This is a genomic window from Candidatus Clostridium radicumherbarum (assembly GCF_045310525.1).
GTDB lineage: Bacteria > Bacillota > Clostridia > Clostridiales > Clostridiaceae > Clostridium_AT > Clostridium_AT radicumherbarum.
In genome coordinates this window covers 1-366473 of record NZ_JBJHZY010000004.1, presented here as the reverse complement: position 1 = coordinate 366473, position 366473 = coordinate 1, and the positions used below count along the sequence as shown (strand labels likewise).

Sequence of the window (366473 nt, the reverse complement as noted above, 5' to 3'; positions counted from 1 at the left end):
ACGATGGTTAAGCTTCTCAGCGCCGATGGTACTGCTTGGGCGACTAAGTGGCAGAGTAGGACGTTGCTAGGTTAAATGCCTAAATGGCATTTAAAAGGTATTCCGTGGTAGCTCAATGGCGGAGCATTCGGCTGTTAACCGAAGGGTTGGAGGTTCGAGTCCTCTCCACGGAGCCATTTTTATTTTTTGAAAAAATAAATAAAAGAACAAAATGAAAAACAATATGAAGTTCGCGTCCCTTACCAGGTCGCCATTTTTATTTTTTGAAAAAATACATAATTTGAAGAGAAAAGCAATTAAGGATTTGCCAAAAGCAAGTTCTTTTGTTTTTTAGTGACAAATTTCCTACATGACACGTTAGTTTTTAATTCTTCAAAATATAAAATTTTATTTGAATATACTGTATTTTCTTTGTCACTTGTGCAAAAATATGCTATTATTAATTTTAATGGAGCAAAATTTGTAATTTTTAACTATTCGTTTTTAACGTATTGGGGGAATAATAATGTTTTTTGCCAAAAAAGAAAATAAAATTGAGTTAAAAGAAAAAGAGATATCCATGGATCTAAGTACTGACAAACAGTTAAAAAATGTAAACAAACAGCTATATCAAGGATTAATAACAAAAAGGGTTTCAAATGAAGCAGAAGAAGCCCTAGATGTTACCGCCATGCTTCTTAAAGCGGTTGAAGATATAAATATGGAAATGGAAAAACACAGTGAGCATATTTTGAAAACTGTGGATGTGTCTTCAGAAGTTGGTGCGTTCTCTGAAGAAGTTAGTGCTGGCGTAGATGAAACTATGAAGGTTATCGAAGATACACTAAATAAAGCTAAAATCGGACAAGACTCAGTTAATGATGTAATAAATAGTATAGAGACAGTTCAAAGTACTGTAGAAAATATGAAAAGCACGATACTTGATCTAACAGAGAAATCTAATAAGATTAAAGGTATTTTGGATACTATTAAGGGAATTGCTAAAACAACACATCTGCTTTCTTTAAACGCTAATATTGAGGCAGCAAGGGCAGGAGACGCAGGTAGAGGATTTGCTGTAGTTGCCGGTGAGGTTAAAAAGTTAGCAGATAATAGTTCAAATTCGGCTGATGAAATTGATAGCATAATTACTGAAATATCAAAAGTAACTGAGCAGACCTTAAATATAATAGACAAGGGGACACAAAAAGTAATTGAGAGTACTTCTATTGCAGAAAATGCAGGACAATCAATAAACCACATGATGGAATCTGCTGAAAGGACGAAGGCCATTTCTGCACAAATTAGTGATGCTGTAAAACAACAGGTAGATAAAAATCAATATTTAATTTCTGTCATAGATGAGATGGTTCAAGTTTCAGAAAAGGTGAAAGCTTTTAATGAAAATATAGCTGTTGGAGCAGATAGACAAAAGGCATCACTGAGAAACCTAAAAGAGACAATTAATAACTTAGAAAGTTTATCAGATACAAAACAAAATGATGGAATACTAATTAAAACTAATTTTGTAATGAGTGCTGCAGCAGTAAAAACCTTCGACCCTGCAATGTGTACAGAAATAAATGATTCCAATATACTAACGCCAATAAACTTAGGATTAGTTCAATTTGGCCCTGGTACTGAAGTAATAAGTGCAATTGCGAAAAATTGGCATGTTGAAAGTGATAATGTAACATGGAATTTTAGTTTAAGAAAGAATATGAAATTTCATAATGGAAGAAATATTATAGCACAGGATGTTAAGAAAACTTTTGAAAGAATTTTAAGCAAGGAATTGAATTCACCTAATAGATGGTTTTTATCAATGATTAAAGGGGCAGATGATTTCTTTAAAGGAAGATCTAAAGAGGTAGTTGGAATAATTGTGACTTCAGATTACAGTATAAAAATAATTTTAGATTATCCTTATAGTTCATTTATTAATAATTTAGCACATTGCTCTTGTGTTATATTACCAAAGGAGGAATTTAGCAATTTATCTTCTAAGCCAACTGGAGCAGGACCTTATAAATTTATTAGTTATAATATTGGAAGTAAAGAAATTGTAATGGAGAAATTCAAGGATTATGCTTTAGGTGAGGCACTAATTGATAATATTAAAATTGTGTGTGACATTGAAGATAGCTTTGAAAAATTTGAGAATGGTGAACTCGATTATCTTGCTGTCAATGCTGCTAATGCTGAAAAAGTCAAGATGAAAAACTATAATATAGTAACTTCCCAATGTATTGGTGTAAGATTTTTAGCATTTAATTATAGAAGCAATAATCCTATTGTAAATAATAAACACAGTAGACAAGCTATTAGTTATTGTATAGACAAAGATAGAATCGCACTTGAAGCACAAAGTGGATTTGAAACAGTACTGCATGGAGCATTTCCAACCAGTGTTTTATCAAATCCAAAATTAGTTACATACACCAGAAATCTCAATAAGGCAAAGGAACTTATGAGAAAAGGTGGAATAAACTCTGGAAGTTTAACCCTCCAAATAGCAAACAGTGGAGGAAATGCAGGTTTTCATAAGAAATTAGCAAAGATTTTAAAAGAAAATTTAAAGGAAATTAATATAGAACTTAAAATTTTAGAAGTAAGTGGAGCTGATTACTATTCGGAAGAAACCTTTAGGAAAAGTGATATTTTCACCTATGGCTGGCTAGGTGATTCAGGAACAGCAGATAATTTCATTGAACCGTTAATTGATATAAATAATTCTTCTAATAGGAGTAAATATAATAATCCTGAATTAATGGAGCTTGTAGAAATGGCAAAGAAGACTAGAAATCCATATAAGTATAGGGAATTTTTATGTAGGGTGGATAATATTATTATTGAGGATGCAGCTTGGGTACCACTCTGCAATATATGTGTTTCATATACTTATGGAGAAAATATAAAAGGCCTAAAAGTACATCCGTTAAATTTGATAAATTTTTCTGATATTTGGAGAGAATAAAACAATAAAAATACACTCAAAAGCAATATTGAGTGTATTTTTATTGTTTTTTAATGGTATTTCCATCTGAAATGAGTATTACTGTACCAACAATATCTGTTCTATAAATAGTACTTCTCCTGTTTTTCAATTCTGAGATAGTTCCTTTATTAGGATGTCCAAATTGATTTCCTCTTCCGCAGCTTATTACAGCAATTTTTGGTTTTACTTTGTCTAAAAATTCTTTCGAGGAGGAGGTAGAGCTTCCGTGATGTCCAATCTTTATTACATCACTTGAAATATCAGCATTAGAATTGATTATTTCGTCTTCACTAAGCTTCTGGGCATCACCCATAAAAAGAAATTTATTATTTATGTAAGTTAATTTAATAACAGCTGAGTAGTTATTAATATCATCATATTCACTATTGTTAGGTGCAAGCATTTCGCAGATAGTATTTGCTCCTAAATTTATTTTCACTCCTGCTTTAGCTGTTTTAATTTTTGTATCTTTAAGTGCAGTAATCATATTCTCAAATACATTTGTATTTGAGAGTTTCTTGGGGGCAAAGAATTCTCCGATGGTAAATTTTTTAATTACTGTACTCATTCCGCCAATATGATCTTCATGTGGATGTGTGGCTATTACATAATCAAGCTTGTGAACACCTTGTTTCTTTAAATAAGAAACCAGCTTATCCTTTGAATCAATACTTCCGGCGTCTATAAGGAGATTTTTACCGTTTACCTGGACTAAAATACTATCAGCCTGACCTACATCTATATAATGGACTATTAGTTTATCCTTGTAAATAGGATTAACCTTAGACACAGCAGAGTATGAAATTAAATATATAGTAAGAGAAATAAATAGAAAAGGAATAAATACATAAATTATTATAGGCTTTAAAAATTTTTTCAAAAGACTCAACCTTTCAACATAGATGGAAAACACAACTATTATTTACATATAATACCTTATAAATAAAATTATACTATATAGTATCATATATATTATGCTATTGCAATGAAGGCTTGTACTAAGTATAATATCTATGGAATAACTTTATTTATTTATTAGAAAACTGAAACTTTTTAATTATGAGATAAATATTTGTTTTATTAAAATATATTATTATTGATTATAAATATAGGAGGAAGCCTTATGCCATACTTATGGATATTTTATGGTGTTTATTTTATTATAAAATTATTTATTAAAAGAGGAAAATTTGAGTTTTTAAAAAGAAAAATGACTCAGGAAGAAATAGATGATTATGCATATAGGGAAGTTAAGTCTCTTGCAAAAGAATTAGTTGATATAACTGGATCAAGTGTTAATGTTATTGGAGAAGAAAATATTCCTGAAGGAGCCTGTGTCTTCGTGGGAAACCATCAGGCAAATTATGATATTTTAGCTATGCTTGCCTATATAAATAAGCCTATAGGGTTTATTGCTAAGAAAGAGCTTGAAAAACTTATTGGGGTAAATTATTGGATGAAACAAATCCACTGTGTTTTTATGGATAGGGATGATCCAAGAGATTCTGTTAAGTCCATTTTAGATGGAGTTTCAAATTTAAAAAAAGGATATTCTATGGTTATATATCCAGAAGGAACTAGAAGTAAAGGTCCTACCATGCAGGAATTTAAAAAAGGCGCGATGAAGCTTGCTACAAAATCAGGATCACAAATTGTACCAGTTACAATTAATGGTACTTATGATATTTTTGAGGGACAAAAGGGCAAGAGGGTTAAAGCAAGTAATGTAAATATAATATTATCTGAACCTATTTATACAAAAGATATGACTAAGGAAGAACAAAATAATCTTTCTGAAACTATTAAAGTTATAATTGCTGTGAACTTAAAGAAAATAAATGCATAGGAAAAAGCTGTGAGAATTTATAGGTAAAATTTTTCACAGCTTTTTTAATCAGGTTTACTTTTCAGGTTTAAGAAATTTATCAATTATTTTTTCTGCCATTTTCTTTTGGGCATTAGCGGAGCTAATTAGCATTAAGATGGTTAGAATTACTTCAATAGTTTCTCCATTTTCAGATTCAATATTTGCTGCTTCTTCACTAACTAATTGAAGCTTATTCTTAAACCAAGAATTAAATTCTTCACGTTGAAGCTTGTTAATATGTAAAAACACATTATAGATTTCATCTAAAGAAACATTTTCTTTATCTAAAGATAGATTTTTTATTATTGGACTCAATATAAGATTTAAATCGTTTAATGATAATATTTGCTTTAAGCTATAAATTAAGGATAATAGCACCACTTGATCTTTTGAATACTTTTTTCCTTTAATAGGCAGTAATAATTTTGCTTTAGCATAATTATTAATCATTGTTTTTGTCAGAATCTTTTCATCAGCATCTCTTTTTAATGGACTTAGTTTATCGTCAAAGAAAGTAGTAACTTGATCCATGTATAAATCTACGCATGGAATATCTGATAGTTTTATATCTTCAAAATTAGAAATTTCATCAATAAGTTCTATAAGCTGTTCTTTTATTGGTTTCATAATAAACTACCTCAAATTTTTATTTTTATATATATTATAAATATTAATTTTTATAATAACAAGCATTACCTAGATAATGAATATGTTATATAAAACATACACAAAATAAGATATGAAAAATAAAATTTGCAATTTTTCTGTCAAGTATTGATTTTTTTCCGTTTTTGTGTTGAAATTAAAGAGATGAATAAAGGAAAGGATGGTAATTATGAATAGTAATGTTTTAAAAGATTTGAAACCCTTTGATGTATTTAAATATTTTGAGGAGATTACCCAAATTCCAAGAGGTTCTGGTAATGAAAAAGGCATTAGTGATTATTTAGTAGCTTTTGCAAAGGAAAATAATTTAGAGGTTATTCAGGATGAAGCTTTAAACGTTATCATAAAAAAACCTGGTACATTAGGATATGAAAATGCTCCTACTGTTATTTTACAAGGTCACATGGACATGGTAAATGAAAAAAATCAAGACACTGTCCATGATTTTGATAATGATCCTTTAAAATTAAGAATTGAAGGAGATATGGTTTATGCTACTGGAACTACACTTGGTGCAGATAATGGTGTTGCTGTAGCTTTTGCCATGGCTGTGCTTGCTTCAAAAGATATAGCTCATCCTCCTATAGAAGTACTAGTAACCACTGCAGAAGAAACTGGTATGGACGGTGCTGTAGCATTAAATCCTGATCATATTAAAGGAAGAACCTTAATTAATATTGATTCAGAAGAAGAAGGAAAACTTTTAGTTAGCTGTTCTGGAGGAGTAAGATCAACAACTACTCTTAAAGTAGATTGGGTTTCTATGGCTGCAGATTCTGTTACTTGTGCAGTAAGAGTTAGAGGCCTTAAGGGCGGACATTCAGGCATGGAGATACATAAGGGAAGAGGAAACTCAAACAAGATAATGGGTCGCTTCTTAAGTGATCTAAAATCAGTTGTTTGCTATGATATATGCGCCTTAAATGGTGGTTCAAAGAGCAATGCTATACCAAGAGAAGCTGATGTAACATTAGCTGTGAAGGAAAATGAAATTGAGAAAATCAAAGAAAAAGTTACTTCTTGGAATACAATTTTAAAGAATGAATTTAAAACTTCTGACCCTGGAGTTAATATTGAAGTGGAAGTTATTCCAAATAGATATGATAAAATGTTCTCTAAAGATACTTCAGAAAAAGCTGTTGAACTTTTAGTACTTATACCAAACGGTATTCAGACAATGAGCATGGATATAGCAGGATTGGTTCAAAGCTCATCAAATCTTGGCGTAGTTACTACAACAGCAAATGAAATTAACTATGATAGTGCAGTAAGAAGCTCAGTTAAGAGCTTAAAGGCTGATATTGTAAATCAATCTAGAATGGTATCAAATTTAATCGGTGCTGACTTTAATACACAAGCTGATTATCCTGATTGGGAATATGATCCAAACTCAAAAATAAGAAAAGTATTTGAAGATGTTTATAAGAAATTAAATGGTAAAGAACCAGAAATAGTTGCTATTCATGCTGGTGTTGAATGTGGATTATTTAAAGAAAAGTTTGGCGAAATAGATATGATATCCTTTGGCCCAGACCTTTTTGATGTTCATACACCAAATGAACATTTTAATATAGGTTCAATTGAAAGATCCTGGGACTACTTACTTGCAGTATTGAAAGAACTTAAGTAAATTTTAAAGCCTCGTGAATATTATTTTTCACGAGGCTTTTTTATAATGCTAAGTAACTTAGAATATTTACGCTACAAGAAGTCAGCAGGTTAATACTTGACTTTTAATGTTATAATAATATACAAGAAACTAACAAATGGAGAAAATTATGAAGGATAAATCAGGATTATTTAAATTTAAGAATTATTTTAATAATGAGCATAAACCACAGCTTACGGCATTAGATTTCATTAAATATATTGGACCAGGACTTATAGTTACTGTTGGTTTTATTGATCCAGGAAATTGGGCCTCCAATGTATCTGCAGGGTCTGATTATGGATACAGGCTTTTATGGATGGTTACTCTTTCTACAATAATGCTCATTTTACTACAGCATAATGCTGCTCATTTAGGTATAGCTACAGGGCTTTGTCTTTCAGAGGCTGCAACTATTTATTTAGACAAAAGAATATCAAAACCAGTATTAATTTCTGCAGTAATCGCATCAATTTCTACAGCTATGGCTGAAGTTTTAGGAGCTGCAATAGCACTTAATATGATTTTTAGAATTCCAATTAAAATAGGAGCAATTTTAAGTACAATTATTGTTATGTGGATGCTTTATGCAAATTCTTATAAGAAATTAGAAAAGTGGATTATTGGATTTGTATCCATTATAGGACTATCTTTTATTTTTGAGCTTACCTTGGTTCATATACCTTGGAAGGAAGCTTTGGTAGGATGGGTTACACCAAGCTTTCCCCAAAATTCACTTCCAATTATTATGAGCGTACTCGGTGCTGTTGTTATGCCTCATAACCTCTTTCTGCATTCAGAAATAATACAAAGCAGACAATGGAATTTAAAGGATGAGCAAATAATAAAAAGACAATTAAAATATGAATTTGCAGACACCCTTTTTTCAATGATAATAGGCTGGGCAATAAATAGTGCTATGATTATTGTGGCAGCAGCTACCTTCTTCTCTTATGGGATGCATGTCACAGCTTTAGACCAGGCACAAAATATGCTTAGGCCATTACTTGGAAGCACGGCTTCTATAATTTTTGCATTAGCACTCATGTTTGCAGGGCTTTCTTCAAGCGTAACTGCAGGTATGTCAGGAGGTTCAATATTTGCTGGTCTTTATGGTGAACCCTATGATATTAAGGATAATCATACAAAATTAGGTGTAGCAATAACTTTACTAGCAGCAGTTATTGTAATTTTCTTTGTAAAAGATCCATTTAATGGGCTTGTACTTTCACAGATGCTATTAAGTATTCAATTGCCATTTACAATATTTTTGCAGATATATTTAACCTCATCAAAAAAAGTAATGGGAAGATACGTAAACGGCAGATTAGACACAATAAGCTTATGGATAATAGGTGTAATTGTAACTTTATTAAATATTGCTCTACTTATAAGTTATTTATAATTAGTAAGCAAGTACAAAATTTGGTTATAATTAATATAGTTTTATGCTAAAATATATTATAAGAGAATGTATCATAATTATGAATATGCTTATTTTTTATTTTTATTAAATCTTAAGGGGGAATTTTTTTAATGGAATCGGACAGTATTTTGCTTCAATTGTTTCTAATATTTATCTTGGTGGTTATTAATGCATTTTTCTCAGCAACTGAGATGGCAGTGGTTTCCTTAAATAAAAACAAGATAAATTATATGGCAAGTGACGGAGACAAGAGAGCAAAGCTGCTAGTTAGACTTCTTAAAGAACCAAATAAGTTTTTGGCAACAATTCAAGTGGGTATTACCTTTGCTGGATTTCTAGCAAGTGCTTCAGCGGCAGTTAGTATTTCAAAAAATATATCTATTTTTATAAAGAGAATTAATATTGCTTTTATTTCTCATGCAAGTGATGAAATCTCATTGATAATAGTAACTCTTGTACTTTCCTTCATTACTCTTGTTTTAGGAGAACTATTGCCAAAACGCATAGCACTCCAAAATTCTGAAAAAATTGCGTTATTTGTAGCAAGACCTATTATAATTATTTCAAAACTTTTCATTCCATTTGTGAAGATTCTTACCCTATCTACTAACTTTTTCAGCAGGGTCTTAAATTTAGATAATGAATCAAATGAGGAAAAGGTAACTGAAGAAGAAATAAGAATGATGATAGATGTGGGAGAAGAAAACGGGGTTTTAAATGAAACTGAAAAAGAGATGATTGATGGTATTTTAGAATTTGACAATACTTTAGCTAAGGAGATAATGACTCCAAGAACTAACGTTTTTTCAATAAATATAAAGACTCCTATAACTGCACTTATGGATTCAATTTTAGAAGAACAGTATTCTAGAATACCGGTTTATGAGGATGAAACAGATAATATAATAGGTATTCTATTTATGAAGGATCTGTTCAGTGCAATGAATAAAAAAGAATTAGAGAAAATAGATATTAAGGAGATTCTAAGACCTGCATACTTTGTTCCAGAAACAAAAAATATTGATATATTGTTTAGAGAACTCCAAATGAGTAAGAACCATATAGCCATATTAATAGATGAATATGGAGGATTCTCAGGTATAGTTACTATAGAAGACTTAATTGAAGAAGTAATGGGGAATATATTTGATGAGTATGATGAGGATTATGAATCTAGTGAATATATTAAAAAAGTTGACAACTCAACCTACATGGTAAGTGGTTTAGTTGGCATTGATGAAATAAATGAAAGGCTAGAATTAAATCTGCCATCAGAACATTTTGATACAGTAGGAGGCTTTGTAATCGACCTTATTGGGAGCATACCAAAGGAAGATGAGGAACACATTGTAGAATATGAAAATTTAACCTTCAGAGTTGAAAAGATAGATGAAAAGAGAATTGAATTAATAAAACTTTGTATAGAGTAAAGGGAGCTTTTGGAAAGCTTCCTTTTTTTTTAGTATTGTCGACAACATATATTAATAATTTTTTGGAAAACTATTATCTATATAAAATTATTGAAAATAATTTGGCTTCTTAAAATAAGAGGAGTGATGCTGGTGGTATTAGGAAGAGTCAAAAAATTTATTTTAGTTATTGCTGTCTGTTTTATTTTTATTATATTAATTCAATTTATTAATAAATATAAAGCCTTAGCTGATGAAGGTTTTACAAAGGCGGATGCTTCTAAGGCAATAGAGCAAATATATGAGCATAGAAATAAGGCACTAATAAACGGAGATTTAGAATTCATTGAGTCAATATATGATAGAAATACCTTATATGGTACATGGGCTTATGAACATGAAATTAAAAAATCAAAATACATCACAAATTGGAGTGAAAAACAAGGAGTAAAATTTCTTGAAATAAATCCAAAAGTAATAATTAAAAAAATAACAGGAAAGGGATATAATTTTTCAGCTTATCTCCTTTGTTCAACTGAATACAAATATAGTTACGAAAATGAAAGTAATATTATTAATAGCTTTAAGATTGGAACATCTCATGTTATCAATTTAACAAATAAAAATAATAATTGGAAGATTTCAAAAGAATGGTATAAGGACCCTTTTGCTGATTCATTAAATATTAACAGCCTTAAAGCAGATGACATAAAACAATTTATTTTAAACAATGGTATTAGAGATTTTGGAGGCTTAAATAAAAGGAGAGTAGATGTTATAGATTATGCTGAAAAGTATTGCGGAGCAGCAAGCGAAGAAAGATATGGCTTTAAATATAATAATAAATATAGAGACTTTAATTCTTTAGGGGGAGATTGTGCTAATTTCGCATCTCAGATGTTATTTGAGGGTGGGAAATTCAAGAAAAATGGTGCTTGGAATTATGAAAGGGGCACAGGTTCAAGGGCCTGGCTTAATGCAGATGGCTTTAAAAGTTACATGCTTTACAGCGGAAGAGCCTCACTTATAGCTTATGGAAGTTATGAAAAGGTGGTTAAAGCATCCTATAAACTTCTGCCAGGGGATTTTATTGCTTATGAAAAAAAGGGCGATATTACACATATTTCAGTTGTAACAGGTGCTGATTCCAAAGGATATTCCTTAGTAAGCTGCCATAATACAGATAGAAACAAAGTGCCTTGGGACTTAGGTTGGAGCGATAAAAACATAAAATTTTGGCTGGTAAGAGTACATTATTAGGAGGATTTTCAAAATGATAAGCAGCATTAAAAAGAGCTTTAGCTTTTGTCTAATAATAATTTTGTTTTTGAATTTAAAGATTCCTATTAAAGCCTTAGGAGATAAAAATAATATTGTCATTAAGCAGGATCTATTATGTTTGACACTTGCCTACCCTGAGTACATTACTGGTTTTGAAGTAAAAGAAAATGGGATAATCTATATAAATATGAAATCAGGAAAAAAGATATTATATGATGATAAAAAAACAAAGTCAATTGAAGAAAAAATTAACAATGCTGATTTGCAAGATACTTTGGAACAACTCTATCCATTAGATTTTCCCACTGGGCTAATGGAAAAGAATTATGATCCTGGAAGGTTTAGAAATTATGAGCTTCTCAAAGAAGTTTATGGAAGTACAAAAAGCTCAGTTGAAGCTAATCTTAAAAAAGCCAATATTGGTTATGCTTTTCTACAATTTAATGGAAATAATAATGCAGCAAAGGAATTAAGTGCTGCTGTACGGGAAGCTCAGTCATTGGGAAAGGACAATATAAGAAGAGCACTATATCCAACATGCGGCACCTTTAATTATAGAAATATAGCTGGAACAAATAGGCTAAGTCCACATGCCTTTGGAATTGCAATAGACCTTGCCAGCAGCAAGTACGATTACTGGAAATGGGCATCTATCAAGGAGGGTGAAAAAAGACTTTTAACCTATCCAAAGGAATTAGTAAGTATTTTTGAAAATCATAATTTTATTTGGGGTGGTAAATGGAATCATTTCGATATTCTTCATTTTGAATATAGGCCCGAAGTTATTTTAAAGGCAAGATATTTCAGTAAGAATATTGGGGATAATGATGTTTGGTACAAGGGAATTCCTTTAGATAATTTACGGATTAAAGAAGTAATTGAAAATATAAATAAGGTACTATAACAAATAGATTGTTAATTTATTAATTAAATTGACACAATATTCCTAATAGTATATATTTAAATTATAAATATTAAAAATTTAATATTAATATATCAGATGATATTAGCGGGAGATATCTATCAGAGATAGCCGAAGAAGAAATAAACTAATTGCCGATTGGTTTAGAAGCTTTCAGGCAAAACAACCGTTAATGGATGGAACTCTGGAAAGTTCAGAAATGGCACCGAAGAAGAAAAATACTCTTAGGGTATTAAAACTTTCAGGTAAATATACAGAGAGATATGAAGGCTTGCAGCATTGCTTTGCCATCATATCTCTTTTTATTTTAATTAATAAAGCAAATAAATACATAATTGAAGGGAGAATGCGTTATGGAAAACCTTAAAAAAACAGCGCTGTATAATGCACATGAAAAGTATGGAGGAAAACTAATAGAGTTTGCCGGCTGGTGTCTTCCAGTTCAATATGAAGGGATTATTGAGGAACATGAAGCAGTAAGAAACAAAGCTGGTTTATTTGATGTATCTCATATGGGAGAGGTTGAAGTAAAAGGAAAAGAAGCCTTTGACTTTGTTCAAAATCTAGTAACTAATGATATAAGTGTTTTAAATGAAAATCAAGTTATTTACTCCTTTATGTGCTATGAGAATGGCGGTGTAGTTGATGACCTATTAGTTTACAAGTTTAACAATGAAAACTACCTACTAGTAGTAAATGCTAGTAACGTAGATAAAGATTATGAATGGATGCTTCAAAATAAAGGCAAGTTTCAGGTAGAAATTATAAATGTTTCAAATGAAGTTTCTGAAGTTGCGCTGCAGGGTCCTAAGGCTCAAGAAATACTTCAAAATTTAACAACTGAAAACTTAGATGATATAAAGTTTTTCTATTGTAAAAAAGATGTATCAATAGCAGGTATTAAATGCTTAGTTTCAAGAACAGGATATACTGGTGAGGATGGATTCGAAATATATACAGAGAATAAAAATATAGAAACTATTTGGGAAAGTCTTCTTGAGACTGGAAAGGTTTACGGGCTGGTACCAGCGGGGCTTGGCTGCAGAGACACCTTAAGATTCGAAGCAACACTGCCACTATATGGTAATGAAATTACAAAAGATATTACACCACTTGAAGCAGGCCTGGGCTTTTTTGTTAAGTTAAACAAAGAAAACTTCATAGGTAAAGAGGCTTTAGCTAAACAAAAGGAAGAAGGGCTTAAGAGAAAGCTGGTTGGGTTCGAAATGAAGGACAGAGGAATTCCAAGACATGGCTATGAAGTTTTTGCTGAAGGAAAAAATATTGGATTTGTGACTACTGGGTATTTTTCACCAACTTTGAAGAAAAATATTGGACTTGCGCTTATTGAATCAAATTACACAGAATTAGGAACTGAAATAAATGTACAAGTAAGAAATAAATCATTAAAGGCAGAAGTTATAAGCAAGAAGTTTTATACAAAAAATTACAAAAAATAAAGGCCGTTAAAGTCCTAGATGGACTACACCGTGCCGCATAAACTAGTAAGTATTAATAATGAGGAGGAAATTAAAATGAAAGTATTAAAAGAATTATTGTACACAAAGGAACATGAATGGGTAAGAGTTGAAGGAGAAAAGGCTTATATCGGAATTACAGATTTTGCTCAGCATGCATTAGGAAGCATCGTTTATGTGGAATTACCAGAAGTAGACAGTGAAATTAGTGAAGGTGACACCTTTGGAACAATTGAGTCAGTTAAAGCAGCTTCAGATGTATTTATGCCAATTGACGGGAAAATACTTGAAGTAAACGAAGCAATTGTAGACAATCCAGAATTAGTGAATGAAGATGCTTTTGAAAATTGGATGGTATGTGCTGAAATATTAAATAATAGTCAACTTCAAGGACTTATGAATGCTGATTCCTATGAAAAATTATGTAATGAGGAGGCTTAATAATGTTTCCATATATACCTAACAGTAGTTTAGATGAGGAAAAGATGCTTGACAGCTTAGGTATGAACTCATTAGAAGATCTTTTTAAGGATATTCCAGAAGATTTAAGATTAAAAAGAAAACTTAATCTAAATGAGCCCATGTCTGAGCTTGAGGTTAGTAAAAAAGTTAAGGCACTTGCAAGTAAAAATCTTGACAGTGAGGACTTAGTATGCTTTTTAGGTGCTGGTTCCTACGATCATTATATTCCATCAGTTGTTAAGCACATTACTTCAAGATCAGAGTTTTATACTGCATATACACCTTATCAGCCGGAGATAAGCCAGGGTACCCTTCAGGCTATTTTTGAATATCAGACTATGATTGCCGAATTAACTGGAATGGACGTAGCAAATGCATCTATGTATGATGGAGCAACTGCCTGCGCAGAAGCTGCAATGATGGCCTCAGAAAATACAAAACGTAAAACAGTATTAGTATCTAAAGCCGTACATCCTGAAATTAGAAAAGTATTAAAAACCTATATGAGATTTCATGGTGATGAGCTAGTAGAAATAGAAACAAAAGATGGGGAAACTGATATTGAAAGTCTTAAAGCTAATTTAAACAATAATTCTGCAGCTGTTATAGTCCAAAATCCTAATTTCTTTGGAGTAATAGAAGACTTAACAGAAGTGGAAAAAGTAACTCATGGAAATAAATCCTTACTAATAATGAATGTAGATCCAATTTCACTTTCAGTATTAAAGACTCCTGGAGAAATTGGTGCAGATATTGTTGTAGGAGATGGGCAAGCATTAGGAAATCCAATGAATTTTGGAGGACCATATCTAGGCTTTATGGCAACTACTACGAAACAAATGAGAAAAATGCCTGGTAGAATAGTTGGTGAAACAGAAGATATAGACGGTAAGAGAGCCTTTGTGCTTACACTGCAGGCAAGAGAACAGCATATAAGAAGAGAAAAAGCTACTTCAAATATCTGCTCTAATCAATCCTTAAATGCCTTAGCTGCAGCTGTTTATCTTTCAGTTATGGGAAAAGAGGGCTTAAGAGAAGTTGCAGAAACAAGCATGAAGAAAGCACACTATGCCTATAATGAATTAATTAAAACAGGTAGATATAAGAAAGCCTTTAATAAGCCATTTTTCAAGGAATTTGCTATAACAGGAACTGCAAATCCAGAGGTTCTAAATGATAAACTTCTAGGTGAGGGTATTCTTGGCGGATATTCACTTGATAAGGATTATGAGGAGTTAAAAAATTCTATTTTATTATGTGTAACTGAAAAGAGAACAAAAGAAGAAATAGATATGCTGGTTAATTTAATGGTAAATGTAGATGAAGATAAGGAGGGTAAGAGGTAAGCATGAAAGAGTATACTAAACTTATATTTGAAGTTTCAAAGAAAGGCAGAAAGGCCTATTCTCTTCCAAAATGCGATGTACCTGACTCTAATTTGGAAGAACTAGTTCCAAAGAATCTCCTTAGAGAAAAAGAATATATATTACCTGAGGTAAGTGAAGTAGATGTTATAAGGCATTATACCTTATTATCTAATAAAAATTATGGTGTGGATTCAGGTTTTTATCCACTTGGTTCCTGCACTATGAAGTATAATCCTAAAATAAATGAAGATATGGCTTCAAATCCTCACTTTACCGAGGTTCATCCTTATCAAGCTGAAAATACAGTGCAAGGTAATCTTGAACTTATGTATGATCTTAGTAAAATGCTAGGTGAAATTGTTGGTATGGATGGGTTCACTCTTCAGCCAGCAGCAGGTGCTCATGGAGAGCTAACGGGGCTTATGATAATTAAAGCTTATCATGAGGCTAGGGGAGACTATGCTAGGAAAAAGATAATAGTACCTGATTCAGCCCATGGAACTAATCCTGCCAGTGCTTCAGTAGCTAATTTTGAAGTAGTTGAAATAAAATCTGATGAAAAAGGAGCAGTGGATTTAGAAAACTTAAAAGCAGTTTTAGGAAACGATATAGCTGGTTTAATGCTTACAAATCCAAGCACATTAGGTCTATTTGAAGAAAATATAAGTGAAATAGCAAAACTTGTTCATGAAGCTGGCGGACTGCTATATTATGATGGAGCAAACACTAATGCTATTATGGGAATAACAAGACCTGGAGATATGGGCTTTGATGTAGTACATTTAAACCTTCATAAGACCTTTTCAACTCCCCATGGAGGCGGTGGTCCTGGAAGCGGTCCTGTAGGAGTAAAGAAAGAACTTATTCCTTTTCTTCCAACTCCTGTAATAGAAAAGCAGGATAATAAATTTGTTTTAAACTATGATAAGCCACTGTCTATAGGAAGAGTAAAGGGTTTTTATGGAAATTTTGGCATTTTAGTTAGAGCATATACCTATATATTAACTATGGGAAATGATGGCCTTAAAAAGGCAAGTGAAATGGCAGTTTTAAATGCAAATTATACCAAGGAAAAACTTAAGGACTATTATATGACTCTTGATAAAGTATGTAAGCATGAGTGTGTACTCGGAGGACTTAAGATACAAGAAAATGGTGTTACAACCTTAGATGTTGCAAAGAGGCTTATAGATTACGGTTATCATCCACCTACAATTTATTTCCCTCTAATAGTTGATAGCGCACTAATGATAGAACCAACTGAAACTGAAAGCCTTGAAACCTTAGACGGATTCGTGGATGCAATGATTGCTATAGCTAAGGAGGCTAAAGAAAAGCCAGAGCTTCTTAAAGAAGCTCCACACAACACTGTTGTAAGGAGATTAGATGAAGTAAAGGCCGCAAGAACTCCAATTTTAAGATGGAAGGTATAACTATGGAAAAAGATATTGTCGTAATAGGTGGAGGTCCTGGAGGATATGTAGCTGCCATTAGAGCAGCTCAGCTTGGTGCAAAGGTTTGTTTAATTGAGATGGATAAACTAGGTGGTACATGCCTCAATAGAGGCTGTATACCTACTAAAGCACTTTATAGAAATGCTGAGCTTTTAAATACTTTAAAGCACATAGATGAATTTGGCATTAATGTAGAAGCCTTAACTGTAGATGTTGCTAAAATACATCTTAGAAAACAAGGGGTAATTGATCAATTGGTTGGCGGAGTAGACCAGCTTTTAAAGGCGAATAATGTGTTAGTTTTAAATGGCAAGGCAGAGTTTAAACATAAAAATACTATTAAAGTTTACTTAAAAGATAAAAGCACCGAAGAAATAACTGCAAAAAATATAATAATTGCAACAGGTTCAGCACCTTCCATCCCTCCAATTGAAGGTGCTGATAGTGAAGGAATATATACAAGTGAAAATATTTTAAATTTTGAAAGCATACCTAAAACTCTAGCTATTATAGGCGGAGGAGTAATAGGTATGGAAATTGCTTGTATATTTAATTCCCTAGGTACCAAAGTTACAGTTCTTGAATTTTTGCCTAATATCATTGCCCAAGTTGATGGGGATATTACAAAACGACTTACCGTTTCATTAAAGAAAAAAGGAATAGAGATAAATACAGGAACTAAAGTAAATAAAATTGAAAGACAAGAAGATGGCTATGTGGTTTTTGGTGAAGGTAAAAAGGGAGAAATTAAAGTGGAAGCTGAAAAACTGCTTATTTCTGCTGGAAGATCACCAATGACTCAGGGCCTAAATTTAGAAGCAGTAGGAGTAGATTTTGATAGAAAAGGCATTAAAGTTGATTCTAATTATGAAACAAATGTGAAAGGAATATATGCCATTGGAGACGTAAATGGGAAAGTAATGCTTGCCCATGCAGCCTCACATCAAGGTATGTTTGCAGCAGAAAAGATCTTAGGCTTTTCTGAAGAAGTGCCAAGTGATATAATACCTAGCTGCATTTTCGTCTTTCCTGAAATAGCAACTGTAGGCATTACCGAGGAAGAAGCAAAGGCTAAGGGGCTTACATACAAAACAAGTAAATTTATGTTTGGAGCAAATGGAAAAGCTCTTGCTTTAGGTGAAGGTGAAGGTTTTGTTAAAGTCATAGCTAGTGAGGATAAAATCATTGGAGTTCATATAATGGGACCACATGCCTCTGATATTATTCATGAAGGTACCTTAGCAATTGCAAATAATATCAGTTTAAAGGAAATTAAAAGCACAGTGCATGCTCATCCAACTCTTTCAGAGGCGTTTTTAGAGGCTGCAATGGGGATAAATGGCGAAGCAATACATTTAATGCCAATGAAAAAGTAAGAATTAAATTTAATTTGTTATTTTTATAAAATTAAAGGAATAATAAGTGGTGAAAATTACGAATATTGTGGTAAAATAGCATTACGGGGGTGAAAGTAATGAATCTAGATAATGTTAAAAAAGTTGACCTAGAGATATTTAATGTAATTGAAAGTGAAATGGACAGACAGGAAAATAAGATAGAACTTATTGCATCTGAAAACTTTACCAGCAGTGCTGTAATGGAAGCTATGGGTTCACCGCTTACTAATAAGTATGCCGAAGGATATCCAGGAAAGAGATATTATGGCGGCTGTGAGTGTGTAGATGTAGCTGAAAATATAGCAAGAGATAGAATGTGCAAGCTTTTTGAAGCTGAACATGCCAACGTGCAGCCTCATTCTGGCTCACAGGCTAACATGGGAGTATATATGTCTGTACTTGAACCTGGTGATAAGGTGCTTGGAATGAACTTATCACATGGTGGACATTTAACCCATGGAAGTCCAGTTAATTTTTCAGGAAAGCTTTATAAATTTATTTCCTACGGAGTAAATGAGCAGGGTGTAATAGATTATGAAGAATTAAGAAGAATTGCACTTGAGGAAAAGCCTAAAATGATAGTTTCTGGTGCAAGTGCTTATGCAAGAATAATCGATTTTAAAACTATAAGAGAAATCTGTGATGAAATTGGTGCATACATGATGGTAGATATGTCACATATAGCAGGTCTTATAGCTGCTGGAGTACATCCAAGTCCAGTACCCTATGCTGATTTTGTAACAACTACAACTCACAAAACTTTAAGAGGACCAAGAGGTGGAGCAATACTATGCAAGGAAGAGTATGCAAAGGCAGTAGATAAAGCTATATTCCCTGGAATTCAAGGCGGACCTCTAATGCACGTTATTGCAGCAAAAGCAGTTTGTTTTAAAGAGGCTATGTCTGATGAGTTTAAAGCTTATCAAAAGAAAGTTGTAGAAAATGCACATACCTTAGCTGAAGCTTTAACTTCTAGAGGCTTTAAGCTGGTTTCTGGAGGAACAGATAACCATTTAATGCTTGTAGACCTTAGAAATAAAGGGGTAACTGGTAAAGAGGCAGAGCATCTATTAGATGAAGTAGGAATAACTGTAAATAAGAACACTGTACCTTTTGAAATACAAAGTCCATTTGTTACTAGTGGAATAAGAATTGGTACTCCTGCAACTACAACAAGGGGTTTTGGAAAAGAGGAAATGGTAGAAATCGCAGACATAATTTCTTGGAGTATAGATAACAAGGATGGGGATTTAACACCAGCTAAAAATAAAGTTAAAGCTTTATGTGAAAAGTTTCCATTATACTAATTTATAACTATTATTTATAAAAAAGCTACCATTTGTAAAATGATAGCTTTTTTATATACTATTGTTTGAATGTTGATCAATTTGAAGTAGGATAGTGATATGCTATAATAATATATCAGGAACATATGAAAACGAGGTATAAAACTTATGATAGACGAAAATAAAATAAAAGAAGCAGTTAAAATGATAATTGAAGCAATAGGAGAGGACTCAAAAAGGGAAGGGCTACTGGATACTCCAGATAGAATAGCAAGAATGTACTCAGAAATATTTTCGGGGCTTAATGAGAGTGCAGACACTCATTTATCAAAGACCTTTACTGTAGAACAAAATAATATAATAGTTGAGAAGGATATACCTTTTTATTCTATGTGTGAACATCACTTTCTACCCTTCTATGGTAAGGTGCATATAGCATATATACCAAATGGAAAGGTAGCTGGACTAAGTAAGCTTGCTAGAACTGTTGACGTATATGCTAAAAGACCTCAGCTTCAAGAGAAAATGACAGCTGAAATTGCCGATGCCTTATATGAACATTTAGATGCTTCAGGAGTACTTGTTATTATTGAAGCAGAGCATCTTTGTATGAATATGAGAGGTATTAAAAAGCCAGGAAGTAAAACAAAAACTCTCTCTATTAGGGGATGTTTTGAAAAAGATCAAAGCTTAAAGGAAGATGCTTTTGAACTACTTAGAAGTTAAGGAGGTTAAAGTCCTAAATGGACTTTAACGGGCAGTTTGCGAGTGGAACGAGCAATCTTAAACTGCCCAGTGTTTCCGACTAAAAGGAGGAAAAAAATATGAACAAAGATATGTATATTGGAAATAAACTTTTTAATCTAGGAAAACAAACCTATATAATGGGCATATTAAATGTCACTCCAGATTCTTTTTCTGATGGAGGTAAGTTTCTTAATTTTGAAAAAGCCATAAATCACGCTAAGGAAATGGTAAAAGAGGGAGCAGATATTATTGATATAGGTGGAGAGTCTACAAGGCCTAATCATGTACCTGTTGGGGAAGAAGAGGAAATAAAAAGAGTGATTCCTATAATTAAGGCTTTAAGTAAGGAAATAGACGTTCCTATATCTGTAGATACTTATAAGGCTAAGGTGGCAGAATGTTCTATATTAGAAGGAGCTGCGCTAATCAACGATGTATGGGGCTTCAAAAAGGATAAGGAAATGGCTAAAATTGCAGCGAAGTATAATGTTGCTTGCTGTTTAATGCATAATAGAGAAAATAATAATTATAATGATTTAATGTCGGATATGATAATGGATTTAAAGGAAAGCATAAATCTTGCCCTATCTAACGGGGTAAAAGAGGATAAAATCATTGTTGATCCAGGTATAGGTTTTGCAAAAAATTATGAGCAAAACCTTGAAGTCATGAATAAACTTGAAATGCTTAGTATTCTAGGTTATCCTGTACTTCTTGCTACTTCTAAAAAATCAATGATTGGAAATGCTCTTAATTTGCCTCCAGAAGAAAGAGGAGAAGGTACACTTGCCACAACAGTTATAGGAATAATGAAAAATTGTGATTTTGTTAGAGTTCATAATATAAAAGAAAATAAAAGGGTTTGCAGGATGACCGATGCAATTATTAGAAAATAGTAAAGTAAGCAGGTGAGTATATGGATAAGATACATATAAAGGATCTTGAGGTTTATGCCTTTCATGGTGTTAATAAAGAAGAAAAAAACATGGGACAAAGATTTTTAATTTCCCTTGAGCTTTCTCTTAATTTAAGAGAGGCTGGGTTAAGTGATGATTTAAATAAAACAGTAAATTATGCAGAACTCTGCGTTAACATAGAGAAAGAATTTACAAAAAAGAAATTTGATCTAATTGAAGCTGCTGCAGAGGCATTAGCTAATTATATTTTATTAAATTATACATCAGTAAATAGTGTTAAAATATTACTTAAAAAGCCTTGGGCTCCTATTGGAAAACCTATAGATTATGCTGCAGTAGAAATTGAAAGAGGCTGGCACAAGGTATATATTGCCTTAGGAACTAATATGGGAAATAAAGAGAAAAACATAAATGAAGCGCTTGAAAAATTAAACAGTAATAAATGTAAGGTTATAAAAATATCAAACATGTACACAACCAAGCCAGTAGGATATACTGAACAAGAGGATTTCTTAAATTGCTGTGCTGAATTAAAGACCTTGCTGACACCAAATGAACTTATTAATTTATTACTTGGCATAGAACAGGATTTAAAAAGAGTAAGAACAATAAAGTGGGGACCAAGAACAATTGATTTAGACGTTTTACTTTATGATAATATAATTACTTCTACTGAAGAAATAATTATACCACATCCTAGAATGCATGAAAGGCTTTTTGTTCTAAAACCTTTAAGCGACATAGCTCCTTATTTAATTCATCCAATTATAAATAAAAGAATAATAGACATTGAGATGGAAGTATCCCAAATTCAAAGTTTATAGGAAGTTTAAATTAGCTAAACATTATTGTAATAGAAGTAGTTAATATTTTACCTGAATTATACAAATAAGATTATTGGAGTTAACTCCTTATTCAGATTATTCTGAACAAGGAGTTTTATCATTATATGTAACAATATGTAAAATATTATGCTGGAAAAATAAAAAAATCACAATAGTTAGACAAAAATATATATAAAAATTATAAAATTTCCAAAATTCATGTATACTTTTTCATTTTTTATTGATATAATGGAATTGTTAATATTTCGAGTAATTAGTAGTTCATTGTTAGTTTGACTATTAACAATCAACACCACAATTTTGCTTAAATTAACAATTATTAGTGGACAAGCTAATAAGACAATTTAATTCTACGGAATATTGTTAACGTAAATAAGGAGGGGTCTTAATTGAACAAAAAGTTAAAATCAATTAGCTGTATATTAGCAGCAACCTGTACATTCCTTGTAGTAGAAAACACTATTAAAGTTGGGCCACTAGCTGTAGACGTAGTTTCAGCTGCTACTGGAGAAGCAACTACCACTACACCAACAACAACAACTTCTACAAGCAAAACAACTACAACTTCAGTTTCAACTTCCTCAGGTTACTTAACACGTTTACTTCTTGTAGGTTCAAGTGGAAGTGATGTTAAGAATCTTCAAACAGCTCTTAATAGTAATGGAGCTAAGCTTACAGTAGATGGTTTCTTTGGACCACTTACTAAAACAGCAGTAATGAACTATCAAAAAGCTCAAGGACTTGTAGTTGATGGAATAGTGGGACCAAAAACTATGGCAGTATTAGTTCCACGTTCTACAATACCAACATCTATAGTTAAGACAGGCTCATCAAGTGCTGATGTTAAGTATTTACAAACTAACCTTAATAAACTTGGGTACAAGCTATCTGTTGATGGAATCTTTGGAAAGCTTACTGCTGCTGCTGTTAAGGACTTCCAAAAGGCAAATGGCCTTGCTGTAGATGGAATAGCTGGTCCAAATACATTTGGAAAGTTATATGATAAAGTTAATGCTCCTGCAGTAACTACACCAACAACTCCAACAACTCCAACAACTCCAACAACACCAGTAGATACAGTAACATCTGCTTCACAAGTAAATGATGAAGCTACTTTTATAAAGAATGTTACTTCAACTACTAGCATGTATATGCAAATAGTTAATAAAGATTTGACTTTCACAAGTGATATTTTAGTTGTACCTGGAACTAAGGCAGCTACTGCTACTACAACACAATCTTATAGCCGTTCAATAGCACCAGCTGCAGAAGTGAAAGATAGTGCTGGGAATACTATTATAACAAAGAGATATATACTTACTGTACCAAACTTAGTTTTTGTTGGAGACAATCAAAAGATTGAGTATGGTATTGTTAAAGGCGATATTTATGTAAATGGTAATAAATTTACACTTAAAGATGCAAGAATTGACGGAAACGTTTATTTTGCAACTCAAGCACAAATGGATGCTTTTGTAAAAGATTCAGCGACTACAATAAATGGACAAGTTGCTGTAAAAGCATATGTACCAGGGGTAATACCAGTTTCACCAAAAGTTGATGCTGTTGCAAGTGCATCACAAGTAAGTGATGAAGCTACTTTTGTAAATAATATAACTAATCCAGCAACTAGCTATATGCAAATTGTAAATAAATCTTTAACTTTCACAAAGGATATTACAGTTGTAAGTGGAACAAAACCAGCTTCAACTAATTCTACTACAGGCGTTGTTACTCCAGCTGCACCTAACCGCTCAATAGCACCATGTGCAGAAGCAAAAGATAGCACTGGAAAAACTATAGTTACAAAGAAATTCATAATTACTGTTCCTAATTTAGTATTCAGCGGACAGAATGAAAAAATTGAGTATGGTATTGTAAAGGGTAATGTTTATGTTCAAAATACTGGATTTAAACTTACTGATACAGTCATCGATGGAAATCTATACTTTGCAACTCAAGCTTTAAAGGATGCTTACATAAGCTCAAAGGATGCTACAACTGTAGTAAATGGAGTAATTGAAGTTAAGGCATATTAATATATTGATGTATTAGAAAAATCCAAATAATTTACTTATAGATTATATTTATATTAAATAATCTACAAGATTTAATGAAAATAACCAATGTGTATATTGTATATATTACACATTGGTTATTTTTTTATTGCTTTAGAAAAATTTTATTAGATTTTAATATTTTCTAAGAATTAGTTTTGGGGTAATTTATGCACAATGTTAATAATAATGTAAAAATAATACAAATAATCGGTAAAATATTATAAATATTCTAAATTTACTGTGTACTTTTACTAGTTTTATTGATATAATCAAATTGTAAATATTTCGGTAAATTAACAATCTACTGTTAGTTTGACTATTAACAATCAATTGATAATATGTACAAGCTAATACAGATCTTAGTTCGCAGAAATATTATATATAATAATAAATTCAATATGGAGGGGATTATATTGAACAAAAGGCTAAAATCAATATGCTGTGCTCTAGCTGCAACTATGACCCTAGTAGTTCTTCAAAATACTGTAAGGCTTGGGTCATTCGGAGTAGATGTTGTTTCTGCAGCTACAGGAACAACAACTGGCTCAACAACAACATCATCTTCAACTTCAAGTGGTTCTACAACATACTACTCAAATGGGTATCGTATGCTTAAAATGGGATCATCAGGCAGCGACGTTAAGAATCTTCAAACAGTACTTAATAATAATGGTGCTAAACTTACTGTTGATGGTTTTTTTGGTAAACTGACCAAAGCAGCAGTTATGGACTATCAAAAGGCAAAGGGACTTGTAGTTGATGGTATTGTAGGCCCAAAAACTTATGCAGTATTAGTTCCTAGTTCAGCTGTACCTACCTCAATAGTAAAGAATGGTTCAGTTAACAATGATGTTAAGTATTTGCAGACAAATCTTAATAAACTAGGGTACAAGCTTTCTGTTGATGGTATCTTTGGAAAACTTACTTTAGCTGCTGTTAAGGACTTCCAAAAGGCAAATGGTCTTGTGGTTGATGGAATAGCTGGACCAAAGACATTCGCTAAATTATATGAAAAGACTGGAACATCAACAACTCCAACTACACCAACAACTCCAACTACACCAACACCTCCAACTGATACAGTAGCATCGGCTTCAGTAACAGATAATGCGGCTGTTTTCGAAAAATCAATAGGTACAGCTGGTAAATGGATTGTTTGTAGTACCAAGGATTTAACTTTTGACCATCCTATCGTAGTAGATGGAAACTTTACAAATGGAAAAGTAGGGACTAATGGCTTAAAAACAATTCAACGTAAGATAGGTCTTTATACTCAGAAACTGAATGCTGATGGATCAACTGCTAAGGATGAGAATGGTAAAAACATAACAGATAAGAGATTTACATTGACTGCACCAAAAATAACAATATTGAGTATGAATGCTAGCATTGAACAAGGAACCATTAAGGGTGATATCTATGTATCTGCTCAAAACTTCCAATTAAAAGGAGCTACGGTTCAAGGAAATGTATTCTTTACTAATAAAGGTGCACAAGCTACATTTAACAAGAATGATAGTACAATAACAGGTATGCAGTCGTTATTGCAGTTGCCAGAGACAGTGGATGCATACGCATCAGCTTCAAAGGTAATGGATAATAATGCTTTCGAAACCGCTATAAGCAGTTCTGGTAAATGGATAATAGCTACTCTTAATAACTTAAAGTTTGATCATGAGATTGTTTTAGACGGAGATTTAAAGAAAGCAGCTACTGATACTGCTCCACAACGTAAACTAGCAATTTACGCTCACGATTTAGCTGACTCTAAGAAAACTACTGGTAGATTTATTTTACAAGCACCAAAATTAACTATTAAGAGCGCTAATGCTAACATTACTAAGGGAATGTTCAAGGGCGATTTATATGTTACAGTTCCAAACTTCAAGTTAGTTGATGCAATAGTTGATGGTAATGTATACTTTACTACACAACAAGCTAAAGATACATTCCAGCCAGACGCTACAAGTATCATAACTGGAGTTCAAGAATTAAAGGCACCAGTTGACGCAGTTACAGGTGCTTCACAAGTTAACGACGAAGCTACTTTTGAAAAGGCTATAGGCGACTACAATAGCAGCTTTATGCTAATTGTAAATAAGGATCTTACATTTACAAAGGATCTGAGAGTTGTAAGTGGAACTAGTAAGGGTCTTCCAAACCGTTCAATTGCACCTTGTGTAGAAGGAGCAGATAATAAAGTTACTAAGCAATATACAATTACAGTTCCAAACTTAATACTAAGCGGCGCGAATGAAAAAGTCGAGTACGGTATTGTTAAGGGAAATGTATATGTACAAAATACTGGATTTACTCTACCAGGTGCAACAATCGACGGAAATCTTTATTTTGCAACTCAAGCATTATTGGATGAATACAATAAACTTGATGCTACTAACAAAGGTACAGTTACTGGAGGAGCACCTACTGTAAAGGCATATCAATAACGACTTAATGGAGTAACAAGTGCAAACTTAACAAGTAAAAATGGCTATCTTTCTTCAATTCTCGAAGCTGCAAAAGCTGCTTAATAGTAAGCAGAGTAAAGGAGAAACCTCAACATAAAAATGTTGATAAAGTCTAATATACCCTAACTTTAAGGGTTCTTAAAATTATAAAAACACCTTATATATTGTATTAATAATGCAATATATAAGGTGTTTTTTATTTAGTAATATTAAATTAGTAACTTCCTAATTATATAAAGATGTGAATAATTGATAAGCTTCATTAATATATTTGAAATGGAGGCAAAATCTTATATATTAATTAATGGAGATGGTAATTTGGCTTATTATAGCTATTATACAAAAGCCTACAAAGGTCATATAGCTTACACTCCAGAATTAGGGAAATATAGTATTCTAGAAAATGGGTATATAGTTGTAGAAGGGACTAAAGTAAAAGGAGTTTACAAGTCACTACCAAAGGAATATGAGTATATAGAAGTTGAAAACTACGGAAATAGACTGATTATACCAGGGTTTATTGACTTGCATCTGCATGGGTCACAGCTTGCCAATAGAGGCTTAGGCCTTGATTTAGAATTAATGAAATGGCTGAATGCTCATACCTTTAAAGAAGAGGCAAGGATAAAAGATTTGAGATATGCTGAAACAATATATAATGAAACGGCTAAATTATTATTAAAGAATGGAACTACAAGGGCAGTTATATATGGAACCCTGCATAGAGAATCCACAGAATTATTGATGAATATTGTTAATAAATATGGGCTTGGAGCCTATGTTGGGAAGGTAAGCCAGGATAAGAATTCTCCTGATTACTTAACTGAAAATGCAGTAGATGCAATAAAAGAAGAAGAAGTATTTTTAAGGGATACAATAAATAGATATAAATTAGTAAAACCAATCATTACACCTAGGTTTGTACCTGCTTGCTCTTTAGAGCTTTTGAAAGCTCTAGGTATAATGGCACAAAAGTATAAGGTGCCTGTCCAATCTCATTTAGATGAAGATTTATCTGAAATTGATTTTGTAAAGGAAGAATATCCTCAATTTAAAAACTATGCTTCAATTTATGATTATGATGGACTTCTAGGACAAAAGCCAACAATTATGGCTCATTGTGTCTATTTAAGTGATGATGAAATAAGGCTTTTAGCAAAAAATAAAGTTTATGTAGCACATTGCCCTACATCAAACTTTAATCTTTCAGGCAGCACTGCCCCAATTAAAAAATTAATAGGTAAAGGTATACCAGTAGGCCTTGGAACGGATATTGCAGCTGGGCATAATATTTCTATACTAAAGGTTATGCTGCAGGCAATTCAAGCTTCTAAGGTAGTTTATTCTCGGACACATGATGAAAAGGATAAGCTTACATCACCAGAAGCATTTTACTTAGCTACTAAAGGCGGTGGAAGCTTTTTTGGAAAGGTAGGAAGCTTTGAAGAAGGCTATGATTTTGATGCTCTTGTAATAGATGATAGTAATTTAGTATATGTAAAGCCCTTATCTATTGAAGAAAGAATTGACAGATTTATTTATATTGGAGATGATAGAAATATAATTAAAAGATTTGTGGCTGGAAGGGCGGTGTAATAATAAAGAGAAGTTTCTTTTAAAGAACTTCTCTTTACTTATAAAATAAATTTTTAAGCTAATATATTAGGAAACTCAATAGTAAAGGTTGTGCCTTCACTTAAAGTGCTCTCTACAAAGATTTTTCCATCATGAGCTTCTACAAAGGCTTTAGTTATTGAGAGACCTATGCCAGCACCTCCAGTATTTTTGTCCCTAGACAAATCCGTTCTATAAAAGCGTTCAAATATGAAAGGCAGATCCTTTTCAGGTATGCCAATACCGTTGTCAATAACTTTAATTATTATCTTTTGTTTTTCTTGTCTTAAGATTACTTTTGCTTCACCCTTTGGTTCTAAATACTTATAGGAATTTGAAAGCAAATTGTTCATTATTTGCTTAAATTTATCCTTGTCAATTAATACATTAATTTCAGGTTCTATTTTCCGTGATAAAACATAATTTTCTTTATCAAAAAGTGGTTTAAAGGTATCCAAAATCTTTTCTAGTTCAATAGAAAGATTAAGCTTACTTTTGTTTAAATTTAGATTTGTTTCATCAAGCTTTGCAAGATTCTTTAGATTATCTACCATTTTTGTAAGTCTATCAATTTCATCATAAAAAGTTTCTAATCTCTCGGTAGTAGGTTCCCAAACTCCATCAATAAAGGCTTCAACATGAGTTTTTAAAGTGGTCAAGGGAGTCCTTAATTCATGAGCCATATCTGAAGTTAGCCTTTTTCTAAGCATCTCCTGACTATTTAAGGTTTCTGCCAAAAAATTTATGGAATTTGAAAGTTCATCTATTTCTTTAGTATTTGAATTAATATCTGATCTAACCTGTAGATTACCATGTCTTATTTTGTTTGCAGCTTCTGTAATTTTAACAAGTGGCTTTGAAAGTTGACTTGAAATAATTATACTAATAATGAGACCAAAAATTAAGGCAGCAATTGCAGATACAAAAAAGGAATGATTTAAAGTGCTTAAAAATGTAACAGAACCTGAGGTTAAATATGAAGTGCCAAAATAGCCAATTATAATATTTCCTATGTTTTTGTTATTTGACACCAATGGATACTTATTTTCTGTATACTCACCTAGATTTGCCATAGGAAAGTTACTCATCATGGAACCCATCATATTGTTCATCATCTGATTTTGCCTTAAATAAGAATTACCTGAGGAATAAATGGTATTATTATTTGAATCTTTTACTTCTATATATAATTCCTGCAGTTCGGCATATCTTTGTATCTCATCAGTATTAACCTTAGAAAGATTAGCTTCACCTGTATATAATTCATCCACAATTTTTACAGCATTATTTACTTTAGCATTATGTTCATCTATTAGATAAGTTTGAAACTTCTTACCAACTGTATAATTGGATATAAGGCTTGCCAATATAATTGAGCCTAAAACGGCAATAAGAAAACCAAAGGAAATTTTTTTTCTTAAAGAAATCTTCATTTTTACCTCACAAATTTTTTTTGGGTTTGATAAAATTATTAATATTTTCTACTTAGAATTACAATTATTTAATTGTTATGACCAGAAGAGTTTAATGTGAATTTATAACCTGCTCCATAAACTGTTGTAATATATTTTGGCGCCTTTGGGTTATCTTCGATCTTTTGGCGTATATTCTTAATATATGTATCCACAGTTCTATCAAAACCTTCATAATCAGTTCCAAAAGCTTTTTCTACCAATTGTTCTCTAGAAAAAACTTGACCTGGATTTGTTAATAATATTTTTAATACCTTAAATTCATTTGCTGTTAAGCTAATAGCTTCGCCTTGTTTTTTAACAAGCATTTTTTTAATTTCAATTTCTAAATCTCCATCATTAAAGCTTAAAATATCAGCAAGTGGAGAAATATCTCTGTAGGATCTTCTAAGCAAGGCACGAACCCTTACTACAAGTTCACGAACACTAAAAGGCTTAGTTAAATAATCATCAGCACCAATAGAAATTCCTTCAATTTTATCATCCTCCTCAGCCTTTGCTGTCAGCATGATAATGGGAACGGTTGATATAGATCTTATAATACTGCATACCTTTTCGCCAGATATCTTTGGGAGCATCAAATCTAAAACTATAAGATGAACAGTTTCATTATTAAATATATGAAGAGCTGCTTCACCATCCATTGCCGATAAGACTTCAAAGCCTTCTTTTTCAAGATAGGCCTTAACTACATCCAAAATATTTTGTTCATCATCAACTACTAATATTTTAATGTTATTATTCATACTTCACCTCAAATAATATAAATAGTAGTAAATTTATTATAGTTTATAAATTTATAAAAAACTAGGGTACAATAACCCTAGTTTTTCTTTGATAATATGGTTTTCTTTTTTAAATACTCTTCTTCATTTATTTCGCCTTTAGCAAATTTCTCATCAAGAATTCTCATTGAGTTGTTATTAAAATTATGATGCCTTTTATATAGCTTTACTGCAAGGATTATTACTCCTATAAATATCAATAATCTAAAGCCCATATTTATAAGATACCATCCAATTCCAAGTGAGCCTGAAGCACCATATCCATAAGGACCGTAACCAGCAAAGCCGCCAAAACCTCTGCAAAACATAAAAATTACCTCCAAATAATAAATTTTGTTTTCTATATGATTAATTATATAAGTAAACTGTGGAGGAATTATGAAGAAATAATAGAAAATAAAAAGTTTAAATTAATCTTTAATTAGTTATACTTATCTGTAACAAAATTCTTAATGAGTTCATAAGATGTTAGGGAGCAAAATATTTCTTGAAATTATATTTCAAGGAAATATAACAATAGTTTGAGGGGTAAAAGTGGAAAATTTAATTAGTAATCCAGGAAACACAAATTTTTGGATTCAAAATGTTATCAGAGTGCAAGATGCCATTATTCAAAGAATTTTCGTAGATAACAGAGGAATAGGATATGTAACAATATCATTTAGGATTATGAATCAATTTAACATGGTTTCCACTAGTATTGTTACTTTGATAGTTGGTCCAACTACAATAATTCTAGATCAATATGATCAAGTCTTTCCATTTTGGAATTTGAAAGTAGGTATGATAGTAAATGCTGATTTTTCATCAAAAATGACAAGAAGTATACCACCACAGTCACAAGCATTTAGAATAATTGTTAGTCATAAAAATTGGCCTTATTATGTTAAGGTAGACAGGGTAATGGAGGTTGATGTTAAAAATAGATATCTTTATACAGGTAACAAAAATGATATATATAGCCAAACACGTTTTGTGGTAACTAAATCAGCAATTATTACGGATAGAAGGGGAAATAGAATAACCTTAGGTGATATAAGACCAGGTCAGACTGTGAGAATAGAACATGCAATCTTTCAGACGGACAGCATTCCACCACAAACTACAGCGTTTAGTGTTCATGTGTTATAAACTCAATAGATATACCGACTGAGGTTGAATTTTTACCTCAGTTGTTTTTTTTATTTTAAGATAGTCTCCTTATTTGTTACCAGCACACCATGGGGGTTGACTTTACAAAAAGCCTATGGTATTATAATGAAAATTTCTTTAAAACCAGCCCTGCGAGACTGGAAAGGATAGAAAATACTGGTATTTAACGTACTCCTATGCCTTCCTGATGTCAGGAAGGCATTATTTATTATCAGAATAAAATTACTTAAATAATTCATGATAATCATACCTTTAATGATAGGCCTGAGGGTCTAAAAGGAGGAATTTAAATGTTAATAGGAAATACATGATAAAAATAATATAAAATATGCAGAAATTGAAAAATGGACAAGGGTATTGGAGACTTGATATCAGAAGCAGCCTATGTAAACCAGAAGCAGGGCAATAAAAAAATGAAGCCAGATTACTTTAAGTTGGTCCTGTGAGACCAGAAAGGACAATTTATGAAAGCAAAACTTGTTTTAGAAAATGGAATTACATTTGAAGGAAATATGTTTGGATATATGGGAGAAAGTGTGGGAGAGGTCGTTTTCAATACAGGAATGACAGGGTACCAGGAAGTGCTGACTGACCCCTCTTATTATGGTCAGATAGTCACCATGACTTACCCTCTCATAGGAAACTATGGGATAAATCTTGACGACATGGAATCCAGGTTCACAAAAGTGAAGGGATTCATAGTGAGGGAGAACTGCTTAAGGTCCAGCAATTTTAGATCAGAACTGGAACTTGAAGACTATTTGAAGCAAAATAGGGTAACCGGTCTAGAAGGAATAGACACAAGGGCACTGACCAAGGTGTTAAGAAACAACGGTACCATGAAGGGAATAATCACAACCTTTGATATGCCCTCTGAGGAAATTAAATATAAGCTGGAGGCTTTTTCAAATAAGGATGCCATAGAAAATGTTACTGTTAAAGAAAAGTACTCTATAGGAAACGGGGAAAAACACATAGCCATCATTGATTTTGGGATAAAGCAAAACATTATAAACTCATTCCTGAATAGAAATTGTTCTGTCACAGTCTTTCCGGCAGATACTGGGTATGAAGACATTCTGATGGAAGACCCCGACATGATATTTTTGTCCAACGGGCCTGGAGACCCGGAGGATTTAACAACAGCAATAGAAAATATAAGAAAACTTATAGGGAAAAAGCCCATAGTAGGAATATGCCTGGGGCATCAACTGCTAGCCTTGGCACTAGGGGGGAAGACCGCTAAACTCAAGTTTGGACATAGGGGCTGTAACCATCCTGTCAAGGATATTGAGGAGAACAGAGTTCATATAACATCCCAAAACCATGGATATTATGTTAATGTACTGCCTAATGACATGAAAATAACCCATGTAAATGTAAATGACGGTACCATTGAGGGGATGAGGCATAAAAGCTTACCTATATTCTCAGTTCAGTTCCACCCTGAAGCATGTCCGGGTCCTAAGGACAGCGGCTATATATTTGATAGATTTTTAGAATATGCAGGAGGTACATCATATGGCGCTTAATAAAGATATAAAAAAAGTTCTGGTTATAGGTTCTGGCCCTATAATAATAGGACAAGCAGCGGAATTTGATTACTCCGGGACCCAGGCCTGCCAGGCACTGAGGGAAGAAGGCATAGAGGTTGTATTGGTAAACAGCAATCCTGCCACCATAATGACAGATAGTGAAGTTGCCAATAAGGTATATATGGAACCTTTGACTGTAGATTTTATTGAAAAGGTAATTATAAAAGAAAGGCCAGACAGCCTTCTTGCAGGCATGGGCGGCCAGACTGGGCTCAATATGGCGGTGGAGCTTTATGATAACGGCATACTCAAAAAATATGGTATAAAAGTGATAGGCACCCCTATTGAATCCATAAAAAAAGGCGAAGACAGGGAACTTTTCAGAGAGGAAATGAAGAAGATTGGTCAGCCCTGCATAGAAAGCGAAATAGTCACCAGTATTGAAGAGGGAAAGGCTTTTGCAGAAAAAATAGGCTACCCTGTCATAGTGAGGCCCGCATATACCCTGGGAGGGACCGGTGGCGGGATAGCCGGTAATGAGGATGAGCTCCAGGAGATTTTATCCTCAGGGTTGCAGCTAAGCTCCATTGCTCAAGCTCTGGTGGAAAAGAGTGTTAAGGGCTGGAAGGAAATAGAGTATGAGGTAATGAGGGACGCTTATAGCAGCTGTATCACAGTATGTAATATGGAAAACATCGACCCAGTAGGTATACACACCGGGGATAGCATAGTAGTGGCGCCCAGCCAAACTCTTTCGGACAAGGAATACCAGATGCTTAGGAGCGCATCCATAGACATCATAAATGCCATTGGAATAGAAGGCGGCTGTAATGTCCAGTTTGCTCTAAATCCATATTCATTTCAATATGCTGTCATAGAAATAAATCCCAGAGTCAGCCGTTCATCGGCACTGGCATCTAAGGCAACAGGTTACCCTATAGCCAAGGTGGCGGCCAAAATAGCGCTGGGATATGGGTTGGATGAAATAAAAAATACAGTTACACAAAAAACATATGCATGTTTTGAACCTTCACTGGACTATGTGGTGGTCAAAATACCCAAGTGGCCCTTTGATAAATTCCGTGATGGGGACAGGAAGCTGGGTACAAAGATGATGGCCACAGGGGAGGTAATGTCGATCGGCAGCAATTTTGAGGCTGCATTTTTAAAGGCAATACATTCCTTGGAGGTTAAAAGGAATTCCCTGGTGGATGAAAAGTTCAAACTATTAAGTATGGACGAGTTAAAGGTCAGGGTTATGACTCCCGATGATGAAAGGATTTATGCACTGGCTGAGATAATAAGAAGAGGATATAAGACGGAACGGGTAGCAGAAATCACCGGGGTGGACAGATTCTTTATAGAAAAGCTTAAGTGGATAGTCGATGAGGAGACAAAGCTGGGTAGCAGCAAGATAGGCGATATCAGCAAGGAGAAACTGCTCATGTTAAAAAGAAAAGGCTTTTCCGATAAGGGGATAGCAGACTTACTTGGTATCAGCCCAGATGATATATACAATCTTAGAAATATATGGGGGGTACAGCCTTCCTATAAAATGGTGGACACCTGTGGAGGGGAGTTTGAAGCATTTTCCCCATACTATTATTCCACATATGAAACTTATGATGAGGTTGAGGTTTCTGATAGAAAAAAGGTACTTGTAATAGGCTCGGGCCCCATAAGAATCGGACAAGGAATTGAGTTTGACTATGCATCCGTTCACTGTGTCAAGGCACTAAGAAGGCTGGATATAGAAACCATAATAGTCAACAATAATCCCGAAACAGTAAGCACCGATTTTGACATATCTGATAAACTGTATTTTGAACCCCTTACCGAAGAGAATGTGTTAAACGTTGTGGAAAAGGAGAAACCTAAGGGGGTTATCCTCCAGTTTGGTGGTCAGACAGCCATAAAGCTGGCAAATTTCCTGAAGTCAAAGAATATACCTACATTGGGTACAACCGCTGACCAGATAGATATGGCAGAAGACAGGGAAAAATTTGATGCCCTCCTGGAGAAACTCAATATTCCAAGGCCAAAAGGGAAAGCTATTTGGAATATTGAGGAAGGAATAACCGGGGCTTACGAACTTGGTTATCCTGTGCTTGTAAGACCGTCCTATGTACTCGGAGGACAGGGGATGGAGATAACATACGATGAAAGGGAGCTGAGGCATTATCTTGAGAATGCCTTTGAGAATGACAGCAAGAATCCGATACTAGTTGACAAATACCTGATGGGAAGGGAAATCGAAGTTGATGCTATTTCAGATGGGGGAAACGTGCTTATACCTGGAATTATGGAGCATCTTGACAGGGCAGGGATTCATTCAGGGGACAGCATAACCATGTACCCCAGTCAAAACATAAACCCTGAGATAAAATCAAAAATATTGAAGTATACCAAAGCCATTGCCCTGGATATTGGAATTAAGGGAATGATAAATATACAATTTGTTGAACATGATAACGAGCTGTATATAATAGAAGTAAATCCTAGGGCTTCCCGGACTGTGCCATATATAAGCAAAGTAAGCGGAGTGCCAATAGTTGAAATAGCAACAAGGGTTATGCTGGGCGAAAAACTGGTTAATATAGGCTATGGCATTGATATATATAAAGAACCTGAGCTAATCTCCATAAAGGTGCCGGTATTCTCAACTCAAAAACTTCCCAATGTGGAAGTATCCTTAGGGCCAGAGATGCGCTCCACAGGCGAGGTGCTGGGAGTCGGGAAAACCCTGGAGGAGTCGTTGTACAAGGGTTTTGCCGCAGCAGGCATGTGCATTGATAATAAGAAAGGGGTCATACTGGCAACCATAAATGACCATGATAAGGAAGAGTTTTTGCCAATTGCTAGGAAGATATATGATGCAGGATATAAATTTTTGGCAACAAAAAATACTTCAAGGTTTTTAAATGATAATGGCATAGAAGCTAATGAGGTAAGAAAGCTCAGAGAGGAGCATCCTAATATAATGGATGTAATAAAGAATAGGGAAGTTGATCTGGTAGTAAACACCCCCACGAAGGTAAATGACTCCACACGGGACGGCTTTCATATAAGAAGAGCAGCGGTAGAGAGAAATATTCAGGTAATCACATCTCTTGATACCTTTAAGGCGCTGGTAGATGTCAGGGTAGAAGGTATAGAGCTTGGGAAGATCAATGTATACAATCTGGTGATGTAATAAATAAAAGGCATTCAGCTCTAGTCGTGCATAAAAATCTTTAATAAAGCCTTTACTGAAAAGAAGCTGGGTTCAGACATGAACCCAGCTTCTAGTTTTAAAAAGGAAATTTAGTTAACCTCAGCACTATGCTGTTAATACTATGTATTATAGCAATTAAAAGGAGTAATGTATGGTTAATGGTATACCAATTTATGTAAATCAAGATTTGGTATTGGACTTGACAGCATTAATGTTTGGCGGATTTGAAGAAAGTAGAGATGTTAGGAATCGTGGCATGATAGAAGATATAGTTCTTAATACAAATTCTTCTAATATAGTATTAACTGTAGATTTAAATGATTTTTCAAATAAAAATGCTTACGTATATGATTTAGCACATTCAGAATTAAGGGTTCTGGGAAAGGTTTCAAGAATTGTAGATGAAAATAATTATTTTGATTTACTAAGAAAAACGGCTACAAGCGATTACTATAATAGATTCCTGGAATCTTTAGCCCCTTACTTAGAGGTACTGAATATTAATGGGATATTGGTGCCAGATGAATTTACTACGAAGGTAAATGGACCAGGGCTTATTGTTATACCTATTGCCATATATGTTTAGAATGACAAGCAAGCTGGTTCTTTTTGCTACATTACTTTTGTATTAAAGTTATTTTTTAATCACAAACTATAAGGAAATCTATTAAGAGGATGTGATAAGTTGGTAACTGAAAATAAACATAAAACAACAAATAAATTGATTAATGAGAAATCACCATACTTACTTCAACATGCCCATAACCCAGTAGATTGGTATCCATGGGGAGCAGAAGCGTTTTCTAGGGCGGTTTCAGAAGATAAACCAATATTTCTTTCCATAGGTTATTCTACTTGTCATTGGTGCCACGTAATGGAAAGGGAATCCTTTGAGGATGATGAAGTTGCAGAAGTTCTGAACAAATATTTTATTTCAATAAAAGTAGATAAGGAAGAAAGACCTGACATCGACAGTATATATATGTCAGTATGTCAGGCTTTAACTGGAAGCGGCGGCTGGCCTATGACAATTCTTATGACTTCAGATAAAAAACCTTTTTATGCTGGTACATACTTTCCTAAAATAAGTAAGTACGGACGCCCAGGACTTATGGATGTATTATATTCTGTAGAAGAGGCGTGGAGAACTAGAAAAGAGGATTTAATTAACTCCAGTAAAACTATAGTTGATGCTGTTTCTAAATCAGAATATATAAGTAATAAAGAAAAGCTTAGCGAAGATACCCTAAAGAAGGGCTATAAAGAGCAAAGAAATAATTTTGATCCTACATTTGGTGGTTTTGGAAATTCACCAAAGTTTCCGATTCCTCATAATCTTTTATTTTTACTTAGATACAACTACAGCTTTAGTGATAAAGAGTCACTAGAAATAGTTGAGAAAACCTTAGAAAGTATGTATAAGGGTGGCATATTTGACCATATTGGCTTTGGCTTTTCAAGATACTCAGTTGACAGAAAATGGCTAGTACCACATTTTGAAAAGATGCTTTATGATAATGCGCTTCTTGCTTTGGGTTATACAGAGGCTTTTCATGCTACAAAAAAGGAATTTTATAAAGAAGCAGCAGATAAAATATTTACCTATATATTAAGAGATATGACTTCACCTGAAGGTGGATTTTTTTCTGCAGAGGATGCAGATTCAGAGGGCATTGAAGGGAAGTTTTATCTGTGGGATTATAAAGAAGTAATTAATATTTTAGGGGACGAGGATGGAAGTCTTTTTTGCAAGTATTATGATATTACCTTAGATGGCAATTTTGAAAAGAAAAACATACCTAATTTGATTTCAATGGATTTACATGAAATTGAAGATGATAAAATATTAAAAAGTAAACTTGAAAATCTAAGAGCCAAATTGTTTGAAGAAAGAGAAAAGAGGATTCATCCCCATAAAGATGATAAAATTCTTACTTCCTGGAATGGACTAATGATTGCTGCACTTTCATATGGAGGCAGGGTTTTAAAAAATAATAACTATATTGATGCTGCCAGAAGTGCAGTTAAATTTATATTTAAAAATTTAGTAAGAGAAGATAGTCGGCTTCTGGCTAGATATAGAGATGGAGAGGCAGCACATCTAGGGTATTTAGAGGATTATGCATTTTTGATTTGGGGACTAATTGAGCTATATGAAAGTACATTTGAAACTGAATATTTAAGTAAGGCACTAGAGCTCAATAGTGAAATGTTAATACTATTTTCTGATGAGAAGGGTGGATTCTACTTATACGGAGCTGATTCAGAGGAATTAATTATAAGACCAAAGGAAATATATGATGGTGCACTACCATCTGGAAATTCTGCAGCAGCTTATAATCTTATAAGGCTAGCAAGAATTACTGGGGACAGCACATTAGAAGAAGAAGCACAAAAGGTATTTGACACTTTTGCAGGAACTATCTCGAATAATCCAAGCAACTATTCATTAGCTCTAATAGCTTGTATCTTTAACTTTAAAGATACAAAGGAAATTGTTATAGCTGGAGATAAAAAAGACCCTGATACGCAAAAGTATATGGAAATTATTAATGAAAAATATTTACCTTTATCTACATTAATATTAAATAATAAAAATGAAAACACATTAGAAAAATTTAAATCCTTAAATGATAAACAAATGCTTGGAAATAAATCAACAGTATATATCTGTCAGAATTTTACCTGCGGTATACCTATAAATGATGAGAATGGGCTTAGGGATGCGCTTAATGGAAGTACTTAATATTTTAAAGAGTGCGCATAAATAAACTTTTAAATGTTGGTTACGAATATTATAATATAAAGCAAATTTAAAACAAGTAAATAAGAGACTTTAAGTTTGGTTAAAGAACCTTACTTAAAAAGTCTCTTGTTCTTTCACTTTTAGGTGAATTAAATATTTCTATTGGTTTTCCTTCTTCTACTATATAACCGTCATCCATAAAAATTACCCTATCACTAACTTCTTTTGCAAAGCCAATTTCATGGGTAACAACAACCATAGTCATGCCTTCAGCAGCTAAATCCTTCATAACTTGCAGTACTTCACCAACCATCTCAGGGTCTAAAGCTGAGGTAGGTTCATCAAATAACATAATTTGGGGTTCCATTGCTAAAGCCCTAGCTATAGCTACCCTTTGCTTTTGCCCTCCTGATAATTTATTTGGGAATTCCTTAGCTTTATCCTTTAAACCTACTTTTTCTAATAGCTTAAGTGCCTTTTCTTCAGCGGTTTTTTTGTTGAATTTTCTTAAAGTAATAGGGGCAAGAGTAATATTTTCTAAAACGGTAAGATGGGGAAATAAATTAAAGGCTTGAAATACCATGCCTAATTTTTCTCTTAACTTATTTGCATTTAGCTTCTTATCATATAAATCCTGATTCTTAACTATAACATTTCCACCATCAAGTTCTTCCAATCTGTTTAAGCATCTAAGCATAGTGCTTTTTCCTGAACCAGATGGGCCTATTAAACATAGTACTTCGCTTTGTTCAACATGAAAATTAATACCTTTTAAAACTTCTACTCCAGCAAAATTTTTCTTTACATCTTTAACTTCAATAATACTCATATTCTAACCTTCCTTTCTATATATCTTGAAGTATAACTTATTATTGTAATAATAATGAGATAAAAGGCACCAACTATTGTCCAAATTTGAAAGGCCTTATAGGTAGAGGCAACTATAATTTCACCGCTTTGAGTTAGTTCTCTTATTCCAATTACAGTTAAAAGAGAGGTATCTTTTAAAGAGATTATAAATTGATTTATGATTGCTGGTATCATATTTCTTATAGCCTGTGGAAGAATAACCTTTTGCATAGCCTGCCTGTAGGATAAACCAAGGCTTCTGGAGGCTTCAAACTGACCTTTATCTACAGCTAATATTCCTCCTCTAAAAATTTCTGACATATATGCTCCTGCATTTGCTCCGATGGTAACAATTCCGGCAGTAATAGCAGACATTTTTAAGGCAAAGGCGCTTGGAAGGCCAAAATATATAAAGAAGGCTTGAACAATAAGGGGAGTACCCCTTATTATATCAATATAAATAGTTGCAATAAGTCTTAATATTTTAGAGGTACTAATTGACATAAGACCAAATAATAAACCTAATGTAGTTGCTAAACAAATTGATGTGGCAGTAATCTTTAATGTTACTGCTAAGCCTGAAAATAAACTGGGTAGACTATCTTTTAAAAGTAATATTAAATCCAAGTTGTATCAGCTCCTTAAAACCCATGAAATTATTTTTTAATATACTTAGCCACAATTTTATCGTATTCACCGCTTGCTTTAAGCTTTTTTAGACCATCATTAAACTTTGATAATAATTCTTTATTTTCACCTTTCTTTACTGCAAAGCCATAATCACTTTTTGTTACTTTCTCTAATAGAGCTAAACCTGAATTTGGATCAGAGGAAATCATATAAGCAACCACAGGGTAATCCTCAAAACATACATCTGCATTGCCATTTTTAACTTCTTGAAACATAGAAGGAGTATCATTAAAATATTTTATAACAGCACTAAACTTATTTGTATTATCTTCAGCATATTTTGCACCTGCGGTACCTTTTTTTACAGAGAAGGTTTTTCCTTTTAAATCCTCCAGGGTTTTTATTTGAGAATTTCCTGCTTTTATAACAGCCGATAATCCAGATTCAAAATATGCATCCGAAAAATCTAAAGCTTTTTTCCTTTCCTCAGTAATACTCATTCCTGCAATAGCCCCATCTATTTGATTTGCTTGAAGAGCGGGTATGATACCCTTAAAATCCATTGCAGATAATTCGTAATTAAAACCTTCTAATTTGGAAATAGCAGCCAACAAATCAATATCTATACCTGTGTATTTTCCATCTTTCTGAAATTCAAAGGGTGCATAAGTTGCATCGGTGGCGATAATATACTTTTTGGCAGTCTTTGTGGAATTACTATTTACAGTAGAGGTAGCCTGTCCACAACCACCTAGTAAGGATAGCGTAACTATTGATAAAATAACCATTGATAAGTTTTTTTTCATTTTAAACAGCCCCTTTCAAAATAAGGAATAGATTATCCATAGACTTTATACTATCAGAGAAAAATGCAAGTGTCAATATGAATAATTGCAAAAATCAATCAAATCAAAATTTTAAATGGAAAAGAATCGTTTCGGAAAATAATATCAATTAAAGGTTTTTTATAGGAGATTGAGAAATGTATATTGACAGCAATAAATTAAAATAGTATAATGTAGTGTAAATATTTATAATTAAATTCTATGATGAGAAAAGTACTTTTTTAGATTTCTTAAAGAGAGCAGGGCATTGGTGGAAGCTTTGCAGAATATGAAAAAGGAAGAGAGCCTCTAAGAAGCTGCCTGAAGTTTAATTTATGTGTAGGGCAAGCCGCTAATTGCGTTAAGATTTCGAGTGGATATAAGTTATTTATATCAACTAGAGTGGTACCACGGAAATGTCATACCCGTCTCTATATTTTTAGAGACGGGTTTTTTTACATACAAAAATAAGAATGGAGAGGATTTTATGGACTACAAAAAATTAGTAGCAGAGAAAATAAAAGAGCAGGTTGATTTAGACCTAAGTACAATAGAAAAATTAATAGAGCTTCCTCCAAGACCTGAAATGGGGGATTATGCTTTTCCATGTTTTCAGCTTTCAAAAACTATGAGAAAAGCTCCTCATATGATTGCAGAGGAACTTAAAAATAAGATAGACAAAGATGGTTTTGAAAAGATAGAGAGCCAGGGACCTTACTTAAATTTCTTTATGGATAAAGCTGCCTTTGTAAAGCAAACAATTGGAGAGGCGCTTAAAGAAAATGAAGATTACGGCTCTTCAAAAATTGGGGAAGGAAAAAATGTAATTGTTGAATATTCTTCTCCTAATATAGCAAAGAATTTTCATATAGGTCACCTTAGTACTACTGTTATAGGAAATTCCTTATATAGAATTCTGAATTTTGAAGGCTATAATTCCATTGGAATAAATCATCTAGGAGATTGGGGAACTCAATATGGAAGGCTAATAACAGCTTATCATAGATGGGTAGATGAAGAAGCACTTCATACTAATGCTATTCGTGAACTAGAAAGACTTTATGTTAAGTTCTATGAGGAAGCTGAAAAGGATCCTTCTCTAGAAGATGTAGCTAGAAAGCATTTTAAAAATCTTGAAGATGGCTGCGTAGAAGAAGTTACTTTATGGAATGAATTTAAAGAGCTTAGTTTAAAAGAATTTAATAGAGTATATGAAATGCTAAATGTTCATTTTGACTCCTATGCTGGTGAAAGCTTTTACAGTGACAAAATGGATGCTGTTGTAGATGAGTTGCAGGAAAAGGGCTTATTAGTAGAAAGCAATGGTGCCAAGGTAGTAATGCTGGATAAGTACAACATGCCGCCTTGTATTATTAAAAAATCTGATGGAGCTACTATATATGCTACTAGAGATTTAGCTGCAGCCATGTACAGGAAGAAAACCTATGACTTTTATAAAAATATCTATGTAGTAGGAAACTCACAGGCCCTGCATTTTAAGCAGGTGTTTACAACTATTAAGTTAATGGGACATGATTGGGCAGATGATTGTAAACATGTTGGCTTCGGACTTGTAAAGTTCTCAGAAGGTAAATTTTCTACTAGAAGCGGAAATGCAATATACTTAGAAGAATTACTTAATGAGTCAGTTGTAAAGGCCCTTGAGGTTATAAATGAGAAAAATCCAAATTTAGAAAACAAAGAAGAAGTTGCCAAGAAAATAGGTATAGGTTCTATCATATTTACCTATTTAAAGAACAACAAGGAGAAGGACATCATATTTGATTGGAAGGAAATGCTTAACTTCGAAGGTGAAACTGGTCCTTATGTACAATATACCTATGCTAGGGGCAGGAGTATTATGAGAAAAGCTGTAGATATTACTGCTGAGGCAGACTACAGTAAAATGACTTCTGCTGAAGAATTTGAATTAGCTAAGGAGATATCAAGATTCCAGGATGCTATTCTACTCGCAATTGATAAACTTGAGCCATCAATTATAACAAGACATGTTATTGAAATTGCAAAAGCCTTTAATAAATTTTATAATTCTCACAGCATTTTAAATGCAGAGGATGCCGGACTTAAGAAAGCAAGATTAAATTTAGTTGAAGCTACCTGCCAAGTAATTAAAAACGGTTTATGGTTAATCGGACTTGATGTAGTAGAAAAGATGTAATATAAGCTCCATAGAGTAAAACTAATAACTCTATGGAGTTTCCTATTTAAAAAAGTACTATTTTAGTATATAATCTTTTTGTAGCTTAAGAAAGTAATTGGAGGAAGTAATGTATATTAGAGAGTACACAGATAAAATAAAAATTGAAGCAGATATCATTGAAAAATATAATATGCATAATATTGCATATTTTGATATTGAAACAACAGGTTTTGAAAAGGATAAGGACTATATAATACTTATATCATTAGGATATTATAATGAAAAAGGTCAATTTAGTATTAAACAATATTTCGCTGAAGAACTTATTGATGAAGTAGAAATTTTATATGCCTTCGCTAAGGATATAGTTAAGTTTAATAGATGGTGTTCCTATAATGGGGTCGCTTTTGATGAGCCCTTCATAGCTAAGAGAATGGAAAAAAATAATATTCACTGCAGTCTTCCAATTGAACATATAGACTTATATAGAATAATTAGACCTTATTATAAACAATTAGGTATGGAAAGGTGCAACCTTAAAACGGTTGAAAAATATTTAGGGGTTAACAGGGAAGATCAAATAGATGGCGGAATGAGTGTTGAACTATATTATAAATATTTAGAAACTAAAGAAGACGAGTTAAAAGATATTATAATGCTGCACAATTATGAAGATGTATTAAATTTACCTTTAATCTTTAAAATTATTTATAAAGTTGAAAATAGCAGCTCTATAATTAGAGAAGACAGCATAACTGAGAAACAGCTAAAGTTTTTAAAAAGCTTGATTAAAAAGAATAATATTGAAGTATCTTTTGAAGTAGAAAGAGTGTCAAAAAAAGCAGCTTCTAAAATAATAGATGCCATTTTAAAAGGTAATATAAATAGCAGTGAAATAAGCAATATGGTAAGCAGCAGCTATTAAAAGAAAAAAAGTAGGGAATCCTACTTTTTTTCTTTATGCATCATATATTTTGGACAGCTCTTTGAACAGCTGCCGCAGTTACATTCTCCTGAGGTGCTCTTTTTTAAGTTTTTATAGAAAATGGAAACTGCAATAGCTATTATTAGTACTGTAAAAATTATTTCAACTGTCATAAGATCACACTCCCTTTATATTATTTCTTTAGCAATTTATATTTTTGCTTCTTACTCGAATTTATTAAATCAAATTATATTAATTTAACAATAATATTCCCGAGATTATAAACAAGAAAAGATACTATCCAAGCTAATACCAGCTGGTAAGTTACAGAAAATGCTGCCATTTTACCGCCGTATTCCTTTTTCATAGTTGCAATTAAAGATATACATGGTGTATAAAGTAAAACAAAAACTAAGAAGCTGTAAGCTGAAAGTGGTGTAAACACAGTTGGTAGAACTGAAGATAAGTTATTACCATATATTACACCCATGGTACCTACAACAACTTCTTTTGCCATAATACCTGCAATTAATGCCACGGAATTTTGCCATGAGGCAAAGCCTAAAGGTATAAATAGAGGACTTACGGCCTTACCTATATAAGATAAGAAGCTATTGTTGATATCTGTAAATCCATTAAAATTAAAATTGGACAAAAGCCATACAATAATAGATATGGAAAAAATAATTGTTCCGGCTTTCTTTAAGAAGCCTTTACCTTTTTCCCATGTATGCATTATTAAGCCTTTTGCTTCGGGAAGCTTGTATTCAGGAAGCTCTATAATAAATGGCTCATCATCTTTTTTGAAGATAGTATTTTTAAATAATATACCTATTATAAAGGCTATTATGACCCCTAGCGCATAAAGAGATGCAACCACCAGGGATTCACGACCTTTAAAGAAGGCTGCAGCAAAAACCAAGTAAACTGGCAATCTTGCGTTACAAGACATTAGCGGTACAAGTAGTGCTGCTAGCTTTCTATCTTTTTCGCTTTCAAGTGTTCTAGCAGACATAACTCCTGGCACGGAACAACCAAAGCCTATAATGAGAGGTATAAATGCCTTGCCTGAAAGCCCCATTTTTCTTATTATTCTATCCATAATAAAAGCTACTCTTGCCATGTAACCGCTGTCTTCTAAAAAGGAAATACAAAAGAATAGTATCATAATAACAGGCAGAAACACTATTACTGAACCTACACCGCCTATTATTCCATCAATAATTAATGATTTAAACCAGCCGCTGCTGCCCTTTAAGAGAGTTTCCACTGCTGGAACAAAATAGTTATTTAATAAGGTTTGCAAAAAATCAGCTAGAGGCTTTCCAGCCCAAGTAAATGTAACTTGAAATATAAAAAATAAAATAATTGCTAAAATAGGATAAGCTAAATATTTATTTATTAATACTTTATCGATTTTTTCAGTTGTAGTAAGCTCTCCACTTTTCCTATATCTAATACAGTCCCTTAATACATTTTCTATATAAGTATAGGTTTCTTTTTCGTTTTGAAATTGATAATTATTATCAATAGGAAGACTTAAAAAATCAGAACTTTTTAGAAGTTCCTTCAACTTATTTATGCCTTTTCCTTTAGAAGCTATAATTGGTATAATTGTAACACCGAGTCCTTTTGCAAGTTTATCAAAATCAATATCAATTCCTTTAGCTTCAGCAGCATCAAGCATATTTAATACTAAAACAATAGGTATGTTAAATTCTTTAAGCTGCATTGTAAGATATAAGTTTCTATTTAAACTAGAGGCATCAACTATGTTTATGATTAAATCTACATTTCCATTTTGCAAAAATTCCTTAGAAACCTTTTCTTCATTTGAGTAGGTGTCCATTGCGTATATTCCGGGTAAGTCTACAATCTTAATGTCCTTCTCTAAATAACCCTCTTTCTTTTCTACTGTAACACCAGCCCAATTTCCTACATGTTGATTTGAACCAGTTAGAAAATTAAATAGAGTGGTTTTACCTACATTTGGGTTTCCGAGTAATGCAGCAATTTTCATAGGTCAGCCTCCTTTATTTTATGCTAGTTATTACAATGTTTCTTGCATCCTTTTTTCTAATAGCTAAGTCAAACCCTCTGAAATTTATTAATATGGGATCCCCTAGAGGAGCTGCAGCCTTTACTAATACTTCAGTCCCTTCAATTGCTCCTAATGCAAGTAATCTTTTTGCTAGTTTCTCGTCACCAATAATATTGCTTACATAAGCTTTCTCGCCAGGTCTTAAATCGTAAATGCTCATTATTACCACCTCATACTGAAAATCATTCTCAAATAAATAATAACATGCTGTATTATTACTGTCAATAGTTTTGTTCGATTAGTCAATTAAAAAGTATTGTTTTGCAGAAGTTGGATTTTTAAAACTATAAATAATATTATAATTGTTTAAAAATTTACAAGATTTAAACTAAACTGTGAATTTAATTTAATTTGGTATGTCATAAATAAAATTAATAAGTAATTATTATCAATTAGCATAGAAAAACGAAGAGAATGATACAGAAAATTAAACTGTTATAGTTTAAATAGAAAAAATGGCTTAAAAACAGATAAATTTACTATTGATACAGATAGAAATATACTATATAATAGTGAATGTAAAAAGAGAAAGTAAGGAGTGAAGTTTATGTTTAAACAATGGGAAGGTTTTATTGAAGGAAATTGGATGAATGAAATAGATGTCAGAAATTTCATTCAACAAAATTATACAGTTTATGATGGTGATAAAAATTTCTTGGCTGGAATTACAGATAAAACAAAGAAGATTTGGGATGAATGCAGCAAACTTATATTAGAAGAAACAAAAAAAGGAATCCTAGATGTTGATACTGAAAATGTATCAGGTATAGATGCCTTTGCACCAGGATATATTGATAGAGAAAATGAAGTTATAGTTGGACTGCAAACAGATGCTCCTTTAAAGAGAATTACAAATCCATGGGGCGGAATTAGAATGGCAGAACAATCCCTTGAATCCTATGGATACAAGATTAGTAATGAAATGCACGAAATATTTACAAAATATAGAAAGACTCATAATCAAGGAGTATTTGATGCTTATACAGAAGAAATAAGAGCTGCCAGATCAGCTGCTGTTCTTACTGGTCTTCCAGATGCTTATGGTAGAGGAAGAATAATAGGCGACTATAGAAGAATAGCTCTATATGGTATGGATTTCTTAATTGAAGAAAAGAAAAAAGATCTAAAGAATCTTAAAGGCGATATGCTTGATGAATTAGTAAGATTAAGAGAAGAACTTAATGAGCAAATAAGAGCCTTAGGAAAAATAAAGAACATGGCAGCTTCTTATGGAGTTGATATATCACAGCCAGCTACTAATGCAAAGGAAGCAGTACAAGCAGTATACTTTGGATATCTTGCAGCAATAAAAGAAAATAACGGTGCTGCAATGTCACTTGGAAGAACAAGTACATTCTTAGATATATACATTGATAGAGATTTACAAGCAGGTTTAATAACTGAAGCAGAAGCACAAGAAATTATTGATCAATTTATAATCAAATTAAGACTTGCTAGACATTTAAGAACACCAGAATACAACGATCTATTTGCTGGAGATCCTACTTGGGTTACTGAATCAATCGGTGGTGTTGGTGAAGATGGAAGACCATTAGTAACTAAGAACTCATACAGATATTTACACACACTAATCAACCTAGGAACAGCTCCTGAACCAAACATGACAGTACTTTGGTCACAAAACTTACCAGAGAACTTTAAGAAATTCTGTGCTGATATGTCTATATTAACTGACTCAATTCAATATGAAAATGATGACGTTATGAGACCTATCTATGGAGATGACTATGCAATTGCTTGCTGTGTATCTGCAATGAAAGTTGGAAAGCAGATGCAATTCTTCGGAGCGAGATGCAACCTAGCTAAATCATTACTTCTAGCAATCAATGGTGGAGTAGATGAAAAGAAAGGTATTGTTGTTGTTCCAGGAATTGAACCAATAACAGATGAAGTATTAGATTATGATAAGGTATTAGCTAACTACTTCAAAGTATTAGAATATGTAAGCAAAGTTTACGTTGATGCAATGAATATAATTCACTTCATGCATGATAAATATGCTTATGAAGCATCACAAATGGCATTACATGATACAAAGGTTGGAAGACTAATGGCATTTGGTATAGCAGGATTCTCAGTTGCAGCAGATTCCTTAAGTGCTATAAAATACGCAAAAGTTAAGCCTATTAGAGAAAATGGAATAACTGTTGACTTTGAAGTTGAAGGAGAATTCCCTAAATACGGAAATGACGATGACAGAGTTGATAGTATTGCTGTAGCATTAGCTGAAAGATTCTCAAATGAACTTAAGAAACACCCGCTTTATAGAGATGCTCAGCATACATTATCAGTTTTAACTATAACTTCAAACGTTGTTTACGGTAAGAAGACAGGTTCCACACCTGATGGAAGAAAAGCCGGAGAAGCATTTGCACCAGGAGCTAACCCAATGCATGGCAGAGATTTAGAAGGAGCTCTTGCATCACTTAATTCAGTAGCTAAGGTTCCATATTCATGCTGCCAGGACGGGGTATCCAATACCTTCTCTATACTTCCAGACGCATTAGGAAAGGATTCAGAATCCAGAATCAATAACCTAGTAGCAGTTATGGACGGATACTTTGGACAAAATGCTCACCACTTAAACGTAAATGTATTAAATAGAGAAACATTAATGGATGCAATGGAACACCCAGAAAAGTATCCAACATTAACAATAAGAGTTTCTGGATACGCAGTTAACTTTAATAGATTAACAAAAGCTCAGCAAAAGGAAGTTATAAGCAGAACATTCCATGAAAAAATGTAAGTAAATTATACTTTGTAAAAATTTGAAGGAGGGGATTCCATGATTAAAGGTAGAGTACACTCAATAGAAAGTATGGGTTTGGTGGATGGTCCTGGAGTTAGAACTGTAGTTTTTCTACAAGGCTGTAAGCTTAGATGCGCTTATTGCCATAATCCTGACACATGGGCAAGAGATGGTGGAACTGAAATGACACCAGAAGAACTAATGAAAAAGATACTTCGCTATAAGCCTTACTTTGAAAGATCTGGTGGTGGAGTTACCTTTTCAGGAGGAGATCCTCTTCTTCAGCCTGAATTTTTACTAGAAATGCTAAAGCTCTGCAAGGAAAATAATATTCATACCACCTTAGATACAGCTGGTTATGGCTTTGGAGAATATGAAGAAATATTGAAATACACTGATTTAGTTTTACTTGATATAAAGCATGTAGATGATATAGGCTATAAAAATCTTACTGGAAGAAGTAAGCAAGGACTTAATCAATTTCTTGCAGCTTTAGAAAAGACTGATGTTAAGATATGGATTAGACATGTAGTTGTGCCAGGCATTACTGATTCTGAGGAACATATGAAAAAATTGCAGGAAATCATTAAAGAAATTAATAATGTAGAAAAAGTAGAATTGCTGCCGTACCATACACTAGGTGTAACGAAGTATGAAAAGTTAGGCATCTCTTATAGACTCTCCGGTGTAGAAGCTATGGATAAAGATGATACAAAGCAATTTGAGGCAAAAATTAATAGAAATATAAAAACTGCATAAATTATTTTTAAAAGTTGCAAATGGCTATTGACTTTCAATTTTAAAGGTACTATAATATAAACAATAAATGAATGATTTGACATTGTAAAATGTTAAATTGCTAAAGTGGAAAAACTTAATATGGACTTATCTAGAGAGGTGGAGGGACTGGCCCTATGAAGCCCGGCAACCGGTATTATTTATAATACAATGGTGCCAATTCCTGCAGTATTCTTTTGAATACTGATAGATGAGCGAAACAGACAGGTTTATTAAAACCCGAGGTTTCCTCGGGTTTTATTTTTTTATATCAGTTTAGAATAATAATCAATAACTACTGAGATTATTTATTAATTATAGGGATAGGAGAGTCGTATGATAGAGATAAGTGAAGTTTCAAAGAGCTTTTCAAAGGTTAAAGTTCTTAATAACATTAGTTTAAAAATTGAAGAAGGTGATATATTCGGTATAGTTGGCCACAGTGGTGCAGGTAAATCAACACTACTAAGATGTTTAAATGGTCTAGAAAAATATGATTCTGGCAGCATTAACATAATGGATAAAGAAGTAGGAAAATTATCTGTTAAAAAGCTTAGAATATTTAGAAAAGAATTAGGAATGATTTTTCAAAACTTTAATCTTTTAAATAGAAGAAATGTTTATGAAAACATAGCACTACCACTTCAAATGTGGGGATACAAAAAAGAGGATATAAAAAAAAGAGTAAATGAATTATTGAAAATGGTGGGTATAGAAGAAAAAGCATTTAGCTATCCAAAGGAATTAAGTGGAGGTCAAAAGCAAAGGGTTGCTATTGCCAGGGCATTAGCACTGCAGCCTAAAATACTTTTATGCGATGAAGCTACTTCAGCGCTAGATCCAAGGACAACAAAATCCATTCTTGAGCTTTTAAGAGATATAAATAAAAAGCTTAATATAACAATAGTTATAGTTACTCATCAAATGGAAGTAATTAAAGAGGTATGTGAAAAGGTTGCACTTATGGAAGGAGGTGAAATAAAGGGAATAGGCGGTGTGGAGGAATTATTTTTAAGGCCAACTAAGGAACTAAAGGATTTAATGGGAGAAGAAGAAATACTTCCAGCAGAAGGTGTTAATATAAAAATTTTCTTTCCTAAAGATTTGAGTCAGCAAAGTATTATAACTTCTATGGCAAGAGAGCTAGATATTGATTTTTCAATTGTTTGGGGCAAATTAGAAAAATTTAGAGAGAACGTGCTGGGAAGCCTAGTAGTTAATGTACATGAGCAAGACAAAGAGAAGATTTTAAAATTTCTAGAAAAGAAAGGAATAAGCTGGGAGGTTGTTTACAATGAACATTAGTGATTTATTTTTACAAATACTGCTGCCTGGGGTATGGGACACTTTATATATGGTTATTTTATCAACTGTTTTTGCTGTTATTATTGGCTTCTTTCCCGCCATAATTATTGTCATAACTGATGAAAAAGGCTTAAGGCCTAACACCATAATCAATAAGGTATTAGATTTTATAATCAATCTATTACGATCTTTTCCTTTTATAATACTTATGATAGCTATTTTTCCTTTTACTAAGTTTGTAGTTGGTACCACTATTGGTAAAAATGCAGCCATTGTACCGCTTACTGTTGGAGCCGCTCCATTTGCAGCTAGAGTTATAGAATCGGCATTTAAGGAAGTGGATTCTGGAATAATAGAAGCAGCAAAAGCTTTTGGAGCAAGTACTTCACAAATAATTTTTAAGGTGATGCTGAAGGAGGCTCTACCTTCAATTGTGCTAGGTATAACTCTTACGGTAATAAGTGTTATAGGCTATTCAGCAATGGCAGGAACCATTGGAGCTGGAGGTCTTGGAGATATTGCTGTAAGGTATGGATATCAAAGGTTTAAAACAGACATAATGATTTACACTGTTATAATACTGATGATAATAGTTCAGTTATTGCAGAGCTTAGGAAATTATGCCTATAAAAAATTAAGTCATTAAAATTATTCATTAATAAGGGGGTTTTATATATGAAAAAGACAATAAGTTTAATATTAAGTGCAGTTTTATTAGTTGGATTAGCAGGATGTAATGCAAAAAAAGATGCAGCTGCAACTGCTCCAAAGGATGATAAAAAAGTAATAACAGTAGGGGCAACTCCTGTACCTCATGAAGAAATTCTTCAAGTTATAAAACCAATATTAGAAAAAAAGGGTTATACCTTGAATATAAAAGAGTTTACAGATTATGTTGAACCAAATATAGCTCTTAATGATGGAGAAATAGATGCAAACTTCTTTCAACATATTCCTTATTTAACAAAGATGAATGAAGATAAGAAACTTAATCTTGACTATACTGTAAAGGTCCATATTGAGCCTATGGGAGTTTATTCAAGGAAGGTTAAAAGCATAAAGGACTTAAAGGCAGGTGCTACAATTGCTGTTCCTAACGATCCTACAAATGAGGCTAGAGCTTTAAGGGTGTTAGAAAGTGCAGGCCTTTTTAAATTAAAGAGCGGCGACCTAGTTACTGCAATAGATATTACAGAGAATCCTAATAAGTATAAAATTAAAGAACTTGAAGCTGCTCAGCTGCCAAGAACTTTAGATGATGTAGATGCTGCAGTTATTAATACAAATTATGCATTAGAAGCAAAGCTGAATCCAACTAAGGATGCTTTAGTATTAGAAGATAAAAGTTCACCTTATGCAAATGTTTTAGCAGTGAGAAAGCAAGACAAAGATAAACCATACATCAAAGCACTTTCTGAGGCTTTAAATTCTCCTGAAGTTAAAAAATTTATTGAAGATAAATATAAAGGCAGCATAATTCCAGCTTTCTAATATAAATAATAGAGCTTAGGCACCTAAAATAAGCCAGATGACACTTCTGATTTATTTTAAGTGTCTATTCTTTTTATAAAAATATAGCATTATAATTGTAAATGTAATATTATAATAATAAAGGTTTAGGTGGAGGAAGGTATGGATAAAAATGTTGGAGCATTTTTTGATATTGACGGCACACTTTATAGAGAAGGACTTATAGCAGAAATCTTTAAGAAATTAGTTAAGTATGAAATAATTGGCCCAGAAAGATGGGTAAATGAGGTTAGACCAGAATATCAAAGATGGGATAAGAGACAGGGAAACTATGATAATTACCTTCTTAAAATGGCTGATATTTATATAGAAGCAATTAAAGGACTTCATAAGTCTCAGGTGGAATTTATAGCTAAAAAAGTTGTAAGCCAAAAGGGAGATAGAGTATATACTTTTACTAGAGACAGAATTAAATGGCATAAGCAGCAGGGACATATTTTAATCACAATCTCAGGAAGCCCAATAGAACTAGTGAAAGAAATGGCACTAAAGCACGGCTTTGATGACTTTAAGGGTGCAGTATATGAAATGGATAGTGAAGATAAATATACTGGTAGTGTAATTCCAATGTGGGATAGTAAAAGTAAAAAAGAGTCCATTAATTACTTTACAGAGAAATACAATTTAGATTTAAGTCAAAGTTTTGCTTATGGGGATACCTCAGGTGATTTTTCCATGTTTGAAATGGTAGCTTATCCTGTTTGTGTTAATCCAACTAGAGAGCTAATAAAGAAGGTTCAGGATTCAGAAGAAATTAGTAAAAAGGCATTAATTGCAGTAGAAAGAAAAGATGTAGTATACAGATTAACATCAGATATGATTCACATTTGTTAAGAAAGAGTGATATTAGTGATAACTAGAAAAAAAGTAATTGAAGCTTCTAAATTCAGTGATGAATTTTCTTTAGCATATGAAAACAATAAAGATATTTATAAAGATGCGTTATTTTTTGACTTAGAACATTATGTTTATAAGAAACCAATTTGTATAGGTGTTTTTGGCTGTGCCTTTTATAATGAAGATGATAAAACTCTAATTGTAACTCAATATATGATTGAAAATAAAAAAGAAGCAAAGGAAATATTACTGCTGGCAGAAAAATATTTTAATGCTATGCAGGAAATTTACAACAAAAAATATTTAATTACTTTTTCAGGTAATAATGATTACACTATGATAAATTATCTGTTTAAACAAAATAAAATTAATATTGATTTACAGGAAAAATATATTGGAATAGATCTGCAAAAAGAATATGAAAAAATTAAAAAAAGTTCTATAGGTCTTAAGAATCTTGAAAAGGAATTTGGTATAAATAGAGATAGTGAGCTAATTAGCGGTTCTAATTTAGCAAAGACTATTTGCAAAATTATAAAAGATGATGATTATATGAATAGAATGCCAAAAGAAAAGAAAGAAAAAATACTATCCTATAATGAACAAGATGTTGTGAGTCTTTTTCATATGTGTATTAATTGGGATAATATTATTAAAATTGAAGAAGAAGAAATTGGTAAGGCTGTGGAATAATATTTTCCTAGCCTTATTTTTATAATGGTAATAAAAAATATTTGCTCAAGCATAAATTAAATAAGAAACTTTATATTAAGGATAATTATATGGCATAGTTAAAATATTATGATATAATAGAGAAAATATTTATAATAGGGGAAGTATACAATCTTATTTGGGGGGATAGAGTAATGCTTAATTTAAAAAATGATATTGCAATAGCTGCAGGTAATATGGCTGCGCCTTTAGTACTAAAAAATGTAAAAATAGTAAATGTGTTTAGCCAAACGATTGAAGAAAATGATATAGCAATTAATGGTGATAAAATAGTTGGTATTGGCAAATATAATGGAACTAATGAAATAGATTGCAGTGGACTTTATGCTGCACCAGGATTTATTGATGCTCATGTTCACATAGAATCTTCAATGGTAACACCTGAGGTATTTTCTCACCTTTTAATCAGGAAAGGAGTAACTACAGCAGTTGTAGACCCACATGAAATTGCAAACGCCTTAGGCAAAAAAGGCATAGATTTTATGCTGGAAAACAGTAAAAAAAGTGTTATGGATTTGTTTTTTATGCTTCCTTCCTGCGTACCTTGCACTAAATTTGAGGATTCTGGCGCAGTACTTTTAGCCGAGGATTTAAAAAGTTATATAAATGAGGAAAAAGTTCTGGGCCTTGGTGAGGTTATGGATTCTCCAGCAGTAATAAACGGTGATACTGAAATGCTAAAAAAGCTTGAGGCTTTTGAAAATAAGCTTATTGATGGTCACTGCCCAGGTATTAATGAGAAGTGGCTTAATGCCTATCTTTGCTCCCATATAAAAACAGATCATGAAAGTTCAACTTATGAAGAGGCATTAGTAAAGGTACAAAGAGGAATGTATGTTATGCTGAGGGAGGGTTCTGCTACAAGAAACCTTAAGGATCTTTTACCTGGTGTAAATAACAATAACTATAGCAGATTTTTATTCTGTACTGACGACAGGCATATTCATGATTTAATTGAAGAGGGTACCATAGATAATTCAATAAGGCTGGCTATTGAAGAAGGTTTAGATCCAATTAAGGCATATACCATTGCCTCCTATAATGCAGCACAGTGTTATGGCTTAAGAGATAGAGGAGCAATTGCACCAGGCTATAAAGCAGATTTAGTTATTTTTGAAGATTTAAATAAACTTAAAATTAAAAGTGTTTTAAAACAAGGGAAAATATATGATGAAGATATAACCTATTCTACCTATAATCTTGGCTCTTCTGTTAATCTTAATAGTGTAACTTCAGAAGATTTTAAAATAAAGTTAAGGGGAGAATATGTAAATACCATAAAGCTAGTTCCTCATTCTGTGGAAACTAGAATAGGTAAAAGAAAAGTAAGGGATGAAAATGGTATTGTAAAAGCAATAGAATGTGATGAATATTTAAAAATTGCAGTATTCGAGAGACATAAAAATACTGGGAAAAAAGCAGTTGGATTTATAGAAGGCTTTGGACTTAAAAATTGTACTATAGCTCAGAGCATTGCCCATGATTCACATAATATTATTGTAATAGGAGATAATGATGAAGATATGGCACTTGCAGTGAATACTATTATAAAGCTGCAGGGTGGAACCGTAATTGTGTCTAAGGGGGAAGTGCTTGGGGAATTAAGTCTTCCTATTGGAGGTCTTATAACTTCAGATGACCCTTATATTGTAGCAGGAAAAGTTAAGAGCATGTCTAAAATTGCAAGGGAGCATGGTGTAAAAGGAGATTTTGATCCTTTCCTTACTTTAGGCTTTATGTCACTTCCTGTTATTCCTGATATAAAAATTACTACAAGGGGTATTTTTAATTATGAAAAATTTGACTTTGTAGATATTTTTACTGAAGTATAATTTAAGGTGATTAAAAATGTTTATAAGAGGAATAATTCTTGGAGCAGGTAAAGCAAGCAGAATGGGCTATAATAAACTAGCTATTAAAATAGAAAACAGTACAATTGTGCAAAGGGTAATTGAGAATGCTAAGGCATCTAAACTAGATGAACTTGTGTTTATAACTGGTAAATATGATATTTTTACAGATATTATAAAGTTTCAAAATGAAGAATATGAAACAGGTATGAGCACTTCTATTATAAAGGGGCTTCAAGGCTTTAAGGGAGAGGCTGTTATGATACTTCTCGGGGATATGCCTTTTGTAAGCAGTGATATAATAAATATACTTTATGACGGTTTCATAAAGAGTAATAAAAACATAGTAGTGCCTGTAAATGAAAGTAAAAGAGGAAATCCAGTTATTATTGGCAAAAAATATTTTAAAGACCTATTAAATAACGAAGGAGACAAAGGAGCAAGAGATATAATAAAGAATAATCCTGAAGATGTTTTACAGATTGAAATTGAAGATAGAGGTATTTTTATAGACATTGATGATGAAAATGCTGTAGGAAAGTTTTTATAATATGAAAGTGCCATTATGCAAAATTAATTTTACATAAAGGCACATTTTTTTATTAATATGCTCTACCCCAGTAAACTAGCTTTTTAGCTGGTTTTCCGCAGCAAACACAAGTATCTGCTACACTTTCCTGCTCAAAAGGCATACATCTTGAAGTAGCTCCTGCTGCTTCTTTAATAGAATCTTCACAAGCTCTGTCACCGCACCACATAGCCTTAACAAAGCCAAGCTTACTGTCTAATATTTTATTAAACTCTTCCATATTAGCTGCGATGCTTGTTTTTGTGATTTGTGCAGTCCTTGCTTTTTCTAATAGGGATCTTTGAATATCCTCTAATATCTCTGGGACTTTAGATTCTAATTCCTCTAATGAAACTACTATTTTTTCACGATTATCTCTTCTAACTAAAACAGCTTGATTATTTTCAATATCCTTTGGACCAATTTCAAGACGCAGAGGAATTCCCTTCATTTCATATTCACTGAATTTCCAACCTGGCATTTTATCACTGTTATCCATTTTAACTCTTGCAACCTTTGATAATGTATCCTTAATTTCTGCAGCCTTTTCAAGCACTCCTGCTTTATGCTGTGCAATAGGGATAATCATTAATTGTGTTGGAGCAATTTTTGGTGGTAGTACAAGGCCGCTATCATCTCCATGAACCATTATTAGTGCACCAATTAGTCTAGTAGTCATACCCCAAGAGGTTTGATGTACATATTGAAGCTTACCATTCTTATCGGCATATTGAATATTAAAGGCCTTTGCAAAACCATCACCAAAGTTATGTGAAGTTCCACACTGAAGTGCTTTTCCATCATGCATTAAGCTTTCAATGGTATAAGTAGCCTCAGCACCTGCAAATTTTTCCTTGTCAGTTTTTCGACCTTTAACAACAGGTATAGCTAAATATTCTTCGCATAGTCTAGCATATACATTTAACATTTTTATAGTTTCTTCTTGAGCTTCCTCAGCTGTAGCATGAGCTGTATGACCTTCCTGCCATAGGAATTCAGTTGTACGAAGGAAAGGACGTGTGGTTTTTTCCCATCTGACAACTGAACACCATTGATTGTATAGCTTTGGTAAGTCTTTGTAAGATTGAATTATTTTAGAATAGTGGTCACAAAACAGTGTTTCAGAAGTTGGACGTACACATAATCTTTCTGTTAATTCCTGATTCCCTCCATGAGTTACCCAAGCTACTTCTGGAGCAAAGCCTTCAACATGGTCAGCTTCTTTTTGAAGAAGGGATTCTGGAATAAACATTGGCATATATACATTCTCGTGACCAGTTTCCTTAAACATAGCATCTAAATTTTTTTGTATGTTTTCCCATATTGCATAGCCATAAGGCCTTATAACCATACAGCCTCTTACGCTTGCATAGTCAACTAATTCAGCTTTTTTTACAACATCTGTATACCATTGAGCAAAATCTTCATCCATTGGAGTAATTGCTTCAACTAATTTTTTCTCTTTTTCTTTACTCATAATCTTCCTCCTGAATTTTTATATAATAAAAGCCTCCAATCCCTAAAAAGGGACCGAGGCTAATTTTCGGCGGTACCACCCTAATTGATGCATAAGCATCCTCTTAAGTCTATTTATCGGCAGAAAGCCGCTGCATTTTATTAAGTGCAGAACTCAAAGGCGGGTTCAAAATTTATCTTTAGAAACCTTCCACCTACGGCTTCCTCTCTGTAAAAGATATTATCTTTACTATTCCTTATCATAGTTTATTTATTAAATTATCCCTACATTAAAACAATAATAGTGCAAAAGTTTATTTGTGTCAACAATTTTTTAAAGTAAATAGTTATTAATGATTATTATTCTTCATCACATTCGCATTCACCTGTATATTCTAAGGCAACTCCCATATTGACTCCAATATATGGACCACAGTTATCCTCAGCTGGAGTTATACAATAATAGGCGTAACTCCAATCTACACATGATTCATTATTCGCGCAGGGTTTAGGACAGCAAGTATGAGATATAACCTTATTTATGGGAACTGTGCTTAAGCAGCAAATATGGGAATGTGTTGTAGAGCAAAAACCACTTATGGGACGAATAGGAAGACTTATAGAAAAATTGACCTCCCCAACTGCAATAATTTCATATCCTGCTACTATTTCACATTGCTTTGGATGCTCGCATTCACAAGCTGGTAGAGTTACTTTTTGTATAATGGGATTTTTGATGCAAGACAACCCTGCCAAATTAAAACACATTTCAGGTATACAATCAGTTAGTATAAATCCTCTTGGTGCTTGCATATGACAGCAAGTTGTAATTATCTTTTTACATTCAGAATCAGCCCTATGAACATCATCTTCATCCATTGGCAAACCTGATTTATCAAAATAATATGTCTTCCCGTATTGAAAGTTATTTTCATTAATGTTATCTTTATCATCAGATGCCTTAATATCTATCCAAGATTGAAAATTATTTTTATTAGTATTATCTTTATGATCATTAGTCGTAATATCTATCCAAGATTGAAAGTTATCTTCATTAGTGTTATCTTTATGATCATTAGTCGTAATATCTATCCATGATTGAAAGTTATTTTCATCAGTCTTATTTTTATCATCATTTATCGTAATATCTATCCAAGATTGAAAGTTGTTTTCATTAGTTTTATCTTTATCATCAATTCTTATAATCTCTATGCCTTCCTTATCTAATTTATTCTCTATACTAAAGCTTTGAGCATGTATATCATTAGAAGGAACCTCACATTCATCTATGGGCAAGCTTACTTTATCAAAATTAAATATATTTCCATACTGAATATTGTTTCCATCAGTATTATTTTTAGCAGCATTAGTCATAATCACTTTACCCTCCTTATCTAGTTTATTCTTTTTACGCAGCAAGTTTTGTTTATATATTTCATTATTCATGGCAATTGATAAGATATAATATAGTGCACTAGCAAATGGAACATTGCGCCTTTGAATAAGAAAATAATCTGCTACCAAACAGAGAATAAGGCTTTCAGTGTCCAGGCGGACTTTCTGCATATTATAAAAATTGTCTTTTTTAATATTTTTATTATCCATATGTTTCCTCTGAAACAAAACCTGCTAACTTTACAGCATATTCAATTGGGCGCTTATTACATCTAGCAATAATTTCACTGTTACCCAGGCGTTTTAAACTTACTTTTAAAGGCTTTCCATTTACTTCAATAAGCCAAATCTTTTTATTCATATCAACTGCCATATCCAAGCCTAATTCAATGCAATCTCCAAATTGATTCTCTAAGGATAAACATATTTCTCTTCCAAGATTAACTATATTCTGATACAAACCATTTGGTCTTGTAAGATTTTCATCAAACACTTCCTTTAATATAGTCTCAAAATCTTCAACTGCTCCTCCACTTCTAGGACTTGTGATTATGCTTCCTTTTTCTGCAATACGTCCTGCTGCACCACTTAATTGCCAAACACCCTGAAAATCCTTTTGAAATAACACTCGAAAATCAAAAGTATTCCCTCTGAAGATAGCCTTGTTAATCTCTTGTTGTATAATATAGCCATCTCCCTTTTCCCAGTATTGGCTTATTAAAATTTCTAAATTCCTAAGACTCTTTAAGCTTACTGTATGATTTGCTTCTGAAGTTCTGTAATCAATTTTATATTCTTGATTTTGAGTTTTACTAACCCTAAAAATTCCCTTTCCTTTACTTAGAGAATCTGGCTTCAAGTATAGACTTGGGTATAACTTGAGAAAACTTTCTAAATCATTATAATTCTTATATTTTATTGTTGTTGGAATAATAGAAAATAGTTTGGAATTTTTTTCAATAGCTTTTATAGTCTCCCATTTTGCAAGCTTAGCCATTGGATTTAGAATTTTACAAATACCTTCTAATCTTTTTCTGAGCTCAATGCTTTCAACGCGGCAGTTATTCTCTACATTGCGGTCATATATTATTAAAGGCAGTGGTAAGGTTTGAACAATCCATCTTGACTTCTCTCTTATTAATCCTTGAACAAGCTTTTTATTCCAATCAATATTCTCAAGAGAAAAAAAGCAGCTTAATCCATTTAAGCATTTACATGCCGCATTAATCTGTGTATATTCAGTTACACTTTTCCCGCTAGTCAAAAGTTTAATTTTCTCTTGATTAATAAAGATTCCAATGTATGGCCCAATTTGTAAGTGTTCATCATCTATCTTCTTTATTTGTAAAACAGTATCTTGCTTTAGATATAGTTGACTTTCTATGTCTTTAGATAAATATAATTTGTAAGAATTCATTTTATTGCTATCTACAATAACTTTTTTAAGATAAACACTAGCTGTGCCTAGTACAAAAATGATATATTCCGTAGAACCATTTAAGCCAAAGTAATCCAATTGCTCATTTGTCAGATAACAGGTTCCCTTATCCTCTAAATCTACATAATTTACGGTAACCTTGTCGGCCAAGCTGTTGTTCACCTCCAAAAAACCATTATTAATCAACTTATTTATGATAATTGCATTATAATTCAATATATGTAATTAATTTTAAAAGTGTTAATTTTATACACATAATTTATAAGCCTCAGAATAATATAAAATTCTGAGGCTTTGCTTTTAGGCTGTTATTTACTAATCATAAATATAATTTAAAGATTGTTCTATTAATTGACTTGTGCGACCGTATCAGCTGATTTAAAGCCGGTGAGGTAAATTGCATACTCAACAGGTCTGTTATAAGCCCGATTAATAATTTGAGGGTCATTCAACCACTTCAAACTTACTTTTAAAGGTTTTCCATTCACCTCAATAATCCAAATTTTAGAATCCATATCAATAGTCATATCTAATCCCAGCTCTACGCAATCTCCAAATTCCCGGTCTATGGTTTGTGCAACCTCTCTTCCTATTTTTATTACCCTTTCATACAGTCCGCCTTTTGTAGAGATATCCTCGTTAAAAACTTCTTTCAAAATTGTTGAAAATTGTTCAACGCTTCCGCCACTACGGGGGCTGGTGATAACACTTCCCTCTGCACCCATTCTTACAGATATTCCTGTAGGTTCCCAAGTTCCTTTCCAATTCTTTTGATATAGAAGCCTAAAGTCAAAGGGAACATTCTTATAAGCAGCCTTATGGATTTCTTTCTGAATAATATATCCTCCGCCTTTAATTGAATAATCCATGATTAGGTCCTTCAAATTATCAAGATTATCTAAACATTTGACAACATTAACATTGTTATCAGCATCTCTATACTCAACTATATAACTGCTGCCTTCACCAGGGCTTATGCGGAAAACACCCTTTCCCTTATATAGTAAATCTGGTTTAAAATAGACACTGTGAAATTTATTAAGCATTCTCTTTATATCATCATTCTGTTTGAACAATACTGTTTCAGGTATAGATTCAATTAATGCTGAATTTTTATTTAAGGCTGTTATAGTTTCCCACTTCCCAAGTTTAGGTATTCTGTTAATAATACTATATCCATTTCCTAATCTCTGCCTAAGCTCTGTGGAATGCTTGTGGGCATAGTCGCCAAAACACCGGTCATAGATTACTTTAGGTAGCGGTATAATGCAGCTTTTCCACTTCAAATCCTCAAATATCAAAGCTTTTATCTGTTTGCTGTTCCAATCAATATCTCCGATAGAGAAAAAGCAGCACATTCCATTCAAATTTTTACTTACAGAAAAGAGTTGTTCATAAACTGAGTCTGTACTTCCATTAATCAGGTTAGCAACTTTCTTTGTACTGATAAAGACTCCAATTAACGGTCCTATTTCTAAATGGTTTTTATCCAATTTTCTAAATTGTATTGATGTACCTTCTCGTATACCTATAATCCTTTTCAAGTCCTTTGAAAAACATAGCTTATTAGGATTGAAATTGTTATTGTCAGAGATAATCTTGTTTAACTTAAGCTTTGAAGAACCAATGGTTAGAAAAAGCGGAGAAGATAAGTCTTCCAATGTAAAGAATTTTAATTGTTCATTTGTTAAGAAACAAGAGTAATTATCTAAGGATTCCAAATAGGATATCTTAACATAGTTATCCACTATTATTTACACCTCCAAAAAGCCATATAATAACTAAGAAATCTTTTTATAAGGAAATGATATCTCCCCAACAGACGCTTTTGGGAAGATTTGAGTTAGAAAATTCAAACAATATTTAGATTTTCATTAACCAGTATATGCTGTTAAAACATAAAGTGACAACAATGTAGGCTAATAGTTTAAGCACCATAACATTTAATCGGAATATAATGTAATAGACTCTGAATGAAACTGTAAGATAATTTTAGTTTTGTGAGGTGACATTAATGGATATCCAAGTTAAGGAGATGGTACAGGTTGTTAATTATAATACTTGTATACTTCCAGTAGATATATTTAACGCATTTAACTTATCCCCAGAAATAATGTATAATGTTCATTTTGGACAACTCAATCAATATGCTTATATATTACCGGGCAAGACTGAAGAAAACTGTATGTTTTTTTCAAAGATTGTATTTAAAGATCTTACCTTGGTTGAAGATATAACATTAAATATCAAAAATATTGATAAAGATATTTATTTGGGACCTGTAGTTGGGATATTCGTGACACAGGTATTCTTTAATAAAATTTCAGAAGGGAATCGACATTTTTATTCCGAACAGCATATCCGCGGAGGATTTGCTGAGAATTGTTTTGTATATTATTTTTCTTTGGAAAATATCAATTGGGCACAGAAAAAAATTTATGGCTATACCATTCTACCATCAACAGGGAAGGGAAAAAAGTTATGGATGCCTATGCCGGATATTCTGTATGACAGGGCTGTAGGTCACAGTGCGGAGGAAAGGCCTAAGGCCAATCAAATTAGAAAGCAATTTAGAAATGGGTATCATATCCAGTGTATAAACAATAGAAATAGTCTTGGAAAGTGGCAGCTATATAAAGCTTTATCAAAGCATCCGCAAGTAAAAAAGTACATTCCGGAAACAAAACGTTACACAAGTTCTAAGGATGCTGTTCTCATGCTCAAGCAATATGGATTTATATTCTTAAAATCTTTTTATGGGTCTTGCGGTAAAGAAGTTCTATCAATAGAAAAAGAAGATAATGAATTTAAGCTGAATTTCTATGATAATGGGTTAAAGATTATGTTATTTGATGATATAGCTAAGGTTGAAGATTTTATTAACAATTTCATCCAGGGAAAAAGGTTTATTGTACAGCAGGGGGTAAGATTATTGGACTTTAAGGGAAGAAAATTTGATATACGGATGTTGCTGCAAAAGGATGAGAATGGATTTTGGAGATCCAATTTAAACGCCTGCAGGATAGCAAAGGAGAAACTGAATATAACAAATATATCTGCTGGTGGTGAACTTGCCACTTATGAAGAAATTTATCCAAGTCTTTCTGTTAATGAGGGAAAAGTGCCAAGTAGAGATGAACTGGTTGATGCTGCAGTAAGCCTGGCAATTTATATTGAAAAGGAATTTGGAACACACGGAGAAATAGGAATGGATATGGCCATAGATGTATATGGTAATATATGGTTTATCGAAGCCAATGCAAGGCCTGATAAATTCTTGAATCCAACCATCGTAGATGCTTTTGGAGGATCCTGGCTTAAATCGCTAAATAGTGGATATACAGATCCAGAAGTAATTTTCCCTCATGCTACATCGATTTTTAAGTATGCGAAATTCTTGTTTGAAAAGAGTTTATAATTGGATTTATGGTTGGATTGGAGGTGTATAAAATGATTCCAAATGGTTTCTCCTTTGAAGAGGTTTCGAAGGCTATTAGAGGCAAGATTGTAACTTGGAATAATGATAAAATTGTAAAAAACTTCGCAAATAGAATGAGTAGGGTTAGTGAAGGATCACTATATTTTATGTATGAAGACTGGGGAGATGAAGATGCTCTAATAAATGAATTGAATAACCTGAAAGCTATAGGAATTGTTGTGACCAGAAATCAAAACCTTGCTATTGAGAAGTGGTCACATGCGGGACTTGGAATAATTAGTGTGTTAGTACTGGATTCTGCATATTTCAATATGGCAAGGCTCTATAGAACACAAATTGATATTCCTATAATACAGGTTATAGGGAGCTCTGGTAAAACTACAACCAAGGACATGATAGGTGCTATTCTTCAGTATAGTATGCCTACGTTGGTTGGCTATGCCAATTTAAATTCCACCTCAGCCATAGTTGCACAGATTACAGGTATAAAAGATTTTCACGAAGCAGCTGTAGTTGAGGCCGCTATGAAAAGAAGGGGGGTTATGAGCAGATCTAGCAGTATTACAAGACCATATATTGGAGTTGTGACAGGCATCAATAGATCGCATTATGCAAGGATGGGGTCCATTGATGAAATTATTGAAGCAAAGGCTGAGATGCTGGAATATCTGTCAGAGGATGGTTACTTGATTATTAATGGCTCAGATGAAAATTGCAGTAGATTTCCTGTGGAAAGATTCAAGGGTAGGGTATTAACCTTTGGCTTTTCAGAAGAATGTGATATATGGGCTTCAGATATAAATTCAAAAAATTTTACTACAACCTTCAAAGCCCACTTCAATGATGGGATATTGGATTGCACTATAAATACCGTCGGAAGATATAATGTATCAAATGCACTTGCTGCCATCATGGTTGGGCTGAAGATGGGTATTTCGACCGAAGATATAGCAAAGGGGCTGCTTAATTTCAAACCCTTTTCATCAAGAATGGAAATACTGAAAGGGATTAAAGACACCATTATTATAAATGATAATTATAATGCAAACCCCGATAGTACCAGGATGCTTTTGAATGAAATACCATACTTTACTGAGGGTCGTCCTGTTATACTAGCCATGGGAGACATGGAAAATCCTGATGATGATATAAGTGATTATGCTCGGAAGGTTCACTATGAAATTGGTAAGCAAATTGGAAGGTTAAATCCTCAATATCTATTTGCGGTAGGAAAATGGGCTGAAGAATATTTGAATGGTGCAGTTGAAGAGGGAATGGACAGAAATAAAATCTATTACTTTAAGACCATTGAAGGCGTTAGAGAGACACTGTTAAATAATATAATACCAGGCAGTATTATCATATTTAAAGCTTCGGCGACATATGTTGATCTAAGAAAGCTTATACCGATGCTTAGGCAATAAGGAGAGAAGCTTATGGAAAATAAAATAGATTTAAGAAAGAAGTATAATAGAACATTAGTAGTAGATATAGATAGTGTACTGGCAATTGAGGATAGGAATACCCCGCTAATAGATAGGATGGTTATTAATGATGCGGTAGAGGCTATTAGGATGCTAAAGCAGAAGGGTTTTAAAATAATACTATATACCTCACGATTTAATTTTCAAAAGGACGAAACTATTGAATGGCTTAATAAAAATAATATTGAGTTTGACAGAATTGTATTTGGTAAGCCTCGAGGCTTTCTTTATATAGATGATAGGGGATATAGATTTAAAGGTTGGAAAAAGTTTTTTGAGGATGTTGAGTTGTAGATTTACAGCCTTTTTATATTTTTTTTTCTCTACTAATCAGGTTTTGCTTATATGTTTGATCATTAATAGAGTTATAATAAAAATGACCTATAAATCTACGAAAGACTTATAGGTCATTTTTTATTATAACTCGTCTTCATTCAGCAAGCTTTTGAAATCTTGTGTAGGATGATTTGGATAATCAAAAATTTTTCCTTCCCAGGTTCTTATCTTTATATAGTCTTTTCCTCTTGATATCAAATATTCAGGTAAAACTGGGGTTTTTCCATTGCCATTTGGTGCATTAATAATATAAGCAGGTATAGCCATACCTGAAGTATATCCCCTTAGATACTCCATTATTTCAATTCCATCATCTACTGAAGTATTAAAATGAGTTGTTCCCACAACATTTTTGGCATGAAATATATAATAAGGTCGTACCCTGCATTTTAAAAGTTCTTGGTTTAAAAGCCGCATTACATATTTATCGTTATTTATACCATTTAGCAGTACAGCTTGATTGCCTAATGGTATGCCAATGGCAGAAAGCTTGTCGCAGGCTTCCTTTGCCTCTCTAGTTATTTCAAGAGGATGATTAAACTGAGTGTTAATGTATAATGGCACGTATTTTTTTAATATGTTTATAAGATCTGTTGTAATTCTTTGAGGCATAGTTACAAGAACTCTAGTACCTATTCTCACATAATCTACTGTACTTATTTGATATAATTCTCCAAGTAACCAATCCAGCATTTGATCAGATAGCATTAATGGGTCACCACCAGTAATCAAAACATCTCGAATTTCAGGATTACTTTTGATGTAATCAATAGACTCTTCCAAAGATACCCTGCACTGGTGTCTGTCTACAGTACCAATATTTCTTCTTCTTTGACAGTGTCTGCAAAAAGATGGACACACATTAGTTACATTAATAATTAGCCTATCAGGATATCTTCTAGTTACAGCACCTGCAGGATTGGTATACTCTTCAGCCATTGGGTCTTCGCATCCCCCTTCATTTAGCTCTAAGAGTGAAGGAATTGATTGCAGCTTTACTGGATTTAGCATATCTTCATCAATTAATGATGCATAATATGGAGAAATACCCCATCTATATTTACTTTGAACCTTTATTATGTTTTTTAGTTCAGTTTCACTTAATTTAATTATTTTAGCTAAAAGTTCTACACTGCTTATTCTATTCCTTACCTGCCACTTCCAATCATTCCAGTCAGCTTCTGAGGCATTTAGTAAAGTTAGTATCCTTTTTTTTGATTCCAATATCTTACCTTCTTGAATGGTTGACCTTCCACTTGGAATTTTATCCTTTATCATTGTGTAGTCATTTATTTTATCTTTTAGTTCTTCAGCTCGCTTAAGAGCAATTTTCCTTTTATAATTCTCATCATCCATATCCCAGCCTCCTCTAAAAAGCCTTATTAAAAATAATTTCAAGTTATCATACATAAATATCTACTATTTATATTATTACTTCTACATAATATTGGAACTAATTTATATGAAAATAAAAAATCTAAATTTAATTATTAAATTGATAATTATTAAAGTAAAACTTACTTCTATGTATACCTGAAAGTAAGAAAACTTATGAATGAAATAATATTTCTTCATGTTCATTTCTTAATTGCAAAAAATTCAATATTTCCATATAATTAGATTAACTTTATAATAATAGGGGTGATTAGATGTTTAAAGAAATGCGAAAGAATAATAGACAAATCGGTACTGAAGATATAGAAAAAATACTAGAAAGTGGAGAATATGGGGTTTTAGCAACCATTGGAGAAAATGGTTATCCATATGCAACTCCGCTAAGTTTTGTTTATTATAAAGAAGCAATTTACTTTCATTGTGCGATAGAAGGTAATAAATTAGATAATATAAAAGCTAATGAAAAAGTCTCCTTTTGTGTTGTTGGAAAAACAAAAGTTCTGCCGGATATGTTCAGTACTGAATATGAAAGTGTTATAATCTTCGGAAGGGCATTTTTAGCAAAGAATGATGAAAAGAAAGAAGCACTTATTGCTATTGCCCAAAAATATTCTCCGGATTTTATGGCTGAAGGGCTTCAATATATTGATAGGGCCATAGATTCAACCTGCATCGTTAAGATTGAAATAGACAAAATAACTGGAAAAGCAAGAAGATAAGCAAAATTAATGGCCCATATGAGTTATTACTTATACAATAAAATGGCATGCATATGATTTTATTACTCATTTGCAACAAATAAGTAATAAGTCATATGCATGCCATTTAAATTCTAAAATTATTAAAGGCTTTTAAGTTTTTCAATTCCAAATTTAATTCTCTTTATTGACTCTTCTTTGCCAAGTATTTCAGCAAGTTCGAAGGCACCTCCTGGAGTAAAGGCCTTGCCTGAAAGAGCAGTTCTTATAGGCCAAAGCATAACACCGTTTTTAATACCCATTTCTTCAATAAGTTTAAATACGCTTTCATGAATAGTATCAAAATCAAAGGAGTCCAAGCCTTCTAATAAAGGAAGTACCCTTTCAAGACTCTCCAAGGAATTTTCAGTATTAGTTTTCATTTTCTTATGGAAATATAATTCTGAAGAATACTCTGGAAGAGCATCAAAGAAATCAATTTGTTCTGGTATTTCTCCCAAAACTTCAATTCTTGTGTGTAATAAATTACTTATCTTTATTAAATCTATAGATGGATTTTTTATTACTAATTTATAGTAAGGCACAGCCATTTCATGGAATTCTTCTAGAGATAGTTTTTTAATATATTCTCCATTCATCCATCTAAGTTTAACTGGATCAAAAATAGCTGGTGCTTTATTTATTTGTTTAAAATCAAAACTTTCAACAAGTTCTTCTAAAGTAAAGAGCTCCTGAGTAGTACCTGGATTCCAGCCTAGAAGAGCAATATAATTCATTACTGCATCCTTTAAGTAACCCTTAGCTATTAAATCTTCAAAGGAGGCATCTCCATTTCTCTTGCTTAACTTTTGATGAGCATCCTTCATTATTGGAGGACAATGTACGTAAATAGGAACCTCCCAGCCAAAGCCTTCATATAGTCGATTATATTTTGGGGAGGAAGATAGATATTCACTGCCTCTAACTACATGGGTTATTCCCATTAAGTGATCGTCTACAACATTTGCAAAATTATAGGTAGGATAGCCATCAGATTTTATTAATACCATATCTTCTAGTTCTGAATTGTCAACAGAAATAGCTCCGTATATTACATCATCAAAGGTTGTTGTCCCATCAGTTGGATTATTTTGTCTTATTACATAAGGTATACCCTCAACTAATTTTTGCTCAATTTCCTCTTTGCTTAAATGAAGACAATGTTTATCATATCTAAATGGTCTTTTTAAGGCTTCAGAATTGGCTTTTAACATATCAAGTCTTTCTTTTGAACAGAAGCAGTAGTAAGCTTCACCTTTTTCAACAAGTTTTTTAGCATATTCTAAATATAAAGATTTTCTTTCGCTTTGAACATAAGGACCTACTGGACCACCTATATCTGGACCTTCATCATGAATTAATCCTGTCATTTTCATGGTGTTATATATTACATCAACGGCTCCTTCTACATATCTTTCTTGGTCAGTATCCTCAATTCTAAGTATAAAGTTACCATTTTCATGTTTTGCAATTAAATAAGCGTATAAGGCTGTTCTAAGATTTCCAACGTGCATGTAGCCAGTTGGACTAGGTGCATATCTTGTTCTAATCTTACTGTTACTCATAATTTTCACTCCTCAATTAATTCATTAGATTATAATTAATATTTAACCAATAATGTCACAAATTTAAGATGACAATCACATGGTATAAACAAGTAGTAGTTGTAACTAATAATTTTTAATGGGTAATCACCTAAAGTATGCCCATATAAAATAAAAACCTCTCATAAAAGAGAGGATTAAGGTCACTAAAATCCTCTTTTTATCATATAATAAGGTAATTTTTATGTCAAGTTATAGTAAATATTATTTTAATAGGTATTGATTAATGAAGGAAGGTAATATATAATGTAATCAAACGATAATAATTATCAATTAATAATATATATCAAGATATGTAATATTTAAAGGAGATGAATTAAATTGAAATATAACATTTTAATAGGCGGCTCTGCTGGGCAGGGTATGGATACTATTAGTGCAATATTTGAAAGAATATTAAAGAAAAGCGGTTATTATTTTCATTCATCAAAGGACTATATGTCAAGAGTTCGTGGAGGGCATAATTTTATACAAATTAGATTTGGAGATGAAGTAATAAATTCACATTTTCCTGTTTTAAATGTAATTGTAGCATTAGATAAAAATACTATTGACTATCATATTGATAGGCTTGACTCTATGGGGATAATTATTTGCGACGATACAATTAAAATAGAAGATGGAAGACTATTAACTGTGCCTATGAAAAAAATTGCACAAGAAGCAGGAAATCCAAAGGTATTTGGCACAGCAGCTGTTGGTGCTCTCGCAGAGCTTTTTGGTATAGAGTTTAATAATATTGAAAGTTTATTTAGTAAAAAGTGGGACGAAAAAATAGTAGAGGCAAATATAAAAGCCTTTCAAATGGGTAAAGAAGCCTCTAAAAAACATTTTCAACTTCCTAAAGGCCACGAGGATAAGCATATTATGATAAATGGGAATGAAGCTATAGCTCTTGGAGCATTGGCAGGGGGCCTAGATTTTTATTCAGCTTATCCAATGACACCTGCCACTAGCATAATGACCTATCTATCTAAGAAGCAAACTGAGGCTGGTATAATTGTGGAACAAGTAGAAGATGAAATTTCCGCTATAAATATGGCCCTTGGTGCCTCCTATGCAGGAGCACGTGCTGCAACAGGAAGTTCAGGAGGTGGAGTTTCACTAATGGTAGAAGCTATCGGGCTTTCAAGTATCACTGAAACACCTCTCTTACTAATTGATTCACAAAGACCTGGACCAGCAACTGGTCTCCCAACTAGGACAGAACAAAGTGATCTAAGCTTTTTATTAACTGCCTCTCATGGAGAAGGACCTAGAATGGTTTTAGCAGTAAGAAATGTAAAGGATGCTTTTTATAGTACTGCAAGGGCATTAAATTTGGCTGAAAAATATCAAATGCCTGTAATATTACTAACAGATCAATATTTAGCAGACACAGTAACAGTTACAGAGGAATTTGATTTTAATAAAATTGAAATTGAAAGGTATATTTCAGGAAGTGAGGCTCTGGAGGAGAATGGGAGTTATAAGAGATACAAAATAACTGAAACTGGAATATCTCCAAGGATAATTCCTGGGAAATATGAAAGTGCAGTGGTTCTAGTAGACAGTGATGAACACACTGAAGACAGCCAAATAACTGAAAGTGCAGAAGTCCGTATTTCTCAAATGGATAAAAGAATGAAAAAGCTTCAGCTATTAAAAGAGGAACTTTCGGAGCCAGAGTATTTTGGAGCAGAAGCCCCAGAAATTTTACTTCTAGGCTGGGGATCAATGTATGGACCCATTAAGGAAGCAGTTTCTATGTTATTAAATGAAAATATTTCTGTAGGTACCTTGGTATTTGGAGATTTATATCCACTTCCAACTAAGCTTTTAGAAAAGTATTCAGCTTCAGCTAAGGAAATTATAAATGTAGAACAGAATTTCAATGGGCAGTTGGCAAAACTTATTAGAATGGAAACTGGAATAGGAACAACAGGCAGTATTTTAAAATATGACGGAAGACAATTAAGCTCACATGACATTTATTTAAAGGTTAAGGGAGGGATATAATATGTTAGATTTGAATCTATTTGAAACTCAAGAGGAGTGTGCATGGTGCCCGGGCTGCGGAGATTTCGCCATATTAGCTGCGTTAAAGCAGGCCTTAGCTGAATTAGATATTAAGCCTCATGAAATTGTAATGTCTTCAGGAATAGGTCAGGCAGCTAAAACTCCTCATTATATAAATGTAAATGGCTTTAACGGACTACATGGAAGAGCAGTGCCTCCAGCTGTTGGAATTAAGCTTGCAAACAAAGATTTGAAAGTAATTATTAATTCTGGTGATGGAGACTCTTACGGTGAAGGTGGAAATCATCTGCTTCACAATATAAGAAAAAACATTGATATAACACATTTTGTCCATGATAATCAAATATATGGCCTTACAAAAGGTCAAGGCTCACCAACAACAGATAAGGGACAAAAAACTTCAATGCAGCTTGATGGTACAATGATTGATGCCTTTAGACCTCTTGCTTTTGCTATAACTGCTGGTGCAACATTTGTAGCTAGAAGCTTCTCAGGAGATAAGGAACACCTGGTAAGTATTATGAAGCAAGCAATTCTTCATAAGGGATACTCCTTGGTAGATATATTACAGCCTTGTGTAACCTTTAATCATGTGAATACTTTTAAATGGTATAAAGAAAACACCTATAAACTTGGAGTAGACTATGATCCTACAAATAAAGGAGAAAGCTTAAAAAAGGCAATGGAATGGGATAATGGCATACCTCTTGGGATAATATATAAGGAAGAAAGAGATGAATATACTGATACCCTTTCCTATATTACTAAAGAAAAGCCTTTGATTAACAGAAAATGGGAGCCTCAATATGCTAGAAAGTTTATGAAAGATTTCATGTAGATAATAAAAAGCAGACCGGTTTGAACTGGTTTGCTTTTTTACTGTATCTTTAAATGTTTACGGAATGCTATAATATAATAAAAGTAAGGTAAGATCCTAAATGGGCGTACATGGTAGTTTGGAAATAATAAACTACCCACTGGTGACCACAGAAAGGGGAATAGAATGACAAATAATTTTAAGTTTATTCATGCTGCAGATATACATTTAGGCAGTAATCTTCATATAAGACAAAATTTAAATAAAGATTTAGTGAAAATAGTAGATAACGCAGTGTATGACTCCCTTGAAAGAATTTTTAATATTGCTGCTGCGGAAAAGGTTAATTTTATTTTGCTTAGCGGAGACATATATGATAGAGATTCCAGATCAATTAAGGCCAATAGTTTTTTTGTAAAGCAGTGCTTGAAGCTTAAGGATGAAAATATTGATGTTTTCATCATTGGTGGTAATCATGATCCTGTTAAGGAGAACAGTGAATATTTTAAACTTCCCTCTAATGTACATATTTTTAGTGCTGAAAAAGCAGAAATATTTGAATTAAAGGATAATAAGCAAAATGTTTATTGCAAAGTAATAGGTCAATCCTATAGGGATACCTCAGATAGCAGAAAAATATTTGAGAATTATAAGTTATCAAAGGACAATATATTTACTATTGCAATGCTTCATACACAGCTTGATAAGTCAAATAACTATATACCTTGTACATTTACGGATTTAAAAGCTATTGAAAATATTGATTATTGGGCTTTAGGTCATATTCATAAACCTCAAGTGATTAATGGACAGGCACCATATGCAATTTATCCAGGAATACCACAGGGCAGAGATTCTGGGGAAGAAGGTATAGGGGGAGCTGTGCTTATAGAGGCAGCAGATAATAATATTAATGCAATAAAATTCATAAAAACCTCACCAATTATATGGGAAAATATGAATATTAATATAAAGAATTTTAATGTAAAAAATTTAAGTGATTTGGAGAATGTCATTATTAATAATTTAGAAGACCTTACAAACTCAGAGAAAGATAAGCTTTCTGGTATAGATTGCCTGTACCTTGAAAGGTGGAGCTTAACTAAGGGATATATAATTAACTTAAACATAGAGGGAAGAGGAGAAATATACGAACATATTAATGAAAAAGAAGAAGAGGCAGAGGAAGCTTTAATAGAAAATCTTAATATTAAATTATTAAAGAAAAATCCCTTCATTTATGTAAACTCCATTGAATTTTATGTAGGAAAACCTATTGAAGCTTATGAAGAGCTGCTAAATGATAATGAAATGATAAAATCAATTAACTTAGTTTCCAATAAATGTCTTGAGGATGAAGCATTTAAAGATCCATTATCAAAGAAGCTTGGAGCCATTTGGGAGGAATCGAAGGATAAAGAGGATTTGAATATAAAGAAGCTTCAATTAGATGAAGAGACTTATAAAGCTATAATTTCTCGGGCTAAGCAGCTAATAATAGACCTTTTGCTTGAAAGAGGAGAAGAGTAATGAAAATAAATAGACTATACATAGGTGATTTAGGCATATATAGAAATGCCTTAATGGAAGATATATCTTCTAAAATAGTTGTTATTGGAGGACTAAATCGTTCAGGAAAAACCACTTTACTAGATATCTTAAGAAATATGCCTTTTGGATTTCCTAAGAATTTAAGGCCTTCCTCAGTCGAATACTATTTGGAATGTGATTTAGAGAATGAAAATGAGGAAAAACTTTCATTAAGAATTAATGGGTTAAAGGAGCCTCAAATAAGCTTTAAAAATGAAAGCAGGAAATATACAGGTAAATTATATGGAGATATTGATAAATTTACTTATAGTCAATTATATACCATTACCTTAGATGAGCTTAAAAGACTTAACAATAAAAATGATGAAGAAAAACTTCAGGCGGTTTTACTAGGAGCAGGAATAAGTGATATAGTTCATGTACCTAAATTAATTGATGATATAAGAAAAGATAAAGAAAAAATAGGCGGTAAAAATGGAAACCCGAAAGCAAAGCTATTTAAACCCTATTATGAAAAACTTCTTTCTGGTGTTAATAATAGGGATGAGGCGTTGGAACAGGTGGATATATTTACAGCTAAAGAGGCAGAAGAAGCTAAGTTAAATCAAGATATAATTCTAAAAATAGATGAAATAGATATTTTAAAGGACCATGTATTAGTTTTTGAATTGTTAGATAATAACTATGACGACTACATTATCTTAAATAAATTAAATAATGAGCTTGAAATATTAGGTGAAAAGAACTTTGATTTTGACTTTTATAGTTTACCAGCTATAGAAAGTGCAGAGTCATTGTATGAGGAGTATTGCGAAGTTTATAACTCATATAATAAAGTACTAGTAAACGATAATGTTATTGCTAAAGATGAAAATTCAAGTATTGAGTTACTTAAATTTGAAGACAAAATAAGATTTTATGTAAAAAATATTTCTGGTCTTAAGCAGAAACTTATTGAGCAGTCAGCATTAGATAAGGACTCTGAAACGTTAAAAGAATCAGTCTTAAAAGGTATGGAAACTTTAAATTTCAACCCTAATAAAGGTTATGACCAAATTTTAGATATTGAAAGTGATTTAATAAAGGAAGATAAACTAGTTAGCTTAACTGAAGAAATAAGATACGTTAAGGAACATAGATATTCAAGTAATGAGGAGTTAGAGGCTGAAAGAGAGCAAATTGAGACCTTGAGAAAAGAACTGAAGGCTTTAAAAAATAATGAATTTGCTTCTTCTTTTAAAAGCTATTTATTTACATCTTTTGGTATATTGTTTGCTGGAATACTAATTTATTTTGTTAATAAGGCTATAGCTTACGGGTTCTTCATAACAGGTATTACATCTGCTGTCTTATATTTTTTTATAAAACAAGGTAATTTAAATCAAGTAAACAGTAATATAATAAATCTTAAGCTACAATTAAAAGCAGCTGAAAGCAAAGAAGCTGTATATATTCAAAAGCTTAAAAATATTAATATAAAAGAAGCTGATTTAAAGAATAGTTATAAAGTGTATAAAGAGAAGCTTATGATAAAAGAAGATATAACCGAACAAGGCGTACTTCAATATTTTAAGGAGATAAAAGAGTTAAAGCACAATATCAGAAATTTAATTAATTTAAAGGAAAAAATAGAAAAAAACAATGATACCATTAATATAGAACTTAAAGGAATGGATGCCCTTGTTAATAAATTTATTAAGCTTGAAGAAACTAATAGGGGCAATATTTTAACCTCTTGTGAGGAGATTTTTAATTGTCTTGAAATCCTTGATAAGGAACTGGAAAAAGCAAAACTGCTAGTAAATGCAAAGGATAAACTATTAATTTCAGAAGCAAAGCTTAATGAAAAATTACGACTTAAGGAATATAATAAACCAATAGATTTTCTAGTACCAAAGCTTTTAGAGCAGTATAAGGTTTTTAATGCCCTAAATGAACTCAAGGGTAAGCTTCAAGTTATTAAAAAAAATATTACAAAGAATTTAAGCAGTGAGAGAATTTGTAGTGCTTTTAAAACAGTTGGAAAACTTTATAATATTGATAAAGCTGAAACAATAGAGTATTTTTATAGTATGCTTAATATTTACCCTGTAAAAGCGGAAATTCAAAATGAACTAGAAATTTCAGAAAATAAGCTAAAGGAAGCAAATAACAAATTAGAAGATTTAAAAGAAGAGATGCAGATGGTTAAATTCGAGCTAGATAGCCTATCTACTTCAAGCAAATTACAGGAAGCCCAAGTTTTAATTGATGAAGGTCGTTTAAGCCTCAAACCCTTGGCTGTTAAATATTCAGTGTTAAGTGCAGCAGAATATATTTTAGAAACAGTCCAAAATGAATTTTTAGATAATGCAAAGCATAAACTTTTAAATGGTGCAGGTGAAATATTTAGTAAAATTACAAGCGGAGAGTATAAAGCTGTATTACCTGGTGATAATTTACTACAGACTGATTTTAAAACAGTAGAAGCACAAGGAAAAGTGGAAGAAAGCACCTCAATGTTAAGCAGAGGAACGGCAGAACAGCTTTTCCTATCTGTAAGGCTTAATAGGATTAAAGCTATTAAAGAAAAATTGCCTATAATTTTTGATGATCCCTTTGTAAATTTTGATGATTCACATGTTCAAAATACTCTTAAGCTTATTACTGAACTATCAGAAAATAATCAAATATTTATTTTGACTTGTCATGGAGAGGTAATTAAGCATATAGAAGCTATTAAAAATGAGGTTCAATATTGGAAATTGAATAAAGGCAAATTTGAGCTTTCAAATAGCGATGAATTAATAGACCACTTGACAAAAATATGAATACAGGAGACATAACAATCGATAACTGTTGTGTGCGGGAAAGGAATACAGGAGGAAAATTATGAAGCTTAATCCCATATCTTTTATAATCATTTTGGCATTTATATATCCTGTGTTAAAAGGATTTTTGTATAAATTTTCATCACTAAATATAAAAAGAGATATCCATGAAGTAGGCAGTAATATTGCATTTATTATTTCCTTATTTGCTGGGATATATTTGTGTAAAACTACCTTTATAGAACACAAAGGAGTAATATATCAGCAAATGGTAAAGCTAATCCCCATTGACTTTTTCAATTATGTAGACAGTAATAATATAATATACTTTGTAGTATTAATTCCAGTAATTATTTTTATTATTTATAAAATTATTATCTACTTTATAGATATAATAAATAAAATAGCTTTTTATCCTATAGTAGATTTACTGGAAAGATTCATGGAAAATAAAAGTAATCTTTTTAAAAGATTTAGTGGAGCTGTTTTTCAGCTTCCAAGGGCAATAGTATATGGATTACTTATAACATTTTTGCTTAATATGTTTTCTATGTTCAATATATCAGGCAAGTTTAATAACTATCTGGAAACTTCAAAGCCATATAATTATCTCTGCAAGGAAGTAGTTATACCAGCTACTAATTCGGCTGTAGCAAAGCAGCTTCCTAATGTATTAAATAATTCCTTTAAGGTTGTTATTAAAGATGCATCACAGCAAGATAAAGTTAATAATTCTATACAAAATATTAACAATAGGAAGGTAATAATTTATTATAATGGAGTTACTTTAGATGAAGGTGTTAGGTCTAACAGTAATATAGATAGTTTTGCAAGAGAACTTGGAAGTAAGAGCACTTCAAGTAAAGGTAAGGCTAAAATATTGTATAACTGGATAGGTAGCAATATAAACTATGATGACGAAAAGGCTGTGCAAGTTCTTAACAATGATTATAATATTAAATCTGGTGCTATTCCAACTTTTCAAAGTAGAAAAGGCATTTGTTTTGATTATGCCAGTCTTTATGTAGCTATGGCAAGAGCTAATGGGCTTAAAGTAAGGCTGCTTACTGGGGAAGGTTTTAATGGAGTTAGCTGGGTAAGCCATGCATGGAATCAGGTTTATCTTCCAGAAGAAAGCAGATGGATAAATGTAGACTCAACCTTTTATAAGGGTGGGAATTATTTCGACAGCAAACGCTTCGAACGGGATCATAGGAATGCTAACATTGCTGGTGAATGGTGATACAGGTATAAGAAAGACCTTAGTTAAAGTGCTAAGGTCTTTTATAGTTTTTAATTATTAAATTTATTGCTTTTTCACAATCACTATCTTCATTATCAATTGCCCAGGCTGCATTAAAATAAATTAAAGCTTTTTTATTATCATTTAACATTGCAAAGCAATAGCCAAGATTAAAGAAATACTTACTATCTCTTCTTCTTAAGATAGCAGTTTTTAGTAGTGGTATTGCTTTTTCATACTGCTTTAATTTAATAAAGCAAACAGCAGTATTATATAAGGAGGCTGCTTCATTTTCCTTAGTTTTGATTGCCTTTTTGTACATGGAAATGGCTTTTAAATAATCTTTTGTATTGTATAGACCATTTGCTTTTTCAAAGTAATTCATATGTTTCCTCCCATTATTTTAAATGATTTAAGAGTAAAATTTATCTATAGGATATTTTTATTAATGTATATTTTATAATTAAGTAAAATATTCCATTAAAAATAATATCCAAAATATTGGGAGATATACATATTATTTAATAAAAAGTATAAAATAAAAAGGAATTTTAAGATTTATGTAGAATATTGTAATTAAGTGTTTTGTCTATTTTTCCTATTATTAATTTTGAGAAAATAGGAGCGTTTATTACACGAATTTCATAAAATTATACTGAATTTTATTGTTATTGTAATAGTTCTCTAGCAATGATTTCAATGGCAATTTATGCCTCAATACGTTTACATTAATCAAAATGGTCAGTTTTAGCACTTAATTAAAATTGCTAAATACATCATAGAGTATATAATATTTTCTATGAAATGTGGTGATAACTAATTGTTTAAAGAAGTGTCTGATATGTTAAAAAAGGTGTTTTTTTTTGATATATTTTTTGCAATAATTTTAACTCCGATAGTACAGCTTGTTTTTAAGGCAAAAGCTTATTTTTTTTTATTAGGCCTATTTATTGCAGCTATTAATTTTCTTATATCTAGTATAGTAACTAGAAGTAATTTGTTAAAATTATCGAATAAATACAGTGCTCTTGGCAGTATAAGTAATTTTGTAAGAGTGATTATTATTTGTATTGTAGGAATAATTATCTACGATAATAATGTTAATAATATCATTACATATATGTTGGGATTTACTTCACATTTTTTAGCTTTAATTTTATATGGCTTTGTTAATTTATTAGGTGAAAGGAAGTGATTTTGTGGGGGAATTAAAACCATTGTTTGATGTATCATTGTTTGGAAAAACCTTTGGCTTTTCTCCAAATATAATAATACAATGGATTATTATGCTTTTATTAATTTTGGCAAGCATTTTTCTAACAAGGGGCTTAAAAAGAATACCAGGTAAAAAACAATCTGCATTAGAAGCTATTGTTGTATCCCTTAATAATTTTGTTAAGGATACCATGGGACCTGGATATGTAGAATTTGCACCATATGTTGGTTCATTAATTTTATTCCTACTTGTAATGAACTTAACAGGACTTTTAGGATTTACACCTCCAACTGTAGACTATAGTGTTGCCCTAGGAATGGCATTAACCTCGTTTTGTGTAATTCAAGTATACACAATTAGAAAAGTTGGATTGCTGCATTACTTTTTAGGCTATGGAAAGCCTATGGCTTTTATGTTACCAATGAATATATTGGAAAGAGTTTTGCTTCCAGTTTCTCTTAGTCTCCGTCTATTTGGTAATATGACTGCTGCTGCTACAATCATGGAAATTATATATAAGTCTTTAGGGCATGTAAACTGGTTTGCTCAAATAGGAATACCTGTTTTTGCTCATATGTATTTTGACATTTTTGATGGAGCAGTACAGATGGTAGTATTTATGATGCTTACTATTATAAATTTAAAAATTATAGCAGAGCATTAATATTTAATGTGAATATCCTGTCTTCCATTTCTTTGAATAGATTTAATTTAAATTATTTAAGAAACTAAAGCAGGATTATATAAATATCAAAACAAAAAGAAACTAAATTTTATCTTTTAAGGAGGAATTTTATTATGACAAGTGCAGGAATTATGGCTTTAGCTGCAGGCATTGCAGTATTCGTAGGTATTGGAGCTGGAATAGGAACAGGACTTTCAACAGGAAAGGCTGTAGAGGCTATTTCTAGACAACCAGAGGCTAGTGGTAAGATAACAGCAACCCTACTAGTTGGTAATGCTTTCGCAGAAGCTACAGCTGTTTATGGTTTACTAGTTGCTATAATGATATTAGGTAAAATAACTGGCTAGTTTATTTAATAGTGTCTTAGGCACTATAAAAATTTGACCCTAAAGGGGGGAAGCAAAACCCATGGATATAAATTGGTTAACAGTCTTAGCCACATTTATTAATTTCATCATATTGGTATTTATTTTAAAGCACTTTCTCTTTAAGCCAGTAACTACTGTTATATCAACTAGAGAAAATGAAATTAAGGAAAAAATAGATATAACTGAAGAAAACCAAAGAAAAGCTGAAGCTTTGAGACTAGAAAATGAAGAGAAGCTTAAAGCTGCTAAAGAAGAAGGTAAAACAATAGTAGAAGACTTGAAAAATAAAGCCGAAAAGTTATCTGATGAAATTGTAGCCAAGGCTAAAGAAGATGCTGAATCCCTGCTTAATAAGGCGAGAAAGGATTCTGAAAGAGAAAAAGAAAAGGCAGAAGAAGAAATTAAGACTCAAGCTATTGATTTAGCTATTTTATTATCTTCAAAGGCCTTAGATACAGCTATTGATGAAAAAGAACATAGAAGGTTAATAAAGGATTTCATTGCTAAGGTAGGTATTTAATATGTATGAATATTTAGATAGACGATATGCACTTGCCTTATATGAAGTAGCTGAGGAAAGAGCTAAAACTGAAGAGTTTATTAAGGATCTAGGTGATATATTAAATATTATTAATGGAAATGAAGAACTTTTAGAATTAATCAAACATCCTAAACTGAGTACTACAAAGAAAAAGGAATTATTTGAAAACATATTTAGGGGTAAGACCGATGAAGAAGTTTTATCATTTTTGTTATTACTTATTGAAAAAAACAGGCTTCTAAATCTTAAGGGTATTATAGAAGAATTAAAGAAAATTCACTTAGAAAGAAATCAAACTTTATTGGCTCTTGTTAAAACTGTAGTTCCGCTTCTTGCTGATGAGAAAAATGACCTTATTAGAAAACTTGAATTAAAATATAACAAAAAAATAATTTTAAATGAAGAATTGGATAAGGACATAATTGGTGGAGTATATGTTAGAGTCGGAAACGATGTAATTGATGGGACTATAAAATCAAAGTTTGAGGATATTAGAAAAATGACCCTTAAAACGGAATAGAGGTGAAATAATGAATATTCGACCTGAAGAAATTACGTCTATTATTAAACAGCAAATAGAAAAATACGAAAACAAGCTAGAGACTGTAGATTCAGGTACTGTAATCCAAGTAGGAGACGGAATTGCCAGAATATATGGATTAGATGAATGTATGGAAGGTGAACTTCTAGAATTCTCTACTGGTATTTTTGGCATGGCTCTTAACTTAGAGCAGGACAATGTAGGTGCCGTTTTACTTGGAAGTGAAGCAGGCATTAAAGAGGGAGATGTAGTTAAAAGAACTGGTAATGTCGTTGAAGTTCCAGTTGGTGAAGAACTTCTTGGAAGAGTAGTAAATGCATTAGGCATTCCTATAGATGGTAAAGGCTCAATAAAAGAAGCTGAATATAGGCCCATAGAAATTATTGCTCCAAGAGTAATTGAAAGACAAGGAGTAAAAGAACCTCTTCAAACAGGTATAAAAGCTATAGACTCAATGATTCCAATAGGAAAGGGACAAAGAGAGCTTATTATAGGTGACAGACAGACAGGAAAGACAGCTCTAGCTATTGATACAATTATTAATCAAAAGGGAAAAGACGTTATATGTATATATGTAGCTATAGGCCAAAAACAGTCTACAGTTGCTCATATTTATAATACCTTAAGTGAAATGGGAGCAATGGATTATACAATTATAGTATCTTCCACTGCTGCAGAAAGTGCACCACTTCAATACCTTTCACCTTATGCAGGCTGCAGTATGGGTGAATATTTTATGCATAAAGGAAAGCATGTACTTATGGTATATGATGATCTTTCCAAGCATGCAGTTGCCTATAGAGCAATGGCTCTATTACTTCGTAGACCACCAGGAAGAGAAGCATACCCTGGAGACGTTTTTTACTTACACTCAAGGCTTTTAGAAAGAGCTGCAAAGCTTTCTAATAAATTAGGTGGAGGCTCAATTACTGCACTGCCTATAATTGAAACTCTAGCTGGAGACGTAACAGCTTATATTCCAACCAATGTTATATCTATAACAGATGGACAGATATTCTTAGAGGCAGATATGTTCTTTGCAGGACAAAGACCAGCTGTTAATGCAGGTATATCCGTTTCCAGAGTTGGTGGTAGTGCGCAAATTAAAGCTATGAAGCAGGTTACAGGTAGTTTAAGATTGGACCTTGCACAATATAGAGAATTAGCTGCATTTTCACAATTTGGATCTGATCTTGATAAAGAAGCAAAAAGAAGACTTGAAAAAGGTAAGAGAATAACTGAAATATTAAAGCAAGATCAATATGAACCAATGCCAGTTGAAAAGCAAGTTATGATTTTATTTGCAGCTACAAATGACTTCCTAATGGATATACCAGTAGAAAAAATAAAATTATTTGAAAAGAGTTTCTTAGAATTTATGGATACACATCATAGAGATGTTGGTCAGCTCATAGCTGAAAAGAAAGAGTTAAACGATGAAATTAAAAATGCTCTTTCAGGGGCAATTAAAGAATTCAAAGATGTGTTTTCTAAAGAGGAAGCATAGCCGCTGAAGGAGGTGTAAGGTGTGGCAGGTTCAGGACTTGTAGGTATAAAAAGAAGAATTAAATCCGTAACAAGTACAAGAAAGATTACAAATGCCATGGGACTTGTTGCCACTGCTAAATTAAGAAAAACTAAACAGTCTCTTGAATTTAATGATATGTTTAGAGAGCATTTTAGTAAAATTCTTAATGAAGTTCTTGACAATAATGAAGTAGAGAATGTTTATATAAATGGAAATAATATAAATAAGAAGCTCTATATAGTACTTACTTCTGATTCTGGCCTTTGTGGCTCCTATAATGTTAATATCCTAAATAAAGCAGCTGAAGAAATATCAAAGGACAGAGAAAACTCATTAATAATGGCAGTTGGAGAAAAGGGTGTTGCTTATTTCAATAGATTAAACTATGAAGTAAGAGCTAAATTTATTAACTTGCCTGATGTTCCAACTACCAAGGAAGCAAAGACTATTGGAAATGCTGCGGTTGAAATGTATACAAAAGGGGAAGTTGGAGAAATCAATGTTATTTATATGAAATTTCATGCCCAAAATAGCCAAGAAATAGTTGTAGAAAGACTTCTTCCTTTAAAGGAAAGAGCCTATGATTTTAATAATACTAATTTTGGGAAATACATGAAGTTTGAACCTGATATTGATTTACTTATTAATAATATTTTTCCCATGTATATCAGAGAAAAAATGCTTAGCTATTTAATACATTCAAAAACTAGTGAGCAGGCAATACGTATGATGGCTATGGATGGAGCAACAAAGAATGCAAATGAACTTCTTGATAAATTGAAGCTGCAGTATAATAGAATGAGACAAGGTGCAATCACTCAGGAAATTTCAGAAATTGTTGGCGGAGCAGAAGCACAAAAATAAAATTAGAATACAGGAGCGTAACGATTAATAATCGTTACGTGAAGGTAAAAGTCCTAAATGGACTTTTACGGGTAACCTAGCCGCTGGAAGCGGCGAGTACAGGTTACCCAGTACAGAGAAATACAGTATGACAAATACAGGAGGGTATCTGATGTCTAATAACGTTGGTAAAGTTATTTCGGTTATAGGACCAGTAGTAGACATTAAATTTGATTCAGAAAATCTTCCTAGCATATATAATGCAGTAGAAATAAAGCTGCCTCATGATGAAACCTTAGTAGTAGAAGTTGAACAGCACGTTGGTGATGATATAGTTAGAACCATTGCCATGGATGCTACCGAAGGTTTAAAAAGAGGGATGGAAGCTTATGATACTGGTAAACCAGTATTAGTTCCTGTAGGTAAAGAATGTCTAGGAAGACTATTTAATGTACTTGGGAAAACTATAGATGAAGGCGAAGAGGTAAAAACTGATCTATTATATCCTATTCATAGACCAGCACCTTCTTTTGAAGAACAATCCGTTTCACCTGAAATGTTTGAAACAGGTATAAAGGTTATAGATCTTATTGCTCCTTATCAAAGGGGAGGTAAAATAGGACTTTTCGGTGGTGCTGGAGTAGGAAAAACAGTACTTATTCAAGAACTAATAAACAATATAGCTAAGCAGCATGGTGGAATATCTGTATTCACAGGTGTTGGTGAAAGAACAAGAGAAGGTAATGACCTATATTATGAAATGAAAGAGTCTGGTGTTATTGAAAAGACAGCACTGGTATTTGGACAAATGAATGAGCCACCAGGAGCTAGAATGAGAGTTGCACTGACTGGGCTTACAATGGCAGAATACTTTAGAGACCAAGGTCAGGATGTACTTCTATTTATAGATAATATATTTAGATTTACACAGGCAGGATCAGAGGTTTCAGCTCTACTAGGTAGAATACCAAGTGCCGTTGGTTATCAGCCAACCTTAGCAACAGAAATGGGAGCACTCCAAGAGAGAATTACCTCAACAAAACGAGGGTCTATTACATCTGTTCAGGCTGTGTATGTTCCTGCTGATGACTTAACAGACCCAGCGCCAGCAACTACTTTTGCCCACTTAGATGCAACTACAGTTTTATCAAGAGCTATAGTTGAACTTGGAATATATCCAGCGGTTGATCCACTTGATTCAAGCTCAAGAATACTTGATCCTAGAATTGTAGGGGAAGAACATTATAAAGTAGCAAATGATGTTAAACACATACTTGAAAAATACAAAGAGCTCCAGGATATAATAGCAATTTTAGGTGTAGACGAATTATCTGATGAGGATAAATTAGTTGTTTCAAGAGCAAGAAAGATTCAGAGATTTCTTTCACAGCCATTTACAGTTGGAGAACAGTTTACAGGTATTCCAGGAAAGTTTGTAACTGTAAAAGAAACTGTTAGAGGCTTTAAAGAAATTATAGAAGGTAAGCATGATGATTTACCAGAGTCTGCATTCCTGTTTGTAGGTACCATTGATGAGGCAGTTGAAAGAGCAAAGACTATGATGAATAAGTAGAAGGGGAGATTTAAATGGCTGATACTATAAAGTTAAATATAATCACTCCTGAAAGAAAGGCCTATGAAGGTGAAGTGATTGACCTCACCACAGAAAATGATATAGGACGCCTTGAAATACTCCCAAACCACGTTCCTATGGTTACTTCAATTGTTCCAACGGTTACAACCTTTACTACAGTTGATGGAAAAAAATTAAAGTTATTCACTTCTACAGGAGTTTTAAAAATTGAAAAAAATGAACTTGATTTACTTTCTGAAGATGTGGAATGGCCGCAGGAAATTGATGTACAAAGAGCTGAAGAAGCAAAAAAGAAAGCAGAACAACTGCTACGGGAAAAAGAAAATATCGATTATAAAAGAGCGGAATTAAAGCTGAAAAGAGCTTTAGCTAGATTAAGAACAAAAGACTAAAATGAATCCAAATGGCGCTGTAATGTCATTTGGATTTTTTTAAAGTTGAATATTTTACTTTTAGGTTATATAATTATAATATATTTTAGAACATTATTATAGGAAAAATTCCATATAATAGTGGTGATACACTTTGCTTTTGGGGGGGAGGGTTAATAGCTTACGAGCTATTTTATATATGAATAACTTATTACACATTGGCTTAGATGTTGGGTCAACTACAGTAAAAATTGTAGTTATAGATAGTAATGATAAATTACTGTTTAGTAAATATCAAAGACATTTTTCTGATATTAAACAAACAATAATAGATTTAATAAATGAAGCTTATTTAGCTTTTCAAAATAAAAATATCACTTTAACAATAACAGGTTCTGGTGGGCTATCTGTTGCTAAGTGGCTATCTGTACCTTTTATTCAAGAAGTAATATCAGCAACTAAAACCATTGAAAGATTTATTCCTAGTACAGATGTTGCAATAGAACTCGGCGGAGAAGATGCTAAAATTACTTACTTTGACGGTGGTATAGATCAGAGAATGAATGGAACCTGCGCTGGTGGTACTGGAGCATTTATTGATCAGATGGCATCACTGCTACAAACTGATGCCACAGGTCTTAATGAGCTTTCTAAAAACTATAAGGTAATATATCCTATAGCTGCTCGCTGCGGAGTATTTGCAAAAACAGATATACAGCCGCTAATTAATGAAGGTGCAGCAAAGGAAGATGTAGCAGCCTCAGTATTTCAAGCTGTGGTTAATCAAACGGTAAGTGGACTTGCCTGTGGAAAGCCAATAAGAGGTAATGTAGCATTTTTAGGCGGACCCCTTTATTTTTTATCCGAGCTTAGAAAAAGGTTTATAGAAACCTTAAACTTAAGTCCCCAGCAGGTAATTTTCCCTGAGAATTCTCAGCTTTTTGTTGCTATAGGTGCTGCTTTAGCATCAAAAAACAATGAGATTTATGAATTTAGAGTATTAGCTTCTAAGCTATCAACACTTAGAGAAAAAACTTCTCATGAAATACAAAGGCTGGAGCCCTTATTTAAAGACTCAGAGGAATATGATGAATTTAAAACAAGACATGGGAAAAATAATGTGAAAAGAGCTTCCTTAGAAAATTATAGTGGAAACTGCTTTCTAGGTGTAGATGCAGGTTCTACTACAACAAAGGCTGCTTTAATTGATGAAGATGGCGCACTTCTTTATACCTACTATGGCAGTAATGAGGGAAGTCCTCTAAAAAGCAGCATAAAGATATTAAAGGACTTATATGGAAAACTTCCGGGAAATGTTAGAATAATTAATTCTTGCGTAACGGGTTATGGTGAAGCACTTCTAAAATCAGCTTTAAAAATTGACATTGGTGAAATAGAAACTATTGCTCACTATAAAGCTGCAGAATTCTTTCTTCCTGGAGTAGACTTCATATTAGATATTGGTGGGCAAGATATGAAGTGTTTAAGAATAAAAAATGGAGTAATTGACAGTATACTTTTAAATGAAGCTTGTTCATCTGGCTGTGGTTCCTTCATTGAAACCTTTGCCCATTCCTTAAATATGAGTGTTCAGGAATTTGCAAGTTCTGCTATAGGCGGAGAAAGTCCTGTAGACTTAGGTTCAAGGTGTACTGTTTTCATGAATTCAAGGGTAAAGCAAGCTCAAAAGGAAGGAGCTACTGTTGGAGATATCTCGGCTGGATTATCCTATTCTGTCATTAAGAATGCCTTGCTTAAGGTAATAAAAATTCGTGATCCAAAAGAAATGGGTAAAAAGATAATTGTCCAAGGTGGAACCTTTTATAATGATGCTGTACTTAGAAGTTTTGAATTAATTTCTGAAAGGGAAGCAATAAGGCCAGATATTGCAGGATTAATGGGAGCCTTTGGAGCAGCTATTATAGCTAAAGAAAGATATACAGAAGGCAGCGAAACGACTTTACTAAATTTAGAAGGTATAAATAGCTTTAAAACAGAAGTTACTATGAGGCGATGCGGATTATGTACTAATAACTGCTTACTAACCATAAATAATTTTAGTAATGGAGACAGCTTCATATCAGGAAATAGATGCGAAAGACCACTAGGTTTAAGCAATAAGAAAGAAAAGCTGCCTAATTTATATGATTATAAATACAATAGGATTTTTAATTACAAACCATTAAAAAAAGAAGATGCAGCTAGAGGTACTGTAGGGATACCTAGAGTATTAAATATATATGAGAATTATCCATTTTGGTTTACTTTTTTTAATGAACTAAAATTCAGGGTTGAATTATCTCCAAGGTCCTCTAAGGCTATTTATGAATTAGGAATTGAAACAATTCCATCTGAGTCAGCCTGCTACCCAGCAAAGATAAGTCATGGACATATTATGAGTTTAATAAATAAAGGTGTTAAATTCATATTTTATCCATGTATACCATTTGAAAGAAAAGAGCATACAGAAGCAGATAATAATTATAATTGTCCTATAGTCACTTCTTATTCAGAGGTTATAAGGACAAATATGGATATATTAAAGGAAGAAAATATTACTTTCATGAATCCTTTTTTAGCACTTGATAATAAAGAAAAATTAAAAAAGAGGCTTTTTGAAGAACTAAGAATATTTAATATACCAAAGAATGAAATAAATATTTCCGTAGATAAAGCATGGCTTGAACAGGAAAAGTCTAGAGAAGATATTAGAAATAAAGGTGAGGAAGTAGTTAATTACCTCAAAAAATCAGGGAAAAAAGGTATTGTTCTAGCAGGGCGACCTTATCATATTGATCCTGAAATCCATCATGGCATTCCAAATTTAATAACGGAGTTTGGTATGGCTGTGCTTACAGAGGACTCTGTTGATCATTTAGCTGTAAGAGAAGATCCTTTAAGGGTTGTGGATCAATGGGTATACCACTCAAGACTTTATTCAGCTGCTAATTTTATAAGTAAACAGGATAATTTAGATCTTATTCAATTAAATTCCTTTGGTTGTGGTTTAGATGCAGTAACAACAGATCAAGTACAGGAAATACTGAACAAGACTGGTAAAATATATACGGTTCTTAAAATAGATGAAGGAAATAACCTTGGCGCAGCAAGAATTCGTATACGTTCATTAAAGGCAGCTATAGAGGAAAGAGATAGAAACGGTGTTGCAGCTAAAAATAATGAGATTAAGGAACCTAAAGTTATATTTACAGAAAAAATGAGGGAAGAATATACTATTCTGGCTCCTCAAATGTCCCCAATACATTTTCAATTCTTAGAAGTTGCCTTTAAGGCTTCAGGCTATAATTTGAAAGTGCTGCCTTCTGTTGATACAAAGGCTGTTGATGAGGGATTAAAATATGTAAATAATGATGCTTGTTATCCATCTATAATTGTTGTAGGACAGATAATCGAAGCTATTAAATCCGGAAACTATGATACAAACAAGCTAGCAGTAATTATATCGCAAACCGGGGGAGGCTGCAGGGCAACAAATTATATAGGCTTCCTGAGAAAAGCCTTAAAGGATGCTGGCTACGCAAATATACCAGTTATATCTTTAAATGCTTTAGGTATGGAGAAAAATCCAGGCTTTAGCTTAACTCCAGGCTTACTAAATAAAGCAATGATGTCTGTAGTGTATGGAGACCTGTTTATGAGGGTGCTTTTAAAAGTACGACCCTATGAAAAAGTTAAAGGATGTGCAAATTTTCTTTATGAAAAGCTAGTAGAGGACTGTAAAACTTCAATAATAACAGGCAGCTTTTCAGGTTTTAAAAACAACATTAATAAAATCGTAGACGAATTTGATAAACTTCCTATTTTACCAATATCAAAACCTAAGGTTGGGTTAGTAGGCGAGATACTTGTTAAATTTCATCCAACTGCAAACAATAATGTTATAGACGTTGTTGAAGCAGAAGGGGCAGAAGCAGTTATGCCTGATTTATTGGATTTTCTACTTTACTGTGCCTATGATGCAAACTTCAAGTATAAATTTTTGTCTGGTACAAAAAAGAAAATGATTTTCAGCAATGCTGCTATTACAGCTATGGAGTTATACAGAAAAGAAATGAAGAAGGCTCTTAGGAAAAGTAAAAGATTTCACGCACCCAGCACCATTAAAGAACTTGCTGAAGGGGCAAAGCCAATTTTATCTTTAGGAAATCAAACTGGAGAAGGCTGGTTTTTAACTGCAGAAATGGTAGAGCTTATAGAAAGCGGTGTAAAAAATATTATTTGCATGCAGCCATTTGCCTGCCTTCCAAATCATGTTACAGGCAAAGGCATGATAAAAGCACTTAAAAGCAGATTTGAAGGTGCAAACATAACAGCAATAGATTATGATCCTGGTGCTAGTGAGGTAAATCAATTAAATAGAATTAAGCTTATGATGTCTGTAGCCTTTAAAAACTTAGAAGCTGAAGAAAGTATGAAAGCTTTACAAGAAGCAGCAAGTGATGAAAAGGTAAATTTCAATGATAATGATTTTGAAGGACAAATGAATTCTATTTAATAAATGCCATTTGATCCACATAAAAAATTAAACACTAAAGTAGCGGAAATCAAAGATTTCCGCTTTTTTAGTGTCTAAGTTTCATTATATTAGTTTTTAGATAATATCCTTAAAAAGTTACAGATATAGTAAAATAAATTTATAAATAATCGAACTTTTTTATATATTTAAACATCTAACTCATATAACATTTAAATCTTTTTATTTAATTATTAGAATTGCGGTGAAATAGGGGTGTGAAATGTTTGAAGGAATTTGGGAAAAGGAGAAGATAGAAGAAGCTGAGTTTATAGAACTTCTAGATATGCGTATAACCATACTATATAAAATAGCCTTTAGCTATTTTAAAGATGAAAATGATGCTTCCGATGCTGTACAGGATACAGTAATTATTGCCTATAAAAATTATTATAAATTAAAGGATAGGAATAAATATATCGTATGCTACCTTTCTAGTGGAGAAGAAGTTAGTTTTAAGGTAAACGACATGAAAAATATGAAATCTCTTTGTAAGGTAATTACTATAAATAAGGATTTTCAAAAGGACGGAGAAAAAATCAGGGTAAGAACCTTCACTAAAGGTGTTACCTATGGAAATTTATACATTGTTTCAGATTTAGGATTTTATGAAAGTGAGGTTTCTATATTTATAGACGGAAAAGAATATAAAAATCTACCTGCATCGGCTGCAGGCGGTGAGGAAAATTATAACACACCTCCAATAGGAGATAATAAGACATATGTGAAGATTAAAGTTAAGAATACAGGTAAGGAATATAAAGTTGATATCCAATAATTTTCACATATGTGTTGACAGAATTGAAAACAATGGTATATTATATTAATAATAAAATTTAAAAAATATAAGCTTTGATAAAGAGGAGTAAAGATTAAAGAGTATTTAGAGAAGAAGGTTCAGCGGCTGTAAGACCTTCCATACGAATTATCTTGAAGGTAGCTTTGGAGCTTCTTTACTGAAATTAGTAGGTAAGGACGGTTATTCTAAATCGTTAAATATTAAAGAGCCTATAGAAGTTTTGTAGGAATAAAGGTGGTACCGCGAGTATGTCTTCGTCCTTTTGTGGATGAAGACTTTTTTATTTGTAAAATAATATATTAGGAGATGATTAAATGGAAGAATTAAAAAATATTTCAACAACCTATGATCCAAAGGAATTTGAGGAAAGAATTTATAAGACTTGGGAGGAAAAAGGCTATTTCACCCCAGAGGTGGATAAATCTAAGAAGCCTTACACAATAGTTATGCCACCTCCAAATATAACTGGAAAGCTTCATCTAGGCCATGCACTAGATAATACCCTTCAGGACTTTTTAATTAGAGTTAAAAGAATGCAGGGCTTCAGTGCACTTTGGCTTCCTGGTGAGGATCACGCTAGTATTGCAACAGAAGTTAAGGTTGAAAACGAGCTTTTAAAACAAGGACTTATTAAAAAGGAAATGGGTAGAGAAGCCTTTCTAGAAAAGGTTTGGGATTGGACTCACGAATACAGAGAGAGAATTAGAGAGCAGCTTAGAAAGCTAGGTACCTCTGCAGATTTTACTAGAGAAGCCTTTACCATGGATGAAAATTTAAACCAGGCTGTAAGAACAGTTTTTGTAAAGCTATATAATGAAGGACTTATATACCAAGGAAATAGAATCACTAATTGGTGCCCAAAATGTAAAACTGCACTTTCAGACGCTGAAATAGAATACAGTGAACAAAATGGTCATTTCTGGCATATAAAATATCCAATCGTAGGGACAAATGATTTTATAGAAATTGCAACTACTAGGCCTGAAACTATGCTTGGTGATACTGCAGTTGCTGTAAATCCAAAGGATGAAAGATATACAAATTTAGTTGGTAAAACCTTAAGGCTGCCACTAGTAAATAGAGAAATTCCAATAATTGCAGATGATTATGTAGATTTAGAATTTGGAACTGGTGCAGTTAAAATCACACCTGCCCATGATCCTAATGATTACCTTGTAGGGAAGAGACACAATTTAGAAGAACTTAGAATAATGAATGATGATGGAACAATTAATCATTTAGGTGGAAAATACGCGGGGCTTGATAGATATGAAGCAAGAAAAGCAATAGTTAAGGATCTAGAGGCACAGGGCTATCTTGTTAAGATAAAGGAACATGTTCACAATGTAGGCTGTCATGATAGATGCGGAACAACCGTAGAGCCAATTATATCAAGGCAGTGGTATGTTAAAATGGAGAGCCTAGCTAAGCCTGCTATTGAAGTTGTTAAGGAGAAGAAAATAAAATTTGTACCAGAAAGATTTGAGAAGATCTATTATAATTGGATGGAGAATATTCAAGATTGGTGTATTTCAAGACAGCTTTGGTGGGGCCACAGAATTCCTGTTTGGTATTGCAAGGACTGCAACGAAGTTATTGTTTCTATTGATGCACCTACGGCTTGTACAAAGTGTAATAGCACTAATTTAGAACAGGATAGAGATGTACTTGATACTTGGTTCAGTTCAGCACTTTGGCCATTTTCAACCTTAGGATGGCCTAATGAAACAGAGGATTTAAAATATTTTTATCCTACAAGTACTCTTGTAACAGGATATGATATTATATTCTTCTGGGTTGCTAGAATGATTTTCTCAGGACTTCATAATATGAAGGATATACCATTTGATACTGTATTTATTCATGGTATTATAAGAGATTCAGAAGGAAGAAAAATGTCCAAATCCCTAGGAAATGGGGTGGATCCATTAGATATTATAGATCAATATGGTGCTGATGCGCTAAGATTTATGCTTATTACAGGAAACGCTCCTGGTAATGACATTCGCTTCCAAATTGAAAAAGTAGAGGCGGCTAGAAATTTTGCTAATAAGATTTGGAATGCTTCCAGATTTGTTATGATGAATCTTAATAAAAATATTATGGATAAGTACAAGGATGATAAAAACTACACCCTTGCAGATAAATGGATTTTATCAAGATTAAATACAGTTGTAAAAGAAATTACCGAAAATGTTGATAAATTTGAGATTGGAATTGCTTCACAAAAAATATATGATTTTATATGGAATGAATTATGTGATTGGTATATAGAACTTGTAAAGCCAGTACTTTATGGTGAAGATGAAAGACAAAAGGGTATAGCCTTTAATGTTCTTTATAAGGTTTTAACAACAAGTCTTCAGCTGCTTCATCCTATAATGCCTTTTATTACCGAGGAAATTTATACTCATTTAGCAGTAGAATATGAATCTATAACTATATCTAAGTGGCCTGAATATAATGAAGCTTTATATAATAAGGAGGCTGAAAATTATATGAGCTACATTATTGACTCAATAAGAGGTATTAGAAATGTAAGAGCAGAAATGAATGTGCCTCCTTCAAGAAAAGCTAAGCTTTTAGCCTTCGTTTCTGAAGAGGCTAAGCCAGCCTTTAAAGCTGGGACTATATATTTTGAAAAGCTTGCTTCAGCTTCTGAACTTAATATTATAGCTTCTAAAAATGAGGTTCCAGAAAATGCTGTTTCCGTTGTTACTACTTCTGCTGAAATATTCATTCCTTTACTGGACTTAGTTGACAAGGATAAGGAATTAGAAAGATTAAACAAAGAAAAGACTAAGTTAATAGGTGAAATTGACAGGGTAGAGAAAAAGCTAAAAAATGAGAAGTTTACAAGTAAAGCACCAAAAGAAGTAGTAGAGGAAGAAAGAGTTAAAGGTGAAAAATACATGGAAATGCTTAAAGCTGTTGAACAAAGAATTAATAGCTTCACAAATTAATTTTAAACAAAATTTTATGGCCTTTAATTGTGTTTAATTACTAAGGGGGAAGCATATGAATTACGTAGAGGCAATGGATTATATTAAAAGTACTGCTAAATTTGGTAGTAATTATGGTCTTTCAAGAACAGAAAAAATATTAGAACTTTTAGGAAATCCTCATAAAAAGCTTAAATGCATCCACATTGCTGGTACAAATGGTAAAGGCTCAACAACAGCTATGCTTACCGAAATATTAAAAGAAGCAGGCTACAGGGTAGGCATGTATACCTCGCCTTATTTAGAAGAATTCGAAGAGAGAATTCAAATAAACGGAAGCAATATTCCAAAGGAAGATTTAAGTTCTGTTATTACTGAAGTTTCAGAGGTAGTTCAAAAGGTAATTGCGCTAGGCTTTGAGAACCCGACGGAATTTGAAATTATCACCTGTGCCATGCTTTTGTACTTTTACAATGAAAAGATAGATTATGCAGTAATTGAAGTTGGTCTAGGAGGAAGGTTAGATTCAACAAATGTAATAAAGCCTATATTAAGTATTATTACCTCCATAAGCTACGATCATATGAAAATACTTGGGGATACCTTAGGTGAAATTGCCTTTGAAAAGGCCGGCATCATAAAAGAGGGAGTTCCCCTAGTACTATATCCACAAGAAGCAGAAAGTTTTGTTGTTATTAACAAAATTTGCAAAGACAGAAACAGCAGGTTAATTGAAGTTCCTAAGTATTCCGTTTCCTTAAATAAGATTAATAAAGTAGTTAATAGTGAGGTTCAAGACATAGTTATAAAAACAAGTTCCAATATATATAATATAGAGCTTTCACTGCTTGGAAAACCACAGCTGCTTAACTGTTCAGTAGTAATCTTTGCTGTAGAAGAACTTATTAAACAGAATATAATTATAAAAAAGGAACATATACTTGAAGCATTGAAGAAGGTAAAATGGCCTGGAAGATTAGAAATTCTTAGTAAGGATCCTTTAGTTGTAATAGATGGAGCTCATAATATTGATGGTATAATAAATTTAAAAGAAAGTATTGAAACCTACTTTAGCTATAAGGATATAGTGCTAATACTTGGAATTTTAGCTGATAAACAGGTTGATTCTATGCTTAAAGTTATAACACCTAAGGCAGCAAAAATAATTGCAGTCACCCCTCATTCAGATAGAGCAGAGCTTGCCTGTGATTTAGCAGAAAGTATAGCTGAAATAAATCCAGTAGTAGAATATGCTGAGGACTATAAGGAAGCTTATAAAAAAGCTTTAACTTACTGCAGTAAGGATACCTTGCTGCTTATATCAGGATCACTTTATATGATAGGTGATATGAGAAAGATAATAAAAAATAGTTAACAATTAAGGTGGATTAGGTTTAGACCCGCTGAATAGTACAATTCAGCCTTCTAAGTCCTAGTCCATCTTTTTTATTAACAGTTTTGTTTAGTCTACATATTATATATTAGTGAAATGGAGGTGATTATCTTGAGCAATTTATATATTTGCAACACTTCTACTGATACAATTTCCAAAATAAATTTAGTGGATTTTAAGGAGGAAGGACAAATTCCTTTAAGACTAAGAAGCCAAAATAAAATTGGGCCACATGGAATATGTTTTTACGAAGATAATCTTCTAATAGCAAATAGTTTTGGAAATAGTTTGTCCATTATTAGCATTGATGAGGAAGAGGAAATAGAGAATTATTTTATTGGTATGCACTGTAATGATGTTGAAGTATATGAACATAATGCCTATATTGTTTGTGGTGAGTTAAATAATATAATTGTTTTTAATTTAATGATGAAAAAAATAATAGAAGAGATACCTTGCGGAAGTTATCCTCATAGCATTTATATAAATAAATACAATGCATTAGCAGTTGTAGCAAATATGCACAGTGACAGCATTACTATTTTTGATTGCTTAAATAGGGATAATATACATCAGCTTCCTGTTTCTGAATATCCCACTAAGGCAATTTTTAGTGAAGATGGACAATATATTTTTGTATGTGAAAGTAAATTAGGTTTAAAGTCATATGGAACTCTTAGAATTATTGACATAGATTCATTAAAAACTGTTGCAAAAATTAAGCTAGGTAATTCTCCTGTAGATATTTGTGCAAGTCAAAATTATTGTTATGTCTCAAATTTTGGTGACGGGACAGTAAGTATATTAGATATAAATAAGTTAAAAGTAATAAAAAAAATAAGGGTGGGAGGTATGCCAAGAGGAATTATAGTAAATGGAAACCATATTTATGTTGGAGACAACTATAATAATTTACTTGTAAAAGTAGATATTGAGAAGGGAAATAAAAAGGTCATTTCCATAGGTGGTGAACCTACAGGAATGACACTAATTTAGTCCATTAGAAAATGTAATATTTTTTCATACATTTCTGAAGAAGAATTTTTCCACTTTTTACACAATTCTTGAGCCTGCTTATTTGTAGATACATTAATTTTAAGGTCCATGAGTACCTTATTATTTTCTTTTGTAATTAAATTAACTATATAATTATCCTTATTTTCTATTGTATATTCAGCAGAAACGGTAATTTCTTTTTTAATATTATCTAAATGCTTGTCTAAATAAGCATCTAAAACCTGAGCCTTATTTTTCGAAAGTCGATTTTCAAACATAGTTAATACCCTACTGCCCTTTTCCGTGATTAGTAATCTATGCTTTTTATCTTCTGCTATATATTCTAAAAAACCGGAGGTCAATAGCTCAGAAATATATTGATGAAGGGTAAAATAATTAATAAAGTTGTTCTCAAGTACTATTTGCGTAATTTGATTATTAGATATAGGAAGTTTTATTCTATTAAATATATAAAGTAGCAGAAGCTTGTTTTCTGCTAAATCTGTTGTATCACCAAACATAATTTTCCTCCATTTTTCATGAACTAAAGTTCTTTTAAAATATATCAAAAATATTATATCATAAAAAGCATTTAAATATATGGGTGATTTTTGTTTTTATCTGCTCTTAAATATGTATTTTTCACTAATTAACAATAAGCATATTAATTTACTTATAGAATAAAATTATAAAGTAAAGAAATATGAAAGAGGGATAGTAATGAAGATTCCACATTTTAACAATAAAATATATAAAAGAGCAAGCCTGTTATTTTTATTGATATTTATAAGTTCCATGATTTCCATTGGAGTTAATTACAAAAGTATAGGTGTTTTTAAATTTTTATATAGGGAACTTCCAATTTATAATGTAGATACAAAGGATAAAAAAATTGCATTAACCTTTGATGTTAGCTGGGGAGATGATAATACTCCGAAGCTTTTAGATATTTTAGACAAATATAATATTAAAGCTACTTTTTTTATAGTAGGGGCATGGATTGATGATAATGAAGCCTTAGTAAAGGATATGGTAAAAAGGGGACATGAATTAGGAAATCACACTAATAAACATCCAGACATTAATAAAATCTCCAATGAAAAACTCATTCAAGAAATTATGACCTGCGATGCAAAAATATCATCAATTACTGGTGAGGGTACTAAGCTATTTAGATTTCCAGAAGGTACATACAATGACAATGCTATAAAAACAGTTAAAGCTACTGGTCATTTTCCAATTCAATGGGACGTAGACAGTATTGATTGGAGAGAAAATGGTGCAGACGTAGAATATAATAGGGTTATAAAAAGAACAAATCCAGGCTCCATACTTTTGTTTCATAACAATGCAAAGTATACTCCAGAAAATTTACCAAAAATTATAGAAAAATTGAAAAGTGAGGGCTATGAATTTGTAAAAGTTTCAGAATTGATTTATAAGGATAATTATTATCTAGATACTGCTGGAAAGCAAATATTAAAATAACAGTTATTGAAATATATTTATAAAATGTATTATAATGGAATATATTATATTATAAATATAAATTAATCTTAATTAGAAAATATATGAAAGAACTAATTAATATTATTAAAAGAAGTTATATTTTGTATTTATTTTGAATATTTATATTCTGTGTAGGCAATAAAACTAAGGGAAAGAGGGGTAATGATGGACAATTTAATGTTAAACAATAAGATTTATCTTGAAGGAAAAATATTATCTGACCTTCAATTTAGCCATGAAATGTATGGGGAGGGCTTTTATAATTTCAATCTTGAGGTTCCAAGATTAAGTGATGCAAAGGATATATTGTGCATTACTGTCTCTGAAAGACTTATAGGAGGAATGGAACTTAAAGAGGGCAGTGAAGTTATTGTTGAAGGGCAATTACGTTCCTATAATAAATTCGTAGACGGAGCAAATAGGCTAATACTTTCTGTTTTTGCAAGAAATGTGGAATTTTGCATTGAAAGAAGTAAGAATCCAAATCAGATATTTCTAGATGGATATATATGCAAACAACCTGTATATAGAACTACTCCCTTTGGAAGAGAGATAGCAGATATGCTTTTAGCTGTTAATCGCTCTTATAATAAGTCCGATTACATACCAACTATTGCATGGGGCAGAAATTCAAGATTTTGTCAAAGCCTCGTAGTAGGTGATAATTTAAGAGTATGGGGAAGACTTCAAAGCAGAGAATATGAGAAAAAGGTAACCGAAACTGAAACCATTAAAAAAATAGCTTATGAGGTTTCTATTTCTAAAATGGAACGTGTTAATAAGGAATCCGGAGCCATAGAGAGCTCGGATGATGAAAGCCTCATTGAGGAAGCTTAGGAATAATTAATTTATTATAGAAAATAGCAGAGAAAATTCTCTCTGCTATTTTCTTAAGTCGTCTAATATTTGAGTTTTTCCTTTTGTTTTGTCATCTACAACTTTTATTATTTTAGCTGGTGTGCCGGCAACAACTACTCCGGCTGGTACATCTTCTACTACTACTGATCCAGCAGCAACTACTGAACCTTTTCCAATTTTAACTCCCTCAAGGATAACTGAGTTTGCACCTATTAAAACATCATCTCCTATTTCACAAGGATCCTTGCTAGGTGGTTCTAATACTCCAGCCACCACTGCTCCAGCACCAAGATGAACTCTATTACCAATTTTTCCTCTGGCGCCAACAACAGCATTCATGTCGATCATGGCTCCCTCGCCAATTTCAGCTCCAATATTTACTACAGCCCCCATCATAATAACAGCACTTTTTCCTATTACCACCTTGTCTCTTATAATAGCACCTGGTTCTATTCTGGCATCAATATTGAGAAGATCCATTAAAGGAATAGCTGAATTACGCCTATCATACTCAATTTTAAATTTATTTATTTTTTCTTTGTTTTTCATTAAGAAATCTGAAGCCTCATGACTTTCTCCAAAGAAAACATAAAAGTTTCCATCTCCATATACATCTAAGCCCCCAAAATCAGAGTTTTTCAGGTTGCCGTCTACATACACCTTTACTGGAGTAGTTTTCTTAGCTTCTTTTATGTATCTAGCTATTTCATAGGGATCTGTCAAATTATATTCCATAGTTTACCTCCTAGTAATATTCCATTTGTTAGACAATATATAATAAATTATAATAAAAAATAACAAGAAATTAAAGGGGGATTTTATTAAATCATGAATATAATGTATAATTAATATGTTATAAGTAATAATTAAGGTTATTAAGAAAACACAAATTTAAAAGATTATGTAAATCTATTAGAGGTATATTTAATAGTAATTAATACGTGTTACTAGCAGAATAAGAAATACAGGAGGATTAAGTTTGGAGAATATAAAAGATGAAAATAGAATTTTTTCAGAGAATGTAAGAAAGATTGAAATTTCAGGTATTAGGAAGTTTTATAATAAAGTAGTTGAAGTCCCAGAGGCATTATCTCTTACCTTAGGTCAGCCTGATTTTAATGTACCACTGAAAATCAAGGAAGCTATGATAAAAGCTATTTTAGAAAATAAAACAGCCTATACATCAAATGCTGGAATAATTGAGCTTAGAGAAAAGCTTTCAGAGTTTCTAAGAAGTTTTGAAATTAACTTTAAGCCGGAGGAAATCTGCTTAACTATCGGAGGAAGTGAAGGACTATTATCTGTTTTTACTGCATTTATAAATAGAGAAGATAAAGTTCTAATACCATCTCCTGCATATCCTGCCTACGAAAGCTGCATTAAATTACTTGGGGGACAGGTAATTGAATATAGCTTAAATGAAGATTTTTCTATTAATTTTCAAGATTTAGAAGAGAAACTTCAAAAAGAGCAGCCAAAGCTTATGGTTGTATCCTATCCTTCAAATCCAACTGGAGCAATACTCACAAAAGAAGATAGAAATAAACTTTATGAGCTTTTAATTAATAAGGATACTATAATAGTTACAGATGAAATATATAGTTCCCTCTGCTTTGAAGAAAATTATTATTCTATTTCTCAATTTAAGGAGCTTAAATCAAAAATTGTTTTGGTAAGCGGCTTTTCCAAAATGTTCAGCATGACCGGACTTCGACTTGGATACGTATGTACTCAAAAGAAGTTTATGGATGAGATAATGAAGGTTCATCAGTATAATGTGTCCTGTGCACCATCCATAGTTCAGTGGGGAGCCTATGAGGGTCTTATTTCTTGTCTAGAGGATGTAGAAAATATGAAAAATGAATTTAAAAGAAGAAGAGATTATGTTTATGAAAGACTTTTAGCTATGGGATTTAATACTACTAAACCCCAGGGTGCTTTTTATATTTTTCCATCTATAAAGAAATATAATTTAAGCAGTGAAGAATTTTGCGAAAGGTTACTAAGAGAAGGTAAACTTGCAGCTGTACCTGGCTCTGCTTTTGGCAGCAGGGGAGAAGGCTATATAAGAATCTCATATAGCTACAGCATGGATGTATTAAAGGAAGCACTAGATAGATTAGAAAATTGGTTAAAAGAAGCATTTTAATGAAGTAAGGTCTGCAGCAAAATAATATGCTGCAGACCTTAATATTACTTTTATAAAATTATATGGAATTTTCGAGCATATTATCCATAGAATAAAGACCTGGTGATTTATAGCCCATAAACTCACAGGCTTTTAGGGCTCCAACTGCAAATACATCCCTTGATACTGCAGTATGCTTAATTTCTAAGGTTTCGCCTTGACCTGCAAATATTACTTCATGTTCACCTACAATACTACCGCCGCGAACTGCATGAATGCCTATATCCTTATGCTCCCTTTTGCTTATGCCTTCTCTTCCAAATTTAAAGATAGTTTCTTCTGATATGGCATCTTTAATTGTATTTGCAAGTAATAATGCGGTGCCGCTAGGGGAGTCAACCTTTTGATTGTGGTGTTTTTCAATTATTTCTATGTCATAATCCTTGTATAAAAGAGCACTAACCTTCTTTAAAATATTATTAATAATATTTACTCCAAGTGACATATTTGCTGAGCGAAAAATAGCGATTTCACTGCTCATTTCTTTTATTTTTAATAATTGAGCTTCAGTGTATCCAGTTGTACAAAGAACTAAAGAGACCTTGTTTGCTTTTGCATAGTTTAAAAGATCATCTAGTGATTCTGGTCTGGAAAAGTCCAAAACAACATCAATTTTTTCCTTGCAATCAGAAATGTTATTATAAACAGGATAATCCATAGCTTCCTTAATTCTATCAACACCAGCTGCTATTTTAAGTCCCTCAAAGTTTTTTGAAAGTGCAGTGACTGTTTTGCCCATTTTTCCTAAGCAGCCATTTAATAAAACTGTAACCATTTAATCAACTCCAATTAAATAATAAATTTAAAAATCAAAATAAATTCTTGCATGTAGTAAGAAATTTTAATTATTTATTTTAACTTTCAATCTCTATTCCGTAAGCATTTAATTCTCTCTTTAGAACTTCAAGATTACTATCCACCATTTCACACAAAGGCAGTCTTAAATTACCAACCTTCATTCCCATAAGATTCAATGCTGTTTTAACAGGTATAGGGTTTGTTTCAATGAAAAGAGCATCATTTAAAGCTAAGGTATCAAATTGAATCTTTAAAGCCTTTTCATGATTTCCCTTTAGATACTCCATACACATATTATGCATATCTTTAGGAATTACATTGGCAAGTACTGAAATTACGCCAATACCTCCAACTGACATAATTGGAATTGTTTGATCATCATTACCGGAATATATATCTATTTTATCACCACATATGGCCTTCATCTTAGTTATTTGGCTGATGTTTCCGCTTGCTTCTTTTATTGCAGCAATATTTTTTATATCTGAAAGCTTAAGTAAGGTTTTAGGTTCCATGTTCATTCCAGTTCTTGAGGGTACATTGTAGATGATAATAGGGGTTTCTACACTATTTGCTATAGCCTTAAAGTGTTCAACTAAGCCCTTTTGAGTAGTTTTATTGTAATATGGAGTAATTATGAGGAGACCATCAACACCTATGCTTTCAGCCCATTTACTCATATTAATTGAAGCCTCTGTATTATTTGTTCCTGTACCTGCAATTACTGGAATTCTTTTATTAACCTTATCTACTGTAAATTTAATAGTTGACTTTCTTTCAGCTTCACTCATAGTTGAAGCTTCTCCAGTAGTTCCGCAGACGATTATTGCATCAGTACCATTTTCAATTTGCCACTCAATAAGCTGTTCTAATTTTTCAAAATCTACACCTGTTTCTGTGAAAGGAGTTATAATAGCTACACCGCAGCCTTTGAAAATACTCATTTTAATTCCTCCTATAATATAATTTTAAATTAAAACTTAAGTTAAGCTTTTCAATACTTTAATTTACTAAATTATTTTAATTTTATTTATTTGTCGTCATTTATTATGCATTCTGCAATTTGTACTGCATTTGATGCTGCACCTTTTCGAATGTTATCGGCTACAACCCATAGATTAAGACCATTTTCAAGGCTAAAATCCCTTCTGATTCTTCCTACATAGACTTCATCATGTCCAGCAGCATCAATTGGCATAGGATAAACTAAATTTTTCACATCATCTTTTAAGATAATTCCTTTAGAATTACTATAAAGCTGAAAAATATCCTTAATATCAAAGTTTTCATTTAGCTCAACATTAATACTTTCACTATGGCCATAATAAACTGGAACTCTAACCGTTGTAGCTGTGATTTTTAATTTATCATCATGAAGAATTTTTATTGTTTCATTAATCATCTTCATTTCTTCCTTTGTATAGCCGTTTTCCATAAAAACATCAATATGAGGAAGAACATTTCCAGCAATTGCATAAGGAAACTTTTTAGGATCTGTACCCTTAAAGCCTTCTTCTAAATCCTTATAGCCAGACATACCGGCACCTGACACAGCTTGATAAGTAGAATATACTATTCTATTAATGCCATATTTATCATAAAGGGGTTTAAGTGCAACTACAGCCTGTATTGTTGAGCAATTTGGGTTTGCTATTATACCTTTGTGCCACTTAATATCTTCAGGGTTAACCTCGGGTACAACCAGAGGAACCTCTGGATTCATCCTCCAAGCACTGCTGTTATCAATTACAACAGCATTATACTTTGCAAAAATTGGGGCAAATTGAAGGCTTATATCTCCTCCAGCAGAAAATAGTGCGAAATCAATGCTTTTATTTTTTATATTTTCTTCCTTAAGCTCCTCAACTGTTATATCAATCCCCTTAAAGGCTATTTGTAAGCCAGCTGACTTTTTAGAAGCATAGAAATAAATTTTATCTATTGGAAAGTTTCTTTCCTCTAATACTTCAATAAATTTTCTTCCAACCATACCAGTGGCTCCAACTACTGCTACATTATATTTCATATTAAAACCTCCTTGTATTCCTTATTCTGCACTAAACAATTATTAATTGTTTAGCTCATATAAAAATCTATACTATATTATATAATTAATATTTATAAAATTATATACTTTTTTATTAAAAAGAGAATTTATTAAGGTAATTAATAAATTAATAAAAAATAGCACTAATTTATAAAAAAACATATGAGATTTGAATTTATACATTCATGTATCAGAAAATTAAAAATTAATATTCGAAATAGTTATTAAAATAACAAGGCAATATGTACATTGACAAGCTTTATTAATTTATGCTACTATGGAAAAAATGAAAAAACGAAAAAATCTATATTCAATAGTTCAACTATTTTGTCTTTATTTGTTGATTTATGTAGATAAAATTAATTGACTACATGGTTTAAAAAGAAAAATAATTTTAAAAATAGAGAAAAAAATAAATTTTCAGCAAATTAAAGCAGGAATTTTTAATTTTAGGTTGAATATATTATATAGGTTAATTGAGTTTATTATTTTTTGATGTAATAAGTAGAAATACTTATTATGATAGATACTATAAAAGGGGGAATTAATAAATGAAAAGTAAAAAAGTATTAGCAGCAGTAATAACAGCTGCTCTACTAGCAACTTCTTTGTTAGCAGGCTGTGGAAACAAGCCAGCGCCAACTCCAACACCAGCTGCAGACAAAAAAGATGCAGATCAAACATTAAACGTTCTAGGGTATGATTTTAAGACTCTTGACCCAGCACTAGCAAGTGATACTGAAACTTTTACAACCTACACTGCAGTTTATGAAGCTCTTACTAGAGAAGTCATGAAAGATGGTAAGGTTACAACTGAGCTTGCTGGAGCAGAAAAGATTGATACTAATGCTGATAAAACAGTTTACACTTTCCATTTAAGAAAGGATGCAAAATGGTCAGACGGAGTTCCAGTAACTGCAAAAGACTATGTATTTAACTGGAAGAGACAAGCTGATCCTAAAAATGGTGCTGACTATATGACTTTCTTAGCTGAAATCGGTATTAAAGGTGCTGATGAGCTCTTAGATGCAGTAAATAAGAACCAAACTGATAAATATCAAAGCTTATTAGATAATCTTGGACTAAAAGCAGTAGACGATTATACCTTTGAAGTTACTTTAAAGGCTCCTACAGCTTACTTTGAAAGTGCAATTGCCTTTAAAGGCTTAGTTCCTGGAAGAGAAGATATTGCTAAGAAATTAGGAGACAAATACGGTTCAGATTATACAACTATGGTTTATAACGGACCATTTGTAATTTCTAGCTACCAACCAAATTCAAAAATAGTTTACACTAAAAATGATAAATATTGGGATGCAAAAGATATATATTTAAAAACTGTTAATGCTCCAATAGTTACAGAACCAGCAACTATGGTTAAAATGCTTCAAGGAAAAGAATTAGACCTTCTAACTACAAATATAGTAGGTGATGACCTGGCTAATTTAAAGAAGGCTGCTGATTCAGGTGAATATACTTATCAATCAGGCTATGATACATCTGCTTTCTTCTTATATGTAAATGTAGGAAAGACTAAGAACTTTACTCCTAGCCCAGCTCTAAAGAGCCAAAAGGTTAGAGAAGCATTATCTCTTGGCTTAAACAGACAAGAATTCTTAGATGTTGTTTACAAGAGAAACTTCCCATCTAATGGTATAGTTCCAAATGGAATTATGGCAGGAGACAAGGATTATAGAAAAGATGTTGCAGAACCATTAAAGGCTCTTAAGGATGATCCAAAGGCATTAATGACTGCAGGATTAAAAGAAGTTGGAATTACTGATCCTAATACTGTTACTTTAACTCTACTTTTAGGTAAGTCTTCAGCTACTACAAAAGCTATAGGTGACTACCTACAAAAGACTTATAAAGATGAGTTTGGAATAAATGTTAAACAAGTATTTAATGTTGACTCACCAACTTACTTTAAAGACAGAACAGATGGAAAATTTGACTTATGTGCAGGCGGTTGGGGTGCAGACTATAACGATGTTCATTCCTTCTTTGCTGTATTCTTAAGCAATAGCGGTAATAACAATGGTGGCTACAATAACCCTGACTATGATAAATTAGTAAAAGAAGCTGGAGCATCTACAGATTCAGCAAAGAGAGAAGCTAACTACAAACAAGCTGAAGATTTATTAATTGCAAAAGATGCTGCTGTTATTCCAACTTACTACAGAGATATAAACGCATTTATTCATACTTATGTTAAAGGCCTTTATATTCAAAAGTTTGGTGGATACTATGACTTTACAAGAGCTTATATTTCCGGAAAATAGTAAATAACTAATTATACATCAACAGGGCAACTGCCCTGTTGATATTCATGCTCTAAGGCGGGGGGAAGAATATGGCTAAATATATATTGAAAAGAATAGGACTTATGATAGTAACTTTATGGGTAGTAGCTACTTTGACTTTTATTCTTATAAATAGCATCCCAGGTGATCCTATTATGACAAAGGCAAGAGTACTGCCAGAAGCTACTCAAAAGATTATAAGAGCAAAATACAATCTTGATAAGCCACTTTATGTTCAATATGGCATTTATATTAAAAATTTATTAACTGGCAATATGGGTGAATCCATAATATATCCAGGAAGAACTGTTAATAGTCTACTAAAGGCTGAGTTTCCAGTAACCTTAAGACTTGGCTTACAAGCTATTTCATTTGGACTCATAGTTGGTCTACTTTTAGGTATAGTTGCAGCCTTAAAGAGAAATTCATGGATTGATTACTTAGTTATTTTAATTGCAATATTAGGGGTGTCTATTCCAGCCTTTGTACTGGCCCTCTTATTTCAACTTGGTTTCGGTGGAAAATACGGGCTGCCAACTGTAGGATGGGGCGCTCATACCTACTTCTTTACAGCCTTTAAATATACATTAATGCCATCCTTAGCACTAAGCTTTGGTAGCATTGCGAGCTTTGCAAGATATTCAAAGTCTTCAATACTAGATGTAGTAAATCAAGATTATATTCTAACAGCTAAAGCAAAAGGGGTATCACAAATACCTTTAACCATAAAGCATATTTTAAAAAATGCATTAGTTCCTGTTATTTCCGTGCTTGGACCTAGAGTTGCTTATGTTCTAATGGGTTCCATAGTAATAGAACAAATATTTGCCATACCAGGAATAGGAAGAGAACTTGTAAATTCAATAAGTAACAGAGATTATACTGTTATTATGTCCCTTACAGTTTTCTTTGCTTTCATTTACATCGTAGCTCAATTATTGGCGGATATTGCCTATGTTATAGTGGATCCAAAAATGAAATTGACAGATTCTAAGGAGTAGAGGTGAAACTTATGTTACTAGATAAAAGCAAGTTTGAAATACTAGGAGCTTTTGATGCAGACGCAGAAAAAATAAACAGACCAGCAATAACCTTTTGGAAGGATGCTTGGAGAAGGTTAAAAAAGAATCCTGTTGCTATGGTATCACTTGGATTTTTAATATTAGTAATTTTTGCTTGTGTATTTGGACCTTATTTAGCTCCTCACAAGTTTGATGTTCAAGATTATAAGCTATTAGACAAGGCACCTTTTGGTAATTACTGGTTTGGAACTGATAATGTAGGAAGAGACCTATTTGCAAGAACCTTAATTGGAGGCAGAGTTTCTCTTATTATAGGATTTGTAGGTACAGCAGTTGAAATAGTAATTGGCTGCCTTTATGGTGGTATAAGCGGCTACTTTGGCGGAATAGCTGATACAATAATGATGAGAATTCTTGAAGTATTTGCTACTATACCATATTTAATAGTTGTTATATTATTACTTATTGTTTTGCCTCCTGGTATCGGAACCTTAATACTTGCATTAGTTATTACCGGCTGGATGACAATAGCTCGTCTTATAAGAGGACAAGTTATGCAGCTAAAGAATTCAGAATATGTTATGGCTGCTAAAGCCCTTGGTGCAAGTCCTACTAGAATTATTTCAAAACATTTAATACCAAATACAATTGGTGTAATTATAGTATATGTATCTATGGATGTACCAGGATATATATTCGACGAAGCCTATTTAAGCTTCTTAGGCTTAGGTATTCAACCTCCAAACACAAGCTGGGGTGCATTGGTATTTGCAGGGCAGGGAGCTATGACAAATCATCCACATGAGCTTATTTTCCCTGCTGTAGCAATAAGTTTAACTATTCTCGCATTTAATTTACTAGGTGATGGTTTAAGAGACGCACTAGATCCAAAGCTTCGTCAGTAAGGAGGAAAGAAAATGGACAAAATATTAGAGGTTAAAAACCTTAGGGTTTCATATCATACTTATGCAGGAGAAGTTCAATCAGTAAGAGGTGTAGATTTTTTCTTAAACAAAGGTGAGACTCTGGCTATAGTTGGAGAATCAGGCTGTGGAAAATCAGTTACATCCAAGTCTCTTATGAGACTAATACAAACACCTCCTGGAGAAATTAAGGAAGGTTCAGAAATACTATTTAATGGACAAGATATTTTAAAAATGGATGAAAATGCCTTAAGAGAACTTAGAGGATTAGATATTAGCATGATTTTCCAAGATCCAATGACTTCCTTAAATCCTACCATGACTGTAGGAGATCAAATAGCAGAATCTTTAATAATACACAGAGGATTGTCAAAGGCAGAAGCCTTTGATGAAGCTGTTAAAATGCTAAAGCTTGTTAATATTCCAAATGCTGACAAAAGAGCAAAACAGTATCCTCATGAATTTTCAGGCGGCATGAGACAAAGGGCAATGATAGCCATAGCTCTAGCCTGCAATCCTAAAATATTAATAGCAGATGAACCTACAACAGCTCTAGATGTAACTATACAAGCACAAATCATGGATCTTATTAAAGATCTTCAAGATAAGCTTGGCTCTGCTGTAATTCTTATTACACATGATCTTGGCGTTGTAGCAGATTTTGCAGATAAAATTCAAGTAATGTATTCGGGTTTAATTATAGAAAGAGGAACTGTGGAGGAATTATTTTACAACCCACAGCACCCATATACTTGGGCATTATTAAGAGCTGTTCCAAGACTATCAACTGAACACAAGGATACACTATATGCAATAAAAGGTACACCTCCTGACTTATTAAATCCACCTGTTGGATGTCCTTTTGCAGCAAGATGTGATCATGCTATGGCAATTTGTAAGGAAGCTATGCCAGAAACTACTGTACTTTCCCCAACCCACTCAGTTAATTGCTGGTTGCAGCATCCATATGCACCAAAAGTAGCTAAGCCAGACGGTATTGGAGGTTCAGCAAATGAGTCAAAATAAGGAAAACAAAGCTTTAATAGAAGTTAAAAATTTAAAGAAATATTTTAAAGTAGGGCCTAACGCTATACTTAAGGCCGTAGATGATGTTAGCTTTACTATTAATAAAGGAGAAACTCTTGGACTGGTAGGAGAATCAGGCTGTGGTAAAACTACCTGCGGAAGAACAGTTATGGGCTTATATCCTGCTACATCTGGAGAAGTTTTATTCGATGGAGTGGATATTCATAACTCAAATTCTAAGCAGAAGAAAGAGTTTACTAGAAAAGCACAAATAATATTCCAAGACCCATATGCATCCTTGAATCCTAGAATGACAGTTGGAGATATTATTGCTGAAGGAATAGAAATACATGGCTTATATACAGGTCAAGAAAAAGTTGATAAAGTATATCAATTACTTGAACTTGTTGGATTAAATAAGGAGCATGCTTCCAGATTTCCTCATGAATTCTCTGGCGGACAAAGACAGAGAATAGGAATAGCTAGAGCACTTGCTATAGAACCAGAATTTATAGTTTGTGACGAGCCTATATCTGCACTAGATGTATCTATACAAGCTCAGGTTGTAAACTTACTTATAAAGCTTCAAAGGGAACTTGGTCTTACCTATCTGTTTATAGCTCATGACCTTTCAATGGTTAAGCATATATCAGATAGAGTAGGAGTTATGTATTTAGGTACTATGGTGGAGCTTGCCAGCAGCCATGATTTATATTCAAAACCGCTTCATCCTTATACTCAAGCTTTACTTTCTGCTATTCCAATTCCAGATCCAGAAACTGAAAAGAATAGAAAGAGAATAATGCTTGAAGGTGAAGTACCAAGTCCTATAAATCCAAAGCCCGGTTGTAGATTTGCTGCAAGATGCAGATATGCAAAACCAATTTGCAGCGAAGTAACACCAGAATTTAAAGAAGTAGAAAAAGAACATTTTGTTGCATGTCATTTATTTTAAAAAGAGGGAGTTAGCTCCCTCTTTTAAATTTTGTTATATTTTATGTATATTGCTCTCCTTATAAGTTAAAAATAGAAAATAGAAACTTAGGGAGGGGTATATAATGGGTAAAACGCCTTTAAAAAAAGTTATAAAAGCTAAACTAAAATCCAATAGGGAGCTTACAGAGATAGAAAGACTTAGAGAAGAAATAAAATATGAAATTGCTGAGGAACTAGGGCTTCGAGAAAAGGTAGATAGGCTCGGCTGGAGCGGACTTACTGCTGAAGAAACAGGAAGAATTGGGGGAATTATGACTAAAAGAAAGAAGGATATGAAGCTCCCCAAGAATAAGGAAATAATAATGAAAAATGGTTATGCAGACTTTAGATTGGAAGAAAATGGGAAATAATATTGACTTAGTTGCTAAAAATATATATTATTAGCCTTAGAAATATTGCTAAGATGGGGGGAATATTATGAGCCAATATAAAGACTTAGCACATATTTATGATGAACTTATAAATTGTGATGTTGATTATAAAGCTTGGGCTGATAAAATTTTAACTTTATGTTCAAGTCTAAATGTTGAGAAAAAAGATTATTTAGATTTGGCTTGCGGAACAGGAAATATGACAGAACAAATTTCTAAGAAATTTAGTGCCACCTGGGCTGTGGATTTATCAAGTTCCATGCTTACAGAGGCTGAAAGTAAACTAAGAGCTCATGGTATTAAAGCTAAATTTATATGTCAAGATATTTGTAATTTAAATCTAAACCAAAAATTTGATTTAATAACATGCTGTTTAGATGCCACCAATTATATTTTAGATGAATTAGATTTAGAAGCATATTTTACAAGTGTCTTTAAGCATCTAAAAGATAATGGCATATTTATCTTTGATATTAATTCTTATTATAAACTCACAAACATTTTGGCTAATAATGTATTTACTTTTGACGATGATAATGTAGTGTATGTATGGGACAACTACCTTGAAAATGATATAGTTGATATGAAGCTCACTTTTTTTGTAAAGGAAGAGGAAAACTATAAAAGATTCGATGAAGAGCATACGGAAAGGGCTTATAAGGAAATTGATATAGAAAAAATTATTAAGAAGGCTGGCTTTGTCATTAAAGGAAAACTAAATAATTATGAAGAAATTCCAATTTATGAAAAATGTGAAAGAATAGCATATATTCTAGCTAAATAAACAAAGCAAAGGAGATATTTTTGTGTCAGATAAATTAATAAGAGCTACTGCTCAAGATGGAGCAATAAGAATAGTTGGAGCAATAACTACAGACTTGGTTAATGAAGCAGTTAAAATGCACAATTGTGCTGCTACAGCTGCTGCTGCCTTAGGAAGAATGCTAACAGCTGGAAGCCTTATGGGAGCAATGCTTAAATCCGAGGACGAGAGTTTAACCTTACAGATTTCTGGAGGTGGTGAAGCCAAGGGTGTTGTAGTAACAGCCTACTCAAATGCCTCAGTTAAAGGTTACATTGGTAATCCAGAAGTGGATTTACCAGCAAATAGTAAAGGTAAGCTAGATGTAGGCGGAGCAATTGGTAAAAATGGGAACTTGCTTGTTATAAGAGATATGGGACTAAAAGAGCCTTATGTAGGCCAAGTTCCAATTTATACTGGCGAAATAGGAGACGATTTAGCATATTATTTCACAGCCTCAGAACAGACACCTTCAGCTGTTGGACTTGGAGTACTTGTAAACACAGATCTAAGTATAAAGGCAGCTGGGGGATTTATTATTCAAATGATGCCTGGAGCTAGCGAACTTGTAGCTGACTTAATAACCTATAGGCTCGAAGAAATACCCTCAATTACTGAATTAATAGAAAAGGGTTTGACAATTGAAGAAATTCTTGAGTTTATTTTTGAAGATATGAATTTAAATATTCTAGACAGCCTTGAGCCAAAATTTAAATGTGATTGTTCTAGGGAAAGGGTTGAAAAGGCTTTAATAAGTATTGGAAGGAAGGACTTAGAAGAAATATATAATGAAGGGAAGGAAGAGGAAATTACCTGCCATTTCTGCAATACCTCTTATGTATTTTCTAATGATGATATAGGAGAATTACTAAATAAATTAAATAGTTAATAAGTATAGGGTAACAAAGTTGTTATAAAGTGGTGTATAAATTGTGGAAAAAGTTATTGACAATTGTTTAATACCAATATATAATTGTAAATGTGTCAAATAACTTTGTGGGCGCATAGCTCAGCTGGGAGAGCATCTGCCTTACAAGCAGAGGGTCACAGGTTCGAGCCCTGTTGTGCCCACCACAAAGTCAATTAAATACGGCCCAGTGGCTCAGTTGGTTAGAGTGCCGGCCTGTCACGCCGGAGGTCGAGGGTTCGAGCCCCTTCTGGGTCGCCAACTTAATTTAATATGGCCAGATAGCTCAGTCGGTAGAGGTCAAAGGTCTAAATGACGTTTGACGGGTAATATAGCCGATGGCAATCGGCTGATTCATATTACCCAGTGCTGCTAAACTATAATATTGTTCTTTTTTTTGCAGCGGAAACAAAATTTAATATGGCCAGATAGCTCAGTCGGTAGAGCAGAGGACTGAAAATCCTCGTGTCCCTGGTTCGATTCCTGGTCTGGCCACCATATAATATGCGGAAGTGACTCAATGGTAGAGTGTCACCTTGCCAAGGTGAAGGTCGCGGGTTCGAGTCCCGTCTTCCGCTCCATATGGCGCTATAGCCAAGTGGTAAGGCAGAGGTCTGCAAAACCTCTATTCTCCAGTTCAAATCTGGATGGCGCCTCCAAAAAAGACTTTAGAAATTTAATTTCTAAAGTCTTTTTTGTATTAAATATGATGAATCTTCGCTAATTTTAATTAAAAGTTTCCGTTCATCTTTATTTATTGTTAATTATTAATTACAAAAATGCTTCCTCTATCAAAAAGTTTATCTTTACTTAAAAAAATAGGTTCTACTTTATGCTTTTTTAAAAATCCCTTTACTTCATATCCATAGAGATAATTATCTAAATGGCCATAAAAGGCTAATAAGCCATCTTCTAATAATCCGCAGCAGCCACCAATGAAACCATAATTTAAGCCTGGTAGAATTATATCTCCTGGTGGAAGGAGCAAAACATCAATGTTTTCTTCACTTAAGGATTTTGCAATGCCTTTATCACCTGTCATTACAGCACTGCTGCTAATAATAGCAGTTGAACATTTTGTATAACCTTGAGAGACTGATTTTACTTTTTTGGAACTTATATTTTGCAGTAATGCATTATCAGTATATTTAAGGTTGTGAAGAAATAAATTCTTTAAATTTAGGGCGTTTAAAATTATATCTAAAGGATATTTTGAATTAAGACTATTACTTGAATAAAGTATTTTATATTTATAATTCTCTAATTTCTTTACAAAATTTATGTCCATTTCTTTATGCACAATAATAGTATTCTCATTTACTATATTTAATAACATATCTGGATGTCCGCATACAGCCTTATAAAGCCTTTTAAAAGGAGGTACAGTTAAGACTTCTAATTTTAAAGCTTTTAAATTTTCTTTTTCATCTTCATCAATTCTATAATCCACTAAGACAGCTTTCATTCTAACACCTACATTCTTAATAGTTAATTATACAATACAATCTTTTTATTATTTTATCAAGAAAGTACAAATTAACTTTTTTTGTCGATAATTGCATTATTTATTTTGCATATACATTTTTCTAAAACACATACTATTTTAAGAAAGGAGTGTGAGTGATGCTACTTTTAACTGTTGTATATGAAAATGGCAATGAGGATATAATTGATGAAGTTAATGCAATGAAAAAATATTTTCGCGATAGGAATATTATTATTGGTTTTTCTGAAAGTCTAGAGTTCAATACCCACTTCTTAAAAATATTTTGTGAAGATTCTTCAGTAAATAAAAGATTTTTGGATATATTTAATCTTTATATGTCTAACATTTTATATAATATGGTTATTAGTGAATATTATAAAAAAAATATGCAGGGATTTCTTACGGATACATATTTCTTTTTAAAATATGATGAGATTAAGGAGATCAAAAGATTAAGTTTAGAGGCCTTTAAGAGCGAAGGTGCAATACTAAATGAATATATGGTGTATTTTAGAAATAGAAAAAACTCAATTATGCAAAAGATAATAGAATGCATTGCAGAAAATAAAGAAATTAATATTAAAGGTTTTATTACTTTTAGGATGAAAGAGCTTTTAGGGGATTTAGAAAGTATTATAGATAAAGTAGTTGAGAGCTATATGGTAGAAAGGGAGTATAATGAATTTATAAATCTTTTAAAGTATTTTGTTGAGCTGCAAGATAGTAAAATAGATAAGGTCAATATTTTGATACAAAAGGATGGCAGCTATAGCATTCTAGATGAGGCTGGAAATAATATAATGGACAGCTTGTTTAGCGACTTGTCTGATGTTAAGTACAGTGCTACAGTTAATATTGAAGATATGCTGCTTAGTGGACTAATAACTAATGCACCTAAAAAAATAATAATTCATGGTGACGAAAATTGTACTAATAAAGAAGTTTTAGATACAATAAAGAAGGTTTTTGAAAATAGGGCTATAATTTGTAATGGTTGTAACATGTGCAAGAAAATGAAGCAAGGCATTAAATTGTTTAAGAATTAATTATTTTTATTGACAATGTGTAAAATACAGTGTAGAATATTCTATGTTAAGAAGAAACAGCCGTTTCTCACCTTTCAGCATTGCTAGATAGGTTATGATAGTTTTTCGGATTAGAACTATTAAGGGACGGCCACTGCCGTCCTTTTTTATATTGATATAAAATGTGTTGACGGATATATATTACCTTTTAGGAGGTGAAAGTTATAAGTAAAGATTTTCTTATTAATGAGGAAATTAGAGAAAAAGAAGTAAGACTTATTGGCAGTGATAACAGTCAATTAGGTGTTATTCCTACAAAGGAAGCTTTGAGGATGGCAGAAGAAAAAGAACTAGACTTAGTTCTAATTGCTCCTACCGCAGCTCCACCTGTTTGCAAAATAATGGATGTTGGCAAGTTCGTATATGAGCAGCAAAAGAAGGATAAAGAAGCAAAGAAGAAGCAAAAGATTGTTAATATTAAAGAAGTTAGATTAAGTCCTAACATAGAAGATCATGATATTTCAATTAAAGCTAACAATGCTAGAAAATTCTTATTAGATGGAGATAAAGTAAAAGTTACAATTAGATTTAGGGGTAGAGAAGTCGAATATTCTCATATAGGCTTTGGAATACTTCAATCTTTCTCAAACAGATTAGATGAGGTTTGCATAGTAGAAAAAGCATCTAAACTGGAAGGTAAGAATATGATAATGATTTTAGCTCCTAAAAGAGCATAACTGAGAGGAGGAATTTTATTATGCCAAAAATGAAGACACATAGAGGTGCAGCAAAGAGATTCAAGAAAACAGGTTCAGGTAAGCTTAAGAGAGCTAACGCTTTTAAGAGCCATATATTAACTAAGAAGAGCTCAAAGAGAAAGAGAAATCTTAGAAAAACTAGCTACGTAGCAGTTGCACAAGAAAAAGCAATGAAGAAATTATTACCATATCTATAATATGAGGTTCTTAAAGGAGGTTAATTAAATGGCAAGAGTTAAAAGGGCTGTAAACGCTCGTAAATATCATAAGAAAATATTAAAGCTAGCGAAGGGCTACTATGGTGGAAAAAGCAAATTATTTAAAACTGCGAATGAAACAGTTGTAAGAGCTTTAAGAAATGCATACGTAGGCAGAAAACTTAAGAAGAGAGATTTCAGAAAGCTTTGGATAGCAAGAATAAATGCTGCTACTAGAATGAATGGTCTTTCCTATTCAAGATTTATGAATGGTATAAAGCTTGCAGGAATTGATATAAATAGAAAAATGCTTTCAGAAATAGCTATTAATGATCCAAAGGCTTTTGGAGAATTAGTTGATGTAGCTAAGAAGCAAATAAACGCTTAATAAAAATGCAGCTTAAGGCTGCATTTTTTTATTAGAAGTAGGTGAAAGTTATTGGAGCTAATTCAAAGTAAAGATAATATTATAATTAAAGAGGCAAAGAAGCTGAAGGAAAAAAGATACAGAACCCTAAATTCTAAATTTTTAGTAGAAGGCTTTAGGTTTACAGAAGAAGCTTTAAAATCTACTTTTAAAGTTTCAGAAATTTTTATAAATGAAAATAACTTAAATAAGTGGAAAGAATATAAGCTAGAAGGCTTAATAAAAAGTTATACAAAAATATACATAGTTAAGGAAACTGTTTTTAAGCAGCTTTCTGATACTGAAAACCCTCAAGGCATAATTGCAGTTGTAGATAAAATTAAAGTGCCTGTAGAAAAAAAAGATGGAATTTATCTTTTAGCTGATAAAATTCAAGATCCCGGAAACTTAGGAACCATAATTAGAAGTGCACATGCTGCAGGGTCCTTAGGTGTTATAGTTACAAAAGGTACTGTGGATATATATAATGAAAAAACCTTAAGATCTACTATGGGTTCTATTTTTAACATACCAGTTATTGAAGATGAGAATTTAGAATTTACTAAAGCACTAAAAGATAATGGTTTTAAACTTTTAGTAAGTTCTTTAGAAGACTCTGTTGACTTTTATAATGTTAACTTAAAGAAAAATTTAATAATAGCTGTAGGTAATGAAGGCAGCGGTATTAGTGAAGAAATTTATGATATTGGCGACATAAAGGTTAAAATTCCTATGCCTGGTGGTGCCGAATCTTTAAATGCAGCAGTTGCAGCTTCCATTATGTTATTTGAAGCAGTAAGACAGAAGTTGACATTTAATATTAAGTAAATTATAATAAAAAAATAAGTTTATATTAAACTGTGAGAAAGAGAGTAAATATAAAAAATTTTTTCAGGGAGAAAAGGTCAAAGACTGAAAGCCTTTTTATAAGTTTTTATGTTGAAGTTCGCTTTTGAGTTCTGACTGTGAAATAAAGTAGCTGTCAGTGGGTAGAACCATTAAATTTATCTAAGAGGACATTTATTGTCAATTAGGGTGGTAACGCGGAATATATCCGTCCCTTTTTTGGGACGGATTTTTTTATGTACAAAATTCGAAAGGAGATAATGATTATGAAAGAAAAACTTGAAGCTATTATGCAGAATGGCCTAAAGGAGTTAAAGGAAGCTGCTAGTAAGGTTGAAATTGAAAATATTCGAGTTAAATATCTAGGAAAAAAGGGAGAACTTACTCAAATACTGAGAGGTATGGGTGGGCTATCTCAAGAAGAAAGACCAATAATAGGTAAAATGGTTAACGAAGTGAAGGAGGCTCTTGAAAGCTTTATAGAAGAGACTTCCCAAAATATTAAAAATAAGGAAAAGGAACTTAAACTTCAAAGAGAGGTTATTGATATTTCAATGCCAGGAAGAAAACAAGAATTAGGAAAGAGACATCCTCTTGTTCAAACTATAGATAATATACAGGATATATTCTTATCTATGGGATTTTCAGTAATTGAGGGACCAGAGGTAGAGCTTGACTATTACAACTTTGAAGCACTTAACATTCCTAAAAACCACCCAGCAAGAGGAGAACAGGATACCTTTTATATAAATGATAATATAGTTCTTAGGACCCAAACTTCACCACTTCAAATAAGAGCTATGGAAAAGCAAAAACCTCCTATTAAGGTTATAGCACCTGGAAAAGTTTATCGTTCTGATGCAGTAGATGCCTCACATTCGCCAATTTTCTATCAGATGGAAGGCTTGGTGGTAGATAAGGGTATCACCTTCGCAGATTTAAAGGGAACCCTGGATTTATTTGCTAAGAAGATGTTTGGAGAAAAGGTAGTTACTAAATTCAGACCACATCATTTTCCTTTTACAGAGCCTTCAGCAGAAATGGATGCAACTTGCTTTATGTGCGGAGGAGATGGCTGTAAGCTATGCAAAGGCAGCGGTTGGATAGAAATCCTAGGCTGTGGTATGGTACATCCTCAGGTACTTAAGAATTGTGGCATTGATCCTGAAGTATACAGCGGCTTTGCATTTGGACTTGGGATAGATAGAATGGTAATGCTTAAATATGGAATAGAAGATATAAGACTTCTTTATGAAAGCGACGTTAGATTTTTAAAACAATTTTAATTATTAGGAGGTTAAAGTCCTAAATGGACTTTAACGGGCAGTTTGCGAGTGGCAACGAGTAATTTTAAACTGCCCAGTGTTCGGACTAAAAGGAGGAAAATAAATATGAAGGTACCATATAAATGGCTAAAAGATTATGTAAATGTTAATATATCACCTAAAGAACTAGCTGATAAGCTTACTCTTTCAGGCTCTAATGTTGAAGAGGTAATAACTTCAGGAGATGAAATACAGAATGTAGTTACTGGAAAGCTTTTAAAGATTGAGCCTCATCCAGATGCTGAAAAATTAGTAATTTGCCAGCTGGATGTAGCTTCAGGTGAAGAGCTTCAAATAGTTACTGGAGCAGATAACATGAAGGTAGGAGACATAGTTCCTGTTGCCCTTCATGGCTCATCACTTCCCAGTGGCGTGAAAATTAAAAAAGGTAAGCTTAGAGGTATTGTTTCAAATGGAATGATGTGTTCTGAAGAGGAACTAGGTATAGCAGGGGAAGAGCAGGTTCATGGGCTTATGATACTTCCTGCAGATACACCAGTTGGAAAAGATATAAAGGAAGTTCTTGGCTTAGATAATGCAGTTATTGATTTTGAAATAACTTCAAATAGAGCTGATTGCTTTAGTATTATAGGAATGGCAAGAGAAACTGCGGCCACCTTAGGACTAAAATATAATATGCCAGAAACTAGCTCTAAAGCAAGCTGCAGTGAAAATATAGCTAGTAGTATTAAGGTAGAAGTTAGAGATACTGAATTATGCAAAAGGTATATGGCTAGAGGCGTTAAAGATATTAAAATAGAACCTTCACCAGCTTGGATGCAGGAAAGGCTTATGGAAGCAGGAGTAAGACCAATAAATAATATAGTAGATATAACAAACTTTGTTATGATGGAACTAGGTCAGCCAATGCATGCCTTTGATAGAAGAGAAATTACATCAAATAGTATTATTGTAGAAAGAGCAGATGAAAATGAAAAGTTTGTAACTCTAGATGGTGCAGAAAGAACTCTTAATACTAATGTACTTAATATTAAAGATGGTAATAAAACTATAGGCCTTGCAGGTATTATGGGAGGACTTAATTCTGAAGTTAAGGACGACACAACAGAAATTATTTTTGAAAGTGCTACCTTTGATGGAACTAATATTAGAATTAGCTCTCAAAACCTAGGACTAAGGACAGAAGCATCCTCAAAATTTGAAAAAGACTTAGATCCAAATCTTGCTGAACTTGCCATAAATAGAGCCTGCAGCTTAGTAGAGGAGCTAAAGGCCGGTCATGTTATGGAAGGAACTATAGATATTTATCCTAAGCCTTTAAAAGAAAAGCAGCTACAAGTTAGTGTTAATTGGGTAAATAAGTTCTTAGGAACAGAAATAGCTGCAGAGAATATGAAGGAATACCTTGATAGACTAGAGCTTTTCACAGAGTTAAAGGAAGGAAACCTTATAATAACTGTTCCTACCTTTAGAGGAGATATAAATATTAAAGAAGATGTTGCAGAGGAAATTGCTAGAATATATGGCTATGATAATATTCCTACAACAATTATGAGCAGCCCTTCCCTACATGGTGGTAAAAATAAAAAGCAAAAATTAGAGGATAAGATTATAGAAAGCTTAACAGCCAGCGGCTTAAATCAAGCTATAAGCTATTCTTTTGTAAGTCCTAAGGTCTTCGATAAGGTATTAATACCAGAGGATTCTAGTTTAAGAAAGGCAGTAACTATTAAAAATCCTTTAGGTGAGGATTTTAGCATAATGAGAACAACAACTCTACCAACTATGATGGAGGCTTTAGCTAGAAATTATAGTAGAAGTAATGAGGAGGCTAAGCTCTTTGAAATTGGAAAGATTTATATACCAAATGAAGATGCTTCAAAGCTTCCTGAAGAAACAAATATCATTACTGTAGGAATGTATGGCAAAGTTGATTATTTTGATTTAAAAGGAATTGTTGAAAATGTTTTAAGTACTGTAGGAATTACAAATGTTTCTTTTAACAGAGAAAGCAGTAATGAGAGCTTTCATCCTGGAAAGACAGCTTCAATTAATAGCAAAAAAGATAATTTGGGTATTTTAGGTGAGATACATCCTGACGTATGCGATAATTACGGTATTGATGAAAATACTTATGTGGCTGTACTAAATCTAGATATGCTTGTTAAACTCTCAAGTGATGTTATTAAATATACTTCCTTACCAAAGTATCCAGCAGTAACTAGAGATCTAGCTGTGCTTGTTGATGATAGCATATTAGTACAGCAGATAGAGGATATTATAAGAAAGCAGGGTTCAAGCTTACTAGATAGCATTAAGCTGTTTGATGTATACAAGGGCAGCCAAATACCTGAGGGAAAGAAAAGTGTTGCTTATGCCTTAAGCTATAGAGCTGAAAATAAAACACTTACAGATGCAGAAGTAAATAAGACACATGATAAAATAATTCGTTCACTAGAACATCAATTAGGTGCAGAACTTAGATAATCATAAGAAACTTCCAGACTTTTATTCTGGAAGTTTTTTTATAAACAAAATTTTAAATTTCATTAACAATTCACATTTTTATGGATAAATTAGTTAAATATATGTTTTCTACTTAAAAAAAGTATGCTAAAATAAACATAATTAAATGAAAAATTAAGAAGGTGAATCCATGAATGTGATTACCGTTAATATAAATGGTATGGAATACAATTTAAGAGGGGAAGAAAACGAAGAGTATTTACATAAGGTTGCAAGACAAGTGGACAAGAAGTTAAAACATCTATTAAGCAGTAATCCAAAACTTAGTTTATCTTCTGCGGCAGTGCTTACTGCATTAAACTCTGTTGATGATATGTTAAAATGTGACCAGGCTTATAGTGAGGTTGAAGAAGAAATACAGAAGCTTAATGCAGCTGTTAAAAGTAAAACTGAAGAATCAGAGGCTCTTAGAAAGCAATTAAAGTATTTAGAAGATTATAATTCCGAACTTCAGTCAAAACTAAAAAATATGGATAATCAAGATTTTTTAAAAGAAAAGCAGAGAGTAATTGAGAAATTAAATAAGGAGCTAAACATAACAGAAGAAAATGCGAAAAATTATTTAAATGAAAGAAATACTCTTAAATTAGAAAATAAGGAATTAAAGTTTCAACTTCAATCCTATAAATATAAAACAATGGACCTACAAAATAAATTAATTGAAAAGGGTATAGAACTTACAAAGGTTAAGAAAACAAGGTTTCCTATTGCATCATCTGATTAATTTGGAAATTTAATTAACATTATTTAATAATATAAAAGTAGAAAAATAATTTTAGAATAATTTATTTCTAATATTTGTATGATGAATGACAGCTGCATTTTGCGGCTGTTTTTTTATTTTAAAAAATAAAAACGTGATATTATATCTAATTTCAGCATAGTTATATTTTAAAGGAGATAGACACTGAGATTAAGGAGGATGAATTTACAATGAAGGTTTTACTTTGCATTCGAGGAGACTATATAAAAAGTTTTGCAGGGGATTCCAAAGTAATGCTGATGACTCTAAAATATTTAAGAAAATTAGGTGCCGACGTTGACATAAATGATGGAGATATTTCTGACTATTCTAGTTATGATGTTGTACATCTTTTTAATCTTACAAGAATGGGGGAAACCTATAAATATTATAAGCAGGCACATAGACAAAAGAAGAATATTGTTATTACCCCTATATATTGGAATTTAAATAAATATTATAGTTTTATAAATAATATTGAAAACATAAAACTATGGGATAAATGTAAGCCCTATAGAGAGGAAATTCTCAAAGGCTGCAAGGTAATATATCCAAATAGTGAATTAGAAAGGAAACTATTAGCTCAGGATTTTAATATAAATTTATCCTGCAATATTCTTTACCATGGAGCTGAAGTTGAACATGAGGAAACTCCATTATATAATTTAAAAGATAGATATAATTTAAGTAATTATGCACTTTGCATTGCAAGGATAACACCACAAAAAAATCAGCTTGGTTTAGCCAAAGCCTGTAGTAAATTAGGAGTTAACTTGGTTCTTATTGGAAACATTAATGATAATTCATATTTTAGAGAATGTATGGCTTATAAAAATGTAACCTATCTTGGTTTTATGGATAGATATAATATTTATAATGCCTATAGATTTTCGAAACTGCATGTTCTGCCAGGTTTTTGCGAAACCCCAGGACTATCTTCTCTTGAAGCAGCAGCCAGCGGCAGTAATATTGTTTCAACCATTGAGGGAAGTGCAAAAGAATATTTTAAGGATATGGCAGACTATATAAATCCCTATGATGAGGAAACTATAATTGCCGCTTTAGAAAGAGGCCTTAATAAAAGAAAAAACAATGAACTTAAAGATTATGTTTTAAAAAATTATAACTGGAATAAATATGCTGAAGAATTATATCTAAGTTATGAGAGTCTTTTATTATGAATTCTTAATGAGGATTAGGAGTTATTTCTTAATCCTCTTTTATTTTTGTTTAAATAAATTCTTAAAAGGTTAATATAAGATTTGAAAATATTTCTTTATAAATTTGTAATCTATTGTATAATAAGGGTTAGGACATTTTAGGAGAGATGATTATGAAAAAAATTGAACTACTTGCTCCAGCAGGAAGCTTCGAAAGTTTATATGCAGCAGTACAAAGTGGTGCAAATGCAGTTTATTTAGGTGGAAACAAGTTTTCTGCAAGAGCCTATGCCTCTAATTTTGATGATGAGAATATGATTAATGCAGTAAACTATTGTCATTTATATGGTGTTAAAATATATATTACAATAAATACACTTTTAAAAGAAAATGAGATAAAGGAAGCTTTAGAATATACAAACTTTTTATATAAGATTGGCGTTGATGCATTAATAATTCAAGATACTGGTCTTGCTTATTTGGTTAAAACAAATTTTCCAGATTTTCAAATTCACGCCTCTACCCAAATGACTGTTCATAATGGAGAAGGTGCTCTCTTTTTAAAAAGTTTAGGTTTTCAAAGGATTGTGCTATCTAGAGAACTTTCTCTTGAGGAAATAAGCCGTATTTCAAAGGATTTAAAGGTAGAAACAGAAATTTTCATTCATGGTGCTTTGTGCATATGCTATTCAGGGCAGTGTCTAATGAGCAGCATAATTGGTGGAAGAAGCGGAAATAGGGGAAGATGTGCACAGCCCTGCAGACTTCCATATACTCTAATAGATACTACTTCCCAAAAAGAAAAGTCGGCTTATTTATTAAGCCCTAAGGATATGTGTACTTTAGAGGATACGAAAAGGATAATAGAAAGCGGTACTTCTTCATTAAAAATAGAAGGAAGAATGAAAAGACCTGAATATGTGGCCGGAGTAGTGGATGTATATAGAAGGGCTATAGATGGTGTATATGAGGGAAAGGAGTTTGGCTTTGCTGAGGAGAAAAAGAAGCTTTTAAAGCTATTTAATAGAGAAGGTCTTTCAAAGGCCTATCTCTTTGGTAATACTGGTAAGGACATGATGGCTTTTAACTTTCCTAAGAATACTGGAATTATGCTTGGCAAGGCGGTAAAAGGAGCTTTAGTGGAGCTAAATGAAGCTTTAGCAAAAGGCGATGGTATAAGAATTGGTAATGATGGCTTTATTACTTCAAAAATTTATAAAGATGGCAAGGAAGTGCAGGAAGCAAGCTCTGGGGATTACGTTAAGATATTGCCTTTAAATTATAAAACAGGGGATATTTTATATAAAACCTCTGATATTTCCTTACTAAAGGAATTGGAAGGCTCCTATAATAACAAATTCAATAGAAAAATTTATTTACCCTTAAAGGTTGACTTTAAAATTGGTGAATCCTTTAAAATAAAAACAATTTATAACAATAATGAGTTTGTTCAAATTGGAGAAAAAGTTCAAGCAGCTCAAAAGAAGCCTTTAGATAAAGAAAAACTTAAAGATAATCTTAGTAAAAGTGGGGAAACGCCTTTTAAGTTTAAAGACATAGACTTTGATTACCTTGAAGAGGGCTTCATGCCTATTTCAGAAATAAATGCTGTTAGAAGAGGCCTCACAGATCAATTAGAAGATTATATAAAAAAAGGCCAGAATAGAAGAACTCCTTTGAGTTTAGAATATCCAAATTTTAATAAGCCAAATAGAAATATACCAGAGAATTTAATGGTAATCTATAGTTATGAGCAGCTTAAGGCCTTTAAGGATAGCGAAATTAATTGTGCATTAGCAGTTGACGTCTTTCAGAGACAGAGACCTGTAAATTTTGAGGAGGTAAAAAAGCTAAATATAGAAAATTTATATTTGAAGGTGCCTAATATTATAAAAGGTGAATTTGATTATATCTACAAAACTATTGAAAGCCATCTTCCTGAAATTAAGGGAATTGTCACAGCCAATTTAGGAATTATTAATTGCTTCGGTCATAAGACCACTATACTAGGTGATTATAAATTAAACATATTTAATGGATTTTCACTTAAGTTTTTTGAAAATTATATTGCTGGAACGGCCTTAAGTGTAGAGCTAAATAAAAAGGAAATTGAAGCTTTATTAAATAAGGTTTCAATACCGGTTCAAATTAAAATTTATGGAAAAGAAGAGTTAATGGTAAGTGAATATTGTCCTGTTGGAAGTAATTTCGGAGGTAAAAGTGAAGAAGTAACCTGCAAGGAATGTTGTGAGACAGGGAATTATATTTTAAAGGATAGAAAAAATACAAATTTTATTTTAAAAACAGATAAATTTTGCAGAAGTCATATTTATAATGGTGTGGCAACTAATTTAATTCCATATATTAAGGAGCTTAAAGCAAATGGAGCTGCATCCTTTAGAATGGACTTTATTGATGAAAACTACGAAGAAACCTTAAAAGTTTTACAAGCGGTTAAAGCTGAAAAATGGACGGAAGAATATGTAAACTTTACAAGGGGTCATTACAAAAGGGGAGTTGAGTAATTTGAATGAGAAAGCATTGAAAGTGCTGGAATACTATAAAATTATAGATATTATCAAGAACTATACACAAACAGCTGCTGCAAAGGATATATTAGACTGCTTAAAGCCATATGACAATTTATATGAGGTACGAGAGCATCTTGAGGAAACCCGGGAGGCCCTAGAGTTATTTATGAAAAAGGGAAGACCTCCCTTCGAAGGCCTTTATGATATAAGAGATGGAATTAGCAGGGCTGAAAAGGGCTCTGTCTTAATGGCAGGACAGCTACTTAAAATAGCTAATATGTTAAGATGTGCAAGGAGATTTAAGGAATATGTAGCTAGAAGAGAAGAGGAAGAAAGCTTCAGAGTAATTGAAGACATCTGTCAGGGCTTAATTCCTATTAAAAAGCTAGAAGATGAGATTTTATTTGCTATTGTGTCCGAAGATGAAATATCAGATAAAGCAAGCACAACTCTTTATAATATTAGAAGAGCTCTTAAAGATAAAAATGCCTCCATAAAGGACAAAATTAATTCCCTTATAAGGACTAATTCCAAGTATCTTCAGGACAATCTTTACACTATACGTGGTGAGCGATATGTTCTTCCTGTAAAGTCAGAGCATAAAGGTTCAGTACCAGGTCTTGTACATGATCAAAGTTCTACAGGTTCTACACTATTTATTGAACCTATGAGTCTAGTTAATATAAATAATGAAATTAAAGAACTAATGCTTAAGGAAAAAGCGGAAGTAGAAAGGATATTAGCTGAACTTTCAGGAAAGGTTTATGACAGCATAGTTGCAATAAAAAATAACTCTAATATTATATGGGAACTAGACTTTATATTTGCAAAGGCTAGTTTTGCAAGTGAATATAACTGCACATGTCCAGCAGTAAATAATAATGGAGTAATAGACATTATTGAGGCAAGGCATCCCTTAATTGCTGCAGAAAAAGTTGTACCTATAAGTGTATATTTAGGCAGAGAATTTACTTCATTAGTTGTTACTGGACCAAACACTGGAGGCAAAACTGTTACTTTAAAAACAGTTGGACTACTTCAACTTATGGCTTTAAGCGGTATTATGATTCCTTCTAGGGAAAATTCCACCATTAGTTTCTTTAATGAGGTATTTGCAGACATAGGAGATGAACAGTCTATAGAGCAAAGTCTATCAACCTTTTCTTCTCACATGACCAACATCGTTAGTATTATAGAAAAAGCCGATAATAAATCACTTGCTCTTTTTGATGAACTTGGAGCAGGAACAGATCCTACAGAAGGTGCAGCACTTGCAATATCAATATTAGAAAACCTAAGGAGAAGAGGAACAAGGATAGTTGCAACTACACATTATAGTGAATTAAAGGGTTATGCCTTAAAAACCACAGATGTAGAAAATGCCTCTGTAGAATTTGATGTGGAGACCCTAAGACCCACTTATAGGCTGCTTATTGGAGTTCCTGGAAAATCAAATGCCTTTGAAATATCTAGAAGATTAGGTCTTCCAGATTATATTATTAGTGAGGCAAGAGAAAAAATCTCTACAGATACTCTTAAATTTGAAGAGCTTATACAAAGTCTTCAGGAGAAGAGTATTAAAGCAGAAAGCGACGCAAGAAAGGCAGAGGGCTTAAAGCTTGAAGCAGAAAAGCTTAAGGATAAATATGAGGAGAAGCTGTTTAATTTTCAAAAAACAAGAGAAAATGCAGTTATAAATGCTCAAAGAGAAGCAAAGAGAGTTGTAAAAGAGGCAAAGGAAGAGGCTGATGCAATTCTTAAGAATATGAGAGAACTTGAAAAGTTAGGCTATTCCTCTGAAGCAAGACAAAAACTTGAAGAGGAAAGAAGAAGATTAAAGGAGAGGGCAGAAAAGGTAGAAAGCAATCTTAACTCTTCTCAAAATGAAGAAGGCGAAGGACTTAATTCGGTAAAAGAAGGACAGGAAGTTTTTTTACCATCTCTTAATCAAAAGGTAATTGTGCTCACTAAACCCGATAACAAAGGCGAGGTACAGGTTCAAGCTGGTATAATGAAAATTAGTGTTAAATTAAAGGATTTAAGAGCATCAAAACTTTCTAAGGAAGAGAAAAGAGAAATTAAAAAGAGAGAAGTAAGCTTAAATCTAAAGGCAGTAGCCTCCTCCTTGGATTTAAGAGGCCTTGATTCAGAAGAAGCAACTTATAATACTGATTTGTATTTAGATGATGCTTATAGAGCTGGACTAAGAGAGGTTACCATAGTCCATGGAAAGGGCACTGGAGTACTAAGGCAAGCTATAAACGATATGCTAAAAAGGCATCCTCATGTAAAAAGCTATAGGCTTGGAAACTATGGTGAAGGAGGTACAGGGGTTACTATGGTGGAATTAAAATGATACTTGTAAGTGCATGTTTATGTGGTATGAATACAAGATATGATGGTGAAAATAATTCAAATGAAAAGGTAAAGGAGCTATTAAAAGCAGGGAAAGCTATAGCTGTTTGCCCAGAGCAGTTAGGTGGTTTATGCACCCCGAGACCACCACATGAAATTTCCGGAGGTAATGGTGAAAAAGTTCTTTATGGCAATGCTAGGGTATTATCAAAAGATGGAATTGATGGAACTAGTTATTTCATAAAGGGTGCAGAAGAAACTCTAAAAATTGCCTTAGAATTTGGTGTGACTTCTGCAATACTAAAAGCAAAAAGTCCTTCTTGCGGCTTTGGAAAAATTTATGATGGGAGCTTTTCAAAAAATCTTATTGATGGAAATGGGGTAACTGCTGAACTTTTAAAAAGAAATGGAATTAAAGTTTATACTGAGTATGATATAGATAATGATAAGCTATTAGAGGAGTTGGCAAATTAAAAGTACTGAAGCAGCGAAAGAGGTATAAAATTACCTACTTTCGCGGCTTATTTTTTTCTATAAACTTAATGAAAAGTTTTACTTGTCTGTTTTTTGTTTCTTTGCATATTCAATAGCTATCCTAATTTGGCTTTTTATGAAATATAACTTTCATTTGCAATAAGGATGTTGACAAAAAAAATTCATGTATTATACTAAAATTATGAATATAAGCAATATTATAAATACTAGACGGAGGTAAAAGTCCTAAATGGACTTTTACGGGTAACTTGCGAGGTAAAAGTTCTAAATGAACTTTTACGGGTAACTTGTGAGCGAAAGCGAACATCTTAAGTTACCCAGTGCCTATAAGGCAGTGAGCACTATTAAGTTACCCAGTGTTTCGAGTGGAGGAGAATAATCATGTTCAAAAATTTTCAAGAATTAAAACAGTACATTGAAAACAACAGTATTAAAATTGTAGATTTTAAAGTTATAACTTTACCAGGAAGATGGAATCACCTGTCTATTCCTTCAGAAAGACTTACTGAGAAAACGTTTACTGATGGAATAGGTTTCGACGGGTCTAGTTACGGTTATTCATCTATAGAAAACTCTGATATGTGTTTTATACCAGATATGACAACAGCTTTTATTGATCCATACTGCAAAATACCTACTTTAAGTATGATAGCAAATATTCATACCATAGGGAAAAATGCAGGAAGATTCAGCGGAGATCCAAGATATATTGCTGAGAAGGCTTCTTCATACCTTAAAAATTTAGGTATAGCCGATGAATATATAATAGGACCAGAATTTGAGTTTTATATTTTTGATCATATTAATTATGAAACTAAAAATCATCATCAGGAAGTATATATTGATGCTAAACAGGCTCCTTGGAACTCAAACTCAAAAGAAGATAATTTAGGTTATAAAGCTCCATTCCAAAAATCTTATCATCTTGGACTTCCCTACGATTTGAATAATGATTTAAGAAGTGAAATGACCTTGAAACTAGAGGAAATGGGGGTACCTGTAAAATATCATCATCATGAAGTAGGTTCAGCTGGTCAACTTGAGATAGAAGTGGAACTTGGCGAAATGCTAAAAATGGCAGATGCCACAATGATGGCAAAGTATGTAATAAAAAATGAGGCAGTAGCACATGGAAGAACAGCTACCTTTATGCCAAAACCACTATTTGGCGAAGCAGGTAGTGGAATGCATGTTCATATGCTTCTGAATAAGAATGGCAAAAACCTATTCTATAGTGAAGATGGATATTCAAATATGAGTGAGGAAGCTCTATATTTCATAGGTGGAATACTAAAGCATTCAAAAGCTCTTCTTGGCTTTACTAATCCTTCAACAAACTCATATAAAAGATTGGTACCAGGCTTTGAGGCACCAGTTTCAATATGCTTTGCTACGGGAAATAGAAGCTCTGTAATAAGAATACCTGGATATGTTAAAGAGCCATCAAAAAGAAGGTTTGAATTTAGACCTTCTGATGCTACTGCTAATCCTTATCTAGCATATTCAGCACTTTTAATGGCTGGTATTGATGGTATTATAAATAAAATAGATCCAACAAAGGAAGGCTTTGGTCCCTTCGATATTAATGTATTTGATATGCCTGAGGAGGAGAGAAATAAAATTGAGGCCCTTCCAAAATCACTTGATGAAGCATTAGATGCGTTAAAAAAGGATCATGAATTTTTATTAAGAGACAATGTTTTTGATGAGCATTTTATTAACAACTGGATAAACTTTAAATATAAAAGAGAGGTAATGAAGGTAATACCAGTACCATCACCAATAGAATTCGAACTATATTATGATCTATAGAAATATTTGTGGGGGGTTTTTATGTTAAAAGGGCTTGGGGAATTATTTGAACTTGCAAAAACAAAGGAGAAAAAGACAATTTCTGTTGCAGCAGCACAAGATAAGGAAGTACTAGAAGCTGTCACTGAAGCTGTAAGTAAAGGAATAGTACATGCCATACTTGTAGGTGATGAAGAAAAAATCAGAAGAATTGCAAATAGGGAAAATTATAACCTAGAAGAAGTGGAAATTATTAATGAAAAAGATATAAAAATGGCTGCTGCAATTGCAGTTAAGCTGGTCTCAGATGGTAAGGCACAGTTTATTATGAAAGGAATGCTTGGAACTGCAGATTTATTAAAAGCAGTTTTAAACAAAGAGGCAAATCTTAAAAAAGAAGAATTATTGTCTCATGTTATGGTATATGAAGCAGACAATTATCATAAGCTTATTATGCTTACAGACGGTGGTATGGTGCCTTACCCTGAGCTTAAAGAAAAGATACAGATAATTAATAATGCAGTAAAACTTTGTAATGCTTTAGGAATTGAAAATCCAAAAGTTGCACCAATCTGTGCTGTGGAAGTGGTAAACCCATCTATGCAGGCAACTATAGATGCATCTGTGCTTTCACAAATGAATAAAAGAGGGCAGATAAAAGGCTGCATAATTGATGGTCCATTAGGACTTGATAATGCTATTTCAAGGGAAGCTGCTATTCATAAGGGAATAGTTAGTGAGGTAGCTGGAGATGCAGATATATTACTTGTACCAAATATAGAAAGCGGTAATTTTTTAGGGAAGGCACTAACCTATTTTGCTAAGGCAGAGAATGCAGGTGTAATTATAGGTGCAAAATGCCCTGTGGTACTAGTTTCAAGAGCAGACAGCTCAAAATCAAAGCTGTATTCAATAGCATTAGGTTCAATTTTATCTGATTAATTAAAGAGGGGGTTTATTTATGAAGGTCATAATGACTGGTAATGAAGCAATGGCTAGGGGAGCCTATGAAGCTGGATGTACTATAGCTTCAGCTTATCCAGGTACACCAAGCACAGAAATACTTGAAAATTTTGCAACCTATGAAGGCGTTTATGCTGAATGGGCACCAAATGAAAAGGTTGCCTTTGAGGTTGCTGCAGGAGCATCAATAGGGGGAGCTAGAAGCATAACTACTATGAAACATGTAGGCCTTAATGTAGCTGCAGATCCATTGTTTACGATGGCTTATGAAGGAGTTAATGGTGGATTTGTTGTAGTTACGGCAGATGATCCAGGTATGCATTCCTCACAAAATGAACAGGATAATAGGTTATATGCACCTCATGCAAAGGTTGCAATGCTTGAACCTTCTGATTCACAGGAATGTAAGGACTTTATGAAAATAGCCTTTGAAATAAGTGAAAAGTTTGATACACTAGTGCTTTTTAGAAGCACAACAAGAATATCTCATTCCAAAACTATAGTTGAATTAGGGGAAAAAGTAGAAACTGTAATTAAGCCTTATACAAAAAACACAGAAAAATACATTATGATTCCCGCTAATGCAAGAAAGAAACATTATGAAGTCGAGGATAGACTTGAAGCACTTAGAGAGTATTCAAACACATCAGATTTAAATAGAGTAGAGCTTGGAAATAAAAAAATAGGGATTGTAACTAGTGGCATATCCTACCAATATGCAAAGGAAGTATTTGGGGAAGATGCTTCATATTTAAAAATTGGTATGAGTTATCCGCTGCCAGATAAGATTATTGATGACTTCGCTAAAAAAGTAGATAAGCTATATGTTATTGAGGAAAATGAACCATATCTTGAAAATGCAATAAAGGTAATGGGAATAAACTGTATAGGTAAAGACCTCATACCAATCTGTGGGGAATTAAATCCAGATATTATTAGAAAAAATATCTTAGGTGAGGAATCAAAAGCTTTTTTTAATACAGATATTATGCCTCCATCAAGGCCTCCAGTACTTTGTCCAGGCTGCCCTCATAGGGGAATATTTTATGCTGTATCAAAATATAAGGATATTATTTCAACTAGTGATATAGGCTGCTATACACTTGGTATGATGCCGCCATTAAATGTTGCTGACACTGTTATTTGTATGGGAGCTTCTATATCAGGAGGTATCGGTATACAAAGGGCTAATTTAATGGCAGACAGAAGTAATAAAATATTTGCCTTTTTAGGTGATTCTACTTTCTTCCATTCTGGTATTACAGGGCTTATTAATTCAGTTTATAACAATAGTCCAATAGTAACAGTTATACTTGATAACAGAATAACTGGCATGACAGGACATCAAGAAAATCCGGGAACAGGCAGAACTCTTCAGGGAAAACCCGCACCAGAAGTGGATCTAGAAGCAATAGTGCTTGCCTGTGGTATTAAAAAAGAAAATATAAAAATAGTAGATCCATATATACTAAAGGATACAGAAAATGCTGTTAAGGAGGCATATAACAGCAGTGAGCCTTATGTAATTATTACTAAACAGCCTTGTGCACTAATAAAAGAGGTTCAAAAGAAAAGGTCAAATTTAAAATGTATCATTGACCCTGAAAAATGTAAGCGCTGTAAAGCTTGCTTAAGAACAGGGTGCCCAGCACTCTCCTTTAAAAATAACGTTGTAAGTATAGACAAAAATATGTGTAATGGCTGTGAACTGTGCAAACAAGTATGCATGTTTGGTGCTATTGAAAAGGTGGGTGAGTAAAATGAAGGATGTTAAAAGTATTTTGTTTGTTGGTGTAGGCGGGCAAGGCACAATTCTTGCTTCTAAACTGCTTTCTGAGGGGCTTATGAAATCTGGACTTGATGTAAAAATGTCAGAAGTTCATGGTATGGCACAAAGAGGGGGAAGTGTTACTACTCAAGTCAGATTCGGTTCAAGAGTATATTCACCCTTAATTGAAAAGGGAAAGGCTGATGTAATAGTAGCATTTGAGAAAAGTGAAGCTGCAAGGTATATTGACTACTTAAAAAAAGATGGGCATTTAATAGTTAACGATTATGAAATCCACCCTGTTACTGTCTTAATAGGAAAGGATAAATATCCAGAGAATTTAAACGAAAGATTAAAGGCAGCAGTTTACAATACAATTATTGTAGATGCAGCAAAAATAGCAGAAGAATTAGGTAATATTAAAGCACAGAATGTAGTGCTATTAGGGGCTGTAATAAAGGCGATGAAGTTAGATAATATAAACTGGAAGGATGCTATTGAAAGAGTTATTCCTCCAAAAGCAATAGAGCTTAATTTAAGAGCACTTACCGCAGGTATGGAAGCATAAAAGAATGGACTATTTTAAAATAGTCCTTTTTTATTAGTTTCAGAAAGAAAAATTCTCTGTTATAATATTTTATGTAAACAAAACTAATTTATTGACACTTAGGAGTGAGTTGCGATGCTTGGTTATAATGAAGTTGATAAAGTGAATGCGGAAATAAGCCCATACTTAAAGCCTGCTGAAGGATGCAAGATTTCAGGGGCTATAGAAGTTAATGCTAAATTATATAAAGAAGTTATTTTCTATAAAAATAGTTTCTTTAAGTTTAATAAAGAGGTTAAAGGATACTTATACTTTGATGATGAAAATAATTTAGTTACAGATAAAACTATCATATCAGAACTAGCTAAACTCTGTTTTTTTTATGAAATGTTTTTTAGCGAGGATAAAACAGAAGGAATATTAGCTACACTAAAGACTAAAGCTGACTTAACAAGGGATAATGAGAAGGTTAAACAAATTTCTGATGGTCTAGATTTTCTATTAACCCAAAAGGTTTATGCTGCTGAGAGAGTAAAGAGTATTTTTATAAAAAATTATAATTTAGATGAAAAAAGTAATTCTATACTAGAGGAATTATCAAGCAATATTAAAACCTTAAGTGATCAAGATTCAATCTTTAACGTTGAACTTTTTAATAAATTATACCCATATTATGAAGAGGTGTTAAAGATAAACTTTGAAAAAGTTTTAAATGTAGCTTCCATTGGAGATTGTATAGAAGAAGTTAGGAAAGAAGCTGAAAAAATTAGAAAAAAATGGGGCGTTAGGGCAATGAAAAATATGGTTGGTAAGCTTATAAAGATTAGTGATGAGCTTTCCTACTTTAAAAGATTAATTTCGATATATAGAAGTGTTTTACAAATGAACAGCAGCCAATATTTAAAGTATTTAAATAATACAAATAAAGATAAAATTGAAAAAAGGATATCTTTAATAAGAGGATAATAAAAAGCTGAGCATAAAAAATGCTCAGCTTTAAGTTTATTCTACATTAATATAAACAGCATCTTCAGGTTTAACAACATTAATATATTCAACCTTTGGATCTTCAGTTCCTTGAACGTATAATCCAGCTGCTTTTAGCTTTTCAATGTAATCAATAATTTCTACTGTTATTTTCTCACCAGGGCATAGTACTGGGATTCCAGGTGGATAAGCCAATAAGAACTCACCGCTTATCATGCCAATACTTTCACTTAATGCCGTTGAACTTTTTACACTGTTAAAGGCCTCTCTAGGTCTTTGAATTTGTTCTGGAATTGGTGGTATATCAATGAAATCAGATTTTCTATCACCTTTTCCAAAGTATTCACTGCTTATTTCCCGAAGTGCCTCTAGAAGCTTATCTATATTTTCCTTTGTATCACCAAAAGAACCTACAGCTAGAGCATTGTATAAATCTGAAAGCTCCATTTGAATATGGTATTTATTAGATAATATCATATCTAAATCGTAACCTGTTATGCCTAAATCACGACAGGTTACAGTTATTTTAGTAGGATCAAAGGCAAAAGCTCCTGGCTTTCCTAAAACTTCTTCACCAAAACAGTAGAGGCCAGGTATTTTATTTATTTCATTTCTTGCATAATTGCATAAATCAATAGTTCTATCTAAAAGTTCTTTACCATGTAAAGCAATCTGCCTTCTTGCACAATCTAAGGAAGCCATTAGTACATAGGAAGGAGATGTAGTTTGTAAAAGGTTAAGTACCTGCTGAACTCTATTTTTATCTATTCTTTTAGAATTAACTTGAAGCAAAGAACATTGAGTCATAGCTCCAATAATTTTATGTGTGCTTTGAGCGCAGATATCAGCTCCTGCTTCGATGGCAGACATAGGTAATTTTTCATTAAAACCAAGGTGTGGACCATGAGCTTCGTCTACAATTAGAGGAATATCATAACTGTGAACGATGTCAGCTATCTTTTCAATATCTGTTGCAACTCCATAATAAGTCGGATTAATAATCAAAACCGCTTTTGCATCTTTGTTGCTTTCTAATGTCTTTTTAACAGTTTCAGGGCTTACACCATGTGCTATACCAACTGTTTTATCTAGTTCTGGCTGCATATAAACAGGAATTGCTCCGCTTAAAATAATTCCAGCTGTAACTGATTTGTGAACATTTCTTGGTATAATTATTTTATCACCATCACTTACCACAGACATAATCATGGCTTGTATTGCACCTGATGTACCATGCATAGAAAAGAAGGAAGCTTCAGTACCATAGGCATCTGCTGCTAATTCCTGTGCTTTTTTAATAGGACCTGTTGGGTGATGCAGGCTGTCAACTAATTTAAAAACAGTAACGTCAATTTTTAAAGGATTTTCTCCAATAAAATTTTTGAATTCCTCATCCATTCCATTACCTTTCTTGTGGCCAGGAACGTGAAAAGGAATTGTTTTCCTATTTACATACTCCATAAGAGCGTCAAAAAGTGGTGTTTGATTTTGATCTAACTTATACACCGCGCATAAGCACCTTCTTTCAATAATATGTCTGTATGCCTTGAGGCATCAAAGGTCTACCTGGTTTTCTTAAAACCAATATTATTATAAAGTATATGATTTTCAAATGCAATATGCAATACGATTTTTTATAATATTATTCAATAAATATTACTATTTCCATAATAATCTTCTATATTCTCTAATGTATATTAATTTTAGCAATGGCAATAATAGAAAAAGTAGGAAGCTAAGCTTAATACTTTAAAGGAATACAGGAGTGATAAATATGGAAATGCTAAATGCAAATTCTAGAGAAAAAAGAACATCTCATGAAGCAAGGAAGGTAAGAAGAAGCGGTAAGGTGCCTGGAATACTTTATGGGAATCATATTAACAATATGCTATTTGAAATTGGTGAGTTAGAGCTTACAAAGGAATTATCTAAAAATGGTGAGCATGGAATTGTAAATATCAAGATTGATGGCAAAGATCATATGGCGCTTATTAAAGAAGTCCAAAAGGATCCTGTTAGTCGTAAGTTTATACATATAGATTTAGAGGAACTATCAAAGGATACAGTTGTAGTTGCAGATGTTCCCCTTGTTTTTGTGGGAGATAGTCAAATAACTCGTAATGGTGCAATCTTACATAAGGAGAAAAATAAGATTAAAGTTCAGTGTAAAGGCGGCAACCTCCCTAAATCAATTAGCGTGGATGTTTCAAATTTAAATTTTGGAGAAACCTATAGAATTGCTAATATTGAATTCTCAAAGGAAATAACATTGATGGAGGATCCCAATACTGTTATTGCAGCTATAACAGATGCAAATACTGATACTATAGTAAATGATACTCCACAGGAAGTTAATAGTATAGAACTTTAGGTGAAATTTTTGCTTCAGATGGAGTAGCGTCTCCACCTGAAGTTTTAATATCTATCTTAAGGCTAACTAGTTCATTAGTTAAATTTTAAGCTTATTTACTTTAAAGGGGTAATATAAAGTAAGAATACCATATTGTAGACTTACTTTATATTACTCTTTTTTAATGTATAATGTTTCAAAAAAGTAAGCCGTAGTTAATGATGAAAAAATTTATAATAGGTTTAAAAAATAAAGTATATTATAGCCAAAAAGTTCAAGATACAAAAATATAGTCTATTTCCTAAATTTTATAGTATAATATAGATGTTGTTCAAGCGTAAATAAGTAAATGAAACAATACTTACTTACATTCGAGAGGCACAATGTTTAATAATCATTGTGTGCATGGTTTGGAATACAGGAGGGAGTTTATGGATTATAGACAGAAATATGAATTATGGATTAGTTCAAAAAAAGTTGATACTAAAACTAAAGAAGAATTAATGAATATAACTGATGAAAAGGAATTGGAAGATAGATTTTATAAAGAATTAGAATTTGGTACTGGCGGCTTAAGAGGAATCATAGCTGCTGGAAGTAATAGAATGAATGTTTATACTGTTGGTAAGGCAACTCAAGGTCTAGCACATTATTTACTAAATATGTACAAGAATGATATTTCTGTAAGTATAGCTTATGACTGTAGAATTATGTCCAAAGAGTTTGCTGAGACTGCAGCATTGGTACTTTGCGGTAATGGTATAAAAGTAAACCTCTTTGACGCTTTAAGGCCTACACCTATGTTATCCTATGCTGTAAGGTTATTAAAGTCAAAGGCAGGTATTGTTATAACAGCTTCTCATAATCCGAAAATTTATAATGGCTATAAGGTTTATGGAGAAGATGGTGGACAGGTAACTGATGAAGCTGCAAAGGAAATATTAAATTATATAAATGAAGTAGATAACTTCAATAAGATTAGAAGTATTTCTATGGAAGAGGCAGTAAAGAGGGGATATCTTAATATTATCGGTGAAGAAGTTGATAAAAGCTATTTTGAAAGAGTAAAAGGTCTTACATTAAGGAGTGAATTAGTTAAAGCTAGAGCAAAGGATTTAAAAATAATTTATACTCCTATTCATGGTAGTGGTAATATACCTGTAAGACGAGTTCTAAAGGAACTTGGCTATGAAAATGTATTTGTAGTTAAGGAGCAGGAAACGCCAGATGGAACCTTCCCAACTGCAGCCTATCCAAATCCTGAAGAACCTAAGGTTTTTGAATTAGCTCTTAAAATGGCAGAGAAAATAAAGCCCGATATTATATTTGGTACTGATCCTGACTGCGATAGAATAGGAGTTGTAGTTAAGGACAATAATGGAGAATATAGGGTTTTATCAGGTAATCAAACTGGAGTATTATTATCAAATTATATCTTGAATTCACTAAAAGAAAAGGATAAGCTTTCAAAGGACGGAGCAATTATTAAAACTATTGTAACTTCAGAACTTGCTGCTAGAATATCTGAAAACTATGGAGTGGAAATAATAGATGTATTGACTGGTTTTAAATATATAGGGGAAAAGATAAAAGATTTTGAAGAAACCAATACAAAAGACTTTATTTTCGGTTTTGAAGAAAGCTTTGGGTATTTAGCAGGTGATTTTGTTAGGGACAAGGATGCAGTTATAGCCTCAACTCTAATCAGTGAAATGGCACTTTTTTATAAAACTAAAAATATGAGTTTATATGACGCTTTAATTGAATTATATAACAAGTATGGATATTATAAAGAAAGCTTGATTTCTATTGAACTTAAAGGCAAGGAAGGACAAGAAAAAATAGAAAAAGCTCTTGAATTTTTAAGACATTCTATGAAGTCAAGAGTTAATGGTACAAAAATTATAAAGAAAATGGATTATAGATTAAGTATTGAAAAAGATTTGATAAGTATTAAGGAAAATATTATTAATCTACCTAAATCTAATGTACTTAAGTTTATTTTAGAGGATAATTCCTGGTTTGTAGTAAGACCTTCAGGTACTGAACCTAAAATGAAGATATATCTTTCTTGTATAGGGCAGAGTGAAGAGGATGCAGAGAAAAAGCTAGATGAATTCAAAAATAGTATTATTGAGATAGTAAATCTTGCATGCAGTAAATAATAATAGTAAAGAGGTAAATTTATGGAGTCATATTTTTCAGAGAGATTATCTTCTGTTTTATTTTTAGAAATTAACAAGAATAAGCTCATGACATTATTTAATGTTTTTTTAGAAGAAAATGCATATATGCCTATAAAGTCCAGTAAGCTTATTGCTGATATTAAATCAGGAAATAATTTAAACGAAATTTCAATTAATAATTTTTTAGAAGGTATGTTCTACGTATTGGGCATAGATGAAAAATTTAAATATAATCATATTTATTTAGATATGATTGTAAATTTTAATGGTGCAATTTCTTACATTAAAAATTTAGTTTTTAATGAAATTAATAAAGAAAACTATGAAGATGCCTATATTTTTATAAAAGGCTTAGTGAATGTTGAAAAGAATGAGGAAAATTATGAAAAGCTTATTTTCTTAGCAGAAATATTAAGAGAAAAAGATAAAGATTTTACAAATGAAGAATTGTCTATAATTACAAAAGCAAAGGAAATAGAAAATTTCTCTATTCCATATTTATATGAAGCTTTAATTAATAAGGATAATGGAGATTATGAAGCTGCTTTACTTTCAATAACAACTTATATTTCTAAAGGCGGCATAAAAACCTCTGAAATAATTGAGCTTATGCATTCTTTAAAAAGTATTGTGAATTATGAAGAAGGAAAGAGCATTTTATATGAAGATCCAGACAAAGCTTTAAAGCTTCTTATACCTCTATTAGAGGAGTATAGTGATAATGCTGCCCTATTTTTTAATATAGCAGTAGGTTACAGAATACTAGAAAATTACGAAAAGGCCATATACTACTTAAATGAAGCTCTAGAAATAGACGATGCCTTAGTAGAAGTAGTAAATGAATTAGGAATTAATTATGCATCTTTAGGTGACTTTGATAAAGCTATTTTATATTTAAGAAAAGCTTTTGAAGCAACAAAGTCAGTTGAGATATGTACTAATCTTATTATGTGCTATATGGATGCAGGAGATTTAAAGCAAGCCAAAAACCATTTGGAAATTGCAAAGAAACTTGACAGCAAGGATGAAATAGTTGTAAAACTTGCTGCCCTATTAGAAAAATAATTATGTATAAACATATATTAATAAATTAAGAATTATACAATAGTTATTTGTAATTTTAGCTTTATTAGAATATAATTTGTTTGAATCACTTATTTTGAAGGGAGAACTGTATATGAAAGTTAAAAAGGCTATTATACCAGCCGCTGGTCTAGGTACAAGATTCTTACCAGCTACAAAAGCACAGCCTAAAGAAATGCTGCCAATTGTAGATAAACCAACAATACAGTACATAATTGAGGAAGCAGTTGCATCAGGTATTGAAGAAATACTAATAATAACTGGAAGAAATAAAAGAGCTATAGAGGATCACTTTGATAAATCTGTAGAATTAGAGCAAGAATTAGAAACTCATAATAAGCAGGAATTGCTTACTATGGTTAGAGATATATCAAATATGGTAAATATATATTATATAAGGCAAAAGGAGCCTAAAGGCCTTGGTCATGCTATAAGCTGTGCCAAAACCTTTGTAGGTAAAGAACCATTTGCCGTAATGCTTGGTGATGATGTAGTAGATAGTAAAACACCTTGCCTAAAACAATTAATTGATTGTTTTAACGAATATAAAACAACTATACTAGGAGTTCAGGAAGTACCGGCTGAAGATGTTTCAAAATATGGAATAGTTAAGGGAATGCATATTGAAGACAGGGTGTATAAGGTTAAGGATCTAATTGAAAAGCCCAAACCAGAGGAAGCACCTTCAAATATAGCTATTTTAGGCAGGTATATAATAACACCTCAGATTTTTGATATTCTTGAAAACACTGTTCCTGGTAAAGGAGGAGAAATTCAACTGACAGACGCATTAAAAGTGCTTATTCAAAGTGAGGCAATGTATGCCTATAATTTTGAAGGCAGAAGATATGATGTAGGGGATAAACTAGGATTCTTAGAAGCTACAGTTGAATTTGCCCTTAAGAGAGAAGAATTAAGAGAGCCATTTATGGAGTATTTACTCACTATTAAAGAAAATCCTAATTTTAAAGAGCTATATAACGAATTTAAATAAATTTCTTAAAATATTTTTTTGTTATTTAATACCTATTCAAATTAGGACAGTTAATTATCAAAACTGTCCTAATTTTACGCATTATTTTGCTCACATATCTAAATAGCAGAAAAACGTTGAATATTTTTTGAAATGTTGTAAAATGGTTTATGTAGTGCTGTTATCTTATTGTTAATTTAGGAAGTGATAAAGTGAAGAATCAAAAAACTTTCGTTTTCATTGATATATTACTAGTTGTATTTTCTCTTTATGCGGCGTTACTTTTAAAGTTTGATTTTAATATACCAAATGAATATTTATCTTTTTTTAAGCTGAGTATTATACCTTTGTTAGTTTTAACGATAATATTTAATTCGATTTTTAATTTGTATAAACATATTTGGAAATATGCATCAGTTGAAGAATTAATTTCTATAATTTACTCAATTTCATTAACTAGCATTGGTTTCGTAGTTTATAGTTATTTTATTAACTATAAATTATTAGAAAATCAATATTTTAGATTTCCATTTACAGTGCATATAATATTTTGGATACTAAGTACTATTCTTTTAGGAGGAACTAGATTTGCCTTCAGGGTAAGCGAAGGTCTGCAAAGGAATACAATAAAGGAAGAGAAGTTAGTTAGATTATTAATTATTGGTGCAGGAGATGCAGGGGCTATGCTTATAAAGGAAATTAAGAAGCATAGTGAGCTAAATTACGATATTATAGGTATAATAGATGATGATAATTCAAAAATTGGCAAGAATATTAATGGAATAAAGGTCTTAGGAAATAGGAGCAAAATTGTTAATACCTGCAAAGAATATGATGTGGATGAAATTATACTTTCAATACCATCAGCTGACTATCAAACTCAAAGAGAAATATTAAAGATATGCAAAAATACTAAATGCAAGTTAAAAACCGTTCCTGGAATATATGAAATATTGGATGAGAAAGTAAGCATGAACAAAATTAGAGATGTTAAAATAGAGGATTTACTGGGTAGGGAACCTGTTAAACTAAATAATGAAAATATTAATAAATATATTATGAATAAAACAGTTCTGGTAACTGGAGGAGGGGGCTCTATAGGCTCGGAACTTTGCAGACAAATTGCAAGATTTAATCCTAAACAGTTATTAATACTTGATATCTACGAAAATAATGCTTATGAACTTCAGATGGAATTAAATTATATATATCCTAAGCTAAATATGAAGGTAATCATTGCTTCTGTGAGAGATTTTGAAAGGCTTAAATCTATATTTAATACATATAAGCCTGATGTTGTATTTCATGCTGCTGCTCACAAGCATGTTCCCTTAATGGAGGATAATCCGCAAGAAGTAGTAAAAAATAATATATTAGGTACCTATAATGTTGCAAAATGCAGTGATTTATTTAGCGTTAAGAAATTTGTTTTGATAAGCACAGATAAAGCAGTAAATCCTACCAATATAATGGGTGCTTCAAAGAGATTTTGCGAAATAATTATTCAAGCTTTAAGCAAGGTCAGTAAAACAGAGTATGTTGCCGTTAGGTTTGGAAATGTTCTTGGAAGTAATGGAAGTGTTATACCTCTCTTTAAAAAACAGATTGAACATGGTGGTCCAGTGACAGTTACACATCCTGAGATTACAAGGTTTTTTATGACTATTCCTGAAGCTGCTCAGCTTGTAATTCAAGCTGGTTCTATAGCTAAAGGTGGAGAAATATTTGTATTAGATATGGGGGAACCTGTAAAGATTGCTGATTTAGCTAGAGATTTAATAAGTCTAAGTGGACTTCAGCCAGACAAGGATATAAAAATAGAATATTCAGGTTTAAGACCTGGAGAAAAGCTATATGAAGAACTGTTAATGGATGAAGTTGCATTAACCTCAACGGAACATAAAAAAATATTCGTAGAAAAGCCTGCTGATTATGATATTGATTATTTAAATAATTCCATTGAAGAATTCAAAGATGTAATTTATAAAGATGACGAAGATGTATATAAATTAATGGAGAAAAAAGTACCAACCTTTAACAGGCAAAAGCAATAAATTATTTAATTGAATAAAACAAAGGTTAAGGAGGATTTTAAAAAATGACTAAATTAAAAGAAGATTTGATTTTAAAATTAAAAAATAAAACTGCTAAACTTGGGGTAGTTGGATTAGGATACGTTGGTCTACCACTTGCAGTGGAAAAGGCTAAAGCAGGTTATGAAGTTATTGGCTTTGATGTTCAAGACAGCAAAGTACAAATGGTAAATGACGGCGTTAACTATATTGGAGATATTGTTGATGAAGATTTAAAGAAATTAGTTGAAGGGAGCAGACTTAAGGCTACTACTGATTTTAGCTTTGTTGCTGATGTAGATGCAGTATCAATATGTGTTCCTACACCACTTGATAAATATAAGCAACCTGATTTATCCTATGTGGTAAATTCTTCTAGAAGTGTTGCAAAATATATGCATAGGGGACTTTTAGTTGTTCTTGAAAGTACAACTTATCCAGGTACCACTGAAGAGGTATTAAAACCAATCTTAGAAGAAAGTGGACTTAAATGTGGTGAAGATTTCTTCTTAGCATTCTCACCAGAAAGAGTAGATCCAGGTAACAAAGAATATAAAACTAAAAATACTCCTAAGGTTGTAGGAGGATGCACTCCTGAGTGTACTGAAGTTGCTGCAATGCTTTATAGAAGCGTTTTAGAAAGTGATGTTATGGAGGTATCTTCTCCAGCTATTGCAGAAATGGAAAAGATATTAGAAAATACCTTTAGAAATATTAATATTGCCTTAGCAAATGAGATGGCAATTCTTTGCAAAAAAATGGGTATTGATGTTTGGGAAGTTATTGAAGCTGCCAAAACAAAGCCTTATGGTTTCATGCCATTTTATCCAGGTCCAGGACTTGGTGGGCATTGCATACCACTAGATCCATTTTATTTATCCTGGAAGGCTAGAGAGTATGATTATCATACTAAATTGATAGAAACTTCAGGTGAAATTAATGACTATATGCCTGAGTTTGTAATGGAAACTGCTATGAAGCTTTTAAATACTCACAAAAAGTCTTTAAATGGCGCTACAGTTTTATTACTTGGTGTTGCTTATAAAAATGACATTGATGATTTAAGAGAATCACCAGCTTTAAAGGTTATAGAACATCTAGAGAAGAATGGTGCAAATGTTATATATAATGATCCATATATTCCAAAATTCAAGCATAACAAAAAGGAATATGTTTCAGTAAATTTACAAGAAAATTTAGAAACAGCTGATATAGTCATTATAACTACAAATCACAGCTGCTATGATTATCAAGAAGTTGTGAATAAAGCTAAACTTTTATATGATACTAGAAATGCTACAAAGAATGTGGTAGAAAACAGAGAAAAAATACACAAACTTTAATTTTTGTTTGGGTATATTAAAAGATAATAATTTATTAATAGGTAGACATAATTATTTTTTATAATGTCTACCTATACTTTTGATAACTCATAGTTAATACATGTGTATATTAGTTTATTTATGAAAGTGAGCCCACATATTATGAAAGTATTAATAATATCACATATGTATCCTTCCACATTTAATGAAATGTCGGGAATATTTGTTCATCAACAAGTGAAAGCTTTAATTAAGCAGGGATGTGAAGTAAAGGTAATTTCGCCTATACCGCTATCAGTTTTCCCCATGAACATAATGAGCAGTAGATGGAAAAAATATTCTATGGTACCAAAATTTCAGCTTAGAGATAATGTGGAAATATATTATCCAAGATATGTAGAATTCCCTAAAGGAATGTTTATGGAATACTCAGGATATTTTATGTACTTAGGCATTAAAGATACTATAAAAGAGATTTATAATAATTTTAAGTTTGATATTATACAATCTCATGTTGCGTTACCTGATGGTTATGCAAGTATTTTAGTAAGTAAAAGATATAACATACCGCAAGTGGTAACGGTACATGGCCAAGATTTACAGTATACTATTTTTAAAAATGAGAAATGCAAAAAGAAATTATTTAAAACTTTTAATTTCGTAGACAAAATTATAACTGTAAGTAATAAATTAAAAGAAGTAGTTAAAACTGAGAATTTTTACAATAAAATGACGGTTATTAATAATGGTGTTGATTTAGATGAAATTAATGAGATAAGAAAAGAAATCAATACGTATAAAAATAATAGCGAATTTAGAATCGTAAGTGCATCCAATTTGATTAAAACTAAGGGAATCGATTTAAATATAAAAGCAGTCTCAATATTGCTTAAGAAGTACCCTGGTATTAAATATTACATAATAGGTGACGGTGAGGAAAAAAACAACTTACAGGAATTAGTTAATTCCTTAAATTTAAACAAGAACATTTTTTTCTTGGGGAAGTTAGAACACAAAGAAGTAATAAAATATATGTTTAATGCTAATATTTTTAGTATGCCTAGCTGGCAAGAAGGCTTTGGTATGGTATATATTGAAGCTATGGCTTGCGGCAAACCTGTTATAGGTGTACAAGGGGAAGGCATACAGGATGCAATAATAGATAAAGAAAATGGGTTGCTTGTTAACCCACAAAATATAGAAAGCTTAGTTCAAGCTATAGATTTTTTAATTTCTAATCCGGATAAAGCTGATTATATTGGAAAAAATGCTAAAGAAAGTGTAATTAATAATTTTACCTGGGATATAAATGCTAAAAAGACAGTTGAAATCTATGAACACATTTCAAAGGCTAGTGGAGGTAAAATAATATGAGAATATGCCATATATCAACAGTTCATCCTTTATTAGATGATAGAATTTTTTATAAAGAGTGCACTACTTTAGCTGAAAGCGGATTTGAGGTATTTTATGTTGTAACTCATGATAAAAGAGAAACAATAAATGGAGTGAATATTATTCCATTATCAAAAAATGAAAATAGATTTCATAGAATATTTTTTAAAGGATGGGAAGCTCTAAAGAAAGCCTTGGATATAAATGCAGACATTTATCACTTTCATGATCCAGAGCTGCTATTTATTGGTTCAATTTTAAAATTAAAAGGTAAAAAAGTTGTGTATGATGTACATGAAGATGTACCACTTCAAATCTTGAATAAAGAATGGCTAGGTAATATTTTTGTTAGAAAGATGATCTCTAAGATTTTTAATTTTATAGAGAAAAATTTAGCAAAAAAATATGACGGAATTGTAACAGTAACTACAGATATAGTGGATAAATTCTACATGAATAAAAACGTAATTTTACTCAGAAATTTTCCTGTACTAGCTATTATTGAAAAGGCTGAGGAAGCTAAAATGGAGAAAGAGAAGCCAATTTTAATTTATGCTGGAGGACTAACAAAAATAAGAGGTATAAAAGAACTTATACAGACTGTAGGCCTCTTAAATGGAAAGGCTGAACTATGGCTTCTTGGAAAATGGGAAAGCGGTGAGTTTGAAAAGGAATGTAGAGAAATTGAGGGATGGAAATATTCAAAATATCTAGGTCTAATACCAATGGAAAATGTATACTCCTATATGAAAATAGCAGATATTGGTATGTGTACCCTGCATCCTACTCAGAATCATTTAACTAGCTGGCCTGTAAAGGCATTTGAATATATGGCTTGTGAAATTCCAATTGTTATGTCTAATTTTACCTACTGGATGAGCGAATTTAAGGAAAGTGCTGTATTTGCCGATCCTAAATCTGCAGATGACATTGAAAGGGTTGTTAATGAATTATTGCAAAATAAGGATCTGAGCGATAAAATTGTAAAATCAAATAAAGCTTTAGTTAAAGAAAAGTTTTCTTGGGAAGCTGAAAGCAAAATGTTAACACAATTGTATGAAAAAGTTCACAATAAAAATTGACTATTTAAAATAATAAAAGGTATAATTAAGGGGTTAATTTGTAGAAACAAAATTAAACCTGTAATTGGAGCGTAATTATGTTAAAAGAGGCTGACATAAGATTTTTGAAAGAGGATGAATTTGTGGCTTGGGATGAGTTTGTGGAAAATTCTCCACAAGGATCAATATTTAGTAAGAGTTACTGGCTAAAAGCTGTTTCAGATGAATTTAAAATATTAGTATGTAGGCAAAATAATAAAATAATTGGTGGAATTGCTTTACCTAGTATATATGGTAAGTTCTATAGAAATCCGAAATTGACTCAAAAGCTTGGGATTATACTTAATGCAGATAAGGGCTCCAAGTATTGCAATAGTATTTCTAAACAAATGGACATAATAGAGGCCTTGATTAAGAATCTGCCTAAATTTAAATTATTTGATTATAGCTTTAGTAAAAACTTTACTAATTTTCTACCTTTACTTTGGAATAAATTTAAGGTTAACATAAAATACACATATTTAATTGAGGATTTAACAGATTTAGATAAAGTTTATAGTGGATTTGATAATGATTTGAAATATGAAATCAAAAAAGCTATAAAAAATAATATTAGCATTATAGAAAATAATTCAATTGATGAATTTTATGAAATAAATAAAAAAACATTTGAAAGACAAAATATAGAAATACCTTATAGTTTAGAATTCTTAACAAAGCTTGATAAAATTATGGATGAGAAAAAAAGCAGAAAAATACTTTTTGCTAAAGATGAATCTAATAAGCTGATAGCGGCAGTGTATTTGATATATGATAGAAATTGTACCTATTACTTAATGGGTGGGGCAGATCCAGAATATAGAAACACTGGAGTGCAGAAATTACTAATTTGGGAAGCAATTAAATTTGCATCAAAAGTATCAAAAACCTTTGATTTTGAAGGCTCAATGATACAAAATATCGAAAAAGGATTTAGAGAGTTTGGTGGAACTCAAACAATTATTCATAATGTTTATAGAAGTGATATAATCACAGAAATGTTTTTCTACGTGGCAAAAAAAAATAGAGAATTAATAAGGAAAGTATTTAAGGTGTAGAAAAGTGATAAACTTAGTGATAGATAAAAATCTGAAGGATAAAAGAAAAATAATATATACTTTTTATTATTTGGTAGAAAATATATTTGATGAAGTCCAAGTTTCCTATGATTTTATAGAAGATGCTATTAACATTTATTATGGTGCTAATATTCAAGCAAGAAATGGAATAATAATACCAGTTCTAAAAGAAAGTGAACCTAAAAGGCTTTATTTACATAATTATGAGGAGGATACTTTTGCAAGTTTTGAGGAAAAATGCGAAATTCCTTTTATAAAGAAAGATAATGTCATTTTTTTTAACTATGACATATTTTTAAGCTCGATTTATTTTATTAGTTGTGAAGAAGAATATGTATGCATGAAAAGAGATAGAATTAATCGATTTTTAGCAGAGTTCAGTGAAAAGAAGGATTCAATAAAAACACCATTCTTTGATATAAATTCTGCCATTTTATATAAAGCACTTATAAAACTTAATCCAAATTTGACTTTAAAAAGAAATGGCTTTGAAATATATCTTACACATGATATTGATAATGCAGATAGTAGAAATCGATATGTTTTTTTGCATAATTTTAAGAACCTGATTTCAAAAAAGAATAAGCCATTTTTTATGAAATTTACTACTCTTCTGCAGGAATGTTTATTTAATAGATATAAAAACATTTTAAAATATATGGAACTTGAGAGTAGTTATGGCGCAAAATCAGAATTCTATTTTATTCAAGGAAAAAAACATAGATATGGGAGCAGATATAAACTAAGTAAAGTAAGGTCAGAGCTTGAAAAAATAAAGGAAAGCAAGGATTTTATCATTGGGCTTCACACTAATTTCTTTTCCTATGATGACAAAGATAAAATAAGAGAAGAAATAAACGCAATCGAAAAATATGCTGATGTTAAAATTTTAAGCTGCAGAAATCATTACTTGAGATTTAAGGTGCCTGAAACCTGGGATATACTAAAGAATTCTGGGTTAAAATTTGATACTACATTAGGCTATGCAGATAGTAATGGCTTTAGAGCTGGTACTACAAAAGCATTTTTACCTTATAATCTTAAAAATAATGAAGTAATTAATATTTATGAAATTCCTCTTTCTATAATGGATGTATCTATTATGGAGAAACCAATGACTTCAGAAGAAAAGTGGAATGAAATTAAATATATAATAGATCAAGTCAAAAGAAACAGAGGAACATCCTCAGTTCTTTGGCATGAAGATGTATACAATTATAGAAATTATAGAGATGTGTATGAAAAAATGCTAAATTATATAAAAGCAAATGAAGGCGAATTTGTAAATTATAAAGATTTAGAAAATCGATTAAAAAAACAGAAAGAAGAATTATATAGACTTTTCAACTCTGTAGAGTAACTATGCGTGGGGGAAACTATGGCTAAAATAAGTACTAAAAATTTGGCGAAATACAGCGCCATGATTTCATTGATTCTTATCTTAAGCAAGGTCGTTGGCTTTGTTCGAGAAATGCTTGTTGCAACTCAATTTGGGGCAAGTAGGGAATCAGATATTTTTAAAACTGCAACAAGGATACCTAACTTGTTTTACAGCGTTGTTGCCGCAGCACTTTTAACAAGTTTTATTCCTATTTTTTCATCCTTTAAGAATGATGAAAAAAAAGCGAACTTATTTTTTAATAATATCTTTAATGTACTATTTTTATTATGTGCAATTTTATCAATTATAGGAATGGTATTTACTCCACAGATTACAAAGCTTTTTGTTTCAGGCTTTAATAATGCAGATTTTATAAGAACATATAATATGACACGGATTTCAATGCCTTCAATCATTTTTTTAGCTTTAAGCGGTTTGCAGCAGGGATATCTTAATTCATATGGAATTTTTCTGCAGCCTGCATTAACTAGTATTATATCCTCTATTATTATGATAATAGGTATGATGTTTGTAGGTAAGTTTGGTATTGCAGCAGCAGTTATAGGATTTTTTTTAGGAGCAGTTGCTCAAGTTATTTTTCAATTACCTTTTATGAAAAACTATAAATTTAAATTTTATATAAATTTTCATGATGAAAATGTAAAAAAAATGCTTTTATTATCTGTTCCAATTATTATCAGCAGTGCAGTATCGCAGGTTAATGTAATAGTTGATAGTACCTTTGCATCAAACTTAGCTCGCGGCAGCATGTCAATTATTGATTATGCTAGCAAAGTTAGCACTATTATAAATCAAGTTTTTATAGTTTCAATTACTACAATATTTTATCCTATGTTAACTGAAAAGTATGCTTTAGGCAGTAAAGAGGATTTTAAGGATTTAATCATAAAATCTTTAAATATAGTTGTTATAATAGCTATACCTTTAATTATAGGTATGATAATACTTAGCACCCCACTTGTTAGGTTGTTGCTGCAGCATGGCAAATTTAATAGCAGTGATACTGTAGTAACAGCATTATGTTTAAGGGTATTAGCCCTTGGAACCTTAGGTTATTCCCTTATAGACATATTAGGGAAGGTGTTTTTCTCCGTTAAGGATACAGTAACACCTATGATAAATGGAATTATTACTGTAGGCTTAAATATATTATTTATTGTTATTTTGGTACCTAGAATGGGAATAAGCGGGTTGTCTACTGCTACAACTACATCAGCTAGTATAATTGCAACTGTAATGATATTTGAATTAAAATATAAGTTAAAGGATTTAAGATTTAATGCCTTTATTAAAGTACTTTTAAAAGCTTTAATAGCTGGAGGAATAATGGGTGCCATTGTTGGTTTAACCTATAAATATTTAGGGGTATTATTTAATAATGAAGGTAGCCTTGTATTGGCTATTAAGATAACTATTGAGGCAATTATAGGAATTGCTGTATATATTGCAGCGTTGTATATCCTAAAGGTAAAGGAACTGGAATCGCTCATAGCTTTAAGAAAGAGAAAGTAGTATATTTTTTAAAATAAAGGAGTGCTTATTAAATGAAAAAGTTAAGATTTGCAATAATTGGTTGTGGAAGAATATCTTATAAACATGTTGAAGCTTTACTAAGAAATAGAGAGAGTGCTACACTCGTGGCAGTATGTGATGTTGTTAAGGCTAATGCTGAAACAAGAAAAAACGAATATGAGAAGGCTAATGTAGAAAATCAAGTTAAAGTATATGAAGATTACAAAAAGATGCTTGAAGAGGAACAAATTGATATTGTTACTATTGCTACTGAAAGTGGATATCATCCAGAAATTGCTATTTATTGTATGGAAAAGGGTAAGCATGTAATCTGCGAAAAACCAATGGCATTATCTATAGAAGACGCAGATAAAATGATTGAAACCTCAAGAAAATATAATGTAAAACTTGCTGTATGTCATCAGAATAGATTTAATTTACCTGTGGAGCAACTTAGAGGAGCTATAGAAGAAAATAGATTTGGAAAACTTATAAATGGTACTGCGAGAATTCTTTGGAATAGAAATATGAGTTATTATACACAGGCTCCTTGGAGAGGTACGTGGGAATTAGATGGCGGTACCCTTATGAATCAGTGTATACATAATATTGATTTACTTCAATGGATGCTTGGCGGAGAAATAGATACAGTCTATTCTCAGTGCGATACATATTTAAGAGACATTGAAGGAGAGGACTTTGGAGCAATAATAATAAGATTTAGAAATGGAGCTATAGGAATTGTAGAAGGAAGTGCTTGCGTTTATCCCAAAAACTTAGAAGAGACCTTAAGTATATTTGGTGAAAGTGGAACAGTCTGCATTGGAGGACTCGCAGTTAATAAAATCGAAACTTGGAGATTCGCGGATGGTAGAGACAATGAAGAAGAAATTATAAAGGCCCAGGATGTTGATCCTGACACTGTTTATGGTTATGGTCATTCTCCTTTATTTGCAGATGTTATAAATGCAGTAAATAATAATACCGAACCTTTAATTAATGGAGAGGAAGGTAAAAAAGCTATGTCTATAATATTGGCAGCTTATAAATCAAGATTAACAGGACTTCCTGTAAAGTTTCCACTTGAAAAGTTCTCTTCTATAGAAATGAAACAAGTAAGAAGTAAATAAATCTTGACTCATATACATTTTGATTATTTTATAATAAATTAAGTTGACATTAGGTATTTTGCATAAAAGTTTAAGAGTTTCTGTTATTAAGGAGTGAAGCAAATGAATTATATATCTGATAATGCCATATTAGGAGAAAATATTAAATTCGGACATTTTACGGTTATTCATGACAATGTAAAGATTGGAGATAATTGTATTATAGGCAGTGGAGTTATAATACATGAAAATTCTGTGATAGGAAACAATGTAAGAATAGATGATAATACAATTATAGGAAAGCTTCCAATGAGATCTGTAAACAGCATTTTTAAAAATGATGAAAAGCTTAACCCTGCCCTAATCGGAGATGACTGCTTAATAGGTGCTGGAGTAATTATATATGCTGGCTGTGAAATAGGTATCAAAACTTTGGTTGCTGACCTTTCTACAGTAAGGGAAAATGTAAAAATTGGTGAGAAAAATATAATTGGAAGAGGTGCAGCTATAGAGAACTTTACAAACATAGGCAATAATTGCAAAATAGAAACAAATGCTTATATTACTGCATACTCAACCATAGAAAATAATGTATTTATTGCTCCAGGAGTTGTTACATCAAATGATAATTTCGCCGCTCGCTCAAAAGAAAGATATAATCATTTTAAAGGGGTAACAGTTAAAACAGGTGGCAGAATTGGAGCACAAGCTACTATACTACCCGGAAGGATTATTGAAAATGATGGTTTTGTGGCAGCTGGCAGTGTTGTTACTAGAGATGTTAATGCTGAAAAGATAGTAGCTGGTAATCCTGCTAAGGAATTAAGAAATGTACCAGAAGATCAACTATTAAAAAACCAATAGCAGTGGAGGCAACATATGAAAAAGAATCTGTCAAAATATGTACCATACCTAATTGTTGTAGTTCTTCTTTTAACTGTTTCTATTTTCTTAAAAATAAAAATTACAAATGATGAAAAAATCAAAGCAGTAATTCCTGATGAAATGAAGAATAAGCAGATAGTAACTATTTGGATTAGAGATGGCGCAGACAGCAAGACTAGAGAATATCAAGTGGATAAATTTAATAAAGCTAATAAGGATATTTATATAGATCTTAAGGTGTATAATACTAACGATTATTTTAACTATCTAAGAATGGCTTTAGCTTCAGACAAAAAAGTTGATATATTTCAGTATGGATATTATGAATTATTAAAAAATTCTAATCTATTAAATATTGACGATTTAGGATTAGACAAGTCTTTGATTAACAGAGATAATTTATTAAATTTTGAAGGTAAGCCATATGGCGTAAAGGTCTTAGGTAATGACGTTAAATTAATATGGAATAAGGATATTTTTAAGGAAGCAGGTCTTGATCCTAATAAGCCTCCTAAAACATGGGATGATTTAATTAAGTATTCACAATTAATTAAGGAAAAGTGTCCCGGTATAGTTCCATTTGAATTTCCAGCCTCAACTTGGGGTGAGCTAAAATCTTCAATAGGTGAAATTGCAGCAAATCAAGGTCCTATTTATACGACCTTTTGGAATTACAAGGATGGGAAATATGATTTTTCCTACGCCAAAGATATATTATCAAAATTTAATTATATTTATAATAATGGACTAACTATAAACAGCTTGGATAAAAATTCTACCGAAGATGTAAGAAAAGACTTCTATGAGAAAAAAACAGCTATGACTATAAGTACATATGAAGATAAAACCTATTATACGAATATAGTACCATTGAACTTTTCTACTGGTGTAGATAATTTACCTAAATTAAAACTAAGCGATACAGAAAACTACTTTTATACAGAAAATTATTCCGCTTTAGTAGTAAATAAAAATATTACTAATAAAGAGGCTGTTAAAAAAGTTTATGAATGGCTTCTCAGTGAAGATGTAAACAATGAATTATATAAAACTGGCATTGTACTGCCATCGAATTTTAATAATAAAGGAACTTCAGGTGGCTTGTATGGTGAATATAATAATGCAAGCAACTTTTCACATGAGACTCTAGATCCAACTAATTATACTAATTACAACCCAGAAATGACAAGGAAATTACTTGTAGATGCAATTGAAGGAAAAGAAAAAATAGATGATGTAATCAATACCTTAAATTCAAATTATGCAGGCTATGTTAACTTTATAGAAAAGGCTGATGGGCTGGACTTTAACAAATATAAAATTAACAAATAGTCCACTAAATGAAGAAATCAAGCAATATGGAAGGTGCAGGGCATGAATTTAAAATTTTTTAACAGAAAGCAATATATATTGTTTTCAATTTTTGGGATAATTTCTGTGGTATTAAGTTTATTATTTTTCAAAGAATTAGGAATAAAAGATGCTGGTATGTTTTTCCTAGCAACCTGGTTACTTCTAATAGAGATTTATCTAATAAAGTTTGATATAAAATTATCCATATTACTTTTCATAATATCTTTTCCAATAATGGCTACTGCTAGAAAAATATGTTACTTTGATTTTTTATTTTTCAAAGTAACATATGAAACAATTTTTATTACAATATTGTTTTCTTGTAATATTAAAAAGGTGAATTCTTTATTTAAGGAATATACAAAGGACAAAAAGAGTAAAGCATTTAAATTTGTAATGCTTTTAGTTACTTTAGTTATTTTTGCTTATAACAGTTCTATATTTTCTATTAATGTATACAGCAGCATAACTGAAATTTTTATTTCAATAATTATACCAATTATGTTTATGTTCACTGTAATAGCTAATTTTGAAAAAGATGATATTAAAAAGATTGCGTATGCTTTAATAATTAGTATTAGCTTTAGCTGTCTCTACGGTTTTCTACAAATATTTTTATATCATATACCACTTAATGCAATAAGCAGCAATAGGGAATATTTAACTTTTGGTTATCACAATATTAATATCTTTGCATGTATTCTAATGATGATAATGCCATATTTACTACAGGCTATACTTTATGAAAAGAAGACTAAAAGAGAGAAGACATTTTTAAGTTTTGCACTAGTTGTAAGCATGATAGCATTATTCTTAACTTATACAAGAGGGGCTTGGCTTGCATTTTTACTTGTAATATTTTTAATTTTACTTAGTAAAAAATATAGAAAATTTATATATGGTTTAGGCATAATATTTATTGTCATTGCAAAACCATTAATTTCGTTTATATTAAGTAGAGGAACAAGTACTAGTATTTTAACTGACGAATCAGCAATAGCCAGAGTACAGTCTATTTTTACAAGCATTAGAATTATGATGGATTATCCATTTGGAACTGGCGCAGCAACATATGCTGATATGTATAAAAGGTATTTAGATGCAGGTTATATGCTTATGCCAGAGGGGTTAAGGAGCAGCATCCATGTTGCAACCTATGCTTTAGAAAATGCACATAATCTATGGTTACAAATTGGAGTAGAATTTGGTATTATATGTTTAGTAGTTTATTTATTAATTTTTATAAATAGGGTTCACGCTACTTTAAAAAATTATTCTATAAATAGGGCAAGTTTTATCTCCTTAACAATGTTTTTAGTTTTTACTATACTTACAGGATTTGAATTTAATCACAAAGGTGTAATTACTAATAATCTAATTTTATGGTTAGTCTTTGCTATGATTGAAATTAGTAATAATAATTATATATACAAAAATAATGCTTAGCATGAAAATTGTGATTATAAATTTGCTGAATTATTAAGGAGTGAAAAATGAATAAGTTAATTAATAATGGCAAAGTCACTATAGTTATACCCTGCAGAAATGAAGAGAAGTATATAGCTAATTGCTTAGATTCCTTTATAAATCAATCTTATCCTAAGGAATTACTTGAGGTTTTCGTCTGTGATGGAATGTCTACAGATGGAACAAGGGATATAGTTAATACCTATCAAGCTAATTATAATAATATAAAATTATTAGATAATTTTGGATTAACAGCACCAAAGGCAATGAATCTTGGTATAAGCCAAAGTAATTCGGAATATATTATTATTTTCGGTGCCCATGCAAATGCACATGTTGATTTTGTTAAAAACAATATTGAGGTATTAAGAGATAAAACTATAGGCTGTGCTGGCGGGTTATTAGAGACAATTAATAACAGTGATAAAGGAAAGGCTATTGCATATGCTATGAGCTCTCCCTTTGGAGTAGGCAATGCACTTTTTAGATATGCAAATAAAGAAACATATGTGGATACAGTTGCTTTTGGTGCATATAGAAGAGAAGTTTTAGAAGAAATTGGGTATTTCGATGATGAGTTGGTAAGAAATCAAGATGACGAGCTAAATTTTAGAGTTATTAAAGCAGGATATAAAATACTCTTGTCACCAAAAATTAAATCTAGATATTATAGCAGAGCTTCCTTGAGCAAGTTATGGAAGCAGTATTATCAATATGGCTTTTGGAAGGTAAGAGTAATGCAAAAACACGGAAGGACGGCAGCTCTTAGACATCTTGTTCCTATGATATTTACTATTGTTAATGTTCTAGGGTTTCTATTAAGCTTTTTCAGTAAAAATATTTTATATCTTTGGATTACAGAATTAATAATATATTTTATATGCAATATTATATGTGCAGCAAAAGCGTCAAAAAAGGAGTATAAACTAATCAAATACATAAGTACTGCCTTTCTCATTTTACATTTAAGCTATGGAGTGGGATTTATAAATGGCTTATTTAATTTTTATGTATTAAAATCAAAGAAGGTAATTGAAAAAAACACAAAGACCTCAAGATAATTTATTCTCACAAAATATGAACAAACTGTAAACATTATATCATTTGTTCATAAATTATTATCTAAATGAACATCTAACTGTCATATAAACTTTTTATAATTTATCTGTAAGTCATTGTTCATTTGATAAGAATTTGTTAAAGCTTTAAGGAAGTAAGTTCATAAGGAATTTACAATTAAGGCTTATAAAATGATATGGTTGGTGAGAATAAATGAAAATTTGTATGTTAACTTCAGGGCACAATGTCTATGACAGCAGGATATATTATAAAGAAATACTATCCTTAAAAAAGTATTATAATGAAATTTATTTGATTGCACCTGGTGAAAGAAATTTCACTACCAGGGATGGAATTAAAGTTTTATCTTTTAAAAAGAGAAAATACTGGTTCGATAGAATTAGACCTATGAAAGATATGCTTGAATTAGCTAAGGGTATACAAGCAGATGTATATCATGCTCATGAACCCGATTCACTAGGAGTAGCTATAAAGTTAAAAGAAAAAACTGGGGCAAAAATAATTTACGATTCCCATGAATATTATCCTGAAAGTTTTTCTGAGCATTTTCCAGTAGGCAAAAAACTAGCTGAGAAATGTATATATAATTATGAAAAACATTTAGCTGAGAAAGCAGATTGTGTAATTACTGTTAATAATTTATTAGTAAATAAATTTAAAAGATATAGTAAGAATGTAGTACTTTTGCCTAATTATCCAGTTTTTTCTGAGAAAGTTAGGAAAAAAGTATTTAACAAAATACCAACTTTTGTTTACGTTGGAGGTCTAAGTGAAGAAAGAGGAATATTGAATATATTAAAAAGTATTAAACTAGTAAATGGAAATTATAAATATATTTTTGTAGGACAATTTTGGAGCGAAGAATTTAAGAATAAAGTGTTTGCTTATATTAATAAGAATTTACGTAATAAAGATATAATTTTTACTGGAAAAATACCACACCCTGAGGTGGCAAAATATTTAGAAGATGCCTCAGCAGGTTTTGTATTACTTAGGTCTACAAATTGGAGATATGTTAATTCTGAGCCTATTAAATTATTTGAGTATATGCAAAATAGAGTACCAGTAATTGCTAGTGATTTTCCTATGATGCGTGCTATTGTTAATGAGTCTAACTGTGGTGTATTAGTTAATCCAGAGGACACTCATTCCATTGCTAGAGCAATAGAAAATATAGCTAATAACTCTCAGGATTTATTAGAAATTGGTCAAAATGGGTATAGAAGTGCAAAGAAAAAGTATAACTGGAAGATTTTAGAACCGGCATTTATAAATATGTACAAAGACATTAATGACGAAGAATACGCAAAATCAAATTAACATAATAATATAAATTAAAAATTCAATGAAGAAAATGATTAATTCTAAAAAGCTTACGATACTGCTAAGGCGGTTAACTATTAATATTATTGATTTCACAAGATTGGAGTTTTCTTATGGATAAATTGAGAAAAGTGTTTATTTATATTTTATATCTTTACGTTATAGCATTACCTTTATTACCTAGTAAATTTAAATTTAAGGGGATTCCACTTGATGGTGACAGCATATTAGCACTGTTAATATTGCTTTACTTACTGAAAATTTTAATTGATAGAGAAAGCAGAACAAGATTCATTAATGGATTAAGAAACTTTTTTAAAGATTATCTCAACATTTTTATCTTTTTGTGGATTGCAATGATGTATGTTTCTGTACTTTATGCTAAGGATAAAACTTTAGCTTTAAGCGAAACCATAAGATTTACAACCTATGCAGTGCTCTTTTATATTATCAAATATGATATTACTGAAAAGAAAGTATTGGATAACATATTGAAATTATATATATTTGTATCAATGCTTATTGGTACTATAGGAATTATTGAATCCTTTGAAGGATTTGGAATTAGTTCCTCAAGTGCCACTAGATTTATTAATTTAATTAGAGTATCCTCCACTTTAGAAAATGCCAATAATTTAGGAGTATTTTTCATTTTAATTTTCTTCCCTTTATTAGTATTGTTTATTAAGGAAAATAACAAGCTGAAAAAAAGTATGTATTTTTTATTTACTTTAATATCAGTGTTTAATATAATTATTTCTGGATCAAGAAATGCTATTTTAGCATTAATTATCGGAATCCTTTTATTAATAATTATGTATAACTACAAGATTATCTATATTTTATTAGCGGGCACAGGCATATCATTACTTGTACCTCAAACTTTTAATATAATAAAGGCTTTAGGAAGTAAATTTCAAGATCCAGGCAGAATAAAGCTTTGGGAAATAGCACTATACATAATAAAGGATCATCCAATTCTAGGAGTAGGCAACGGAAATTATAGAACTTATTATCCGATGTACACTAAGTATGTAAAGAACATTGAATATTATGCTCGTGATAATTTTCATCCACATAGCATTTTCCTAAAAGCACAAAGTGAACTTGGAATTTTTGGGCTGTTTTCCTTAGTAGGTATGCTTATATCATCAGTTGCAAAAATTATTAAGTTCTCTTCTAAGGTTGAAGATAAATTTTACAAATATTTTTATAAAGGCTTTACTGCATCTATAATAGCATTTATCTTTATGAATTCTATTGATAACTTCTTTTCAGCACCTAAAGTTATAGCATTTTTTTGGATTCTTTTAGCAGCTGCGGAATCATATCAATATAATATTAAAAATGGATATTTAAAATATTAGTTATGAATTATAATTAAAAGCGATACTTAAGAAGGAGAACTATATGGAAGATATTTCAGTAAATATAGATGTAAAAAAGGATATAATAAATAAAGGCTTCAAGTTTGCTGTCAAGAGAGTAATTGATTTTATACTTTCAATCATTGGTATTATTTTATTATCTCCTGTATATTTAGCTATAATAATTGCCATAAAGCTGGATTCTAAAGGTCCTGTAATTTTTAAACAAACTAGAATAGGCAAAGATGAAGTTCCATTTACTATATATAAATTTAGAACTATGATTGTCAATGCTGAAAGTAAAAGATCTTTGGAAATAGATCCTGAGAATATAGAGAATTTCGTGTTTCAAAGTAAAACTGATGATAGAATTACAAAGGTTGGCAGCTTTTTAAGAGAAAGCAGCTTAGATGAAATACCTCAGCTATTTAATGTATTAGTAGGTAATATGAGTTTGGTAGGTCCAAGACCTGAAATTCCAGATGTAGTTAAACTATACCCTGAAAGCTATAGGCAAAGACTATTAGTTAAACCTGGTATTACTGGCCTAGCTCAAGTAAGTGGAAGGGGAGAAATAGAACTAGGAAGAACAGTATTTTATGATTTATCTTATATTAAGGATTTTTCCTTGCTCTATGATTTTAAAATAATATTTAAGACTTTTAAAAATGTTTTAAAGAAAGAAGGAGCATTTTAATAGGTAGGGTATCCCTGCTTTATTTTTTAGGAGATGATTAAAATTAAGGTTTTACACCTAATTTCTGGTAATGACTATGGTGGAGGGGCAGCTTATGTGCTAAATATTTGCAAAGCACCAAGTAATATGTTTGAAAATTGTCTATGTTGTATTGGAGATGGACCACTTTATGAAATTTCTAAAGAAAGTGGAATTGAAACTGTAAAATTAAGTATGAAGGCCATTATTAAAGGCGGACTTTTAAGTTTAATAGAATCCAATTCAATTGATTTAATTAATTTTCATGGTGCAAAAGCAAATTTTTTATATTATTTTATAAAAAAAAGTATATCAATACCTGCTGCAGTAACTGTTCATAGTGATTACAGGTATGATTTTATCAATAGTAAAATAAAGCAGCTCTTTTTTACACCCTTAAGTACTTTAGGTTTAAAAAGCTTTAATAACTATGTTTGTGTATCTAATTATATTTTAAAGCTGCTTATTAATAATAACTTTAAAGGAAATAAAGTTATTATTGAAAATGGTGTTGATATAAATAAGTATAGATTATCTATAAATTCTGATGAAGTGAAAAAGAAATATAAAATTGGAAATAATGATTTTATATTTGTAATGGTAGCTCGAATGCATCCAATAAAAAATCATAGCTCACTTCTTAAGGCCTTAAAAAAACTTAAATTAGAGTTTTGTAATGTTAAACTTATGCTTATTGGTGATGGTTCACTACTTGAGCAATTAAAAGATGTGACGGTAAAGGAAAATCTGCAAGATGCTGTTATTTTTACGGGTTTTCAAAATAATAGCTTGGACTATTTAAATGCAGGCGACATTAGTATATTACCTTCCTTTAGTGAAGGAGGGTCGCCGCCACTAGTAGTTCTTGAAAGCGGCATAGTTAATAAGCCTGTAATATGTTCTAACATTGGGGATATAAGTGATATAATAAATGAAAACATGGGATACTTAATTGACCCCAATTCAATAGAGGATATTTATAATAAAATGAAGGAAGCTTATCTTAATAAAGATGAGCTCTCTAAAATGGGAAAAGAATTAAATAAAATAGTAATTAACAATTATTCCATAGAAAAGTTTTGGCATAAGTATTATAATTTTTATGATGAGTTATTAAAAAGTAATTACAAAAACAATAGATAAACTGGAGTAGGAAAATGCAAAGCAATAAGCTAGTTAAGAATTCTATAATCATCATGGGTTTAATTATTATTGGAAAAATATTGGCATTTGTTAGAGATGCTTTAATAGCTGCAAAATTTGGAGTAAGTTATGCAACTGACATATACATGTTTTCTTTAGGAATAGTATATCTTTTAACCACTATTAGTTATGGATTAACTACTTCCTTTATTCCAATACATACAGAATTTATTGAAGGTAAATCAAGAGAAGAAGCTAATAAGTTTTCTAATAATGTATTAAATGTCTCTATGATTTTTACCGCAATTTTAATATTTATTGGTACAATTTGTGCCTATTATATAGTATATCTTTTTGCTCCTGGTTTCAAAAGTAATATCATTATTTTTAATACTTCAGTAGATGTCACAAGAATAATGCTTATATCCTTGATATTTATGAGCATACAAAGTGTTGTTACTGGAGTGTTGCAGGCACATAATCAATTTTACGAGCCATCAGCTATGGCTTTGTTTTCAAACATAGTATTTATAACCTATTTAGTTTTTTTGGCAGGCAAATATGGTATAATTGGCTTTGCCTTTGCAACTGTGGTGGGTTTTTTTGTTCAACTTGTTATAAACCTGCCTAAGTACAGAAAACTAGGATACAGATATAAACCCTTTGTAAATCTCAAGGATCCAGCTTTAAGAAAACTATTTATTTTAATGATTCCGGTAATTATAAGTACTTCTACCGCACAATTAAGCCTTTTCATTAATAGGTTTTTTGCAACTACCATATACGAAGGCGCAGTTTCAGCTTTAGATTTTTCAAATAAACTAAACTCCCTTGTTTATGAGGTGTTTGCAGTTGCGATTTCAACTGTTATATATCCAGTGCTCTCTTCCTTTGCACTTCAAGATAGCAAGAAAGAATACAAGCGATCTTTACTAAAGGCATTAAATATAATTGCCCTAATAATGATACCAGCTGCAGTCGCTATGGCAGTTCTGAGAGTTCCAATAATAAGCGTTATTTTTAAAAGAGGTGCCTTCGGTGAAAAAGCTGTTGCATTAACTGCTTCTGCATTCTTATTTTATTCTCCTGCTATGATAGCTTATGGTTTAAGGGATGTTTTAAATAAGGCATTTTATTCTATTCAGGATACAAAAACGCCTATGTATAACAGTTTATTTGGTGTATTACTAAATATAATTTTAAATATTCTTTTAGTAAAAAATATGAAGGTTGCTGGATTAACTCTTTCGTCCACTGTTTCTGCAATAATAACTACTATTATTTTGATAGTTAGCTTAAATAAAAAGATGAAGGGTATTGGAATAAAGAATATGCTTATATCTTTTGCTAAAATTACTATAGCTTCCTTAATTATGGGAGTCTGTATCTTCTTAGTTAATAATTCTATTTTGCAAAAGATAGGAAGCAGTTTTAAAGGAAGTATAATATCACTGCTTGTTTGTTTTGCAGCTGGATTAATTATTTACTTAATTTCTATATATTTATTTGGTATAGAAGAATATGCCTATATATTAAATACCTTTAAAAGAAAATTAAAGAAACACTAAAGTGAAGCCTATTTACGGTTAAGTTATAATATAGTGTTTAAGATATTTTCATACATTATGTTATAACAAGCCGATTTATAATAAATTACTTGGAGGTAATATTATGGAGTTAAATAAAAAGGTTACTCAACTTAAGCAAAATTTAATTAAGGATACACAAAAAATCCTTATGGTTAAAAGCGTACAAGAAGAGGCAAAGCCAGGCATGCCCTTTGGTGAGGGAGTAAATAATGCTCTTTTATCTATGCTTAAAATTGGCGAAGGCATGGGATTTAAAACTAAAAACTTAGATGGTTATATTGGATATATTGAATGGGGTCAAGGCGAGGAAATAGTAGCAGCACTTGGTCATTTAGATGTAGTTCCTGAGGGGGATGGATGGTCCTATCCACCTTATTCAGCAGAAATTCACGATGGAAGAATATATGCAAGAGGTGCTTTAGATGATAAAGGACCTACTATGGCAGCTTTATATGGTATGTATGCACTTAAGGAAGCTGGTTACAAGCCAAAGAAGAGAATAAGAATAATACTTGGCACCAACGAAGAGACTGGAAGCGCAGATGTAGAGTATTATTTAAAAAATGATGAAAAACCAAGCATTGGCTTTACTCCTGATGCGGATTTTCCAATTATTTATGCTGAAAAAGGATTGACTGTTTTTAACATAAATAAGAAATTAAATGCAAAAGATAATAGCATAATTGCTTATATGAGAGGCGGTAAAAGGGCTAATATGGTACCTGACTACTGCGAAGTTGGTATTAATACAAGTGATTCTAAAGAATTAATAAGTAAAATAGAAGCATATGGAAAAAAGAAAAATTTTGATTTTAAATATGAGGTAAAAGATGAAACAGTTATATTAAAATCAATAGGGCTCTCTGGTCATGGAAGTACGCCTGAGGTTGGTAAGAATGCAATAATGCAGGCAATATTATTCTTAAATGATGAGAATATATGCTCAGGAGAAATCCAAGAAACCTTTAAATTCTTAGCTGAAAAAATAGGTCTGGAAACTAAAGGGGAAAGCTTTGGTGTATGTCTTCAAGACGAAGTTTCCGGGTTCTTAAGCTTTAATGTTGGAACTATAGACATAGATTTAGAAAACATTACTCTATCTCTTAATTTAAGGTATCCAGTCACAAAAACCTTAGAAGACATGATGAATCCTTTTAATGAAACTTTGAAACCTTCAGGTTTTGAGATAGGTGAATTTGAGCATCAAGAACCACTTTATTTCTCCAAAGATCATAAATTAATTAAAATCTTATCTAAGGTATATGAAGAGCAAACTGGAGAAAAGGCAGAACTTTTAGCTATAGGAGGAGGAACCTATGCTAAAGAAATGCCTAATATGGTAGCATTTGGACCAATATTCCCCGGGAAACCAGATCTAGATCATCAACCAAATGAATATATAGAAATTGATGATTTAGTCAAAATGACACAAATATATGCTCAAGCAATTAAAGAATTAGCTGAAAACTAATTTAAGGGAATAAATGAAATGTACTCAATGTGATAGACACTAAAATACTTATCACATTGAGTACATTTTTTATATATAAATAGATTTTTTAAAATAAAATGCATAAAAATGCGAAAAACAGCAAAAAAATATTAACATAACAGCATAAAAGTGATATAATATTTCTTGTAGATATTTTCCACTGACAATGGAAAGGAGTTATTATATGTTTGCTGAAGAACGCAGAGAAAAAATATTAACTAAGGTTAAATCAACTGGAAGAGTATTTGTAAAGGATTTGGCTGAAGAATTTGATGTTTCAATCGATACCATAAGGAGAGACCTTAAGATTATAGAAGATGAAGGTCTTATCAAAAAGACTCATGGTGGTGCAATATCAGTTTCCAAGGTAAGAAGATTACCTATCGACGAGAAAATTAGGTATGGTGAAGGAACTGAACATCAAAATTCAGTTGCAAAACTTGCAGCAAGCTTTATTGAGGAAGGTGATACTGTATATATTGGCGGGGCCAGTATACACTATATTTTATTAAAGTATCTTCCATTAGATAAAGTATATACAGTAGTTACAAATTCTTTAAAGGTTGCAGAAAAACTTAAAAGCTACAGCAACATAGAAACTTATATTGTTTGCGGTAAAATAAAACATGAAGAAGGTATTGTAGATGCCTTAGCAACGGAATTTGTAAAAAATTTAAGAATTGATGTATCTTTTTTAACAGGAGGGGGTCTATCCTCGAAACATGGGTTAAGCAGTTCTACTCCTGAAGGAGCTATTTTTCAGAGAACAGTAGCAGAGGTATCAAGCAAAAAGATTTGTCTAATTAATTTTGATAAGATTGGTAATGAATTTTTTTCAAAAACATTAGATATAAAGGACTTAGATCTTATAGTTACAGATTGGGAAGCCTCTGAACAAGAAATCGAAAAGATAAGGAAACTTGGAGTTAAGGTTATTGTAGCAGAAGAAGTTAAATAATTTTATTAATAAAGGAGACTATGTATGAAAGTTAATTTTTATACCTCTCAAAGGGAATACCATGAAAAAAAAGCTGAGTTTGATAATGCTATTCAGTCAGTAATTGAAAAGGGTAATTTTATCCTTGGAAATACAGTTAGTGATTTTGAAAAAGCTGTTCAGGATTATACTGGTGCAAAATATGCAATAGGTGTTGCCTCAGGTACAGATGCTCTTGTAATTGCATCTGACATTCTTGGTTTTAGTAATGGAAAGGAAGTAATTACATCACCATTTACTTTCTTAGCGTCCACCTCCTGCATTACAAAACATAATGGAAAACCTGTATTTGTTGATATTGATGAAGAAACCTTCGGCATTGACGTTAGTAAAATTGAAGAAAAAATAAATGATAATACTGCAGGTATTCTTCCTATACATTTATTTGATCAAATGACTGATATGGATAAGATAATGAACCTTTCAAAGAAGTATGATTTCAAGGTTCTAGAAGATGCTGCAGAAGCTTTTGGGATGCAGTGGAAAGGTAATAGTAATGAATATAAGCATTCTGGATGCATTGGAGACTTTGGAGTTTATTCCTTCTTCCCTACTAAGACCTTAGGTGGCTACGGAGATGGCGGAATGATAGTAACTAATGATGAGAACTTAGCGAGCCTAGCTAAAAGCTATAGAGTTCATGGAGCCGCAAAGAAATATCATTATGATCATATAGGATATAATTCAAGACTAGATTCCATTCAGGCAGCAGTTTTATCAGTAAAGTTAAAATACATAGACAATGCTATAAAGAAAAGAGAAGATGCTGCAAATTTATATATAGAAAGATTAAAAGATTGTGATTTTGTAAGACTTCCAAAGGTAAAAGGAAGTCAAAAACAAGTTTACTACGTATTTAATATACTAGTTGAAAATAGAGATGGTCTTGCAGAGTATTTAAAGAAAAATGAAGTGGGTTACAGCATTTATTATCCAATGCCACTTCATATGCAAAAATGTTTTGAATATCTTGGTTATAAGAAAGGGGATTTCCCTGTAGCTGAGAGAGTGTCTGAGCAAATTATTGCACTTCCAATATACCCAGAAATAACAACTGAAGAAATAGATTTTGTAACTGAGACTATTAAAAAATTCTATGCAAAATAATATTTATTGAAAGGAAGGCTCATCATGCAAAATAAGGTAATACCATTTTCACCACCAGACATAACACAAGCAGAAATAGATGCTGTAGTCGAAGTTATGAAGTCAGGTTGGATAACATCAGGTCCTAAGACAGCAAAGTTCGAAGATAATATTGCAAAGTATTGTGGCACAAACCATGCAGTGGCACTAAATAGTAATTCTGCGGGCCTGGAATTAATATTAAAAATACTTAATTTAGGTGGTAAGGATGAAATTATTACAACACCTTATACCTATGCTGCTACCTCTAATGCTGTATTACATAGAGGAATTAAACCAAAATTTGTAGATGTTAAGAAAGACAGCTTTTTAATAGATGAACAAAAGATTTATGATGCTATAACTCCTAATACAAAGGCTATAATGACAGTAGATTTTGCTGGAGTTCCAGTAGATTACGATGCAGTAAGAGCCGTACTTAGAGCTAAGAAAAGAGAAGACATAGTTCTTATATCTGATTCAGCACATTCCTTTGGAGCTAAATATAAGGGAGAGAAGGTTGGAGGTCAAATGGACTTTCATGTATTTTCTTTCCATGCAGTTAAAAATCTTACTACTGCAGAAGGCGGTTGTGTGACATTTAATGATAATAACTTCTTAGGCCGTGAGAATTTATATAAGGAACTAAAATATACCTCACTACAAGGTCAAACAAAAGACGCACTATCAAAGATGAAAGCTGGAGCATGGAAATATGATATTTTAACAGATGGATTAAAGTGTAATATGACTGATATAATGTCTGCCATAGGAATTGTGCAGCTTGAAAGATTTGATGACATGCTTGTAAAGAGAAAAAACATTTTTGAGTTATATAATAAAATACTTGGAGAAAAGGAGTGGGCTGTTCTTCCATTCAAAGCTTACAATGGAACAGAAACCTGCTATCATCTATATCCATTAAGAATTAAGGGCTTTACAGAAGAAAAGAGAGACTTATTAATAGAAAAAATGGGAGAAATAGATATAGCAACAAATGTTCATTTTATGCCACTACCTATGTTTACAGCTTACAAAAACTTAGGCTATAAAGTAGAAGATTATCCAAACGCTTATGAGCAGTACAAAAATGAAATATCCTTACCGCTATACTCACTGCTTACACTTGAAGATGCAGAGTATGTAGCAACAAAATTAGTTGAATTTGTAAAAAAAATAAATGGTTAATTAGATTACTATAAGTCATAGTCAAAATATTTGATTATGGCTTATTTTTTTATACTAAAAAGATAAAGCTAGTTATTTGGGGCTTTTATAAGCGTATTATCATGCTAAAATACTAATTGATAAAATAAATTCAGACAATTCTAATGCAAAAATTTGAAGGTAATTTAAAAGAAATGCAGAATATTAGTAATAGTAAGAAAATTAATTTTATTGGTGGGTGAAGAATATGGGGAAAGTTATTATTGATGGTAATAGTCTTACACTTGATGACATTGTAAATGTAGCTTATAAGGGCTATGAGGTTAATTTAAGCAGTGAGGCAAAAGAACGAGTTATTGAATCTAGAAAAATTGTTGATGACATAGTGGAAAACAGCAAGGTAGTTTATGGAATAACAACTGGTTTTGGCAAGTTTTCAGATGTTACTATAACTCATGAAGATTGTAAAACTCTTCAAAGAAATTTAATTATATCCCATGCCTGCGGTTATGGCAGCTTATTTCCAAGGGAAATAGTCAGGACAATAATGCTGCTACGCGCGAATGCCCTTTCTAAAGGCTACTCAGGAATAAGACTTGAAACTTTAGAAACATTAATTGAAATGCTTAATAAAAAAGTGCATCCATGTATTCCTGAAAAAGGCTCACTTGGTGCTTCGGGGGATTTAGCACCACTATCACATATGGTACTACCTATGCTTTATGAAGGTGAAGCTGAATATAATGGGGAAATTTTATCTGGAAAGGCTGCAATGGAAAAGGCAAACATAAATTTAGTTCAGCTTACTGCTAAGGAAGGCCTGGCACTTATAAATGGAACCCAGGTTATGACTGCTGTTGGAAGCATTGCATTAATTGAAAGTATAAAATTAATAAAAGCAAGTGATTTAACAGCTGCTCTTACTATGGAAGCATTAAGAGGTATAGAAAATGCATTTTACCCTCAAATACATACCATTAGGCCTCATAAGGGTCAAATGGTTACTGCTAATAATATTCTAAAGCTTATAAATGGAAGTAGTCTTATAACAAAACAAGGAGAATTAAGGGTACAGGATGCCTATACCTTAAGATGTGTACCTCAAGTACATGGTGCTAGCAAGGATGCCTTAAATTATGTTAAGGAAAAAGTTGAAATTGAAATAAATTCTGCTACTGATAATCCTATAGTAACTACAGAAGGAGACGTAATTTCAGGAGGTAATTTCCATGGACAACCTATGGCATTGGCCTTTGATTTTTTAGGCATTGCAGTTGCTGAACTTGCTAATATCTCCGAAAGAAGGCTTGAAAGATTAATAAATTACCAGTTAAATGATTTACCTGCTTTTTTAGTTAAAAAGGGAGGGTTAAATTCAGGCTTTATGATAACACAATATGCTGCTGCATCCTTGGTTTCAGAGAATAAAGTATTAGCACATCCAGCTTCTGTGGATTCTATACCTTCTTCAGCAAATCAAGAGGATCATGTGAGCATGGGCACAATTGCAGCTAGAAAATGCTTAACAATTGCTCAAAATGTTAAAAGAGTATTAGCTACTGAACTTATGGCAGCTTGTCAGGCTATTGATTTTAGAGAAAACTTTAAACTTGGAAGTGGAACTAATGAGGCCTATAAAAAGGTAAGAGAAAAAATAGCCTTTATCGAAGAGGACAAGGTTATGTACAAAGAACTAGATAAATGTACCGAACTTATTAATGATGGCTCATTATTAGATGCAGTTGAAAAAGTTGTTAATATAGAATTTTAGAATATGGGAGTGATATATATGAAAAGGACAATTACAGCACCAAGAGGAACAGAGCTAAGCTGCAAGGGATGGCAGCAAGAAGCTATACTTAGAATGTTAATGAACAACTTAGACCCTGCAAATGCAGAAGACCCAGATAATCTTATAGTTTATGGAGGTACCGGAAGAGCAGCTAGAAATTGGGAATGTTTTGATGCCTTAGTTAAGACTCTAAGGGAATTAGAAGATGATGAGACAATGCTTGTTCAATCTGGTAAGCCTGTTGGAGTGTTTAAGTCTCATAAGGATGCCCCAAGAGCAATAATAGCTAATTCCAATTTAGTACCACATTGGGCAAATTGGGAGTATTTCAGAGAGCTTGAGAGACAAGGACTTACTATGTATGGACAAATGACAGCAGGTAGCTGGATTTACATAGGCACACAAGGTATATTACAAGGGACTTATGAAACATTGGCAGCAATAGCCCACAAAAAATACAGCGACAGCTTAAAAGGTACTATAACCTTAACTGGCGGTCTTGGAGGAATGAGCGGAGCTCAGCCACTTGCTGTAACCATGAATGAAGGAGTGGCCATCTGCGTTGAAGTAGATAGAAATAGAATCCAACGAAGGCTAGATACCAGATATGTTGACATTATGACTGACAGCGTAGAAGAGGCTGTTAAGATGGCATTAGAGGCAAAGGAGCAAGGGAGAGCATTATCAATAGCTCTACTTGGAAATTGCAGCGATGTATATCCAAAGCTTATTGAAATGAATTTTCAGCCTGATATAGTTACAGATCAAACTTCTGCCCATGATACCTTAGGAGGCTATGTTCCAGGTGGAATGAGCTTTGAAGAGGCACTTAAACTTAGAAAAGAAAATCCAGAAGAATATATAGCAAAAGCAAGAAAGAGCATAGCAGTTCATGTTAAGTGCATGCTTGAATTTAAAAATAAGGGTGCTGAAGTTTTTGATTACGGTAATAACATAAGACAAGTTGCTCTAGAAGAAGGAGTAAAGAATGCCTTTGATTTTCCAGGTTTTGTGCCCGCTTATATAAGACCGCTGTTCTGTGAAGGAAAAGGGCCTTTCAGATGGGCTGCATTATCAGGAGATCCAGAAGATATATATGCAACAGACAGAAAAGTTCTAGAACTTTTCCCAGAAGATAAGCACTTGGCTAGATGGATTAATATGGCTGAGGAAAGAATAGAATTCCAAGGACTTCCTTCAAGAATATGCTGGCTTGGTTATGGTGAGAGAGCTAAGTTTGGCTTAGCAATAAATGAAATGGTAAGAAGCGGCGAGATAAAGGCTCCAGTAGTTATTGGAAGAGATCATTTAGATTGTGGATCAGTTGCTTCCCCAAATAGAGAAACAGAAGGAATGAGGGATGGTTCTGATGCCATTTCTGACTGGGCACTATTAAACTTTGCAATTAATGCTGTTGGCGGTGCTACCTGGGTATCCTTCCATCACGGCGGTGGAGTAGGAATAGGCTATTCACAGCATGCTGGTCAAGTAATTGTTGCTGATGGAAGTAAAGAGGCAGAAGAAAGAATAAGAAGAGTATTAACCACAGATCCTGGAATGGGTGTATTAAGACATGCAGATGCAGGTTACGAAGAGGCAATAAATTTTGTAAATGAACATAAGGATATAAAAATACCAATGCTTAAAAAATAATTAAAGATATCCAGCTTCAAAGCTTAAGTTTCTGTATTAAACTAGTAAAATTGATTATGAAGCTGGATTTCTATTACCGAAAGGATGGCAAAAATGAGCAAGATTGTTGAGTGTATTCCTAATTTTAGCGAAGGAAGAAATAAAGAAGTTATCGAAAAAATTGTAGATACCTTAAGAGGAAAAGAGGGAGTTAAGCTTTTAGACTATTCCTCAGATAGTGATCACAATAGAACGGTAGTTACTGTAATAGGAGAACCAAAAGCCCTTCAAAATGCTATAATAGACATGGCTTCAAGAGTTTATGAATTTATAGATATGACTAAGCATGAGGGTGGTCATCCTAGAATGGGAGCATTAGATGTAGTTCCCTTTGTACCAGTAAGTGAAGTAACTATGGAAGAATGCATTGCTATTGCAAATAAAGTTGGGGAAGAAATAGCAAATAGATTTAATATACCAGTTTATTTATATGAAGATGCTGCAGGTTCTTCAGATAGACAAAACCTAGCAAATGTAAGAAAAGGTCAATACGAAGGCTTTTTTGAAAAGATAAAAAAGGCGGAATGGAAGCCTGATTTCGGCCCAGCAGAAGTTAACGTCAAAGGGGGCTGCGCTGCTGTAGGTGCAAGAGTTCCATTAGTAGCCTTTAATGTAAATTTAGCTACAGATAAAATAGAAATTGCTGATAGTATAGCTAAAATTGTAAGACATATTGGTGGGGGACTAAGATACGTTAAGGCCATGGGTGTTAAGCTGGAGGATAGAAATATAGTTCAAGTTTCTATGAATTTAGTAAATTACGAAAAAACTGCCGTATATAGAGCCTTTGAAATGGTTAAGATGGAAGCTAAAAGATACGGGGTATCAGTTGTGGGAAGTGAAATTATAGGTCTTGTACCTATGGCAGCACTAATAAATACAGCAGAGTATTATTTACAGGTGGAAAATTTCTCAATGGCGCAAATACTCGAAAAGAGAGTATGGGAGTAATTCTTCAATTTAATAATTAGGTGGTGATTGCTTGGCAACGATAATTAAAAATATTGATTGCTTGGTTACTTGCAGAGGAAGCTTTAAAAAAACTAAAGAGGAATTAAGAAATGCAGGATTAATTGAAAACGGCTATGTAGTTATTGAAGATGAACTTATTAAAGAAATAGGCAGCGGAGATGGGTATTTAAGCATTATTAAACCAGAAGATACCATAATAGATGGATCAGGGAAAACTGTAACTCCAGGTTTAGTTGACAGCCATACTCATGTGGTTTACGGTGGTTCAAGAGAAAAGGAGCTTCCTCTAAAGCTAAATAAAGTAAGCTATATTGAAATCTTAAATAATGGCGGCGGGATTTTAAGTACTGTTAGAAAAACTAGAGAGCTTTCCTTAGAGGAACTTACTGACGTAACTATGAAAAGACTTAATTTAATGCTAACACATGGAACTACTACCATTGAGAGCAAATCTGGATATGGCTTAAACCTTATGGATGAAGTGAAGATGTTAGAAGTTAATAAAGCCTTAAATGAAAGACATCCAATTGATATAGTATCTACCTACTTAGGTGCTCATGCAGTTCCAGAGGAATTTAAAGCAAATAGGGAGGCTTATATTAAGCTAATAATTGATGAAGTTATTCCTTATGTAAGCAGTAAAAGATTAGCAGAGTTTATTGACTGTTTTTGTGAGGAAGGGGTATTCACAGTAGAGGAAAGTAGAGAAATATTAAAGGCAGGCATAAAAAATGGACTTAGAGTTAAACTTCATGCAGACGAAATCGAACCAATTGGAGGAGCAGAGCTTGCTGCGGAACTTAAGGCAGCATCTGCAGAGCATTTAGTAGGGGCATCAGAGAATGGCATGAAGGCAATGGCAGGCAGTGGTACTGTTGCTGTACTTCTTCCGGCTACCTCCTTTTATCTTATGTTAAATAAGTTTGCTGATGCGAGGAAAATGATAGAAATTGGGGTGCCAATTGCACTTGCAACAGATTGTAACCCAGGTACCTCACCAACTGAATCACTCCAAGCTATAATGACCTTTGCATGTTTTGGAATGAGACTTTTACCAGAGGAAATAATAAATGCAATGACTATAAATGCTGCTTGTGCCATTGACAGAGAAAAGGAAATAGGAAGTCTTGAGGTAGGAAAAAAAGCAGATATGGTAATCTTTAATAGCAAAAGTTTAAACTATTTAATTTATCATTTTGGACTCAATGCTGTACAAACAGTTATAAAAAATGGTAAAGTAGTTGTAAATGAAGGAAAAATTATAGAAGGATGTGTTTAAATATGCTTCAAAGTTTAACAGTAAAAGGTTTTGCAGATGAACTAGCCTCTAATTCTCCAGCACCTGGAGGTGGGAGTGCAGCAGCTCTTGCAGCTTCCTTAGGCAGTGCACTTTGTTCTATGGTTTTTAATTTAACCATAGGAAAAAAGGTCTATAATGAATATGATGAAGATAAGAAGAACCTAATAAACAGTAGTTTAGAGGAAGTTAAAGCTCAGAAGGATAAATTCCTTATGTTTATGGAAAAGGATGCAGAAGAATTTTTAGTGTTAATGGATGCCTTTAAGCTCCCTAAAAACACTGAAGAAGAGAAGGAATATAGGCTAAAAAAAATAAATGAAGGTTATGTAAAAGCACTTGAAATACCCTTTGAGGTAGCTAAAAAGGCATTTGATATCTATAAGTATGTTGAAATTGCTGCAGCCTATGGGAATAAAAATGCCATATCTGATGCAGGTGTAGCAGCACTTCTATTACAAACTGCCATAGAAAGTGCTGTATTAAATGTTAAAATAAACTTATCTTCAGTTAAGGATGAAAGCTATAAGGCAGAGGTAGCTCATAAATGCAATAGCCTTATAAAAGAAGGACTTATAAGAAAAGAAAAAATAATGGAAGTAGTAAATTCAAAGCTATAAATTAATGTAAAAAGCTGCAATATCTAAAAATGTTACATGAGCTAATCGCTGTGAACTCATGTAACATTTTTTATTTCTTTACTAATTGCCATTTACTTCATAGGTTACAAGGACCAATTTTAGCTAAAGGATAGAATAGCTAAGGTAGCTCATTTAAGGTTTTAAATTCAAAGCCCTTTGCTTTCCATTCCTTTAGAATAGAATCCATAATAGTGGCATTTGTTTTGGAAACAGCATGTAAAAGGAAGATACCGCCATTATGAGTTCTTTCCATAATTATTTTTCTTGCAGCTTCTATTGATGGCTGATTATCTGGAAGCCAATCCTTATAGGCAAAACTCCAAAATATAGATTTGTAACCTAAGGCTTGAGTGTAATATAATGATAATTCACTATATTTACCCATTGGAGGTCTGAAAAACTTTGGCATTTTTGTTCCAGTTACTTCTTCAAAGGCCATTTCACAAATAGTAAATTCCTTTTCAAATTTAGCTTTATCTTTAATGGCACTTTGGGCCATAGAAGGGTGAGTAGTAGAGTGGTTGCAAACTAAGTGCCCTTCAGTAGTCATTCTTTTAATTAAATCCTGATTCCTCTTTATATAGTCTGTGGTAACAAAAAATGCAGCCTTTACATCATTGGCTTTTAAGGAATCAAGTATCTTAGCTGAATAACCATTTTCATAGCCTTCATCAAAGGTTAAGTATATTATCTTTTTTGAGGTATCGCCAAGATAATACCCTGAATATTTTTTTAATAGTTCTAATACATCAGGTGGTTCTCCAGAAGGTGAACCATCTTTTTTAGGCTGAAAAAACCAATTTCTCTCTGTTGTGTTAAGCTTTAAATCATCTACAACTACTCTCTTTTCAAAATAACTATTTAAATTCTTATTCATATGATTGTTCATTGAATTCTTATCTAAATCATCAACTTGAAGGTTCTCTTTAAAACTTTCCAGCTTATAAGCTTTATTTTCATTGGCTTTTGAAAAGATATCTTTAATATTATTATTAATTGGAAAGATGTTTAAGGATAGTGGAAAAGCTAGTGATAAGCATATGGCTTTTTTTAGCATATTTACTTTTGGCTATGAAAATCGCAGTAAAACATAACCTCTCCTCTCTTTTAGATTTTTTCCTCCGATTTTTTTCTATCTTAAGTAATTTGATTATGTTATACTTTTTGTATTGCATATAAATATTTTGGAGATACGCTAATGTCTAATGATTTTATTAAAATAATTAATGATTTATTCAGCCTTATTAATGAGCCTATAAATATTATTTACAAACTTGAAGCAATTAATAATTGCAAAAAACAATTAAATATTGGTAAAATAGAACGCTTTGGAGATTACTATTTTAGCCATCACCAGGATAAAAAGGAAAAAGGTTTAGTCTATACTCCAGAAGTCATAGCTAAATATATTATAGAAAATACAATAAAAGCAGAAAATATTATTAAAAATCCCTTCTTAAAGATATTAGACCCAGCCTGCGGGTGCGGTAATATTATTATTCCTTGTTTCAAATATTTAAGGGCAATCTACTTAGAAAATTTAGATGAAATTAATAACAAAAATAATCTAAAATTAAGTGAAGCTAGTATTAATATGCACATTATTAGTAATAATTTATTTGGCTTTGATATTGATCCTTTTGCATTAAAAATACTAAATTTAGATTTACTTGTTGAATGTGAATTTATAAGCAGCAATAATTTTAATATAAATGATTTTTTAGTAGATGAGTTGCAGGAGAGTTATGACATTATAATTGGTAATCCACCTTACATAGGGCAAAAGTCTATTAATAAAGACTACTCACTAAAATTAAAAAATTTGTATTATGAGATTTACAAGGACAAAGGTGATGTTTCCTATTGTTTTTTTGGTGCGGCCATAGAAAAGCTTAAAAGTTTAGGAAAACTTTCCTTTATTACCTCAAGGTATTTTCTAGAATCTCCAAGTGGTGAAAATTTAAGATTATATCTTAAGGAAATCTGTTCAATAGAAAAAATTGTGGATTTTTATGGTGTTAGACCTTTTAAAAATACTGGTGTTGATCCGGTTATTATTTTTATTACTAAAGAAGGAAAAAATAATGAAGTCCAGGTAATAAAGCCAATAGTAAAAAAACAAGACTTATTTTACTCAGGTTTTCTAGAAAATAAAAGCAAAAATTATAATACTTTTTATATAAAGAAAAGTGAATTAAAAAATACCAGCTGGATACTTAGAAATGAATCAGAAAGAAATATAATAAAAAAAATAGAAGAAACTTGTGATACAAGTTTAGGCAATATATGTGACAGCTATCAAGGAATAATAACAGGCTGCGATAAAGCCTTTATAATTGAGGAGAAGAATATAAAGGAAGAAGCTCTAGAAACAGATATTATAAGACCTTGGATTAAAAGTTCCTCTATAGAAAAAAATCTAGTAAAGAAAACTGGAAAGTTTATAATTTACTCAGATTTAATACAGGACGAAGAAAAATGCAAAAATTCTATTAATCACATTTTACCCTTTAAAGAAAGACTTATGAAAAGAAGAGAGTGTATGAAAGGTTTACGAAGCTGGTATCAGCTTCAATGGGGGAGAACTCAAAGTATATTTGAGGGAGAGAAAATAGTTTTCCCATATAAATCAAGTAATAATAGATTTGCCTTTGACACAGGCAGTTATTTTAGTGCAGATATTTATTGCCTTGTTCTAAAAAAGAATAATGGTTACAGCTATGAAGATATTCTAAAGCTGTTAAATAGTAAGCTCTATGAATATTATTTTAAAACCTTTGCTAAAAAGCTAGGTGAAGATTTATATGATTATTATCCAAATAATTTAATGAAACTTAGAATACCAAACAAGCAAAGCATAAAGGTCGATACGGATGAGTATCTTTACTCACTTTTTCATATAACAGAGGAAGAGCAAAGAATTATTAATGAATATGTAAGTTATTAGTTAAATAGTATTAAAAAATAAATATTAATATTAAAAATAGCTACAATAAATAAAATATGTTACATGATCATAAAGCATCAGCTCATGTAACATATTTTATATCTTGGAGCTTTTATTATTTGCTTTTTATATCTTTTTCAAAGGTACCAAATTTCACTGCATTTCCGTGCTGCACTAAGGTTTTGCCCTTACATAATACATAATCCAAGGATAAATCAGGATTCATAATTAATAAATCGGCCTGTTTTTCTACATCGATTGTTCCTAAATAATCAAGCTTTAATATTCTAGATGGATTTTTAGTCAAGGGATATAGAGCTTTTTCTATAGGCAGATTATAAACTTGAACCATTTTCCTAAACTCTACAAAATTAGTTTCAATTGAGCCTACAGAAATATCTGTAAGCTTTCCATTTTCATCAAAGATTGGCATGCTGCCATTGCTGTCTGAACTCATTGTTATGTTCTCTAATGGACACCCTTTGTCAAGAAGATATTTTAGACCATAGGAGGCATCAGAAGGTATTGGATCGGACTCAGTTCTTGTAATTCCGGAAGTTAAATCTATGTGTCCACCCATTTTCAAATATTTAATTGCCTGATGTAATAGATTCATGTTTCTGTTTATGTGAGTAGGCAAAATATTTTTAGCTAAAATAGGAGATTCTTTTATTATATCAAATAGAATATTAATTCCTTCTCTATCATCCCCAACGTGAAGCTGTAATACGCCGCATTTATTTGATAATAAACCTGCTACCCTGCATTCAAGTGCCAGTCTTTCTATATCCTTTTCCATGGGCTTACTACCTCTGTGATCAGAGATTGCAACTTCACCAACTCCAATAATTTTATCAATTAAAATAATGTCGTCTCTAGAGGTATCAGTAATAGTTCTTGTAGGAAACTGATAGCATCCAGTCCAAGATAGGGCATTGATTCCTTCTTCCTCTAGGGCTCTTGCCTTTGCTAAGAGACTGTTTAGAGAACGTGTTGTTCCATCTGTTCCTAAAAGGCCAATTACAGTTGTAACTCCTGTAGTAGTTATTTGAGATAATTGTATTTCTGGAGTTCTGGTAGTGTAGCCACCTTCACCTCCACCGCCTGTGATATGGACATGTAAATCTATAAAACCAGGAGTAACTATTTGATTTGAGGCATCTATTACTTCAACCTCATAGAACCCCTTAGGCGGCAAAGGAATATCATCATCAATTTTAGCTATTTTGTCATTGCAAATTAATATGTCCTTTACTCCTAAATAATCTGGAGCATAAACAATACCTTTTTTTATTAGCTTTATCATGAAAATCACTCCCTGCACAGCTTTGCTGAATTAAGATTTATAATTTATTATTAATTAAATTCTTTATATAGTTTGGTAAAACAAAAGCCGCTTTATGTATATCTCCATTATAATATTTGGTATTCACGTCAAAAATTTTTTCTATATTTGGATTTGCGGGATCATATTTTTTAGAGCCAATAGTAAAACTCCAATATCCTCCAGGATAAGTTGGAATTGCTGCCATGAAAAGCTTTGTTATAGGAAATACTTCTTTCGCATCTTTAAATACTTTTTTGACTACTTCTGGTAAATAAAAGGGTGTTTCAGTTTGAGCGATAAATATACCGTCATCAGTTAAGCATTCTGAAATTTCTTTATAGAAGCTTCCACCAAAAAGACCTTCTGCAGCTCCAAAGGGGTCAGTAGAATCAACAATAATTACATCAAATTCGTTTTTATGTTCATGAACATACTTTATGCCATCTCCAACAAAGACCTCACATCTTGGATTTTCAAGTTCACAGCTAATTTCAGGTAAATACTTTTTACACTCTTCTATAACACATTTATCAATTTCACAAAGCACTGCTTTTTCCACAGATGGGTGCTTCATTATTTCTCTAATAACGCCGCCGTCTCCACCACCTACAACTAATACATTCTTTGGATTAGAATGTGTAAATAGTGGAATGTGAGTTATCATTTCATGATATACAAATTCGTCATTAATGGTTGTTTGAACAATTCCATCTAAAAGCAGCATACGGCCAAAGGCGTATGTATCCACAATGGCAAGATCTTGAAATTCTGTTTGCTTTCTAACTAAAGTTTCTTTTATTTTATAGGTCATAGCAGCATCAGCAATTTGTTCTTCTTTTATCCACATTTCCATGTCAAAATCCTCCTAAAATCATATAATTTGCATACTGATTATTATAACAATGATTCTTAATTGGGGCAATAGCTATAAAACTCCAAGGACTGTTAATACATATAAAGAAAGTTATTGATTAAGTAAAATGTAAAATTACTGTATATTATAAATATAAAATGGGAATAATAAAAATGTTTATTTATGTTTTAAAAAAAGAAGGAAAATTATGTAATTTATAGAATATAATATATGTCTATATTAATTTAAATTTAAAATAATATCAGATATTTATAATATTTAAAGCATTAAAAATTAGAAACTTTTTAATTTATAATATAAAAGTTAAATATCATTTCTAAATTTATTATAGGGGGGGATAAGGATGTACTTAAAGTTTCAAAAAGAAGAAGAGAAACTCGTAGTTTTTATGATGGGAGAGTTAGATCATCATAGTGCAGAAGAAGTAAGAAGTAAAATAGATGATAGACTTGATAGAGAATCAATTGCTAAACTTATTTTGGACTTTAAAGATGTAAGCTTTATGGATAGCTCAGGAATTGGAGTTGTTATAGGCAGATACAAAAAAATGACAGCTAAAAATGGGAAAATATGTATAGCAAATGTTAATAATTCAGTTAAAAGAGTTTTTGATCTATCAGGCATGTTTAAAATTATAAAAGTTTACGAAAATTTAGAACAAGCACTTAAGAGTATTTAATGAGGGGGGATAAAAATGTACGATAATATTGTTAAAATTGAATTTTTAAGCAAATCACAAAATGAAGGCTTTGCCAGAGTAGCTGTTGCAGCATTTGTATCTCAGTTAGATCCCACTATTGAAGAATTAACTGACGTTAAAACAGCTGTATCTGAAGCAGTTACAAATTCTATAATTCATGGCTATGGTAATGGCAATGGAATTATTAAAATTGAAGCCATGATTGAGGAAACTACCTTAACAATAAAAATAAATGATGAAGGTGTTGGAATAGAAAATATTGAGCTTGCTATGCAGCCGCTGTATACGTCAAGGCCAGACCTTGAAAGATCAGGAATGGGCTTTACAGTGATGGAAACTTTTATGGATAGTCTTGAAGTTAAATCAGAAAAGGGGAAGGGAACTCAGATTATTATGAAGAAAGTTTTCAAGAGTTTAAGTTAGGTGAAGGCTATGGATGATGGAATTCTTAAGAAACAGGAATATAATTATGATGATAACTTAGAACTTATAAAACTGGCTAGAGAAGGAGATAAAAATGCCTTAGATAAAGTTATTCAGTATAATCTCCCTCTGGTATCAGCCATTAGCAAAAAATTCTTAAATAGAGGCTATGAATATGAAGATATATTTCAAATAGGGTCTATGGGACTAGTTAAGGCTGTTAACAACTTTGATAGTAAATTCAACGTGAAGTTTTCAACCTATGCCGTTCCTATGATTATGGGTGAAATAAAAAGATTCCTTAGGGATGATGGTATAATCAAGGTAAGTAGAAGTGTAAAAAATGTAGCGAGAAAACTTCATTATGATAAAGAAGCCTTAACAAAAAAGTTAGATAGGGATCCAACTTTAGAAGAACTATCTGAGTATTCAGGGATAAATTCTGAAGAAATAGTTTATGCATTAGAGTCAGCAAATAATATGCAGTATCTTTATGATACAATACATCAGGACGATGCTTCACCAGTACTTTTAATTGATAAGTTAAGTGAAGATTATGAGGAAGACACAGATATTGTAGATAAAATAGCCTTAAAAGATGCCCTGATTAATCTAGATAATAAAGCAAGACAAATAATAGTACTTAGATATTTTAAGGACAAAACACAAGTTCAAGTAGCTAAAATGCTTGGTATCAGCCAAGTTCAAGTATCTAGAATAGAAAAAAAAGTATTAAAATTGATGAAAGATAGACTTAGTGGATAGGATGTATTTTATATTCCTATTCATTTTGTTTTTTGAAATATATTGTCTTGAATAACATAAATAATATTACATAAAATACTTTTGTGAATTATATTTTTATGAATAAGGATGTGACTGGATGGCTAATAAAGAAGAGGTTTTAAAGCAAAGATTTAAAGATATATCACAAGAAGTGAAGCCTAAATCTCATTTATTAAGAAATTGTATTAGAGCCTTTTTGGTAGGGGGAATATTATGTGATATTGGCCAATTTTTTAGCAGCTATTTTACTAGAATAGGAATGCCTAAAGATAATGTTTCAATTTTAGTTTCTATTGTTATGGTTTTTTTAGGAGCTCTTTTAACTGGCATAGGATTCTATAATAAAATTGCTGCCTTTGGGGGAGCAGGTAGCCTAGTACCTATTACTGGTTTTGCAAACTCAATTGTAGCACCAGCTATGGAATTTAAAAAGGAAGGTTTTATATTCGGTGTAGGCGCGAAAATGTTTGTAATAGCAGGGCCGGTTTTAGTTTATGGCATAGGTTCTTCAGTAATAGTAGGCATAATTTATTATATAGTAAGTAGGTGAGCTTTGCTTGAATAAAAAGGTTGGTAAACAAACAGTTAGATTAGATAGTAAACCCAAAATTATTTCCACTTTTAGTGTAGTGGGACCGAAAGAAGGAAATGGGCCTCTAAGTGAATACTTTGATGTTATTCTTGAAGATGACTTAAATAAGGAAGATACCTATGAAAAGGCTGAAAGCAGTATTTTATATATGGCAATTAAAGAAAGTATAAAAAAGGCGAATTTAAGTGATAATGACATAGATTATTTATTTGCAGGAGATTTATTAAACCAATTAACTTCATCTACGTTTGCAGCAAAGGATATGGATATACCTTTTTTAGGACTTTATGGTGCATGTTCTACCATGACAGAGTCATTAGCTATAGCAGCTATGATATTAGACGGTGGATTTGCAAACCATGTAATTGCTGCTACTTCCTCACACTATTCTTCTGCTGAAAGGCAATTTCGATTTCCATTAGAATATGGCAGTCAGAAAGCTCCTACCGCTCAATGGACCGTAACTGGAGCAGGTTCTATGGTACTTGGGACAGAAGGAAATTTTCCATATATAACATATACGACTATAGGAAAAGTTAAGGATTATGGAGTTAATGATGTAAATAATATGGGTGAGGCTATGGCCCCTGCAGCAGTCAATACTATTTCACAGCACTTTATGGATACGGGCAGAACTCCTGATTATTATGATTTAATTGTAACTGGAGATCTTGGAATAGTAGGGAAGAGAATAACTAAGGAGCTTATTATGGAATATGGGTATGATATAAGCAGCAATTACATAGACTGCGGCGATGAAATATTTAATCATGAAAAACAATTAACAAATGCAGGAGGAAGTGGTTGTGGGTGCTCTGCGGTAGTTGATTGTGGATATATTTATAAAAATTTACTTAGTGGGAAGCTTAAAAAAGTGCTTCTTATTTCTACCGGAGCGCTTTTAAGTTCAACTTCCTGTCAGCAGGGACTTACTATCCCTGGCATTGCACATGCAGTAGCCATTGAATCTTAAAACTGTGGCAGCATAAAGGAGGTCTAGGTTTAAGAATGGAATTTTTAAATGCATTTGTAGTCGGAGGAATAATTTGTGTTATTGCACAAATTTTAATAGATAAAACAAAATTTACTCCTGCAAGAATACTAGTAAGCTTCGTAACCTTAGGGGTAATTTTAGGGGCCTTAGGTATTTATGAACCTATTGTAAAATTAGGTAAGGCAGGAGCAACTGTACCTCTGCCTGGTTTTGGATACGCCCTTGCTAAAGGAGTAATGAAAGAAGTAGACTCTTTAGGACTTCTTGGAGCCTTTACAGGTGGCATAAAAGGAACTGCTGGTGGAATTACTGCAGCTATTATTTTTGGCTATTTAATGGCATTATTATTTAACTCTAAAACTAAAGAATAATATTATGAAAAATAAAAAACAAGAAGTAAATTTATATCTTACTTCTTGTTTTTTTATTATATTAATTTTTTGTAGTATTAGTATTCCCACCTGTATTTGCTGGAACTGTTCCATCTGTAGTGCCTGTTCCAGTACCAGGATTGGTACCATCAGGTGTACCTGGTAATGTTCCTGTATTATTTCCTTCTGTAGGAGGAGTGGTAGGAACTACTGGCGGTGTATCATCAAGTTCTGTTGGAAGAACATAAGGCTGATCCTGCAGGGAAGCCGAAGGAGTATAATCTCTTTTTATAAATATTCTGGTTTCTAATAAATCCTTCGGAGTATTTTGTGTTGCAATCTTACCATTCGCCTTATTAATGTCAGCTTGAACATGTATTGTGCACAATGTAGTTGGCTGTGTTCCATCTATAAACATTTCTCGAGTAACTTGGCTGCCTCTTGGATCCTTAGAACATAAATCCGTTGGAGAGCTGCCTGAATCTCTGCAGATTGATGCAGTTACTATTCCACCAGGCATTTGAATATCTTTTACTGCCAGGCTTTTATGAGCCTCAGCCATGATTTTCCCCCAAAGTGATGCTGATGTAGAACTAGTTATACCACTATTAAAGGTTCTAGGAGTATCGCTTCCAATCCAAACTGCACCTGAATAATAAGGAGTCAAGCCACTGAACCAAAAGTCTTTTTTATCTCCAGATGTACCTGTTTTACCTGCTGCAGGCATAGAACTAAACCTTGCAGCTGGGCCAGTACCACCAGCACTTGTTGGTCCCTTAAGCATATCATACATTATATAGGCTGCTTGAGGAGATAAAACTTTTTTATTAACTAATTTACTTTCCAGTATTGTAACACCTCTTCTATCAACAACCTTTGTGTACATTTTAGGTTCAGTATACATTCCATTATTTCCAAAGGTACCAAATGCAGCTGCCATAGTAAGTGTATTGGCACCATGGTGCAGCTGACCTAGAGAAAGTGCAGATAAACTTGTTTTATCATCATTATCGAAGGTTAAACCAAATTTTTCACCATAGGCAACACCAGTTTTAAGACCGATATTATATTCTTCCTTAATAGCTACTAAATTGATAGAGCTCTTAATTGCTTCTCTAATTGTTACATATCCCCTGAAAAATCCTGTTTCATAGTTTCTTGGATTCCATGGCTTGCCGTTTTGAGGCCATTGTTTTCCTATATCTGTTGATAAAGGGGAATCCTCTACTACCGTACCTGCAGTTGCCATCTTTGTATCAATGGCAGGCCCATATACTGTAAGGGGCTTTATACTTGATCCTGTAGGCCTTAGGAATTCTTGTGAACCATTAAAAGCTGCTCTATTATACGAACGAGCAGGCTGAGTGCCTCTTCCACCAATTATGGCCTTCACTTCACCAGTATGATAATCCATTATTACTGCTGATGCTTGAGGCTGGACTACATTTGTATTTTCAGGAGTGTAGTTAGTTCCATAATTTTTGTTATCATCTAATATTTTTTGGGCTGCATTTTGAAGGTTCATATCCATAGTTGTATAAATTTTCAGTCCTCCATACATAAGAAGGCTGTTTACTTCATCATCACTATAATTATATTGAGCTTTCAAATCTTTTTTTACTTGTTCAATTGCAGGAAGTGAAAACCACTCATAATTTAGTCTATTCATATTTTTTATAGAAGCTTGATTAAACTCAAGGGCTTTTACACTTAAACCATTTACTGCCTGATCGTATTGGCTTTTACTTATATAATTATTTTTATTCATAGCAGCTAATACCATTTTTGTTCTATTTAAGTATTTACTAGGATCTTTTTTTGCTGAATCCAAAAAGGCGTTATAAATACCAGGTGCTTGTGGAACACCTGCTATATATGCAGCTTGAATTAAACTTAAGTCTTTTGCATGTTTGCTAAAGTAATACTGTGAAGCTGCTTCAACACCATGAACAGTACTGCCAAAGGGGATTGTATTCATATAAGCTTCTAAAATCTGCTCTTTACTTAATTTCTTTTCTAGCTGAAGAGCTAAATACATTTCCTGAATTTTTCTTTGAGCAGAAACAGCATTGGTTAACATAGTATTTTTTATTAATTGCTGAGTTATAGTAGAGGCTCCTTGAACCCCACTTTTTCCGCTGAGTTTATTTTTAATATCTATGTATATTACTCCCATAATTCTTTGAGGGTCAACACCTTTATGGTTATAGAAGCGTTCATCCTCTATACTTACAAAGGCATGTTGTAAGTCTTTGCTTACTTCATTAATATTTACAACATCTCTTTTCTCATTTGTAGCAACATCGTCCATGTAGTTATTATCTTTATCATAAATTTTTGAGGGCTCTTTTAAGGTCAAAATCTGATCCACGTTTAAGGCTGGAGCTGTATTAATTATGGCAAGTCCTATTCCTGCACCAGCTACAATAGCTAAAATAATTACTGCTAATATAGATAAAAAAACATTCCTTAAAATCTTTTTACTCTTTTTCTTCTTTTTTATTTTTTCAGAGTTCTTTTCTTCATTCATATGTTAATCCTCCTTGAATGCTTGTATAAGGAAAGAGAACTTTTAAATATTATATCATATAAAGCTTTAATAATAAAATATTAATTGTAAAATATGTCATTTGTGTTATTAGGTATTTTAATAATTGCTTGTCCTAATCTTAAAACTTACAATTATCACATATTATTAAAAAAGCTATTAATTTATGACTACATTACAAATATTGACAAATAATAAAATTTTATTCAAAAATCATATTTATTAAAGCTTAACATAATATTAAGTATACCTTATAATCACAAAGTTTTATTAATAGCAATGAGGTGATAATATTAAAAGAAAAACAAAAATAAAGCTCATTTTAAGCTTTATTGCTGTAATAACTATCTTTAATTTATTTATTTATATAGTAGATAAGGCAATATCACCAGCAATTATAGCGGTGGCTAATGCAGAAATAAGATCTAAGTCCATGGAAATTATTTATACTTCAATAATTAATGAATATTCCAAGCAATTTAATTATAATGATATTATTCATGTAGAAAAAGATGGGGAAGGGAATATAACCTTATTAAAAGCAGATACCTTAAAATTAAATAAAATTGCATGTGATGTTGCCTTAGACTCTCAAAAACAACTCAAGCTGCTTGGTAACACCGGTGTTAAACTGCCCCTTGGGTATATACTCCAAAACAACTTGTTAGCTAAGTTTGGGCCTAAAATTACTGTTTTCATGAATCCTATTGGATATATAGAAACAAAATACGAATCTGAATTTGAAAGTGCAGGCATAAATCAGACTAGACATAAAATCTATGTAAAGGTTCAAGCTAAACTCCGAGTTGTGATTCCACTTAAAAAAGAAGATATTGATGTTGTGAGTGAAGTTCCTATATCTGAAACCATTATTGTTGGCAAGATACCTAATACCTCAATTAACATGGGCCTGGACGGTGCTGGTTTTAAATTAAACAGCAGGTAAATTTAATATTGTAAGGAACACAAAATATGCTGCAGGAGTACATGGCTTTTAATTAAACCTAGTCACCTGCAGCATATTTTATATTTTTTAGCAACCTTCATTTTAATTAGTAAAATTAGTCTTCCCAATTAAATACATAAGGTATATTTCTGTAATAATCCCCATAGTTAAGGCCATAGCCTACAACAAATAAATCAGGTATTTCAAAACAGCAATAATCAGGCTTTACATCTACTTTTCTTCTCTCTGGTTTATCAAGAAGCACACATGACTTTACGCTGTTTGCGCCTAAAGATTTTACATGTTCCATTACAAATTGCATAGTGATTCCAGTATCAACTATGTCATCTACTACTAAAACATCACAGCCTTCAATATTATCTGGTATATCATTTACTACACATACTGAGCCAGAGCTTTGTTCATTATGGCCATAACTTGAAGTTGTCATGAAACCTATTTTTGCTTTAACAGTAATATTTCTTACTAAGTCAGCTGTATATATAAAGCTTCCGCGTAGTAAGGAAAGCACATATAAGTTTTTACCCTCATAGTCTTTAGAAATTTCAAGGCCAAGTTCAGCGATTCTTTTTTCGATTTGTTCCTTAGTTATTAATACATTTACCTTTTTGTTCTCCATTGTAACCCTCCACACCATAGATATTTACAATATTGCTTTAATAGTATAAAATTATATGAAAGTTGTCAAGTATATATAAATAATAAAAAAATATAAATGGAGTTGTTATAATGATATTTGGGAATATAGATGGAATAAGAAATACTATATTAGATAAATTAGAGGAAATCTACGATTATATAATTCCAAGGGAGGAAATCTTTACTCTTGAACTAGTATCAACAATAAGTAATATTACAAGTTTAATAAACAAAGAAATAAGTGTTGCTATAGATAGAAAAGGTAAGGTAATCAGTGTAGCTATAGGAGACAGTACTACTGTTGAGGTACCCATTATTGACATTAAATACAAAAAGCTTTCTGGAGTAAGGGTAGTACATACTCATCCCAATGGACCATCCTTGCTTTCTGCCCTTGATTTATCAGCTCTTACAAAATTAAAGCTGGACTGTATTGCTGCATTATCTGTGAAAGAGGGCATAGCTAATGATACAACCTTAGGCTTTTGTACTATAGAAAATGATCTACTTAAAGCCGAAACAACTGGAGCAATAGATATTGAGGAAGCTGTAAACTTTAATTTTTTAGATAAGGTATACTTTGTAGAAAATGAACTTAAAAATAATCACATAATAGAAGAGGATGGAGAAAAGGCAATATTGGTAGGCATCGAAAGTGAAGAAAGCTTAGAGGAGCTTAAGGAACTTGCCAAAGCCTGCGAGGTGGAAGTTGTTTACAAGGTGCTTCAAAAGAGAAGTAAAATAGATTCTGCCTTTTATATTGGTAAAGGGAAGGTAGAGGAAATTTCAATGCTGAGGCAGGCTTTAAAAGCAAATGTTATTATTTTTGATGATGAATTAGATGCCTCCCAAGTAAGAAATTTAGAAGAGTACACCGGAGCTAAAGTTATCGATAGAACTACCCTTATTCTAGAGATATTTGCAAGAAGGGCTAAAAGTAGAGAAGCAAAGATACAAGTAGAACTAGCACAGTTAAAATACAGAGCTGCAAGGCTGTCGGGCCTCGGCACCGTACTTTCTAGAACTGGTGGTGGCATAGGAACAAAAGGACCTGGTGAAAAGAAACTAGAAACGGACAGAAGGCACATAAAAGAAAGAATATATGATTTATACCGTGAACTTGAAAAGATAAAGAAACATAGAGAAACTCAAAGGGAGAAGAGGAACGAAATACCTAAGGTCTCTTTAGTAGGCTATACTAATGCAGGAAAATCTACCTTAAGAAATAAACTATGTGAAATTGCCATGCCAAAGGATGGCCCCATTAAAGAAAAGGTATTTGAAGCAGATATGCTTTTTGCAACCTTGGATATAACCACAAGAGCAGTAATACTGCCAGATAGCAGGCTTATAACACTTACTGATACTGTTGGTTTTGTTCGAAAACTACCACATGATTTAGTAGAAGCCTTTAAATCAACCTTAGAAGAGGTAATTTATTCTGATTTGCTGCTTCATGTAGTTGATGGTTCTTCTAAGAACTCAATAGAGCAGATTGAAGCTGTTGAAGTAGTACTTGAGGAACTTGGCGTTAAAGATAAGCCAACTTTAGTTTTAATAAATAAAATAGATAAAGCTGATGAAGAAAATATAATTAAATTAGAAGAAGCTTTAAAAACCGAAAAACAAATTAAAATTTCTGCTAAGCAGGGTATTAATTTAGATTTATTATTAAAGGAAGTAGAAGGATTACTCCCATACACATTAATTACTGCAGACTACTTGATTCCATATACTAAGCAGGAGATGACAGCCTTTCTTCATAGAAATGCTAAGATTTTAAAAGAAGAGTTCAGAGATAATGGAACCTATATTTCTGCCAAAGTTGATGATGAGGTTTATAATAAGTGTAAAAATTTCATGTTATAAAATATCCTTATTTTTCTGTATTTACTGTATAAAGATTAATTTAACTAGATTACTGTCATTTCTGCTCTATTATTGTATAATTTTTGAAAGCCTTTATTGAATTTATGCAAGTAAAGTATTGTTTTTATGCTAATTTGTATTATAATTAATATATGTTTGTTTTGACTAGGGGGAGGGTATTTTATGGAAAGAACGATTTTACAGTATCAAAAGGCTTTCAATAGTATTATAGATAGATTAAAGGGAAACGAAGCTGTACTTGCTGCAATGGTGTTTGGAAGTATGGTTACTGGAGACTTATGGGATGAATCCGATATTGATCTATTTGTAATACTAGATAAGAAAATAAATAATATAAAAAATATTTATACTGAAGAAAAGCAAGTGCCTGTACACATTAAGCTTATGAGTAAAAGTAAATTTTTACAGCTTTATGAGGAAGATCTAAGAGGCGGGTTTATGCTTAGAATGTTTGCTTCTTCAAGACTAGTATTTTCTAAGGATATGGATATTACCCAAAAATACGACAGTGGAAGATATTATCCTGATTTAGATAGAGAAAGATGGAATATGGTGTATCTTGGGAAGGTATTGAAGAACATAGATTTATGTAACAAATACCTATACAACGATGGAATTTATACTGCCTATGGAGCAGCTGTGAAGTGCGTTGAAAATTATGCTAAGCTTTATGTTAACTATTCCGGTTATATGATTAGTAAAGATGCTATTGCCATGGCAATGAACTTAAATGATGATTTTAGAAACTGCGTAGATGGCTTATTTTTTAATAAAAATGATACTATAACAGCCATTGAAAGTACTTTGAAATTTATCGAAGATGCAGTGGATGAGACTATTAGAAATACAGCCTCCATATTATTAAATTATATGAGAGGGAAGGATAGCTTTTTAAGTACAGAAGATATTAAAAACGACAAGTTGTTTGAAAGCTATGATATAGCTATTGAAGATATATTAAACAAGCTTTGGGAAAGAAATATGATTAAAAAAGACAATAGAGATTATAAAACAGATGACGGTAAAGTATTGTTTAAGGAAAATGTTTATTTTATCTAATATTATATGTATAATGTTTATATACAGCTACTAGTATAATTTATTATTCTAGTAGCTTAATTATTATATAGGTGATGTAATGGAAAAGTATTTAACAAAATTAAACAATGAAGATATGCCTAAATATATACAAATTGCAAAACACATTAAAAAACTAATAGATACTAATATTATCGAGGATGGTGAAAAGCTTCCATCTATTCGTAAGTTATCGAAGTTTTTGCAGGTAAACAATGATACAATAATAAATGTATATAATAGGCTTGAGGCAGAGGGATATGCAGTGCAGAGAATTGGCAGCGGAACCTATGCTAAAAAGCGTGAATATACGAAAAGTTTTAAAAAAGATTATTCAGATATTTTCAAGAAACTGTCTTTAGAAGAGCTAAAAGCGTACGTTGACTTTACTGGTGAAAATGCCTGCAGCGACTTTTTTCCAGTAGACTCTTTTAAAGCAGTATTAAATGAGGTATTAGATAGAGATGGAGCAGAAGCCTTAGCTAATCAAGAAGCTTTAGGCTACTATGGATTAAGAGCTAGTATCAACAAATATTTCTGGAATAATGAAATTGACCTAGAGAATATACTTATAGTTTCAGGGGCCCAACAAGGGATAGATATTATTTCTAAATCCTTGGTGAATGTAAATGATAATGTTATTGTGGAAAAACCAACCTACAGCGGTGCACTATCAGTTTTTAGGGGGAGAAGAGCAAATATTTTTGAAGTACCATTAGAGGAAGATGGAATAAATTTAGAGGTATTTAAAGAAATCTTAAAGAAAAATAAAATTAAAATATTTTATTTAATGAGTTATTTTCAAAATCCAACAGGTTTTTCCTACAGTCTTGAAAAGAAACAGGAGATACTTAAGCTTGCTTTAGAATATGATTTTTATATAATTGAAGATGATTACTTGTCTGAGCTTATTTACGATACAAACATAAAATATGAGAGCTTTAAAGCCCTAGATATAAATGACAGAGTTATATATATTAAAAGTTTTTCCAAAATATTTCTGCCGGGAATTAGAATTGGATATTTAATATCTCCAGAAAAATTTAAAGATGTAATACAAAATTCAAAAATAGATACTGATATTTCAACATCTAGCTTAATGCAAAGAGCTCTGCAGCTATATATTGAAAAAGGCTTTTGGAAAAGTCATATAAATAATTTAAATATAATTTATAAAGAAAAATATGTCTTTATGGAAGAAAAACTAACAGAAATATTAGGTGATTTAATAAATTTTAAAGCACCAGGTGGTGGACTTAACTTCTATATAAGCTTATCAGATAAGGTTAGAATAGATAGTATTACTTTATTTTACAGGTGCAAGGAGAAGAAGTTACTTTTAACTCCAGCTTTTATGTTCTATAAGCATTACAAAGATGGAGATTATTACTTCAGATTAGGTTTTTCAAAGGTTAGTAATGCAGATATAATTACAGGCTTAAATATTATAAAAGAAATTATTAAAAGTGAGTGATTTTTTTGGATAAAGGTCTTATAAAAATCGACTGGAAGAATATAGATAATTTAAATGAAAGTGAAATAACTTATTTTTTATCCTTAGAAGGTAAAAGTATAGCTGCTATAGAAAAAATAAGAGGCTTAAGTAGGGAAGAAGTTCAAAAACAACTAATAGAAGGAAAAATTAAATATAGATTTTTAGCAAACAGCAAAGATGAAACAGAACTCTTTAAAAGCTTATGTAATGCAGGCAAGACAGATAAGCTTTCAGTTTTAAGTTCAATGAGCAGCGAAAATAAAGAAAAACTTATTTTATATATCAAAAATGAATTTGCTAATATGACCTCAAAAAATAAGGAATATGCCCTATGGATAGCTGGGGAATTAAAAGCTCAGGAAATAATAGAAATTCCAATAAAGTCAATAGTTCATAAACATGTAAATATAAGAAGAATGGCAGTATCTGCTCTTGGAAAAATAGGAGACAAAGCATCAGAAACTGCATTAATTAGAGCTTTGGATGATGAAAATACACAAGTTGTACTTTATGCTGTAAAAGCTTTAAAAAAGCTAAGAAGTGAAAAAGCAATTGAGAAAATGAAGGAAATTAAAGAAAGAAATAATAAGGATTATATTATTAGAGCTGCCAAGGAATATCTAGAGGAAATAGAGGCGAAATAAATGAGTTATCTTACGATTAATAATGAAGCCAAAAGTGAATTTGAAGAAAAAAAGTCTATATTCATTGGCAATGCTAAGAGAATATATAGCGAAGAGGAAGCTAGAAGCTTTATTAATAAAATCAAAGGAGAAAATAAAGAGGCTGCCCATAATGTATTTGCCTATGTTATAGGTGAAAATATGGGAATTCAAAGATATAGCGATGATGGAGAACCACAGGGTACAGCTGGAGTACCTGTTTTAGAGGTTATAAAGAAAAATGGCTTAACTGATGTCGTTATTGTTGTAACTAGGTATTTCGGCGGTGTGCTGTTAGGAGCTGGCGGGCTTGTTAGAGCCTATTCAAAAGGGGCAAGCTCAGCTATTAAGGAAGCAGGAATAGTAGAAAAAATAAAGGGAGCTGCCTTATATGTCAATTTTGATTATGACCTTTTAGGAAAAGTTCAGTACATGTTTGGTCAAAATAATTGGTATATTGAGGAGATTCTGTACTCTGAAAAAGTCAAAGTAAAATATTTTTGTGAGGCAGAGAATCTGGAATTAATTAAAAGTAAAATAATTGAGGCTTGCTCAGGAAGGGTAACCTTTGAGATCGAAAGTGAAAAATTTTATTTTAAATTAGAGAACAGGCTTTATGAAGAACAATAACGATAAAGTTGTATCCTTTAATGATTTTATGCTATAATAATTTGTGCGTAAATTTTCATAAATTAATTACATATACGGGTTTTGTTAGGAGGAGATTTTTTATGTCAGGACATTCAAAGTGGCATAATATACAAGCAAAAAAAGGTAAGGCAGACGCTAAAAGAGGAAAGATATTTACTAAAATAGGAAAAGAGCTTATAATGGCTGCTAAAAACGGCGGCTCAAATCCAGATATAAATAATAAGCTTAGAGATGTTATTGCAAAGGCAAAGGCAAATAATATGCCTCAAGATACAATCAATAGAGCAGTTAAAAAAGGTGCTGGAGAAGCAGATGGAGCAAACTACGAAGAAATAGTTTATGAAGGATATGGACCAGCCGGAGTAGCTGTTATAGTAAATGTGTTAACTGACAATAAAAATCGTTCTGCAGGAAATGTAAGACACGCATTTACAAAGCATGGGGGAAACATGGGTTCAGCAGGCTGTGTATCATTCATGTTCCAGAAGAAGGGACAGCTAATAATAGAAAGAACTGATGAACTTGATGAAGATGAACTAATGATGATGGCTCTAGATGCTGGAGCAGAAGATTTTGCTTCAGAAGAGGAAGTATTTATCATTACAACAGAACCAGAAGAATATGGAACTGTTAGAGAAGCTTTAGAAGCTAATAATTTAGAATTCTTAGAAGCAGATATTAAAATGATACCTGATACCTTTACTGCTGTTGATGAAGAAACTGCAGCAAAGATACAAAAGATGCTGGATGCACTTGAAGATGATGATGATGTTCAAGATGTATATCATAACGCAGAGTTCCCAGAGGGCTTTGAGGAGTGAGGGTTTAAGTGATTAGGCTGTGATGACATACCTGTTTTTTATGGTTTGATTACGATATATAACACTTTCATATGTGAATAAAATTCACATGTGGAGGTGTTTTTATTTTACTATTGAATGACGTAATTACATTTTAGTAACTTTAAAGTTTTTAGTAAAAGCACCAAGATAATTTATAGTATTATAAAAAGAGTTAAAGCTCTTTTTGGGCAGGATTTTAATTGAAAGAATAGAATATAAATATATTAATCGTAATTGTATGTTAGAAAAGATGCGAAAAGGAGAAAGATAATATGAAATCAGAAATAGAAATCGGCAAAGAAATTCAACAAAAATTAGAAACAAAATCAATTCTAGATAAAATAGCAACTACTTTCTTTGGTTTATTTTCTGTAAATGAAGGAGGCAAAGTGGATTTAAGTGCTATAAATCAGCTGTTTATACCTGAAGGGCTAATTATTAAGAGTATTGATTCTACACTCGAAATTTACAACCTTCAGCAATTTATAGAACCTCGTGAAAGAATGTTAAATGAGGGTATATTGATTAATTTCAAAGAAGAAGAATTATTCGAAAAAACAGAAATATTTGGTAATATTGCTCACCGTTTCAGTCTTTATAAAAAATCAGGAATTATGTCAGGTAAAGCATTTGAAACTAAAGGAATGAAAACAATACAATTTATTAAAACACCAAATGGATGGAAAATTAGCTCATTAGCTTGGGATGACGAAAGAGAAGGCTTATTTATTCCAAATGAGTATAGTATCCACTCTGGAAAATAAAGAATTATATATGAAGTTTTTTTATGCAATTCAAAAACATAGTTCCCATTTCTAAAATTTATCATATAATATTCCGAGGAAATTCCCAATACAAAACATATTAAATATGATTGGAGATGTTTACATGGGTAGAAGAAGTAGTAGCTCAAGATGCTGTTGTACGCAAGATGTATGTTGTGGTGGAAATGGCTTTGGTGGAAATGGCTTTGGTGGATCCTGGATAATTTTTATAATTATTATTCTTATATTTTTTAGCGGAAATAATAGAAGAGGTACTTGTTGTTAGAAAAAAGAAGCCTAGGTTTATCCCTAGGCCTTTTTATGAAAAAGTATAAAAGCATTTACAATTATGGAATAATAAAAATTACCAATTTAGGCATAAATAATATATTTTGAGAAAAAATAAACCTTAGTTTAATAAATTAAATAACTGCTATTAACGAAAGAAGGTTTAAAAATGCGAAATACTTTTACGAAATGCGAGAGAGATGTAACCATTATGAAGGTATTCTTAAGAAATAATGAGGACAATAAAAAACACCACAAATATTCAATTGACATAGAATGCGTAGATATATTTCTAAATGATTTTATGAAAAAACAAATAGAAAAACTCTGCTCTATAATTTTATGTTCAGCACCTGAAATCCAAATTTATAGGTATATGAAAGAAGAAACCGCTATAATAGAATTTACTGCCAGCCATAAAATGAAAAATAAATTTAAAGTAACTGCAGGTACTGTGTTTAAAGATTATATCAACAATATAAAGGACTTTAATAGCACTATTGATATTATTAGTAAGTCAATTGTTGAAAAAATTGTATATATTTTTACTGCTTACTCCTTAGAAAGTTATTAATTTAATAAAACAAATTATTTTAATAAAACTCAGAAATTACTTAACAAAACCTTTGGAAAATAGCGAAAAATGTTTTAAACACAAGAATTATGTTGAAAAAACTAAATACCTATGTTAACATAGGAAATGTATTTAATTGAATATTACATCCATATAATCTTGAAAATATGGTTCAAGAGTTTCTACTAAAAGACCGTTAATCTTTAGGCTATGGGTGAATCCATAAGAATTTATTAAGTTTTATGACTTTTTTATTTCCTCTGCCGGGTTTGCCACTAGCCCTGTAGAGGATTTTTTATTTAGTTGTACAATATTTCAACTTAGAGGAGAGAGCATAAGGTATGTCTAAATCGAAGGAAACCAATCAGCAAAAATCATTTTTGGAATCATTTTTTAAATTAAAAGAAAACAATACAAATGTTAAAACAGAAATAATAGCCGGTATAACTACATTTATTACTATGGCCTACATAATTTTTGTTAATCCAAATATATTAAAATTTGCAGGGATGAATGCACCAGGTATAAAGGGTGATGGAGCTGCTGCCTTTACCGCACTTAATGATCCTGTTGTAGCCTCTGTATTTGCCGCAACTTGTATAGCAGCTGCCATAGGTACTTTAGTTATGGGTTTATATGCTAATTTGCCCTTTGCACAAGCACCTGGTATGGGACTTAATGCATTTTTTACTTACAGTGTGTGCTTAACTTTAAAATACACTTGGCAGCAAGCTTTAGCCGCTGTGTTTATTTCTGGTGTATTATTTATAATAATAACTGTTACCTCCATAAGAGAAAAAATAGTAGATGCTCTACCCCACAATTTAAAGCTTGCAATTTCAGGTGGAATTGGACTGTTTATTGCATTAATAGGCCTTAAAAGCGGTGGACTTATAGTAGCAAGTCCTGAAACCTTAGTTCAATTTGGTGATTTTACAAAGCCTGGGGCAATACTTACAATAATTGGCATTGCTATTACCGGAATTTTGATGGCCAGAAATGTTAAAGGTTCTATATTAATAGGCATAATACTTACAACTGCTTTAGGAATACCTTTTGGACTAACGCATTTAGCTGGAGTAAAAATAGTAAGTACTCCACCTTCACTTGCACCTACCTTTATGCATCTTGATTTTAAGGGATTGCTTTCTAACAGCGGCTTAGGTGCTGCAGGAATAGTTGGTGCCATTACGAGTTTAGTAATGGTTGTAATAACCTTTAGTTTAGTTGACTTATTTGATACAATAGGAACTCTAGTAGGTACTGCTCAAAAGGCAAATATGCTGGATTCAGATGGAAGAGTTAAAAATATGCATAAGGCTCTCCTTTCAGATGCAGTTGCAACTACTGCAGGTTCAATTCTAGGTACGAGTACTATTGTAACTTATGTAGAATCTACTTCAGGAATATCTGAAGGCGGAAGAACAGGGCTTACTTCACTAACAGTAGGTATACTATTTATACTTTCAATATTCTTTAGTGGTCTTGTTGGAATAGTGCCTGCTGAAGCAACTGCTCCAGCGCTAGTTATTGTAGGTGTACTTATGATGGGTGCAGTTACAAAGATAAACTTTGACGATTTTACAGAAGCTCTTCCTGCTTTCTTTACAATAGCAATTATGCCTTTTAGCTATAGTATAGCTAATGGTATTGCAGCAGGAATAATATTTTATCCTATTGTTAAAATTGCCACTAATAAGCAAAAGGAAGTTCATCCAATTGTTTATATTCTAGCACTATTATTCATATTAAGATTTATATTACTGCCACATTAATAAAAGCAAAAATGCGCCGCTGAGATCTTTCTCTTGGCGTATTTTTTTAAGCTAAACTTAAGTAAGCTATTAAATGGGCTTGTATTTGCATTAATTAAATTATCATAATATAATTAATGGGTAAAATGTGAAAGGGGATGTAAGCATGATAAAAGCAGTATTATTTGATCTTGATGGTACGCTTATTGATACCAATAACCTTGTAATTGAATCCTTTAAACATACTTTTAAGGAGGAACTTAATATTGATGTACCTGAAAGTGAAATTGTAATGTATTTTGGGGAACCCTTAATTGATACCCTAGCAAGATATGATAAAGAAAATGCTCATTTATTGCTTAATACATATATAAAATATAATGAATCTATTCATGATGATACTGCTAAAGAAGTAGTCGACGCAAAAGAAACTCTTTCAGAACTAAAGGCATTAGGAATAAAAGTTGGAGTGGTGACATCTAAAAGAAAATTAATAGCTGAAAGAGGATTAAAGCTATTTAATCTATTTGATAAAATGGATGTAATTATTACTCCGGAGGATACCTCAAAGCATAAGCCAGAGGCGGAACCAGTGTTAAAAGCCTGTGAATTGCTAAAGGTACAGCCAAATGAGGCCTTAATGATAGGGGACAGTCACTATGATATACTTTGCGGCAAAAATGCCGGGGCTAAAACCTGCTTAGTAAAATATACTGTGTTACCCATAGATAAAATTATGAGTTATAATCCAGAATATGCTGTTGATAGCATAAAGGAAGTAATTAATATAGTCAGAGAAGAGAACTTTAGGTAGAAAATTGCCTAAGGTTTTTTTATTAAATTTCTCATTAAAGAAGGAAATTGTCTGAAAATATAGAATATATTATACAATGCAGTATTTAAATTTATGAGAGGTTTTTTTGCTGTAATTATGCTTTGAAAGGGTGTATTAAAATGAACAAACTTTATTATTGTAATGATTGTAAAAGGGTTATAAATAGTGAGGAAAACTGCAATTACTGTAATAGTAATTTAGTTTATGAGCTTGTAGATGGGGCACCTGTTAATGTAATTGGGACAAAGCTTAAAGGGAAGGTATTAAAGATTAAAGAAAACACTGTTAGATTATTAATAAAAGATGAAGGAAATAACAGATTAATAAAAGATTATGAAGGGGATAAATTAAGAAAAATAATATAAAAAAGTATAAATATATAATTATGCATTGAAGATAAGGATTACTAAATTACATAGATAAAATTAAATAGTTTTTATAGGGGGCATCTTTACTATTGGTTAAGCTGCCCCCTTGTAATTTATGAAACTTTTTATTTTACAAACATTTGATATAGCATTTTTACTGCAACTCCTAAAGACATGGTTACAAATATAGGCTTAATAAGCTTGGCTCCTTTAGTTAATGCAAGTACTGTACCTATTCTTGCTCCAAAAATCATAAATATAGCAACAGGGATACCTAACATATAATTTATTTGTCCATTTATAGCAAATAACAAAAGTGAAGTAATGTTGCTTATGAAATTTAAAAACTTTCCATTTCCACTTGCCTTAACAAAATCAAATCCATATATATTAATAAGTCCGAAGATCAAAAAGGAGCCTGTCCCAGGTCCGAAGAAACCATCATAAAAACCTAGTGAAAGTGCCAAAAGCATTCCTAACATAATGGTTTTTTTTGTTATTGCCACAAATTTATCTTCCAAACCAATGGTTTTTGAAAAAATACTATATACACCAACACACAGCACTAAAACTAAAACTAGAGTAGAAAGAAAATTTTGATCTACCTTTAATACTGAGGTTACTCCTAAAACTGCACCTACAAAGGTTAATGGTGCTAAGTATTTCATTATCTCAAAATTAATTTTACCGGAACGTGCAAATTTCACAGAACTTGTGAAAGAAGCAGCAGTAGATGAAAATTTGTTCGTCCCAAGTGCTAGATGCGCAGGAACCCCAGCTAATAAATAGGCAGGAACACTAATTAAACCACCACCACCTGCAATGGAGTCTACTAAAGCTGCCAAAAATCCTAATGGACATAGTATTAAAAGCTTAATTAAAAAATCATGGTTTAACGAAAGATTATAAAGCATATTTACACCTGCCTGAAATTAATAATTTCCCTAAATATTTTAACATGTTTTACTAAAGTAGTCTAATTTAATTTATAAAATTAATGAATTAAAAGACATTCTACTTAATATGAAAAAAATCAGTAAAAATGGCATCAAAATGAGTTATTACTTATTGTAGCAATAAATAATAACTCATTTTGATGCCATTAAATTAATTAATACTGTCTTTATATTTCTTAATTAAGTTATGCTTAAGAATATCATCAGAATATTCAAGCTGCATTTGGGCATTGTCTTTTTTTGCTTTTAGATTATCATCCTCAGCTGAGGGCGCACCAGTTTTTATATTATAGTAAGTATTAGTAGGAGAATAATAATAGATATTTCCGTCAGTAAAGGAGCCATTTCTAAAAATTACAGTTTCATCCTTTGAATTAAATAAGTCTTTGCCCAATGTATCTCCGCTTTTTAGAGAAAATAAATTTTTAAGGGTTGGGTAAACATCCATATCGCCAGCAAATTTATTATAGGTACCTGCATTTTTATCCTCAGGGAAATGAATCATCATTGGAACCTTTTGAAGCATAGACCACTGCAAATCGTTCATATCCTTAATATTCATAAAGTCAGCTAATTCCTGCTCATTTTCCTTAGGAATTGCATTATGATCTCCATATAAAACAACTATAGAATCCTTTAGTATTCCTTCTTTATCTAAGGTGTCTAGAAAATCTCCAAGAGCCTTGTCAGTATAATGTATTCCTCGAATATAATTACCAATCAAGGTGTTATTGTATTTGCCTACATTAAAATCCCCATAACCCGCTTGGTCATCAAAAGGAAAATGGCTGCTTAAGGTGATTAAAAAAGCATAATAAGGACTCTGCATTGCCTTAAGTTTATCTACAGATTGCCTTAAAAAGGATTCGTCACTAAGTCCAAGTCCAACCTTAGAATCTATATTATAATCTTTATCACTGTAAAAGTTATCAAAACCTTCTGCATTGTACATGACATTTCTATTCCAAAAGGTGCTTTTAAAGCCATGGAGAGCAGCAGTACTATAACCTTCAGCTTTAAAAGAGGTTCCAAGGGAATTAAATTCATTTCCAGCATACATGTAATAGGCAGCACCTGAAGAAGATGGGTACAGGGAATTATTGGTCATAAACTCTGCATCAGAGGTTCCGCCTGAAGAAATCTGATAGAAGAAGTTATTAAAATAAGCACTTTTCTTAATCCATTTATTAAGATTTGGCGTAATTTCCTGACCTTCAATCTTCTGATTTATTACAAATTGCTGCAGTGCCTCAACTTGAATCATAATAAGGTTCTTTCCCTTAGCAGTACCTGACAACTTGTTAGTTTGTACAGTGGAATTACTTTCAATAAAGGTTTTAATAGCTGTTTCCTTTTCTTGTGGCAAGGCTGAATGCCTATCAATTGTATTTGAAAATTGGTTATATATATCTATGCCGTGAGCATCCAGTATTCCTAGGTCAGTCGCTATATATATTCTATTAAACATTGTTGTAATAAGCCGTGGTTGTTCAACAGATAATTTATAAATATAAATTGAGTTTATGGCTCCTCCTGCAATAAGCAAAATTACAAAGGAACATAATCTAAGTCTAAGTTTTGTTTCATTAAAGCCTTTACCTAGATTTAATTCTTTAATAACAAAGAACAAAATTATATCGGCTATATATAATAAATCACTAAGTTTAAATAAACTAGCAACACTGGACTTAACTGTTCCAAGCATTAGACCATTTCTAAGCACGGATATGGTAGGAATATCTTTGAAATACCTGAAATAATTAATATCACAAATTAAAATTAAGCTTATAAAAATATCCAAGATTAAAATTGCCTTAATTCTGCTTCTCTTCTTAAAGAGTAAAAGAAAACTTATTAGAATCAATACTGAAGATGCTATTGGAATAATAATGGTTTGATATTTAAAGTAATTTTCTTGAATATGTCTGCCATATAACAACACTTTTATAGTTAAGGTAATAAAAAATAAAATAATATCTAAATTATTTATAAGAATGTTTTTAGCTTTTTTCATAAAAACGTTCCTCCATGTTTGTATTCTGCAGGGTGAAATCACTAATATTTTTCATTTGATAGATATTAATAAAACTTACAACCCAAACTTCTCGCAGTTTAAAGTATAGGACTTATTTATGACAATACTGGTACAAAAGTGTTAATAAACTGTTACAAATTATAGTGCAAAAATATTAATAATTCAGAATTATATTATAGGTATATCTAATTCGTTAGCATATTATTCAAGATGCATTTACTCATAAAAATAAAAGATTTTATTTACTTTATAAAGCTGATATTGCATAATATTAATGTTATGAAATTAATGTGACATTTGAAATTACTTTGGAGGTATTTTATGAAAACAGGCAAGGAATATGAGCTTAATATAGATAGTACAGAGTTTCCAGGGATGGGAATTGCTAATTTAGAAAACAAAAAAGTCTATGTAAAAAATGCACTTCCAGGACAAAAAATTAAAGGAAGAATAAGCAAAGTAAAATCAGTCTATGCTGAAGCAAAGGTTGTAGAAATCCTGGAAGATGTTGATTATAAAATCCCAGTAAATTGTCCTCATTATGATGACTGCGGTGGCTGCACTCATCAAGAAGTGCCTTATGAAAAGCAATTAGCACTTAAAAGTAAGCAGGTACTGGAGCTTCTAGATGCTGGTGAAATAAAAGACTTTGAATTTCTTGGAATAGAAAAAAGCCCTGAAGAATTTAACTACAGAAATAAAATGGAGTTCACCTTTGGAGATTATGAAAAGGGTGGAGAGCTTACTTTAGGGATGCATTTAAAGGGTAGAAGCTTTGGAATAGTAACAGTTGATAACTGTCTAATTGTTGACACGGATTTTAGAAAAATATTATCTGCTGTTTTAAATTATTTTAGAGAAAAAAAACTCTCTTATTACAAAGTAATAAAGCATGAAGGATATTTAAGAAATTTGGTAATAAGAAAAGCAAAAAATACAGGAGAAATATTAATTAACTTAGTCACAACCTCACAGTTAGATTTCGACCTTACCGAATTTACAGAAAAGCTTAAAGCCATAAAATACGAAGGAAAACTTACAGGTATAATTCACTTCATTAATGATTCTCTTTCTGATATGGTTGCTTTTGATAGTCTAGAAGTGCTTTATGGTAGAGACTACATAATAGAAGAAATTTTAGGATTAAAATTCAAAATTAGCCCAATGTCCTTCTTCCAAACAAATTCTAGGGGAGCAGAAAAGCTATACAGCTTAGTTAAAAACTTTATGGGCAATGCAGATTCTAAAACTGTTTTTGACCTTTACTGTGGTACTGGAACTATAGGCCAAATCGTAGCCCCAAATGCTAAAAAGGTCATTGGTATAGAATTAATCGAAGAAGCAGTAATAGCTGCAAATGAAAATGCTAAATTAAATGGCCTAAATAACTGTAATTTCATTGCAGGAGATGTGGCTAAGGTAATTCAAACCATAAAGGAAAAGCCAGATATAATTATTTTAGACCCGCCAAGACCGGGAGTTCATCCAACAGCCTTAAAATATGTTATTGATTTTAAGGCTCCGGAAATTATCTATGTATCTTGCAACCCTAAGAGTTTAGTTAATGATTTAAAGTTATTGACTGAGGAAGGGTATAAGGTTGAAAAGGTGGTATTGATGGATTTATTTCCACATACTCCGCATGTGGAATCAATAGTACTGTTACAACGAAAAAACAACTAGAAGTGGTTCCATTGCAGTATATTTGAAAGATAACTTAGAATTTAGGCGTGAGAGCAATGACTTTCACGTCTTTTCTTATAAGTAAAATATATATGGTCACCCATTTAATATAAATACGAGAGAATTGCCATATGAAAAAGGTCAGAAAGCAATGGAGGTATGTCTTTTATATACCTCCATTAAACTCTTTCATCATTTACATCAAATCAGTTTCAAAATTTATGAATCATGGAACAATTTGAAAGATAGTACCTTGGTTAAAATCGGTCACATTCATAGAGCCATAAACCCCTAAATATAGTCTGGTTTGATTCAAATTCGTTCCCAAACTAGTATAATAAGCTGATTGAGATCCAAAATTATAGTCGGTTTCAATAACACTAAAATCATTTAGTTTACAATCTGTTCTTGCCCTGGTATAAGCTAAAACCCCTCTAACAGGAGGCTTTGATCCTTCATTTCGGGCAAAATCGGTAAACACAACGCTTCCAGTTAAATCGGGAATTTCATTTCCCATATATGGTTGGACTCCTGTAAGTGCAGTTGCTCCAAATTTATCTGGCCTAGGATCTTTATGAAAATAGCTGATTAGAGGGGGAATACGATGGGTTGAAGTTTTTACTGCATCATTGTAATAAGCAAGTGTTTCCTCATCCAAAGCTTTATATGCAGAGCAGTCCCTTATAATGGTCGTAGGAAAAGCACCTTCCCACCCTCGCCAGCCAAAGTTAATAAATCCTTCTTGGTCAGGTTCGGATTTCATTAAAGAAGCTTGAATAAGCTGAGTAACCGGTATTGGCTTATAATGAACGAATGAAAAAATTGACTCTACTAGATCCTGTCCCACAATTCCTACGTACTTGATATACTGGTTATAAAATCTTTGAAATGAAATACCAGGTATATTTCGAACTCCTTTGGCAATTACAGAAAGCGCTTCATGAATAGGAACAGGTAGTTCATTAAAACGTGTGACAACTGGTGGATTATTGATAAATGTACTCTTAGCTACATCAATTTCAATTATTTTACCGGCGATTTCCATATCATTCTGACTTGAATTAAATGGATCATAGCCTGAGCCACCATCTCCGGTTGTTAAAACAAGTTTTCCTGTCTCAGGTGAAAAGTTTAAGCTATTGACACCATTATGATTAAAAAATGGTCTTCTTAAATTAAGTAATGTTCTGCGTTTTTGATGTTGGCCATTAGACTCAAAAATCCATTCTTCAATTGTATCAATATGATCATATCGAATTTCTCTATTTATCCACTTTTGGTTTAAGGTCCTAGGGTCACAGGGGTTAGGCTTAAAAAATTCAGGAAGACCTTGTCTTGAAACTTCTGAACTAGGAAGAGCACCTGGACCTTGTGTTCCAGCTACTGAATAATGTAGATAAAACAGACCATTATAATTAAATTGAGGATGAAACGCCAGCCCTATGAGTCCACGTTCATCATATTTACCACCAGAAAAACCTAGTTTTAAGATTCGCGGGCGTATATCTAAGAAAGTTCTTACAACTCCATTTCCAATGTAAAAAATCTCTCCTACCTGGGTCGCAATAAATAATCTTTCCATTGAGTCGCCCGGAAGTATAGCTGTTTTCAAAACAGTTGGCATATTTATCTTACTAACAATGGGCCGTAAACTAACTTTAACTTTTACCAACTAACTTTACACTCCTTCATATTCTTTTCTTTTAAATGAATATGATTAGAACTGTTCTATTAGTACTACTTGGCTTTATAACTAAGGTAATAATACTTATCTTGAGGCAATAGAAATGCCCTCTCCAAAATGTTGATAAAGTTGAATAAAAATTAAATGATGTTATGGATGCGAGGGCCTGAATATGTATTAGGGACAGAGAAACGTACTAATTAAACTTTTCAAATATTAGCATTGCAAACTTGAGCAATTTAAAGTAAATATCATATATTAGTAGTAATAAAGAAAGTATGCGTAGAAGGAGAAGTTACTTTGAATAGCTCGTTATTAAATTTACTTAGGAGTGGAGGATATATATTATATGCTAAGCATGGGGAGGCGACAGTTGGAGAGGATCAGCCTAATTTAAATTTTCGTTACTGTAATACCCAAAGAAATCTTTCTGAAGTTGGAAGAAGGCAGGCGATTTACTATGGAGAAATATTTCAGATGCTGGGGATTCCAGTTAGTTATCCTATTATAACCAGCCCCTTTTGCAGAGCCATAGAAACGGGCCAATTAGCTTTTGGTAGAGCCAATGCTCAAATTGATCCATTTCTTTTTCAAATCTATAGTCTAAGTGGAAATTTGTCTAGTGTAGAACAGAAAAGAATATTAGACTTTCTTCAATCTCAATTAGAAATCAAACCCCTTCAAGGAAGTAATAAGGTAATTATTTCCCACAGTTTTCCACAGGGAATTGGTTTGGGTCAAATTCCAGATATGGGAACGGTAGTTATAAATCCGTTGGGACGAGATAAAGGGTATAAAATCATCACTAAATTGTCTCTAGAAGATTTAGCGAATTTATCAAGGTAATTTAAAGAGGGTATAAGTAAAGGAGTTTATTTTAATAAGTATATTTTATAAGTTATATTGAAATGATTGATAAAAAATAAGCCCATATGCTGGACGAGAAATCCAACATATGGGCATTATGAATTCTGCTTATATGAAATGTTTCTAAATACTATTATTAAACCAACTGTTTTCTTTTATTGAAGAAACCCTTATAGGACAAATAGCATGCTATAAAAGAAGATATTGAGGTAGTTGAAAGCAGCATAAAGGTTACCATTATCTGATATTTAATTGCTTCAACTGGTGAAGTGCCTGCAAGTATAAGACCTGTCATCATACCGGGCAGTGATACAATACCCAATGTCTTTGCAGAATCAATTGTTGGCAGCATGCCAGTCTTTATAGAATTCCTGATTATCTCAATAGAAGAGGGTAAAATATCTGCACCAAGGGAAAGCTTTGTTTCAACTTCTTCTCTTTTATTTTTAAAATCCGAACTTAATTGCCTGTAACAAAGTCCCAAAGCCACCATCGAATTACTAATAATCATACCACTAACAGGGATAATTTGATATGGCTCATATTTTATTGCACCGGAAAATACAAGAATAGCTAGTGTTGCTATAGTTCCTACAGCTATTGATATAAATGATATAGACAATCCATTCTTAATACCCTTTCCTCTTTTGGCGGCGTTATATGCGGCATTAAAAGACATAAATAATAACAGCAAGGTCGTAAAAATTGGGCTTTTAAAGCCAAATATATAATTAAGCAAATATCCTACAATAACTAATTGTACTATAGCCCTTATTACACTAATTACAATTTCCTTCTCTAATTTTAATTTTTGAAAATATGAAAAAAGTAATGATACCAGTACTAGTGATGAAGAAATTAAAAGTGATGAAGTATTCATTAAATTACTACCGCCACTCATCTTAGCACCTCCAATGAGTTAATTTCGCCAGCTTCAATAGTTAGTAATTTGTGTGCATTTCTTTTACTTTGCTCAGGATTATGAGTTACCCAAATGATGGTTGTACCATTCTGGCTTAATGATTTCATTACATTTTCAACTATTAAGGTATTATCAACATCCAGTGCAGATGTCACTTCGTCCAAAAGTAATATTTCGGGCATAAACAATAATGTCCTTATAAGTGCAATCCTCTGTTTTTCGCCTCCAGATAGATTTTTAATGTCCTTTTTCAAATATTCTTTATCAAGGTTAAATTGGCAAAAAAGTTCTTCTGCTCTTTTTAAATCTACTTTAATATTTCTTAAGTGGTATGGAAATGAAACATTGTCCATAACAGTTTCGCCAAAAAGATATGGGGTTTGAAAGCAGTATGCAATATCCTTCCTAAGATCCATAGGATTATGTTCCATAATAGACTTGTTTTTATATAGTATTGTTCCTTCAGTTGCACTTATCAGGTGACAGCAAAGTTTAAGAAATGTGCTCTTACCACTTCCTGACGGTCCCACAACGGAGATATAATCTCCTTGATTAATTGAAATTGTTATATCTTTTAGTATAGTTTTATTATCATTAATAAAAAATGTATTTTGGAATTCTAATAAGGGCATAATGCTCACTCCAATCTATAAATATCATTTAAATGAATAAATTATTCTTTTTCATATTAAATTAAAGGTATAGAAAATTAAAAAAGTTATCTGACATAATGGTTAATAACTTATAAAGAATCCCTTTCTTGACTGTAGTATGTTCAACTGATAAAATATTATGATAATAGCTAATATCGATAACGGTACGCGATATTGATGTTAGATACTATAAAAAAGGATATCATAGGAGGAATTTAAATGCAAGAGCAAATTATGAGAAAGCTATTTTTAGGATTTATTCATATTCACATATTACATCATGCTAAAAAAGAACCTTTCTATGGTTCATGGATGATAGAAGAGCTTAGCGAACATGGATACGAAATTAGTTCAGGCACATTATATCCTATACTTCACAATTTAGAAAAAAATGGTGTTTTAAAAGTTGAAGATAGAAATGTAGAGGGAAAGATAAGGAAGTATTATTCCATTACTAAATTGGGCGAAGAGATATTTAATGAGGCCAGAGCAAAAGCCTATGAATTATTTATAGAGATAAAAGAGTAAGAAGATTTCCGTACCAGCGTCGGAGGATGCCAAGGCTGTCATTGGGGATACGCCTTAAGCAATACGAGGCAGCGTTAGTTTAATGTATAAACATTTTACTCAAAAACAATAAATAATTTTATGCACATTTATATATTAATCTTTATATTATAATATTACGATATTACGATATATCAGCATACTGTTTTAAATAATAATTGGTTGATGACACATGTAATATAACTTGTTAAAAATATTAAAAATTGGAGGGTAAGAAATGGATATATTAAATGGATTTATTTCAGAAACAGATAATAACTCTAAGAATGTTATATTTGTGATACTTATTCTTGTTTTTGTTTTGGGATTTGGAAAAAATACAGGATTTAATTTATTTAATAACAGCGATGTAAGGGGCAGTGCGCCTCATCACAAACATAGAAGAAACTCATGTAATAGTCAGGGTGGATGAAGTTTATGATATTGATCCAATGGTATTGGATTTGTAATTGCAAGGAATAGAAGATAAGTACATTAGTATATTGAAGTGTGTTTTATTACCCTCAGACTAAAAAGTTTGGGGGAATTTTCATTCCTCCCACTTCTATTATATCATATGAAATTTTTAAATTACAGACTTATAATTTACGCTTATTATGTGTATTATAGGAGCAGATATTACTTCATAGAGAATTGCTTCACCCAAAAAGAGGAAGGAGTATGAGTATGAATTCATATGTGCTTAACTTTCAGGAAATTGACAAAACAAAACTTTCCATGGTGGGGGGGAAAGGCGCCAACCTAGGGGAATTATCTAAGATTCGAGAAATCGTAGTACCGGACGGTTTTTGCGTTACCACAGAAGCATATAAAAAGATAATTGGAAATAATCAGGAACTTAATGGTTTATTAGATGAATTATCTCAGGTAAGAGTAGAAGATAGAGAAGAAGTTGGTGAAATTAGTGAGAAAATCCGTCTACTCATCGAAAGAATATTTATTTCTGAGGATATAGCAGAAGAAATCACTGGTAATCTCACAAAGTTTGGTGAAAAAGATGCCTATGCCGTGCGTTCCAGCGCAACTGAAGAAGATTTACCGACAGCCTCCTTTGCCGGCCAGCAGGATACGTATTTGAACATAATCGGAAGGGATGCAATCCTAAAGCATATCAGTAAGTGCTGGGCATCGCTATTTACCGAGAGGGCAGTAACTTACCGCATTCAAAAGGGTTTCGACCACCGTAAAGTCCAATTATCTGTGGTTGTTCAGAAGATGGTCTTTCCAGAGGTGTCAGGAATTTTGTTTACTGCAGATCCCGTCACTTCTAATAGGAAGGTGTTATCCATTGATGCCAGCTTCGGACTTGGTGAGGCTTTGGTCTCCGGACTGGTGAATGCTGATAACTATAAAGTGCGTAACGGCAAGGTTGATCATAAGAAGATATCCACCAAGAAACTGGCTATTTATGCCTTAAAGAAAGGCGGTACGAAAGCACAGGAGGTTGAGCCTGAGATGCAGAATAGGCAAGTGCTGAGGTCTGAACAGATTTTGGACCTCACGCACATAGGCAGAAAAATCGAAGAACATTTCGGCTGCCCCCAGGACATCGAATGGTGTTTGGTTCATGATACATTTTATATTGTCCAGAGTCGTCCAATCACTACTTTATACCCCATCCCTGAAGCAAATGATAACGATGAAGAAAAACACGTCTATATATCTGTTGGCCATCAACAAATGATGACAGATCCCTTGAAACCGCTAGGAATGTCTATATTCCAATTAACATCTTTTGGACCAAGGTTTAAAGCTGGTGGAAGGTTATTTGTTGATGTAGCACAAATGCTAGTTTCGCCTGACAGCAGAAAAAAGTTATTAGATAACATGGGACAACACGATCCGCTTATGAAAGATGCACTCATTACCATAATAGAGCGAGGAGATTTTATAAAAGTTTTATCAAATGATAATGAGGAACAGAGCTTTGGTAAAAGTAATAAAGTTATGCCGTCTGGGGATTCTGAGCCAAAAATCGAAAACGACCCTGCAATCGTTTCTGATTTGATTAAGAGAAGTCAAGCATCATTAGAAGATTTAAAACTAAACATCCAAAGGAAATCAGGATCAGATTTAATTGATTTTATTCTAGAAGATATAGTGGAGTTAAAAAGGATTTTATCAGACCCAAAGAGTTCAGCTGTATATATGACTGCTATAAATGCTTCGTCATGGATCAATGAAAAAATGATGGAGTGGTTAGGCGAAAAAAACTCAGCAGACATCCTTTCTCAATCTGTACCAAACAATATTACTTCGGAAATGGGTCTATCGCTATTGGATGTGGCAGATGTGATACGTCCTTATCCAGAAGTAATTGATTATTTAAAACATGTAAAAGATGATAGATTTTTGGAGAAATTGACTAAGTTGAATGGTGGACAGGAGGCTAATAATGCTATCTATGCATATCTAAAGAAATTCGGAATGCGATGCAGCGGAGAAATAGATATTACTAGAACCCGCTGGAGCGAAAAACCAATTACACTTGTCCCATTGATTCTCAGTAACATCAAAAACTTTGAGCCTAATGCCGGTAATCGGAAATTTGAGAAAGGGCGGCAAGAAGCTTTGAAAAAAGAACAGGAGTTACTGCATCGATTAAAGCAATTACCTGATGGTGAGCAAAAAGCAAAAGAAACAAAACAAATGATCAGCCTAATACGGAATTTCATAGGTTATCGCGAATATCCAAAATATGGTATGATTAATCGCTACTTCTATTATAAGCAGGCTTTACTGAAAGAGGCTGAACGACTCGTACAAGCAGGAGTTATTCATGAAATGGAAGATATATACTATCTCACTCTTGAAGAACTTGGAGAAGTCGTACGTACAAATAAACTGGATTATCAAATTATAAGCAAAGGCCAAGATGAGTACAAATTCTATGAAAAGCTAACTCCTCCGCGTGTTATCACCTCTGAAGGTGAAATACTCCACGGTGAATATAAACGAGGTAATCTCCCAACTGATGCTATTGTGGGTTTGTCTGTTTCTTCTGGTATTATAGAAGGACGTGCACGTGTCATCTTAAACATGGAGGATGCTGATATAGAAGATGGAGATATTTTAATCACATCCTTTACTGACCCTAGCTGGACACCATTGTTTGTGTCCATAAAAGGCCTTGTCACTGAAGTTGGTGGACTGATGACCCACGGAGCAGTTATAGCACGTGAATATGGATTACCAGCAATTGTGGGAGTAGAAAATGCTACCAAACTTATAAAAGATGGGCAGCGAATTCGCGTGCATGGAACGGAAGGGTATGTTGAAATCCTATAATTAGGTAAGTATCTGTTTAAAAGTGGGTCCTAGGTTAATTATCCTAAATAGCTAGAAAAAATATTTAATATATAAGTTTAAAATATATTTAAGGGGGAAATCATGATAAGAAAATTTAATTTATATCAAATTGATTCATTTACAAAGGAGAAATTCACAGGAAATCCAGCTGGAGTAATTACAAATGCAGATGGATTAACTGATTATGAAATGCAGAAAATTGCTAGAGAACTTAATAATTCAGAAACAGCTTTTATATTTTCTTCAAATAGCGATGACTATGATGTTCTTATACGTTTTTTTACACCTACAAATGAAGTGCCTATTTGCGGACATGCAACTATTGCTGCCCATTATATCCGCGCTGTTGAAAATGATCTTAATACCTCAAGAGTTTATCATAAAACAGGTGCTGGAATTTTACCTGTTGATATAATAAAGGCAAATAATGATTATAAAATAGTTATGACACAAGGGAAAATTGAGTTCGGTGATATTATTAACGGCATAAATAAAGAACTACTATTAGCAGCACTTAATATAAAAAATAGTGATTTATTAGAAAACTATGAAATTCAAATTGTATCTACAGGTCATTCTAAAGTTATGGTAGGTATTAAAAGTATTGTGACATTAAATTCATTGAAGCCAGATTTTAATGCACTTTCTAAGTTAAGCAAGCTTATTCAATGTAATGGATACTATGTTTTCACAGTTGATCCAACAGATAGTGATATACTAATACATGGTAGAATGTTCGCACCTGCAATAGGTATTAATGAGGATCCTGTTACTGGAAATGCAAATGGTCCTTTGGGTGCATATCTCGTTCATCACAATCTTGTTAATTACAATAATTCTTTGTTCAGATTTAAGGCGAAGCAAGGTGAAGCTATAAATCGGCAAGGTATTATTGAGGTAGAGGTTAAAGTGGAAGAAAAAGAACCTGTACAAGTTAAAGTTTCTGGAAATGCTGTGATAATATTTAAATCCGAATTGGTATTGAAGGAATAAGGGAAATAATGTATCAATCCCCTTACATAGAAATTTTATCCTAAATGCATTCGAAACAAGTTTCTTTAATATAATTATTAATGGGGATAAAAAATAAACAGCAAAATAAATGGACAAAAATTTATAACAAAACAAGGGAGTTATTCATATAAATCATTGTAATTCCAGATCATCTATAGTCTTATATTCACACAGTTATCCTACCCGTTATTTCATACTTATAAAATTGTATTAAGACAATGCTCTCCATTGCCCTAGCTTTAATTTCTTATACATAAATTATTTTAGCAAACTTATTTAAAAGGGGAGTGGAAAATGTGAAAAAAAGGATAGCTATTTTTTTAAGTGTGTGTGTATTATTTCTCAGCTTTTTAGAAATTTCTCCCAAAGTACACACAAAAGCTGCCACTGCAGCTAATGTAGTTATTAGTGAAATTTATGGCGGTGGCGGAAACAGCGGTGCGTCGTACAAAAATGATTTTATTGAGCTCTACAATCCTACAAACTCCAGCATTAGCTTGACAGGATGGTCTATTCAGTACGCTTCTTCCAGCGGTTCATTTAATAACATAACCAATTTATCAGGCAGCATTGGCTCCCATAAATACTTTTTAATCCAAGAAGCAAGTGGGGGTGGCGGGACTGTCAGCCTACCTGCTGCTGATGTAACAGGCACTATAAACTTAAGCGCAAGCAGTGGAAAAGTTGCATTAGCAAAAGTCACTACCACAGTATCTGGATCGACAGATTCAAATGTTGTGGATTTTATAGGGTTCGGATCTGCAAATGATTCAGAAACTTCTCCTGTGGGTACCCTTTCCAATACTACAAGTGCAGAACGCAAAGACAACAACGGTGGAACAGTTGCCGGTCAAGGAAATGGTTGGGACACTAACAACAATGCAAGTGACCTGTATATTACAAGCAGCATAAATCCTCAGAATTCCTCAAGCCCAGCTGAGCCGTCAGCACCACCACCAGCTGGTGATGATGAAAATATAACTCTCGGAAATCCAAGTAGTGCAACCACTGATATATCTAATTCAAATAATTATTTAATGATTAAAACACAATATGATTTTTCCTATAATAATAGCAAACACGAACCTAACTGGACCAGTTGGCATCTGGATTCAGGTGATCTTGGAAGTGCTCCCAGGCAGGATGATTTCCGCCCAGACACCACTCTTCCAACAGGGTGGTATGAAGTTGCCGCAGATGAATTTTCTGGTTCGGGGTTTGATAGAGGACATATGTGTCCTTCTGCTGACCGCACAGCCACTGTTGCCGACAATTCAGCAACTTTTCTCATGGATAATATGCTTCCTCAAGCACCGAACAATAACCAGATTACCTGGGCAAATTTGGAGAATTATGCACGCACGCTCATTTCAGCTGGTAATGAGTTATATATCATATCTGGTGGATATGGAAGCGGAGGTGCTGGATCCAATGGGTATAAGACCACTGTAGGGAATGGTGTTGTAGTACCTGCAAAGACCTGGAAGATAATTGTAGTGCTGCCTAACGGTAATAATGATGTCAGTAGAGTAACAACTTCAACTAGAGTAATATCTGTTTTGATGCCAAATGATCAGACATGTAATAGTCAGCCATGGGGTTACTACCGAACAAGTGTAGATAATATTGAGTCACTTACCGGTTATGATTTCCTTTCTTCAGTACCTACAAGTATCCAAAATACCATAGAGACTAAAGTTGATAATGGACCTACTAGTTAACACAATAACTTCATCAATATTATTTTAATTAATATATATTAATTAAAGAGGATTCAATGGTATGAGTTGAATCCTCTTTAGTATTTAAAATTTCTTTCGTTTATATTGCTATTATGTTTCCTGATGGTTTATATTTTTTACGAAAGTAACATATAAAGATTTAATTTCCCCTTTAGAAGGAAATATGTTAAATAAAAATATGCTGCAGCAAAGGCTCCAAAGTATAAGATAGTTATGAGCATAATTCCATTTGTAAGGGTAGTGCTTTATTAATATAAATTTTGAATTAAATTGTCAAATAAGAATCTTACTAGTATGATAGTAATAGAATATGGAAATATAAGCTATGAAAAGCAGTAAATAAAAAACATCTAAAAATAAAGGATTTGAAATACATTATGAAGAAATTAATCATTGGAATATTAGCCCATGTAGATGCAGGCAAGACAACATTATCGGAGAGTATGCTTTATCTAAGTGGTAAGATTGGAAAGCTTGGAAGAGTAGATAATAAAGATGCTTATTTAGATACTCATGAACTAGAGAAGTCAAGGGGAATTACCATTTTCTCAAAGCAAGCTATCTTTGAAATAGAAGAAACTCAGGTTACCTTACTTGATACCCCTGGCCATGTTGATTTTTCAGCTGAAATGGAGAGAACACTTCAGGTACTGGATTATGCCATTTTAGTGATAAGTGGAGCTGATGGAGTACAGGGTCATACCAAAACCTTATGGCGGCTGCTTGACATGTATAAGATACCTACTTTTCTATTTGTTAATAAGATGGATCAAAAGGGAACGGATAGAGGCAAGTTAATAAAAGAGATAAAAAAGCAGCTGAACGACGGCTGCATTGAATTTGGAAGGGGAAGTACTGAATACTTTTATGATGAGCTTGCCATGTGTGATGAAGCAATGATGGAAACTTATCTGGAAGCAGGTGAGATTAAAACTATGCAGATAGAAAAAGCTGTTAGAGAGCGGAAAGTATTTCCATGTTATTTCGGATCAGCTTTAAAATTAGAAGGTATTGAACAATTTATGCTGGCATTAGTAAAGTATACTATGATACCTTCCTTTCCAAATGAATTTGGAGCCAGGATATTTAAGATAACAAGAGATGAACAAGGAAATCGACTCACTCATATGAAACTAACAGGCGGAAAGCTTAAGGTTAGAGACACCCTAAGGAATGATGGCTGGGAAGAGAAAATTAATCAAATTAGAATATATTCAGGACAAAAATTCCTGACAGTTAATGAGATAGAGGCAGGTGCAGTATGTGCAGTAACAGGACTTAATCAAACCAGAGTGGGAGATGGTTTAGGGATAGAGGGAGCTTCAGGTATACCGGTACTAGAACCTGTTCTCTCATATCAGATTATTCTACCAGAAGGCTGTGATCCAAGAGTAATGCTCCCAAAACTTCGTCAGATTGAAGAAGAGGAGCCGGAGCTTTATATTGTCTGGGATGAAGAGTTACAGGAAATTCAGGTACAGATTATGGGAGAGGTTCAGCTTGAAATACTGCAAAGTCTTATACAAAGCCGATTTGATACTCAGGTGTCCTTTGATGCTGGGAAAATTGTATATAAAGAAACTATTAAAAATGTGGTAGAAGGGGTAGGGCATTTTGAACCTTTGCGACATTATGCTGAGGTTCACCTGCTGTTAGAGCCAGGGGAGAGAGGCAGTGGGCTTAAGTTTGGATCTAAATGCAGTGAGGATGTTCTAGCTAAAAGCTGGCAAAGACTTGTGTTAACCCATTTGGAAGAAAAAGTGCATAGGGGAGTTTTAACCAGGTCAGCAATTACAGATGTGAAAATTACTTTAGTCTCTGGCAAAGCTCATATTAAACATACAGAAGGCGGTGACTTTAGAGAAGCTACTTACCGTGCTGTACGTCAAGGTTTAAAGGAAGCAGAGTCATTAGTACTTGAGCCCTATTATACATTCACTCTGGAATTGCCTGAGAAAATGGTCGGAAGAGCTATGACTGATATCGAGAAAATGCATGGGAGCTGCGAAATATCTGAGACAAATGACGAGATGGCAATTCTTGTAGGAATTGCTCCAGTTATTACTATGAAAAATTATCATAAAGAGGTCGTTGCCTATACCAAGGGTCTTGGGAGGCTGTTTTGCAGTTTGAAAGGCTATGAACCATGTCATAATACTGCGGAGGTAATTGAAAGTATAGGATATGACCCGGAAAGAGACCTAGTAAATCCAACAGGTTCTGTATTTTGTACACATGGAGCGAGCTTTATAGTAAATTGGGATGAGGTCAAGGATCATATGCATATTGAAAGCTATTTTCAAAAGAAAGATGACTTAGAGGTAGCAGCAGTTAAAAATCAGATTATATATAGTAAAGAGCAGTTAATAAGCCTAGAGGAGATTGATGAAATTATAAGTAGGACTTTTTATGCTAATCAGGGGAAGAAGTCTGCCTGGAAAAGAAGTAAACCAACTCATAAAAGTGATTCTGAGCCTGTTAGCCATATCAGAGAACAGATAGAAACTAAGGAGGAATATCTTCTTGTGGATGGCTATAACATTATCTATGCATGGCCTGAACTTAAAGAGCTTGCAGATGAAAATATGGAGATTGCAAGAATGAAATTGCTTGATTTACTAAGCAATTATCAAGGTATTAGGAATTGCCACATCATTGCTGTTTTTGATGCTTATCGCGTTAAGGGTCATATTGAGGAAATTATCGACTATCATAATATTCATATGGTATACACAAAGGAGGCACAAACTGCTGACCAGTTTATTGAAAAATTTGCACATGACAATCAGAAAAAATACAATATTACAGTTGCAACCTCAGATGGCCTTCAGCAAGTAATTATTAGGGGAGCTGGTTCTTACTTGTTATCCGCTAGGGAACTAAAGAATGAGATGGAAAGAGCTAATGAAAACATAAAGCAGGAATATGAGAAAATGCAAGGAGAAAACCATAATTATTTGATGGATTCATTGCCTATAGAATGGCATCCATACATAAAAGATAACTTATAAATTTCATAAATAAAATAATAAAAAATAATAGAAAATAGACTTAGAAGAGAAAATATAAAATATAAAAGGAGAATAATGAAATGTCTTAAGGGAGGGATATAAAATGACAAAGCAACAGTTTGGTGTAATTGGTTTAGCTGTTATGGGTAAAAACTTAGCCATGAACATTGAGTCCAGGGGATATACTGTTTCTGTATACAACCGTTCAAAAGACAAGACTGAGCAGCTTATTTCTGAAACAAAGGGCCGAAATATTACAGGCACATATTCAATAGAAGAGTTTGTAAATTCACTAGAAAAACCGCGTAAAATAATGATGATGGTGAAGGCAGGTGCTCCAACAGATGCTACCATTGAACAATTAATTCCTCATATAGATAAAGGTGATATATTAATTGACGGAGGAAATGCTTTCTTTGTTGATACACAGCGACGTAACAAACAATTAAGTGAACTAGGCTTTCATTTTATAGGTACAGGTGTTTCAGGTGGAGAAGAAGGGGCTTTAAAAGGTCCTTCTATCATGCCAGGTGGACAGAAGGAAGCTTATGATTTAGTTGCACCCATATTTAAAGATATTTCTGCAAAAGTTAATGGGGATCCCTGCACAACTTATATAGGTCCTGATGGTGCTGGTCATTATGTAAAAATGGTTCATAACGGCATTGAATATGGTGATATGCAGATAATCGGCGAGGCATATTTTCTTCTAAAGCAGGCGCTGAGATTATCTGCAGAGGAGTTTCATGAGGTATTTTCTGAATGGAATAAAGGGGAGCTTGATAGTTACCTTATTGAAATTACATCGAATATTTTTACAAAAAAAGACGATGAAACTGGGAAGCCGCTTGTTGATATGATTTTAGACACTGCTGGACAAAAGGGAACAGGTAAGTGGACTAGTCAAAGTGCCCTTGATCTTGGCCTTCCTCTTTCACTGATTACTGAATCAGTCTTTGCTCGGTTCATTTCTGCAATGAAGGAAGAGAGAGTGGCTGCAAGCAAAATCCTTAAGGGACCAGCAGTAAAACCTTTTTCAGGTGATAAAAAGGTTTTTATTGAATCTGTTCGAAAGGCTTTATATATGAGTAAGATTTGCTCATATGCCCAAGGCTTTGCACAAATGAGGGCAGCTTCTGAAGCTTATAATTGGAATCTTCAATATGGTGATATAGCTATGATTTTCCGTGGCGGCTGTATTATTAGAGCTCAATTTTTACAACGTATTAAAGATGCTTATGACATGAATCCGGGTTTGAAAAATCTGCTGCTGGATCCGTATTTCAGAGGAATTATTGAAAACTATCAGCAATCACTGCGTGACGTAGTTGCCCAATCAGTACAATTTGGCATTCCTGTTCCATGTTTTGCATCAGCTTTATCATATTTTGATAGTTACCGTACAGCAGTTTTGCCAGCTAATTTATTGCAAGCACAGCGCGATTATTTTGGAGCACATACTTATGAGAGAATAGATCGTCAGGGTATTTTCCATACTAATTGGCTTGAGTAACTGGTGAAAAATGAATTAAGCATAAAAACCTATGCTAAAACTAAAGTTAAAGCATAGGCTTCTTTTTTTCAGTATAATTAAAAATTCAAAGTTGTATTATTTTGCCTTGCGTACCTGTATTTCCATGAAAGGTGGTAGATTCCCTTCATTCTGCTGACGTACTTGAATAATCGTACCAGTATTTGGGCTTTTCACGCTTCCTTGTGGATTAGCGGGATCCCAGTATTGGATACTATCGTCAAATACCTTGACTGCTGGTTGGCTAAGAATAGGTGACAAAGCATCTTTAACATGTAGATTTAAGCTGTCTGTTGGATATAGTGAGAATGTAGCATCATAGGATTGAACTCGATTACGCCATACAGCACCATTAACATTTGTAAGTGCTTTGTAATGTGAATCGATTGGAAGAATCAAACCTGCTCCAGGATGTTGACTTGTGTTATTATTCTTTTGAGAAGTATCCCAATAGTTTATAAGGAGACCATCCTGATAAGGGAAATGATCAACGTTGTTTGCCTTATCACCAGTATATCCAAAGAAATATGGGCCAGTCTGCAGTGAGGAATCGTAGCCTTTGTAAGTCCTATACTCTGCAATGTAGTAGTTATCATAAAGCTTATTTTCGGTACCAGTGGAAACTTTGAAACCCTTAAATGTCCAGCCAGCTTCTGCTTCAGCACCATCTGTTGCTAAAGAGGTAATGTTGATGTCATCTACCATTAAGCCATTTCCTCCAGTATTTGCATCTGTCCAGTAGCGGAAGCCTAGAAGGATATTTCCAGACGGTAGGTTAGCAGTCAAATCAACCCATTTATTGTTGGAGGAACCAGTTATGCCAAAGCCCTTGTTCTGACCGTTTGGATCTATAGTTACAGAGATGTTTGTCTGTAGGCTCTTCCAGGTAACTCCGTTATCTGTTGAATAAACAAGATAAGCATAATCCCAATCTTTCTCAATATCATACTTTACTTTAGCTGACAGAGCTGCGCCTGCAGGCAAGTTGAAGGATTTATACATAAAATTATCCAGGTTATCACCTTGGCCACTGTAGTAGAAATTAGAGCCAGCATAAGGGGTGCTGATGTTCATAGTCACTGATTTCTTTGGAAGTGGAACAATCACAGCTTGAGCCTGTTTGGTGTTGAACTCTACAGGCCCCAATCTGTATGCAGCATTAGTTTTTGATGGATCTGCTACCTCATAATTTAACCAACCCATTTGGTATTTTTCCCATGCACCCATATGGCTTGGCATAGAACCTATATCCTGAGTACCGTCGCTCAGCCAGGAACCTGAGGACATAAGTGTCCAGAAAGCGGTACCATTTTCACCACCCTTAGTGTCGTATAGGTCAGGAAGGCCAAGGTCATGGCCGTACTCATGGGTAAATACTCCTACTCCGCCATTCTCAGGCTGAACAGTATATTTTCCAACCCAGTAATTACTATTTCCAATCTGGATTCCTCCAAGCTTATTGAAAGAAGGACCTGCAATTCCGGCCAGATTCTGATAAGCATACCAGCTGTGACTCCATATTGTCCAAGGAGGTGCTCCAGCTTCTTCACCTTCGCCGGCATGTACAGATTGGAAGGTATCTATATATCCATCCGGTTCGTTAAAGTTACCGTCATTATCATAATCGTAACGGTCTCTTTTATCAAACTGACTAAGGTAAGCATTTATCTCATCGTCAGTCTTGCCAGCATCCTTTTGCTGTTTATACCATCCGTTAACCTCATCCTGTAGGAATTTCCAAATATCATTACTGGCATTGTCATCGTAATTTGCAGCATTCCCTGGAACTAAAATCCAATCAGTAACATCTCCATTGACTGTATAACGATTGGATGATTGCTCTTTATAGAAGTTGAGCATGGAGTTTGCACCTGATGTATCGTTGAACAGCATATCCATATAATAGTTTCTGCTAAAATCGGATGTCCAGATTGTTGAATTGTCAACATTACGGTCTGGTTTAGGAATTGTGTTATGCTTAAGATCTTGAAACTCTCCTAGGACAGTCCAGATGGCACCTTCGCCTTCACGATCCAATTCAACATACTGGCCTTTTGCAACTTCTTGAGTTTTTCCCTTTGCTTTACCATTGAGTTTCGCATTAAGGGCTTGCTCTTTTAACTCAAGTTGTTTTGTTGTTAATGGATCTGGACGGTTATCTTCTTTTTGTAGAAAGCCAGGGTCTTTATTAATACTTGCATCAACTTTCGGTGCAGCATTGGCAATTGTTGTTAAGCCTAAAGTCATTGTTGCTGCAATTGCCAATATACGAAGATTTCTTAGCTTCATTTTAATACCCCCCATCTTTTACAGAATTAAGCTATTAGCATAAAACTATGAATGCATATTTTATGCTCATTGACTGTTATATTTGCTATTACACCCCCTTTTGATAATTATATGGATATAATGTCAGCCATATGACTTATTACTTCTTTGATTTATTAAACTGGTTCAGCGTACTAGCAGGAACTATATCTTTACTTACTGTTTTAGTGCTAGTACCTAAGAAAAATGAAAATGAAAATAATCAAAAGGCAGCAGCTTAATATTCTTTCTGAATAGTTTACAAAGGATATTTATAATTATTGTTATTTTTGAATTTGGTTAAAATATAAGTGAAAAATAATAGAAGGGAGTTTTTCAAATGTCAAATATATTAGAAAAGGCTAAATCTATTGAAGATTTTATAATAAGTTTTAGAAGAAATTTACATGAGAATCCCGAACTTAGTGGTCAGGAATTTAAAACCCAAGAAAAGATTATGAAAGCATTAGACAAACTTGGAATACCATATAAGAAGGCAGGAGACACTTCCCTAATAGCTACATTAAAAGGCGGTAAAAATGGTAAAACATTAGCTCTAAGAGGGGATATAGATGCACTTCCGATAAAAGAGGAATCTGGTGTGAAATTCGAATCTAAAAATCCAGGAGTCATGCATGCTTGCGGTCACGATGCTCATGCTTCCATGCTTCTAGGAGCAGCAAAGATTTTATCTGAAATGAAAGATGAGATTAAAGGTGAAGTTAGATTCTTCTTTCAGCAAGGTGAAGAAACCTTCTCAGGTGCGAAAAAAATAATTGAAGCAGGTGGTATGGAGGGTGTTGATGCTTGCCTTGGTATGCATGGAATGCCGGATTTAGAAACAGGCTATGTAAATATTGAACCAGGCTATAGAATGGCAGGCTGTGATACTATTTATGTTAAGTTCGAAGGTGTATCAGGTCATGGATCAGTTCCGCATCTAGCAAAGGACACAATCCATCCTGCATGTATTTTTGTAACAGATCTTCAAGGGATAGTTACTAAGAATATTAATGCTCAGGATCCAATTGTGCTTTCTGTGGGAAAGTTCAGTGGAGGTACAAAGGCAAATGTAGTTGCAAAATATACTGAAATTGACATTTCCATGAGATACTTTGATCCAAAGGTTAGAGAAATAGCTCATGAAGCAATAAAAAGACATGCCAAGGCAATTGCAAATGCATACGAGATTAAGGTTGATGTAGTTATAGAAGAAAGTGCCCTTAGTCTTTACAATGATGATGAATTAGCAGCACTGGCAGTTACGTCTGCAGTAAAAGTCTTTGGAGATGGGAAAAATAAATCTTTGCCTAAATATATGGGATCAGAAGATATGCCCTACTATTTTCAGCATGCAAAAGGAGTTTATGCATTTATGGGATATAGAAATGAGGAAAAAGGAGCAATATACTTCCCACACCATGAGAAATTCAAGATTGATGAAGACTACATGAAATATGGTACAGCACTGCATGTACAATTTGCTCTGGATTTTTTAAATAAATAATGTATAAAAATATATGGCATCCATATGATTTATTACTTAATTGCAATTAGAAAGTCATATGGAGGCCATATGACTTTCTAATTTTCATGAAGAATTAATAACAATTCATACCTTAAATCTATTATGCCTTATATAAATTTGCTTTAATTAATCTTTGGCGGATTTGAGGACCTAGAATAGAAGCAATTAAAATTTTTGTAAGATCTCCTGGTATAAATGGAATTACACCAACTGCAAAGGCCTTACTTGCTGACAGATGAGCCTCATATGCTAGCCAGAAGGAACCAAAGATATAGCACACAGCGGTTCCTAGTACCATACCTAAAATGCAAAAATACCATTTATCAAAGTATTTATCAATGAAAAATCCTGCAATTAACGCCATAAAGAAAAATCCTATAATATATCCACCTGTTGGTCCAAAAAGTTTAGAAGGACCACCACTAAAGTTTGAAAACACTGGAAGGCCAACAAAACCCAATAACATATATATAATGTAGCTGATAGATCCTTTTTTCATGCCTAGTGAGTAAATAACTATATAAACTGCTAGATTTGTAAAGGAAATTGGGACAACTCCTATAGGGATTGATAAAGGTCCAAGAATACATATGACTGCTGCCATGAGCCCCATATATACAATTTCAAATGTATTAGATTTCTTTTCCATAATTTCTTCTCCGTTTTAATAATAATGTTGTGCACATACAGAAGTATATATGAAAAAAATAGCATTGTCAACTAACACTTGAATTATGGTTTACGAATATTGCCTTCTTTAAAACTGTAGGTATGGTTGCAAATAATGATTATCTTAAAATAAAAACTATTGACATTGCTAATTTACTCGAGTATATTGAAATTAATAAAGGAAACAATAAGATAGATTTTTAGCACAAAAACATTAGAGAAATTAGAAATAGTCGTTAAGAATAAGTTAATTAAAGGAGTGAACATTATGAATGACATGCAAATGATAACTATAAAAGCAAACGTAAATTCACCTGTTGAAAAGGTCTGGCAGTATTGGACGGAACCAGAACATATAAAAAAATGGAACAGCGCCTCTGAGGATTGGCATACCACGTATGCAGAAAATGATTTAGGAGTTGGAGGTAAATTTCTTTCACGAATGGAAGCTAAGGATGGAAGTTTCGGGTTTGACTTTGGCGGAATTTATGATGAGGTAGAACAACATAAGGTTATAGCCTATACCTTAGGCGATGGAAGAAAAGTTAGAATATATTTTACAGCGAAAGATAACTATACAGAGATATCTGAGGCATTCGATGCAGAAAGCAGCACTCCAATTGAAATGCAGCAAAGTGGTTGGCAGTCAATTTTAAATAATTTTAAAAAGTATGTAGAACAATAATAATTTAAAACAAATAAAGGAGTGAAAGGTATGTCAATTAAAGCATATATAAATTTTAGTGGTAACTGTCGTGAAGCAGTGGAATTTTATGCTGAGGTTTTTCAAACCGAAAAGCCTCAAATTATGTTATTTGGTGATATGCCATCAAGTGATGGTTTCCCTATCACTGAGGAAACAAAAAATCTAGTAATGCATGCTGAGATTAAGATAAAGGATAGTACTATAATGTTTTCAGATGTTCCTCCAGGAATGCCTTTTACTATTGGTGACAATATCAGTCTAATGTTTAGCAGTAATGATATGGATGAAATTAAATCAGTATATAATCAGATCAAAGATAAGGGTAATGTGGGAATGGAACTCCAAGAAACCTTTTGGAGTAAGTGCTATGGATATGTAACGGACAAATTTGGAATAGGATGGCAGCTTAACTATGAAGCATAGCCAACTCAGATAACATAAAATTATGATACTTCAAATAAAAAGGTTTGCATTTGCAGACCTTTTTACTATTAAGAGAAAAAAACTTAATTACTATTGGAATTACTAGTTTTTCATATATAATATTAATATACGTTTATTAACAGAATATAAGAGAGAAATAAATAGTTTATAACTTAATATATTATATGTAGACTATATTACTGGAGGGGTATCATCATGAACAATACATTAACTGAAGAAAATATTAAAAAATTAAGAGAAGAATTAGATTATAGAATGTCCGTAAAAAGAGCTGAAATTGCAAAGGAAAAATTAATTGCAGCAGCTCATGGCGACAGGTCAGAAAATGCAGAGTATAAAGAAGCCTGTGCAAACTACAGAGAAAATGATAATAGAATTCAATATTTATTAACTATGATTTCTACTGCAACAGTAATAGCTGATGAAGATACAGATAAATCAGTCTTAGGAATTAATAGTAAAGCTAAAATTAAGTTTATTGAAGATGATTTTGAAACTATAGTAACATTAGTAACCACTATGGATAGAGATCCTGATAAAATGCTTATTAGTATTGAATCGGATTTAGGAAAGGCATTGTTAGGTAAAAAGGCTTATGATATTGTTGAAGTTGATGCCCCAGAAGAAAAATATAATGTAGAAGTAATTGAAATAATATAATAGGTAGAAAAAAGAAAGTATACCGGTTAATGAGATTTATTGCAGCATTAGCCGGTTTTTTTATGGTTTAAAACTAATATATTTGCAGTTTTTCGTGGACGTGGAAAAATATCAATCTTATTTTTCTCTTGAAATCATTTTATGCTCTTCTTTAAGGGGCCAGAATAACTTAAATTGTAATTTTTCTATTTCTCTTTTTTGCTTGTAACTAACCCTCAACGTAACATTATCTGGAATTTCTATTTCCGCTGGAACATCCTTTAATAAGGTGCATATTTTTGGATTTTCTTTGATATCTGCAACTTGCTGAAAAATGCTATTTAACATTATGTGGCAATTACCGCTTATATCTTTAACAGCCTCATAAATTTCTTCTTTATTTGCATATTCATAGGAGTCTCCAGATGCAACCCAATCCATAAGCGAGGATCTGCTAAATCTCCATTCCCTTCCTATTTTTCTACCAGGAATATGCTCTTCCCGGAGTAGTTTTATTAAAGTTCTTTCCCCTACACCTAAAAAGTCACAGGCTTGTTCTAGATTCAAAATATCACTATCCACATTATTTCCTCCTTTTGCGGTGAGCACTGAGCAGTTTAGACTATTTATTTAAATTATAGCTTAAAAGATCTCTTAGGTCAATGAAGTAGATATTTAATAGTATGTTAGTGTAATTATAAATGAAAATAATGTATAAATGATTGAATTAAACAGCAAATTGGAGTATTATTGTTCTTAGAGAGTTAATTTTGTATATGGAACTTCATTAAATACTAAATAATATTAATTGTTAATTAAAAAGCAGTAATATATGGGGATGATATTAGTAATGTCAAAATTAAAAATAGAACCAATGAAGCAGCCAAATAAAATTATTAATTATTGGAAAAAAGAAAAATTTGTTGTGGCCTGCATTATAATATTTGGAATATCCTGCAATATAGCAGTTATTTTAGGGCCTATATATCAAGGAAAGCTTATAGACTCCATTGCACAGGGGAAAAAACTATCTTCTGTATCAGCACTTGCAGCTACATTTGTTTTACTTATAGGAGTTACACAGTTCTTGCGTTACTTTAAGCGATTTTATATAAGGCGGTTTGCAAACAGTACAAGTTCCACCATGAGACTTATGATATATAATAACATAATAAATAAAAGCACCTATGAGCTTAACAACGAAAATACTGGCAACTTAATGACAAGGGCAATTTCTGATGTTGATCTATGCACCGAGGGAATGAGAAAGTTTACTACTGAAATATTTGATACTGGTGTTCTCATGGCTTCATATTTAATATCTATGCTAGTTTATGATGTTAAGATTACTATGGTATCAATTTTGTTTATTCCAGTTGCAATGTTTATTGCTGAAAAATTAAAAAGTATTATCTATAAGTATTCAATTGAATTTCGCAAAAAAAGCAGTGAGGTTGCAGATATCACTTATGACATTATAGAAAATTCCATGGTATATCGTGTAAATGGAATGGAAGCTAAAAATACAGCTAAGTACAGTAATGAATTGGAAGATTTGCAGAATAAAGCTATTAAAGCCAATATATTAGAAAATTCTATGCAGCCTATATACAATGTAATAGCAATGCTTGGAATAATTATGGTAATTTATCTTGGCGGCTTAAAGGTTATAAATAATGGCTGGACCGTTGGTGTTTTTTCAACTTATGCAACTATGTTTACAGCTATGGCAGTTAAGGCAAGTAAAGCTGCAAAATTATTTAACTCTGTTCAAAAGTCACAGATTTCATGGAATCGAATTAGGCCCTATCTGACAGAATACAAAACTAAAGACACTTCAGTAAATATTAATAAGACTGCGGCAGTACTTTCTGCGCAAAGCTTAAGCTTCACTTATGAAGAGAATAAGGAAAATATAATTGAAAATATTAGTTTTCATGGAAAGCAGGGGGAAATAATAGGTATTACAGGAGCTATTGCCACTGGTAAATCCACCCTTGGGTTATCTTTACTAGGTCTGTATCCATATATGGGAAGTATTGAAGTAGATGGCAAGGAGCTAAAGGATTATTCAGAATTTGAACGAAGCCAGATGATTTCATATTTAGGTCATAAACCTGAGCTGCTTACAGATACAATATACAACAATATAACCTTGGGAAGTAAACAAGATATTACCCCTGTTTTAAAGGACGTTTGCTTCGAGAAAGACTTTAGGGCTATGCCAAATGGAGAAAATACTTTAGTTGGAAACAGCGGAGTTAAGTTAAGCGGTGGCCAGCAGGCAAGAATATCTCTTGCAAGAGCTCTGCTTAATAAAAATAAAATTATAATTCTAGATGATCCTTTTTCAGCTGTAGATATGAAGACAGAAGAGAAAATAATTGAGAACTTAAAAAATAATTATAAAAATAGCTTAATTATTATAATTTCCCATCGTTTAGCTATTTTTAGTAAGATAAATAATATTATATTGCTTAACAAGGATAAGAGTTGGGAATTTGGACCACATAGTGAACTAATAAAGAACTCTGAGGTTTATGCCGAAATATTTAATTTACAGTTCACGGAGGGGGGAGACCATGATGAGGAATAGTTTAACAAAAAAATCCATCATTAAAGTAATTCAAAGCAATATTGGAACAAGTTTATTGCTTGTCTTTGCTATTGCTGGCTTTGTTGTTACAAGTTTAATTCCTCCTCAGATTTTAAAATATATTGTGGATCATAACCTTGTGCCAAGAAATCCTGACAAATTGCTTAGCTTAGCAATTACATATATTGGAGTTCTACTTTTCATTGGAATATTTGACTTTGTAAAAGAGGCTATCATTACAATACTGGGACAGAAGATTACTAAAGAAATAAGAATAGAAATGATGGAAAAGCTAAGTAGAATAAATGCAACATTCTTTTCGGCAAACGGTTCAGGAGCTGTTGTTTCCAGATTCACAAACGATGTTGATGCAATTAATTCACTGTTTTCAAGCGGTATTATCGGAATGATGGTTGACTGTTTTAAGGTTATAGGCATTGTAATTTCAATTTGGACCTTTAGCAGCAAGCTTGGAATTTTAACTTTGCTGCTTCTGCCTGCAATTTATGGTATTACACGACTTTTTCAAAAAAGAATGCTTAAGGCACAGATTGAAAACCGAATACTCACTGGCAAGGTAAATAATCATATTTCTGAAAGTTTAAAAAATGTCCAGATGATTAAGGCCTATAGTAAGGAAATGTATATGGAGAATAATTACAAGAATTATTTACTCGATAATTACAAAACAGTTGAAAAGGTAAATTTCTATGATTCTATATACTCACCTATAATTCAGCTTATTCGTGCAGTTGTTATTGCTTTTATCGTAATATTATCCTCCAAGCAGATGAATTACTTGGGTATTTCCCTAGGCATGGTTGCAGCTTCTATAGAATTAATATCTAACTTGTTTGACCCAATTGAGAACCTTGGAATGGAGCTTCAAGATATACAAGAGGCAGCTTCGGGAATTAAAAGGGTAAATGATTTCTATGGTGAAATGGAAGATGATTTCAAAAATAAAAAACTAAAGGGAGAAGATGTAATTCCAGCAGGTGAAGATTTAAGGCTTTGTTTTAATAATATCGCCTTTCAATATGAAAGTGGTCCTGATGTTCTTCAAAATATTAATCTTAGCTTAAAACCAAATGAGAAGGTAACCTTTGTTGGAAGAACTGGCGTAGGAAAAACTACATTATTTAAACTTATTATGGGTATTTTGAAACCTACAAAGGGCAGCATTACAATTAATGGTATCGATGTCTACGATATACCAAATTCAGAAAAACGTAAAATATTCGGCTATGTTAATCAGAGCTTTCATATAATAAAGGGAACAGTTGCAGACCAAGTAAGCCTGCAGGATGAAAGCATTACAAGAGATGAAATAGAAAAGGCCATAGAATTTGTTGGATTAACAGACTATATAAATTCATTAGAAAATGATTTTGATACTATGGTAAACAGCGATACTCTCTTTTCTCAAGGACAAAAGCAGCTTTTAGCCATTGCAAGAGCTATTGTTACAAATCCACCTATACTTCTATTAGATGAGATTACTGCAAATCTTGATTCTGTTACTGAGGAGAAAATAGTAACTGTACTACAAAAGGCAAGTGATGCCCATACAATATTATCTATATCTCATCGTTTATCCTCTATGATTACCAGCGATACTATAGTCATATTGGAAAATGGCAGAGTTAAAAATACAGGTTCTCCAGAGGTGCTTTTAGAAAATGATGATTGGTATCGCAGTCACATTGCCTTGGAGAAACTTACTTGGAGCTAATTTTAATAAGGAAACACAAATATAAAATTATAAAATAATCCCTTGCAGTTTTTAAGCAAAGGATTATTTTTACTCATAATGAATCGGTATAGTAATAAATATATGGTGAAGCATTTATATATTTGTAATTAAAGTGCTATAATAGTTATAATATACAAAGTTTTCAATACAGAGGAGATATAAAATGAATGAATTAAATATAATGCTTCAAAAGCAGCTAGAACATCGTACTATAAGAGAATTTAAGGAGGAAAGTCTTCCTGCTGAGAAATTTAACGATTTGATGGAAGTTGCCAGAAGAACTGCCAGCTCAAATGGAATGCAGACTTGTTCTATTATTCGAGTTACAGACCCAGCTATAAAAAAGGAAATTGCTGCTGTATGCGGGCAGGAATATGTTGCTAAAGCACCAGAGCTTTTAATCTTTATTGTTGATCAATACAGAAATTATAAAATAGCTGGTGAAAAGAATAGCTTTAATGAAAGTGCTAAAGACTTAGATCGCTTTTTCTCAGCGTTTACTGATGCATGTATTACAGCCCAAAATGTTGTAAATGCTGCTGAGTCAATGAATTTAGGAACAGTATATCTTGGAAGTATTTTAAATGATTCAGAAAAAGTTTGTGAAATTTTGAACTTACCTCAATTAACATTTCCTGCTATTGGTCTTGGAATAGGATATCCAAATCAAAATCCACAGTTAAAGCCAAGGATGGATATGAGCCTCAGGATTTTTGAAAATAAATATAGTTCCTTTAATAATTATTTAGATGAAATTAAAGATTATGACAAAGAAATGAATGCTTACTATGATCTAAGAGATTCGAACAGACGAGTTGATTCATTTAGTGATCAAGTGGCTACCCAATTTAAAAATGTTATTCCAAAGCGTCAGAAAATGATAAATGTTATTCGTAAACAGGGCTTTAATCTTAACTTGAAGGATGAGAAGTAATCAACTTTTAGAAAAGGAAAATGATATGCAAACAGTCAAAACTAAGTTTTTTGAGTATGGATTAAGAGAAATTACTTATTTAAAGAAAGCAGATAAAACTCTAGGTATGGCTATAGATAGGCTTGGCAAGGTAGAACGTGAGATAATTCCCGACCTTTTCCAGGCTCTTATTTTTGCCATAGTAGGTCAGCAAATATCTATAAAAGCTGCTCATACTATTTGGCAAAGAATGCAGGAAAGGTTTGGTGAAATCACTGCAGAAAACCTATTAAAAATTTCAATAACTGATGTCCAAAAATGTGGAATGACAACCCGAAAAGCAGGATACATTAATAGTATTTCAAATGTAATTATGCAGGGTGACTTTATTTTGAATGAGCTCTACGAACTCCCAGATAAAGAAGTAATAAAGAGGTTGTCATCAATGCCTGGAATTGGTAAATGGACAGCTGAAATGCTTCTAATTAATTCAATGGAAAGACCAGATATAGTAAGTTATGGAGATATTGCAATAAGGCGGGGTATCATGAAGCTATATGGTCTTTCTGAGCTTACAATAGAACAATTTAATGAGTATAAAAGTATATATTCACCTTATGGTTCTGTTGCGTCTATATATCTCTGGAAAATATCATTTCAATAAGGCATTGAATTCTACAAAAGATTGTGATAAAATAAACAATGTTCAGGTACACTATGAGATATTTAGGTTGTGCTATATTTTCTTGTAGTTAACCATAAATGTAAATTGTAAAAAGTATCGTGCTGAATGCATAAGGGTTAGTCCCCAATGAGAAGGCGAGAGAATATTTGTTATGAATTGGAGAAGTCCATGTTTTTGGAATTTCTGCGGTTTATTATTTATCCTTGTGCCTTCCAGGTACAAGGATTTTTTTGAAAGGGAGATTTTGGTAATGGAAACAAGGGTGGCTATTATTGGAATTATTGTTGAAAATGCTGGATCAGTTGAAAAATTAAATTCTATACTGCATGAATATAGCGATTATATAATAGGCAGAATGGGAATCCCATATCGAAAACGGCATATACAGGTTATAAGTATTATTATGGATGCTCCAAATGACGTTATAAGCGCTGTTTCTGGAAAATTAGGCATGTTACCAAATGTAAGTACAAAAACAGTTTATTCTAAAATATCTGAAGCTGAAAATAAATAAAATAGGAGGGGTTTTGATGTATAACAGTATGTCTAAAGTTGCAACTGAATTTATTGATGAGGTCGAAATTAATGATACTCTTAAGTATGCGAAAAGTAATAAAAACAATGCTGAGCTTATTGATAGCATTATTGAGAAGGCAAAGGCCTTAAAAGGCTTAACTCATAGGGAAGCAGCTGTTTTACTAGAATGTGACTTAGAAGATAAAAATGAAGAAATGTATAAGCTAGCTAAGGAAATAAAACAGAAATTTTACGGAAATCGTATTGTAATGTTTGCGCCTTTATATCTTTCTAATTATTGCATAAATGGCTGCGTTTATTGTCCATATCACTATAAAAATAAACATATTTCAAGAAAAAAATTATCACAGGATGAAATCAAAAGAGAAGTAATTGCACTTCAGGATATGGGGCATAAGCGGTTAGCTTTAGAAGCAGGTGAAGACCCTGAAAATAATCCTATTGAATATATTCTTGAAAGCATTAAAACTATCTATAGCATAAAACATAAAAATGGTGCAATAAGGCGTGTAAATGTTAATATTGCTGCTACTACAGTTGAAAATTATAGAAAGATAAAGGAAGCAGGCATAGGAACTTATATACTTTTTCAAGAAACCTATAATAAGAAAAGCTATGAAGAGCTTCACCCTACAGGTCCAAAGCATAATTACGCTTATCATACTGAGGCAATGGATCGTGCTATGGAAGGCGGTATAGACGATGTAGGCTTAGGGGTTTTATTTGGACTTAACATGTATAAATATGATTTTGTAGGATTATTAATGCATGCAGAGCATTTAGAAGCTGCCATGGGAGTAGGGCCTCATACAATAAGTGTTCCTCGTATTAGACCTGCAGATGATATAGACCCTGATAATTTTTCAAACGCTATAGCTGATGATATTTTTGCAAAAATTGTTGCTGTACTGCGGATTGCTGTACCTTATACAGGTATGATAGTGTCCACTCGTGAGTCTCAAAAAACCCGTGAACGTGTACTTGAACTTGGTATATCTCAAATTAGCGGAGGCTCAAGTACAAGTGTCGGCGGGTATGTTGAACATGAAGCTGAGGAAGATAATTCTGCTCAATTTGAATTAAATGATACACGTACACTTGATGAAATAGTAAATTGGCTTTTAGAAATGAAATTTATACCTAGCTTTTGTACTGCTTGCTATCGAGAAGGAAGAACTGGTGACAGATTTATGCAGCTAGTAAAATCAGGCCAAATTGCTAACTGCTGTCATCCAAATGCTTTGATGACACTCAAAGAATATTTAGAGGACTATGCTTCTTTAGATACAAAGAAAAAAGGAGAAGCATTAATTGCTGAGGAAGTTGAAAAGATACCAAATGAGAAGGTTAAAGCAATAGCAAAAGAGCACCTTTCTGAATTACATGATGGGAAACGTGATTTTAGATTTTAACTAAATATTAAATTGTATATTATTTTCCCCTAGACTTAAGTTTAGGGGAATTTTATTTATACTTTAAAGAAAATAATTATTGCATATTTTTAAAATTAGGATTATAATAAATTCACGAAGTGAACATAGTTCACTAATTATAATGACAATTTATTAAATATTAATAAAGTATTATATTATTTTTTTCATTAAAGCAATTGATATTTTTTTTAATCAGGAATGAACGATGTTCAAAAGGAGGAAAAAATGAAAGATAATAAAAAAATATTATTAATTATGTTTATGCTTGGTATTTTTATAGGTGCTCTTGATTCAGGCATAGTATCCCCAGCGAGAACTGTTATAGCAAATTCGCTATCTATTTCCCAAAATAGTAGTGTTTGGGTAATCACTATTTACACCTTAGCCTATGCTGTATCCATGCCAATTTCAGGTAAACTGTCAGATAGGTATGGTAAGAAAAAATTATTCACCATTAGTATTTTTATCTTTGGTCTTGGCTCACTTTTATGTGGCTTCTCAAATTATATTGGAAATTATTCCTTACTTTTAACTTCAAGAGTAATCCAAGCAATAGGCGGTGGCGGAATAATGCCAATAGCAACTGCCTATATAGGTGAAAGTTTTCCAAAAGAAAAAAAGGGAAGAGCACTTGGCCTAGTTGGCGGTATATACGGTATTGCTAATGTTCTGGGACCTACATTTGGTTCTGCAATACTAGATCTTGCTGGTTCCTCACATTGGGGAGTGTTATTTTTTATAAATGTTCCAATAGTTATAATTGTAATTACCATTTCTCTTTTAATTAAAGAAGAAAGTGTAATAAAAGCTCCTAAGAAGATGGATATTAGTGGAAGTGTTATAGCAAGCTTATTAATTTTATCCTTAATGTATCCAATAACTAATTTAAATTTTCATGACTTTATTAATAGTTTTTCTTCAACACAAGTATATCCATTTTTAATTTTGTTCGTTCTGCTTATTCCAGTATTTTTAATTATCGAGAAGAAAGCTGAGGATCCAATTATCAATCTGAAATACTTTACAAGTAGAGAAATAGCGCTTACTCTTTTAATTGCTTTTACCACAGGTGCTGGTTTAATGGGTATAGTATTTGTTCCACAGTTTTGCGAGAATGTATTAAAAATTAAAACTGGTTCTGGCGGCTATTTAGTAACATTAATGGCAATATTCACTGGACTTGCTGCTCCTTTTGGAGGCAGATTAATTGATAGATTTTCTGCTAAGTTCATTTTAGTTTTAGGTTTTACCTGTACTATATTAGGATCTTTAGTTTTAGCATTAATAGTTGTAAAGGTGCCTTCAATTTTCATAGTATTAGCTGGTTTAGCTCTTATGGGTCTAGGTATGGGCTTTACTATGGGAACTCCTCTTAATTACTTAATACAGACCAATGTTCAGGAGGATGAAACTGCTTCAGCTCAATCTACCTTGTCCTTAATAAGATCCATAGGTGTTGCAATTTCCCCAAATATCTTAATTAATTTTATCTCTGATGCTGGTAAAAATCTTCAAGGCAATTTAATGGCTGTAATGCCCAAGGTAAGCATGGGAGCAAACGCACCTGCTCAGAGCCTTGGGAGCAGTGGTATATCACCTGACGCCTTAGCAAGTCTTCAAAGTGCAGATGTAACAAATATCGTTGAAAGGCTTAAAAACTTTTCATCCTCAATAATAAACAATTTAGCACCATCAATAAAACAATCTATGTCAGGTAAGCTTCCTAAGGGAGTTTCTCCAGATGCAGCTGTAGCTAGTATGAAGGCTAATTATTTAAGCCAAGTAGAAGGCTCCAGAAACCTATTAGAAACTACTTTTCAAAACACTATTAATAGCGGCTTTAGCAAGCTTTTCATCTGTGCTGCTGCAATTGCATTTGTAGGTTTAATATTCTCAATAATGCTCAAGAATAAAGCTAAGGAATGAAAATTTTAAATAAAATAATTAATATGATAAGAAGCATCAATAGGGTAGATGCTTCTTAATTATTAATTACTACAAAAAATATCAGCATAAATATCAGCTAATATTGAAGTGTTAGGTACTTGAATCAAATTTGAGGTATTGACATTATTTTTGAAAAGTGGTATATAACAATTATATATTAGCACTCGTTAGTCGAGAGTGCTAACAAAAATTACATGACTATATCTTAATAATGAAATATGTTATTAATAATAATAGCAATAGCCATGCACTTTTATAATAGAAGGGGAGATTTTCATGGAAACAAAACAATTTAAAGCTGAGTCTCAAAGACTATTAGACCTAATGATTAACTCAATTTACACAAATAAGGAGATTTTTCTAAGGGAGCTTGTATCAAATGCCAGCGATGCTATTGATAAAATTTATTACAAGGCATTAACTGATGACTCTATGACCTTTGATAAAGAAAATTACTTAATTAAAGTAGCAGTAGATAAGGAAAACAGAATATTAAAGATCTCTGATACAGGTATTGGAATGACTAAAGAAGAACTTGATGAAAACCTTGGAGTCATTGCAAAAAGTGGATCTTTACAGTTTAAAAAAGAAAATGAAATAAAAGATGGCTATGATATAATTGGACAATTTGGAGTAGGGTTCTATTCAGCATTTATGGTGGCAGATACAGTTACTGTTATAAGCAGAGCCTTAGAAAGTGACAAGGCATATAGATGGGAATCAAAGGGTATAGAATGTTATACCATTGAAGAATGCGAAAAAGCTACTGTAGGTACTGACATCTTATTGAAAATTAAAGCTAATACAGAAGAAGAAAATTATGATGAGTTCCTCGATGAGTATAGACTAAAATCAATTATAAAGAAGTATTCTGACTTTATTAGATACCCTATTAAGATGGATGTAACTGAAAGCAGACTTAAAGAGGGCAGTGAAGAAGAATATGAAGACATTAGTGTAGAAAAAGTCATAAACAGTATGGTTCCTATTTGGAGAAAAAATAAAAATGAACTTACTAGCGAAGACTATGACAACTTTTATTCAGAAAAACACTATGGCTTTGACAAACCCTTAAGGCACATTCACACAAGTGTTGATGGAGCAGTAAACTATAATGCAATTTTATATATACCTGAAAAAATTCCTTATGATTATTACTCAAAAGAATATGAAAAAGGCTTAGAACTTTATTCAAACGGCGTTATGATAATGAATAAATGTGCTGATTTACTGCCTGATTATTTTGGCTTTGTTAAAGGAATAGTTGACTCAGAGGATTTATCTCTTAACATATCTAGAGAGGTGCTGCAGCACGATAGACAGTTAAAACTTATTGCAAAAAACATAAAAACTAAAATAAAAAATGAACTTGAAAATATGCTAAAAAATGATAGAGAAAAGTATGAAGAGTTTTATAATTCCTTTGGAAGACAATTAAAGTACGGTGTATATAGCGATTTTGGAAGTGAAAAAGATGTGCTTCAGGACTTGTTAATGTTCTATTCCTCTAAAGAAAAGAAAATGGTTACTTTAAGTGAGTATATTTCAAGAATGCCCGAAGAACAAAAGTATATTTATTATGCAGCAGGTGAGTCAAAGGAAAGAATTGAAAAACTTCCTCAAACAGAACTAGTATCTGATAAAGGTTATGAAATTCTCTACTTTACAGATGATGTTGACGAGTTTGCAATTAAAATGATAATGAATTATAAAGAAAAAGAATTTAAATCTGTATCCAGCGGAGATTTAGGAATAGAAGCAGATGAAAATAATAATTTATCAAAGTCCGAGGAAGAAGCCAGCAAAGAATTATTTGAAAGCATGAAAAACATTTTATCAGATAAAGTTAATGCAGTTAAAGCCTCAAGAAGATTAAAAGAACATCCAGTTTGTTTATCAAATGAGGGCGAACTTTCTATAGAAATGGAAAAGGTGTTAAATTCAATGCCTAATAATCAAAATATAAAAGCTGATAAAGTTTTAGAAATAAACATAAATCATGATATATACAAGGCATTAAAGGATGCTTATGAAAATGATAAAGTGAAACTTGAACTTTACACAAATTTATTGTATAACCAGGCTCTTTTAATTGAAGGCTTACCAATAAATGATCCTGTAGAATTTACAAATAGCATCTGTAAAATTATGAAATAAATATTTATGACATTTAACAACTTTATACCTATAGTTGTTAAATGTCTTTCTAATATAAATTAAAGGTGATAAGAATGAAAAAAGTGAAAGTAAAAGATGTAATAATAGGTGATGGCGTACCAAAGATTTGTGTTTCCATTTCTGAAAAGACAAAGAAAGATATTTTAAATGAGGCAGCTGCAATAACTGCTCTTAAAGTTGATTTAGTAGAATGGCGGGTAGATTGGTTTGAAAATGCCTTTGACCTTAAGAAGGTAGAAGAGGTTTTAAAGGAATTGGCTTATGCCTTAAATAATACTCCACTTCTATTTACCTTTAGAACAGCTAATGAAGGTGGAGAAAAGGTAATAGATACAAAGGCCTATTTAGAGCTTAATAAAGCTGTAATAGCATCAGGTTTAGTTGATTTAATAGATGTTGAAGCCTATATTGGGGATAAAACTGTAAATACAATCCTTGAAAGGGCACATGAAGCAGATGTAAAGGTCGTTGTCTCAAATCATAATTTTGAAGGGACACCACCTAAAGAAGAAATAATAAAACGCTTAAGAAGAATGCAGGATTTGGGAGCTGATATTTTGAAGATGGCTGTAATGCCCAAAAATAAAATAGATGTCTTAGAATTATTAGAAGCAACTGCTATAATGTCAGAAAAATATGCTGACAAACCAATTATTACAGTATCCATGTCAGATATGGGTGCCCTGAGCCGTATTACAGGTGAAATATTTGGATCTGCAGTGACATTTGGAGCTTATAATAAACTTTCTGCTCCTGGTCAGATAAAGTTAGAGGATCTTCATAAAGCACTACAATTACTTCATAGGATTTAAATTAATTTTATTATTTTATTTACTACATCTTCTAGATTTTTATCATTTAAAACTTCAAAATTAGAATTTTTTTTATAAAGGTCATATCTTTCCTCATAAAGCTTATAGATTTTTGAAACATCCCCTGATAATAGAGGACGGTTTGAAATATCAATATCCTGAATAATATTTTCTATTGGACGATTTATAAAGAAAATAATAGAGTTTTTTTGAAGTGTTTCCATATTGGAAAGAACTTTTACAACACCTCCCCCTGTGGATATTACTATGGGACATTTTTTACTGATTTCCTCTATAGCCGTTGTTTCAAGCTTTCTGAAGTAAACCTCACCTAAAAGGAAAATATCTTTAATTAACTTATTTTCTTTTTTTTCTATATACTCATCTACATCGTAAAAGGGGAGTAGTAGCTTTTCTGCTATCATTTTCCCTATGCTGGTTTTTCCGCAGCCAGATAAACCTATTAGAACTATGTTTTTATTAAAGTTTTTCATTTCTAACCTCTCTAAATAAGATAAATTTTTACTTGTTTGATCTTATAAAAATTATATTAATTTATAAATATCTTTTCCACTTAAATAAGTTTACAAGTCGCTAATTTTTCTGTCAATATATATTAAATATAGCAGTTAGAAGTGCAAACACTTTTGGCTGTTTTTTGTTTTAATATTTATTAATGAAAAGAGAAAACATATATAATAATTAGAATAAATTTTAGTATTTTATTGACACCATTAGGCAGTTTCACATATAATGAATATATGAACAGATATTCATATATTCTAATGCAAAGGAAATGAGAGCATGGAAGAAAAAAATATAGAAAATTGCAGTTGCTTAATTATACACGAAGAAATAGTTAATGTAGTAAAGGAAAATATGCCAAAAGAAGAAACACTTTATGATTTGGCAGATTTATTTAAGGTTCTTGGGGATTCAACTAGAGTTAAAATATTATGTGCCTTGTTTCAAGCGGAAATGTGTGTTTGTGATATAGCGGCACTGCTTGGAATGACTCAGTCAGCAATTTCACATCAGTTGAGAGTATTAAAACAAGGGAGAATTGTAAAAAACAGAAAAGATGGTAAAGTAGTTTACTATTCCTTAGATGATGATCATATAAAGAGTATTTTTGATCAAGGTATGGCCCATATAGCAGAATAGTAATAGACCTAATGGGGAGGGAAAATAATGGACAAGGTAATTAAAAGAGCAGACAACATTACTATAAAATCGGGGAGTAAAAATAAAACTAATATTAGCTTAAAAAATTCTAATTCTAGTCATAAAGAAGAATTTATTTTAAAAGGATTAGGCTGCGCTAACTGTGCTGCTAAAATGGAAAGAGAGATTAGTAAAATTGAAGGCGTTAGAGCAGCTGCAGTAGATTTTGTATCAACTAAGCTTTTTCTAGAAATTGATAATCCAGCTATTGAGGAGGCCATTATAGAAAAAGTTAATGAAATTGTTAAGAGAATTGAACCAGAGGTTATGATGATAGATAATTCAAAGGATGATAAAGAAGAACAAGAAATAGATAGTGATGGTAGCAAAGGCGAAATTGTAAAATTAGTAGTTGGTGGAGTTATCTTTGCCATCGCCGCAGCATTTAAGCTACCTAATATTATAGAATTAATATTATATCTCATCAGTTATTTGATTATTGGAGGAGAAGTAATACTAAGAGCTGTAAAAAATATAAGAAGAGGTCAAGTATTTGACGAAAATTTCCTTATGACAATAGCAACTATAGGGGCTTTTACAATTGGTCAGTATCCAGAGGGAGTTGCAGTTATGTTGTTCTATGAAGTAGGAGAATTATTTCAAGATATGGCAGTTGACCATTCTAGAAAATCTATTACTGCACTTATGGATATAAGACCTGACTTTGCTAATTTAAAGGTAGATGATGATATTAAAAAAGTATCACCAGAAGAAGTTTTAATAGGCGATATTATAGTTGTTAAGCCTGGAGAAAAGGTGCCGCTTGATGGTAGAGTAATAGAAGGTAATTCTATGGTGGATACATCTGCTTTAACTGGTGAATCAGTTCCTAAGGAAGTTTCAGCTGGAGATAATATTTTAGGTGGGGTAATTAATAAAAATGGACTCTTAACGATTAAAGTAGAAAAGAAATTTAAGGATTCAACTGTTGCTAAGATTCTTGATTTAGTTCAAAATGCCAGCAGCAAGAAGGCTCCAACAGAAAATTTAATAACAAAATTTGCAAGAATTTACACTCCTATTGTTGTATTTGCAGCAGTGCTGCTAGCTATAATACCTCCTTTATTTATAGAAGGAGCTTTATTTTCACAATGGCTTTATAGAGCCTTATCATTTTTAGTAGTGTCTTGTCCTTGTGCTTTAGTTATATCTATACCTCTTGGTTTCTTTGGTGGAATTGGAGGAGCTTCAAGAAATGGAATACTTGTTAAAGGAGGAAATTATCTTGAAGCATTAAACAATGCAGAAATCGCAGTGTTTGATAAAACAGGTACACTGACAAAAGGTGTGTTTAAGGTAACTGAAATAAAACCTAAAAATAATTTTTTAAGTGAGGAACTTATAAAACATGCTGCTTTCGCAGAAAGTTATTCTAATCATCCAATTGCTGCTTCTATATTAAAGGCCAGCGAAGATGATATAAATAAAGATAAAATAGATTCCTATGAAGAAATTTCAGGCTATGGTGTAAGGGCCACAGCTTATGGTCAAGAAATACTTGCAGGAAACTACAAATTAATGGATAAAGAAAATATAAAATATGAATATGTAGATACTATTGGAACTGTAGTCCATGTTGCTGTGGACGGATTATATGCAGGCTATATTGTAATATCCGATGAAGTTAAAGAAGATTCTTTAAAAGCTATAAAGGATTTAAAAGCAATAGGAATAAAGAAAACAGTAATGCTTACAGGGGATAATAAAATTGTTGGAACTGAAATTGCAAAAGTGCTTAATGTGGATGAAGCGTTTACTGAATTACTTCCAGATCAAAAGGTGGAAAAACTTGAATTGTTATATAAAGAAAAATCCACTAAGGGTAAATTAATATTTGTAGGTGATGGAATAAATGATGCCCCGGTGCTTGCAAGGGCAGATATAGGCATAGCAATGGGAGGAGTAGGTTCTGATGCAGCAATTGAAGCTGCCGATGTAGTTATTATGACAGATGAACCTTCAAAAATTGTAACAGCTATAAAAATAGCTAAGAAAACAAAAACAATAGTAATGCAAAATATAATATTTGCCTTAGGAATTAAACTTATTTTATTAGCCATTATAGCCTTAGGTCTTGGTTCCATGTGGGAAGCAGTATTTGGTGATGTTGGAGTAGCATTACTCGCAGTATTAAACTCTATGAGAGCTTTAAAAACTGAAAGGTTATAGAACTCAGAATTTTAGCAAATATTTTATTATAAGGGAAGGTATACTGAAATTATAAATAATTTAAGTATACCTTTTATTTTTTTGCAGTTTAATGAACTTTTTGCTTATTATTTCGTTAAACTATATGTGAAGGGAGGTGGAGTGTTGGAGGAATTAGAACTTGTAGATAAAGCAAAGCAGGGAAATAAGAGTGCACTTAACACTCTACTTACAAATAACTTTAAAATGCTTAAAGGCTATATTATTAAAATGACAGGAAACAAAGGACTTTCAGAGGACATAATTCAAGAAAGCATGCTTAAAGCTGTTTTAAATATTCATAAATTTAAGCCAGAGTATAAGTTTTCAACTTGGCTAATAAAAATATCAACTAATGTTTATATAGATTACTTGCGAAAAAATAAAGTTACTGAAGAGATTAATGATAATCTTGAAGATAGGTCAATAAGTTTAGAAGACAGTGTTATAAATAACCTGGAATATAAGGAAGTTATGAATATCCTGCTTAACATATCCTATGAAAAAAGAGCAGTATTTATATTAAAGCATTATTATGGTTACAAATATGAAGAAATCGCACAAATACTAAATTGTCCAGTGGGAACAGTCCGTTCAAGGCTTTATAACACTATAAAACAAATTGCTTCAGAATTTGAAGAAAGGGGTTTGATATGATGGACTTAGAAAAAGTCAATTATCCAGATAAATATGAAAAATCTATTGAGAAAATGGACATTTTAATGGATTTTGATATTCCTATAGAAGTAAATATTTTAGAGATTATAGAAAAAGCAGAAGCAATAAAAGAAGATAAAAGAAAGGTTAAATTGGAACTCTTCGGATTTATTTTATTGTGTCTTTGTATTTTACTTATCGTTACAGCCGTTGCTATTAATTTAAATCCAAGGCTCATTTTAGTTATAGAAGTAATTATTTATATACTAATGCCTTTTATACTTATACCAATTTCTAAACATTTAAAAGCAAAGGAGGGGCTGCAATGACAAGAAATAAAATATTAATAATATTACTAGTTGTAATTCCACTGTTAATAGCACAAGCAACTTGGATTTTTTTAGATGCCAGAAAAAGGAAGGAAAAAGGCTACTGGTTGTGGGGGGTATTTGGGCTTATTAACTGTCCCCAGTCCCTTATAATTTACTTAATTGTTACTAGAATTATATTAAAAAAAGACATTAAGAATTCAAATTAAATATGATTTGCTTAAAATAGGTATAAAATTTATTAAAGAATAGTAAGGAGGAATATTATGTTTCAAGGAATGAGTAACATGGAAATAATTAAGCTTTTACTTCCAGTAATTATAATTGAAATTTGTCTTATGGCTTTCTGCCTTTATAGATTAACAAAGGACAAGGTAAAGTTTTTGCCTAAATGGGCTTGGGCACTTATTATTATTTTCATAAATCTGTTTGGTCCGATTTTCTATTTACTTATAGGAAGAGAGAGGAATTAAAATGCTGAAGGTTATAAATTTAACAAAAAACTATGGCAGCCTTGAAGTATTAAAAGGTATATCCTTCGAAATAAAGAAAGGAATGATATACGGCTTTTTAGGACAAAATGGAGCTGGTAAAACTACCACTATGAATATCTTAACTGGGCTAATAGGGTACAATAGCGGTGAAATATACCTAAATGGAAAGCTGATGAAAGAAAATAAAAGAGAGCTTCTTCAAGCAGTTGGATATCTGCCTCAAAATCCAGTTTTCTATGGATATATGACAGCCCTTGAATATTTAAATTTTATAGGCAACATTAATAAAATGTCAGGTAAAAAAATAAAGGAAAGAACCGAAGAGGTTCTTAATATAGTAAAACTAAAGGACGCTTCCAGAAGAAAGATAGGGACATACTCCGGTGGTATGATTCAGCGCTTTGGCATTGCAGTTGCTATGTTTAACAAGCCAGAGATATTAATTTTAGATGAACCAACCTCTGCATTAGACCCAGAAGGAAGAATGGAAATACTTGAACTAATTCAAGACATGAAAAAAAGTGGTACAACTGTATTTCTGTCAACTCATATTTTAAATGATGTAGAAAGAGTCTGCGATGAAGTCAGTATTCTCCACCAGGGCAAGATAATAATATCTGAAGGCCTTGAAGAACTAAAGAATAAATATATTCAACCTATTTATGATGTTGAATTTGAACAGGAATGTTTTAGTGTAAAAGAAAAACTTCTTAATTTTGATTGGATTCAAAACGCTGCTGTACGCAGAAATGGACTTACAGTTTATGTAAGTGATTTGAATATGGCTAAGAAAGAACTTATAAAGCTCTTGGATAGCTTTGAAAATCCTATTATTTCTTTTAATTTAAGAAAAAGCAACTTGGAGGATATATTTTTAAGGATGGTGAGCAATAATGTGGACCTTTAAAGCATTCTTTAAAAAAGAATTTATGGAATCAATTAGGCAATATAAATTCATTATGCTAGCGGCAGGGATATTAGTATTTGCCTTACTCGATCCAATTATGCTTAAGCTTCTGCCTACTATTTTAAAAAATCAACTTCCTGCTGATATAAGCTCATTATTAATAACTACACAAAAAACTGCGCTGCAAAATTATATCAAGGATCTAAATCAAATAGGACTTCTATTTATAGTGTTTATATTTAGTGGTACACTCAGCGATGAAATAAATAATCAAAAGCTGGTTTTCCCTTATTCAAAAGGTGCAAGCCCGGAAAATATAGTGTTAGCTAAGTTTTTAAGTTACTCAATATCAGTACTTATATTTACTATTTTAGGTTTCTTAGTTAATTACTATTATGTTACTATTTTATTTACTAATAATATTGTAACCTTTTCAAGCTTAATACCAGCAATTACCCTAGTATTTGTTTATTTTATATTTAATATTGCTCTTACACTTTTCTTTAGTTCCCTGACTAAGAAGGGACTAATAGCCGGAATTACTACACTTGCAGTAAATTTCTTAACTATACCTCTTGCTGGAATAAAATCAATAAGTAAATTTGTACCCTATAACTTAATAAATGCTGCTAATAAATTTACTTTTCAAGATTGTAGTACTTCAATTATATTTGCTTTAGCCATATCTATTTTATTGATAATATTTACAATTGCAAAAATGTTTAAAGTTGAAGTTATTTAGTTCCTCTAATAAGTTCAGCTTTATGACATACAAATTTGGTGTAAAATAATAATGTTAAATATTACATGTAAGGAGAAATGGCAAATGAACATACAAATTTTCGGAGTTAAAAAGTCCTTTGATACACAAAAGGCTGAACGTTATTTTAAGGAGAGAAAAATTAAGTATCAATTTATAGATTTAAATGAAAAGGCACTAAGTAAAAGGGAGTTAGAAAGTGTAAAATCAGCAGTTGGATTAAAGAATTTAATTGATGAAAAATCTAAAGAATATGGAAAGCTGAACATAGAAAGCATTAGAAGTGATAGTATTAAAGAAGAACTTTTACTAAATAACCCAAAGCTTTATAAGATGCCCATAGTACGTAACGGAAAATTAGCAACAGTAGGGTACGAGCCAGAAATATGGTGTAATTGGGAATAAAATTGATATGAATAAAGAATAGGCAATCAGCATAAAGGAGGCTGGTTGCCTATTGATTTATAAGCAATTATATATTAAAATAGAACAAATGTTCTAAGAACGTTGCTTTACATTTTACAAAAATGATATACAATTAATTAGTAAAGCAATGAATTTTATAATGGAGGCGCAAGGATTAATAATCCTTATGTGCTACAGAGAAATGCAGGAGGGGTATGGATGGAAAATGAGAGTAAGGTGAAAAGCACCTATGATGTTACAGATTTAACATCCTTAGAAAAATTAGAACCGGTACGTGTGAGACCAGGTATGTATATTGGATCTACAGGTTCAAAAGGACTTCACCACTGCCTATGGGAAGTATTAGATAATTCAATAGATGAACTTACAAATGGGTTTGGAAATAAAATAACAATAAGTTTAAATAAAGATAAAAGTGTCTCTGTAATTGATAATGGAAGAGGAATACCAACAGGCATTCACCCAGTAAAAAAGAAATCTGGAGTAGAAATGGTATATACTGAATTACATACTGGAGGGAAATTTGATAATAAAAATTATAAAACTTCTGGTGGACTACATGGTGTAGGTGCAGCTGTAGTTAATGCACTATCTGAATGGCTTGAAGTAGAGGTTTATCAAAATGGTGAGATTTATAAACAAAGATTTGAGTATTCATATGATAGTAAGTTAAAGAAGAAAATGCCAGGTACACCTGTTACGACCTTAAAAGTAATAGGTAAAACTGAGGAAAGTGGAACTAAGGTAACCTTTATGGCTGATAAGGAGGTCTTTTCTACTACAGAATTTAAATTTGAGGTTATAGACGAAAGGCTTCAAGAACTAGCTTTTCAAAATAAAGGAATAACTTTAGAGCTTAGAGATGAGAGAGGCACAGAAACTATTATTAAAGAATATCATTCAGATAGAGGACTCTTAGATTTTATTGACTACTTAAATGAAAGTAAAAGTGTGCTTCATCAAGAACCAATTATTTTTGAAGGCGAAAGAGATATTAATGGACTTAGTTTGTATGGCGAAGTATGTATGCAGTTTACTGATTCTACAAGTGAATATATTGCAAGCTATGTAAACAATATTCCCACTAGAGATGCAGGCACTCATGAAAGTGGTTTTAAAACTGGTATGACAAGAGCATTTAAAGAATGGGCTAAAAAACTTAATTTGCTTAAGGAAAAGGATAAGGAATTTGAAGGTGATGACTTAAGAGAAGGATTAACTGCCATTGTTAGAATAAAAATAAGCAATCCTGTATTCGAAGGTCAAACTAAAAATAAACTAGGCAATAATGAAGCCTATACCATGATGAATGATTTATGTTATACAAAATTTAGCGAATGGATAGAAGATAATAAAGAAACTGCTTCTATTTTTATTAATAATGCCATAGATGCAGCTCAAAGAAGAGAAAAAATAAAAAAAATAAATGAAGCTGAAAAGAAAAAAATAGGGAAAGGAACAGCACCTCTTGCAGGCAAAATAGCTGTTTGTACCTTGAAGGAAAGCTCTCTTTGCGAATTCATCGTTGTGGAAGGAGATTCTGCAGGTGGAAGTGCAAAGCAAGCTAGAGATAGAAGATTCCAAACAATTATGCCTTCTAAAGGTAAAATTATGAATACAGAAAAACAAAAGCTGGAAAATGTATTAGGTAGTGAAGAATTGAAAATCTTTAACGCAGCTATAGGCACTGGCGTACTTGAAAATTACAGAGACGAAGATTTAAAGTATGGTAAAATAGTAATTATGTCAGATGCGGATGTAGATGGCTATCACATAAGAACTTTATGGATGACTTATATATATAGGTATATGAAGCCTTTAATTGCAAATGGACATTTATTTATTGCGCTACCTCCTCTTTACAAGGTATATAGAAATGATAAAAAAGGGGAGTTAGTTCGCTACGCTTATAGTGATGAGGAGCTTGAAAAAGTTAAGAAGGAAGTAGGAAGAGGTGCGCTGCTTCAAAGATATAAAGGTCTAGGAGAAATGAATGCTGATCAGCTTTGGGAAACCACACTTAACCCAGAAACAAGAACACTTCAGCAAGTTACAATTGAGGATGCAGCAAAGGCAGAAAAGATGGTGTCATTACTTATGGGAGATGTAGTTGAACCTCGAAAAAACTACATGTATAAGTATGCAGAATTTTAGAGGAAAGGTTGAATTACATGGCTAAGAAGAATGATATTCCAAAGGATAATAATATAATAAAAATCCCCTTAGAGGAGGCAATGCCGGATAATTATCTTCCTTACGCAGTTGAGGTAGCGAAGGATAGAGCTCTTCCAGATGTTAGAGACGGTCTTAAACCTGTTCATAGAAGAATTTTATACGGAGCCTATAGTCTAAGAGCATATCCTGACAAGCCTTATTTTAAATCAGCTAGAATAGTTGGAGACATTCTAGGTAAATATCATCCTCATGGGGATTCCTCTGTTTATGAATCAATGGTTATATTAGCCCAGGATTTTTCAACCAGGATGCCTTTAATAGATGGGCATGGTAACTGGGGAAGCCAGGATGGAGACAGTGCTGCTGCTATGCGTTATACAGAAGCTAGGCTTACTCCACTTGCTATGGAAATGCTGAGAGATATTGATAAAGATATTGTGGACATGGAAGAAAACTACTCGAATACTGAATTAGAACCTAAGGTTTTGCCAAGCAGATATCCTAATCTGCTTGTAAATGGTGCTTTTGGCATAGCAGTTGGACTTGCTACTAACATACCACCTCATAATTTAAATGAAGTTATAGATGGTACATTAGCTTACATAGAAAACAATGAAATAACAACTAGTGAACTTTTAAAGTTTATTAAAGGTCCTGATCTTCCAACTGGAGGCATAATTATAGGTAAAAACTCATTAAAAACTGCTTATGAAACTGGTGAGGGAAAGGTAACCTTAAGAGCAAAAACAAAGGTAGAAAAATTGGAAAGTGGAAAACTGGGAATAGTAATCACAGAATTCCCTTATAGAAAATCAAAAGCTAAGTTACTTCAAACCATTTCTGAAATGACTGAAGACAAAAAGCATACTAAGGCATTAGAAGGAATAATAGATATAAGGGATGAATCAGATAGAAATGGAATTAGGGCAGTAATAGAACTAAAAAAGTCTGTAGATGCAGAGGCAGCGGAAAAGCTTCTTAAATATTTATTTAAAAAGACTGATTTGCAGAGTAATATTAGTTTTAATATGGTTGCTCTTGCTAATGGAAAGCCAGAAACCTTAGGGCTAAAAGCTATATTAATGCATTATGTAAATCATCAGAAGGAAGTTATTACTAGAAGAACTAAAAAGGAACTTCAAATAGCAGAAAAAAGATTTCATATTGTGGAAGGATTTATTAAGGCTATAGGAATTTTAGATGAAATTATAGCTTTAATAAGAGCATCAAAATCTAAGAAGGATGCTGAAAACAATTTAATGAAAACCTTTGACTTTACAGAGCTTCAAGCAGAGGCAATAGTGGAACTTATGCTGTATAGGCTTACAGGACTTGAGATAATAACCTTTGAAAAGGAATATAAGGAATTAGAAAAGCAAATTAAAGCCCTAAAAAAAATACTTGAAAGTGAAAAGGAGCTCCATAAGGTAATAAAAAAAGAACTCCTTGAAATTAAAGAAAGATATGGCAATGGTAGAAAGACTACCATAATAGAAGATGATGAAGAAGCTAAAATAGATGTAGAAGAACTAATAATTGTAGAAGATACAATAATTACACTATCTAAGGATGGGTTTATAAAAAGGATACCTTTAAAGTCCTATAATCGTTCAAACTTAGATGCTGCAGATATTGAGTACAGAGAAGGGGATTCTATAAATCTTGTTTTTGAATCAAATACAACAGATGTAGTTATATTTTTTACCGACAAGGGGAATATGTATCAATTGAAAGGAAATGCAATTCCCGAATTTAAATGGAAGGATAAAGGGGTTAGATTAGATCAAATTATAAAAGCTATAGATCTTTCAAAAGAAAAATTATTAACAGCATATTCTCTGAATAATTTTTCTAATGATAAGGAGCTTATTTTTATAACCAATAAAGGAAATATTAAGAAAACTTCATTGGATAAATTCACTACTAATTACTCAAAACTCCAGGCTATAAAACTTAAAGATACTGAGCTTCTAGTTAATATAAGTTTAATGACAAAAGAAAGGCAGGAAGAATTTATCAAAGTTACTACTATGCAGGGGCTAGGCTTTACAATAAAAGAACCAAAGCTTGAAAATCTGGATAGAAACCTTTCTGCACAAGCATTAATTAGTTTGCCTATTAATGATGAAATTAGTACTGCTAGGCTGTCAGATGAAGGAGAATTCAAGGAGTTTTTCTTAACCATAAGCTCAGAGGGCGTTATAAGAAGCAGCGATCATAATCATACTAATAGCAAAAAGGATAAACGTATATTCACAAATTCTCAGGAAAAATTATTAATTTTTCTAAGTAATGGAAATGTTTTAAACCTTTCAAGTGCACTATTTGCTAATGTAGGAGAAGAGGGTATCAGTTTAAATACTTTGTTTGGTGAAGCATTAAGCAAGCAAACTAAGATATTGAATATTATTAATTACGAAAATTCATTTGAAAATCTAAGTATTATTTTTATAAGTAAAAAAGGACTAGTAAAGAAAACTAAACTTGAAGAATTTGTAGGGGATTATCAGATTACTCAAGGCTATAAATTTAAGTCTTCAGAGGATAGTTTAATAGCTATTGATTTTATATCTGAAGAGATGTCTAATGAAATTTTAATCGTAACTCAAAAGGCATTTGCAATAAAAATAGGCAGTGAAGATATACCGTTCATGGGGAAATTAGCATCAGGAGTAATAGGAATAAGCCTTAAGGACGAAGATGAGGTAATATTCGCTGCTCATGGACAAATTAAATTTAGTAATTCAGATGAAATCGCTTTATCAAGTCTGAAAGATAAAGAAATAATATTAATCAGTAATAAAAAAAATAAGAAAAATGTAAAACTTAGTGAATTAAGAAGGCAAAATAGAGCTGGCAGGGGAGTAAGTCTTATGTTGGTAATATTTGACGAATTTGTAAAGGAAGTAAAACTAATATAATAAAATAAATTGGAAAACCTATATAACTGGAGAATCTTAACGGAAATCAAACCAAATGTTAAATTTATATGAATAATTTGCTTATAGCAAGGTTTTTTAATGAAAAAATGGCCAGATAAGGGTTTGTACATAGTCTTTACCTACTATATAATTTAAGAATGTTAAAAAGTAAGCAGGAGATAAACTATGTTTTCAAAATTAAAAAAATTATTAATCGGTAAATCATTAACAACTGATCAATTAAAGCACGAAAAATTTAGTGTTCTTTGGGGCCTTCCAGTACTATCAAGTGATGCTATTTCCTCAGTAGCATATGCTGGCGAGGAAATTTTGTGGGTTCTTATACCTGTAATTGGAGTAATGTCCTATAAATATATGTTTTATGCTGCATTGTGTATTGTATTTTTACTGTTCTTATTGGTTTTTTCATATAGACAGACAATAGACAATTATCCTTTAGGAGGAGGCTCTTATATTGTTTCTAAGGATAACTTAGGGACAATCCCTTCCTTGACGGCTGCAGCAGCCTTATGCATAGACTATATATTAACAGTTGCAGTTAGTACAAGCGCCGGAACTGCGGCAATAACCTCCGCAATACCTGTATTATTAAATTATAAGGTAATAATTACCCTAATTATCATCACATTACTTACAATAGGTAATTTAAGAGGGTTAAAAGATTCAGCAAAACTATTCGGTGTACCAACCTATCTCTTTATGGTTACAGTTGCAATACTTATTATTACTGGAGTTATTAGACACTTTATTTTTAATTATAATCCAGCGCCTATAATACCTATTGAACCTGTTAATCCCTTAAATAGTATAACTTTAGTATTATTTCTTAGGGCTTTTGCATCTGGTTGTACAGCGTTAACTGGAGTTGAGGCGGTAAGTGATGGAATTCCAAATTTTAAAGCTCCAGCTCAAAAACACGCAAAAATAGTTCTTGGACTCTTGGCAGTTACAGTGTTATTTATTTTTGGAGGACTATCTTATCTTTCAACTATTTATCATGCTGTCCCAAGTGAAAAGTATACAGTAATCGCACAAATTGGATGGCAAGTATTTGGTAATAATAATATTATGTTTTATGCCCTACAGGCAACTACGGCAATGATATTGATAATGGCTGCCAATACTGCTTTTGCTGATTTTCCACTCTTGTTATCCTTTATATCAAGAGATGGTTTTGCACCAAAACAATTTACTAAAAGAGGAAATAGGCTAAGCTTTTCAAACGGAATTATAATGCTTTATACTGCAGCTGCCATTTTGATAATATTATTTAAAGGAGATACACATTTACTTATGCCTCTTTATGCTGTAGGCGTATTTATTTCCTTTACCTTATCTCAAACAGGTATGTTTACTAAATGGATAAAGGGTAAGCAGTCAGGTTGGAGACATAAGGCCTTTATTAATGGATTAGGTGCTTTTGTAACCTTTGTTACTGTAGTAATTATTGGAATTACAAAGTTTGTTCATGGAGCTTGGCTAGTATTCATATTAATTCCAACTTTTGTTATAGTAATGATGAGAATCAGAAGGCATTATGGAAAGGTTGCAGAACAACTTAAGCTTCCATTAAACATTAGACCAAAGGATATTACTCCTTCTGAAGATAAACAGCACGTAGTTATTTTGGTAGATACCTTAAATAGATCCTTTTTAAAAGCACTTAATTATGCAAAAACTATATCAAGCAATATAGTTGCCTTCCATGTTTCTGTTGATACTGATGCAACTGAGAAGCTAAAGAAAAAGTGGGAGGACTACAATGTAGGTGTGCCACTAGTAATTAAACGTTCACCCTATAGAGATATCTATGAGCCATTAGTTAACTTTATTGATTCTGAGGAACATGATTCTCAACCTGGCGATATAGTTACAGTTGTACTTACACAATTTGTAATTACAAAATGGTGGCATAATATACTTCATAATCAAACCTCTTTATTCATAAAGAATATGCTCTATAAAAAGAGGAATATAGTTGTTGTTACAGTGCCTTATATTATTGAAGAATAAAGTAAATTCCTAGAAGCTTTTCTAGGAATTTTTTATATGGCATAATATTAATAATGGAGTTTTCAATATTAGAAATAATAGAGGTGAATTTTAATGTATAAGAAAGTACTTAATAATGGATTAAAAGTAATTTATGAATATAAACCTTCAAATATAAGCTCCTTCTGTATTGGCTTTGAAGCAGGAGCTAATATGGAAGTTGGTTATAATTTGGGAACTGCTCATGCAGTTGAACATATGCTTTTTAAGGGTACCGATACCTTAAAGGAGCTGGAAATAAATAAGCTAAGCGATGAAATTTTCGGGTTTAATAATGCCATGACTAATTATCCATACTGTATTTACTATGGAACCACTTTAAGTTCTGACTTTCACAGAGGTTTTAAATTATATTCAGATATTATCTTAAAGCCTGCTTTCAGGAAAGAAGGCTTTAAAGAGGAAATTTCTATAATTAATGAGGAACTTAAGGACTGGAAGGATGATTTAGTACAATATTGTGAGGATGAACTTTTTTATAACTCATTTTCACATAGAAGAATAAATGAACTTATTATTGGCAATGAAGAAAGTTTAAAAAGAATTTCTCTTGAAGAGCTAAAAAGCTTTTATGATGAATATTATAGACCTAATAACTGTGTTATTTCAGTAGTATCCTCCTTAAAATTTGAGGAGATATTATATTTAATAGAAGATTTATATAGTAAGTGGCATAAAGATTATATTAGTAAAAATCTAAAGCTTTATGAAAGAAATAAAACTGGAATTTACATAAAACATAAAGAGGGAATTAATGGGGCTAAGATAAAATATATATATACTATTCATGAGCTTAATGAAAGAGAAGTCAATGCCCTTAAGGTATTTAATTGTATATTTGGAGAAGGAACCAGCAGCTTATTATTTGATTTAATTAGAACTAAAAATGGCCTTGTTTATGATATTGGAAGTACAATTAAAAATGAAAAAGGTATAAAAATATTTAATATAGATTTATCCACATCAGAAAAAAATATAGATATAGTTTTACAGCTTATAAATGAATTATTAGAAAAGGTAAAAAGCGGTACTATCTCCTTTACACAGGAACTTATTAAGAAAAGCATTAAATCCCTAAGACTTAAAAGGGAATTAAAATTAGAGAAGTCTATAGAATTATGTAAATATATGGCTGTAAATGAAATAATGTATGGATCTCAAGGAACATTTTATGAGGAACTTGACAATTTTGATGATATTAACGAGGAAGATATTATTGATGTAATCATAAAGGTGCTAGACAAGCCATCCATACAAATAATAAAGCCATAAATTTAAAGAATAAAAATGGCGTAGCTCAAAATCATAATTACTTCTTTTTCCGGATAAATAATTATAAATTAATTGACAAAGGTTAATAGGTATTGATAAAATATTAACATACAAAATATTAATGAAGTACAGTTATATATTTCTTTTAAAATTTAACCTAACAGAAAAGAGTTATCTAATCTGAAAGGAAGGATGCTTTGATATAGCCCAGGATATCCTGCAGGGGCTATGTTTGATGACTTAAGCTTTTCTTTCTTTGAAAGCTTTTTTTATTTTGAGAATAAGTTCTAAGAAATAATATTGAACTTTTGAATAAGCCATAACTATTATTTCTACGGAGGAGATTTAGTTAATGAAGTCAATTATAGACAAACTCTATGAAAACAACAATTTAGAAAGTGAAGAACTTTTATATTTATTAAATAATTTAAATGAGGAAAATAAAATATATTTATTACAAAAGTCTCATGAAACAAGAATGAAATATTATGGCAATAAGGTTTTCATGAGAGGGTTAATTGAATTCACCAATTATTGCAAAAGAAACTGCCTATATTGTGGCATTAGAGCCTTAAATAAAAATTCAGACAGATATAGATTAACTACTGAAGAAATACTATCTGCCTGTGAATCCGGCTATAGGCTTGGCTATAGAACCTTTGTACTTCAAGGTGGAGAAGATTATTACTTTACAGATGATAAAATTGTTAAACTTATAACTGAAATTAAGGAAAGACATTCTGACTGTGCTGTGACACTTTCAATGGGAGAGAAAAGCTATGATTCCTATAAGAAATATTACGAAGCTGGTGCTGACAGGTATTTAATGAGACATGAAACAGCTTCGAAGGTTTTGTATGAAAGACTACATCCTTGTGCCAGCTTTGAAAATAGAATTAAGTGCCTCTGGGATTTAAAAGAAATAGGCTATCAGGTAGGTTCTGGTTTTATGGTAGGTTTACCAAACCAAAATAATGAAGACCTTGTTAAAGACCTACTATTTCTAAAAGAATTAAATCCTGAAATGGTTGGAATTGGTCCATTTATTCCACATAAGGACACTCCACTTTCGAAAGAAAAAGGCGGTACCCTGGGGCAGACAATATTGATGGTAGCCTTAACAAGGCTTTTGTTACCTAGTGCCTTAATTCCTGCAACCACTGCACTTGGTACTATTAATCCTAAAGGCAGGGAGGAAGGTATAAAGGCAGGAGCTAATGTAGTTATGCCTAACTTATCCCCAACTTCAGTTAGAAAAAAATATTCCCTTTATGATGGTAAAATTTGCACAGGGGATGAGGCAGCTGAATGCAGAATGTGTATTGAAGGAAGAATAAAAAGTGCAGGATTTGAATTAGATATGGGCATAGGGGACAATATTAATTGGATAAGAAAATAAATATATGATTTAAAGTCCTAAATGGACTTTAGCGGGTAGCCTAATCATGAGTAATCGGCAAGTTAGACTACCACGTGTTCCTGATATAAGGAGGAAGCCATGAATGAAACACCAAATGCAAATAGAAAACACATAGCTATATTTGGAAAAACAAATTCCGGAAAATCTTCACTATTAAATTCAATAATAGGTCAGGAGATTTCCCTAGTTTCTTCAGTGAAGGGAACTACAACGGACCCGGTAAGTAAGGCTATGGAGCTGATTCCCTTTGGACCTGTTGTATTTATTGACACAGCAGGGCTAAATGATGCAACTGAGCTTGGGGAACTAAGAACAAAAAGGACTTTAAAGGTACTGCAGCAGACGGATTTCGCCATTTATGTTATGGAAGCAGAGGATATCGATGAAATTTCTTATACTAATTTTATTAAACAATTTAAAAAGTATAATATACCTCACATGCTTGTTATAAACAAAATAGATTCAGTAGATGAAAAAGACTTATTTAAAATTAAAGAAAACTTTAAAGAAGGGCTATATGTATCAGCTAAGGATAATAAAAATATCCTTACATTAAAAGAAGAACTAATAAAAAGGCTTAGTGAAGGTGAAGTAGAAGAAACTATTATTGGAGATTTAGTCCCTTATAACGGAAAAGTTGTAATGGTGGTTCCTGTAGATTCTGAAGCCCCCAAAGGAAGAATAATACTGCCTCAAGTTCAGCTTATAAGAGATTGCCTAGATCATGGCATTAAAAGCTATGTAGTCAGAGATATTGAGCTAAAGGATGCACTTTTGGATTTAAAGGATATTGATGTTGTTGTAACTGATTCGCAAGCCTTTAAAAAGGTTAATGAAATTGTTCCAAGAGATATTAAGCTTACTAGTTTTTCTATACTTTTTGCCAGATATAAAGGGGATTTAGATGCATTTATTGCAGGTACTTCAAAGATAAAAGAGTTAAATGAGAGTTCTAAAATATTAATTTCAGAAAGCTGTACCCATAATCATTCCCATGAGGATATTGGCAGAGTTAAAATACCTAAACTATTAAATAAATTTACTGGGAAACAGTTGAAATTTGAATATAAAATGGGTCAGGATTTTCCTGAGAATCTAGAAGATTATGACCTCATAATTCACTGTGGATCATGTATGCTTAATAAGAAGATAATGCAGACTCGTGTTGATTTGTGTCAAGAAAAAAATGTTAGTATAACAAATTATGGTGTAATCTTGGCTTATTTAAATGGTATTCTTCCAAGGTCAACTGAAATCTTTAAAGAAAAGTAAAATCATATGACTGTTTCAAAATATTATTTTGGATTACTTAAATATTTTGAAACAGTCTTTTTATATACATACATTTCCTGGGTAATTTTAGGATATTAACTTATATTTATTATTTAAAATTAATTATGCTATAATAAATTGGTGAGGTGGGAATTTTGAAGGAGAAATGGCTATTAAGACAAACAAAAGCACCAATTATTGATATTTCAAAAGGAGCAGGTATTGATGTGAATATAGCAGCAATACTTGCGAACAGAGGAATTAAAACTGAAAAAGATATGATTAAGTTTATGAACGCATCACTTGATGATTTATACGACCCATTTCTTATGAAAGATATGGACAAGGGTATTGAAATCATCATTGAAGCAATTAAAAATAAAAATAATATAGTTGTATATGGAGATTATGACGTAGATGGCGTTACAAGTACTGTGATTTTGTATAAGGCTTTATTAAAATGTAGTGCAAAGGTAAGTTATTATGTTCCTCATAGAGAAAATGAAGGTTATGGAATTAATAGTGAAAGAATTAAAAGTTTAAAGGAAGAAGGAGCAGAAGTAATTATAACTTGTGATAATGGAATATCAGCCATTGAGCAAATAAGTTTAGCAAAACAATTAGGTCTAAAGGTTGTAATAACAGATCATCACGAGGTTTCTTTTGTGGAAGATAAGGAAGGGACTAGAGAATATATCATACCACAGGCAGATGCAGTTATAAATCCAAAGCAGAAGGATTGTAGTTATCCTTTTAAACTTCTCTGTGGTGCAGGAATAGCATTGAAGTTTTCTACTGCATTATATAATAAAATGAACATTGATTTAAGTAACTTATTAGAGTTAATTGAAATTGCTGGTATTGGAACTATATGTGATGTGGTAGATTTAATAGATGAAAACAGAATCATAGCAAAAAATGCCTTAATTAGTCTAAAATCAACAAAAAATATTGGGTTAGATGCTTTAATGGAGGTTTTAGGTATAAAGGATAGAAAATTAAATGCTGGAACTATTGGGTTTCAAATTGGTCCATGCATTAATGCTACTGGAAGGTTGGAAACTGCAGCCTTATCTGTGGATTTGCTGCTTAGCGAGGAAAAGGAAAAAGCTAAAGAACTTGCTATTAAACTAAGTGAACTAAATAAGAAGAGACAAAATATGACAACTAAAGATGTAGAAGAAATAATAGAACATATTGAAACTACAAATTTTAAGAATGATAAGGTTATGGTAATTTACAAAGAAGATGTACATGAAAGCATAGCTGGAATTGTAGCAGGTAAAATAAAAGAAAAATATAATGTTCCTACAATAGTAATAACCTCCGGTAAAGAAATGCCAAAGGGCTCTGGAAGATCTATTGAAGGGTATAACCTTTTCGAAGAGCTTTTAAAGTGTAAAGATTTAATAGAAAAATTTGGCGGGCATCCAATGGCAGCAGGCTTATCTATTAAGAAAGAAAATATTGAATTACTTAGGAATGAATTAAATAAGAATTGTAAATTAAATGATGATGATATAATGCCAAAGCTTAGAATTGATAAGAGGATACCTGTAAATAAACTTTCTGAAAAATTTATTTACGATTTAGAAAAGTTAGAACCTTTTGGCAAAGGAAATGAAACACCAGTTTTTGCAGAAAAGAACATAATAGTAGATAAAATATATATTATAGGTAAGGAAAGCAATGTTCTTAAATTAAGTCTCAAAATTGATAATACAAATTTTAAAATGGATGGAATATGTTTTGGCAAAATAGATGAGTTTAAGGACCTTCTAAAAGCTTATTATGGTGAGTGCTATTTAGACATATTAGAAAATTATAATTATAAAAATGAGAAGATTAAATTAGACTTAATCTATTATCCAAACTTAAATAACTTTAATGGTGTACAAACTATTCAAATTAAAATTATTGCTTTTAGATTGGCATAAAACTTAATTAAATTTCTTCACTTCTGCACATAATATTATTTGTAATAAATAATTAATTATTTGAGGTGATTAAAATGAATGAGGAAGCTAGAAAACATATGGATAGAGCATTATTAAGTTTAAAAGATGTTAGACAATGCCTATCTATAGCATCAGGGAATGCAGAAAATGGAAGCATAAAAGAAAAAATAGAAAGAGAGATTGGTCATATAGATAATTGCCTTCAAGACTTTGAAGGAATTGTATCAGGCCTATCTCAAAAGTAATAAAAAGGAGAGCATTCTCCTTTTTTTACTTTAATACGTAAAATTATTTCAAATATAAAGGGTCCCAATATATAGCTACATTATAAAATATGTTATATGAATTCGCTGCTGTGACAACGACTATTTTATAAAAAAACAAGTAGGAAAATTCCTACTTGTCTTTAAGTATATTATAGATTCTTTTCGTAAGCTTCAACCATTTTCTTAACCATTTGGCCGCCTACTGAACCATTTTCTCTTGAAGTAAGGTCTCCATTGTAGCCTTCATTTAATGTAACCCCAACTTCTTTAGCAGCTTCCATCTTAAATCTGTCGAGACCAGCCTTTGCCTGTGGAACTAATGCTTTATTTCTTGCCATTTATATTCACCTCCTTGTATCTTTGTAATAATAGCTTATCCAAAGCAGCATATAATATTATAGAGTTTTGTAGGAAGTGTAGGAAAAATATAGATTATTTTTTATAAGAATTATGAATAGTAATTTTTCAAATATGAAATAGGAAGAAGGCCTACTAAGTAAGCCTTCTATATAAGAAACTATTGTGTTAATCCTTTTTCATAGGCTTCAACCATTTTCTTAACCATTTGGCCACCTACTGAACCATTTTCTCTTGAAGTAAGATCTCCATTATAACCATCACTTAAAGGAACCCCAACTTCTCTAGCAGCTTCCATTTTAAATCTATCAAGTCCTGCCTTAGCCTCTGGTACCAATGTTTTATTTCTTGCCATAATGTATGACCTCCTTATATGTTTTATGTTATTATATTGTCCAATAAGGTTATAATTATATTAGTGGAATAGAGGTGTGAATGTTAAGTTTATAAATTAATGCTAGCTTTTCACAATTATTTTTTCACAATTATATTCAAAAATATACCTTATGTATATTATAATATTAGCTGAATTAATTAATTCATTATAGGAGATGGTATTTTGAGTAGCAAAAGGATAATTATGACAGGTGGAGGCTCTGCAGGGCATGTAACTCCAAATCTTGCTCTTATTCCAAAACTAAAAGAGATAGGATATGAAGTACAATATATAGGGACAAAAGATGGCATTGAAAGAAGAATAATCGAAGAAAATAATATAGAGTATCATTTCATTTCCAGCGGAAAATTAAGAAGATATTTTGATATAAAGAATTTTACAGACCCTTTTAAAGTAATTAAAGGAATTTTTGAGGCCTATGATATTATAAAAAGACAAAAACCCAATATTATATTTTCAAAGGGTGGTTTTGTGGCAGTACCAGTTGTACTGGGTGCTTATTTAAATAAAATTCCAGTAATTGCCCATGAATCTGATATTACTCCAGGCCTTGCAAATAAGCTTTCTGCTCCATATTGTACTAAAATCTGTGTGACCTTCCCGGAATCCGTTAATAAGTTAAGTAAAAAGAAGGTTGTGCTTACAGGAACTCCAATTAGGAAGGAATTATTAGAAGGAAGCAGAATAAAGGGACTAAAACTTTGTAAATTTAACTATGAAAAACCTATATTGTTTATAATGGGCGGAAGCCTAGGTTCTAAAAACATTAATGATTTAATAAGAAGAAATCTAAAGGATTTATTATCTTCATATAATATTTTGCATATTTGCGGAAAAGGTAATATAGACAATAATTGTTCAAATATAGAAAATTACAGACAGTTTGAATATGTAAATGAAGATTTACCTCATTATATGGCTGCAGCAGATATAATCGTTTCTAGGGCAGGAGCAAATTCTATATTTGAATTCCTAGCCTTAAAAAAACCAAATTTATTAATACCTCTATCATCAAAGTCTAGTAGAGGTGATCAAATTCTTAACGCTGAATCCTTTGAAAAAAGCGGCTTTAGTTTGGTAATTAAAGAAGAAAATTTAGAGGATAAATTATTTATTGAAAAAATTGATGAACTTAATAAGAACAAAAATAAGTACATTAATAATATGTCCAAAAGTAGTTTATCAAATGCAGTGGATTTAATTGTTAAGGTTATAGATAAAGCAAGTATATAAATTTTTAGCATATATTTTCTTAATAACCATTAAAATTAAAAATAATTAACAAAAAATCTTACAGAATATATAGAGAGGTGAAAAACTATGAAAAAATTTTACATCTTTCTATTTACTTTTGGTATTTTAATATGCACAAAAACTGCTATTCATGCACAGAACATTTCTTATACTGTTCAACCAGGTGATAGTATGTGGAAAATCGCAGTTAAGTTTGAAATTGGAATATCTGAAATAATTGATGCTAACAAAGTTATTACTAATCCAAATCTAATATATCCAGGTCAAAAGATAAGTGTACCTAATATAGCAGATATTAAAGCTCTAGAAAATGAGGTAATTAGACTGTTAAATATTGAAAGAAGCAAAAATGGTTTAGAGCAACTAACAGCAGATTGGCAGTTATCAAGGGTTGCTAGATATAAATCAGCAGATATGAGGGACAGTAAGTATTTTTCACACTATTCTCCAACCTATGGAGATCCGTTTAAAATGATGCATGATTTTGGAATTAGTTTTTATGCTGCAGGTGAAAATATTGCAATGGGGCAGCCAACACCTCAAGCAGTAATGAATTCATGGATGAATTCTACTGGGCATAGAGCAAATATATTAAATCCACAGTTTAATGAAATAGGTGTTGGAGTAGCTAAAACTTCTAGTGGAGTAATATATTGGACACAGGAATTTATAAGAAGATAATATTAAAAAATTAATACAGTTAATTAAAAAAAGTTAATACAGGTAAATTAATTTATAAAAGCCCGCTCTTCCACAATAAGGGAGGGCTCTATTTTATTATGAAAATTTAACAAAATGAAAAGTAGCAAAAATAGAAACAATTCATGTTGAAATATTGAAATAAAAGTATATAATAAAGATGTAAGTAATTTAAAGTATTTACTTATTTTTTTGTCACCTTTCAAAAATTTACATAGAAAGAAGGTATTTTAATGAAAAAAATGAAGACAATGGATGGAAACACTGCTGCAGCACATATTTCCTACGCATTTACAGATGTAGCAGCTATTTATCCAATTACTCCATCATCTCCAATGGCTGAACATGTTGACGAATGGACAGCTCAAGGAAGAAAAAATATTTTTGGACAAACCGTAAAGATTATGGAGATGCAATCTGAAGCAGGCGCAGCTGGTGCTGTTCATGGTTCATTACAGGCTGGTGCACTAACTACTACATACACTGCATCACAAGGTCTATTACTTATGATACCAAATATGTACAAGATGGCTGGAGAACTTTTACCTGGAGTTTTACACGTTTCAGCTAGAGCTTTAGCAGCTAATTCACTTAATATCTTTGGTGATCATCAAGATGTTATGGCTACAAGACAAACTGGCTTTGCACTACTTGCAGAAAGTTCAGTACAACAAGTTATGGATTTATCAGCTGTAGCACATTTAGCAGCTATAAAAGGAAGAGTACCATTTGTAAACTTCTTTGACGGCTTTAGAACCTCACACGAAGTACAAAAAATTGAAATGCTTGAGTATGATGATTTAAAAGGTTTAGTGGATATGGATGCTGTAAATGCATTTAGAAGAAGAGCATTAAACCCTGATCACCCAGTAACTCGTGGTACTGCTCAAAACCCAGATATTTACTTCCAGGAAAGAGAAGTTTCAAACAAATTTTATGATGAACTTCCAGAAATAGTAGAAAGCTATATGGCAGAAATGACTAAGCTTACAGGAAGAGAATATCACTTATTCAACTATTATGGAGCACCAGATGCTGAAAGAATGATAATAGCAATGGGCTCTGTTTGTGATACTATTGAAGAAACAATTGACTATTTAATGGCTAAAGGAGAAAAAGTAGGTTTATTAAATGTTCATTTATATAGACCATTCTCATTAGAGCATTTCTTTAAATATATTCCAAGTACTGTTAAGAGTATAGCTGTTCTTGATAGAACTAAGGAGCCAGGTTCAATTGGCGAACCTCTATTCTTAGATGTTAAAAATGCATACTATGGAAAGGCATTTGAGCCAGTAATAGTTGGAGGAAGATATGGTTTAGGTTCAAAGGATCCTGTTCCATCACAAATTCTTCCAGTATTTGAAAACTTAAAATTATCAACTCCAAAAGATAGATTTACAATTGGTATAATTGATGATGTAACTAATACTTCATTACCAGTTGGCGAAGACATAGATACAACTCCAGCAGGAACTAAGGCTTGCAAATTCTGGGGTCTCGGATCAGATGGTACTGTTGGAGCAAACAAGAGTGCTATAAAGATCATTGGAGACCATACAGACATGTATGCACAAGGATATTTTGCATATGACTCAAAGAAATCAGGTGGAATAACAGTTTCACATTTAAGATTTGGTAAGACTCCAATTAAGTCCCCATACTTAATAAACAAAGCTGATTTCGTTGCTTGTCATAATCAATCTTACGTTTTCAAATATAACGTATTAGAAGGTTTGAAAAAAGGTGGTAAGTTCTTATTAAATACTATCTGGACTCCAGAAGAAATTGAAGAACACTTACCAGGTTCTTATAAGAAATTCATAGCTGAAAATAACATTGAGTTCTATACATTAAATGCTGTTAAGATAGCTCAAGAAATAGGCCTAGGCGGAAGAATCAACATGATAATGCAATCAGCATTCTTTAAAATTGCTCACGTTATTCCAGTAGATGATGCAATAAAATACCTAAAAGATGCAGTTGTAACTTCCTATGGTAAAAAAGGACAAAAAGTTGTTGATATGAACAACGCTGCAATTGATAAGGGTGTTGAATCAATAGTTAAAATAGATGTTCCAGCTTCCTGGGCTAATGCTGTAGAAGAAGCTGCTGCTACTGTTAAAGTTCCTGAATTCATAAGCAAAATTGTTAACCCTATGAACAGACAAGAAGGAGACAAACTTCCTGTAAGTGCCTTCATAGGAATGGAAGACGGTACATTCCCACAAGGAACTGCTGCTTATGAAAAGAGAGGAATCGCTATAAACGTTCCTGAATGGCAAATGGACAAGTGTATTCAATGTAATCAATGTTCCTTCGTATGTCCACATGCTGCAATAAGACCAGTACTTGTTAATGATGAAGAAATGGCAGCAGCACCAGCAACATTTAAAGCAAAAGATGCTACTGGAGCAAAAGGACTTAAGTTCAATATATCTGTATCACCACTTGATTGTACAGGTTGTGGAAATTGTGCTGATATATGCCCAGCTAAAGATAAGGCTCTTGTTATGATGCCTTTAGATACTCAATTAGAAAAGGTTGAGGCTTGGGATTTTGCTATGGGAGTATCACCTAAGAAAAACCCTATGAATAAATTAACTGTAAAGGGAAGCCAATTCGAACAGCCATTGCTTGAATTCTCAGGAGCTTGTGCTGGCTGCTTAGAAACTGGTTATGCTAGACTTGTAACTCAATTATTTGGTGACAGAATGATGATAGCTAATGCTACTGGATGTTCATCAATTTGGGGAGCATCAGCACCTGCAACTCCATATACTAAGAACCATTTAGGACATGGTCCAGCATGGGCAAATTCACTATTTGAAGATAATGCTGAGTTTGGTCTTGGAATGTATCTTGGTGTAAAACAAGTAAGGGATAGATTAGTTAATACTGCTCATGAAGCAATTCAAGGCAGCATAAGTACAGAACTTAAGGCAGCTCTTGAGGATTGGTCAAATAACCTTGAAAATGGAGAAGGAACAAGAGAAAGAGCTGACAAATTAACTTCTTTACTTGAAACTGAAAAAGGCGATTCTTCATTATTAAATGATTTATATGAAAATAAAGACTTCTTCATAAAGAGATCAAACTGGATCTTTGGTGGAGACGGTTGGGCTTATGATATTGGATACGGCGGATTAGACCACGTTCTAGCATCAGGAGAAGATGTAAATGTATTTGTATTTGATACAGAAGTTTATTCAAATACTGGTGGACAGTCTTCAAAAGCTACTCCAACAGCTGCTATAGCTAAATTTGCAGCTAGCGGAAAGAATACAAAGAAGAAAGATCTTGGTATGATGGCTATGAGCTATGGTTATGTTTATGTTGCACAAGTTTCAATGGGTGCTGATAAGAACCAAACCTTAAAAGCTATAGCTGAAGCTGAAGCTTATCCAGGACCATCCTTAATTATCGGTTATTCACCATGTATTAACCACGGATTAAGAAATGGTATGGGTAAGAGCCAAGCTGAAGGAAAGATGGCTGTTGATTGCGGATACTGGGCTAATTACAGATTCAACCCAAGCTTAAAAGAACAAGGCAAGAATCCATTTAGCTTAGATTCAAAAGAACCAACTGGAGACTTTAGAGAATTCTTAATGGGTGAAGTAAGATACTCTTCACTTGCTAAACAATTCCCAGAAGCTGCAGATGCATTATTTGAAAAGACTCAAAAAGATGCAATGGAAAGACTTGAAGGCTACAAGAGACTTGCAAGCTACTAAAATATCTGACCTAAGTCGTTTTACCAACAGTTAATAAATAAAAGGTTTTGCTTATAGCAAAGCCTTTTATTTTAATGTGTTTAAAAAATTTATAAAAACCTCTTTTAAAAAAGTCAAATAACGGTTACAATGTTATTATAATGTCTAAAGGAGGTATTAGTTATGGAAGAAAATAAATTACACAACTGTGGTTGTGAAGACGATACATGTGGCTGCGGCGAACATGAGCATGAAGAAGGTGGCTGCTGCTGCGGTCATGATCACGATCATGAACCAATGATTGTTGATCTAGAAGATGAAAATGGAAATGTAGTATCTTGTGAAGTTGTAGATGGCTTTACTTATAAGGAACAGGACTATATATTAGTTCAGAATCCTGATGATGGTTCAGTATATCTATTTAAAGTTGTAGGGGAAGAAGGAGAACTTGTAGTTCCAGAGGATGCAGAATTCGAAGAAGTTTCCAAGTATTATGAAGAATCCCTACAGGATGAGGAATAAAATTTAAGACCGCTTATGCGGTCTTTCTTTTTATAAAAGGGACAAGAAAAAGGAGAATTATATGGAGAAACTGGCTATTTTTGATGTTGATTTTACTTTAACTAAAAGAGAAACACTAATTGAGTTTTATAAATTTATGCTTAAAAAGAATCCAAAACTTATTATTTTTATGCCTAGGATAATATTAACAGGAATATTGTATGCATTAAGGGTTATTCCGCTAAGAAGAACAAAGGAATGTTTTGTTTCATTTATAGATGGTATAAAAGAAGAAGATATGAAACTTTCTGTAAAGGATTTTTACGAAAAAAAACTAAGTAAAATCTTATATAAAGACGCTGTTGATACAATGAAGAAGCTGAAGGCTGAAGGCTGTAGAATATACTTAATATCCGCTTCAGCAGAGTTTTATTTGCAGGAGCTTTATAATATTAAGGAAGTGGATAAAGTTATTGGCACTAGATTTTTAAGTGAAGAAGGTATACATAGAGCTAAAATTTGCGGAGAGAATTGTAAAGGAGATGAAAAGGTTAGAAGGCTTATGGAGGAAATTAAAAAGGATAATATAGAAGTTGATTTTAAAAACTCCTATATGTTTTCAGATTCGCTTTCTGATTTACCCTTGTTTAATTTAGTTGGGAATCCTTATTTAATTAATTATAGAAAAAATCAGGATAAAATCAAGGTATTGAAATGGAAGTAGAATAAGTTAGCAGGAGGCATAATGATTAATAATCATTATATACCCCAGAGAACAACAGGAGGGTTAATATGAGTGAATGTTATGGTGCTTATTTTATTAAAAATGAAGATGTTTTGAATAATGCAGAATTTATGGACAAAATTATTAATGAAGGTGTATCTCTTTATGAGGTTATTAGAGTAATTGATAAAGTACCTCTATTTTTAGATAGACATTTAGAAAGACTTAATAATTCAGCTGCATTAATAAATAAAAAAATCTGGATGGATAAAGAGGAACTTAAAAATAAACTATATAAGCTAATAAATATTAACAATTATAGTGAAGGAAATATTAAAATCGTATTTAACAATTTGTGCAATGATTTAGTAGAAGAAAATAATTTTTATGCTTTTTTTATTGAAAGCCATTACCCAAAAGAAGAAGATTATAAAAATGGAGTAGGTACTGTTTTCTGCTTTATGGAAAGAAGTAATCCTAATGCTAAGATTATTAATAAGGAGCTAAGAGAATATTCTAATAAGCTTATAGAGGAGAATAATGTATATGAAGCGATTCTTGTTGATAAGCAAGGAAACATTACTGAAGGAAGCAGATCCAATATATTCATGGTTAAGGGTGATAGGTTAATAACTGCACCTTTAGAGGATGTTCTTCCGGGTATAACAAGAACAATAATTATTGAATTATGTAAAGCTGAAAAAATAAGATTTGAAGAGGAAAAGGTTAATTACAAAGATGTGAAGGAATTAGATGCAGCATTTATCAGTGGAACTTCACCGAAAATTCTACCAATTAACAAAATTAGTGACTTTAAATTATCTTCTTCAACAAATTACATTGTACAAAATATTATGAGGGCTTATAATATAAATATTGATAATTATATAAATAATAACAAACAAGTCAAAACTTATTAAGTTTTTGCAGAAATTGACGAAAAATAATTATTGTGCAAATTATTGTTAGGGGTGGGGATAGGTGCAAGATGCAAATCTTTTAAAAAAGGACAAGCCTATTGAAAATGCCAGGAGTTTAAGAATTAATACTAATAACAATAAAATAGAGGCGTACATAACAATTGAATATTTCCTAGATGAAGAAGGCAAAAAGGCTCCAAAGTATACTTCTAGTGAAATAAGAGAGGCATTAGCAAGTCTTGGAATAACGACTGGTATTATTGAAGAAAATTTATTGAAGTGTACCTTAGAAGATGGAGTTAAAAGACTTCTTATAGCTAAAGGTGAGGCAGCCATTGATGGCCAGGATGAAAGTATTCAAATCAAATTTGATGTTGACAGTGACATAGTAAAATTAAGGGAAGATATTCACGGCAAAGTAGATTTCAAAAATATTGGTGCCGTAAATGCCATACATAAGGGCGATGTTATTGCCGTTAAAATTGATAGCATAGAAGGTATTCCAGGTAAAGATGTTTTTGGTGAAGTTTTAAAACCAAAAGCTGTTAAGAAGATCAAGTTTAGAACGGGCCAAGGTGCTGAGCTAAAAGATGATAATACCATAATTGCATCAATTGATGGAAAACCATGCATGAAGAGTAATACTTTCAGCGTTTTTAGTGTACATGAATTAAATAGTGATGTAGATATAAGTACTGGCAATATCAGCTTTTTAGGTGATATAAAAATTAATGGTAGTGTTAGAGAAGGAATGAAAGTAATATCTGGCAATTCCATCAATATATCTCAAAACGTAGAAAGTGCTGTAGTCAGTGGTAAAGGTGACATATTTATAAATGGTAATATTATAAGCTCCACTATTGTTGGAGGTGGAGAAGATAATGAAAAGGTTAAGGCAATCGAGCAGTTTGAAATACTTTATAAGCTATTAAATGAAATGATTGTGGCTATTGAAGAAATAAAGAAATTCAATTTACTCGGCTATAATACCTCAGATGGACAAATTATTAAGGTGCTAATTGATAGTAAATTTAGGGCTATGCCTTCAGCCTGTATGGGTGTAATTGCAAAGTCTATAATGGTAAGAAATCATGAAAATGTAAAGCTTGAAAAGCTTGTAAGGTTAATTAAAGATAAACTTATAGGACTAAATCCAATTAAAATAAAGCACTATAGCGAAATTTTGGAGATTATTGATATCTTGAAAAGCCTTTTGGATGATCTAAAAATGCAAAAATCCATACCAGTAAATGTTAAATTAAATTATTGTCAGGATTCCACTATTATAAGTACTGGAGATATTATATTCTCAGGTAAGGGAGCATATATTTCTTCAATTACTTCTCAAGGCAGTATTTATTTCCTTCATGACAAAAGCATAGTAAGAGGCGGTAACTTAAAAGCAGAAAATGAAATTGTATGCAAAACTGTTGGAAGCCTAGGTGGAGTTACTACAAAACTTATGGTATCTGAAAAAGGACATATAGAAATATCTATAGCACATGTAAATACTATGATTTATATAGGAAACAAGGAATTTACAGTAGACTATCCTTGTAAGGATGTTCATGCTTATATTAATGATAATCAAGAATTAATAGTGGATAGATTTAGATTATAGGAGGGTTTTTATGGAGAATAGTCAAATTAAGGTAGTTATTTTTAGTGTTAATGGGGAGAATTACGCTGCTGATATAATGGAGGTAGAGAGAATACTGGGGTATGAAGAAACTACGAAACTTCCAGATGCACCGGAATTTGTAGAAGGTGTTATTAACCATGAAGGCAGTATATTACCTGTAATATCCCTGGCAAAAAAATTCAGTCTCCCTTTTTCTGGAATTAAAGAAGATTCAAAGATTATAGTTGCTAAACAAGCTAGTAACAAAATAGGAATTATTGTTGACCTTGTTTCAGAAGTAAGGGATGTAAATTCAAAAACCATTGAAACACCTCCAGACATAGCAGCAGGTATTTCAAAAAGATACATAAAAGGCCTAATTAAAATAGATAAGAAAATAATCATTTTCTTAAACTTAGGAACTGTTTTAACAGAGGAAGAAAAGAAACTAATTTAATTGGAGTAAATATGGAGATTAAAGAAATAAAAGTTGGTATAGCAGATTTAAATGTGGCTAGCTCGCCAGATAAGCTAATTACTGTTGGGCTTGGATCTTGTATAGGAATTGCATTATTTGATAGCTCAAAATACATAGGTGGGTTGGCTCATATTATGCTTCCTGATAGTAAAGCCTTTAGCAATGTAAACAATCCTTTAAAATTTGCTGATTTAGCTATTCCAATTTTACTTGATAAAGTTCAAGACATGGGTGCTTTAAAGAGAAATCTTAGAGCAAAAATTGCAGGAGGAGCATCTATGTTTAATTTTACTGATAAAAATATGATGATGGATATTGGCAGCAGAAACATGAATGCTGTAAAGGAGGCCCTTGAAAAACTTGCTATCCCAATTATAGGTGAAGACTGCGGAGGAAACAAAGGCAGAACAATGATTTTTCATACTCTTAATGGAGCTGTCCAAATTAGAACTGTAGGCCTTGGAATTAAAGATATATGATGGAGTGATGTATTTGATAAAAATCAAAGTTTTAGTAGTAGATGATTCGGCTTTAATGAGAAAAATAATATCAGATATGATTAATTCTGAACAAGACATGATGGTAATAGATATAGCTAGAAACGGTGAAGAAATGCTGGAAAAGGCATTAAAGCATAATCCTGACATTATAACTTTGGACGTTGAAATGCCAATTATGGATGGTATTTCGGCATTAAGAGAAATGAAACGGAGACAAATTAATATTAAGACTATAATGCTCAGCAGCGTATCTCAGAGTAGTACTTCACTTACAATGGAATGCCTAGAGGCTGGGGCTTTTGATTTTTTAGCAAAACCATCTGGGGCAATTTCTCTTGATATTAATAAAGTAAAAGATGAACTTTTGCTGAAAATAAGAACTGCCTTTAGTAAAGAAATTGAAACTTATGAAAAAATAGATACACAGATTGTTGAAAAGAGTAATCCTTATAATAAAGTTATACATGAAAAAATCGAAGCAGTAGTTATAGGCGCTTCAACAGGTGGACCAAAGGCATTATATGCCATAATTACAGCTCTGCCTGAGAAAATAGGAGTACCAATATTTATAGTACAACACATGCCCGCAGGCTTTACTAAAGCATTTGCTGACAGGTTAAATTCTAACAGTAAGATTAAAGTACTTGAAGCTTCTGAGGCTGCATTTATTGAAAAAGATGTTGTATATATAGCACCAGGCGGATATCATATGGAAGTTTTAAATCAAAATAGAATTCATTTAAATACTGAACCTCCTATCTGGGGAGTAAGACCTTCTGTAGATAAGCTATTTAATTCTGCGTCAATGGTATATGGGCCACACTTGCTTAGTGTTGTTTTAACTGGTATGGGTAAGGATGGAGCTCAAGGTACAATTGAAGTTAAAAGAAATGGTGGCGTTACTATTTCAGAGGATAAATCTACTTGTACAATATATGGAATGCCCAAAGCCACCTTTGAAACAGGTATGGTAGATTTAGTGGTTCCTTTAGATGAGGTGGCATCACAAATTATCAAAATTGTTACAAATAGATAATTTAGGGGCGTCAGGATTAATTATCCTTGCGTACGTAATAGGAATACTAGGGGGGCAAAATGGATTTATTAGATTTTGAAAAGTGGGTAATGAAAGAGTATAATATTAATCTATCAGCATATAAATCTAATCAGCTTCACAGAAGGATATTAAGCCTAATGTCAAGAGTAGGTGTAAATAGTGTAGAAGAATATATAGTATTATTGAAAAGTGACAGCTTACAGAAACAGAGATTTTTAGATTTTATAACTATTAATGTTACTGAGTTTTTTAGAAATCCAGAAATTTTTGAAGATTTAAGCGAGAAGCTAGAAACAGATTTATTAATAAATAATAAAAATTTAAAAATATGGAGCGCTGCATGTTCAATTGGAGCTGAGCCGTATTCTATAGCAATTATTTTAAATAAATTGACACCTATGTCAAAACATAATATTATTGCTACAGACATAGACAGTACAATATTAGAAAGAGCAAGGGCAGGTCAGTATTCATATTCGGAAATTAAAAATGTAAGAAAAGAAAATTTAGATAAATACTTTAAAGTTTTCGGAGACAAATATGTTATTGACAGTAATATAAAGAATATGGTTACTTTTAAGAAGCATGATTTAATTCTTGACAGCTACGATAATAATTTTGACCTAATTGTTTGTAGGAATGTGGTTATTTATTTTAATCAAGATGTGAAAAATGAGATTTATAGAAAATTTAGTGCTTCTCTTAAAAAAGGTGGACTTTTATTTGTAGGAGCTACTGAAAGCATTTACAACTATAAGGAATATGGATTTGAAAAAGCGTCTACTTTTATATATAAAAAGTTATAGATAATTTACAGGGGGTAAATCAATGGATACTACTCAATACCTTTCTATGTTTCTTGAAGAGTCAATGGATAATCTTCAAAACTTAAACGAGTCACTCTTACTACTTGAACAAGAACCAGAAAATATTGATAAGTTAAATGAAATCTTCAGAGTAGCACATACCATAAAGGGAATGGCTGCTACTATGGGTTTTAATGTAATGGCAGAACTTACCCATAAAATGGAGGATGTGCTATCAAAATTTAGAAATGGTGAACTAAGTGTAACAGAGCGAGTTGTTACAGTACTATTTCAATGTTTAGATACGTTAGAGACCATGGTAAGTAATATCTCCGAAGGTAAAGATGAAAAGGCACCAATTGAGGAAATAATTAATAATTTAGAAGCACTTGCTTTAGGAGAAGAGCCACAGGCAGAAATTACTGCTAATAATTCAGATACTGAAACTTCTAATAAAGATGCCTCGAAGCTAAATATAGAGCTAAATGAATATGATATAAATATTGTAAAACAGGCATCTTATAAGGGCTACAACGCTTATGAAATTAAAGTTCATTTAAGTGAAAATACCTTATTAAAATCAGCAAGAGCCTTTTTGATATTTAAGAGTCTTGAAGATAATGGAGAAATTATAAAATCCATACCAGCTGCAGAGGATATCGAAAATGAGAATTTTGATTTTGAGCTTGGTTTGATTTATATATCTAATAAAAGTCAAGATGAAATTTTTGAGAATATTATTAACATTTCAGAGGTTGAAAAAGTAGAAATCAAAGAAGTTAATAAAGATACCGGATCTATGATAAATAAAATAGAACCAAAGGCTATCATTGAAGCAGAAATTACTAATATCTCCAAATCAAAAGCTACAAATAGTAAAATGGAAGCTGTAGGAGCTGATCAAAAAACAGTATCTAAAGAAAATTCAGCCCATAAAAAAGCTCATCAATCTGTTAGAGTTGATTTAGAAAGATTAGATAAATTTATGAACATGGTTTCTGAACTTGTAATTCACAGAACAAGATTAGAGCAAATAAGCAATAATTTAAAAGTAGGAGAGCTTAATGAAACATTAGAGCAGGTTGCAAGAACTACTTCTGATTTACAGGATTTAGTTATGAAAATAAGAATGATGCCTTTGGATGTTGTATTTAACAGATTCCCAAGAATGGTAAGAGACTTGTCTGTTGAACTTGGTAAAGATATTGACCTTATAATTAAAGGACAAGATACTGAATTAGATAGGACTGTTATAGATGAAATAGGAGAACCACTAATACATCTCATCAGAAATGCAGCAGACCATGGCGTAGAGAACGCAGAAAAAAGAATTGCTGCTGGTAAGGAAGCTGTAGGGAAAATTAAACTAATAGCTTATCAAGAAGGAACAAAGGCTGTTATTAAAGTTGAGGATGATGGTAATGGATTAGATGTAAATGCAATTAAAGCTAAGGCAGAAAGAATAGGAATTACCACCGATGGAATGAGTGATAATGATATTAAAAATCTTATTTTTGTTCAGGGCTTTAGTACTAACGAAGTCGTAACTGACATTTCTGGCAGAGGAGTCGGAATGGATGTGGTAAAAACTAAAATATCAACCTTAGGAGGTACTGTTGATGTTATTAGTGAGGTGGGTAAAGGGACATCCTTTATAATTAGATTACCACTGACTCTTCAGATAATTCAGGCCTTACTCGTTAAGATAGGAACTGAAACAATGGCAATATCTCTTGGATATATAGATAGAGTAATTGATTACAAAGAGGAAATGGTTAAAAAGACAAATAACACAGAAGTAATTATTTATAATGAAAATGTTATTCCACTTATTAGAGTAAATAAAAAGCTTGGAATGGAGGCTGTTTCCACAAGTAAAAATTATGTAGTTATTGTTAAGGTTGGAGAAAAAGTGGTTGGACTTCTCGTTGACTCTTTATTTGGACAAAAGGAAATTGTTATTAAACCACTGGGCAAGACACTTCAAGGAGTAAAAGAATACATAGGCGCAACAATTCTAGGAGATGGTCTTGTAACACTAATACTAGACGTTGCAGCTCTTATTTAGGAGGAGCAATGGAATTTTTTAATTTTAACCCGGTACAATTAGATGCATTAAAGGAGGTAGGCAACATTGGTGCTGGAAATGCAGCAACAGCCCTTTCACAGCTTATAAACAAGAAGGTTGATATGACAGTACCTTCTATAAATATTGTGCCCTTTGAATCTATTTTCTCTAGAATAAAAGGTGAGGAAGAGGTTATAGGCATAATCGTAAGAGTACTTGGTGATACACCTGGAAATATATTATTTGTATTTGAAAAGGATGTAGCCTTAAATATTATTAATACTCTTACAGGAATAAAAGAGGAAGAAATAAGTGACATGGGAAATTCAGTGCTTTGCGAAATAGGAAATATTATTTCCAGCTCATTTATGAATGCAATTGCTAGATTTACCAATTTATTAATTATGCCCTCAGTACCTGCTGTCAGCAATGATATGTTAGGTGCAATACTATCTACAACCTATATAGAATCGGGTCAATATGAAGATTTTGTACTTGATATAGAGACAATGTTTTTAGAGTCAGGTTCGAGAATAAGCGGTAATTTCTTCTATATACCAATGCCTGGTTCTTTAGAAAAAATTTTAAATGCCCTTGGAATTTATTAAAATTATAATTTATTATATGTAATATGAGGAGGATATAAAATGGCTTCAAGAGTTTTGATTGTTGATGATGCTGCTTTTATGAGAATGATGATAAAGGATATTTTAGAGAAAAATGGATTTCAAATTATAGGAGAAGCAAATAATGGAATAAAAGCAGTAGAACTATATAAAAAGGAAAAACCAGACATAGTAACTATGGACATAACTATGCCAGACATGGATGGAATTGAGGCAGTAAAGGAGATAAGAGCATTTGATCCTGCTGCAAAAGTCGTTATGTGCAGTGCCATGGGACAGCAGACTATGGTAATGGATGCTATTAGAGCAGGAGCTAGAGACTTCATAGTTAAACCCTTCCAGCCTGATAGAGTTTTAGAAGCAATAAGAAAAGTTGTAGGTTAAAAAACACAATATGATGAATTTTAAACTTTTTTAAGATGAGTATTGGAAGATATTTTAAGTAAGGGGGGAGAACGAGTGCAAGTAGTTATATTTAGAATTGGTGATGAACAGTTTGCAGTAGAAACCTCTAAGGTTCAAAGTATTAATGATATTATGGAAATTACCAAGGTCCCTAAGGCTCCTAAATACATCAAAGGTCTAATTAATCTTAGAGGTAACATTATTTCACTTCTAGATATTAATTTATTATTGGATATTGAAAAGAATGATGCAGAGCAAAATAATATTATAATTTTAGAAGTTGATGATGAACAAGTTGGAATGACTGTGGATGAAGTTGACGAAGTGCTTGAGATTGAAGAGAATATAATTGAGAAAATTGAGATTGAAAGAAAAAAATCCTACATAAAAGGCGTATTAAACTTTAAAGACAGAATAGTAACACTAATTGATATTAATAAGCTTATTTCAAAATAAAAAGAAATGAGGGGAATGTATGGCAGAAGTACTATCACAAAATGAAATAGATGCTCTCCTGTCTGCCTTATCTTCTGGAGAATTAAAGCCAGAAGAGCTTCCAAAGGAAGAAGATAAGCAAAAAATAAAACCTTATGATTTCAGGAGTCCGCAAAAATTTTCTAAGGAGCATATAAGGACACTTGAGCTAATTCATGATAATTATGCAAGAATAATTTCTAATTATCTTACTGCTCAAGTAAGGAGTAACGTAAAGGTCAAAATTGAATCTGTAGAACAAATAACCTATGAAGAATTTATTCATTCTGTACCAAACCCAACTATACTAACTGTTTTTAAAATGCCTCCACTAACTGGATCCATCCTTTTTGAAACAAATCCTCAATTTGTTTTTCAAATTATTGATGTACTTCTTGGTGGTACTGGCGCAGGAAAGTATAAAATGAGAGAATTCACTGATATTGATAAAAATATTATAAGACATATTAACAGCGGTTTAATAGGAAATATGAAGCTTGCTTGGGAAGATGTAATGACTGTTGAACCAGAAATAGAAGGTCTGGAAACGAACCCGGCTCTTAATCAGACTATGGCACCTACTGAACCTGTAGCACTTATCACATTTTCAGTAGAAATGAATAAAACTAATACCTTTATCAATATTTGTATTCCTTATTTAAGCATTGAAAAAGTACTGGATAAGTTAGTAGTTAATTATTGGATACAAGAAAATAATGAAGAACTCTTACGTGAATCTAAAGAAAAACTTAAAAATAGGTTAAATATAGTCAAAGTTTCACTAACATCAATCTTAGGTAGCACTCATATAACCGTAGAAGATTTTCTAAAGTTAACTGTGGGAGATGTAATAGCCTTAGATAATAAAAGCAGTAATCCTATAAAGCTATTTATTGAGGATAAAAACTATTATTTAACTCAGCCTGGCACTATAGGAAAAAATCTTGGAATTGAAATACTTGATATTATAGATAAGGATGTGGAAAGCTATGAGTAATGGATTTCTTTCGCAGGAAGAAATAGATTCTCTACTTAGTGGAGGAATGGAAAGTTCAAGACCAATTAACGATGAAAGTCTTTCAGAAATAGAAAAGGATTTACTTGGTGAGATTGGAAATATTTCAATGGGCTCAGCAGCTACAGCTCTTTCTACCATAATTAATCAACAAGTTAATATAACTACTCCTGTAGTTTCAATCAGCACTTTAGCAAGCTTAAGAAGCAGCTTTGAAGTACCTAATATTGCCTTAGAAGTAAAGTATACTAGTGGTATAGTTGGAGAAAATCTTTTAGTTATGAAGATAACTGATGCAGCCATAATAGCCAATTTAATGATGGGCGGAGATGGAAAGGTCGTTTCAAAAGAGTTATCAGAACTTGAAGAAAGCGCAGTTTTAGAAGCAATGAATCAAATGATTGGCTCCGCAGCAACATCTATGGCAACTATGTTTGCAAGGGAGGTAAATATATCACCACCTAATGCAAAAATATGGGATGAAGGAACCAAGGAACTCACGAGTAATATTAATGAAAATGATAGCATTGTGCAAGTATCATTTAGGCTTACTATTGGCGATTTAGTTGACAGCACTATTATGCAATTACTTCCTGTAGAAACTGCTAAGAAAATAGTTTCAATAATGATGGGAAATGAAGGCGAAGAGGTAAAAGAAACACCTATAAAAGAAAAGCCAATTGAAACTCAAATAAAAGAAACAGTTTCTAAAAGTGTTAATAACTTCACAGAGCCTCAAGGTGTAAGAGAAGTCAAAGCAGAGAAAGAATTCGAGATTCAAAAAGCTTCCTTTCAGCCTCTTACATCATCATCACAAGGAATGCCAAAGAACATTGATTTAATTTTGGATGTTCCACTTGAAGTTTCAGTTGTACTTGGAAGAACTAAGAAAAGCATAAAAGATATTTTAAATCTTAGCACAGGTTCTCTAATAGAACTGGATAAATTAGCAGAGGAACCTGTTGAAATATTAGTAAATGGCAAAATTGTGGCTTATGGTGAAGTTATTGTAGTAGATGAGAATTTTGGCGTTAGAATAACTAACATTGTAAGCAATATAGATAGAGTTAAATCATTATCAAACTAGAAATAAAGTGTATGCTTTATTTCTTTTTTTATCCAGGTATAAATTTTATTTCATTGTATACGATAATAAAACTAGAAATTATAAATAAAATTGACAGTAAAGCTTAAAGGACATTTTCAAGATAACTCAATTAAATTTAATTGTTATTTCTAAAGGAGTGTAGTTATGAAAATAAATGGAGCATCATTAAATAAGGTTGTGAATTTATACAGCAATAGTAAAAAAAATAATGAAAAGAATGCTGTAAAAAGCAGTAGTGATACAATACAAATTTCTTCTTTAGGTAAAAGCTTAAGTACCTTGGGAGTAGATGGCAGCCGCGAGAATTCACCAGAGAAAATAGAAAGCCTCCGAAATCAGATTTCACAAGGAACTTACAAGGCTGATTCAAGATTAACAGCTCAAAAGATGATAGATGTAATCAAAGGGAGAGGAGTTTAACTTGAAGGAAGAATTAAATATAATTTTAATTAATGAACTCCAGGCAATGGAAGGACTTCTAAAGGCATTAGAAAAACAGCACAGCTGTTTAATTGAAAGTGATGCAGTTACTCTTGAAAATTGTGTTAAGGAAATAGATACCTATAACAGAAAAATTGCTGAATGGGAAGTAAAGCGAAGAGAAATAACACAGGGCGGGGCTATGCGTGAAGTAATTCATGAAGCTAAGGATGATAACTTAGAAGACAATTATAGAAAACTTAGAAGAATAATTGAAGAAACTAAACTTCAAAAAGACACAAACGAACTTTTAATAAAACAAGGTCTAGGCTTTGCAAATAGGATTTTAAATATTTTAAATCCTTCAAGAAGTCCAAAAACATATAACTCTTTTGGCAAAGTTTATAAATAATAAAATTTATAAGGGGTGGAGAGATGTCAGGATTATTTTCAACTTTATATATAGGCACAAGAGGAATGTCAGTTCAACAAAGCGCAATTAACGTTACCTCACATAATATAGCAAATGCTAACACAGAAGGGTACTCAAGACAAAGGGCAATAATTGAAACAACAAGACCATTTAGTATGCCTTCAGTAAATAATGTTGCTGCTCCAGGGCAGCTAGGAACAGGAGCACAGATTCAAGCTATACAAAGGGTCAGAGACAGTTTCCTTGATTATCAGGTTAGAGTTGAAACAAGCACTCAAGGACAGTATACTGCTAGGGATAAGTTTTTGAGTGAAGTTGAAACTATTTTCAATGAGCCTAGTGATACTGGAATATCTAGCCTTATGGGAAAATTCTTTGATTCCTGGCAGAGCCTTTCTAATGATGCTCAAAGCTCCAATTCCAGAACTATAGTTGTACAGCAGGCTGCTGCACTTGCAGACGAGCTAAACCATACAGCAACACAGCTGCAAAAGCTTAAGGAAAACGCTCAGTCGACTATAAAGGATACAGTTTTTGAAGTAAATGATATATTAAATCAAATTGATCAGCTTAATCAGCAGATTATAAATGTCAAGGTAGCTGGGCAGATGCCAAATGATTTAATGGATAGAAGGGATTTACTGCTAGATCAGTTAAGCAGTAAATTCAATATAAATATAGATAAGAAAAACTTCGAAGGCAATGATGTAAAGCCTGTAGATTTAAATTCTACTGGTAATTCCAACTTTATTGAAGCAGTAAATAATGGTGATGAGAGAAGATTATCCTATGTGGATAGCATTACTCCACAATTAAATCCAGATGGAAGTAAAGTTACAGATGCAAGCGGAAATGTAGTATATGATATAAAATACTATAAATTTGGCGATAAAAGCACTGAGGCAAATGCTGTAACATTATCCGGCGTGGCGTTAACACCAGAACAATATAAGTCTCTAGATGAAAATAGGGTAATTTGGGCAGATAGTACAGGTGCTTCAATAACGCCTGGTTCTTATGAGCTCTTCACTCCTTCAGATGGTGAATTAAAAGGCTATATGTCCGTTCAAACTGACATTGATGGATATATGGATCAGCTAAATAGTGTGGCAAAATCACTTGCTTTTTCTGTAAATTCAGTTTTAAGCGGAGTAACTAATACAGCAAGTGATAAGATCGATAAGGATTATATGCCTTTCTTTGTTAATAGTGATACTACCACATATACACTAAATGGTTCAAAAAATATATTATATGATCCGTTAAACACAACAAATCTAGATAATGCACTTAGTGGTGAAAAGGATATTACAGCAGCTAATATCTCCGTAAACAAACAGCTAATAGATGACGTTATGCAGATAAAAACAAGATTAAATGATGACCAATTTGCTACTGAAGGATTAAATACTATAGACGGAGTTAACGATGGTTCAAGGGCATTGGCAGTGGCACAACTTAGAGACAAGCTTATTAAAATACAGGATATTAATACGGGTACAACCGGAATTACTACAAGAGCTGACCTTTTTGATCCTTCTAAAGGGGGCAATAGTATTACCGTAAATGGAAATATAATAGATTTTGTAAGCAATCCTAGTGGCACTAAGATGGATAACTATTTTAAAGACATGGTAGATAAGCTTGGAGTTCAAGAAGCTCAAGCACAGAGAGTAGTAACGAATCAAACCACTCTTTTAGCAAGCTTTCAGCAAACGAAAGATTCTGTTTCTGGAGTATCCATTGATGAAGAAATGGCCAATTTGATTCAGTATCAGCATGCTTATCAGGCAAATGCTAAGATAATTTCAACTGTCGATGAACTTTTAGATGTGGTTGTAAATGGATTAAAGAAATAAGAATAATTATGTAGAGGTGAAGATATGAGAGTTACAAATAAAATGCTATCAAATAGTTTCTTGACAGATATGAATACAAATTTGCAAAATATGCAAAAGCTTCAAAAACAAATGACCTCTGGTAAAGAAATAAATAAACCCTCAGATGACCCTGCCAAAGTTGCTAGAGCGATGCAGCTTACTACTGATATTAATGCTAATAAACAATACAATACTAATATTAGTAATACTACAAATTGGTTAGATACAACAGATACTGCACTTGGTCAAGCTGGAACTGTGCTTCAAAAGGTAAGAGAACTGCTAGTATCTGCAGGTAATGCAGCTTACGGCTCAAGTGAAAGGCAGTCAATAAAGGATGAAATTAACCAAAGGGTAGACGAGCTTACTCAAATATTAAATACAAATTATGACGGTAAATATGTTTTTGGAGGAACTAATACTACAAATAAACCTGTTGCAACTGTTGTAACAGCAGGAAATAATAATATTGATTACAATACTGTTCCACCCACTGATCCAACCTACACAACTGAACTTAATAAGATTAATAAAAAAATGAACATAGAAATTTCTCAAGGAGTAACTATGGAATATAATGTTACTGCTGGAGATATACTGCAATTTAATAACGAAACGGGTGTACCTTGTGATTTATCTAAGCAATTAAAAAACATCACAGATCATCTTGATGGAAACTTCAATGGAACATCGGATCCTACTAATGCAACGTCAGCTCTTACTGGGACAGATTTACAAGACATTACTGATACTATTAATAATTTATTAAAGGTTAGGTCACAGGTAGGTGCAAAGCAAAATAGAATGGAAAACGCAAAGTCCAAAAATGAAGATGAGAATAATAATTTAACTACTATTCTTTCGAAGACTGAAGATATCGATATTACTCAAAAAACTATGGAATATTCCACTTTGCAAACTGTTTATTTGGCATCTTTACAAACAAGTGCAAGGGTAATACAGCCCACTTTGTTAGATTATCTAAAATAAAGAATGAGATAAGGTGAGTACTATGAAGTTAAATACAAAATATCATGGCATTAAAGATTACTACGAAGAGGATGTTATTATTTTTAATAAAGGTATTCCTGGCTTTGAAGGACTAAAAAAATTTATTTTGTTTTCTACAGAAGAAAATGAAATGTTTAAAATACTTCACTCCATTGAAGATGATAATGTAGGATTAATTTTAACATCTCCATTTACACAATTTAAAGACTATGAATTTAACTTAAATGATGAAAAACTTAAAGAATTAAGGATTATTTCGAAAGAAGATGTAGTAGTCTTAAATACCGTAACTTTAAGTTCTAAATTAGAAAATATAACTATAAACCTTAAAGCACCTTTTATTATAAATATAAATGCAAAAATAGGGGAACAAATAATACTAAATAATGAAAGCTATTCTATAAAACAGTCTTTATATAAAGGTTAGTTTCAGCAGAAGGTTTGGTCCTAAACTTATGGTTATCCAGCTGGAGGAAGTATTATGTTAGTTATTACCAGAAAAAAAGGAGAATCAATTTTAATAGGTGAAGATATAGAGATAACTGTTATAAAAACAGAAGAAGGCTCTGTAAAGCTTTCTATAGATGCACCTAAAAATATAACTATCCTTAGAAAAGAACTCTACAAGGAAGTAGAAGAAGAAAATAAAAATGCTTTAAATTTTAATAAGGATATATTAAAAGAAATCAAATAAAATATTTATGTACTGAAAAATTGATAATTGTTCAGTATCAACGAAGAATGTTTGGAGCTCAATGATTAGTAATCATTAAGTGCAGGATAAGAAAAACAAGGAGGTTTAATATGGAAATTGGGGCATTAGGTCAAGGAGGACAAGTTTCTTTAAATGTTAATAAAGGTGCAGATAGTGAGTGTGTACCGAATATTGCCAAAAATTCTGATAATATAAAAACTGTAGAAAATAATACTAATGAGTATGTATCTAAAGACAAGATAAATGAAAAAAATATCAATAAAGCAATAGATAAAATTAACAAGTTTTTAGAGGACAACAAAACACATGCGGAATATGAGATTCATGATAAATTTAAAGATATAATGATAAAAATTGTGGATGACAAAACCGGGCAGGTTATTCAAGAATTGCCACCTAAAAAACTCTTAGATATGGTAGCAAAAATGTGTGAACTAGTAGGAGTCCTATTTGATAAAAAGGCATAAGCTTTTAAAATTAGGAGATAAGTGTCATGGAATATAAAATAAATAAAATAGACACAGAACGTAGAAAAGAAATTAATGAAGCCTCCAAAGAAGGCATAGTTCATGGCTACGAAAATATTTCCATCTATAAGAATAAAGAAAGAAAAAACAGCAATCACAACAATGGTAGCTCACTAAATTATAAGCAGAAAAAACTATTGGTTGATGCAACAAAGGCAGAGGAATTGGAAATAGAAGCTTTTAAAGAAGAAGCTGATTTAAAAATAACTAAAGGTACATTCCTAGATGTAAAAAAATGAGATTCTAATAATATTGTATTGAATTAGTATTAAAGGAGAGCGAAATATGGTAGGGAACAATGCTTACAATGTATACAAGAATAATAGCGTTAACTACTCTTCTAAGGAACAGCTGCTGCTGATGCTCCTTGATGGTGCAGTGAGATTTTCAAAAATAGCAAGACAAGCTATTGCAGATAAGGAAGTTAAAAAAGCCCATGAGTTTCTTGTTAAAACTGAAAATATATTTTATGAATTAATAGTAACCCTTGATTTAACTAAAGCTGGAGATTGGGGCAAGGCTATGGTTGAACTTTATGAGTTTATTATAAAAAGGCTTAGTGATGCCAATATGAAGAAAGATATTAAAATAGTAGACGAGATTATTCCACTTATAGAAGATGTAAGAGAAACTTGGAATGAAGCCTATAATTTATCAAAGAATATAAAGTAAAATCAAATTAAAGAGAGGTCGGTGAGATTTATGAGCGATATATCAGGCAGCAGTAGTACACCAACCGGTATGACCGGTGCTGGTGGAGGACAATTGTTAAGAATAACAGGAATGGCAACAGGACTTGATGTTGATTCCATGGTAAAGAAAATGATGCTTGCAGAGCAGACTAAGTTAGATCAAGTAAAACAAGGTCAGCAGCTAATAATTTGGAGACAGCAAGCTTATCAGGACATTATTAAGGATATTAAGGATTTACAAAATTCATTTTTTGATCCATTAACTCCTTCAAACAACTTATTATCAGCTAGTAATTATAACAATCTTGTAACATCAAGTACAAATGCAGCAGCTATAAATGCCACTGCTCAAACAGGTGCAGCTACAGGAACTTATACAATAAATGTTACTCAAATAGCACAAAGTGCTTCATTAGTAAGTAATAGGAGTTTAAATTCACAATTTCAGGTCACAAATGCAAATAACTGGAGTGGAGCTGGAAATTCTATAACATTTAGTGTAGATGGTGTTAATGCTCCTGCTATAGATTTATCAGGATTTACACCATCTGGGGATAACTCAAAAGATCTTCCTAATTTAACTGCGTACATTAATAATCAAATTAGTAATAATACAAGTTTAAACGGTAAGGTTTCAGCATCCTATGTTCAAGACGCTTCTGGTAATAATTATATAAAATTTAACACATTAACAACAAGTGCAATACAAATAACCTCCACTGGGGTTTCTGACATTCCGTCTCTAAATACGAATTTTGTCTCAGCTTCCACAAATACGAAGCTTACTTCCTTGGATTCCACATTAAATACTAATCTCAGCTTGAATATAAATTATAATGGTAAGGCAATTACTGTTAACTTAGATAATAGCGCAACTGGGAAAAATGGGACAGCCACAATAAATGATTTAATCACTGCAATTAAAACAGCTACAGGAGGGCAAGTTACAGGTAACTTTGATGATATGACAGGAAAGTTTACATTACAAACTGTAAATACCGGAAGTAATGCAGGATTATCCATAACAGGTAATAGTTTAACATCGGCATTAGGATTTACAGGTAGTCCATCCTCACAGGGGTTAGATGCTATTGTTAAAATTACTCCACCTGGAGCTTCAACTCCAACAACTATTACTGAGAACTCTAATAACTTTACATTAAATAATATATCGTACTCCCTGACTGCTGCAGGTACTTCAACTATAACCATAAACACTAATACACAAGGAGTGCATGACAAAATTAAAGCATTTTTAGATAAATATAATGCGATTATAGATAAGATACAAACTAAACTAAATGAAAAAAAGAACAGTGACTATCCGCCGTTAACTGATACACAAAAAAGTTCAATGAAGGATTCTGATATTACTGCATGGAATGCTAAAGCACAGCAAGGTATTCTTAGAAATGATAACAATTTACAAAAGTTACTTTCAGATTTAAGAAGTGCATTTGTATCTCCAGTAACCGATGCTACAGGCAAAAACGTATCAAGTGTATACTTTGGAAGTTATGGAAGTGGTGCAATAGGAATTGACACTCCAAATGGTGCAAATACAGTAACAGATGGAGATAAAATTTCAATTTCTGATGATAATAAGCTCAATAATGCAATATTAAATCATGGAGATGATTTAATAAAATTATTTACCAATGTAGCAACTGATAATAATGGTAAACAAATTTTTAATCAAAGTGGTATATTTCAAAGAATAAATAACGTTCTTCAAAATAATGTTGGGTATACAGGTACAACTTTTAATAGTGCAATACTTACAAAATATGCAAATGTACAAGATGATTACAGTATTAGTGGTGGTGCAGGTACAAATACACTTCCTGACCAGATTTATTATAAGCAAGTGATGATAACAAAAATGACAGATGCTATGACAACCAAACAGGAGCAGTATTATCAGCAATTTTCTCAACTTGAGACAGCAATGAATACCTTAAATGCTCAGCAAGCACAATTATCACAGCTAACATCAGGCTAATTAGTTTGGAGAGTATAAATGGAAAGTGAATTAGTAGAAACTATGAAATTAATTTCAGTTATAACAGAGGAAATTATTCAAATAGTTGAAGGTGATGATTATTCAAATTTACTATCTTCCTTAGAAAAGAGGCAGCAGACTATAAATTTCTTGGAAAGCTTGGGGTATTCTAAAGAAGAATACAGAGAAGCTGAGATAAATTATAGAATAATCAATCAACAGCAGCAACTATTCAAAATAATGGACAACAAAAAAGCTGAACTAAAGGAAAAATTTAATGAGCTATCTAAAAATAAAGTGGTAACTAAAAGTTATAATCATAATAACTTAAGTGGTTCTAAAATTTTTAGTAAAAAAATATAAAAAAGTTATAATTAGCTATAAAGTATTTTTAACACCCAGCGATATATATAGTATAAGTAGTTAGCAAATAATTACTGCTTAGTTAATTAACTATGATAGTAAACTTTAAAAGTTTAACTATAAAAAATAGGCAAAGGATTGCCTAAACAAAATTCAAGGAGGAATTTATTATGATAATTAATCACAATCTTAACGCAATGAATGCACACAGAAACATGACTGCTAACATAGCAGCAGCAGGAAAGTCAATGGAAAAATTAAGCTCAGGTTTAAGAATAAACAGAGCTGGAGATGACGCAGCAGGATTAGCTATATCTGAAAAAATGAGAGGTCAAATAAGAGGTCTTGATCAAGGTACAAGAAATGCTCAAGATGGTATTTCATTAATTCAAACTGCTGAAGGTGCTTTAAATGAAACTCATTCAATATTACAAAGAATGAGAGAATTATCAGTACAATCAAATACAGCTACTAACACAACAGCTGATAGAAACGCACTTCAAAAAGAATTTACTCAATTACAAAGTGAAGTTAGCAGAATAGCTACTCAAACAAACTTCAATACTAAAACTTTAATGACTGGTTCATTTGCAACTGCATCATTAAGGTTCCAAGTAGGAGCAAATGCTGGTGAACAAATTGGTTTGACTATAGGAGATATGACAGCTACAGGTTTAGCTGTTGATTCATCAAAGGCTTCTATATCAACAATTGCAGGAGCTTCTAAAGCAATAACAACAGTTGATACAGCAATAGCTACTGTTTCAACTGAAAGAGCTAACCTTGGTTCTGTACAAAACAGATTAGAGCATACTATTAATAACTTAAGTACTGCAAGTGAAAACTTACAGGCATCAGAATCTAGAATTAGAGACGTTGATATGGCAAAAGAAATGATGAACTACTCAAAGAACAACATACTTCAACAGGCTGCTCAGGCTATGCTTGCTCAAGCTAACCAAGCACCACAGGGAGTTCTTCAATTACTAAGATAATTCTAATTAGAAAAAACCTCTGAATATTAATTCAGAGGTTTTTTTACTAAAGATTATTAAGTATCTATACGATAATTATGTAGGATATTTAATGGAGGTATATATGGATAATTTTCATGTAGATTATGGTGCTAATAATTATCAGTATTTTTTAGAGAAGAGTTATGATAATAGAAATATTATAAAAATTGAAGATATAGATAATAAAAAAATGTTTTATATTGGAAGCAAATATTCTGTACAAAGAGATATAGATAAATTTTTAAAGCAAATAAATGATTTTAATGTTTCTACTATATTCCTTGTTTTTGGTTTTGGTGCTGGAGAACATATATTTAAATTACTTGATGAAGTTGGAGAAAATAATAAAATCTTAATTATAGAACCAGATAAAAAAGTAATAAATATAATAAAAAAAAGTGGATATTTTGATGAAATACTTAAAGATAAAAGAGTTTTGTTAAGTGAACTTAATATTAGCATAATAGAGATATTGAGTTCTTTTATCGATGAAATAAATATCAACAATATTAAACTAATGGTATTTGCAAATTACGATAAAATTTACCTAAATGAGTTTAAAGAATTTTACAAAAAACTTAATGATTTTTTATTAACTAATATAATAAATATGAATACAAATATTAGTTTTTCAGAACAATTTTTCAAGTGCTTTATTAGAAATCTTAAACATGTTTTTTATAGCGTATTTATAAATGATTTTAAAGATCAATTTAAAAATATACCTGCAGTTGTTGTATCTGCTGGTCCATCTTTAGAAAAAAATGTTGAATTACTTAAAGATGCTCAAAAACAATTTATTATTATAACAGGAATAAGGACAGTGAGTACTTTAAATGCTAAAGGTATTAACCCGGATTTTGTATGTGTTGTAGACCCAAGTGAAAAAATGTATCAAGTTTCAAAGAAATCTTTAAATTGTAAATCTACGCTAGTTTTTTGTGAATGCACAAATTATAAAATAGTTGAAGAATATGAAGGTAAAAAGATATTTTTTCAAGAAGGTGTTAATCTTCAAAAAGTGACCCGTGAAATTTTAGATGCTAAAGTGGATTCCTTATGGGCTGGTGGCTCTGTAGCCCACACTTGTACAGCTCTTGCAAGATACATGGGGTGTAATCCTATTATCTTTATTGGCCAAGATTTTGCATATACAAATGATAAATATCATGCCGATAGTGCAAGTGATGTGAATAATAATATTACCGATTCAAATGATATAATTTTTGTTGATGATATTAATGGTGAAAAAGTTAGGACGAGTAAACTTTTAGATACTTACAGAAAAAATATGGAGCAATTTATTAGGCTTTCTCCAAATACATTGTTTATAAACAGTACTGAAGGAGGAGCTAATATTATAGGAACAAAGGTAGAACCCTTGAGATGTGCAATTGATGAATATGCTCAAGAAGGAAACCTTAGTAAAAGTATTGTGGATTTAATGAATAAGACTAATAGCATTAATAAGATTGATGTTTTAAATAAAGTTAAGCAGATATTAGATGACTTAGAGGTTTTAGAAGAAAAATGCGTTTCTGCCATTGATTATTCAAATGAATTTTTAAAATATTATGAAAAGGAAAATGAAAAAAGTATAAAACCATTAATAGATAATATTAATGATATTAATAGTTTAATCTACAACATAGAATTTATCGAAAATATTTTAAAACCAACTATATACAAGATTTTAATGAACCCAGAATATATAGAGAAAATGAATGAAGCAAAAAAGGAAACTGAATATAGATTAGCTAAACAAGTTAAAGAACTGTATGAAGGAATAATAAAAGCAATAGATATGTCAATACCATATATTAAAGAGTGCATTACAGAATTAAATTAATTTGGGGGATAATTATGAAAAATGATAATTTAGAATTATTGTTAACTATGAAGGACTATGGCGAGAAATTAGCTTCTGGAATAATTAGAACTTCCGAGTATTTTCAAAGCTATGATGAAGCTAATGGAGCTGAACTTATGATTACTATAATAGATGGATTGCAATGGTTTATTGAAGCTGCAGTAAACTCTTCAGTATTAAGTAATGAAGATGAACTAAATAGTATAAACGATAAATTAAAGGAATTAGTTGAAGCTTTTGAGAACCAAGATTATGTATTAATAGGTGACTTATTGCAATATGAGTTACTGCCTATTGTACAAAATATAAATAATAATGTAGTGACCTATAGTAACAATTAAATGTTGGAAGTGTTAAAAGTGTTTGTACATAACAGAGATATTGAAATTTTAGATACAAGAGAAGGAAATAAAACTTTACGTGTAAATAACACTTATATGCATAGTAAATATTACCCTTCTAAAGAGGCTGAAACATTTATAGATAATAATAAAAAAATATATATTGGTAAAAAGGTGATAGTAGTATATGGATTGGGGCTTGGCTATCATATTTATGAACTATTAAAAAAAATTGAATCAGATACCATGGTATACATTTTTGATGTAGATGAAGATTTAATTAATGTGACAAGCACCTATGAATTAGTTGAATCAATTTTAAAGGATAAAAGAGTTAAACTCTATTTTGGGTATTCAAAAGAGATTATTGAGGAATTTTCAAGAAAAATAAATATGGTAGAAGATTTGCTGATTTTTAGACCCGCTCTAAATTGCTTACCAGAAAAATTTATTGATTTAAGAAATGTGTTAAATAGTTACGAACTTGGTAAAACAGGCGTAATGAAAGACAATGAATTGATGTCTGGAAATGAAATTATGAATACTAGGCTTAGCATTGAAGATATTGCAAACTACTTCCAGAACTATAGTTTTATAAATGAAAACATTATAATAGTTTCTGCAGGTCCATCGCTAAACGAGAATATTGAAAAATTAAAGACCATTAGGAAAAAGGTAAAAGTATTTGTTGTTGGAAGCGCACTTAAAGCTCTAATAAATAATGATATCATTCCTGATATGATTTGCATAATAGATCCTCACAAAATTATATACAATCAAATAAAAGGGTATGAAGACTTAAATATTCCATTATGTTTCTTAAGTACAGCTTCAAATCTAGCTGTTTCGATTTATAAGGGACCTAAGTATATTTTTTATAATGAAGATAAAGGAAATAATATTGTAATTGACACAGGAAAGTCTGTAGCTACTGCTGTTTTAAGTATAGCTATTTATGGGAAAGCGAAGAAAATAATATTTTTAGGACAGGACTTAGCCTATATAGGTAATAGGAGCCACTGTGATTTATATGCCCATGATAACAGCATACCAGGGAATGGAGCTTTTAAACAGGTTGAAAGTGTAAATGGGGAAATGCTGCAGACAACTGATGTTCTATTATATTATAAGTATTGGATTGAAAAAACTATAAATCAACATGGAAAAATTGAATACATAAATTGCAGCAATGGTGCTAGAATTGAAGGCACTAAGAATTGCGATTTACTAGATGCATTGTAGTATTTAGATATCTGACACAAGCCTATTTAGAAGTTCATCTTAATCATTATTGATGATAGAATTTTATAATATAATATGATAATTAAGGTAATATATTTTAAATCTATAGTTAATCTATAGATTTATGTTTTATAAACGATAAATTATATATCTATTAATTAAAGTCAAGGGTGATGAAGAAAATGAAAAATAATATAAATAATTTGTTAGTTTATAAAAATTACACAATACTAAAGGTACTTCAATCAATAGATTTAGGTGCTAGAGGAATTGCTCTTTTAGTTAATGAAAATGAAACACTTATAGGAACAATTACTGATGGTGATATAAGAAGAGCTATATTAAAAGGAATATCCCTAGAAGCTCCAGTAGAAGATATTGTACATCTTAATCCTATAAGTGTAAAACAAGGCATGACAAGAGAAGAAATCAAAGACTTATTTATTAAGAAAGCTGTTAAAGATATTCCGATAGTAGATAATGATAATAAAGTAATAGATTTAATAAGTATTAATGATATATTACTTCCACAAGGCAAGGAGAATCCTGTAATAATAATGGCAGGAGGTCTAGGGACAAGATTAAAAGATTTAACGAAAGAAATTCCAAAGCCAATGCTTAAAGTTGGAGAAGATCCAATTTTACAGCATACAATTAATAATTTTAAACAATATGGGTATAACAAAATATTACTTTCAGTTAATTATAAATCTGAAATAATAGAAAACTATTTTCAAGATGGGTTTGCACATGGTGTTAAAATAAATTATGTTAAAGAAACAAAAAGATTAGGTACAGCTGGAGGAATAAAGCTAGCAAAAGATTATATAGATTCAGCTTTTTTTGTGATAAATGGTGATATTTTTACTAATTTAAATGTAGAGAATATGATGAAATTTCATTTAGAAAATAAGTTTGATGTAACTGTAGGAACAAGGAAGAATACTTTTCAAATACCTTATGGTGTTGTTGATGCAAATAACAATAAAATAAAAGAAATTAAAGAAAAACCTGTTATTGAATACTTAATTAATGCGGGAATTTATTGTTTAAATTCTGAGATTATTGAGTTGATTCCTAATAATGAGTATTTTGAAATAACGGATTTAATTAATATCTGCATTGAAAGAAGCATGAGTGTAGGAAGTTATGAAATAAAAGATTATTGGATGGATATTGGTAAAATAGAAGATTATACTAAGGTTAATGAAGATATTTATGAACTAATATGTGCAGATAAAGAAGGCGAATAAAATGATAGGAAATAAAAAAGTACTTGCGATAATACCTGCCCGTGGAGGATCTAAAGGAATTCCGGGCAAAAATATAAAGGACCTAAATGGGAAACCATTAATTGCATATTCAATAGAGGAAACATTAAAAAGCAAGTATACAGACAAACTTATAGTTACTACAGATGATAAGGAAATAGCGGAAGTTAGTAAAAGATTCGGTGCAGAAATTCCTTTTCTAAGACCAGAAGAGTTATCTTGTGATGATACTCCTGGCATACAGCCAATACTACATGCCGTTAATTGGCTGCATGAGAAAAAGTTTAATTATGATTATATAATGTGTCTGCAATGTACTTCTCCATTTAGAAAAGTAAATCAAATTGATGGTGCTATAGAAAAGCTGTTTAATGAAGAGGCAGATTCTATTGTTAGTGTATGCGAAAGTGAATCAAATCCCTACTGGATGAAAAAGATAGAAAATGGTTTTTTAAAAGACTTTATAGGTAATAATACATTTTATGCAAGAAGACAAGATATACCAAAGGTTTATAGCTTAAATGGTGCATTATACTTAGCTAAGACAGAAATATTACAAAGATATAATAACTGGTATACTGAAAATACAATTCCTTATATAATGGATAAGTTAAGCTCATTAGATATAGATGATATTATGGATTTCAGATTTGCGGAGCTATTAATGAAGGAGAAAAATAATGCTGAATTGTAATCATGTCTTTATAATTGCAGAAGCGGGTGTAAATCATAACGGCGATATAAATATTGCTAAAAAACTAATAGATGCTGCAGTGGAAGCAGGGGCAGATGCAGTTAAATTTCAAACCTTTAAAGCTGAAAACCTCGTTACAAAGGATGCTCCTAAAGCAAATTATCAAAAGGAAACTACCGGCGAAGGCAATCAATATAAAATGCTTAAAAACTTAGAATTGTCTTTTAATGAACATATTATTTTAAAAGAATATTGTGATGAAAAGGGTATAATGTTTTTATCAACTCCTTTTGATTTTGAAAGTGTTGATCTATTAGAGAAAGTTGATATACCAATTTATAAAGTAAGTTCAGGTGATTTAACTAATATACCACTATTAAAATATATTTCAAAGTTAAAAAAGCCTATGATAGTTTCCACTGGAATGGCTAATTTAGGTGAAGTAGAAAGTGCTGTAAATGTAATTAAGGAAACTGAGGATGTTACTATTAAATTATTGCACTGCACTTCAAATTATCCAACCAAATACGAAGATGTAAACCTAAATGCTATGCTTACAATGAGAAATGCGTTTAATTTACCTGTGGGATATTCTGATCATACAATCGGTATAGAGGTGCCAATAGCAGCAGTAACTTTAGGTGCTGAAATTATTGAAAAACATTTTACCTTGGATAAAAACATGGAGGGACCAGATCATAGAGCATCATTAAATCCGGATGAATTAAAGAATATGGTAACTAGTATAAGAAATATAGAAAAAGCCTTTGGAAATGGTATAAAAAAATGCAGCATTAGTGAAGAGAATACGAAAAAAATAGCAAGAAAAAGTATTGTTGCAAAAGCTAATATTAGAGAAGGTGAAACTATTAGCTATGAAAATATAGCCTTTAAGAGACCTGGAAATGGTATTAGTCCGTATTTGGTAGATATGATAATTGGTAAGATAGCTATAAGTGATATTTATGCTGATCATTTAATTACGTTTAGTAATGTTAAGTAGGTGTTTATAATGAAAAAAATTCTTGTTGTAACTGGTACAAGATCTGAATATGGTTTATTATATTGGACAATGAAAGAAATACAAAATGATGAAGACTTGCAACTGCAGATTGTTGTTACAGGCAACCATTTAGTTAAAGATTATGGATATACAGTAGATCAAATAAAAAAAGATGGATTTTTAATTGATGAAGAAATAGACATGATAATAAATTCAGTTCAAAAAAGCTCCTTAGTTAAATCCATGGGACTAGAAATGATTCAAATGGCTCAGTGTTTTGATAGGTTAAAACCCGACACTTTACTTATATTAGGTGATAGATACGAAACCTTTATTGCGGCTGCTTGCGCCATGATGATGAATATACCAATTTCTCATATGAATGGTGGTGAATCAACAGAAGGAGCTGTTGATGAACAGATAAGACATGCAATAACAAAAATGGCACATATTCACTTTGCTGGTTCAGAAATTTATAAAGAAAGAATAATAATGATGGGAGAAGATCCTACGAAAGTTTATAATGTTGGTCAAGCTGCCTTAGAAAATGTACAAAGAATAAATCTTTTAGACAAATATGAAATAGAGAAAGAACTAAAGATAAAATTTGATAAACATATTTTTTTGATAACATTTCATCCAGAAACATTAGAAATCGAAAATATTGAATTTCAAGTAAGTAACATGCTAGCAGCTTTAAAGGTGTTTGATGCAGAATTTATATTTACATATCCAAATGCTGACTTTGGTAGTAAAGTAATTATCGATAAAATCAACGATTTTGCTAAATATAACAAAAATGCTTTTATTTTTTATAGTCTAGGTCAAAGAAAATATTTAAGTTTATTAAAGAACTCTGATGTAATGATTGGTAACTCATCAAGTGGCATAATAGAATCTCCTATTTTTAAAAAGCCAGTAGTAAACATCGGAGATAGACAAAAGGGAAGACTAAGAAATAAAAATATTATTGATGTAAGCTATGATATAAACGAAATAATTCAAGCTATTAATAAAGCTTTATTCGATAAGGAGTTTAGAACTAATCTTAATTTTATAGAAAATGTATATGGTGATGGAAACGTTAGTAAGAAGATAGTTAATATTTTAAAATCAACAAATATAGACAAGGATTTATTAAAAAAAAGACTTACTTATTAAAAAGAGGTTCATAAATATGAAAAAAATTGTTCTAATAGGCGCAGGTGGACATTGTAAGGTTGTTATTGATATTATTAAAAGCACAAATGAATATGAAATAATAGGAATTACGGATAAAACTGAAAAATTATTCAATATACTAGATGTACCTGTAATAGGTGATGATAATAGATTAATTCAAATATTTAATAGTGGTGTACATAACGCATTTATATGTGTGGGTGCACTTAATAATATTAATTCAAGACAGCTAATCTATAACAAATTAAAATCAATAGGATTTAACCTTCCAGTTTTGAGACATAAAAATTCAATAATTTCTAAATATACAAGTATTGGGGAAGGTACTTGCATAATGCCTGGTGCAATAATAAATGCAGGTAGTCTTTTGGGAATAAATTGTATAGTGAATACTGGAAGTATAATAGAGCACGACTGCAATATCGGGAATAATACTCATATATCTCCTAATGTGGCTATTGGTGGAGATGTAAATATAGGAAATAACACTCATATTGGTATTGGAAGCTCAATTTTACAAGGTATAAACATAGGAAGTAATGTTACTATTGGTGCAGGTGCAGTAGTGATTAATAATATAGATGATAATGTACTGGCTGTTGGAGTTCCTGCTAAAGTAATAAAAATCAAAGAAAATTATAAAGGACAATATATCAATACTTATAAGGAGCAAAAGAGATGAATTTAAAAGGAAAGAAAGTTTTAGTCACTGGTTCAGAAGGCTTTATTGGAAGTCACTTGACGGAAAGACTAGTTGAAATAGGAGCAAAAGTAACTGCATTGGTTCAATATAATTCATTTAACAATTGGGGCTGGATTGATACCTTTGATAAGGAAGTAAAAAATAGTATTAATGTTGTAACTGGTGATGTAAGAGAATATGATGGCATGAAAAGAGTTATAAAGGGTCAAGAGGTAGTATTTCACTTAGCTGCACTAATTGCAATACCTTATTCTTACTTGTCTCCCATGGCTTATGTCAGAACTAACGTTGAAGGTACAACAAACGTTCTTGAAGCCTGTAGGGAATACGATATAGGAAAAATTATTCATACTTCCACATCCGAAACCTATGGAACAGCTCTTTATGTGCCCATAGACGAAAAACATCCTATGCAAGGACAATCTCCCTATTCTGCGTCTAAAATAGGTGCGGATAAAATTGCAGAAAGCTTTTACAAGAGCTTTAACCTTCCAGTTGCAACAATAAGACCCTTTAATACATATGGACCTAGGCAGTCAGCAAGGGCAGTTATACCAACTATAATATCACAAATCTTATCTGGTAAAACTGAATTAAAGCTTGGCAGTTTAACGCCAACAAGAGATTTTAACTATGTGAAAGATACTGCAGAAGCATTTATTAAGATAGCAGAAAGTGATAAAACTGTTGGTGAGGTCCTGAATGCTGGCTCAAATTTCGAGATTTCTATTGGAGATACAGTGAAAAAGATTGTAGATATTTTGGGTGAAGATGTTAAGATAACTTGCGATGATGAAAGAATTAGGCCACAAAATAGTGAAGTAAATAGGCTTTGGGCAGATAACACAAAAATTAGGGAATTGACTCAGTGGACACCAAAATATAGTTTAGATGAAGGGCTCAAGGAAACTATATTTTGGATAAAAAGCAATATGCAATATTTTAAAACTGATATTTATAATGTATAACATTAAATATAATACATAGATTGTAGGTGTCTTATGGCCAAGAATTATGAAAGCTTAGAAAATATGCACAACAGTATATACATTAACAGCTTAATAAATGAACCTTATAATGAAAGGAAAATAAAAGTATATTTTTCAGAACCAGACTTAGGTATAAATGAAGAAACAGGCATTTTACTATTAATTGCAGGCTACGGTGGAAACGCCAATTCTAATATTTACAAGAAGATGCGTCAGCAGTTTGCTGATAAATATAATCTAGTTACAATACAGTGTGATTATTTTGGATATGAATTTATGCAAAACACTAAGAATATTAATATGCCTGAATTTGACATTAATACATTAAATAAAATTTTTACTCAAGATGAAATTAATGAAATATATAATATTAATAATAAAGCAGATTTTAATAAGTTAATTCAAATAGGTAGTAAATATAATATTAACTTAAATGTGAAAGAAGACTTATCAGGTGAAACTTTAGAAAACTTTAATGATATGGGTATAGTTCAAGCATTAGATAATATTACAGCTGTATTAAAGGTTATGGATATAATATATAATAACCAATTAAATTTCAATACCCAAAAAGTTATTATTTATGGCCAATCACAAGGAGCATATTTAAGCTATTTATGCAATAGATTCTGTCCTGGATTGTTTTCAAATATAATAGATAATTCCTCCTGGCTTTACCCACAGTATCTGTTAAGTAATAGATGTTTGAGTTATAAAGTGGGAAATTTAAATCTAAATGTTGAATTTGAATATCTTGCAAGAAAACTTAATTTAAATGATAAAATATATGATTTAAATTATCTGTATAAAAGCTTTACAAATAATTGTGATATCATTTCATTTCATGGAACTACAGATAAATTAATAAATAATAAAGAGAAAAGAGAATTCTGCAGTAAAATTAAGAGATGTATTTATAATGAAATAGATACAGACAGGGTAGATGGAGAGATTTTTAAATCAACAGATCATGGTTTAGGAGCAGACTTTATTAATTTATTTGATTATGCCTATAATAAATTAGTATTTGAAAAAGATTTATTTTTAAATTTACCAAATGAAGTGATAATCAAAACTGATAAACATGAATATTCCATAAATTATAATAATATTTTACCAATATTAGCAGTAGTTTAAAATTTAATAATAAGGAGCTGAGTCATGTAATGATACCGTTATGTATACCAGAAATCAGAGGTAATGAATGGAAGTATATTAAAGATTGTTTAGACACTAACTGGGTTTCTTCAGCAGGTTCTTATGTGGATAAATTTGAAAATGAGTTTGCTAAATATGTAAATTCAAAAACAGCAGTGGTTACAATGAATGGCACTGCAGCTTTAGAACTTGCACTTAGAACACTTGGAATTGGAAAGGGTGATGAAGTTATTGTTTCTTCCTTAACCTTCATATCACCAGTTAATACTATAAAATATGTTGGTGCTGAACCAGTTTTTGTTGATGTCTGCAAGGATACTTGGGTTATGGATGCTGATAAAATTGAAGATTTAATAACACCAAGGACTAAAGCAATATTACCAGTTCATATTTATGGACAAGCTGTTGATATGGATAGAGTCATGGAAATTGCAAAAAAATATAACTTATTTGTTATAGAGGATGCAACAGAGAGTTTAGGAGCAACATATAATGGAATAATGCTAGGGAATATTGGCGATATTGGCTGCTTTTCATTTAATGGAAATAAAATAATTACTACGGGTGCAGGCGGAATGTTAGTTACAAATAATGAAGAAACGGGGAAAAGAGCTAAATATCTTTCAACACAAACTAAAAAGGTTTTAGATAATGGAGCATTTTATCACGAAGAAATTGGATTTAATTTTAGAATGCCAAATTTATTAGCGGCTATGGGATGTGCACAACTCGAAAATATACATGAATATTGTGAGATAAAAAGAGAAAATGCGGCATTATATAATAAATTATTGAAAGATATTAAGGGTATATTATTACCAGTAGAAAAGGATAATACAAAAAACATCTTTTGGTTATATTCAATTTTAGTCGAAGATGGGTACCAATTAACAAGAGATCAGCTAATTGTTAAACTTAAAGAAAACGGAATAGAAGCTAGGACATTTTTTATGCCAATTCATAAAATGCCACCTTATTTAGAATGCAAACATGGTGATATGACTGTTACAAACGAATTAGCCTCAAAAGGCATTAATTTACCAAGTTCTGTTGGAATAAAAGAAGAAGATATAAGGAAAGTTTGTAATGTAATTGGTAGTATTTAAGAATTATAGCTAGGAGATTTTCATAGTTATGAAAGTATCCTAGCTATTTTCTTTAGCAAAAAGAATAAAGTATTATTGAAATCATTCGATACTATATACAGAAATAAATTTTTTTATGGAGTTGGTTTTATGAGATTACTTCACAACTTAGCGTCCTTGAATATATATAATGAACAAACTAAAGCTCTGCAAAGACAAAGTGTAGCACTTGGAAGAATTTCTTCTGGTGTAAAGGTTAATAGTGCAAAAGATGATCCAATAGCAATTTCACAAAGTGAGAGATTAAGAATGCAAATAAGAGGACTTCAAATGGCAAGCAAAAATACTCAAGATGGTATGAGCATGATGCAAACTGCTGAGGGAGCACTAGGAAGTATAACCGATGCATTGCAAAGAATTAGAGAGCTAACTGTTCAAGCAGGAAGCGGTTCTAATAGTCTACAAGATAATGCCAATATTAAAACAGAAATAGACCAAATGTTAAAAACTGTAAATGACGCAGCTGAAAATATGGAATTTAATGGAGTTAAGCTTTTAGCAAACAGCTCCACTACAATTTCTATGGCTACAGGGGCAAATGTTGGTGATAAAGTTGATATTCCATTGTTTAATTTGGCTTTATATAAGCCAGATGGTTCCATTGATGGAACTTCAAACATAAGCAGCCTTACAGGCATTAATGTTACTACAAATAGTACAGCTAATGACATTTCAGTAATCGATGATGCTATAAAGAATGTACTATCTATTAGCAGCAAATACGGTTCCTTAGAAAATAGATTTGAAAGTACCTATAGTAATTTAAATGAATTAAGTGATAGAATGGAAGGCGCAGATAGCAACTTAAGAGATGCAGATATTGCAGATGAAATGATGGAGTATTCAAAAGATAGCATACTTTCAGAAGCAGGCACTGCTTTAATGGCACAAACCAATAAACTACCGCAGGATGTGTTAAGGATTTTACAAAATATGAAATAATAATCTAAAAAACATAAAGGGATATTACCATTTTCATTAATTTTGAAAGTGATAACATCCCTTTTTTTTATTTTGTCGCAATTCATAAAACTATGAAATTTAAGTATACAAACAAAAAAAATTATTGTAAAATTGTATTAATAATTACCACGAATTATGTAATATTATTGGAAAATAAATCTATAGTTGTGGAGATGATATTGTGAATGTAAATAATCTGTCGAAAAGTCAGTATGTTTACGATCTTATTAAGGAAGGTCTAGACGCTTCTTCACTAAGGAGCAAGGTAATAGCAAACAACGTTGCAAATCTTAATACAAAGGACTATAAAGCATATTATGTTTCTTTTGAAGAAAATCTTAAAAAGTCTATTGATGATGTAGAACTTAAAACAACAAATGAAAGGCATATTAAAGATGATAATGCTGGTAGTGATATAAATGTGGAGCAGGACTTAACTTCCAGTATGAATCAAGATGGCAACAATGTAGATATTGATAATCAAATGGCAAATCAGGCAGCAAATAATATAATGTACAACGCGCTCATAAGTCAAATCAACAGCAGGATTTCTTTAGAAACATATATTATTAAGGATGGAAGGGGATAAATAAATGATTAATGCATTTAATACCTTGAGAATTAGTGCTAGTGGTTTATCAGCAGAGAGACTAAGAATGGATACAATAGCATCAAATATTGCAAATGTTACAACTACAAGAGGTGAAAATGGACAACCTTACATAAGAAAAATTGCTGTTTTTCAGGAGAACTTAGACAGAGAATTAAATCCTAAAACTGGGAAAGTGGAAGACAACCTTTTAGGGGTAAAGGCTGTTGGAATTGAAAATGATACATCTCCTTTAAGAAAGGTATATGACCCCACTAATCCTGATGCTGGACCTGATGGTTATGTTACAATGCCAAATGTAAACATAATGAATGAAATGGCAGATATGATTTCGTCTACTAGAGCATATGAGGCAAATGTTAGTGCAATGAATTCTGAAAAGAGCATGTTTATGAAGGCTCTAGAAATAGGTAAATAGGAGGGAATAAGCAATGAAAATAAATTCTTTTGTTCCAGATAGTACCATCTTTGAAAAAATTAATTCAGACAGCAAGGTAACAAATAATGACACTTCAAATAGTTTCTTTGATATGTTAAAGTCAAAGTTAGATGAGGTTAATAGTAAGCAGATAGATGCTGAAAATACCACTCAGGGTTTTATACAGGGTGATAATACAGATATACATACAGGGTGATAATACAGATATACATAATGTAATGCTTTCTACAGAAGAAGCTAAAATGTCTCTTGAGCTTGCAGTTCAAGTAAGAAATAAAATAGTAGATGCATATCAAGAACTAAATAGAATGCAATTATAATTTATAGCAGTAAATAAAATTAATTTAGACTAAATTTTATTCACTTACTAAAAGGAGAGCTGATTAATGGGCAAGCTATCAGAAATAGCAAAAAATTTAATTGGAAAATTTAAAGACTTAAGTAAATTAAAAAAGATAGCTCTCGGAGTTGCCGGTATTAGCATAGTTGTTATAGGTATTTATTTTGCTATAACCTTAGGATCCACAAAATATGGTGTACTATTTAATAATCTTGACGCAAATGATGCAAAAACAGTTATGGATGAGTTATCTACTAAAAAAGTAACTAATGTTAAAGTATCAGGAAATTCAATACTTGTACCTGCAGATCAAGTGGATCAGCTCAGACTAGAGCTTGCTCCGCAAATTAGCTCAGGCAGTAAAGGCTTTGAATTATTTGATAGTTCAAGCACCTTTGGCACTACAGATGCAGAAATGAAGATTAAATATCAAAGGGCTCTTGAAGGTGAGCTTGAGAAAACAATTAAAGGCTTTCCTCAAGTAAGTAATGTTAAGGTGAATTTGGTATTACCTGATGACAGCGTTTTTGTTAAAGATTCAACACCAGCTAGTGCGTCAGTTACACTTATGATGAAGGATGGACAGAGCCTTACTAAGGATCAAGTAAAAGCCATAGTTGCGCTATTAACTGGTGGTGTCAAGAATTTACCTAAGGAAAATGTTCAGATAGTTGATGATAAGATGCAGCTTCTAACTGATGCTCTATATGATGATCAAAGCACACAAGTAAACGGTGACACAGTAAAGCAGCAGCAATCAAAGAAAGATTATGAGAAAGCATTAGAAACAAAAGTTATGGATCAGCTTTCTAAGATTTATAATAAAAATGTGACAGTGAAGGTAAATGCTGATTTGAATTTCGATGCAGTTCAAAGTGATACCACTACCGTAGACCCAAAAGGAACTGTTGTAAGTGACAAGTACATAAGAGATACAAACGGTAATGTAACTACAAAACCCTCACAAAGTCCAGTGGATAACAACATGACTAATAGCACTGTAACTACGCAGACTACTAATGGACAAACAGTAACACATCAGGAAGAAACAAACAATTATGAAATAGGAAAAAGTGAGACTAAGACTATAAAAGCACCTGGTTCAGTTAAGAGACTTACAGCTTCAGTTATTGTAAACCAGAACAATATAGATAGTGCAACACAAACTCAAATACAAAATTTGGTTGCCAATGCTATTGGTATAGATCAAACCAGAGGAGACAGTGTAGTAGTAGAAGGAATGAAATTTGATACAAGTGCAACTGATGCTCAAAAACAGGCATTAGATCAAATGAAGCAGGCTCAGGCCCAGGAAGCAAAGATGAATTTATATAAAGAAATAGCAATAGGTGGAGGAGTTTTAGTACTTTTAATTATGTTATTTGCATTTTTAAGAAAGAAGAAAAAGAGCACTTCGGAAGAAGAACAGTTAGATGCAATTATAACGCCTAAATCAATCGATGTTCTTGTAGGTGATAATTCAGAACCACAAGTTGAGTTTAAGCCTATTGATTTCGAAAGTCAGGGTAACTCAGAAAGAGGACATATAGAAAAGGAAATTAAGAGATACGCTTCAGAAAAGCCAGACCAAGTAGCTGACATAATAAAATCATGGTTAGCAGAGGATGAGAGGTGATTAGTTAATGGCAAAAGAAACTAAATTGTCTGGAGTTCAGAAGGCTGCCATATTGTTTATAACTCTAGGCCCAGATGCAGCATCAGGAATAATTAAAAAATTTCCTGAGTCGGAAATACAAAAGATCACCTATGAAATAGCTAATATAACCTCTGTTCGTTCTGAGGTAAAGGATGAAATATTAGATGAGTTCATACAAATTAATAAGGCAAAGGACTTTATACTAGAAGGTGGTATGGAATATGCAAGGACACTTTTAGGAAAAGCCTTAGGCGCACAAAGAGCTAAAGAAATAATGGAGAAGGTTTCTGAGGCTACACAGCAGTATAGGCCTTTTTCTATTGCGAGAAAAGCTGATGCACATCAACTACTTAATATTATTTCTAATGAGCATCCGCAGACTATTGCTCTTGTTCTCTGCTACTTACAGCCAGATAAAGCAGGTCAAATTCTATCTTCTCTTTCAGAGGACGTGCAATCTGAAGTAGCTTTTAGAATTGCAGCAATGAACAACACATCTCCTTCAGTAGTGAAGGAAATTGAAAAGGTACTAGATGTAAAGTTATCTAGTGTTGTTAAATCCGATATGACAGTAATAGGTGGAATTCAAACTCTTGTAGATATCTTGAATCAAGTTGATAGAACTACAGAAAAGAATATTACTGAAGGTCTAGAAAAGGAAAATGCTGAACTAGCAGAAAAAATCAAGGAATCCATGTTTGTATTTGAAGATATTCTTTCACTTGATGATGTATCTATTCAAAGAGTTCTTAGGGAAGTTGATACTAAAGAGCTTGCGCTTGCTCTTAAGGGCTGCTCAGAAGAAGTTTCCAATTCTATATTTAGAAATCAATCTAAGAGAGCTTCAGCTGCTCTAAAAGAAGATATGGAATTCTTAGGACCTGTAAGACTTATGGATGTTGAAAAGGCACAACAGAGAATTGTTGGCATTATAAGAAGACTTGATGAGGCCGGGGAAATTGTTATCTCTAGAGGTGGCGAAGATGCAATTATCATATAGAATAATAAAGAATAATTCCATAAAAGATGATGGCTTAAGAGAAATTGTAACAAACTTAGAAAAACCACAAATAACCTCTTACACTGAAGATGCAGTTAGCTCAATTAATATGGAGGGTTATAACAACCTTGCAAGCACAATTCTTGAAAATGCCAGAAGACAAAAGGAACAAATACTTGCTAAAGCTTATGAAGATGCGGCGATGATTGAAGATAATGCAATGAAAGAAGCTGAAAAGCTTAAAAAAGCTGCATATGAAAATGGATACGGAGAAGGAAAAGAACAGGGCTATAACTTAGCCTATAAGGAAGCTCTAGATGAAGCAGAAGTTAAAAAAAATTCTATAATTGCATCAGCTGAAGAAATCTTATTTAATGCAAAGATTGAGTATGAAAGTTATCTAGAGAATAAAAAAAGTGAATTAATTGATTTAGTAGTATGTGCAGCGGAGGCTGTTTTGAAAAACGAGGTAAAGGACAAATCTTCAATTAATAAAATGATATTTGATGCACTTGAAGCTTCTAAAAATGCTAATAATTTTATTATTAGATGTAATGAAATATATGCTATGGAACTTAAAGAACAAGTAGAAAACTGGAAAGACAATTTAGGATATCATGGTGATATTTTTGTTGTAAAGGATAATACAATTGAAGCTGGAAATGCAATCATTAATAAGGGAAATGGCAAGCTTGTAATAGGAATAAATTATGCTCTTCAAAGGATTAGAGAACTATTGGAGGGAAAAGAATAATATGCAGCCTATTAACTTTGATATTCTGAGAAAAAAGTTACAAAATGAAAGCTTATATTACGTTGAAGGTATTGTTAAAAAAGTAATTGGCTTAACAATAGAGGTTGAGGGTATTAGCTCTTTTGTAGGTGAAGTCTGCACTATTTATAATGAGAAGGCAGAAGCAATTACCTGTGAAGCAGTAGGTTTTAAGGAAGATAATGTTATTTTGATGCCTCTTGGAGAACTCACTGGTATTTCCCCAGGCTGCAGGGTGGTTGCAGAAGGTATTCCACTAAGCGTAAATTGCTCTGAGGATCTATTGGGTATGGTATTAGATGGCCTTGGAAAACCATTAGAAGGGGATGAAATTAAGAATGGAGTCCCTTATAGACTAGATAATAATCCGCCAGATCCATTAAAAAGAAGAAGAATTAAAGATATACTTCCTACTGGAGTAAAGTCAATAGATGGATTTTTAACCTGTGGTGAAGGACAAAGAGTTGGTATATTTGCTGGCAGTGGTGTAGGGAAAAGTACTACCTTAGGTATGATAGCAAAATATGCCCAGGCTGATGTAAATGTTATTGCTCTAGTAGGTGAAAGAGGAAGAGAAGTTCTAGATTTTATTGAAAGAGACCTAGGTGAAGAAGGACTTAAAAGATCTGTAATTGTCTGTGCAACCTCAGATAAGCCTGCACTTGTAAGATTAAAAGGGGCTTTTACTGCAACTGCAATAGCTGAGTATTTTAGAGATAAAGGTAAAAAAGTTATTCTTATGATGGATTCTGTAACTAGATTTGCCATGGCACAAAGGGAGGTTGGACTAGCTATTGGGGAACCACCTGCAACTAAAGGTTATACTCCTTCTGTATTTGCAATGCTTCCAAAGCTCATGGAACGTTCAGGCATGTCTAATAAAGGGTCCATAACAGCATTCTACACTGTTTTAGTGGATGGGGACGATTTTAACGAACCTATTGCAGATGCTGTAAGAGGTATATTAGATGGACATATTATTCTTTCAAGAGACTTAGCAGCAAAAAATCATTACCCAGCTATTGATATTCTAAATAGTATAAGCAGACTTATGCCAGAAATAGCTGATGAAGAACATAAAAATATTGCTTCCTTAGCTAGAGATTTACTGGCTGCTTATAAGGATTCCGAAGATTTAATAAATATTGGTGCATATGTTAAAGGAAGTAACAAGAAGGTAGACTTAGCAATTGCATATCATGAAGTCATAGACAAATTCTTAAAGCAAGGAATTAATGAAAATATGAGTTTTGATGAAGCTTTGTTACAATTAAAAAGTATTTTTAATTAAAATATAGACACAGGGTGGAACGAAATACATTTATAGGAAGTGCTAAATTTGGAGGAAATTTATAAGTTCAGACTTCAAAAACTTTTAGATATTAGAATAGACAAAGAAGAAGAAAGTAAGAGAGTATTTAAAGAGGCTAAGCTTGAAAAGGAAAAAACTGAAGGAAAGCTTATTTCTTTAAGAGAAGATTATACCAAGTATCAGAAATGTCCAGAGGATGATACTGTAGCTCTAAAAAAGCTGAGAAATTTATATCTTAATTGTTTAGACAATACAATTTCCGAAACTAAAGTGGAGTTAGAAAATAAAATTGTTGATTTAGATGAGAAGAGAGAAGAGTTAAAACAAAAGCAGATAGATAGAAAAACTGTAGAAACCTTAAAGGAAAAGAAGAAATCAGCTTTTATAAAAGAACAACAAATGGCTGAACAAAAGGCAAATGACGAATTTGCTCTTTACGGATATATAAGAACACATGAAAGGAGGTGAGAATATGGAACTAAGTAATGTTAATTTTAAGGTAAATGCTAATTTCAATGATGTTTCCTCTAAAACTTCAGCTGTAAAGGATAAAGAAAACAGCTTTTCTAAGGTTTATAAAGAAGTAAATAATGATACTTTTCAAGACAAAACTACTTCTGTAAAGAACTCAGATGATTCAATTAGTAAAAGCACAGATACGTCAAATTCAAGTAAATCCTTAGATGAAGATGCTAAAGCAGATAAAACAAGGGACGATAAGAATATAAATAATTTAATTCAGCTGCTTTTATTGTCTCAGGGAAATAATCAGAACTTGGTTAATTTATTAAGCTCTGGGAGTAGTACAAGCACAAAGGAACTTCAAGATCTAATTTCAAAAATCTTAAAGGATAATTTGGAAGCTAGTAACTCCTTGAATTTAATGCAAAGTAGTAATGGAAATCCATCTATTGATGAAATACTTAAGACGCTTATCCAAAATAGTAATTCTACAGATGAGGACTACAATAAACTTTCAATAAATCAAAGTTCTGTAAGTGGAACTCTAGATAAATTAGCAGCAGTTATAGCTAATAAGCTTGCTTCAGATAAGACTTTAAGGGAAAATATTATGTCAGGGCTTTTGGAAAAAGGTCAAAACCCGTCAATAACTGGTAGTGACAGCAATTTAAAAGAACTTATTATTAAGCAGCTTAAAACTATGTCTGAGAGTGCTTATACAACTTCAGATAATAAAGAATTAAGTGAAGATAAAATTAGCACTGCAACAGTTTTAAAGGATAATATATTTGCTGCAGGATTTACTTCTAAGAATAGTGCTGCCAATAGTACTGCAGACAGTGGAAGCTATAGTGAAGCCTCTAATTCACTAAGTAGTGAAAGTAAAAACACTATTGCAGCTAATAAGTTTAATGATACTTCTTCAGACAAAGAAGACAAGCTATTACAACTACTTACAGAAAATAATAGTACAAAAGATTCAAAAAATAATGTTTCTGATAAAATTGCAAGTATTCTTAACAGATTTGAAACTTTTAAATTGGATAATCAGACTCTTAATGAAGCTAAGCTTACTATTAATAAGGCAACTTTAAATCAGGACTTTATAAAGGCTGTTAAATTTATGGATATTAATAATCTTAAAGAATTATCAGTTAAGATTATACCTAAGGATTTAGGTGAAGTTGTAATTAGATTAAGCATGGAAAATGGTATCATGAAAGCAAATATAACAGCAGCAAATAAAGACACCTATAATCTGCTAAATTCCCAGCTACCAGCAATAAACAGCGAACTAGCTAAACAAAATATGACAATTCAAAACTTTAGCTTAAGTCTTTATAATGGAGATAATTTCTTGTTTAATGGAGATGGCAGTTCAAGTGAGAACAGTAAACAGCAAAGTAGAAACAACATTAAAGTAGACAATCTAGAAGAAGACTTGCAAAAGGAAAATTACATAGAAGATAATAGCACAGTAAACTTATTAGCTTAGGTAAAGAGGAGGTAATATTATGTCAATTGATTCAATAAGTGCTTCATCAACTGCAACAGCAAAAGGCACAAAAATAGTCAGTAAAACAGGAAGCGAAATGGATAAAGATGCATTTCTAAGAATTTTATCAGCAGAATTGTCTAATCAAAACCCTGATGATGCTAAGGATTCTACACAATATATTTCGCAACTGGCACAGTTTTCATCACTTGAACAGATGTCAAATTTAAATACAACAATGACATTTTCCGGTGCTTCAGCATTAATTGGTAAAACAGTAGTACTTTCTGATTTAGATAGTAATGGATATCAATATTATGGAGTTGTTAGAGGCGTTACAAAAGATAATGGAACAGTAAAATTAAATGTTCAGGTTAATCCAAATGATTCTACCTCAATTAAGGATTTTCCATATTCAGATGTACAGCTTGTAACAGGTTAGGAAGTATTAATTTTGAGCTATAGAGTAGTAAACGGAAAACTGTATTCCATTGAAGATTTTGCAAGACTTACATGTGAGAAATCTAAGAAAGCGGAAAGTAATGCTTTTAAGGATATTTTAAACAAAGAGATAAATAAAAATGATAGTTTTGTAATTTCAAAGCATGCTGCAGAAAGACTAATGGATAGAAATATTTCTTTAAATGAGAGTGACATGAACAAAATCAACGAAGGAATAAATAAAGCTGTGGAAAAGGGCTCAAATGAATCATTAATTCTATACAAAGATTTAGTATTTGTAGCAAGTATAAAAAATAGAACTATCATAACAGCAGTAGATAAAGACAGTAGTAAAGGAAATGTATTTACAAATATAGATAGCGTGGTGCTTATATAATGGCAGGACCATTTTTGGAGGCCAAGCTTTGCGGAAGGATAGAAGCAAAGTAAAATATATACCACATTAATAAAGGAGGCAAAATAAACATGTTAAGATCATTATATTCTGGAATATCTGGAATGAAGGTTAATCAAACTAAATTAGATGTAATAGGTAACAATATAGCTAATGTAGGAACTACAGCCTTTAAAAGTGCAAGAGTAAGATTTGAGGATATGCTTAGCCAAAATGTTTCTCAGGCACTAGCTGCAGGAGTAAACCAAGGAGGTTTAAATCCAAGACAGGTTGGGTTAGGTGTTCAGCTTGCAGGCATAGACACAATGGTATCTCAAGGTATGATGCAGCCTACAAGTAGAAATCTGGATGCTGCTATTGACGGAGATGGCTACTTTATGGTTGGAACCGGACCATTACCAGCAACCAATAATGGTGGGGTTGCATTAAATAATCATATAGTAGATACAGCAAATAATACTAGTGCAATTAATCTTAGCTATACTAGAGACGGATCGTTTACCTTAGACAGCCAAGGTAATTTATTAACTACAGATGGTTATAGAGTAATGGGTTACGCAGTTAATAACGGAACCGCAGGTGCACTAAACTCAGTAGACTATAATGGATCAGTTGCTACAATTAACTTTGTAGATGCTAATGATGCAGCAAATCCGCCTAAAGCTAATGAAGCAACTTTGGTTCCTCTAGTAATACCAGATTCTGTTGTTACTAGCCCAGCAGTTCCAGGGCCACCACCAGTACCGGCAACAACAATGAGAATTCAGTCCTTTAGTATTGGCAAGGATGGAACAATTTCAGCAGTACTAGAGAATGGAAGTGTATCAGTTTTAGGTCAAATAGCAATGTCCTCTTTTAAAAATCCAGCAGGTTTAACTAAGCTTGGTAAAAATTTATATAGTGAGTCTGCTAACTCAGGAGTAGCAACAATTAGAAGTGGATTAGCATCTGCAAAGGACAACAGCAAAGGTTACGGTGATATGCTTCAAGGTATGCTTGAAATGTCAAATGTAGACCTTGCAGAGCAATTTACTGATATGATAGTATCCAGCAGAGCTTTCCAAGCTAACACAAAAACAATTACTACCGGAGATGAAATCCTTCAGGACATATTAAACTTAAAGAGATAATAAATAAATGAGCCACGGGGACGTTTCTTTAGCCACATTTTTAGACTAATGAAGTGGCATTAAGAAGGACTCCTAAACCATATTAGTGTGTCACTTAATAGCCCTAGCAACCCGCGGCTCACCTAAATAACAGGAGGGATAATTTTGATAAAGCTTACTGGCCTCAATAACAAAGAAATTATTTTAAATGCTGACAACATAGAAAAGCTTGAAGCTGTTCCTGAAAGTTTAATAACACTTATAAACGGAAATAAGTACCTTGTTCATGAAGAAGTTGATGAAATTATTAATAGAGTTATTGAATATAAAAGCAAGATATTTAGACTTGGTATGAAGTAATAGAGTGTACAAAGGAGACTAGTTATGGCAGAGAAAAAAGAAAAAGAGAATGTAAAAGAAAAAGGTAAAAGCAATGGAACTTTATTTAAAATTATTTTAATAGTACTTCTTGTCTTAATTGTAGGGAGTTTAAGTTTTGTAGGCTATCTTTTAGCATCCAAGAAAACTCCTGTAGTTATAAATGGCACAACTACAGTAGCTACAGTAAATAATTCAGATGCCTCACCTTATACCTATTCCTTAGATGAATTTTTAGTGAATCTATCTGATGATGGCGGAAAAAAATATTTAAAAATAAAGCTTTCCTTAGGTTATGATGCAAAGACTAAAAAGAATATGGATAAAGAACTTGCTGATAAAACAGATAATATTAGAGATACAATAATAAGTGTACTACGATCTAAAAAGTCTACAGATATAGATACACAAATGGGCATTGATAGTTTAAAAAAGGAAATTTTGGCAAAGGTAAACCCACTTTTTCAATCTGGAAAAGCTAATAGTGTTTACATAAATGACATTTTAGTACAGTAAAGGAGATACTTATGGATTCTAGCTTTTGGTTTATGTTACTTAAAATATTTATTTTCCTTCCAATTATATTAATAATATTTTATATCTCCATGAAATTTGGAGGAAGTAAATTGCAGACACTGCAAAATGGAAGGTTTATAAAGGTTTTAGAGAGGGTAGCACTTTCTAAAGAAAATAGCCTGTTAGTTGTTAAAATTGGTGAAAAGGGTTATGTTCTTTCCTCCTGTAATGGCAAAATAGAAAAGCTTATAGAGCTAGAAGCTAGTGAATTAGCACAAGTTGAAGCTGTAAAAGAATTACCACAGTATAAAAGCTTTAAAGATTTATATGAAAAAGTATTTAAAAAGAAGGAAGATTAAATATGAGAAAAAAGAATGCAGCTTTGATAATTTCGTTTATAACCTTCTCATTATTTTTAGGGTATAAAGTCCATGCAGCACCTGCTTCAATACCAATACCCAATGTAAATATTTCAGTTGATGGTGCAACAAATTCACCGCAGCAATATGTAGATAATATTAAACTTCTTATAATGCTGACTATTTTAACATTATTGCCTTCTATAATAGTAATGATGACAAGCTTTATAAGAATCATAGTGGTGTTTTCTTTTTTAAGAAATGCTATGGGAACTCAGCAGGCGCCTCCGAATCAGGTTTTAACTGGGCTAGCAATATTTCTTACCATATTTATAATGGCGCCAACTTTTAATACTATTAATACCAATGCTATTCAACCATATTTGAATAATACGATTACTCAGCAGCAGGCTATAGACGAAGGCTCAAAACCATTAAGAGAATTTATGCTAAAGCAAACTAGACAAGCTGATTTAAAATTATTTGTTGATATAGCAAAGGTTCCAGGAGAGATTACTAAGGATAATGTCCCGCTTTATGTAGTTATACCGGCCTTTATAATAAGTGAACTTAAGACAGCATTTACTATTGGCTTTCTGTTATTCATACCATTTTTAATAATAGACTTAGTTGTGTCTAGTGTACTTTTATCAATGGGTATGATGATGCTTCCACCTGTAATGATTTCCCTGCCTTTTAAATTACTGCTTTTCGTAATGGTGGACGGGTGGCATTTAATAGTAAAGTCATTAATAATGAGTTTTTCATGATAAGAAGCAGGAGTGATATTAGATGAGTGAAAATATGATTATGTCTGTATTAAAGGATGCTATTCAAACCGGCCTTTTAGTGGCAGCTCCTATACTTTTGGTAGCTATTGTAGTAGGGCTTGTTATCAGTATATTTCAGGCTACTACGCAAATCCAGGAACAGACCTTAACCTTCGTTCCAAAGCTTATTGCAGCAGCGGTTGTTGGGCTTATAGCTGGACCTTGGATGCTCCATACAGTGGTGAATTTTACGGAAAGAATTTTTTCACTTATTTCAAATATAGTACATTAGGTGGGATAGGCTTTGATTGATATTGCATATTTTACGGCTCTCATTTTAATTTTCGTAAGAATGTTGACTTTCTTTATAGTTGTACCTATATTTTTCCCCAAAGGCACGCCAAATGCTGCTAAAATTGCACTTTCATTAGTAACAGCTTATGTGCTAATGCCTGGAATAGATTACAAAACCTTAAGCGTGGCCAGCAATTATAGCTTAATTGCTGCTGTAATTTGTGAAATTATAATAGGTCTTACCCTAGGCTATATAACAAATTTATGCTTTTATAGTATAAAAATGGCGGGCCATATTATTGACCTTCAAATAGGGTTTTCTATGGTTAATACCTTTGATCCAAATTCAAATAGTAATGTTACTTTGGTAGAGCAGGCTATGTACTGGAGTAGTGTTATTTTATTTTTTAGCATAGACGGCCATCATATGCTTATAAGAGCTTTAATTGAAAGCTTTAATTCAATAAGTCTTGGGAAGTTTATTCTTTCAGAAGCGAGTTTTAATCTTATATTTACAGCCTTTGTTCAATTTTTTATTATAGGTTTAAAAATTGCCATTCCCATAGTATTAATCGTACTTATTGTGGATATAACCCTTGGATTAATTGGCAGAACAGTACCTCAGCTAAATGTTATGATATTGGGGTTACCTATTAAAATACTTATGGGATTACTAAGCTTGGTTGTAATTTTACCACTTATTATGAACCTCTTTGTATCAAATTTTGATAATATACAACAAGCTATTAAAGGACTTTTTAAAATTATTCCATGTATTATTATATTTGCTTCAGAGGATAAAACTGAGGAAGCTACACCTAAAAAGAAAAGTGAGGCAAGAAAAAAGGGACAAGTTCCTAGAAGTAAGGAAGTAAATTTGGCACTAACCCTTGTAGCTTCTACATTATTACTTGTTATTTTAGGCTCTTATGTAGGAAATAGTCTACTTGCAACTACAAGAATGTTTTTAGGTAATTATTTAACTACAAATATTGATTATAATACAGTGCAAAATTTAACTTTAGTTGCTCTTTGGCGCTCTGCAATAATAATTTTGCCTGTGGTTATACCTATTATGATTTTTGGTATAGCCGCAAATTTCATTCAAGTGGGTTTTTTGTTCACTGGAGAGCCTATAAAAATGCAGCTATCTAAGTTAAATCCTATTAATGGATTAAAAAGAATTTTTTCCTTTAGAACCCTAGTTGAAACAATAAAAGATGTGGCAATAATAAGCATTCTAAGCTACATTAGCTATAACTATATAAAAGGTAATTATAATACATTATTAAATATTGGAAATACAAGAATAGAGTTACTACCCTCTATTTTTAGCAAAATTGTAATAGGGATATTCTTTAAGATAACAATTGTAATGATAGTTGTAGCAGCAATAGACTTTCTATATCAAAAATATAAGTATAATAAAGAATTAAGAATGACAAAGCAAGAAATAAAAGAAGAATTTAAGCAGCAAGAAGGAGACCCGCAAATTAAATCAAGAATAAAGCAGAGGCAAAGAGAATTAGCCTCTAGGAGAATGATGCAGGCGGTGCCCAATGCCACTGTTGTAGTTACTAATCCTACTCATATAGCCTGTGCACTTAGATATGAAGAAGGAAAGGATTCAGCGCCGGTGCTGGTAGCTAAAGGTGCTGATAATATAGCTATTAAAATAAAAGAAATTGCTAAGGAAAATAAAGTACCAATAATGGAAAATAGAGCCTTGGCAAGGCTTATATATAGTGAAGTAGAAATTGATGCTGTTATACCTGGGGAAATGTATCAGGCTGTAGCAGAAATACTAGCAGCAATATACAAAATGAAAAAGAGAAAGTAGAAAGGTGGAGGCAAGGTGGAAGGCAGTTTAAATTCAAAATTTAACATAAAAAGAAATTCTGATATACTAGTAGCTTTTGTTATAGTAGGTATTGTCCTAATGATAATTATTCCTTTGCCTACATGGCTTTTAGATATATTAATAGCACTTAATATAACGATAGCTGTAGTAATAATTCTTTTGACTATGTTTACGACTGAAGTACTTCAGTTTTCAGTTTTTCCAACCTTATTATTAATTACTACCTTATTTAGACTAGCGCTTAATATATCTTCAACAAGACTTATCTTAACTGATCAAAATGCAGGGCATATAATAGATGCATTTGGAAGCTTCGTTGTAAATGGTAATTATATCGTAGGTATAATAATATTTCTTATCATCATGATAATACAATTTCTAGTAATAACTAATGGTTCTGGCAGAGTTGCAGAAGTTTCAGCAAGATTTACCTTAGATGCTATGCCAGGTAAACAAATGAGTATAGACGCAGACCTAAACTCTGGCATTATAGATGAAACACAAGCCAGAATTAAAAGAAAAAATCTTCAGATGGAAGCAGACTTTTATGGAGCCATGGACGGAGCGTCAAAGTTCGTTAAAGGAGATGCTATAGCTGCTATTATAATTACACTTATAAATTCCATAGGCGGAATAATTATAGGAGTAGTAATGCTTAAATTGGATGCAACGACTTCAGCACAAACCTTTGTTAGATTAACAATAGGTGATGGTTTAGTAACTCAAATTCCGGCCCTTTTAATTTCTACTGCTTCCGGAATATTGGTTACCCGTTCAGGAAGTGATACTAATCTTGGGCATCTAGTGGCTGATCAATTAACTGGATTCCCAAAGGTAATTGCAATTGCAGCTGTTGTTCTCTTGTTCTTAACTTTTATCCCAGGACTTCCACATGTTATATTTCTAATTTTGACTTTTAGTGTAGGTACAATTGCTTATCTATTATTCAAGGATCAAAAAGATCAAGTAGCAGAAAAAATGGAGCAAGAACAGGCACAAATCATAGAAACAGAAAGAAAAGAACCTGAGAATGTTATGAACTTAATAACTGTTGAACCAATGGAAGTGGAAATTGGTTATGGGCTAATCCCACTTGCAGATGAGAGTGCTGGGGGAGACCTGCTTGAAAGAATATCATCCGTCAGAAGACAATGTGCCATAGAAATGGGTATAGTTGTACAGCCTATTAGAATTAGAGATAATCTTCAACTTAAAACCAATGAATACATAATTAAAATTAGAGGAACCGTAACTGCAAAGGGTGAACTTATGCCTAATATGCTTCTATGTATGGATCCTACAAATGGTGAATTAGAAATTCAAGGTATTAAAACCATAGAACCATCCTTTGGCTTACCAGCTTTTTGGATTAACAAGGATCAAAGAGAGGATGCAGAAATTAAAGGACTTACAGTAGTTGATCCAACCACTGTTATGGTAACTCATTTAACAGAAACCATAAAGAGTCATTCACATGAACTTCTTGGAAGACAGGAGGTAAAATTAATAGTAGATGCTGTAAAGGAAAAATATAGTGCAGTTGTGGAGGAGCTTATACCTGATCTTATGACTATTGGTGAAGTTCAAAAGGTTCTTCAGAACCTACTGAAGGAAAAGGTTCCTATTAAAGATATGGTTACTATATTAGAGTCTCTTGCAGATAATTCCAGGTCCACTAAGGATTTAGAACTATTAACTGAATATGTTCGCTTTGCTTTAGGAAGGACAATTTGCAATCCAATAGTCGATGATAAGGGCTCAATTACCGTAGCTACTCTAGCACCTGAAGTAGAAGAAAAATTAGCAAATAATATTCAAAAGTCAATGCAGGGCTCTTTCCCAGCAGTTGACCCAGATACTACGGGTAAAATTTTAAGTTCTATAAAAAATGTAATTGACAATGTTTACTTTAATGAAAATCAGCCAGTAATACTTGTTTCACCTAAAATTAGACCTGCCTTTAGAAGATTAATTGAAATGGTATTTCCCAGCGTAATGGTTTTGTCACTTAATGAAATACCTAATGATATAGAGATAAGAACTGAAGGAGTTGTGACAGTGTAAATGATAATAAAAAGGTATTTAGTTAATAACATGAATGAGGCTATGACAAGAATTCGTTATGAACTAGGTCAGGAGGCTGTTATAATAACTCAAAGGAAAATTAGACGTGGTGGTATTAAAGGCTTTTTTTCTAAAAAAATATTAGAAGTAACAGCTGCTATTGAAAATACTAAAAAAAATGAAGAAGATTTTAATAATAACATAGCAGCTATAAGATGTGATGTTAAAAATGAATTCTTGTCACAGGAGAATATTATGACTAAGAAAGAACCATTAGATAAAGATATAATTCTCCAAGATAATAGGCCTTCAGAACACATAAGTGACAATGAATTAATTAAAGAAATGCAAGAAATGAAAAACCTATTGAATGATATGATATCAAAGAAACCAGAAAAGCCTATTAAGAGAACAAAACTTCAAATAAGGCTTGAAGACTCTGATTTAAATGAAAAGCTAATAAAAAAAGTTATAACAAAAACGAAAGCCATAAATGAAGAAATAGAGGAAGATCAAAAGGTAAAGCTTGCAATAGAAACTATGATTCCTGTTGCAAAGGTTAAAATGGAAGGCAGGATAGTTTTAGTTGGGCCAACAGGCGTTGGAAAAACTACTACTATAGCAAAGCTTGCTGGAAGGCTTTCCCTCTTAGAAAAGAAAAAGGTTGGCCTTATTACTATAGATACCTACAGAATAGGAGCTGTTGAACAGTTAAAAACCTATGCTGATATTATGAATATTCCTTTTAAAGTTGTGTTTTCTTTAAAAGAAATGGAAAAGGCTATAGATGAACTAAATAACTGTGATGTAATTCTAGTAGATACTACGGGAAGAAGCAGTAAAAATTCAATGCAAATTTCTGAGCTTAGAGCCTTTATAGAACGGGTAAATACAGACAATATACATTTAGTTATAAGCAGTACTACTAAGGCTAATGATATTAATTCAATAGTAGAAGGTTTCAAGGTATTAAATTATAACAATGTTATTATAACAAAGCTTGATGAAACAACCACTTATGGTTCTATATTGAATATTTTAGATGCTGCTAAAAAACCACTTAGTTTTATTACAACAGGACAAAATGTACCTGATGATATTAAGCATATTTCTACTAATGAAGTTTCCAATCTTATTTTGGGAGAGGCTAATATATGTTAGATCAAGCGCAAAGATTAAGACAATTAGCAGCAAATAATGAAAATATAGATAAAGCTAGAATAATCACCGTTACCTCTGGCAAGGGGGGAGTAGGAAAGAGTAATTTTGTTGTTAATCTTTCAATCGCGCTTTCTCAAATGGGGAAAAAAGTTATGATTTTTGATGCTGATGTAGGTATGGGAAATGACGATGTATTAATGGGATTTTTACCAAAGTATAATGTGTTTGATGTTATCTTTAATGAAAAAGAAATTGAAGATGTGCTTGTTACAGGTCCAAATGGAATCAAACTATTACCTGGTGGTTCAGGACTTACAAAAATTGAAGAAATTACTGATAAGCAAAGGAAAGACTTTATTAAAAAGCTGGAGGCGCTTAAGGGCTTAGATTACATAATAATGGATACAGGAGCAGGCATAAATAGAAGTGTTTTGGGCTTTGTTGCCTGCTGCGAAGAACTTATTATCTTAACTACCCCAGAACCTACTTCCTTAACTGACGCCTATAGCCTATTAAAGGCAATTAATCATTTTAGAATTCAGAATAAAGCAAAGGTTGTAATAAACAGAGCTCTAGACGAAAAAGAAGCTATTCACACATATAATAAATATAATAATGCAGTAACTAACTTTTTAAAGATGAAACTTGAGTATTTAGGAAGTATTGCAGAAGATAAAAAATTGGTACAAGCTGTTAGAAGCCAGCAGCCATTTATTTTATCCTATCCCAATTGTGAAGCTTCTCAAGATATAAATTCTATTGCAAGAAAACTAATTGGTACAGAGGAAAGAGAAGAAAAGGTTGGAATACAAGGACTTTTTAAAAAAATCTTTAATATTTTTTCATAGTGTGGTATAGGGACTCATCACCAACATTTTGCTTAAGGAGATTATATAATGTTAGACGGATTAACCTTTATTATAAATGGGAAATTAGAAATTTCGTGGAATGATGATTATTATAAAAGCAATATAGAAAATACTGATGGTAAATCAATTTATATAAGTATACCTATAAAGGATGGAAAGTATATACCACTTAGAATAGGTGAACAGGTTGAGGTTTTTTATTACTTTGAAAATGATATTTATAAATTCTACTCTATTGTAACTGACAGGCAAACAGACAGGATTCCACTTATACTTATTGAAATGCCTAAGGAAGTCATAAAAATACAGAGAAGAAGGTTTGTTAGGGTTCCTATAATTTGTGATATTGAATACTTTATGGAAAGAAACAAGTCAGTTTCTTTAAAACCTTTCAAGGCTATTATGATAGATTTAAGCGGCGGTGGAATGAAAATTAAACTTACTGAGGAAGTTAAACTTGGAAGCACAATTGTGACTCATATTCCTTTAGGTAACGAGAAACTGATTTTAAAAGGTGAAGTTGTAAGAATTGATAAAGATGAGGATAAAAAGAAAAGTATCTGCGGAGTAAACTTTACGGATTTAGATGAGAGGAAAAGAGAAAAGCTTATAAGATTTATTTTCAAGGTTATGCGTGAGCAAATGAATAAAGTAAAATAAAGAAATTATGTAGGAGCGTATTTACTAAAAGGGGGAAGTTCTATGGCCTTAGCACTTAAAACAGATATAAAAGAACAAATAGTTTTAAAATATATACCCTTGGTTAAATATATTGCTTCAAGGGTAATAATCGGGAAGAGTAAATATGTAGAGTACGAGGATTTAGTAAGCTATGGAATGATCGGACTTATGGATGCCATAAATAAGTTTGATGAAAGCCGAGGTATGAAGTTTTCCACCTATTCATCTATTAGAATAAAAGGAGCCATGATAGATGAATTAAGAAGAAACAGTCCTATCCCCAAAGGTGCCATGGATAGATTGAATAAATATAATGCAGCTATGGAAAATCTTCAGATGGAATTATTAAGGGAACCATCAGATGATGAAATAGCAAAAGAGCTTCATATATCTAAAGATGAAGTTAAGGAAATTGAAGGTTATATTAACTATTTATCTGTAGTTTCTTTAGAAGATATGGTATTTTCTGAGGACGATGATATGCAACTTATGGGTACTATAGAGGATAAAAAAAGTCCCAGTCCATATAAGCTACTAGAAGAAAAGGAAGAAATAGAATATTTAACTAAAGCATTAGATAATTTAAATGAAAAGGATAAAACTGTTTTATCTTTATATTATTATGAAAGTTTAACTTTAAAAGAAATAGGCAAGGTTTTAGAGGTTTCAGAATCCAGAGTTTGTCAGCTTCATAGTAGGGCTATTGTTCATTTAAGAAAGGAACTTTCAAAATTAAAATATAATTAAGCTTAAGGTGTGATTTTATGGTTTTGATACTAATAGGTATTGGGTTACTGCTTATAATCTTTAATATAAGAGCTATAAAAAAAGAAAAGAACTCCTTTAAAAATATATTCATACATACAGAAGAAGATATGGAGGAATTTGATGTTAAGATCTCTGAGCTAAGAAGAGAATTTTCTGAAACCATATTAGAGCTTCAAAAGGAAATTGTTATACTTAAGGAAAACTGTCAAAGCAGCAAGAGCATTAAAGAAACTATTAATAATTCAGAAGATTACAAAGCAGAACATAGTAATGATATTATGGAAAGTGAAATAGATGAAGTTAATGATACTCATTTAAATAACTTAGACGAAACTAAAATTATGGAAGAAACTGAAGTAATAGAAGAAAATCAAGTTCAATTTGATGATGAAATTATGGATAGTAAAGAAAAATTAAGTAATATTAAAGAAAATGTTATAAACAACGATAATGAATTAAGTAATAATATAAAAATAGATGAAATTAATAAGTTATTAGCATTAGGACTTTCTATTGAAGAGATTTCTGAAAAACTTAGCATAGGCAGGGGTGAAGTGCTATTAATAAAAGAATTATATCTACGATAAAAGCTATTTTTGAATTTTTTAGTGATAGAAAAATACTAATTGGCATAGGCATCGGAATAATTTTAGCTACAGCTGTTATGACTTCTGTAAAAATTAATACTAACTTAAGCAGCACTGAAATAGAAAATAAAGCCAGGGCACTTGGTATGGAATATCCTAGTGAATTTAAAGTAATAAATAAGGATGTGAGTAAATGATTAGATCACTATATACAGCGGTTTCAGGACTTATTACACAAGAAGCAAAGCAAGATGTAATAACTAATAACATGGCCAACGCAAATACTGTGGGCTTTAAAGGGGACAATATTGCCATTAAGAAATTTAATGATGTGCTCATTCAAAATTACGATAAAATTACTAATGGAAGAAATGAAAGAAATATTATTGGATCTTTAAGCCTCGGAAGTGAAATCGATGGAGTTAATACTAGTTTTACTCAAGGCTTACTTGAAGAAACTGATAAATGGAGCGACTTTGCCGTTGATGGGAGAGGATTCTTTACAGTTTCTAGAAATGAAAATGGCGTTAATAAAACATATTACACTAGAGACGGACATTTCCATGTAAATAGCGATGGAATTCTAGTAAACGATAGTGGTGATAAGTTACTTGCTTATGAGGTTAATGCTAATGGACAGGCTATTGGAGCACCAGCGCAAATTAATGCAGGAAGTAATGAAATCAAATTGTCAAGTGATGGCAGCTTTAGTTTAAATGGATTAAATTATAAGCTTGCTGCTGCTGATTTTACTGATTATAATACTCTTAAAAAGGTTGGAGACAATCTGTACCAAGGAACAAACCCAATTCAAAATCCTAAAATTTCAATAAGTCAAGGCTCATTAGAAAAGTCTAATGTAAATGTACTGGATGAAATGGTTAATATGATGACTGTATTAAGAACTTTTGAATCAAATCAAAAGGTGGTACAGTCTATTGATGAAACTCTTGGCAAGGCCGTTAATGAAGTTGGAAAGGTTTAATAAAGGGGGTTTAAAAGTTGCTTAGAATATTGTGGAACAGCAGAAGTGGTATGAGTGCCGAACAGGATAAATTAGATAATATATCTAATAACATAGCAAATGTAAATACTGAGGGATATAAAAAGACTAATGTTAGTTTTAGTGATTTAGTATATGAAAACTTAAATAGGACTGGTTATCCTAACTCAAGAGAAAGCATAAATGGCACAGGTGTAAGAACAGGCCCCTGGTCAAGGGACAATACACAAGGGAGTCTTTCTCAAACAGATGCAAAAACTGACTTAGCAATAGATGGACAAGGTTATTTTAGGATCCAACTTCCAGATAAAAATGCAGATGGTACCTATAAAACAGCTTATACTAGAGCAGGCAGCTTTAACGTTGACGGTGAAGGAAATATAGTAGACAAGAATGGAAATAAACTTATAATTGATTTTAACACCAATTCTGAGTTAGATAATCATTTTACTAAGGACAGCTTTAAAGTAAATGAAGATGGAACTGTTTATAATACTGTTAATGGAGAAGAGAAGGCTGTTGGTAAAATAAGTCTCTACAATGTAGTAAGCGGGGATTCTCTTATTTCTATTGGAAATAACCTCTATGCAGTAGCCACTAAAAATATAAATGGGGTAGATGTACCTGTTGAAAAGCCTTATTTAGTAAATGATACTACCATTAGACAAGGATTCTTGGAGCTATCTAATGTTGATTTAGGAAAAGAAATGACAGATATGATAGTAGCTCAAAGAGCTTTTGAACTGAATTCTAAAGCTATGAGCACTGCTGATCAGATGTGGAGTATGACAAATAACTTAAGTTCTAAATAAATGAATCCATAATATGAAAATTACTAAAATAATATGTTGCTTTAACATATTATTTTTTTTGTATAATTTATTATTTCATTTAACATTGCTAATATTATTACCTAATTTCTTCATAAGCTATTTTTAATTTCATAAAACACTTAAGCTTAATCATATAATGTTATAAATACTATAATTGGAGGTAAGTCATGGAAAATATGAATATTTATAATGAAAACATAGATATGAGAGCTTGCTGTAACTTTATGTGCGATCCAAGGTGTTTATTATGCATAAAACAGAGGTACATGCCTTATAATTATGATGAAAATATTAACTTTACCATTGTACCTACTGAAGAAATAGAAGAATAATGGGGGAACATCATGGGGATTGGTTATGTTTTAGGATGTTTTTTAAGCATAATAGTGTGGAGATTTGACAGACAAAACTTATTTAACAAAATTAACTATAATTTAGAAAAAATAATTAAAAATAAAATAATGCTGCAGTTAATTTATTGCCTTGTTATACTAATAATTTGCTTATTATTAAGCAAAGTTAAAATTAGAGAGCTTAGTAATTTTATAACTGCCTTCTTAGTAATAGATATAAGCAATACAGAAAAGAAAAATTTAAGGCAAAGAGAAAAAGTTAAATTTTACGACTCTATTTCAATTATTTCAAAATCAATGGTTGGTGGATTTATAGCTCCACTACTATTAATAGTTTTTTTTGGTAATTTAGTCAGCTTAATTTATATGCTTGTTTACAATATTTATCAATTAGATGAAGACTTTATTATATTTAAACTGTTATTTACCATTTTCACCATTTTGCCTTCACTAATTGCAGAGGTATTTCTTTATATTATCTATCTTTTTAGAAACAAAAGATATGGTATCGACTTTAAGGGAGATTTCTTTGTAAATTTCATTATGAGACCTTTATTAAACGTAGACATTTTAGGAGCATATGTGGAGTCAGTTAATTTTTATTACCTCTATAGCTCAAAAAATACGAGTTATTTAAAAAGCTATGGAGAATATTCAAAAAAAATTGATGATGTTTGTGTTAAGGATTACTTAAGTATCGGCTATGGTATTTGTTTAATTATCTTTATAATTTTCTTTTTATTAATAAAATAAGAAGTGGTTATCCACTTCTTATTTTAATGAGGTTATAGCTGCAGTGATTGGAGGAATCACTTGTTTTTTTCTTGATAAGATTCCTGGTAAATATATACTTGGACTGTTAAGTTTTATATTAAAGGCTCTGTTAACAATTTCTTTTTCTTCGCCTGCGATTAATAGTTCTGATCCGCCTTTAAGTATGTCTGTTAACATAAAAACTAAAAGGTCAAAATTGTTCTCTAATGCCTTTTTATCCATTAAATTGAGCATGTCATTCTTCATTTCTGAAAAGCCCTCAAGATCCATGGTGCTTATTTGAGATACTCCAATTTTTAAACCATTAAGGGTAAAGGTTTTAAAATCCTGATGGAATATCTCACCTACAGTTCTTCCTTTTAATGAAGTACCTGCTTTAAACATTTCTTTTGCAAAGCTTTCAACATCTATACATGCTATTTCAGATAGTCTTTTTAACATCAATTGATCTACATTTGTGGAAGTAGGAGACTTAAATAGTAAGGTATCTGATATAATAGCTGCAGATAATAATCCTGCAACCTTTTTAGAAGGTCTTATTCCATTTTCAAAGAATATTGAAGCTACAATGGTTGAAGTACTACCAACCGGTTCATTCCTGAAATAAATTGGATTTCCAGTTTGTATATCTGCAATTCTATGATGGTCTATAATCTCCAAGACTTCGGCATCTTCTAAGCCGTGCACTGATTGAGTTCTCTCATTATGGTCAACTAAGATTACCTTTTTCCTGTTTTGACTAATAAGGTGATATCTGGATATAGTGCCGATAACTTTGTTTTCTAAATCAACTACTGGATAGCTTCTATATCTTGTTTCCAGCATAACATCTTTTATTTCATCAACAAAATCCTCTGTACTAAAGCTAAGAATATTATCTTTTGTCATAACATAGCTTATTGGAATACTTTGAGTAATTAGTCTTGAGGCAGTAAAGGAATCAAAAGGAGTGGATATTATTGAGGTACCATGATTCTTTGCAAGTTCAATTACCTCATCACTAACTAAATGATTCCCAGTTACTATCATTAGTGCCGCATTGCATTTAATAATAGTATTCTGTGTGTCTTCTCTATCGCCGCATATAACTATGTCTCCCTCTTCAATAATTTCTTCAGCACTATCAGGATGCATGGCAGCAGTCACTATTTTACCACCTAAACTTAAATTGCTTGATTTAGCATAAATATATTTAGCTGATAGGGTGTCAAGAATATTTTCCAATTTTGTATAGCTTTTAGACAATATATTATTGTCCCAAAAATCAATGAAACTGGTGAATAAATTAGTTATGGTAGCTATTCCAATTAAGGAGTCATTGTCATCTACAACAGGAAGTGTTTTAGTATTATTCCTTTTCATTATGTTCCAAGCCATTTTAAGTGAAATATCTGGCGCAACTGGAGCTACGTTGTCTATATGTAAATCTGATACCTGAACCTTAACTGTTTCGATGAGTTTAGGAACTTCAACATCAAAATAATTTAGTATAAATTCAGTTTCTCTATTAATATCTCCAAGTCTAACTGGAATTGCCTGGAGCACTCCTGTTTTATTTTTAAATTCTGAATAGGCTATAGCGGCACAAATTGAATCAGTATCAGGATTTTTATGGCCGGTAATATATAATAAGTCATTCATTTTAGAATCCCTCCATTTTTTATCATAAGTTAATGTGTGTTTCTAGATTTTGAATTATATATATACTTAACTTTCATAAATATATAGAAACATCCGAAAATATTTAAATATAGGTTAATTTTAAAGTTATTTTGCAGCCTTGTAAATAGGCAATTACATTTATTTTTTTTCATAACAAGGTATTTGAGCTCATATATTACTATAGGTAGCAAGAGAATATAAGGAGGCACAAGGATTAATAATCCTTGCATGCTGCAAAGTAATACAGGAGGCGCAAAGATTAATAATCTTTGTGTGCTGCAAAGAAGATTGGGAGGGTGACATGGTTAATAGCGAATTTATCCACGCAGGATTAAGTAAAAACGAAGCAGAGAAAAGGCTAAATTTATATGGTTTGAATCAACTAAAGAATAGCAAAAAAATTTCACCTTTTAATATATTTTTGTCTCAATTCAATGATTTTATTATATGGGTTTTGCTTGCTGCAACAATTATTTCGGGAATAATGGGAGAAAAAGCAGATGCAATAACAATATTAATTATAGTCATTATGAATTCAATACTAGGCTTTATTCAGGAATATAAGACTGAGAAATCATTAGAGGCTCTTAAAAAGTTGGCAGCTCCTGCGGCTAAGGTAGTAAGGGATGGAAGGGTTCAAGTTATAAACGCTGAATTAATTGTACCTGGGGATATTACGCTACTTGAAAGTGGGGATAGGATTCCAGCAGATTGTATTGTTTTAGAGTCCAATTCTCTTATGGTAGATGAATCACTTCTTACTGGAGAGTCTGTAGGCGTTAATAAAAGTAGAGAAATAAAGGAAAATCAAATTTTCATGGGAACTGTTATACTTACTGGTAGGTGCATTGCAAAGGTAATGGATACCGGTATGAAAACTGAAATGGGCAAAATTGCAAATATGCTTCAAGATATTGAAAATGAAAAATCCCCACTTAAATTAAGACTTGATTCACTTGGAAAGATACTAGTAGTGATTTGTATAGTTATTTGTGCTGTAGTTACTGTAATGGGAATTTTAAGAGGGCAGGATAAATATCAAATGTTTCTACTTGGGGTAAGCCTCGCAGTGGCTGCAATTCCAGAAGGACTTGCAGCAATTGTAACTGTGGCACTTGCTCTTGGAGTTTCAAGAATGCTTAAAAGAAATGCTCTAGTTCGCAAGCTTCCAGCTGTTGAAACTTTAGGGTGCACCTCTATAATATGCAGTGATAAAACAGGTACTCTAACTCAAAATAATATGACAGTTAAGGCTATTTTCTTTAATGAAAGACACTATGATTTAAATATAAGAGATATACCAGAAAATACACTTTTAAAGAAAGCATTTACATATTGTAATGACGTTAATTTTAATGAGAAGGAAGCCATGCTTCAAAAGAGTCTAATGGGAGATCCCACAGAAACTGCTCTAATAAAGGCATTTTTTAAAGATACTAAAGCCTACATGAATTTTGTCTCAAAAGGGAAAAGGACATATGATATTCCATTTGATTCTAATAGAAAAATGATGTCTGTTATTATTAAGGAAGGTCCAAAAGAATATTGCTTTGTAAAAGGTGCACCAGAAAGGCTTTTAGAGAAATGTAAATACATATTAGTAAATGGAGAAATTAAATTATTTACTGCTTATTATAAAAATAAAATTACAGCAGCAATAGAGGATATGTCCCTCAAAGCTTTAAGATGTTTAGGAGCAGCTTACAAGGATACAGGGCTAGCAAAAAATAGTAGTCTGGAAAGAGATTTAATATTTTTAGGTATTGCAGGAATTATTGATCCTCCTAGAAAAGAAGTTAAGGATGCAGTGTTTAAGTGTAATGTAGCTGGGATAAGACCTATTATGATTACAGGTGATCATAAAAATACAGCCTTTGCAATAGGAAAAGAACTTGATATCTGTAGGGAACAAGGTGAAGTAATTACAGGAGAGGAACTAGATAAATTAAGTGATAAAGAGCTATCCTTAAGACTTGATAAAATTAATGTTTTTGCTAGGGTAAATCCAAATCACAAGCTTAGAATTGTTAAGCTTTTAAAAAATAAAAATTACATAGTTGCAATGACAGGGGACGGTGTAAATGATGCACCTGCAGTTAAAGAAGCAGATATTGGTGTATCTATGGGGATTTCAGGTACCGATGTTACAAAAGAAGCCTCCTCAATGATATTAATGGACGATAATTTTTCAACTATTGTAGCCGCTGTTGAAGAAGGTAGAGTTATTTATGAAAATATAAGGAAGTTTATAAGGTATTTACTATCCTGCAACCTTGGTGAAGTCCTTACAATGTTCTTATCTTCCTTGTTATACTTAGAAACTCCTCTGCTGCCCATACAAATTTTATTTGTAAACTTAGTTACAGATGGACTCCCTGCAATTGCCTTAGGTGTTGATCCTCCAGATAAGGATATAATGTTTCAAAAACCAAGGCCAAAAAATGAACACATTTTTGCAAGAGGACTAAAAGAAAAAATAATCTTAAGAGGAAGTTTAATAGGTATTTGCACTGTGCTATCTTTCTTAGTAGGAAAATATTATAAGTTCAGCTTAGATACATGCAGAACTTTAGCTTTAGGAACCTTAATACTTTCACAGCTAATTCATGTTTTTGAATGTAGGTCGGAGAAACATTCCATATTTGAAATAAAACTATTTACAAATATCTATTTAGTTGGAGCAGTACTTACCTCCATAATAATGCTTCTAAGTGTAATATATACTCCATTTTTACAGGGAGTCTTCCACACAGTGGCCTTAGATTTAGGTCAATGGTTAATAGTTATTTTCTTCTCAGGTATTATTGCCTTTATAAACAGTCTTTACCTTTATATTAATAGGTAGTGTTCTTAGTAAAAACGATGTATATTCTATTAAAAAAAAGAAAGTGCCACTTTTGTGACACTTTCTTTTTTAATTTATGTGGATGACACAAATTATTTTATTCTTTGAACCTTTCGAACTTGTTGAACTTTGCCTTCAACAGGAACTAAATCTTTCTTAGTTGTTAAGTTCCGTATATTCATTATAGTAATGATTTCTCTGTTATCCTTGCCTTTTTTACCCTTAAGTCCTTGAACTAAAAGTAAGTTACCTTGATTAATAACCATAAAAGTAGGCTTTTTAAACCATTTATTTTTCTTATAAACACATTTAACTACTGTTTTACTTCTATCTGGTTTTATAATTAAAGTAACAGTTAATTTGTGGAATAACCATAGTATGGGTTTTTCCTCAATTTTTACTGAAACCACATTTCCTTGAACCTGTGTAATTCTATCACCATATCTTTTAAGATATGTATCTGTGTAATACTTAGAAAATTTTTCTTTAATACTCATATGTATGACTCCTTTACAAATATATTTGATTTTATGAATTATTATTTCTTAAAATAATATGCACAGGCTTAATGCACATATGTAGGACATTTTATTCAACATTATATCATATTTTCCATTGCTTTAAAATATGATTATTAATTTTAATTATAGTTTTGCCAAAAATAATATTAAACTATTACTCATTTTTCTAAATCAGCTTACAAATTAATAAAATTGTGCTATTATTATCATTATAAATATGTAGATATTTATAATGCAATAGAGCTTAGAAATTAATAGTTTTTAGTATATATGAAGGAAAGTAGGAGGCGTTATAATGTGTCTTGGATTACCTTTAAAAATTGTTGAAATTGATAATAAAGAAGCCATCGGCGAATTAAATGGAGTAAAAAGAAAAGTAAGAATAGATTTAATTGAAAATTTAAAAATAGGTGAATATGTAATGGTTCATGCAGGCTTTGCAATAGAAAAGCTTGATGAAAGCTTTGCTTTAGAAACTTTGGATATAGTTAATGAACTTGAACAGGCAGTTAATAATGATTAAACAAGCTCTTTAACCTATGGCTCAATTAACACTAAGTTAAGTGCAGCCAATTGGTGAGAACTTGTCACAGGCAGGTGATGAAATTGAGAAACATGGAAGAAATCGGTAAAATTTTAGAATATATTAACAGCTTTGATGAAAAGATAAATCTCATGGAAGTCTGCGGAACTCATACAAATGCTATAAGTAAGTTTGGTATTAGATCAGCATTAAGAGAAAATATAAATTTAATTTCTGGACCAGGGTGTCCAGTTTGTGTTACTCCAGACCTTTATCTTGATTATATATATGATTTATCTTTAAATGAGGATGTTATTATTGCTACCTATGGGGATATGATTAGAGTTCCAGGATCCTTGCCTAGCTTAACCTTAGAAAATGCAAAGGCAAAGGGAGCAAATGTAAAAATGGTTTATTCAAGTATGGATGCAGTAAACATAGCAGAAGAGAATCCTACAAAAAAAGTTGTATTTTTAGGAATCGGCTTTGAAACTACTGCTCCTGCTACAGCCATTGCAGTAAGAGAAGCCAAGGAAAAAGGGTTAAAAAATTTCTTTGTACTTTCAATTCATAAATTAGTAGAACCAGTAATGAGGTTGTTACTTGAAGATGAAACCTTAAAAATAAATGGATTTATTTGTCCTGGCCATGTAGCTGTTGTGGTAGGAGAAAAAGGTTTTGAATTTCTAGAAGAATATCACTGCCCAGCTGCAATTGCAGGCTTTGAAATGGATGAAGTATTAGAAGGAATATTCTTTATCATTAAAAGTTTAAAGGAAAAGGATTTTAAAATAAAGAACCCATATTCTAAACTGGTAAAGCCTGAGGGAAATCCAGCTGCTATAGACTTGATAAACAGTACCTTTATAAAGGTTGATGACCCTTGGAGAGGTATAGGAACAGTTTCAAAAAGCGGGCTAAAGCTTAATAATGAATATAAGGAATTTGATATAGAAAACTTATATCCAATTACTGTAAAAAACGCAAATAGGAATAATGGCTGCAAATGTGGCGATATCCTTAAAGGGAAACTAAGGCCAAGTGAATGCCCACTATTTGAGAAGGTTTGCACTCCAGAAAACCCAATTGGACCTTGTATGGTATCTGGAGAAGGCAGCTGTGCAGCTTACTATAAATACAGCACCTTCTAGTGCCCTCTCTTTAAGCTAATGCATAATAGGAAGCAGAAAGGAGAATTTAAATGGAAGACATTATATCCATATCACATGGAAATGGAGGAAAAAAAACCTCAAAGCTTATAGATGAAATGATAGTACCTTATTTCAATAATAAGGAGTTAATTGAGTTAGGTGATGGAGCTCTGTTAAATGTAAGCGGTGATATAACATTTTCAACTGATAGTTTTGTCATAGATCCATATTTTTTTCCAGGAGGAAATATTGGGAAACTAAGTATTTGCGGAACGGTAAATGATTTGTTAATGTGTGGAAGTGTACCTAAATATATAAGCCTAGGATTAATTTTAGAAGAGGGGCTTAAACTTTCTGACTTGGAAAGTATTATAAAATCAATAGCAGATACTGCTTTAAGTGCTGGGGTTAAGGTTGTAACTGGTGACACTAAAGTTGTTGACAAAGGTCACGGACATGGTATTTATATTAATACAGCTGGAATCGGTGAAAAAATTCCTAATATAGAACTAGGAAAACATAGAATTAATAAGGGTGATAAGGTTATTGTGTCTGGAAACGTAGGCAATCATGGTGTTGCTATTCTTTGTGAAAGAGAAAAGCTTCTAGATACAAATATTATATCTGATTGTGCAGTTTTAAATGAGCCTGCTCAAGCATTACTAAAATTTAAGGAAAATATTAAAATATTGAGAGATCCAACTAGAGGTGGAGTTGCTACCACTTTAAATGAATTTGTGGAGAAAAGTAACTTGTCAATTGAAATTGAAGAAAGTGCAATTCCTATAGCCAGTAACGTAAAAACTGCCTGTGATTTACTTGGATTAGATCCACTTTATAGTGCTAATGAAGGAAAAATACTAGCTGTGGTGGATGCAAAAATTGCTAATGAGGCTCTTATGGAACTTAAAAGCACTGAGCTTGGAAAAGATGCTGCCATAATAGGTGAAGTAGTAGATTATATGCCATCTAAGGTGCTTTTAAAAAGCATGCTTGGTGGAAGAAGAATATTAGATAAGCTTAGTTATGATATACTTCCTAGAATATGTTAGAAAGGTAGAATTTTATGCATGAATTGCCTATTACTCAAAGCATTGTGAGAATTGCAGCTGAAGAAGCAGAAAGATATAACATTAAAAAAATTAATGAAATAAGACTTAAAATTGGTGAGCTTTCTGGCCTAGTACCTGAATGCATACAGCAATATTTTGACTTTGCCAGCAAAGGAACCGCAGCAGAAGGAGCCAAGATAATCATAACTAAAATACCTATTACCATGAAATGCACAAGTTGTGATTTCAGTGGTGAACCAAGCAGTTTTATTAATAACAAATGCCCAGTTTGCAGTAGTACTGAAATTATTCGAGCAGGAGGGAATGAATTTTATATAGATAGCATGGAGGTGGAAGACGAAAATGGAGATTAAAGTTGTAAGACAAATACTAGAATGGAATGAAGATTGTCATAAAGAGCTTCAGCAGTTATTTAATGAGAAAAAAATATTAGTATTAAATATTATGGGTTCACCAGGTGGCGGAAAAACTACATTTATTACAAGGGTTATTGAAAACTTAAGGTCAGATTATAATATAGGTGTAATCGAAGCTGATATAGCAGGGCAAATTGATGCAGAGAAAATGCAGGCCATGGGAATTCCTGTTGTTCAGCTTAATACAGATGGAGCTTGTCATACTGAAGCTATGTCTATTAAGAATATGCTTCCTTATTTCGATTTGGATAAACTAGATTTACTCATAATTGAGAACATAGGAAACTTAGTTTGCCCAGCGGAATTTGATATTGGTGAAGATCTAAAAATTTCTCTTTTAAGTGTTCCAGAAGGAGACGATAAAGTAGAGAAATACCCATTGATGTTCACAAAATCAAATGCTCTCATAATTTCTAAATATGACATGAAGGAGTATTTCAACTTTGATGATAATAGAGTTATTGAAAATGCCAAGAGACTTAACAATTCTATTAATGTGTTCAAAGTAAATTCTGCTAAGGGACAGGGTGTAAATGAAGTTGTTGATTATATAAAAGCATACATAAAAAGATAATTAAAAAATGAAGTTTATTTAGAGGAGAGATTTATATGAGAAAAGAAGAAATTGCAAAGATGATTGATCATACATTACTTAAACCTGAGGCTACTACAAATCAAATCAAAACTTTATGTGAAGAAGCAAGGCAATATGGTTTTGCATCAGTTTGCGTAAACCCAGTTCATGTTGCACTTGCTCACGAATTATTAAAAGGTTCACAGGTAAAGGTTTGTACTGTTATTGGTTTCCCTTTAGGGGCAAACACAACTGCAGTTAAAGCTTTTGAAGCTTCAGAGGCTATAAAGGAAGGTGCTGAAGAAGTGGATATGGTCATAAATGTAGGAAAATTAATGGATAAGAATTTAGACTATGTAAAAGCTGATATTAAGGCTGTAGTTGATGCTGCTAAGGGCAAGGCATTAACAAAGGTTATTTTAGAAACCTGTCTGCTTTCAGATGATGAAAAGGTAACTGCTTGTAAACTAGCTAAGGAAGCAGGAGCTGACTTCGTAAAAACTTCTACAGGCTTTAATAAAGGTGGAGCAACAGCTGAAGACATAAAGCTCATGAGAGAGACTGTAGGAACTGAAATGGGAGTTAAGGCTTCAGGAGGAGTTAGGAGTAATGCAGATGCCATTGCAATGATTAACGCAGGAGCTTCAAGAATTGGTGCATCCGCTTCCATAGCAATATGCGAAGGCGGAGAAGGGAGTTCTAATTACTAGAATTTTATACATAAAATAAAAAATATAAAGCTAGCGAAAATATATAAAATATGTGGAATGAACATATTTTATATATTTTTTTATTTATTTAATTTCTGCAAGTGCATCATATTATTTTTAAATTTTGTTCCTAAATATTAAATTTTAGAATATTTATATAGTAAATGGCGTGCTTAAGGTACAATACGCAAGTTTTGCTTATAAAAGGGGGGAACAAAATATGAATCATGAACTATTACCACAGGAAATAATATATAAATTTGATTTTGACTCTACTAATAAATTAGAAGAAAAAGAATTTGATTATATTCCAGAGTACAAAGAGGTTTATAAAAAGTTAAAGAGTGCTTTGGAAATAGATAATAATGGTTATAATGTTTATTTAATAGATGACTTTTCAAAGGATAAATTAAATAATATAAAATCCTATGTAGAAAAAATCTTGAATAATAAAGAAAAGCCTCAAGATATATGTTATATAATAAAAAATGATCCTAAGAACCCTAAAGCTCTGTTTCTACCGAATGGGAAGGGTGTTATATTAAAGGAAATGCTGCAAGAGATAAAAAACTGTTACTCAGAAAACACTTTCAATTTTTATAACAACAGTGGAAATAAAGAAAAAGAAATTATTATAGATAATATGCAGAAGAAGAGAAATGAACTTGTTGGAAAGCTAGAAGATTTAGCAAAGGAATATAATTTTGAAATAAAGATAACTCAAGGAGGCTTTGTTTTTATACCTCAAAAAGAGGGGGAAGCAATGACTGAAAAAGACTTTGAAGAGCTTGAACAAGAGAAAAAGGATGATATATTAGATAAAGTCAGCGTATTAAGAGAAAATGCTGAATTAATATTAGATGAACTCAAAAATGTTGAAACAGATGAAATTGAAAAAATTAAGAAACTTATGTCAGAATACTACAATTATAGGTTAAATGAAATAAAAGATAAATTTAAGAATACATTTTCAGATAATAGAGAGGTAATTAGCTTTTTAGAGGAAATGTGTGAAGACATTGAAGAGAATCTAATAGATATTTATTCTTTAAATTATGAGGATGATGAAGAAAAAATAAATGAAGTTATATATAAATATGACATGAATATTATTGTTGATAATAGTAATATTTTAAAGCCTCAAGTTATTTATGAGGAAGATCCCAGTGTAAATAATCTTTTAGGTAACATTGAATATGAGAATCATAACAATGTTTACACAACTGATGTAACATTGATAAAAGCAGGTTCAATGTTAAAGGCAAATGAAGGCTGCTTAATACTAAGAGCTAATGATCTTTTTACCAATCCCCAGGCCTACTATTACTTAAAGAAAACTCTAATTTCAGAGAAGGTTAGCCTAGACTTTAACAGGGGGTATTTAGAACTTTTATCCTTAAGCAGTTTAAATCCAGAACCAATAGAAATTAAGGAGAAGGTTATTCTTATAGGAGATTTTGAAACCTATGATTACCTATTTAATTATGATGAAGATTTCAAGAAAATATTTAAAATCAGGGTTGAATATGAACCTGTTGTAGAAATTAACGAATTAACTGGAAAAGCTCTCATAAACAATATAAATAAGATGTGTGAAACCCATAAATTAAGACCCTTAACAGAAAGCTCCATTATTGAGGTAGCTAAGCATTTATCCAGAAAGGCAGAATCCAGGAATAAAATATATTTTAATGATGGAGAATTAAATAAGTTACTACTGCTTTCTAATAATAAAGTAGTAAGTGATGGAAGGAATTTTATTTCTGCAGCAGATATTAGAGATATAGCTTATTCTGAGGACTTAATTCAAAAGGAAATTTTAGAAAACTACACTGACAAAAGAATTTTAATAAATGTTACAGGCAGCCTTATTGGTCAAGTTAATGGACTCTCAGTTCTAGATATGGGATATGTAAGTTTTGGCAGGCCAATTAGAATAACCTGCAGCTGTTACAAAGGTGATGGAAATATTGTTGATGTTCAGAAAGAAAGCAATTTAAGTGGAAACATTCACAGCAAGTCAATTGGTATTTTAAAAGGATATTTAAGCAAGTTTTTAAATTCTTACTCAAGACTTCCTGTAGATTTTCATTTAAGCTTTGAACAGATCTATGGAAAAGTTGATGGAGACAGTGCTTCTGTTGCTGAGATTATTAGTATAATATCAACACTTGGAAAACTGCCTATAAAACAAAATATTTCAGTAACAGGATCAATAAATCAGTTAGGAGAAGTTCAGCCAATTGGAGGTGTTAATGAAAAAATAGAAGGTTTTTTCAATGTATGCCTGGCAGTAGATTCAGTTAAAGATAAAGGAGTTCTTATTCCCTATAGCAATAGAAATGATTTAGTACTAAATAACAAGGTTGAGGAAGAAATAGCAAAGGGGAATTTTCATATTTACACAATGTCAACTGTTGAAGATGCAATGATGATACTTTTTGACGAGGAAAATATTAAGGTAGATACAGTTTTAAATTCTGTTAATAGGGAAATTCAAAAATACTACTTAAAAAAATAATTAGTAATAATTAATGGCAGCCAATATTACTTATTTAAATAAGTAATATTGGCTGCCATTCTTTATAGCCATTTTTTTATACATTAAATCTGAAATTAACCACATCTCCGTCAGCCATAATGTATTCCTTGCCTTCAAGTCTATAAAAACCCTTTTCTTTTGCTGCAGCTTCGCTGCCGCATTCTATAAGCTTATCATAGGAAATTATTTCCGCTCTTATAAAGCCTCTTTCAATATCTGAATGAATCTTACCTGCAGCTTCTGGAGCCTTTGTGCCCTTAGCGATTGTCCATGCTCTAACCTCTTGTACTCCAGCAGTTAAAAAGCTCATAAGACCTAGGAGTTTGTAGCTTGACTCAATTAATTTGTCTAAGCCAGTTTCCTTAAGTCCATATTCCTGCAGTAATTCCAACTTTTCATCTTCTTCTAAGTCAGAAACCTCTTCTTCAAGTTTTGCGCAAATAACTACTACTTCAGAGCTTTCTTTCTCGGCAAATTCTCTTACAGTCTTAACATATTCATTTTCAGTGTTACCAGAAACTAAATCTTCTTCTGAAACATTTGCAGCATATAAAACCGGTTTTGAAGTAAGTAAGAAAAATGTTTTAACTAAATTCTGTTCCTCTTCACTCATTTCTAATGTTCTAATAGGGTTTCCGCCTTCTAAGTGTTCTTTGGCTCTTTCCATAAAGGCAACTTCTTCCTTAGCCTTTTTATCGCCAGATCGTGCTAGCTTAACAGACTTTTCCATTCTTCTATCTAGAACTTCAATGTCTGAGAAAATAAGTTCTAAATTAATTGTTTCTATATCTCTTATAGGATCTACGGAGCCGTCTACATGTACTACATTAGGATCATTAAAGCATCTTACTACGTGAACAATAGCAGCTACCTCACGAATGTGTGATAGAAATTTATTTCCAAGTCCTTCTCCTTTACTTGCGCCTTTAACTAGTCCGGCTATATCATAAAATTCTATATTTGCATTTACTTTTTTTCTAGAAGAATACATTTTCTCAAGTACATCTAATCTTTTATCTGGTACATTAACAACGCCGATATTAGGTTCTATAGTACAAAATGGGTAATTAGCTGCCTCTGCTCCAGCCTTGGTAATGGCGTTAAATAACGTACTTTTACCTACGTTAGGTAAACCTACAATTCCTAATTTCATTTATGACATTCCTTTCATTTGTAATGTTTTAATTCTTAATAAATTATACCCTACAGCAAGGTGCATTTCAAGGATATTAGGTTATTCATGATTACATTGTAAACATATTACAATTATTTACCTAAGACAGCTGTTGTAACAAAAAAATTTATGAATAAAAATTTTAAATTTTTATAAAAAATTGAAGGAATTTTAAAAATAATATAGAATATGTATAAATAGTGGTGTAAAGTGGATGAAAGTGGAGTAAAGGCGTAGAGGTGTAATATGTTTATAGGAGAATATCAACATGCTATAGACAATAAAAACAGAATGATTATTCCATCAAAGTTTAGAGATGAAATTGGTGGAACTTTTGTATTAACAAAAGGTCTGGATGGATGCCTTTATGCTTACACTATGGATGAATGGAAGATATTAGAGGAGAAACTAAAAAAACTTCCTCTAACAAGTAAAGATGCAAGAGCCTTTGTAAGATTTTTCTTCTCAGGTGCAAATGAAATTGATGTAGATAAGCAGGGAAGAGCACTAATACCACAAAATCTTTCAGAATATGCTTCAATAAATAAGGATATAGTAAGTATAGGAGTTTCTACAAGAATTGAGATTTGGAGCAAGGAAAAATGGGAAGAATATAATAATCAAAATATTGACTATGATGCTATTGCTGAGAAAATGAGCGAACTAGGTATCTAAAGTCATTAAGGAGAATTATATGGAGTTTAAGCATATATCTGTGTTATTAAATGAAGTTATTGAAGGACTTAATATAAACGAAAATGGAACTTATGTGGACTGTACTTTAGGTGGAGCAGGTCACTCAAGTGAGATTATAAAAAGACTTAATTCAAATGGAAAATTAATTGGAATAGATCAGGATTTAGAAGCTTTAAGAGCTGCTAAAGAAAAACTTACTTCCTACGAAAATGTTATTTATGTACATAATAATTTTACTAATATTGAAAACATACTAAATGAACTTGAAATAGATAATATAGACGGTATTTTAATGGATCTTGGAGTTTCTTCATATCAGCTTGATAATGGAGAAAGGGGTTTTAGCTACATGAAGGATGCTCCCCTTGATATGAGGATGGACAGAGAAGCAGAATTAACAGCCTATGAGGTTGTAAATGGATACTCCGAAGAAAAACTTTATAAATTAATAAGGGATTATGGTGAAGAAAAATTTGCAAGCAGAATTGCTAAGTTTATTGTAGACAGAAGAGAAAACAGTCCAATAAATTCTACCTATGAGCTTGTAGATATAATAAAAGCTGCTATTCCTGCAAAGGCAAGGAGAGAAGGACCACATCCGGCAAAAAGGACCTTCCAAGCAATCAGAATAGAAGTAAACAAGGAACTTGAAATATTGGATAAAGCCATAGAAGGAAGCATTAACAAGCTTAAAAAAGGTGGAAGGCTGGCTATTATTACCTTCCATTCCCTTGAAGATAGAATAGTGAAAAATAAATTTAAGGATTTGGCAGATCCATGTAAATGCCCAAAGGAATTTCCAGTATGTATTTGTGGTAAGGTACCAACAATTAAAATAATAAGCAAGAAGCCTATAGAACCTTCAATGGAAGAAGTAGAAGAAAATCCTAGAAGCAGAAGCGCTAAACTGAGGATTGCAGAGAAAATATAGTTCTAATTTTTGGATGGGGTGAATAAAGTGATAGTAATGGATAATAAAAATTTAGTAAGCGGCAGTAATGCACTAGCACCGAAATACAAACCTTATAATCCTAGCATAGATGAGGAGTTCGAAAAGCTTAGAAGAGAAAAAGAGGAAAAGAAAAAAGCTTTAGCACAAAAGAGGCTAAAAACAAAAGCTAAAATAATTGTTTACATATTAGCAGCATTTGCTATTGGTGTTGTTTTAGTATTACGTTATTCCGCAGTATATAATCTTCAAAAGCAGCTTTTGGTTGTAACTACAAATATGAGCAGCCTAAACATGGAAAATGAAAATTTAAAAGTTCAACTTCTAAAGTCAAGCAATATGCAGCAAGTAGAAGATTTTGCAGTAACAAAATTAAAAATGGTAACCCCCGATAAAAATAGTATAATTTATTCATCTGTAACTAAAGATTATTTTGCAAATAATGAAGCAAAAACCGCTAAAAACACAAAGGATAATTTAATTGCAAAGGTAAAGAATCTGTTGTTTTAGTGGAGGTAAATCTATTGGATTTTCGGGACAAGGTTAAAATTAAAAAAAGGATGCTGATTTCATTTGGCATACTTTTTATTTTATTTTTTTTGCTTGTAATTAGACTATCTTATATTATGATAGTTAGATCCGAACAATTGACAAAGATTGCTAAAGAACAGTGGACAAGCGAAGTTAAAATTGACGCAAGAAGAGGAAGAATTTTAGATAGATATGGTCATGAACTTGCAATTAGTGCAAATGTTTATAGAGTTGATTTAGACATGAATACTATAAGACAATATCTGCAAGAAAGTAATATAACTAATGAAGTTATAGCTCCTAAATTAGCTAGTGCGCTTAATATGAAAAATGAAGATGTGCTTACTATATTAAATAAAACTCTGCCTAATGGCTTGCCAATGGCCTCTGCTAGTTTAGCTAGAAGAATTGAGAAAACAGAAGCTGATAAGGTTAGGGAATTAAATATTAGGGGAGTTCTCGTTTCGTCGGACACTAAAAGATATTATCCAGATGGAAATTTTCTTTCTCATGTTCTAGGTTTTGTAAGAAAAGACGGTGTTGGTCTAACAGGTGTGGAATTAAGTTATGATAAAGAACTATCTGGCACTCCTGGTAGAATAATATCTGAAAATGATAATAAGAGTAAGGGACAGCCCAATGTTATTTCAGAATTTACTAAACCAGTAGATGGTAAGGATGTAGTCTTAACAATAGATAATATGATTCAAAGTTTTCTTGAAAAGGCTGCTTCTCAGGCTTTAAATGATAACAAGGCAAAGGCTGTTACTATAATTGCAATGAACCCCAATAATGGAGAGATTTTAGGACTTGTAAATAAGCCAGATTATGATCCTAATAATCCTTGGGTGGAAGGAAAAACACAAGATGAGCTTCAGCAAATGTGGAGAGACAGGGCGGTAAATGATACCTTTGAGCCTGGTTCTATATTTAAGGTTATTACCGCTTATGGTGCTATGGAAGAAGGCTTAGTCAAAGAAACAGATCATTTTTTATGCGGCGGCAGCACTAAAGTGGCAAACAGAATAATTCATTGTTGGAAAAGGACTGGCCATGGTGATGAAACTTTTGTAGATATATTAAAAAATTCCTGCAATGTTGGCTTTATGGAGCTTGGAAGAAGACTTGGCAAGGTTAATTTAAATAAATACATAACTAAATTTGGCTTCGGACAGAAAACTGGTATTGATCTCTCAGGTGAAGCTAAAGGTATAATTAGAAAAACAGAAAACATGACTGAGGTTGATGTGGCTACAGAGTCCTTTGGTCAAAGTAATACCGTTTCATCAATTCAGTATTTGCAAGCTTTTAATGCAATAGCAAATGGCGGGAAATTAATCACACCTCATGTAATGAAGGAAGTTGTCCATTTTCAAAATGGAGATAAAAAAATAGTTGATAAAACTTATAATAAATATAATGAAAGAAGTATATTAAAGGAAGATGTTGCCAATACTTTAAGAGGATATCTTGAAAAGGTTGTTTCTGAAGGCGGTGCAAAAAATTCTTTTATACCAGGCTATCATATTGCAGGTAAAACTGGTACAGCTCAAAAGGTAAGCAGTGTTACAAAAAGTTATGAACCTGGCAAATATATATCTTCATACGCAGGTATGGCTCCAGCAGATAAACCAACTATAACATTATTTGTTTCTATAGATGAACCGGATCCATCAAATTATTATGCAGGTCAAATTGCAGCACCAGTAGCTAAACAGATATTTAATGATATATTTAACTATTTAGGAACAACTGCAGATGCATCTAAAGAAGAAATTGCAAGAAGTATGAAAAAAGACGTAATTATACCTGAAATAAGGGGTATGAAAAAAGAGGATGCAGTTAAATTACTTAAAGCTCAAAATATAAATTATGATATGGATATTAACGGTGAATATATAGTAGAAATGAGCCCAAAACCTGGCTTTAACATTAAAGAAGGAGATAAAATTGTACTTTACACAGGTAGTTTAGATAACTATAATAAAGTAGTAGTAATGCCAAACCTTATTGGGCTTACCAAAGAAAAAGCAACTTCTACTCTGAAAGGCTTAGGATTAGAAGCAGATTTTACTGGAGAAGGTTTAGTATCTAGTCAAAGTATTGCACCAGGGGAACAAGTTAATAAAGGTACAAAACTTCTCTTAGAATTAGAGAACTTAGATGATTAAAAAATAGGGGCATGCATATATTACAACAAAAAGGTAGTAAATGCATGCCAATATTGTGTAAACAAACAAGTTAGGAGAGTGAAATGATGCAACTTAAAGATTTGCTTAGAAGTATAAAATATAGCATAATTAAGGGTAATTCTGACATAAATATTAACAAAGTAGAATATGACAGCAGAAAGGTTAATGAAGGAGATATATTTTTTTGTATTACTGGGTTTAAGGTAGATGGTCATGATTTTGCCTTAAGTGCAGTTAAAAATGGAGCAGCTGTAATAGTATGTGAAAGGGAAACAGGTATAGATAAACTTTCAGGCTGTACTGTAGTTAAGGTTGAAGACTGTAGAAAGGTTTTAGCTATAGCTTCATCTAATTTTTATGGTGAACCCTCAAAAAAGTTAAAAATGATTGGGATTACTGGAACTAATGGTAAAACTACATCTACCTTTATGATGAAGGCGATTTTAGAGGAAGCTGGTAACAAGGTTGGATTAATTGGTACTGTTGCAAATTATATTGGAGATAAAAAGTTAGATTCACATAGAACAACTCCTGAATCCTTAGAATTACATCAATTATTAAAGGAAATGGTTGAAAATGATGTTACTTATTGTGTAATGGAGGTTTCCTCACATTCGCTAGCCTTAAGCAGAGTTTATGGAATAGAATTTTCAGTAGGTATTTTTACAAATCTAACACAAGATCACTTAGATTTTCATAAAACCTTTGAAAATTACTATAATTCGAAGCTAATTCTTTTTAAGAACAGTAGGATATCTATCATTAATTCTGATGATGATTATGGATTAAGAATACTTAATGATATTACATCACCTAAAATTACATATGGACTAAATAATTCCTGTACGGTTAATGCAGGTAATATTAATATGCGCTCAAATAGAACTGATTTTCTCATGAAATATAATGATAAAGATGTAAATGTTAGCTTAAACATACCAGGGCGATATAATATATATAATGCTTTAGGAAGTGCTGCTGCTTGTTTAATTGAAGGAGTGTCGCTGCTTAATGTAAAAAAGGGCTTAGATAGGGTGTTTGTACCTGGAAGGTGCGAAATTGTGTCTAAACACTATAATTTAGATTTTGAAATAATTATTGATTATGCACATTCTCCAGACGGCTTAGAGAATATACTAAAAACAGCAAGAGAATTCACTGATAGCAGGTTAATTGCAGTATTTGGCTGCGGTGGTGACAGGGATAAAACAAAGAGACCAATCATGGGCAACATTGCAAGCGAGCTTAGTGATATTGCAATTGTTACTTCTGACAATCCTAGAACAGAAGAGCCTTTAAGTATTATTAAGGAAATACTTACTGGTATTAAAAAAGATAACTATGAAATAATTGAAAATAGAAAAGATGCTATAAAAAGAGCAATTGAAATTGCTAGAAAAGGCGACGTAGTGGTAGTGGCTGGAAAAGGACATGAGGATTATCAAGAACTTAAAGATAAAAAGATACATTTTGATGAGAGAGAAGTTATTGCTGAAATAATAAAGGAGCTGTTTTAAATGGACAATATAACTTTAATAGAAATATTAAATGCAACTAAGGGTAAAGTTATTAAGGAAGGTAAAGAAGTTCCTTATGAAGCAGTAAGCATTGATACAAGAACAATAGTAGAAAACAGTATATTTATAGCTTTAAAAGGTGCAAATTTTAATGGGAATTCCTTTTTAAGAGAAGCAAGTTATAAAGGGGCTAGAGTTTGTATAATAGATGAACTATGTGATGAACTTATCAGTGTTAATGACAATGTCTTTGTTATTAAAGTAGAGGATGGAAAGCAGGCACTTTTAGATCTAGCAAAATATTATAGGAAAAAATTAAAAATAAAGGTAATTGGTATAACTGGATCTACAGGTAAGACTTCCACAAAGGATCTAGTTGCAGGTGCCTTAAGTTCAAAATATAGAGTATTTAAAACCAAGGGCAACTTTAACAATGAAATAGGACTGCCGTTAATGATCTTCAATATTACTAATGAATACGATATTGCAGTTCTAGAAATGGGTATGAGTAACTTTGGAGAAATACATAATTTAACTGATGTTGCAAGACCAGATATAGCAATAATAACAAATATTGGAGTATCTCATTTGGAATATTTAAAAACAAGAGAGAATATTTTAAAAGCAAAGCTTGAGATTACGGACTACTTCGATGACTTTAATAGCTTAATAATAAATAACGATAACGATTTGTTAAAGACTATAAAATCTAAAAGCTTTAATATAGTTAAGACGGGAATGGAAGATAGCACTGATGATTTTTATGTTAAGCATTACAAGCTTCATGAAGACATGGTTAATTTTGTGGTAAATGAAAACAGTGAAAATAAGGATTATGAATTTAATATAAATATAATTGGAAAGCATAATATATCAAATGCACTCTTAGCAATAGCCTGCGGCAGAAAATTAGGATTAAGCTATGATGATTTACAAGAAGGCTTTAGAAAGATAGAATTTACCTCTATGAGATTAGATATAATAAAAGGAGAAAAATTCACCTTAATAGATGACAGCTATAATGCAAGTCCTGACTCTATGAAAGCAGCTATAGATGTTCTTGAAAGCATAGAGGGCAAAAGAAAGATTGCTGTTCTTGGTACAATGAAGGAATTAGGCAATGAGGCCTTCAATCTCCATAAAGAAGTTGGAGAATACGCTAAATTAAGAAATATTGATTTACTTCTATGTGTTGGAGAATTTGAAGAGGCATATAAAAAAGGTTTTGTATCTGATAAAAAAATAATAAATTTTTCAAGCAATGAAGGTGTTTGTGAATATTTAGAAAGTAATATTTTGCAAGGAGATTGTGTTTTGGTAAAAGCATCTAGATCCATGAAATTCGAAACTATAGTTAATAAACTAAAGACCATAAATTGCTAAAGAGGAGATAAGAAATGTATAGAATTGTGTATGCTGTTTTATTAGCATTTGTAATAGCTTTAATTTTAGGGCCAATATTGATACCTATTTTGCATAGATTGAAATTTGGACAAAATATCAGAGAGGAAGGTCCTGAAAGCCATTTAAAGAAAGCAGGCACTCCAACACTAGGAGGACTTATTTTTATGCTTTCCTCCCTTATTACTATGGTTATTCTAATTAGAAGACCAAGTGATGAAGCTATGATAGCTCTCTATGCCTTTATAGCTTTTGGCTTTATTGGTGCTCTTGATGATGGCTTAAAAATACTTCATAAAAATAACTTGGGCCTTAGGGCTATACAAAAAATGATTTTACTTTTGATCGTATCAGGAATATTGGCATTTTATGCTGCTACAAATACAGAAATAAATATTGGAACAACTATTATAGTTCCATTTTTTCAAAAGACCTGGAATCTTGGTAAGTGGTATGTGCCATTTATCGTATTTTACTATGTGGCAACTACCAATGCTGTTAATTTAACTGATGGCTTAGATGGCCTTGCAACTTCTATTACGCTGCTTGTTATGACCTTCTTTGCCTTAGTAAGCTATGGTCAAGGTCACTATACTCTAGCTATCTTTTGTGGTGTTGTAGCTGGCTCTTTGCTTGGATTTTTAAGGTATAATGCCTTTCCAGCTCAAGTTTTTATGGGGGATACTGGTTCCCTTGCTCTTGGTGGAGCAGTGGCAACTGTTGCATTGATACTAAAGATGCCGTTATTGGTTATAATAGTAGGTGGAGTTTATTTAATGGAAGCTTTATCTGTAATTCTTCAAGTTTCGTCCTTTAAGCTTACTAGAAAAAGAATATTCAAAATGGCGCCTATTCATCATCATTTTGAACTTAGCGGCTGGCATGAAACGAAAATTGTTTCCATATTCTCCATTATTACAGTAATATTATGTCTGATAGCATTTTTATCCTTACCAGCAATTATCTAGGAGGATACGCTTAGTATGAAAAAGTCTAAAGTAAAAATGGGATCCATAGATTTTATACTTTTTTCTACCATTATGATACTGGTTGCAGTAGGTGTAGTAATGGTATTTAGTGCAAGTTCCTATAGTGCCTTTTTTAATCCTGCTTATAGGGATAGTATGTATTTTCTTAAAAAGCAAGGTTTATCTGCAATTATAGGGACTGTGGCAATGTTTTTTATGATAAAAATCGATTATCATAAAATGAAAAAATTTACAAAGTATATCATGCTTATTACCCTAATTCTTTTAGGAGCGGTGTATGCATTTGAGGCTAAAAATGGTGCTCAAAGATGGATTCCTATTCCGGTTTTTAACCTGCAGCCATCAGAAATAGCTAAGTATGTTATAGTCTTATATATGGCTAAAAGTATTGAATTCAAGGGTGAAAAAATAAAGAGTTTTATCTATGGAATACTTCCATATCTTTTAGTTTCAGGATTATATGCTGCAATTATTCTATTTGAGCCTAACCTAAGTATAGCAACAGTAATAATGCTAGTAACATTAATAATGCTGTTTGTGGGTGGAGCTAGATGGCTGCATTTTGTTGAGCTAATAGGAATGGTTGGAGCTCTTGGCGTAGTAGGAATTTTACTAGAACCATTTAGAGTAGCTAGAGTATTAAATTTTCTAGATCCTTGGAAGGACCCAAAGGGTAAAGGGTATCAGCTGATACAATCACTATTAGCCTTAGGTTCAGGTGGGATTACAGGAGTTACTTTAGGAAAATCAAGACAAAAGTGCTACTACATACCTGAACCCCATAATGATTTTATATTTGCAATAATAGGTGAAGAGCTTGGATTAATAGGATGTACAGTGATAATTATTTTATTCTTAGTACTTATTTGGAGAGGTATTAGAACTGCTATGCGGGCAAAAGATACATATGGTACCTTATTAGCTGTTGGAATAACATCTGTAATCGCAATTCAAGCAATAATAAACATAGCTGTAGTAACAGGTTCCATGCCTGTTACAGGAGTACCTTTACCCTTTATTAGTTATGGAGGGTCGTCTTTATTATTTAATTTAATGGCCATGGGTGTTCTGCTTAATATTTCTAGACAATGTTCCACTTAAGCATTGCAGTTGCAATGCTTTTTGTGTGCTGCTAATAGAAATATAAAATTTAATAAATTTGACAAAATATGTTGAAATATAAATATAATAATAGATGAACTTAAGCAAATTTAGTGGTATTATATAATATATGAAACTTTAGATTAAATTTTTATAAGGTGTGGGTGCTGGTGAAAAATACTTTAGCAGTTGATAATGAACTTATTAGAAAAAGAAGAAAAAAAAGGACCATTAAAAGATCTTTAATAATATTTTTATTATTGATATCAACCTTAGTTATTTTATGCCTAAAGCTGCCATATTTTAATGTAGAGAATATTAACGTAGTTAACAATAGGATTGTAAATAGTGAAGAAATTATTTCTTCTAGCAAGATTAACATGGGTATTAATATTTTTACATTAAATACTAAAAAAATCGGAACTAATATATTAAGTAATCCGTATATATTAAAGGCGGATATTATTAGAAAATTACCCAGTACTATATTAATTTCAGTGGTGGAAAGAGAAGCGGCTTTTTATATTGAAGAGAATAACAAATTTCTTATCCTTGATAAAAACGGTGTAGTTTTAGAAATCAAGGACAATGTTAATAATATGAATTTAACTAAATTAGAAGGTCTTGATGTTAGTGATTTTACAATGGGTAAGGTAATTCCTAAAGTAGACAATCGTGAATTAGAGTTAATAAGCCTGATGACTGATTTAATATCACTAAACAAAATTAACAAGAGCGGAATCAATATTACTTCAGTAAATATAGCTGATTCTTATAACGTTCAAGTTCTCTGTAATAATATGCTCCTGAAATTAGGAAATGTTAATATTAAGGATAAATTAAATTTAGCCTTTAATATACTTGTAAATAATAATTTGATAAATGCCAAGGGATATGTAGATGTAAGTTACGATAGCAATCCTGTGGTAAACATAGAGAAGTAGGTAGAGGCCTAAAGGATTTTAGCGGGTAATTTGCCAGGGGAACGGCTACGGGAAGACAACCCTAGTTCCAATGAAAAGGAGGCAGTTTATGAAAAAAAAGTATACAGCGCAAATATCTGTTGCATTAGTATGCTGCATTTTGGGCTTTATGCTAGCTTATCAGTTTAGAATACTTAATAAGCAGAGCAAAGTTCAAAATACAACTCAAAGCAACACTGATTTGACAGTTCAAATAGAACAATTAAATAAGCAAAAGGATGAACTTCAGAAAAATATTAATGATTTGCAAGCTAAGATAAAGGTCTATGAAGATACTGCAGCAAATAATAATCAAAATTCCCAAACACTGCTTAAAGATCTAGAAACTTCTAGAATGCTTGCAGGTGTTACTGATGTCACTGGTCAAGGAGTTGTTTTATATTTAAATCCCAATACCACTGGTCTTGGAACTGATTTAACCGCAGACAGAATTACCGATAAACATTTGGTTTATGTTGTAAATGAACTTCTAGCAGCTGGAGCAGAAGCTATTTCTATAAACGATATAAGGCTTACACCACGCAGTGGAATTAGAATTGCTGGTAATTATATATTAGTTAATGAAGAAAGAATATCTCCATTGGAGAGAATTACTATCAAGGCCATAGGAGACAAGAATTTATTAGCTGGTGCCTTGGCTTTTCCTGGAGTACTCTCTGATTTTAATTCTGTTGCAACTTATAAATATGAAAAGCAAGACAATATAATTATTAGCAAGAACAAATATACTAAAAGTATGAAATTTGACTTTGCAAAGCCTGTTAAACAATAATGAGGTGAATTAAATGATAGCAGTAATTGGTTTATTATTAGGCGTTTTGATTGGGATATTTTGGAATATAAATATTCCAGATAAATTTTCTCCATATATGTCAGTAGCTATACTTGCGTGCTTAGATTCTGTATTTGGAGCACTCCGAGCTTTACTTTCAAAAAATTTTAGAGCAGATGTGTTTATCTCCGGATTTTTTGGAAATGCTGTGTTAGCTGCAGGGCTTGCTTATTTAGGTGATAAATTAAATGTTCCAATTTACTTAGCAGCGGTTATTGTATTTGGAGGAAGAATATTTGATAATTTTGCAATTATTAGAAGACAAATGCTTGAAAAAGCGAAATCACATAATGAGGTGGTTAAATGAAGAATAATGAGGCATCATTATTTATCTTCATGGCTTGCATTATTGTTGGAATACTAATATCCTTAAATATTAATTTTAATAGGACTAATAATAGAGTTTTCCTAAGTACAAAACAATATCAAGATGCAAACGAAGCAAAGAACAAGTTAATTGGTGAAATAAGTGATTTAGATCAACAATCTCTAATGCTAAACTCTAAACTCTCTAAATATAAATCTGCAGGAAAGAATCAAACAACTGTTATTTCATCCATTGAAAATGAATTAGATCAAAACAAAATGCAAATAGGTGAAGAAGATGTTAAGGGTGAAGGCATTATTATAACTTTGAAGGATGTAAGTAATGAATCCTATTATAATATCGAAGACCCTAATTTAATAGACAAGATTATTCATAATTCTGATTTGTATAATATAATTAATGACTTAAGAAATGCTGGAGCTGAAGCTATATCCATTAACGGACAAAGGGTTACTGATAGAACTTCTGTATATTGTGATGGAACTTTAATTGCAGTTAATGGAGTTAAAATAACTACTCCATTTTATATAAATGCTATTGGAGATAAAGATATATTAAAAAATTACATGCTATCAGATGATAATAGTTATTTAAAGTTTATGATGGACAGAACTATCTCGGTTAATATAGAACAATCCATGGATATTAAAATACAAGCTGCATCTTTTGATATTACTAAGGATTTCTTAAGTCCTTCTATAACTAAGTGATTATAACAAAATAATTACAATATACATTTAAAATAATATGCCAAATATAAATTTGTATTTGGTATATTATTTTAAATAAAAAATGAAATATTTGAAGGATTTTTGTATTTTATGAAGAATAGTATACTATAATAATATTATACTAAATTATCCAAGTGCATGCTAAGGGAGACGATATTTTGTCTATTGAGGAAAATATAAATAGAATAAAGAGAGATTTAGCTAATAATATTACATTAATCGCTGTATCCAAGACTAAGCCATGTGAAGCTATTGAAGAAGCATATAAAAATGGATGCAGAGACTTTGGAGAAAATAAGGTGCAGGAACTTTCTGAAAAAATTGATATGCTTCCTAAAGATATAAAATGGCATTTAATAGGTCACTTGCAAAGAAATAAAGTTAAGTATATTGCTGGGAAAGTTCATTTGATTCACTCCTTAGATAGTATAAAATTATTAGAAGAAATAGAAAGACAATATTCTAGTAAGGACTGCATTGCTAATACCTTAATTCAAATTAATATAGGAAGAGAGAATTCCAAAACCGGAATATTAATAGAAGATCTGGAAGGTCTTTTAAAGAAGTGTGAACTATGTAATAATGTTAAGGTCAAAGGGCTTATGGCAATTATTCCAATTGGACCTGAGGAAAAATGCAGAGCTTATTTTAAAGAAATGAAAACTATATGGAATGAATTAAGAAATAAAAACTTTAGAAATATTTCTATGGAGTATTTATCCATGGGAATGACACATGACTATAAAATTGCAGTTGAGGAAGGCTCTAATATGGTAAGAGTTGGTACTGGAATTTTTGGAGAGAGAAATTATACTAATATTGGAGGTAAGGAAAATGTGTGCAAAGATGATAAATAAAATGATGGGATTTTTAGGCTTAGAAGAAGATGTTGAATTAGATGAAAGAGACGAAATAGAAGAAGAACTTGAAGAAAATAATATTAGTGAGGTAGAACCTATATTTAGCACTTCGAAAAAGGCAGGGAACAGTAAAGTTGTAAATATCCATACTGCTGCTTCTGCAAAAGTTGTAATAATTAAGCCAAATGATTATGATGAGGCTGCAAATATATGTGATAATTTAAAAAATAGAAAGATTGTTGTAGTTAATACAACTGCCTTAGAAGCAAAAATTGCACAAAGACTTTTAGACTTCATTGGCGGTGCTTGCTACGCCCTTAGCGGTGAACTTCAGCAGGTTGAAAAAGGAGTATATATTCTTTCTCCTTCTAATGTAGAGGTTTCTAATGATTTGAAAAGTGAACTTACTAGTAAGGGAATCTTAAATTGGACTAAGTAATATTGGAGGGAATTATGCTTAATACTATACAGACTGCATTAAATTATCTATTTACTTTACTTGAATATGCAATATTTATAGATGTAATTCTATCTTGGGTTTATAGAGGTAGAGGTAACACTTTAATAGATATATTACATATCTTTACAGAACCTTTTATGGCACCTGCAAGAAAGATTCAAGATAGGCTGATACCTTCAACAATGCTGGATTTTTCTCCGATAGTAGCTTATTTTATAATAGCAGTACTCAGATATATAGTAAATGCTCTATTTGGGATTCTTGTATAATGGATAAAAAGACGTTTGTTAATTCTATAAATTTTGAAGATAAAAATCTTCTTTCAAATTTATATGATAAAATAAATCTAGCTGAGAAAACCAATAAAATTATTTATTCAAATGAATTTTTACCTCCAAGTGTATGGAAAGCTATCATTAATATGAGGAGCAGTTTACATGTTGAAATGGATTCATATGGGATCTTCGAAGACTCAGAAAGAAAAATTATGGCCTTTTCTAAAGCGGAAATAGAAACTGCTAATTATCCTGTGAACCTTATTAAGATTATTAATAAATCAAAGTTTAAAACACTTGAACATAAGGATTATTTAGGTGCTGTTATGGCACTAGGAATTAAAAGAGAAAAATTTGGCGATATGATATTGTCTGAAAATAGTATTTTCACTGCTGTTTGTGAGGATATTAGTGAATACATAAATCAGAATTTGACTCACGTTGGAAAATGTCCCTGTGAAGTAGAGATTATTGAGGATTTTAAAGATATAAGTTTAATTCATAGTAGTAAAGATATTTTGATAAAAATTACATCTTTAAGACTGGACTGTGTTATAAGTTCTATTTCCGGCCTTTCCAGAGCTAAAGCTGCTGAAATCATAGATTCAGGTAAGGTCTTACTAAATTACGCTGAATTAAGAGAAAAGGATAAGAATATTGAAGCTCAAGATGTTTTAACTATTAGAGGCTATGGTAAGTATAAAATTCTTGAAGTTATAGGTACTACACAAAAGGGGAAATTAAAACTTTCTATAAAAAAATACATATAAGAGGTGGATAAAGTGAAAATTACTCCTATGGATATATCAAATAAGGAATTTAAAAAAGTAATAAGAGGATATTCTTCTGAAGAAGTAGATGAATTTCTAGATAATATAGCAGAAGATTATGAGGCACTTTACAAGGAAAATTCATCATTAAAGGAAAAAATGCTTGGCTTAAATGAAAAGATTGAACATTATGCTAAAATGGAAACTACTATCCAAAACACTTTATTATTAGCACAAAATGCAGCAGAACAGTCAAAACAGACCGCTCAGAAGGAAGCAGATATTATAATTAGAAGTGCAAATGAGACTTCTCAAAGAATTTTGGACAAAGCACACAATGATGTGTTAAAAGTAAATGATGACTATGAAGGAATAAAGCAGGAATTCATAAAGTTTAGAACAAAGTTTAAAAACTTTATGAATACTCAAATAGAAATGTTTGAGAGTTTAGAAAAGGATGTAGTTAAAAATTATAGTATAGGTTCTGCTTCTGAAGATTATATTGTAGAAAAAGAAATTCAGACTGAAAGTATTTTAGAAAATGATAACGATGATTTCAGAGTGAAAAATATAGAAGATAACGATTTTAAAGATGATAATTTAAACGAAATTAAAAGTTTTTTTGTAAAATCCGAGTAGCATAAATCTCACTCCTTAGAGTGAGATTTTCTATTTTGATTAAAGGAGGGGTAATATGGAGCTTGTTAGTGGAAATTCATATAATATTTATCTGTCAAATAGTTTTAAAGAATTTGATTTAGTTATGAAGGATTACGTAAGTGCCAATGATAAAGTTTTTGTAGTAACTGATGACAAAGTTGCTGCTATATACGAATCACTATTAAAGGAGCTAAAGAGTAAATATAACTGTCAAGTGCTAGTAATGAATAATGGAGAAGAAAACAAAAATTACGGTACTATAAGCCATATATATGAATTTTTAATAGAGAGTAATGCTGACAGAGAAAGCTTTATTATAGCCTTAGGAGGTGGAGTTGTAGGAGACTTAGCTGGTTTTGCAGCAGCAACCTACATGAGAGGAATTAAGTTTATTAATATTCCTACTACACTAATTTCTCAAGTTGACAGTTCAGTTGGTGGAAAGGTCGGCTATAATTTTTTTAATTTAAAAAATTCCATAGGATGCTTTTATAAACCAACTTTTGTATATATAGCAACTGATTTCTTAACTACTTTAAATAAAGAAGAGTTATTAAATGGAATGGGCGAAGTAATTAAATATGGACTAATAAAAGATGTGGATTTGTTTCAGTATATTGAGAACAATATTGATGGAGTCTTGAAGCTAGATAACATTACTATGATGCATATTATTAATACCTGTCTAAATATAAAAACAAAGGTAGTAGAATCAGATTTTGAAGACAAGAATATAAGAAACATTTTGAATTTTGGTCATACTGTAGGACATGGTCTGGAAATTACTTCAGAATATAAGGTGAATCATGGTACTGCTGTGGCCTTAGGAATGCTCACTGCTATTAAACTTTCTGAAAAAATATTAGGCTTACCTAAGACTGTTTATTCTAGAGTGCTAAATTTATATAGTAAATTTGGGATAAAAGATAAGCATAAAGTTGACAATTACAGCAGCTTTTTGTATGCTATAAAACATGATAAGAAAAATTTGAACAACTTAAATTTTGTATTATTAAGGAATATTGGACAATGTGAAATTAAAATTGTTGTAAGTGAAGAAGAATTAAAATGGGCTTTAAATAGCAGTATTTGTAAGGAGGTTAAAGTCCTAAATGGACTTTAACGAGGTAGAAGCCCTGAATGGGCTTCTACGGGTAGTCTGCTGATGAGCAATCGGCAAGCTAGACTAAACAGTGTTACGAGGGGAAGCGAGTGAGCTTAAATTACTCAGTGCTTCCGACTAAATGGAGGAATGAAATGAATATAGGTATTATTGGAGCAATGGATGAAGAAGTTGCTAAGCTTATTAATGAAATAAATCTAAAAAGAAAAGAAATTAAGGCAAATATGGAATTTTACTGCGGCACCCTTTGGAAACAGGAAGTTGTAGTAGTCAGAAGTGGTATTGGCAAGGTAAATTCTGCTATATGTGCGCAAGTTTTAATCGATGATTTCAATGTTGATTACGTAATAAACGTAGGAATAGCAGGGGGAATTGGACTTGAAATAAAGCCTGGAGATGTGGTTATAGCTGATAATTTAGTTCAACATGACATAGATACCACTGCATTTGGAGATAAAATAGGCCAGGTTCCAAGGCTTGATACCTATGATTTTAAATGCTCTGAGGAGCTTGTAAATAAAGCAAAGAAAGGCTCAATGGAGCTTAACCACATAAATAGCTTTATTGGCAGAATAGTTACAGGAGACCAGTTTATTGCTGATGTAAATAAGATTAAATGGCTCAAGGAAGAGTTTGGTGCTCTTGCCTGCGAAATGGAAGGCGGAAGTATTGCACAGGTATGCCACTTAAATAATATTCCATTTGTAGTTATTAGATCTATTTCAGATAATGCAAATACTGGAGCTCATATTGATTATGAAAAATTTAAAGGTATTGCTGTTGAAAATTCAACAACGATTTTAAAAAGTATGCTAAAGAATATGTAGGTGATTAGTAAATGAGAAATCTATTAGTAGATAAAAAAAGCGGGGATGATATAAAGGTTAAAGTTAGGGATTTAATATTTGGTGGAACAGAAAAAATAATTATATCAGGTCCTTGTTCTGTTGAAAATTATGATTTAATGCTGAAAATAGCAATTGAGCTTAAAAAGATAGGAGTTCAAATGCTTAGGGGAGGAGCATTTAAGCCAAGAACCTCACCCTATGATTTTCAAGGCCTGCAATATGAAGGTTTAAAAATCTTGAAAGCAGTTTCTAAGGAAACTCAAATGCCTGTCGTAACTGAAATAATGGACCCAAGAGATGTAGAAATGTCCATGGATTTTACAGATATGATTCAAGTAGGCTCAAGAAATATGTATAATTACAGCCTCCTTAAGGAACTTGGAAAAGTTAGTGTACCGATACTACTTAAACGAGGAATGAGTGCAACCTTATCTGAATGGCTGAAAGCTGCTGAATACATAGTTTCTGGTGGAAATGAAAATGTAGTTTTGTGTGAAAGAGGAATTAGAACCTTTGAAAGCTATACAAGAAATACTTTAGACTTAAATAGTGTAGCAGCTATAAAGAAAAAGTGTAGATTGCCGGTAATTGTTGACCCAAGTCATGGAACAGGACTAAGAGAACTTGTACCTACTATGTCTTTAGCCTCCATAGCTGCAGGTGCTGATGGCTTAATAATTGAGAGTCACATAAGTCCAGAAAATTCTCTTTCTGATTCAAGGCAAACTATATCTATTGAAGCACTAGGTGGCATCATATCAAGGGTAAAAAAGCTGGAAGGTATATTTTATGAAGATAAGGCTTAAGAAAAAGGATAGGTCAATAAATAAGGTTTTTAACCTTATGGGCGATAAATCAATAGCTCATAGGTCTCTAATTATTGGGACCTTGGGAAAAGGAGAATATACAATTAAGAATTTTCCGAATAACCTAGATTGCTTATCAACGCTAACATGCATGGAAAGGCTAGGTGTTAATGCAAAAATCCAAAAGGGTGATGTTATAATTAATTCCCCTGGATTTGAAAACTTTAATAAAAATGCAGGAATATTAGATGCTGGTAACTCAGGAACTACAGCAAGACTATTATCTGGACTTTTAGCAGGCACTAAATTAATGGGAACTATTGATGGAGATGAATCCTTAAGAAAAAGACCTATGGATAGAATCATTGTGCCATTAAAGCAAATGGGAGCTGAAATAAATACCAATAATAATTTATTGCCTTTAAGTTTTATACGCAGTAAAAAGTTAATAGGAATAGAATATAATATGCCTATTGCATCAGCACAGGTAAAATCTAGCTTATTAATTGCTGGTTTTTTAAGTGAAGGGAAAACTACAATTACAGAAAAGCAATACACTAGAGACCACACTGAACGTATGTTTAAAGCTCTAGGCAGCAATATTGAGGTAAATAATTTAAGAATAAGCATAAGCAATTCAAAAATTACAGTTAAGGATATGATAATTCCTGGTGACATATCTTCTGCTGCCTTTGTAATAGGCTGTGCACTTATGCATGAAGATTGTAATATTAAAATTGAAAATGTATTATTAAATGAGAGAAGAAAAAAATATTTAGATATACTAATAAAAATGAATGCCAATATTGAGTATAAGGTAATTAAAACAGAAAATTATGAAGAAATCGGATATGTAATAGCTAAAAGCAGCAGCTTAAAAGGAATAACCATTGAAGAGGATGAGGTACCTAATATAATAGATGAAATACCAATTCTAGCTGTTTTATCCTGTTTTGCTGAGGGAAGTACAATTTTTAATGGAATTTCAGAGTTAAAATTTAAGGAAAGTAATAGAATTAGGGCCATTGTAGATAATTTAATAGAATGCGGAGTAGAGGTAAACTACACTGACAACTATATGGAGATTACGGGTAATAATGAGTATTTAAATAAAGATATTTATATTAATCCTTTCAATGATCATAGGATAGCGATGGCATTTACTGCCTTAGGCTGTAAAAACTACAAATCTACCATAATTAATAATTGGGAATGTACACATATTTCTTTTCCAGACTTTATAAGTATTCTTAGTGAATTTTTTAATGTTCAATCTTAAAAAGTAATAAAATCACCTGATTATGAGAAAATATATAAAGATACAAAATATAATTAGGTGGGTGGTATAATGAATAAAGATAGGTTGAATTTTTTTAGAAATAGGCTGCTTAAGGAAAGAGAAGATGTCTTAGAGTTTCTCAAGCAAATGGAAGGCAATGAAACCTTTAACTCAGATGAAGAGTTCTCAAGTGAATTATCTGAACTCTCTATATATGATAATCATCCCTCAGACGTAGCAACAGAGCTTTATGATGCAGAAAAAGGAAGGGCTCTCAAGGAACATGAAATAAGTTTAATAGGCAAAATAGAGGATTCACTTAGAAATGTAGAAAATGGTACCTATGGTAAATGTAAAATGTGTGGAAGAGAAATTTCTGAGGAAAGGCTTGAATTTATACCTTATGCAGAATTTTGTGTTTCCTGCCAGGAAAAAAATGCAAACCTAAAACCTAGGGAAAAAAATAATAGGGCAATTGAAGAAGATGTTTTAGGTAAACCCTTTGGATATGGTTTTAATGATTTTGATGAGACATATAATCAAGTTGGTTATGATGCCGAGGACAGCTATCAGGACGTTCAAAGTAACGAATGGAGAGAGAATGTAGATTATGAGTATATGGATGATGATCAAGATTTTGTTGAACCAATTGAAAAGGTAAGTAATGATCAATACAAAAGTCAACTTCCAGATTAATATTTATGAAAGGTTGAGATGGGGATGGAAATTTTAATAATTGTTGTAGGTTTATTATTAGACAGAATAACTAAGATATGGGCTTTAAAAAGTCTATATGTAAATGGTGATGTGGTAATAATAAAAAATATTTTTGCCTTTTCTTATTTAGAAAATAGAGGCGCTGCTTTTGGTATCTTTCAAAATAAAGTACAGCTTCTTTCAATTGTTACAAGTATAGTGGTTTTAGCTATGATCTTCTATTTAGTTAAATATAAGCCTAAGTCAAGGTTTTTAAGAATAAGTATGGCAATGATTATTACAGGAGCTATTGGTAATTTAATCGATAGATTTGTGTATAAGTTTGTGGTGGACTTTATATTGGTTCATTATAAAACTGTATATTATTTTCCTACATTTAATGTGGCAGACATGTTTGTGGTTATTGGAACCTGTCTACTAGCATTAAGTATAATAAGGGATGAAGTATAATGAAAGAAAAGCAATTTGTTGTGGATGAAACTTCAAGTGGAATGCGGCTAGATGTATATTTAGCAAATATGCTTAAAGAAAAATCCAGGTCTTATATTCAAAATTTAATAGAAGAAAATAGTGTACTAGTAAATAATAGACTTAAGAAAAGCAATTATAAAATAAATAGTGAAGATATAATTTTAATTACTATACCTGATCCCATAGAATTATCTATAAAGCCTCAGAACATTCCCCTTGACATCTTATATGAGGATAGTGATTTAATTGTTGTGAATAAACCTAAAGGAATGGTAGTTCATCCTGCTGCAGGTGTTTATGAAAATACACTTGTTAATGCATTATTAGGTCACTGCACAGATCTTTCTGGGATAAATGGAGTATCTAGGCCTGGGATTGTTCACAGAATTGATAAAGATACTTCCGGTGTTCTTGTAGTTGCAAAAAATGACTATGCACATAATAAATTGGCTCTGCAGCTTAAGGATCACAGCATGAATAGAGTATATCTAGCTTTAGTAGAAGGTATTATGAAAGATGATGAAGGAACTATTGATGAGCCCTTAGGAAGGCATTCTATAGAAAGGGTTAAAATTGCTATAGTTAAAGATGGCAGAAGAGCCGTTACTCATTATAGGGTTATTGAAAGATATAAAAATAATACCTTAATTGAATGTAAATTAGAGACAGGAAGGACCCATCAAATTCGTGTACATATGGCATACAAGGGTCATCCAATTGTAGGTGATCCTGTTTATGGCTATAAAAAACAAAGATTTAATTTAGAAGGTCAGCTGCTACATGCAAAGCTTTTAGGCTTTATTCATCCTAGAACTGAGAAATATGTAGAATTTTGCACTGAACCACCAGAGGATTTTAAAAAAGTTATCAATATTTTAAAAAATGAATTGAAATAAGAAATAATATGTGATATTATATTTTCAATGATTAAATATTCCTTTAAGTGATCCAGTGAGATCATAAGGCGCATATTGTAATAGCTTATTATGTTATTATACGTCTTGATCTTGCATCAAGGCGTTTTTTAATTTGTTTTAACAAGAGCGACTTATAATTTTAGGAGGTAAAAGCCCTAAATGGGCTTTTACGAGTAATTTGCGAGCGGGAGTGAGTAATCTTAAATTATTCAGCGTTCCGACAATAGGAGGAATAAATTTGAAATTTAAAACTCAAATTTTAGATGATAAGGCTATTGGAAGAACCTTAACTAGAATAGCACATGAAATAATTGAGAAGAATAAAGGTGTAGAGAATGTTATTCTACTGGGAATTAAAAGAAGAGGATATCCGCTAGCCTATAGAATAGCTGAAGCTATTAAAAACATTGAAGGAGTATCAATTCAGGTAGGAAGCTTAGATATTACTTTATATAGAGATGATTTATCTCAAATTAGTGATTTACCTGTTTTAAATAATGATACCTTAGACATAGATATTAAAGATAAAACTGTCATATTAGTTGACGACGTACTATTTACTGGAAGAACTGCAAGAGCTGCTTTAGACGCTGTTATTCATCATGGTAGACCAAATATAATTCAGCTTGCAGTATTAATCGACAGAGGGCATAGAGAACTACCTATCAGGGCTGATTATGTAGGTAAGAACATTCCTACTTCTAAGGAAGAGCTAGTTTCTGTTGAATTAATGGAAGTAGATAGTACAGACTCAGTTAAAATATATGAAATCTAAACAAAAGAAATCTTTTAATATAGCCCAGAGAGGCTAAAAGGAGGCAATTATGAAAAATTACATTGATATTGACGAAAGGTTACCTATATTACAAACAATACCTCTAAGTTTTCAGCATCTTTTTGCTATGTTTGGTGCAACAATATTGGTGCCAATTTTATTTGGTATTAATCCAGCCATAGCTCTTCTCATGAATGGAATAGGTACTTTAATCTACTCCTTCATTACAAGAGGAAAAATACCGGCATATCTAGGTTCAAGCTTTGCATTTCTTGCACCTACTTTTGCAATACTAGCAGGAGGTGGAGGTTTTGGAGAAGCTCAAGTTGGATTCATATTTTTCGGAGTATTCTTTGTTATAATATCTATTGTAATACGGTTTGTAGGAATAAAGTGGATAGATGTAATTATGCCACCGCCTGTAATGGGAGCAGTAGTTGCTGTAATAGGACTAGAGCTTGCTCCAACGGCAGCACAGATGGCAGGCCTTGCAGCAGCCCCTACAGCAGTTGGTAAGGTCGTACAAGCTTATACAGCTGATCCAAAGGTTATAACTGTTTCCTTATTCACTTTACTTGTAGGAACAATAGGATCTGTAGTTTTTAGAAAGTTTTTTAAGATTATTCCAATATTAATTGGAGTGCTTTCTGGATATGTGTTGGCACTATTTATGGGAATGGTAGATTTTAAGCCTATAATAGATGCTCCATGGTTTAAACTACCTACCTTCACTGCACCTATATTTAATACAAAGGCAATGATTATAATAGCTCCGGCATGTTTAGTAGTTCTAGCAGAACATATTAGCCATCTAATCGTAACTGGAAATATAACAAATAGGGATTTGATTAAAGATCCAGGACTTCATGTGTCCCTCTTTGCGGATGGATTAAGCAATATTATCTCTGGTTTTGCAGGTTCTCCTCCTAATACAACCTATGGAGAAAACATAGGAGTTATGGCTATAACAAAAGTATATTCCGTTTGGGTAATTAGAGGAGCTGCAATATTAGCCATAATATTCTCCTGTATAGGAAAAATAGCTGCAGCTATTCAAACAATACCAAGTCCAGTCATGGGTGGGATTACAATATTACTTTATGGTGTAATTGCATCTTCAGGTCTTAGAATGTTTGTAGAGCAAAAGGTTGATTTTAGTAAGAGTTATAATATGGTGCTTGCAGCTGTAACCTTTGTTGTAGGTGTAAGTGGAGCAACAATAAAATTAAGCAGTGATGTTGAGCTTAAAGGAATGGCATTAGCTGCAGTAATAGGAACATTATTATCAATAGTATTCTATATTTTAGATAAATTAGGACTTATGAATGAGAAATATATCATTAAAAGTGAAGAGTAAAATATTGATGAAATTTACGAAATAACTAAAATTATAATAGCTGCAAAACCAAGCATGCTTCTCCAAAAGCAGAATAACACTTGGTTTTGCGGCTATTTTAATGTAATGGTTATTGTTATTTATTTAATATTATAGTATAGTTATTCTAGTAAATTTTAAGGAGCGAATTTTATGGAATTTGATTTAATTGCAACTTCAACCTTTGGTTTAGAAGCTGTTGTGGCTAAGGAATTAAAATTATTAGGATATGAAGATTTAATAAGCGAAAATGGTAAGGTTAGCTTTAAAGGTGATGAATATGATATTGCAATCTGCAATACTTGGCTAAGAACTGCAGATAGAGTTTTAATTAAAATGGCTGAATTTAAGGCAGAGAGCTTCGAAGAGCTGTTTCAAGGAACACTTAGAGTGCCCTGGGGAGAACTTATACCTAAGAACGGGAAAATGCACGTGGTTGGTAAATCTATAAAATCTGTGCTTCATAGTGTTCCAGATTGTCAATCCATAGTAAAAAAGGCCGTGGTAGAGGCCATGAAAAAAGAATATAACATTGACTATTTTGAAGAAGATGGCCCAGTTTATAAAATTGAAATTGCGCTATTAAAGGATATAGCTACCTTAACCATTGATACCACTGGTTCAGGTTTACATAAAAGAGGCTATAGAGAGCTTGCTGGGGAGGCTCCACTTAAAGAAACCTTAGCCGCTGCACTAGTACTCTTAAGTTCATGGGAACCAAGCAGAGTACTTGCTGATCCATTCTGCGGCTCAGGAACCATACCAATAGAAGCTGCACTAATAGGAAAAAACATTGCACCTGGCTTAAACAGAAGCTTTGTATGTGAAACCTGGCCTACCATGGATAAGTCTATTTGGGAAGAAATTAGAAGTTATGCTAAAAGTAAAATTAATAAGGAAAGCTTTCAAATTCTAGCTTCTGATGTTAATGGAAGACTGCTTAAAACAGCCAGGGAAAATGCTTTAAAAGCAGGTGTGTCAGAATATATTGCATTTCAAAAGCGTGATGCCAGAGAGTTTAGCTCACAAAAGAAATATGGTTTTATAATAAGTAATCCACCATATGGTGAAAGATTAGGGGATAAGGTTGAAGTAGAGGAACTTTACAAGGCTATGGGGGAACTCTATAGAAATCTTGATTCCTGGTCTTTCTTTGTTATAACCTCAAACCTTAAGTTTCAAGAGTTGTTTGGGAAAAAGGCTGACAAAAATAGGAAGTTATATAATGGAAGACTGCTTTGCTACTATTATCAATATATTAATAATCCTACAAAAAATAAATAAACAGGTTTTTAACCTGTTTAATCTATTTTTTGAAGCTCTAATTTTTCAGGATTTACATAGATGGTTTTATTTGTATAATAGATTACCATTCCTGGTTTTGCTCCGGAAGGTTTTTTTACATTTCTAACTTCAGTATAATCTACAGGTACCTTTGTAGAGTCTTTTCCTTTACTGTAATATGCAGCAAGGATAGCTGCTTCCTCAATGGTTTCCTTTGACACCTCATTTGCAGATTTTATAATTACGTGAGATCCGGGAATATTTTTAGTGTGAAGCCATATATCCTTTTTATCAGCAAACTTTAGTGTTAAAAAGTCATTTTGAATGTTATTTTTGCCAATGTATATATGCTCACCATTGCTTGCTAAAAAATGCATAGGTTTTGAAGACTTAAACTTTTTCTTATCTTCCTTTTTAAATCTTATATACCCAGTGTCAATAAGCTCTCTTTTGATCTCTTCAATTTCTTCATAGCTTTCTGCATTCTTAATATTTGTTAATACAGACTGTAAGTAGTCTAACTCCTCTGAAGCAGCCTTTATTTGAAGCTCTGCCATCTCTGCAGATTTTTTTAATTTGTTGTATTTTTTATAATAGCCTTGAATGTTCTCTGAAGGTGTTTTATTTTCATCAATAGGTATATTTATATAATCCTCATTAGGCGCATAATAATTTAAGACACGAACTTCTTTCATGCCCTTTTTAATATTATAAATATTAGCAGTTAATAATTCACCGCTGATTTTATAACTTTCTCTGCTATCACACTCAATTAATGTGCCTTTTAGTAATTCTAATTTTTTATTACATCTATCTATGTTAGTGTGAATTATTTTTTGCAGATCAGAGCTCTTTATATTTAATCTATCACTTTTATCCTTTTCATAATAAAAACTTTCAATTAACTCAGAAGGTGAAGAAAATACTTTTTCTGAAAGTCCGCTATATTGATGTAATTTAATGCAATAAAAATCTTTTAGTGAGTCGCCAAATTTATAGGATATAAACTCAAAATAACTAGTCCTTAAACCTTCAAATAAATTCAAAATATAAATAAATATTTCCTTTAATCTAGTTAGGTTTAATGCTATATTATTTTTTTCTAATTCTATAGCTATGGACTTTGCAAAAGGAGAACTTATTCCAGTAAAAATCTTTGAAAACATATTTGGTTCAAATTTTATAAAATTCAATTCAATAAAATTACTTAAGTCTTGATAATTAAAATTAAAAGGGCTTAATTTGGTTGAAGAAGGAGGATATACAAATTTTATTCCTGGGTATAGGCTTCTATAGCTATTTATATCTGGAGTTATATGCTTAATAGAGTCTATTATTACCGAATCCCGCTGTCTTATAAGTGTTATATTGCTGTGCCTTCCCATTATCTCAATTATCATTGAATATACACTATTAAAGCCTAACTCATCAGCGCTTTCAAAATCTATAATTAAGATTCTATCTGTATCCAATTGAGAAATACTTACTATCTTTCCATTACTTAGATATTTTCTAAGTACCATACAAAACATTGGAGCTTTAATAGGATTAACTTTATTTATATTAGTTAAATGTACTTTTGGATAAGTAGAACTAGCACTAACAAGAAGCTTATAGCTTGTTCTTTCTACTCTTAAATTAAGGACAATTTCATCCTTTTCTGGTTGTGAAATTTTATCAACTCTGCTTCCAATTATTTTTTTGCAGAGTTCATCTTTCAGGCTATATAAGTAAATACCATCTAATGGCATATTATTTTCCTTCTTTCTAGTAAAACTTTATATCTGCTAGTATATCATTATAATATTTTAAAATCAAAGGTTCCCTATATTAATGCATTTACTTTCTTGAAATGGCTTTAATGAATATATTATAATTAATAAGAAATCTCTTATTAATTGAAACTTATAATATATCTTAGAAGATATTTAATGAGCAAGCATAAACTATCCAGTGCGATCACTAAAAGGAGGATAACTATGAAATTCACTAAAATGCATGGTAATGGAAATGACTTTATTATTATTGAGGATTTAGATAATAAACTAATAAATGAAAGCTCCTTAGCAAAAAGACTTTGTCACAGAAATTTTGCCATTGGTGCTGATGGAATTTTAATTGTAAGAAAAAGCAGCTCGGCTAATATTAAAATGACAATAATAAATTCTGACGGTTCGCTAGCTAACATGTGCGGCAATGGGATTAGATGTTTTGCTAAATATGTATGGGAGCATGAACTTGTAGATAAAAAAGATAGCATAAAGATTGAAACTGATGATGGAATAAAAACTGCCTATTTAAAAATAGATAATAGGGAAGTAAAGGAAGTTACTATAAATATGGGTATGCCAACTTTTACGCCATCATATATTCCTGTTATTAGTGATCAGGAAGTTTTAATGAAAAAGATAGAAATAGAAAATAAAAATTATGAAATTAATTCTATATTACTAGGTGTACCCCATACAGTTATTTTTGGAAAATTGGAGGATTTTTCAGTTGAAGAAGGTAAAGCAATTGAAAAATATAAATTATTTCCCGAAGGCACAAATGTTAATTTTTGTGAGGTAGTAAACCCTAATAAAATTAGAGTTATGACCTGGGAAAGGGGTGCTGGAGCTACTTTAGCCTGTGGTACTGGCAGCTGTGCATCAGTTGTAGTTGCAAACAAATTAGGACTAGTAGAAAATAAGGTAACAGTAGAAATACCAGGAGGAACTCTTTATATAGAGGTTACAGAAAAAGGTATATATATGACTGGACCTGCTGTTACAAGCTTTGTTGGTGAATATTTAGCTTAAAAAATAAAACATTAAAGATATTTATTAAAAAATTATGCTTGAAATTTTTAGGACACTTTAAAAGTGACTTAAAAAATTTGGCATATTTTTTTATTTTTTGCGAAAAATAATAGGTTTAAAAAAATTTTAGGTGGTTATACTTAAGATTGTTAACGCAATTCCTAAGAAAGTGTGGTTTACAAATATGAGCTCTTTTGAAATAAAAAATGACAGAATAATTGATTTAAATGGAATAAAACCAGACTATGAGGTTATGAATTTTATTCCAAAGGAGATCATGATTAAATACTGCTTAATTCCCTTATACATGAAAGAAAACTCTCTTTATATTGCAGCCTATAAAATTGAGGAAAATCAAATCTTAAAGGATTTAGTTTTTTTAACTAAAAGAAACCTAAAAGTTTTTTATGCAGCAAAATCACAAATTGAAAATCTTATAAACCAAGTGGATAAAATTGATGATACAAATTCTATGCTGGAAAAACTTAAGTTTCAATACAAAAATTTAGTTAAAGAAGAGAGAGTTTATAATTCATCTTTTATCCATTCTGAGGCTTCACCTGTTATAAGGATTACAAACACAATAATTGAGCAGGGTATAAACTATAAAGCCAGTGATATTCACATTGAACCTTTTGAGGAGGCTGCTAGAGTTAGGTACAGATTAGATGGCTACCTTTTAGATGACTTTACATTACCAAAGGAAATCTTTAGCAGCATTTGCAGCAGAATAAAATTGCAGGCAAATATGGATATTGCAGAAAAGAGGCTTCCCCAGGACGGCAAGATAGCTTTTAAGTATGAAGGTGAATATAAGGATTTAAGAGTGTCAACTCTACCTGTATTATATGGTGAAAAAATAGTAATACGAATTCTCTATAAATCTAATAAATTACTGAACCTTAAATCATTAGGTTTTGATAATTTAGATGAAGAACTAATGAATAATTTACTAAAAAGTACACATGGAATTATTTTAGTCACAGGCCCGACTGGCAGCGGAAAGACCACCACTTTATATTCAATGCTCAATCATGTTAACAAGAGCCACAATAATATTGTTACCATTGAAGATCCTGTGGAAATGGCTTTAAAAGGTATAAATCAAGTAAATGTAAATAATAAAGCTGGGCTAACTTTTGCAAATGGTTTAAAGAGCCTTTTGCGCCAAGATCCCGATATTGTCATGGTTGGAGAAATCAGAGATGAAGTTACAGCTGAAATTGCGGTTCGGGCTGCTATAACCGGTCACTTAGTAATATCTACCTTGCATACAAACGATGCAGCCTCTTCGGTAATTAGATTAAAAGATATGGGAATTCCAACTTATTTAATAGCTGATTCCTTAGTAGCAGTTATTGCACAAAGGCTTGTTAGAGAAATCTGCAGTTTTTGTAAGGAGCCTTATGAGCCTAACATTGAGGAAAGAAGCAATTTAAATTTAGAACCTAATGAGGTCCTTTATAAAGGCAAGGGCTGTGTGTTTTGCAATTATACAGGTTATAAAAAAAGAATTATTGTATATGAAATTATGAAAACCAGTGAAGAACTTAGAGAGCTTATTACAAGAAGTAAAAATGTAGATGATATTAGAGAATTAATTAAAAATTTAGGAATGAGAAGCATAAGTGAAAATTGTAGAGATAAGGCAGTAAAAGGGCTAACCACCTATGAAGAATACATTAAACTCAGAGGTAATAATTTTTAATAATTTTGGAGTGCTAGAAATGCCATATTGCGAATACAAGGTTAAGAATTTAGATGGAAAGGAATTAAAGGGAAGATGCTGGTGTACCAATAAAAGGGATTTAACTATTTCCTTTAGAAATAACGGCTTTTTTATATTCTACTATAAAGAAATAAAAACATTTAATTTAAGCTTTATTAAATCATCTTTGTCTCTAAAAGAATTGGTTTTATTTTGTAATAATTTTTCCTCATTACTTTCTGCAGGATTAAATATTTTAGATATAGTTCAAATAATAAAAGAAGATTTTAAAAATAAATCCTTAATTAGGAATTTAGAAGAGGTAGAGCAGTTAATTTATGAAGGGGAAAACCTATCTTATAGTCTTAATAAAGATTCTAAACTATACCCTAATCTTCTAGTCAATATGGTAAAGGTAGGAGAAGAAAGTGGGAGGCTGGATAAAATCTTTAACATGCTTGGAAAGTATTATGAAAATGAGAAGAAAATAAAAGATAGGCTCATAAAGGTACTTACTTATCCCTGCATAGTACTATTTGTAAGTATTTTAATGATGTTAATTATGATAACAACTATTATACCAATGTTAGTATCAACACTTGATGGCATTTCTGCCAAAATTCCAACATCAACAAAAATAATATTAAATATCAGTTCAATTCTAAAAGAGAACTATTTGTTTATTGCAATAATACTTTTTTTCCTAGCAGCTGCTTTTATGAATTTTAAAAGTCTTGAAAGCACTGCAATAAAGATAGATAAATTTAAAATTAGCAATATAATTACAAAAAATTTGTATATAAAATTGATTTCTGTAAGGTTTTCAAGAACTCTTGGTATATTACTAGAAAGTGGGATACAGATAAGTAAAGCACTAACTATTACACTAAGTGTTATTGATAATAAATATGTAATAAAGGAGGTGGGAAATTGCTTAGAGGAAGTTAAAGGTGGTAAAAGCCTTTCAGAAAGCTTAGAAAAAATGAAATTTTTTCCTAGAAATTTTATGTCCATGACTAAAATTGGAGAGGAAACAGGAAGCTTAGATGAAATGCTTATTAAAGTGTCAGACATTATAGAAGAAGACTTATTTACAACTATTGATAAACTCACTACTTTAATTGAACCAGCTTTAATATTAGGTTTATCCATTGTAATAGGGTATTTGCTAATAGCTGTCCTTATGCCAATGATGAACTTGATGAATAGTATTTAAGTGTTAATGATGGAATATTACGGTTAAGGCATAAATTGAAATTGAAGCTTGTATCGAGAAATTTAATAAAAGGTGAGATTTATTATTAGAACTTTTAACTTAGAAAAAAATAAATAAAGTATTAATGTAAATCAAAAATTTAATGAAAAATAGGAGGATACAAAAATGTTTTATTTAATCAAAAGCAATAAAATTGGGGGAAAAAGGAAAAAGGGTTTTACTTTAATTGAGATAATTGTGGCAGTTACAATAATAATTATTTTATCTGCACTTGCAGTTCCAAAGGTTTCAGGATATATAAGTAAGGCTAAGGAAGCAAATGTAATTAGTAAAGGAAAACAAATTTATAATGCTGCTATGTGGACTTATTCAGAGCAAGGGAATGCTTTTGATAAAGCTAAAATTGAAGCTGCTGTTACGAGTACAACTAATATCAAAGCTACTGATATAAATGCAACAGTAAATACTGCTGATGTGACTATTTCATTTAAAAACAATGATAAAGGCTATAATCTAGTAATATCAAAAGATGATAATACTTATACTGTTAAAGACACAGATGGTAATCAGATTTTTAGCTCAGCAGAATAATAAGCAAAATAGGTGAAATAAATGAAGAAGGGCTTTTCTTTAATCGAGCTACTGGTGATAATGTCCATAATTATAATTGCTGCTAGTTGTACCCCATTTTTAACCTCTTTCCTCCAATAATAACCTCATTCCAATCATAATAAAGTCTTTCCATATATATCTGT

328 protein-coding genes, 6 tRNA genes, 1 pseudogene, 4 riboswitches and 5 other annotated features are annotated in these 366473 nt (G+C 32.0%); of the genes and pseudogenes, 290 read left to right on the top strand and 45 right to left on the bottom strand.

The annotated features are described in order from the left end of the window. Window positions 1–101 precede the first annotated feature (101 nt). Together ACJDUH_RS17680 and ACJDUH_RS17675 are read left to right on the top strand one after the other, a co-directional pair. A tRNA-Asn gene (locus ACJDUH_RS17680) sits at window positions 102–176 on the top strand. Between the two features lie 329 nt (window positions 177–505). Next, the gene (locus tag ACJDUH_RS17675; protein ID WP_406766529.1) at window positions 506–2956 is read left to right on the top strand and encodes an ABC transporter substrate-binding protein; all 2451 of its coding nucleotides are present in this window, start codon (window positions 506–508) and stop codon (window positions 2954–2956) included. A 40-nt stretch (window positions 2957–2996) separates the two neighbouring features. Here the strand turns inward: ACJDUH_RS17675 and ACJDUH_RS17670 are convergent, their stop codons facing one another. Continuing rightward, window positions 2997–3866 (bottom strand): ComEC/Rec2 family competence protein, encoded by an 870-nt coding sequence (locus tag ACJDUH_RS17670; protein WP_420492547.1) that lies wholly within the window; start codon window positions 3864–3866, stop codon window positions 2997–2999. Between the two features lie 234 nt (window positions 3867–4100). On the opposite strand from ACJDUH_RS17670, the gene ACJDUH_RS17665 reads away from it, so the two are divergent. Beyond that, window positions 4101–4823, top strand: coding sequence for a lysophospholipid acyltransferase family protein (locus ACJDUH_RS17665; RefSeq protein WP_406766527.1), 723 nt, complete (start codon window positions 4101–4103; stop codon window positions 4821–4823). Between the two features lie 54 nt (window positions 4824–4877). Here the strand turns inward: ACJDUH_RS17665 and ACJDUH_RS17660 are convergent, their stop codons facing one another. Next, window positions 4878–5471: a DUF1836 domain-containing protein gene (locus tag ACJDUH_RS17660; protein ID WP_406766526.1), complete on the bottom strand. Its 594-nt coding sequence runs from the start codon at window positions 5469–5471 to the stop codon at window positions 4878–4880. 208 nt (window positions 5472–5679) lie between these two features. On the opposite strand from ACJDUH_RS17660, the gene ACJDUH_RS17655 reads away from it, so the two are divergent. The 17 genes from ACJDUH_RS17655 to ACJDUH_RS17575 all read left to right on the top strand — a co-directional run bounded on the left by ACJDUH_RS17655 (window position 5680) and on the right by ACJDUH_RS17575 (window position 28273). Continuing rightward, window positions 5680–7140: an aminoacyl-histidine dipeptidase gene (locus tag ACJDUH_RS17655; protein WP_406766525.1), complete on the top strand. Its 1461-nt coding sequence runs from the start codon at window positions 5680–5682 to the stop codon at window positions 7138–7140. 148 nt (window positions 7141–7288) lie between these two features. After that, window positions 7289–8563 carry an Nramp family divalent metal transporter gene (locus tag ACJDUH_RS17650; RefSeq protein ID WP_406766524.1) on the top strand — a complete coding sequence of 425 codons (1275 nt, stop codon included), beginning with the start codon at window positions 7289–7291 and terminating at the stop codon, window positions 8561–8563. 131 nt (window positions 8564–8694) lie between these two features. Continuing rightward, entirely contained in the window at window positions 8695–10014 is a 1320-nt protein-coding gene (locus ACJDUH_RS17645) for a hemolysin family protein (protein ID WP_406766523.1), read from the top strand. A 126-nt stretch (window positions 10015–10140) separates the two neighbouring features. Next, complete coding sequence (locus ACJDUH_RS17640; RefSeq protein ID WP_406766522.1) at window positions 10141–11253, top strand: amidase domain-containing protein; 1113 nt, start codon at window positions 10141–10143, stop codon at window positions 11251–11253. Window positions 11254–11266: 13 nt separating this feature from the next. Beyond that, entirely contained in the window at window positions 11267–12178 is a 912-nt protein-coding gene (locus ACJDUH_RS17635; protein WP_406766521.1) for a M15 family metallopeptidase, read from the top strand. Between the two features lie 96 nt (window positions 12179–12274). Continuing rightward, a riboswitch (glycine riboswitch) is annotated at window positions 12275–12375 on the top strand. Window positions 12376–12378: 3 nt separating this feature from the next. Continuing rightward, window positions 12379–12455, top strand: a riboswitch (glycine riboswitch). A 94-nt stretch (window positions 12456–12549) separates the two neighbouring features. Beyond that, window positions 12550–13656 carry a glycine cleavage system aminomethyltransferase GcvT gene (gene gcvT / locus ACJDUH_RS17630; RefSeq protein WP_406766520.1) on the top strand — a complete coding sequence of 369 codons (1107 nt, stop codon included), beginning with the start codon at window positions 12550–12552 and terminating at the stop codon, window positions 13654–13656. Window positions 13657–13731: 75 nt separating this feature from the next. Next, a complete protein-coding gene (gene gcvH / locus ACJDUH_RS17625) occupies window positions 13732–14115 on the top strand; it encodes a glycine cleavage system protein GcvH (RefSeq protein WP_406766519.1) in 384 nt (127 codons plus the stop codon). Window positions 14116–14117: 2 nt separating this feature from the next. Beyond that, complete coding sequence (gene gcvPA / locus ACJDUH_RS17620; protein ID WP_406766518.1) at window positions 14118–15482, top strand: aminomethyl-transferring glycine dehydrogenase subunit GcvPA; 1365 nt, start codon at window positions 14118–14120, stop codon at window positions 15480–15482. Window positions 15483–15484: 2 nt separating this feature from the next. Next, entirely contained in the window at window positions 15485–16936 is a 1452-nt protein-coding gene (gene gcvPB / locus ACJDUH_RS17615) for an aminomethyl-transferring glycine dehydrogenase subunit GcvPB (protein WP_406766517.1), read from the top strand. 2 nt (window positions 16937–16938) lie between these two features. After that, window positions 16939–18333 (top strand): dihydrolipoyl dehydrogenase, encoded by a 1395-nt coding sequence (gene lpdA / locus ACJDUH_RS17610; protein ID WP_406766516.1) that lies wholly within the window; start codon window positions 16939–16941, stop codon window positions 18331–18333. Between the two features lie 98 nt (window positions 18334–18431). After that, window positions 18432–19661, top strand: coding sequence for a serine hydroxymethyltransferase (gene glyA, locus ACJDUH_RS17605; protein ID WP_406766515.1), 1230 nt, complete (start codon window positions 18432–18434; stop codon window positions 19659–19661). Between the two features lie 150 nt (window positions 19662–19811). Further along, window positions 19812–20366 (top strand): GTP cyclohydrolase I FolE, encoded by a 555-nt coding sequence (gene folE, locus ACJDUH_RS17600; RefSeq protein WP_406766541.1) that lies wholly within the window; start codon window positions 19812–19814, stop codon window positions 20364–20366. A 110-nt stretch (window positions 20367–20476) separates the two neighbouring features. Next, window positions 20477–21283, top strand: a complete 807-nt coding sequence (folP, locus tag ACJDUH_RS17595; protein ID WP_406766540.1) for a dihydropteroate synthase — start codon at window positions 20477–20479, stop codon at window positions 21281–21283. Between the two features lie 20 nt (window positions 21284–21303). Continuing rightward, window positions 21304–22128 carry a 2-amino-4-hydroxy-6-hydroxymethyldihydropteridine diphosphokinase gene (gene folK, locus ACJDUH_RS17590; protein ID WP_406766514.1) on the top strand — a complete coding sequence of 275 codons (825 nt, stop codon included), beginning with the start codon at window positions 21304–21306 and terminating at the stop codon, window positions 22126–22128. A 410-nt stretch (window positions 22129–22538) separates the two neighbouring features. Further along, window positions 22539–24188, top strand: coding sequence for a peptidoglycan-binding domain-containing protein (locus ACJDUH_RS17585; RefSeq protein ID WP_406766513.1), 1650 nt, complete (start codon window positions 22539–22541; stop codon window positions 24186–24188). Window positions 24189–24622: 434 nt separating this feature from the next. Continuing rightward, complete coding sequence (locus ACJDUH_RS17580) at window positions 24623–26656, top strand: peptidoglycan-binding domain-containing protein (RefSeq protein WP_406766512.1); 2034 nt, start codon at window positions 24623–24625, stop codon at window positions 26654–26656. 297 nt (window positions 26657–26953) lie between these two features. Continuing rightward, window positions 26954–28273, top strand: a complete 1320-nt coding sequence (locus ACJDUH_RS17575) for an amidohydrolase family protein (protein WP_406766511.1) — start codon at window positions 26954–26956, stop codon at window positions 28271–28273. A gap of 53 nt (window positions 28274–28326) precedes the next feature. Here ACJDUH_RS17575 and ACJDUH_RS17570 read toward each other — a convergent pair whose 3' ends face one another. From ACJDUH_RS17570 to ACJDUH_RS17560, 3 genes are all read right to left on the bottom strand, one after another. Then, a complete protein-coding gene (locus tag ACJDUH_RS17570; protein ID WP_406766510.1) occupies window positions 28327–29724 on the bottom strand; it encodes a HAMP domain-containing sensor histidine kinase in 1398 nt (465 codons plus the stop codon). Window positions 29725–29792: 68 nt separating this feature from the next. Continuing rightward, window positions 29793–30509, bottom strand: coding sequence for a response regulator transcription factor (locus tag ACJDUH_RS17565; protein WP_406766509.1), 717 nt, complete (start codon window positions 30507–30509; stop codon window positions 29793–29795). Window positions 30510–30586: 77 nt separating this feature from the next. After that, window positions 30587–30856: an SHOCT domain-containing protein gene (locus ACJDUH_RS17560; RefSeq protein WP_406766508.1), complete on the bottom strand. Its 270-nt coding sequence runs from the start codon at window positions 30854–30856 to the stop codon at window positions 30587–30589. A 226-nt stretch (window positions 30857–31082) separates the two neighbouring features. Between ACJDUH_RS17560 and ACJDUH_RS17555 the strand changes: the two genes are divergently transcribed. The 5 genes from ACJDUH_RS17555 (at window position 31083) to ACJDUH_RS17535 (ending at window position 39195) form a co-directional block, all read left to right on the top strand. Beyond that, complete coding sequence (locus ACJDUH_RS17555; protein WP_406766507.1) at window positions 31083–31679, top strand: hypothetical protein; 597 nt, start codon at window positions 31083–31085, stop codon at window positions 31677–31679. A gap of 485 nt (window positions 31680–32164) precedes the next feature. Further along, window positions 32165–33232: a carbamoyl phosphate synthase small subunit gene (locus ACJDUH_RS17550; RefSeq protein ID WP_406766506.1), complete on the top strand. Its 1068-nt coding sequence runs from the start codon at window positions 32165–32167 to the stop codon at window positions 33230–33232. Next, window positions 33222–36428, top strand: coding sequence for a carbamoyl-phosphate synthase large subunit (gene carB, locus ACJDUH_RS17545; protein WP_406766505.1), 3207 nt, complete (start codon window positions 33222–33224; stop codon window positions 36426–36428). Before ACJDUH_RS17550 ends, carB begins: the two co-directional genes overlap by 11 nt. 172 nt (window positions 36429–36600) lie before the next feature. Beyond that, window positions 36601–37035, top strand: coding sequence for a DUF6414 family protein (locus tag ACJDUH_RS17540; protein WP_406766504.1), 435 nt, complete (start codon window positions 36601–36603; stop codon window positions 37033–37035). Between the two features lie 99 nt (window positions 37036–37134). Beyond that, on the top strand, window positions 37135–39195 hold the full coding sequence (locus tag ACJDUH_RS17535) for a thioredoxin domain-containing protein (RefSeq protein WP_406766503.1): 2061 nt from the start codon (window positions 37135–37137) through the stop codon (window positions 39193–39195). Between the two features lie 100 nt (window positions 39196–39295). Here the strand turns inward: ACJDUH_RS17535 and ACJDUH_RS17530 are convergent, their stop codons facing one another. The 3 genes from ACJDUH_RS17530 to ACJDUH_RS17520 are packed head-to-tail and all read right to left on the bottom strand — an operon-like array spanning window position 39296 to window position 41480. Then, window positions 39296–40018 (bottom strand): amino acid ABC transporter ATP-binding protein, encoded by a 723-nt coding sequence (locus ACJDUH_RS17530; RefSeq protein ID WP_406766539.1) that lies wholly within the window; start codon window positions 40016–40018, stop codon window positions 39296–39298. 2 nt (window positions 40019–40020) lie between these two features. Then, window positions 40021–40671, bottom strand: a complete 651-nt coding sequence (locus ACJDUH_RS17525) for an amino acid ABC transporter permease (protein ID WP_406766502.1) — start codon at window positions 40669–40671, stop codon at window positions 40021–40023. 29 nt (window positions 40672–40700) lie between these two features. After that, window positions 40701–41480: a transporter substrate-binding domain-containing protein gene (locus ACJDUH_RS17520; RefSeq protein WP_406766501.1), complete on the bottom strand. Its 780-nt coding sequence runs from the start codon at window positions 41478–41480 to the stop codon at window positions 40701–40703. Window positions 41481–41711: 231 nt separating this feature from the next. Continuing rightward, window positions 41712–41934 (top strand) — a binding site (T-box leader). 51 nt (window positions 41935–41985) lie between these two features. Between ACJDUH_RS17520 and argS the strand changes: the two genes are divergently transcribed. Both argS and ACJDUH_RS17510 read left to right on the top strand, forming a co-directional pair. Beyond that, complete coding sequence (gene argS, locus ACJDUH_RS17515) at window positions 41986–43677, top strand: arginine--tRNA ligase (protein WP_406766500.1); 1692 nt, start codon at window positions 41986–41988, stop codon at window positions 43675–43677. A gap of 109 nt (window positions 43678–43786) precedes the next feature. After that, on the top strand, window positions 43787–44584 hold the full coding sequence (locus ACJDUH_RS17510; RefSeq protein ID WP_406766499.1) for a ribonuclease H-like domain-containing protein: 798 nt from the start codon (window positions 43787–43789) through the stop codon (window positions 44582–44584). Window positions 44585–44604: 20 nt separating this feature from the next. Here ACJDUH_RS17510 and ACJDUH_RS17505 read toward each other — a convergent pair whose 3' ends face one another. From ACJDUH_RS17505 to ACJDUH_RS17495, 3 genes are all read right to left on the bottom strand, one after another. Further along, complete coding sequence (locus ACJDUH_RS17505; RefSeq protein ID WP_406766498.1) at window positions 44605–44757, bottom strand: FeoB-associated Cys-rich membrane protein; 153 nt, start codon at window positions 44755–44757, stop codon at window positions 44605–44607. Window positions 44758–44831: 74 nt separating this feature from the next. Beyond that, window positions 44832–46604 carry a ferrous iron transport protein B gene (feoB, locus tag ACJDUH_RS17500; protein WP_406766497.1) on the bottom strand — a complete coding sequence of 591 codons (1773 nt, stop codon included), beginning with the start codon at window positions 46602–46604 and terminating at the stop codon, window positions 44832–44834. A 13-nt stretch (window positions 46605–46617) separates the two neighbouring features. Then, window positions 46618–46845, bottom strand: a complete 228-nt coding sequence (locus ACJDUH_RS17495) for a FeoA family protein (RefSeq protein WP_406766496.1) — start codon at window positions 46843–46845, stop codon at window positions 46618–46620. A 387-nt stretch (window positions 46846–47232) separates the two neighbouring features. On the opposite strand from ACJDUH_RS17495, the gene pflB reads away from it, so the two are divergent. The 9 genes from pflB (at window position 47233) to ACJDUH_RS17450 (ending at window position 57039) form a co-directional block, all read left to right on the top strand. Continuing rightward, entirely contained in the window at window positions 47233–49455 is a 2223-nt protein-coding gene (gene pflB / locus ACJDUH_RS17490) for a formate C-acetyltransferase (RefSeq protein ID WP_406766495.1), read from the top strand. Window positions 49456–49494: 39 nt separating this feature from the next. Beyond that, complete coding sequence (gene pflA, locus ACJDUH_RS17485) at window positions 49495–50217, top strand: pyruvate formate-lyase-activating protein (protein WP_406766494.1); 723 nt, start codon at window positions 49495–49497, stop codon at window positions 50215–50217. A 123-nt stretch (window positions 50218–50340) separates the two neighbouring features. Continuing rightward, window positions 50341–50453: riboswitch (SAM riboswitch) on the top strand. 118 nt (window positions 50454–50571) lie between these two features. Next, entirely contained in the window at window positions 50572–51540 is a 969-nt protein-coding gene (locus tag ACJDUH_RS17480; protein WP_406766493.1) for a methionine ABC transporter ATP-binding protein, read from the top strand. After that, on the top strand, window positions 51530–52186 hold the full coding sequence (locus tag ACJDUH_RS17475; protein WP_406766492.1) for a methionine ABC transporter permease: 657 nt from the start codon (window positions 51530–51532) through the stop codon (window positions 52184–52186). Before ACJDUH_RS17480 ends, ACJDUH_RS17475 begins: the two co-directional genes overlap by 11 nt. A 29-nt stretch (window positions 52187–52215) precedes the next feature. Next, window positions 52216–53031 carry a MetQ/NlpA family ABC transporter substrate-binding protein gene (locus ACJDUH_RS17470; protein ID WP_406766491.1) on the top strand — a complete coding sequence of 272 codons (816 nt, stop codon included), beginning with the start codon at window positions 52216–52218 and terminating at the stop codon, window positions 53029–53031. 141 nt (window positions 53032–53172) lie between these two features. Next, window positions 53173–53904, top strand: coding sequence for an HAD-IB family hydrolase (locus ACJDUH_RS17465; RefSeq protein ID WP_406766490.1), 732 nt, complete (start codon window positions 53173–53175; stop codon window positions 53902–53904). Window positions 53905–53919: 15 nt separating this feature from the next. Next, complete coding sequence (locus ACJDUH_RS17460; RefSeq protein ID WP_406766489.1) at window positions 53920–54600, top strand: ribonuclease H-like domain-containing protein; 681 nt, start codon at window positions 53920–53922, stop codon at window positions 54598–54600. A 173-nt stretch (window positions 54601–54773) separates the two neighbouring features. After that, window positions 54774–56471 (top strand): adenine deaminase, encoded by a 1698-nt coding sequence (gene ade / locus ACJDUH_RS17455; protein ID WP_406766488.1) that lies wholly within the window; start codon window positions 54774–54776, stop codon window positions 56469–56471. Between the two features lie 16 nt (window positions 56472–56487). Next, window positions 56488–57039 carry a nucleotidyltransferase family protein gene (locus ACJDUH_RS17450; RefSeq protein ID WP_406766487.1) on the top strand — a complete coding sequence of 184 codons (552 nt, stop codon included), beginning with the start codon at window positions 56488–56490 and terminating at the stop codon, window positions 57037–57039. Between the two features lie 52 nt (window positions 57040–57091). Here ACJDUH_RS17450 and proS read toward each other — a convergent pair whose 3' ends face one another. From proS to ACJDUH_RS17430, 4 genes are all read right to left on the bottom strand, one after another. Further along, entirely contained in the window at window positions 57092–58534 is a 1443-nt protein-coding gene (gene proS, locus ACJDUH_RS17445) for a proline--tRNA ligase (protein ID WP_406766486.1), read from the bottom strand. Window positions 58535–58579: 45 nt separating this feature from the next. Further along, window positions 58580–58785 (bottom strand) — a binding site (T-box leader). Between the two features lie 87 nt (window positions 58786–58872). Continuing rightward, window positions 58873–60117 (bottom strand): hypothetical protein, encoded by a 1245-nt coding sequence (locus ACJDUH_RS17440; protein WP_406766485.1) that lies wholly within the window; start codon window positions 60115–60117, stop codon window positions 58873–58875. Beyond that, window positions 60110–61495 carry a YheC/YheD family endospore coat-associated protein gene (locus ACJDUH_RS17435; protein ID WP_406766484.1) on the bottom strand — a complete coding sequence of 462 codons (1386 nt, stop codon included), beginning with the start codon at window positions 61493–61495 and terminating at the stop codon, window positions 60110–60112. Before ACJDUH_RS17435 ends, ACJDUH_RS17440 begins: the two co-directional genes overlap by 8 nt. A gap of 197 nt (window positions 61496–61692) precedes the next feature. Beyond that, entirely contained in the window at window positions 61693–63093 is a 1401-nt protein-coding gene (locus ACJDUH_RS17430; RefSeq protein WP_406766483.1) for a YheC/YheD family endospore coat-associated protein, read from the bottom strand. Window positions 63094–63359: 266 nt separating this feature from the next. Here ACJDUH_RS17430 and ACJDUH_RS17425 point away from each other — a divergent pair, with 266 nt between their 5' ends. Genes ACJDUH_RS17425 through ACJDUH_RS17415 form a run of 3 tightly spaced genes read left to right on the top strand, consistent with a single transcriptional unit; the run spans window position 63360 to window position 66562 of the window. Beyond that, entirely contained in the window at window positions 63360–64763 is a 1404-nt protein-coding gene (locus tag ACJDUH_RS17425) for a YheC/YheD family endospore coat-associated protein (protein ID WP_406766482.1), read from the top strand. A 32-nt stretch (window positions 64764–64795) separates the two neighbouring features. Then, the gene (locus tag ACJDUH_RS17420) at window positions 64796–66208 is read left to right on the top strand and encodes a UDP-N-acetylmuramoyl-tripeptide--D-alanyl-D-alanine ligase (protein ID WP_406766481.1); all 1413 of its coding nucleotides are present in this window, start codon (window positions 64796–64798) and stop codon (window positions 66206–66208) included. 12 nt (window positions 66209–66220) lie between these two features. Further along, window positions 66221–66562: an LNS2 domain-containing protein gene (locus tag ACJDUH_RS17415; RefSeq protein WP_406766480.1), complete on the top strand. Its 342-nt coding sequence runs from the start codon at window positions 66221–66223 to the stop codon at window positions 66560–66562. 123 nt (window positions 66563–66685) lie between these two features. Here ACJDUH_RS17415 and eam read toward each other — a convergent pair whose 3' ends face one another. Next, window positions 66686–67960, bottom strand: coding sequence for a glutamate 2,3-aminomutase (eam, locus tag ACJDUH_RS17410; RefSeq protein WP_406766479.1), 1275 nt, complete (start codon window positions 67958–67960; stop codon window positions 66686–66688). 293 nt (window positions 67961–68253) lie between these two features. Here eam and ACJDUH_RS17405 point away from each other — a divergent pair, with 293 nt between their 5' ends. After that, complete coding sequence (locus ACJDUH_RS17405; protein WP_406766478.1) at window positions 68254–68718, top strand: pyridoxamine 5'-phosphate oxidase family protein; 465 nt, start codon at window positions 68254–68256, stop codon at window positions 68716–68718. Window positions 68719–68840: 122 nt separating this feature from the next. Here ACJDUH_RS17405 and gltX read toward each other — a convergent pair whose 3' ends face one another. Beyond that, window positions 68841–70301 (bottom strand): glutamate--tRNA ligase, encoded by a 1461-nt coding sequence (gene gltX, locus ACJDUH_RS17400; protein ID WP_406766477.1) that lies wholly within the window; start codon window positions 70299–70301, stop codon window positions 68841–68843. Window positions 70302–70661: 360 nt separating this feature from the next. On the opposite strand from gltX, the gene ACJDUH_RS17395 reads away from it, so the two are divergent. The 5 genes from ACJDUH_RS17395 to ACJDUH_RS17375 all read left to right on the top strand — a co-directional run bounded on the left by ACJDUH_RS17395 (window position 70662) and on the right by ACJDUH_RS17375 (window position 78780). Further along, entirely contained in the window at window positions 70662–72338 is a 1677-nt protein-coding gene (locus ACJDUH_RS17395) for a 2-oxoacid:acceptor oxidoreductase subunit alpha (protein WP_406766476.1), read from the top strand. A gap of 1 nt (window position 72339) precedes the next feature. Continuing rightward, on the top strand, window positions 72340–73197 hold the full coding sequence (locus tag ACJDUH_RS17390) for a 2-oxoacid:ferredoxin oxidoreductase subunit beta (RefSeq protein WP_406766475.1): 858 nt from the start codon (window positions 72340–72342) through the stop codon (window positions 73195–73197). Between the two features lie 165 nt (window positions 73198–73362). Beyond that, window positions 73363–74706 (top strand): metallophosphoesterase family protein, encoded by a 1344-nt coding sequence (locus ACJDUH_RS17385; protein WP_406766474.1) that lies wholly within the window; start codon window positions 73363–73365, stop codon window positions 74704–74706. Next, a complete protein-coding gene (locus tag ACJDUH_RS17380; RefSeq protein WP_406766473.1) occupies window positions 74706–77537 on the top strand; it encodes an AAA family ATPase in 2832 nt (943 codons plus the stop codon). Before ACJDUH_RS17385 ends, ACJDUH_RS17380 begins: the two co-directional genes overlap by 1 nt. Window positions 77538–77598: 61 nt before the next feature. Further along, the gene (locus ACJDUH_RS17375; RefSeq protein ID WP_406766472.1) at window positions 77599–78780 is read left to right on the top strand and encodes a transglutaminase-like domain-containing protein; all 1182 of its coding nucleotides are present in this window, start codon (window positions 77599–77601) and stop codon (window positions 78778–78780) included. A 31-nt stretch (window positions 78781–78811) separates the two neighbouring features. Here the strand turns inward: ACJDUH_RS17375 and ACJDUH_RS17370 are convergent, their stop codons facing one another. Further along, window positions 78812–79165 (bottom strand): tetratricopeptide repeat protein, encoded by a 354-nt coding sequence (locus tag ACJDUH_RS17370; protein ID WP_406766471.1) that lies wholly within the window; start codon window positions 79163–79165, stop codon window positions 78812–78814. Between the two features lie 435 nt (window positions 79166–79600). Between ACJDUH_RS17370 and ACJDUH_RS17365 the strand changes: the two genes are divergently transcribed. From ACJDUH_RS17365 to ACJDUH_RS17300, 14 genes are all read left to right on the top strand, one after another. Further along, window positions 79601–79975, top strand: coding sequence for a hypothetical protein (locus tag ACJDUH_RS17365; protein WP_406766470.1), 375 nt, complete (start codon window positions 79601–79603; stop codon window positions 79973–79975). Between the two features lie 4 nt (window positions 79976–79979). Continuing rightward, on the top strand, window positions 79980–80660 hold the full coding sequence (locus ACJDUH_RS17360) for a F0F1 ATP synthase subunit A (RefSeq protein ID WP_406766469.1): 681 nt from the start codon (window positions 79980–79982) through the stop codon (window positions 80658–80660). 134 nt (window positions 80661–80794) lie between these two features. Beyond that, window positions 80795–81028 (top strand): ATP synthase F0 subunit C, encoded by a 234-nt coding sequence (gene atpE, locus ACJDUH_RS17355; protein ID WP_406766468.1) that lies wholly within the window; start codon window positions 80795–80797, stop codon window positions 81026–81028. Between the two features lie 61 nt (window positions 81029–81089). Further along, window positions 81090–81569 (top strand): F0F1 ATP synthase subunit B, encoded by a 480-nt coding sequence (locus ACJDUH_RS17350; protein WP_406766467.1) that lies wholly within the window; start codon window positions 81090–81092, stop codon window positions 81567–81569. Window position 81570: 1 nt separating this feature from the next. After that, entirely contained in the window at window positions 81571–82110 is a 540-nt protein-coding gene (locus tag ACJDUH_RS17345) for a F0F1 ATP synthase subunit delta (protein WP_406766466.1), read from the top strand. A gap of 10 nt (window positions 82111–82120) precedes the next feature. Continuing rightward, window positions 82121–83638, top strand: coding sequence for a F0F1 ATP synthase subunit alpha (gene atpA, locus ACJDUH_RS17340; protein WP_406766465.1), 1518 nt, complete (start codon window positions 82121–82123; stop codon window positions 83636–83638). A gap of 21 nt (window positions 83639–83659) precedes the next feature. Continuing rightward, window positions 83660–84523, top strand: a complete 864-nt coding sequence (gene atpG / locus ACJDUH_RS17335) for an ATP synthase F1 subunit gamma (protein ID WP_406766464.1) — start codon at window positions 83660–83662, stop codon at window positions 84521–84523. A gap of 151 nt (window positions 84524–84674) precedes the next feature. Continuing rightward, the gene (gene atpD / locus ACJDUH_RS17330) at window positions 84675–86075 is read left to right on the top strand and encodes a F0F1 ATP synthase subunit beta (RefSeq protein ID WP_406766463.1); all 1401 of its coding nucleotides are present in this window, start codon (window positions 84675–84677) and stop codon (window positions 86073–86075) included. A 14-nt stretch (window positions 86076–86089) separates the two neighbouring features. Continuing rightward, window positions 86090–86488 carry a F0F1 ATP synthase subunit epsilon gene (locus ACJDUH_RS17325; RefSeq protein WP_406766462.1) on the top strand — a complete coding sequence of 133 codons (399 nt, stop codon included), beginning with the start codon at window positions 86090–86092 and terminating at the stop codon, window positions 86486–86488. Between the two features lie 178 nt (window positions 86489–86666). Then, window positions 86667–90983: an acyl-CoA dehydratase activase-related protein gene (locus tag ACJDUH_RS17320; RefSeq protein WP_406766461.1), complete on the top strand. Its 4317-nt coding sequence runs from the start codon at window positions 86667–86669 to the stop codon at window positions 90981–90983. A gap of 241 nt (window positions 90984–91224) precedes the next feature. After that, window positions 91225–91779: an RNA polymerase sigma factor gene (locus ACJDUH_RS17315; RefSeq protein ID WP_406766460.1), complete on the top strand. Its 555-nt coding sequence runs from the start codon at window positions 91225–91227 to the stop codon at window positions 91777–91779. Window positions 91780–91844: 65 nt separating this feature from the next. Beyond that, window positions 91845–92065: a binding site (T-box leader), on the top strand. Window positions 92066–92114: 49 nt separating this feature from the next. Then, window positions 92115–94763, top strand: coding sequence for a valine--tRNA ligase (locus tag ACJDUH_RS17310; protein ID WP_406766459.1), 2649 nt, complete (start codon window positions 92115–92117; stop codon window positions 94761–94763). A 55-nt stretch (window positions 94764–94818) separates the two neighbouring features. Then, window positions 94819–96117, top strand: a complete 1299-nt coding sequence (locus ACJDUH_RS17305; protein WP_406766458.1) for a bifunctional folylpolyglutamate synthase/dihydrofolate synthase — start codon at window positions 94819–94821, stop codon at window positions 96115–96117. Window positions 96118–96246: 129 nt separating this feature from the next. After that, a complete protein-coding gene (locus ACJDUH_RS17300) occupies window positions 96247–97131 on the top strand; it encodes a YncE family protein (RefSeq protein ID WP_406766457.1) in 885 nt (294 codons plus the stop codon). Here ACJDUH_RS17300 and ACJDUH_RS17295 read toward each other — a convergent pair. Then, window positions 97128–97652, bottom strand: a complete 525-nt coding sequence (locus ACJDUH_RS17295; protein ID WP_406766456.1) for a DUF4364 family protein — start codon at window positions 97650–97652, stop codon at window positions 97128–97130. The genes ACJDUH_RS17300 and ACJDUH_RS17295 overlap by 4 nt on opposite strands. 199 nt (window positions 97653–97851) lie before the next feature. Between ACJDUH_RS17295 and pdaB the strand changes: the two genes are divergently transcribed. After that, on the top strand, window positions 97852–98619 hold the full coding sequence (gene pdaB / locus ACJDUH_RS17290) for a polysaccharide deacetylase family sporulation protein PdaB (RefSeq protein ID WP_406766455.1): 768 nt from the start codon (window positions 97852–97854) through the stop codon (window positions 98617–98619). A 186-nt stretch (window positions 98620–98805) separates the two neighbouring features. Beyond that, the gene (locus ACJDUH_RS17285) at window positions 98806–99477 is read left to right on the top strand and encodes a single-stranded DNA-binding protein (protein ID WP_406766454.1); all 672 of its coding nucleotides are present in this window, start codon (window positions 98806–98808) and stop codon (window positions 99475–99477) included. A gap of 45 nt (window positions 99478–99522) precedes the next feature. Here ACJDUH_RS17285 and dapD read toward each other — a convergent pair whose 3' ends face one another. After that, a complete protein-coding gene (gene dapD, locus ACJDUH_RS17280; protein WP_406766453.1) occupies window positions 99523–100233 on the bottom strand; it encodes a 2,3,4,5-tetrahydropyridine-2,6-dicarboxylate N-acetyltransferase in 711 nt (236 codons plus the stop codon). A gap of 244 nt (window positions 100234–100477) precedes the next feature. On the opposite strand from dapD, the gene ACJDUH_RS17275 reads away from it, so the two are divergent. After that, window positions 100478–101647, top strand: a complete 1170-nt coding sequence (locus ACJDUH_RS17275; RefSeq protein ID WP_406766452.1) for a pyridoxal phosphate-dependent aminotransferase — start codon at window positions 100478–100480, stop codon at window positions 101645–101647. Window positions 101648–101705: 58 nt separating this feature from the next. On the opposite strand, the gene dapB is transcribed toward ACJDUH_RS17275, so the two are convergent. The 3 genes from dapB to ACJDUH_RS17260 all read right to left on the bottom strand — a co-directional run bounded on the left by dapB (window position 101706) and on the right by ACJDUH_RS17260 (window position 104510). After that, entirely contained in the window at window positions 101706–102461 is a 756-nt protein-coding gene (gene dapB, locus ACJDUH_RS17270) for a 4-hydroxy-tetrahydrodipicolinate reductase (RefSeq protein WP_406766451.1), read from the bottom strand. A 79-nt stretch (window positions 102462–102540) separates the two neighbouring features. Beyond that, a complete protein-coding gene (gene dapA / locus ACJDUH_RS17265; RefSeq protein WP_406766450.1) occupies window positions 102541–103428 on the bottom strand; it encodes a 4-hydroxy-tetrahydrodipicolinate synthase in 888 nt (295 codons plus the stop codon). A gap of 86 nt (window positions 103429–103514) precedes the next feature. Further along, on the bottom strand, window positions 103515–104510 hold the full coding sequence (locus tag ACJDUH_RS17260) for an aspartate-semialdehyde dehydrogenase (RefSeq protein WP_406766449.1): 996 nt from the start codon (window positions 104508–104510) through the stop codon (window positions 103515–103517). A gap of 572 nt (window positions 104511–105082) precedes the next feature. Between ACJDUH_RS17260 and ACJDUH_RS17255 the strand changes: the two genes are divergently transcribed. From ACJDUH_RS17255 to ACJDUH_RS17195, 13 genes are all read left to right on the top strand, one after another. Beyond that, complete coding sequence (locus tag ACJDUH_RS17255; protein ID WP_406766448.1) at window positions 105083–106813, top strand: peptide ABC transporter substrate-binding protein; 1731 nt, start codon at window positions 105083–105085, stop codon at window positions 106811–106813. Window positions 106814–106884: 71 nt separating this feature from the next. After that, on the top strand, window positions 106885–107835 hold the full coding sequence (locus ACJDUH_RS17250; RefSeq protein WP_406766447.1) for an ABC transporter permease: 951 nt from the start codon (window positions 106885–106887) through the stop codon (window positions 107833–107835). Between the two features lie 11 nt (window positions 107836–107846). Continuing rightward, window positions 107847–108761, top strand: a complete 915-nt coding sequence (locus tag ACJDUH_RS17245; RefSeq protein WP_406766446.1) for an ABC transporter permease — start codon at window positions 107847–107849, stop codon at window positions 108759–108761. A gap of 12 nt (window positions 108762–108773) precedes the next feature. Beyond that, window positions 108774–109805 carry an ABC transporter ATP-binding protein gene (locus ACJDUH_RS17240; protein WP_406766445.1) on the top strand — a complete coding sequence of 344 codons (1032 nt, stop codon included), beginning with the start codon at window positions 108774–108776 and terminating at the stop codon, window positions 109803–109805. Beyond that, a complete protein-coding gene (locus ACJDUH_RS17235) occupies window positions 109792–110760 on the top strand; it encodes an ABC transporter ATP-binding protein (RefSeq protein WP_406766444.1) in 969 nt (322 codons plus the stop codon). Before ACJDUH_RS17240 ends, ACJDUH_RS17235 begins: the two co-directional genes overlap by 14 nt. A gap of 103 nt (window positions 110761–110863) precedes the next feature. Beyond that, window positions 110864–111151 carry an alpha/beta-type small acid-soluble spore protein gene (locus ACJDUH_RS17230; protein ID WP_406766443.1) on the top strand — a complete coding sequence of 96 codons (288 nt, stop codon included), beginning with the start codon at window positions 110864–110866 and terminating at the stop codon, window positions 111149–111151. Window positions 111152–111218: 67 nt separating this feature from the next. Further along, window positions 111219–111956, top strand: a complete 738-nt coding sequence (locus ACJDUH_RS17225) for a class I SAM-dependent DNA methyltransferase (RefSeq protein WP_406766442.1) — start codon at window positions 111219–111221, stop codon at window positions 111954–111956. A gap of 22 nt (window positions 111957–111978) precedes the next feature. After that, on the top strand, window positions 111979–112863 hold the full coding sequence (hslO, locus tag ACJDUH_RS17220; protein ID WP_406766441.1) for an Hsp33 family molecular chaperone HslO: 885 nt from the start codon (window positions 111979–111981) through the stop codon (window positions 112861–112863). Window positions 112864–112972: 109 nt separating this feature from the next. Continuing rightward, window positions 112973–113048, top strand: a tRNA-Val gene (locus ACJDUH_RS17215). A 17-nt stretch (window positions 113049–113065) separates the two neighbouring features. Next, a tRNA-Asp gene (locus ACJDUH_RS17210) sits at window positions 113066–113142 on the top strand. Between the two features lie 161 nt (window positions 113143–113303). Next, window positions 113304–113379: transfer RNA gene (locus ACJDUH_RS17205), tRNA-Phe, on the top strand. An 8-nt stretch (window positions 113380–113387) separates the two neighbouring features. After that, a tRNA-Gly gene (locus ACJDUH_RS17200) sits at window positions 113388–113462 on the top strand. Window positions 113463–113465: 3 nt separating this feature from the next. Further along, window positions 113466–113540, top strand: a tRNA-Cys gene (locus ACJDUH_RS17195). A gap of 101 nt (window positions 113541–113641) precedes the next feature. Here ACJDUH_RS17195 and ACJDUH_RS17190 read toward each other — a convergent pair. Continuing rightward, window positions 113642–114346: a DUF6873 family GME fold protein gene (locus ACJDUH_RS17190; RefSeq protein WP_406766440.1), complete on the bottom strand. Its 705-nt coding sequence runs from the start codon at window positions 114344–114346 to the stop codon at window positions 113642–113644. 158 nt (window positions 114347–114504) lie between these two features. Between ACJDUH_RS17190 and ytxC the strand changes: the two genes are divergently transcribed. From ytxC to ACJDUH_RS17105, 17 genes are all read left to right on the top strand, one after another. Beyond that, the gene (gene ytxC, locus ACJDUH_RS17185) at window positions 114505–115413 is read left to right on the top strand and encodes a putative sporulation protein YtxC (RefSeq protein ID WP_406766439.1); all 909 of its coding nucleotides are present in this window, start codon (window positions 114505–114507) and stop codon (window positions 115411–115413) included. 42 nt (window positions 115414–115455) lie between these two features. Next, window positions 115456–115567, top strand: a sequence feature (ribosomal protein L20 leader region). Between the two features lie 40 nt (window positions 115568–115607). Further along, complete coding sequence (gene infC, locus ACJDUH_RS17180) at window positions 115608–116129, top strand: translation initiation factor IF-3 (protein WP_406766438.1); 522 nt, start codon at window positions 115608–115610, stop codon at window positions 116127–116129. 20 nt (window positions 116130–116149) lie between these two features. After that, the gene (gene rpmI, locus ACJDUH_RS17175) at window positions 116150–116347 is read left to right on the top strand and encodes a 50S ribosomal protein L35 (protein WP_406766437.1); all 198 of its coding nucleotides are present in this window, start codon (window positions 116150–116152) and stop codon (window positions 116345–116347) included. 28 nt (window positions 116348–116375) lie between these two features. Continuing rightward, a complete protein-coding gene (gene rplT / locus ACJDUH_RS17170; RefSeq protein ID WP_406766436.1) occupies window positions 116376–116735 on the top strand; it encodes a 50S ribosomal protein L20 in 360 nt (119 codons plus the stop codon). A 51-nt stretch (window positions 116736–116786) separates the two neighbouring features. Then, the gene (locus tag ACJDUH_RS17165) at window positions 116787–117581 is read left to right on the top strand and encodes a TrmH family RNA methyltransferase (RefSeq protein ID WP_406766435.1); all 795 of its coding nucleotides are present in this window, start codon (window positions 116787–116789) and stop codon (window positions 117579–117581) included. Window positions 117582–117604: 23 nt separating this feature from the next. Further along, window positions 117605–117818 (top strand) — a binding site (T-box leader). A 47-nt stretch (window positions 117819–117865) separates the two neighbouring features. After that, the gene (gene pheS / locus ACJDUH_RS17160) at window positions 117866–118885 is read left to right on the top strand and encodes a phenylalanine--tRNA ligase subunit alpha (protein WP_406766434.1); all 1020 of its coding nucleotides are present in this window, start codon (window positions 117866–117868) and stop codon (window positions 118883–118885) included. Window positions 118886–118990: 105 nt separating this feature from the next. Continuing rightward, window positions 118991–121372, top strand: coding sequence for a phenylalanine--tRNA ligase subunit beta (gene pheT / locus ACJDUH_RS17155; RefSeq protein ID WP_406766433.1), 2382 nt, complete (start codon window positions 118991–118993; stop codon window positions 121370–121372). A 169-nt stretch (window positions 121373–121541) separates the two neighbouring features. Further along, window positions 121542–122135: a cell division protein ZapA gene (locus tag ACJDUH_RS17150; RefSeq protein WP_406766432.1), complete on the top strand. Its 594-nt coding sequence runs from the start codon at window positions 121542–121544 to the stop codon at window positions 122133–122135. A 209-nt stretch (window positions 122136–122344) separates the two neighbouring features. After that, window positions 122345–123334: a glycosyltransferase family 4 protein gene (locus ACJDUH_RS17145; RefSeq protein WP_406766431.1), complete on the top strand. Its 990-nt coding sequence runs from the start codon at window positions 122345–122347 to the stop codon at window positions 123332–123334. Between the two features lie 152 nt (window positions 123335–123486). Further along, window positions 123487–125838, top strand: a complete 2352-nt coding sequence (locus ACJDUH_RS17140; protein WP_406766430.1) for a U32 family peptidase — start codon at window positions 123487–123489, stop codon at window positions 125836–125838. A 1-nt stretch (window position 125839) separates the two neighbouring features. Beyond that, window positions 125840–128200 (top strand): endonuclease MutS2, encoded by a 2361-nt coding sequence (locus tag ACJDUH_RS17135; RefSeq protein ID WP_406766429.1) that lies wholly within the window; start codon window positions 125840–125842, stop codon window positions 128198–128200. After that, the gene (locus ACJDUH_RS17130; RefSeq protein ID WP_406766428.1) at window positions 128197–128673 is read left to right on the top strand and encodes a 2-thiouracil desulfurase family protein; all 477 of its coding nucleotides are present in this window, start codon (window positions 128197–128199) and stop codon (window positions 128671–128673) included. The genes ACJDUH_RS17135 and ACJDUH_RS17130 overlap by 4 nt, the downstream gene beginning before the upstream one ends. Before the next feature lie 402 nt (window positions 128674–129075). Then, complete coding sequence (gene glnA, locus ACJDUH_RS17125) at window positions 129076–130506, top strand: type I glutamate--ammonia ligase (protein WP_406766427.1); 1431 nt, start codon at window positions 129076–129078, stop codon at window positions 130504–130506. A 21-nt stretch (window positions 130507–130527) separates the two neighbouring features. After that, window positions 130528–131427 carry a phosphate butyryltransferase gene (locus ACJDUH_RS17120; RefSeq protein ID WP_406766426.1) on the top strand — a complete coding sequence of 300 codons (900 nt, stop codon included), beginning with the start codon at window positions 130528–130530 and terminating at the stop codon, window positions 131425–131427. 19 nt (window positions 131428–131446) lie between these two features. After that, window positions 131447–133207 (top strand): indolepyruvate ferredoxin oxidoreductase subunit alpha, encoded by a 1761-nt coding sequence (gene iorA / locus ACJDUH_RS17115; RefSeq protein ID WP_406766425.1) that lies wholly within the window; start codon window positions 131447–131449, stop codon window positions 133205–133207. Between the two features lies 1 nt (window position 133208). Then, window positions 133209–133784 carry an indolepyruvate oxidoreductase subunit beta gene (locus ACJDUH_RS17110; RefSeq protein WP_406766424.1) on the top strand — a complete coding sequence of 192 codons (576 nt, stop codon included), beginning with the start codon at window positions 133209–133211 and terminating at the stop codon, window positions 133782–133784. 114 nt (window positions 133785–133898) lie between these two features. Beyond that, a complete protein-coding gene (locus tag ACJDUH_RS17105) occupies window positions 133899–134729 on the top strand; it encodes a hypothetical protein (RefSeq protein WP_406766423.1) in 831 nt (276 codons plus the stop codon). Between the two features lie 36 nt (window positions 134730–134765). Here the strand turns inward: ACJDUH_RS17105 and ACJDUH_RS17100 are convergent, their stop codons facing one another. Then, window positions 134766–136256 carry an aminotransferase class I/II-fold pyridoxal phosphate-dependent enzyme gene (locus tag ACJDUH_RS17100; RefSeq protein WP_406766422.1) on the bottom strand — a complete coding sequence of 497 codons (1491 nt, stop codon included), beginning with the start codon at window positions 136254–136256 and terminating at the stop codon, window positions 134766–134768. A 268-nt stretch (window positions 136257–136524) separates the two neighbouring features. Between ACJDUH_RS17100 and ACJDUH_RS17095 the strand changes: the two genes are divergently transcribed. The 30 genes from ACJDUH_RS17095 (at window position 136525) to ACJDUH_RS16950 (ending at window position 174409) form a co-directional block, all read left to right on the top strand. Next, window positions 136525–137121: a 50S ribosomal protein L25 gene (locus ACJDUH_RS17095; RefSeq protein ID WP_406766421.1), complete on the top strand. Its 597-nt coding sequence runs from the start codon at window positions 136525–136527 to the stop codon at window positions 137119–137121. A 410-nt stretch (window positions 137122–137531) separates the two neighbouring features. Continuing rightward, window positions 137532–139265, top strand: coding sequence for a phospho-sugar mutase (locus ACJDUH_RS17090; protein WP_406766420.1), 1734 nt, complete (start codon window positions 137532–137534; stop codon window positions 139263–139265). A gap of 21 nt (window positions 139266–139286) precedes the next feature. After that, window positions 139287–140351: a tetratricopeptide repeat protein gene (locus ACJDUH_RS17085; RefSeq protein WP_406766419.1), complete on the top strand. Its 1065-nt coding sequence runs from the start codon at window positions 139287–139289 to the stop codon at window positions 140349–140351. Between the two features lie 112 nt (window positions 140352–140463). After that, on the top strand, window positions 140464–141363 hold the full coding sequence (gene galU / locus ACJDUH_RS17080; RefSeq protein WP_406766418.1) for a UTP--glucose-1-phosphate uridylyltransferase GalU: 900 nt from the start codon (window positions 140464–140466) through the stop codon (window positions 141361–141363). Window positions 141364–141554: 191 nt separating this feature from the next. Then, complete coding sequence (locus tag ACJDUH_RS17075; RefSeq protein ID WP_406766417.1) at window positions 141555–143396, top strand: polysaccharide biosynthesis protein; 1842 nt, start codon at window positions 141555–141557, stop codon at window positions 143394–143396. A gap of 44 nt (window positions 143397–143440) precedes the next feature. Continuing rightward, window positions 143441–144757 (top strand): nucleotide sugar dehydrogenase, encoded by a 1317-nt coding sequence (locus ACJDUH_RS17070; RefSeq protein WP_406766416.1) that lies wholly within the window; start codon window positions 143441–143443, stop codon window positions 144755–144757. A gap of 141 nt (window positions 144758–144898) precedes the next feature. Further along, on the top strand, window positions 144899–146110 hold the full coding sequence (locus ACJDUH_RS17065) for a glycosyltransferase (protein WP_406766415.1): 1212 nt from the start codon (window positions 144899–144901) through the stop codon (window positions 146108–146110). Further along, the gene (locus ACJDUH_RS17060; protein WP_406766414.1) at window positions 146107–147213 is read left to right on the top strand and encodes a glycosyltransferase; all 1107 of its coding nucleotides are present in this window, start codon (window positions 146107–146109) and stop codon (window positions 147211–147213) included. The genes ACJDUH_RS17065 and ACJDUH_RS17060 overlap by 4 nt, the downstream gene beginning before the upstream one ends. Before the next feature lie 77 nt (window positions 147214–147290). Further along, entirely contained in the window at window positions 147291–148289 is a 999-nt protein-coding gene (locus ACJDUH_RS17055; protein WP_406766413.1) for a GNAT family N-acetyltransferase, read from the top strand. Between the two features lie 4 nt (window positions 148290–148293). Beyond that, complete coding sequence (locus tag ACJDUH_RS17050) at window positions 148294–149670, top strand: polysaccharide deacetylase family protein (RefSeq protein ID WP_406766412.1); 1377 nt, start codon at window positions 148294–148296, stop codon at window positions 149668–149670. Between the two features lie 18 nt (window positions 149671–149688). Next, window positions 149689–151224, top strand: a complete 1536-nt coding sequence (gene murJ, locus ACJDUH_RS17045; RefSeq protein ID WP_406766411.1) for a murein biosynthesis integral membrane protein MurJ — start codon at window positions 149689–149691, stop codon at window positions 151222–151224. Between the two features lie 32 nt (window positions 151225–151256). Then, complete coding sequence (locus ACJDUH_RS17040; RefSeq protein WP_406766410.1) at window positions 151257–152354, top strand: Gfo/Idh/MocA family protein; 1098 nt, start codon at window positions 151257–151259, stop codon at window positions 152352–152354. A 102-nt stretch (window positions 152355–152456) separates the two neighbouring features. Next, complete coding sequence (locus ACJDUH_RS17035; protein ID WP_406766409.1) at window positions 152457–153197, top strand: acyltransferase; 741 nt, start codon at window positions 152457–152459, stop codon at window positions 153195–153197. A gap of 15 nt (window positions 153198–153212) precedes the next feature. Beyond that, window positions 153213–154550: an ABC transporter substrate-binding protein gene (locus ACJDUH_RS17030; protein WP_406766408.1), complete on the top strand. Its 1338-nt coding sequence runs from the start codon at window positions 153213–153215 to the stop codon at window positions 154548–154550. A 42-nt stretch (window positions 154551–154592) separates the two neighbouring features. Next, complete coding sequence (locus ACJDUH_RS17025; RefSeq protein WP_406766407.1) at window positions 154593–156017, top strand: O-antigen ligase family protein; 1425 nt, start codon at window positions 154593–154595, stop codon at window positions 156015–156017. A gap of 47 nt (window positions 156018–156064) precedes the next feature. After that, window positions 156065–157099 carry a glycosyltransferase family 2 protein gene (locus tag ACJDUH_RS17020; protein WP_406766406.1) on the top strand — a complete coding sequence of 345 codons (1035 nt, stop codon included), beginning with the start codon at window positions 156065–156067 and terminating at the stop codon, window positions 157097–157099. A gap of 211 nt (window positions 157100–157310) precedes the next feature. Next, window positions 157311–158438 (top strand): glycosyltransferase family 4 protein, encoded by a 1128-nt coding sequence (locus ACJDUH_RS17015; RefSeq protein ID WP_406766405.1) that lies wholly within the window; start codon window positions 157311–157313, stop codon window positions 158436–158438. A gap of 116 nt (window positions 158439–158554) precedes the next feature. Further along, the gene (locus ACJDUH_RS17010; protein ID WP_406766404.1) at window positions 158555–159808 is read left to right on the top strand and encodes an O-antigen ligase family protein; all 1254 of its coding nucleotides are present in this window, start codon (window positions 158555–158557) and stop codon (window positions 159806–159808) included. Between the two features lie 43 nt (window positions 159809–159851). After that, window positions 159852–160505: a sugar transferase gene (locus tag ACJDUH_RS17005; protein WP_406766403.1), complete on the top strand. Its 654-nt coding sequence runs from the start codon at window positions 159852–159854 to the stop codon at window positions 160503–160505. 33 nt (window positions 160506–160538) lie between these two features. Continuing rightward, on the top strand, window positions 160539–161666 hold the full coding sequence (locus tag ACJDUH_RS17000) for a glycosyltransferase family 4 protein (RefSeq protein WP_406766402.1): 1128 nt from the start codon (window positions 160539–160541) through the stop codon (window positions 161664–161666). A 14-nt stretch (window positions 161667–161680) separates the two neighbouring features. Continuing rightward, the gene (murJ, locus tag ACJDUH_RS16995; protein WP_406766401.1) at window positions 161681–163234 is read left to right on the top strand and encodes a murein biosynthesis integral membrane protein MurJ; all 1554 of its coding nucleotides are present in this window, start codon (window positions 161681–161683) and stop codon (window positions 163232–163234) included. Window positions 163235–163337: 103 nt separating this feature from the next. After that, window positions 163338–164726 carry a dipeptidase PepV gene (gene pepV / locus ACJDUH_RS16990; RefSeq protein ID WP_406766400.1) on the top strand — a complete coding sequence of 463 codons (1389 nt, stop codon included), beginning with the start codon at window positions 163338–163340 and terminating at the stop codon, window positions 164724–164726. A gap of 205 nt (window positions 164727–164931) precedes the next feature. Beyond that, a complete protein-coding gene (locus tag ACJDUH_RS16985) occupies window positions 164932–165705 on the top strand; it encodes a DeoR/GlpR family DNA-binding transcription regulator (RefSeq protein WP_406766399.1) in 774 nt (257 codons plus the stop codon). Window positions 165706–165729: 24 nt separating this feature from the next. Continuing rightward, entirely contained in the window at window positions 165730–166851 is a 1122-nt protein-coding gene (locus ACJDUH_RS16980; protein WP_406766398.1) for a DegT/DnrJ/EryC1/StrS family aminotransferase, read from the top strand. A 24-nt stretch (window positions 166852–166875) separates the two neighbouring features. Next, window positions 166876–168057, top strand: coding sequence for a DegT/DnrJ/EryC1/StrS family aminotransferase (locus ACJDUH_RS16975; RefSeq protein WP_406766397.1), 1182 nt, complete (start codon window positions 166876–166878; stop codon window positions 168055–168057). Window positions 168058–168283: 226 nt separating this feature from the next. Further along, window positions 168284–169807 (top strand): histidine ammonia-lyase, encoded by a 1524-nt coding sequence (hutH, locus tag ACJDUH_RS16970; RefSeq protein ID WP_406766396.1) that lies wholly within the window; start codon window positions 168284–168286, stop codon window positions 169805–169807. Window positions 169808–169825: 18 nt separating this feature from the next. Then, window positions 169826–171481, top strand: coding sequence for a urocanate hydratase (gene hutU, locus ACJDUH_RS16965; protein ID WP_406766395.1), 1656 nt, complete (start codon window positions 169826–169828; stop codon window positions 171479–171481). A 93-nt stretch (window positions 171482–171574) separates the two neighbouring features. Next, window positions 171575–172471 carry a glutamate formimidoyltransferase gene (gene ftcD, locus ACJDUH_RS16960; protein WP_406766394.1) on the top strand — a complete coding sequence of 299 codons (897 nt, stop codon included), beginning with the start codon at window positions 171575–171577 and terminating at the stop codon, window positions 172469–172471. A 31-nt stretch (window positions 172472–172502) separates the two neighbouring features. Further along, window positions 172503–173771 (top strand): imidazolonepropionase, encoded by a 1269-nt coding sequence (gene hutI / locus ACJDUH_RS16955; RefSeq protein WP_406766393.1) that lies wholly within the window; start codon window positions 172503–172505, stop codon window positions 173769–173771. Window positions 173772–173773: 2 nt separating this feature from the next. Continuing rightward, window positions 173774–174409, top strand: coding sequence for a cyclodeaminase/cyclohydrolase family protein (locus tag ACJDUH_RS16950; protein WP_406766392.1), 636 nt, complete (start codon window positions 173774–173776; stop codon window positions 174407–174409). 139 nt (window positions 174410–174548) lie between these two features. Here ACJDUH_RS16950 and pdaA read toward each other — a convergent pair whose 3' ends face one another. Next, window positions 174549–175487 (bottom strand): delta-lactam-biosynthetic de-N-acetylase, encoded by a 939-nt coding sequence (pdaA, locus tag ACJDUH_RS16945; RefSeq protein WP_406766391.1) that lies wholly within the window; start codon window positions 175485–175487, stop codon window positions 174549–174551. A gap of 141 nt (window positions 175488–175628) precedes the next feature. On the opposite strand from pdaA, the gene ACJDUH_RS16940 reads away from it, so the two are divergent. Beyond that, the gene (locus ACJDUH_RS16940; RefSeq protein WP_406766390.1) at window positions 175629–177377 is read left to right on the top strand and encodes an Eco57I restriction-modification methylase domain-containing protein; all 1749 of its coding nucleotides are present in this window, start codon (window positions 175629–175631) and stop codon (window positions 177375–177377) included. 115 nt (window positions 177378–177492) lie between these two features. Here ACJDUH_RS16940 and iadA read toward each other — a convergent pair whose 3' ends face one another. Together iadA and speE are read right to left on the bottom strand one after the other, a co-directional pair. Continuing rightward, a complete protein-coding gene (gene iadA, locus ACJDUH_RS16935) occupies window positions 177493–178683 on the bottom strand; it encodes a beta-aspartyl-peptidase (protein ID WP_406766389.1) in 1191 nt (396 codons plus the stop codon). Window positions 178684–178720: 37 nt separating this feature from the next. Next, the gene (speE, locus tag ACJDUH_RS16930) at window positions 178721–179557 is read right to left on the bottom strand and encodes a polyamine aminopropyltransferase (RefSeq protein WP_406766388.1); all 837 of its coding nucleotides are present in this window, start codon (window positions 179555–179557) and stop codon (window positions 178721–178723) included. 364 nt (window positions 179558–179921) lie between these two features. Here speE and spoIIAA point away from each other — a divergent pair, with 364 nt between their 5' ends. The 6 genes from spoIIAA to spoVAE all read left to right on the top strand — a co-directional run bounded on the left by spoIIAA (window position 179922) and on the right by spoVAE (window position 183444). Next, a complete protein-coding gene (gene spoIIAA / locus ACJDUH_RS16925) occupies window positions 179922–180257 on the top strand; it encodes an anti-sigma F factor antagonist (RefSeq protein WP_406766387.1) in 336 nt (111 codons plus the stop codon). 15 nt (window positions 180258–180272) lie between these two features. Beyond that, entirely contained in the window at window positions 180273–180701 is a 429-nt protein-coding gene (spoIIAB, locus tag ACJDUH_RS16920; protein ID WP_406766386.1) for an anti-sigma F factor, read from the top strand. 9 nt (window positions 180702–180710) lie between these two features. Continuing rightward, a complete protein-coding gene (gene sigF / locus ACJDUH_RS16915) occupies window positions 180711–181466 on the top strand; it encodes an RNA polymerase sporulation sigma factor SigF (protein ID WP_406766385.1) in 756 nt (251 codons plus the stop codon). Between the two features lie 118 nt (window positions 181467–181584). Beyond that, complete coding sequence (gene spoVAC, locus ACJDUH_RS16910) at window positions 181585–182037, top strand: stage V sporulation protein AC (protein WP_406766384.1); 453 nt, start codon at window positions 181585–181587, stop codon at window positions 182035–182037. Window positions 182038–182044: 7 nt separating this feature from the next. Beyond that, complete coding sequence (spoVAD, locus tag ACJDUH_RS16905) at window positions 182045–183052, top strand: stage V sporulation protein AD (RefSeq protein WP_406766383.1); 1008 nt, start codon at window positions 182045–182047, stop codon at window positions 183050–183052. 35 nt (window positions 183053–183087) lie between these two features. Further along, window positions 183088–183444, top strand: a complete 357-nt coding sequence (gene spoVAE, locus ACJDUH_RS16900) for a stage V sporulation protein AE (RefSeq protein WP_406766382.1) — start codon at window positions 183088–183090, stop codon at window positions 183442–183444. 61 nt (window positions 183445–183505) lie between these two features. Here the strand turns inward: spoVAE and ACJDUH_RS16895 are convergent, their stop codons facing one another. After that, on the bottom strand, window positions 183506–185974 hold the full coding sequence (locus ACJDUH_RS16895) for a transglycosylase domain-containing protein (protein ID WP_406766381.1): 2469 nt from the start codon (window positions 185972–185974) through the stop codon (window positions 183506–183508). Between the two features lie 310 nt (window positions 185975–186284). On the opposite strand from ACJDUH_RS16895, the gene yunB reads away from it, so the two are divergent. Further along, entirely contained in the window at window positions 186285–186938 is a 654-nt protein-coding gene (gene yunB, locus ACJDUH_RS16890) for a sporulation protein YunB (RefSeq protein WP_406766538.1), read from the top strand. Between the two features lie 115 nt (window positions 186939–187053). Here the strand turns inward: yunB and hpt are convergent, their stop codons facing one another. Next, window positions 187054–187578, bottom strand: coding sequence for a hypoxanthine phosphoribosyltransferase (gene hpt, locus ACJDUH_RS16885; RefSeq protein ID WP_406766380.1), 525 nt, complete (start codon window positions 187576–187578; stop codon window positions 187054–187056). Between the two features lie 110 nt (window positions 187579–187688). Here hpt and hflX point away from each other — a divergent pair, with 110 nt between their 5' ends. The 11 genes from hflX to ACJDUH_RS16830 all read left to right on the top strand — a co-directional run bounded on the left by hflX (window position 187689) and on the right by ACJDUH_RS16830 (window position 198795). Next, entirely contained in the window at window positions 187689–189467 is a 1779-nt protein-coding gene (gene hflX / locus ACJDUH_RS16880) for a GTPase HflX (protein ID WP_406766379.1), read from the top strand. A 183-nt stretch (window positions 189468–189650) separates the two neighbouring features. Then, window positions 189651–190547 carry a nucleotidyltransferase domain-containing protein gene (locus tag ACJDUH_RS16875; protein ID WP_406766378.1) on the top strand — a complete coding sequence of 299 codons (897 nt, stop codon included), beginning with the start codon at window positions 189651–189653 and terminating at the stop codon, window positions 190545–190547. Window positions 190548–190626: 79 nt separating this feature from the next. Next, window positions 190627–192039 (top strand): MocR-like pyridoxine biosynthesis transcription factor PdxR, encoded by a 1413-nt coding sequence (pdxR, locus tag ACJDUH_RS16870; RefSeq protein WP_406766377.1) that lies wholly within the window; start codon window positions 190627–190629, stop codon window positions 192037–192039. 5 nt (window positions 192040–192044) lie between these two features. Then, window positions 192045–192704, top strand: a complete 660-nt coding sequence (locus ACJDUH_RS16865) for a HEAT repeat domain-containing protein (RefSeq protein WP_406766376.1) — start codon at window positions 192045–192047, stop codon at window positions 192702–192704. After that, complete coding sequence (locus ACJDUH_RS16860; protein ID WP_406766375.1) at window positions 192705–193352, top strand: YigZ family protein; 648 nt, start codon at window positions 192705–192707, stop codon at window positions 193350–193352. It begins immediately after the preceding gene. Between the two features lie 101 nt (window positions 193353–193453). Next, window positions 193454–194194 (top strand): YebC/PmpR family DNA-binding transcriptional regulator, encoded by a 741-nt coding sequence (locus ACJDUH_RS16855; RefSeq protein WP_406766374.1) that lies wholly within the window; start codon window positions 193454–193456, stop codon window positions 194192–194194. 293 nt (window positions 194195–194487) lie between these two features. Beyond that, window positions 194488–194979 (top strand): hypothetical protein, encoded by a 492-nt coding sequence (locus tag ACJDUH_RS16850; RefSeq protein ID WP_406766373.1) that lies wholly within the window; start codon window positions 194488–194490, stop codon window positions 194977–194979. Window positions 194980–195436: 457 nt separating this feature from the next. Beyond that, window positions 195437–195841: a hypothetical protein gene (locus ACJDUH_RS16845; RefSeq protein ID WP_406766372.1), complete on the top strand. Its 405-nt coding sequence runs from the start codon at window positions 195437–195439 to the stop codon at window positions 195839–195841. A gap of 129 nt (window positions 195842–195970) precedes the next feature. Further along, window positions 195971–196072, top strand: a riboswitch (purine riboswitch). A 110-nt stretch (window positions 196073–196182) separates the two neighbouring features. Beyond that, on the top strand, window positions 196183–197616 hold the full coding sequence (locus tag ACJDUH_RS16840; protein WP_406766371.1) for an NCS2 family permease: 1434 nt from the start codon (window positions 196183–196185) through the stop codon (window positions 197614–197616). Window positions 197617–197761: 145 nt separating this feature from the next. Further along, window positions 197762–198409: a pyrophosphatase PpaX gene (gene ppaX / locus ACJDUH_RS16835; protein ID WP_406766370.1), complete on the top strand. Its 648-nt coding sequence runs from the start codon at window positions 197762–197764 to the stop codon at window positions 198407–198409. 140 nt (window positions 198410–198549) lie between these two features. Beyond that, entirely contained in the window at window positions 198550–198795 is a 246-nt protein-coding gene (locus tag ACJDUH_RS16830) for a hypothetical protein (protein WP_406766369.1), read from the top strand. 128 nt (window positions 198796–198923) lie between these two features. Here ACJDUH_RS16830 and ACJDUH_RS16825 read toward each other — a convergent pair whose 3' ends face one another. Both ACJDUH_RS16825 and ACJDUH_RS16820 read right to left on the bottom strand, forming a co-directional pair. Continuing rightward, window positions 198924–199712, bottom strand: a complete 789-nt coding sequence (locus ACJDUH_RS16825; RefSeq protein WP_406766368.1) for a TSUP family transporter — start codon at window positions 199710–199712, stop codon at window positions 198924–198926. A gap of 193 nt (window positions 199713–199905) precedes the next feature. Next, the gene (locus tag ACJDUH_RS16820; RefSeq protein WP_406766367.1) at window positions 199906–201768 is read right to left on the bottom strand and encodes an LTA synthase family protein; all 1863 of its coding nucleotides are present in this window, start codon (window positions 201766–201768) and stop codon (window positions 199906–199908) included. Between the two features lie 342 nt (window positions 201769–202110). On the opposite strand from ACJDUH_RS16820, the gene rlmD reads away from it, so the two are divergent. Next, window positions 202111–203472, top strand: coding sequence for a 23S rRNA (uracil(1939)-C(5))-methyltransferase RlmD (gene rlmD / locus ACJDUH_RS16815; RefSeq protein ID WP_406766366.1), 1362 nt, complete (start codon window positions 202111–202113; stop codon window positions 203470–203472). Between the two features lie 226 nt (window positions 203473–203698). On the opposite strand, the gene ACJDUH_RS16810 is transcribed toward rlmD, so the two are convergent. Further along, entirely contained in the window at window positions 203699–205144 is a 1446-nt protein-coding gene (locus ACJDUH_RS16810) for a PQQ-dependent sugar dehydrogenase (RefSeq protein WP_406766365.1), read from the bottom strand. Window positions 205145–205456: 312 nt separating this feature from the next. Here ACJDUH_RS16810 and ACJDUH_RS16805 point away from each other — a divergent pair, with 312 nt between their 5' ends. Further along, window positions 205457–206002, top strand: coding sequence for a histidine phosphatase family protein (locus tag ACJDUH_RS16805; RefSeq protein ID WP_406766364.1), 546 nt, complete (start codon window positions 205457–205459; stop codon window positions 206000–206002). A gap of 157 nt (window positions 206003–206159) precedes the next feature. Here the strand turns inward: ACJDUH_RS16805 and ACJDUH_RS16800 are convergent, their stop codons facing one another. After that, window positions 206160–206903: an ABC transporter permease gene (locus ACJDUH_RS16800; protein WP_406766537.1), complete on the bottom strand. Its 744-nt coding sequence runs from the start codon at window positions 206901–206903 to the stop codon at window positions 206160–206162. Window positions 206904–206920: 17 nt separating this feature from the next. Then, window positions 206921–207577, bottom strand: coding sequence for an ABC transporter ATP-binding protein (locus tag ACJDUH_RS16795; protein ID WP_406766363.1), 657 nt, complete (start codon window positions 207575–207577; stop codon window positions 206921–206923). Window positions 207578–207817: 240 nt separating this feature from the next. Between ACJDUH_RS16795 and ACJDUH_RS16790 the strand changes: the two genes are divergently transcribed. The 7 genes from ACJDUH_RS16790 (at window position 207818) to gndA (ending at window position 218754) form a co-directional block, all read left to right on the top strand. Then, window positions 207818–208126: a PadR family transcriptional regulator gene (locus tag ACJDUH_RS16790; RefSeq protein WP_406766362.1), complete on the top strand. Its 309-nt coding sequence runs from the start codon at window positions 207818–207820 to the stop codon at window positions 208124–208126. A 256-nt stretch (window positions 208127–208382) separates the two neighbouring features. Continuing rightward, window positions 208383–208577: a hypothetical protein gene (locus tag ACJDUH_RS16785; protein ID WP_406766361.1), complete on the top strand. Its 195-nt coding sequence runs from the start codon at window positions 208383–208385 to the stop codon at window positions 208575–208577. A 254-nt stretch (window positions 208578–208831) separates the two neighbouring features. Beyond that, on the top strand, window positions 208832–211453 hold the full coding sequence (gene ppsA, locus ACJDUH_RS16780) for a phosphoenolpyruvate synthase (RefSeq protein WP_406766536.1): 2622 nt from the start codon (window positions 208832–208834) through the stop codon (window positions 211451–211453). A 102-nt stretch (window positions 211454–211555) separates the two neighbouring features. Beyond that, a complete protein-coding gene (locus tag ACJDUH_RS16775; RefSeq protein ID WP_406766360.1) occupies window positions 211556–212467 on the top strand; it encodes a PhzF family isomerase in 912 nt (303 codons plus the stop codon). A gap of 317 nt (window positions 212468–212784) precedes the next feature. Continuing rightward, a complete protein-coding gene (locus ACJDUH_RS16770) occupies window positions 212785–214209 on the top strand; it encodes a DNA/RNA non-specific endonuclease (RefSeq protein WP_406766359.1) in 1425 nt (474 codons plus the stop codon). Between the two features lie 398 nt (window positions 214210–214607). Then, complete coding sequence (locus ACJDUH_RS16765; RefSeq protein WP_406766358.1) at window positions 214608–217241, top strand: NYN domain-containing protein; 2634 nt, start codon at window positions 214608–214610, stop codon at window positions 217239–217241. A 103-nt stretch (window positions 217242–217344) separates the two neighbouring features. Further along, window positions 217345–218754 carry an NADP-dependent phosphogluconate dehydrogenase gene (gene gndA / locus ACJDUH_RS16760; protein ID WP_406766357.1) on the top strand — a complete coding sequence of 470 codons (1410 nt, stop codon included), beginning with the start codon at window positions 217345–217347 and terminating at the stop codon, window positions 218752–218754. A 96-nt stretch (window positions 218755–218850) separates the two neighbouring features. Here gndA and ACJDUH_RS16755 read toward each other — a convergent pair whose 3' ends face one another. Continuing rightward, window positions 218851–221019, bottom strand: coding sequence for an immune inhibitor A domain-containing protein (locus tag ACJDUH_RS16755; protein WP_406766535.1), 2169 nt, complete (start codon window positions 221017–221019; stop codon window positions 218851–218853). Between the two features lie 173 nt (window positions 221020–221192). On the opposite strand from ACJDUH_RS16755, the gene ACJDUH_RS16750 reads away from it, so the two are divergent. Both ACJDUH_RS16750 and ACJDUH_RS16745 read left to right on the top strand, forming a co-directional pair. Next, window positions 221193–221321 carry a hypothetical protein gene (locus tag ACJDUH_RS16750; RefSeq protein WP_406766356.1) on the top strand — a complete coding sequence of 43 codons (129 nt, stop codon included), beginning with the start codon at window positions 221193–221195 and terminating at the stop codon, window positions 221319–221321. A 98-nt stretch (window positions 221322–221419) separates the two neighbouring features. Beyond that, complete coding sequence (locus tag ACJDUH_RS16745; RefSeq protein ID WP_406766355.1) at window positions 221420–222586, top strand: amidohydrolase; 1167 nt, start codon at window positions 221420–221422, stop codon at window positions 222584–222586. Between the two features lie 121 nt (window positions 222587–222707). Here the strand turns inward: ACJDUH_RS16745 and ACJDUH_RS16740 are convergent, their stop codons facing one another. Then, window positions 222708–223256 (bottom strand): biotin transporter BioY, encoded by a 549-nt coding sequence (locus ACJDUH_RS16740; protein WP_406766354.1) that lies wholly within the window; start codon window positions 223254–223256, stop codon window positions 222708–222710. 288 nt (window positions 223257–223544) lie between these two features. On the opposite strand from ACJDUH_RS16740, the gene ACJDUH_RS16735 reads away from it, so the two are divergent. The 3 genes from ACJDUH_RS16735 (at window position 223545) to ACJDUH_RS16725 (ending at window position 225086) form a co-directional block, all read left to right on the top strand. Next, complete coding sequence (locus ACJDUH_RS16735) at window positions 223545–223961, top strand: SRPBCC family protein (protein ID WP_406766353.1); 417 nt, start codon at window positions 223545–223547, stop codon at window positions 223959–223961. Between the two features lie 30 nt (window positions 223962–223991). Next, window positions 223992–224405 (top strand): VOC family protein, encoded by a 414-nt coding sequence (locus ACJDUH_RS16730; protein ID WP_406766352.1) that lies wholly within the window; start codon window positions 223992–223994, stop codon window positions 224403–224405. Between the two features lie 216 nt (window positions 224406–224621). Further along, the gene (locus ACJDUH_RS16725; protein WP_406766351.1) at window positions 224622–225086 is read left to right on the top strand and encodes a GreA/GreB family elongation factor; all 465 of its coding nucleotides are present in this window, start codon (window positions 224622–224624) and stop codon (window positions 225084–225086) included. A gap of 117 nt (window positions 225087–225203) precedes the next feature. Here the strand turns inward: ACJDUH_RS16725 and ACJDUH_RS16720 are convergent, their stop codons facing one another. Further along, window positions 225204–225647 (bottom strand): helix-turn-helix domain-containing protein, encoded by a 444-nt coding sequence (locus tag ACJDUH_RS16720; RefSeq protein ID WP_406766350.1) that lies wholly within the window; start codon window positions 225645–225647, stop codon window positions 225204–225206. Window positions 225648–225915: 268 nt separating this feature from the next. Between ACJDUH_RS16720 and ACJDUH_RS16715 the strand changes: the two genes are divergently transcribed. From ACJDUH_RS16715 to aroD, 9 genes are all read left to right on the top strand, one after another. Continuing rightward, window positions 225916–227661, top strand: coding sequence for an ABC transporter ATP-binding protein (locus tag ACJDUH_RS16715; protein ID WP_406766349.1), 1746 nt, complete (start codon window positions 225916–225918; stop codon window positions 227659–227661). Next, window positions 227648–229396: an ABC transporter ATP-binding protein gene (locus tag ACJDUH_RS16710; protein WP_406766348.1), complete on the top strand. Its 1749-nt coding sequence runs from the start codon at window positions 227648–227650 to the stop codon at window positions 229394–229396. The genes ACJDUH_RS16715 and ACJDUH_RS16710 overlap by 14 nt, the downstream gene beginning before the upstream one ends. A 184-nt stretch (window positions 229397–229580) precedes the next feature. Beyond that, on the top strand, window positions 229581–230351 hold the full coding sequence (locus ACJDUH_RS16705) for an NADPH-dependent oxidoreductase (protein WP_406766347.1): 771 nt from the start codon (window positions 229581–229583) through the stop codon (window positions 230349–230351). Further along, window positions 230341–230994 (top strand): DNA-3-methyladenine glycosylase family protein, encoded by a 654-nt coding sequence (locus ACJDUH_RS16700; protein ID WP_406766346.1) that lies wholly within the window; start codon window positions 230341–230343, stop codon window positions 230992–230994. The genes ACJDUH_RS16705 and ACJDUH_RS16700 overlap by 11 nt, the downstream gene beginning before the upstream one ends. A gap of 271 nt (window positions 230995–231265) precedes the next feature. Beyond that, complete coding sequence (locus tag ACJDUH_RS16695; RefSeq protein ID WP_406766345.1) at window positions 231266–231529, top strand: TM1266 family iron-only hydrogenase system putative regulator; 264 nt, start codon at window positions 231266–231268, stop codon at window positions 231527–231529. Window positions 231530–231545: 16 nt separating this feature from the next. Further along, the gene (gene hydG / locus ACJDUH_RS16690) at window positions 231546–232964 is read left to right on the top strand and encodes a [FeFe] hydrogenase H-cluster radical SAM maturase HydG (protein WP_406766344.1); all 1419 of its coding nucleotides are present in this window, start codon (window positions 231546–231548) and stop codon (window positions 232962–232964) included. A gap of 246 nt (window positions 232965–233210) precedes the next feature. Next, complete coding sequence (locus tag ACJDUH_RS16685; protein ID WP_406766343.1) at window positions 233211–234911, top strand: MFS transporter; 1701 nt, start codon at window positions 233211–233213, stop codon at window positions 234909–234911. Window positions 234912–235208: 297 nt separating this feature from the next. After that, complete coding sequence (gene htpG, locus ACJDUH_RS16680) at window positions 235209–237089, top strand: molecular chaperone HtpG (protein ID WP_406766342.1); 1881 nt, start codon at window positions 235209–235211, stop codon at window positions 237087–237089. Window positions 237090–237163: 74 nt separating this feature from the next. Then, window positions 237164–237922, top strand: a complete 759-nt coding sequence (gene aroD / locus ACJDUH_RS16675) for a type I 3-dehydroquinate dehydratase (protein ID WP_406766341.1) — start codon at window positions 237164–237166, stop codon at window positions 237920–237922. Here the strand turns inward: aroD and ACJDUH_RS16670 are convergent. Continuing rightward, entirely contained in the window at window positions 237919–238416 is a 498-nt protein-coding gene (locus tag ACJDUH_RS16670) for a shikimate kinase (RefSeq protein WP_406766340.1), read from the bottom strand. The two genes, aroD and ACJDUH_RS16670, sit on opposite strands and share 4 nt — an antisense overlap. 310 nt (window positions 238417–238726) lie before the next feature. Between ACJDUH_RS16670 and ACJDUH_RS16665 the strand changes: the two genes are divergently transcribed. From ACJDUH_RS16665 to ACJDUH_RS16585, 17 genes are all read left to right on the top strand, one after another. After that, a complete protein-coding gene (locus tag ACJDUH_RS16665; RefSeq protein ID WP_406766339.1) occupies window positions 238727–239086 on the top strand; it encodes an ArsR/SmtB family transcription factor in 360 nt (119 codons plus the stop codon). Window positions 239087–239113: 27 nt separating this feature from the next. Beyond that, window positions 239114–241315 (top strand): heavy metal translocating P-type ATPase, encoded by a 2202-nt coding sequence (locus tag ACJDUH_RS16660; protein WP_406766338.1) that lies wholly within the window; start codon window positions 239114–239116, stop codon window positions 241313–241315. A 141-nt stretch (window positions 241316–241456) separates the two neighbouring features. Beyond that, window positions 241457–241990 (top strand): RNA polymerase sigma factor SigY, encoded by a 534-nt coding sequence (gene sigY / locus ACJDUH_RS16655; protein ID WP_406766337.1) that lies wholly within the window; start codon window positions 241457–241459, stop codon window positions 241988–241990. Next, window positions 241987–242319 carry a hypothetical protein gene (locus tag ACJDUH_RS16650; protein ID WP_406766336.1) on the top strand — a complete coding sequence of 111 codons (333 nt, stop codon included), beginning with the start codon at window positions 241987–241989 and terminating at the stop codon, window positions 242317–242319. The genes sigY and ACJDUH_RS16650 overlap by 4 nt, the downstream gene beginning before the upstream one ends. Continuing rightward, complete coding sequence (locus ACJDUH_RS16645; protein ID WP_406766335.1) at window positions 242316–242528, top strand: hypothetical protein; 213 nt, start codon at window positions 242316–242318, stop codon at window positions 242526–242528. Before ACJDUH_RS16650 ends, ACJDUH_RS16645 begins: the two co-directional genes overlap by 4 nt. 57 nt (window positions 242529–242585) lie before the next feature. Beyond that, on the top strand, window positions 242586–242792 hold the full coding sequence (locus tag ACJDUH_RS16640; RefSeq protein WP_406766334.1) for a PLD nuclease N-terminal domain-containing protein: 207 nt from the start codon (window positions 242586–242588) through the stop codon (window positions 242790–242792). Between the two features lies 1 nt (window position 242793). Continuing rightward, entirely contained in the window at window positions 242794–243720 is a 927-nt protein-coding gene (locus tag ACJDUH_RS16635; protein ID WP_406766333.1) for an ABC transporter ATP-binding protein, read from the top strand. Continuing rightward, complete coding sequence (locus tag ACJDUH_RS16630; protein ID WP_406766332.1) at window positions 243707–244462, top strand: ABC transporter permease; 756 nt, start codon at window positions 243707–243709, stop codon at window positions 244460–244462. Before ACJDUH_RS16635 ends, ACJDUH_RS16630 begins: the two co-directional genes overlap by 14 nt. An 84-nt stretch (window positions 244463–244546) precedes the next feature. Beyond that, on the top strand, window positions 244547–244885 hold the full coding sequence (locus ACJDUH_RS16625) for an arsenate reductase family protein (protein ID WP_406766331.1): 339 nt from the start codon (window positions 244547–244549) through the stop codon (window positions 244883–244885). Between the two features lie 219 nt (window positions 244886–245104). After that, entirely contained in the window at window positions 245105–247060 is a 1956-nt protein-coding gene (locus ACJDUH_RS16620) for a DNA gyrase/topoisomerase IV subunit B (protein WP_406766330.1), read from the top strand. Between the two features lie 17 nt (window positions 247061–247077). Beyond that, window positions 247078–250002: a DNA topoisomerase IV subunit A gene (locus tag ACJDUH_RS16615; RefSeq protein WP_406766329.1), complete on the top strand. Its 2925-nt coding sequence runs from the start codon at window positions 247078–247080 to the stop codon at window positions 250000–250002. Window positions 250003–250188: 186 nt separating this feature from the next. Then, the gene (locus tag ACJDUH_RS16610; RefSeq protein ID WP_406766328.1) at window positions 250189–252036 is read left to right on the top strand and encodes an APC family permease; all 1848 of its coding nucleotides are present in this window, start codon (window positions 250189–250191) and stop codon (window positions 252034–252036) included. Window positions 252037–252129: 93 nt separating this feature from the next. After that, a complete protein-coding gene (locus tag ACJDUH_RS16605) occupies window positions 252130–253347 on the top strand; it encodes a M16 family metallopeptidase (protein ID WP_406766327.1) in 1218 nt (405 codons plus the stop codon). 352 nt (window positions 253348–253699) lie between these two features. After that, window positions 253700–254746 carry a [FeFe] hydrogenase H-cluster radical SAM maturase HydE gene (hydE, locus tag ACJDUH_RS16600; RefSeq protein WP_406766326.1) on the top strand — a complete coding sequence of 349 codons (1047 nt, stop codon included), beginning with the start codon at window positions 253700–253702 and terminating at the stop codon, window positions 254744–254746. Between the two features lie 99 nt (window positions 254747–254845). Continuing rightward, window positions 254846–256039, top strand: coding sequence for a [FeFe] hydrogenase H-cluster maturation GTPase HydF (gene hydF, locus ACJDUH_RS16595; protein ID WP_406766325.1), 1194 nt, complete (start codon window positions 254846–254848; stop codon window positions 256037–256039). A 155-nt stretch (window positions 256040–256194) separates the two neighbouring features. Then, window positions 256195–257976, top strand: coding sequence for a single-stranded-DNA-specific exonuclease RecJ (gene recJ / locus ACJDUH_RS16590; RefSeq protein ID WP_406766324.1), 1782 nt, complete (start codon window positions 256195–256197; stop codon window positions 257974–257976). Between the two features lie 74 nt (window positions 257977–258050). Continuing rightward, entirely contained in the window at window positions 258051–258242 is a 192-nt protein-coding gene (locus ACJDUH_RS16585; protein WP_406766323.1) for a hypothetical protein, read from the top strand. A gap of 170 nt (window positions 258243–258412) precedes the next feature. Here ACJDUH_RS16585 and ACJDUH_RS16580 read toward each other — a convergent pair whose 3' ends face one another. Both ACJDUH_RS16580 and ACJDUH_RS16575 read right to left on the bottom strand, forming a co-directional pair. Continuing rightward, window positions 258413–258601, bottom strand: a complete 189-nt coding sequence (locus ACJDUH_RS16580) for an alpha/beta-type small acid-soluble spore protein (protein ID WP_406766322.1) — start codon at window positions 258599–258601, stop codon at window positions 258413–258415. A 179-nt stretch (window positions 258602–258780) separates the two neighbouring features. Beyond that, complete coding sequence (locus tag ACJDUH_RS16575; protein ID WP_406766321.1) at window positions 258781–258975, bottom strand: alpha/beta-type small acid-soluble spore protein; 195 nt, start codon at window positions 258973–258975, stop codon at window positions 258781–258783. Window positions 258976–259179: 204 nt separating this feature from the next. Between ACJDUH_RS16575 and ACJDUH_RS16570 the strand changes: the two genes are divergently transcribed. The 69 genes and pseudogenes from ACJDUH_RS16570 to ACJDUH_RS16230 all read left to right on the top strand — a co-directional run bounded on the left by ACJDUH_RS16570 (window position 259180) and on the right by ACJDUH_RS16230 (window position 321911). Beyond that, window positions 259180–260250, top strand: coding sequence for an undecaprenyldiphospho-muramoylpentapeptide beta-N-acetylglucosaminyltransferase (locus tag ACJDUH_RS16570; protein ID WP_406766320.1), 1071 nt, complete (start codon window positions 259180–259182; stop codon window positions 260248–260250). Between the two features lie 87 nt (window positions 260251–260337). Beyond that, the gene (gene safA / locus ACJDUH_RS16565) at window positions 260338–260952 is read left to right on the top strand and encodes a SafA/ExsA family spore coat assembly protein (RefSeq protein ID WP_406766319.1); all 615 of its coding nucleotides are present in this window, start codon (window positions 260338–260340) and stop codon (window positions 260950–260952) included. A gap of 251 nt (window positions 260953–261203) precedes the next feature. Then, window positions 261204–264707 carry a pyruvate:ferredoxin (flavodoxin) oxidoreductase gene (gene nifJ / locus ACJDUH_RS16560; protein ID WP_406766318.1) on the top strand — a complete coding sequence of 1168 codons (3504 nt, stop codon included), beginning with the start codon at window positions 261204–261206 and terminating at the stop codon, window positions 264705–264707. A gap of 162 nt (window positions 264708–264869) precedes the next feature. Beyond that, complete coding sequence (locus ACJDUH_RS16555) at window positions 264870–265208, top strand: DUF1292 domain-containing protein (RefSeq protein WP_406766317.1); 339 nt, start codon at window positions 264870–264872, stop codon at window positions 265206–265208. A 61-nt stretch (window positions 265209–265269) separates the two neighbouring features. Then, window positions 265270–265911 (top strand): HAD-IB family hydrolase, encoded by a 642-nt coding sequence (locus ACJDUH_RS16550; RefSeq protein WP_406766316.1) that lies wholly within the window; start codon window positions 265270–265272, stop codon window positions 265909–265911. Between the two features lie 68 nt (window positions 265912–265979). Beyond that, entirely contained in the window at window positions 265980–266831 is an 852-nt protein-coding gene (locus ACJDUH_RS16545) for an aminotransferase class IV (RefSeq protein WP_406766315.1), read from the top strand. 61 nt (window positions 266832–266892) lie between these two features. Further along, window positions 266893–268452: a DUF342 domain-containing protein gene (locus ACJDUH_RS16540; RefSeq protein WP_406766314.1), complete on the top strand. Its 1560-nt coding sequence runs from the start codon at window positions 266893–266895 to the stop codon at window positions 268450–268452. 10 nt (window positions 268453–268462) lie between these two features. Next, on the top strand, window positions 268463–268909 hold the full coding sequence (locus ACJDUH_RS16535; RefSeq protein ID WP_406766313.1) for a chemotaxis protein CheW: 447 nt from the start codon (window positions 268463–268465) through the stop codon (window positions 268907–268909). A gap of 11 nt (window positions 268910–268920) precedes the next feature. Continuing rightward, complete coding sequence (locus ACJDUH_RS16530) at window positions 268921–269409, top strand: chemotaxis protein CheD (RefSeq protein WP_406766312.1); 489 nt, start codon at window positions 268921–268923, stop codon at window positions 269407–269409. A gap of 13 nt (window positions 269410–269422) precedes the next feature. Further along, window positions 269423–270466 carry a protein-glutamate methylesterase/protein-glutamine glutaminase gene (locus ACJDUH_RS16525; RefSeq protein WP_406766311.1) on the top strand — a complete coding sequence of 348 codons (1044 nt, stop codon included), beginning with the start codon at window positions 269423–269425 and terminating at the stop codon, window positions 270464–270466. Window positions 270467–270525: 59 nt separating this feature from the next. Further along, window positions 270526–271293, top strand: a complete 768-nt coding sequence (locus ACJDUH_RS16520; RefSeq protein ID WP_406766310.1) for a CheR family methyltransferase — start codon at window positions 270526–270528, stop codon at window positions 271291–271293. 22 nt (window positions 271294–271315) lie between these two features. Next, window positions 271316–273361 carry a chemotaxis protein CheW gene (locus ACJDUH_RS16515; protein ID WP_406766309.1) on the top strand — a complete coding sequence of 682 codons (2046 nt, stop codon included), beginning with the start codon at window positions 271316–271318 and terminating at the stop codon, window positions 273359–273361. An 8-nt stretch (window positions 273362–273369) separates the two neighbouring features. Further along, window positions 273370–273969, top strand: a complete 600-nt coding sequence (locus ACJDUH_RS16510) for a chemotaxis protein CheC (protein WP_406766308.1) — start codon at window positions 273370–273372, stop codon at window positions 273967–273969. A 39-nt stretch (window positions 273970–274008) separates the two neighbouring features. Then, window positions 274009–274371 (top strand): response regulator, encoded by a 363-nt coding sequence (locus ACJDUH_RS16505; protein WP_406766307.1) that lies wholly within the window; start codon window positions 274009–274011, stop codon window positions 274369–274371. 75 nt (window positions 274372–274446) lie between these two features. After that, entirely contained in the window at window positions 274447–274848 is a 402-nt protein-coding gene (locus tag ACJDUH_RS16500; RefSeq protein WP_406766306.1) for a chemotaxis protein CheW, read from the top strand. 19 nt (window positions 274849–274867) lie between these two features. Beyond that, window positions 274868–275863 carry a flagellar motor switch protein FliM gene (fliM, locus tag ACJDUH_RS16495; protein ID WP_406766305.1) on the top strand — a complete coding sequence of 332 codons (996 nt, stop codon included), beginning with the start codon at window positions 274868–274870 and terminating at the stop codon, window positions 275861–275863. After that, the gene (fliY, locus tag ACJDUH_RS16490; protein ID WP_406766304.1) at window positions 275856–276968 is read left to right on the top strand and encodes a flagellar motor switch phosphatase FliY; all 1113 of its coding nucleotides are present in this window, start codon (window positions 275856–275858) and stop codon (window positions 276966–276968) included. Before fliM ends, fliY begins: the two co-directional genes overlap by 8 nt. Before the next feature lie 165 nt (window positions 276969–277133). After that, on the top strand, window positions 277134–277409 hold the full coding sequence (gene flgM, locus ACJDUH_RS16485; protein WP_406766303.1) for a flagellar biosynthesis anti-sigma factor FlgM: 276 nt from the start codon (window positions 277134–277136) through the stop codon (window positions 277407–277409). A gap of 1 nt (window position 277410) precedes the next feature. Next, complete coding sequence (locus ACJDUH_RS16480) at window positions 277411–277821, top strand: flagellar protein FlgN (RefSeq protein ID WP_406766302.1); 411 nt, start codon at window positions 277411–277413, stop codon at window positions 277819–277821. Window positions 277822–277844: 23 nt separating this feature from the next. Next, on the top strand, window positions 277845–279701 hold the full coding sequence (flgK, locus tag ACJDUH_RS16475) for a flagellar hook-associated protein FlgK (protein ID WP_406766301.1): 1857 nt from the start codon (window positions 277845–277847) through the stop codon (window positions 279699–279701). Window positions 279702–279725: 24 nt separating this feature from the next. After that, complete coding sequence (flgL, locus tag ACJDUH_RS16470; RefSeq protein ID WP_406766300.1) at window positions 279726–280712, top strand: flagellar hook-associated protein FlgL; 987 nt, start codon at window positions 279726–279728, stop codon at window positions 280710–280712. A 22-nt stretch (window positions 280713–280734) separates the two neighbouring features. After that, a complete protein-coding gene (gene fliW / locus ACJDUH_RS16465) occupies window positions 280735–281160 on the top strand; it encodes a flagellar assembly protein FliW (RefSeq protein WP_406766299.1) in 426 nt (141 codons plus the stop codon). A gap of 54 nt (window positions 281161–281214) precedes the next feature. Further along, on the top strand, window positions 281215–281427 hold the full coding sequence (gene csrA / locus ACJDUH_RS16460; protein WP_406766298.1) for a carbon storage regulator CsrA: 213 nt from the start codon (window positions 281215–281217) through the stop codon (window positions 281425–281427). Between the two features lie 110 nt (window positions 281428–281537). Further along, window positions 281538–281915, top strand: coding sequence for a flagellar protein FlaG (locus tag ACJDUH_RS16455; protein ID WP_406766297.1), 378 nt, complete (start codon window positions 281538–281540; stop codon window positions 281913–281915). Between the two features lie 26 nt (window positions 281916–281941). Next, window positions 281942–282214, top strand: a complete 273-nt coding sequence (locus tag ACJDUH_RS16450; protein ID WP_406766296.1) for a hypothetical protein — start codon at window positions 281942–281944, stop codon at window positions 282212–282214. 46 nt (window positions 282215–282260) lie between these two features. Beyond that, window positions 282261–282647, top strand: a complete 387-nt coding sequence (gene fliS, locus ACJDUH_RS16445) for a flagellar export chaperone FliS (protein WP_406766295.1) — start codon at window positions 282261–282263, stop codon at window positions 282645–282647. Window positions 282648–282677: 30 nt separating this feature from the next. Continuing rightward, window positions 282678–284669 (top strand): flagellar filament capping protein FliD, encoded by a 1992-nt coding sequence (gene fliD, locus ACJDUH_RS16440; protein ID WP_406766294.1) that lies wholly within the window; start codon window positions 282678–282680, stop codon window positions 284667–284669. 18 nt (window positions 284670–284687) lie between these two features. Continuing rightward, window positions 284688–285032 carry a flagellar protein FliT gene (gene fliT, locus ACJDUH_RS16435; protein ID WP_406766293.1) on the top strand — a complete coding sequence of 115 codons (345 nt, stop codon included), beginning with the start codon at window positions 284688–284690 and terminating at the stop codon, window positions 285030–285032. 170 nt (window positions 285033–285202) lie between these two features. Further along, window positions 285203–286027: a flagellin N-terminal helical domain-containing protein gene (locus tag ACJDUH_RS16430; protein WP_406766292.1), complete on the top strand. Its 825-nt coding sequence runs from the start codon at window positions 285203–285205 to the stop codon at window positions 286025–286027. 103 nt (window positions 286028–286130) lie between these two features. Next, window positions 286131–287897, top strand: coding sequence for a motility associated factor glycosyltransferase family protein (locus tag ACJDUH_RS16425; RefSeq protein WP_406766291.1), 1767 nt, complete (start codon window positions 286131–286133; stop codon window positions 287895–287897). A gap of 14 nt (window positions 287898–287911) precedes the next feature. Then, on the top strand, window positions 287912–288259 hold the full coding sequence (locus ACJDUH_RS16420) for a DUF8042 domain-containing protein (RefSeq protein WP_406766290.1): 348 nt from the start codon (window positions 287912–287914) through the stop codon (window positions 288257–288259). A gap of 18 nt (window positions 288260–288277) precedes the next feature. Next, entirely contained in the window at window positions 288278–289501 is a 1224-nt protein-coding gene (locus ACJDUH_RS16415) for a motility associated factor glycosyltransferase family protein (protein WP_406766289.1), read from the top strand. Between the two features lie 182 nt (window positions 289502–289683). After that, window positions 289684–290754 (top strand): nucleotidyltransferase family protein, encoded by a 1071-nt coding sequence (locus ACJDUH_RS16410; RefSeq protein ID WP_406766288.1) that lies wholly within the window; start codon window positions 289684–289686, stop codon window positions 290752–290754. 1 nt (window position 290755) lies between these two features. After that, complete coding sequence (locus tag ACJDUH_RS16405) at window positions 290756–291466, top strand: acylneuraminate cytidylyltransferase family protein (RefSeq protein ID WP_406766287.1); 711 nt, start codon at window positions 290756–290758, stop codon at window positions 291464–291466. Further along, window positions 291453–292469 (top strand): N-acetylneuraminate synthase, encoded by a 1017-nt coding sequence (neuB, locus tag ACJDUH_RS16400; RefSeq protein WP_406766286.1) that lies wholly within the window; start codon window positions 291453–291455, stop codon window positions 292467–292469. Before ACJDUH_RS16405 ends, neuB begins: the two co-directional genes overlap by 14 nt. 9 nt (window positions 292470–292478) lie before the next feature. Further along, window positions 292479–293630, top strand: a complete 1152-nt coding sequence (neuC, locus tag ACJDUH_RS16395; RefSeq protein ID WP_406766285.1) for a UDP-N-acetylglucosamine 2-epimerase — start codon at window positions 292479–292481, stop codon at window positions 293628–293630. 16 nt (window positions 293631–293646) lie between these two features. Further along, window positions 293647–294333: an acetyltransferase gene (locus tag ACJDUH_RS16390; protein ID WP_406766284.1), complete on the top strand. Its 687-nt coding sequence runs from the start codon at window positions 293647–293649 to the stop codon at window positions 294331–294333. After that, the gene (locus ACJDUH_RS16385; RefSeq protein ID WP_406766283.1) at window positions 294330–295322 is read left to right on the top strand and encodes an NAD-dependent 4,6-dehydratase LegB; all 993 of its coding nucleotides are present in this window, start codon (window positions 294330–294332) and stop codon (window positions 295320–295322) included. Before ACJDUH_RS16390 ends, ACJDUH_RS16385 begins: the two co-directional genes overlap by 4 nt. Window positions 295323–295355: 33 nt before the next feature. After that, the gene (locus tag ACJDUH_RS16380; RefSeq protein ID WP_406766282.1) at window positions 295356–296480 is read left to right on the top strand and encodes a DUF2920 family protein; all 1125 of its coding nucleotides are present in this window, start codon (window positions 295356–295358) and stop codon (window positions 296478–296480) included. Window positions 296481–296509: 29 nt separating this feature from the next. Next, on the top strand, window positions 296510–297607 hold the full coding sequence (locus ACJDUH_RS16375) for a LegC family aminotransferase (RefSeq protein ID WP_406766281.1): 1098 nt from the start codon (window positions 296510–296512) through the stop codon (window positions 297605–297607). Between the two features lie 129 nt (window positions 297608–297736). After that, a complete protein-coding gene (locus ACJDUH_RS16370) occupies window positions 297737–298588 on the top strand; it encodes a flagellin N-terminal helical domain-containing protein (protein ID WP_406766280.1) in 852 nt (283 codons plus the stop codon). 202 nt (window positions 298589–298790) lie between these two features. Then, window positions 298791–299198 carry a flagellar basal body rod protein FlgB gene (gene flgB, locus ACJDUH_RS16365; RefSeq protein ID WP_406766279.1) on the top strand — a complete coding sequence of 136 codons (408 nt, stop codon included), beginning with the start codon at window positions 298791–298793 and terminating at the stop codon, window positions 299196–299198. Window positions 299199–299202: 4 nt separating this feature from the next. Next, window positions 299203–299637, top strand: a complete 435-nt coding sequence (flgC, locus tag ACJDUH_RS16360; protein WP_406766278.1) for a flagellar basal body rod protein FlgC — start codon at window positions 299203–299205, stop codon at window positions 299635–299637. A gap of 13 nt (window positions 299638–299650) precedes the next feature. After that, window positions 299651–299978: pseudogene (fliE, locus tag ACJDUH_RS16355) on the top strand (flagellar hook-basal body complex protein FliE). A gap of 66 nt (window positions 299979–300044) precedes the next feature. Continuing rightward, entirely contained in the window at window positions 300045–301634 is a 1590-nt protein-coding gene (fliF, locus tag ACJDUH_RS16350) for a flagellar basal-body MS-ring/collar protein FliF (RefSeq protein WP_406766277.1), read from the top strand. A 7-nt stretch (window positions 301635–301641) separates the two neighbouring features. Further along, window positions 301642–302655: a flagellar motor switch protein FliG gene (fliG, locus tag ACJDUH_RS16345; protein ID WP_406766276.1), complete on the top strand. Its 1014-nt coding sequence runs from the start codon at window positions 301642–301644 to the stop codon at window positions 302653–302655. Continuing rightward, window positions 302639–303409 carry a FliH/SctL family protein gene (locus ACJDUH_RS16340; RefSeq protein ID WP_406766275.1) on the top strand — a complete coding sequence of 257 codons (771 nt, stop codon included), beginning with the start codon at window positions 302639–302641 and terminating at the stop codon, window positions 303407–303409. The genes fliG and ACJDUH_RS16340 overlap by 17 nt, the downstream gene beginning before the upstream one ends. 1 nt (window position 303410) lies before the next feature. Further along, window positions 303411–304718 (top strand): flagellar protein export ATPase FliI, encoded by a 1308-nt coding sequence (fliI, locus tag ACJDUH_RS16335; protein WP_406766274.1) that lies wholly within the window; start codon window positions 303411–303413, stop codon window positions 304716–304718. 48 nt (window positions 304719–304766) lie between these two features. Next, a complete protein-coding gene (gene fliJ, locus ACJDUH_RS16330; RefSeq protein WP_406766273.1) occupies window positions 304767–305207 on the top strand; it encodes a flagellar export protein FliJ in 441 nt (146 codons plus the stop codon). 4 nt (window positions 305208–305211) lie between these two features. Next, window positions 305212–306696, top strand: a complete 1485-nt coding sequence (locus ACJDUH_RS16325; RefSeq protein WP_406766272.1) for a flagellar hook-length control protein FliK — start codon at window positions 305212–305214, stop codon at window positions 306694–306696. A gap of 19 nt (window positions 306697–306715) precedes the next feature. Continuing rightward, the gene (locus tag ACJDUH_RS16320) at window positions 306716–307138 is read left to right on the top strand and encodes a flagellar hook assembly protein FlgD (protein ID WP_406766271.1); all 423 of its coding nucleotides are present in this window, start codon (window positions 306716–306718) and stop codon (window positions 307136–307138) included. 12 nt (window positions 307139–307150) lie between these two features. Next, window positions 307151–307534: a TIGR02530 family flagellar biosynthesis protein gene (locus ACJDUH_RS16315; protein WP_406766270.1), complete on the top strand. Its 384-nt coding sequence runs from the start codon at window positions 307151–307153 to the stop codon at window positions 307532–307534. A gap of 89 nt (window positions 307535–307623) precedes the next feature. Next, window positions 307624–308682, top strand: a complete 1059-nt coding sequence (locus ACJDUH_RS16310) for a flagellar hook-basal body complex protein (RefSeq protein ID WP_406766269.1) — start codon at window positions 307624–307626, stop codon at window positions 308680–308682. A gap of 144 nt (window positions 308683–308826) precedes the next feature. Further along, window positions 308827–309021 carry a flagellar FlbD family protein gene (locus ACJDUH_RS16305; RefSeq protein WP_406766268.1) on the top strand — a complete coding sequence of 65 codons (195 nt, stop codon included), beginning with the start codon at window positions 308827–308829 and terminating at the stop codon, window positions 309019–309021. Window positions 309022–309045: 24 nt separating this feature from the next. After that, window positions 309046–309555 carry a flagellar basal body-associated FliL family protein gene (locus ACJDUH_RS16300; RefSeq protein ID WP_406766267.1) on the top strand — a complete coding sequence of 170 codons (510 nt, stop codon included), beginning with the start codon at window positions 309046–309048 and terminating at the stop codon, window positions 309553–309555. 11 nt (window positions 309556–309566) lie between these two features. Continuing rightward, entirely contained in the window at window positions 309567–309914 is a 348-nt protein-coding gene (fliO, locus tag ACJDUH_RS16295; protein ID WP_406766266.1) for a flagellar biosynthetic protein FliO, read from the top strand. A gap of 2 nt (window positions 309915–309916) precedes the next feature. Further along, window positions 309917–310684: a flagellar type III secretion system pore protein FliP gene (gene fliP / locus ACJDUH_RS16290; RefSeq protein ID WP_406766265.1), complete on the top strand. Its 768-nt coding sequence runs from the start codon at window positions 309917–309919 to the stop codon at window positions 310682–310684. 22 nt (window positions 310685–310706) lie between these two features. Continuing rightward, complete coding sequence (gene fliQ, locus ACJDUH_RS16285) at window positions 310707–310976, top strand: flagellar biosynthesis protein FliQ (RefSeq protein ID WP_406766264.1); 270 nt, start codon at window positions 310707–310709, stop codon at window positions 310974–310976. Between the two features lie 12 nt (window positions 310977–310988). Further along, window positions 310989–312818: a fused FliR family export protein/FlhB family type III secretion system protein gene (locus tag ACJDUH_RS16280; protein ID WP_406766263.1), complete on the top strand. Its 1830-nt coding sequence runs from the start codon at window positions 310989–310991 to the stop codon at window positions 312816–312818. Between the two features lie 15 nt (window positions 312819–312833). After that, complete coding sequence (gene flhA, locus ACJDUH_RS16275; protein ID WP_406766262.1) at window positions 312834–314903, top strand: flagellar biosynthesis protein FlhA; 2070 nt, start codon at window positions 312834–312836, stop codon at window positions 314901–314903. Continuing rightward, window positions 314904–316064, top strand: coding sequence for a flagellar biosynthesis GTPase FlhF (flhF, locus tag ACJDUH_RS16270; protein ID WP_406766261.1), 1161 nt, complete (start codon window positions 314904–314906; stop codon window positions 316062–316064). Next, window positions 316058–316912 (top strand): MinD/ParA family protein, encoded by an 855-nt coding sequence (locus tag ACJDUH_RS16265; RefSeq protein WP_406766260.1) that lies wholly within the window; start codon window positions 316058–316060, stop codon window positions 316910–316912. The genes flhF and ACJDUH_RS16265 overlap by 7 nt, the downstream gene beginning before the upstream one ends. 48 nt (window positions 316913–316960) lie before the next feature. Next, window positions 316961–317593 (top strand): flagellar brake protein, encoded by a 633-nt coding sequence (locus ACJDUH_RS16260; protein ID WP_406766259.1) that lies wholly within the window; start codon window positions 316961–316963, stop codon window positions 317591–317593. A gap of 42 nt (window positions 317594–317635) precedes the next feature. Further along, window positions 317636–318361, top strand: coding sequence for a FliA/WhiG family RNA polymerase sigma factor (locus tag ACJDUH_RS16255; protein WP_406766258.1), 726 nt, complete (start codon window positions 317636–317638; stop codon window positions 318359–318361). Window positions 318362–318378: 17 nt separating this feature from the next. Then, window positions 318379–318969 carry a hypothetical protein gene (locus ACJDUH_RS16250; RefSeq protein ID WP_406766257.1) on the top strand — a complete coding sequence of 197 codons (591 nt, stop codon included), beginning with the start codon at window positions 318379–318381 and terminating at the stop codon, window positions 318967–318969. 193 nt (window positions 318970–319162) lie between these two features. After that, window positions 319163–319954, top strand: a complete 792-nt coding sequence (locus ACJDUH_RS16245) for a flagellar hook-basal body complex protein (protein ID WP_406766256.1) — start codon at window positions 319163–319165, stop codon at window positions 319952–319954. 17 nt (window positions 319955–319971) lie between these two features. After that, entirely contained in the window at window positions 319972–320784 is an 813-nt protein-coding gene (locus tag ACJDUH_RS16240; protein ID WP_406766255.1) for a flagellar hook-basal body complex protein, read from the top strand. A 188-nt stretch (window positions 320785–320972) separates the two neighbouring features. After that, on the top strand, window positions 320973–321137 hold the full coding sequence (locus ACJDUH_RS16235; RefSeq protein ID WP_406766254.1) for a hypothetical protein: 165 nt from the start codon (window positions 320973–320975) through the stop codon (window positions 321135–321137). 12 nt (window positions 321138–321149) lie between these two features. Then, entirely contained in the window at window positions 321150–321911 is a 762-nt protein-coding gene (locus tag ACJDUH_RS16230) for a hypothetical protein (RefSeq protein WP_406766253.1), read from the top strand. 18 nt (window positions 321912–321929) lie between these two features. Here the strand turns inward: ACJDUH_RS16230 and ACJDUH_RS16225 are convergent, their stop codons facing one another. Further along, window positions 321930–323573 (bottom strand): putative manganese-dependent inorganic diphosphatase, encoded by a 1644-nt coding sequence (locus tag ACJDUH_RS16225; protein WP_406766252.1) that lies wholly within the window; start codon window positions 323571–323573, stop codon window positions 321930–321932. Window positions 323574–323895: 322 nt separating this feature from the next. Here ACJDUH_RS16225 and ACJDUH_RS16220 point away from each other — a divergent pair, with 322 nt between their 5' ends. Continuing rightward, window positions 323896–326439, top strand: a complete 2544-nt coding sequence (locus tag ACJDUH_RS16220) for a calcium-translocating P-type ATPase, SERCA-type (RefSeq protein ID WP_406766251.1) — start codon at window positions 323896–323898, stop codon at window positions 326437–326439. Between the two features lie 92 nt (window positions 326440–326531). On the opposite strand, the gene ACJDUH_RS16215 is transcribed toward ACJDUH_RS16220, so the two are convergent. Then, on the bottom strand, window positions 326532–326936 hold the full coding sequence (locus tag ACJDUH_RS16215) for a hypothetical protein (protein WP_406766250.1): 405 nt from the start codon (window positions 326934–326936) through the stop codon (window positions 326532–326534). Window positions 326937–327255: 319 nt separating this feature from the next. On the opposite strand from ACJDUH_RS16215, the gene ACJDUH_RS16210 reads away from it, so the two are divergent. From ACJDUH_RS16210 to ACJDUH_RS16180, 7 genes are all read left to right on the top strand, one after another. Next, window positions 327256–327483, top strand: coding sequence for a HypC/HybG/HupF family hydrogenase formation chaperone (locus ACJDUH_RS16210; RefSeq protein ID WP_406766249.1), 228 nt, complete (start codon window positions 327256–327258; stop codon window positions 327481–327483). A gap of 77 nt (window positions 327484–327560) precedes the next feature. After that, window positions 327561–328634: a hydrogenase formation protein HypD gene (gene hypD / locus ACJDUH_RS16205; protein WP_406766534.1), complete on the top strand. Its 1074-nt coding sequence runs from the start codon at window positions 327561–327563 to the stop codon at window positions 328632–328634. 50 nt (window positions 328635–328684) lie between these two features. After that, entirely contained in the window at window positions 328685–329686 is a 1002-nt protein-coding gene (gene hypE, locus ACJDUH_RS16200) for a hydrogenase expression/formation protein HypE (protein WP_406766248.1), read from the top strand. A 14-nt stretch (window positions 329687–329700) separates the two neighbouring features. Then, window positions 329701–330060 (top strand): hydrogenase maturation nickel metallochaperone HypA, encoded by a 360-nt coding sequence (gene hypA, locus ACJDUH_RS16195; protein ID WP_406766247.1) that lies wholly within the window; start codon window positions 329701–329703, stop codon window positions 330058–330060. Then, on the top strand, window positions 330050–330697 hold the full coding sequence (gene hypB / locus ACJDUH_RS16190; protein ID WP_406766246.1) for a hydrogenase nickel incorporation protein HypB: 648 nt from the start codon (window positions 330050–330052) through the stop codon (window positions 330695–330697). Before hypA ends, hypB begins: the two co-directional genes overlap by 11 nt. A gap of 35 nt (window positions 330698–330732) precedes the next feature. After that, complete coding sequence (deoC, locus tag ACJDUH_RS16185) at window positions 330733–331407, top strand: deoxyribose-phosphate aldolase (RefSeq protein WP_406766245.1); 675 nt, start codon at window positions 330733–330735, stop codon at window positions 331405–331407. A gap of 220 nt (window positions 331408–331627) precedes the next feature. Continuing rightward, window positions 331628–333928 carry an AAA family ATPase gene (locus ACJDUH_RS16180; RefSeq protein WP_406766244.1) on the top strand — a complete coding sequence of 767 codons (2301 nt, stop codon included), beginning with the start codon at window positions 331628–331630 and terminating at the stop codon, window positions 333926–333928. Window positions 333929–334004: 76 nt separating this feature from the next. Here ACJDUH_RS16180 and ychF read toward each other — a convergent pair whose 3' ends face one another. Beyond that, window positions 334005–335102 carry a redox-regulated ATPase YchF gene (ychF, locus tag ACJDUH_RS16175; protein WP_406766243.1) on the bottom strand — a complete coding sequence of 366 codons (1098 nt, stop codon included), beginning with the start codon at window positions 335100–335102 and terminating at the stop codon, window positions 334005–334007. 267 nt (window positions 335103–335369) lie between these two features. On the opposite strand from ychF, the gene mraZ reads away from it, so the two are divergent. The 27 genes from mraZ to ACJDUH_RS16040 all read left to right on the top strand — a co-directional run bounded on the left by mraZ (window position 335370) and on the right by ACJDUH_RS16040 (window position 359993). Continuing rightward, window positions 335370–335798 carry a division/cell wall cluster transcriptional repressor MraZ gene (gene mraZ / locus ACJDUH_RS16170; protein WP_406766242.1) on the top strand — a complete coding sequence of 143 codons (429 nt, stop codon included), beginning with the start codon at window positions 335370–335372 and terminating at the stop codon, window positions 335796–335798. Between the two features lie 19 nt (window positions 335799–335817). Continuing rightward, the gene (gene rsmH, locus ACJDUH_RS16165; protein ID WP_406766241.1) at window positions 335818–336750 is read left to right on the top strand and encodes a 16S rRNA (cytosine(1402)-N(4))-methyltransferase RsmH; all 933 of its coding nucleotides are present in this window, start codon (window positions 335818–335820) and stop codon (window positions 336748–336750) included. Between the two features lie 27 nt (window positions 336751–336777). Further along, a complete protein-coding gene (locus ACJDUH_RS16160; protein WP_406766240.1) occupies window positions 336778–337278 on the top strand; it encodes a hypothetical protein in 501 nt (166 codons plus the stop codon). Window positions 337279–337328: 50 nt separating this feature from the next. Then, a complete protein-coding gene (locus ACJDUH_RS16155) occupies window positions 337329–339470 on the top strand; it encodes a stage V sporulation protein D (RefSeq protein ID WP_406766533.1) in 2142 nt (713 codons plus the stop codon). 86 nt (window positions 339471–339556) lie between these two features. Next, complete coding sequence (locus ACJDUH_RS16150) at window positions 339557–341008, top strand: UDP-N-acetylmuramoyl-L-alanyl-D-glutamate--2,6-diaminopimelate ligase (RefSeq protein ID WP_406766532.1); 1452 nt, start codon at window positions 339557–339559, stop codon at window positions 341006–341008. Beyond that, window positions 341009–342391: a UDP-N-acetylmuramoyl-tripeptide--D-alanyl-D-alanine ligase gene (locus ACJDUH_RS16145; RefSeq protein ID WP_406766239.1), complete on the top strand. Its 1383-nt coding sequence runs from the start codon at window positions 341009–341011 to the stop codon at window positions 342389–342391. A gap of 14 nt (window positions 342392–342405) precedes the next feature. Then, a complete protein-coding gene (mraY, locus tag ACJDUH_RS16140) occupies window positions 342406–343377 on the top strand; it encodes a phospho-N-acetylmuramoyl-pentapeptide-transferase (protein ID WP_406766238.1) in 972 nt (323 codons plus the stop codon). 15 nt (window positions 343378–343392) lie between these two features. Then, complete coding sequence (gene spoVE / locus ACJDUH_RS16135; protein ID WP_406766237.1) at window positions 343393–344499, top strand: stage V sporulation protein E; 1107 nt, start codon at window positions 343393–343395, stop codon at window positions 344497–344499. 170 nt (window positions 344500–344669) lie between these two features. Continuing rightward, a complete protein-coding gene (locus ACJDUH_RS16130; protein WP_406766236.1) occupies window positions 344670–345443 on the top strand; it encodes a cell division protein FtsQ/DivIB in 774 nt (257 codons plus the stop codon). Between the two features lie 88 nt (window positions 345444–345531). After that, complete coding sequence (locus ACJDUH_RS16125) at window positions 345532–346254, top strand: DUF881 domain-containing protein (protein ID WP_406766235.1); 723 nt, start codon at window positions 345532–345534, stop codon at window positions 346252–346254. Between the two features lie 13 nt (window positions 346255–346267). Beyond that, complete coding sequence (locus ACJDUH_RS16120) at window positions 346268–346621, top strand: small basic family protein (protein WP_406766234.1); 354 nt, start codon at window positions 346268–346270, stop codon at window positions 346619–346621. Continuing rightward, window positions 346618–347352 carry a DUF881 domain-containing protein gene (locus tag ACJDUH_RS16115; RefSeq protein ID WP_406766233.1) on the top strand — a complete coding sequence of 245 codons (735 nt, stop codon included), beginning with the start codon at window positions 346618–346620 and terminating at the stop codon, window positions 347350–347352. Before ACJDUH_RS16120 ends, ACJDUH_RS16115 begins: the two co-directional genes overlap by 4 nt. 179 nt (window positions 347353–347531) lie before the next feature. Next, the gene (locus tag ACJDUH_RS16110) at window positions 347532–348230 is read left to right on the top strand and encodes a YggS family pyridoxal phosphate-dependent enzyme (protein ID WP_406766232.1); all 699 of its coding nucleotides are present in this window, start codon (window positions 347532–347534) and stop codon (window positions 348228–348230) included. Further along, on the top strand, window positions 348208–348672 hold the full coding sequence (locus ACJDUH_RS16105; protein ID WP_406766231.1) for a cell division protein SepF: 465 nt from the start codon (window positions 348208–348210) through the stop codon (window positions 348670–348672). Before ACJDUH_RS16110 ends, ACJDUH_RS16105 begins: the two co-directional genes overlap by 23 nt. Window positions 348673–348686: 14 nt before the next feature. Next, window positions 348687–348962 (top strand): YggT family protein, encoded by a 276-nt coding sequence (locus ACJDUH_RS16100; protein ID WP_406766230.1) that lies wholly within the window; start codon window positions 348687–348689, stop codon window positions 348960–348962. Then, a complete protein-coding gene (locus ACJDUH_RS16095; protein WP_406766229.1) occupies window positions 348962–349738 on the top strand; it encodes a YlmH family RNA-binding protein in 777 nt (258 codons plus the stop codon). Before ACJDUH_RS16100 ends, ACJDUH_RS16095 begins: the two co-directional genes overlap by 1 nt. Before the next feature lie 12 nt (window positions 349739–349750). Further along, the gene (locus ACJDUH_RS16090) at window positions 349751–350377 is read left to right on the top strand and encodes a DivIVA domain-containing protein (RefSeq protein WP_406766531.1); all 627 of its coding nucleotides are present in this window, start codon (window positions 349751–349753) and stop codon (window positions 350375–350377) included. A 55-nt stretch (window positions 350378–350432) separates the two neighbouring features. Next, complete coding sequence (aroB, locus tag ACJDUH_RS16085) at window positions 350433–351521, top strand: 3-dehydroquinate synthase (RefSeq protein WP_406766228.1); 1089 nt, start codon at window positions 350433–350435, stop codon at window positions 351519–351521. Window positions 351522–351655: 134 nt separating this feature from the next. Beyond that, window positions 351656–352348, top strand: coding sequence for a 5'-methylthioadenosine/adenosylhomocysteine nucleosidase (locus ACJDUH_RS16080; protein WP_406766227.1), 693 nt, complete (start codon window positions 351656–351658; stop codon window positions 352346–352348). A gap of 11 nt (window positions 352349–352359) precedes the next feature. Continuing rightward, entirely contained in the window at window positions 352360–353175 is an 816-nt protein-coding gene (aroF, locus tag ACJDUH_RS16075; RefSeq protein WP_406766226.1) for a 3-deoxy-7-phosphoheptulonate synthase, read from the top strand. Beyond that, window positions 353159–354454 carry a 3-phosphoshikimate 1-carboxyvinyltransferase gene (gene aroA, locus ACJDUH_RS16070; protein WP_406766225.1) on the top strand — a complete coding sequence of 432 codons (1296 nt, stop codon included), beginning with the start codon at window positions 353159–353161 and terminating at the stop codon, window positions 354452–354454. Before aroF ends, aroA begins: the two co-directional genes overlap by 17 nt. A gap of 69 nt (window positions 354455–354523) precedes the next feature. Then, window positions 354524–355150, top strand: a complete 627-nt coding sequence (locus tag ACJDUH_RS16065) for a TraR/DksA C4-type zinc finger protein (protein WP_406766224.1) — start codon at window positions 354524–354526, stop codon at window positions 355148–355150. Window positions 355151–355174: 24 nt separating this feature from the next. Continuing rightward, complete coding sequence (gene lspA, locus ACJDUH_RS16060) at window positions 355175–355621, top strand: signal peptidase II (RefSeq protein ID WP_406766223.1); 447 nt, start codon at window positions 355175–355177, stop codon at window positions 355619–355621. Then, entirely contained in the window at window positions 355621–356538 is a 918-nt protein-coding gene (locus tag ACJDUH_RS16055) for an RluA family pseudouridine synthase (protein ID WP_406766222.1), read from the top strand. The genes lspA and ACJDUH_RS16055 overlap by 1 nt, the downstream gene beginning before the upstream one ends. A 259-nt stretch (window positions 356539–356797) precedes the next feature. After that, entirely contained in the window at window positions 356798–357334 is a 537-nt protein-coding gene (gene pyrR, locus ACJDUH_RS16050) for a bifunctional pyr operon transcriptional regulator/uracil phosphoribosyltransferase PyrR (protein WP_406766221.1), read from the top strand. A gap of 46 nt (window positions 357335–357380) precedes the next feature. After that, window positions 357381–358691 (top strand): uracil permease, encoded by a 1311-nt coding sequence (uraA, locus tag ACJDUH_RS16045; RefSeq protein WP_406766530.1) that lies wholly within the window; start codon window positions 357381–357383, stop codon window positions 358689–358691. Between the two features lie 171 nt (window positions 358692–358862). After that, entirely contained in the window at window positions 358863–359993 is a 1131-nt protein-coding gene (locus ACJDUH_RS16040; protein WP_406766220.1) for a THUMP domain-containing class I SAM-dependent RNA methyltransferase, read from the top strand. Between the two features lie 17 nt (window positions 359994–360010). Here ACJDUH_RS16040 and ACJDUH_RS16035 read toward each other — a convergent pair whose 3' ends face one another. After that, on the bottom strand, window positions 360011–361744 hold the full coding sequence (locus tag ACJDUH_RS16035; RefSeq protein WP_406766219.1) for an Rqc2 family fibronectin-binding protein: 1734 nt from the start codon (window positions 361742–361744) through the stop codon (window positions 360011–360013). A 228-nt stretch (window positions 361745–361972) separates the two neighbouring features. On the opposite strand from ACJDUH_RS16035, the gene dapF reads away from it, so the two are divergent. From dapF to ACJDUH_RS16010, 5 genes are all read left to right on the top strand, one after another. Further along, on the top strand, window positions 361973–362794 hold the full coding sequence (gene dapF, locus ACJDUH_RS16030; RefSeq protein ID WP_406766218.1) for a diaminopimelate epimerase: 822 nt from the start codon (window positions 361973–361975) through the stop codon (window positions 362792–362794). A gap of 184 nt (window positions 362795–362978) precedes the next feature. After that, window positions 362979–364502, top strand: a complete 1524-nt coding sequence (locus ACJDUH_RS16025) for a GspE/PulE family protein (protein ID WP_406766217.1) — start codon at window positions 362979–362981, stop codon at window positions 364500–364502. A gap of 19 nt (window positions 364503–364521) precedes the next feature. Continuing rightward, the gene (locus ACJDUH_RS16020) at window positions 364522–365718 is read left to right on the top strand and encodes a type II secretion system F family protein (RefSeq protein ID WP_406766216.1); all 1197 of its coding nucleotides are present in this window, start codon (window positions 364522–364524) and stop codon (window positions 365716–365718) included. Between the two features lie 165 nt (window positions 365719–365883). Next, window positions 365884–366309: a prepilin-type N-terminal cleavage/methylation domain-containing protein gene (locus ACJDUH_RS16015; protein ID WP_406766215.1), complete on the top strand. Its 426-nt coding sequence runs from the start codon at window positions 365884–365886 to the stop codon at window positions 366307–366309. A 21-nt stretch (window positions 366310–366330) separates the two neighbouring features. Further along, on the top strand, window positions 366331–366429 hold the full coding sequence (locus ACJDUH_RS16010; protein WP_406766214.1) for a prepilin-type N-terminal cleavage/methylation domain-containing protein: 99 nt from the start codon (window positions 366331–366333) through the stop codon (window positions 366427–366429). The last annotated feature ends 44 nt before the right edge of the window (window positions 366430–366473 follow it).

Bases quoted from the DNA above. Each gene is read 5' to 3' on its own strand.
- ACJDUH_RS17675 (WP_406766529.1), top strand. From the start codon at position 506: ATGTTTTTTGCCAAAAAAGAAAATAAAATTGAGTTAAAAGAAAAAGAG.
- ACJDUH_RS17665 (WP_406766527.1), top strand. From the start codon at position 4,101: ATGCCATACTTATGGATATTTTATGGTGTTTATTTTATTATAAAATTA.
- ACJDUH_RS17660 (WP_406766526.1), bottom strand. From the start codon at position 5,471: ATGAAACCAATAAAAGAACAGCTTATAGAACTTATTGATGAAATTTCT.
- ACJDUH_RS17655 (WP_406766525.1), top strand. From the start codon at position 5,680: ATGAATAGTAATGTTTTAAAAGATTTGAAACCCTTTGATGTATTTAAA.
- ACJDUH_RS17650 (WP_406766524.1), top strand. From the start codon at position 7,289: ATGAAGGATAAATCAGGATTATTTAAATTTAAGAATTATTTTAATAAT.
- ACJDUH_RS17645 (WP_406766523.1), top strand. From the start codon at position 8,695: ATGGAATCGGACAGTATTTTGCTTCAATTGTTTCTAATATTTATCTTG.
- ACJDUH_RS17640 (WP_406766522.1), top strand. From the start codon at position 10,141: ATGCTGGTGGTATTAGGAAGAGTCAAAAAATTTATTTTAGTTATTGCT.
- ACJDUH_RS17635 (WP_406766521.1), top strand. From the start codon at position 11,267: ATGATAAGCAGCATTAAAAAGAGCTTTAGCTTTTGTCTAATAATAATT.
- gcvT (WP_406766520.1), top strand. From the start codon at position 12,550: ATGGAAAACCTTAAAAAAACAGCGCTGTATAATGCACATGAAAAGTAT.
- gcvH (WP_406766519.1), top strand. From the start codon at position 13,732: ATGAAAGTATTAAAAGAATTATTGTACACAAAGGAACATGAATGGGTA.
- gcvPA (WP_406766518.1), top strand. From the start codon at position 14,118: ATGTTTCCATATATACCTAACAGTAGTTTAGATGAGGAAAAGATGCTT.
- gcvPB (WP_406766517.1), top strand. From the start codon at position 15,485: ATGAAAGAGTATACTAAACTTATATTTGAAGTTTCAAAGAAAGGCAGA.
- lpdA (WP_406766516.1), top strand. From the start codon at position 16,939: ATGGAAAAAGATATTGTCGTAATAGGTGGAGGTCCTGGAGGATATGTA.
- glyA (WP_406766515.1), top strand. From the start codon at position 18,432: ATGAATCTAGATAATGTTAAAAAAGTTGACCTAGAGATATTTAATGTA.
- folP (WP_406766540.1), top strand. From the start codon at position 20,477: ATGTATATTGGAAATAAACTTTTTAATCTAGGAAAACAAACCTATATA.
- folK (WP_406766514.1), top strand. From the start codon at position 21,304: ATGGATAAGATACATATAAAGGATCTTGAGGTTTATGCCTTTCATGGT.
- ACJDUH_RS17575 (WP_406766511.1), top strand. From the start codon at position 26,954: ATGGAGGCAAAATCTTATATATTAATTAATGGAGATGGTAATTTGGCT.
- ACJDUH_RS17570 (WP_406766510.1), bottom strand. From the start codon at position 29,724: ATGAAGATTTCTTTAAGAAAAAAAATTTCCTTTGGTTTTCTTATTGCC.
- ACJDUH_RS17565 (WP_406766509.1), bottom strand. From the start codon at position 30,509: ATGAATAATAACATTAAAATATTAGTAGTTGATGATGAACAAAATATT.
- ACJDUH_RS17560 (WP_406766508.1), bottom strand. From the start codon at position 30,856: ATGTTTTGCAGAGGTTTTGGCGGCTTTGCTGGTTACGGTCCTTATGGA.
- ACJDUH_RS17550 (WP_406766506.1), top strand. From the start codon at position 32,165: ATGAAAGCAAAACTTGTTTTAGAAAATGGAATTACATTTGAAGGAAAT.
- carB (WP_406766505.1), top strand. From the start codon at position 33,222: ATGGCGCTTAATAAAGATATAAAAAAAGTTCTGGTTATAGGTTCTGGC.
- ACJDUH_RS17540 (WP_406766504.1), top strand. From the start codon at position 36,601: ATGGTTAATGGTATACCAATTTATGTAAATCAAGATTTGGTATTGGAC.
- ACJDUH_RS17520 (WP_406766501.1), bottom strand. From the start codon at position 41,480: ATGAAAAAAAACTTATCAATGGTTATTTTATCAATAGTTACGCTATCC.
- argS (WP_406766500.1), top strand. From the start codon at position 41,986: ATGGACTACAAAAAATTAGTAGCAGAGAAAATAAAAGAGCAGGTTGAT.
- ACJDUH_RS17510 (WP_406766499.1), top strand. From the start codon at position 43,787: ATGTATATTAGAGAGTACACAGATAAAATAAAAATTGAAGCAGATATC.
- ACJDUH_RS17505 (WP_406766498.1), bottom strand. From the start codon at position 44,757: ATGACAGTTGAAATAATTTTTACAGTACTAATAATAGCTATTGCAGTT.
- feoB (WP_406766497.1), bottom strand. From the start codon at position 46,604: ATGAAAATTGCTGCATTACTCGGAAACCCAAATGTAGGTAAAACCACT.
- ACJDUH_RS17495 (WP_406766496.1), bottom strand. From the start codon at position 46,845: ATGAGCATTTACGATTTAAGACCTGGCGAGAAAGCTTATGTAAGCAAT.
- pflB (WP_406766495.1), top strand. From the start codon at position 47,233: ATGTTTAAACAATGGGAAGGTTTTATTGAAGGAAATTGGATGAATGAA.
- pflA (WP_406766494.1), top strand. From the start codon at position 49,495: ATGATTAAAGGTAGAGTACACTCAATAGAAAGTATGGGTTTGGTGGAT.
- ACJDUH_RS17480 (WP_406766493.1), top strand. From the start codon at position 50,572: ATGATAGAGATAAGTGAAGTTTCAAAGAGCTTTTCAAAGGTTAAAGTT.
- ACJDUH_RS17475 (WP_406766492.1), top strand. From the start codon at position 51,530: ATGAACATTAGTGATTTATTTTTACAAATACTGCTGCCTGGGGTATGG.
- ACJDUH_RS17470 (WP_406766491.1), top strand. From the start codon at position 52,216: ATGAAAAAGACAATAAGTTTAATATTAAGTGCAGTTTTATTAGTTGGA.
- ACJDUH_RS17465 (WP_406766490.1), top strand. From the start codon at position 53,173: ATGGATAAAAATGTTGGAGCATTTTTTGATATTGACGGCACACTTTAT.
- ade (WP_406766488.1), top strand. From the start codon at position 54,774: ATGCTTAATTTAAAAAATGATATTGCAATAGCTGCAGGTAATATGGCT.
- ACJDUH_RS17450 (WP_406766487.1), top strand. From the start codon at position 56,488: ATGTTTATAAGAGGAATAATTCTTGGAGCAGGTAAAGCAAGCAGAATG.
- proS (WP_406766486.1), bottom strand. From the start codon at position 58,534: ATGAGTAAAGAAAAAGAGAAAAAATTAGTTGAAGCAATTACTCCAATG.
- ACJDUH_RS17440 (WP_406766485.1), bottom strand. From the start codon at position 60,117: ATGGATAATAAAAATATTAAAAAAGACAATTTTTATAATATGCAGAAA.
- ACJDUH_RS17425 (WP_406766482.1), top strand. From the start codon at position 63,360: ATGGATATCCAAGTTAAGGAGATGGTACAGGTTGTTAATTATAATACT.
- ACJDUH_RS17420 (WP_406766481.1), top strand. From the start codon at position 64,796: ATGATTCCAAATGGTTTCTCCTTTGAAGAGGTTTCGAAGGCTATTAGA.
- ACJDUH_RS17415 (WP_406766480.1), top strand. From the start codon at position 66,221: ATGGAAAATAAAATAGATTTAAGAAAGAAGTATAATAGAACATTAGTA.
- eam (WP_406766479.1), bottom strand. From the start codon at position 67,960: ATGGATGATGAGAATTATAAAAGGAAAATTGCTCTTAAGCGAGCTGAA.
- ACJDUH_RS17405 (WP_406766478.1), top strand. From the start codon at position 68,254: ATGTTTAAAGAAATGCGAAAGAATAATAGACAAATCGGTACTGAAGAT.
- gltX (WP_406766477.1), bottom strand. From the start codon at position 70,301: ATGAGTAACAGTAAGATTAGAACAAGATATGCACCTAGTCCAACTGGC.
- ACJDUH_RS17390 (WP_406766475.1), top strand. From the start codon at position 72,340: ATGTTAGATTTGAATCTATTTGAAACTCAAGAGGAGTGTGCATGGTGC.
- ACJDUH_RS17385 (WP_406766474.1), top strand. From the start codon at position 73,363: ATGACAAATAATTTTAAGTTTATTCATGCTGCAGATATACATTTAGGC.
- ACJDUH_RS17380 (WP_406766473.1), top strand. From the start codon at position 74,706: ATGAAAATAAATAGACTATACATAGGTGATTTAGGCATATATAGAAAT.
- ACJDUH_RS17375 (WP_406766472.1), top strand. From the start codon at position 77,599: ATGAAGCTTAATCCCATATCTTTTATAATCATTTTGGCATTTATATAT.
- ACJDUH_RS17370 (WP_406766471.1), bottom strand. From the start codon at position 79,165: ATGAATTACTTTGAAAAAGCAAATGGTCTATACAATACAAAAGATTAT.
- atpE (WP_406766468.1), top strand. From the start codon at position 80,795: ATGACAAGTGCAGGAATTATGGCTTTAGCTGCAGGCATTGCAGTATTC.
- ACJDUH_RS17350 (WP_406766467.1), top strand. From the start codon at position 81,090: ATGGATATAAATTGGTTAACAGTCTTAGCCACATTTATTAATTTCATC.
- ACJDUH_RS17345 (WP_406766466.1), top strand. From the start codon at position 81,571: ATGTATGAATATTTAGATAGACGATATGCACTTGCCTTATATGAAGTA.
- atpA (WP_406766465.1), top strand. From the start codon at position 82,121: ATGAATATTCGACCTGAAGAAATTACGTCTATTATTAAACAGCAAATA.
- atpD (WP_406766463.1), top strand. From the start codon at position 84,675: ATGTCTAATAACGTTGGTAAAGTTATTTCGGTTATAGGACCAGTAGTA.
- ACJDUH_RS17325 (WP_406766462.1), top strand. From the start codon at position 86,090: ATGGCTGATACTATAAAGTTAAATATAATCACTCCTGAAAGAAAGGCC.
- ACJDUH_RS17320 (WP_406766461.1), top strand. From the start codon at position 86,667: ATGAATAACTTATTACACATTGGCTTAGATGTTGGGTCAACTACAGTA.
- ACJDUH_RS17315 (WP_406766460.1), top strand. From the start codon at position 91,225: ATGTTTGAAGGAATTTGGGAAAAGGAGAAGATAGAAGAAGCTGAGTTT.
- ACJDUH_RS17310 (WP_406766459.1), top strand. From the start codon at position 92,115: ATGGAAGAATTAAAAAATATTTCAACAACCTATGATCCAAAGGAATTT.
- ACJDUH_RS17305 (WP_406766458.1), top strand. From the start codon at position 94,819: ATGAATTACGTAGAGGCAATGGATTATATTAAAAGTACTGCTAAATTT.
- ACJDUH_RS17295 (WP_406766456.1), bottom strand. From the start codon at position 97,652: ATGTTTGGTGATACAACAGATTTAGCAGAAAACAAGCTTCTGCTACTT.
- pdaB (WP_406766455.1), top strand. From the start codon at position 97,852: ATGAAGATTCCACATTTTAACAATAAAATATATAAAAGAGCAAGCCTG.
- ACJDUH_RS17285 (WP_406766454.1), top strand. From the start codon at position 98,806: ATGGACAATTTAATGTTAAACAATAAGATTTATCTTGAAGGAAAAATA.
- dapD (WP_406766453.1), bottom strand. From the start codon at position 100,233: ATGGAATATAATTTGACAGATCCCTATGAAATAGCTAGATACATAAAA.
- dapB (WP_406766451.1), bottom strand. From the start codon at position 102,461: ATGGTTACAGTTTTATTAAATGGCTGCTTAGGAAAAATGGGCAAAACA.
- dapA (WP_406766450.1), bottom strand. From the start codon at position 103,428: ATGAGTATTTTCAAAGGCTGCGGTGTAGCTATTATAACTCCTTTCACA.
- ACJDUH_RS17260 (WP_406766449.1), bottom strand. From the start codon at position 104,510: ATGAAATATAATGTAGCAGTAGTTGGAGCCACTGGTATGGTTGGAAGA.
- ACJDUH_RS17255 (WP_406766448.1), top strand. From the start codon at position 105,083: ATGAAAAGTAAAAAAGTATTAGCAGCAGTAATAACAGCTGCTCTACTA.
- ACJDUH_RS17250 (WP_406766447.1), top strand. From the start codon at position 106,885: ATGGCTAAATATATATTGAAAAGAATAGGACTTATGATAGTAACTTTA.
- ACJDUH_RS17245 (WP_406766446.1), top strand. From the start codon at position 107,847: ATGTTACTAGATAAAAGCAAGTTTGAAATACTAGGAGCTTTTGATGCA.
- ACJDUH_RS17240 (WP_406766445.1), top strand. From the start codon at position 108,774: ATGGACAAAATATTAGAGGTTAAAAACCTTAGGGTTTCATATCATACT.
- ACJDUH_RS17235 (WP_406766444.1), top strand. From the start codon at position 109,792: ATGAGTCAAAATAAGGAAAACAAAGCTTTAATAGAAGTTAAAAATTTA.
- ACJDUH_RS17230 (WP_406766443.1), top strand. From the start codon at position 110,864: ATGGGTAAAACGCCTTTAAAAAAAGTTATAAAAGCTAAACTAAAATCC.
- ACJDUH_RS17225 (WP_406766442.1), top strand. From the start codon at position 111,219: ATGAGCCAATATAAAGACTTAGCACATATTTATGATGAACTTATAAAT.
- ACJDUH_RS17190 (WP_406766440.1), bottom strand. From the start codon at position 114,346: ATGAAAGCTGTCTTAGTGGATTATAGAATTGATGAAGATGAAAAAGAA.
- ytxC (WP_406766439.1), top strand. From the start codon at position 114,505: ATGCTACTTTTAACTGTTGTATATGAAAATGGCAATGAGGATATAATT.
- rpmI (WP_406766437.1), top strand. From the start codon at position 116,150: ATGCCAAAAATGAAGACACATAGAGGTGCAGCAAAGAGATTCAAGAAA.
- rplT (WP_406766436.1), top strand. From the start codon at position 116,376: ATGGCAAGAGTTAAAAGGGCTGTAAACGCTCGTAAATATCATAAGAAA.
- pheS (WP_406766434.1), top strand. From the start codon at position 117,866: ATGAAAGAAAAACTTGAAGCTATTATGCAGAATGGCCTAAAGGAGTTA.
- pheT (WP_406766433.1), top strand. From the start codon at position 118,991: ATGAAGGTACCATATAAATGGCTAAAAGATTATGTAAATGTTAATATA.
- ACJDUH_RS17150 (WP_406766432.1), top strand. From the start codon at position 121,542: ATGAATGTGATTACCGTTAATATAAATGGTATGGAATACAATTTAAGA.
- ACJDUH_RS17145 (WP_406766431.1), top strand. From the start codon at position 122,345: ATGAAGGTTTTACTTTGCATTCGAGGAGACTATATAAAAAGTTTTGCA.
- ACJDUH_RS17140 (WP_406766430.1), top strand. From the start codon at position 123,487: ATGAAAAAAATTGAACTACTTGCTCCAGCAGGAAGCTTCGAAAGTTTA.
- ACJDUH_RS17130 (WP_406766428.1), top strand. From the start codon at position 128,197: ATGATACTTGTAAGTGCATGTTTATGTGGTATGAATACAAGATATGAT.
- glnA (WP_406766427.1), top strand. From the start codon at position 129,076: ATGTTCAAAAATTTTCAAGAATTAAAACAGTACATTGAAAACAACAGT.
- ACJDUH_RS17120 (WP_406766426.1), top strand. From the start codon at position 130,528: ATGTTAAAAGGGCTTGGGGAATTATTTGAACTTGCAAAAACAAAGGAG.
- iorA (WP_406766425.1), top strand. From the start codon at position 131,447: ATGAAGGTCATAATGACTGGTAATGAAGCAATGGCTAGGGGAGCCTAT.
- ACJDUH_RS17110 (WP_406766424.1), top strand. From the start codon at position 133,209: ATGAAGGATGTTAAAAGTATTTTGTTTGTTGGTGTAGGCGGGCAAGGC.
- ACJDUH_RS17105 (WP_406766423.1), top strand. From the start codon at position 133,899: ATGCTTGGTTATAATGAAGTTGATAAAGTGAATGCGGAAATAAGCCCA.
- ACJDUH_RS17095 (WP_406766421.1), top strand. From the start codon at position 136,525: ATGGAAATGCTAAATGCAAATTCTAGAGAAAAAAGAACATCTCATGAA.
- ACJDUH_RS17090 (WP_406766420.1), top strand. From the start codon at position 137,532: ATGGATTATAGACAGAAATATGAATTATGGATTAGTTCAAAAAAAGTT.
- ACJDUH_RS17085 (WP_406766419.1), top strand. From the start codon at position 139,287: ATGGAGTCATATTTTTCAGAGAGATTATCTTCTGTTTTATTTTTAGAA.
- galU (WP_406766418.1), top strand. From the start codon at position 140,464: ATGAAAGTTAAAAAGGCTATTATACCAGCCGCTGGTCTAGGTACAAGA.
- ACJDUH_RS17070 (WP_406766416.1), top strand. From the start codon at position 143,441: ATGACTAAATTAAAAGAAGATTTGATTTTAAAATTAAAAAATAAAACT.
- ACJDUH_RS17065 (WP_406766415.1), top strand. From the start codon at position 144,899: ATGAAAGTATTAATAATATCACATATGTATCCTTCCACATTTAATGAA.
- ACJDUH_RS17060 (WP_406766414.1), top strand. From the start codon at position 146,107: ATGAGAATATGCCATATATCAACAGTTCATCCTTTATTAGATGATAGA.
- ACJDUH_RS17055 (WP_406766413.1), top strand. From the start codon at position 147,291: ATGTTAAAAGAGGCTGACATAAGATTTTTGAAAGAGGATGAATTTGTG.
- murJ (WP_406766411.1), top strand. From the start codon at position 149,689: ATGGCTAAAATAAGTACTAAAAATTTGGCGAAATACAGCGCCATGATT.
- ACJDUH_RS17040 (WP_406766410.1), top strand. From the start codon at position 151,257: ATGAAAAAGTTAAGATTTGCAATAATTGGTTGTGGAAGAATATCTTAT.
- ACJDUH_RS17035 (WP_406766409.1), top strand. From the start codon at position 152,457: ATGAATTATATATCTGATAATGCCATATTAGGAGAAAATATTAAATTC.
- ACJDUH_RS17030 (WP_406766408.1), top strand. From the start codon at position 153,213: ATGAAAAAGAATCTGTCAAAATATGTACCATACCTAATTGTTGTAGTT.
- ACJDUH_RS17025 (WP_406766407.1), top strand. From the start codon at position 154,593: ATGAATTTAAAATTTTTTAACAGAAAGCAATATATATTGTTTTCAATT.
- ACJDUH_RS17020 (WP_406766406.1), top strand. From the start codon at position 156,065: ATGAATAAGTTAATTAATAATGGCAAAGTCACTATAGTTATACCCTGC.
- ACJDUH_RS17015 (WP_406766405.1), top strand. From the start codon at position 157,311: ATGAAAATTTGTATGTTAACTTCAGGGCACAATGTCTATGACAGCAGG.
- ACJDUH_RS17010 (WP_406766404.1), top strand. From the start codon at position 158,555: ATGGATAAATTGAGAAAAGTGTTTATTTATATTTTATATCTTTACGTT.
- ACJDUH_RS17005 (WP_406766403.1), top strand. From the start codon at position 159,852: ATGGAAGATATTTCAGTAAATATAGATGTAAAAAAGGATATAATAAAT.
- ACJDUH_RS17000 (WP_406766402.1), top strand. From the start codon at position 160,539: ATGATTAAAATTAAGGTTTTACACCTAATTTCTGGTAATGACTATGGT.
- murJ (WP_406766401.1), top strand. From the start codon at position 161,681: ATGCAAAGCAATAAGCTAGTTAAGAATTCTATAATCATCATGGGTTTA.
- pepV (WP_406766400.1), top strand. From the start codon at position 163,338: ATGGAGTTAAATAAAAAGGTTACTCAACTTAAGCAAAATTTAATTAAG.
- ACJDUH_RS16985 (WP_406766399.1), top strand. From the start codon at position 164,932: ATGTTTGCTGAAGAACGCAGAGAAAAAATATTAACTAAGGTTAAATCA.
- ACJDUH_RS16980 (WP_406766398.1), top strand. From the start codon at position 165,730: ATGAAAGTTAATTTTTATACCTCTCAAAGGGAATACCATGAAAAAAAA.
- ACJDUH_RS16975 (WP_406766397.1), top strand. From the start codon at position 166,876: ATGCAAAATAAGGTAATACCATTTTCACCACCAGACATAACACAAGCA.
- hutH (WP_406766396.1), top strand. From the start codon at position 168,284: ATGGGGAAAGTTATTATTGATGGTAATAGTCTTACACTTGATGACATT.
- hutU (WP_406766395.1), top strand. From the start codon at position 169,826: ATGAAAAGGACAATTACAGCACCAAGAGGAACAGAGCTAAGCTGCAAG.
- ftcD (WP_406766394.1), top strand. From the start codon at position 171,575: ATGAGCAAGATTGTTGAGTGTATTCCTAATTTTAGCGAAGGAAGAAAT.
- ACJDUH_RS16950 (WP_406766392.1), top strand. From the start codon at position 173,774: ATGCTTCAAAGTTTAACAGTAAAAGGTTTTGCAGATGAACTAGCCTCT.
- pdaA (WP_406766391.1), bottom strand. From the start codon at position 175,487: ATGCTAAAAAAAGCCATATGCTTATCACTAGCTTTTCCACTATCCTTA.
- ACJDUH_RS16940 (WP_406766390.1), top strand. From the start codon at position 175,629: ATGTCTAATGATTTTATTAAAATAATTAATGATTTATTCAGCCTTATT.
- iadA (WP_406766389.1), bottom strand. From the start codon at position 178,683: ATGATAAAGCTAATAAAAAAAGGTATTGTTTATGCTCCAGATTATTTA.
- speE (WP_406766388.1), bottom strand. From the start codon at position 179,557: ATGGAAATGTGGATAAAAGAAGAACAAATTGCTGATGCTGCTATGACC.
- spoIIAA (WP_406766387.1), top strand. From the start codon at position 179,922: ATGTACTTAAAGTTTCAAAAAGAAGAAGAGAAACTCGTAGTTTTTATG.
- spoIIAB (WP_406766386.1), top strand. From the start codon at position 180,273: ATGTACGATAATATTGTTAAAATTGAATTTTTAAGCAAATCACAAAAT.
- sigF (WP_406766385.1), top strand. From the start codon at position 180,711: ATGGATGATGGAATTCTTAAGAAACAGGAATATAATTATGATGATAAC.
- spoVAC (WP_406766384.1), top strand. From the start codon at position 181,585: ATGGCTAATAAAGAAGAGGTTTTAAAGCAAAGATTTAAAGATATATCA.
- spoVAE (WP_406766382.1), top strand. From the start codon at position 183,088: ATGGAATTTTTAAATGCATTTGTAGTCGGAGGAATAATTTGTGTTATT.
- ACJDUH_RS16895 (WP_406766381.1), bottom strand. From the start codon at position 185,974: ATGAATGAAGAAAAGAACTCTGAAAAAATAAAAAAGAAGAAAAAGAGT.
- hpt (WP_406766380.1), bottom strand. From the start codon at position 187,578: ATGGAGAACAAAAAGGTAAATGTATTAATAACTAAGGAACAAATCGAA.
- hflX (WP_406766379.1), top strand. From the start codon at position 187,689: ATGATATTTGGGAATATAGATGGAATAAGAAATACTATATTAGATAAA.
- ACJDUH_RS16875 (WP_406766378.1), top strand. From the start codon at position 189,651: ATGGAAAGAACGATTTTACAGTATCAAAAGGCTTTCAATAGTATTATA.
- pdxR (WP_406766377.1), top strand. From the start codon at position 190,627: ATGGAAAAGTATTTAACAAAATTAAACAATGAAGATATGCCTAAATAT.
- ACJDUH_RS16860 (WP_406766375.1), top strand. From the start codon at position 192,705: ATGAGTTATCTTACGATTAATAATGAAGCCAAAAGTGAATTTGAAGAA.
- ACJDUH_RS16855 (WP_406766374.1), top strand. From the start codon at position 193,454: ATGTCAGGACATTCAAAGTGGCATAATATACAAGCAAAAAAAGGTAAG.
- ACJDUH_RS16850 (WP_406766373.1), top strand. From the start codon at position 194,488: ATGAAATCAGAAATAGAAATCGGCAAAGAAATTCAACAAAAATTAGAA.
- ACJDUH_RS16845 (WP_406766372.1), top strand. From the start codon at position 195,437: ATGCGAAATACTTTTACGAAATGCGAGAGAGATGTAACCATTATGAAG.
- ACJDUH_RS16840 (WP_406766371.1), top strand. From the start codon at position 196,183: ATGTCTAAATCGAAGGAAACCAATCAGCAAAAATCATTTTTGGAATCA.
- ppaX (WP_406766370.1), top strand. From the start codon at position 197,762: ATGATAAAAGCAGTATTATTTGATCTTGATGGTACGCTTATTGATACC.
- ACJDUH_RS16830 (WP_406766369.1), top strand. From the start codon at position 198,550: ATGAACAAACTTTATTATTGTAATGATTGTAAAAGGGTTATAAATAGT.
- ACJDUH_RS16825 (WP_406766368.1), bottom strand. From the start codon at position 199,712: ATGCTTTATAATCTTTCGTTAAACCATGATTTTTTAATTAAGCTTTTA.
- ACJDUH_RS16820 (WP_406766367.1), bottom strand. From the start codon at position 201,768: ATGAAAAAAGCTAAAAACATTCTTATAAATAATTTAGATATTATTTTA.
- rlmD (WP_406766366.1), top strand. From the start codon at position 202,111: ATGAAAACAGGCAAGGAATATGAGCTTAATATAGATAGTACAGAGTTT.
- ACJDUH_RS16800 (WP_406766537.1), bottom strand. From the start codon at position 206,903: ATGAATACTTCATCACTTTTAATTTCTTCATCACTAGTACTGGTATCA.
- ACJDUH_RS16795 (WP_406766363.1), bottom strand. From the start codon at position 207,577: ATGCCCTTATTAGAATTCCAAAATACATTTTTTATTAATGATAATAAA.
- ACJDUH_RS16790 (WP_406766362.1), top strand. From the start codon at position 207,818: ATGCAAGAGCAAATTATGAGAAAGCTATTTTTAGGATTTATTCATATT.
- ACJDUH_RS16785 (WP_406766361.1), top strand. From the start codon at position 208,383: ATGGATATATTAAATGGATTTATTTCAGAAACAGATAATAACTCTAAG.
- ppsA (WP_406766536.1), top strand. From the start codon at position 208,832: ATGAATTCATATGTGCTTAACTTTCAGGAAATTGACAAAACAAAACTT.
- ACJDUH_RS16775 (WP_406766360.1), top strand. From the start codon at position 211,556: ATGATAAGAAAATTTAATTTATATCAAATTGATTCATTTACAAAGGAG.
- ACJDUH_RS16765 (WP_406766358.1), top strand. From the start codon at position 214,608: ATGAAGAAATTAATCATTGGAATATTAGCCCATGTAGATGCAGGCAAG.
- gndA (WP_406766357.1), top strand. From the start codon at position 217,345: ATGACAAAGCAACAGTTTGGTGTAATTGGTTTAGCTGTTATGGGTAAA.
- ACJDUH_RS16755 (WP_406766535.1), bottom strand. From the start codon at position 221,019: ATGACTTTAGGCTTAACAACAATTGCCAATGCTGCACCGAAAGTTGAT.
- ACJDUH_RS16750 (WP_406766356.1), top strand. From the start codon at position 221,193: ATGACTTATTACTTCTTTGATTTATTAAACTGGTTCAGCGTACTAGCA.
- ACJDUH_RS16745 (WP_406766355.1), top strand. From the start codon at position 221,420: ATGTCAAATATATTAGAAAAGGCTAAATCTATTGAAGATTTTATAATA.
- ACJDUH_RS16740 (WP_406766354.1), bottom strand. From the start codon at position 223,256: ATGGAAAAGAAATCTAATACATTTGAAATTGTATATATGGGGCTCATG.
- ACJDUH_RS16735 (WP_406766353.1), top strand. From the start codon at position 223,545: ATGAATGACATGCAAATGATAACTATAAAAGCAAACGTAAATTCACCT.
- ACJDUH_RS16730 (WP_406766352.1), top strand. From the start codon at position 223,992: ATGTCAATTAAAGCATATATAAATTTTAGTGGTAACTGTCGTGAAGCA.
- ACJDUH_RS16725 (WP_406766351.1), top strand. From the start codon at position 224,622: ATGAACAATACATTAACTGAAGAAAATATTAAAAAATTAAGAGAAGAA.
- ACJDUH_RS16715 (WP_406766349.1), top strand. From the start codon at position 225,916: ATGTCAAAATTAAAAATAGAACCAATGAAGCAGCCAAATAAAATTATT.
- ACJDUH_RS16710 (WP_406766348.1), top strand. From the start codon at position 227,648: ATGATGAGGAATAGTTTAACAAAAAAATCCATCATTAAAGTAATTCAA.
- ACJDUH_RS16705 (WP_406766347.1), top strand. From the start codon at position 229,581: ATGAATGAATTAAATATAATGCTTCAAAAGCAGCTAGAACATCGTACT.
- ACJDUH_RS16700 (WP_406766346.1), top strand. From the start codon at position 230,341: ATGAGAAGTAATCAACTTTTAGAAAAGGAAAATGATATGCAAACAGTC.
- ACJDUH_RS16695 (WP_406766345.1), top strand. From the start codon at position 231,266: ATGGAAACAAGGGTGGCTATTATTGGAATTATTGTTGAAAATGCTGGA.
- hydG (WP_406766344.1), top strand. From the start codon at position 231,546: ATGTATAACAGTATGTCTAAAGTTGCAACTGAATTTATTGATGAGGTC.
- ACJDUH_RS16685 (WP_406766343.1), top strand. From the start codon at position 233,211: ATGAAAGATAATAAAAAAATATTATTAATTATGTTTATGCTTGGTATT.
- htpG (WP_406766342.1), top strand. From the start codon at position 235,209: ATGGAAACAAAACAATTTAAAGCTGAGTCTCAAAGACTATTAGACCTA.
- aroD (WP_406766341.1), top strand. From the start codon at position 237,164: ATGAAAAAAGTGAAAGTAAAAGATGTAATAATAGGTGATGGCGTACCA.
- ACJDUH_RS16670 (WP_406766340.1), bottom strand. From the start codon at position 238,416: ATGAAAAACTTTAATAAAAACATAGTTCTAATAGGTTTATCTGGCTGC.
- ACJDUH_RS16665 (WP_406766339.1), top strand. From the start codon at position 238,727: ATGGAAGAAAAAAATATAGAAAATTGCAGTTGCTTAATTATACACGAA.
- ACJDUH_RS16660 (WP_406766338.1), top strand. From the start codon at position 239,114: ATGGACAAGGTAATTAAAAGAGCAGACAACATTACTATAAAATCGGGG.
- ACJDUH_RS16650 (WP_406766336.1), top strand. From the start codon at position 241,987: ATGATGGACTTAGAAAAAGTCAATTATCCAGATAAATATGAAAAATCT.
- ACJDUH_RS16645 (WP_406766335.1), top strand. From the start codon at position 242,316: ATGACAAGAAATAAAATATTAATAATATTACTAGTTGTAATTCCACTG.
- ACJDUH_RS16640 (WP_406766334.1), top strand. From the start codon at position 242,586: ATGTTTCAAGGAATGAGTAACATGGAAATAATTAAGCTTTTACTTCCA.
- ACJDUH_RS16635 (WP_406766333.1), top strand. From the start codon at position 242,794: ATGCTGAAGGTTATAAATTTAACAAAAAACTATGGCAGCCTTGAAGTA.
- ACJDUH_RS16630 (WP_406766332.1), top strand. From the start codon at position 243,707: ATGTGGACCTTTAAAGCATTCTTTAAAAAAGAATTTATGGAATCAATT.
- ACJDUH_RS16625 (WP_406766331.1), top strand. From the start codon at position 244,547: ATGAACATACAAATTTTCGGAGTTAAAAAGTCCTTTGATACACAAAAG.
- ACJDUH_RS16620 (WP_406766330.1), top strand. From the start codon at position 245,105: ATGGAAAATGAGAGTAAGGTGAAAAGCACCTATGATGTTACAGATTTA.
- ACJDUH_RS16615 (WP_406766329.1), top strand. From the start codon at position 247,078: ATGGCTAAGAAGAATGATATTCCAAAGGATAATAATATAATAAAAATC.
- ACJDUH_RS16610 (WP_406766328.1), top strand. From the start codon at position 250,189: ATGTTTTCAAAATTAAAAAAATTATTAATCGGTAAATCATTAACAACT.
- ACJDUH_RS16605 (WP_406766327.1), top strand. From the start codon at position 252,130: ATGTATAAGAAAGTACTTAATAATGGATTAAAAGTAATTTATGAATAT.
- hydE (WP_406766326.1), top strand. From the start codon at position 253,700: ATGAAGTCAATTATAGACAAACTCTATGAAAACAACAATTTAGAAAGT.
- hydF (WP_406766325.1), top strand. From the start codon at position 254,846: ATGAATGAAACACCAAATGCAAATAGAAAACACATAGCTATATTTGGA.
- ACJDUH_RS16585 (WP_406766323.1), top strand. From the start codon at position 258,051: ATGAATGAGGAAGCTAGAAAACATATGGATAGAGCATTATTAAGTTTA.
- ACJDUH_RS16580 (WP_406766322.1), bottom strand. From the start codon at position 258,601: ATGGCAAGAAATAAAGCATTAGTTCCACAGGCAAAGGCTGGTCTCGAC.
- ACJDUH_RS16575 (WP_406766321.1), bottom strand. From the start codon at position 258,975: ATGGCAAGAAATAAAACATTGGTACCAGAGGCTAAGGCAGGACTTGAT.
- safA (WP_406766319.1), top strand. From the start codon at position 260,338: ATGAAAAAATTTTACATCTTTCTATTTACTTTTGGTATTTTAATATGC.
- nifJ (WP_406766318.1), top strand. From the start codon at position 261,204: ATGAAAAAAATGAAGACAATGGATGGAAACACTGCTGCAGCACATATT.
- ACJDUH_RS16555 (WP_406766317.1), top strand. From the start codon at position 264,870: ATGGAAGAAAATAAATTACACAACTGTGGTTGTGAAGACGATACATGT.
- ACJDUH_RS16550 (WP_406766316.1), top strand. From the start codon at position 265,270: ATGGAGAAACTGGCTATTTTTGATGTTGATTTTACTTTAACTAAAAGA.
- ACJDUH_RS16545 (WP_406766315.1), top strand. From the start codon at position 265,980: ATGAGTGAATGTTATGGTGCTTATTTTATTAAAAATGAAGATGTTTTG.
- ACJDUH_RS16535 (WP_406766313.1), top strand. From the start codon at position 268,463: ATGGAGAATAGTCAAATTAAGGTAGTTATTTTTAGTGTTAATGGGGAG.
- ACJDUH_RS16530 (WP_406766312.1), top strand. From the start codon at position 268,921: ATGGAGATTAAAGAAATAAAAGTTGGTATAGCAGATTTAAATGTGGCT.
- ACJDUH_RS16520 (WP_406766310.1), top strand. From the start codon at position 270,526: ATGGATTTATTAGATTTTGAAAAGTGGGTAATGAAAGAGTATAATATT.
- ACJDUH_RS16515 (WP_406766309.1), top strand. From the start codon at position 271,316: ATGGATACTACTCAATACCTTTCTATGTTTCTTGAAGAGTCAATGGAT.
- ACJDUH_RS16510 (WP_406766308.1), top strand. From the start codon at position 273,370: ATGGAATTTTTTAATTTTAACCCGGTACAATTAGATGCATTAAAGGAG.
- ACJDUH_RS16505 (WP_406766307.1), top strand. From the start codon at position 274,009: ATGGCTTCAAGAGTTTTGATTGTTGATGATGCTGCTTTTATGAGAATG.
- fliM (WP_406766305.1), top strand. From the start codon at position 274,868: ATGGCAGAAGTACTATCACAAAATGAAATAGATGCTCTCCTGTCTGCC.
- fliY (WP_406766304.1), top strand. From the start codon at position 275,856: ATGAGTAATGGATTTCTTTCGCAGGAAGAAATAGATTCTCTACTTAGT.
- flgM (WP_406766303.1), top strand. From the start codon at position 277,134: ATGAAAATAAATGGAGCATCATTAAATAAGGTTGTGAATTTATACAGC.
- flgK (WP_406766301.1), top strand. From the start codon at position 277,845: ATGTCAGGATTATTTTCAACTTTATATATAGGCACAAGAGGAATGTCA.
- flgL (WP_406766300.1), top strand. From the start codon at position 279,726: ATGAGAGTTACAAATAAAATGCTATCAAATAGTTTCTTGACAGATATG.
- fliW (WP_406766299.1), top strand. From the start codon at position 280,735: ATGAAGTTAAATACAAAATATCATGGCATTAAAGATTACTACGAAGAG.
- csrA (WP_406766298.1), top strand. From the start codon at position 281,215: ATGTTAGTTATTACCAGAAAAAAAGGAGAATCAATTTTAATAGGTGAA.
- ACJDUH_RS16455 (WP_406766297.1), top strand. From the start codon at position 281,538: ATGGAAATTGGGGCATTAGGTCAAGGAGGACAAGTTTCTTTAAATGTT.
- ACJDUH_RS16450 (WP_406766296.1), top strand. From the start codon at position 281,942: ATGGAATATAAAATAAATAAAATAGACACAGAACGTAGAAAAGAAATT.
- fliS (WP_406766295.1), top strand. From the start codon at position 282,261: ATGGTAGGGAACAATGCTTACAATGTATACAAGAATAATAGCGTTAAC.
- fliD (WP_406766294.1), top strand. From the start codon at position 282,678: ATGAGCGATATATCAGGCAGCAGTAGTACACCAACCGGTATGACCGGT.
- fliT (WP_406766293.1), top strand. From the start codon at position 284,688: ATGGAAAGTGAATTAGTAGAAACTATGAAATTAATTTCAGTTATAACA.
- ACJDUH_RS16430 (WP_406766292.1), top strand. From the start codon at position 285,203: ATGATAATTAATCACAATCTTAACGCAATGAATGCACACAGAAACATG.
- ACJDUH_RS16425 (WP_406766291.1), top strand. From the start codon at position 286,131: ATGGATAATTTTCATGTAGATTATGGTGCTAATAATTATCAGTATTTT.
- ACJDUH_RS16420 (WP_406766290.1), top strand. From the start codon at position 287,912: ATGAAAAATGATAATTTAGAATTATTGTTAACTATGAAGGACTATGGC.
- ACJDUH_RS16410 (WP_406766288.1), top strand. From the start codon at position 289,684: ATGAAAAATAATATAAATAATTTGTTAGTTTATAAAAATTACACAATA.
- ACJDUH_RS16405 (WP_406766287.1), top strand. From the start codon at position 290,756: ATGATAGGAAATAAAAAAGTACTTGCGATAATACCTGCCCGTGGAGGA.
- neuB (WP_406766286.1), top strand. From the start codon at position 291,453: ATGCTGAATTGTAATCATGTCTTTATAATTGCAGAAGCGGGTGTAAAT.
- neuC (WP_406766285.1), top strand. From the start codon at position 292,479: ATGAAAAAAATTCTTGTTGTAACTGGTACAAGATCTGAATATGGTTTA.
- ACJDUH_RS16390 (WP_406766284.1), top strand. From the start codon at position 293,647: ATGAAAAAAATTGTTCTAATAGGCGCAGGTGGACATTGTAAGGTTGTT.
- ACJDUH_RS16385 (WP_406766283.1), top strand. From the start codon at position 294,330: ATGAATTTAAAAGGAAAGAAAGTTTTAGTCACTGGTTCAGAAGGCTTT.
- ACJDUH_RS16380 (WP_406766282.1), top strand. From the start codon at position 295,356: ATGGCCAAGAATTATGAAAGCTTAGAAAATATGCACAACAGTATATAC.
- ACJDUH_RS16375 (WP_406766281.1), top strand. From the start codon at position 296,510: ATGATACCGTTATGTATACCAGAAATCAGAGGTAATGAATGGAAGTAT.
- ACJDUH_RS16370 (WP_406766280.1), top strand. From the start codon at position 297,737: ATGAGATTACTTCACAACTTAGCGTCCTTGAATATATATAATGAACAA.
- flgC (WP_406766278.1), top strand. From the start codon at position 299,203: ATGATTAATGCATTTAATACCTTGAGAATTAGTGCTAGTGGTTTATCA.
- fliF (WP_406766277.1), top strand. From the start codon at position 300,045: ATGGGCAAGCTATCAGAAATAGCAAAAAATTTAATTGGAAAATTTAAA.
- fliG (WP_406766276.1), top strand. From the start codon at position 301,642: ATGGCAAAAGAAACTAAATTGTCTGGAGTTCAGAAGGCTGCCATATTG.
- ACJDUH_RS16340 (WP_406766275.1), top strand. From the start codon at position 302,639: ATGCAATTATCATATAGAATAATAAAGAATAATTCCATAAAAGATGAT.
- fliI (WP_406766274.1), top strand. From the start codon at position 303,411: ATGCAGCCTATTAACTTTGATATTCTGAGAAAAAAGTTACAAAATGAA.
- ACJDUH_RS16325 (WP_406766272.1), top strand. From the start codon at position 305,212: ATGGAACTAAGTAATGTTAATTTTAAGGTAAATGCTAATTTCAATGAT.
- ACJDUH_RS16320 (WP_406766271.1), top strand. From the start codon at position 306,716: ATGTCAATTGATTCAATAAGTGCTTCATCAACTGCAACAGCAAAAGGC.
- ACJDUH_RS16310 (WP_406766269.1), top strand. From the start codon at position 307,624: ATGTTAAGATCATTATATTCTGGAATATCTGGAATGAAGGTTAATCAA.
- ACJDUH_RS16300 (WP_406766267.1), top strand. From the start codon at position 309,046: ATGGCAGAGAAAAAAGAAAAAGAGAATGTAAAAGAAAAAGGTAAAAGC.
- fliO (WP_406766266.1), top strand. From the start codon at position 309,567: ATGGATTCTAGCTTTTGGTTTATGTTACTTAAAATATTTATTTTCCTT.
- fliP (WP_406766265.1), top strand. From the start codon at position 309,917: ATGAGAAAAAAGAATGCAGCTTTGATAATTTCGTTTATAACCTTCTCA.
- fliQ (WP_406766264.1), top strand. From the start codon at position 310,707: ATGAGTGAAAATATGATTATGTCTGTATTAAAGGATGCTATTCAAACC.
- flhF (WP_406766261.1), top strand. From the start codon at position 314,904: ATGATAATAAAAAGGTATTTAGTTAATAACATGAATGAGGCTATGACA.
- ACJDUH_RS16265 (WP_406766260.1), top strand. From the start codon at position 316,058: ATGTTAGATCAAGCGCAAAGATTAAGACAATTAGCAGCAAATAATGAA.
- ACJDUH_RS16260 (WP_406766259.1), top strand. From the start codon at position 316,961: ATGTTAGACGGATTAACCTTTATTATAAATGGGAAATTAGAAATTTCG.
- ACJDUH_RS16255 (WP_406766258.1), top strand. From the start codon at position 317,636: ATGGCCTTAGCACTTAAAACAGATATAAAAGAACAAATAGTTTTAAAA.
- ACJDUH_RS16250 (WP_406766257.1), top strand. From the start codon at position 318,379: ATGGTTTTGATACTAATAGGTATTGGGTTACTGCTTATAATCTTTAAT.
- ACJDUH_RS16245 (WP_406766256.1), top strand. From the start codon at position 319,163: ATGATTAGATCACTATATACAGCGGTTTCAGGACTTATTACACAAGAA.
- ACJDUH_RS16235 (WP_406766254.1), top strand. From the start codon at position 320,973: ATGGAAAATATGAATATTTATAATGAAAACATAGATATGAGAGCTTGC.
- ACJDUH_RS16230 (WP_406766253.1), top strand. From the start codon at position 321,150: ATGGGGATTGGTTATGTTTTAGGATGTTTTTTAAGCATAATAGTGTGG.
- ACJDUH_RS16225 (WP_406766252.1), bottom strand. From the start codon at position 323,573: ATGAATGACTTATTATATATTACCGGCCATAAAAATCCTGATACTGAT.
- ACJDUH_RS16220 (WP_406766251.1), top strand. From the start codon at position 323,896: ATGGTTAATAGCGAATTTATCCACGCAGGATTAAGTAAAAACGAAGCA.
- ACJDUH_RS16215 (WP_406766250.1), bottom strand. From the start codon at position 326,936: ATGAGTATTAAAGAAAAATTTTCTAAGTATTACACAGATACATATCTT.
- ACJDUH_RS16210 (WP_406766249.1), top strand. From the start codon at position 327,256: ATGTGTCTTGGATTACCTTTAAAAATTGTTGAAATTGATAATAAAGAA.
- hypD (WP_406766534.1), top strand. From the start codon at position 327,561: ATGAAATTGAGAAACATGGAAGAAATCGGTAAAATTTTAGAATATATT.
- hypE (WP_406766248.1), top strand. From the start codon at position 328,685: ATGGAAGACATTATATCCATATCACATGGAAATGGAGGAAAAAAAACC.
- hypA (WP_406766247.1), top strand. From the start codon at position 329,701: ATGCATGAATTGCCTATTACTCAAAGCATTGTGAGAATTGCAGCTGAA.
- hypB (WP_406766246.1), top strand. From the start codon at position 330,050: ATGGAGATTAAAGTTGTAAGACAAATACTAGAATGGAATGAAGATTGT.
- deoC (WP_406766245.1), top strand. From the start codon at position 330,733: ATGAGAAAAGAAGAAATTGCAAAGATGATTGATCATACATTACTTAAA.
- ACJDUH_RS16180 (WP_406766244.1), top strand. From the start codon at position 331,628: ATGAATCATGAACTATTACCACAGGAAATAATATATAAATTTGATTTT.
- ychF (WP_406766243.1), bottom strand. From the start codon at position 335,102: ATGAAATTAGGAATTGTAGGTTTACCTAACGTAGGTAAAAGTACGTTA.
- mraZ (WP_406766242.1), top strand. From the start codon at position 335,370: ATGTTTATAGGAGAATATCAACATGCTATAGACAATAAAAACAGAATG.
- rsmH (WP_406766241.1), top strand. From the start codon at position 335,818: ATGGAGTTTAAGCATATATCTGTGTTATTAAATGAAGTTATTGAAGGA.
- ACJDUH_RS16155 (WP_406766533.1), top strand. From the start codon at position 337,329: ATGCTGATTTCATTTGGCATACTTTTTATTTTATTTTTTTTGCTTGTA.
- ACJDUH_RS16150 (WP_406766532.1), top strand. From the start codon at position 339,557: ATGCAACTTAAAGATTTGCTTAGAAGTATAAAATATAGCATAATTAAG.
- ACJDUH_RS16145 (WP_406766239.1), top strand. From the start codon at position 341,009: ATGGACAATATAACTTTAATAGAAATATTAAATGCAACTAAGGGTAAA.
- mraY (WP_406766238.1), top strand. From the start codon at position 342,406: ATGTATAGAATTGTGTATGCTGTTTTATTAGCATTTGTAATAGCTTTA.
- spoVE (WP_406766237.1), top strand. From the start codon at position 343,393: ATGAAAAAGTCTAAAGTAAAAATGGGATCCATAGATTTTATACTTTTT.
- ACJDUH_RS16125 (WP_406766235.1), top strand. From the start codon at position 345,532: ATGAAAAAAAAGTATACAGCGCAAATATCTGTTGCATTAGTATGCTGC.
- ACJDUH_RS16120 (WP_406766234.1), top strand. From the start codon at position 346,268: ATGATAGCAGTAATTGGTTTATTATTAGGCGTTTTGATTGGGATATTT.
- ACJDUH_RS16115 (WP_406766233.1), top strand. From the start codon at position 346,618: ATGAAGAATAATGAGGCATCATTATTTATCTTCATGGCTTGCATTATT.
- ACJDUH_RS16105 (WP_406766231.1), top strand. From the start codon at position 348,208: ATGTGTGCAAAGATGATAAATAAAATGATGGGATTTTTAGGCTTAGAA.
- ACJDUH_RS16100 (WP_406766230.1), top strand. From the start codon at position 348,687: ATGCTTAATACTATACAGACTGCATTAAATTATCTATTTACTTTACTT.
- ACJDUH_RS16095 (WP_406766229.1), top strand. From the start codon at position 348,962: ATGGATAAAAAGACGTTTGTTAATTCTATAAATTTTGAAGATAAAAAT.
- aroB (WP_406766228.1), top strand. From the start codon at position 350,433: ATGGAGCTTGTTAGTGGAAATTCATATAATATTTATCTGTCAAATAGT.
- ACJDUH_RS16080 (WP_406766227.1), top strand. From the start codon at position 351,656: ATGAATATAGGTATTATTGGAGCAATGGATGAAGAAGTTGCTAAGCTT.
- aroF (WP_406766226.1), top strand. From the start codon at position 352,360: ATGAGAAATCTATTAGTAGATAAAAAAAGCGGGGATGATATAAAGGTT.
- aroA (WP_406766225.1), top strand. From the start codon at position 353,159: ATGAAGATAAGGCTTAAGAAAAAGGATAGGTCAATAAATAAGGTTTTT.
- ACJDUH_RS16065 (WP_406766224.1), top strand. From the start codon at position 354,524: ATGAATAAAGATAGGTTGAATTTTTTTAGAAATAGGCTGCTTAAGGAA.
- lspA (WP_406766223.1), top strand. From the start codon at position 355,175: ATGGAAATTTTAATAATTGTTGTAGGTTTATTATTAGACAGAATAACT.
- ACJDUH_RS16055 (WP_406766222.1), top strand. From the start codon at position 355,621: ATGAAAGAAAAGCAATTTGTTGTGGATGAAACTTCAAGTGGAATGCGG.
- ACJDUH_RS16040 (WP_406766220.1), top strand. From the start codon at position 358,863: ATGGAATTTGATTTAATTGCAACTTCAACCTTTGGTTTAGAAGCTGTT.
- ACJDUH_RS16035 (WP_406766219.1), bottom strand. From the start codon at position 361,744: ATGCCATTAGATGGTATTTACTTATATAGCCTGAAAGATGAACTCTGC.
- dapF (WP_406766218.1), top strand. From the start codon at position 361,973: ATGAAATTCACTAAAATGCATGGTAATGGAAATGACTTTATTATTATT.
- ACJDUH_RS16025 (WP_406766217.1), top strand. From the start codon at position 362,979: ATGAGCTCTTTTGAAATAAAAAATGACAGAATAATTGATTTAAATGGA.
- ACJDUH_RS16020 (WP_406766216.1), top strand. From the start codon at position 364,522: ATGCCATATTGCGAATACAAGGTTAAGAATTTAGATGGAAAGGAATTA.
- ACJDUH_RS16015 (WP_406766215.1), top strand. From the start codon at position 365,884: ATGTTTTATTTAATCAAAAGCAATAAAATTGGGGGAAAAAGGAAAAAG.
- ACJDUH_RS16010 (WP_406766214.1), top strand. From the start codon at position 366,331: ATGAAGAAGGGCTTTTCTTTAATCGAGCTACTGGTGATAATGTCCATA.